The sequence below is a fragment of the Rhodococcus sp. DMF-1 genome, assembly GCF_021441945.1.
GTDB lineage: Bacteria > Actinomycetota > Actinomycetes > Mycobacteriales > Mycobacteriaceae > Rhodococcus > Rhodococcus ruber.
This window is the reverse complement of record NZ_CP090442.1, coordinates 1,597,249-2,058,621: the sequence shown is the minus strand read 5'-3', so window position 1 is coordinate 2,058,621 and position 461,373 is coordinate 1,597,249. Positions and strand designations below refer to the sequence as shown.

Genomic DNA, 461,373 nt, shown 5'->3' with positions numbered 1-461,373 from the left:
TCACCCTGCTGATCATCCTCCAGCCGGACCTGGGCACCACCGTCTCGCTCGCGATCATCGTCCTGGCGCTGCTCTGGTTCGCGGGTCTGCGGCTGCGGGTGTTCCTGACGATCGTCGGTACCGCCGCCGGGCTCGCGGTGCTCCTCGCCCTGACCGCCGGGTACCGGTCCGCACGTGTACGGGCCTTCTTCAACCCCGGCGCGGACCCCCAGGGCATCGGCTACCAGGCACGCCAGGCGAAGTTCTCCCTGGCCGACGGCGGATTCTGGGGCCGCGGGCTCGGACAGAGCCGCGCCAAGTGGAGCTACCTGCCCAACGCCCACAACGACTTCATCTTCGCCATCATCGGTGAAGAGCTCGGTTTCCTCGGCGGCCTGGCCGTGATCGGCCTGTTCGGTCTGTTCGCGTACGCCGGCCTGCGGATCTCGCTGCGCTCGGTCGATCCGTTCCTGCGGTTGCTCACCGCCACCGCCACCACCTGGATCATCGGACAGGCGTTCATCAACATCGGCTACGTCGTCGGACTGCTGCCCGTGACCGGACTGCAGCTTCCGCTGGTCTCGGCCGGCGGCACCTCCACTGCGACGACGCTGCTGATGTTCGGTCTGATCGCCAACGCGGCCCGGCACGAACCGGAGGCCGTCGCCGCCCTGCACGCCGGGCAGGACGGCCGCTTCGGACGGCTGCTGCGGCTGCCGAAACCGGAGCAGTACACCCCGGCGCGCGGCGAGGCCGTGCGACTCGACCGGCGTGCCGATCCCGCCCGGGCCGAGCCGCGCCGGGCCGGCGCCGAGCGGGGCAGCGGCACGGCGGTCCGCAAGCGGCCGGCCCCACCGGAACGCGCATCTCACGAACGCGCGCGCGGGCGCACGACACAGTCCGCGACGCCGCGGGACCAGGCCCCTCGCCGGGCGAGACGCCCGGCGCGCACGACCGACAGCAGAGACGGACGAACCGGAGAGCGAGGAAACCGTAGGTGAGCGGCGAGCAGTCTGCCCTGTCCGTGGTGGTGGCCGGGGGCGGCACCGCCGGGCACATCGAGCCGGCCCTCGCGGTCGCCGACGCGATCCGCGCGTTGGTGCCGACCGCGACGATCACCGCGCTGGGCACCGAACGGGGACTGGAGACCACCCTCGTGCCGCAGCGCGGCTATCCCCTCGAACTGGTCCCCCCGGTGCCGCTGCCCCGCAAGCTCACCGCCGACCTGGCCCGACTGCCGGCGCGGGTCCTCGCCTCGGTTCGCCGGACCCGCGAGGTGCTCGACCACGTGCACGCCGACGTCGTCGTCGGATTCGGCGGCTACGTGGCGCTGCCCGCGTACCTGGCCGCCGGTGCCGGGCCGCTGCGCCGTCGGCGCCGCATCCCCGTCGTCGTCCACGAAGCCAACGCCCGCGCCGGTATCGCCAACAAGATCGGGGCTGTGCGCGCGGCCCGCGTCCTGGCCGCGGTCCCGGGGTCGGGCATCGTGCGCCGCGGCGAGGCCGAGATCGTCGGCATCCCCGTCCGGTCGTCCATCACGGGGCTGGACCGCGCCGCGCTGCGCGCCCGGGCCCGGGCCCACTTCGGGCTGCCCCCGGACGGGCCGGTGCTCCTGGTGTTCGGCGGTTCGCAGGGCGCCCGCTCGCTCAACGAGGCCGTCTCGGGTGCCGCCGGGCAGCTCGCCGCCGCGGGCATCGCCGTGCTGCACGCCCACGGCCCCAAGAACACCGTCGACGTGCCGGCACGTCCCGAGCACGACCGTTGTCCCTACGTCGCGGTGCCCTACCTGACACGGATGGACCTGGCGTACTCCGCTGCCGACGCGGTGATCTGCCGCTCCGGTGCGATGACCGTCGCCGAGGTGTCCGCGGTGGGGTTGCCGGCGGTGTACGTGCCGTTGCCGCACGGCAACGGAGAGCAGGAACTCAACGCCCGGCCGGTGGTGGCGGCCGGAGGTGGGATGATCGTGGCGGACGAGGAACTGACCCCGGCGTTCGTGGCCGACACGGTGATCCCGCTGTTGCGTGACGCCACCCGCCTGGCCGAGATGGGACGGCGGGCGGCAGGAGCGGGCCACCGCAGCGCCGCCGCCGAGGTGGCGCGGATCGTGCTGGACGTCGCAGGCGTGGAAGCGAACAGGAGTGATCGATGAGCGAGCAGCTGCCCCCGGAGCTCGAGCGGGTGCACATGGTAGGCATCGGCGGGGCCGGGATGTCCGGCATCGCCCGGATCCTGCTCGCTCGCGGCGGGAAGGTCTCCGGATCGGACGCGAAGGAGAGCCGCGGCGTGCTGGCGTTGCGTGCGCGCGGCGCCTCGGTGCGCATCGGACACGACGCAAGCGCGCTGGACCTGCTCGAGGGCGGCCCCACCGCCGTGGTGACGACGCACGCCGCGATCCCCCAGGACAATCCCGAGCTGGTCGCCGCCCGCGAACGCGGTGTTCCCGTCCTGATGCGCCCGGCGGTGCTGGCCGCACTGATGCGCGGGCACCGCACCTTCCTGGTCGCCGGCACGCACGGCAAGACGTCGACGACCTCGATGCTGGTGGTGACTCTGCAGCACTGCGGCTTCGACCCGTCCTTCGCCGTGGGCGGCGAACTCAACGAGTCGGGCACCAACGCGCACCACGGCAGCGGGGACGTGTTCGTCGCCGAGGCCGACGAGAGCGACGGTTCGCTCCTCCAGTACGACCCCGACGTGGTGATCGTGACCAACATCGAGGCCGACCACCTCGACTTCTTCGGCACCGAAGAGGCGTACGTGCAGGTGTTCGACGACTTCGTCGACCGTATCGCCCCCGGTGGGCTGCTCGTGACCTGCCTCGACGACCCCGGCTCGGCCGCCCTGGCGCGACGCGCGACGGCCCGTCGCCCGGACGACCTGCGCGTCACCGGATACGGCACGGCGGCGGCGACCGGTGACGGCGCCGAGGTCGACGGGGTGCGGGTGGGGGTGCGTCTGCTCAACTGGGAGGCCAAGGACGTCGGGGGAGTGGCCGAGTTCCACCTGGCCGACGAGGCGGCACCGCGCACGGTGCGGCTGTCCGTTCCCGGCCGGCACATGGCGCTCAACGCGCTCGCCGCACTGCTCGCCTCCCTCGAGGCGGGCGCCCCGGTCGAGGAGGCGGTCGAGGGTCTGGCCGGTTTCGGCGGGGTGCATCGGCGATTCCAGTACAGCGGCCGCGAACACGGCGTGCGGGTGTTCGACGACTACGCCCACCATCCCACCGAGGTCCGCGCGGTTCTCGCCGCGGCCGCGGAGCTGGTCGCCGGCGAGCCGGTCCGCTACACCGAGACGGGCACCGAGCGGCCGCGCGTGATCGTCGTCTTCCAGCCACACCTGTACTCGCGCACCGAGACCTTCGCGACCGAGTTCGGCGCGGCCCTCGACCTCGCCGACGAGGTCGTGGTCCTGGACGTCTACGGGGCGCGCGAGAAGCCGCGACCGGGCGTGAGCGGTGCCCTCGTCGCGCAGTCGGTGTCCAGGCCCGTGCACTACCAGCCGGATCTGTCCCTCGTGCCGCGCCAGGTCGCGCGACTGAGCCGTCCCGGCGACGTCGTGATCACCATGGGTGCCGGGGACGTGACCATGCTCGGGCGCCAGATTCTCGATGCCCTGCGCAGCAAGCCCGGCCGGCTGCGGCCGGGAGCTGCCGCCGGACCGGGACCGGTCGGTCCGTGACGCCCGCCGCCACCACCCGCATCCGCCCTCGCGGGGCGGCGCGGCCCGCGCGACGGCCGTCGGGCCGGTCCGTGCGGGTGCGGACGGTGCTGATCGGTGCGGCAATGGTGGCGGCGGTGCTCGGCCTGATCGGCATCGCGTGGCTGTCGCCGCTGCTGTCCGTGCGGACCGTCGAGGTCGTGGGGGCGACGGCGATCCCGCAGGAGGACGTGCTGGCCCGTCTCGAACTCGCGGAGGGCACACCGCTGCTGCAGGTCGACACGGCGGCGGCGGCGCAACGGGTCGCGGCGCTGCCGCGGGCCGCGTCCGTACGGGTCCAGCGCGTCTACCCCTCCACCGTGCGGGTCACGGTGACCGAGCGGGAGGCAGTGGTGTTCGTCGACGCGCCCGACGGCACGCACTCGCTCGACGCCGACGGGGTGGACTTCGCGGTCGAGCCGCCGCCCATGCTGACCCCGCGCCTGGTCACCCCCGCCCCCGGTCCCGGCGACCCGGCGACGGCCGCGGCGATCGAGGTGCTCGCGGCGCTGCCGCCCGAGCTGCGTGTGCAGGTGGGGGAGGTGAACGCTCCGTCGGCATCCGAGGTCTCGCTCACCCTGCACGACGGCCGGGTCGTGGTGTGGGGCACGGTGGACCGCTCGGATCGCAAGGCCCGGGTGGTGCTGCCGCTGCTCACCCAGCCGGGGCAGACCTACGACGTGGCGGCGCCCGACCTGCCGACGGTGCGATGACGACGCGGACGGCGATCGCGGCCCCGGGACGAAAATCATGCGCGCCGTCGGCGCGCCTGCTGGCGGATCGCCGCCACAGTGCCATAGCGTTTCGCACCAGTCGAGATACTTGACATAACCATCGACCTGTGGTTGAGGGTTTGTCCGTACCTCACCGATGATGATCGAAGCGTGACCGATTTCTCAGGAAGGCGAGAGCCCATGACGCCCCCGCACAACTACCTCGCCGTAATCAAGGTCGTCGGTATCGGCGGTGGCGGCGTGAACGCGGTCAACCGCATGATCGAACAGGGACTCAAGGGAGTCGAGTTCATCGCGGTGAACACCGACGCGCAGGCCCTGCTCATGTCCGACGCCGATGTCAAGCTCGACGTCGGCCGCGAACTCACCCGGGGGCTCGGCGCCGGTGCGGACCCCGAGGTCGGCCGCAAGGCCGCCGAGGACCACAAGGACGAGATCGAAGAGGTGCTCAAGGGCGCCGACATGGTCTTCGTCACCGCCGGTGAGGGCGGCGGGACCGGCACCGGCGGCGCGCCCGTGGTCGCGAGCATCGCCCGCAAGCTCGGAGCGCTGACCGTCGGCGTCGTCACGCGGCCGTTCTCGTTCGAGGGCAAGCGCCGCGGCAGCCAGGCCGACACGGGCATCCAGACCCTGCGCGAGTCGTGCGACACCCTCATCGTCATCCCCAACGACCGGCTCCTGCAGCTCGGCGACGCCGCCGTCAGCCTCATGGACGCGTTCCGCTCCGCCGACGAGGTGCTGCTCAACGGTGTCCAGGGCATCACCGACCTCATCACCACCCCGGGCCTGATCAACGTCGACTTCGCGGACGTCAAGGGCGTGATGTCCGGCGCCGGCAGCGCCCTGATGGGCATCGGTTCCTCCCGGGGCGAGGGCAGGGCCATCAAGGCCGCCGAGGCGGCGATCAACTCGCCCCTGCTCGAGGCGTCGATGGAGGGTGCACGCGGCGTGCTGCTGTCCATCGCCGGCGGCTCCGACCTCGGCCTGTTCGAGATCAACGAGGCCGCCTCGCTGGTGCAGGAGGCCGCCCACATCGACGCGAACATCATCTTCGGCACGGTCATCGACGACTCCCTGGGCGACGAGGTGCGCGTCACCGTCATCGCGGCCGGGTTCGACGGCGGCACCCCGGCGCGACGTCCCGTCGAGTCGGCCCCGCCGACCCCCGCAACGCGCGGCGGCACCATCGGCGCGGGGCGTGCCGGCGACGTCGGTCGCTCGGAGCGGGAACGGGCCGAGGAGATGCCGGCGCGCGAGCAGCAACCCGTCGCGGGCAGCTCCCTCCCGCCGATCGGGTCGGCCCAGCCGGCGCGGCCGGTCGAGACGGACGAGGACGGCGACGACGACGTCGACGTGCCGATCTTCATGCGCCGTTGACGGTGACACAGCCGGTGCTGCGGGCGCGGCGGGTCGTCACCACCCGTGCCGGCGGCGTCTCCGCCCCGCCCTACGACTCTTTCAATCTCGGTGACCACGTGGGTGACGACCCGGCCGCGGTCGAGGCGAACCGGCGCCGGCTCGCCTCGGTGATCGGGCTGCCCTACGAGCGGCTCGTGTGGATGGAGCAGATCCACAGTCGCAACGTCACCGTCGTGGACGGCCCGGTCCGCGGCCCGGTGCCCGCGACCGACGCGCTGGTCACGCGCGAGCCCGGTCTCGCGCTCGTCACGTTGAGTGCGGACTGCGTGCCGGTGCTGCTGTCCGACGAGGAGGCGGGCGTGATCGCCGCCGTGCACGCGGGCCGGATCGGTGCCCGCGTGGGGATCGTGCCCCGGGTCCTGGACGCGATGACCGAACTCGGTGCGCGACCGGAGCGCATCGGCGCGTTCCTCGGACCTGCTGCGAGCGGCCGCCGGTACGAGGTGCCCGCTTCGATGCAGGCCGACGTGGAGGCGCATCTGCCCGGTAGCGCCACCCGCACCGTCGCGGGCACGCCCGCGCTGGACCTGCGGGCCGGGTTGCGACGGCAACTGCTCGAACACGGCGTCACGGCCGTCGCGGAGGATCCCCGATGCACCATCGAGGATCCGACGTTGTTCAGCCATCGCCGGCAGGCGCCGACCGGACGGCTGGCGGCGGTGATCTGGCTCGAGGCCGGACCGGACCCCGCCGCCGGAGGTGGCCGATGAGCCCCGCCGCCGGAGGTGGCCGATGAGCCCCGCCGCCGGAGGTGGCCGATGAGCCCCGCCGCCGGAGGTGGCCGATGAACCCCGCCGCCGGAGGTGGCAGGTGACCGCAGCGGACGCCGACGCGCGGCGTGCCGAGATCGCCGACGGACTGCGCCGGGCACACGAGCGGCTCGACGCCGCGGCCCGGGCGGCGGGCCGCGACCCGGCGGAGATCGCGCTGCTGCCGGTGACGAAGTTCTTCCCGGTCTCCGACGTGGAGATCCTCTACGGACTCGGGTGCCGCGCCTTCGGTGAATCCCGGGAACAGGAGGCAACCGCGAAGGTTGCCGAATTCCGTTCGCGGACAACCGATCCTGCCGTCGCTTGGCATATGATCGGCCGGGTGCAACGCAACAAGGCGCGTGCCGTGGCCCGCTGGGCCCACACCGTGCACTCGGTCGACAGCGCCCGGCTGGCGCACGCACTGGACTCCGGTGCGCGGGCCGCGCGGGATTCCGGTGACCGCGACACGCCGCTGTCCGTCCTGCTGCAGGTCAGTCTCGACGACGACCCGCAGCGAGGCGGGGTGAGCTCCGCCGACCTGCGCGCGCTCGCGGACGAGATCGCCGGGACCGCCGGGCTCGCGTTGCGCGGGCTCATGGCGGTGCCGCCGCTGGGCTGGGACCCGGACGCCGCCTTCGAACGGCTCGCCGGGCTCCATGCCGCGCTGCGTTCCGATCATCCCGAGGCCACCGAACTGTCGGCCGGGATGTCCGGCGACCTCGAGGCGGCGGTGCGATGGGGTTCGACGTGCGTGCGTGTCGGAACCGCGGTGTTGGGCGCGCGGCCGTTAGCCTGAGTGGCGACCGCCGCGCGAGGAAGGTTGATCCATGAGCTCACTCCACAAGTTCAAGGCGTACTTCGGGATGGTGCCGCTCGAGGAGTACGAGGACGACTACCTCGACGACCCCGCGAGCGCCCGCCGCGAGCGCGACCGGGACTACGACGAGCCGCCGTACGCGGGCGGTGGTTACGGACCGTCGCACCGGGACGAGTACAAGGCGTCGCGGCGGGAGGATGCCGGCCGCGACTTCGAACCGGACGGTTTCGATCGTTACGAGCCGCCCGTGCGGGCGGCGCGCGTGGAGCCGATCACGGCCCGCGCACCGCGCCCGACCCCGCCGCCGGCCCGCGCCGCCGCGCGGTCGTCGCTCGGTTCCGAGGGCCGCCTGGAACGGTCCGAGGCCCGTCGCGGCGCGCTGTTCGACGAGGGAGGCCCGTTGTCGAAGATCACCACGCTGCGTCCCCGGGACTACGGCGAGGCCCGCACGATCGGTGAGCGGTTCCGCGACGGCACCCCGGTGATCATGGACCTGGTCGAGATGAGCAACGCCGACGCCAAGCGGCTCGTCGACTTCGCGGCCGGGTTGGCCTTCGCGCTGCGCGGTTCGTTCGACAAGGTCGCCACGAAGGTGTTCCTGCTGTCCCCGGCGGACATCGACGTCTCCGCCGAGGAACGCCGCCGGATCGCGGAGACGGGGTTCTACAACCAGCAGTGACCTGATCCGCCGCGGCGGTTCCCGGCACGGTCGACGCCCGGTGCCCGGTGTGCAACACCGGATGCCGGGCGTTTCGGTTTGGCTCGATGCGCCGTCGTCGGGCAGAGTGGGCGGGTGGCCGTATTCGAGGTGCTCTGGTTCCTGCTGTTCATTTTCTGGCTGCTGCTGATCGGCCGGATCATCGTCGAGTTCATCCGGACGTTCGCGCGGGACTGGAAGCCGACGGGATTCGTCGTCGTCGTTCTCGAGGCAATCTTCACGGTCACCGATCCGCCGGTGAAACTGTTGCGCCGGCTCATTCCTCCGCTGAATCTCGGCGGGGTGCGACTGGATCTGTCCATCATGGTGCTGCTCTTCATCGTCTACTTCCTCATGGCATTCATTCCCCGAGGTGGGACGCTCTGACGGCCGACACCTGCTCGGACGATCCGCGTGAAAGCCGCCCTGTGCCAGAATGGGGTGCCAGTTACAGTGAGTTTGATACGCGTGACGCACTGTGGATATAACTGAATGCTTGCTTGACCGCTCACACGACGCGTGAAGGGATCCTTCCATGCCGCTGACCCCAGCTGATGTGCACAATGTCGCGTTCAGCAAGCCGCCGATCGGAAAGCGTGGTTACAACGAGGACGAGGTCGACGCATTCCTGGATCTCGTCGAGCAGGAACTGACCCACCTGATCGAGGAGAACGCCGACCTGCGGCAGCGGGTGGCCGAGCTCGACCAGGAGCTGGCCGAGGCCAAGAAGGGTGCCCGTTCCGGTGGGGCTCCGGCCCCGGCCGCCAAACCGGAACCCGCGCGCGTCGTCGAGGCGCCGAAGCCGCCGGAGCCCGCGCCCGCTCCGGCGCCGGCGCCGGCGCCCGCACCGGTCGCGGCCGCACCGGCCTCCGCGGACGCGAGCATGCAGGCGGCCAAGGTGCTCGGTCTGGCCCAGGAGATGGCGGACCGCCTCACCGGCGACGCCAAGACCGAGGCCGAGGAACTGCTGCGCAACGCCCGCACCAACTCCGAGCAGCTCATCTCCGATGCGCGCACTCGCAGCGAGGCGATGATCGCGGACGCGCGGCAGAAGTCCGAGGCGATGCTGGCCGACGCCCGGACCCGTTCGGAGACGCAGCTGCGCCAGGCCAAGGAGAAGGCCGACGCGCTGCAGGCGGACGCGGAGAAGAAGCACACCGAGATCATGGCGACCATCAACCAGCAGCGTTCGGTGCTCGAGGGTCGCATCGAGCAGCTCAAGACGTTCGAACGTGAGTACCGGGTGCGCCTGAAGTCCTACCTCGAATCCCAGCTCGAGGAACTCGAGCAGCGCGGCTCCGCCGTGCCGGTCGACGGCGGCCAGGAGGCGTTCAACCAGTCGAACTCCTCGTTCGGGTCTACGTCCTTCGCCAAGGGCAACAGCTGATCGAGGCGGGGGTCCGATGCCGGGTTCGGAGGAGGGTGCGCCGTGCTGGTGGTGACGCTCTCCCTCGCAGCCGTCGGCTTCGGCATGCTCGTCGTGGCGCTCATGACGGGCTCCGTGCTGTGGGCCTGGGGTTGCATCGTCGTGTGTGTGGTGGGCGCGGTCCTGCTGCTGATCAGCGCGCTGGGCGGCAAGCGGACCGCGCCCCCGACGGCGACGGCAGCCGAACCGGACCGGCGTCGCGGGGGACGCGATGCCGGCGAGTGAGCGCGGCGGCATAGAATAGTTCGAGGACAGACTCTGTAGTCCTGCCCCGGCGGCCGCCGGGGACGGCGACGATCCGGCCATCACCGGGGAGCCTTCGGAAGAACGGCCGTGCCGACCGGCACTGCTCAGTAGAACCGAACGGGTGGGCCCGTCACAGCCCGAACGAGAGGCCCGTCCCGCCGGCAGAGCCCGGAGGGACGGTGCAAGCGGGGTGGTACCGCGGTTGCCGGCGCACAGTGCGCGGTGATCGTCCCCGTGCCGGACACGTCTAGGCACGAGGAGTCACGCTGTGACGAAGAGCACCCCCGACACCCCGCAGGCCCCGGTCGCGCCGACCGGCAAGTACCCGCTCGTCGACTACGGGGTGGCCAAGGATTCGGGCGTCGATTTCCCCGAGCTCGAGGTCGAGGTCCTCGACGGGTGGACGAAGGACGACACCTTCCGCGCCTCGGTGTCGAACCGCGACGGCGCCGAGGAATTCGTCTTCTACGACGGCCCACCCTTCGCGAACGGTCTGCCGCACTACGGCCACCTGCTCACCGGTTACGTCAAGGACCTGATCCCACGCTTCCAGACGATGCGCGGGAAGAAGGTCGAGCGGCGCTTCGGCTGGGACTGTCACGGCCTGCCCGCCGAGCTCGAGGCGGAGAAGCAGCTCGGGATCACGGACAAGTCCCAGATCGACACGATGGGACTCGCCGAGTTCAACGCCTACTGCAAGACGTCGGTGCTGCGGTACACCGGGGAGTGGCGCGACTACGTCACCCGGCAGGCCCGCTGGGTGGACTTCGACAACGACTACAAGACCCTGGACCTGGACTTCATGGAGTCGGTCATGTGGGCCTTCAAGCGGCTCTACGACAAGGGCCTGATCTACCAGGGCTTCCGGGTGCTGCCCTACTCGTGGTACGAGCAGACCCCGCTGTCGAACCAGGAGACCCGGCTCGACGACGCGTACAAGATGCGCCAGGACCCGGCGGTGACCGTGGACATGGTGCTGCGCGCCCCCGGCTCCGAGCTCGACGGCGCGTGCGCGCTGATCTGGACCACCACGCCGTGGACCCTGCCGTCCAACCTCGCGATCGCGGTGCATCCCGACATCGAGTACGTCGGCGTGCGCGGCGCCGACGGCAAGACCTACGTGCTCGCGCAGGAGCGGGTCGGTCACTACGCGCGCGAACTCGGTGACGAACCCGAGGTGCTCGGCCGCTATTCCGGCGCCGACCTCGTGGGTCTGGCCTACGAGCCGCCGTTCGACTTCTTCGTGGGCCGCGAGAACGCCCACCGGATCATCGCCGCCGACTATGTCACCACCGACTCCGGCACCGGAATCGTGCACTTGGCACCGGCTTTCGGTGAAGAAGACATGGAGTACTGCCAGCGCAACGGCATCGAACTGGTGCAGCCGCTCGATCCGGGCGGGAAGTTCACCGCGATGGTCCCGCCCTACGAGGGGCTGCAGGTCTTCGACGCCAACCCGGTGATCATCAAGGACCTCAAGGCCGCCGGGAAGCTGTTGCGGCACGAGACGATCGAGCACTCCTACCCGCACTCGTGGCGGTCCGGGCAACCGCTGATCTACATGGCGGTGCCGTCGTGGTTCGTCGCCGTCACCCAGTTCCGGGACCGCATGGTGGAGTTGAACAAGCAGATCACCTGGGTGCCCGAGCACATCCGCGACGGACAGTTCGGCAAGTGGCTCGAAGGTGCCCGCGACTGGAACATCAGCCGGAACCGCTACTGGGGCAGCCCGATTCCGGTGTGGGTCTCGGACGACCCGGCCTACCCGCGGATCGACGTCTACGGCTCCCTCGACGAACTCGAACGCGACTTCGGGGTGCGCCCGGCCGACCTGCACCGGCCGATGATCGACGAGCTGACCCGGCCCAACCCGGACGACCCGACCGGGACGTCGACGATGCGCCGCGTGCCCGAGGTGCTCGACTGCTGGTTCGAGTCGGGCTCGATGCCGTTCGCGCAGGTGCACTACCCGTTCGAGAATCAGGGGTGGTTCGACTCCCACTATCCGGGCGATTTCATCGTCGAGTACAACGGGCAGACCCGCGGCTGGTTCTACACCCTGCACGTGCTGGCCACCGCGCTGTTCGACCGGCCCGCCTTCAAGACCGTCGCGGCGCACGGCATCGTGCTCGGCGACGACGGGCTGAAGATGAGCAAGTCCAAGGGCAACTACCCCGATGTCAACGAGGTGTTCGCCCGCGACGGCTCCGATGCCATGCGCTGGTTCCTGATGTCCTCGCCCATCCTGCGCGGCGGCAACCTCGTCGTCACCGAGCAGGGCATCCGCGAGGGTGTCCGGCAGGCGCTGCTGCCGCTGTGGAACGCGTGGAGCTTCCTGCAGCTGTACGCGTCCGAGCCCGGCACCTGGCGCACCGACTCGCCGCACGTGCTCGACCGGTACATCCTGGCCAAGCTCGCTGCCACCCGCGACGCGATCACCGACGCCCTCGAGGTGGTCGACATCGCCGGGGCCTGCGACGAGCTGCGCACGTTCTGCGACGCCCTCACCAACTGGTACGTGCGCCGCTCCCGCAGCCGGTTCTGGGACGAGGACGCCGACGCGATCGACACCCTGCACACCGTGCTCGAGGTCGTCAGCCGCCTGGCGGCCCCGCTGCTGCCGCTGGTCACCGAGGTGATCTGGCGGGGCCTGACCGGCGGTCGCTCCGTGCATCTGGCGGACTGGCCGGCGGCCGGGGAGCTGCCGGCCGACCCGGCCCTGGTCGAGTCGATGGACGAGGTCCGCGCGGTGTGCTCGACGGTGCTCTCGCTGCGCAAGGCCCAGAAGCTGCGCGTGCGGCTGCCGCTCCCGCAGGTCACCGTGGCCGCCCCCGACGCCCACCGGCTGCAGCCGTTCGCCGATCTCGTCCAGGACGAGGTGAACGTGAAGTCGGTCGAGCTGACCGACGACGTCGATGCGCACGGGCGCTTCGAACTGGTCGTCAACGCCCGCGCCGCGGGACCGCGCCTCGGCAAGGACGTGCAGACGGTCATCAAGGCGGTCAAGGCCGGGGACTGGTCGGAGGCGGACGACGGCACCGTCACCGCCGCCGGCATCGCCCTGCTGCCGGAGGAGTACACCACGCGCCTGGTGGCGGCGGAGCCGGAGTCCACGGCGGCGCTGCCCGGCGGCGCCGGCCTGGTGGTGCTGGACTCCACGGTCACCGAGGAGCTCGAGGCCGAAGGCTGGGCGAAGGACCGGATCCGCGAGCTGCAGGACGCGCGCCGCAACCTGGGCTTGGAGGTCTCGGACCGCATCGGCGTGGTGTTCGAGGTGCCGGCCGACCGCGCCGACTGGGCGATGCGGCACCGCGCGCTCATCGCCTCGGAGGTGCTGGCCACCAGCTTCGAACTGGCACCCGCCGGCGACGGGGCGCTCGAGCTCGGCGAAGGGGTGCGTGCGGCGATCGTCAAGGCATGAGCGTCCCGGTGACCCCGGCGCGTGGCGCGGCCACGGCGGTGACCCCGGCGCGTGGCGCGGCCACGGCGGTGACCCCGGCGCGTGGCGCGGCCACGGCGGTGACCCCGGCGCGTGGCGCGGCCACGGCGGTGACCCCGGCGCGTGGCGCGGCCACGGCGGTGACGCCGATGCGGGCGTGATGTCGGTGCGAGGGGCGAAGATTCGCGGGTGTCCGACGTGGTGACTCGCGGCGGTGGACGTTGGGTCCTGCACCTGGACCTCGACGCCTTCTTCGCCTCGGCCGAGCAACTGACCCGGCCGACCCTTCGGGGGCGACCGGTGCTCGTCGGCGGTCTCGGCGCGCGCGGCGTGGTCGCCGGTGCCAGCTACGAGGCTCGGGTCTTCGGGGCGCGGTCGGCGATGCCGATGAGCCGCGCGCGCCGGCTGGTGGGGCCCGCGGCGGTGGTGCTGCCGCCGCGGGGCGTGCTCTACCAGACCCTCAGTCACACCGTGTTCGAGGTGCTGCGCGAACAGATCCCCGTGCTCGAGACGCTGTCGCTCGACGAGGCGTTCGCCGAGCCCGCCGAACTCGCCGGCGCCGCGCACCGGGAGGTGGAAGGGTTCTGTGCGCGGCTGCGTGAACAGGTGCGGGACCGCACCGGTCTCGTCGCCTCCGTCGGCGCCGGCTCCGGCAAACAGATCGCCAAGATCGCCTCGGGCCTCGCCAAGCCCGACGGAGCGCTGGTCGTGCGGCCCGAGGAGGAGCTGGCACTGCTGCACGGTCTGCCCGTGCGCAAGCTGTGGGGGATCGGACCGGTGTCGGAGGAGCGGCTGCGCCGGCTGGGGATCGACACGATCGGGGACCTGGCGGCGCTGCCGGTCGCGGAGGCGGCGTCGATCCTGGGTGCGACGGTCGGTCCTGCGCTGCACCGGCTCGCCGGTGGGCACGACGATCGGCCGGTCCTCGAACGCGCCGACGCCAAGCAGGTCAGCGCCGAGACGACGTACCAGACCGACATCGTCACGCTCGCCGAGCTGCGACGCGCCGTCACCACCGCCGCCGACGCCGCGCACCGCCGGCTGCGGCGCGACGGTCGCGCCGCCCGGACCGTCGTGCTCAAGTTGCGCAAGGCCGACATGAGCATCCTCACCCGGTCGTCGACGTTGCCGTACGCCACCGAGGACGTGGCGACGCTCACGGCGGCGGCGCAGCGGCTCGTGCTCGATCCGCTCGAGATCGGCGCGATCCGCCTCGTCGGTGTCGGCCTCGCCGGGTTGTCCAGCATCCGGCAGGACTCGCTCTTTCCCGAGCTCGAGCAGGCCCCGGAGGGCACGGTGGAATCGTCGCCGCAGGTCCGGCCCGAGCGGGCCGCGCCGCCGGCGGGACCGCGGTGGCGTCCCGGCACGGACGTGCGGCATCCGGAATTCGGGCACGGCTGGGTGCAGGGCGCCGGACACGGCGTGGTGACGGTCCGCTTCGAGACCCGCTCGTCCGGACCGGGCCCGGCCCGCACCCTCGACGAGAACGATCCCGCCCTGTCCGAGGCCGATCCGCTCGCCGCCCTCGGGTGAATGCGCGTGCCCCGCCGCTCTCAAAGTCTTCTTACTACCGCCGGGTACGCTTACGGGCGATCCGCTGTCCCGGTGGAGCATCCGCTGCTGGATGAACCGAGCACGGTATCCGTGCACGATCGAGAACGAGAAGGACGAGAACTTGAAGCTTCGCAAGATCACTGTCGCCACGGTGGCTGTGGCCGCCGCCCTCACGATGTCCGCCTGCAGCTCGGACGACGGAGGTAGCTCGACCTCGACCTCGGCGAAGACCACCACCAGCACCACGACGGCCGTCGCGCAGTACCCGCCGGTGCCGACCGTCGAGGATCTCAACGCCATGCTGGCCAAGGCGTTCGACGAGACCGTCCCGGCCGAGGAGAAGGTGAACCTCGTGCAGGGCGCCGAGCAGGATCCGGCACTGATCGACCAGGTCGCCGCCGCCGCCGAGCAGGCCGGCGCGCAGATCACCGTCCTGGACGTCAACGACAACCAGAACGGCACGGTCACCGCCGGAATCGAGACCCTGCTGGCCGGTGCGCAGCAGCCCGCCGTCGGCACCGTCGACTTCGTCGCCGAGGACGGCGTGTGGAAGCTGTCGAAGAACAACGCCTGCGCCATCGTCGCGACCGCTCAGCTGCAGTCGCCCGCCTGCGCCTGACGAAGACCGACGCGGCGGCCGGGGCGGAGATTCCGCCCCGGCCGCCGTCACGTCCGGCGGGCGCTCAGGACTGCCAGCGCACCCGGTCCACCAGGGTCTGTGCCAGGCGCGTGGTGCCCGCGGGATCGCTGTAGGCCTGTTCACCGCCGACAGTCAGATCCCCGGCGATCGGGAGCGGCCGGCCCAGGTCGATCGTCATCGTGCCCTCGCCTGTCATCTCGTACCGGTCGATGTTCAACTGGCCGGACCCGTTCGGCAGAGCCCAGGTGGACTCCCGTGGGGTCTGCGTGATGCGCAACTGCACGGTCAGCCGGTCGCCGTCCCGTTCGAGCAGGCTCGCGGTGGCGACCTGATCGAGCGCCATCCCGCTCATCACCTGCTGGTGGATCTCCCACACGGCACCCACGCCGATCTCGTCCTCGGGGAACGACACCATCCGGTACACGGCCTGGTAGAAGGCCTGTTCGACGGCCGAGCGGGCGATGTCCGCGGAGTCCGGGGTGGGGTCGAGCCGCAGCGCGCTCACCGCCCCGGACGGCGACATCGTCAGCCCCGCCTCGGATCCCTCGGCGGGACCGAGCGCCGCGGCGAGGGCCGCGTCCGGGGATGTCGCATCCGCGATCCGCAGGTCCACCAGGCTGCTCGGCGCGGTGTCCGACACGGCTTCGCCCACGGTTGCGGTGAGCGGCAACGTCAGTTCGGGGGTGGAGAAATCCTGCTCCGGCTGATCACCGATCGACTGGAAGACCTGCGAGGACGTCGTGAGCGCCACCTGCTGGGTTGTGCCGGCGGGCGGGGTGAGACGGATCCGGCTGCGCGGCTCGGCCCCCGGGTCCAGGACCACCGCGGTGACCGCGGCGACGGGCACCGTGACCTCCGTCGAGGTCGCCGTCGAGGCAGGGGCCGCGCCGTCGGCGGAGTTGCCACACCCGGCGAGAAGGGTGGTCAGGGACAGGGCCACACCGAGGGAGCGGGCCCTCGGGCGGGCGAATCTGGGCAGCACAGGCACGCACCCCAGGGTAGCCACGGCGGGCGGGGTGGCCGTCGTGCTCCTCCGATGGGGGATGATGACAAGGTGACCGACGACCCCACCGAGCACGATGCCCACCCCGACACCGTCGCGGAACCGAGTGCGTCGGCGCCGGCCGACTCCCCGGGGAAGGATGCGCCCGCGCCGGTCCGGCGACTGCGTGCGCTGCTCGCCCTCGCCGCGGTGGTCTTCGGCCTCGATCTGCTCACGAAGATCCTCGCGGTCCACTACATCGACCCGGCCGACCCGATCTCCGTCGTCGGGGACACGGTGACGTTGACGCTGGTGCGCAACCCGGGTGCCGCCTTCTCCATGGCGACCGGCATGACGTGGCTGCTGACCCTCGTCGCGGTCGCCGTCGTGGTGGGTGTGGTCCGGATCGGCCGCACGTTGCGGTCGGGGTGGTGGGCCCTGGGACTCGGACTCGTCCTCGGCGGAGCGCTGGGTAATCTGGTCGACCGGATCTTCCGGTCCCCGGGCCCGCTGCAGGGGCACGTCGTCGACTTCGTATCCGTCGGCTGGTGGCCGGTGTTCAACGTCGCCGATTCCGCCATCGTCTGCGGCGCGATCCTGCTCGTCGCGCTGACCGTCTTCGGCATCGAACCGGACGGCTCACGCAAGACCGACTCCGCCCGCAGCAGCAGAAAGGAAGCACACCAGTGAGAGAAACCCGGGCGATGCCCGTCCCCGACGGGCTCGACGGGATGCGGGTCGACACGGGCCTGGCACGGCTGCTCGGCCTGTCGCGCACGGCGATCGCCGCCCTGACCGAGGAGGGTGCCGTCCTCGTCGACGGCGCCGCCGCGGGAAAGTCGGACCGGCTGTCCGCCGGTTCGTGGCTCGAGGTGGAACTGCCCGAGCCGCCGCGGCCGCTGACCATCGAGGCGACCCCGGTCGAGGGCATGGAGATCCTCTACGCGGACGACGACATCGTCGCGGTGGACAAGCCCGTGGGCGTCGCGGCGCACGCGAGCGTCGGCTGGACCGGACCGACCGTGATCGGCGGCCTGGCCGCAGCCGGGTTCCGGATCTCCACCTCCGGCGCCCACGAACGGCAGGGCATCGTCCACCGGCTCGACGTGGGAACCTCCGGAGTGATGGTCGTCGCGACGTCCGAGCGTGCCTACACGGTGCTCAAGCGGGCCTTCAAGCAGCGCACCATCGACAAGCGCTACCACGCCCTCGTGCAGGGACACCCCGATCCGAGCAGCGGCACGATCGACGCGCCGATCGGCCGGCACCGCAGCAGCGACTGGAAGTTCGCCGTCACCGCCGACGGCAAGCCCAGCATCACCCACTACGACACCGTGGAGGCGTTCCAGGCCGCGAGCCTGCTCGACATCCACCTCGAGACCGGCCGCACCCACCAGATCCGCGTGCACTTCTCGGCGCTGCGCCACCCCTGCTGCGGGGATCTGACCTACGGCGCCGACCCGCGCCTGGCGGAGCGGCTCGGTCTCGAACGCCAGTGGCTGCACGCCCGCTCTCTCGGGTTCGCGCACCCGGCCGACGGACGCTGGGTCGAGATCACCAGCAAGTACCCGGCCGACCTCGAGCACGCGCTCGCCGTGCTGCGCAGCGCCTGACCGTGCGGCGCGTGTCCCTGCCCTGGGCGGCGACGGCGGCACTGCTGCTGGCGGTGCTCGCGGCCGGACTGCTCACCCCGCCCCGGCCGGCGACGGTGCGCACCGACACGCTCGGTCCGGACCACGGCGAGGCGGTCGCCGGCTACCTCGCGCGCGCCCAGGCGAGCGTCGAGTCCGCCACCGGCGAACCGCGGTGGGCACTGGTCTCCTTCACTGCGCCGGTGCCGGTCGAGCAGGCGGCGGCGCTGCCGGGAGACCCCCGCATCGCGCAGGTGCTGTTCCGCGTCCCGATCGAGCGGGTGCAGACCCCGCTGGTCGCGGTCGACGTGCCCGAGCACCCGGAGGCGCTGCGGCGTGCGCCTGCCGTCGCGGCGGGCCGACTGCGCCAGGCGGCCGGCGCCGACCGGGCCGCGCGTGTCGCCGCGGTCTCGGCCGATCGCCTCGCGGACGGGTGCGCCTGCGTCGTCGGCGTCGTGGTGCGCGTCGCGCCGGCGGCGGCGACCGAGCTCGCCGCCGCCCCCGGCGTCCGCGCCGTCGAACTGCTGCCGCCGGACGCCGTCGCGGGGGCGTTCTCGGTGAACCCGCTGCTGCCCGAGCACGTCGACGTCGTCGCTCCGGGACCGGACGACGGCGAGCCCTGAGCCCGGTCGGCGGGACAGGCGCGTCGCCACTGGGTACGGTGACGCCGTGGCACGGGTTCTGGGGTACCTCGTGGTGGCGCTGCTCGCCGCGGCCGGTCTGCTGTGGCCGCTGCTCGCCGGGCTCGACACCGGCGAGGCCTCCGAGGCGGCGGATCCGGCGCGGATCACGAACTACAGCGTCGACTACGCCGTCGACGCCGACGGCGGCCTCACCGCCACCGAAACCGTCACGGTCGACTTTCCGGCCGACCGGCACGGCATCTTCCGGTACTGGGACGTCACCACGGGCGCCGACCCGCACGTGCGCCACATCCCCGAGATCGTCTCCGTCGAACGTGACGGCGAGCCCGAGCCGTACGAGACGAGCTGGGAGCAGGGCCGCCGACTCGTCGTCGCGAAGATCGGCGACCCCGACGTGTACCTGGAGCCGGGCACCCACACCTATCGCCTCGCGTACACCACGGAGGGGGTCCTCGACCCGCCGGGCGCGGCCGCCGGCACGTTCGACACGGCCGCCGGGACGGCGGCCCCGGTCGGATCGGTCTTCCACTGGAGCGTGGTACCCGGCGGGTGGGAGATGGCCGTCGACCGTGCCGACATCACGGTGCGGCTGCCCGCGGCGTCGGGCGTGGTCGAATGTGCGGCGCCGGGGGCGACCTGCGTCCTCGGCGGGGCCGGCACCGACACCGTGTCCGTCGGCGTGACCGGGCTCGCACCCCGCACCGCGATGAACGTGCGCATCGGGCTCGGGCTCGACGCCCCGGCCCGGAGCACGGTGCCCTGGTCGGTCGCCTGGGATCCGATCGTCGGCCGGTCGGCGCCGATCGTGGCCCTGGTCGCGGCGTCGAGTCTCCTCGCGTTCGCCGCCGCCGCACGATGGGCCTGGACGGCCCGCGAACCCGAGCCGGGGTTGCCGGTGCTGTACGCGCCGCCGGACGGTTTCGGACCGGTGCAGACCGTCTACGTCGCCTCCGAACGCCCCGGACCTGCACCGCTCGCGGCCACGCTGCTGTACGCCGCAGAGGAGGGGCTGGTCGAGTTGCGTCCCGCCGGGACCGGCAAGAAGTCGGACGTGTGGGAGGTCCGGGGCGTCGCCTCCGCGGACACGTGGGCGGCGACCGATCCGGTGACCCGGGCGGTCGGCGACGCGCTGCAGATCTCGTACCCGGGGGCGGTGCTGCGGGCCGACGGCTCGAAGTCGGCGGGGGAACGGCTGTCGAAGGCGACGACGGAGCTGGCGTCCCAGTGCCGGATCTGGGCCCGCAACGAGGGTCTGGTGGCCCCGTCCACGCGCGAGCGCCTCGGTAAGGCGGCGGTGGTGCTGGCGCTGGTGCTCGCGGTGGCCGGGTTCGCCGTGCCGGTGTGGCCGAGCATGTGGGGCCTGCCGGCGGCGGCGTTCGTGTTCGGGGGCTGGGAACTGCTGCGCCCGGAGGCGGGGACCCGGCGCACCGCGAAGGGCCGCGAGCTGTGGTCGCGTGCCGGCGGGTTCCGGCGCATGCTCGTGACCCCGTCGAGCGAGGACCGCTACCGGTTCTCGGCGGAACAGGACCTCTACACCCGCTACATTCCGCACGCGGTCGCCTTCGGCGTGGCCGAGAAGTGGGCGGAGAAGTACCGCACGGTCACCGGGGCGGAGCCACCGGTGCCGGCGTGGTACCCGTATCCGGTCGGAGTGCACGGATTCGCTTCCGGGGCAGGAGGATTCGACAGTTTCGAGTCGGCCCTGTCGTCGTCGATCGGCGCGTACACCGCGTCCCAGTCCTCGTCGTCGGGCGGTGGCGGCGGCGGCGGTGGTGGTGGCGGCGGGGGCGGCGGCTCCTGGTGACCGAGTGGTGAACGAGGCACCGGCGCGCCCGCACCGGTGCCGGGCAGCGGAAGGAGGGCGGTCCCATGGTGACCGCAGTCGTGATCGTCGTCGTGCTGGTGGTGGTGCTCGTCGCCGTGTTCGTGGTCGGGTTCAACCGGCTGCGCCGCGCCGACGTGCTGGCCCAGGAGGCCCTGGGCGGCATCGACGTGCAACTGAGCCGGCGCGCCGACCTGGTGCCGAATCTCGTGTCGACGGTGCGAGGCTACGCGGCGCACGAGAAGAGCGTGTTCGAGGAGGTCACCGCCGCGCGCACCGCCACGTCGCGGGCCGCCTCCGGCGGCACGGTGGCGGAGAAGGCCCAGGCCGACGCGCGCCTCGAGAAGGCGATGTTCGACGTGCTCGCCGTCGCCGAGAACTACCCGGACCTCAAGGCCTCGGCCAACTTCCTGGACCTGCAGCGTCAGCTGGGGGAGACCGAGGACCAGCTCGCCTTCGCCCGCCAGTACTACAACGACGCCGCAGGCCGGCTCAACACGTCGCTGAAGACCATCCCGTGGATGTTCTTCGCAGGGCCGGCAGGGGTGCGCGAGCGCGAGTTCTACACCGCCCCGGCGGGCACGGAACTGCCGCCGACCGTGTCGTTCTGATCGCCCCGGCGCGCTCCGGAGCATCCGCCCGCCCTACCGTTGACTGGTGAGCAGCACCGCATCCCGCCCCGACACCGGCATCCTGTTCGGACTCGGCGCCTACCTGACGTGGGGGATGTTCCCCGCGTTCTTCGGCCTGCTCGAACCCGCCGGAGCCGTGGAGATCCTCGCCCACCGGGTGCTGTGGACGCTGCTGGCGATGCTGCTGCTGCTCGCCGTCCTCGGCCGGCTCGGCTCGCTGCGGGGACTGGAGGTGCGGGTGTGGGCGCTGGTCGCGGCGGCCTCCGCGGCCATCGCCGTCAACTGGGGCACCTACATCTACGGCGTGGTCTCGGGTCGGGTGGTCGAAACCGCACTGGGCTACTTCGTCAACCCGCTGGTCAGCGTGCTGTTCGGGGTGCTGTTCTTCCGGGAGCGGCTGCGCCGCGCGCAGATCGCGGCGCTGCTCGTGGCGACCGCCGCGGTGGCGGTGATCACCGTGGACTACGGGCGGCCGCCGATCATCGCGCTCACCCTCGCGTTCTCGTTCGCCCTGTACGGGGTGATCAAGAAGATCGTGCCGCTCGACCCGCGCACCTCGCTGACGGGGGAGGGCGTCGTCGCCGTGCCCTTCGCGGCGGGCTACCTGATCTTCCTCGCCGTCACCGGCACCGGCACGTTCCTCGGTCACGGCGCCGGGCACTCGCTGCTGCTCGTGTCGGCCGGGCTCGTCACGGCGCTGCCCCTGCTGCTGTTCGGTGCGGCCGCCCAGCGGGTTCCCCTGGTCACCCTCGGCATGCTGCAGTACCTGACGCCGAGCCTGCAGATGGCGTGGGGTGTGCTGGTCCTGCACGAGGACATGCCCGCCTCCCGCTGGATCGGGTTCGGGCTGATCTGGATCGCGCTCGCGATCTTCACCGCCGACGCCGTGGCCCGGGGTCGCCGGGCTCGCGGGACGCTCGAGCCGGTCCCCTCGAGTGCACCGCAGTAACACCGGTCACGACACGCCGTCCGGGCCGGTGTGGCGGTCCGATCCCGTCGCCGCGGGGGCCTACACTCGGGATGCTCACAGACCTTCCGGGAGAGGCACGCGTGGCTGACTCGTTCGTTCATCTGCACAACCACACCGAGTATTCGATGCTCGACGGAGCCGCGAAGGTCGGTCCCCTGTTCAAGGAGGCCGAGCGGCTGGGGATGACGGCGGTCGGGATGACCGACCACGGGAACATGTACGGCGCCAGCGAGTTCTACAACGTCGCCGAGAAGCAGGGCATCAAGCCGATCATCGGCATCGAGGCCTACATCGCGCCCGAGTCGCGGTTCAGCACCAAGCGCGTGCAGTGGGGCGACCCGAGCCAGAAATCCGACGACGTCTCCGGCTCGGGCTCGTACACGCACATGACGATGGTCGCCGAGAACGCCACCGGGCTGCGCAACCTGTTCAAGCTGTCGTCGCTCGCGTCGATCGAGGGGCAGCTCGGCAAGTGGGCCCGCATGGACGAGGATCTCATCGCCCACCACGCCGAGGGCATCATCGCCACCACCGGTTGCCCGTCCGGGGAGATCCAGACCAGGCTGCGTCTGGGCCACGAGCGCGAAGCGCTCGAGGCGGCCGCGAAGTGGCAGGAGATCTGGGGCAAGGACAACTTCTTCCTCGAACTCATGGACCACGGCCTGTCCATCGAGCGTCGGGTCCGTGAGGGCCTGCTCGACATCGGCCGCAAGCTCGACATCCCGCCGCTGGCGACCAACGACTGCCACTACGTCACCAAGGACGCCGCCGAGAACCACGAGGCGCTGCTGTGCATCCAGACCGGCAAGACGCTCTCGGATCCGACCCGCTTCAAGTTCGACGGTGACGGCTACTACCTGAAGTCCGCCGCGGAGATGCGGGCGCTGTGGGACGACGAGGTGCCGGGCGCGTGCGACAACACGCTCCTGATCGCCGAGCGGGTCCAGCCCTACAAGGAGGTGTGGACCCACCGGGACCGGATGCCGATCTTCCCCGTCCCCGAGGGGCACACGCAGGCGACGTGGCTGCGCGAGGAGGTTCTGCGCGGGCTCGACCGGCGATTCCCGGACGGCGTGCCGCAGGAGTACCTCACCCGCGCCGAGTACGAGATCGGCGTCATCAACGAGATGGGCTTCCCCGCCTACTTCCTCGTCGTCGGTGACCTGATCAGCCACGCTCGCGAGGTCGGCATCCGCGTCGGCCCCGGCCGCGGTTCGGCCGCGGGCTCCCTCGTCGCCTACGCGATGGGCATCACGAACATCGACCCGATCCCGCACGGTCTGCTGTTCGAGCGGTTCCTCAACCCCGAGCGCGTGTCCATGCCCGACATCGACATCGACTTCGACGATCGCCGCCGCGGTGAGATGGTGCGCTACGCCACCGACCGGTGGGGGGCCGACCGCGTGGCCCAGGTGATCACGTTCGGCACCATCAAGACCAAGGCCGCGATCAAGGATTCGGCCCGCGTGCAGTTCGGCCAGCCCGGATTCGCCATCGCCGATCAGATCACCAAGGCGCTGCCGCCGCCGATCATGGCCAAGGACATCCCGGTCTCGGGCATCACCGATCCGAACCACGAGCGGTACAAGGAGGCCGCCGAGGTCCGGGCGCTGATCGAATCCAACCCGGACGTGAAGAAGATCTACGACACCGCGCTCGGCCTCGAGGGCCTGATCCGCAACGCGGGCGTCCACGCGTGCGCGGTGATCATGTCCTCCGAACCGCTGATGGATGCCATCCCGCTGTGGAAGCGGGCGCAGGACGGCGCGATCATCACCGGTTGGGACTACCCGTCGTGCGAGGCCATCGGCCTGCTGAAGATGGACTTCCTCGGTCTGCGCAACCTCACCGTCATCGGCGACGCGATCGAGAACATCAAGAACAACCGCGGCATCGACCTCGACCTCGACACGCTGCCGCTCGAGGATCCGCCCACGTACGAGCTACTGGCCCGCGGCGACACCCTCGGCGTGTTCCAGCTCGACGGCAGCGCGATGCGGGATCTGCTGCGCCGCATGCAGCCGACCGGGTTCGAGGACATCGTCGCCGTGCTCGCGCTGTACCGGCCCGGACCGATGGGCATGAACGCCCACAACGACTACGCCGACCGCAAGAACGGCCGGCAAGAGGTCAAGCCGATCCACCCCGAGCTCGAGGAACCGCTGAAGGACATCCTCGCCGACACCTACGGTCTGATCGTCTACCAGGAGCAGATCATGCAGATCGCTCAGAAGGTGGCCGGCTACTCGCTCGGACGAGCCGACATCCTGCGCCGCGCGATGGGCAAGAAGAAGGCCGAGGTCCTCGCCGCCGAGTTCGAGGGCTTCGAGGAGGGCATGCTCGCCAACGGTTTCTCCAAGCCGGCGATCAAGGCCCTGTGGGACACGATCCTGCCCTTCGCCGGGTACGCGTTCAACAAGTCGCATGCCGCCGGGTACGGCCTGGTCTCCTTCTGGACGGCCTACCTCAAGGCCAACTACCCGGCCGAGTACATGGCGGGCCTGCTCACGTCGGTCGGCGACGACAAGGACAAGGCCGCGGTCTACCTGTCCGACTGCCGCAAGATGGGGATCACGGTGCTGCCGCCGGACGTCAACGAGTCGCGGGTGGACTTCGCGTCGGTGGGGGAGGACATCCGATTCGGCCTCGGCGCGGTCCGCAATGTCGGCTCCAACGTCGTCGCGTCCATCATCCGCGCGCGGGAGGAGAAGGGCCGGTTCACCGACTTCTCCGACTACCTCAACAAGATCGACGCTCTCGCGTGCTCGAAGAAGGTCACCGAGTCGCTGATCAAGGCCGGGGGCTTCGACTCGCTCGGCCATCCCCGCAAGGGCCTGATGCTCGTGCACGCCGACGCGATCGACGCGGTGATGGGCACCAAGAAGGCCGAGGCGATCGGGCAGTTCGACCTGTTCGGCGGCGCGGATGCCGACGAGTCGGTGACCTCGGTGTTCAACGTGAAGATCCCCGAGGAGGAATGGGATACCAAGCACAAGCTCGCCCTCGAACGGGAGATGCTGGGACTGTACGTGTCCGGGCATCCGCTCAACGGCGTCGAGCACGTCCTCGCCCAGCAGGCCGACACCGCGATCCCGACCATCCTCGAAGGCGCGATCAAGGACGGCGCCCAGGTCACCGTGGGCGGCATCCTGGCCTCGGTGAACCGCCGCATCAACAAGAACGGCCTGACATGGGCGTCGGCTCAGCTCGAGGACCTCGCCGGCGGGATCGAGGTGCTGTTCTTCCCGCAGTCCTACTCCGTGTACGGCATGGACGTCGTCGAGGACTCCGTGGTGCTGGTCAAGGCCCGGGTGTCGGTCCGCGACGACCGGATCTCGTTGATCGCCAACGATCTTGCCGTGCCCGACCTGTCTCAGGTGGGGGTGGCCAAGCCGCTGTCGGTGTCGATGCCCACCCGGTTGTGCACCCCTGACAAGGTGGGTGCGCTCAAGAGCGTGCTCACCCGCCACCCGGGTACCTCGGATGTGCACGTGCGGTTGATCTCCGGCAGCAAGGTGACCGTGCTGAAGGTGGACGACAGCCTGCGGGTGGAGCCCTCGTCTGCGCTGATGGGGGATCTCAAAGCCCTGCTCGGGCCGGCCTGCCTGGCGACGTGACCGGCTCCCGGGACGGGGGCGGTCAGGGCTCGCGGCGGTAGTGCAGCAGGCGGGCCCACCACACGACGGTGGCGGTGCCGGCGGCGGCGAGCACGGCGGTCTGCGCGTCCGCGGTGATCGCGAACAGCGCCAGCAGCACCAGGACGGCCGCGACGAGCGCCTCGAGCTTGTACAGCGGCCATGCGGTTCCGGCCACGTCGACGGACGCGGGCCGGCGGCGGACGCGAGCGGGCGAATCCGTCGTCATCTCGACCTCCGTGCGCCTCGGGGAATCCGTTCACCAGGCTACTCGCAGACTTGTGTTCGGGCCACCGAACTTTGCCGATCGCGGGGGTGATGTCGGACCCGGGCGGACGGATCCGCCCGGTGCGCTGCGGCGGAGTGCGCGCCGGTGTTGACTGGAGCCATGCCTCTCACCGGAGAATACGAACCGAGTCCGTCCCAGTGGGCCGCCGATCAGGTGGCGCTGTACGAGGGTTCCGGCGGCACCGAGGGCACGACCCTCAACGGCCGGCCGGTGGTCGTGCTGACCAGCCGCGGAGCGAAGAGCGGCAAGCTCCGGAAGACCCCGCTGATGCGGGTCGAGCACGACGGGGTGTACGCGGTGGTCGCCTCGCTCGGTGGTGCCCCGACGCATCCGGTCTGGTACTTCAACGTCCGGGCGGATCCGCACGTCGAACTGCGTGACGGGCCGACGGTCCGGGACATGACCGCCCGCGAGGTCCACGGCAGGGAGAAGGACCTGTGGTGGCGGCGTGCGGTCGAGGCGTTCCCCGACTACGCCGAGTACCAGAAGAAGACGGATCGGGAGATCCCGGTCTTCGTCCTCGAGCCCCGGTAGCGCGCGGGGTCCGGCGGCCGCGGCAGCGGACGCAGTGGCGAAACCCGCATTGGGGGTTCCGGGTCGGTAGTGGCAGCATGGGTAGGTGACCACTACTTCGCGAACCGCTGATCCGATGCACCTGCCCGCCCTGAGCGTGGCCGACATCGAGGCCGCGGCGGAGCGAATTTCCGCGGTCGTCGCCCCCACACCGCTCGAGTACAGCGAGCGGCTCTCCGTCCTCACCGGGGCGAACGTCTATCTCAAGCGCGAGGATCTCACCCGCGTGCGCTCGTACAAGCTGCGCGGCGCCTACAACGTCATGGCGCAGCTCTCCCCGGCGGAACGCGAGGCGGGTGTGGTGACGGCCAGTGCCGGCAATCACGCACAGGGCGTGGCCTACTCGTGCCGGGCGATGGGGGTCCGGGGCCGGATCTACGTGCCCACCCGGACCCCTAAGCAGAAGCGGGACCGGATCCGCGCGCACGGCGGGGCGTTCGTCGAACTCATCCCGACGGGTGACACCTTCGACGCGGCCGCCGCGGCGGCCGCGGAGGACGTCGCGCGGACCGGCGCGACGATGGTCGCGCCGTTCGACGACGCCCGCACCGCGGCGGGTCAGGGCACCATCGCCCGGGAGATGCTCGATCAGCTGCCGGCGGCGCCGGACCTGGTGCTGGTTCCGGTCGGCGGCGGTGGCTGCCTGGCCGGCATCGCGGCGTACCTGCACGAGAAGTCGCCGCACACCTCGATCGTCGGGGTGGAACCGGCCGGGGCGGCGTCGATGACCGCTGCCCTCGTCGCGGGCGGGCCGGTGACCCTGCCGGAAGTGGATCCGTTCGTCGACGGAGCCGCCGTGAAACGGGTCGGCGACGTGCCGTACGCGGTCGTCTCCCGGCTCGGCCCCGAGATCGTCTCCCACGCGAACCTGCCGCTGGTCGCGGCGCTGCGCAACGACGGCCTGGGCACCGGGCCGTTCGGGATGACCCAGGTCGACGAGGGCGCCGTGTGCACGGCGATGCTCGACCTGTATCAGAACGAGGGCATCATCGCCGAGCCGGCGGGGGCGCTGTCCGTCGCCGCGCTCGAGGGGCTGACCGTCGCGCCGGGTGCGACGGTGGTGTGCCTGATCTCGGGGGGCAACAACGACGTCTCCCGCTACGGGGAGGTCATCGAGCGTTCTCTGGTGCACCGCGGTCTCAAGCACTACTTCCTGGTGGACTTCCCCCAGGAGCCCGGGGCGCTGCGACGGTTCCTCGACGAGGTGCTCGGTCCCGACGACGACATCACCCTGTTCGAGTACGTCAAGCGCAACAACCGGGAGTTCGGTGCGGCGCTGGTCGGCATCGAACTCGGCACGGCCGACGGTCTGGCGTCACTGCTGGCGCGGATGGACCTCTCGCCGATCGAGGCGCAGCGGCTCGAGCCGGGCTCGCCGGCCTACCGCTATCTCACCTGAGCCGGACGGGATCCCGGCGGGGGAGCGCCGTCCCCCGCCGCGGTCCGCGGCGGCCGCTCAGCGCCAGGGGGCGCAGACCAGCCAGGGGCCGAACCACCAGCACGGGGCCGGCGGACCCCACCGGTTCCGTTCCCAGCCGCGATCGTGGTCCCGGCGGTCGCGGTGGTCGCGGCGATCCCAGTCGTTGCGGTGATCGGTCTGCTCCCAAGTGATCCCGATCGGCGCCGGGGCGTCGGCGGGTGCCGCGGCCGCGACTCCGGCCGGGGCGAGAGTGAGGGTGGCGGCGAGGAGTGCGCCGACGGTGGCAGTCCGGAGTTTCATGGAAATACACCCCGAGAAGCGTGTGCGTGCAGGAAGATTCCCCGACTACTCTTGACCGTACTCGGGACGGTCGGCGACAATCAAGGGTTCTTCGTCCCCAGGAGCCGGGCGACGACGCGCCTGTGCAGTTCCGGGTCGGGCTTGGGCAGGCCGAGCATCGCGCCCAGGTAGATGCCGTCGCCGACGAGGCGCACGATCTCGGCGGTGACCGGGTCGTCGATCTCCGCGCGCAGCCCCTCGTCCCACGACCGCAGCACCTCGACGACCGCCCGGTGCACGTCGTCGTGCCGGCCGTCGGCGCTGCGCAGGGCGGCCACCGTGGACCGGAACAGGTCCATCTCCGCCGAGTCGCCGGTCTCGTCCGGGTCGGCGAGGTACCACTCCGCGACCGGGGTGCCGCCCGCGACGGCGTCGGCGAGTCGGGCGTCGCCGCGTTCGCCGAGGCGCCGCACCATGGCGGCGAGCATCGCCTCCTTGGTCGGGAAGTGGTACAGCAGACCGCCTTTCGATACCCCTGCGGCGGCCGCGACGCCCTCGAGCGTCACCTGGGCGACCCCCACGTCGACGAGGGTGCGTTCGAGGGCGTCGAGGATCCGGTCGCGTGTGTCGGAGGCCATGGCCCGATCCTACCGTCCGTTTCTGTACCGTCCGGACGGTAGGTGCTACCGTACTTTGTGTACCGGCTGGACGGTTCAGTGTGGAGGGACGAAGGATGACGAACACCGGGCAGATGCCGCCGGTCCACCCGGCGGACGCGGGAACCGGGCATGCGCAGGCCGGCGTGCGCACCTGGGCGGGCCTGGTGGTGCTCGCGGGTGCCGTGCTGCTGATCGCGGTCGATGCAACCGTTCTCGACCTCGCCCTGCCCTTCCTCAGCGCCGATCTGGCCCCGAGTGGGGTCCAGCTGCTGTGGATCATCGACGTGTATTCGTTCGCCGTGGCCGGTCTGCTGGTGACGATGGGCGTGCTCGGCGACCGCGTCGGCCGACGCCGGCTCCTGCTGATCGGTGCCGTCGGCTTCGCCGCGGCGTCGGTGCTCGCGGCGTGGGCGCCGAGTCCCGAGCTGCTGATCGTGGCGCGGGCACTACAGGGTGTCTCGGGCGCCACCCTCATGCCCGCCACCCTGGGACTCATCCGGCACATGTTCACCGATCCGCGGGAGCGGACCGTCGCCATCGGCGTGTGGGGCGCGATGGCCGGCGGCGGGGCCGCCGCCGGCCCGCTCGTCGGCGGCTGGCTGCTCGAGCACTTCTGGTGGGGGTCGGTGTTCCTGATCAACCTTCCGATCATGGCGGTCCTCGTGGTCGCCGCGCCGTTCCTCGTCCCGGAATCGCGGGATCCGCACCCGGGCCGCTTCGACCTGCCGGGAGCCGCCCTGTCCCTGCTGGCCGTGGTACCGATCGTCTACGCGGTCAAGGAGACCGCGCTGCACGGCCCCCGCGTCGCGGCGCTGGTCGCGCTGGGGGGTGGTCTGACGGCCGCCGTCGCGTTCGTTCGTCGCCAGCGGAGCGCGGCGGATCCGCTGCTCGACCTCACGCTGTTCCGGCACCGCGAGTTCTCGGCCGCCGTCGCGACCAATCTGCTGTCGATCTTCGCCCTCGCCGGGGTGTTGTTCTTCGGTTCCCAGTACCTGCAGCTGGTCCTCGGAGTCGGACCGCTGGAGGCGGGTCTGCTGATGCTCCCCGGCACCGCGACCAGCGCCCTGTCCGCACTCGGCGCGGCCTGGCTCGTGCGGCGCCTGCCGGTGGGAACCGTCCTGTCGGGTGCCCTGGCCGTCGCAGCCGTGGGCGCCGCCGTGCTCCTGGCGCTGGACACCGCGCACGGAGCCGGCGTGTTCGTCGCCGGTTTCGTCCTCATCGGCGTGGGCGTCGGCATCGCGCTGACCCTCACCACCGACCTGGTGGTCGGGGCCGCCCCGGCCGACCGGGCCGGCGCCGCGTCCGCGGTGTCGGAGACGGCCTACGAGCTCGGTGTCGCCCTCGGTGTCGCGGTCCTCGGCAGCGTCGTCACCGCCGTCTACCGGTCCCGGCTCGGCGTCCCGGGTGGGGACCACGAGTTCGATACCCTCGGCGGCGCCGTCGCCGCGGCCGGCCGCCTGCCGGCGGCCGAGGCGGAGATCCTCCTCGAGTCGGCGCGCTCCGCGTTCGTCGCCGGCACCCACGGTGCCGCGGCCGCCACGGCGGCGATTCTGGCGGCCACTGCCGTGCTCACCCTGCGGATGCTGAGCCCGCGATGACCCGTCAGGTCCGAGGTGCAGCGGCGGCGTCGAGAACGACGAACGAATGCCCCGGGACGAGGGTCGCGGAGGCGGTCCGGTTGACCACCACCGGCTCCCACCACACGAGGGGAGCCCCGCCGAAGGGCACGGTGACCGGGTCGGGTCCGAGGTTGCACGCCACGCGCAGGCTGCCGCGGTGCAGCACGATCCAGCGCTCGTCCTCGTCGTAGTCGACGTGCAGGTGCTCGAGCCACGGATCGGTCAGCTCGGCGCGTTCGCGGCGCAACGCCAGGAGCTGCCGGTAGCAGTCGAGCACCCGTGCGTGGGCGGGTTCGGTCCGTTCGGCCCAGTTCAGCGTCGACCGCCGGAACGTCTCCGGATCCTGCGGGTCGGGGACGTCCTGGGCGTCCCATCCGTGCTCGGAGAACTCGCGCCGACGTCCTTCGGCGGTGGCCCGGGCCAACTCGGGTTCCGGGTGGGAGGTGAAGTACTGGAACGGTGAGCTCGCGTCCCACTCCTCGCCCATGAACAGCATGGGGGTGAACGGGGAGGTCAGCACCAGCGCGGCCTTGACGGCGAGCTGACCGGAGTCGAGGTAGTGGCCGGGCCGGTCGCCGACCGCCCGGTTGCCGACCTGGTCGTGGGTGCACGTGTAGGCCAGCAGGGAGCTCGCCGGGACGCGCCCGGTGTCGAGCGGCCGCCCGTGGGTGCGCCCGCGGAAGCTCGAATAGGTGCCGGCGTGGAAGAACCCGTGCCGCAGGGTGCGGGCGAGGCAGTCGAGCGAACCGAAATCGCCGTAGTAGCCCTGCCGCTCCCCGGAGACGGCGGCGTGCACGGCGTGGTGGATGTCGTCGTCCCACTGCGCCTGCAGGCCGTAACCGCCGGCTGCGCGGGGCGAGATCATCTTCGGATCGTTCAGATCGCTCTCCGCGATCAGGCTGAGCGGACGGCCCAGATGCGCCGACATCCGGTACGTCGCGACGGCCAGCTCCTCGAGCAGATGCACGGCGGTGTGGTCGACGAGAGCGTGCACCGCGTCCAGGCGCAGCCCGTCGATGTGGAACTCCCGCATCCAGCGCAGGGCGTTGTCGAGGATGTAGCGGCGCACCTCGCCGGAGTCCGGACCGTCGAGGTTGACCGACGCACCCCAGGTGCCCTGCCCACCGGACAGGTACGGCCCGTAGCGGTCCAGGTAGTTGCCGGACGGTCCGAGATGGTTGTACACCACGTCCAGGATCACCCCGAGGCCGCGGGCGTGGGCGGCGTCGACGAAGCGCTGCAGGCCGTCCGGACCGCCGTAGGGCTCGTGCACCGCGTACCAGAGCACACCGTCGTAACCCCACCCGCGGGTGCCGTTGAAGGCGTTGACCGGCATGAGTTCGACCAGGTCGACACCGAGGTCGACGAGGTCGTCGAGCCGGGCGACGGCCGCGTCGAAGGTGCCCTCCTCGGTGAAGGTGCCCACGTGCAACTCGTACACCACCCCGCCGGCGAGTTGCCGGCCGGTCCACGACGTGTCGGTCCAGGCGCGCTCGTCGAGCGTGTGCAGCTGGGACAGCCCGTGCACCCCGTCCGGTTGCCGCGGGGAGCGCGGGTCGGGCAGCACGGTCTCGTCCTCGTCGAGGAGGAAGCCGTAACGGGCACCGGGGGAGGCGTCGACCTCGGTGCGCCACCACCCCTGGTCCTCCCGGCGCATGGAGTGAACGGTGCCGTCGACGTGGAGCCGGACGGATTGCGGGGTCGGAGCCCAGACCTCGAAGGTGTGCACCCGATCAGCATGCCCGCTCGCCGCTGCCGCTGCAGACCTCCGGAATCGGCTGCAGTTCCGATGCAACCGATGCTGATAAGCTGAGTTCGATGTCCCAGCATGCCAAGAGGGCCTACAGTTCACCGCTGCGTGAGGAGGCTGCGCGCCGGACGCGAGCGACGATCGTCGACGCCGCCGCCCGGCTCTTCGTCGACCGCGGGTACGTCAGCACCACGGTCAGGCAGATCGCCGAGGCTGCCGGGGTGGCGGTGCGCACGGTCTTCACGGCGTTCCCCGGCGGCAAGTCCGAACTGTTCCGGGAGGCGCTCGACGCCGCGGTCGCGGGCGGGTCCGCGGTTGCCGTCGGCGACGAGCCCGCGCCGGGCCGGGGGCCACGTCCGGGACGGGTCGCGACCGGAACCGCGGGCTCGGACGCCGAACGCATCGTCGAGCAGGTCGTCCGCTACGGCGCCGACCTGCTCGAGCGGGCCGGCGGTCTGCTGATGACCTCGGTCGAGTCCTCGGGTGCGGACCCGGACATGCGCCGGTTCGCCGACGAGGACGCGCGCGCGACCGCGGACAACGCGCGCACCATCGCGGACGGGCTGCACCGGCACGGATTGCTGCGCGACGACGTGAGCGTGGAGCACGCGGCGCACGTGTTCTACACGCTGGGTTCTCCGCAGGTGCATGCCCTGCTGCGCCGCGACTGCGGCTGGGACGTGGACGAATACCGGGCGTGGCTCACGGCGACCCTGCGGGCGACGCTCCTGCGCTGAGCGCGGCCGCGGGCCCGGCCGCCCGCACCGCCCTCGGGGTGGTCCCGAAACGGGCCCGGAACGCCGTGCCGAACGCACTGAGCGAACCGAAGCCGGACGCGAAGGCGATACCCCCCACGGACACCGCGTTCCAGCGCGGATCCTCGAGGCGGCTGCGGGCGCGGTCCAGCCGCCGGGCGCGGAGCAGTTCCGCGGGCGTGGTGCCGGCCGTCCGCAACGCGAGCTGCAGTTGGCGCAGCGACCAGCCCAGCTCGCGGGCCATCGACGCCGGGGTCAGATCCGGGTCGTCCGAACGTTCGTCGACGTAGGCCCGGGCCGCCTCGGCCACCGCCTGCAGGCCACCGGGACGGAGGGGGCCGTGGGTATCGGCCAGGACGAGGGACACGAGCTCGATCACCCGTGCGCTGATCGCGACGAAGGCGGGGCCGGACAGCGACGTGCGTTCGCGGGCCAGCGTCCGCGTCATGGTCCCCGCCACCGCCCCGACGCCGCGGCGCAGGTCGAGCACACTCGGGCCGTCGGCGACGGCCCGATCGGGCAGGCAGCCCTCGGGGACGGTGAGCACCCACGCCCGGGCGTGGGCGCCATGGACGAGCTCGAACGGGCGGGCCATCGACACCAGGGCCGCGCGCCCGACGGGCACCGGCAGTGCGTGCCCGCCGTGGGCGACGGTGAGCGCACCGGACTTCGGCACGAACAAGCGCATGCTCCGGTCGTCGTCCCCGCGGACGTGCCGGGCGGTCCGCGCGTAGGTGATGCGATCGGACCAGAACTCGACGAGCTGGTGACCGCCGCAGCGCTGCACGTGTGTGGCCCCGACGAAGCCGGCCGGGGCACGCTCGTCCCGATCGGGGAACGAATAGTCCAGGGTGCCGTGGTTGAACCGCACGTGGTCGGTCCAGAACTCGGCGCGGTCGCGCTCCGGCACCCGGCCCGTCGTCGTGAACCGCACCTCGTACTCCGCTGCCACCGTGACCTCCTCGTCGGCCGTGCGCGCGCCGGACAGTGCTCTGCGCGGATCGGCGAGTGCTGCGTCCCGCCCGCTCCCTACGCTCGTCGGCAGTGTAGTGACGAACGCCACAGCCGGAGCGCGGTGGCCCGATCCAGGAGGTTTCCATGCTGCGAGCAGCGGTCAACGGGACGGAACTCGCCTACGTCGACGCCGGTCCGCGCGACGGAGTGCCGATCGTGTTCAGCCATTCGCTCTTCTTCGATCACACGATGTTCGACGCGCTCGCGGAGAAGTTCACCGCCGACGGGTACCGGGTCGTCGCCTACGATCATCGCGGGCAGGGCGAGAGCGCCCCGGCGCCGCGGGCGGAACTCGCGGTCGACGTCCTCGCCGAGGACGCGGCGGCCCTGATCGAACACCTCGGTCTGGCCCCGTGCCACGTCGTCGGCAACTCGCTCGGCGGGTTCGTCGCGCTGCGGCTCGCCGCGCGACGCCCCGAACTGCTCCGCACGGCCGCCGCGCTGGGTTCGTCGGCGGAGGAGGAACACAAGCTCGCCGAGTTCGCTCCGCTGGTCGAGCATCTCACCGAGCACGGCACGGCGGACGTCGTCGACACGGTCATGTACATCATGTTCGGCGATTCGAGCCTCGCTCAGGAGAGTTCGATGACGAGCACGTGGCGCGCCGCGATCGCCCGGCTCGAACCCCGCATCGGCGACGCTGCCCACGGCGTCATCCACCGCGGGCGGATCGTCGAGGAGCTGGCCGGGTGCCGCGTGCCGGTCCTCGCCGTCGCCGGGAGCGAGGACCACGCGTACCCGCCGCCGATCTCGTCGGCGAACATCGCCGACGCCGCGAGCGGCCGGCACGTCACGGTGGACGCCGCAGGGCACTCCGTGGCACTCGAACAGCCGGAGGCGGTCGCCGAGCACCTCAGGAAGCACTTCGCCGCGGCGGAGAAGGGCTGATCCGCAGGTCGGAGGGGCGCGGCAGCCGCCCGGCGACCTGAACCGTGCGGAGCTCGCGCACAGCAGCGGGAGGGCACCGGGCAGGAGCGATCGGGATGTACGGGCACGAATCCATACGAGACGGAATATCAAAATTATCCGAATAAGTGTGTCCACGTTCCTCGATCCACCGAAGCCCCGCCGAATAACCCCGCCGAGCAGCCACGCCGACCTCGGGCGGTGCGACGTGCCCCGGTGCCGAACCGGGGACGCTGACACAACCCGCCGACGGCACGGCGGGCGTGTTTCGGACCACCGCGCGGCGGATACCCGGGGCCGACAGGTTCCACCGTCCGCGCCCCCACCGGGGGTGCGGACGGCGATCGTCGCCGGCTCGACGGGTCGGTGACGGTGCGCCGGAGATGACGCTGCCGAGAAGGGGTTCCATGAGCCACGCCAGCTTCGCGTCCCGGGTCGGCGCGGCACGCGAGAGGATGTTCGATCTCGTGCTGGAGATCGCGGCGATCGTCGAGGCCGCCGACGCGCTCGACCGGGACTCCCTGCCCCTCGCCGACGAGATCGCCGTGAGCGGACTGATCGATGCCCTCACCGACGTGAGCCGGCACTTCGATGCGGCGGCGGAACCGTTCGGGGAGGCGGTGTGGTTCTCGCGGCACCTGCCCGGTCCGTTCGGTTGACGGCCACGGGTGAGGATTGCGCCGCCGGAAACCGGGTATGCGGTCGGGGCCGAGACGCTGCGCTCGGCCCTGTTTCCGTACAGCAGACACCAGGAGCGCACTTGAGCAACCAGGACCCCGGACCCCGACCCGAAGATGCGCCCGGCCTCGACGCCGGTGGGGGCGTACAGCCCGGAGACACCCCACCCGACGCCGGACAGACCTCCGGCCTGTCGCATCCCCAACCGAACCCGAGCCGGGTGATGCCCGTCTTCGCGATCGTGCTCATCGCGCTGATCGTGCTCGGAGTGGCGGCGTTCTTCGTGGCGCGCGCGTTCGCCCTGTTCGACTGAGACACCGAACGACTGGGACACCGAACGACTGGGACACCGAACGACTGGGACACCGAACGACTGGGACACCGAACGACTGAGACACCGAACGGTCGGGCTCGTCAGGGTCGTCCGAGCGCCCCGACGTAGTACCAGCGGCCACCCTCACGGAGGAACCGGCTGTGCTCGTGCAGCACGTCCTCGTGACCGCCGAAGCGGTAGTGGGCCCGGAACTCGACCGTCCCCTCCGAGTGCAGGAACCCGCCGCTCGTGCGCACCACCTCGAGCCCGGTCCACCGCTGCGCCGGATCGAGATCCAGTCGCGCCGGGCGGGTGTCGGGGTGCCACGTACGACGCAGATAGTCGTCGTCGCCCACCGCGAAGGCGGTGTACCGCGACCGCATCAGCTGCTCGGGCGTCGGCGCGTCCCCACCCGCGAGGAACGGCCCGCAGCAGTCGCCGAACGGAAGACCCCGGCCGCACGGACACGGAGCGGACGATTCGGGCCGGGGGTAGCGCGGGCGTCGAGTCACCGGCACATTATCGCCGCCGCCCGGAACCGGACGGTCGTGGCACGATCGACGCCCGGGACGAGCGCGGTCGGAGGAACGGTGAACCATGGTCGATTCTGCCGCCACACCGGCGCGGGGACAGGGCAGTCCCGGCACCGCGCTACACCACAGCTTCGCGGCCGTCCCGGTGGCCGGGCCGTACGACACCGCCGCCGACGTGCTCGACCGGATGCGGGAACACAGCTTCGACAGTGCCGCCGTCGTCGCCGTGCTCGTCGGTGAGACGCTCGCCGGTCTCGTCACGATCGAACGGCTGCTGGCGGCCCCCGGTGCCGCCCGGATGGACGACCTCATGGACCCGGATCCGCCGGTGGTGCACCCGGATACCGCGCAGGAACGCGCCGCGTGGAAAGCGGTGCAGCACGGCGAGCCGGGCCTGGCCGTCGTGGACGGCCACGGCCGGTTCCGCGGCCTCATCGCGCCGCAACAACTGCTCGCCGTGCTGCTGCACGAGCACGATCAGGACATGGCCCGGATCGGCGGCTTCGCGCACTCGGTGGAGGCGGCGCGGGCCTCGAGCGTCGAGGGAATCCGTCGCCGGCCCTGGCACCGGCTGCCGTGGCTCGTCGTCGGTCTGATCGGGGCCATGGTCTCGGCCCGCCTGATGCAGGTGTTCGAGGCCGAACTCGACGCCGACCTCGCCGTCGCGTACTTCGTGCCGGGAATCGTGTACCTGGCGGACGCCGTCGGGACGCAGACCGAGGCACTGGTCATCCGCGGATTCTCGGTAGGGGTGGGGATCCGCCGAATCGTGCGCCGGGAGGTGCTGACCGGACTGTCGGTGGGGGCGCTCCTCGGGGCGACCATGCTGCCGGCCGTGCTGCTCATGACCGGGAACCGGGATCTCGCGGTCGCCGTGGCGTCGGCCGTGCTGGCCGCGAGCACCATCGCGACGACCGTGGCGATGGTGCTGCCGTGGGCGCTGCAACGGCTGGGCAAGGACCCGGCGTTCGGGTCCGGCCCGCTCGCGACGGTGATCCAGGACCTGCTCTCCATCGTCATCTACTTCGTGGCCGTGACGCTGCTCCTCGGCTGAGGGTGGGGCGATCTCCACCCCAGGGTTCCTTGGGGCGCAGGACGATACCGGGTCACGATGAGACCACCGACCGACAACCCGTGGAGGCCCCGTGACCGCAACCTCGGAGAGGTTCACCCCGAGCCACACCGACCCGGATCGCGTGTTCGACGAGATCGACCGGATCGATGCCGAGATCGTCGCCGCCATCCGGTACCGGACCGGCCTCGTCCACCGTGCCGGCCGGCTGCGCCGCGCCGGGCACGGAACGACGTCCGTGCATGCGTGCCGCGAGATGGCGGCGCTCACCCGGTTCACCACTGCGCTGGGCCGGGACGGCACGGCGCTGGCGGCGACGCTGCTGCGGTTGGGCCGCGAACCCCTTGCCGACACCGCGACCTGCGGGCAGGATTGAGTCCGCCCCCGGAGGTTGTGATGAGCGTCGTCACCGAATCGCGTCTGACATACGTCGACAAGCAGGGGCGGCAGCATCGATTCGAGCTGTCGCCGGGCTCGCCTCGCGTCACCATCGGCCGGGCCCCGACGTCGGATGTGGCCTTCACCGGCGACAACGAGGTCTCCCGCCTGCACGCCGTCGTGGAGTGGATCGGCACCCACTGGACCATCCTCGACGACGGGCTCTCCCGAAACGGCACGTTCCTCAACGGGGAACGCATCACGGGACGCCGGCGGCTTCGGGAGGGCGACAGCATCCGGATCGGCTCGATCCGCCTGACCTTCCAGGAGATCGGCGCCGGCCCGGACGAGGCGACCCGTGTCGCGTCGGAGCTGCCGACGGTGCGATCGCTGACGCAGACACAACGCGGCATCCTGCTCGCGTTGTGCCGGCCCTACAAGCACGGCGCCGCCTTCGCCACCCCGGCATCCAACCAGGACATCGCCTCCGAACTGTTCCTCAGCGTCGATGCGGTGAAGACCCACCTGCGGGCGCTGTTCGCGAAATTCGGGGTCGAGGACCTGCCGCAGAACCAGAAGCGGGTCCGGCTCGCCGAGCTCGCCCTCCACAGCGGCGTCATCACCGAACGCGACCTCTGACCGGCGGCTCACCCGACCCGCTGCAGCAACCCGCCGAGTGCCCGCGCGACCTCCGCGGGCCGGTCGGTGATCACCGAATGGCCCGCGCCGTCGACCCGCACCAGCTCGGCGCGTGGCAGCCGCTCCGCCAGACCGGCCGACAGCTCGAACGGGGTCCACTCGTCCGCCGAGCCGCACAGCACGACCGCGGGGACGGCGGCGAGCACCGCCAACGCGGCGGACTCGTCGAGCACCGCGAACGATCGCAGGAACGCCGCCATCGTCACCACCGGCGTGTCGTTCGCCAGCACCGCCATCAGAGCCGCCAACCGGGAGCCGGGGGTTCGTCGCTGCGACGTCCGCCGCAGCGGCCGCACCGCCCGCCCACCCAGGTGCAGCGCGCGTTGCACCGCGCCGGGCGCGTGTCGCACCGCCCGGTGGAACAACGCGACCGCGGGACTGTCGAGGTAACGCCCGAGACCCGACCGCCCGAGATCACCGGCGGCGGTGCCGATGAGACAGACCCCGGCGACGCGGGTGCCGATCTCGTGCGGATGCTGACGGGCGTAGGACAGGATCGTCATGCCGCCCATCGAGTGGCCGACCAGCACCACCGGACCGGCGGAGACCGCGCGCAGTACCGCCGCGAGATCACGCCCGAGCTGCTCGACGGTGTACGTCTCCGGCCCGGCAGTGCCGGACGCGCCGTGACCCCGGTGGTCGAAGAACACCATCCGCAGCGTGGCCCCGTACCGCCGGATCAACGAATCACGAAGCGGCGACCAGGTTTCCGTGCGTCCGCAGTGCCCGTGGACGAACACGGCGGTGAGCGGCGCGTCGGCCGCGCCGAGCTCGTGGACCGCGAGCGGCACGCCGTCGTCGGCGATCACCGTGTGGCGGCGCACGAAGCGCTCGGTGCGGAGGGTGGACATGCGGACAAGGATCCACGGACGCCGGCGCCGGGACGAGCAGCCCCGGTGGTGGTGGATTTCACCTCAGGGGGCCACTTCTGCACCCTGGGTGGTGGACAATCTCGTCATGGATGCGCAGCGGTACGTCGGCGTGGTCGGGCCCGCGGAAGCCACGGCCGAACAACGCCGGATCGCCCGTCAGGTCGGCGGGCTGCTCGCGGCGCGACGCGCCGTCGTCGTGACCGGGGGACTGGGCGGGGTGATGGCCGCGGCGTCGCGCGGCGCCGCCGAGGCCGGCGGCACCACCCTCGGCCTGCTCCCCGGCGACGACCGCGCGGAAGCCAACCCGTACCTGACCGTGTCGATTCCGACCGGGCTCGGCGAGATGCGCAACGCCCTGCTGGTACGCACGTGCGAGGCGCTGATCGCGGTCGGCGGCAGCTGGGGCACGCTCAGCGAGATCGCGCTCGCCGTCCGGACCGGGGTCCCGGTGATCTCGATCGGGGGGTGGCCGCTGCCCGCCGCCGGGGTGCTCGCCGTCACCTCCGCCGGGGACGCCGTCGAAGCCATCCACGACCTGCTGTGGCGGCGCGATCCCACCGCGGGCTGGACCGGTTGAGGACTTCCCGCACCCGAGGGTGATTCTCGACCACCCCTGCGGGTGCCACCTCCACCGCTGGGGTCGGTATCTGCATCGGGGTCTGCGGACGACCGTGGAAGCAGCACAGTCCACCGGTCGTCAGGAGTACCCCCGTGTTGCACGAAAGCCCGGTCGCCCACGCACATCTCGGTGCCCCGCAGCCCACCGGCGCGTTTCCGCTCTCGGCGGCCCAGCGCGGCATCTGGTTCGCCCAGCACCTGGCCGGCGACACGCCCGTCAACATCGCCCAGTACGTCGACATCACCGGGGATCTCGACCTCGACGCCCTCGAGACTGCCGCGCGTGCGGTCGGACGCGAGTTCGGCACCGGGTTCCTGCGCATCCTCGAGGAGGACGGTCACCCGTTCCAGACCGTCGTGCACACCGGAGAGCGCCTGACGGTGGTCGACCTGCGGGGCGAAGCCGACCCGGTCGCCGCGGCCCGCGACTGGATGGAGCGCGACTACACCGCCCCCGTCGACATGTGCACCGACCGGCTCACCGTCACCGCCGTGCTGCGCGTCGGCGACGACCGCTGGTTCTGGTACGCCCGAATCCACCACATCGCCCTCGACGGCGTCGGAGCGATGACCCTCGTCGCGCGCACCGCCGAGCGCTACACCGCCACCGTCACCGGAACCACGGTGCACGCGCCGCGCACCGCCGCGCTGCCCGACATCGTCGCCGCGGACGAGGCCTACCGGCGCTCCCCGCGGTTCGAGACCGACCGCGCGTACTGGACCGAACACCTGGCCGGCCTGAGCGATCCCGTGTCGCTGGCCGGCCGGGGTGCCCCCGCCGACGCGCATCCACTGCTGGTCGGCGCGGAACTTCCCCCCGACACCGAGCAGGCCCTGCGCGATGCCGCGGCCCGTCGCGGGTCGAGCCTCGCCCCGCTCGTGGTCGCCGCGTTCGGCACCTACCTCGCCCGGATGACCGGCCACGACGAGGTGATGCTCAGCCTGCCCGTCTCGGCCCGCACCACCGCCGTGCTGCGCCGCTCCGGCGGCATGCTCGCCAACGTCGTGCCGCTGCGGCTGCGGACCGACGCCGCCACCGTCGCCTCCGTGATCGCCGCAGCGGAACTCGAGCTGACCGGGGCGCTGCGCCGCCAGCGGTACCGGCAGGAGGACATCGCCCGCGACCTCGGTCTCACCGGCGACCACGCCGCCGGGTTCGGCCCTTCGGTCAACCTCATGCTGTTCGACCACCAGGTCCGGCTCGGCGCGCTCACCGGCCGGGTCCACGTGCTCACCTCCGGGCTCATCGAGGACCTCTTCGTCAACCTCTACCCGGGCGGGCACAGCACGCACCTCGACTTCCAGGCCAACCCGAACCTGTACACCCGGGACGAGCTCGCCGCGCACCACCGACGGTTCCTCGCGTTCCTACACCGTTTCGCCACCGCCGACCCCGGCCGGCGGCTCACCGACCTGGACCTGCTCGGCGACGACGAGCGCGCGGCCCTCGTCCCGGCCCGCGGCGCCGAGCCGGTGCCCGCCCGCACCCTCGCCGACCTGCTCACCGCCGGGGCGGCCCTCGACCCCGGTGCCGTCGCCGTGATCGACGGTCCGCGCACCGTGACCTACTCCGAACTGGACACCGCCACCGACCGGCTCGCCCGGCTGCTGCTGACCCGCGGCGCCGGACCGGAGACCACCGTGGCGCTGGCGCTGGCGCGCTCGCTCGACTCGGTGCAGGCCGTGTGGGCGGTCGCCAAGACCGGGGCCGCGTTCGTGCCCGTCGACCCCGGCCACCCCCGCGCCCGGCTCGACCACGTCCTGCGCGACAGCGGCGCCCGCATCGGCCTGACCGTCGCCGCGCACCGGGACGGCCTGCCCGAGCACACCGACTGGATCGTGCTGGACGACCCCGCGACCGTCGCGGCGGTCGCGGACATGGACGCCGCGCCGATCACCGACCGGATCGTCCGACCCGAGCACGCCGCCTACATCGTCTACACCTCCGGGTCCACCGGCACCCCCAAGGGCGTCGTCGTCACCCACGCCGGCCTGGCGAACCTCGCCGACGACGCCCGCACGCGGCTCGCCGTCACCCCCGATTCGCGTGCCACCCACCTGTACTCGCCGGCCTTCGACTCCTCGATCGAGGAGCTGCTGGTGACCTTCGCGGCCGGCGCCACCCTGGTGGTGGTACCGCCGCAGGCCTACGGCGGCGCCGAGCTCGCCGAGGTACTGCACGCCGGACGAGTCACCCACCTCGACGCGACCCCGGCCGTGCTCGCGACCCTCGACCCCGACGAGCACCCCGAGATCGGCACGGTCGTGGTCGGTGGGGACGCCTGCCCGCCCGACCTGGCCGACCGGTGGTCCCGGGGCCGGCAGTTCCTCAACGCCTACGGCCCCACCGAGGCCACGGTCACCGCCACGTTCGCCGCCCCGCACCGTCCCGGCGCCGGCGTCGACGTCGGAGCACCGATCCGCGGCATGCGCGCCCTGGTCCTCGACCGGTGGCTGCAGCCCGTGCCGGTGGGGGTGACCGGCGAGCTGTACCTGGCCGGGCCGGGTGTCGCGCGCGGCTACCTCGGCCGTCCCGACCTGACCGCGGCCCGCTTCGTGGCCGACCCGTCGGCACCCGGCGAACGCATGTACCGCACCGGCGACCTGGTCCGCTGGCGCGGTGTGTCCTTCGGGCTGCCAGGACAACCCAAAGGACACACCGGCGGCGCAGCCGCCGCGCTCGAGTTCGCCGGCCGCACCGACCACCAGGTCAAGATCCGTGGATTCCGCGTCGAACTCGGCGAGGTCGACGCCGCGCTGCTCCGGCACGACACCGTCGCCCGAGCCGTCACCATCGGCACCTCCACGCCCGCCGGCGCGACCGTCCTCGCCGCCTACGTCGTCGGCCGTCCCGGCGCCCCCGTCGACGGTGACGCCCTGCGCGCCGCACTCGCCGCCACCCTGCCCGCCTACCTCGTGCCCGCGGTGATCACCGTACTGCCCGAGCTGCCGCTCACCCCCGTCGGCAAGATCGACCGGGCCGCGCTGCCCGCCCCCGACTTCGCCGCCACCGCGACCCCCGGGGGCCGCGCCCCCGAAGGCGCACGCGAGGAACTGATCGGCGCGCTGTTCGCCCAGGTGCTCGGGGTGGAACGGGTCTTTGCCGACGACAGCTTCTTCGCCCTCGGCGGCGACAGCATCGTCGCGATCACCCTGGTCTCCCGCGCTCGTGCCGCCGGACTGCGCTTCACCGCCCGCGACGTCTTCGAACGTCGCACCGTCGCCGCCCTGGCCGCCGTCGCGGTGGCGGACACCGGCGACGAGCCGGCCCTCGCCGAACTCCCCGGCGGCGGCACCGGCCCGGTCGAGACCACACCGATCGTCGCCGAACTGCTGACCGGCGGCGGGCCCGTCGACCGGTACGGACAGGCCGTGCTGATCCGCCTGCCCGAGCACCCCGACCCCGCGCACCTGGCCGGGGCCGTGCAGGCACTGCTCGATCGGCACGACGCGCTGCGGATGCGGTTGACCGCGGCCCGCACACTCGAGGTGCTCCCGGCCGGTGCGGTCGCCGCCGAGGCGGTGCTGCATCGCACCCCCGTCGACGAGCCACACGGCGCCGCCGAGGCCGCGCTGGAGGCCGCCGCGGACCGGCTCGACCCCGCCGCCGGGATCGTCGCCCAGTTCGCGTGGCTGGCCTCGCCCGGCGGCCGCGACGACCTGCTCGTGGCCGTCGTCCACCACCTCGCCGTGGACGCGGTGTCCTGGCGCATCCTGCTGCCCGACCTCGCCGCCGCCTACACCCACGGCGGTGCCGCGTCCGCCCTCGCCCCGGTCGGCACGTCGCTGCGCCGGTGGGCGCACGGCCTGACCGAGACCGATCGCAGCGACGAATTGCCACTGTGGGAGCGGATTCTCGCCACGCCCGATCCGGCGCTGGGGGAGCGGCCGTTCGACCCGGCGCGCGACACCGCCGCCACCTCCGCGCAGCTGCGCGTCCGCGTGCCCGCCGAGGTCACCGACGCCGTCCTGACCGCCGTACCCCAGCGGTTCCACTGCGGCCCCGTCGAGGCGCTGCTCGCCGCGCTCGGCCTGGCCGCCGAGCGGTGGCGCCGCAACCGTGGCCGCCCCACCCCCGCGACGCTCGTCGGCGTCGAGGGCCACGGCCGGGAGGAGGCAGCGGTCCCCGGTGCGGACCTGTCCCGCACCGTCGGATGGTTCACCACCGTGCACCCGCTGGACGTGGACCTGACCGGGATCGACGTCGACGACGCCTTCGGCGGCGGCGCCGCGGCGGCCGCGGCGATCCGATCGGTCAAGGAACGACTCGCCGCCGTCCCCGACCACGGCATCGGCTACGGCCTGCTCCGGTACGTCGCCGGGATCCTGCCCGCGCATCCGGCACCGCAGATCGCCTTCAACTTCCTCGGCCGCATCGACACCACAGTCGACGCACCGTGGCTGCCGCTCGGCACCGCCGCGACCCGCGAACCCCGCATGCCGCTGCCCGCGGTGCTCGACATCGACGCCGCGGTCGACGCCGACGGACTCGTCGGCACCTTCACCTACGCGACCGGCCTGCTCGACGAGGACGCCGTCGACGAGTTCGCACAGCTGTGGGTGGCTGCGCTCGCCGCGCTCGCCTGGCACGTCGGCGACCCGGCCGCCGGCGGCCACAGTCCCTCCGATTTCCCGCTGGTCGCCGTCGACCAGGACCGGATCGACGAGTGGGAGCGCGACCGGGGAGGCCTGGCCGACCTGTGGCCTCTGTCCCCCCTGCAGGCCGGGCTGCTGTTCCACACCGGCTACGCCGCCGCGGACGCCCCCGACGACTACACCGTGCAGACCGCGCTCGAACTCGCCGGCACCGTCGACGCCGCCCGGCTGCGCGCCGCGGCACAGTCCGTGGTCGACCGGCACGACAGCCTGCGCGCCGCCTTCCGTGACACCGCCGCCGGTCCGGTCCAGCTCGTACGGCACACCGCCGTGCTGCCCTGGCGGGAAACCGACCTGCGCGGCCGCGCCGACACCGACGGCGAACTGGCGCGCATCCTCGACACGGACCGCGCCGACCGGTTCGACCTCACCGCCGCGCCGCTGCTGCGCATCCACCTCATCCGCACCGCCGACGACCGGTACCGGCTGCTGCTGACCAACCACCACCTCGTCCTCGACGGCTGGTCCACCCCGCTGCTCGTCGCCGAACTGCTCACCGCCTACGCCGCGGGCGCGGCCGTGCCCGGCCCGGCGCCGTCGTTCCGCAACCACCTGGCCTGGCTCGCCGGCCGGGACGCCGTCGCCGCGCGGACCGCGTGGGCCCGCGCGCTGGACGGCATCGACGCCCCCACCCTCGTCGCCCCGCACGCCGACGGGGCCGACACCGGCGGCGCCGCCCACACCGTCGAGCTGAGCGCCGAGACCGCCGCCGGACTCGCCGCCGCCACCCGCGCCCACGACGTCACCCTCGCCACCGTCGTGCAGGCGGCGTGGGCGCTGACCCTGGCCGAGGTCACCGGCCGCACCGACGTGGTGTTCGGCTCCACCGTCTCCGGCCGACCGCCCGAGCTGCCGGGCGTGGACGCTGTGCTGGGTCTGTTCGTCAACACCGTGCCGGTGCGGGTGCGCCTGCAGCCCACCGACACCGGCACCGAACTGCTGCGCCGCATCCAGGCCGAACAGGCGGCGCTGCTCGAGCACCAGCACCTCGGCCTCCCCGAGATCCACCGGGCGGCCGGCGTCACCGAACTGTTCGACACCCTCGCCGTCGTCGAGTCCTACCCCCTCGACCGCGACGCTCTCTCCGCACTGGCCGACAGCGCCGGAATGCGCGTTCTCGGCGTCACCGGCGCCGAAGCCACCCCGTACCCCGTGAGCCTGATCGTCGAGCCGGGCGACCGGCCGCAGCTGAGCCTGCGGTACCGCCCCGCCGCGGTCGGCGACGTCGCCGCCCGCCACCTCGTCGAGCGCTGCGCGCAGCTGCTCGGGGCGCTCGCCCGCACCCCGGACCGCCGCATCGCCGCGCTCGGCGCCCCCGGGGTCGCGGCCCCGTTCACCCCCGGCCGGGACCGGGCCGTCACGCTCGCCGAGATCCTCACCGGCACCGCAACCCGTCACCCGGACGCGGTCGCCGTCGTCACCGATGCCGGCGAGATCACCTACCGCGACCTGAACGACCGGGCCGACGCGCTGGCGGGGCTGCTCGCGGCGCACGGCGCCGGACCCGGCACGGCCGTCGCGCTGGCGCTCACCCGCTCGTTCGAGTCGGTTCTCGCCGTGTGGGCGGTCGCGAAGACCGGGGCCGCCTTCGTTCCCGTCGACCCGCGCCATCCACAGGACCGGATCGAGCACATGCTCACCGACTCCGGCGCCCGGCTGGGCGTCACGGTCTCCGCACACGGTGCCCGGCTCACCGGTGCCGCGGCGACCTGGCTGGTCCTCGACGACCCCGCCACCACCGCCCGCCTCGCCGCGACCCGCCCCGCGGCGACGTCGCCGGCCCGGGTCGACGACCCGGCCTACCTGATCTACACCTCCGGCTCCACCGGCACCCCGAAGGCCGTCACCGTCACCCATCGCGGCCTGGGCAACCTGGTCGACGCCCAGATCGCCGTGCTGGGACTGACCCTCTCGGCCCGCGTCGCGCACGTCGCGTCACCGAGCTTCGACGCCTCCGTGTTCGAACAGCTCGCCGCGTTCGCCGTCGGCGCCGGGCTCGTCGTCGTGCCGCCGACCGTCGTCGGCGGCGACGAACTGACCGCCCGGCTCACCGCCGCCGCCGTCACCCACCTCGTCGTCACCCCCGCGGTGCTGGCCACCCTCGACCCGGCTGCGACCGCCACCGTGCAGACGGTGGGCGTCGCCGGCGAGGCCGTCCCCACCGACCTGGTGCGCCGGTGGGCGCCCGGCCGCACGATGCTCAACTTCTACGGCCCGACCGAGGCCACCATCTGGGCCACCGTCGCCGACCTCACCGCCGACGCGCCGGTCACGCTCGGCGCCGGCATCCCCGGCACCGAAACCCTCGTCCTCGACGGCTGGCTCCGGCCGGCGCCGCTCGGCACGGTCGGCGAACTGTACCTGTCCGGCCCCGGTCTGGCGCGCGGCTACCACGGTCGTGCACCCCTGACCGCGAGCCGGTTCGTCGCGCATCCCCACCGGTCCGGCGCCCGCATGTACCGCACCGGCGACCTCGTGCGCTGGACCCGCGGCGGCGACGGCCGGCCCGTCCTGGACTATCTGGGCCGCACCGACTTCCAGGTCAAGGTGCGCGGCATCCGCGTCGAGCTCGGCGAAATCGACACCGCCCTCACGGCCGACGCCGACGTCGACTTCGCGACCACGGTCGGACGCCCCGGACCCACCGGCTCCACCGTCCTCGTCTCCTACGTGCGGCCCGTGCCGGGACGCACCCTCGACCCGGACCGGCTGCGGGACCGGCTCGCCGAACAGCTCCCCGCCCATCTCGTGCCCGTCGCGATCGTCGTCCTCGACGAGGTTCCGCTCACCCCGGTCGGCAAGCTCGACCGGACGGCGCTGCCGGAGCCGGACTTCGGCCGCAGCCGCCGCCCGGCCCGCGCGCCGCGCGGACCCGTGGAGACCGCCGCCGCAGCCGCGTTCGCCGAGGTGCTCGGCCTGGACGACCGCGGTGCCGACGACTCGTTCTTCGACCTCGGCGGCAACTCCCTCGACGCGACCCGCGTGATCGCCCGCGTCAACGCCACCGCCGGCACCGCCCTGGCGGTACGCGACCTGTTCGAGGCGCCCACCCCGGCGGCGCTGGCCGCACGCGCCGCGGGCCGCACCGGTGCCGCCGTCGCGCTCGGGCGCCGCGAGCGGCCCGCCCGCCTGCCGCTCGGACCGGCACAGCACCGGATGTGGGTGCTCAACCAGTTCGACCCCGCCTCCGGCGTCTACAACATCCCGGTGGCGCTGCGCCTGCGCGGACCGCTCGACCGCACCGCCCTCGCGGCCGCCTTCGGCGACCTCACCGGCCGGCACGAGAGTCTGCGCACCGTCTTCCCGGCCGATGCGGACGGCCCGCACCAGGTGATCGTCGATGCGGTGCCCCCCGCCCTCGACATCGTCGACGTGCCCGCGGACGCGGTCCGTGCCGCGGTGGCGACTTTCGCCGGTGCCGGTTTCGACCTGACCGTCGAGCTGCCGGTGCGGGCCCGGGTGCTGCGTCTGGGTGCGCAGGAGCACGTGCTGGTGCTGGTGCTGCACCACATCGCCGCGGACGGGGTGTCGGTGGCGCCGCTGGCCCGGGACCTGATCGCCGCGTACGCCGCGCGTACCGCGGGGGCGGCGCCGGCGTGGGCGCCGCTGCCGGTGCAGTACGCCGACTACACGCTGTGGCAGCGCGAGACGCTCGGCGACCCCGACGACCCCGACTCGACCACCGCCCGGCAACGCGAGTTCTGGACCCGCACGCTGGCCGGCCTCCCGGACCGCATCGTGCTGCCCGCCGACCGGCCCGGACCCGCGGTGCAGTCCGGCGCGAGCGCCGACGTCGCCTTCACCGTCGCCGCCGACGTGCACGCCCGGCTGCGACGTCTCGCCCGCACCGAGAACGCCACCGTGTTCATGACCGTGCACGCCGCGCTCGTCGCGCTGCTCTCGCGTCTCGGCGCCGGCGACGACATCGCGGTGGGCACCGCGGTCGCCGGCCGCGGCGCCGCCGAACTCGACGACCTGGTCGGGATGTTCGTCAACACCGTGGTCCTGCGCACCCCGGTGCGTCCCGAGGTCACGTTCGCCGACCTGGTGGCGCAGGTGCGCGAGGCCGACCTGGCCGCGTTCGCCCACGCCGACCTGCCGTTCGACCAGGTGGTCGAGGCGGTGCGCCCGGCCCGCTCGACCGCGCACCACCCGCTGTTCCAGGTCTCCCTCGCGCTGGCCGACTTCGCGGCACCCACGCTCGAGCTCGACGGGCTCGGGATCGCCGTGGAGGACATCGCCCGGGACTCCTCGCAGTTCGATCTCGCACTCGAGCTGCGCGAACACACCGGCGACGACGGACGGCCCGCCGGGCTGGACGCCACCCTCACCTACGCGACCGACCTGTTCGACCACGACACCGCCCGCACCCTCGCCGCGCGGTTCGTGCGCCTCCTCGCCACCGTCACCACCGACCCGGCCGTCCCCGTCGGGGACGTGGAGCTGCTCGACGCCGCCGAGTCCGCCGAGCTGGCCGCCACCGCCGGCCCGGCCGGTATCGGGCCGTGGCTGCTGCCCACGCTGCTCGCGGCCGCCGCCGCCGCACACCCCGCGCGCCCGGCCGTGCGTGCCGACGGCACCACCTGGACCTACCGGGAACTCGACGACGCCGCCGGCCGGCTCGCGCACCGGCTCGTCGCCGCCGGGGTGGGGCCGGACGTGCGCGTGGCCCTCGCGCTGCCCCGCTCCGCGGAGTCGGTGCTCGCCGTGTGGGCCGTCGCCAAGGCCGGCGGTGCCTTCGTGCCCGTCGATCCGGCGTACCCGGCCGAGCGCATCGCGCACATGCTGCACGACAGCGGCACCACACTCGGACTGACCACGGCCGCGCACCGGGCCGCGCTGCCCGGCGCGCTCACCTGGCTCGAGCTCGACGACCCGGCGGTGCGGGCCGCATACGCCGACGACTCGGCCGCACCGTGGACCGATGCGGACCGGACCCGGCCGCTGCATCCCGAGCACGCCGCCTACCTGATCTACACCTCCGGCTCGACCGGCACCCCGAAGGCCGTCACCGTCACCCACCGCGGGCTGGCGAACATCGTGCGCGCCCAAGCCGACTCGCTCGACGTCGGGCCGGATGCGCGGGTCCTCGGCTTCGCCTCGCCCAGTTTCGACGCAGCGATCTTCGAACAACTGGCCGCCTTCGGCGCCGGGGGCTGCCTGGTGTCGGTCCCGCCCGGCATCGTCGGGGGCACCGAACTCGCCGCTCTCCTCGAGGCCGAGCAGGTGACGCACGCGGTCCTCACCCCGTCGGTGCTCTCGACGCTGGACTCGGCGGAGTCGACCTCGGTCCGGGTGCTCGCGGTGGCCGGCGAGGCGGTCGGTACGGACCTGGTGGAGCGGTTCGCCGGGGGCCGGACGATGCTGAACCTGTACGGGCCGACGGAGGCCACGATCTGGGCGACCGCGTCGTCGGCACTGACGGCGGGCCGGGCAGTGACGATCGGATCCGCCGTGCGCGGCGTGACGCCGCTGGTGCTCGACGACCGGTTGCGGCCCGTCCCGGTCGGTGTGGCGGGGGAGTTGTACCTCGCCGGCGACGGGCTGGCGCGCGGCTACCACGGGCGGCCGGGACTGACCGCGGCCCGGTTCGTGGCGCATCCGCAGGGCGCGCGGATGTACCGCACCGGGGACGTGGTGCGGTGGGTGCACGCCGCCGGCCGGCTCGAGCTCGAGTACGTCGGCCGCAGTGACCACCAGGTCAAGATCCGCGGAATGCGGATCGAGGTGGGGGAGGTCGACGCGGCGCTGGCCGGGCTGCCGGAGGTCGACCGCGCGGTGACGGTGGGCCGGCCCGGACCGGCCGGGTCGCCGGTACTGGTGTCGTACGTGCTCGCGGCGACCGGGTGCGCCCCGACGGCCGAGGCGCTGCGGGCCCGGATGTCCGAGTTGCTGCCGGCCCATCTCGTGCCGGCGGCGCTCGTCGTGCTCGACGAGTTGCCGCTGACGCCGGTGGGCAAGCTGGACCGGGCGGCCCTGCCCGAGCCCGTGTTCGCCGCCGGCGCGGGGCGTGCCCCCCGCACACCGGCCGAGGAGGCCGTGGTCGCCGCGTTCGCCCAGGTGCTGGATCTGGACCGGGTGGGCATCGACGACTCGTTCTTCGACCTCGGCGGCAACTCGCTCGACGCCACCCGCGTCGTCGCCCGCCTGAACTCCGCCCTGGCGGTGCGCGACCTGTTCGAGGCGCCCACCCCCGCGGCGCTGGCCGTGCGCCTGCTCGAGCGTCCCGCGCCGAGGATCGCCCTCACGGCCCGGCCCCGCCCGGCCCGGGTGCCCCTCGGACCGGCGCAGCAGCGCATGTGGGTGCTCAACCAGCTCGACCCCACCTCCGCGGCGTACAACATCCCCGTCGCGTTGCGCCTGTCCGGTCCGATCGACGCCGCGGCGCTCGCCGCGGCGTGGCGGGACGTGACCGACCGGCACGAGAGCCTGCGCACCGTCTTCCCCGCCGATGCGGACGGCCCGCACCAGGTGGCCGTCGACGCCGGGAACGTGCTCGACTTCACCGAGGCACCCGCCGACGTGCATGCCGCGGTGGCGGGTTTCGTCGGTGCCGGTTTCGACCTGACCGTCGAGCTGCCGGTGCGGGCCCGGGTGCTGCGTCTGGGTGCGCAGGAGCACGTGCTGGTGCTGGTGCTGCACCACATCGCCGCGGACGGGGTGTCGGTGGCGCCGCTGGCCCGGGACCTGATCGCCGCGTACGCCGCGCGCACCGCGGGGGCGGCCCCGGCGTGGGCGCCGCTGCCGGTGCAGTACGCCGACTACACGCTGTGGCAGCGCGACATCCTCGGTGACGAGACCGATCCGCGGTCGACCGCCGCGCGTCAGCGCGACTTCTGGGTGAGCACCCTCGCCGGGCTCCCCGACCGGATCACCTTGCCCACCGACCGGCCGCGCCCGGTCGTGCAGTCCATGGCGAGCGCCGATGTGGCTCTCGCAGTCGACGCCGACGTGCACGCCCGGCTGCGGGCCGTCGCCGCCACCGAGAACGCCACCGTGTTCATGACCGTGCACGCCGCGCTCGTCGCGTTGCTCTCGCGTCTCGGCGCCGGCGACGACATCGCGGTGGGCACCGCGGTCGCCGGCCGCGGCGCCGCCGAACTCGACGACCTGGTCGGGATGTTCGTCAACACCGTGGTCCTGCGCACCCCGGTGCGTCCCGAGGTCACGTTCGCCGACCTGGTGGCGCAGGTGCGCGAGGCCGACCTGGCCGCGTTCGCCCACGCCGACCTGCCGTTCGACCAGGTGGTCGAGGCGGTGCGCCCGGCCCGCTCGACCGCGCACCACCCGCTGTTCCAGGTCTCCCTCGCGCTGGCGAACTTCGAGGAGCCGGAGCTCGAGGTCGCGGGCCTGCGCATCGCACTGCAGGACGTCGCCCACGAGTCCTCACCGTTCGACCTGAGTCTGACACTGCGCGAACGCACGACCGCGAACGGCGAACCCGCCGGAATCGAGGTGAGCCTCGGCTACGCCACCGACCTGTTCGACGACGCCACCGCCCGGACCCTCGCCGCCCGCTTCGGCCGGCTGCTGACGGCGGTCGCCGAGAACCCGCACGCCACGATCGGCAACGTCGACCTGCTCGATCCGCGGGAGGCCGACGAACTGCGGGCCGGCACGGGCCCGGAGCCCGTCGCCCCGGTGACCCTGCCGGAACTGCTGCACGCCGCGGCGACGGCGCGACCCGAGGCCGTCGCCGTGGTCACCGACGACCGGCAGGTCACCTATCGCGAACTCGACGCCCGCGCGGCGCTGCTCGCCGATGCCCTCGCCGCGCGGGGTGCCGGCCCCGGCACCCTCGTCGCGCTGGCACTGACCCGATCGTTCGACTCGGTGCTCGCGGTGTGGGCGGTCGCCCGAACGGGCGCGGCGTTCGTGCCCGTCGACCCCCGGCACCCGCAGGAACGGATCGAGTACATGCTCGCCGATTCCGGTGCCGTCCTGGGGGTGACCGTGACCGAGCACCACGACCGCCTGCCCGCCTCGCTCGGGTGGCTGGTGCTCGACGGCCCGGCTGCCGACACGCGTCTCGCGCTCGTCCCGCAGCGGCCGCGGGCCACGGCCGTGCACGTCGACGACCCCGCCTACCTGATCTACACCTCAGGTTCGACCGGCGCTCCCAAGGCGGTCACCGTCACCCACCGCGGACTGGGCAATCTCGTCGCCGCGCAGCGGGAGACCCTGGCGCTGACCCCGCAGGCCCGGGTCGCGCACATCGCGTCGCCGAGTTTCGACGCCGCGGTGTTCGAGCAACTCGCCGCGTTCGCCGTCGGCGCCCGGCTCGTGGTCGTCCCGCCCACCGTCGTCGGCGGCACCGAACTCGCCGACCGGCTCCGCGCGGCCCGGGTCAGCCATCTCGTCGTCACCCCCGCCGCGCTGTCGACGCTCGACCCGGCCGCCCTGACCTCGGTCGAGGTGCTGGCCGTGGCCGGGGAGGCGACCGGACCGGAACTCGTGGACCGGTTCGGCGAGGGCCGGACGATGCTGAACCTGTACGGACCGACGGAGGCCACGATCTGGGCGACGGCCGGCCCGCTGGTGCCGGGCCGGGCGGTGACGATCGGATCGGCCGTGCGCGGCGTGACGCCGCTGGTGCTCGACGCCCGCCTGCGGCCGGTACCCGCCGGCGTGACGGGCGAACTCTACCTGGCCGGGGCCGGGCTGGCGCGGGGCTACCACGGGCGGGTGGGGCTGACCGCGAGCCGCTTCGTCGCCCGTCCCGATCAGCCGGGGGAGCGGATGTACCGCACCGGGGACCTCGTGCGGTGGGTGCGGGCCGGGGGCCGGCTCGAGCTCGAATACCTCGGGCGCGGTGACCACCAGGTCAAGGTCCGCGGGATGCGCGTCGAGGTCGGGGAGATCGACGCGGCGCTCACGGCCCTGCCCGAGGTCGACTTCGCGGTCACCGTCGGGCGGCCCGGACCGTCCGGCGCCCAGGTGCTCGTCTCCTACGTGCTCCCGGCGCCGGGGCACCGCCTCGAACCGGCCCGGGTACAGCGCCGGACGGCGCAGCGGCTGCCCGGACACCTGGTGCCGGCGGCGATCGTCGTGCTCGACGAGTTGCCGCTGACCCCGGTCGGCAAGCTGGATCGCGCGGCGCTGCCGGAGCCGGTGTTCGCGGCCGGCTCGGGACGCGCCCCGCGCACCCCGGCGGAGGAGGCGGTCGTCGCGGTGTTCGCGCAGGTGCTCGGCCTCGCGCACGTCGGGATCGACGACTCGTTCTTCGACCTGGGTGGGACCTCCCTCGATGCCACCCGTGCCTGCGATCGGCTCGGCGCCGAACTCGGGACCGCCGTGCCGGTGATCGCGTTGTTCTCGGCGCCCACCCCGGCGGGCCTGGCCGCCCGCCTCGAGGCCGAGGACACCGGCGGGCAGCCGGACTCGCCGTTCGCGGTGCGGCTGCCGCTGCGCACCGACGGCGACGGAGCCCCGCTGTTCTGCGTGCATCCGGCGTCCGGACTGGCGTGGGGCTACGCCGGGCTCGCCGCGCACCTCGCCCCCGGACGGCCGGTGTACGGACTGCAGTCCCCGCACCTCGACGGCCGCGAGGACGCCCCGGCGACGATCGCCGCGTACGCCGAGCGGTACGTCGACGAGATCCGTGCGGTCCAGCCCACCGGCCCGTACCACCTGCTCGGCTGGTCGCTCGGCGGATTCATCGCCCACGCCGTCGCGGCGCGGCTGCGCGACGCCGGCGAGGAGGTGGCGCTGCTCGCGCTGCTCGACGCGGACCTGATCGCCCGCGACGTCGCCGCGCCGGAACCGCTGACCGCCGGCGAACTCGTCGCCGCCCTCGGCTCGTCCCTGGGGCTGCCCGACGTCGATCCGGACCTGACGGCCGCCGAGGCCGCCGCGCTGATCCGGACCCACACCGGGGCTCCCGTCGACGCCGGCCACCTCGACCGGATGGTCGCCGACTACAACGGTTCGGCGGCGCTGCTCGCCGGCTACCGGCCACCGCTCTACGACGGCGACCTCGTCTTCGTCACCGCGACGGCCGACAAGCCGCATCACGCCGGGGGTTTCGCCGGCTGGCGACCCTACGTCACCGGCGCGATGCACAACCACCTGCTCGATGTCGCCCACGACCGGATGACCGCACCCGACGCGGTACCCGCCCTGGCCGCGGTGCTCGATCGGCATCTCGGCGACGACCGGTACCTCGCCGCGTCCTGACCGCGCAATCCACCCCCCTTTTCTTCCGAACGGAGCACCATGTCCCCCTCGACCCCCGCCGTCCTCGTCGATGCCGTCACCAAGAGCTTCGGGCCGGTCCCGGCCCTGTGCGGCGTGAGCTTCGCCGCCCAGCCCGGTGAGGTCCTCGGCGTCCTCGGCCCCAACGGCGCCGGCAAGACCACCACCGTGAACATCCTGTCCACCCTGCTGCGGCCGGATTCCGGACGTGCCGTCGTGGCCGGGCACGACGTCGTCACCGACCCGGCCGGGGTGCGCCGGGCGGTGATGCTCACCGGTCAGTACGCCGCCCTCGACGACATGCTCACCGGCTTCGAGAACCTCGTCCTGTTCGCCCGTCTGCTCGGGCTGCGGCGCCGCGCGGCCCGAGCCCGCGCGCGGGAACTGCTCGCCGAGTTCGACCTCGAGGATGCCGCCGACCGGCGGGTCGGCAAGTACTCCGGCGGCATGCGCCGCCGCATCGACATCGCGTGCGGGCTCGTCGTCCCGCCCCGGGTGGTGTTCCTCGACGAGCCGACCACCGGCCTCGATCCGCGCAGCCGCCAACGGGTCTGGGATCTGATCGCCGGCTTCAAGGCGCAGGGCGTCACCACGCTGCTCACCACGCAGTACCTCGAGGAGGCCGACCTGCTCGCCGACCGGATCGTCGTCATCGACCGGGGCACGGTCGTCGCCGAGGGCACCCCCGCCCAGCTGAAGCAGCGCGTCGGCGCCACCTTCTGCGAAGTCGTCCCGGTGCGGGCGGCCGACGTGCCCGCCGTGGCGCACGTGCTCCGCCGGTTCGCCCCGGCGGCGGTGGTCGAGGTCGCCGCCGACCGCGTCACGATCCCGGCCCCGCACGGGGCGGGCACCCTGGCGCAGGTCGCGACGGCCGTCGCCGCCCACGGCGTCGCCGTCTCCGACATCGCGCTGCGGCGGCCGTCGCTGGACGAGGTCTTCCTCGCCCTCACCGCCGCCCGGCCGCGTTTCGAGGTGGTGGCATGACCACGACGACCGCCGCACCGTCGCCCCTCTACCAGTGGTGGGTGCTGTCCGCGCGCACCCTGATCCCCGCCGTCCGCGGCGGCGAACTCGTCACCGCGCTCGTCGCGCCGCTCGTGTTCACCGTCGGGTTCTACGTGCCGCTGCAACGGGTGATCGCCCTGTTCACCGGCGGGGCCGTCGACTACGGGCAGTTCCTGATGCCGCTGATCGCGCTGCAGGCCGTGGCCTTCACCGCGATCTCCGCCGCGTTCCTGGCCGCGACCGACGCGGTGCACGGCATCGACCGCCGGTTCGCGACGATGCCGATCGCGGCGGCCGTGCCGCTCGCCGCACGCCTGTCCGCGAGCACCGTCAAGTGCGCGCTGTCGCTGGCGGCGGCGATCGGTTGCGGGTACGTGATCGGATTCCGATTCGCCGGAGCCACCGCGGCCGTCGGGTTCTGCGTACTCGCGCTCACCATCGGCACGGTCCTCACGCTGGGGGCCGATGTGCTCGGCACCGTGTTCCGGAGCCCGGAGGCCACCACGCAGGCACTGATGCTGCCGCAGCTCGTGCTCGGAATGCTCTCCTGCGGCTTCGTTCCGATCGACCAGTTCCCGGCCTGGATCCAGCCGTTCGTCCGCAACCAGCCCGTCTCCCAGTTCGCGTCGAGCCTGCGCGGGCTCGCCGACGGCACCGGCGCCGCCCTGACGCCGACGCTGCTGTGGCTCGGCGGGATCCTCCTGGTCGTCGTCCCCCTGGCCACCCGCACGAACCGGAGGCAGCGATGAGCACCACCGTGACCACACCCGAGAATTCGGTCCCCGCTCTCGTGCGGCACACCGGCCTGCAGGCCGGGCGCCTGCTGACCCGCTGGCGCCGGGATCCGATGACGGTGCTGCAGAGCCTCGCCTACCCGGTGCTGCTGTTGCTCATGCTCGAGGCGGTGCTCGGCCGGCAGGTCTCGGCGTTCGCCGGGCAGGACGCGCTGTACGGGACGGTGCCGATGGTCGTCGTGATGAGCGCGCTGCTCGGCTCGCTGGCCGGCGCCGTCACACTCGGCCGCGAGTGCGAGGCCGGGCTGCCCGCGCGGCTGTGGGTGCTGCCCGTCCACCGGGCTTCGGCGCTGGCGTCGAGATTCGTCGCCGAGGCGGTGCGCATCACCGTGACCACCGTCGTCGTCGTCGCCGCCGGGGTCGTGCTCGGTTTCCGCTTCCACCGCGGCCCGCTCGCCGCGATCGGTTTCCTGGCCGTACCGGTGCTGTTCGGGCTGGCGTTTGCCGCGCTGGTCACCGCGGCCGCATTCATGGCCGCGAAAACGGTGGTCATCGAAGCGATCTCGTTGCTGTGCACGCTGATGCTGTTCTTCAATCCGGGGTTCGTGCCGATCGGTGCGTACCCGGACGTGCTCGCGCCGGTGATCCGCAACCAGCCCATGACCAGTGCCGTCGAGACGATGCAGGCGCTGGCCCTGGGCGGCGCCGTCCAGGGCCCGCTGGTGCGCACCGTGGCCTGGTCGGTGGCCCTGGTCGCGGTGTGTGCCGTGCCGGTGATCCGCGGATACCGTCGGGCCCTGTGACCGGATCCGCCGCCGGTGATCCCGGCAGGGTGGCGAATCCGCCACCCGGGGTGGCTGGTTCGCGGCCCCCGGGTACGGGAGGATCGATCCAGTGAACACGCCGAATCCCGAAGGGAGGCAAAATGACCGCCGTTGCCGAACCAGGCACCACCGACTCCGAACTGCCCCGTCTGCGCGCCGACATCGACAGTCTCGACACCGAGATCCTCGCCGTGGTGCGGCGCCGTGTCGCGCTCGAGCGACGGATCGGGCAGCTCCGGGTCGGGACGGGGGCGCCCCGCGTCACCCACGCCCACGACATGAGCATGATCCGTCGCTACGCCGCCGAGCTCGGGGAGGACGGCACGGCCCTGGCCCTGGTCCTGCTGCGCCTGCGTTAGCGGTGCGGAGCGCGCCCGACGGTGCCGGGCGACACCCCTCGTTCCGGGTGTCGACACGGACCTCATCCGGTCGGTCGTCGGCGGGGCGGTCCCGGGTCCACACCCACTGTCCGCGGGGCCGCCCGCACCACCGGACCTTCGCCGCATCATCGAGCATCCGGACAACCCCTCCCGGCGTCGCCGGGAGGGGTTGTCCACCCCCGGGCGCAGTCCTAGTCGCGGGCCAGCACGGCTACGGGAAGGTCCGCGAACACCTCCGCCGGCGACACCGTTGCCGACAGCCGCCGCCCGGTGAGCCGGTCCACCCAGCGGCCCGGCGGCAGGTCGAGCGTCGTGTCGCCCCATCCGGTCTCCTCCAGGGTGACCGTGTGCCGCGAGGCGAGCGCCACCACGTCGACGTCGTCGGCCGCCGGGCCGCGCCCGAACCCGATGAGGTGAGCGGCGGCCGGACCCGACGCGGACAGCGGGACGTAGGCGCCACCGACGAAGCTCGCCGGCCGTTCGCGGCGCAGCCGCAGCGCCGACCGCACGACCGCGAGCTTCGCGGTACCGGCGTCGTCCACGGCCGGCGGCGGGTCCTGCTCGAGCAGCCGGCGCCTCGCGGCGAAGTCCACCGGCCGCCGGTTGTCCGGGTCCACGAGCGAGTCCTCCCACAACTCGGTGCCCTGGTACACGTCGGGGATGCCGGGTCCGAGCAGCTGCAGCAGCTTCTGCCCGAGCGAGTCCGCGGAGAAATGCGGGGCCAGCGACGCGACGAACTCGGTCAGCGACGCGCCGACAGGCCCGTCGCACACCGCGTCGAGCCAGGCCGCCACCGCGCCCTCGAACTCCTCGTCCACCTCCGTCCAGGTGGTGCGCACGCCGTTCTCCCGCAGGGCTTTCCGGGCGTACTCGTGCAGCCGGGACCGCAGCTCCTCCGTCACTCGACCGTCACGCGGCCAGGCCCCGAAGATGTTCTGCCACAAGAACAGTCCCGAGGCGGCGTCCGGGGGCGGTGTGACGGATTCCCATTCGGACAGGCACGCCGCCCACAGTTGCGGCACCTGCGAGAGCACCCCGATACGGGCGCGGACGTCCTCGCCGCGCTTGGTGTCGTGGGTGGACAGCGACGTCATCGCACGCGGCCACCACCGCGCCCGTTCCGACCAGGCGAGGTGGAATTCGGCGACGGGCAGCCCGAACCGGCCCGGGTGGCCGCCGACCTCCTGGAGGGAGACCAGCCGCGCCGCGCGGTAGAACAGGCAGTCCTCGACCGCCTTGGCGGTCGCGGCGCCGCACACCTGCCCGAACCGGGCCGCCGCCTCTGCGCCCCGGGCCAGGGCCCGCGACAGCACCTCGAGCGCGGGTTCGAGCGCGGGTTCGGCGCGGGCGCACTCACCCAGGATGCGGGGCAGCATCCCGGCCAGGGGCGCGTAGTCGGACCGGTACACGGGCAGCTCCGCCACCACCGCGATCACCGCGTCGCGCAGGTGCTCGTCCGGACAGGTCGCATCGGCGGCGTCCCGGCGGACCGCCCGCACCAGCCGGCGCACCTCCGGTGCCAGACCCGCCTGCAGCACCGTGCTCTTGAGCTGTCTCTCCTGCGCGTGCAGCCACTGCGCGTCGCCGGGCGCGCCGGTGCGGTCACGCGAGAGCGCGTCGAGGTCCTTCTCACCGCGCGGATCGAGGAACACCGCACCGACCTCGCCGAGCGCGTCGTAGCCGGTGGTGCCGTCGACCGGCAGGGTCGGGTCGAGCGGTTCGCCGTCGCCGAGGATCTTCTCGACGACCAGCCAGCGGTCCGGGCCGACGAGCTCGCGCAACCGCTGCAGGTAGCCGGTCGGGTCCGCCAGTCCGTCCGGATGGTCCACGCGGACGCCGTCGGTGAGGTCGTCGTCCATCCACGACGCCACCTGGGCGTGCACCGCGTCGAACACCGCCGGATCCTCCACCCGCACCGCGGCGAGATCGTCGACGGTGAAGAACCGGCGGTATCCGATCAGGCCGCTGTCCCACGGCACCAGCCGGTACGCCTGCCGCGCATGCACCTCCGCTCCGGTTCCCGCGTCGGTGCCCGGGGCGATCGGGAAGCGCCGCTCGTAGTAGGCCAGCGTCGGCTCGTCACCGGTACGGTCCACGGTCAGATCCTCGACGTCGGTCGCCGACCCCAGTACGGGCAGGGCGATCCGGCCGTCGCAGCCGTTGTCCGCGTCCCAGTCGACGTCGAAGTACGTCGCGTACGGCGAGGTGCGGCCGTGCCGCAGCACGTCCCACCACCACGGGTTCTCCCGCGGATCGCCGACGCCGACGTGGTTGGGGACGATGTCGATCAGCAGACCCATCCCGCGGGAGCGGACCTCGCGGGCCAGGGCCGCGAGACCCTCGCGGCCGCCGAGCGCCGCCGACACCGTCGTCGGATCCACCACGTCGTACCCGTGGGTCGAGCCGGCCGCGGCGCTGAGCACGGGGGACAGGTACACGTGGGAGACGCCGAGCGCGTCGAGGTAGTCCACGAGCGCGATCGCGTCCGCGAAGGTCGTCCCGTCGCCGGTGAGCTGCAGCCGATACGTCGACGACACCGGGCGCGGGCTCATGCGGTCCTCCGCATCACCAGCAGCGAACGGGCCTGCACCCGCACCGACTCCCCGGCGGTCACCACCTGCTCGCGCAGCCCGTCCGGCACGTCCGTGTCCAGCGCCACCGACCATTCCTCGGCGTGCGGACCGTCGGGGGTGACGAAATCGATCGGCTCGTCGTGCGCGTTGAAGCACAGCAGGAACGAATCGTCGACGACCCGTTCGCCGCGCTGGTTCGGCTCGTGGATGCCCTCGCCGTTGAGGAACACCGACAGCGACTTGCCGAACCCGCTGTCCCAGTCCTCCGGCGTCATCTCCTCGCCCGCCGGGGTGCGCCAGGCGATGTCACGGGACTGCTCGCCGCTGCGGATCGGGCGGCCCTCGAAGAACCGCCGTCGCCGGAACACCGGGTGCGACCGGCGCAGCGCGATCACGTTGCGGGTGAACTCGAGCAGGTCCGCGTTCGTCTCCGCGAGCGACCAGTCCATCCAGGACAACTCGTTGTCCTGGCAGTAGACGTTGTTGTTGCCCTGCTGCGTGCGCCCGAACTCGTCGCCGTGCGCGAGCATGGGGGTGCCCTGGGACAGCATCAGCGTGGCCAGGATGTTGCGGCTCTGCCGCTGCCGCAGCGCGAGCACGTCCGCGTCGTCGGTCGGGCCCTCCACGCCGCAGTTCCACGAGCGGTTGTGTGACTCGCCGTCCATGTTGTTCTCGCCGTTGGCGTCGTTGTGCTTCTCGTTGTAGGAGACCAGGTCGGCGAGGGTGAAGCCGTCGTGGGCGGTGACGAAGTTGATCGACGCGCTCGGCCGGCGGCCGGTGGCCTCGTACAGGTCCGACGAGCCGGTGAGCCGGGAGGCGAACTCGCCGAGCGTGGCCGGTTCCCCGCGCCAGTAGTCCCGGACCGTGTCGCGGTACTTGCCGTTCCACTCGGTCCACAGGCCGGGGAAGTTGCCCACCTGGTAGCCGCCCTCACCGACGTCCCACGGCTCGGCGATCAGCTTGACCTGCGAGACGATCGGATCCTGCTGCACGAGGTCGAAGAACGCGGACAGCCGGTCCACGTCGTGCAGCTCGCGGGCCAGGGTGGAGGCCAGGTCGAAGCGGAATCCGTCGACGTGCATCTCGGTCACCCAGTAGCGCAGCGAATCCATGATCAGCTGCAGGGTGTGCGGATGGCGGGCGTTGAGGCTGTTGCCGGTGCCGGTGTAGTCCATGTAGTAGGACTTGTCGTCGTCGACCAGCCGGTAGTAGGCGGCGTTGTCGATGCCGCGGAAACAGATCGTCGGCCCCATGTGGTTGCCCTCCGCGGTGTGGTTGTACACCACGTCGAGGATCACCTCGATGCCCGCCTCGTGGTAGGCGCGCACCATCGCCTTGAACTCGGCGACGACGCCGCTCGGGTTGCTGGCCGACGAGTAGTCCAGGTGCGGAGCCAGGAAGCCGAAGGTGTTGTAGCCCCAGTAGTTCCGCAGGCCCCGGTCCAGCAGCACCTGATCCTGCATGAACTGGTGCACGGGCATCAGTTCGATCGCGGTGACCCCGAGACTCTGCAGGTGCTCGATGATCACCGGGTGGGCCAGCCCCGCGTAGGTGCCGCGCAACTGCTCCGGCACGCCCGGATGGGTCGCGGTCATGCCCTTCACGTGGGCCTCGTAGATGACGGTCTCGTAGTAGGGCCGGCGCGGATGCCGATCGGAGACCCAGTCGAAGAACGGGTTGATCACCACGGTCGTCATCGTGTGTCCGAGCGAATCCAATTGGGGGAAATCGGGATTCGACGGTTCTTTGGGCTCGGTGGCGGACTCGGCCGGCGTGTCGTTCTCGTCGCCCGACTCCGCGGTGGCCGCACCTGGAGCGTCCGCACCGGAGGCGTCCTCCGCGGCCGCGTCCGACTGCTCCGGTTCCGACGGGGCCTCCTCGGCCTCGGACCCCGTCATGGCGTACGAGAACAGCGACGCATCGCCGTCGAACGCGCCGTCGAAGGCCTTGCCGTACGGGTCGAGCAGCAACTTGCTCGGATCGCAGCGCAGACCCTGCCCCGGATCGTAGGGGCCGTGGACGCGGTAGCCGTAGCGTTGGCCGGGGGTCACCGTGGGGAGGTAGACGTGCCAGACGTTGCCGTCGACCTCCTCGATCGGCACGCGGGTCTCGGTGCCGTCCTTGGCGATCAGGCACAGTTCGACCTTCTCGGCGACCTCGGAGAAGAGGGCGAAGTTCGTCCCCGCCCCGTCGTAGGTCGCGCCGAGCGGATAGGCGTTCCCCGGCCACACCGGGATCTCGGCCGGGAGGGCCTCGGTGGACGTGCTCGGCTCGGTGGGTTCCATGACGGCAACCCTAGCGGGATCCTCGGTCGTGTACGGACCGAGTGAGCCGGTCCGGCGCAGGTGCCGACCGGCCGCGCGGCGCGGACGCCTACAGTCGGACCCCGTGACCGTTCGCCGCCTGAATCCCGACGAGGTCGCCACGCTCGACGCGGCGCACCTGTGGCATCCCTACGGGGCCGTTCCCGCATCGACCGTGCCGCTCGTGGTCGACGAGGCCCACGGCACCCGGCTGCGGCTGGCCGACGGCCGGGAACTCGTCGACGGCATGAGCTCGTGGTGGGCCGCCGTGCACGGATACCGCCACCCCGCCCTCGACGCGGCGGTCACGCGCCAACTGGGGCGGATGAGCCACGTGATGTTCGGCGGGCTCACCCACGAGCCGGCCGCGCGGCTCGCGGAGCTGCTCGTGCGGATCACCCCCGACGGCCTGGACAAGGTCTTCCTCGCCGATTCCGGGTCGGTGTCGGTGGAGGTCGCGGTCAAGCTCGCCCTGCAGTACCAGCGCGCGGTGGGCCGGCCGGGACGGCACCGGCTCATGACCTGGCGGGGCGGCTACCACGGTGACACGTTCGCGCCGATGAGCGTGTGCGACCCCGACGGCGGCATGCACTCGATGTGGACCGGCGTACTGCAGCGGCAGGTGTTCGCGCCGGCGCCGCCGCGCGAGTTCGACCCGGCGTACGTCGCCGAGTTCGAGGCCACGCTCGAGGCCCACACGGACGAGCTGGCCGCCGTGATCGTCGAGCCGGTGGTCCAGGGCGCGGGTGGCATGCGCTTCCACGACCCCCGCTACCTGACCGAGCTGCGCCGGATGTGCGACACCCATGGCCTGCTGTTGATCTTCGACGAGATCGCCACCGGGTTCGGTCGCACCGGGGAGCTGTTCGCCGCCGATCACGCGGCCGTCGCGCCGGACGTCATGTGCGTGGGCAAGGCGCTGACCGGCGGATATCTGACGCTGGCGGCGGTGCTGTGCACGTCGGCCGTCGCCGAGGCGGTCAGCGCGGGCGAGGGCGGCGGCATCATGCACGGCCCGACGTTCATGGGCAATCCGCTCGCGTGCGCGGTGGCCGTCGCTGCCGTGGAGCTGCTGCTCTCGCGCGACTGGCGCGGCGAGGTCGCCGCGCTCGGCGCCGGCCTCGAAGCGGGTCTGGCGCCGGCGCGGGAGCTGCCGGGCGTGGTGGACGCGCGGGTGCTCGGCGGCATCGGCGTGCTCGAACTGGACCGGCCCGTGGACATGCGCGCCGCGACGGCGGCCGCCGTCGCGTCCGGCGTGTGGCTGCGTCCGTTCCGCAACCTGATCTACGCGATGCCGCCGTACATCTGCACGGCCGACGACGTGCGGATGATCGCCGCGGGGATGTGCGCCGCCGCCCGGACCTGACCCCGCCGTGGGGTGCCGGACGAGCCGGGCACGCCGCCCGCATTCCGACTTGAACGGTGTTCAGGTATGGTCTGCGGGCATGACCGCCTTCGCCAGCCTGGATTGGCTCGACGACGTCGCCGACGCCCGGCGCGCGGCGGGCCTGCGCCGCACCCTGCATCCGCGCACCCCGGCGCCGGGCATCGTCGACCTCGCCTCCAACGACTACCTCGGTCTCGTCCGGCACCCCGAGGTCCTCGCCGCCGCGACCGCCGCGCTGCGCCGCTGGGGCGGTGGCGCCACCGGGTCCCGCCTCGTCACCGGCACCACGAGCGAGCACGAACTGCTCGAGCGTGAACTCGCGGAGTTCACCGGCGCCGAGTCCGGTCTCGTGTTCGCCAGCGGGTACGCCGCCAACCTCGGCGCCGTCACCGCCCTCGCCGACCGCGACACCCTGATCGTCTCCGACGCGGGCTGCCACGCGTCCCTGGTCGACGCGTGCCGGCTCTCCCGCGCACGGGTGCAGATCGCCCCGCACGCCGACGTCGACTTCGTGCGGACGGCGCTCGCGACCCGCACCGAGCGGCGTGCCCTCGTGCTCACCGACTCCGTCTTCAGCGCCGACGGGGACCTCGCGCCGCTGCAGCAACTGCATGCGGCGTGCCGGGCACACGACGCGCTGCTGCTCGTCGACGAGGCCCACGGGGTGGGGGTCCGGGGCGGGGGCGGTCGCGGACTCGTCCACGAGGCGGGTCTCGCCGGTGAGCCGGACGTCGTGGTCACTGCCACGCTCTCGAAGTCCCTCGCGTCGCAGGGCGGCGTGGTGCTCGCCGACGCCCGCGTCCGGGCCCACCTGATCGATGCCGCCCGCACCTTCATCTTCGACACCGGTCTCGCGCCCGCCGCCGTCGGCGCCGCCCGTGGTGCGCTGCGCGTGTTGCGTGACGAGCCGCACCGGGCCCGAGCCGTGCTCGAGCGGGCCGCCGACCTGGCCCGGATCGCCGGGGTCGCCGCCCCCACGTCGGCGGTGGTGTCGGTGGTGCTCGGGGACCCGCAGGTCGCGTTCGACGCCGCGCAGGCGTGCCGCAGCCGGGGGGTCCACGTCGGATGCTTCCGGCCGCCGTCCGTTCCCGAGGGCACGTCCCGGCTGCGGCTGACGGCCCGCGCGAACCTGGACGCCGACGAACTCGCCCACATCGACGACGTCCTCACCGATGTGCTGTCCGGGGCACGGTCATGACGGTCCTGTGTGTGACCGGCACGTCCACCGACGTGGGCAAGACCGTCGTCACGGCGGCCTACGCCGCCGTGGCGGTGGCGGCGGGGCTGCGGGTCGCCGTATGCAAACCGGCACAGACCGGGGTGGCCGACGAGGCTCCCGGCGACCTCGCCGAGATCGCCCGGCTCACCGGGGGACGCGTGCACACCGTGGAACTGGCCCGCTACCCGGAGCCCCTGGCGCCGGACACCGCGGCGCGCCGCAGCGGCCGGCCCCTGCTGCACCTGCCCGTCGTCGTCGCCGCCGTACGCGAGCTCGCCGGCGCGCACGACCTGGTGCTCGTCGAGGGCGCCGGTGGGCTGCTCGTCCGGCTGGGCGAGGACGGATTCACCCTCGTCGACGTCGCCGCCGCGGTGAGCGCCCCGGCCGTGGTGGTGGCAGCCCCCGCCCTGGGGACCCTGAACCACAGCGCACTGACCGTCGCCGCGTTGCGGGCCGGCGGGGTCGAGTGCGCGGGCGTGGTGATCGGTGCGTGGCCGGAGCACCCGGGTCTGGCCGAGCGGTGCAATCTGCAGGATCTGCCCGGGGTCACCGGTGTGCCCCTCCTCGGGCGCCTCCCGGCGGGCAGCGGCGCCCTCGACGCGGTGTCCTTCGCCGACCAGGCCGCCCGCTGGCTGCCTGCCGACCGGCTCGGCCTGCCGGTTCGGCCCTGACACCTGTCCCCGCGGCGCCCGGCCGGGCGCACCGCCACGCTTCCCGCAGGTGAACGAATGTGCGAGGACGACGAGTTCGGGTAGGGTATCCGGTGCGGTTGAGACACCAGCCGTAGTGCCAGTGAGGACGCGTCCCGACGACGCGTCCCTACGTCAGTGCTACGCAGTGTTCGCCGCGTCCGGCGTCGACCGCTGCGTATCCCCGACCGAGGCAGACCGGAAGTCGGTGTAGGAGACAGCGCAAGCGATGAGGGTGCTCGATCACCAGCAGTGCGAGACGGCCCGCAGGCGGGCGGTCTCGCACTCCCACATTCTCGACGGCCCGTTCGGCCGGATCGCCGCGTCCTGGTTCGGGGCGCCGGTGCCGATCGTCGACGCCGACCGCATCCGGCTCGAGGCCGCCCACGGGCTGGGCGGGGCGCGGCAGATCCGCCGCGCTCCCGGCTCGTGCGCCGCACCGATCCTCTCCGACCGCCCGGTGGCCGACGCCCGCCTCGTCGCCGAACTTTCGGAATCGATTCTTGCACGGGCGCAGGACGACATCGCCCTGCTCACCGCAGGTATACCCCGTTGACTCCGACCCCCGGGATCGGACCCGCTATCGCACAGGAGGACAGTGTCTTGCATGATGGACAGATGAACGAAGCGACTTCCGAACAGCCGATCATGGCCGTTTCCCAGGCGTGGAGCGGCGACATCGCGGTGCTGTCGGTGGCCGGTGACGTGGATCTGGTCAGCGCCCCGCAGCTCGAGGAGGAAGCTGTCGCCACCCTCGGCAACGACAAGTGCCGGGGCCTGATCGTGGACCTCGGTGCAGTCAACTTCCTCGCGTCGGTCGGCATCGCCGTGCTGGTCGACCTGTCGAAGAAGACCGCCGGCACGACCCCCTACGCCGTCGTCGCGCAGGGTTCGGCCACCGCCCGGCCGCTGTCGCTGCTCGGCCTGGACGAGGTGTTCCCGATCCACAGCCGCCTGGACGAGGCGCTGGCCGCTCTGCAGGCCGACAAGGCCGGCACGGAGGCATGAACCGCCGCGGAGGCACGAGTCGGTCGGGTCGCGCCGGCTCGACCGGACCGGTGTGTCCGGGGTGGAAATCCGGCGGGGACCCGTCGACGACGAGGGAACGAGGATGCAGGCGCGAGGCGTAGCACCGGCCTTTCTGACGACGGGACTGTACTTCCGCGGCGTACGGGCCGAGGCCTCGCAGGTGACGATGCTGCGGCAGGCGCTCGACCGCTGGCTCAGCGGCTTGCGGCTCGCCGAGGTCGGCGGCCAGGACGTGCTGCTGGCCAGCTACGAGGCGCTCGCGAACGCCGTCGAGCACGCGTACACCGCGGATGACGGTGACGGCACGGTCGACCTCGAAGCGAAGTACTCGCCGCAGGACCGGTGTGTGCCGGTGTGTGGAGGTCGTCGTCACCGACCACGGGCACTGGCGGGGTTCGGCCACGCCGGCGGCCGATAGCTCCCGGGGGCACGGCCTGGCGCTGATCCGGAATCTGGCCTCGGATACCGACCTGGCCGTCAACCCCGACGGCACACAGGTGGCGATGCGCTGGCAGTTGCCGGGGGAGACCTCGGCGGCCACCGGCTGACGCGAGTCGCCCGGGCGGCACGCTGCCCACGAACGGATTCCGGCCCCGGCGCTTCGCGCGCCGGGGCCGGAATGCACTCCGGGAGAAGTCAGGCAGGCTGCGGGTGTCGGCGAAGGGCGGCGTCGCCGCCCGAGGCGAACACCGAGGTGCATACGGTCCCGAGGGGGACCGGGACGTCCCGGGCCGGCGAGGTCCCCGCACCGACCGGCAGGTCGTGCTCGGCGAGTGCCTCGAGGATCCGTGCGGGGGCGTCGTGCACGCAGACGCACGGAACGCCTGCGGCGCGCACGGACTGCATCGTCATCGCCTCGGCCGCGGAGCACGCGCCGTCGAGCACCTCCTCGGCGACGATCGCGCACACCACCCGGCCTCCGGCGAAGGTATCGGTGAGTCCGAATCCGTGCTCACGTGCCCACGTCCGCAACTCGGCCCCACGGGCGCCGTCGAGCACCCGGGAGCAGTCGCCGACGATCAGCAGTTCGCCGGCCGATCCCCCCTCGATCGATCCTGAAGTCATCTGATCCCCTGCTTTCCGCATCGACGTCCTCGACCTCATGCGCGCCCGGTGCCCGCCGACTGCTCGTCGGTGCGTGGTTCGGCGAACATCGCCTCGATACGGCGCTTGATCTCCTCGGTGCTCATGGCCGAGCCGGCAGTGGCCGAGGCGCGGCGGGAGGCGGCGGAGGCGAACAAGGTGGTCTGCATGACGTTTCTCTGTCCTAACTCTCTTCAGCGCGTGCTGCTTTCACAGTGGCATCCAAGTCTTCCCGGAGCACAGGTTTTCGAAACCTGTAGCAGAGATTTCACATTTCCTGGTCCGTTCTGTCCGGATCCGGCTCGGCATCCCGTTCGGTCACGGCCCGTGCGCGTCGATACCCGGATTCGCCTGCGAGGCCGCGCGAATGTCGTACTGTGATAGCTGTCACACAGAGTCGGCAGGTGTCGACGTGCCGACCGACCTCTCGGAGGTACGAATGTCCACCACCGAAATGCAGGAACTGCACCGCACCATCGGTCACCTGCGGCACTGCCTGACCTCGCTCCGGTCGCGGTACGGCGACGCCGCCGCCGTACGTCGTCTGGTCAACGACGTGGACCGGCTCGACATCGACGCGCAGGACCTGGCGGCCTCCCCGCCGCGGGAGGCGTCCCGGCCGGTCGGCGAGCGGATCCCGATCCCCGACACCCCGTACGACGAGATCTTCCGCGGCGTCGACTGCGACGACGAGGGGCTCGGCGGCCTGCACGGCTCGCGGTGAGCGCGCCCGCGGCAGGCACCGGCGTGCGCTCCGCGACGCGGGCCCGGATCGCGGCGCGCACGCTACGCACCGACCGGTGGTGGCAGCCGCCCCTGCTCACCACACTCGGACTGGCCGTCTTCGTCGTCTACGCGACGATCCGGTCGTTCGTGCGCACCGCGTACTGGGTGGAGGAGTACCACTACCTCACGCCGTTCTACTCCCCGTGCGTCAGCGCGTCGTGCGTGCCCGGTGCCCGGCACTTCGGCACGTGGGTGGGTGAACTGCCCATGTGGATCCCCCTGGCGTTCCTGTCGCTGCCGTTCCTGCTCGGGTTCCGGCTGACGTGCTACTACTACCGCAAGGCCTACTACCGCTCGATCTGGCTGGCGCCGCCGGCCTGCGCCGTCGCCGAGCCGCACGCCCGGTACACGGGGGAGACGCGGTTGCCGCTGCTGATCCAGAACTCGCACCGCTACTTCTTCTACGTCGCGCTCGTCATCTCGGCGATCAACACCTACGACGCGATCCTCGCGTTCCACGGTGCCGGGGGCGGGTTCGGGTTCGGGCTCGGCAACATCGTCCTGGTGGTGAACGTCGTGCTGCTGTGGGCATACACCGTCTCGTGCCACTCGTGCCGGCACGTCACCGGCGGCCGGCTCAAACACTTCTCGAAACACCCGCTGCGCTACCGGGTCTGGACGTTCGTTTCCAGGCTCAACACCCGGCACATGCAGCTGGCGTGGACCACGCTGGGCACCCTGATGATCACGGATTTCTACATCATGCTCGTGGCGAGCGGCACGGTTTCGGACCTGCGGTTCGTCGGCTGAGCCACGACGCCGGCCCGGGCGCCTGCCGCGGGCGGTTCGGCAGCAGAGGAGGACTGGATGGCGGACGTCGAACGGCACAGCTACGACGTGGTGGTCATCGGCGCGGGCGGGGCGGGGCTGCGTGCCGTCATCGAGGCGCGTCAGCGCGGACTGCGGGTCGCAGTCGTGTGCAAGTCGCTGTTCGGCAAGGCACACACCGTCATGGCGGAAGGCGGGTGCGCCGCCGCGATGGGCAACGCCAACCCGCACGACTCGTGGCAGGTGCACTTCCAGGACACCATGCGCGGAGGGAAGTTCCTCAACAACTGGCGCATGGCCGAGTTGCATGCGCGCGAGGCCCCCGACCGGGTGTGGGAACTCGAGACCTACGGTGCGTTGTTCGACCGCACCCCCGACGGCCGGATCAGCCAGCGCAACTTCGGCGGTCACACCTACCCCCGGCTCGCGCACGTCGGCGACCGTACCGGGCTCGAGCTGATCCGCACGATGCAGCAGAAGATCGTGTCGCTCCAGCAGGAGGACTACGCCGCCACCGGCGACTACGACGCGCGGGTGCGGGTGTTCGCCGAGTGCACCGTCACCGAACTGCTGAAGGACGGCGAGGGCCGCATCGCCGGTGCGTTCGGGTACTGGCGCGAGTCCGGCCGGTTCGTGCTGTTCGAGGCCCCCGCCGTCGTCCTCGCCACCGGCGGGATCGGCAAGTCCTGGAAGGTCACGTCGAATTCGTGGGAGTACACCGGCGACGGTCATGCGCTCGCGCTGCGGGCCGGGGCCGCCCTGATCAACATGGAGTTCGTCCAGTTCCACCCCACCGGGATGGTGTGGCCGCCCAGCGTCAAGGGCATCCTCGTCACCGAGGGGGTACGCGGTGACGGTGGGGTGCTGAAGAACTCCGAGAACGAACGGTTCATGTTCTCCTACATTCCGCCGGTGTTCAAAGGTCAGTACGCCGAGACGGAGGAGGAGGCCGACCGCTGGTACACCGACCAGGAGAACAATCGCCGCACCCCGGACCTGCTGCCGCGCGACGAGGTGGCCCGCGCCATCAATTCCGAGGTCAAGGCCGGTCGTGGCACCCCGCACGGCGGGGTGTTCCTCGACATCGCCTCACGCATGCCCGCCGAGGAGATCGTCCGGCGGCTGCCGTCGATGCACCACCAGTTCAAGGAACTCGCCGACGTCGACATCACCGCCGAGGCGATGGAGGTCGGCCCCACCTGCCACTACGTGATGGGCGGGATCGAGGTCGATCCCGAGACCGGGGCCGCGTCCGTGCCCGGCCTGTTCGCCGCCGGCGAGTGCTCGGGCGGGATGCACGGATCGAACCGGCTCGGCGGCAACTCCCTGTCGGACCTGCTGGTGTTCGGCCGGCGCGCCGGTCTCGGCGCCGCCGACTACGTGCAGGGCCTCGGGCACCGTCCACGCCTCGCGGACGCGGACGTCGTCGCGGCGGCGCGTACGGCGCTGGCGCCCTTCGATCCCGCCGAGCCCGCGACGGCGGAGAACCCGTACACCCTGCACACCGGGTTGCAGCAGTGCATGCAGGACCTGGTGGGCATCATCCGGCGCGCGGACGAGATCGCCCGCGCCCTCGACGATCTCGCTGCGTTGCGGGCACGGATCCGCAACGTCGCCGTGGAGGGGCACCGGCAGTTCAATCCCGGCTGGCACCTCGCCCTGGATCTGCGCAACATGCTGCTCGTGAGCGAGTGCGTGGCCCGGGCGGCGTTGCTGCGCACCGAGAGCCGGGGCGGGCATACCCGCGACGACCACCCGTCGATGGATCCGAACTGGCGCCGGACGCTGCTGGTGTGTCGCACGGACGACGGCGACGGCTCGATCCCGGATGTCACCGTCGCGCCCGAACGTCAGGTGCCCATGCGTCCGGACCTGTTGGCGCTGTTCGATGTCGAGGAACTCGCCAAGTACTACACCGACGACGAACTCGCGGAACATCCGGGACGGAGGCCGTAGCCATGGGCTACCGAGCGGCATTCAGGATCTGGCGCGGCGACGACGGGGGCGGCGAACTGCGCGACTACACCGTCGAGGTGAACGAGGGGGAGGTCGTTCTCGACATCGTCCACCGGCTGCAGGCCACCCAGGCTCCCGACCTGGCGGTGCGATGGAACTGCAAGGCGGGCAAGTGCGGGTCCTGCTCGGCGGAGGTCAACGGCCGTCCGCGGCTGCTGTGTATGACCCGGATGTCGGTCTTCGCGGAGGACGAGGTGGTCACCGTGACCCCGCTGCGCACCTTCCCGGTGATCCGGGACCTGGTCACCGATGTGTCCTTCAACTACGCCAAGGCCCGGGAGATCCCGGCGTTCGCGCCCCCACCCGACCTGGCGCCGGGGGAGTACCGGATGCGGCAGATCGACGTGCAGCGGTCGCAGGAGTTCCGCAAGTGCATCGAGTGCTTCCTGTGCCAGAACGTCTGCCACGTGGTGCGCGACCACGAGGAGAACAAGGAGGCGTTCGCCGGACCCCGGTACCTGATGCGGATCGCCGAACTCGAGATGCATCCGCTCGACGTGGCCGACCGGCGCACCGCCGCCCAGGAAGAGCACGGACTGGGGCTGTGCAACATCACCAAGTGCTGCACCGAGGTGTGCCCGGAGAACATCCACATCACGGACAACGCGCTGATCCCGATGAAGGAACGCGTCGTCGACCGTCGCTACGACCCGATCGTCTGGCTCGGAAACAAGCTGTTCCGGCGCTGACCGGTCCGGCCGAATGTCACATGCGTTCAGTTGAACCGCACCGGTGTGACATTCGGTCCGGGCGCCTCGGCGCCGCCCGCGTGCAACCGGGTGCGGATGCCGTCGACGAACAGGGTCAGGCCGAAATCGAAGCGCACGGCCGGATCCCCGTCGAGCAGGTCGTCGTCCGAACCGGCCGCGGTCTCGGTGGCGACGTCGGGGGAGACGGGCTTGCGGGTCAGCGCCCCGAGTTCGGCGAGTTGCAGGCGGGACTGTTCGTCGACGGTGTGGCCGAGGACGTAGTGCAGCAGCGCGTATCCGGCGAGCTCGGCGTGCGCCCGGGACAACCGGGCCCGGAGCCCCGCCGCGACGAATGCCTCGCGCACCCGCGCAGTGGTCAGGCGCGACGCGTAGGTCGCGGCGACGAGTTCCGCGCCGTCTCGGTGCGCGAGCAGTGCGGCGCGGAAGCGATGCGCGAGTTCGCTGAGGGCGCCGTCCCACGTGGACGCGGTGGGCGGGGCCGCGACGCCGTCGAGGATGCGGTCGGCCATCGCCCCGAGCAGGGTCTGCTTGTTCGGGAAGTGCCAGTACAGGGCCCCGGGCTGGACGCCGAGCGAGGTGGCGAGCTTCCGCATCGTCAGGTCGCCGAGCCCGTACTCGTCGAGGATCGCCATCGCGCCGTCGAGGACGTCGCCGCGTCGCAACTGCACCGTTCGCTCCCGTCTGGTTCCCGAGCATCCGTCGCGTTGACAGTAGACCACCGTCACCCTAGCCTGAACGTCGTTCAAGTGAACGGTGTTCAAGTGTGCCGCGACCCGCATCCTCCAGGAGACTCCCGTGACCCAGGCCCCCGCCCGTGCCGACATCCTCGCCCTCGCCCGCGAACAGGTCCTGGGGCGTGGCGAGGGACTCGACCGCGAGCAGGTGCTCGAGGTGCTGCGGCTGCCCGACGACCGGCTCGAGGACCTGCTCGGCCTGGCCCACGAGGTCCGCATGACCTGGTGCGGCCCCGAGGTCGAGGTGGAGGGCATCATCAGCCTCAAGACCGGCGGCTGCCCCGAGGACTGCCACTTCTGCTCCCAGTCGGGACTGTTCGCCTCCCCGGTCCGCTCGGCGTGGCTCGACATCCCCAGCCTCGTCGAGGCCGCCAAGCAGACGGCCAAGACCGGCGCGACCGAGTTCTGCATCGTCGCCGCCGTCCGAGGGCCCGACGCGCGTCTGATGGCTCAGGTCGCCGCCGGTGTCGAAGCGATCCGCAACGAGGTCGACATCCAGGTGGCGTGTTCGCTCGGCATGCTCACCCGGGAGCAGGTCGACCAGCTCGCCGCGATGGGAGTGCACCGCTACAACCACAACCTCGAGACCGCCCGCTCGTTCTTCCCCCAGGTCGTCACCACCCACACCTGGGAGGAGCGGTGGGAGACGCTGCGGATGGTCCGTGAGGCCGGGATGGAGGTGTGCTGCGGCGGCATCCTGGGCATGGGGGAGACGCTCGAGCAGCGCGCCGAATTCGCCGCCGACCTGGCCGCCCTCGAACCCGACGAGGTGCCCCTGAACTTCCTCAACCCGCGCCCGGGCACCCCGTTCGGGGACCTCGAGGTCCTGCCGGCGGCGGAGGCGCTCAAGGCCGTTGCCGCCTTCCGGCTCGCGCTGCCGCGCACCATCCTGCGCTTCGCCGGCGGCCGCGAGATCACCCTCGGCGACCTCGGCGCCAAGCAGGGCATCCTCGGCGGCATCAACGCCGTCATCGTCGGCAACTACCTCACCACCCTCGGCCGGCCCGCCGAGTCCGACCTCGACCTGCTCGGCGAGCTGAAGATGCCGATCAAGGCGCTCGGCGAGACCCTCTAGGAGGCCGGTGTGTTCAATCCGTTCACCGGCCGGCCCGTGGACGAGGGCGCCCCGGTCCCGGCCGCGGCCCGGCTCGGTCTCGAACCGCCCCGGTTCTGCGAGCAGTGCGGACGGCGGATGATCGTGCAGATCGCCCCCGACGGCTGGTGGGCCCGGTGCTCACGGCACGGGATGCTCGATTCGAGCCTGACCGAACGTCGCTGAGACGGGGGCCGGCCGCCGGCGGGCACGGTCGCAGCGCGTCCGCCGGCGGCCGGACCCGGCTCAGTCGAGGATGGCGGTCGCTTCGACTTCGACGAGCACATCCGGCTCGAACAGGTAGTCCACGCCGACGAGGGAGGCCGGCGGCACCGGCACGGGCAGCCCGATCTCCTCGGCGACCTGTTCGAGGCCCGCCATGAAGTCGGTGATCTTCTCCGGTGCCCAGTTCGTGACGTAGAAGGTCAGCCGCAGGACGTCGCCGAACCCCGCCCCCGCACCGGCCAGTCCGGTTGCGGTGTTCCGCAACGCCTGGGCGACCTGTCCCGCCAGATCGCCGGGTGAGACGGGGGTGCCGTCCGCGAGCCGGGCGATCTGGCCGGCGACGTGGACATGGCGGGTGCCCGTGCCGACGGCGACGTGGTGGTACGGGGTGGGCTGGGTCATGCCTTCGGGGGTCAGGTATCGAACGGTCATGGGGTGCTCCTCGCTCATCGATCCGAACAGGTATCACAGTGATACTTGGTCTCCGAAGGTCACTTCAACGAGACTAGGTGTCGTGCGCGATACCACCTCGGACGCCCTCGGTGCACTCACGGTCACCGCACCGCATCGTGAGCTGCTCGATCAGATCCTCGACAAGTGGTCGTTGGCGGTGTGCAACGAGCTGTGCGAGCGTCCGAGCCGGTTCAACGAGCTGCGGCGCGCGATCCCCGCCGTGACGCAGAAGTCGCTGACCGCGACCCTGCGTCGACTCGAACGCAACGGCATCGTCGAGCGCACGCTCCTCAGTTCCCGCCCGGTCGCGGTCGAATACCGGATGACCCCGCTCGGTAAGACGCTCCGCCCGCCGGTCGACGTCCTCCTCGCGTGGGCCGACGCGCACCTGCCCGAAATCGACGCCGCCCGCGCGCGCTTCGATGCGGAGTCGGACCTCGCCTGAGGCGCCGCGTCCGGGGCTCGCGGAATCGGGGTGCGCGCGAACTCCGGGTGCGATCCGGGCGCCGTGCGGCGGGCCAGGGCGGATCGCCCCCGGGTGCTGACCCCCGCCCCGCCGGGTCCACCCGGGCGCCGGCACCGGTCAACCCGGCGGGCGCAGGGCGGCGAACTCGTCGGTGACGCGCAGGCGCGACTCGGTGAAGCGGAACAGCGCGGGAGGCCGGCCGCCGGCCCGGCCGGACGGCGCGGTGGTGCCGGTGGGGGTCAGGACGTCGCGCCGCTTGAGCACGCGCTGCAGGTTCGTGGCGTCCACCTGGTATCCGAGTGCCGCGCAGTAGATCTCGCGCAACGTGGACATGGCGAACTCGGCCGGGGCCAGCCCGAAGGCGATGTTGGTGTACGACAGCTTGGCGGCCAGGCGGGTGCGCGCGTTCTCGACCATGATCCCGTGGTCGAAGGACATCGCCGGCAGGTCCGAGACGGGATGCCAGGCGGTGTCCCCGGGTAGCCGGGGATCGGAGGTGATCGGCACCAGCCCGAGGTACGTCGAGGCGATCGTGCGCGGTCCCGGCACGCGGTGCGGATCGGAGAACACCGAGAGCTGCTCGAGGTGCGCCACCTCGCGCACGTCGACCTTCTCGGCCAGCTGGCGGCGCGCGGAGGTGGTGAGGTCCTCGTCGTCGCGGAGGCGGCCTCCGGGCAGCGACCAGGTGCCCGCCTGCGGGTCGAGGGCACGCTGCCACAGCAGCACTCCGAGCTCGGTCTTCGTGCCCCCGTGGGTGTCCGGGAATCGGCGGACCTGGAACACGACGATGAGCACTTCGTGAAGGGTGCTACCATGTGTCATGTTTTCGATCCTAAGTCGAAAACCACCGAATACGGAAATCCGGGCACAGCCCGCCCGGTGCACGGCGAAGGAGCAGGCCATGACCACTACGACGTGGGCGGGCGCACAGACCCCGATCCAGGACGGACCCGCCGGTTACACGGGCGTCGAGGCGACCCCGGAATGGGCCCAGGAGGTCCGGCGACTGGCGCGTGAGCGCAACGCCACGTTGCTGGCGCACAACTACCAGCTGCCCGCCATCCAGGACGTTGCCGACCACGTCGGCGACTCCCTCGCCCTCTCGCGCATCGCCGCCGAGGCCGAGGAGGACACCATCGTCTTCTGCGGCGTGCACTTCATGGCCGAGACCGCGAAGATCCTCAGTCCCACCAAGACGGTCCTCATCCCCGACGAGCGGGCCGGCTGCTCGCTCGCGGACTCGATCACCGCCGAGCAGTTGCGCGAATGGAAGGCCGATCATCCCGACGCGGTCGTCGTGTCGTACGTCAACACCACCGCCGAGGTCAAGGGCCTGACCGACATCTGCTGCACCTCCTCGAACGCGGTCGACGTCGTCGCCTCCATCGACCCCGACCGCGAGGTGCTCTTCCTGCCCGACCAATTCCTCGGCGCCCACGTCAAGCGCGTGACCGGCCGGCAGAACATGCACATCTGGGCGGGCGAATGCCACGTGCACGCCGGGATCAACGGCGACGAACTCGCCGCCAAGTCCAAGGCGCACCCCGACGCCGAGCTGTTCGTCCACCCCGAGTGCGGCTGCGCGACGTCCGCGCTGTACCTCGCGGGCGAGGGCTTCGTCGCCGACGACAAGGTCAAGATCCTGTCGACCGGCGGCATGCTCGACGCGGCCCGCGCCACCGGCGCGAAGCAGGTTCTCGTCGCCACCGAGGTGGGCATGCTGCACCAGCTGCGCAAGGCCGCACCCGGAGTCGACTTCCAGGCCGTCAACGACCGCGCGTCCTGCCCCTACATGAAGATGATCACCCCGGCCGCGTTGCTGCGCTGCCTGCAGGAGGGCAAGGACGAGGTCCACGTCGACCCGGCCGTCGCCGAGCGGGCGCGGCAGTCGGTGCAGCGGATGATCGCCATCGGCAACCCCGGCGGCGGGGAGTGATCATGTCCTCCGGTGTCGGCGCGGCCCGAGCGGAGCGGCAGGACACGATCCGCTGGGAGGCCCGCGCCGACCTCGTGGTGGTCGGGGGCGGCGTGGCCGGCCTCACCGCCGCCCGCGCCGCGTCCCGGCGCGGACTGCGGGTACTGACCGTCAGCAAGGGCGGCCCCACCGACACCGCCACCCAGTACGCGCAGGGCGGCATCGCCGTCGTCGCCCCGGGCCCGGCGGATTCCGTGGACGCCCACGTCGCCGACACGTGCGCCGCCGGTGCCGGTCTGTGCGACGAGGCGGCCGTGCGGTCCATCGTCTCCGGCGGCCAGGATGCCGTCGCCGCGCTCACCGACCTCGGCGCCGTGTTCGACCGCGGCCGCGACGGCGGCATCGCCCGCACCCGCGAGGGCGGGCACAGCACCCGGCGCATCATCCACGCCGGCGGCGACGCCACCGGCGCCGAGATCCAGCGTGCCCTGGGCGCTGCCGGCCTGCCGGTGCTCTTCGGGGCCACCGCCGCCCGCGTCCTCACCGACGACGGTGGAGTCACCGGGCTGCTCGTCCTCGACGGCCGGGGCCTCGGTGTCGTCCACGCCCCGGCCGTGCTGCTGGCCACCGGCGGTCTCGGGCAGCTGTACGCGTGCAGCACAAACCCGGCCGGCGCCACCGCCGACGGGATCGCGCTGGCGCTGGACGCCGGCGCCGCCGTCGCCGACCTCGAGTTCGTGCAGTTCCACCCGACCGTGCTGTTCGCGGCCGGATCCGTCGGCCGCCGCCCACTCGTCAGCGAGGCCGTGCGCGGCGAGGGCGCACGCCTCGTGGACAGCGCGGGCCGCTCGGTCACCGCCGGAGCGCATCCCCTCGGCGACCTCGCACCGCGCGACGTCGTCTCCCGTGCCATCGCCACCCGGCTCGCCGAACTCGGCGACGACCACGTCCTGCTCGATGCGCGGCACCTGGAGGGATTCGCGCGGCGGTTCCCGACCGTCACGGCCTCCCTCGCGCAGGTGGGCCTGGACCCGGCTCGGGACCTGATCCCCGTCGCCCCGGCCGCGCACTACTCGTGCGGTGGGGTCGTCACCGACGTGTACGGCCGCACCGGCGTTCCGGGGCTGTACGCGGCGGGCGAGGTCGCCCGCACCGGCCTGCACGGGGGCAACCGGCTCGCCTCCAACAGCCTGCTCGAGGGCCTCGTCGTCGGCGAACGCGCCGGCGTGGCAGCGGCCGAGGAACGCGGTGGACTGCGCGTCGAGACCGCCGACGCCGACCTGCCCGCGCGGCCCCGCGCACCCCGGGCGGCGCTGCAGCAGCTGATGACCCGGCACGCCTCCGTCGTCCGCGATGCGACCGGACTCGCCGTCGCCGGGGCGAACCTCGCTGCCGCCCCGACCGACCGGTGCGCCGACGCGCCGGCACTCGAGGACGCCGCGCTCACCGTCGCGGCCCGGGCCCTGACCCTCGCAGCCGGCGCCCGGACCGAGAGCCGCGGATGCCACACCCGTTCGGACCATCCCGGCACCGACCCCGCCCAGCGTCGCAGCCTCGAGACGCGGCTCGATGCGGACGGCGAGATCACGCTGCACACACCACAACTCACAGGAGCGCACTGAATGGCCAGTACCGAGCTGCCCGCCGGACTCGATCGGGACGAGACGCTCGCGCTGGTGCGCGTCGCCCTCGACGAGGACCTGCGCTACGGCCCGGATGTGACCACCGACGCCACGGTGCCCGCCGATGCCGTGGCCACGGCATCGGTGGTGCCGCGCAGCCCCGGCACCGTCGCCGGGATCGACATCGGTCTGCTGGTGCTCGACGAGGTCCTCGGCGCCGGCAACTACGAGGTGCTCGACCGTGCCGTCGACGGGCACCGCGCCGAGGCGGGGGAGACCGTCCTGACGGTGCAGGCACCCACCCGGGGCCTGCTCACCGCCGAGCGCACCATGCTGAACCTGATGTGTCACCTGTCCGGCATCGCCACGGCCACCGCTCGGTGGGTGGACGCCGTCGCCGGCACCGACGCGAAGATCCGCGACAGCCGCAAGACCCTGCCCGGCCTGCGCGCGCTGCAGAAGTACGCGGTGCGGGTCGGTGGTGGGGTCAACCACCGGATGGGTCTCGGCGACGCCGCGCTGATCAAGGACAACCACGTCGTCGCCGCCGGTTCGGTCGTCGCGGCGCTGCGGGCCGTGCGGGCCCAGGCCCCCGGCCTCGAGTGCGAGGTGGAGGTCGACAGCCTCGAGCAGTTCGACGAGGTGCTCGCCGAGAACGTCGAGCTGATCCTGCTCGACAACTTCCCGCTGTGGCAGACGCAGATCGCGGTGCAGCGGCGTAACACCCACGCGCCGCGGACTCGCCTCGAGTCCTCCGGGGGCCTGACCCTCGACGTGGCCGCGGACTACGCCCGCACCGGCGTCGACTACCTCGCCGTCGGCGCGTTGACCCATTCGGTGAGCGTCCTCGACCTCGGTCTCGACATGTGACGCCACGCCGAGCCGCGCGTGGCGCCGGCCGCGCCGATCGCGTACAACTGGCTACGTATCCGCCGCCGTGAGGCACCTCACGGCGGCGGCGCGCGTCCGGCGGGTCACAGGGGGCCCACCACGAACGAGTTCCCCGGCGGGGGAGCGGAGAGAGTTCGCATGCGTCTGCCGATGGCACCGACCGACTCGATGTTCCTGCTCGGCGAGTCGCGCGAACATCCCATGCATGTCGGGGGACTGATCCTGCTGCAGCCGCCGCCGGGCGGCGACGCCCGTACCCTGCGCACCTTGTTCGACGCGGCCCTCGCCCGTGACGACGTGGCGTCCCTGTGGCGCCGACGAGCCGTCCGCTCGCTCACCACCTTCGGGATGTGGGCGTGGGAGGACGATCCGCACTTCGATCTCGAGTACCACGTCCGGCGCGACGCGCTGCCGCAGCCCGGCGGGAACGCCGAACTGCGCGCGCTGGTGTCCCGGCTGCACAGCACCCTGCTCGACCGCAGCCGGCCGCTGTGGGAGATGCACCTGATCGAGGGTCTCGTCGACGGCCGGTACGCGATCTACACGAAGATCCACCACGCCCTCGCCGACGGGGTCGGTGCCATGCGGCTGCTGCACCGGGCCCTGAGCGCCGACCCGGACCGCACCGACATGCCGGCGCCCTGGTCGCCCTTCCCGTCCCCGGACCCGGTGCACTCCGCGGTGGGGACCGCGCTCGACCTGCCGGGCGTGACGGTGCGCGCCGTGCGCGGCGTGATCGACGAGGCCGTCGGGATGGTGCCCGCCGTGGTCGGGACCGTGGACCGGGCCCTGCGGGGCCGCGGTGGCGCGATGTCGCTCGCGGCGCCGCGCACGATGTTCAACGTCTCCATCGCCGGTGGCCGCCGCTTCGCCGCGCACGACTGGTCGCTGGTGCGGCTGCGGCGCGTCGCCGAGGCGGCCCGCGCCACCGTCAACGATGTCGTTCTCGCGATGTCCGCGGGAGCACTGCGCGCCTATCTGCTCGAACACGAGGCCCTGCCCGACGATTCGCTCGTCGCGATGGTGCCGGTCTCGCTGCGGCGGGAGAAGACCACCGAGGGCGGCAACGACGTCGGCGTCCTGATGTGCCCGCTGGCGACCCACCTCGACGACTCGGCGGCGCGCCTGCTCGCCGTCAGGGACGCGATGGTCGACGGCAAGCAGTCCCTGCGGGGCCGCTCCCAGACGGCGCTGCTCACCGTGAGTGCCCTGGGCATGGCACCGCTCGCGGTGGGGGTGCTCACCGGCAACCGGGCCGTGGTCCGCCCGCCGTTCAACGTGATCGTCTCCAACGTGCCCGGCCCGACCGAGCCGCTGTACTGGAACGGTGCCCGCGTCGACGCCCTGTACCCGCTGTCGGTGCCGGTCGACGGGCAGGCCCTCAACATCACCTGCACCAGCACCGACGACCGGATCGCCTTCGGTCTGACCTCGTGCAGCCGCAGCGTCCCGCGGCTCGATCGTCTCCTCGGGCACCTCGACGACGAACTCACCGCACTCGAACGCGCCTTCGGGGTGCCGGCCGCCGGCCACGATCGGTCGGGCTAGGCTCGCCGGCGTGACTTCCTTCGAGCCCGCCGTCGTCGCGGCCGTGACCCGGCACATGAACGACGACCACGCCGACGACAACCTGCTGGTGGTCCGTGCGTTCGCCGAACCCACGGCAGACGTCGCGCGCATGACCGGCGTGCACACCGAGTTCGGCGAGTGGGTCGCCGAGGTGGGCGGCACCGAGACGACGGTGCGGGTGCCGTGGCTCGAACCCGTCGCCGACCGGGCGGGGATCCGTACCGCGGTCGTCGCCCTGTATCACGCCGCGTGCGAGCGGCTCGGCGTGCCGCCGCGACAGCACTGACCGGACGCTAGGCCGCGGTGGCCGTGCGGCGCACGGTGGCGAGGAACGCGGCGGCAGCGAAGAACAGCCCGGAGAACACCCGGCCGGTGAGGCGCTGCTGGTGTGGCGAGCGCATCAGCGTCAGCACCCGTGCCGCCAGACCCGTGTATCCGGTCATGACGATCATGTCGACGGTCACCATGGTCGCCGCGATGATCAGGTACTGCTGCAGCAGCGGAGCCCCGGGATCGAGGAACTGCGGCAGTACGGCCAGCATGAACACCACAGCCTTCGGGTTGCTCGCGTTGATCAGGAAGCCGCGGGCCACCAGGACCGGTGCCGAGCCGAGACCCGGCGCCGCGTCGGGGGTGACCTCGGTGGGCCGCGTGCGCCACTGGCGCACTCCCAGATAGACGAGGTAGGCGACGCCGAACCACTTGATCACCGTGAAGGCGGCGGCGGATCCGGCGAGGATCGCGCCGACGCCGGCGGCGACCACGACGATCTGCAGCAGCAGGCCGAGTTGCAGTCCGACGATGTTCCACCAGCCGCGCCGCAACCCGTGGGCGAGGCCCGAGGACATCGATGCGATGGCGCCGGCGCCGGGGGAGAGGCTGATCATCCAGGACGCGCCGAGCAGGGCCACCCAGGTCTGCCAGGTCATCCCGCCATGCTACGACCGGGCCGGGCGGGTCATCTCGGCACCGGTGCCGGCACCGGCACCGGCCAGGGCTCGCCGGTGACGGCCCGGTAGGCGGCGACCCCGTCGGTCGGGCGGCGCATCAGATCCGGATCGGTGCGCACGTCGACGGTGTAGAGGCCGAAACGTGGTGTGTAGCTTCCCCACTCGTAGTTGTCGGTGATCGACCAGTAGTTGTATCCGAAGACGGGGGCGCCGTCGGCCGCGGCTCGGCGCACCCGGTCGACGTGCTCACGCAGGTGTCGCGCCCGGGTCCAGCCGTCGGCGCGGGGCGCCCCGTCGGCGGTGGGCATTCCGTTCTCCACGACGTACAGCGGCAGCCCGGGGTAACGGTGGGTGTAGTGCATCAGCGCTTCGTACATCCCGTCGGGATGCGGAACGATCGAGGCGAAGTCGTCGGTGAGCGCGTGGATCGCGCTCGGGTTGTCCACCGTGGCGCCGTAGTAGTAGTCCAGGCCGAGGAAGTCGAGGGTGTCGCGGACCCGGTCGACGAACAGCGTGTCGAGTCCGGTCTGGACGCCGGGTATGTATGCGGTGTTCGACGTCACGCGCGCCCCCGGATCCAGTTCGTGGATCCGGGCATAGACGGCGCGGTGCGCGACGACCAGGGCGTCGAACATGCGCGGGACGTCGCCGGCGGTGAGCCCGCCGAAGGCGAGTTCCTTCTGGACGTAGATGGTCGGTTCGTTGATCGTCACCCACATCACCCCCTGCCCGGCGTACCGGGCGACGACCCGCTCGGCGTTGGCGAGCCACGCCTCGATCGTGGCGGGATCGCGCCAGCCGCCGCGGTCGGCGATCCAGCCGGGGTACACCCAGTGGTCGAGGGTGATCATCGGGATCATGCCGTGCCCGCGCACCGCCGCGACCACGTCGTCGTAGTAGCGCAGTTCGGTCTCGTCCCAGTCGTGTGGGGTGGGTTGGATGCGGGACCACTCGACCGAGAACCGGAACACGTCCACCCCGAGGCCTGCGGCGGCGGCGATGTCCTCCCGGTAGCGGTGCCGGAAATCCACCGACGTGCCGACAGGTTCGCGGGTGTGGCCCGCCGCGGCGTATCGGGTCCAGTTGCTGTCCGGCGGTGAGCCTTCGGACTGGAAGCCCGAACTCGACACGCCCCACAGGAACCCGTCGGCCGGGGCGTGGGCGGGCGCCGCCGGCGCCGCCGCGGCGGGGGTTGCGACGACGGCCAGTACCACCGCCACCGCGGCCCTCGAGGCCACCGCGACCGCGGCCGCCCGGACTGCGGTGGCGGAGATCCTCATCGGGAGTGCGCGGCGATCCGGGCAGCGAGCCGTGGCCACAGGTCGGCGAGGGCGCGCCGGCCGACGAACAACCCGAGGTGCCCGGCATCGACCTCGTGCACCGTGATGTCACCCGCGGGGGTGCGCACCTGGTCGGCGAGGGCGAGGACCTGTCCCGGTGGCACCACGAGGTCCTGTCGACCGAGGACGATGTGCACGGGGCACTCGACGGCGGTCAGGTCCACCGTGCCGGCAGCGGTGGTGACGGCGCCGGCGACGAGGTCGTTGCCGATGAACAGGTGCTCGAGGATCCACGTCCGGAACGCCGCAGGGATCTCCTGCCGCCAGAGGAACCACCGGCGTTCCTCGATCGCCTGGGCGAGGGTCTCGGGGTCGTCGAGCAGACCCAGCAGTTCGAGGCTGCGCTCGATCTCGCTCACCGGGTCGGTGGGCAGCACCCCGAACAGCCGGCCGGTGTCGTACCACAGGTTCAGCACGGACGTGGACACCGCGCGGGGCAGGTGGTCGAAGGCGACGGCAGCGGGACGGTCGGCGTGGAAGTCGATCGGCGCCCCCGCGACGGTGAGGCTGTGCACGGTCTGCGGGTGCAGGGCGGTGTGCATCGCCGCGAGCCAGCCGCCCTGGCTGCCGCCGATCAGGTTGACCCGACCGCCGAGCAGGTCGACGGCCTCGGCGAGGACGGCGAGATGGTCGTCGAGGGAGGCGCTGTCGGTGGCCGGACCGGCGGGGGCCCAGTCCAGGCAGTACAGCCGTGTCAGCCCGCCGCCGCGCAGGGCCTGGACCTGACTGCGGTCGGAGGAGAGATCGACGATGCACGAGTGCGACCCGGACTGCGGCGGCAGCAGCAGGGTGGGTACGGCTTCCGGTTCCGGGGCGTCGGGGTCGCTGCAGTCACGCAGCCGGGCGAGCGGCCAGGAGTGTGCGACGGGCCACGGATGCGCCCAGTGCGGTGGTTCGCGGTCGGTGAGCGCCCGCCACCAGTCGGCGATGTCGGTCGCGACGTCGAGTGGATGCGCGCCGCGCCGGGCCAGGGTGGCCAGGTAGCTGCTCCAACCGGCGATCGCCGCCGCCCCGAGACGGAACGGGGCGGCGGCGATCGCGACGGTCTGCAGGGCATCCATGGGGTTCATTGAACCGGCGCCCGGCGTGGTGGTACGGCTTCTCCGTCGCGATCGCGACGGAAAAGACGCACAATCGATCACTTGAGGAGATCGCGGGCGGTGGTGGTGACCGTGGCGGTCAGCTCCCGGGCGAAGGAGACCTGCGCCTTGGTGAGGTCCTCGACCCAGCCGACGGGGCTGGCGGAGGCGAGCTTCTCCTGCAGGTCGAGCAGGCTCGACACGGCGCGCTCGTAGGTGTCGACGGTCAGGTTGCCGCTCTGCTTGGCGGCGTCGACGACCTTGTCGTTGAACTCGCTCAGGCGGGCGGCGCTGTCGTCGAGGGCCTTGGTGAACTCGGCGGTGGCCTGGTTGGCGGCGGCGGTGGCCGACTCGGCGATCTTCTGAGCGGCGGCGGTGGCGTCCGCGGTGGCCTTGGCAGCGGCCTCGTTGGCCTTGGCGGCGTCGGCGGTGGTCTTGGCGACGGCGGCGTCGACCGGGGTCTTGGCGGTGGTCATGGCGTTCCTTCCGTTCGAGTGTGCGACAGCGCCTCGGAGGACGCTGTTAGCAGGTTAGCAGGATGATTGCTAACGGGCAAGTCCTCAGCTGAAGACGTACGTACCCGGAGCATCCTCGAGCGGGGGATGGGCGGTACTCCCCATGGCCGGCGGCGCCACCAGTTCCCCGGCGCGCTTGTTCGACCACGCCGTCCAGTCCTCCCACCACGAGTGCTCGTAGCGGGTGGCGGCCTCGTCCCAGACCTGCGGATCCGCGGGCAGGGGGGTGCCGGACTCGGCGTCCGGCGCGCCGACGGCCTTGAACCACACCCGCTTGCCCGGGGGGTTCACCGCACCGGCGACGTGCCCGCCGTTGGTGAGCACGTAGCGCACGTCGCCCCCGAGCAGGTTCACCGCCTGGTACGACGACGTCCAGGGCACGATGTGGTCGTTGATCGCGCCGACGACATAGGTGTCACACGCGATGTCGTGCAGGTTCAGCGGCTGGCCGTCGAGCACGTAGAGGCCCTCGGCGAGCTCGTTGCGGCCGTAGAGCGACCGGAGGTAGTGCGAGTGCATCTCCGCGGGCATGCTCGTGCTGTCCTCGTTCCACGCGAGGATGTCGAAGGCCGCCGGCTTCTCGCCCTTCATCCACCGCGAGACCCAGTAGTTGAAGACGAGGTCCTTCGCGCGGATCATGTCGAAGCTGCCGGCCATCTCCTTGCCGGACAGGAAGCCCTGCTGCCGCATCCGGAACTCGACGAGGTCCAGCGTCGCCGGGTCGGTCAGCAGACCCAGTTCCCCGACCTGGCTGTAGTCGAGCAGCGTGTTGAGCATCGTGAAGGCGCTCACGCGCTTGTCGCCGACGGCGAACGCGCGCGCGGCGGCCATCGCGGCCATCGCGCCGCCGAGGCAGATGGAGAGCACCTCGATCTTCGGCGAGCCGGTGATCTCCTCGACCACGTCCAGCGCAGTGGCGATGCCGTCGACGTAGTAGTCGTCCATCGTGATGTGCCGCATCGACTCGTCCGGGTTCCGGTACGAGATCATGAACACGGTTCGGCCGTGCTGGACCGCCCATTCGGCGAGGCTCCGGCCGGGCGCGAGGTCGAGGATGTAGTACTTGTTGATCCAGGGCGGTGCGGCCAGGATCGGCACCGCGTGCACCTGCTCGGTCTGCGGCGCGTACTGGATCAGCTCGATCAGGTCGTTGCGGAAGACCACCTTGCCGGGTGTGGCCGCGAGGTTCTCGCCGACGGTGAACGCGTCCGAATCCACCTTCAACGGCAGGCCGCCGCGGTTGAGGATGTCGTGCGCGGCGTAGCGGGCGCCGCGCAGCAGGCTCGCCCCGCCGGTCTCGAAGGCGCGGGTGAGCACACCGGGATTCCACAGGAAGTTCGACGGCGCCAACGCGTCGAACATCAGGTTCGCGAACTGGCGTGCCTTACCGTCCTGCAGCGGATCGCCGGAGCCGGCCTCGGTGAGTTCCTCGACGTAGGCCCGCGTGGCCAGGTAGCTCTGCAGGAGCGAGAAGTACGCGGGGTTCTCCTGCCACGCGGTGTCGGAGAAGCGGCGGTCCCGCGGGTCGACCGGCATCGGTGCGTCGGGATCGTTCGCGTTGAACACGCGGGTGGCCGCGGCCGGGATCTTCGCCAGCCGGCCCGCGTACTCCGCCGTCGCGGCGGTGACGGCCTGAGGGTTGCGGACCGCGCGTCCGGCCACCGACGTCACTGCGGGACCCCAGCCGATCGGGTCCAGGGTCGACTTCAACTTCTTGTGCACGTGGTCGAGCAAGGGACATCTCCAGACGAGGAAGAGGGGTGTGTCCCGAGGGTGACACCGCGTGCCGAGCCGCGCATCTTACCGCGAGGTACATGCGAGCTGCACGTCCCGGGCATGGTCCGGGACGGGCCCCTCACCAGCCGAAACATGAGGAAGGCTCACATTGGCGGGTGCGATGTGAACTTCCTCACTCTGTGCCGTCGTCGGGGCGCGCGCCACGACGACGCTTACCCACCGTCACCTCCCGGAACGCCTCGTACATCTCCACCAGCGACCGGCGCTGCGCGTTGGTCAGGTCCGGATCCTCGTGGATCGCGCGGACCACCGCCGACTCGCCCGGGTCCGGCCGGCCCACCTCCGCCGTCAGCGCGTCGGCCGACAGATGCAGCTGCTCGGCGATCGCCTGCAGCACGCGCTCGCTCGGTGCGCGCAGGTTCCGTTCGATCTGCGACAGGTACGGGTTCGAGATCCCCACCATCGCGGCCAGCTGCCGCATGGGCAACTCGGCGAGCTCACGTTGCCGGCGGATCAGCTCCCCCAACGTCGGGGGGCGCGACGCATCGTCCTCCATGGGGTCAGCATAGGTCCGGCTGCCCCTCGCTCCGGAGCGCGCCGACGGCGCGTTCGGGGACTGCCGTCGAGGGTGATCGCCGCCATCACGGATAATGGAACGGACCCCCGTTCGCGAGAGAGGACACCTCATGCTTGCCCGCACCGACCTGCGCGGTCGAACCCCCACCACTGCGGAGCTGAGGGGCGCGCTGCCCCGCGGCGGAGTGGATGTGGACGCGGTGCTGCATCAGGTGCGGCCCGTCGTCGAGGACGTACGCGACCGAGGCGCCGTCGCGGCCCTCGACTACAGCGAGAAGTTCGACGGGGTCCGTCCCGACCGCGTGCGGGTCCCGAGGGTCGAACTCGACCGGGCGCTCGACGAACTCGATCCCGCCGTGCGTTCGGCGCTGGTCGTGGCGATCGAACGCACCCGCACGGTGCACCAGGACCAGCGCCGGACCGACACCGTCACCGAGGTCGTGCCCGGCGGCACCGTCACCGAACGCTGGGTGCCGGTCGAACGGGTGGGGCTGTACGTGCCCGGCGGCAACGCCGTCTACCCCTCGTCGGTCGTGATGAACGTCGTGCCCGCCCAAGCCGCCGGTGTCGAGTCGCTCGTCGTCGCCTCCCCGCCGCAGGCGAACTTCGGGGGCCTGCCGCACCCGACGATCCTCGCCGCTGCCGCCCTGCTCGACGTCGACGAGGTGTGGGCCGTCGGCGGGGCCCAGGCCGTGGCGCTGCTCAGCTACGGCGGCACCGACACCGAGGGTGCCGAACTGGCGCCCGTGGACATGATCACCGGCCCGGGCAACATCTACGTCACCGCCGCCAAGCGCCTGTGCCGCGCCGTGGTCGGCATCGACGCCGAGGCCGGCCCCACCGAGATCGCCATCCTGGCCGACCACACCGCCGACCCGGTGCACGTCGCCGCCGACATGATCAGCCAGGCCGAGCACGACGTCATGGCGGCGTCGGTGCTCGTCACCACCAGCGCCGACCTCGTCGACGCCGTCGACGCCGCCGTCGACGCCCAACTCGAGCGCACCAAGCACCGCGAACGCGTACGGACCGCGTTGTCGGGCAGCCAGTCCGGGATCGTCCTCGTCGACGACGTCGACCAGGGTCTGCAGGTCGTGAACGCCTACGCCGCCGAACACCTCGAGATCCAGACCGAGAACGCGTCCGCGGTCGCGGCGCGGGTGCGGGCTGCGGGCGCGATCTTCGTCGGTCCCTGGGCGCCGGTCAGCCTCGGCGACTACTGCGCCGGCTCGAACCACGTGCTGCCCACCGCCGGCTGCGCCCGGCACCAGTCCGGCCTGAGCGTGCAGACGTTCCTGCGGGGCATCCACGTCGTCGAGTACACCCGGGAGGCGCTCGAGGACGTCGCGGGGCACGTGATCACCCTCGCCACCGCCGAGGACCTGCCCGCCCACGGCGAGGCGGTACGGCTGCGCTTCGAGGACCAGCAGTGAGCACGCCGGGATCCGGTATCACCGTCGACGACCTGCCACTGCGGGAGAACCTGCGCGGCAAGTCCGCCTACGGTGCGCCGCAGCTGACGGTGCCGGTGCAGCTGAACACCAACGAGAACCCGCACCCGCCGACGCCGGCGCTGATCGACGACGTCGCCGAGTCGGTGCGCGAGGCTGCCGCGCAGCTGCACCGCTACCCCGACCGTGACGCCGTCGCGCTGCGCACCGACCTGGCCGCCTACCTCACGCGGCAGACCGGGGTCGCCGTGAGCGTCGAGAACGTCTGGGCCGCCAACGGATCCAACGAGATCCTGCAGCAGATCCTGCAGGCCTTCGGCGGCCCGGGCCGCTCCGCGATGGGGTTCGTGCCGTCCTACTCGATGCACCCGATCATCGCCGACGGCACCCAGACCGAGTGGTTGCCCACGTACCGGGGCGAGGACTTCACCCTCGACGTCGACTCGTCGGTCGCCGCCATCCGGGTGCAGCGCCCCGACGTGGTCTTCGTCACCAGCCCCAACAACCCGACCGGACACAGCATCCCGCTGGACGAGCTGCGCGCGATCTGCGCGGCCGCCCCCGGCATCGTGATCGTCGACGAGGCCTACGCCGAGTTCTCCGCCGCCCCCAGCGCGCTCGCCCTGATCGACGAGTACCCGGCCAAGGTGATCGTCTCGCGCACCATGAGCAAGGCGTTCGCGTTCGCCGGTGGCCGGCTCGGCTACCTCGCCGCCGCGCCCGCCGTCGTCGAAGCGCTGCTGCTCGTGCGGCTGCCCTACCACCTGTCGGTGCTCACCCAGGCCGCCGCCCGCGCCGCGCTGCGCCACGCCGACGAGACTCTCGGCTCGGTCGCGCGGCTGTGCGCCGAACGCGACCGCATCGTGACCGAGCTGATCCGATTCGGCTACCACGTGGTGCCTTCGGATGCGAATTTCGTCCTGTTCGGCCGCTTCGCCGACGCCGCCGCCACCTGGCGCCGCTACCTCGACGAGGGAGTGCTGATCCGGGACGTCGGCATCCCCGGGTTCCTGCGCACCACCGTCGGCCTGCCCCACGAGAACGACGAACTGCTACGGGTGAGCGAAAAGCTCGCCGCCACCGAGATCGAGGACGCGCGATGAGCGAGCAGACCACCCCCACCCCGCGCACCGCGCGGATCGAACGGACCACCAAGGAGTCGTCCATCGTCGTCGAGCTGAACCTCGACGGCACCGGCCGCACCGACATCGCCACCGGTGTCCCGTTCTACGACCACATGCTCACCGCACTCGGTCAGCACGCCAGCTTCGACCTGACCGTGCGCGCGCAGGGCGACATCGAGATCGAGGCGCACCACACCGTCGAGGACACCGCCATAGTCCTCGGCCAGGCGCTGAACAAGGCGCTCGGGGACAAGCGCGGCATCCGCCGCTTCGGGGACGCCTTCATCCCGATGGACGAGACCCTCGCGCACGCGGCGGTGGACGTCTCCGGCCGTCCCTACTGCGTGCACACCGGCGAACCGGACTACATGGTGCACTCGGTGATCGGCGGTTACCCCGGCGTGCCGTACTCGACCGTGATCAACAAGCACGTGTTCGAGTCCCTGGCCTTCCACGCCCGCATCGCCCTGCACGTCCGCGTGCTCTACGGCCGCGACCAGCACCACATCACCGAGGCCGAATTCAAGGCCGTCGCGCGAGCGTTGCGCCAGGCCGTCGAGCCGGATCCCCGGGTCAGCGGCGTGCCGTCGACCAAGGGCACCCTGTAGTGGACGTCGTCCTGACCTACGGCCTGTTCATGGTGGCCGGCCTCGCCGCAGGCGGCACCTGGTCGATGTGGCGGGCCGGGAACAACCTCTTCGCCGGAGTGCTGCTGGCGCTGACCCTGCTTGCCGCGATCGCCGGCGTGCTGAGGCTGCTCTGACCCCCTCGGATCGGCCCGGCCTGATCGGGGTGCCGGGCCTGCCCGCCGCCTGGGCGATGGCGGCGGGCGCGTTCGCCGGCTTCTCCCTGCTGCTGCCCGTGGTGCCGCAGGCCGTCGCCGACGCCGGCGGCAGCGGCACCCTCGCCGGCGCGGTGACGGCAGTGTTCATGGCCGCGACCGTGCTCACCCAGCCGGCCGTCCCGCGCCTGGTCCGGGCCCGCGGCTACCGCACCGTGCTCGCCGCCGGATGCCTGCTCCTCGGCGTGCCGTCGCTGCTGCTCCTGCTGTCACTGCATCCGGCCGTGGTGCTGCCGACCTCCGCGGTGCGCGGCATCGGCTTCGGCATGATCACCGTGGCCAGCGCCGCGCTCGTGGCCGAACTCGCCCCCGCCCGGCTGCTCGGTCGCGCCACCGGGGCACAGGGCATCGCCATCGCCGCGGCGCAGATGGTCGGCCTGCCGCTCGGCCTGGCCGTCGCCGAGCGGGCCTCCACCGTGCCCGTGTTCGTGCTCGGCGCAGCGGTGCCCACGTTCGCGCTCGTCGCGATAGCGCGCCTGCCGCGAGTGGTCGCCCGCCGCCCCGGCGCGGCCGGAAGCCGCATGCCGCTCGGCGCACTGGCCCTGCCGGCGGTGGCGATCGCCGCCGGCGCTGTCGCCTACGGTGGCCTCACCTCGCTGCTGGCGATCGCCGTACCCGCGGCCTCCGGGTACGTGGCGGTCGCGTTGGCGCTGATCAGCGCGTCCACCCTCGTCGGCCGCTACGGTGCCGGCGCGGTCGCGGACCGGATCGGTGCGGGCCGGCTCCTGCCGGCCGGGCTCGGTCTGGTCGCCGTGGCGATGGTGCCGTTCGCGCTCGCCGCGGACGAGCGCGGTGGCGCGGCGGTACTGCTCGGTGCGGCCGTGGTATTCGGTCTCGGTTTCGGGATCGTCCAGAACGACGCGCTGATGCTGGCGTTCCGTCGCGCCGGACCCGCCCACATCGGCGCCGCGAGCGCCGCCTGGAACATCGGCTTCGACGCGGGCACCGGGGCCGGATCCCTGCTGCTCGGCGGGATCGCCACCGTCGCAGGCTATCCCGCCGCCTTCGCCACCGTCGCGCTGCTCGTGCCGCTCCTGCCGCTGCTCGCGCGGATCGCCGGGCCGTCGGAGCGGCGCGGCGCGGCCCCATAGAATCGAGGCCATGAGCGCAACCAAGGTCGCCGTCCTCGACTACGGCTCCGGCAATCTGCATTCGGCGACGCGCGCGGTGGCGCGCACCGGCGTGCAGGTGGAGGTGACCGCCGACCCGCAGGTCGCGCTCGCCGCCGACGGCCTGGTCGTGCCCGGTGTCGGCGCGTTCGCGGCGTGCATGGCGGGACTGAAGGCGGTGCGCGGGGACCGCATCATCGGCCAGCGGCTCGCCGGCGGCCGTCCCGTGCTCGGCATCTGCGTCGGCATGCAGATCCTCTTCGACAAGGGTGTGGAATTCGGGGTCGAGACCGACGGCTGCGGCGAATGGCCCGGCACCGTCGAACGCCTCGATGCGCCGGTATTGCCGCACATGGGGTGGAACACCGTCGACGCCCCCGACAACAGCGTGCTGTTCGCGGGCATGGACCCCGACACCCGGTTCTACTTCGTGCACTCCTACGCCGCGCAGACGTGGGAGCTGCCGCCGTCGGAGCTCATCGCTCCGCCCGCACTGACCTGGGCCGAGCACGGCGTGCGGTTCCTCGCCGCGGTCGAGAACGGCCCGCTGTCGGCGACGCAGTTCCATCCCGAGAAGTCCGGTGACGCCGGGGCCGAACTGCTGCGCAACTGGGTCGGCAGTTTGTGAACCGCGGCGCGGGCGACGACCCGGCCCGGCCGGGCTTCTCACTCGGCCGGCTGGCCCTGACCGCGATGGGTGCCGCCACGGGCGTGCTCCTGCTCGCCACCGTCGTGATCGTGGTGCTGCAACCGGGGCCCGTCGTCGCGTTGATCGTCGCCCTCGCCGGCGTGGCCGGCGCGATCGGCGCGATGGGCGTCGTCTCGACACGGATGACGCGCCGCGCCTTCGGCCGCGACGGTAACGATGTGCCGCGCCGCGACGGTAACGATGTGCCGCGCCGCGACGGGGACGATGTGCCGCGCCGCGACGGGGACGATGTGCCGCGCCGCGACGGTAACGATGTGCCGCGCCGCGACGGTAACGATGTGCCGCGCCGCGACGGTAACGATGTGCCGCGCCGCGACGGGGACGTTTGACCGTCGGGGCCGGTGCTCGGCGGCCGCCGCGACCCGCTAGCATGGGCGCAGTGAGCCTGGTCCTTTTGCCTGCAGTCGATGTCGCCAACGGTGAAGCAGTTCGCCTCGTCCAGGGAGAGGCGGGCAGCGAGACCAGCTACGGCTCTCCGCGCGATGCCGCCCTCGAATGGCAGAACGCCGGCGCCGAATGGGTGCACCTCGTCGATCTCGACGCCGCCTTCGGGCGTGGCTCCAACCGCGAGCTCCTCGCCGACGTCGTCGGCGAGCTCGATGTGAAGGTCGAACTGTCGGGCGGTATCCGCGACGACGAGTCCCTCGAAGCGGCGCTGGCCACCGGGTGCGCCCGTGTCAACCTCGGCACCGCCGCCATCGAGGATCCCGACTGGTGCGCCCGCGCCATCGCCGAGTACGGCGACCGCATTGCCGTCGGACTCGACGTCAAGCTCATCGACGGACAGTGGCGTCTGCGCGGCCGCGGCTGGGTCTCCGACGGCGGCGACCTGTGGGAGGTCCTCGCGCGGCTCGACCGCGACGGTTGTAGCCGGTACGTCGTCACCGACGTCACCAAGGACGGCACCCTCACCGGCCCCAACCTCGATCTGCTCGCCCAGGTCTGCGCCGCCACCGACGCTCCCGTCGTCGCCTCCGGCGGCGTGTCCGCCCTCGACGACCTGCGGGCGATCGCCGGTCTCGTCGACCGGGGCGTCGAGGGTGCCATCGTCGGCAAGGCGCTGTACGCCGGTCGGTTCACGCTCACCGAGGCACTCGACGCGGTCTCGCGCTGATCCGATGACCACGCCCGCCGACCTGTCCAGCCTGCTCGCCGTCGCCGGCGAGGTGCTCGACGTCGCGTCGGAACGTTTCGTCGCCGGTCGCGGGGCGCCGCGCTCGGTGGACAAGGGCCCCAACGACTTCGCCACCGACCTCGACCTCGAGCTCGAACGGAGCATCTCCTCCGAACTCGAGCGGCGCACCGGCATCTCCGTGCACGGTGAGGAGTTCGGCGGTCCCGAAGCCGATTCGGGCACGGTATGGCTGCTCGACCCCATCGACGGCACCGTCAACTACTCGGCCGGGCTCCCCACGGCGGGGATCCTGCTCGCGCTCGTCCGGGACGGCGACCCGGTCCTCGGACTGACCTGGTTGCCGTTCGTCGGAGACCGGTTCGCGGCCACCGCCGGCGGGCCGCTGCTGCGCAACGGCCGTCCCCAGCCGCCGCTGCAGCCGGCGGCTCTCGGGGAGGTGATGGTCGGTGTGGGCAGCTTCGACATCGACAGCCGCGGGCGCATCCCGGGCCGACGCCGTCTCGATGTCATCACCGAGCTCAGCCGCCGGGTCTCCCGCCTGCGCATGCACGGTTCGACCGGAGTGGACCTGGCGTACACGGCGGCCGGCGTGCTCGGCGCGGCCGTCGTCTTCGGGCACCACCCGTGGGACAACGCCGCCGGTGTCGCTCTGGTCCGGGCAGCCGGTGGCCGCGCCACCGACTTCGCCGGCGAGCCCTGGCGCATCGGATCCGGTTCGGTGGTCGCCGGAGCGCCGGGTGTGCACGAGGAGATACTCGACATCGTGGGATCGCTCGCCGGTCCCGTCCCCGAGGAGGACCGAATTACATGACCCTGGCAGTGCGGGTGATCCCGTGTCTGGACGTCGACGCCGGCCGCGTCGTCAAGGGGGTGAACTTCGAGAACCTGCGCGACGCCGGTGATCCCGTCGAGCTCGCCGCTGCGTACGACCTGCAGGGCGCGGACGAGTTGACCTTCCTCGACGTCACCGCGTCCAGCGGCGATCGCGGCACCATGCTCGACGTGGTCAGCCGCACGGCCGAACAGGTGTTCATCCCGTTGACGGTGGGCGGCGGTGTGCGCACCGTCGAGGACGTGGATCGGCTGCTGCGGGCCGGCGCGGACAAGGTCAGCATCAACACCGCTGCCATCGCCCGCCCCGAGGTGCTGCGCGAGATGTCCGAGCGGTTCGGCTCGCAGTGCATCGTGCTGTCCGTCGACGCCCGCACCGTGCCCGACGGCGAGGACGACACCCCGTCGGGCTGGGAGGTCACCACGCACGGCGGTCGTCGGGGCACCGGCATCGACGCCGTCGAATGGGCCCGCCGCGGCGCGGAACTCGGGGTGGGGGAGATCCTGCTGAACTCGATGGACGCCGACGGCACCAAGTCCGGATTCGACCTGCCGATGATCCAGGCGGTGCGCGCCGCGGTCCACGTGCCGGTGATCGCCAGCGGCGGCGCCGGAGCGGTGGAGCACTTCGCGCCGGCCGTGCACGCCGGCGCCGACGCGGTGCTCGCGGCCAGCGTGTTCCATTTCGGGGAGCTCACCATCCCGCAGGTGAAGGCGGCGATGCGCGCAGAGGGGATCGAGGTGCGATGAACAGGCTGGATCCGGCGATCGCGGCGCGGCTCAAGCGCAACGAGGCGGGGCTGTTCGCCGCCGTCGCGCAGGAACGCGCCACCGGCGAGGTGCTGATGATGGCCTGGATGGACGACGAGGCGCTCGCGCGGACCCTCGAGACCCGCACGGCGACGTACTTCTCGCGTTCACGCGGACAGTACTGGGTCAAGGGCGAGACCTCCGGCCACACCCAGCACGTGCACGAGGTGCGGCTCGACTGCGACGGCGACACGGTGTTGCTCGTCGTCGACCAGGTCGGGGCCGCGTGCCACACCGGCACCCACACGTGCTTCGACGCGGACGTCCTGCTCGCCGCCGAATAGGCGCCTCCGGCGCCGGTGTGTCCTTTGGGCTGCTCCAGCAGCCCAAAGGACACACCGGCCGCGGAGCGGCCGTCAGATGACGATCGGCGCGCCGGTGAGCAGGCTCCACAGGCCGAGTCCGAGGAACACGACGGTGCCGATGGCCGACCGGATCGGATCCCCCGTGAGGAAGCCTTCCGCGGCCCAGCCGACGAACTCGGTGAACAGTTCCGACGATCCCGTGCTGATCCTTCCGAGAGGTGATGCATGACGAGGACGGTGTCCGAGGGGAAATCGACCGACCGGATTGTTTCGTTACGCCTCGTCGACCGGCGGTGCGGCACAATGCACCCATGCCTCTCATCCAGATCAGCCAGACCCCCGGTCTCACCGTCGAGCAGAAGCGCGCCACCATCGAGGCGGTGACCAAGGCCTACGCGGAGGCGACGGGCAAGGATGCGAAGTCGGTGTGGGTGACCATCACCGAGGTGCCGCGGGAGCAGTGGGGAGTCGGAGGTGTCCCGCTCGGGTAGAGCGCACCGCCCGCGACGCGCGCCGGCCGACGGTCCCGGCCGGCGGATCCTGGCAGGATCGCCGTATGGAGTCCGCGAACCTGACCCGAGCCGAAACCGCCGAGCGTTCCCGGGCCGTGTCGGTCCGCAGCTACCACGTCGAGCTCGACCTGCGCGGCGCCCCGGACGCCGGGAACCCCGGCTTCACGACCACGACGACGGTCGAGTTCTCCGCGACTGCGGACGCGACGTGGCTCGACTTCCTCGGCCCCGCCGTGGAGTCGGTCGTGCTCAACGGCGCCGCGGTGCCCGTCCGGTACGACGGCGCGCGCATCGGGCTGAGCGGCCTGCGCGCGCACAACGTCGTCACCGTCGTCGCCACCGCAAGCTACAGCAGGTCCGGCGAGGGTCTGCACCGGTACCTCGATCCCGCCGACGGCCGGACCTACCTGTACACGCAGTACGAACCCGCGGACGCGCGACGCGTGTTCGCGTGCTTCGAACAGCCGGACATGAAGGCGCCGTTCACCTTCGTCGTGTCCGCCCCGGCGGGCTGGCAGGTGCTGTCCAATCAGCATGTCGCCGAACGAGAGTCGCTCGGCGACGCCCAGACGGTGAAGTTCGCGCCGACACTGCCGATCTCCACCTACATCACCGCCGTCGTGGCGGGACCGTACCACCGCGCCGAATCCTCTTGGGGCCGGGACGAACTCGCCGTTCCCCTGGCCGTGTTGTGCCGCGCCTCGCTGGCGCAGTACCTCGACGCCGACGCGGTCTTCGCGGTGACCCGGCAGGGGATGGACTTCTACGCCGACCATTTCGGCTATCCCTACCCGTTCGGCAAGTACGACCAGGTGTTCGTGCCCGAGTACAACCTGGGTGCGATGGAGAATCCGGGGTGCGTCACCTTCACCGAGGCGTACGTGTTCCGCGGCGCCGCCACCACCGCGCAGTACCAGGCCCGCGCGAACACGATCCTGCACGAGATGGCCCACATGTGGTTCGGCGACCTCGTCACCATGACGTGGTGGGACGACCTGTGGCTCAAGGAGTCCTTCGCCGACTACATGGGCGCGCTGGTCAGCGCCGAGGCCACCGAGTTCACCGACGCGTGGGTCGCCTTCGCGAACCGGCGCAAGGCATGGGCCTACCTGCAGGACCAGTTGCCGACGACCCACCCGATCGTCGCCGACATCGGCGACCTCGAGGCCGCCAAACTCAACTTCGACGGCATCACGTATGCGAAGGGCGCGAGCGTCCTCAAGCAGCTCGTCGCCTTCGTCGGGCGGGACGCCTTCTTCGAGGGCGCGCGGCGCTACTTCCGCAGGCACGCCTTCGGGAACACCACTCTCGCGGATCTGCTCGCCGAGCTGTCGGCGACGTCGGGGCGGGACCTGTCGGGCTGGGCGCGCGCCTGGTTGCAGACCAGCGGTGTGTCGACCCTGACGCTCGAGGACGCGGGGGAGGGGCGGTCCGCGATCGTCCAGCGGCCGGCGCGACCCCACCGGCTGGCCGTCGGGCACTACGACTTCGACGAGCACGGCGACCTGGTCTGCCGGCGCCGCGTCGAGGTCGACCTCGAGGCCGAACGCACCCCGATCGAGTGCGCGCCCGCGCCGCTGATCCTGCTCAACGACGCCGACCTGACCTACGCCAAGGTCCGGCTCGATCCACGCTCGCTCGAGACGGTGGAGCATTCGCTCGACCGCGTCGCCGACCCGCTGGCGCGGGGATTGATCTGGTCGGCGCTGTGGAACGCCACCCGTGACGGGGAGCTGAGCGCGGCGCGGTACCTGGCCGCGGTCCGCAGGTTCGCGGTGTCCGAATCGAATCCGGCCCTGCTGACCGCGCTGACGGCGAACGCGTCCTATGCGATCGAGCACTACCTACCGATGACGAGCCGGCCCGAGCAGCGCCGCCTCTGGCTGGAAGCGGCCTGGACGGCGACGTTCACCGCCGAGCCGGGGTCGGACGGGCAACTCGCCTGGGCCCGCGCGGTCGCGACGGCCGCCACCGTCGACGACACCCGCGCCGCGGAGCTACGGGCGATGCTCGACGGGACCGGGAAGGCACCGCAGGGGCTGCGGTCGGATCCGGATCTGCGCTGGCAGCTGTGGACCGCCCTGGCGGCCACCGGGCACGCGGAACCCGCCGATCTCGACGGGGAACTCGCCCGCGACGACACCGGTTCCGGACGGACCGCTCGGCTGCGCGCCCTGGCCGCGCGACCACTCGCCGCGGTCAAGGAACAGGCGTGGACCGCGATCCTCACCGACACGGCGCTGTCGAACGAGCACCTCGACGCGACCATCGCCGGGTTCCGGGCCGGGGCGCACCGGGAACTGATCGCCCCGTTCGACGACGACTACTTCGCCGCGATCCGCACGGTGTGGTCCGAGCGCAGTATCGAGATGGCGCGCCGGATCGTCGTCGGGTTGTTCCCGGCCGGGGACACCCTCGAGCCGAGCGACCGGTGGCTCGACGCGCACGCCGACGCCCCGGCGGCATTGCGGCGCCTGGTGGTCGAGCAGCGCGACCACCTGGCCCGCGACCTGCGGGCCCAGGCGCTCGGCTGAGCGGAGGTCCCGCCGGACGGGCGGTCGTCGGAGTCAGGCCTTGCCGGTCCCGGCGGCGATGCCCCGGTCGAGCTGCCCGAGCAGTGCGGTGCCGAGCTCGGTGAGCGCGGCGACCTGTTCGTCGTCGAGGCCCCGGAACACCAGGGCCTGGACGGTCGCGACGTGACCGGGCGCCGCTTCGACGAGCTTGGTCATGCCGGCGTCGGTGAGCACCGCGTACGAGCCGCGCGTGCCGGGCACGCTCTGCCGGCGCACCCACCCGGCGTTCTCCAGCTTGGTCACCACGTGGGACAGCCGCGAGAGCGACGCGTTGGACAGCTGCGCCAGCTCGGACAGGCGCAGCCGCCGGCCGGGCGCCTCGGACAGCTCGGCGAGGACCGAGTAGTCGAAGTGGGTGAGCGCCGAGTCCCGCTGCAGCTGCGTGTCGAGCGCGGCCGGCAACCGGGTGATCAGTGCCACCAGTTTCCGCCAGGCCCGCTGCTGGGATGCGGTCAGCCACTCGGTGTCGTCGATCTGCGCGGAGCCCACTGGTGCACCGTCCTTTCTCGATCGTCCACCCTATCGGGACCGCCGGTGCGGGAGGCCGGCGTCCCGTCGGAGCCGATGGTCAGGGGCGCTGTCCCATGCCGGTGGCGACCTCGTGCAGTCGGCCGCCCATGCTGTCCGCCGTCAGGGGCGGCGTCGGCAGTCCCGCGCCGTCGCGGAGTCCGGTCAGGAACTCCTCGAGAGTGGCCCGGGGCGAGAACCGGGGGATCCACTCGAGATCCGTGCGGGCGCGAGTGCAGTCCATGAGCGGCAGCCGCAGCACCGTGTCGAGCAGCCCGGGGGAGGCGGGGGCGAGCCGGGCGTGCCAGGCGACGGCGACGGCCGCGTGCAGCGCCGCGGCCGGGACGGGCACCGTGCGGGCCCCGAGGATCTCGGCGAGGACTTCGGTGTCGACCGGGGGCTCGGCGGCGAGATTGAAGGCGCCCCGCACCGGTCGCAGCACGGCCCGCACGTACGCGTCGGCGGCGTCCTCGGTGTGCAGTACCTGCATCCGCAGCCCGGCGGTGCGAGGGACGACGGGCAGGGCGCGGACGAGGCGTCCGGGGACGAACGGTCCGGCGAACAGTCGGCGCTGGGCGGTGGCGGACTCGCGCTTGAAGATGAACCCGGGCCGCATCCGGACCACCCGGAGGTCGGGGTGCCGCAGTTCGAACGCGTCGAGCCAGCGTTCGAGGTACGCCTTCTCCCGCGGGTATGCGGCGCCGGGCCAGCCGTGGGTGGGCTAGCGCTCGTCGATCCGTTCGTGCTGGGGTCCCGGCGAGTAGGCGCCGACCGACGAGGCGTGCACCACGGCGGGGACGCCCGCCGCGGCGGCGGTCTCGAACACCCGGATCGATCCGAGAACATTGTTGCGCCAGGTGACCTCGGGTTTGTGGGTGGGCTGGAAGAGCCAGGCCAGGTGAACGACCGCGTCGGCACCCCGCAGCAGCTCGTGCAGGTCGTCGCGGGCGACGTCGGCGACGACGAAGTCGGTCTTGGGGCAGCGCCAGTCGGTGGGGCGGCGGGCGATGCCGATCACCGATCCGATGGTCTCCCGGGCGGCGAGTGCCGCCGTGACGCTGGTGCCCACGTTTCCGGTCGCGCCCGTGACGACCACTTTCGGGCCCTGTGTTCCGGTCATGGGCGGGGGATACCCGCCCCGTCGCCGATCCATCCCCGCCGGGACGTTCCGGAGGCCCCGGCGCGGCCTCGGGTAGTATTGTTGAAGCTTCAACATTAGGAGTTCGTGTGAGTCTCATGCCCGCCCTGTTCCTCAGTCACGGTGCGCCGCCCCTGGTCGACAGCGCGACGTGGGTGGCGCAGCTGCAGCGCTGGGCCGCCGACCTGCCGACCCCCACCGCGATCCTCGTGGTCTCCGCGCACTGGGAGTCCGCGCCGCTGACGATCGGTGCCACCACCACCGGTACCCCGCTCGTGTACGACTTCGGCGGGTTCCCCCGCCGCTTCTACGAGGTCACCTACCCGGCGCCCGGTGCCCCCGACCTCGCCCGCACGGTGGCCGCGCTCATGCCCGACGGCGAACCCGTCGTGCAGCAGCCGCACCGCGGTCTCGACCACGGCGCGTACGTGCCGCTCACCGTCATGTACCCGGACGCGGACATCCCGGTCCTGCAGATCTCCCTGCCCACCCTCGAGCCGGCGCGGCTGCTCGCGCTCGGCGCGCGGCTGCGGCCCCTCCGGGAGCAGGGTGTGCTCGTCGTCGGCTCCGGCTTCACCACCCACGGTCTGCCGTTCCTGCGCGACCCGCGTCCCGAGGCCGCCGCGCCTGGCTGGTCCGCCGAGTTCGACGCATGGGCCGCCGAGCGGCTCGCCGCCGGCGACGTCGACGGTCTGCTCGACTTCCGCACCCGGGCGCCCGGCATGCCGTACGCCCACCCGACGATCGAGCACTTCGCCCCGCTGTTCGTCACCCTCGGCGCGTCGAGCGACCCGGAGCGGGCGCCCCGGCAGGTGATCGACGGGTTCTGGATGGGATTGGCGAAGCGCTCCGTCCAGGTGGACTGACCGTCAGTCCCGGGCCGCGCGCCGCGCCCGCAGCGCCGCGAGGGCGCGGTCCGCGTGCACGTCGGGGCGCACCTCGCTGGCGATCACCTCGAGCACGGTGCGGTCGGTGTCCAGCACGAACGTGGTCCGCTTGACCGGCGACAGCCGGGCGAGCAGCCCCCGGCGCACCCCGAACCGGGCCGCCACCTCGCCGTCCGGGTCGGACAGCAGCGGAAAGTCGAACGACTGGCGTGTCGACCATGCGCCCAGCCGGTCCACCGGGTCGGTGCTGATACCGACCCGGGTCGCGCCGACGGCCGCGAACTCGGCCGCCAGATCCCGGAAGTGGCACGCCTCCGCCGTGCACACGGGGGTGAACGCGGCCGGGTAGAAGAACAGCACCACCGGCCCGTCCGCCAGCAGCGCGGACAGGGTCCGCGGACGCCCGTCCTGGTCGTTCGCCGTGAAGTCGGGGGCGGTATCACCGGCTCTCATGTCCGGTGACGCTACCGCGACCGCGCTCGTCGCGGCAGGCCCTGGGATGATGGGCGCCATGTCCGGCGAGCCCACCACCATCCCCGCAGCGGCGCCCGACCCCACCGAGGGCGGTCGACCCGACTCCACCACCACCCGCGAGCAGTTCCGGCTCCTCGCCGCCGAGCACCGGGTCGTCCCCGTGACCCGCAAGGTCCTCGCCGACGCGGAGACTCCCTTGTCGGCGTACCGCAAGCTCGCCGCCGACCGGCCCGGCACCTTCCTGCTCGAATCCGCCGAGAACGGCCGGTCCTGGTCCCGGTGGTCGTTCATCGGCGCAGGCAGCCCCGCCGCGCTCACCGTGGTCGACGGCGAGGCCACCTGGTACGGGCACGTGCCCGCCGGGGCCCCCACCGGCGGCAACCCCCTCGACGTGCTGCGGCAGACGTTGCAGCTGCTGCACACCGAGCGGCTGCACGGCCTGCCCCCGCTCACCGGCGGCATGGTCGGCTACCTCGGCTACGACGTCGTGCGCCGGATCGAACGGCTGCCCGAACACGCTGTCGACGACCTGCACATCCCGGAGACGGTGATGATGCTCGCCACCGACCTCGCCGCCGTCGACCACCACGAGGGCGCGATCACCCTCATCGCCAACGCCGTCAACTGGGACGGTTCCGACGAGCGCGTCGACGAGGCGTACGACGACGCCGTCGCCCGGCTGGACCGGATGACCGCGGCGCTGGCCGCGCCGGCCCCGTCGACCGTCTCGACCTTCGACCGCCCCGCCCCCGACTACCGGCGCCAGCGCACCACCGACGGCTTCGGCGCCGACGTGCGCCGGCTCATCGGCGAGATCGAGGCCGGCGAGGCGTTCCAGGTGGTGCTGTCCCAGCGCTTCGAGATCGACTGCCCCGCGGCGCCGATCGACGTCTACCGGATGCTGCGGGCCTCGAACCCGAGCCCGTACATGTTCCTCATGCACGTTCCCGACGGCGACGGCGGCACCGCGTTCTCCATCGTCGGCTCGAGCCCGGAGGCGCTGGTGACCGTCGCCGACGGCGTCGCCACCACGCATCCCATCGCCGGCACCCGCTGGCGCGGCACCAGCGAGGAGGAGGACATCCTGCTCGAGAAGGACCTGCTCGCCGACGAGAAGGAGAACGCCGAGCACCTCATGCTCGTCGACCTCGGCCGCAACGACCTGGGCCGGGTGTGCGAACCCGGCACGGTCAAGGTGCACGACTACCGGCACATCGAGCGTTACAGCCACGTCATGCACCTCGTCTCGACTGTGACCGGCCGCCTCGCCGAAGGCCGGCATGCCCTCGACGCGGTCACCGCGTGCTTTCCCGCCGGGACCCTGTCCGGTGCCCCCAAGGTGCGGGCGATGGAACTGATCGACGAGCTCGAACCGACCCGGCGCGGCATCTACGGCGGCATAGTCGGCTACCTCGATTTCGCCGGTGACGCCGACACCGCCATCGCGATCCGTTCCGCTCTGGTCAAGGACGGCGTCGCCTACGTGCAGGCCGGTGCCGGCGTCGTGGCCGACTCCGACCCGGTCTACGAGGACACCGAAGCGCGCAACAAGGCCATGGCGGTGCTCTCCGCCGTCGCCGCCGCCGGCACCCTCACCCCGTACGACGGGGACCGGTCGTGAGTGCTCGCGACGCCACCGGGCGGCGCCGCGGCGCGACCGCCGCGCTGCTCGCGACCGCCGCCGCCGCGCTGTGGGGTGCGAGCCGCCTGACCTGGGTGACCGTCACCTCCTCCGACGGCCTCGGTGAGGACCGGGTCACCGGGCTCGTCGGGGGGACGTGGGCGGCTGCGCTGACCCCGCTCGCCCTGGCGCTGCTGGCCGCGGTCGCGGCGTCCTTCGCGGTGCGCGGGTGGGCACTGCGGGTGCTGGCGGTGCTCGTCGCGGTCGTCGCGGTCGCTGCCGCCGTTCCGGCGGTGGGCCTGCTCACCGGGAGCGCCGACGACGCGACCGCGGCGCGCATCGCCGAGTTGCCCGCACGCGCCGAGGTCACCTCCCTCACCGTCGCCACCGCCCCGGCGCTGCTCGCCCTGGCCGGTGCCGTCGCCGCGCTGGCCGCCGCGGTGCAGCTGTGGCGCACCCCGCGGGCCCGGGCGGGGCTGTCGTCCCGCTACGACAGCCCCGCCGCCCGCCGGGAGGCCACGGTCCGCCGGGACACCGCCGACGAGCCGGTCACCGAACGCACGCTGTGGGACGCGCTCGACGCGGGGGAGGACCCCACGGTCGACGCCGCCGACGACCGGTCCGCCGATCGAGGCGGGGAGGGCGGCACCGACGATTCGGGGACCCGCCGCACGGGTCGGTGAGGGCGCGCACTACCCTTCAAGAAACTCCGATGAGCTTTCTCACATCGGATTGACAGGGGCGAAAGGACTTCGAGCCACGATGACAGTTCTCGACTCGATACTCGAAGGGGTGCGCGCCGACGTCGCCGCCCGGGAAGCGGTCCTCGACTTCGCTGCGGTCAAGGCCGCGGCCGCCGCCGCGCCCCCGTCCCTCGACGCCAAGGCCGCGTTGCTCGAGCCGGGAATCGCCGTGATCGCCGAGGTCAAGCGGGCGAGCCCGTCGAAGGGTGCGCTCGCCGACATCTCCGATCCCGCCGAACTCGCCAAGGCCTACGAGGCCGGCGGTGCCCGCGCGATCAGCGTGCTCACCGAGCAGCGCCGGTTCCAGGGCAGCCTCGAGGACCTCGACGCCGTGCGGCGCGCGGTGCGGATCCCGGTGCTGCGCAAGGACTTCATCGTGGGGCCGTACCAGATCCACGAGGCGCGTGCCCACGGCGCAGACATCGTGCTGCTCATCGTCGCCGCCCTCGAACAACCCGTGCTGACCTCGCTCGTCGACCGTGTCGAATCCCTCGGGATGACGGCGCTCGTGGAGGTGCACACCGAGGAGGAGGCCGACCGGGCCCTCGAGGCCGGCGCCACGGTCATCGGAGTCAACGCCCGCGATCTCAAGACTCTCGAGGTCGACAAGAGCACATTCGCCCGGATCGCGCCGGGGTTGCCGACCGAGGTCGTCAAGATCGCCGAGTCCGGGGTGCGCGGTCCCTCCGATCTGCTCACCTACGCCGGCGCGGGCGCCGACGCGGTGCTCGTCGGTGAGGGTCTGGTGACCAGCGGCGACCCGCGCCACGCGGTTGCCGAACTGGTCACCGCCGGCACCCATCCGTCCTGCCCGAAGCCCGCGCGCTGAGCGCAGTCCGGTGCACCGCCGACGGCCCGGACCCGGCGACGAGGCGGGGGCGACGTTGGGGCAGACTGGACGGGTGAGCACAGACGATCCCGTACTTTCCGCCAAGGGCCGCGGTCTGCCCCGCATGAGCGCCGCAGTGGCCGAGCACAGCGCGCACGAACCCGACCCCGGCGGCCACTTCGGGGTCTTCGGCGGGCGGTTCGTCCCCGAGGCGCTGATGGCGGTCATCGAGGAGGTCACCGCCGAATACGACAAGGCGCGGGTCGACAACGGGTTCCTCGACGAACTCGATCGGTTGCAGCGCGACTACACGGGCCGGCCGTCCCCGGTGTACGAGGCCAAGCGGCTGAGCGACCACGCCGGCGGCGCCCGGATCCTGCTCAAGCGCGAGGATCTCAACCACACCGGCTCACACAAGATCAACAACGTGCTCGGCCAGGCCCTGCTCGCCAAACGGATGGGCAAGAGCCGGGTCATCGCGGAGACCGGCGCCGGGCAGCACGGTGTCGCCACCGCCACCGCCTGCGCGCTGCTCGGCCTCGACTGTGTCGTCTACATGGGCGAGGTCGACACCGAACGGCAGGCCCTCAACGTCGCCCGGATGCGCCTGCTCGGCGCCGAGGTCGTCGCCGCCACCAGCGGCTCGCGCACCCTCAAGGACGCGATCAACGAGGCGATGCGCGACTGGGTCACCAACGCCCACAACACGTACTACTGCTTCGGCACCGCCGCCGGCCCGCACCCGTTCCCGATGATGGTGCGCGACTTCCAGCGGATCATCGGCCTGGAGGCGCGCGCGCAGGTGCAGGCGCTCACCGGACGGTTGCCCGATGCCGTCACCGCCTGCGTCGGCGGCGGGTCCAACGCCATCGGCATCTTCCATGCCTTCCTCGACGACCCCGGCGTCCGCCTGGTCGGCTTCGAGGCCGGCGGCGACGGCGTGGAAACCGGGCGGCACGCCGCCACCATCACCGGCGGCACGCCCGGCGCGCTGCACGGCGCCTACTCCTACCTGCTGCAGGACGAGGACGGGCAGACCGTCGAGTCCCATTCGATCTCCGCCGGCCTGGACTACCCCGGCGTCGGACCCGAGCACTCCTACCTCAAGGACATCGGCCGCGCCGACTACCGGCCCGTCACCGACACCGAGGCCATGGACGCGTTCTCGCTGCTCTCGCGCACCGAGGGCATCATCCCCGCCATCGAGTCGGCGCACGCCGTCGCCGGGGCCCTGGAACTGGGTCGCGAACTCGGCCCCGGCGCGGTCGTGCTGGTCAATCTGTCCGGCCGCGGCGACAAGGACGTCGACACCGCCGCGCGGTGGTTCGGGCTCCTTCCCGCCGACCCGGCCACCCCCGACACGACGGAAGGATCCGCGCAGTGAGCGCCCAGCAGCCGCAGTCCCGCCTCGGCGAGGTCTTCGCCCGATGCAAGGCCGAGAACCGGGCCGCGCTCGTCGGCTATCTCCCCGCCGGGTACCCCGACCTGCCGCGCTCGATCGAGGCGTTCGAAACGCTCGTGCAGGCCGGGTGCGACATCGTCGAGGTCGGCATCCCCTACAGCGACCCGGTGATGGACGGCCCCACCATCCAGGCCGCCGCCGACGGGGCACTCACGGCGGGTTTCCGGGTGCGGGACGTGTTCCGCGTCGTCGAGGCCGTCGCCGCCGCCGGGGGCCACGCCGTCGTGATGACCTACTGGAACATCGTCCTCAAGTACGGGATCGACGAGTTCGCCCGCGACCTCGCCGCCGCCGGAGGACTGGGCATCATTACCCCGGACCTCATTCCCGACGAGGCCGAGCGGTGGATGGCGGCGGCGGACCGGCACGGGCTCGACCGCATCTTCCTCGTCGCCCCGTCCTCGACCGCCGAGCGTCTCGCCACGACCGTCGACTCCTGCCGCGGATTCGTCTACGCCACCTCCACGATGGGCGTGACCGGCGCCCGCGACGCCGTCTCGGACATGGCGCCCGAACTCGTCGCCCGCGTGCGCGAGCACTCGCAGATTCCCGTGGGTGTCGGCCTGGGCGTGCGGTCGCGGGACCAGGCCGCCCAGATCGCCGCCTACGCCGACGCGGTGATCGTCGGCTCTGCGCTGGTGGCCGCCGTGGCGCAGGGCGCCGACGCGTTGCGCGCGCTCACCACGGAACTCGCGGAGGGCGTGCGCTCGGCTAGCGTGGCCACGTGACCTCCACCGCCGTCCCCGCCGCCACCGTCCTGGCGTATCTGCCCAGTCCGCCGCAGGGGGTGTGGTACCTCGGGCCGATCGCGCTGCGGGCCTACGCCCTGTGCATCATCGTCGGGATCGTCGTCGCGATCTTCTGGGGCGACCGCCGCTGGGTCGCCCGCGGCGGCGAACCGGGCACCGTGCTCGACGTCGCGGTGTGGGCGGTGCCGTTCGGTCTGATCGGTGGCCGCCTTTACCACGTCGCCACCGACTGGCAGAAGTACTTCGGTGCGGGCGCCGACCCGGTCGACGCGCTGAAGATCTGGCAGGGCGGGCTGGGCATCTGGGGGGCGGTCGCCCTCGGCGGGGTGGGCGCCTGGATCGGGTGCCGTCGCCGCGGCGTCCCCCTGCCCGCCTTCGGTGACGCGCTGGCCCCGGCGATCCTGCTGGCCCAGGCCATCGGCCGGCTCGGCAACTGGTTCAACCAGGAACTCTACGGTCGTGAGACGACCGTGCCGTGGGGCCTCGAGATCTACGAACGCCGCAACGACGCAGGACAGACGAGCCCGGACCTCATCGACGGAATCTCCACCGGGCAGGTCGCGGCGGTGGTGCACCCGACGTTCCTGTACGAGCTGGTGTGGAATCTGCTCGTCGTGCTGCTGCTCGTATTCGTCGACCGGCGATTCCGCATCGGACACGGCCGACTGTTCGCTCTCTACGTGGCCGGATACAGCGCGGGCCGCTTCTTCGTCGAACTCATGCGGTCCGATCCGGCCACCGAGATCGCCGGGATCCGGATCAATTCCTTCACGTCCGCCATCGTGTTCGTCCTCGCCGTCGCCTACGTCGTCGTCGCGCGCAAGGGCCGGGAAGCGCCGGAGGAACTGAAATCCCGCCGTCCGGGTGGCGCAGACGAGGCCGCCGCGGCCGGTGGCGCAACCGGGACCGACGACGCGCACCGCGACGGCGTGTCCGGGTCGGTGGTGCCGGCCGAGCCCGGCGGTAAGGTCGAGTCAGGTACGCGCAGCGAGAACGAAGGGGACAAGTCGTGACCACATCCGACCCGGGATCCCCGGGTCCCACATCCGACGCGGGGTCCCCGGGTCCCACATCCGACGCGGGGTCCCCGGAGCCCACATCCGACGCGGGGTCCCCGGAGCCCACGGGCCCGGATCTGCGGAAGAAGGACAAGACCTCCACGGGGCCGGACCTGCGCAAACAGGCCGACGCCGAGGAGACGTCCGAAGCCGGCGCGAGCGCCGCACCACGCGACGGCGAGCCGGCCTCCACCGAGGAACTGCCCGCGTTCGGTGGCACCGCCGACTACGATCCGACCGCCCAGGCGTCGCTGTCCGTTCCGCCGCCCACCACCGAGTCGACCGCGCCCACCTGGGGTACGGCGGGACCGGGCTGGAACACCTATGCGGGCATGGGCAACGGTCCGGGCTGGGGCACCACGCCGAGCTATCCGCCGCCGTCGAGCGAAGGGCAGTACGGCACCGCGCACGAGTCCGAGGCACAGACCGGCGGCCGGTACGGCGGCACCGGACCCGTCTACGGCACACCCGACCCGCAGTTCCAGGGCGCGCCGCAGTACCCGCCGGCCTCCGCACCGGGCTACGGATCCTCCGGTTACGGGCCCACCGGTTACGGTGCCTACGGCGATCCCTCCGCCCCGTACGGGCGGGATCCGGCGACCGGCGAACCGTACTCCGACAAGTCGAAGACCACTGCGGGTCTGCTGCAACTGCTGCTGCCCTTCGTCGGGATCTGCGGCGTCGGACGGCTCTACCTCGGGAGCACCGCCGTCGGCCTCATCCAGCTGCTGGGGCTGTGGATCGGCGGCCTGCTGGCGATCGTCCTGATCGGTTTCGTGATCATGCCGGTGATCTGGGTGTGGTCCGTCATCGACGGGATCATGATGCTCACCGGCAGCGTCCGCGACTCCGACGGCCGCCCGCTGCGGCCCTGACCCACCCGCCCGGCGGCCGGTCGCGCACCTCGCGCGGCCGGCCGTCGCGCGCGTAGACTGACCGCCACCGGGACCGATCCCCGGTTCGACCGTCGGGCGGACCTGGTCCGGCCACCCACACCGCACAGCGCACGCCCGTCGTGGCGACCCCGTCGGGGCCGCTCATCCGACGACGCGTGACGTCGCCCCACACCGGCGACGTGGAGGTGGACCGGTGCGGCATTCCGGGATGCCCGAGGCCCGCGGACTCTACGACCCCGCCCGCGAATCGGATTCCTGTGGCGTGGGCGCGGTCGTCGACCTGCGCGGCCGCAGCACACACCGGACCGTCACCGACCGACGCGCTCACCGCGCTGCGCAACCTCGGCCACCGCGGCGCCAGCGGCCGGGAACCCGCCAGCGGGGACGGCGCCGGTATCACCCTGGCCCTCCCCACCGCCCTCTTCGATGCCGTCGCCGGCGTCGAGCTGCCGCCGCCCGGGTGCTACGCCACCGGCCTGTGCTTTCTCCCCCGCGACCCACGCGCCCGGGCAGCGGCCCGCGAACGGATCCACACGCTCGCCGCCGAGGAGGACCTCGAGATCCTCGGCTGGCGCGAGGTTCCCGTCGACCCGGCCGGCCTCGGGCGCACCGCCGAGGCCTGCCGCCCCCACGTCAGCCAGCTGTTCGTCGCCGCCGCAGGCGCGGACGGTGCCCGCCCCGCGGGCCTGGACCTCGACCGGCGGGTGTATCCGCTGCGGCGCCGCGCCGAGCACACCGGCGACGTCTACTTTCCGTCGCTGTCCGCCCGCACCGTCGTCTACAAGGGCATGCTCACCGCACAGCAACTGCCGGGGTTCTACCCCGACCTGCGGGACCGGCGTTGCGCCAGCGCGATCGCACTCGTGCACAGCCGCTTCTCCACCAACACCTTTCCGTCCTGGCGGCTCGCGCAGCCGTTCCGGTACAGCGCCCACAACGGCGAGATCAACACCATCCGCGGCAACCGGAACCGGATGCACGCGCGGGAGGGGCTCCTGCGCACCGGGCTGCTGCCCGGCGACCTGACCCGCCTGTTTCCGCTCTGCACCCCCGACATGTCCGACTCCGCGACCCTCGACGAGGTCCTCGAACTGCTCCATCTCGCCGGGCGTTCACTGTCGCACGCGGTGACCATGCTCGTCCCGCCCGCCTGGGAGAACGCGCCCGGACTCGATCCCCGGCGCCGCGCCTTCCACCGCTTCCACGCCGCGCTGCTCGAACCGTGGGACGGACCGGCGTGCCTGCCCTTCACCGACGGACGGTGGTTCGGGGCCGTGCTCGACCGCAACGGGTTGCGGCCGGGCCGCTGGTGCCGCACCGCCGACGACCGGGTCCTGTTCGGCAGCGAGACCGGAATGCTCGACGTGCCACCGGAACACATCGTGCACAAGGGCCGGCTCGAGCCGGGCCGGATGCTCCTCGTCGACACCGCCACCGGGCGCATCGTCCCGCCCGACGAACTGCTCGACACCCTCGCCGCCGCCCACCCCTACGACCGGTGGCTGCGCGAGGGTCAGATCGACCTGGCGGATCTGCCCCGTCCGGCCGGGCACCCCGCCGCGGACCACGAGCCGGATCGGGACCACCGGCTGTTCGGCTACACCCGCGAGGACCTCGAGGTGCTGCTCGAACCGATGGCCGCGACCGGTGCGGAACCGCTCGGTTCGATGGGCGCCGACATCGCCCCCGCGGTGCTGTCGCCGCGCCCCCGGCTGCTCTACGACTACGTCGTCGAGCTGTTCGCCCAGGTCACCAACCCGCCGTTGGACGCCATCCGCGAACGGGTCGTCACCTCGATGCGGCGCGTCGCCGGCCCGGAGGGCAACCTGTTCGACGCCTCCGCGAAGTCGTGCCGGCAACTGGTGCTTCCCGGTCCGGTGCTCGACTCCGACGACCTCGCCGCCGTCGCGGCACTCGGCCCGGGCGGCCCGCGTCCGGCCCTCGCCGCACGGGCGCTGCCCGCGCACTTCGCGGTCGGTGGCGACCCCGGCGAGGCCCTCGCGGCGGGACTCGCGGCCCTGCGCCGCGCCGCCGACGCCGCCCTCGACGACGGTCGCGGCATCCTGATCGTCACCGACCGCGGGTGCGGTCCGGACCGCGTCCCGATCCCGTCGCTGCTCGCCGTCGCCGCCGTGCACCACCACCTCGTCCGCACCCGGCGGCGCACCCGCGTCGCGCTCCTCGCCGAATCCGGCGACGCCCGCGAGGTCCACCATGTGGCCGCGCTGGTCGGGTTCGGCGCCGCGGCGGTCTGCCCGTACGTCGCCTTCGGCACCGTGCGCTCCCTCGCGGCCGCCGGGCGCATTCCCGGCACGGACCCGGCGGCGGCCGCGGCGAACTACCGTCGCGCCCTCGTCACCGGTGTCCGCGAAGTGATGGCCAAACTCGGCATCTCGACCCTCGCCTCGTACACGGCGGCGCAGACGTTCGAGGCCGTCGGCCTCGCCCGGGAGGTCGTCGACGAGTACCTGCCCGGTACCGTCTCCCGACTGGGCGGCGCCGGGCTCGCCGACCTGGCCCGCGACGCCCGTCGCCGGCATCGGCATGCCTTCGGGAACCGTTGTGCCGACACCCTTCTCGACAGCGGCGGCGTGTACCGGTACCGGCGCGACGGCGAACCCCATCTGTTCACCCCCGAGACGGTGTTCCTGCTGCAGCACGCGACCCGCACGGGACGCGCGGACGTCTACGCACGCTACTGCGCCGAGGTCGACCGTCTCGCCGCCGCGGGCGCCACGCTGCGCGGGCTGCTGCGCACCGTCGCCGCGGAGCCGATCCCGCTCGACGAGGTCGAGCCGGAGGCGGAGATCGTGCGCCGCTTCGCCACCGGGGCCATGAGCTACGGGTCGATCTCCGGGGAGGCACACGAGGCCCTCGCCGTCGCGATGAACCGGCTCGGCGGCCGCTCGAACTCGGGGGAGGGCGGGGAGGAGCGCGACCGGCTCGGCGACCCGCTGCGGCGCAGTGCCGTCAAACAGGTCGCCAGCGGCCGCTTCGGCGTCACCGCCGACTACCTCGCCGACGCGACCGACCTGCAGATCAAGATGGCTCAGGGAGCGAAACCCGGTGAAGGTGGCCAGCTTCCCGGTCACAAGGTGTATCCGTGGATCGCCCGCACCCGGCACGCCACGGCGGGCGTCGGCCTGATCTCCCCACCGCCGCACCACGACATCTACTCCATCGAGGACCTCGCCGAACTCGTCCACGACCTGCGATGCGCCAACCCGCGGGCCCGCATCCACGTCAAACTGGTCAGCGGTGTCGGCGTCGGGATCGTCGCCGCCGGTGTCGCCAAGGCCCATGCCGACGTGGTCCTGATCTCCGGCCACGACGGTGGCACCGGCGCCGCACTGCTCACCGCCCTGCAGCACGCCGGCACCCCGTGGGAGATCGGGCTCGCCGAAACCCAGCAGACCCTCGTGCTGAGCGGCCTTCGCGACCGCATCACCGTGCAGTGCGACGGCGGTCTGCGCACCGGTCGGGACGTGCTGATCGCGGCGCTGCTCGGCGCCGAGGAGTTCGGGTTCGCCACGGCGCCCCTGGTGGTCCTCGGCTGCATCCTCATGCGGGTGTGTCATCTCGACACATGCCCCGTCGGGATCGCCACCCAGAATCCCCGACTCCGGGAGAAGTTCACGGGCAGAGCAGAATTCGTGGAACAGTTCTTCCGGTTCGTCGCCGCGGACGTGCGCCGGCGGCTCGCGGCGCTGGGCCTGGCCCGCCTCGACGACGCCGTCGGCCGGGTCGACCTGCTCGAACCCGACGCGGCGCTCGCGCACTGGCGTCGCCGCGGGCTCGATCTCGCGCCGCTGTTCACCCCGCCCGCCGACGCCCTCGGCGCGCCCCCGCAGCGCCGCCGCACCCGCCCGGCCGCCGGACCCCCCGACGCGCCGTTGGACCGGGACCTGATCGCCCGCGCCGGCCCCGCCCTCGACCACGGCCGGCCCGTGCAGCTGACCGGGACCGTCACCAACCGGGACCGCGCCGTCGGCACCCTGCTCGGCTGGACCGCCGGCCGACGGTGCCCCGCGGGTCTGCCCGAGGACACCGTGCGGATCGACCTGCACGGCAGCGCCGGACAGTCCCTCGGCGCCTTCCTGCCCACCGGGATCACCGTCACCGTCACCGGCGACGCCAACGACTATGTAGCCAAGGGTCTGTCCGGCGGGCGCGTGGTGGTGCGCCCCGACGCGGCCGCGCCGTTCGACCCGCACGAGCAGATCGTCGCCGGCAACACCGTCCTGTACGGGGCGACCTCCGGCGAGTTGTTCCTGCACGGTCGGGTGGGGGAGCGCTTCGCCGTGCGCAATTCCGGCGCCGACGCCGTGTGCGAGGGCACCGGCGACCATGCCTGCGAGTACATGACGGGCGGCCGCGTGGTGATCCTCGGACCCACCGGCCGCAATCTGGCCGCCGGTATGACCGGGGGTCTGGCCTACGTCCTCGACCTCGAGCCCGGCCTCGTCAACACCGACTCGGTGCAACTGCAACCGGTCGACCTCGCCGAGCTCGCGCAGGTGCGGGATCTGATCGCCCGCTACCGCGCACGCACCGGATCGGCAGTCGCCGGGGAACTGCTCGCCGACTGGGCCGGCAACGCGGGGCGCTTCACCGCGGTGGTGCCCGAGGATCTGATCCGGATCCGCGCGACCGCCCGCGAACGGCCCACCCCGGTCGGAGCCGACGGTGCCTGACCCCCGCGGATTCCTGCGTTACGACCGCTGCGAGCCGCCGCGCCGGCCCGCCGCCGAACGCGTCCGCGACTGGGCAGAGGTGCACCGCGCGCAGTCCCCCGACGAGGAGCTCCGCACGATCCGGGAACAGGCCGCCCGCTGCATGGACTGCGGACTCCCGTTCTGCCACAGCGCCGGAACGGGCTGCCCGCTCGGCAACCTGATCCCCGAATGGAACGACCTGGTGCGCCGCGACCGGTGGGCCGAGGCCGCCGACCGACTGCACGCCACCGACAACTTCCCCGAGTTCACCGGCCGGTTGTGCCCGGCCCCGTGTGAATCCGCCTGCGTGCTGGCCCGGGACGACCACGCCGCCGGTGTGACGGTCGAACGGATCGAACGGGCGATCGCCGACCGGGCGTGGGCCGACGGCCGCGTGCCGCCCCGCCCCCCGGTCCGCCGCACCGGCAGATCCGTCGCCGTCGTCGGCTCCGGCCCGGCGGGTCTCGCCGCGGCCCAGCAACTCACCCGCGCCGGACACGCCGTGACCGTCCTCGAACGTGCCGACCGGCTCGGCGGCCTGCTGCGGTACGGCATCCCGGCGTTCAAGATGGACAAGGCGCTCGTCGACCGGCGTCTCGCGCAGATGCGCGCCGAGGGCACGGTGTTCCGCACCGGCACCGAGGCGGGGGTCGATCCGGATGTCGCCGCACTGCGGGCCGAATTCGACGCCGTCGTTCTCGCGGTCGGGGCCGGACGCGCCCGCGACCTGCCCGTCCCGGGGCGCGGACTCGCCGGGGTGCATCCCGCGATGGAGTTCCTCGTCGCCGCCAACCACGAGTGCGCGGGCGACGGACCCACCCCGATCAGCGCCGCCGGGCGGCACGTGGTGATCGTCGGTGGCGGGGACACCGGTACCGACTGCTTCGGCACCGCGCTGCGGCAGGGCGCGCGGTCCGTCACCCAGCTCGACTACCGGCCCCGCCCGCCCGGCCGGCGCGACGAGGACGTCACCCCGTGGCCACTCGTGCCGTGGGTGCTGCGGACGGCACCCGCGCACGAGGAGGGCGGGACCCGGCGGTTCGAGGTGACGGTGCAGCACTTCGCCGGGTCCCGTGGGCGGGTGCGGACGCTCGAACTGGCGGAAGTGGACGCGCGCCGCGCCCCCCGCGGGAACACCTTCGCCATCCCCTGCGACCTCGCGCTCCTCGCGGTCGGCTTCGAAGGAGTGCAGCGCGGACCGCTCCTCGAGGCCTTCGGCCTGGTCCCCGGCGGGCGAGGCACGCTCGGCTGCGACGACCACTGGCAGACCGCCACCCCGGGGGTGTTCGTGTGCGGCGACGCGCACCGGGGGGCGTCACTCGTGGTGTGGGCGATCGCCGAGGGGCGTGCGGCGGCGCACGGGGTGGACACCTTCCTGACGGGGGAGTCGGAGCTGCCGGCGCCGGTCCGTCCCGGCTCGCTGCACCTGGGCTTCCCGCGTTTTCCGCCCCGCCGGCCGGGGTAAGCCGCACGGGTGAGCGACCGTGCCGGTCGCGGCAGGAAGGAACGTCATGAGCACGATCATCGAATCGGTCGACGTCCACGTCCCGATCCGTACGGCCTACGACCAGTGGACGCAGTTCGAGGAGTTTCCCCGCTTCATGGAGGGCGTCGAGCAGGTCCGCCAGATCGACGACACCCACACCCACTGGGTCGTCACGGTGGCCGGTGGCACCAGGGAGTTCGACGCGACGATCACCGAGCAGCATCCCGACGAGCGGGTCGCATGGAAATCCGACGCCGGTCCGGATCATGCCGGCGTGATCACCTTCCACCGGCTCGACGAGTCCACCACGCGGGTCACCGCTCAGATGGATGTCGACCCCGACGGCGTGATGGAGAACGTCGCCGACAAACTCGGGCTGCTCGACCTGCGCATCAAGGGCGACATGCAGCGCTTCAAGGAGTTCATCGAGAAGCGGGGCGTCGCCGACGGCGGCTGGCGCGGCGACGTCGATCGTCCCGGTTCGTGAGCGCAACCCGGAAGGAGAAGGTCGTGACGGCGAAGAAGTCGAGGGACGAGGACGACGGACCCAAGGGCGGCCGGCCCGGCCCGGTGGACGAGGGCAAGGACGGCGGCATGGCGACCCGGGAGAACGCCCCGGAGATCGCCGAGAACGCCACCGACGACTGATCGGGGAACCGGAACGGGGCGGTGCGGCCGAGCCGCACCGCCCCGTTGCCGGTGCGCACACCCGTCGCGGGTTCCGGCTTCCCGGGTCGAGGCAACCCCGAAGCCGGAGGTCCTGGACGTCGATGGGTCCTGGACGTCGATCCGCGGCGTCACCCCGCCGGTGAGCGGACGGCGAACTGCAGTCCGAAGTTGTTCAGGGTGGCCGGCAGCGGTCGTGCCGGATCCGGCGTCAGCCGGGAGGTCAGCGTGAATTCGGCGCCGGCGAGCAGGTGCGCGAGCAGGGTACTCGTGACGAACAGGACGAGATTGCGACCCGGGCACCCGGCCGGGCCGACACTGAACGGCACGAGCGCGGGATACCGGTCCGCCCGGCCGTCGAGCCAGATCTCCGGCGCGAACCGGTCCGCGAACGGCAGCGTCTCGCGATCGCGGTGGAAGGCCGGCGCCAGCACGACGAACCCGGTCCCGGACGGGATCGGGTAGCTGCCGCGCTCGTCGCCCCACGTCGTGTCGGCCGTCGAATCCCGCAGGATCGCAGGGGTGGTCGGCCACAGCCGCGTCGTGTCGAGGACGCACCCACGCAGGTATTCGAGCGGTGCGGGGCTCCCGAGGCCGGCGGCGGCGATGTCGCTGCGGGCCCGCGCCCGTTGTTCGGGATGGGTGGCGAGTACTGCGAGGGTGCGAGCGGTGACCATGCCTGCGGCGTCGAAGGCGAACAGCCAGTGCGGAATCTGCCCCTGCGGATCGACCGCGGCCGGTTCGGCGATCTCTCCGAGCGCGCCGGCGAGGGTTCCGGCGGGAGCCCGCTCGACGTAACCGTGCAGCCGCTCGGTGAACCGGTCGCGCAGCCGATGGCGCACCGGATGGGCGTAGGCCCAGTTGCCGTCGGACCGCAACCGCCACAGCTGATCGGTGAGGGTGTCGTCGTCGCGCGCCGCATCGCCGAGGACGAGCCTGCGCACCAGTCGCCACCAGCACCGGGTGAACTCGGCGGCGCTGAGGCCGCCCTCCGCACGGGCGCGGCGCAGCAGCCCGTTCGCCTCCTCCTCGATGGTGTGCAGCATCGGTGTGGCGAGCCGGTGCAGGTCCCGATCGGTGTCGAGCGCCGCCTCGTTGACGGCACGGCGCCTCTCCCGCAGCGGGGTGCGCGAGACGAGCACGCCGTGCGGCTGGAACGGACCGAGGGCAGCGCGCTTCTCGACCGTCGCGGCGGTGTAGGACCCGGCGTCGGCGCGCAGCACGGCATCGACGTCTTGGGGGGAGAGCACCACCGCGAGGGTCCGCCCGGGCAGGGCGAGGGTGAGGGGAGCGTCCCCGTAGCGGTCGCGCAGGCGCGCGACGGTGCCGACGATGCGCGCGTCGGCCTGTGTCCGCTCGAGCAGACCCATCACCCTGCGACGGCGTGCGATGGCGCCCGCGGCGACGAACGGCAGGCCGACCTCGGCGGCGAACCGGGCGGTGTCGGCCGCAGAGGCCCGCCGGGCACGAGGCGGGGAGGGGCTCTGAACTACGGGGCCGGTCATCGGCGGTCTCCTCCCGACGCAGGGTCACGGTCACGGGAGGAATCGCCACCCGGCCGGATCGCTAAACGTGATCCGGCCGCACCGAGCCCGATTCAGGCGCTCGCCGCCGCGGTGGGACCGGTGCCGCTGGCGCGCAGGTCCGTGAGAAAGGCGTTGGCCCACCGGTCGACGTCGTGATGGAGCACCTGGGTGCGCAGCGACTGCATCCGGCGGGCCGCGGTGGCCGGATCCTCGGTGGCGGCGACGACGATGGCGCGTTTGACGGCGTCGAGGTCGTGTGGATTGACCAGGTGGGCGCGGCGTAATTCGCTTGCCGCCCCGGTGAATTCACTCAGGACGAGGGCTCCCGTGCCGTCGGCCCGGCACGCGATGTACTCCTTGGCGACCAGGTTCATGCCGTCGCGCAGAGGCGTGACGAGCATGACGTCCGCGGCGCTGTACAGGGCCATGAGCTCGTCCCGGTCCACGGGCCGGTGCAGATAGTGCACCACCGGCCGGCCCAGCTGTCCGTACTCGCCGTTGAGGTGACCCACCTTGCGTTCGATGTCCTCGCGCAGCTGCGCGTAGGCGGACACGCGCTCGCGGCTCGGGGTGGCCAGCTGCACCATGGCGACCTTCTCGGGGTCGAGGGTGCCCTCGTCGAGCAGCTCGTGCAGCGCCTCGAGCCGGATGTCGATGCCCTTGGTGTAGTCGAGGCGGTCCACGCCGAGCAGAAGGGTCTCGGGGTTGCCGAGTTCCTCGCGGACCTGCGCGGCCCGCTCACGGATGTGCGGGGACTGCACGCGTTCGGCGAAATGGGCCGAGTCGATCGAGATGGGGAAGGCGCCGACCTGCACGCGCCGGTCACCGACGTCGACGCTGCCCACACACGAGTCCAGGTCGGAGTGCGCGTTGGTGTGCAGCCCGAGCAGGCGCTGCGCCAGGAACAGGAAGTTGCGGGCGCCGCCGGGCAGGTGGAACCCCACCAGGTCGGCGCCGAGCAGGCCCTCCACGACGGCGGTGCGCCACGGCAGCTGGAGGAACAGCTCCGTAGGCGGGAAGGGAATGTGCAGGAAGAATCCGATCCTCAGGTCGGGCCGCAACTCGCGCAGCATCTTCGGCACCAGCTGCAGCTGGTAGTCGTGCACCCACACGGTGGCGCCCGGGGCGGCCGCCTCGGCCGCCGCCGCCGCGAAGCGGCGGTTGACCGCGACGTAGGTCCGCCACCACGTCCGGTCGTAGACGGGTGCGACGATCGCGTCGTGGTACAGCGGCCACAGTGTCGCGTTGGAGAAGCCCTCGTAGTAGTCGGCCACCTCGCCTTCGGTGAGCGAGACGGGGTGCATCGTGATGCCGTCCTCGGTGAAAGGCTCGAACGCGACGTCGGCGGCGCCGGGCCAGCCCACCCATGCGCCGTCGGCGGCGCGCAGCACCGGTTCCAGGGCGGTGACGAGTCCCCCCGGGCTGCGGCGCCACCCGCCTCGTCCGTCGTCGGCCGAAGGGTCGTAGTCGACCGGGAGCCGATTGGCCACCACCACCAGGTCCGCTGCGGTCATCGCGTCGCGCCTCCTTGCTCGACACCGGGGCCGGTCGCTCCGGCGAGTGCCGTCGAACTCGTACTTATGACAAGTAGTTTTTGTCTATCACTCGCGGCGGAGCGGGGAGGCGCTTCGAGGCGCCCGAGATCCCGCGTCGTCCCGCCTCCGCTCGCACTCGATAGATAATCTGTCTCGCAGAACAGAAGTTTTGTCAAACGCTGCGTGCACTCCGATCGGGTCGGCGTGCCCGCGAGCGGACGCGGTCCCGCGCGCGGCGACGTGCATGCGCCGGTCGCCCGGCGGTTTCGGCACCCGGGGAACGGGGTAGCCCGACTGTGGGTTACCCGGCACCCACGTGCCGACCGGCGGGCCGGCGAGCCGGCCCGCGGAGGTACTACACACGAGCCTGTAGGAGGAATCGAAGATGGCGAAGTTCACCGTCCCCGGCCTGAGCGACAGCGAGGGGGTCCGGGTGGCCGAAGTGCTGCAGAATCGCCTCAGCGCCTACAACGACCTGCACCTCACCCTCAAGCACGTGCACTGGAACGTCGTGGGACCGAACTTCATCGGCGTGCACGAGATGATCGACCCGCAGGTCGAAGCGGTCCGGGGATTCGCCGACGACGTCGCCGAGCGCATCGCGGCCCTCGGTTCGTCGCCGAAGGGAACCGCGGGCGCGATCGAGAAGGACCGTTCGTGGGACGACTACTCGGTCGGGCGGGACACCGCCCAGGCGCATCTCGCCGCGCTCGATCTGGTGTACGACGGCGTGATCGGGGACTGCCGCAAGGCGATCTCGGAGGTCGGGGAGATCGATCCGATCACCGAGGATCTGCTCATCGGGCAGACGCGGGATCTCGAGAAGTTCCAGTGGTTCGTCCGGGCCCATCTCGAGAACGCCTCCGGGACCCTGACGCACGAGGGCGCACGCACCGAGCAGCAGGCCGCGAACGAAGCCCGCTGAGCGGGCGGCGGCCGGGTTGCCGGTTGCTCGACTACGCACCGGTCGCCGGCGGGCGACCGGTGCGTCTGTTACGAGGTCGCTGCGCTGTCGTCGGTGGCCGCCCGCAGGCGCGCGTTGTCCGACTCGAGGCGCGCGTTGGCGTCCTCGAGGCGGGCGTTGTCCGATTCGAGGCGCGCGTTGTGCGATTCGAGGCGCGCGTTGTGGGATGCCAGTTCGGCGTGGTGCGACTCGAGCCGGAAGATCTGGGCGATGCCGGCCAGATTGATGCCCTCGGACAGGAGCTCGCTGATGCGTCGCAGGCGCGCCACGTCGTCGTCGCTGTAGCGGCGGGTGCCGCCCCGGGTGCGCGCCGGGCTGAGCAGTCCGCGACGCTCGTACAGCCGCATGGACTGCGGGTCGACCCCGGACAGCTCGGATGCCACCGAGATGCCGTAGACACCGCGGCGGGGGTGCGGCACCGGCTCCTTCCTCGTCTTCTCCATTCCAGGTTCCCTCGTTCGGTGTCCTCGCTGCCACGGTCTCCGGTGGACCGGAATCTACCCGATCACCACAGGAAACCTGCAGTACCGGAGACAGTTGCAGGTGGGGCGGCGGGGACGTCGATCGTCCGTCGCGAGCCGTCTCGGTGCGATTATCTCTTTCACGTGACACAGATTTTATCGCCCGGCCCGCTCGTCGCCCACCGCCGTCTCCGTGGCGTTGCTCCGGCCCGCCGGCTGCGGATCGCCCGCCGTGCTCCGCCGTCGCCGCGGGGGTACTAGGCTCGACCGCGTGACCCGACGCACCAAGATCGTTTGCACAATGGGCCCGGCCACGGCAGACCCCGAGGTCCTGAGGGAACTCGTCGACGCCGGGATGGACGTGGCCCGCCTCAACTTCAGCCACGGCACCCACGCCGACCACGAGGCTCACTACCGCCGCGTGCGGGAGGCCTCCGATACCAGCGGGCATGCCGTCGGCATCCTCGCCGACCTACAGGGCCCGAAGATCCGCCTCGGCCGGTTCGCCGAGGGCCCGACGGTGTGGAAGACCGGTGAGATCGTCCGGATCACCGTCGACGACGTCGAGGGCACGCACGACCGGGTCTCGACCACCTACGAGCAACTCGCCGACGACGCGCGCCCGGGGGATCGCCTGCTCGTCGACGACGGCAAGGTCGGCCTGGTCGTCGAGCACGTCGAGGGTCCGGACGTGGTCTGCCGCGTGACCGAGGGGGGACCGGTCAGCAACAACAAGGGCGTGTCCCTGCCGGGGATGAACATCTCGGTGCCGGCGCTGTCGGAGAAGGACATCGAGGACCTCGAGTTCGCCATGCGGCTCGGCGTGGACTTCGTCGCGCTGTCGTTCGTGCGTTCCCCGGCCGACATCGAGCTCGTGCACGAGGTGATGGACCGGGTCGGGCACCGGGTGCCGGTGATCGCCAAGCTCGAGAAGCCCGAGGCCATCGAGAATCTCGAGGCGGTCGTGCTGGCGTTCGATGCGGTGATGGTCGCCCGTGGTGACCTCGGCGTCGAGATGCCGCTCGAGGAGGTGCCCCTGGTGCAGAAGCGGGCGATCCAGATCGCCCGCGAGAACGCCAAGCCCGTCATCGTGGCCACCCAGATGCTCGAGTCGATGATCGAGAACTCCCGGCCGACCCGCGCCGAGGCCTCCGACGTCGCCAACGCGGTGCTCGACGGCGCGGACGCGGTGATGCTCTCCGGCGAGACGTCCGTCGGCAAGTACCCGGTCGAGACGGTGCGGACGATGGCCCGCATCATCGCGGCCGTGGAATCCGATCCCACCCGGGTGCCGGCGCTGACCCACGTGCCACGCACCAAGCGCGGGGTGATCTCCTACGCGGCACGGGACATCGGCGAACGGCTCGAAGCCAAGGCGCTGGTGGCGTTCACCCAGTCCGGCGACACGGTACGGCGCCTGGCGCGACTGCACACCCGGCTGCCGCTGCTGGCGTTCACCCCGGTGCCGCACATCCGCAGCCAGCTGGCGCTGACCTGGGGCACCGAGACGTTCTCCGTCGAACCGGTCGACACCACCGACGTGATGGTGCAGCAGGTCGATGCGGCGCTGCTCTCCCTCGGCCGATACCAGCGCGGCGACCTCGTCGTCATCGTGGCCGGGTCCCCGCCCGGCCGCTCCGGCTCGACCAACCTGATCCACGTGCACCGGCTCGGCGAGAAGGACACCCATTGAGCCGTCGCACCGCGACCGATCTCGAGGTCCTCGTCGATCTGCTCGATCTCGCGCAGATCGACGAGGACCGCTACCGCGGAGAGCACCCGGCCCAGGTGGGCAGCCGTACCTTCGGGGGCCAGCTCGTCGCCCAGGCACTGATCGCGGCCGGCCGCACCGTCGGCGACCGGCCGGTGCACGCGCTCAACGCTCACTTCATCCGCGGTGGCGACGTCAAGGTGCCGATCGAGTATCGGGTGGCCCGGCACCGCGACGGCCGGGACTTCGCGAACCGCATGGTCACCGCGTCCCAGAACGGCCAGGAGCTGTTCGTCATGCTCGTCGCCTTCCAGCGGTGGGGTAAGGGACTCGAGCATGCGGTGAGCGTTCCGGAGGTGCCCTACCCGGACGTGCTGCCGCCGCTCGGGGACCACCTGTCCGGTTTCGAGGATCATCTGCCGCACTTCGTCAATGCCCTCAAACCGATCGACATGCGCTATGCCAACGACCCCGCGTGGATCCTCAAGGGCACCGGGGAACGGCTCTCGCACAACCGGGTGTGGATGCGCGCCGACGGCGCGTTGCCCGAGGACGCGCTCCTGCACGCCGCCACCCTGGCCTACAGCTCCGACACCACCGTGCTCGATTCGATCCTCACCACCCACGGGTTGTCCTGGGGGCTGGACCGCATCGTCGCCGCGACCGTCAACCACTCCATGTGGTTCCACCGGCCGGTCCGGTTCGACGAATGGACGTTGTACGCCACCGAGTCCCCGGTCGCGGCGGGCTCGCGCGGGCTCGCGACGGGCCGCTACTTCACCCTCGAGGGGGAACTCGTGGCCACGGTCGTGCAGGAGGGGCTGATCCGCCACTTCCCGCGCCGCGGCTGACGCGGGCGACCGCGTTCCGCGCCGCCGCCTGCGCAGTTCCTCGTCCCCGCCGGGCGCCCCTCAGTGCTCCACCCGGCTGCGGCGGTTCTCGAGCTCGTCGAGGATCAGCCCCAGTCCGTAGCCGAACTCGTCCGCGAACGAGTAGTCCTTCCCGATCACCAGTTCGCCGATCAGCTCGGCCAGGTAAGGGTAGGTGTCGGCCGGCACGTCGAGCTCCGAGGCGAACTCCTCGGCGCCGTCCGCCGCCGCAAAGGGCAGTTTCAGTTCGGTGAGCACGAAGCCGTACACATATGCGTCGACGACCGAGAAGGCGTGGGACGCCAGGGCCACCGGGAAGCCGTTCGTGCGCAGGCAACCGAGCACGGCATCGTGGTGCCTCAGGAGCGACGGACCCGGCGAACGGCGGGACTCGATCAAGGTGAGCGCCCAGGGATGCCGGGCGAGCACGTTCCGGGCCGAGGTCGCCCGGTGGAACATCGCCTGCCGCCACGGTTCGCCCGGTCCGGGCAGCACGATTCCCGCGAAGATCCAATCCGCGAGCCCATCGAGCAGCTCGGCCTTGTTGGCGATGTGATGGTAGAGCGACATCGCCTCCACACCCAGCTCCTTCCCGACGTTACGCATGCTCACCGCGGTGAGGCCGCCGCGGTCGGCTACGCGAACCGCGGCTTCGATGATCCCGATGCGGCTCAGAGCCGGCCGTTCGTTCATGTCTCCCTCGCGACCCTTGCGGACTTACGGCCGTAAGCCTAATGTCGCCAGACAAGACTTACATGTGTAAGGGAGGGCTTGTGAAGGCTGCAGTTGTCGACAGGTACGGGCCACCGCACGTCGTCCGCGTCGCAGAGGTGCCCACCCCGACCCCCGGGGACGCGGAAATCCTTGTCCGCGTCGCCGCCGCGGCCGTGACGGCCGCGGACTCGCGGATCCGCGCGGCTCGCTTCCCGAGCGGGTACGGACCGTTCGCCCGACTGATGTTCGGTGTGTTCCGGCCCCGGCGAAAAATCCTGGGCAGCACCTTCTCCGGTGTCGTCGAGTCGGTCGGGGCGAAGGTCGGCGGGTACTCCCGCGGCGACGAGGTGTGCGGCATGACCGGACTCGCGATGGGGACGCACGCGGAGTACGTCACGGTCGCGGCGGAGCGGGTGGTCCGCAAACCGGCAGCGGTCAGTCACACCGATGCAGCGGCGCTGCTGTTCGGCGGGAGCACCGCGCTGCACTTCCTGCGGGACAAGGCCGCGGCGGGACGCAGCGGTTCGGTGCTCGTGAACGGGGCGTCGGGTGCGGTCGGAACCAGCGCCGTCCAGCTGGCCAAGCATTTCGGCGCCACCGTCACGGCCGTCACCAGCACGCCCAACGTCGGCCTCGTCGCCGGACTCGGCGCCGACACGGTCGTCGACTACACGGTCACCCCGGTGTCCGACCTGACAGACCGGTTCGACGTCGTACTCGACACCGTCGGCAACCTCACCCCCTCGTCCGGCCGGACGCTCCTGACCGACGGGGGCGTTCTGCTGCTTGCGGTGGCGAACCTGTGGGAGACGCTGCGCCCCGGTGCCGATGTCAAGGCGGGCGCTGCGCCCGAGCGAACCGAGGACTTCGAGTTCCTCCTGGAGTTGTCGGCCGCCGGCCGGCTCGTCACCGTCACCGACGACATCGGGGGACTCGAGCAGATCGTCTCGGCCCACGCGCGAGTGGACTCCGGCCACAAGGTCGGCAACCTCGTCGTCCGACCGGCGGGGTGACCGCACCGCTTCGAAGCCGAGGATTCTGCCGAGCCGGCGGCGCTGCGATGCCGGAAACTGGGCTGATGACGATGTTCACCCCCATCAGCCCGGCCGTCCTTGCCGACGCCATCGCCGAGCGCGCCGCCGGGCACCACGGACGGGTGTGTGTCGCGATCTCCGCCGCCGACGCGGCCGCACCGCTGGATCTGGCCGAGCAGGTGGCCGCCCGCCTGCGCGTCGAGGGGCGGCCGGCGGCCGTGCTGTCGCTGCACGACTTCGTGCGCCCGGCCTCGCTCCGGTTCGAGCACGGGCGCACCGACCAGGAGAGCTACCGCGCGAACTGGTTCGACTTCGGGGCGCTCGACCGCGAAGTGGTCCGGGGCCTGCGGGAGAACGGACGGTGGCTGCCGAAACTGTGGGACGAGGTGGAGGACCGGTCGGCACGCGCGCGGCGGATCGACGCTCCCGACGGTCAGGTGCTGACGATCGCCGGGCCCATGCTGCTCGGTCGGGGACTGGGCTTCGACGTCACGGTGCACCTCGCGATGTCGCAGGCCGCGTTGGATCGGCTGACGCCCGCCGAGGACCGCTGGACGATCCCGCCACTGCTCGGGCACGACGCCGCGACGGCCGCCGACGCCGACATCGTCGTGCGGTACGACCACCCGGACCGGCCGGCGATGCACGCTGCCGGTGCGGTCGGCGGGGACCGGCGAGCCGGGCGGGGGCGATGAACCCGTGACCGGGCGGGGGCGATGAACCCGTGACCGGGCGGGGGCGATGAACCCGTGACCGGGCGGGCCCGGAGGCCGGACAGCCGGAAGACCGCACACACGTGCCGCCTGGTCGAGCCCGGGCCGGCGACGAACGGACCCTCCGCGCGCCGCGGCCCTTGTCCCCGCCGTCAGAGCTTGTAGCCGATCGTCCGCAGCAGGGCCTTGCGGTCGGCGACATCGGCGCTCGTCTCCACGCCCACGGGCGGGTTTCCGTCGATCACCCCGGCGATGCCCCGACCGAGATCGGTCTCGGCGACGATGATCTCGACCGGGTTGGCCGTGGCGCAGAAGATGCCGCAGACCTCCGGTACCTGCTTCAACGTGTTCAGGAAGTTCACCGGGTACCCGTCCTCGACGAACACGAAGAACGAGTGACCCGCGCCCACCGCCAGGGCGTTGCGCCGGGCCAACTCGACGAGCCGGTCGTCGTTGCCGGAGAAGCGCACGAGGCGAGGCCCGGACGCCTCGCAGAACGCCACGCCGAACCGCAGGTGAGGACTCACCCCGGCCAGTGCTTCGTGCAGATCCTCGACGGTCTTGACGAAGTGGGCCTGCCCGACGACGACGTTCATGTCGTCGGGCTTGTCGATCGCCACGATGTGCAACTCCACGATCGCCTCCTCGGATGCCCTGCGGACCGACAGACGTCGCCAGTCAGTCTGCCCGGCCGCGCCCCTCGGGGCAACGATCCCGCAGTCGGCGCCGAACGGAAGCTCTACCGCCGAACCTTCGGCGGGCGTTCCGGCACGGAGCATCCCGATCCGACCGTCCGGAGGACTTTTTCCCTCGGACCCGGGCGGGTCGACCGCCGGCACCGCACGCCCACGATGCGGGGCGTGAGGACCAATGCCCCTATGCCGGTCGTCCGGGGCGGCGCATGATCGGCTCGACGCGAACGGAGGGAGCGGCCGTGACGACGAGCAGCGACGCGGTGATCCGCAAGACGGCCGGCGAACTGCGGGTTCCGCCGAACCTGTCGGACTACGAGACCACCTGCGCTCGATTCACGTGGGAGCAGGTGGCGGCGCAGATGCCGGGCCCGCCGGGCGGCGGATGCAACATCGCCTGGTCGGCGGTCGACCGGCACGCCGACGGCCCGCTGCGGGACCGGCCGGCGCTCCGGTTCCTCGCACCGGGGGACGCAACCGGCCGCATCGAGGTCACGGAGTTGTCGTACCACGACCTCGCCGACCGGGTCCGCCGCTTCACCCGCGTCCTGCGCGACCTCGGGATCGGCAAGGGCGACCGGCTGTTCGTGTTCGCCGACCGGATCCCCGAGCTGTACATCGCTGTCCTCGGCGCCCTGCGCAACGGCACGGTCGTCACCCCGCTGTTCTCGGCCTTCGGTCCCGAACCGCTGGTCACCCGCCTCGAACTCGGCTCCGCGCAGGTCTTGGTGACCACGGAGGCGCTGTACCACCGGCGCGTCGCCGCGGTGCGCGACCGGGTGCCGACCCTCGAACACGTGCTGCTCGTCGGCGACGGCGGCGCCCCCACCGACGTGCCGGGCACGCTCGACCTGAGGGCACTGCTCGAGGCCGCCGAACCGGCCGCCGACCTCACCCCCACGACCGCCGACGACCCGTCGTTGCTGCACTTCACGAGCGGCACCACCGGCACCCCGAAGGGGGCGCTGCACGTGCACGGGGCCGTCGTGACGCACTACGCCACCGGCCGGTACGCCCTCGACCTGCACCCCGACGACATCTACTGGTGTACCGCCGATCCGGGGTGGGTGACGGGCACGTCGTACGGCATCGTCGCGCCGCTGCTGCACGGCGTCACCTCGATCGTCGACGAGGCGGAGTTCGACGCCGAACGGTGGTACCGGATCCTGCAGGACCAGCAGATCAGCGTCTGGTACACCGCCCCCACCGCCGTCCGGATGCTCATGCGCGCCGGACCCGAGGTCGCGAGGCGCTACCGGTTCCCGAACCTGCGGTTCGTCGCCAGTGTCGGCGAGCCGCTGGCCCCGGACGCCGTGTGGTGGGGTACCGAGGTGCTGGGACTCCCCATCCACGACAACTGGTGGCAGACCGAGACCGGCGGCATCATGATCGCCAATACACCGGCGTTCGACATCAAGCCCGGCTCTATGGGCCGTCCGCTGCCCGGGGTCGACGCCCGGATCGTCCGCCGCGACGAGGACGGCACCGTGCACGAGGTCACCGAGCCCGACACCGAAGGGGAACTGGCGCTGCGGGCCGGCTGGCCCTCGATGTTCCGCGGCTATCTGAACCAGGACCAGCGGTACCGCAAGTGCTTCGCCGACGATCTGTACCTCACCGGGGACCTCGCGCGCCGCGACGCCGACGGATACTTCTGGTTCGTCGGCCGCGCCGACGACGTCATCAAATCCGCCGGGCATCTCATCGGACCGTTCGAGGTCGAGAGCGCGCTCGCCGAGCACCCGGCCGTCCTCGAAGCCGCCGTGATCGGTGTGCCCGACGACATCCTCGGCGAGAAGGTCAAGGCGTTCGTCGTCCTCGAACGCGGCGTGGCACCGGACGACGCGTTGCGCCGCAAGCTGATCGGGCATGCCCGCGTCAAGCTCGGTGCGGCCGTCGCCCCGAAGGAACTCACCTTCGTCGACTCGCTGCCGCACACCCGCAGCGGCAAGACGCTGCGCCGGTTGCTCAAAGCCCGCGAACTCGGCCTCGCCGAAGGCGACACCTCGACGCTCGAGACCCCGGAGGTGGCCGGATGACCAGCGACCGGATCGGCGCTCACGCCGCCGGATTCCCCTACGACCGCGAGTTCGCGCTCGGGCTGCTGGCCGACATGCTGCGCATCCGGCGGATGGAGGAGAAGGCCGCCGAACTCTACGGCGCCGGCAAGATCCGCGGATTCCTGCACCTGTACGTGGGGGAGGAGGCCGTGGCAGTCGGGGCCCTGCACGCACTCGATCGCGGCGACACCGTCGTCGGTACCTACCGTGAACACGGGCACGCCCTCATCCACGGGTTGTCCATGAACGCGATCATGGCCGAGATGTTCGGCAAGCAGGAAGGCTGCTCCCGCGGTCGCGGCGGTTCGATGCACCTGTTCGACGCCGCCACCCGCTTCTACGGCGGCAACGCGATCGTCGGTGGCGGCCTGCCGCTGGCGGTGGGCCTGGCGCTGGCCGACAAGATGCAGTCGGCCCCGAGGGTCACCGCCTGCTTCTTCGGCGAGGGAGCGATGGCCGAGGGCGCGTTCCACGAAGCGCTCAACCTCGCGGCCCTGTGGCAGCTGCCGGTCCTGTTCTGCTGCGAGAACAACCTGTACGCCATGGGCACCGCCCTGGCCCGGTCCGAATCGCAGACCGACCTGTGCGCCAAGGCCGCCGCGTTCGGTGTCCCCACCCTCCGGACGGACGGGATGGACGTGCTCGCCGTCCACGAGACGGCCCGGGCCGGGGTCTCCCACGTCCGCAGTACCGGCGGACCGATGTTCGTCGAGTTCCAGACCTACCGATTCCGCGCCCATTCGATGTTCGATCCCGAACTCTACCGGGACAAGGCCGAGGTCGAACGCTGGAAGGAACGCGGCCCCATCCACACGTTCTCGGCGCGGCTGAAGGCGCTGAATCTGCTGACCGAGGAACAGTTCCTGCACCTCGACGCGCAGGCCACGGCCGAGGTCGACGCCGCCGTCGCCTTCGCCGAGGCCGGCACCTGGGAGCCGGAGTCCGACCTCCTGCGCGATGTGACCACACCGGCCGGGGAGGCGCCGTGAAACTCAGCTATCGCGAAGCCCTGCGCGCCGCCCTGCACGACGCGCTCAGCACCGACCCGCGAGTGTTCCTGATGGGGGAGGACATCGGGCGGTACGGCGGCACGTACGCCGTGACCAAGGGCCTGCTCGACGAGTTCGGACCCGAACGCATCCGGGACACCCCACTGTCGGAACTGGGGTTCGTCGGCGCGGGCATCGGGGCGGCCCTCGGCGGGATGCGGCCCGTCGTCGAGATCATGACCGTCAACTTCAGCCTGCTCGCCCTCGATCAGATCGTGAACACCGCCGCCGCGCTGCGCCACATGTCGGGCGGCCAGTTCTCCGTGCCGATCGTGATCCGCATGGCCACCGGGGCCGGACGGCAACTGGCCGCGCAGCACTCGCACAGCCTCGAGGCGTGGTACGCACACATCCCCGGCATCCGGGTCCTGGCCCCGGCAACCGTGCAGGACGCCCGCGGAATGCTCGCCCCCGCCCTGGCGGATCCGGACCCGGTCGTCGTGTTCGAGCACGCCCTGCTCTACAACACCACCGCCGACGTCGACCCCGACGAACCGGTCGACATCGACCGCGCGCGGGTGCTCCGGCCCGGCGGCGACGTGACCCTCGTCGCCTACGGCGGCACCGTCGGCAAGGCCCTCGCCGCCGCGGAAACGCTCGCGGGCAGCGGCATCGAGGCCGAGGTCGTCGACCTGCGGGTGCTGCGTCCGCTCGACACCGCCACCGTCGTGGACTCCGTCCGCCGCACCCATCGGGTGGTGGTCGTCGACGAAGGCTGGCGCAGCGTCGGCCTCGCCGCCGAAGTGACCACCCGGATCGTCGAGGAGGCGTTCTACGACCTGGACGCGCCCGTGGCCCGGGTGTGCAGCGAAGAGGTGCCGGTGCCCTACGCCCGGCACCTGGAACAGGCGGCGATCCCGCAACCGGAGAAGATCGTCGCCGCCGTGCTGGCGTTGACGGGCGAGAACTGAGGAGGCGACGTGTTCGAGTTCACCCTGCCGTCCCTCGGCGCCGACATGGACGAGGGCACCCTGACCGAATGGCGCGTCGCACCCGGTGACACGGTCGAGCGGGGCCAGGTGATCGCCTCGGTGGACACCGCGAAGGCGGAGGTCGAGGTCGAGATCTGGCGGGACGGGGTCGTCCACCGGCTGCTCGCGCAGCCGGGCGTGACCCTGCCGGTCGGCGCGGCGATGGCCACGATGCTCGAACCCGGGGAGGACGCTCCGCCCGTCGACGGGATCCCGGCGTCCGAGGCCCCGGCTGCGACACCCGTCCCCGCACCGGCTGTGGCGGCCCCCGTTCCCGCGCCCGCCGGTGCGGCCCCCGCCACCGGGCCCGCGCCGGCCGCGCGGCGGCGGATCTCGCCGGCCGCCCGCCGGCAGGCCCGGGCGCTGGGCGTCGACCTCGACACCGTGACCGGCACCGGGCCCTGGCAGTCGGTGACGATCGAGGACGTCGATCGGGCGGCGGCCGCCCGTACCGCGGTCGCATCCGCCGCCCCGGCGCCCCCGCCCGCCGCGGCTCCGGCGAAGACCCCCGTCGACAAGGCCGCCGAGATGCGCCGCGCCATCGCATCCGCGATGGGACGGTCCAAGCGGGAGATCCCGCACTACTACCTCTCGGAGCAGATTCCGCTCACACGCGCCCTCGACTGGCTCACCGACTACAACGCGCAACGGCCGGTCACCGAGCGCGTCCTGCTTGCGGCGCTGCTGATCAAGGCGGTCGCGCTGGCCACCCGGCGCTGTCCGGAGATGAGCGGATTCTGGACCGACGACGAGTTCCACCCGGCCCCGGCCACACACGTGGGGGTGGCGGTCTCCCTGCGCCAGGGTGGGCTGATCGCCCCGGCGATCCACGACGTCGCCGACCTCGCCCTGCCCGAACTCATGGCGGCTCTCGCCGACCTCGTCAAGCGCGCCCGGGCCGGATCGTTGCGCAGCTCGGAGATGTCCGACCCCACCGTCACCGTGACCAACCTCGGGGAGGAGAGCGTGGAGTCGGTGTACGGGGTGATCTACCCGCCGCAGGTCGCGCTGGTCGGTTTCGGCAAGCCGACACGGCGCCCGTGGGTCGACGGCGACACCGTGCGGCCCGTATCGGCGGTCACCGCGACCCTGGCCGCCGACCATCGGGTCAGCGACGGCCGGCGCGGCGCCCTGTTCCTGACCGAGATCGCCGAACTGCTCCAGCACCCCGAACGACTGTGAGGTGAGATCGTGACCACCGACGAGACCGCTACCGGCGAACCCGCCGACCTCCGCGCCGCCGTCGTCGCCGCGATCGCCGACGTCGCCCCCGAGATCGAGGATCTCGAACTGGCGGGGGACCGGCCGCTGCGCCAACAGGTCGACCTCGACTCGATGGACTGGCTGAACGTGCTGATCGGCCTGCGATCGTCGCTCGGAGTGGACATCCCCGAGGCGGACTACGCGCACCTGAGCACGCTCGACGGTCTCGTCGACTATCTGGCGCAGCGCCTCGGCCAGTGAACCCCCCGGATCGGGTCCCCGACCGCCCGGCCGGGTGCATGCTGGGGAGTGCAACGACCGACGAGGATGCAGTCGTGGACGGGGACATGGCCGGGAACAACCCTCTGTGTGGGCGAGTCGGAGAGATCGCCGTGGCGCTGCGGAGGCTGTCCGACTCGCTCGACGAGGGCGACGAGCTGCCCGAACTCCTGCGGCGGCTCGTCGACAACGTCGTGAAGATCGTGCCCGACGCCGGGAGCGCAGGGGTGACGGTGGTACGGGACGGTCGGCTCGAGACCGAGGTCTGCAGCAATCCGCTGGTCTACGAACTCGACCACGCGCAGTTCCTCGCCGGTGCAGGGCTGTGCCTCGACGCGGCGCGGAGCGGCCGGGTGGTCCGCGCGGACCGCGCGGAGACGCGGCGACGCTGGCCGGAATTCGCGGAGCGCGCGGAACAGTTCGGGACGGCGAGCTCACTGGCCGCCCCCCCTGCGGATCGACGAGGAGACAGCCGGCTCGTTCAACCTCTACAGCGAGCACGACCACGGATTCGACTCGCTGGACGAGACGCTGGTGGAGGTGTTCACGACGGCTGTGGAAACCGCGCTGCGGCAGGCCCGACGCGGTGCCCGCGCCCGGGCGGAGATCGCGCAACTCGGTCGCGCCCTGCGGTCGCGTCCGACGATCGACCGCGCGGTCGGGATCGTCATGGCCGCTCGCGGACTGACCGCCGAGGAGGCCTTCGCCGTGCTGGTGCGGCAGTCGCAGCACGAGAACGTCAAGCTGCGCGACATCGCGGCCCGCCTCGTCGCCCGGCCCGTCCCCACCGGTCGGCCCCCACGCCCGGGGCCGTGACCGGGCGGGGCCCACCCGGTGAGGTGCGGCCCGCCGCCGATTCGGGAAAAACCCCGAAAGCGAGGTTTCGCCGGTGTGCCCGGAGGTATCACTCCGACAGCCGCAGCCGATCCGGCTCCGGTCACGTGTTCGAACGAAAGGAGCCGGCCATGGCCGAGCACGCAGGACGAACTATGACCCGGACACCGGTGCAGACAGCCGCCCTCGCTGTCGGCGTGGTGTTCCTCCTCGTCGGCATTCTCGGGTTCATTCCCGGAATCACGACCAACTACGACACCATGACGTTCGCCGGACACGAGTCCGAGGCCCTCCTGCTCGGGATCTTCGAAGTCTCGATCCTCCACAACATCGTGCATCTGCTCTTCGGCGTGGCGGGCGTCGCGATGGCCCGCACGGTCGGTGCCGCCCGGTCCTACCTCATCGGCGGCGGCATCATCTACCTGGTGCTGTGGCTCTACGGCCTGATCATCGACAAGGACAGCTCGGCCAACTTCGTGCCGGTCAACTCCGCCGACGACTGGCTGCACTTCGTTCTCGGGGTGGGCATGATCGCCCTCGGCTACCTCCTCACCCGCCGGACCACGACGCACCGCGCCGTGCCCGGTACCCGCTGACCGTCACCCCTCGACCGCCGGTCCTCGCCGCTCGCGGCGAGGACCGGCCGCGTTTCGCACCACCCCGCCGACGGACACGCGGCGATCGGCCTCGACCGCGGCGCGCCTGCCGAGCGGCGTTCACCTCCGCGGCCCGCTCCGGCGACGCTGGACCACCACGTAGACGACCACTCCGACCAGAATGAGAATTCCCAGAATTTCCATGACCGTCGGATACCCGCCGTGCCCGAGGTGAAGCAGCACGGTCCGGAGCCGCAGCGAAACTCGTGGCGAGGACCGCGCGGTCGGTCGCGTCGCAGTGGTCGACCGCCGAATCGGCGTCGCGCACCCGGAACGGGGGCCACAATCGTCCGCATGGATCGCGCGATGGCGCGGCAGACGGGAGTGGCGACCGATGGAGTGGGGAAATGTACTCGTCGACAGCGCCTGGTGGACGCTGAAGGCGTATGTGATCACAGCGGTGGTGTTCGTCGTCGTGGTGGCGCTGCTCGCACGGGCAACCCACTGGGGGCGGCAGTGGTGGCGCATCGCGCAGCCCTACTTCGATCCCCGCCGTGGCCTCGGCCCGCTCGGACTCGTGGCCCTGGTTCTGCTGTTCACCGTCTTCGCGGTGCGGGTCAACGTGCTGTTCTCGTACTGGTACAACGACTTCTACACCGCGATCCAGAATCTCGACGAGGCGGCGTTCTGGCGGTTCATGCGGGTGTTCGCCGTGCTCGCCACCATCCACGTGGCGCGCAGCCTCGTCGCGTACCTGCTCGGCCAGACCCTCGACATCCACTGGCGCACCCACCTGAACAACCGGCTCGTCGACACCTGGCTCGACACCGGCGCGTTCTACCGGGACCGGTTCGTCGATCCGCCCGTGGACAACCCCGACCAGCGCATCCAGGTCGACGTCACCGATTTCGTCACCACCACCCGCATCCTGTCGATGGGAGCGGTCACCGCGGTGCTGTCCATCGTCAGCTTCACCGGCATCCTGTGGGACCTGTCGGGCCCGATCACCGTCTTCGGCACCGAGATCCCCCGTGCCATGGTGTTCCTGGTCTATCTCTACGTGCTGGTCACCACCGCGGTGGCGTTCTGGATCGGCCGGCCGCTGATCCGCCTGAACTTCCTCAACGAGAAGCTCGGCGCCACCTACCGCTACGCCCTGGTCCGCGTCCGCGAGTACGGCGAGAACATCGCCTTCTACCGTGGGGAGGGTGTCGAGCGGGGTGGCCTGCTGAGCCGATTCGCCGCGGTGATCCGCAACTGGTGGCGGATCGTGTTCCGGATCCTGAAGTTCGACGGCTTCAACCTGACCGTCAACCAGATCGCGGTGATCTTCCCGTTCCTCATCCAGGGGCCGCGACTGTTCGCCGGACAGATCACCCTCGGCGACGTGATGCAGACCGGCAACGCCTTCGGCCAGGTCCACGAATCGCTGTCCTTCTTCCGCGAGTCCTACGACGACTTCGCCGCGTTCCGGGCCACCACCATCCGGCTCAACGGATTGCTCGACGCCACCGAGCAGGCGGCGAAGCTGCCCGTCCTCGTCGCGACCGAGCAGGGCGACACACTCGACATGCACGGTCTCGACGTCCGGACCCCGTCCGGCCGTCCCCTCGTGACCGGCCTCGACATCGACATCCCGCCCGGCGAGGCCCTGCTCGTGCGCGGCGCTTCCGGCAGCGGCAAGACGACGTTGCTGCGCTCCCTCGCCGGGCTCTGGCCGTACGCACACGGCCGGATCGCGCGTCCGATCGGCGACGCGCTGTTCCTGTCCCAGGATCCCTACGTGCCGCTCGGGACGCTGCGCGAAGCCCTGTCCTACCCTCGTCCGCCGATGCCCGACGACGCGCAACTCGGCGAGGTGCTCGACCGCGTGCACCTCGGGCACCTGACCGAACGTCTCGACGACGACACCGACTGGGCGCGCGTGCTCTCGCCCGGGGAGCAGCAGCGCCTCGGCTTCGCACGAGTCCTGCTGGCCCGGCCGCGCACGGTGTTCCTCGACGAGGCCACCGGCGCCGTGGACGAAGGGCTCGAACACGCGCTCTATCGCACCCTCCGCGAGGCCCTGCCGGACAGCGTCATCGTCAGCGTCGGGCACCGCAGCACCCTCGACACGTTCCACGACCGGGTCCTCGAACTGCAGGGGGAGGGACGCTGGACGGTCACCGAGAGCGTCCGCTGAGACCCGGCCGCCCGGCGAATCTGCCCGACTCGGGTCCACACCGCGCGGCGACCGAACTACGCTGAAGGATCGGTGACCTCGATGCCGGCGACGGCCGACGGGAACGGCCGGCAGTGGCACCGGTGCCCGGTCCCGGGCCGGAATGCGCGTGCGCCAGCCGAGGAGGACACCATGCACCACGGAACTTCCCGCCGGCGGCGCCCGCATCGGTCGGTCACCACCCTGATGTCCCTTCCCGGATCCGCGCTGCGGGGCGGCGTCCGGGTCGCGGCCGCCGGTGCCGGCGTCGCCCTCGACGCCGCCGTCGTCGGCGCCGCCACGGCGGCAGGCGTCGGGACGGCGTTGCTCCGTGCCCCCGTCGCCGCGGTCGCCGCGCCGGCCCCCGCGGCGATCCTCCATCTCGTCGCCGACGTCGCCCGGGAAGCGGGCAGCGGACGCCCCGCCCGGCGCTGCGCGGCGAACGGTGCCCGAACCTGGATCGAAGTCCGGGGCCTCGACGGCCCGGACGGCGCGGCGCTCGGCGACCGGGTCCTCGCCGCGATCCGGGCCACCCCGGGCGTGGCCACGGCCGAACTGCACCGCCCCTGGTGCCGCCTCGTGGTGTCCACGGACCCGGACGGACCTACGGACCGCGCCCTGCGGCGCATCGTCGAGCGCGTCGAAACCGACTGTGTTGCAACCGAACACTGTGTCCCAACCGAGGACTCCGCCGCCACCGAACACCCCGCCGCCCCGCCCGGGCTGCCCGGCGACGACGTCCTGCTCGTCCGGCGGGGCGTGTCCGCGGCCGCCGCCGTCACCGGGCTGGTACTGACCGCGACGGGACGCCGTCTGCGCCTGCCGCGCCTGCCCGGCGCCGCAGCCGCCCCGGTGCTCGTGTCGGACTATCACCCCCGCATCCGCGCCCTCGTCGAATCCGCACTGGGGACCGGCAGGGCGGACCTGCTGCTGGCCGCCGGGACCACCGTGCTGCACACCCTGACCCTCGCACCGGCGTCGGCCGCCGTCGAAGCCGTCACCCGGACCGTCCTCGTGGGCGAGACACTGGCGATTCGGCGCGCCTGGCGCGACTTCGAACCGGAACTCGCCGCCCACGCGGCCGTGGCCCACTGCCCACATCGTCCGGCCCGTCCCACCGAACCGGCGGCCGGAGTGGTCGAGCGCTACACCGACCGCGCCGGCTGGGCCGGACTCGCCGGCGCGGCAGCGGCCGGGATGCTGACCGGCAAACCCGCCATCGCCGGCACCGCGGCGCTCGTCGCCGTCCCCAAGGCCACCCGCACCGCGCGGGAATCCTTCGCCGCCACCCTCGCCCGCGGGCTCGCCGCCCGCGGAGTCCTGACTCTGCGCCCGGACGTGCTGCGCCGTCTCGACCGGGTCGACGCGCTCGTCGTCGACCCCCGCGCCCTGTACACCTCCGCCCTCACGGTGACGCGACTGAACGGCGTCCCCGACCGCGACCGCAGCGCGGTGTGGGACCGGGCTCGGGCGGCGGTCGACCGTGGCATCGTGACCGCCGGCCGGCACCCCGTCTCCGCCGTGCCGGACGCGCCCGGGCACCTTCCCGCCGACGCACAGGTACTGATCGGACCGGTCCACGACCGCTACGCCTCCGCCGTGCTCGCCGCCGCCCGACGCGCGGGGATCGCCGTGGTCTCCGCGGAGGACGAGGCGATGGGATCACTGCGGAACGGCTTCGACCGTCTCGAACCCGTCGCCGAGTCGATGGACACGACCCTGTTCGACGTCGTCGACAAGCTGCAACGCGGCGGCTGCACCGTCGCGGTCCTCACCGTCGAGGCAGCGCAGGCTCTCGGCCTGGCCGACGTGGGCCTCGGTGTCCTCCGCGACGGGCACCGCCCACCCTGGTCGGCGGACGTGATGATTCGCGATCTGACCGGCGCGTGGCGGATCCTGCACGCGCTCCCGGCCGCGCGGACCGCAAGCCGGCGCGGCGTGGAGATCGCCCGCGACGCGTCCGCCCTCGGGACGTTGCTCATGGTGCCCGGCGTGCCCGGCAGCGGTCCGGAGTCGGTCACCGCCGGCGCCGCGGCCGGGTTGTGGGCCGGAACGTCGGCGGCCCGCGCCGCGCTGGCCGCGCCGCTGCCGCAACCACGTTCGGCCCACGACTGGCATGCCCTTCCGGTGGACGAGGTCTGCGCGCTCCTCCCCGCACCGGGCGACCTGCTCACGCCCGCAGCGGACTCCGGGTGGCGAGCGCGGACCCGGATGCGCGTGGTGCGGGGCGTCCGGCGGGTCGGTGTCCGTCCGCTCGGATCCGCGGCCGACTTCACCCGGGCCGTGCGCACCGAACTGGCGGACCCGCTGACGCCGGTCCTCGCCACGGGCTCCGCGGCGAGCGCGGTGCTCGGATCGCCGCTCGATGCCGTACTCGTCGGATCCGTACTGCTGCTCAACGCCGCGCTTTCGGCCGCCCAGCGTCTGCGCGCCGAACGTCTTCTGAAAAGGCTTCTGGCGGTGCAAGACCCACCTGCCCGCCGCGTCGCCGGCCCGCGCGGGGACCGGCGGTACGTCGGGGTCCCCGCGGCCGGGCTGCGCCCCGGACACGTCGTCGAGGTCCGTCCGGGCGAGGTCGTGCCCGCGGACGGGCGCATCGTCCACGCCGACGGGGTCGAGGTCGACGAGTCGGCCCTGACCGGGGAGTCGCTTCCGGTCGCCAAGCAGAGTGAATCGACGCCGGGGGCGCCGCTGGCCGAACGCGCCTGCATGCTCTACGCGGGCACCACCGTGCTCACCGGCACCGCGGTGACGATCGTGACGGCGGTGGGAGGGGCTACCGAGGCCCGTCGCGCCACCGCGATGGCGCCCGCACAGGTCCGGGAAGTGGGACTGCAGGCACGCCTGAGCACCCTCACCCGCCGCGCGCTGCCCGTCAGCCTCGGCGGCGGCGTACTCGTTGCCGCACTGGGGTTGCTGCGCGGCACCGGAATCCGCGCGGCAGTGACCAGCGGTGTGGCGGTCACCGTTGCGGCCGTGCCGGAAGGGCTGACCCTCGTAGCCACCCTCGCTCAGGTCGCATCCGCCCGCCGGCTCACCAAGCGCTCGACCCTCGTGCGCGCACCCCGCTCGATCGAGGCCCTCAGCCGTGTCGACGTCGTCTGCTTCGACAAGACGGGCACACTCAGCGAGAACCGTCTGCGAGTCGTCACGGTCGAAGCCGCCCCCGGCTTCACCCGGCAGGACGTGCTGGCCTACGCCGCCCGCACCGGCATCCCGGCGAACGGGGGAGCGCCCGAGCACGCCACCGACGTCGCGATCGTCGAGTCCGCGCATGCCGCCGCCGTCGCGGACCGGGCCGCCGAACGGACCGCCCACCTGCCGTTCCGGTCCGGCCGGGCCTACGCTGCCGCGATCGCCGGAAACCACCTGGCGGTCAAGGGCGCCCCGGAGACGATGCTCGGTGCCTACGGTGACGACAGCCCCGAACTTCGGGAGCGGGTGCACGCCCTGGCCGCCGAGGGCCTACGGGTGATCGCGGTGGGGCAGCGTGACCTGAACCACTCCGAAACCGATTGGGCGACGGACGATCCCGATGCCCTCGCGGAACTGTGCGGGAACGGGCTGCGGCACGTCGGGCTGATCGGATTGTCCGACACACCGCGGGCCGACGCGGCCGGATTGCTGCCCGCGCTGCTCGAGCAGGGCGTCGCCGTCCGGCTCGTCACCGGCGACCACCCGGTGACCGCCGTCGCGATCGCCGCCGAACTGGGCCTGCCCGTCGGCACGGATCAGGTACTCAGTGGTGCGGAATGGGACGGGCTCTCGCACACCGAACGAAAGCACGCCGTGGAGCAGTGCCTCGTCTTCGCGCGGATGTCCCCCGAGCACAAGGTGCAGATCGTGCAAACCCTCGAACACGCCGGACACGTGTGCGCCATGGTCGGCGACGGCGCCAACGACGCCGCCGCGATCCGCGCCGCCAGCGTCGGAATCGGCGTGGCTTCCCACGGCAGCGACCCCGCGCGCGGCGCGGCCGACGTCGTGCTGCTCGAGGGGCGCGTCGCGGGTCTGCTCGACGCGCTCGACGAGGGCCGCGTGCTGTGGCAGCGGGTCCAGGCCGCCGTGGCGGTCCTGCTCGGCGGCAACGCGGGTGAGGTCGCGTTCGCGCTACTCGGCAGCCTGGTCACCGGCCGCTCCCCGCTCAATGCCCGGCAGCTGCTGCTGGTGAACATGCTCACCGACGCGCTCCCGGCAGCGGCCCTGGCCGTCAGTACCCCCCGCATCGACGGCTCCGGTCCCGCGCCGCGGCCCGACGAGTCCGCGCTCCTGCACACCGTGGCCGTCCGCGGCGCCACTACCGCGGCCGCGGCCACCGCGGCCTGGGCCATGGCACGGATGACGGGCTCGAACGCGCGTGCATCGACGGTGGCGCTCGTCGCGCTCGTGGGCGCTCAGCTCGGGCAGACCCTGCTCGACTCGCGCAGCCCCCTCGTCGTCGGCACCGTCCTCGGCTCGCTCGCCGTGATGGCCGCACTGATCAGCACGCCGGGGGTGAGCGGACTGCTGGGCTGCGTGCCGATCGGCCCGGTGGGGTGGACCCAGGCACTCGGGTGCGCGGGAGCAGCCACCGTGCTCGCCGCCGTCGCCTCGACCGCCGCGCAACGGCTACCGGCGATCGGCGCGGTGGTGACGTCGGTGCTTGCGCCGCGAGAACCCGGAGACGCTTCCGAGACCCCGGCAGCCACGGACCCTCGGGTCGCGCCGGCAGGGGGAGAGAAGTAGTCGCGAGGCCGGCCGACGCGCTCGCCGTGCGTACCACGCGGGGCGCCGAGTTCACCGCCGGACCCCCGGGCCGTCCATCCGTCGACCTACATGTTCGCCCGCCGGCCTGGTACACCGTCGACACCCGACCCGGCCGGACCCCACGCCGAGGGGAGTCCGTGCATGGATCTCGAGGCGCGCTGATCGATGCTCGGTGGCCACACCGTGCCCTGGGCACCCCGTCCACACCGTGCCCTGGGCACCCCGTCCACACCGTGCCCTGGGCACCCCGTCCACACCGTGCCCTGGGCACCCGGCCCACACCGTGCCCTGGGCACCCGGCCCACACCGTGCCCTGGGCACCCCGTCCACACAGCGCCCTGGGCACCCGGCGACATGCCGATGAGGTCGACGCCGCTCGATCCGGCCCGTGGGCAATGGCCTCGAACACAAAGGGCCGGCACTGAGACGTGCCGCACATGATTTCCTATCAACCATTGAGAGTTCCGTAGCGACGCCGCATCCGAGCCGGTGATGCTTCTTGTCGCTCCGCGGGCACTGTTCCCCGGTGCCCGGCATCCCTCCAACGCAAGGAGATTCGCGTGGAACTCGATCTGCGCCACCGTATCGCCACCGGCCCCATGAGTCGGTTCCAGTGGACAGCGGTCGCACTGTGTGTAGCGCTGAACGTGCTCGACGGTTTCGACGTCCTCGTCATGGCCTTCACCTCCCAATCCGTCTCGCAGGAGTGGGGCATCTCAGGATCGGTCCTGGGTCTGCTGCTCAGTGCGGGCTTGTTCGGAATGGCGATCGGTTCGATCGCCCTCGCGCCGTGGGCGGATCGTGTGGGTCGCCGGACCATGATCCTCGTCTGCCTGACTCTGTCGTCCACCGGCATGCTGATCTCGGCGGTGAGCCAGAACGCCGGCCAACTCGGCGCGCTGCGCGTGCTCACCGGTATCGGCATCGGTGGAATCCTGGCCAGCAGCAATGTCATCTCCAGTGAGTTCGCGTCGAATCGCTTTCGCGGCCTGGCCGTGACCCTCAACTCCACCGGCTACGCGGTCGGGGCGACACTCGGGGGCGTGGTGGCCGTGGTCCTGCAGAGTTCGTCCGGTTGGCGTTCGGTATTCCTCTTCGGCGGTGTGTGCACCGCGGCCCTGATCCCGCTCGTCTGGTTCCGGCTGCCGGAGTCCCTCGACTTCCTGTTCGCCCGCCGCCCGGCGAACGCACTCGAGCGCATCAATTCGTTCGCAGTCCGCGCGGGCCACTCGCCGGTGAGCGCGCTGCCCCCGGCCCCTGCCACTGCCGATGCCCGGAAGCGCGGTGTCGGACCGACCGCCCTGCTCGTCCCGGGACAGCGTCGGAACACCCTGTTGATCTGGGGTGCCTTCTTCCTGACGATGTTCGGTTTCTACTTCGTGACGAGTTGGACGCCGAAGCTGCTGGTGGAGGCCGGGATGTCCGCGACGCAGGGGATCACCGGCGGTGTGCTGCTCAATCTGGGCGGCATCTTCGGCACCGCCCTCCTCGGCGTGCTGACAGTCCGGTTCCGCCTCGGACGCGTCCTGGTCGGATACCTGGTCGCGTCGGCGATCCTGCTCGCCGTATTCGTGCCTGCCATGGGGACCGTCGCGGTGGGCTTCGTCCTCGGTGCAGCGATCGGCGTCGTCGTGAACGGCTGCATCGGCGGGCTCTACGCGCTGACCCCGGCCGTGTACTCGCCTTCCCTGCGCGCTACCGGCATGGGCTGGGGCATCGGCGTCGGACGCATCGGCGCGATCATGTCACCGATCGTCGCGGGTGGGTTCCTCGACGCCGGATGGACCGCGACCCAGCTGTACCTGCTTGTCGCCGTCGCTTTCCTGGGTGCAGGGGTGGTGGTCTCCGTTGTTCGTGTCACGGCGCGAAGCGGCGTGACTACCGTCGAGGGTGAACTCACCATCGTGTGAGTCCGGGCGGCCGTGGAGAGGAGTGGGCGTGGCGCGAGTTCCCACGGGAGAGTCTGTGCTTGCCCGCGCGGCACGCGTCATCGAGGCGTTCGGCATCGACGATTCCACGCTGACGGTCTCCGAGATCGCCCGGCGCGCAGGCCTGCACGTCGCCACCGCCTCCCGGCTGATCGAGGAACTCGTCCGGTGCGGATGGCTCGAACGTGACGGTCGTCGAGTGCGGGTCGGGGTGCGCCTGTGGGAGGTGGCTTCACGGTCGTCACCCACGGTGAGCCTGCGGGAGGCGGCGCGTCCGTTCATGGAGGACCTGCACGCGGTGGTCGACCAGCACACCCAGCTGGCGGTCCGGGAGGGCACCGAGGTGCTGTTCCTGGAACGACTCACCGCGCGCGGGGCAGCCGTCAACTTCACGCGCGTCGCCGGTCGGCTACCACTGCACGCCTCCTCGTCCGGGCTCGTGCTGCTCGCGCACAGTCCGGTCGAGGTGCAGGACGAGGTGATGAACGCGCCGATGCGCGCCTTCACCGAGCACACCATCCACACCCCCCGGGATCTGCGTGCTGCGCTGGCGCAGATCCGCAGACAGGGATACGCGCTCTGCGCGGGCCACCTCCACCCCGACACCACCGGCGTGGCGGTCCCCGTCCGCGGGGCGTCCGAGGAGGTCGTCGCCGCACTGGGGTTGATCGTGCCGAACGACCCCTCCGCTTACGCGCAGATCCCGGCACTGCAGGCCGCCGCTCGAGGCATATCCCGAGTGATCTCCCACCCGACGCCGCCGAGCCGGTAACCCGCCGCACACATTTTCTCTCAATGATCGAGAAACGTCTGGTGTGAACTTCACGGTCCGGACCATCCTCGATCCGACGACGAGACAGAGGAGTTTGTCGTGTCCGATCACATTGCCGCCACGGAGTCGGCTGTGCGAGTCATTGCGAAAGAGTCTGCGGCACAGGGTGTTACTGCCCTGACGCTCGCCCATCCCGACGGTAGGCGCCTGCCGGACTGGGCGCCGGGTGCGCACATCGACCTGATGCTGCCCAACGGACTCACCCGCCAGTACTCGCTGTGCGGCGACCGCTGGGACGCCCACACCTACCGCGTCGCCGTGCTACGCGAGCCGCACGGCCGCGGGGGGTCGGTGTACATCCACGATCACCTGGCCGTCGGCGATCTCGTCGGTATCGGCGGTCCCCGCAACAATTTCCGGATGGTGCCCTCGTCGCGGTACCTGTTCCTCGCCGGCGGCATCGGCATCACCCCACTGCTGCCGATGATCCGGCAAGCAGACTCGATCGCCGCCGACTGGCACCTCCTCTACGGCGGCCGTACCCGTGACACGATGGCATTCGGCGACGAACTCGCGCGGTACGGCGAGCGGGTCTCCCTCGTCCCCCAGGACCAGAAGGGTCGACTCGACCTCGACGTCGCCACCGAAGCCGCGGCGGCCGGCGCGAAGGTGTACGCGTGCGGTCCGGTACCGCTGCTCGATGCGCTCACGACCCGCGCCACGTCCTGGCCGAAGGGCGCGTTGCGGCTCGAACGCTTCGTCCCTCGGGAGCAGCCGGCCCCGGTCCGCAACAGCCCCTTCGACATCGAACTGGCCAGGTCGGGCCGCACGATCTCCGTCACGCCGCAGCAGAGCGTGCTCGACGCGCTGCGGGCAGCCGGTGTGGGCGTGCTCTCGTCGTGTCGCGAAGGCACCTGCGGAACTTGTGAGACCACGGTCCTGGCCGGAGAGCCCGACCACCGCGACTCCGTACTCGACGACGGCGAACGAGCGGCCGTGGACTGCATGCTCGTCTGCGTTTCGCGATCGTGCTCCGACCGCCTGGTACTCGACCTCTGACCACCTCACCAAGGGATCTCGCCATGACAACTCTCGCACCGACCGGAACACCGATCAGCGACGCCGACCCGTTCGACCTCGATGTTCTCGACAACCCCCTACCGTTCCAGGAGGAACTTCGCGAGGCCGGGCCCGTCGTCCGCCTCGACCGTCTCGGCGTGTTCGGCATGGGTCGTTACGAGCAGGTGCACGCCGCCCTCACCGACTGGCAGTCGTTCCAGTCCGCCGCGGGTGTCGGACTGAGCAACTTCCGTTACGAGAAGCCCTGGCGGCCACCGAGCCTGCTGCTCGAGGCGGACCCGCCGCACCACGACGCCCCCCGTGCGCTCCTCACCCGCATCCTCGGTCCCCGCGCGCTGCGCACGCTCCGGAACGCCTGGATCGACGACGCCGAGGATCTGGTCGACGAGGTCCTGACCCGAGGAACCGAACTCGATGCCGTCACCGACCTGGCCGCGGCGTTTCCGCTGCGGGTGTTCCCGGACGCCGTCGGTATACCCGACGCCGGGCGGGAGAATCTGCTGCCGTACGGGGACCACACCTTCAATGCCTTCGGCCCCGCCAACAGCCTGGTCGACCGGGGTATCTCGCGGATCCGAGATCTGTCGGCCTGGGTCAACGCCCAGTGCGTGCGCGACGTCCTGACCGAGGGCGGTTTCGGAGCGCAGATCTGGGCCGCGGCGGATCGCGGTGACATCACCCACGACCAGGCACCCCTGATTGTTCGGTCGCTCCTCACCGCAGGGGTCGACACGACCGTCAACGGGCTGGCTGCCGTACTGTACGCGTTCGCTACCCACCCCGAGCAATGGCGAGCGGTGCGGGCGAATCCGTCGCTGGCGCGGACCGCGTTCGACGAGGCGGTGCGCTGGGAGTCGCCCGTGCAGACCTTCTTCCGCACCGCCACCCGCGACATTGAGATCGGCGGCACCGTCATCCCCGACGGCCACAAGGTTCTGCTGTTCCTCGGCGCGGCCAACCGTGACCCCCGACGCTGGGAGCGGCCCGCCGCGTTCGACCTCGCGCGCGACCCGTCCGGTCACGTCGGGTTCGGGATGGGCATCCACCAGTGTGTCGGCCAGCACGTCGCGCGTCTCGAATCGGAGGCGCTACTCACGGCGCTGGCCACACGGGTCGAGTCGATCGAGGTCGACGGTCCGGTGCACCGGCACCTGAACAACACCCTCCGCTCGTGGCGGTCGGTGCCGATCCGCGTCCGACTCGCGTGAGCGACGAGGCACAGAGACACCGTGCCCCGCGAGTTCGATCGGCCCACCACCGACACCCGGCGGCTCACCGAGTGCACCCTTCGGGTTCGGCCTGACACGCCGAGCCGGGCGGTTGTCACCGACGCCGCCGGTGTCAGTTGTCACCGACGTCGCCGGCGTCAGTTGTCACCGACGCCGCCGGTGTCAGTTGTCACCGACGCCGCCGGTGTCAGTCGTCGACGACGACCACCACACCGGCGCGCATCAGCACGGCGTACAGCTCGCACAGCGGGGGAGTGAGCAGCCGGACCACGGCGCCGACCACCGCATCCGGGCCCACTGCGACCATCGGGTTCGACATGCCTCGACCGTAGGGACGCCGGATGAACCGAAGTTGACGAACGAGGAAAGAACGGTCGACGAATCGTCCGCGCGGGGGACCTCGCCGGACGACGGCGCGGACACGGAGACGACGTCCGCGGCGACGACTCGCCTCGTCACGGGGTGCACACGAGGGTGAATCCGGCGCCGATGCCGCCCCGGGCGTCGAGGTCCTCGACGATCCGGTCGGCCCGCTGGTAGACCGCGAAGCGCACATCGTCGGGGCGGTAGCCGACGGCGAGGCCGAGCCACTCGCCGGTGTCGGTGCGGACCAGTGGACCACCGGAGTCGCCCTGTTGCATCACGAGCCACGAATTGAGCGAGTTCGGGTTCACCAGCACGTCCCGGGTGCCGGCGACGTCCAGGGCGTCGACGAGGGGCAACGGCCCGCATGCGATCCCGGTCGTGTGCCCGGCCGCGCAGTGCCGGCCGATGTCCTGGTCACCGTCCGGCAGCGAGCCGATCGACTCGAGCGCCACGACCTCGCCGTCGGCGTCCGGGGCCGACGTGTTCGACCCGCGCACCCTGGTCTCGTCGAGCAGGATCACCGCGTAGTCCGGCACCGCGTCGGTCGGCACCCCGAGGGGGTCCACCGAGCCGGGGCTGTAGACGGACGTCTCGGTGCCGATCGGTCCGTGGCCCTGCTCGCCGACCTTCCACACCTCGCCGGCGCCGTTCTGCCAGCAGTGTCCGGCGGTGACGGCGACGAGGCGGCCCTCCCGGTCGTGACCGACCGCGCCGACCGAGCACCAACCCGGCGCGGGATCGGCGCTGGTGAAGGTGATTCCGTCGCCGGGGCGCAGCACGATCCGCTCGTCCGGTACGTGCGCGGCCGCACCCGGCGCCGGGGCGAGCAGCACGGCCGCACACGCCGTCACGAGGAGCAGGGCGCGTCTCATGCCTTCTCCCATCTCCATTCGTGGACCGCGAGATCGGGGGGGATTGCGGCCACGGACGCTTCACCGAAGTCGGCACGTTACCAGCGTTTCCGCGGGGAGGCGCCCCGGGTTTCGTGTTCGCGTCGCCGGCGCTGCGGGCGCACCGCGAGTCGGAGGCCGGCGGTGTCCCCATTCCGGCCGGAGACCGGCAGTGTGGCGGTGCCCCCGGTGAGACTCGAACTCACACTGGACGGGTTTTGAATCCGTTTCCTCTGCCAATTGGGATACGGGGGCGTCGTGCGCAGACCACTGTAGAAGATCGGTGACTGCCGTCGGCCACCGGTACCCTTCTAACGTTCCACCCCCTCCACGGGGGCCGCCCGAGCGACAGGAGATGGCCGACGATGACAGCCGCCCCGCACGAGAATCCCGCTCAGCCGCGGCGCGTCGTAGTAGCCGAGGACGAGGCGCTGATCAGGCTCGATCTGGTGGAGATGCTCCGCGAGGAAGGCTACGAGGTGGTCGGCGAGGCCGGCGACGGGCAGCGGGCGGTCGAACTGGCGGAGCAGCTGAAGCCGGACCTGGTCATCATGGACGTGAAGATGCCCCGGCGCGACGGCATCGACGCCGCCTCGGAGATCGCCGCCCGGCGCATCGCACCTGTGGTCATTCTCACGGCGTTCAGTCAGCGTGAGCTCGTCGAACGCGCCCGCGACGCCGGTGCCATGGCGTATCTCGTCAAGCCGTTCTCGAAGACCGATCTCGTTCCGGCGATCGAGGTGGCAGCGAGCCGGTTCGCGGAGATCCGTGAACTCGAGCGCGAGGTGGCGGGGCTGACCGAGCGGTTCGAGACCCGCAAACTCGTCGACCGTGCCAAGGGTCTGCTCATGGACAAGCACGCGATGACCGAGCCCGAGGCGTTCCGCTGGATCCAGCGGGCGGCGATGGACCGGCGCACCACGATGAAGCACGTCGCGGAGGTGGTCATCGAGACGCTGGGCGGCGCCGCGGCGGGATGACGGAGCTTCCCGTTACGCCGGTGTCAATTCTTCGATAACGGTCGCGTCACAAGGATTTCGCCCGGGTTCGCGGAACGCGTGGGGCGGATAGGTTTCTGGCCACGTCCCGGTGACGTATCCGGAGACGGTGTGCATGCCGACCGAAGGAGAGTTGGATGGCCAGACGGACCTTCGTCCGCGCCGCTGCGGTGTTCGGAGCAGCGTCTCTCGCCCTTGCGGGGTGTAGCTCGGACAGCGACGATTCCGCCACGGGCGGTTCCGGTGACAGCGCAGCGTCGGCGACGACCGTGACCACCGACTGCGAACCCGCGCAGGCGACCGCCGGGGCCACCCCGGTGACGACACCGCTCAAGATCGGCACCCTGCTACCCGAGACCGGCAGCCTCGCCTTCCTCGGGCCGCCCGAGGTGGCGGCGGTGCGACTCGCGGTGGACGACGTGAACGCCGCCGGCGGTGTGCTGAACCAGCCGGTGGAACTGATCACCGGCGACTCGGGCGACACCACGACCGACACGGCGAATTCCACGGTGGACCGGGAGCTCGCGGCGGGAACCCAGGTGATCGTGGGCGCGGCCTCGTCGTCGGTGTCGTTGAAGGTGATCGACAAGATCACCGGCGCCGGGGTGGTGATGTTCTCGCCGGCGAACACCTCCGACCAGTTCGTGTGTTACCCCGACAAGGGGCTGTACTTCCGCACCGCCCCCACCGATGTGCTGCAGGCCCAGGCGCTGGCGCAGCTGATCTCGGACGACGGTGCCCAGCGGGTGTCGATCATCGCGCTCAACGACCCGTACGGCACCGGCCTGGCCACCAACACCCAGAACAACCTCGTCGAGGCCGGCGTGCCGGAGGATCAGATCCAGAAGATCATCTACGACCCCAACGCGCAGTCCTTCAACGCCGAGGTCGACCAGATCAAGAACTTCGGGCCCGACGCCGTGGCGCTCATCGGGTTCGAGGAGTCCGCGAAGATTCTCACCCGCATGCACGAGGTGGGCATCGGGCCGGCCGACGGGATGCTCGTCTACGGCGTGGACGGAAACATGGGCAATGCCCTCGGTGAGGCCGTCGCGCCGGGACTGCTGGACACGATGCGTGGCACCACGCCGCTCACGGACGTCGGACCGGACTTCCAGAATCGGCTCCGGGCCGTCGATCCCGCGCTGATCGACTTCAACTATTCCGGCGAGTCCTACGACGCCGTGGTGATCTCGGCGCTCGCGGCGGAACAGGCCGGTTCCACCGCCGGTGTGGACATCGCCGCGAACATCAACGACGTCACCCAGGGCGGCACGACGTGTACCAGCTACCAGCAGTGCGTCGATCTGCTGCGCGGGGGCCAGGACATCGACTACGACGGTGTCACCGGCCGACTCGAGTTCACCGACGCCGGCGAGCCGGGGATCGGATCGTACGGGCACCTGGTGTTCGGGCCGGACAACACGCTCACCACGGAGGACTACATCGTGGTCGGTGAGTGACGACGACTCGGTGGGCGGGCCGGGAACCGGATCGGTTCCCGGCCCGCCCAACGTCAGTTGTGCTTCTGCTCCCTGCTGCCGGCGAGCGTCCCGAGGTACAACTCGACGACCTTCGGGTCGTGCATGAGGTTCGGTCCGGTGTCGGTGTAGGCGTTGCGGCCCTGGTCGAGCACGTAGCCGCGGTCGCAGATCTGCAGGCACCGGCGGGCGTTCTGTTCCACCATGATGATCGACACCCCCGCGGCGTTGATCTTCTTGCAGCGGATGAACACCTCGTCCTGGAACATCGGCGACAAGCCCGCCGACGGTTCGTCGAGCAGCAGCACGGACGGATCCATCATCAGCGCCCGGCCCATCGCCACCATCTGCCGCTCACCGCCGGACAGGGTCGCGGCCTTGACCTTGCGGCGCTCACCGAGGAGCGGGAACAACTCCGCGACGAACGCGAACCTTTGGTCGAATTGCTTGGGCCGCAGGTAGATTCCCATCTCGAGGTTCTCCTCGATGGTCAGTGACGGGAACACGTTGCGGGTCTGCGGCACGTAGCCGAGCCCCTTGCGCACCAGGACGTGCGCGGGAGCGGCGGTGATGTCGTCGCCACGCAGCGTCACCGTGCCGCGTCGCACGGGGATCAGCCCGAACAGCGCCTTGAGCAGGGTCGACTTGCCGGCACCGTTGGGTCCGATGATGCCGACGATCTCGCCGTCGCGGAGGAAGAAGTTGCAGCCGCGCAGGATGTCGACGCCGGGGAAGTACCCGGCGACGATGTCGTCGGCGCGCACCAGTGCCCCCTCGGCGAGGCGGGCGTGTTCCTCGGCGGTGGCCGCGCGCTCGGCTGCGGTCGTCTGCGCCGGTTCGGGGGGCGGCATCTCGCTCACGGCTTCTCCTGCGTCGGAGGCTCGGTACCGGGCCCGGGCCGTCCGGTCCCGTCGGGCAGGTCGCCGAGGACGATGGCGTCCGGCTCGGACAGGTCGCCACCGGTCTCGAGGGTCTGGGCCTCGGCCTCCTCCATCGCCACGGCGAGCGCGGCCGTGGCGCCGACGGGGTTGCCCTCGTCGTCGAACTCGAGCACCTGGTCGTGGTGGCTGCCGAGATAGGCGTCGACGACGGCCGGATTCGAGGACAGCTGGTCCGGCGGAGCCTCGGCGATCACCGATCCCTGCGCCATCACCACCACCCAGTCGGAGATGTCGCGGATGACGTCCATGTCGTGCTCGACGAACACGACGGTCGTGCCGTCGTCGCGCAGGGTCTTGATGTGCCCGAGGAGTGTCTGCGTCAGCGCGGGATTGACCCCGGCCATCGGCTCGTCGAGCATGACCACCGCCGGTTCGGTCATCAGGGCCCGGGCCATCTCGAGGAGCTTGCGCTGCCCACCGGACAGGGAACCGGCCAGGTCGTCGGCCTTCGCGTCGAGGGCGAACCGCGCCAGCATCTCGCGGGCACGTTCGGTGACGGCACGTTCCTGCCGGTGCCACGTCCACGGCAGCAACGCTGCGAGCATCCGTTCCCCCCGCTGGCCCGTCGCACCGAGCCGCACGTTGTCGAGCACGGTCATCTTCGACAGCGCCTTGGTGAGCTGGAACGTCCGCACGATCCCGCGGCGCGCGAGCTGGTGCGGGTGCAGACGTCCGAGCGACGTCCCGTCCATGCTCCAGGTCCCCGTGTCGGGTCGGTCGAACCCGGTGAGCAGGTTGAACAGCGTGGTCTTGCCGGCGCCGTTCGGCCCGATCAGGCCGGTGATGCAGCCGCGCTGGATCTCGAGGTGCGCCACGTCGACCGCCCGGAGACCGCCGAAGGTTCGGGAGAGCGCGTCCACCACGAGGACCGGATCCGGTTTGGCCGCGCCGGGCTCGCGGGCCACGGTGTCGAACAGGGCGGAACGCTGTGCCGCGGGCAGGGTCGCGTCAGGCATCGAGCTGCACCTCCCGCTTGTTGCCGAGGATACCTTGGGGCCGGAACACCATCATGACGGCGATGAGCACGCCGAGGAGGATGTAGCGCATCGCGCCGACCTGCTGCTCGGACAGGGCCAGCAGCGGGTCCGGACCCGAGATGGCCTGGCGCAGCAGGGCATCGGGAATGGTGAGCAGGAACCAGAACAGCATCGCGCCGAGGACGGGACCGAACACGGTGGCGGCGCCCCCGAGGATCAGGGCGCCGAAGGCGAAGAACGTCTGGGCGGTCGAGTAGAAGTCGGGGTTGATCGACTTGGTCTGCAGCGCGTTGAAGATGCCACCGAGCCCGCCGATCGTGCCACCGAGCACCAGCGCCTGCATCTTGTACACGAACACGTTCTTGCCGAGCGATCGGGCGGCGTCCTCGTCCTCGCGGACCGCCTTGAGCACTCGCCCCCACGGGCTGTGACTGAGCAGGTACACCAGACCGCACAGCGCCAGCACCAGGGACCAGCCCACGACCATCGCCCACAGGTCGTCGCCGTAGAACCGCATCCCGAGCAGCGAGTACTGCCGCCCGGAGTCGAACGGGCTGAGCTGGGTGAACGGTCCGGCGAACCCGAACAGTCCGTTGGTCGAGCCGGTCACCGGATCCGATGCGGTGGAGCGGAACACCAGCCGCAGGATCTCGGAGGCGGCGATGGTGACGATGGCGAGGTAGTCGGCGCGCAACCGCAGGGTGGGGATGCCCAGCACCAGAGCCAGCAGGGCCGACGCCGCCAGGCCGACGAGGATGCCGAGCCACAGGGGCTGGTCGTAGGTGACGGTCATGATCCCCACGCCGTACCCGCCGAGCAGGGCGAATCCGATCTGGCCGAAGTTGAGCAGTCCGGCGTACCCGAAGTGCAGATTCAGTCCGATGGCGAGCAGCGCGTAGAAGATCGCCGACGGCCCGATCAACTGGGCGAAGGAAACCTGGAGAACGGCAACGAGATCCACGGCGCTCACCCCACCCTGGCCCGGCTGCCGAGAATGCCCTGCGGACGGACGACGAGGACGACGATCAACACGAGCAGGCCACCGATGTACTTCAGGTCGGGGTTGATGATCAGCGTCGACAACTGCACGAGCAGGCCGACGATCACGCAGCCCAGCAGCGCCCCGTACGCGGTGCCCAGCCCACCGAGGGTGATCCCGGCGAACATCAGCAGCAGCAGCTTGAAGCCCATCTCCCACTGGACGCGACCGCCGAGCTCGGACAGACCGAACAACACCCCGCCGAGGGCCGCGAGTCCGCCCCCGAGTCCCCACACGAACCGGACGACGCGTTCGACGTCGATGCCCGAGGCCGCCGCCAGGTCCCGGTTGTCGGCCACCGCGCGCATGGCCTTGCCGATGCGGGTGCGCTGGACGAGCAGGGCGACTCCGACGAGCACGACGAGGCTGACGACGATGCACGCCAGGTTCACCGGGGTGATCGCGATCGGGCCCCATTCCAGTTGGCGCTGGCCCTGGTAGTCGGCGAACGGCTCGGCCCGGTCGGAGAACAGCGCGAGGATCAGGTAGCGCAGCGAGATCGCGAGGCCGATCGACACGACGAGCTGGGCGATCAGGCCGGTGCGCCGCCGCCGCAGGGGCGCCCAGATCAGCCCGTTGTTGAGCAGGCCGATGGCGATGCCCACCGCGATGGCGAGCAGCGTCGCGGGGATCAACTGGATGCCCAGGCTCACGTTGAAGATCCACGCGGCCACCGCGCCGAGGGTCACGAGTTCCCCGTGCGCGAAGTTCGTCAGGCCGGTGGTTCCGAAGATCAGACTCAACCCGACCCCGGCGATCGCGATCACCAGGCCGAACCGGAGTCCGTCGACGACGGTGCGGATCACCGTCTCCCACCCGGAGGTGCCGAACCCGGAACGCGACTCGCCGAACGAGAAGATGACCGTGTTCGCCCGCCCGGCGACGACGTCGCGCTGGACGGTGGCCTGCACGCTGACCTCGTCGGGGAGGGACTGCTCGTCCACCTCGAACGTGTAGGTGCCGGGGGGCACGGTCAGCTCCCACCGGCCGTCGGCGGCCGAGGTCGCTTCGGCGACCTCGGCGCCCGTGGTGTCGCGGGCCCGGACCGTGACCCCGCCGAGGCGCTGCCCGGCGTTGTTGAGGCTGCCGCTGACCCGCACCCCCTCGCTCGGCTGCGGAGCGGTGGTGACCGGTGCCGGCGGGGGCGTGGGCTCCTGCGCGACCGCGGTCCCGATCCCGGCTCCGAGACCGGCGAGCGCGAGCAGCAGCAGCAGGAGTGTCGGGGCGAGCCGAGGGACCGGCCATCGCTCCCGGAGCGGCACGAATGGGGCCACGCAGGTCCTCCGGATCACGTCGGGGTCGTCGTGCGCGCCGCCGGGGCACCGGCGTCGTGGAACCGGACTTTAGCGGCTGCAACAGCGTTCCACGGCGCTCTGCGATTTCCGCCGCGTATCTGTTCTGTTTCGCCGCGCCGCGCCGCGCACACGGTCGCGGTGGGTCCGGGTTGTCCGAGCCGGTCCCTAGACTGAGGAACCGTGACTCGCGCATCGACCTCCTCCGCACCCGCCGCCTCCGGCGGCGACCGACCGACCCTGTTGCTGCTCGACGGGCATTCCCTGGCGTTCCGCGCGTACTACGCCCTGCCGGCGGAGAACTTCAAGACCCACAGCGGCCAGACCACCAACGCGGTGTACGGGTTCACCTCCATGCTCATCAACCTGCTGCGCGACGAGCAACCCACCCACGTCGCCGCCGCGTTCGACGTCAACCGCGACACGTTCCGGGCGACGGCGTACCCCGAGTACAAGGCCAACCGCAGCTCCGCGCCGGACGAGTTCCGCGGTCAGATCGACATCACCAAGGACGTGCTCGGGGCCCTGGGTATCCCGGTGATGGCCGAGGCCGGTTTCGAGGCCGACGACATCATCGCCACCCTGGCCACGCAGGCCGCGGCCCAGGGATATCGGGTGCTCGTCGTCACCGGCGACCGGGACTCCCTGCAGCTGGTCACCGACGACGTCACCGTCCTGTACCCCCGGCGCGGAGTGTCGGACCTGACGCGGTTCACGCCGGCGGCGGTGGAGGAGAAGTACGGGCTGACCCCGCAGCAGTACCCGGACTTCGCGGCGCTGCGCGGGGATCCGAGCGACAACCTGCCGTCGATCCCGGGCGTGGGGGAGAAGACCGCCGCCAAGTGGATCCGCGAGTTCGGGAGCCTCACCGACCTCGTCGACCGCGTCGACGAGGTCCGCGGGAAGACCGGCGACGCTCTGCGGGCGCACCTGTCGAGCGTGCTGCTCAACCGTCAGCTCACCGAGATGGTGCGGGACATGACCCTGCCCTACACCCCCGACCAGCTGGCGCTGGCTCCCTGGGACCGCGACCGCATCCACCGGTTGTTCGACGACCTCGAGTTCAAGGTGCTGCGCGACCGGCTGTTCGCGACGCTCAGCTCGGTCGAACCCGAGGCCGAGGAGGGCTTCGAGGTGCGCGGCGGCGTGCTCGAGCCGGGCGCGCTCACCGGGTGGCTGGCCGAGCATGCCGGGCCGGGTGCGCGGCACGGGATCACCGTGCTCGGGTCCTGTGTTCCGTACGGCGGTGACGCCACGGCCGTGGCGATCGCCGCGGCCGACGGGGAGGGGGCGTACGTGGACACCACGACCCTCACGCCCGAGGACGAGACGGCGCTGACCGGCTGGCTGGCCGACGCGACGGTGCCCAAGGCGCTGCACGAGGCGAAGGGCGCCCTGCACGCACTGCGCGGCCGCGGCTGGACGTTGGCCGGGGTCACCAGCGACACCGCCCTCGCGGCCTACCTGGTGCGTCCCGGTCAGCGCAGCTTCAATCTCGACGACCTGTCCCTGCGCTACCTCAAGCGGGAACTGCGGGTCGAGGAGTCGGGGGAGCAGCAGCTCTCGCTGCTCGACGACGCCGATGCCGCGGACGCGAAGGCCGCCGAGTCGGCGATTCTGCAGGCCCGGGCGGTGGTGGACCTCGCCGCGGCCCTGGCCACCGAACTCGAAGAGATCGAGTCCACCGCCCTGCTGACCGACATGGAACTGCCCCTGCTGGGGGTCCTCGCCGACCTCGAGACAACCGGCATCGCAGTCGAGGCCGAACGGCTGGAGGACCTGCAGTCCGGCTTCGTCGCGGACGTCGCCGCCGCCGCGTCGGCCGCCTACGACGTGATCGGCAAACAGATCAACCTCGGCTCACCGAAGCAGCTGCAGGTGGTGCTGTTCGACGAGCTGGACATGCCGAAGACGAAGAAGACCAAGACCGGCTACACCACTGACGCCGAGGCACTGCAGAACCTGTTCGAGCAGACCGGGCACCCGTTCCTCGAGCATCTGCTCGCCCACCGGGAAGCGATGAAGATGAAGACCACGGTCGACGGTCTGATCAAATCCATCGCCGACGACGGCCGCATCCACACCACCTTCAACCAGACCGTGGCGGCCACCGGCCGGCTCTCCTCGACCGAGCCGAATCTGCAGAACATCCCGGTGCGCACGGAGGCGGGCCGGCACATCCGCGACGCGTTCGTCGTCGGCCCCGGCTACGACCTGCTGCTCACCGCGGACTACAGCCAGATCGAGATGCGGATCATGGCCCACCTCTCCGGGGACGAGGGGCTGATCGAGGCCTTCAACACCGGCGAGGACCTGCACAGTTTCGTCGGCTCCCGGGCCTTCGGGGTGCCGATCGAGGAGGTCACCCCCGAACTGCGGCGGCGGGTCAAGGCGATGTCGTACGGCTTGGCGTACGGGCTCAGCGCGTACGGGTTGGCGCAGCAGCTGAAGATCTCCACCGACGAGGCCCGCGAACAGATGGAGGCGTACTTCAACCGCTTCGGCGGCGTGCGCGACTACCTGCACGCCGTCGTCGAACAGGCCCGCAAGGACGGCTACACCTCCACCCTCTACGGCCGCCGCCGCTACCTGCCGGACCTGAACAGCGACAACCGGCAGCGCCGCGAGGTCGCCGAACGCGCCGCGCTCAACGCCCCGATCCAGGGCACCGCCGCCGACATCATCAAGGTCGCGATGATCGACGTGCAGACGGCGCTGCGCGAGGCCGGACTGCGTTCGCGCATGCTCCTGCAGGTGCACGACGAGCTGGTGCTCGAGGTGACCGCCGACGAGCGCGAACGGGTGCAGCAGCTGGTGCGGGACAAGATGGCCTCGGTCATCGAACTGTCCGTCCCGCTGGACGTCTCGGTCGGGTCCGGACGCAGCTGGGACGCCGCCGCGCACTGACCGCCCGGCGCGGGCAGGCGCACTCCCGGTCGCGCCGGGAGTGCGCCGGAGCCGGTGCTAGCCCTGCTTCTGGTTCTGTTCGGCGATCTGCCGGCGTACCTCGTCCATGTCGAGGGCCTTGACCTGGGTCACGAGATCCTCGAGCGCGGCCGGCGGCAGGGCCCCGGCCTGGTTGAACACGAGGATGCCTTCCCGGAACGCCATGATCGTGGGGATGGACCGGATGTTCGCCGCCGCCGCGATGCCCTGTTCGGCTTCGGTGTCGACCTTGGCGTGCACGACGTCCGGGTGCTTCTCCGAGGACGACTCGAACGTGGGGGCGAAGGAGCGGCACGGCCCGCACCACGACGCCCAGAAGTCGACGAGGACCACGTCGTTACCGGTGATGATGTCGTCGAAGTTCTGCTGGGTGAGAGTCTGGGTGGCCACAGGGATCCTTTCGGTCGGGTACTGATCGCGTCAACGTCCCGTCGCGACCGTTTCTTCCCGCGGGTACCCGCTCCGGCCGGGGATACCCACCTCGCCGACACCGCGGCGGGCCCCGACCTCGGGGCGGATCATCGCCCGAGGCCGGACCCGGCGCGGAACGTGCGACGGTAGGTGTGCGGCGTGGTGCGGCGCAGACGCAGGAAGTGCTGCCGCAGGACCGCGGCGGTCCCGAACCCGACGCGGTCGGCGACCGCGTCGACGGGCAGGTCCGTGCTCTCGAGCAACCGCTGGGCGGCGAAGACCCGCTGATCGCGCAACCAGCGGGCGGGCGTCGTCCCGGTCTCGGCCAGGAACCGCCGCGCGAAGGTCCGCGGGGACATGTGTGCCTTCGCGGCGAGCGCCGCCACGGGCAGATCCTCGTCGAGGTGCTCGGTCATCCAGTCGAGCAGCGGCGCGAGGGTTTCGGCGGGTGCCGTCGGCAGCGGCATGGCGACGTACTGGGCCTGCCCGCCGTCGCGGTGCGGCGGGACCACCATCCGGCGCGCGATGCCGTTGGCCACGTCGGAACCCTGCTCCCTGCGCACGATGTGCAGGCACAGGTCGATGCCGGCGGCGGTGCCGGCGCTGGTGAACACCGGGTCGTCGTCGACGTAGAGCACGTCCGGATCGACCTTCGCGGACGGGAAGCGTGCGGCCAGCTGCGCCGCGTGGCGCCAGTGGGTGGTGCAGCGGCGATCGTCGAGCAGCCCGGCCGCACCCAGGACGAAGGCACCCGTGCACAGGCTCGCGACCCGCGCGCCGCGATCGACCGCGGCGCGCAGCTTCGCGAACAGTGGCTCCAGATCGGCGATCTCGCCGCCGGCGCCGCACACGAACGACTCGTCGCGGTCGGCGATCCCGGTGCCGCCGGCGGGAATCACGATCAGATCCGCGTCGTCGAGGCGATCGAGGTCGTAGGGGACGTCGATCGTGTACCCGAATCGGGTGGTGACCGGGTGGGGACTGCCCGCGACGAGGCTGAAGTCGTACACGGGCAACCCGTCGTCGGAGCGGTCGAACCCGAACACCTCACAGGCGACACCGAGTTCGAAGACCTCGGTGCGGGGGAGTAGCGGCACGACCACCGTCGTCAGCATGTCACCCAGTCTGCCATCGGATTGGCCGGAAAACGACGCTACATGTCGTTCCTGCCGCTGTCGGCAGGTGCGCCCGCGGACGAGGCTGAGACCATGACCGTCCTCCTGCTCGTCCTCGTCGTGTTCGTGGTGCTCGACGCCCTGGCGCTGACCGGCCGGACGCCCGACACCCACCGTGAGGAGACCCAGTTCGGCGACTACCGCGTCTGATCCGGGACCGGCCCGCGGCGGCGCGGCGTCACACCACCCGCCACTCGCGCCGCGCCTCGCCGTCCCACCGCCGGATGCCCGCCGACACGCCCGTCAGCTCCCGGGTGCCCGCACGGGTCGCCGTGAGCGCCGAGCCGAGCCGGCCCGGCGGCACTCGACGGGCCAGGGTCACGTGCGGGGTCCACTCGCCGGGCCGGATGTGCGGGGGAACACCCGGACAGCCGTCGATCAGCTCGAACACCACCCGCTGCAGCTCGAGCAGTTCGGCCGTGGGCACCACCAGCCGCGCCACCGTCGCGGTACGCGAGCCGAACAGCACCATCCCCCCGAGCCGCACCGGCAACGGCTCGCCCGTGATCCGCTCCCGCATCGCCCCTTCCACCCCCGGTGGGATCGATGCGGCGACCGCGAGCGTGATGTGCGGGCGGTTCGACTCGGACCGGTTGCGGGCCTGACTGACCAGCCCCACGTCCAGCAAGCGCGCCCATTCCTCGCGGACGGCCTGATCCAGGCGGTCGTCGAGGAGCAGTTCCACCGACTGCACCATGGTGGGTAATGATTGCCCCATGACCGACGCCGTCGCAATCCCCGCCCCGCACCGCATCGGACTGCTCGAGGGAGACGGGATCGGTCACGAGATCGTCCCGGCCGCCCGGCGGGTGGTCGATGCCGCCGTCGCCGCCTCGCACGGCCCGCAGATCGACTGGGTGCCGCTGCCGCTCGGCGCCGATGCGATCGCCACCCACGGCACCCCCACCCCCGAGTCCACCCTCGACGCCCTCGCCGGCCTGGGGTCGTGGATCCTCGGACCGCACGACAGCGCGGCCTACCCCGACCCGTTCCGGGCCCAGCTCACGCCGGGCGGACAGATTCGCAAGCGGTTCGGCCTCTACGCCAACATCCGTCCCGCCCGCGCCCTGCCCGGCGTCCGCGCCGTGTCACCGCACATGGACCTCGTCATCGTGCGGGAGAACACCGAAGGGCTCTACGCCGACCGCAACATGGCCGTCGGCAGCGGCGAATTCATGCCCACCCCCGACGTCGCGCTCGCCGTCGGCGTCGTCACCCGGGCCGCCTCCGAACGCATCGCCCACACCGCCTTCCGGCTCGCCGCCCGTCGTCGCCACCGCCTCACCATCGTGCACAAGGCCAACGTGCTGTCCCTGACCACCGGCCTGTTCCGGGACGTGTGCCGAGAGGTCGGCGCCCGGTATCCGTCGGTCACGGTGGACGACGAGCACGTCGACGCCATGGCCGCCCACCTCGTCCGCCACGGGGGCGACTACGACGTCGTCGTGACCGAGAACATGTTCGGCGACATCCTCTCCGACCTCGCGGGCGAGCTGTCCGGCTCGCTCGGCACCGCGGCGTCGATCAACGCTTCCGACACCCAGGCCATGGCGCAGGCCGCCCACGGGGCGGCCCCCGACATCGCCGGCCGCAACCGCGCCAATCCCACGGCCCTCATCCTGTCCGCCGCGATGCTCCTCGACCGGCTCGGCACCGTCCACGACCTGCCCGAGTTCGTCGCCGCCGCCCGCCGGATCGAGCACGCCGTCGAGGCGACCGTCGAGGCCGGCGTGGCCACCGCCGATCTCGGGGGACTCGCCTCCACCGCGGAATTCACCGAGACCGTCGTCGCCCGCACGCTGCGTCGCTGAGCTCGCAGCTCGAGTCGTCGCCGAGCTCGCAGCTCGAGTCGTCGCTGAGCTCGCAGCTCGAGTCGTGGCCGAGCTCGCAGCTGTTGACCTCGAGTCGGCTCGAGGTTCTAGCGTGGCCGCCATGACCACCGAGATCCTGCGCATCGACAAGTTCGCCGTTCCCGCGGCCGCACGGGAGACCTTCCTCGCCGCGGTCCACGAGACCCACCGCGACCTGCGCACCCAGCCCGGCTTCCGCGGCGACGACGTCGTCGAACTGTGCTCCGGGCCGAGCGAATACAACATCGTCACCGTGGTGCGCTGGGCGGATCCCACGGCGCTGCACGAGGCCCGGACGGTCCTGCAGGAACGCCACGCCCGCCGGGGGTTCGACCCGGCCGCGTTCCGCCTCGAGCTCGGTGTCGTCGCGGACGTCGGCAACTACGTACCGGTCGACCCCGGTACCCGGTAGGCAGGTACGACCGGCGCCGCCGGGTCTGTTCGGAGCGGATTCCGCAATACGGGCCCGCCGATGGATACTGTGCGGTTGTGGACGAACCAGCATCTCCCGGACCGACCGGCCGTCGACGCCTCAGGGCGGGCCTGCTCGGTGCGCTGCTGACGGCCGCGGTCCTGTCCGGCTGCGTCGTCAACACCGAGTCGACCGTGCCGCCCGGTGACCGGGTCGGCGCCGATCGGGTCGATGCGGTCGCCGACCAGCTCCCGGCGACCGTCGCGGCGACCGGCGAGCTGAAGGTGGGCGTCAACGTGCCCTACGCCCCGAACGAGTTCAAGGACGACGACGGCCGCATCGTCGGTTTCGCCGTCGAACTCGTCGAGGCCCTCGGCGACGTTCTCGGCGTGCGCCCGGTGTTCAACGAATCCGACTTCGACCGCATCATCCCCGCCGTCCAGGCGGGCACGTTCGACATGGGCTCGTCGTCGTTCACCGACACGAAGGAACGCGAGCAGTCCGTCGACTTCGTCACCTACTACAGCGCCGGGGTGCAGTGGGCGCAGCGCGTCGGTGACGACGTCGACCCCGACAACGCGTGCGGGCTGCGCGTCGCGGTGCAGACCACCACCTACGAGGACATCGACGAGGTGCCCGCCAAGAGCGAAGCCTGCGTCGCCGCGGGCAAACCCCCGATCGACAAGGTCAAGTACGACAGCCAGGACGAGGCCACCAACGCCCTCATCCTCGGCCGCGTCGACGCGCTCTCGGCCGACTCGCCGATCACTGCGTACGCGATCGCCCGCAGCGACGGCCGGCTCGAAACCGCCGGACCCGTGTTCGACGCCGCTCCCTACGGTTTCGTCGTCGCGAAGGGCTCGCCTCTCGGACCGGTTCTGCAACAGGCGATGCAGCACCTCATCGACTCCGGCGTCTACGCGCAGATCGCGCAGCGGTGGGGCATGGAAGAAGGAACCATCGACACCGCGCAGATCAACGCGGCGACGAGCTGACCGAAAGGGGTGCGATGAGCGACCGTCCGACCTCCCTCACCGGACCGGAACCGCAGACCGAACCGGAAACCATCGAGGCCGTGCCGCTGCGACGGCCGGGCCGCTGGATCGCCGGCATCGTCGTCGCCGTGCTGCTGGCGCTGTTCCTCTACGGCGCCGCCACCAACGAGGCCTACCGCTGGGACGTGTACGCGCAGTATCTGTTCGACCGGCGCATCACCGAGGCGGCCTGGAAGACCGTGCAGCTGACCGTGCTGGCGATGCTGCTCGCCGTCCTGCTCGGCGTGCTCCTCGCGGTCATGCGCCTGTCCCCGAACCCGGTGCTCAAGACCGTCTCGTGGGTGTACCTGTGGATCTTTCGCGGCACCCCCGTCTACGTGCAGTTGGTGTTCTGGGGCCTGTTCCCCTCGATCTACAAACAACTCGACCTCGGCATCCCGTTCGTGCACCAGTTCGTGCACATCGACCTGCAGGGCATCAACGCCGCCTTCCTGTTCGCCGTGATCGGACTCGGCCTCAACGAGGCCGCCTACATGGCCGAGATCGTGCGCGCCGGGATCGGCTCGGTCCCCGAGGGCCAGACGGAAGCCTCGGTGGCGCTCGGCATGTCGTGGTCGCAGACCATCCGCCGGACGATCCTGCCGCAGGCGATGCGGGTGATCATCCCGCCGACGGGCAACGAACTCATCAGCATGCTCAAGACCACCTCCCTGGTCGCGGCGGTGCCGTACAGCCTCGAGCTCTACGGCCGTGCCCGCGACATCTCCGGCGCCAACTTCCAGCCCATTCCGCTGCTGCTCGTCGCCGCCACCTGGTACCTGGCCATCACCAGCCTGCTCATGGTGGGCCAGTACTTCCTCGAACGGCACTACTCGAAGGGCCTGAGCCGCCAGCTCACGACGCGGCAGTTGCAGGCCCTCGCCGACGCGCAGGGCAAGCCCGTGCCCGTCGAGCCCGGCGCCGCGCAGGCACCCGACATCCCCGGAGGAGAACGTCGATGACGCCCATGGTCCAGGCCGACCGGGTCTACAAGAGCTACGGCGCCCTGCGGGTGCTCAACGGCATGTCCCTCGAGGTGCCCGACGGCACCGTCGCCTGCCTGATCGGACCCTCCGGATCCGGCAAGTCCACCTTCCTGCGCTGCATCAACCACCTCGAGAACATCGACGCCGGCCGCCTGCACGTCGACGGCCACTTCGTCGGCTACGCCGAACGCGGGGGCAAGCTCTACGAGCTGAGCCCGCGCGCGGCGGCCAAGCAGCGCCGCGAGATCGGCATGGTCTTCCAGCACTTCAACCTGTTCCCGCACCGCACGGCCCTCGAGAACGTCGTCGAGGCGCCCGTGCTGGTGAAGAAGATGCGTCGCCCCGACGCCGTCGCACTGGCCCGGGATCTGCTCGACAAGGTCGGGCTCGCGGCCAAAGCCGACGCCTACCCGGCTCAGCTCTCCGGCGGCCAGCAGCAACGCGTGGCCATCGCCCGCGCCCTGGCCATGGAACCGAAGCTCATGCTCTTCGACGAGCCCACCTCCGCCCTGGACCCCGAGCTCGTCGGCGAGGTGCTGGCGGTCATGCGGGACCTCGCCGCCGGCGGGATGACGATGATGGTGGTCACCCACGAGATGGGCTTCGCCCGCGAGGTCGCCGACCAACTGGTGTTCATGGACGGCGGCGTGGTCGTCGAAGCCGGCCCGCCGCAGGAGTTGCTGCGCAATCCGCAGCACGAACGGACGAAGTCGTTCCTGTCGAAGCTGCTCTAGCGTCCGGGCCCGCTCAGCGGCCGCCGTCGGGTTCTCCGCAGTGCGCGGCGATCACGGCGCGCGCCGCACGCCCGAGCGCCACAGCGGCGTCCCAGCTGTCCCCGGACGGCAGGATCGGCTCGCCGACGACCAGGTGGACCGCCCCGCGGTGGATGATCCTGCCGTGCTCGGGCCACATCATCGCGCGGGTGCCGGTGATCGCGACCGGGACCACCGGAAGACCCGCCCGCGCCGCGATCACGAACGCGCCCAGGCGGAAGGACCGCAGCCCGGGGACCTCCGAGAGTGCGCCCTCGGGGAAGACCACCAGGCGCCCCCCGGTGCGGGCCACCTCGACCAGCCGGTCCGCGTCGGCCACGCTCTGTTCGCGTTCGGTGCGCTCGACGAACCGCGTCCCGAGCCGCCGCAGGAGGAACCCGATGAACGGTTTGCGCTCGAAGACCTCACCGGCGACGAACGTGTAGCTGCCCGGCAGGACCGCCGACATCGCGATGGCGTCCAGGAAGCTGGCGTGGTTGGCGACCACCACACAGTCCGGCAACCGCTCGAGATGCTCGGTGCCGTCCGCGGTCACCGGGGTGCGAGTCAGGCGCGCGAGGGCCCGTGCGGCCCGGCCCGCGGCCGCGCGGCGCGCCGAAAGGCGAGGCAGCACCGCCACGGCGACCAGGGTCGGCAGGCCGACCACGACGACCGTCGACCAGCACCACAGGGCGAACGCCCCGGTCCGGACCAGGTGTGCCGCGCGCCGCAGGCTCGGGACCGCGCCGCGGACGGCGAACCGGGTCAGTTGCCACCACACCGGCCGGGGACGGGCCCGCATGTCGCCCTGTTCGTAGCGTTCCCGGGTGGCCGACCGGCGGATCTTTCCGCTCGAGGTCTTGCGCACCGTTCCGGGCGGGGCGAGCACGATGTCGTCCGGCGGGGTCCCGAGCAGGTCCACCGCGGCCCCGACGATGCGTTCCCGGAGCCGGTCGAGGACGGCCGCTTCGGTCTCGCGTGTCTCGGCCAGAACGACCAGGCGCTCGGTGCCGCCCGTCTGCGCGGTGGTCGCGAACACCGCCACGCAGCCCTTCCGGATGCCGGGGATCTCGCCCACCGCCCGCTCGAGTTCCTCCGGGTGCAGGTTGCGGCCCGCCCGGATGACGAGGTCCTTGACGCGACCGGTGACGTAGAGTTCGCCGCCGTCGAGATAGCCGAGATCGCCGGTGTCGAGCCACCCGTGCCGCGACAGTGCCCGGGTCGCCTGCGGATTGCGGTAGTACCCGGCGGTGGCCGAGGGGCCGCGGAACTCGATCCGGCCCTCGCGCCGGTCGCCCAGCACGTTCGAAGCCGAGTCGACCACCCGGATCCGGTGCCCCGGGAGCGGGTGGCCGCAGGCGACGAACCGCAACGGGTTCGGAACCTCGTCGCCGGCGGGCACCGCGCGGCCCGTCCGCAGGAAACGCTCGCGGTCGACTCGGTCGATCACCGGGCCCCGCCCGACGGGCGGGAAGGTCAGTCCGACGCATGCCTCCGCCAGCCCGTAGACCGGGGCCACGGCCTCACGGCGGAGCCCGTAGGCGGCGAAGCGCTCGCAGAACCGGAGCACCGTCTCCGCATTCACGGCTTCGGCACCGTCGAACAGCATGCGCAGCGAGCCGAGATCGAGCCCGGCGACATCGGCGTCGGCGATTCTGCGCAGGCACAACTCGTAGGCGAAGTTCGGCGCCGCCGACAGGGTCCCGTGCTGGGTGTGGATCGCCCACAACCACCGCTCCGGCCGGCCGAGGAATTCCAGCGGCGACATCACCGCCACCGGCACCGCGAAGTACAGGCCCGACAACCACGCGCCGATCAACCCCATGTCGTGGTAGAGGGGCAGCCAGCTGACGAACACGTCGGAGGGGGAGACCTCGGCGGCCGTGCCCATCGCCCGGATGTCGGCGAGCAGATTCGCATGGGTGAGGGTCACGCCCTTGGGATCACCCGTGCTGCCGGAGGTGTACTGCAGCAGTGCGATGTCGCCGGCGGCGCGGGCGGCGCCGGCGGCCTCCCCGTACCCGGCCAGTTCACCCGGGGTCACGACGTGGCGCACCGTCTGCACCTGGCCGGCCGTCAACCGGGCCAGGCCCGCGGCCTCCGGGTCGGTGACCAGCACACGGACCCGGGCATTGTCGAGGATGCGCACCTGGCGACGGAGGTGGTCGGCGAGCTGGGACGGACGTGCCGGCGGGTAGACCGGGACGGGGACACCGCCGGCCAGGAGCACGCCGGTGAACGTCGTGAAGTAGTCCCGGCCCGTGGGCAGCATCAGACCGACCGCGTCCCCGGGGCGCAGATCGCGGGCGAGCAGTGCGGCGGACACGGTGCCGGCCGCCGAGTACAGCTCGCCGTAGCCGATCTCGCTCCGGTGTCCCTCGGTGAGGATGCGCAGGTGGACACGATCCGGATGGGTGCGGGCGTGCCAGGAGAGCGCCTCGGTGAGGGTGGCGGTCGCCTCCGGGGTCCGTTCGGCGGGTGCCGGCGCGGCCCGCCGCGCGGGCACCGGACCGCGGCGCTCCCGCGCGGGTGCGCGGTGTACCGCCTGCAGGAGCTGACGCGGGGTGCTCACGGTGCCGAGCGCCTCGCGGGGCAGGCGCACCGCGAAGGCCTCTTCGACACGGGAGAACAGTTCGGTGACCGCGAGACTGTCGAGGCCGAGATCACGATCGAAGACGCTGTCGAGGCGCGTGCCGGCGGCGCGGTCGATCGTGTACCGCTCGGCCACCAGATCGCGGACCACCGACAGCAGCAGGGCATCGTCCTGCCCCGAGATCGTAGGCTCGCTCACTGTCGTCTCGCCGCCTGTGGGAGGGACCGGTCGTCCTGCTGCCCAACATAGGCGCGAGTGCGGGCGACGAGAAGGGCCGAAGGCCCCCGGCCGGCCGGTTCACCCCGGTCCGGTGCCCGTTCGGTGCCGGCGGACCCGGAGAAGCCGGAACGGCTCGGCGAGCAGGAGCACGGCGGCCGCGAGATAGAACGCCACCGCGAGCTGCGGCAGGAACGCCGCCAGCACGGTCGAGGCGGCCATGAGTACCGCCGCCGACCACCGCTCGCGGGCCAGCGTCGGCAGTTCGGCGCGGCCCGCCTCGTCGGTCAGGTCGGCGGCGCGCACGGCGTAGACGACCAGCACGTTGCTCATCAGGATCGCCAGGGTCAGGTTCACGCCGAACGCCACCGTCGCCGGTCGTCGCGCCGCGTCGGCCAGGTGGGTCGCCATCAGGCTGGTGGTGAACGGCAGGAAGGAGACGAACAGCAGCAGCAACAGGTTCAGGCGCAGGAAGACCGCGTCGGCCGCCCGCAGCACGCGTGTGAGGTTGATGTGCTCGACCCACACCCCACCGATGAAGGCGAAGCTGACCAGGTATCCCAGAAACGAAGGCCATTCGGCACGCAGGTCCTCGAGCAGCCGGGTTGCCGATTCGGGTACGTCGAGTTCGAGGACGAGCAAGGTGATGACGATCGCGAACACTCCGTCGGAGAACGCGTCGAGCCGCGTGGTGGGCAGCAACCGGCCGCCGCGTCGCGGGGTGTCGTGGCGCGGGCGCGGCGCGCCGGAATCGTCCTCGGCGGGCGTCACCCCACGACCATGACACAGGCGGGTTCGGCGCAGTGGACGATCGGGGGGCGCCGGTGTTCGCGGTCGGATCAGCCCGGCTTGCGGCTGCAGAAGATGGCGGTGCCGGGAAACAGTTCCCCCCGCAGCGGGCTCCACTGGCCCCACTCGCGGTCGAGCCCCTCCGGCCATTCGGGTTCGACGATGTCGCGGATCTCGAGGCCGGCCGCGACGAGTTCGCGCACCCGGTCCCCGATGGTGCGGTGATGCTCGACGTAGGTGGGAACCCCGGTCGCGTCGACCTCCACGTACGGGGTGCGATCGAAGTACGGCAGCATCGCGGTCAGCCCCCGCTCACCCGGATCGTCCGGGAAGATCCAGCGGATCGGATGGTTGACCGCGAACACCCAGACCCCGCCCGGGCGCAGCACCCGCGCGACCTCCCGCATGACCCGTGCCGAGTCGGCGACGAACGGCACCGCCCCGAACGCCGAGCACACGATGTCGAAGCTCTCGTCCGCGAAGGGCAGATCCTCCGCACCGGCCTGCACGAGCGGCACCCGCGGTCCGCCGCGGTCCATCGCGGCCTGCCCGCGCGCGAGCATCCCCATCGAGATGTCCAGCCCCACCGCCCGGGCGCCCCGGCCGGCGAGCCAGCGGGCGCACGGCGCCGAACCGCAACCCACCTCGAGGACGTCCCTGCCGGACACGTCGCCGAGCAGGTGCACATCGTCCTCGTGCAGTCCCTCCGGGCACCACACGAACTCGCCGTCCGCCGAGTCCACACCGAGGAACTCGCCGTGGGTGCGGTGGTAGTCCGCGGCGTCGGCGTCCCACCAGGTGCGGCTCGCACGTTCGCTGTCCCTCGTGCCGAGGCGGGCCCGACCTGCGCGGGTCGTTCCCAGGACGGACTGGGCGTGGGCGTGACGGTCGTCGGACATGTCGTTCAGGGTAGAGCCGCCGGACGGGCGACACCGGCCCGGGTTTGCCCAGCTAGCACCGGGACGCGTAGCCTGAGGGTCGCGAGTGTCCGCCCGTGGCCCGACAGGATCCGGCGCGGTCGCCCGCGGCGGGGTGTGCGCGGCGTTCGCGCGGCGCGCGGTCCGCTCGTCCGACCGAACTTCATCAACCGACTACCAACCCGTCCGGAGCAACTCAACACATGCCCTCCACCACCGTCACCTCGCCGCAGGTAGCCGTCAACGACATCGGCTCCGCCGAGGATTTCCTCGCCGCCATCGACGCCACGATCAAGTACTTCAACGATGGCGACATCGTGGAAGGCACCATCGTCAAGGTTGATCGCGACGAGGTGCTGCTCGACATCGGTTACAAGACCGAAGGCGTCATTCCGTCCCGTGAGCTCTCCATCAAGCACGACGTCGACCCCAACGAGGTCGTCTCCGTCGGCGACGAGGTCGAGGCCCTGGTTCTCACCAAGGAGGACAAGGAAGGCCGCCTGATCCTGTCGAAGAAGCGTGCGCAGTACGAGCGCGCGTGGGGCACGATCGAGGAGCTCAAGGAGAAGGACGAGGCCGTCAAGGGCACCGTCATCGAGGTCGTCAAGGGCGGCCTGATCCTCGACATCGGCCTGCGTGGCTTCCTGCCCGCCTCGCTCGTCGAGATGCGTCGCGTCCGCGATCTGCAGCCGTACGTCGGCAAGGAGATCGAGGCCAAGATCATCGAGCTCGACAAGAACCGCAACAATGTGGTCCTGTCGCGTCGCGCCTGGCTCGAGCAGACCCAGTCCGAGGTCCGCAGCGAGTTCCTGCACCAGCTCCAGAAGGGCCAGGTCCGCAAGGGCGTCGTGTCCTCCATCGTCAACTTCGGCGCGTTCGTCGATCTGGGCGGGGTGGACGGCCTGGTGCACGTCTCCGAGCTGTCCTGGAAGCACATCGACCACCCGTCCGAGGTTGTCGAGGTCGGCAACGAGGTCACCGTCGAGGTTCTCGACGTCGATCTGGACCGGGAGCGGGTGTCGCTCTCGCTCAAGGCCACCCAGGAAGACCCGTGGCGTCAGTTCGCCCGGACCCACGCGATCGGCCAGATCGTCCCCGGCAAGGTCACCAAGCTGGTTCCGTTCGGCGCGTTCGTGCGTGTCGAGGAGGGCATCGAGGGCCTGGTGCACATCTCCGAGCTGGCCGAGCGCCACGTGGAGGTTCCGGACCAGGTCGTGGCCGTCGGCGACGACGCGATGGTCAAGGTCATCGACATCGACCTCGAGCGTCGCCGCATCTCGCTGTCGCTGAAGCAGGCGAACGAGGACTACAACGCCGAGTTCGACCCGTCGAAGTACGGCATGGCCGACAGCTACGACGAGCAGGGCAACTACATCTTCCCCGAGGGCTTCGACCCCGAGACCAACGAGTGGCTCGAGGGCTTCGAGAAGCAGCGCGAGGAGTGGGAGTCCCGCTACGCGGAGGCCGAGCGTCGCCACAAGATGCACACCGCTCAGATCGAGAAGATGGCTGCGGACGAGGCCGCCGAGGCCGCCGCGGGTGTCTCCGGCAGCAACTACTCGTCCGAGACGGGTGCGGAGACCGGCGTCGCCGAGTCGACCGGCGGTTCGCTGGCCAGCGACGCGCAGCTCGCCGCGCTGCGCGAGAAGCTGTCCGGCAACGCCTGACACGTTCGATCGAGGGGCCCCGCACCGATCCGGTGCGGGGCCCCTCGCGTGTGCCGCCCGGAATGGGCGGACGGAAGGGCGGCGGGCACCGGTGCCGGACACCACTGTGGCCCCGCTCCACGAGGAGCGGGGCCACAGTGGTGTGCGTCGCGCCGACCGGGGCCGGAACTGGTCAGCTCACCGCCGGGGTGGTGGCCCACTGGGCCGGCAGCTCGGCGGCGCGTTTGCGTATCGCCGCCTGGCTGTGGCGGGCGTTGCTGAGCAGCATGGTGAACCAGTTTCGCCGGTGTTCGGCGAGCGCGGCGGCCACCTCGGGGATGAGGATGCAGTGAACACCGTTCTCCATGCCGAGACGATGCCGACCGGGCAGCTGAGGGGAGGATCGCATGCGGTGCCTTCTCGAGTGGGGCGGGTAACGACGGTGGTCGGACGCTCGGTCCGACGATATCCGACGCGCCGATGATACTGGGGCAGGTGAGACCGGTGCGATCGGCGTGTTGCCGCCGAAACCGCAGGTCGCGACCTCTCTGTGACCCTGCTGTGACTGCAGTGTGACGACCGGCCGGTGTCCCGCCGCCGGGCCGGTGATGCGACACTGGTCGGCGTGCTGAGACTCGGACTGACCGGAGGTATCGGGGCGGGCAAATCCACCGTCTCCCACGAACTCGTCGCGCTGGGGGCGGTGCTCGTCGACGCGGACACCATCGCCCGCGAAGTCGTCGCGCCGGGCACCGAGGGCCTGGCCGAACTCGCTGCGGCGTTCGGCGAGGACATCCTGCTGCCGGACGGATCCCTGAACCGGCCCGCCTTGGCCGCCAAGGCCTTTGCCAGCGACGAGGCACGGGCGGTGCTCAACGCGATCACCCACCCCCGGGTAGGGGCACGCACCGCCGAGCTGGTCGCCGCCGCCCCGGCCGACGCCGTCGTCGTGCAGGACATCCCGTTGCTCGTCGAGGGAGGCATGGCGCCCGCGTTCCACCTCGTCGCCGTGGTGCACACCGACGCCGACGAGCGGCTGCGCCGTCTGGTCGAACTACGCGCGATGCCCGAGGACGATGCGCGTGCCCGCATCGCCGCCCAGGCCACCGACGAACAGCGCCGTGCCGCAGCGGATGTCTGGTTGGACAACAACGGCGAGCGCGACGTCCTCGCCGCGGCCGTGCGCAGGCTGTGGACCGAGCGGCTCGTGCCGTTCGAGGCGAACCTGCGCGGCCGCGTCCCCGTGCGGCCGGCGCCGGTGCTCGTCGATCCGAACCCGGACTGGCACCGGCAGGCGCAACGGCTGATCGCCCGGCTCGCGCTCGCCGCCGGGGGCCGCGCGCTGCGGATCGACCACATCGGTTCGACTGCCGTGCCCGGTCTGGCCGCCGTCGACGTCCTCGACCTGCAGATCACCGTGCCGGACCTCGCCGCGGCGGAGGCGCTCGACGACGCCCTGGCCGGGGCCGGCTTTCCCCGCATCGCCCACGTCGACCACGACGAGCCACAGCCGTCGTACGGTGCCGGCGGCGAAACCGATCCGGCGGTGTGGGGCATGCGACTGCACGGCAGTGCCGACCCGGGCCGGCCCGCGTACGTGCACCTGCGGGTGCAGGGCTGGCCGGGCCAGCAGTTCGCGCTGCTGCTGCGGGACTGGCTGCGCGCGGACTCCGACGCGGCCACCGAGTACGCCGAGATCAAGCGGGCCGCGGCCCGCGACGCGGCGGCCCGCCACGACCCCGCCGAGGCTGCTGCGGTCTACGCCGAGGAGAAGGCGCCCTGGTTCGACGGCGCCTCCACGCGTGCCCGGGAATGGGCCGAGCAGACCGGATGGTCGGCCTGACGCGCGGGCCGGGGACGGCTGAGCGGCGGCTCAGCGCCAGCTGATCGGCATGGCCAGCGCGGCCAGCCACGCGTCGAGGTCGTGGCCGTGCGTGGCGATGCCGTCGACCGCCCGCAACGCTCGTTGCACCGCGCGCTCGGCGGTCCCGGGATCGAGCAGACCCGCCGCCGCGGCGGCGAGCAACTCGTCGACGTCCTCGACGGCGGTGTCGCGTCCGGTGCGCACCACGAGGTCGAGGTAGTGATCACGCGAATGCCACACGTCCCCTTCGCGCCAGAACTCGCCGATGTCGACGTACCGGTCCTGGTCGCGCTCGAAGCCGGGCCGGAAGTGGAAGATCGAGGCACGTAGGCCCAGCTCCGGCAGCAGCCACGACTCGAGATACCCGAACTGCGGGTGGTCGGCGGGCCGTGCCATGTACAGACCCCACTGCTCGACGCGATACACCTCCACCTTCCGCACGAAGCCCTTCGGGTCGACGTTGGTATGCGCGGCCACGTCGAAGGTCTCGACCTTGACGTGGTGGAGCTTCGCCTCGGACATGACCTGAACGTTACTGTGGTCCGACCCGGCGAACCCGACGGTGCCGGACCTACCGGCCCGTCGGCCCGGCCGGCGTCGGCCCGGCCGGCACCGCCGTCGTCGTCTCGTGCCCGTTGTCCTGCACGAGCGCGGAGGCCGGCAGCCGCCACAGCGCGCCGGCCTGGACGTAGTCGCCGGCGGACCCCGCGAAGTTCACCACCGTGACGACGAAGACGGTGAGAACGACGTCGACGGGCACGGTGAACAGCAGGGCCACCAGGACCGCGCCCCACAGCGCCACGGGAGCGAGCGTGACGGTCACGGCCGCGTTCCGCGTGAGCCAGGCGTCGCTGCCCGTCGTCAGGAAGGGGAACCGCACCGCGTACGTCGGACGCACACCGGAGAGGATCCGGGAGACCAGGCCGTGGGTCAGTTCGTGCACCGCCAGGTAGCCGAGACACGCCACGACGGTGACGACGACCGTCGGCGCCGTGCCCCAGCCGCTCCGCAGCGGCAGGTCCAGGAGTACCGCCGCGCCGAAGAGGACGGCGACGGTGAGAACGAGGACGGTCCGCACGGCCGCGACCGCCCGCGTGTCGTTCTTCAGGTCCAGCCGGGTGTGGACCCGGTAGTCCGGTGGCGGCGCCACCGCGGGCTTCGGATCGTTGCGAGCGTTCACGGGTACCCCCTGGAGGTCGCGGTCTCCCGGACGGACTGTCCGACGAGAGCCGGCGGTGGACGGCGGGCCGGTCCGACCGATCATGCCCGGCGGACGACTCCGTGTCCCGGCGGACGACTCCGTGTCCCGGCGGCCACGCACCGGGTCCCCGCCGCCGATCGGCATTGTCGGTGCCGCCGCCTACCCTGGTTCCCATGGCGTTCGCAAGCGAGCATCCCGTTGTCGCCCACTCCGAGTTCCGCCCGGTGGGGGAGATCGAACGAACCGAGGGCCGGTTCGAGGTGGTCAGCGACCACCAACCCGCCGGGGACCAGCCGGCCGCGATCGACGAACTCACGCGCCGCCTGCAGGCGGGGGAGAAGGACGTGGTGCTGCTCGGCGCCACCGGCACCGGCAAGTCGGCCACCACCGCGTGGCTGATCGAGCGGGTGCAGCGCCCCACCCTGGTGATGGCCCCGAACAAGACCCTCGCCGCCCAGCTCGCCAATGAGCTACGGGAGATGTTGCCGCACAACGCCGTCGAGTACTTCGTCTCGTACTACGACTACTACCAGCCCGAGGCGTACATCGCGCAGACCGACACCTACATCGAGAAGGACTCCTCGATCAACGACGACGTGGAACGGCTGCGGCACTCGGCGACCTCGGCGCTGCTCTCCCGCCGTGACGTCGTGGTGGTCGCGTCGGTGTCGTGCATCTACGGCCTGGGCACGCCGCAGTCGTACCTGGACCGCTCGATCGCACTCGAGGTCGGGGTGGAGGTGCCCCGGGACGCCCTGCTGCGCCTGCTGGTGGACGTGCAGTACACCCGCAACGACATGGCGTTCACCCGCGGCTCGTTCCGAGTCAAGGGCGACACCGTCGACATCATCCCCGCCTACGAGGAGCTCGCCGTGCGCATCGAGTTCTTCGGCGACGAGATCGATGCCCTCTACTACCTGCATCCCCTGACGGGGGACGTGGTGCGCAAGGTGGACTCGCTGCGGATCTTCCCGGCCACCCACTACGTCGCGGGACCGGAACGGATGGAACGGGCCGTGACGGGCATCGAGGCCGAACTCGAGGACCGGCTCGCCGACCTCGAGAACCGCGGCAAACTGCTCGAGGCGCAGCGCTTGCGCATGCGCACCCAGTACGACCTGGAGATGATCCGGCAGGTCGGGTTCTGCTCCGGCATCGAGAACTACTCGAGGCATATCGACGGCCGGCCGGCCGGTTCCGCGCCGGCGACCTTGATCGACTACTTCCCGGAGGACTTCCTGCTGGTCATCGACGAGTCCCACGTCACCGTCCCGCAGATCGGCGCCATGTACGAAGGGGACATGTCGCGCAAGCGCAACCTGGTCGAGTTCGGGTTCCGGCTACCTTCGGCCGTCGACAACCGCCCGTTGACCTGGGAGGAGTTCGCCGCACGCATCGGCCAGACCGTGTACCTCTCGGCCACCCCCGGTCCCTACGAACTCGGGCAGGCCGGCGGTGAATTCGTCGAACAGGTCATCCGCCCGACCGGGCTGGTGGACCCGAAGGTCGTGGTCAAGCCCACCAAGGGCCAGATCGACGACCTGGTGCACGAGATCCGCGAACGCGCCGAGCGAGACGAGCGGGTGCTCGTGACCACCCTGACCAAGAAGATGTCCGAGGATCTCACCGACTACCTGCTCGAGCTCGGCATCAGGGTGCGCTACCTGCACTCGGACATCGACACCCTCCGGCGGGTCGAGCTGCTCCGGCAGCTGCGGCTCGGCGAGTACGACGTCCTCGTCGGTATCAACCTCCTCCGCGAGGGCCTCGACCTGCCGGAGGTCTCGCTCGTGGCGATACTCGACGCCGACAAGGAAGGGTTCCTGCGGTCGACGACCAGCCTCATCCAGACCATCGGCCGCGCGGCGCGCAACGTCTCCGGCGAGGTCCACATGTACGCCGACAAGGTCACCGACTCGATGGCGCGCGCCATCGAGGAGACCGAGCGTCGCCGCGAGAAGCAGATCGCCTACAACCTCGAGCACGGCATCGACCCGCAGCCGCTGCGCAAGAAGATCGCCGACATCCTCGACCAGGTCTACGAGGAGGCCGACGACACCGTGGAGGTCGGCGGCTCGGGCCGCAACGCCTCCCGCGGCCGCCGCGCGCCGGGGGAATCCGGTCGGGCCGTGAGCGCCGGCGTCTACGAGGGCCGCGACGTGAAGTCCATGCCCCGCGCCGAACTGGCCGACCTGGTGCAGGAACTGACCGACCAGATGATGAACGCCGCCCGCGAGCTGCAGTTCGAGCTGGCCGGAAGGTTGCGCGACGAGATCGCCGACCTGAAGAAGGAACTGCGCGGGATGGATGCCGCGGGTCTCGCGTAGCGTCTGCGGCATGGACCCACAGTCTGCCGGCCGCACCGCCCGTGCCCTCGAACTGATCCACTCCGTCGGGTACTTCGCCCCCGAGGTCGACGTCGCCCTCGGCGACACCGGCCTCGAAGGCGGCCGGATGCGGTACTTCGCGGCGCGTTCCGCCGCGCTCGGGGCCGTCGGCGCCGGCGTCGTGACCGCCACCTTCTACAACTTCAGTCCCCGCCTGGTCGCGTCCGCGATCCCGCGCGCCTGGCAGCTGGCCACTCCCGACGCCGTCGTCGCCGCCCGGTTGCGCGGCATCGACGAGGCACTGGCCCGGATCCTCGGTGCCGAGGTGCTCGACTCCCCGGAGATGCACGAGGCGGCGGAACTCGCGGCGAGCGCCGCCCGGGCCGTCCCCGGGCCGGAGGGCCGGCCGCTGTACGCCGGGCATGCCGACCTGCCGTGGCCGGACGCCCCGCACCTGGTTCTGTGGCACGCGCTGACCCTGCTGCGCGAGTACCGCGGTGACGGGCACGTCGCCGCCTTGCAGACCGCCGGACTCACCGGCATCGAAGCCCTCGTCACCCACACCGCCGCAGGTATCGGGTTCAGCGAGGACTTCGCCCGCGCGCGCCGCGGTTGGAGCGCGGAGGAGTGGACTGCCGCGGCGACGGCGCTGCGTGCCCGCGGACTGCTCGACCGCGCCGGTGAGCTCACCGACGAGGGTTTCGAGGTCCGCGAACTCGTCGAGGACCTGACCGACGACCTCGCGGCGGCGCCGTGGGCGGCGCTGGGCGAGAGCAAGGCCGATCGACTGATCGAGCTCGCGCTGCCGTGGCGGGACGCCCTCGTGGAGTCCGGCGTGTTCCCCGCGCAGATGTTCGGCCCGCGTTACGGTGACGCACGGTAACGTCAACGGCGGTCAGTGGCGTCGAGCGCACGCCGGCAGGTCTGTGGGATCCACCCCAAAGGCTGCCGGACCCGTCCGATCGGCCGTTACTGTCTACGCAGCAGTCGGAGGGGGGACGCATCGACGGTCGCCCGCCGGCCAGACCCGACCAACTTCATGGAGGATTGCATGAGCGCCTACCGGACCGTAGTCGTCGGCACCGACGGTTCCGAGTCGTCGTACCGGGCCGTCGAGAAGGCGGCAGCTCTCGCCGGTGACGCCGAGGCCCGCCTCGTCATCGCGTGCGCCTACTACCCGGTGGATCCGAAGGACAGCGCCCGCGCCGCCGACGTGCTCGGGGACGACGCCTACCAGGTGACCGGATCGGCGCCCACGTACGACATCCTGCGCACCGCCCGGGAGAAGGCACACGCGGCCGGCGCCCAGAACGTTCTGGAACGGGCCGTCGTCGGGGCGCCCGTCGACTCGCTCCTCGAACTGGTCGCGGAAGTGGAAGCGGACCTGCTCGTGGTGGGCAACCGGGGCCTGAACACCCTCACCGGCCGGTTGCTCGGGTCCGTCCCGTCCGACCTCGCCCGCAAGTCCACCTCGGACGTGCTCATCGTGCACACCGTGCGCTGACCCCCGGGGTCAGCAGTACGTCTCGCGGGCGGCACCCACGTAGAACCGGGCGGCATCGTCGCCCTGCAACGCCGCCCGCGAGACGGACGCCGCGAAGGCCGCGACCGGCCGGACCGAACCGAGGACCTGGTCTTCCGGCAGTCCGGCAGCCAGCTGTGCACACGTCCCGCGGACCAGCGCCACGAGCGTCTCGTCGGGCACGCCGGCGGCCAGCCCCACCTCGGCCAGGGCCTGTTTGAACCGCAGGGCCGGCCCGTCCAGCGCCGCTGCCTCGACCGGAGCGGCCGCCATCGGGACCGTCACCGGGACGGAGGGACCGGAGTCGTCGGACGCCGAGGTCCCCGCGCATCCCACCGCCGCGGCGAGGAGCCCGGACCCTGCCAGGAGCCGTGTCCAGTGCCTCCGTGTCCGATCCCTCCGTGTCCGATCCCTCCGTGTCCGATCCCTCCGTGTCCGATCCCTCCGTGTCCGATCCCTCCGTGTCCGATCCCTTCGTGTCTGATCCCTTCGAGGCCACGCCTTCCTCACCGCCCCGCCTCCCGTTCCGACCGGCCGCACGTTCGCCCGCAACATACCGCCTGCCGGGACGGGGCGGACGTCGACACGGCACATCGACGACCCCTCACGACCGGGCCGGCGTCGCCAGTGCCGTCAGCGACTCGGGCAGCTCCCCGGTGTGCAGCACTCCGAGCCGCTGGGTGGCGCGGGTGAGCGCCACGTACAGGTCGTTGAGCCCGCGAGGCGACTCCGCCACGATGGCGGCCGGCTCCACCAGCAGCACCGAGTCGAACTCCAGGCCCTTGACCTCCCTCACCGTGGACACCCGCACCGAATCCGACCGCAGGTGATCCCATTGCGCCGCCAGCTCGTGCGGCGCGATCACCGCGGTCAGACCCGGCCCGTCGTCGTCCGCGAGGGCGCTGCACACGGCCTCGAGCAGGTCGTCCTCGACGACGTGCCGGGCCCACGGCGCGAATCCCGACTCGCGCACCGAGCGGGGCGGCACCTGATGCGGGTCGATCTCGGCGAGCACCGCGTGGGCGATCTCCATGATCTCCGCGGGCGTGCGGTAGTTGACGGTCAGCTCGGCCTTCTTCCACCGATTGGCCACGTACGGCTCGAGGATCCGCTGCCAGGACGAGCACCCGGCCGGATCTCCGGTCTGGGCGGTGTCCCCGACCAGGGTCATCCAGCGGTTCGGAATGCGCCGCATCAGCATCCGCCAGGCCATCGCGGACAACTCCTGCGCCTCGTCGACGATCACGTGCCCGTACGTCCAGGTGCGGTCCCCGGCGGCGCGCTCGGCCGTGGTCTCGTGGCTCGACCGGCCCTGCCGCTGCGCGAGCTGGTCGGCGTCGATCAGGTCGTACGCCATCAGGATCTCCGGGTCCAGGTCGTCCTCGAGATCCTGCGGCGCCGACCCGGTCAGGATGTCCAGGGCGCCCTGCGCGTCGGCGATCTGCCTGCGCCACTGCCGCGCGGCCCGCTCGCGTTCGGCGGCATCGTCGACCCCGAGCAGTTCGGCGAGTTCGTCGAGCAGGGGTGCGTCCGCGGCGCTGAACACGCGCGTCGCGGTCGGGCGCAGCAGCAGCTCGCGCTGGTTCTCGTCGAGTTCCGGTGCCGCCGACGCGAGCCGTTCCCGCGAGGCGAACAGCTCGGCGAGCACCTGTTGCGGGCTCAGCTGCGGCCACAGCGAGTCGATCGCCGCCACGATGTCCCGGTCCGACCGCATCTCGGTACGGATGTCGTCGATGTCCTCGCGGCTCAACAGATTCGCCCCGCCGACCGGATCGGCACCGATGATCGACGCGAGCTGGTCGGCGAGGGCGTCCACCACCGCGGCGACGAAGATCGGACGGGCCAGGTTGTGCGGCCGCCGCGACGACCGGGCCCGTCCGCGGGCCCGGGTGACCGTCTTCCGGTCGAGCGTCAGCCGGTAGGTGTCGAAGACGAGGGGGATCGGCGTCGCCGGAACCTCCTGACGATCCCGCACCGCCTTCTTCAGCACCTCGACCATGTCGAGGGAGCCCTTGACGGTGCCCGCCTCGAGCGAGTCCTCCACGGTCGCACGCACCCCGGGGTACAGGTCACCGATCGTCGACAGCAGCACGCCGGTCTCACCGAGGGAGGGCAGCACCTGCCCGATGTAGTCCAGGAATGTCGAGTTCGGTCCGACGATGAGCACACCGCTCTTCGCGAGCTGCCGACGGTAGGTGTACAGCAGAAACGCCGCCCGGTGCAGGGCGACGGCGGTCTTCCCGGTGCCGGGACCCCCCTGCACGACGAGCACGCTCTTGTGCTCGGACCGGATGATCGCATCCTGCTCGGCCTGGATCGTCGCGACGATGTCCTGCATCTGCCCCGTGCGCGCGGCGTTCAGCGCGGCCAGCAGTGCCGACTCGCCGGCGACACCGCCCGCCGAGACGGTCGCGTCGTGCGCCTGGGCCGCGTCGAGATCGAGGTACTCGTCGTTGAGGGCGGTGATCGCCCGGCGGCGTGACCGGATGTGCCGGCGCCGTGTCACTCCCTCCGGCGCCGCCGGCGTCGCCAGGTAGAACGGCCGCGCCAACGGCGCCCGCCAGTCCAGCAGCAGCGGCTCGTAGTCGTTCGTCTCGTCGAGGATGCCGAGGCGGCCGACGTACCGCACCTCCGTCGCGTCGCCGTCCTCGTCGTCGCGGACGTCGATGCGGCCGAAGCACAGTCCGTGCTCGGCCGCGTCGTACTTCGCGATGTCCTCGGTGTACAGCTGCGTGAAGGACTCCCGCTCACTGCGGGCCTGGGGGGTGCCGCCGGTGTCGAGCAGGACACGGCTCAGGCGGGTCTGCGCGTAGGCCCGCATGGAGTCGAGGTGGCCGTACAGCATCGACAGGTAGACCTGCTCACGCTCATGGTCGGGGTGGGACAGGCCATCGGCCGGCAAGGGGTCTCCTCGGGGTCGGACGGGGCGACGGGTGCGCCGCGACGAAGTGCCCAAGAAGTCTAGTGCCGGTCCCGCACCCGCGCAGAATCACCGGGTGCGGGACCGAACCGTGCGGTCAGCGCTGCAGCTGCAGGCGGGCGCGGGTGAGGGCCTCTTCGGCGCGGTGCCGGGCCTGCTGGGCCCGCAGCAGGGACCGTTCCTCCGCCGTCAGCGCCCGCTCCCGGGCGACCTTGGCCAGCTCGGGGCCGCGTTCACGGGCCGTGCCCCACAGCAGCGCGCTGCGTTCGCGAGCGACCTCGGCGAGTTCGGGGCCGCGTTCCTTGGCGACGTCGAGCAGGCCGGTGCCGCGTTCGCGGGCGACCTCGGCGAGTTCGGGGCCGCGTTCCTTGGCGACGTCGAGCAGGCCGGTGCCGCGTTCGCGGGCGACCTCGGCGAGTTCCGGGCCGCGCTCGCGGGCGACGTCGAGCAGGTGCGTGCCGCGTTCGCGGGCCACCTCGGCGAGTTCCGGGCCGCGCTCGCGGGCGACGTCGAGCAGGTGGCTTCCGCGTTCGCGGGCGGTGCCGGCCCTGTCCGAGGCCTCCTCCGACAGGGTCCGCACCCGTTCGGCCACCTTGTGCAGGCTCTCGGTCACCGCCTCGCCCGCGGCGTCGTCCTGATGGGGCAGGACGCCGGCGACGGCCTCCTGGGCGCGTCGTGCGGCCCGCCGTCCGCGCCACCCCAGCGACGGCTTGCCCTCGGTGTCCACCGCGGTGATGATCAGTCCGCCGAGCAGGCTCACGTTCTTGAGGAACTGGGTGCGCTGGATGGCGCGGGCCTCCGCGTCCTCGACGTTCCAGAAGTCGTGGCCCGCCACCGTCGTCGGGACGAGCGTGGTGGCCAGTGCGAGCGCCGCCAGCCGCGGGGCCTTGCCCACCGCGAGCAGCGCACCCGCCCCGATCTGCACGGCGGCGTTGATCCGCACGAGCGTCTCGGGATCGTTCGTGATCTTCTCGCTCACCGTGTCCGGGAGCTTCCCCGTCACCGTGTCGGGCAGCATGCCCACCGCCCGGTCGAGTCCCGGCTGCGCGGCCGCCGCCTTGGTGGACGAGTCTCTCAGCGCGTCGATGCCTCCGGCTACGAAGACCGACGCAAGCATGGGGCGGGCGATTCTGCGGACAATCATGTGCTTCCTCCCGTGATCGGTGGCGGTTCCACCTTCGCACGCATACCCCGCCGCCCGGCGGGATATGCGCGTCCGGCCGGGATCACGCCCGCCGGCTCGGGTGTGCGCCGCAGGTGGCACGATGTCGGTGTGCACGGTGGGGGCGAGGAGACGAGGAGCGGCGACGTCGGTGTGGCCGGGGTGCGGGTAAAGCGGACCCCGACCTCACTCGGGGTCGCGGCCACGCTACCGGTTCCGGTCGCGGCGCTGTTTGAGGTGCTCCGGAATCCTTTGCGGCACAGTGAAATCGACGGTTCGGGGACGTTGATCGTCCCCGCGGGGCAGCCCCGGATCACCGCCGTCGGGCAGCACTTCGTCGCGCAGGTGCACTTTCCCGGGGGCACGGCGTATCCGGTGGTCAATCACGTGGTGGCGTTCGAACCCGGCAGGTTGCTCGCCTGGCTGCCCGCCAACCCGGACACCCCGCCGCTCGGCATCCGATGGGAATGGACCTTCGCCGAGGCGGCCGGGGGGACCGCCGTGCGACAGACCTGCGACTGGTCCGCGGTGACCGACACCGCGTACCTGCGCCGGGTGCGGCTCCCGCGGGTCTCGGCCGAGCAGATGTCCGCGAGCCTCGCCCGACTCGAGCGCGCCGCGCGTTCCTGACCTGCTCCGCATGCCCGGTGCTCGCGCCCCCGGTGCGGCGGTGCCCCGACGTGTCTCATGTCACGCGCGCCCCGGTATTGCTGATTGCTAAACTGCGCAAGTACACGCACCGCTCGTCTTGCGGTGGCTCGGACGACGGGAACGGTGATGGTCGCGCAGGCACGTCAGCCCCTCTACCGGATGAAGGCGGACTTCTTCAAGACGCTCGGGCATCCGGCCCGCATCCGGGTCCTCGAGTTGCTCAGCGAGCGCGACCACGCGGTCTCCGAGATGCTGCCCGAGGTGGGGATCGAACCCGCGAACCTGTCCCAGCAGCTGGCGATCCTCCGGCGTGCGGGGCTGGTCACTGCGCGCCGGGAAGGGCTGTCGGTGACCTACGCCCTGACGTCGCCGCGGGTCGCGGAACTGCTGGGCGTCGCCCGCGCCATCCTCACCGGTGTGGTCGCCGGACAGGCAGAACTGCTCGAGGACGATGTTGCCGAACCGGCGGGGGTCCGGGCCCGCGGCTGAGCCGGCCGCTCACCCGGGGCGCCACGCGCGCATTGATTGCAGACTTTATTAAGTTCTTAGTTGTTGTTTGTGGTGGAGGCACGATGTCGATGTCGACGGAACAGCACGATGCGGAGACCGGGCGCACCGGAGAAGAGGCGACGGGAGCCGGCCCCGTCGTGGCTCGCGCCGCACGGTCGGTCGCCGCGCTGATGCCACGCTGGGGTGAGTGGAAACCGGCCCTGCGTTCGCCCCGCGCCGATCTGACCGCGGGGCTCGTCGTCGCCCTCGTCGCCCTGCCCCTCGCGCTCGGCTTCGGCATCAGCTCCGGACTGGGGGCCGCGGCGGGGCTCGCGACCGCCGTCGTCGCGGGTGCGGTCGCCGCCGTGTTCGGCGGCTCCCGCTTCCAGGTGTCGGGCCCGACCGGCGCGATGACCGTCGTCCTGGTGCCGATCTTCCACGAGCACGGCGCCTCCGGCGTCCTCGCGGTGGGACTCGTCGCCGGCGTCGTTCTCGTGGTTCTCGCCTTCGCCGGCATCGGCCGGGCGGTGCGCTTCATGCCCGCCCCGGTGATCGAGGGCTTCACCGCCGGGATCGCCGTCGTCATCGCCCTGCAGCAGGTCCCGGCCGCGCTCGGCATCGCCCACGCCGAGGGGGAGAAGGTGTGGCAGAGCGCGTTCGACGCCGTCCGACAGTTCGCCGACCGGCCGTCCCTCCTGCCCGCAGCCGTGGCGGTGCTCGTCGCGACGGCCATCCTGATCGGGAGCCGGTACCTGCCGAAGCTGCCGTTCTCGCTCGTCGCAGTGGTGCTGGCCACCGTCGTCGCACAGCTGTTCCATCTGGACGTCACGCGGATCGGGGCCATCCCGTCCGGCTTCGGTGCCCCCAGCCTCGGATTCCTCGACCTCGGCGAGCTGACGTCGCTCCTCGCGCCGGCGCTCGCGGTGGCCGCGCTCGCGGCCCTCGAATCCCTGCTGTCCGCGACCGCCGCGGATTCGATGAGCGTCGGCACCCGGCACGACCCGGACCGAGAGCTGTTCGGGCAGGGCCTGGCCAACATCGCCGCCCCCCTGTTCGGCGGCGTTCCGGCCACGGGCGCGATCGCACGCACGGCCGTCAACGTCCGGTCGGGGGCGCGGTCCCGGCTGTCCGCCCTCACCCACGCCGTCATCCTCGCCGGCATCGTCTACCTCGCCTCGCCGCTCGTCGCGCAGATCCCGCTCGCCGCCCTCGCCGGGGTTCTGCTCGCCACCACCGTGCGCATGGTCGAAACCGCCTCGATCGTCGCGATCACGCGGGCCAGCCGCGCGGATGCGATCGTCATGACGGTGACGTTCCTGGTCACCGTCGCCCTCGACCTCGTGATGGCCGTGGCGATCGGTGTCGGGTTCGCTGCGGTTCTCGCGCTGCGGGCGGTCGCGAGGTCCGCCCGGATCGAGCAGGTTCCCCTCGACGAGGACGGGGATCACGCCGACGAGGAACACGAGTTGCTGCGCGAGCACATCGTCGCGTACCGGATCGACGGCGCCCTGTTCTTCGCCGCGGCCCACCGGTTCCTGCTCGAGCTCGCCGATGTCACGGACGTCAAGGTCGTGATCCTGCGCATGTCCCGCGTGACGGCCATCGACGCCACCGGTGCGATCGTCCTCAAGGACGCCATCACTAAGCTCGAGCACCGGCACATCACGGTGCTGATCTCCGGGGCCAGGCCCGAACATCTGCGGCCGTTGTCCGCCCTGGGGGTGTTCACCACCAAGGACAGCGAGGAGCGGCACGTCTTCGCGACCACACCCCGGGCCATCGCGTACGCCCGCATGCTGGTGCTGCCGGAACACCGGTACGCCCCGACCGTCGCCGGTGCCGAAGGGCCGAGGCCGGGACCGTTCGAGGCCACTCCGCGCGGGTAGAATCGGCCTCGTGACCGGCCCTCGCCGCAACCTGGTTCTCCTCACCCGGTAACACCAGGTGAGCGCGGGGACCGGTCGCCTGCCGACGGTGGTGCCCGGCGTACGCCCGGCCCGGGTCGGGTGCGCCCCGGCTCGCCTCCCGGGACCGACCGGCTCCGGCCAGTAGCATCTTCCCCCGTGACCGACGCGACCGCGAGTGCCAGCCGCCCTGCCGCCCTGCGCGTCCTCGTCTACAGCGACGACGCCGACACGCGCGAGCAGGTCACCCGCGCGCTGGGCCGGCGACCCGATCCCGAGCTCCCCGAACTCGACTTCGTCGAGGTGGCGACCGCGCCGATGGTGATCCGGCGCATGGACGCCGGCGGTATCGACCTCGCGATCCTGGACGGTGAGGCAGCCCCCGCCGGCGGGATGGGGATCGCCAAGCAGCTCAAGGACGAACTCGAACAGTGCCCGCCCGTCGTCGTGCTGACCGGCCGCCCGGACGACGCGTGGCTCGCCGACTGGTCCCGGGCCGAGGCCGCGGTGCCGCGGCCACTCGACCCGTTCCGCCTCGCCGAGACGGTCGTCGCGCTGCTGCGCGGCCGCAGCACCACCTGACGGCGCCGCGGGACGCCCGCCCCGGCGGGCCGCGCGAGTGGGCCGGTCCGCGAACGGTCGGGCGAAACGGAGAAATCGCGCCGCGTGGTATCCGCCTCGGGGAGACACCCCGCCGGTAGGCTGAGCCGTACATCACAATGATGCGGTTGAAGTGACCCACGGCACCGACACCGCCTCGTGATCGTTCGGCCCCAGCGGCCGAGAGGTCGGCAAGGGCAACGGAGTCGGCGCGGGTGGCCGGCTCGCACGGAGAGGAGCCAGGCGCCGTGAACGTCTACATCCCCATCCTCGTGCTCGGCGGGATCGCGGTCGCGTTCGCCGTGTTCTCCGTCGTCGTGTCCTCGGTGATCGGCCCGAGCCGCTACAACCGGGCCAAGCTCGAAGCCTACGAATGCGGGATCGACCCGACCCCGCAGCCGCCGGGCGGCGGCAGGTTCCCGGTGAAGTACTACCTGACGGCCATGCTGTTCATCATCTTCGACATCGAGATCGTGTTCCTCTACCCGTGGGCCGTCCACCTCGACGCCCTGGGGGTCTTCGGGCTGGCCGCGATGGCGCTGTTCGTGTTCAACGTCGCAGTGGCCTACGTCTACGAGTGGCGGCGGGGTGGTCTCGGCTGGGACTGACCGCGGCAGGTATTGGGTGCGACAGGGAATGGGATTGTGCCGTAATGGATTCGAACACCGACCGAAAGTGATAAGAGTCGGACATGGGTCTCGAGGAGAAGTTGCCGAGCGGCTTTCTGCTGAGCACGGTGGAGAGCTTCGCCGGTTTCGCACGCAAGGGTTCGCTGTGGCCCGCGACCTTCGGGCTCGCGTGCTGCGCGATCGAGATGATGACCACCGTGTCGCCGCGGTTCGACATCGCACGGTTCGGGATGGAGGCGTTCCGGGCCTCGCCGCGACAAGCCGACCTCATGATCGTCGCCGGCCGGGTCAGCCAGAAGATGGCCCCGGTGCTGCGGCAGGTCTACGACCAGATGGTCGAACCGAAATGGGTGCTGGCCATGGGGGTGTGCGCCTCCTCGGGCGGCATGTTCAACAACTACGCCATCGTGCAGGGCGTCGACCACATCGTCCCGGTCGACATCTACCTCCCCGGCTGCCCGCCCCGACCGGAGATGCTGCTGCACGCCGTCCTGATGCTGCACGAGAAGATCCAGCAGATGCCGCTCGGCGTGGACCGGGAGAAGGCCGTGCAGGCCGCCGAGGAGGCGGCCCTGGCTGCCGGCCGGCCCGTGCTGCCCACTCCCCGGGGGGCGGCCCGATGACCCCTCCCTCGGACAACGAACGGTCCTCGCTGCCGGTGGACCGGGCCGCCACCACCGGACCCGAGGGAACGCTGCCGGCGCAGCCCGCCGGTGACGCCGAGGTGATCGGCGTCCGTCAGGGCATGTTCGGCGTGCGCGGCAGCGGTGACACCTCCGGCTACGGGCGGCTCGTATGCCCGGTGACCCTGCCCGCCGGCACCCCGCGCCCGTACGGCGGCTACTTCGACGACGTCGCCGACGCCCTGCGCGACGCCGTCGCCGCATCGGGGACGGAGTTCGAGGACGCGATCGAGAAGGTCGTCGTCCACCGCGGTGAGCTGACCTTCCACGTCCGGCGGGAGCACCTCCCCGAGGTGGCCCGGCGCCTGCGCGACGACCCGGACCTGCGCTTCGAACTGTGCCTCGGCGTCGACGGGGTGCACTACCCGCAGGACACCGGCCGCGAACTGCACGCCGTGTACCCGCTGATGTCGATCACCCACAACCGCCGCATCCGGCTCGAGGTGTCGGCCCCGGATGCCGATCCCCACATCCCGTCGCTGTACGAGGTGTATCCGACCAACGACTGGCACGAGCGCGAGACCTACGACTTCTTCGGGATCGTGTTCGACGGGCACCCGTCGCTGACCCGCATCGAGATGCCCGACGACTGGTCGGGGCATCCTCAGCGCAAGGACTATCCGCTCGGCGGCATCCCCGTCGAGTACCACGGAGCGGAGATCCCGCCGCCCGACGAGCGGAGGGCGTACACATGACCGACCTGACCGAAGGACCGGTCCACACCGTCGTCGGCGAGGACTGGGACAGCATCGTCGAGGCCGCCCGCGCCGCGGCCGCCGACCGCGGCGACGAACGCATCGTGGTCAACATGGGACCGCAGCATCCGTCGACCCACGGAGTGTTGCGGCTCGTGCTCGAGATCGAAGGCGAGACCGTCACCGAGGCGCGCTGCGGAATCGGCTACCTGCACACCGGCATCGAGAAGAACCTCGAATACCGCACCTGGACCCAGGGCGTCACGTTCGTCACCCGGATGGACTACCTGTCCCCGTTCTTCAACGAGACCGCCTACTGTCTCGGCGTCGAGCAGCTGCTCGACATCACCGAGGCGATCCCCGAACGAGCCACCGTCGTGCGGGTGCTGCTCATGGAACTCAACCGGATCTCCTCGCACCTGGTCGCCCTCGCCACCGGCGGCATGGAACTCGGTGCGATGACCGCCATGTTCCTCGGTTTCCGCGAGCGCGAACTGATCCTCGACGTGTTCGAGACCATCACCGGTCTGCGCATGAACCACGCCTACATCCGGCCCGGCGGACTCGCGCAGGACCTGCCGGACGGCGCGGTCGAGAAGATCCGCGACCTGCTCGCGCTGCTGCCGCGGCGACTGCGGGACATGGAGAACCTGCTCAACGAGAACCACATCTGGAAGGCCCGCACCCAGGGGATCGGCTACCTCGACCTGACCGGGTGCATGGCCCTCGGCATCACCGGACCCGTGCTGCGCTCGACCGGCCTGCCGCACGACCTGCGCAAGGCACAACCGTACTGCGGCTACGACACCTACGAGTTCGAGGTGTGCACCGACACCGGCTGCGACGCCTACGGCCGCTACCTGATCCGGATCGACGAGATGAAGGAGTCGATCAAGATCGTCGAACAGTGCCTCGACCGGCTGCGTCCCGGTCCGGTGATGGTGGAGGACAAGAAGATCGCGTGGCCGGCCGACCTGTCGCTCGCCGCGGACGGTCTCGGCAACTCCCCGGAGCACATCCGCAAGATCATGGGCAACTCGATGGAGGGCCTGATCCACCATTTCAAGCTCGTCACCGAGGGCTTCCGCGTCCCACCCGGCCAGGTGTACACCGCCGTCGAATCCCCCCGCGGGGAACTGGGGGTGCACATGGTCAGCGACGGCGGCACCCGGCCCTACCGGGTGCACTTCCGGGATCCGTCCTTCACGAACCTGCAAGCGGTGTCCGCGATGTGCGAGGGCGGCATGGTCGCCGACGTCATCGCCGCGGTCGCCAGCATCGATCCCGTGATGGGGGGAGTGGACCGGTGACGCAGCAACCGCGAGTAGCGATCGACCCGGACCCGGCCACGGGGCCGGTGCTCATCCCGTTCGGCGTCCGCCCCGACGAACCGTCCCGGCTGGCGCGGCCCGGCGCCCGCGAACACTACCCCCCGGACGTCCGTGCCCGCCTCGAGGCCGACGCCGACGAGATCGTCGGTCGCTATCCCCAGCCGCGCTCGGCCCTGCTGCCGCTGCTGCACCTGGTGCAGTCCGAGGACGGCTACCTCACCCCCGCGGGTGTCGAGTTCTGCGCCGGCCGGCTCGGACTGACCGGAGCCGAGGTCGGGGCGGTCGCCACGTTCTACTCCATGTACCGGCGCGAACCCACCGGCGACTACCTCGTCGGTGTCTGCACCAACACCCTGTGCGCGATCATGGGCGGCGACGAGATCCTCGAAGCGCTGGAACACCACCTCGGGCAGCGTCCCGCGGCCGGCACCGCCTCGGACCCGGGCTCGGACACCACGCCGGACTCGCGCGGCGAGAGCGCCGGCTCCGTCACCCTCGAACGCCTCGAGTGCAACGCGGCCTGCGACTTCGCGCCCGTCGTGATGGTCAACTGGGAGTTCTTCGACCACCAGACCCCGGACTCGGCGCGTGCGCTCGTCGACGACCTGCGCGCCGGCCGGCCCGTCACCCCCACCCGGGGCGCGCCGCTGTGCACCTTCCGGCAGACCGCCCGCATCCTCGCCGGGTTTCCGGACGAGCGGCCCGGCGCCGTGGCGGCGGGCGGCAGCGCAGGAGCGGCATCGCTCGCCGGTCTGCGCATCGCCCGGGAACGGGGCATGCGGGCGCCGGAACCGGACCACCCCTCCGGCCCGGACCCGGCCGCCGGTCCCCGATCCGAGGGAGGCTGACGTGACGCTGACCCCTGTCCTGAGCCGCTACTGGGACGAACCCGAATCCTGGACCCTCGACACCTACCTCCGCCACGACGGCTACGAGGGCCTGCGCACGGCGCTGCGCATGCACCCCGACGAGGTGATCGGCACCGTCAAGGAGGCGGGGCTGCGCGGCCGCGGCGGCGCCGGGTTCGCCACCGGGGTCAAGTGGAGTTTCATCCCCCAGGGCGACGGCAAACCCCACTACCTGGTGGTCAACGCCGACGAATCCGAACCGGGCACCTGCAAGGACATGCCCCTGCTGCTGGCCACCCCGCACGCCCTCGTGGAGGGTGCGGTCATCGCCGCATACGCCATCCGCGCCGCGCACGCCTTCGTCTACGTCCGCGGCGAGGTGGTGCCGGTGCTGCGCCGGCTGCAGGCCGCCGTCGCCGAGGCCTACGCCGCCGGCTTCCTCGGCCGCGACATCCTCGGCAGCGGCTACGACCTCGACCTCGTCGTCCACGCCGGCGCCGGGGCCTACATCTGCGGGGAGGAGACCGCGCTCCTGGACTCCCTCGAGGGCCGGCGCGGCCAACCCCGCCTCCGACCCCCGTTCCCCGCCGTCGCGGGGCTGTACGCACGCCCGACCGTCGTCAACAACGTCGAGTCGATCGCGAGCGTGCCGTCGATCCTGCACCACGGGATCGAATGGTTCCGCTCCATGGGAACCGAGAAGTCCCCGGGCTTCACGCTCTACTCCCTGTCCGGTCACGTGGCGACCCCCGGCCAGTACGAGGCGCCCCTGGGCATCACCCTGCGGGAGCTGCTCGACTACGCGGGCGGTGTCCGGGCCGGGCACCGGCTGAAGTTCTGGACCCCCGGCGGCTCGTCGACGCCGCTGTTCACCGACGAGCACCTCGACGTCCCCCTCGACTACGAGGGTGTCGCCGCCGCCGGATCCATGCTGGGCACCAAGGCACTGCAGATCTTCGACGACACCACCTGCGTAGTGCGCGCGGTGCTGCGCTGGAGCGAGTTCTACGCGCACGAGTCCTGCGGCAAGTGCACCCCCTGCCGCGAAGGCACCTACTGGCTCGTGCAGATCCTGCGACGGCTCGAGCGCGGCGACGGAACCGCAACGGACCTGGACACCCTGCTCGACCTCTCCGACAACATCCTCGGCAGGTCGTTCTGCGCACTCGGCGACGGGGCGACCAGCCCCGTCACCTCCTCGATCCGGTACTTCCGCGACGAGTACCTGGCGCACTTCGAGCAGGGCGGCTGCCCGTTCGACCCGCACCTGTCCACCGTCATGGCCGGGGCCGGCGCGAACCGACCGCACGACGGAGGTGCCCGATGAGCGTCCACACCAACCGCGACACCACCGGCCTGCCGCCCGCACCGGACCTGGTCACCGTCGTCGTCGACGGCGTCGAGATCGGCGTCCCGAAAGGCACCCTCGTCATCCGCGCCGCGGAACTGCTCGGCGTCCAGATTCCCCGCTTCTGCGACCACCCGCTGCTCGAACCCGTCGGTGCCTGCCGCCAGTGCCTCGTCGACGTGGAAGGCCAACGCAAACCCGTCGCCTCCTGCACGACCCCGGTCACGGACGGCATGGTCGTGCACACGCAGCTGACCTCCCCGGTGGCGGACAAGGCGCAGAAGGGCGTGATGGAGCTGCTGCTGATCAACCATCCGCTGGACTGCCCGGTCTGCGACAAGGGCGGCGAATGCCCCCTGCAGAACCAGGCCATGTCGAACGGGCGTGCCGAGTCCCGGTTCACCGAGACCAAACGCACGTTCCCCAAACCGATCTCGCTCTCCGCGCAGATCCTCCTGGACCGCGAGCGATGCGTACTCTGCGCCCGGTGCACGCGGTTCTCCCAGCAGATCGCCGGCGACCCCTTCATCGAACTGATGGAACGGGGTGCCCTGCAGCAGGTCGGCATCTACGAGAAGGAACCGTTCGAGTCGTACTTCTCCGGCAACACCGTGCAGATCTGCCCGGTCGGCGCACTCACCGGAGCGGCCTACCGGTTCCGCGCCCGGCCCTTCGACCTCGTGTCGAGCCCGAGCGTGTGCGAACACTGCGCCAGCGGCTGCGCCCAACGCACCGACCACCGGCGCGGCACGGTGCTGCGCCGGCTGGCCGGCGACGACCCGCAGGTCAACGAGGAGTGGAACTGCGACAAGGGCCGATGGGCCTTCACCTACGCCACCCAGCCCGACCGTCTCACCACCCCGCTGGTGCGGGGCGACGACGGCACGCTCACGCCCGCCTCGTGGCGTGACGCCCTGCGCGTCGCCGCCCGTGGCCTGACCGCCGCGCGCGGCCGTACCGGGGTGCTCGTCGGCGGCCGCGTCACCGTCGAGGACGCGTACGCCTACAGCAAGTTCGCCCGGCTCGGCCTCGACACCAACGACATCGATTTCCGGTCGCGGCCGCATTCCGCGGAGGAGGCACAGTTCCTCGCCGCCCGCGTCGCCGGGCGCTGGCCCGGCGCCGGAGCCGTGACGTACGACGACCTCGACAACGCCCCCGCCGTCCTGCTCGTCGGATTCGAACCCGAAGACGAGTCGCCGATCGTGTTCCTGAGACTGCGCAGAGCGGTCCGCAAGGGAGGACTGGCGGTGTCCGCGATCGCACCGTTCGCGAGCCGCGGCCTGACGAAACTGCGCGGACGGCTCCTGCGGGCCGTCCCCGGCACCGAGCCGGACCTGCTCGACACGCTCCGCCTCGGCGCCCGACCCGGCGACCGCGATGTCACCGAGACGGCCGAACTCCTGACCCGACCCGGGGCGGTCGTCCTGGTGGGGGAGCGGACGGCGGCAATCCCGGGCGCCTTGACGGCCGCCGGCCGGCTCGCCGACCACACCGGCGCGCGGCTCGCGTGGATCCCGCGACGGGCCGGGGAACGCGGTGCGCTCGAGGCCGGGGCCCTGCCGGGACTTCTGCCCGGTGCCCGCCCGGTCACCGACGCCGAGGCCCGGCGCCAGGTTGCCGCCGCATGGGGCGTGCCGGACCTGCCGTCCTCCGTCGGCCGGGACACCGGACAGATCCTCGCCGGCGCTGCAACCGGCACCCTCGGGGCCCTGGTGATCGGCGGGGTCGACGTCGACGATCTGCCGGATCCGCACGCCGCCGTCGCCGCGGTCGACGCCGCCGGCTTCGTCGTCAGCCTCGAACTGCGGCGCAGCGCGCTCACCGACCGAGCCGACGTCGTCTTCCCCGTCGCCCCCGCCGTGGAGAAACCCGGAACGTTCCTCGATTGGGAGGGCCGGGAGCGCCCCTTCGCCGCCGCACTGCGCAATACCGGCGCCCTGCCCGATCAGCGGGTGCTCGGCGCGATCGCCGACGAGATGGGGGTCCGCCTCGGGCTCGCCGACGCCGCGGCCACCGTCGACGAGCTCGTCGCGCTGGGGTCCTGGGACGGCGAAGCCGCCGGGCCACCGGACGTCGCGCCGCGCGGCACGCCGGCGCCCGGCACCGGTGAGGCGGTGCTCGCCGGATGGCGGATGCTTCTCGACCGCGGACGGATGCAGGACGGTGAACCGCATCTCGCCGGGACCGCCCGGCGGCCGGTCGCGCGCCTGTCCGTCGCCACCGCCGCCGAGATCTCGGCGGACGACGGGGACCCGGTGACCGTCGCGACGGACCGCGGCTCGGTCACGCTGCCGCTGGTGGTCACCGACATGCCGGACCGGGTCGTGTGGCTGCCCCTCAACTCGCCGGGGTCCGCGGTGCATCGGCAGCTGGCCGCGTCCGTGGGCGACATCGTCCGGATCGGCCGGGCGGAGCGCTCGTCGCAGGGGGTGGCCGATGAGTGACGTCACGCTGTTCGGCGCTGCGACGGTACCGGGGCCGGGGGTCCTGTCGGCGCAGTCCGGGTACCCCGATCCGGCCGCGTTCGGTCAGGATCCGTGGTGGCTGGTCGTCGGCAAGGCGGTGGCCGTCTTCGTCTTCCTGGTGTTGACGGTGCTCGTCGCCATCCTCGTGGAACGAAAGATATTGGCGCGCATGCAGATGCGCGTCGGGCCGAATCGGGTGGGCCCGCGGGGGTTGCTGCAGAGCCTCGCCGACGGCGTCAAACTCGCCCTGAAGGAGGGCATCGTTCCCGCGGGCGTGGACAAACCCATCTACGTCCTCGCGCCGATCATCGCGACGGTGCCGGCGTTCATGGCGTTCGCCGTCATCCCGCTCGGACCGGTGGTCTCCGTGTTCGGCCAGCGCACCCCGCTGCAACTGACCGACCTTCCGGTGGCCGTGCTGTACATCCTCGCTGCGACGTCCATCGGCGTCTACGGCATCGTGCTCGCCGGCTGGGCATCCGGGTCCACCTATCCGCTGCTGGGCGGTCTGCGCTCGACGGCGCAGGTGATCTCGTACGAGATCGCCATGGCGCTCTCGTTCGCGGCCGTCTTCCTGCTGTCGGGCACGCTGTCCACCTCCGGCATCGTCGCCGCCCAGGACGGCACCTGGTACGTCTTCCTGCTCCTGCCCTCGTTCCTCATCTACGTCACGTCCATGGTCGGCGAGACGAACCGGGCACCGTTCGACCTGCCCGAGGCCGAGGGCGAACTCGTCGGCGGCTTCCACACGGAGTACTCGTCGCTGAAGTTCGCGATGTTCATGCTCGCCGAGTACGTCAACATGGTGACGGTCTCGGCGCTGGCCACCACCCTCTTCCTCGGCGGCTGGCGCGCACCGTGGCCGCTGAACATGTGGGAGGGCGCGAACTCCGGCTGGGTGCCGCTGCTGTGGTTCGTCCTCAAGGTGTGGGGATTTTTGTTCCTGTTCGTATGGCTGCGCGGCACGCTGCCGCGGCTGCGCTACGACCAGTTCATGAATCTGGGCTGGAAGGTGCTCATCCCGGTGGCGCTCGGCTGGATCATGGTCGTCGCCGTGATCCGCGTCCTGCGCACGGAGGGCCTGGACCGGTGGCAGATCGTTCTCGCCGCGACCGGCGTGGTCGTCGCCCTGGCAGTGCCGTCGCTGCTGTGGAACCGCATGAGCTCCGGTCGCCTCCGGCCCACCGGCACCCCCGGCGGCCCGGCGGTCACTGCCGAAACCGAGCAGCCGTTCGACCCGATGGCCGGCGGCTTCCCCGTCCCGCCGTTACCCGGCCAGACGCTGCCACCGCGGCGTCGGCGCACCCCCGTCACCGCAGCCGCCGAGAGCGGGCGCCGTGGCGATCCGACCACCGAGGAGAATCGCGATGCCTGACTTCCTCGATCCCATAGCGGGATTCGGCGTCACCTTCCGGGCGATGTTCGACAAGGCCCAGACCGAGCGCTACCCCGAGCAGAAGGAACCGACCGCACCGCGCTACCACGGCCGCCACCAGCTCAACCGCCACCCCGACGGGCTCGAGAAGTGCATCGGGTGCGAGCTGTGTGCCTGGGCGTGCCCCGCCGACGCCATCTACGTCGAGGGCGCGGACAACACCGACGACGGGCGATACTCGCCCGGTGAGCGCTACGGACGCGTCTACCAGATCAACTACCTGCGCTGCATCGGATGCGGTCTGTGCATCGAGGCCTGCCCGACGCGGGCGTTGACCATGACCAACGAGTACGAGATGGCCGACGACAACCGGACCGACCTGATCTACGACAAGACCAGGCTGCTCGCCCCGCTCGGGCCCGGCATGGTGGCACCACCCCACGACATGTACCCGGGCACGACCGACGAGGACTACTACCTCGGTGCGGTGACCGAGGCCGCGCCCGGCACCACCACGGCCGCTGCCGGGCAGGGGGAGGACACCGTCGCACCCGACCGGGAACCGACGCAGCCGCGAGGCGGTCGCGATGTGGCGTGACCGGCGGAGAGGGGAGTGGTCTCGATGGACCCGATGACGCCGGCCCTGCTGACGGCCGAAGCCGTCACCCGCACCTCCACCGGCGAGGCCGTGCTGTTCTGGATCCTCGGAACGCTCGCGGTGCTCGGCGCACTCGGCGTCGTCGCCGCGTCCAAGGCCGTCTATTCGGCGATGTTCCTCGCGGTCACCATGATCATCCTCGCGGTGTTCTACATCGCCCAGGATGCGCTGTTCCTCGGAATCGTGCAGATCGTGGTCTACACGGGGGCGGTGATGATGCTGTTCCTGTTCGTGGTCATGCTCGTCGGCGTCGACTCCTCCGACTCGCTCGTCGAGACGCTGCGCGGCCAGCGGGTCGCCGCGATCGCGGCCGGCCTCGGATTCGGCCTGCTGCTCGTCGGCGGTCTCGGCAACGCCGCCGTCTCCGAGTTCGCCGGCCTCGACGCAGCGAACGCCGCCGGCAACATCACCGGCCTGGCCGAGCTGATCTTCGTGCGGTACGTCTGGGCGTTCGAACTCACCGGCGCCCTGCTGATCACGGCCACGATCGGCGCCATGGTCCTCGCTCACCGGGAACGATTCGGGCTGCGCAAGACCCAGCGGGAACTGTCGCAGGAACGCTTCCGCGCCGGTGGTCGCGCCACCCCGCTGCCGAGTCCCGGCGTCTATGCCCGGCACAACGCCGTCGACGTGCCGGCCCGGCTGCCCGACGGGTCGTACTCGGACCTGTCGGTCAGCGAAGTGCTCCGGCAGCGCGCCGTGACCGTCGACGACGCCGGACCGCGCGAGAGCGACGCACCGCGCGGCGGGTCGTCGGGTGAGGAGGAATCGCGGTGAACCCCGAGAACTACCTGTACCTGTCCGCCCTGTTGTTCACCATCGGCGCGGCCGGCGTCCTGCTGCGCCGCAACGCGATCGTCGTGTTCATGTGCATCGAGTTGATGCTCAACGCCGCGAACCTGGCGTTCGTCACGTTCGCGCGTATGCACGGCAATCTCGACGGCCAGGTCATCGCGTTCTTCACGATGGTCGTCGCCGCCGCCGAGGTCGTCGTCGGCCTCGCGATCATCATGACCATCTTCCGTTCCCGCCGTTCGGTTTCCGTCGACGACGCCAACCTCCTGAAGTACTGACGCCCCCGGACGACACCCGTCCGCCCACGCACGAGGAGGAGACTGTGCCCGAGACGACCGTGCCCGAGACGACAACCGGCGCCCCGACGGGTGGACCGGCATGAACGGGATCTCGTCGACGGTCTGGCTGCTGCCCGCGCTGCCGCTGTTCGGCGCGGTCGTACTGCTGCTGACCGGCCGGCGCAGCGACACGTGGGGACACCTGCTCGGCTGCGCGACGGCACTGGCCTCGTTCGCGCTCGGCATCGCCCTCTTCGTCGACATGCTCGGCCGCGACACCGCCGACCGCGCCGTGAACCAGGACCTTTTCGAGTGGGTGCCGGTCGCGGGACTGCAGATCGACTTCGGTCTCCAGCTCGACCAGCTGTCGATGTGCTTCGTGCTGCTGATCACCGGCGTCGGCTCGCTCATCCACATCTACTCCGTCGGGTACATGGCGCACGGCCCGGACCCCTCCGGTCGCTCCGCAGGTTCCGCTGCGGGGGCGTCGGGTCATTCCGCAGGTTCCGCTGCGGGGGCGTCGGGTCGCTCCGCAGGTTCCGCTGCGGGGGCGTCGGGTCGCTCCGCAGGCTTCGCTGCGGGGGCGTCGGGTCGCTCCGCAGGCTCCGCTCCCGGACGCCGGTTGTTCTTCGCCTACCTCAACCTCTTCCTCGCGGCGATGTTGCTGCTCGTCCTCGCCGACAACTACTTCGGCCTGTACGTGGGCTGGGAAGGCGTCGGTCTCGCCTCGTACCTGCTGATCGGGTTCTGGCAGTACAAACCGTCCGCCGCGACGGCCGCGAAGAAGGCGTTCGTCGTCAACCGTGTCGGCGACATGGGTCTGGCCGTCGCCATGATGATCATGTTCGCGACGTTCGGGTCCGTGACGTTCGACGACGTCTTCGCCGGCGCCGACGGAGCGAGCGACGGCGTGCTCACCGCACTCGGCCTCGTGCTGCTGCTCGCCGCATGCGGCAAGTCCGCCCAGGTGCCCCTGCAGTCCTGGCTCGGTGACGCGATGGAGGGCCCGACACCGGTGTCGGCACTGATCCACGCCGCCACCATGGTCACCGCGGGCGTCTACCTCATCGTCCGGTCCGACGTGCTCTTCGACCTCGCCCCCACCGCGCAACTCGCCGTGGTGATCGTGGGCACGGTGACCCTGCTGTTCGGAGCTGTCATCGGGTGCGCCAAGGACGACATCAAGAAGGCACTCGCCGCCTCGACCATGAGCCAGATCGGCTACATGGTCCTCGCCGCGGGCCTCGGTCCCGCCGGATATGCCTTCGCGATCATGCACCTGCTCACCCACGGCTTCTTCAAGGCCGGCCTGTTCCTCGGGGCCGGATCGGTGATGCACGGGATGAACGACGAGGTGAACATGCGGCACTACGGCGGCCTGCGCACCGTCATGCCGATCACGTTCGTCACCTTCGGTCTCGGCTACCTCGCGATCATCGGCATTCCGCCGTTCGCCGGGTTCTTCTCCAAGGACAAGATCATCGAGGTGGCGTTCGGCGCCGGCGGTGCGGAAGGGATCGTCCTCGGCACGGCAGCCCTGCTCGGGGCCGGCCTCACCGCGTTCTACATGACGCGGGTGATGTTGATGACCTTCTTCGGCAGACGTCGCTGGGCCGCCGACGTCCACCCCCACGAGGCGCCCGCCGTGATGACGGCGCCCATGGTCCTGCTCGCCCTCGGCTCGGTCGGCGCCGGTGCCGCCCTCACTCTTGGCGGGGCGCTGCAGAACTGGCTCGAACCGGTGGTGGGGGCCACGGAGATCGAACACCTGCTCCCGGTGTGGGTGATCACCGCCCTCACCCTCGCCGTCGTGCTCGCCGGTGTCGCGGTGGCCTACCGGCAGTACGCCCGGCGCGAGATCCCCGACGCCGCCCCCGCCGACGTGTCGGCGTTCACCGTCGCCGCCCGCAGGGATCTCTACGGCGACGCCGTCAACGAGGCGGTGTTCATGCGGCCCGGACGGTCCCTGACCACGACCCTGGTGACCGTCGACGACAAGGCCGTCGACGGGGCGGTCGACGGGATCTCCGCCACGGTCGGCGCCCTCTCCGCCCGGATGCGGCACCTGCAGACCGGGTTCGTGCGGTCCTACGGCTTGTCCATGTTGGTAGGCGCGGCCGTCGTGGTCGCGGCGATGATGCTGGGGAGGCTGTAGTGGGCAACTTTCCCTGGTTGACGACCCTGTGGGTGGTGCCGCTCGTCGGCGCCGTCGTCGTCCTGGCGATTCCCGCCCGGATGCGGAGCCTCGCCAAGGGCGCCGCGCTGGCGGTCGCGGCCGTGGTGCTCGTGGTGGCGTGCGTGCTGGCGATCGGATTCGACCCGGCGGGCGAGCAGTACCAGTTCGTCGAATCGCACCCGTGGATCCCGGCCCTGGGCACCCGCTACACGCTGGGCGTGGACGGCATCGCGCTCGTGCTGGTGCTGCTCACCGCGGTGCTGCTTCCGCTGCTGATGCTGGCCGGTTGGAACGACACGACACCGGCCGAGCCCACCGGCACCGCCCGCCCCTCCACGCCGCGGCGAACCACACACCTGTACATGGCGCTGATGCTCTCGGTCGAGGCGATGGTGATGGTCTCGTTCACCGCGCTCGACGTGTTGCTGTTCTACATCTTCTTCGAGGCGATGCTCATCCCGATGTACTTCCTCATCGGGGGCTTCGGGGATCGGCTCGGAGATCGAGGCCGGCGCTCCCGCGCGGCGGTGAAGTTCCTGCTCTACAACCTGTTCGGTGGGCTGATCATGCTGGCGGCGGTGATCGGGCTGTACGTGGTCACCGCCCGGCAGGGCGCCGGCACGTTCGACTTCCGGGAGATCGTCGCCGCCGTCACCGACGGCGGTCTCGGTGCCGACACCGTGGTGCTCCACGCCCTGTTCCTCGGTTTCATGTTCGCGTTCGCCGTGAAGGCGCCGCTGTGGCCGTTCCACACCTGGCTGCCCGGCGCCGCGGTGCAGGCCACCCCCGCCGGGGCGGTGCTGATGATGGCCGTGGTCGACAAGGTCGGCACGTTCGGCATGCTGCGCTACTGCCTGCAGTTGTTCCCCGAGTCGTCGGTGTACTTCGCGCCCGTGATCGTCACGCTCGCGGTGATCGGCATCGTCTACGGCGCGGCGGTCGCCATCGGTCAGACGGATGTGATGCGTCTGATCGCCTACACCTCGATCTCGCACTTCGGGTTCATCATCCTCGGCATCTTCGCGATGACCAGCCAGGGCCAGGCCGGCTCGACGCTGTACATGGTCAACCACGGCATCTCCACCGCCGCGCTGTTCCTGATCGCCGGGTTCCTCGTCTCCCGGCGCGGATCCCGCGCGATCGCCGCGTACGGCGGCGTCCGCAAGGTCGCCCCCGTCCTGGCCGGGACGTTCCTCGTCGCGGGACTGGCGACCCTGTCCCTGCCGGGCCTGGCACCGTTCGTCAGCGAATTCCTGGTGCTGGTCGGCACCTATCCGCGCTACCAGGTCGCCGCCGTGGTCGCGGTGCTCGCGCTCGTCCTGTCGGCGATCTACGTGTTGTGGCTCTACCAGCGCATGATGACCGGACCGGTCACCGGCGGCAACGAGCACGTGCGCGACCTGGTGCCCCGCGAACTCGCCGTCGTGGTGCCGCTCATCGCGTTGCTCCTCGTCCTGGGCGTCTACCCCAAGCCGGCCCTCGACGTGATCACCCCCGCGGTCGACCAGGTCCTGGTCACCGTCGACCGGCCCGATCCGGAGCCCGCCGCCCCGCCCGAGCCCGTCGCGGGCGGGACCGGCACCGACACCCACGGAGGGACGCACAGGTGACTCCCTTGAACGGAACCCTCGTTCTCGCTCAGGCGATTCCGGCTCCCGACCTCCGCTACGGCCCGCTCTCTCCCATGCTGATCGTGTTCGGGGTGGCCGTTGCCGCGGTGCTCGTCGAGGCGTTCGTTCCCCGCCGCGGCCGGTACGCGAGCCACCTGCTGCTCGCGCTCGGTGGTCTCGGCGCCGCGTTCGTGGCCGTCGTCGTCCTCGCCGCGGGCCTGGACTTCGCCGCCGGCGCCGCACCCGGGTACAGCGCCGCGGTCGACGCCGTCGCGGTCGACGGACCCACCCTGTTCCTGCAGGGCACCATCCTGCTCGTCTCGATCCTCGCAGTGCTGCTCGTCGCCGAACGCGGCATCGAGCCGAATGCCCGCGGTGCCACGCCGGAGGGGCCGGGCGCGGCGGTGGCGACCGGGCGCGGCGGGGCCGACGCGTTCGCCCCGCAGGCGTCCGTGGTGCCGGGCAGCGTCGCCGAGCGCGAGGCCGCCGCGCAGGGGATGTCCCAGACCGAGGTGTTCCCGCTGGTGCTGTTCGCCGTCGGGGGGATGCTGCTGTTCCCGGCGTCGAACGACCTGCTCACCATGTTCATCGCGCTCGAGGTCCTGTCGCTGCCGCTGTACCTGCTGTGCGGCCTGGCCCGTCGGCAGCGCCTGCTCTCCCAGGAAGCGGCCCTGAAGTACTTCCTGCTCGGCGCCTTCTCCTCGGCCTTCTTCCTGTTCGGGGTGGCGCTGCTGTACGGCTACGCGGGCACCGTGCGCCTGGCAGGTATCGCCGACGCCGTCGCCGTCCGCGCGGACGGCGACGCGCTGGTGGTGATCGGTGCGGCGATGCTCGCGGTGGGTCTGCTGTTCAAGATCGGCGCGGTGCCGTTCCATTCCTGGGTCCCCGACGTCTATCAGGGGGCCCCCACGCCGATCACCGCCTTCATGGCGGCGGCCACCAAGATCGCGGCGTTCGGCGCGATGCTACGCGTGTTCTACGTGGCGCTGCCCGGACTGCGAGACGACTGGCGTCCCCTGCTGTGGGGCGTGGCGATCCTGACGATGGTGGCGGGCTCGGTGCTGGCCGTGACGCAGAACGACGTCAAACGGATGCTGGCCTACTCGTCGGTCGCCCACGCCGGTTTCATCCTCACCGGTCTGATCGCCGCCGACCGGGCCGGGCTGGCGTCGACGATGTTCTACCTGTTCGCGTACGGCTTCAGCACTCTCGGTGCGTTCGCCGTCGTGACCCTGGTCCGCGACGACCTCGGGGAGGCGACCCACCTGTCCCGCTGGGCGGGCCTCGGGCGGCGCTCGCCGCTCGTCGGCGCGGTGTTCGCCCTGTTCCTGCTCGCGTTCGCCGGCATCCCGCTCACCAGCGGGTTCGTCAGCAAGTTCGCCGTCTTCGGGGCGGCGGCGGGCGGCGGCGCCGTTCCGCTCGTGATCGTCGGCGTGGTCAGCAGCGCCGTCGCGGCGTACTTCTACGTGCGCGTCATCGTGCTGATGTTCTTCGATGAACCGGACCGCGACGCCCCCGCGGTCGTGGCGCCCAGCGCCCTGACGACCGTCACGATCGCCGCCGGGGCGGTGGTGACCGTGGCGCTCGGCGTCTTCCCGCAGCCGTTGCTCGAGCTGGTGGACCGGGTCGCGGTGTTCCTCGGTTGACGGTTCCGTGACGAGCGCGGGGATCCGGGCGGACGAGGACGCAGCCGCCGAACACGAACGCGGCCGCCCGCGCCGAAACCGCCGCCGCCCGCGCCCAAGTCGACGCTGCCCGCGAACACGCCGACGAACTGCGCACCGAACTACGCGGACTCCGTTCCACAACCTCGGGTCCGAGCGAGTCGCGATGACCCCGGAGGGGTGCACTCCTGTCCCCGTGCCGGCACCCGGCGAGCGGTCGACTCGGGTGGGGGCCGTCTTCGCGCGGGGGCCGGGCAGGGGATGTGGCCGGGTGGGTGCTCGGTGAGACCGCCCCAGCCGGTGCCACGCCCGCGGTGTATGTCGGGCAGTTGCCGGCGCCGGGGTCGTAGCTTCGGTTACCCCGGGCTCCCGGTGCGGGAGTCGGTCCCGTCGCTGTTTGCCCTGACATGGTTGTCTAGAGCGTCGCTCCCTGGAACCGGGTCGCGAATGCACTGTCAGCAGTCCATCACGGCTGTTCCGTGCCGGGATCGGACAAACCGGTCCGCACGCGAGGGGGATACCGCGATGACCGACGGATACGACGCGATCACGATCGGATCGGGTTTGGGCGGGTTGACGGCCGCAGCGTTGTACGCCAGGGCAGGACATCGGGTCCTGGTTCTCGAACGCAACGACGATTTCGGCGGGGCGGCCACGACCTACCGGCACGGGGCCCTCACCATCGAAGGATCGCTGCACCAGACGTCCGGATTCTCGTTTCCGGAGTGTTCTGCGGGCGGGTCGGCGCCGGAACCGGCCCCGGCGGGGCCGAGCCGGGCGATCGTTGCATCGACTCGCCGGGAGGGATTAGGTTCGAGGTGAGCGGCGGCCGCGGGAACGGCCCGAAGGAGGCACGCGATGACGGCTTCCCGGGAACCTGAGTCGGACGCCTGGGCCGCAGTCCATGCGGGGAGGTCGGGGCTGGTGTGGTCGCAGCAGACAGTCGCGAGCGTGGGGGAGTCGATCACCTCGCTGGCCAAGGACACCCTGCCCGGCTCGGTCGGGGCCGGCATCACGCTGCTCGCCGCGGACGGCGCCGAGGCTCTTCGTGTGGGTCAAGACCGCGGACGAGATCCTCGCGAACCTCGCCCGCTACTGCACCCGAATCAATGAAACAATCAACGACTCAGGACACCAGTCGGGAGTTCGAAACCCTCCGCGTCCACCAGGGAGTGGCGGTGAAAGACGTAGCGGATCCCGGTTCTTCGCGGCCGGAGACGAGCTGCTCTCCCCCGTAGTGTTACCCGACCGGTTCGATGTCGGGCAGTCTCCATGTCTTGTCGAACCACGGTTCCAGCGGACCGTAGAGCCGGACTATCGCGAACCAGCTCTTGCCGGGCAGGGTCTGGATCCAGTTGCGGCTGCCCTCGGGCCGTTCGGGACCGAAGTGGACGTCGACTGAGCCGTCCTCGTTCGAGATCATGTCGCGGTCGCTGGCAACGGTGGGCCATTCCTGGTCGGTCTGCAGCATCGACCGGGTCTGGGTGTCGTAGACGACGATCGACCAGAAGGTGTTGACCGGCACGTTCGGCGGGACGTGCAGCCGGTAGGACCTGCCGCCGTCGAAGGGCGCGTCGGTGGCGTCGACGAACGCCGTGACATACTGCGATCCGGCGCCGACCATCTCCGTCAGGTACGCCGGACTCGATCCGCTCCCTATGAAGCCGAGCGCGGCGGCGGTGTCGAGCATCGCGGCGCCATTGTCCTGGAACTGGTAACCGGCGAAGAGGAAGACCCGCCAGGCGCCGTCCGGGTAGTAGCGTGCCTCGGGCTGGCGGACCCGGTAGAGGAGCGCGCGGGCGGTCGCGTCGCCGACCGCGGCTGCCTCGGTCAGGATTGCCCGCACCCGCTCGTCGGGGTCGAACGGTTTGCCGTGCTGGATGCCGACGGCGGCGAACATCCCCAGCGTGACCGGGTCGGATGACTCCGGCAGCTCGGACTGCACCACCTCGTTGAGCAGCTCCCAGTACTGGTAGTCGGCGGCCGGGATGGTGACCCACGGCTCGAAGGAGACGTTCACGAATCGCATCGGCGGCGGGTCGTCGGCCTGAGCCAGCGGGTAAGCCCGGGTCTTCGCCTTGATCATGTCGGCGGCCGGATGCGGGTCGCCATGCTCGTCGCGGAAACCGCGCGAGACGAGGCCCATCCCGTAGCTACGGGACCGCACCACGAAGTAGCCGTCCGGGACCTCGCCATCGTACCCGGGCGGCAGGAACAGGTACTTGCCACCCTGGCCCTTGTCGGGTCCGGTCGCGCCGATGTCGACGACCCAGCGCCCCCACGAGTCGTCGATCAGGCCGTACACGTCGGGCGGGGCGTCCAGGACGACGGGTCCGTCGTGGAGGTCGATCCACATGTAGAAGTACACAACGGTCGTGTGCATCGCCGGTCCGACGGTGCACGGGTGGCACAGGTCCTCCCAGAGCGCCACCGTGGTGTTCGCCGGGCCCCAGCGCAGCAGCCCCCGGCGCCACGCCGCCCAAGACACCGGATGCTGCGCCAGCAGGTACGCCTACACCGCCCGCTGGAAGTCCAGGTTGTCGAACAGTGTCCGGGTCGTCTCGTCGTCCGGGACTCCGTCGAAGAACCGCAGCGTGCCCAACCGGGTGCGGACCTCGTCCGGCATCTCGATGCCGGGCGGAATCGGGGTGCTGTTCGCAGGTGAGGTCATCGCGTCCTCCTGTGTCGATAGCCCTTGCCGAGATTCTCCGCCGCCGACCCGACGGCTCGCGCCACCTACTCAGGATGCGCCGTCTCAGCCTTCACTGTCTGCCGGATCGGCGAGGAGGAACGGGCGGCCAGATGTTCATGTCGTCTCCGGGGGCGGGCGGACCTGCCAGTCGACCGTCTGTCCCACCGCCTGCGCGTACCGTTCGAGGGTGGACAGGCGCGGATCGAGATCGCCGCGCTCGAGTCGGGCCACCGCCGACTGGGAGGTGCCCATCCGGGCCGCGACCAGGGTCTGGCTCAGTCCCTGCCGTCGCCGGGCCGCCGCCAGCTCGTCCACCAGCGCTCGCCGCCTATCGGAGAGACGGTCCACACCCGGGAACGACGTTCGACGAGGCGACGTCGAGATATCGGCAATGCTATCTCGGCAATGCGCTACCGGACAGCGCCGTCGCCACGCCCCTTGACACGGGCGGCGCCCGGAACGATCCTCGACCCATTCCGAGACGGTCCCGCGTCCCGGGTCGACACGGAGCGCGCCATGACAATGCCTCGAATTCCGGATACGCGACGGTCGTACCTGCGGGTGCGGGACGTCGATCTGTACTGCGAGGACACCGGCGGTGAGGGCGAGCCCATCCTGTTCCTGCACGGGTTCTTCTTCGACGGGCGAATGTACGAGGCGCAGATCGCGGCGCTGCGGGATCGGTACCGCTGCCTCACCCTCGACTTCCGGGGACAGGGCCGATCCGGGCACGCCCGGACCGGATTCCAGCTCGAGCAGCTCACCGCCGACGTGCTCACCGTGATCCGGCGGCTCGACCTCGCACCCGCGCATCTGGTGGGGCTGTCGATGGGGGGCTTCGTCGGCATGCGCATCGGCGCGCGGGAACCGGACCTGTTGCGCTCGCTGACCCTGCTCAACACCGGCGCGACGCCGCATCCGCCCGTGAGGTACCCGCTGCACCTTGCCCTCACGGCCGTGGCCGGCTTCTCGGGCCGTCGCCGGCCCTCGTGCTGCGCGGCATCGAGAAGGAACTCTACGGCGAACCGTTCCGCACCGACCCCGGCCGGGAGGCCGAGCGTGAGGTGTGGCGCAGGCGGTGGGCGACGGCCGACCGGTCGTCACTGGCGAACACGATGCTCGGCATGATGGTCCGCCCCGACATCCGGGACGAGCTGCCCGCGGTGAGCGTGCCGACGCTGATCGTCGCGGGACAACTGGATGTCGAGATGCCGCCGCGTCTCGCCCGCGAGATGCACGCGCTGATCCCGGGCTCGCGACTGGTGGAACTCGACGGGGTGGGCCACAGTTCGACGCTGGAGGACCCGGCCCGGGTCACCGGGATCCTGGAGAGCTTCCTCGCCGAGATCGGCTGACCGAGGGACCTCTCCCCCCGGATGCGGTCGTGGCCGCCGGTCCGTCCCGCACCCGGGCGACGGCGCCGTCACGACCTGCGCCCCTAGATCGGACGGAACCCCGCCCCGGCCCCGCCCCGCGCATCGGCGTCGCCGACGACGGCCGTCATGCTCGTGCCGACCTCCGGACCGAGGCAGGCAACGGTGAGATAGCCGTTCACCATGCCGACGAGCGTGGTTCCGACCACCACCGGGCCTCCCGAGTCGCCGAGGTCGACGCACGTCTGCGTCCAGGTCTGCCCCGAACCGAACACATCGCCGTAGGCCACCCCGCAGGTCTGCCCCGTGGTGCGGCCCTGCTTGCAGACGATGTCCGGGAACTGCGCCGGACCCCCGATCCCCGTGATCGTCGTGTTTCCCACCCGATTCACGGGAACCACCTTCGCCGGCTCGAACACGATCACCGCGTAGTCCAAGTCCGCATCGGTGTAGGCGATCGTGCCGACCACACCGGCGTCCGGATCCGCCTCCGAGGCAACCGTGGAACCGGCGTTTCCGCAGTGTCCCGCCGTGAATCCGACCAGCCGGCCCCCGGAATCGGGACCGATCGTGGTGAGGGTGCAGTAGTTCCGGCCGTCCATGACGATGCCGGAGCCGCCGCCGAGGACGGCCGGATCGGCGGCCGCTGCAACACCGGTGCCGGCGAGCAGCGACGCGCCGACGGCGAGAACGAGGATGCCGAGTCTCATGGCGGGTGTCTCCCGAAGGTCGAGCGAACGAGCCGGACACGCGCAGGAACGGGAGGGTCGCGCGTACGATCCACCGCCCTCGGGCGCTGTTTCTCGATCATCCGCCGCACCGGGTGCTGTTCGCAGCGTTTTCCGGGACGGGAGAGTGCGGCGTGAGTCGACCCGGGAAGGGGAACGACCGCTCCCGGTCCCGGTCGGCCGGCCTTCCGCGGCGGCTCAGGGAATCGTCCGTGCCGCCGGGGCGTCGACCTCGAACCTTGCCGGCCGGACGAGGAACCGCTCATCGACCCAGTCCGGTTTCCGCGCCTCCCGCAGGCGCGCATCGGCTTCGGCGTACTTCGGAGCGGTCACCAGCCCGCCGACCCGGGGATTCCTTTGAACGGGCCGACGACCGAGCTGGTGATCCAGCCGCCGTAGAAACCGCCCGGTTGCGGGACCACCTCCTCGCCGTCGACGGTGCACCGGTCGACCTGGGCGGCCATCACCGCGACCGCCCCGGCGAGCGCCCGGAAGGCGGGGGAGGGATCGCGGTAGGTCCACGCCGCTTTCGGCGCGACCCGCGAGGCGGTCACCAGGTCGTAGTAGCTCGCCCTGCCCTTCCACTCGCACCACGACGAGCCCGGCGTCTCCCGCAGCACCCCGTCGGCGAAGGCTTCGGCGGGAAGGTAGTAGGTCGGCGGATGGCTGGTCTCCAGTACCCGCCAGGCGCGCGTGGTCGACGCGATGGTCCGGCCGCCCAGTTCCACGGTGATCGAGCCGGTGAAGGTCTCGAGGCGGGGCGGTCGGGGGTAGTCCCAGACCGACTCCTGCCCCGCAGCAGGTTCGACGGGTTCCGGCCGGGTTGTCACGGCGACCTCCTCGTGGTCACCTCCCCAGGGTACGAGGACGACCGAGGCGCCGGGGCTGCCGGGCGGGTGCCGGGCAACCGAGATGCCCCTGCGTTCGTGGGCGGCGAGCCAGGACCGCAGCACTGCGCGGCTCGCCGGTTCCGAGCCGTCGGGGCCGACGCGACCGGTCGATCCGTCCTCGGCCGTGTCGGTGTCCTCCGTTCCGGAGGGTGTCGGTGTCCTCCGTTCCGGAGGGTGTCGGTGTCCTCCGTTCCGGAGGGTGTCGGTGTCCTCCGTTCCGGAGGGTGTCGGTGTCCTCCGTTCCGGAGGGTGTCGGGGGACCGGTCAGAACAGTCGCCGCATGATCTTCAGCGCAGCCTGGGTGTAGGGCGGGTAGTTCATCGCCGGATCCGGGCGGAACGGTTTGGCGAGCACCGCCTTGCGGTGGCTGAGCGCCTCGAAACCGTAGCGTCCGTGGTATGCCCCCATTCCGCTGGCACCCACGCCACCGAACGGCAGTTGTGGCGCGAGGACGTGCATGCCGACGTGGTTGATCACCACGGCACCCGCGCTGATTTGCTGCGTGATCTTCCTCTGGGTGCTCAGCGACTTGGAGAACACGTACGCTGCAAGGGGTTTGGGGCGGGCACCGACGAAGTCGAGGGCTGCGTCGACCGAGTCGACGGTGAGAATCGGCAGGATGGGCCCGAAGACCTCGTCCGTCATGACCGCGTCGTCGGGTGCCGGATCGACGATCACGGTCGGTTCGACGGTGAGAGAGTCACGATCGCACCTGCCGCCGGTGACGATGCGCCCGGTCGTGGACTCCAGATACGCCTCGAGCCGATCGAAGTGACGCTGGTTGACTACCCGCATCCCCGGCTGCGGTTCCTCGCTGCGGAACAGGGCGATCGTGTCGACGATCGTGTCGACGAGCGCGTCGCGGACGGACCGCTCGACCAGTACGTAGTCGGGCGCGATGCAGCTCTGTCCGGAATTGAGGAGTTTGACCCAGGCGATACGCCGCGCGGTGACCTCGAGATCGGCGTCCTCGGCGACGACGACGGGAGACTTGCCACCGAGCTCGAGGATCACCGGCGTGAGCTGCGGGGCGGCGGCGGCCATGATCTTGCGGCCCACCTCGGTGCCGCCGGTGTACAGGGCGGGATCGAAACCCTGCGCGAGCAGACTCTGGGTGAGCTCGGCATCGCCTTCGGCGACCACGACGGCCTCCGGGTCGAGGTGGTGCGGAATCAGCCGGGCGAGCAGAGCGGACGTGGCGGGGGCCAGTTCCGACGGTTTGATCACGGCACAATTCCCGGCGGCCACTGCCGCGACGAGCGGACCGAGCGTCAGATACACCGGGTAGTTCCACGGTGCGATGATCAGGACCACTCCCATCGGCTCGTACTGTACCCAGCCGAGTGCGGGAAACTGGTTGAGCGACAAGGGCTTCGGTCGAGGAAGCATCCAGCGCCGGACCCGCTTGCGGGCGTAGGCGGCTTCGGCCCGGGTGGAAGCGAGGTCGGCGAGCCAGGCTTCGACCGCGTTTCGGCCCAGGTCCTCCTGTAGGGCGACCGCAATCTCGGCCTCGCGCTCGTCGGCGAGTTTCTCGATGCCGCGGAGCTGGCGGATGCGCCATTCGGCATCGCGCGTGCGTCCGGTCGCGTAGGCCTTCCGCAGCCGGGCCAGCAGTTCTGCCGATGTGTCGGTATCTGTGCCGGTCACGGGGTCCTCCAGGCGAAAGTCGAGGGTTGATGTGCGGTGGGCTTGTCGCGGCGGAACGGCGGAACGGCGGACGGCGACACGGGCGGCCGGGGCGAGGTCGACGACGACAGAACCTCGGGTGCGGGCCGTCGCGATGCGCCGGCGCAAGCAGCACCCGGGCGGCGGCCCGAGCCCGCGGCGGCGGGTGGCACCGAGTCGGGCGGTGCCGCGCCGACGCTCGGTGCCCTGACATCCGGCTCTGTGCCCTGACATCCGGCTCTGCGCCCTGACATCCGGAGCGATGCCCATCGCCACAGTCTAGGACCGCTGGTGCCCTGCGGATACGTGTCGGTCAGCCCACGTCGGTGCGCGGCAAGAGCCCGACGAGCAACTCGATCGGAAGGCCGCGGAGGTCCCCGAGCGCTCCGGACGGTATTCGTCCGAGGCGCGCCCACAGTCGTCTCGCACGCCGCACCGGTCACACTCGCACGAGCAGATCGCTGTGTCCGGGTGGGGGGCGGCGGATACCATCGAGTTCTCGGCGCAGGCACGACGGCTCTCGGATTGGAGCTCGATTATGGCCGATGATGCGAAGCTCCTCGACTATCTGAAACGGGTGACCGCAGAGCTCTATCAGGCCCGGGAGAAGCTTCGCGAGGTCGAAGGGGTGAGCCGCGAACCGATCGCCGTCGTCGGGATGGGGTGCCGGTTCCCCGGCGGGGTCCGCTCCCCACAGGACCTGTGGCACCTGGTGGAATCCGGTACGGAGACCGTCGCCGCATTCCCCGCGGACCGCGGTTGGGAAGCGGCGGACCTCTACGATCCGACGGGCCGGCAGGCCGGCCGGACGTACACGGTGCACGGCAGCTTTCTCGACGATGCGGCGGGTTTCGACCCGGAGGTCTTCGGCATCTCGCCTCGCGAAGCACTGGCGATGGACCCGCAGCAGCGACTCCTGCTCGAGACGAGCTGGGAGACCTTCGAGCACGCCGGCATCGATCCGCGATCCGTGCACGGCAGGCAGATCGGCGTCTTCACCGGTCTGTCCGGGATCGACTACTCGGCACGGGCGGGCGGCGCCCCGCCCGAGGAACTCGCGGGCTACTTCATCACCGGCACCGCGATGAGCGTCGCCTCCGGTCGTGTCGCCTACAGCTTCGGACTGAACGGACCCGCGATCACCGTCGACACGGCGTGCTCGTCGTCCCTGGTGTCCGTCCACCTCGCCATGCAGGCGCTGCGCCACGGCGAGTGCGAACTCGCCCTCGCCGGCGGGGCGACCGTCATGTCGACGCCCGCGGTGTTCGTCGAGTTCAGCCGGCAGCGTGGACTGGCCCGAGACGGGCGCTGCAAGGCATTCGCCGCCGCGGCCGACGGCACGGCGTGGGGCGAAGGCGTCGCGATCCTCGCGCTGGAACGCCTGTCCGACGCCCAGCGCAACGACCACCGGATCCTCGCCGTCGTCCGCGGCAGCGCGGTGAACCAGGACGGCGCCAGCAACGGCCTGACCGCCCCGAACAAGCAGGCCCAGGAACGGGTGATCCGGCAGGCCCTGGCCGACGCCGGACTCGGCCCGGCCGACGTCGACGCGGTCGAAGCCCACGGCACCGGCACCACGCTGGGCGATCCCATCGAGGCGTCCGCCCTGCTGGCCGGCTACGGCCGCGATCGGCCCCCCGACCGGCCGTTGTGGCTCGGTTCGGTGAAGTCGAACCTCGGGCACACCCAGGCCGCCGCCGGAGTGGCCGGCGTGATCAAAATGATCATGGCGATGCGTCACGGTGTGCTGCCGAAGACGCTGCACGTCGACCGTCCCACCCCCCACGTCGACTGGACCGCCGGATCGGTGTCCCTGCTCACCGAGAACCGGGAATGGCCGGCGACCGACCGGCCCCGCCGCGCGGCGGTCTCCTCGTTCGGCATCAGCGGCACGAACGCCCACGTCGTGCTGGAACAACCGGCCCCACCGCCGGACGCCGCGCCCCCCGAGGGGACCGACGGCTCGGACGACGTCGTGGCCTGGTTCGTGTCGGGCCACACCGAACCGGCGCTGCGCGCGCAGGCGCACCGGCTGCGGGACTACGTCGCCGGCCACCCCGAGCTGACCCCCGCGCAGGTGGCCGGCCCGCTGCTGACCTCCCGCGCGACCTTCCACCACCGCGCCGCCGTGCTCGGCGCCGACCCGCGCGCCCTGCTGTCCGGTCTCGACGCGCTCGGCCGAGGCGCCCCCGACCCCGGTGTGATCACCGGCGTCGCGGTCGAGGCGGGCGACCGGCCGGTGTTCGTCTTTCCCGGGCAGGGCGCGCAGTGGGTCGGCATGGCCACCGCACTGCTGGAATCCTCCCCGCTGTTCGCCGACAGCCTGCGCGAGTGCGCCGACGCCCTCGCCCCGCACACCGAGTTCGCGCTGCTCGACGTGCTCCGCGACCGCGATCCGTCCGCCCTGGACCGGGCCGACGTCGTGCAACCGGCGCTGTTCGCGGTGATGGTCGGGCTTGCGCGGCTGTGGCAGGCACACGGCGTCGAACCGGCGGCCGTGGTCGGACACTCGCAGGGCGAGATCGCCGCCGCCCACGTCGCCGGCGCGCTGACCCTGCCCGACGCGGCGCTCGCCGTCGCGGCCCGCAGCCGCGTGATCACGGAATCGGCCCGCCGCGGCGGTGGCATGGCGTCGGTGGGTCTGCCGGCGGACGCCGTGCGGCAGCAGATCGAACCCTGGGCCGGGACCGTCGAGGTGGCGGCGATCAACGGTCCGGCCGCGACGGTCGTGTCCGGCCCTGGCGACGCCCTCGAGGTGCTGGTCGCGCGGTGGCAGGCCGACGGTGTCCAGGCCCGGCGCATCACCGTGGACTACGCCTCCCACTGCGCGGACGTCTCGGTGCTGCGCCGGCCCATTCTCGACGCTCTCGCCCCGATCACCCCGCAGCGTTCGCGGATCCCGTTCTACTCGACGGTGACCGGGGACGTGATGGACGGCACCGCACTCGACGCCGACTACTGGTACCGGAACCTGCGCCGACCGGTGCGCTTCGAAGACGCGACGAGGTCCCTGGCCCGCGACGGGTACCGGCTGTTCGTCGAGTCGGGCAGCCATCCGGTCCTGACCGTGCCGCTGCAGGAGACCCTGGACGCGGCCGGCGTCGCGGGTCGCGCCCTCGGCACCCTCCGCCGCGACCGGGCGGGCCTGCGTCAGTTCACCGCCGCCCTCGCCGAGGCACACGTGTCCGGGGCGCACATCGAGTGGGGCCGGGTCGGGTGGGCTCGCCGCGCCGGTCACCGGCAATGGGTGGACCTGCCCACGTATGCCTTCCAGCATCGCCGCTACTGGCTGGACGGGGGCGCGCCCCGACGTGATGCCGCAGCCGGCATGGACGCCGGGGACCACCCGATGCTCGCCGCCTCGGTCGAGCTCGGCGACGGTCGCGGCGCCGTGTTCACCGGCGTGCTGTCGCCGCACCGACTGCCGTGGCTGAACGAGCACGCCGTGGACGGCACGGTCGTGCTGCCCGGCACGGCGTTCGTCGAACTCGCCCTGCACGCCGGGCACCGCGCCGGCTGCAGCCGTCTCGCGGAACTCACCCTCGAGACACCCGCGGCGATTCCCACCGGTGGGGAGCTCGCGGTGCAGGTCGCCGTCCTCACCGCCGACGACGCCGGGCACCGCACGGTGTCGGTGCACTCCCGTCCGGCGGACGCCGCGGCGCAGACCCCGTGGACCCGGCACGCCGTCGGCACCCTCACGGCGGCGGTACACACCGCGCCCGTTCCGATCCGGCCGTGGCCCCCGGCCGATGCGACGCCGATCGACGTGAGCGGCCTGTACGACGCGCTCGACGAGACCGGATACGGGTACGGGCCGACGTTCCGGGGCCTGCGCGCGGCGTGGCGCCGCGGTGACGACCTGTACGGGGAGGTGCGCCTCGGGGGAGAGGACCCCGCCGCGACGGTCGCCGGGTACGGGATCCATCCGGCGGTGTTCGACGCGGCACTGCACCTGATCGCGTTCGCCGCCGCCGCGGCCGGCGCCCGCGACCTGCGGCTGCCGTTCGCCTGGGACGACGTGCAGCTGCACGCCGTCGGCGCCGTCGCCCTGCGCGTGCACATCGCCCCGGCCGGACCCGAACGGTACCGGGTGGCCGCGTACGACACCGCCGGCCATCGCGTGCTGACCGCGCAGTCGCTGGCGCTGCGGCCGTTCGCCGGTCCGCGCACCCCGGCCGCCGCGACCGGCACCGGCCTCTACCGCGTGGAGTGGATCCCGGTCGACGCCGGCGCCGCGCCGACGGCGGATCTCACCCCGCTCGGGGAGGCGCTCACCGGCGGCGATCCCGCCGGCCGCACCCTGCTGCTGGCCGGGGAACCGGGCGACGAACCCGACGTGCCGACGCGCGCGCACGCCGCCGCGGAGGCGGCGTTGCGGGCGGTACAGGCGTGGCTCGCCGACGACCGTCTCGCCGAGACCCGACTGCTGGTGACGACGCGGCGCGCCGTGACGGTCGCCGACGACGAACCGATCGACGTCTGCGCCGCGCCCGTGTGGGGGCTGATCGGTGCGGTGCAGAACGAACACCCGGACCGGATCACCCTGGTGGACCTGGACCGGCCGCCCGGTGACCTTCCCGATCCCGGTGTGCTGTCCGCGGCCCTGGCCTGCAACGAACCACAACTGGCGGTCCGCGCCGGGACACTCCTCGCGCCCATGCTCGCGCCGGCGGCGCCCACCACCGATGCGCCGCACGGGGATCCGGTGCCGTTCGGCCCCGACGGCACCGTCGTCGTCACCGGCGGCACCGGCACCATCGGCCGGCTCGTCGCCCGTCACCTCGTGCGGCGGTACGGGGTGCGCCGGCTCGTGCTGACCGGCCGACACACGGTCCGCGCCGAGCGGGCAGCGGAACTCCGCGCCGAGTTCGCCGACGCGGGCGCCGAGATCCGCGCCGTGGCCTGCGACGTGGCCGATCGAGCCGCGGTGGCGGCCTTGCTCGATGCGGTCCCCGACCTGTCGGGTGTCGTCCACGCCGCCGGGGTGCTCGACGACGCCACCGCCGCCACCTTGACTCCGGACCAGCTGCACGCCGTCCTGCGCCCCAAGGTGGACGGTGCCTGGCATCTGCACGAACTCACGCGCGATCGCGGTCTCGCGGCGTTCGTGCTGTTCTCCTCCGCGGCGGGTGTGCTCGGCGGCGCCGGCCAGGCGAACTACGCGGCGGCCAACGTCTTCCTCGACGCGCTCGCGCAGCACCGCCGCGCCGAGGGGCTACCGGGACTGTCCCTGGCCTGGGGGCTGTGGGACCGACCCAGCGGGATGACCGCCCATCTGAATGCGGCCGATCTGGATCGGTTGCAGCGCACCGGCATAGACACCCTCACCCCGGAGGCCGGGCTGGCCCTGTTCGATGCGGCACTCGCCGCGAACCGTGCGTTGACGGTGCCGATACGGCTCTCCACGCCCTCCCGCAGGCCCGACGGCGAGGCCCTTCCCCCGATCCTGCGCCGAGTGCTCGGCCCGTCCCGCCGGCGCGCCGCGGCCGCCCCGTCGGCCCCCGGCCTCGCCGACGAGCTGCGCGCGCTCGACCCCGCCGAGCGGCACGCCCGGGTCCTCGACATCGTCACCACGTACGTTGCGGCGGTGCTCGGCCACGACGGGAAGGAGGCCATCGATCCGGAGCGTGCCTTCAAGCACCTCGGCTTCGACTCGCTCACCGCGGTGCAGCTACGCAACCAGCTGACGACGGCCACCGGGGTGCGGCTGGCCGCGACGGTGGTGTTCGACCACCCCACCGCGGACGCGCTCGCCCGCGAGATCGCGGCCCGGCTGCTCGGCCCCGAGGACGACCCGCACCCGGCCCCCGCGGCGCGCCGGCACCGCGACGACGACCCGATCGCGATCGTGGGAATGGCCTGCCGATACCCCGGTGGGGTCTCCTGCCCGGACGAGCTGTGGCGCCTCGTCCGCGACGGCCGCGACGCCGTGGGCGCGTACCCCGACAACCGCGGCTGGAACCTCGACGAGGTGTACGACCCGGATCCCGAGCGCAGCGGCACGACCTACATGCGGGCCGGCGGCTTCCTCCACGACGCCGACCGGTTCGACGCCGCGTTCTTCGGGATCAGCCCCCGCGAGGCCGTCGCGATGGACCCGCAACACCGACTGCTACTCGAAAGCGCCTGGGAAGCACTGGAACACGCGCGAATCCCGCCGAACTCACCCGGTCTCACCGACACCGGCGTGTACGTCGGAATGATGGGCGGCGACTACGGATTCCACCTCATGACCCGGCGACACACCGACGCCGAGGGCTACCTCATGACGGGCACCAGCAACAGCGTCGCCTCCGGCCGGATCGCCTACTCGCTCGGCTTCACCGGTCCCGCGGTCACCGTCGACACCGCGTGTTCGTCGTCGTTGGTGGCGCTGCACCTCGCGGCACGGGCACTGCGCGACGGCGAATGCACCCTCGCGCTGGCCGGCGGGGCGACGGTGATGGCGACCCCCGGCGTGCTGATCGAGTTCAGCCGCCAACGCGGACTCGCCCCGGACGGGCGGTGCAAACCGTTCTCCGATCGAGCGGACGGCACCGGGCTCAGCGAGGGCGCGGGCATGGTCGTGCTCGAGCGGCTGAGCGACGCCCAGCGCCACGGCCACCGGGTGCTGGCCCTGATCCGCGGCTCCGCGGTCAACCAGGACGGCGCCTCCAACGGCCTCACCGCCCCGAACGGTCCGTCGCAGGAACGGGTGATCCGGCAGGCGCTGGCCGACGCCGCCCTCGACCCCGCCGACATCGACGCAGTGGAGGCCCACGGCACCGGCACGACACTCGGCGACCCGATCGAAGCCCAAGCGGTGCTCGCCACCTACGGGCAGCAACGCGACGGCCGGCCGCTGCGGCTGGGGTCGGTGAAGTCGAACATCGGCCACTCCCAGGCGGCGGCCGGGGTGGCCGGCGTGATCAAGATGGTGATGGCGATGCGGCACGGCGTGCTGCCGCCGAGCCTGCACAGCGACGCCCCGACCCGGCACGTCGACTGGACCGCCGGCGAGGTCGCCCTGCTCGCCGACCCGATCGCGTGGCCGCAGACCGGACGACCCCGCCGCGCCGGCGTCTCCTCGTTCGGCATCAGCGGCACCAACGCCCACCTGATCCTCGAGCAGCCCCCCGACGTCGCCGCCCCACCGGCCCCGCCCCGGCCGGCGTCGCCCCTGGTGTGGGTGCTCTCCGCCAAGTCCGACGAGGCGCTGCGCGCGCAGGCCGCCCGGCTGACCGACCTCCTCGACACGCAGTCCCCGCCGGACCCCGCCGACCTCGCCTACTCGCTGGCCACCACCCGGTCCGGCTTCACGCACCGCGCCGCCGTCACCGGCGAGACGCTCGCCGACCTGCGCGACGGCCTGACCCGCCTGGCCGAGGGACGCGCAGGCGGCAACGCCGTCACCGGGACGAGCACCCGTGGGAAGACGGCGTTCATGTTCACCGGCCAGGGCGCGCAGCGGATCGGAATGGGCCGCGGCCTCTACGACACCTACCCGGTGTTCGCCCGCGCCCTGGACGAGACCTGCGCCGCGCTCGACGAACACGTCGACACCCCGATCCGGCAGGTGCTCCGGGGCGACGCGGACGACGCCGCCGCGAAACTCGACCGCACCGAGTACACCCAGCCGGCCCTGTTCGCCGTCGAGGTCGCCCTCTACCGACTACTGCGGGAATGGGGCCTCACACCCGACTACCTGATCGGGCATTCGATCGGAGAACTCGCCGCGGCCCACGTCGCGGGCGTGTTCAGCCTGCCCGACGCCGCCGCCCTGGTGGCCGCGCGCGGACGACTGATGCAGGCCACCGCCCCCGGGGCGATGATCGCCGTCCGGGCACGCCCGGAGGACATCCGGTCGCGGATCGACGGCCGAGTCGACCTCGCCGCGGTCAACGGCGCCGAATCCGTGGTGCTCGCGGGGGCCGCGGCCGACGTGCACACCGTCGCCGCCGAACTGTCCACCGCAGGGATCCCGGTCACCCCGCTGCGGGTCGAACGCGCATTCCACTCGGCGCTGATGGACCCCGTCCTCGACGAGTTCACCACCGTCGTGTCGAGCACGGCGGCGCAGCCGCCGACGATCCCCGTCGTCTCCACCCTCACCGGGCGCGTCGCCACGGCCGAGGAACTGACGTCACCGCAGTACTGGCGCCGGCACCTCCGCGATGCCGTGCGCTTCCACGACGGCATGCGCACCCTCGCCGAACTCGGCGTCACCCGCTGCGTCGAGATCGGACCCGGCGCGGGCCTGGCCGCCCACGCCGCCGAGGTCGTCGCGCACCCGATCGCCGCGCTGCCCGGGCGCGGGGACGACGCCCGGGGGTTCGTCGAGGCGGTCGCCGCCGCGTCCGTGCAGGGCCTGACGATCGACTGGGATCGGGTGCTGCCCGGCCGCCCGGTGGACCTGCCCACGTACGCCTTCCGGCGCCGCTCCTTCTGGCCGTCGGCGCCCGCACGCACCAGCGGTGATCCGACGGAGCTGGGGTTGAGCCCCGCGGAGCATCCGCTGCTCGGCGCGGCCGTGACCCTCGACGACGACACCACCGTGTTCACCGGAGCGCTGTCCCGGCACCGGGATTCGTCGCTCGCGGCGCCGCAGCCCGACGACGGCGCTCCACCGACCGACGCTCCGCAGACGCTGATACCAGCCGTCCTGGTCGAGCTGACCCTGCACGCCGCCCACCACGTCGGGTGCGAGCGCATCGCCACTCTCACGCTGCACCACCCCCTGGTCCTCCCGGCCGCGGGGCTGCTGCCGATCCGGGTGCTCGTGTCGCCCGCCGGCGACGACGGCGCGCGCACCGTCACCGTCTCGTCGAACATCGGACCGGCCGACGGCCCCTGGGTGCGGAACGCGTCGGCGACCGTCGACGACGTGCCCGCAGCGCCACCGGACCGGCTCCCGGGCGACACCGCGACCGAGGTGCGCCTCGACGACGACCTCGACCCGAGCGGCTTCGGCATCCATCCGCACCTGCTGCAGGCGGCGCTCGACCCCGTCCTCGGCCCGGACGACTGGCCGCTGACCTGGTCGGGAACCCGGCTCCACCGCACCGGTGCGCGGGCGGTGTCGGTGCGGTTCGGGACGGGCGAGGACGGGCGGCATCGCGTCGTCGCCGCCGATGCCGACGGCGCGCCGGTGCTGACCGTCGAAGCGCTGCACGTGACACCCCGGGCGGACGACGGGCACGGCGCGGGCCCGTCCGGCGCGCGGCGACTGCACCGGCTGGCCTGGACCCGAATCGACGACGTCCCGTCCGCGCCGCCGCCCGGGCCGCTGGTCGTGCTCGGCGACGCGGATCTGGGCTCGAGCTTCCCGCGCTGTCCCGACGCGGCGGCGCTGCGCACCGCGAGGGCAGCCGCTCCCGACGACGGGCGGCCCTGGACGGTGCTGGTGGGATGCGGCACCGACGGCGACCCGGGGCCGGAGGCGACCCACCGCCTGTGCGCCCGGACGCTGCGACTGCTGCAGGACTGGCTCGACGACGCCGAGTTCGCCGACAGCGTGCTGGTGGTCGTCACCCGCAACGCGGCGGCCACCGACGAGGAGGCCGACGGGCACGACGTCGACCTCGCGGCTGCGGCCGTGTGGGGTCTGGTGGGCTCCGCGCAGAACGAGAACCCGGGGCGGTTCGTGCTGCTCGACCTCGACCGCGAGACGGACGTGGACGTGGCGATCACGTCGGCCGTGGCCAGCGGGGAACCGCAGGTCGCGGTCCGGGACCGAACGATGCTCGTGCCCCGACTGCGGCGCATGCCGGCCGTCGAGCGGTCCGGACCGCTGTTCGATCCCCGCGGCACCGTGCTCGTCACCGGCGGCACCGGCACGCTGGGAACGTCGGTGGCGCGCCACCTCGTCAGCGCACACGGGGCGCGGCACCTGGTGCTGACGAGCCGGCGCGGACCCGACGCCGAGGGAAGTGACCGGCTGTGCCGCGAACTGCGCGGTGCGGGCGCCGAGGTGACCGTCGTCGCCTGCGACACCGCCGACGAGGCGGCACTGGCGGGGCTGTTGGCCCGGATCCCCGCCGAGCACCCCCTGACCGCGGTGATCCACGCGGCCGGTGTCCTCGACGACGCCACGCTCACCTCGCTCACTCCCGACCGGCTCGACGCGGTGCTGCGGCCGAAAGTGGACGCGGCCTGGCACCTGCACCGGCTGACCGCCCGGGTCCACGCCTTCGTGCTGTTCTCGTCGCTCTCCGGGGTCCTCGGCGCGCCCGGGCAGGCGAACTACGCGGCGGCGAACCGGTTCCTCGACGCCCTCGCCCAGCACCGGCGAGCCCAGGGCCTGCCCGCGGTGTCGATCGCGTGGGGAATGTGGGCACCGCCGAGCGCCATGACCGGCAGGCTCGGCGCGGGGGATCTCGCCCGGGCCCGCCGCAGCGGTCTGGTTGCGATGAGCGAGGCCGACGCCCTGGACCTGTTCGACAGTGCCGTCGCCGGCGACGCCCCCGCGGTGGTGGGGGCCCGGCTCGAGCACCCCGATCCGGCCGGGCCGTCCGTTCCCGCCCCGCTGCGCGGACTCGTGCGGCAGTCGCGGCCCCGCGCGGCGGGATCGGGGTCGGCCGTGTCCGGACCGAACGGATCCGGGCCGTCCGAGTGGGCGCAGCGGCTCACCGAGCGGCCGGTGCCGGAACAGCGGCACCTCGTGCTGGAGCTGGTGCGAGCCGGCGCTGCCGCAGTCCTGGGCCACGATGCGTCGGACTCGGTCGATCCCGACCAGGCGTTCAAGGAACTCGGCTTCGACTCGCTCGCCGCGGTCGCCCTGCGCAACCATCTCGGTGCCGCGACCGGTCTGCGGTTGCCGCCGACGGTGGTGTTCGATCATCCCAGTCCCCGGGCCGTCGCCGAGTTCCTGCGCGCCGAGCTGGTCCCGGATCCGGTGTCGGTGGCCGTCGCCGGGATCGACCGCCTGCGGGCGGCTGTCGCCGAACTCGGCGCCGACGACGAGGCACGCGCGGCGGTCGCGCGGCGGCTCGAAGCCCTGCTGGCCGACCTCGAGGGAGCCGAGGGGAGCCGCGCCGACACGGTCGGCAGGATTCACGCCGCGACCGGTGACGAGATCCTCGACATCATCGACCGGGGTCTGTGAGCCGGCGAGCGGTCTCCGAGTGACCGCGGAGGAGGTGGTCTGCGCAACGAACGCCGGCCCCTCCGGTCACGGAGGGGCCACCGTCGCAGCTGCGCGAGTGCGCTGCCGCAGGACGGCGACCTGCCGCAGCTCACCGGGTCACCAGCCCCGTTCGCGCCACTCCCCGAGATGGGGACGTTCCGCGCCGAGCGTGGTGTCCTTGCCGTGGCCGGGGTAGATCACCGTGTCGTCACCGAAGCGGCCGAACAACTTGGTGTCGACGTCGTCGTACAGCGAGGCGAACTTCTCGGCGTCCGCGGTCTTGCCCAGCCCACCCGGGAAGAGGGAGTCACCGGTGAAGATGTGGTGCCGGCCGGTGCCGGTCTCGGTGAGGACCAGCGCGATCGAGCCCGGGGTGTGTCCGGACAGGTGGATCACCTCGAGGCCGAGCTCGCCGACGGCGACGGTGTCGCCCTCCATGAGCAACCGATCGGGTGTGACCGGGAGCGGCTCGGCGTCGAGCGGGTGCGCGGCCGTGGGAACCCCGGTCGAGGCCGCGACCGCCTCGAGGCCCTGCCAGTGGTCCCAGTGCTGGTGGGTCGTGACGATCAGCTCGAGTTTCGGGGCGTGCTCGGCGAGGAACCGGGTGAGCAACTCCGGCTCGTTCGCCGCGTCGAGGAACACCGAGTTGCCGGTGGCGGAATCCGTGATCAGGTAGGTGTTGTTGTCCATGGGTCCGACGGACAGCTTGACGATGGTCGCGCCGGGCACGGTGCGGCGCTGCGCGGGTCCGCCGGGGGTGACCTCGCCGGTGTAGTCGTCGTCGATGACCAAGGGCTGCTGCGACATGTGAGGCACGTTACCGCCGTGGTCCGTCGCCCGCGTGCACGGCGGTCGGGAACCGGAACGTGTCGGTGGGCGCGCCTACCATGGTCCAGGGCCGAGTTGCGCGACGTGACGTCGGTGAATCGAGATGCGACCGGATCCGACCATCCAGGGGATCCGACGAGGAGGGACGTGGCGTGGCGGATCGCCTGATCGTGCGTGGCGCGCGGGAGCACAACCTGCGGGGGATCGACCTGGACCTGCCGCGTGACAGCCTGATCGTCTTCACCGGCCTGTCCGGGTCGGGCAAGTCGAGCCTGGCGTTCGACACGATCTTCGCCGAGGGGCAGCGCCGCTACGTCGAGTCGCTGTCCGCCTACGCGCGCCAGTTCCTCGGCCAGATGGACAAACCCGACGTCGACTTCATCGAGGGCCTGTCACCGGCGGTGTCCATCGACCAGAAGTCCACCAACCGGAACCCGCGCTCGACCGTCGGCACCATCACCGAGGTCTACGACTACCTGCGCCTGCTGTACGCCCGCGCCGGCACAGCGCACTGTCCGCAGTGCGGGGAGCGGATCGCCCGGCAGACGCCGCAGCAGATCGTCGACCAGGTCCTCGACATGGAGCAGGGCACGCGGTTCCAGGTGCTCGCACCCGTCGTGCGCACCCGCAAGGGCGAGTTCGTCGACCTGTTCGAACAGCTGACCGTGCAGGGGTACGCCCGCGTGCGGGTCGACGGGGTGGTCCATCCCCTCACCGATCCGCCGAAGCTGAAGAAGCAGGAGAAGCACGACATCGAGGTGGTCGTCGACCGGCTCGCGGTCAAGTCCGGTGCCAAGCAGCGGCTCACCGATTCGATCGAGACCGCGCTGCGCCTGGCGGAGGGCATCGTCGTCCTCGACTTCGTCGACCGGGACGAGAACGCGGCCGACCGCGAGCGCCGCTTCTCCGAGAAACTCGCCTGCCCCAACGGGCACCCGCTGTCCATCGACGAGCTCGAACCCCGGTCGTTCTCGTTCAACTCCCCGTACGGTGCCTGCCCCGAGTGCACCGGCCTCGGCATCCGCAAGGAGGTCGACCCGGAACTCGTCGTGCCGGACCCGGAACTCAGCCTCGAGGACGGCGCGATCGCGCCCTGGTCGATGGGGCAGACCTCCGAATACTTCACCCGGCTGCTGTCCGGGCTGGCCGACATCATGGGCTTCGAGATGTCCACCCCGTGGAACAAGCTGCCGGCCAAGGCCCGCAAGGCCATCCTCGAGGGCAGCCCGGAACAGGTGCACGTCCGCTACAAGAACCGGTACGGCCGGACCCGGTCGTACTACGCCGAGTTCGAGGGCGTGATGCCGTTCCTGCACCGCCGGCTCGAACAGACCGAATCCGAACAGATGAAGGAACGGTACGACGGGTACATGCGGGAGATCCCGTGCCCGGCGTGCGCGGGGGCGCGGCTGCGTCCGGAGATTCTGGCGGTGACGGTCGCCGCGGGCGAGCACGGGCACAAGTCCATCGCCGAGGTCTCCGACCTGTCCATCGCCGAATGCGCGGAGTTCCTCGGCGCGCTGACCCTCGGGGCGCGGGAGGAGGCCATCGCCGGGCAGGTGCTCAAGGAGATCCAGGCACGTCTCGGGTTCCTGCTCGATGTGGGACTCGAGTACCTCACCCTCTCCCGCGCGGCCGGCACCCTGTCGGGCGGGGAAGCGCAACGTATCCGGCTCGCCACCCAGATCGGCTCGGGCCTGGTCGGTGTCCTGTACGTCCTGGACGAGCCGTCCATCGGCCTGCACCAGCGCGACAACCGCCGGCTCATCGAAACCCTCACCCGGCTGCGTGATCTCGGCAACACCCTGATCGTCGTCGAGCACGACGAGGACACCATCCGGGCGTCGGACTGGGTCGTCGACATCGGGCCGTACGCCGGTGAGCACGGCGGTCGGGTGGTGCACACCGGCCCGTACAAGGAACTGCTCGACTGCACCGACTCGCTCACCGGCGCGTACCTGTCCGGCCGCCAGCGGATCGAGGTGCCGCAGCAGCGCCGGCCGGTCGACCGCAAACGTCAGGTCACCGTCGTCGGCGCGCGCGAGAACAACCTGCGCGGCATCGACGTGGCCTTCCCGCTCGGCGTGCTCACCGCGATCACGGGCGTCTCCGGCTCCGGCAAGTCGACCCTGGTCAACGACATCCTCGCGACGGTCATGGCCAACAAGCTCAACGGCGCGCGGCAGGTGCCCGGCCGGCACACCCGCGTCAACGGGCTCGACCAGCTCGACAAGCTCGTCCAGGTCGACCAGTCGCCGATCGGGCGTACGCCGCGGTCGAATCCGGCCACCTACACCGGTGTGTTCGACAAGATCCGCACCCTGTTCGCCGCGACCACCGAGGCCAAGGTGCGCGGCTACCAGCCGGGCCGGTTCTCGTTCAACGTCAAGGGCGGCCGGTGCGAGGCGTGCTCGGGCGACGGCACGCTCAAGATCGAGATGAACTTCCTGCCCGACGTGTACGTGCCGTGCGAGGTGTGCCACGGGGCCCGCTACAACCGCGAGACCCTGGAGGTGCACTACAAGGGCAAGACCATCGCCGAGGTGCTGGACATGCCGATCGAGGAGGCCGCCGAGTTCTTCGAGCCGGTCACCTCGATCCACCGCTACCTGCGCACCCTCGTCGACGTCGGCCTCGGGTACGTGCGCCTGGGCCAGCCCGCCCCGACCCTGTCCGGCGGCGAGGCCCAGCGCGTCAAGCTCGCCGCGGAACTGCAGAAGCGGTCGACGGGCCGCACCGTGTACGTGCTCGACGAGCCCACGACCGGACTGCACTTCGAGGACATCCGCAAGCTGCTCGGCGTGATCAACGGTCTCGTCGACAAGGGCAACACGGTGATCGTGATCGAACACAACCTCGACGTGATCAAGACGGCGGACTGGATCATCGACATGGGCCCCGAGGGCGGCTCGGGCGGCGGCACCGTCGTTGCGCAGGGCACACCCGAGGACGTCGCCGCCGTCGAGGGCAGCTACACCGGCAGGTTCCTGAGCGAGGCGCTCGCCGAGCCCGTCGCGCCGGAGCCGGCGCCCGCCCGCAAGCCGGCACGCAAGCGCGCACCACGGAAGGTGGCAGCGGCGAGCTGACCCTGACGGCGCCGACGCGCCGCGGACCGCAAAGGGGGGACCGTGAGGCGGATGTTCGTCGAGGCTCGTGTCCGTGGGGTCGTCGCCGTGCTGGTGACGAGCATGCTGCTCACGGCCGGGGTCGCGGCGGCGCAGCCGCCGAGCCGTGAGACGGACCCGCCGGGCAGCGTCGTCCGGGTCGAGCCCCTACCGCGGCAGTGGTGGCTGCCCGGCGCGGTCGCCGCCTCGGTGGTCACCTACCGCACCACCGGCCCCCGCGGGGTGCCGGCCCTGAGCACCGGCGCGGTGTTCGTGCCGCCGGGTGCCGCGCCCGCCGGTGGCTGGCCGGTGATCTCGTGGGGGCACGGCGCCGTCGGGATCGCGGACCGGTGCGCCCCCACGGTCGACGGCCGCATCGACAACGGATACCTCGCGCACTGGCTCGCCCAGGGATACGCCATCGTCGCCACCGACTACGTCGGCCTCGGCACCCCCGGCGTGCACGCCTACCTCGACGGGCCGTCGGAGGCGCACGCCGTGATCGACATGGTGCGGGCCGCCCGGACGGTGGAACCGTCCCTCGGGCCGAGCTGGGTCGCACTCGGCCAGTCGCAGGGCGGCCAGGCCGTCATGGTCGCGGCCTCCCTCGCGACCCGGTACGCACCCGAACTCGACTACCGCGGCGCCGTCGCGCTGGGCGTGCCGTCCAACATCGAGCACCTCGTGCCGCTCGGCGACCCCGCCTTTCCGCCGCTGCCGCTCACCGGCACCGCCGTGTTCATCGCCTACCTGCTGGCCGGGATGCGCGCGACCTACCCCGAGGTCGAAGTCGACCGCTTCCTCAGCCCGCGGGGCCGCGGCGTTCTCACCCGGCTCGAGGACCTGTGCTACCGGGAAGCTGCGGCCGAGTTCGCGGACCTGTCGATCGGCGATCTGCTGGCGCGGCGCACCGACGACCCGGCCCTGGTCCGCGCCGCCCGCGACATGCTCGAGATTCCCACCCGCGGCTACGATCGCCCCCTGTTCCTCGGTCAGGGCCTGACCGACACCGTCACCCCGGCGCCGTTCACGGTCAAGCTCGTCGCCGACCTGACTGCGGCCGGTACGCGATTCGTGTTCCACCCGTATCCGGCCGGTCACCTCGAGACGATGCGCGCCTCGCTGTCCGACGCGACGGCGTTCGTCCGCGACCTGTTCGCCCCGGGTGGGTGACCTCACCCCTCAACGGCGAGCTGCCGCGTCGAGCACCGCCGCGAGTTCGGCGGGACGCGACCACATCGGCCAGTGCCCGGTCGGCAGATCCACATACTGCACGTCGGCGAGCCGGCCGAGCTCACTCGCCACGGGGTGCCCCGCCTGCGCCATCTGCCGGATCGACGCGGACGGAAAGCTCGTGCACACGACGGTCGTCGGGACCGCCAGGCGCGCGTCCCCGCGCAGGGCGAGCGGGGTCCGCGCCGGACCGGCCGGATGCGGCACCGCCCGCTCCCGGAACCGGTCCAGCGCGGCGCCGTCGAGTCCCATCAGGCTGTTGCCGGCCGCTTCGAGTTCCGCCCACGGCGGCAGCGGAATCTCCGCCACGGCGGCATCGAGATCCGGCCGCAGCGCGACGCCCTCCGGCAACGGGCCGGTGTCGACGTACACCAGGCGGGCCACGTCCGCCGGGACCCGGTCCGACGCCGCGTACGCGACCGGGCCGGCGCCGCTGTGCGCGACGACGACCGCACCGCCCGCCACCGCCTCCACGACGGCACCGACGTGGTCGTCGAGCGTGATGCCGGAGCGGTCGGCCCGGACGGACTCGAGCCCGGGCAGTGTCAGGGCGTCGACCCGATGCCCCCGCGCCCGCAGATCCTCGGCGACGGCCTCCCACGCCCACGCGCCGAGCCAGAATCCGGGAACGAGGACCAGGTGCGTGCCCATGACCACCATCCTCGGGCATCCCGGTGACGGTGCGGGCCACCGACACGGTCGCCCGCAGGAACGACACTGTTCAACCGGGCGCAAACCCCGCGAAACTCCGCGCCCCTACGGTGGGCGCATGACCGGTGCGCACGGCGACCTCGCGGCCCTCGCCGCCGCGCTCGACGAGCTGCGGGACGGCCTCGTCACCGCGGCCGGCGCCGACGAGCGCTGGGCGCAGGCGCACCCCGCTCACCGGGCCGGCGCGGAGAACCTGGCGCACTACGTCGCGCTGCGGCGCCGCGACATCCGCGTGCTGCAATCCCAACTCGCCGCGTGGGGACTGTCGTCGCTGGGACGCGCCGAAGCCCACGTCCTGGCCTCCGTCGACGCGGTGCGCCGCGCCGTGGCCGGCCTCGCGGACCTGCCCGAGGTCGACACCCGCCCCGGCCCGGTCGACTTCGTCACCGGCGAACGCCTGCTCGAACGCAACGCCGCCGCCCTGCTCGGCCCCGTCCGCGGTTGCCGCCGGACCCGCATCATGGTGACGCTGCCGAGCGAAGCGGCCACCGACGCCGACCTCGTCGACCGGATCGTCGGGGCCGGTGCCGAACTCGTCCGGATCAACTGCGCCCACGACGAACCCGACGCGTGGGCCGCCATGATCGAGCACGTGCGCCGCGCCGAACGCGCCCACGGCCGGCACGTCACCGTCACCATGGACCTCGCCGGCCCGAAGCTGCGCACCGGCCCCGTCGCCCCCGGTCCCGCGGTGGTGCACGCCAAACCCGAACGCGACGCGCTCGGCCGCACCGTCGCGCCCGTCCAGGTGCGGCTCACCCGCCCCGGCTCCGCGGCCGCCCCCGGCGAGGTGGTCGTCCCCGTCGCCGACGAGCTGTGGCTGGCCCGGCGCCGACCCGGCGACCGCATCACCTTCCGCGACACCCGCGGTTCCAAACGCACCCTGGTCGTCACCGGCACCGCCGCCGGGGACGTACGCACCGAACTGACCGACACCGCCTACCTCGTACCCGGCACCCGGCTGACCGCGCGCGGTGACGCCACCGCCGTCGCGGCGCTCCCGCCACGCGAACGCAGACTCACCCTGCACGTCGGCGACGAGCTGATCCTGGACCCGGACCTCACCCCGGCCGACCCGGACGCCCATCCGCCCCGGATCGGCTGCACCCTGCCCCGGGTGTTCGACGACACCCGGATCGGGCACCGGATCTTCTTCGACGACGGCCGGATCGGGGGGATCGTCGAGGAGGCCGGCCCGGAACGGCTGCGGATCCGCATCACCGACGCGGACCTGCGCGGCTCCCGGCTGGGCACGGCCAAGGGCATCAACCTGCCCGACACCGAGTTGCGGCTGCCGGCGCTCACCGACGAGGACCTGGACCGGTTGCCGTTCGTGGTCACGCACGCGGACGCGGTCAGCCTGTCCTTCGTCCGCAGCGCCGCCGACGTCGCGCGCCTGCAGGACCGGCTCGCCGAACTCGGCGGCGCCCGCCTCGGGGTGATCCTCAAGGTGGAGACGGTGGCGGGCTTCGAGAACCTCCCGGCCATCTTGTTCGCGGCCCTGCACTCACCCCGGGTCGGGGTGATGATCGCGCGCGGCGACCTCGCCGTCGAGGCCGGGTACGGCCGGCTGGCCGAGGTGCAGGAGGAGATCCTGTGGGTGTGCGAGGCGGCGCACGTCCCGGTGATCTGGGCGACGCAGGTCCTCGACACCCTCGCGCGCACCGGCCGTCCCTCGCGCGCGGAGATCACCGACGCCGCGGCGTCGGGCCGCGCCGAATGCGTGATGCTCAACAAGGGCCCGTACGTCGACCACGCGGTGCGGTTCCTCGACGACGTGCTGTGCCGGATGGCCGACCATCAGCGCAAGAAGGACTCGCTGCTGCGGCGCCTGCGGGCCTGGGAGGAGCCGGGCGTGCCGCTGCGGTGAGACCGGCCCGGGTCAGAAGACCGGGCCGGTGTACTTCTCGCCGGGACCCTTGCCCGGCTCGTCCGGGTAGGCCGACGCCTCCCGGAAGGCCCGCTGCAGCGCCTGCAATCCCTCGCGCAGCGGCCCGGCGTGCGGGCCCAGGTACTCCACCGACGCGGTGACCAGCCCGGCCAGGGCGGTGATCACGCGGCGCGCCTCGTCCAGGTCGCGGTGGGTGCCGGCCTCGGGATCCTCGTCGGCCAGGCCGAGCTTCTCGGCGGCGGAACTCATGAGCATCACGGCGGCGCGGCTGATCACCTCGACGGCCGGGATCTCGCCCAGGTGCCGGACGTCGTCGGCCACGGTCGGATCGGGGGTGTCGGTCATGACTTCACGATCCCACCCGCCGCACGCTGCCGCGAGAGCGGGTCGGGCCGCAGCCGGCGATTCGATCGCGGGGCCGAAGTTTGCTAGGCTGTGGGACACGACCGTCCGCGCGCACTGCGCGTGGGCAGCAAAGTGGAGTCCGACTCCCACCTCTGCGCGACCCATGACCTGGTCATGATCTCCGCTCAGTGGTCCGGTCCGCCGCCCTCCGGGATGTCCGGGGAGTGTGCGCCCCGAGTGATCGGGGGACGAGAACGCACGACCGTCGAGTCGTGCGGTCCGTCGGGCCGGTCGGTATTCGGACCCCGCCCGGTGCGCGAGCACCGTCGGCGGGGTTTTTCGTCGGAAGTCGGCCCCATGTGCTGCGGCGCGGTCACCCGGACCGCACCGCTCTACCTAGGAGGCCCCATCAGCGCTGAGACCCGCATCAACGAACGCATCCGAGTTCCCGAGGTCCGGCTCGTCGGACCCGGCGGGGAACAGGTCGGAATCGTGCGTGTTGAAGATGCACTCCGCCTGGCATACGAAGCCGATCTCGATCTGGTCGAGGTGGCCCCTGACGCCCGTCCACCGGTCTGCAAGATCATGGACTACGGCAAGTTCAAGTACGAGGCTGCCCAGAAGGCGCGCGAGTCGCGCAAGAACCAGCAGCTGACCGTCATCAAGGAGCAGAAGCTCCGACCGAAGATCGACGACCACGACTACGAGACCAAGAAGCGCAACGTGGTGCGTTTCCTCGAGGCCGGGTCGAAGGTCAAGGTGACGATCATGTTCCGTGGCCGCGAGCAGTCCCGCCCCGAACTCGGGTTCCGGCTGCTGCAGCGCCTCGGCGCCGACGTCGCCGATCTCGGCTTCATCGAGACCGCCCCCAAGCAGGACGGTCGGAACATGACCATGGTCCTGGCGCCGCACAAGGGCGCCAAGACCCGCGCCAAGGCGCAGGAGACCGCTCAGGCCTCCGTCGCCAGGCCGGCTCCTGCCGCGGACAAGCCTGCGGCAGGCGACGGCACCGCGTAGCTCCGCCGGTCGACCGGGCCCACCGCCCGGCCGGCCGCTGCGCGCGTGCCGGACGAACACGAGTAAATCCCCGACGAACTGAGGACTCCATGCCCAAGTCGAAGACCCACAGCGGCACCGCGAAGCGATTCAAGGTGTCCGGCAGCGGAAAGATCCTGCGCCAGAAGGCCGGCCGCCGCCACCTGCTCGAGCACAAGTCCTCCCGGGTGACGCGTCGCCTCGATGGCAAGGCCACCGTCGCCGACGTCGACGTCCCGCGCGTCAAGCGCATGCTCGGCATCTGAGCTTCCTTCCCCGACCGACCCCCGGGGGCGATCGACTGCCCCCCGAGATTGACAGGACATATCAGTGGCACGCGTGAAGAGGGCCGTCAACGCCCAGAAGAAGCGCCGTTCGATCCTCGAGGCTTCCAAGGGCTACCGCGGGCAGCGCTCGCGTCTGTACCGCAAGGCCAAGGAGCAGCAGCTCCACTCGCTGACCTACGCCTACCGCGACCGTCGCGCGCGCAAGGGCGACTTCCGCAAGCTGTGGATCAGCCGCATCAACGCCGCTGCCCGCGCCAACGACATCACCTACAACCGCTTCATCCAGGGCCTGAAGGCCGCGGGCGTCGAGGTGGACCGCAAGATCCTCGCCGAGCTCGCCGTCTCCGACGCCGAGGCGTTCGCCGGCCTGGTCGCCGTGGCCAAGGCCGCGCTGCCCGCCGACGTCAACGCGCCGGCCGACGCCGCCTGAGCGCAGCGCCGAGACGACGCTGAACGACACACCGGCACAGGAACGACCCGTGGACCCGCTCACCGAGCGCACCCCGCGGGTCGTTTCTGCTGTCAAACTGCTGCGCACCGCCGACCGCCGCAAGGCCGGCCGCTTCCTCGCCGAGGGCGAGAACTCCGTCGGCGAGGCCCTCGCCACGGCCGTCGTGCACGAGGTGTTCGTCACCGAGGCCGCCGCCGCCCGCTACCACGGTCTGCTCGACGCCGCCCACCGCCGGGGCGTGCGGGTCTGCACCGTCACCGAGCGGGCCGCCACCCGGCTCTCGGACACCGTCACCCCGCCGGGCATCGTCGCCGTGTGCGATCTGCTCGACGTGCCGCTCGCGCGGGCCCTGACACCGTCGCCCCGGCTGCTCGCCGTGCCCGTCGGGATCGCCGAGCCCGGCAACGCCGGCACCGTCATCCGCGTGGCCGACGCGGTCGGCGCCGACGCGGTGGTCCTCGCCGGCGACAGCGTCGATCCCCACAACGGCAAATGCGTCCGGGCCTCCGCGGGCAGCGTGTTCCATCTCCCGCTCGCCCGGGAACGCGACACCGGTACGGTTCTCGACGCACTCGCCGCCGCCGGACTGCAGGTGCTCGCCACCGCCGCCGACGGCGAGGTCGATCTCGACGACGCCGACGAGCTGCTCGCCGCCCCCACCGCCTGGCTGTTCGGCAACGAAGCGCACGGTCTCGACCCGGCGGTCGCGGCACGGGCGGACCATCGGGTGCGCATTCCCATCCGCGGCCGCGCCGAATCGTTGAACCTTGCCACCGCGGCCTCGATCTGCCTGTACGCGAGCGCGCGCGTGCAGCATCGCGCCGACAGGGCCGTGCCCTGACGGGACCCGGCCATCACCTAGGATTCGGGTGCTGCGCTGGCGCGATCCGCTCGACGCCGAACGCGGCACCACACCCACTGTTCGCCCGAAGAAGGAGATGCACCGGTCGTGGCCAAGAATGAGGGCGGCACCCCGCCGGCAGTCGATCCGAGCGCCCTGAGCGAGGAGTCGCTCGCCGCGTCCACCCAGGCCGCACTGAAGGCGTTCGCCGCCGCCACCGACCTCGACGCACTCGCGCAGGCCAGGATCGACCACCTCGGCGACAAGGCTCCCGTCTCCCTCGCCAAACGCGCCCTGGGTAGCCTGCCCGGCAACCAGCGCGCCGACGCCGGCAAGCGGGTCAACGCCGCTCGCGGCGCTGTCACCGCGGCGTACGACGAGCGCCGCGCCGTGCTCCTCGCCGAGCGCGACGCCGCGGTCCTCGTCGCCGAGGCCATCGACGTCACCCTCCCCGCCGGCCGCCGCCCCGCCGGTGCGCGGCATCCCATCACGATCATCTCCGACCAGATCGCGGACGTGTTCGTCGGCATGGGCTGGGAGATCGCCGAGGGCCCCGAGGTCGAAACCGAGCACTTCAACTTCGACGCGCTGAACTTCCTGCCCGACCATCCCGCCCGCACGATGCAGGACACCTTCCACATCGCGCCGGAGGGCTCACGGCAGGTGCTGCGCACCCACACCTCGCCGGTGCAGGTGCGCACCATGCTGCACCGGGACATCCCCATCTACGTGGTGTGCCCCGGCCGCACCTTCCGCACCGACGAGCTCGACGCCACGCACACCCCGGTGTTCTCCCAGATCGAAGGCCTCGCCGTGGACAAGGGCCTGACCATGGCCCACCTGCGCGGCACCCTCGACGCGTTCGCCCGCGCCCTGTTCGGACCCGAGACCCGCACCCGGATGCGCCCGAACTACTTCCCGTTCACCGAGCCGTCCGCCGAGGTGGACGTGTGGTTCCCCAAGAAGAAGGGCGGCGCCGGCTGGGTCGAATGGGGCGGCTGCGGCATGGTCAACCCCAACGTGCTGCGCGCGAGCGGCATCGACCCGGACGAGTACACCGGCTTCGCGTTCGGCATGGGCCTCGAGCGCACCCTGCAGTTCCGCAACGGCATCTCCGACATGCGCGACATCGTCGAGGGCGACATCCGCTTCACCCTCCCCTTCGGGGTGCAGGGCTGACACCGCCCGACCCGAGATCCGACTACCGAACCGACCGAAAGAGCTGAGCGAAAAGTGCGAGTAGCGCAGTCCTGGCTGACCGAGATCCTGCAGCGCGCCACCCCCGAGTGGGACGTCACTGCCGAGGAACTCGACGCGGGATTCGTCCGGGTCGGACTCGAGGTGGAGGAGGTCGACACCCTCGCGCGCATCGACGGCCCCCTCGTCGTCGGCCGCGTCCTCGAGATCACCGAGCTCACCGAATTCAAGAAGCCCATCCGATTCTGCCAGGTCGACGTCGGCGAGGACGCCCCGCGCGGCATCGTGTGCGGCGCCCGCAACTTCGCCGAGGGTGACCTGGTGGTCGTCGCACTGCCCGGCGCGGTGCTGCCCGGCGGCTTCGCCATCGCCTCCCGTAAGACCTACGGCCGGGTCTCCGACGGGATGATCTGCTCCGTCGCCGAGCTCGGGGTCGGCAAGGACCACTCGGGCATCCTCGTGCTCGAGGAGGGCACCGCCGAGCCGGGCACCGACGCCAACGACCTCCTCGGCCTCGGCGACACCGTCATCGAGCTGAACATCACGCCCGACCGCGGCTACTGCTTCTCGTTGCGCGGCCTGACCCGCGAACTCGCGTGCGGCTTCGACCTCGAGTTCGCCGATCCCGCGCACGTCGCACCCCATCCCGCCGACGGCCCGGCGTACCCCATCCGGCTCGAACGCGAAACCGGCGCCACCCGCTTCGCTGCCCGCAAGGTCACCGGCATCGACCCCCATGCCGTGTCCCCGTGGTGGCTGCAACGGCGGCTGCTGCTGTCCGGCATCCGCCCGATCTCCCCGGCGGTCGACGTCACCAACTACGTGCTGCTCGAGCTCGGCCAGCCGCTGCACGCCTTCGACGCCGCCACCCTCCGCGGTGAGCTCGTCGTCCGGCGTGCGAAGGCGGGGGAGAAGCTGACGACACTCGACGGCGTCGAACGCACCCTTGATCCCGAGGACGTCGTCATCACCGACGACTCCGGGGTGATCTCCCTCGCCGGCATCATGGGCGGCGCCGCGACCGAGGTGAGCGGCACGACCACCGAGGTCCTGCTCGAGGCCGCCACCTGGGATCCGCTGGCCGTGTTCCGCAGCGCCCGGCGCCACAAGCTGGTGAGCGAGGCGGGCAAGCGTTTCGAGCGCAACGTCGACCCCGAAGTGGCGCTGCCGGCCCTGGACCGGGCCGCGGCGCTGCTCGTGGAGATCGCCGGTGGCCGCGTCGAGCCGGTCCTGACCGACCTGTCCGTCCCCGTCGAGCCGGTCTCGATCCGCATGGACATCGACCTGCCCGACCGCACCGCCGGGGTCGCCTACCCGACCGGCACCGCCGCGCGCCGGCTCACCCAGATCGGGTGCGGCGTCGAGGTCGGTGTCGGCCCGGACGGACACGGCCAGCTCGTGGTCACGCCGCCGACCTGGCGTCCCGACCTGCGTCAGCCCGCCGACCTCGTGGAGGAGGTGCTCCGGCTCGAGGGGCTCGAACAGATCCCGTCCGTGCTCCCGGCCGCCCCGGCGGGCCGCGGACTGACCCCGAGCCAGAAACGACGCCGCGCCGTGGGCCGCGCCCTGGCCGCCGACGGTCACGTCGAGGTGCTCGCCCCCGTCTTCCTGCCGGCGCACGTATTCGACACGTGGGGTCTCGCCGCCGATGACCCCCGCCGCACCACCACGACGGTCCTCAACCCGCTCGAGGCCGATCGTCCCGAGCTGGCGACGACGCTGCTGCCCGGCCTGCTCGAGGTGCTCGCCCGCAACGTGTCCCGAGGTCAGCGCGACCTGGCGCTCTATGCGATCGCGCAGGTCGTCCTGCCCGGCCCCGGCACCCGGCCGGTGCCGCCCCTGCCGGTGGACCGGCGCCCCACGGACGAGGAGATCGCGCTGCTCGAGGGCTCGCTGCCTGCGCAGCCCGTCCACGTCGGGGCGGTGCTGTGCGGCCTGCGGGAACCCGCCGGGCCGTGGGGGCCGGGCCGGCCCGCGGACGCGACCGACGCGTTCGCCGCGGCCGAGACCGTCGCGGCCGCCGCGGGTGTCCGGCTGCAGCGCCGCGCCGCGCAGTACCTGCCGTGGCATCCGGGCCGCTGCGCCGAACTACTGGTCGACGGTGTCGTCGTCGGTCACGCCGGTGAGTTGCATCCGGCAGTGCTCGAGCGGGCCGGGCTGCCCGCCCGCACGTGCGCCTTCGAACTCGACCTCGACGCGCTGCCGATGGTGGAGTCGCTGCCGGCGCCGAAGATCTCCCCGTTCCCCGCTGTGCTGCAGGACGTCGCCGTCGTCGTGGCCGAGGAGATCCCGGCCGCCGACGTCGAGGAGGCGCTGCGCGCGGGCGGCGGCGAACTGCTCGAAGACATCCGCCTGTTCGACGTGTTCGAGGGGGCGCAGGTGGGGGAGGGGCGTAAGTCGCTCGCCTTCGCTCTGCGCTTCCGCGCGGCAGACCGCACCCTCACGGAGGACGAGGCCAGCGCGGCCCGGGACGCCGCTGTGGCCGCGGCCGGCACGGCGGTCGGCGCCGAACTGCGGCACTGAGCCACCGCCGCGGACGTAGCCTGGGAGCATGACCACCGATCCGTCCTCACCCGCCCCCGATGCCCCGGACGCGCCCGTGCCGGACGTGACCCCGGCGGAACCGGGTTCGCCGTCGGTGCCGGATGTGACCCCGGCGGAACCGGGTTCCCCGTCGGTGCCGGATGTTCCGCCGTCCCCGGTCGGGCCGGACGTGACACCCGCCGAGGGGAAGGACCCCGGCTACACCTCGGCCGGGGTACCCACGTTCGACGCGGTGCGGGAGAAGATCGAGCGCCGCGCGGGCACCGCGACCGGTGCGGAGGAACTCGCCCGCGAGAGCGCAGCGGGACGCACGCTCGAGGAGCAGTTCGACGAGCGCCGACAGGCCGCCGCCGACAGGCTGCGCGAGATCCGTCGCTCGCTGGCCGAGGGGTGAACCGGGCTCGGTCCGACCCACCCGCATGAATGAAGTTGCATGATGGTGCATAATCAATCGCATGGGTAACTCACCGGAATTCACGGCGACCGCACAGTCACCGATTCGGGTCGCCGTCGCAGGGGCGAGCGGGTACGCGGGGGGCGAGATCCTGCGTCTGCTCCTCGGGCATCCCGCCTACCAGGACGGCCGGCTCGTCGTCGGTGCACTCACCGCCGGTGGCAACGCCGGCGCGAGGCTCCGCGAATTCCATCCCCACCTGCTCCCGCTTGCCGACCGCGTCCTCGACGCCACCGACTCCGAGACCCTGAGCGGCCACGACGTCGTGTTCCTCGGCCTGCCGCACGGCCACTCCGCCGTCATCGCCGAACAGCTGCCCGACACCACCGTCGTCATCGACTGCGGCGCCGACTTCCGCCTGTCCGAGTCCGCCGACTGGGAGCGCTGGTACGGCGGGGAACATGCGGGGACCTGGCCGTACGGGATGCCAGAACTACCCGGCAAGCGCGAGCACCTGATCGGCGCCACCCGGATCGCGGTCCCCGGCTGCTATCCCACCTCGGCCACCCTGGCCCTGGCCCCCGCCGTCGCGGCCGGCATCGTCGAGCCGACAGTCCACGTCGTCGCCGTATCCGGTACCTCCGGCGCCGGCAGGTCCCTCCGAGCCGACCTCCTCGGCTCCGAGGTCATGGGCTCGGTCCGGGCCTACGCCGTCGGCGGAGCACACCGGCACACCCCCGAGATCAAGCAGAACCTCGCCACCCTGACCGACGCCGCAGTGTCCGTCTCCTTCACCCCCGTGCTGGCGCCGATGCCGCGGGGCATCCTCGCCACCTGCACCGCCCCCACCACCGCCACCGCCGACGAGGCCCGGGCCGTGTACGAGAAGGCCTACGCCGACGAGCCGTTCGTGCAGGTACTGCCCGAAGGGACGCTGCCCAGCACCGGCGCGGTACTCGGCTCCAACGCCGTGCAGCTCGCCGTCACCGTCGACCCCGACGCCGGCGTCCTCGTCGTCGTCGCCGCGCTCGACAACCTGACCAAGGGCACCGCCGGCGCGGCGGTGCAGTCCATGAACCTGGCGCTCGGCCTGCCCGAGACCGCCGGCCTGTCCACCGTGGGAGTCGCCCCGTGAGCATCGACAGACAGTCCACCGACGAGCACGTCTACGCCGACGCGGTCGAGATCGCCGGCGGCCGCCTGATCCGCACCCAGGGCGTCACGTCGCCGGCCGGGTTCCGCGCCGCCGGTATCCCCGCCGGCATCAAGGCCTCCGGCAACCCGGACCTCGCGCTGGTCTTCAACGAGGGCCCGGAGCTGACCGCAGCCGGCGTCTTCACCACCAACAAGATCAAGGCCGCGCCCGTGCTGTGGTCGCAGCAGGTCCTGACGTCCGGCGCGCTGCGCGCCGTGATCCTCAATTCCGGCGGCGCCAACGCCTGCACCGGACCGGGCGGCTTCCAGGACACCCACGCCACCGCGGAGAAGGTGGCCGAAACGCTCAGCAACTGGGGCACCGAGACCGGTGCCGGCGAAGTCGCGGTGTGTTCGACCGGCCTCATCGGCGACCGACTGCCGATGGACAAGGTGCTCGCCGGTGTCGCGGAGATCGTCCACGAACTCGCCGGCGGGATCTCCGGCGGCACCGATGCCGCCTACGCCATCATGACCACCGACACCGTGCCCAAACAGGCCGCCCTGCACCACGCCGACAAGTGGAACGTCGGCGGCATGGCCAAGGGCGCAGGCATGCTCGCCCCCGCCCTGGCCACGATGCTGTGCGTGCTCACCACCGACGCGGTGGCCACCGCCGAGCAGCTCGACCGTGCCCTGCGCGCCGCCACCCGGCTCACGTTCGACCGTCTCGACGTCGACGGGTCGACCTCCACCAACGACACCGTGCTGCTGCTCGCGTCCGGAGCCAGCGGCATCGCCCCCAGCCAGGAGCAGCTCGACGCCGCCGTCCTCGCCGTGTGCGACGACCTCGCCGGGCAGATGATGGCCGACGCCGAGGGCGTCACCAAACGGGTCACCGTCACCGTCCGCGGCGCTGCTACCGAGCAGGACGCCCTCGTGGGCGCCCGGACCGTCGCACGCGACAACCTCGTCAAGACCGCCCTGTTCGGTTCCGACCCCAACTGGGGGCGTGTGCTCGCCGCCATCGGCATCGCTCCCATCGCGCTCGACCCCGATCGCATCTCCGTCACGTTCAACGGATCCCCGGTGTGCCTCGACGGCGTGGGCGCTCCCGGCGCCCGAGAGGTCGACCTGTCCGGCCCCGACATCGCCCTCGACATCGACCTCGGCGTCGGTGACGCCGAGGTGACCATCCGCACCACCGACCTCTCCCACGGATACGTCGAAGAGAACTCGGCCTACTCGTCATGACCGGAACCGAGACGACCACCGATCCCATCGCGCAGCTCACCGCCCACCAGAAGGCGTACGTCCTCGCCGAGGCGCTGCCGTGGCTGCAGAAATTCCGGGACAAGACCGTCGTGGTCAAGTACGGCGGCAACGCCATGATCGACGACCGGCTCAAGCGCGCCTTCGCCGCCGACATGGCATTCCTGCGCACCGTCGGCGTCCATCCCGTCGTCGTCCACGGCGGCGGACCGCAGATCAACGCCATGCTGAAGCGACTGGGCATGGCAGGGGAGTTCCGCGGTGGTTTCCGCGTCACCACCCCCGAGGTGATGGACGTCGTCCGCATGGTGCTGTTCGGCCAGGTCGGCCGCGAACTCGTCGGCCTGATCAACGCCCACGGCCCGTACGCCGTCGGGATCTCCGGCGAGGACGCCCACCTGTTCACCGCCACCCGCCGCACGGTCGTCGTCGACGGCGAGGACACCGACATCGGTCTCGTCGGCGACGTCACCTCCGTGGACCCCGCCGCCGTCCACGACCTCGTCGCGGCCGGTCGCATCCCCGTCGTCTCCACCATCGCCCCCGACGCCGACGGCGTGGTCCACAACATCAATGCCGACACCGCCGCCGCCGCGCTCGCCGAGGCGCTCGGCGCGGAGAAACTCGTCGTCCTCACCGACGTCGAGGGCCTCTACACCGACTGGCCCGACCGCAGTTCGCTCGCCACCAGCATCGACGTCGACGCCCTGGCCGAGCTGCTGCCGTCCCTCGACGCCGGCATGGTCCCCAAGATGGAAGCCTGCCTGCGAGCCGTCCGCGGTGGCGTGCCCACCGCCCACGTCATCGACGGCCGCCAGCCGCACTCGGTGCTGCTCGAACTCCTCACCGAGGAAGGCATCGGCACGATGGTCACTCCCACCCACCCCCGGGCGACCGCGCCCACCCAGGAAGGCACCCCATGACCGGCACCTCCGAACTCCAGCAGCGCTGGGCCGGGTCGCTGATGAACAACTACGGCGTCCCCAAGGTCGCCCTCGTCGCCGGCGACGGTGCCGTCGTCACCGACGCCGACGGCAAGCAGTACCTCGACCTGCTCGGCGGCATCGCCGTCAACGCCCTCGGCCACCGCCATCCCGCCATCCGCGACGCCGTCACCGCGCAACTCGACACGCTCGGTCACGTGTCCAACCTCTACGCCAGCGGACCCGTCGTCGAACTCGCCGAACGCCTCCTCGCGCACTTCGGGCACCCGGGCCGGGCGTTCTTCTGCAACTCCGGCACCGAAGCCAACGAAGCCGCGTTCAAGCTCGCCCGGCTCACCGGACGCCCCAAGATCATCGCCGCGGAGAAGGCCTTCCACGGCCGCACCATGGGGGCCCTGGCCCTCACGGGCCAGCCGGACAAGCGCGCCCCGTTCGAACCCATGCCCCCCGGCGTCGAATTCGTCCCCTACGGCGACGCCGAGGCCCTCGACGCCGCCGTCGACGAGAACACCGCCGCCGTGTTCCTCGAACCGATCATGGGCGAATCCGGCGTGGTCGTGCCCCCCGAGGGCTACCTCGTCCAGGCCCGCCGGATCACCGCAGAACGTGGGGCACTGCTCGTTCTCGACGAGGTGCAGACCGGCATCGCCCGCACCGGGACGTTCTTCGCCCACCAGACCGCCGGAATCGTGCCCGATGTCATGACCCTCGCCAAGGGTCTCGGCGGTGGCCTGCCCATCGGTGCCGTCCTCGCCACCGGTCCGGCCGCCGAGTTCTTCCAGCCCGGCAAGCACGGCACCACCTTCGGCGGCAACCCGGTGTGCGCCGCCGCCGCGCTCGCCGTCCTGCGCACCATCGACGAACAGGACCTGCTCGCCCACGTCGACGCCGTCGGCAAGTCCATCGCCACCGGCATCGAGGCACTCGACCACCCCCTCGTCGACCACGTCCGCGGCGCCGGCCTGCTGCTCGGCATCGTCCTCACCGACACCCGGGCCCCCGCCGTCGAAGCGGCAGCCCGGGACGCCGGCTATCTCGTCAACGCCGCCGCCCCCGACGTCATCCGCCTCGCCCCACCGCTGATCCTCACCCAGGAACAGGCCGACGGATTCGTCGCGACACTGCCCTGCGTGCTCGACGCCGCCCGGCAGGAAGGAAACTAGACCCATGGTGAAGCACTTCCTGAAGGACGACGACCTCACGCCCGCACAACAGCGCGAGGTTCTCGACCTCGCCGCGGCCCTGAAGAAGGCGCCGTTCTCGGCCCGCCCGCTCGAGGGACCGCGCGGCGTCGGCGTCATCTTCGAGAAGAACTCGACCCGCACCCGCTTCTCCTTCGAGATGGGAATCGCCCAGCTCGGCGGCCACGCCGTCGTCGTCGACGGCCGCACCACCCAGCTCGGACGGGAAGAAACCCTGCAGGACACCGGCCGCGTCCTGTCCCGCTACGTCGACGCCGTCGTCTGGCGCACCTTCGGCCAGGACCGGCTCCAGGCGATGGCCGAAGGCGCCACCGTGCCCCTCGTCAACGCCCTGTCCGACGAGTACCACCCCTGCCAGGTCCTCGCGGACCTGCTCACCCTGCGCGAGCACAAGGGGGAGCTGCGGGGGCTGAAACTGACCTACCTCGGCGACGGCGCCAACAACATGGCGCACTCGCTCATGCTCGGCGGCGTCACCGCCGGCATCGACGTCACGATCGCCGCCCCCGCCGGTTTCGCTCCGGATCCCGCCGTCGTGGCTGCGGCCCGCGCCCGCGCCGCCGACACCGGCGCGCAGATCACCCTCACCGAGGACGCGCACGCCGCCGCCACCGGTGCCGACGCCCTCGTCACCGACACCTGGACCTCCATGGGCCAGGAGAACGACGGACTCGACCGCGTCGGTCCCTTCCGTCCGTACCAGGTCAACGCCGAGCTGCTCGCGCTCGCCGACCCGAAGGCCGTCGTGCTGCACTGCCTGCCGGCCCACCGCGGCGACGAGGTCACCGACGAGGTCCTCGACGGACCGCAGTCGGTGGTGTGGGACGAGGCCGAAAATCGCCTCCACGCCCAGAAGGCGTTGCTCGTATGGCTGCTCGAGCAGCGCGAACGGTAGCCGTGAGCAGCGTGGCCGAACCGTCGAGCGGCGCCGGCGCCGCCGCGGCCCCGACCCGCGCGGCCCGGCAGGCCCGGATCACCGCGCTCGTCGCCACCCGTGCGATCCGCAGCCAACCGGAACTCGCCGCGCTGCTCGCCGCCGAAGGCATCGAGGTCTCCAACGCCACCCTCTCCCGCGACCTCGAGGAGCTCGGTGCGGTCAAACTCCGCGGCGCCGACGGCGGCCCCGGGGTGTACGTCGTCCCCGAGGACGGGAGCCCCGTCCGAGGCGTCTCCGGAGGCACCGACCGACTCTCCCGCCTCCTCGGCGAACTGCTGGTCTCCACCGACTCGAGCGGCAACATCGCGGTGCTCCGCACCCCACCAGGAGCAGCGCACTATCTGGCCAGCGCACTCGATCGGGCATCATTACCCGAAGTGGTCGGCACCATCGCCGGCGACGACACCATCGCGGTGATCGCGCGTGAGCCCCTCACCGGAGCCGACCTCGCCGCGAAGATCGAATCCCTGGCCTGATCCGATCGCGCACCGAGCACCGATAGACGCACGTTCAATCAAGAAGGAGCACAAACACAATGGCCGATCGCGTCGTACTCGCCTACTCGGGCGGGCTGGACACCTCCGTCGCCATCAGCTGGATCGGCAAGGAGACCGGCAAGGAGGTCGTCGCCGTCGCCATCGATCTCGGCCAGGGCGGCGAGGACATGGAGGTCGTGCGCCAGCGCGCCCTCGACTGCGGCGCGGTCGAATCCGTCGTCGTCGACGCCAAGGACGAGTTCGCGGAGGAGTACTGCCTGCCGACCGTGCAGGCCAATGCCCTCTACATGGACCGTTACCCGCTGGTCTCCGCGATCAGCCGCCCGCTGATCGTCAAGCACATCGTCGAGGCGGCCCGCGAGCACGGCGGCACCGTCGTCTCGCACGGGTGCACCGGCAAGGGCAACGACCAGGTCCGGTTCGAGGTCGGATTCGGCGCCCTCGCCCCCGATCTCGAGGTCATCGCACCCGTCCGCGACTACGCGTGGACCCGTGAGAAGGCCATCGCCTTCGCCGGCGAGCACAACCTGCCGATCAACGTCACCAAGAAGTCCCCGTTCTCGATCGACCAGAACGTGTGGGGCCGGGCCGTCGAGACCGGCTTCCTCGAGGACCTGTGGAACGCCCCCACCAAGGACGTCTACGACTACACCGAGGACCCCAGCCTCAACTGGCAGGCCCCCGACGAGCTGATCATCACCTTCGACAAGGGTGTGCCCACCGCGATCGACGGCCGGTCGGTCACCGTGCTCGAGGCCATCCAGGAACTGAACCGCCGCGCCGGCGCCCAGGGCGTCGGCCGTCTCGACATGGTCGAGGACCGGCTCGTCGGCATCAAGAGCCGCGAAATCTACGAAGCCCCCGGCGCGCTCACCCTCATCCACGCCCACCAGGAACTCGAACACGTCACGCTCGAACGCGAACTGGGACGGTACAAGCGTCGCGTGGAGGAGCGCTGGAGTGAGCTGGTCTACGACGGCCTCTGGTTCTCGCCGCTGAAGTACGCGCTCGACTCGTTCGTCCAGAACACCCAGGAGCACGTCTCCGGCGACATCCGGCTCGTCCTGCACGGCGGCCATATCGCCGTCAACGGTCGCCGCAGCGCCGAATCGCTGTACGACTTCAACCTCGCCACCTACGACGAGGGCGATACCTTCGACCAGTCCAACGCCAAGGGCTTCGTCCAGATCCACGGCCTGTCCTCCAAGGTCGCCGCGAAGCGGGATCTGGGCCTGTAGCGATGACCGCTCACGGCACCAACGAAGGCGCCCTGTGGGGCGGCCGGTTCGCATCCGGACCGGCCGCCGCCATGGCGGCGCTGAGCAAATCCACCCACTTCGACTGGGCACTCGCCCCCTACGACGTCCGAGCTTCCAAGGCACACGCACGGGTGCTGCACAAGGCCGGACTGCTCAGCGATGCCGACCTGACCGCCATGCTCGACGGTCTCGACAGGCTCGCCACCGACGTCGCCTCCGGTGCGTTCACCCCCGCCGAGTCCGACGAGGACGTCCACGGCGCTCTCGAACGTGGGCTCATCGAGCGGGTCGGACCCGAGGTCGGAGGCCGGCTGCGCGCCGGCCGCTCCCGCAACGACCAGGTCGCCACGCTGTTCCGGATGTGGCTGCGCGACGCGGCGCGACGCATCGCCGACGGGGTCCTCGCCGTCGTCGACGCCCTCGCCGACCAGGCCGCCGCCCATCCCACGGCCGTGATGCCGGGCAAGACCCACCTGCAGGCGGCACAGCCGGTACTGCTCGCGCACCACCTGCTCGCCCACGCCCATCCGCTGCTGCGCGACGTACAGCGGCTGCGGGACTTCGATGCGCGTGCCGCGGTCTCCCCGTACGGCTCCGGGGCGCTGGCGGGCTCCTCCCTCGGCTTGGACCCCGACGCGATCGCGGCCGAGCTGAACTTCGACTCCGCTGCCGAGAACTCGATCGACGCCACCTCCTCGCGGGATTTCGCCGCCGAGGCCGCGTTCGTGTTCGCAATGATCGCGGTCGACCTCTCCCGCATGGCGGAAGAGGTCATCCTGTGGAGCACGCCGGAGTTCGGCTACATCACCCTCGCCGACGAGTGGTCAACCGGCTCGTCGATCATGCCGCAGAAGAAGAACCCGGACGTCTCCGAACTGACCCGGGGCAAGGCCGGCCGCCTCATCGGCAATCTCACCGGCCTGCTCGCCACGCTCAAGGCCCAGCCGCTGGCGTACAACCGGGACCTGCAGGAGGACAAGGAGCCGGTGTTCGACTCGGTCGCGCAGCTCGAGCTCCTCCTGCCGGCGATCACCGGTCTCGTGTCCACCCTGACCTTCCACACCGATCGCATGGCCGAGCTGGCACCCGCCGGGTTCACCCTCGCCACCGACATCGCCGAGTGGATGGTGCGCCAGGGAGTGCCGTTCCGGATCGCGCACGAAGCGGCCGGCGCCTGCGTGCGGGCGGCGGAGGCGCGGGGAGTCGGACTCGAGGAACTGACCGACGACGAACTGGCCGCCGTCGATGCCGCACTGACCCCGCAGGTACGTGAGGTCCTCACCGTGGAGGGCTCGATCGCCTCGCGCAACGCCCGCGGCGGCACCGCGGGCGTGCGGGTCGGTGAACAGCTCGACGGTGTCCGTGCCGCCGCCCGCGCGCTGCGGGACTGGGTGCGCGGCTGACCGGCCTGCTCGGTGAACGGGGCCATCGGGTCGACGTAATGTGGCAGGCTGTCATTCCTGACAGGGTCGACACACGCAGAACTCGGCGGATGGGAAGAGGTTCGTGGCACTGGGCGGTGGATCGGTGATGGGGCCCCTGCGACGTGTGGTGGCGACCGCGCAGAACGGCCTCGAGGTGATCCGTCACGGCGGCTTGGAAACGGGGGCGACCCCGTCCCCGTTCCAGGTCGTCGAGCGGACCGGCATGTACAGGCTGCGGCATTACTATCCGGAATCCGACGCCGCCGAGACCGGTGCTCCGGTGGTGATGGTTCCCCCGATGATGATGTCGGCGGACGTGTACGACGTCACCCGTGAGACGGGAGCGGTCGGCATCCTGCACTCGATGGGCCTCGACCCCTGGGTGGTCGACTTCGGTTCCCCGGACCGGGAGGAAGGCGGGTGGGACCGCACCCTCACCGATCACATCATCGCCCTCGACGAGATCGTCGATCACGTGCACGACTACACCGGTCGTGACATCCACCTCGCCGGCTACTCGCAGGGCGGGATGTTCTGCTATCAGGCCGCTGCCTACCGCCGCAGTCGGCACGTCGCGAGCCTGATCACCTTCGGCAGCCCGGTGGACACCCTGGCCGCGTTGCCGTTCGGAATCCCGGAGGGCGTCGCGGTCCGGGCTGCCGACTTCCTCGCCGACCACGTCTTCAACCGTCTCGCCATCACCGGTTGGATGGCCAAGACCGGTTTCCAGTTCCTCGATCCTGTCAAGACGGTGCGGTCGCGCATCGAGTTCCTCATGCAACTGCACGACCGGGAAGCCCTCCTGCCGCGCGAACCCCAGCGTCGCTTCCTCGACACCGAGGGGTGGGTGGCCTGGTCCGGTCCCGCGGTGGCCGAACTGCTCCGCCAGTTCATCGTGCACAACCGCATGGTCAGTGGCGGATTCGTCATCAACGACCGTGCTGTGAGCCTGGCCGAGATAACCTGTCCGATCCTCGCGTTCGTCGGCGAGGTGGACGACATCGGCCAGCCCCTTGCGGTGCGCGGCATCCGCAAGGCCGCCCCCCGGGCCCAGGTTTTCGAATATTCGCTACGCGCAGGGCATTTCGGACTCGTCGTGGGTGGCACTGCGGCCCGGCAGACCTGGCCCGCCGTCGGCGAATGGGTGCAGTGGCGCGAAGGGCACGGCGACCGACCGGTCGGCGTCGGCCGGATGGCGATCCCCGAACTCCACGCGGAAGGGGAAACCGGGGTGTCCGTCGCGACCCGGCTCACCCACACCGTCGCCACCATCGCGGAGGTCGGCGTAGAGGTCGGCAAGGGCATCGCCGACCTGGCCTCCGAGACGGTGCGCGGCGCGCGGGAACTGTCGGGGGAAGCGGCCCGCGCCCTGCCACGACTGGCCCGGCTCGGACAGATCCAGCCCCGTACCCGCATCTCCCTTGCCGGTGTCCTCACCGAGCAGTGCCGCAAGGGACCGCACCGCGAGTGCTTCATCTACGAAGACCGCGTCTACACCTTCGCCGAAGTCAATCGCCGGATCGACAACGTGGTGCGCGGACTGGTGCACTCCGGTGTGCGTCCCGCCGCCCACGTCGGCATCCTGATGGACACCCGCCCCAGCGCGATGGCCGCGGTCACGGCCGTCTCCCGGATCGGAGCGGTGTCGGTCCTGCTCCCACCCGGCCCCGACCTCGACGAGGCGATCCGATCGGGTGGTGTCCAGAAGATCATCACCGACCCCGAGAACCTCGATCGGGCGCTCGCCACGGGGATCCCGGCCCTGGTCCTCGGCGGGGGCAGCATTCGCGAACTCGACATCCCGCCCGGTGCAGACGTCGTCGATCTCGAGCACCTCGACATCACCACGATCGAACTCCCCGGCTGGTACGCCCCCGATCCCGGTGTCGCGCGGGAACTTGCCTTTCTCCTGTTCACCGGGAGTGGTGACACCCTGGAGATGCGTCAGATCTCCAACCACCGATGGGCGCTCTCCGCCTTCGGGACCGCCACCGCCGCCGCGCTCGGCCGCGGTGACACGGTCTATTGCCTTGCCCCGCTTTATCATTCGTCCGGTCTGCTGGTCAGCTTCGGCGGCGCACTCGCGGGAGGCTGCCGGATAGCCCTGTCCCACGGTCTCGATCCCGCACGCTTCAGCGAGGAAGTTCACCGTTACGGCGTCACCGTCGTCACCTACACCTGGGCGATGATGAGGGACATCCTCGACAGCCCCGCGCTGCACATCGACGAGATCCATCCCGTCCGCCTCTTCATCGGCTCGGGCATGACCACCGGACTGTGGCGGCGGACCCTCGAACGTTTTGCTCCCGCACAGGTGCTCGAGTTCTATGCCTCCACCGACGGCGAGGTCGTCCTGGCCAACGTCTCGGGTGCCAAGATCGGGTGCAAGGGACGGCCCCTGCCCGGCAGAGCCGAGGCTCGCCTTGCCGCATGGGATCCCACGACCGGGCGCCTGGTGGAGGATCCGCGGGGCTTCGTCCGCGAAAGCGCGGACGGCGAGGTCGGACTCCTGCTCGGGCGGCCCAGTGCCTCCACCGAAGCACTGCCCGGTGTCATGCGAGGTGTGTTCGAAGTCGGTGACGTATGGGTGCCCACCGAGAACCTCTTCCGTCGAGACCAGGACGGTGACTACTGGCTGCTCGACAGCAAGCACAGTGTCATCCGTACCCCGCACGGGCCGGTATACGGGCAGCCGGTGGCGGACGCGCTCGGCAGTATCCCGAAGGTCGATCTCTGCGTCGTCTACGGTGTGCGCACCGCCGGCACCGAAATCGCCGTGGCCGCCTGCACCCTCCGCGAGAACCGCGCGCCGAGCGCCGCGGAGATCACCGCGGCACTCGACGCAGTCCCCGCCTCGGAACGACCCGATCTCGTCCATGTCGTCCCGCACATCGACCTCGGGCCCACATTCCGGCCCGTGTCCGGCGATCTGCCGGCACGAGGCCTGCCGAAGCCGACGGTGCGGTCGTGGTTCGCCGATCCCGATACCGGCACCTACAAGCGGTTCACCAAAGCGGTTGCAGTGAGATTTGCCGGCGTCGGCGCTGGTCCGGCGCCGGGCGCACGGTAGCGTGGGCCCGTCCGGCCCCCACACCACCGTCGAGAGGACAACCGTGGCTGTCGATCCCACGCTGCTGAGCATCCTGGCCTGCCCGCAGGACAAGGGGCCGCTGCTCCTCGTCGACGATTCGGTCCTCTACAACCCGCGGTTGCGCCGGGCGTATCCGATCGAGAACGGCATCCCCGTCCTCCTCGTCGACGAGGCCCGAGACGTGACCGACGCCGAACACGAGGACTATGTCGCGCGCGGGGTGGCCGGTTGGACCGAGGACCCGGTGACGGACTGACCGTGGCGTTCGAGCGGCTCACCGCGGTCGATCCGCTGAAGGCGGCCCACACGATCCTCGGTGCCACGCTGTGTGCGGGCGAGGTGGTGCTGCGGATCACGGAGGTGGAGGCCTACGGGGGCCCCGAGGACGGTCCCTGGCCCGATCCGGCGGCGCATTCCTACCGGGGACGTACGCCTCGGAACGCGGTGATGTTCGGCCCCGCGGGCCATCTCTACGTCTACCGCAGCTACGGGCTGCACCACTGCGCCAACATCTCGGTCGGAGCCGACGGAGTGGCTGCCGCCGTGCTGCTGCGAGGCGCGGAAGTCGTTGCGGGGGAGGAGACCGTCCGTGCCCGGCGAACGGCCGGGACTCCGGCGTCGAACCTCGCCCGCGGACCCGGCAACCTGGCCGAGGCTCTGGGGCTGACGCTCGCGGACAACGGGATCGACGTGCTCGACGAAGGCGCCTCGGTGAGGCTCACCCTGGGGGACGCCGAGCGGGTCGCGGCGGGACCCCGCGTGGGTATCAGCGTCGCGGCCGAGCGGCCGTGGCGGCTGTGGATTCCGGGGGCGGTGGGCGTGTCGGCCTACCGGCGCAGCCCGCGCGCGCCGGCCGCTCCGCGCCGGATGGGATGATCGAGCAGTGACTGAGCACATCCTCGACGAACTGACCTGGCGCGGGCTGATCGCCCAATCGACCGACCTCGACACACTCCGCCGCGACCTCGACGCGGGCCCGGTCACGCTCTATGCCGGATTCGACCCGACCGGCCCCAGTCTGCACGCGGGTCACCTCGTGCCGTTGCTCGCACTCAAGCGCTTTCAGCGGGCGGGCCACCGGCCGATCGTGCTGGCCGGCGGCGCCACCGGCATGATCGGCGACCCGCGCGAGGTGGGGGAGCGGACCATGAACTCGGCGGACACGGTCGCCGAGTGGGCCGAACGCATCCGTGGGCAGCTCGAGCGGTTCGTCGACTTCGACGATTCCCCGACCAGCGCGATCGTCGTGAACAACGCCGACTGGACCTCCTCCCTCAGCGTCGTCGACTTCCTCCGCGATGTCGGCAAGCACTTCTCCGTCAACGTCATGCTCGCGCGCGACACCGTCAGACGCCGGCTCGAGGGCGACGGCATCTCGTACACCGAATTCAGCTACATGCTGCTCCAGGCCAACGACTACGTGCAGTTGCGTCGTCAGCACGGGTGCACCCTGCAGGTGGGTGGATCGGACCAGTGGGGCAACATCATCGCGGGCGTCGAGCTCAACCGGCGGACGGACGCCGCGGCAGTGCATGCGCTCACGGTCCCGCTCGTCACCTCCGCCGACGGAAAGAAATTCGGAAAGTCCACCGGCGGCGGAAGCCTGTGGCTCGATCCGCAGATGACCACCCCCTATGCCTGGTACCAGTACTTCGTCAACGCCGCGGATGCCGACGTCGTGAAGTACCTGCGGTGGTTCACCTTCCTGGATCAGGAGGAGCTCGCCGAACTCGAGACGGCGACGGCCGAGCGGCCGCACGCCCGTGAAGCGCAGCGCCGGCTCGCGGCCGAGATGACGACTCTCGTTCACGGAGAGGCGAACACTCGCGCGGTCGAACTGGCGAGTCGGGCGTTGTTCGGGCGAGGCGAGCTTTCGGAGCTGGACGAGGCGACCCTTTCCGCCGCCCTGGCAGAGGCTTCCGTCGCCGAGGTGCACGACGGGCAACCCGACACGATCGTCGACCTGCTCGTCGCAACAGGTCTGTGCGAGAGCAAGGGCGCGGCCCGGCGCACGATCAAGGAAGGGGGCGTCTCCGTGAACAACCAGCGCGTCGCGTCCGAGGACTGGGTCCCGTCGAGTGCGGATCTTCTGCACGGTCGCTGGCTCGTGCTGCGGAGAGGCAAGCGCAACTTCGCCGGCGTCCGCATCGAGCGCGGCTGACGAGAACGCCCTCACCCGCTGACGGGCCGCTGACCTGCTGGTTTGACGGCCCGTTAGCGGTGGCGTAACTTTGTCGTCGTTCGAGCGACACGGACACCGACCCGGACCGAGAGGTACGGAAGTTGGTTGTGTCCTGACCGACCGAACGGCCGACACGATGATCGCAGACGCTGATTGCGTAGGTGAACTCGGAGTGTTAGGATAGAACGGTTGCCCCGGAGCCGAACGCGAGAGCGCGAAGCGACGGTGTGTGCGTGTTCTTTGAGAACTCAACAGTGTGCCGATGAATGTCAGTGCCAAATTATTTTGGTGCGGCCACTTCACTTTTGTGGGGTGGTTGTTGCTGGCTGCCGCATTCTTCCGTCTGTGGTGGTCAGTGTTTTTGCTAGTTTGAGTTTTTTGCTAGTGATTCGGCTCTACGCTTATGGCTGATCGGCCCTTCGGGGTTTGATTGAGAGTCTTCAACGGAGAGTTTGATCCTGGCTCAGGACGAACGCTGGCGGCGTGCTTAACACATGCAAGTCGAACGATGAAGCCCAGCTTGCTGGGTGGATTAGTGGCGAACGGGTGAGTAACACGTGGGTGATCTGCCCTGCACTTCGGGATAAGCCTGGGAAACTGGGTCTAATACCGGATAGGACCTCGGGATGCATGTTCCGGGGTGGAAAGGTCTTCCGGTGCAGGATGGGCCCGCGGCCTATCAGCTTGTTGGTGGGGTAACGGCCCACCAAGGCGACGACGGGTAGCCGGCCTGAGAGGGCGACCGGCCACACTGGGACTGAGACACGGCCCAGACTCCTACGGGAGGCAGCAGTGGGGAATATTGCACAATGGGCGCAAGCCTGATGCAGCGACGCCGCGTGAGGGATGACGGCCTTCGGGTTGTAAACCTCTTTCAGTACCGACGAAGCGCAAGTGACGGTAGGTACAGAAGAAGCACCGGCCAACTACGTGCCAGCAGCCGCGGTAATACGTAGGGTGCGAGCGTTGTCCGGAATTACTGGGCGTAAAGAGCTCGTAGGCGGTTTGTCGCGTCGTCTGTGAAAACCCGCAGCTCAACTGCGGGCTTGCAGGCGATACGGGCAGACTTGAGTACTGCAGGGGAGACTGGAATTCCTGGTGTAGCGGTGAAATGCGCAGATATCAGGAGGAACACCGGTGGCGAAGGCGGGTCTCTGGGCAGTAACTGACGCTGAGGAGCGAAAGCGTGGGTAGCGAACAGGATTAGATACCCTGGTAGTCCACGCCGTAAACGGTGGGCGCTAGGTGTGGGTTTCCTTCCACGGGATCCGTGCCGTAGCTAACGCATTAAGCGCCCCGCCTGGGGAGTACGGCCGCAAGGCTAAAACTCAAAGGAATTGACGGGGGCCCGCACAAGCGGCGGAGCATGTGGATTAATTCGATGCAACGCGAAGAACCTTACCTGGGTTTGACATACACCGGACCGCCCCAGAGATGGGGTTTCCCTTGTGGTCGGTGTACAGGTGGTGCATGGCTGTCGTCAGCTCGTGTCGTGAGATGTTGGGTTAAGTCCCGCAACGAGCGCAACCCTTGTCCTGTGTTGCCAGCACGTAATGGTGGGGACTCGCAGGAGACTGCCGGGGTCAACTCGGAGGAAGGTGGGGACGACGTCAAGTCATCATGCCCCTTATGTCCAGGGCTTCACACATGCTACAATGGCCGGTACAGAGGGCTGCGATACCGCGAGGTGGAGCGAATCCCTTAAAGCCGGTCTCAGTTCGGATCGGGGTCTGCAACTCGACCCCGTGAAGTCGGAGTCGCTAGTAATCGCAGATCAGCAACGCTGCGGTGAATACGTTCCCGGGCCTTGTACACACCGCCCGTCACGTCATGAAAGTCGGTAACACCCGAAGCCGGTGGCCTAACCCCTCGTGGGAGGGAGCCGTCGAAGGTGGGATCGGCGATTGGGACGAAGTCGTAACAAGGTAGCCGTACCGGAAGGTGCGGCTGGATCACCTCCTTTCTAAGGAGCACTTCTCCCGGCGAGGGTTCACACAGGTGAATGCCTCTCGGGCAGAGACTGTTTCGTTCCCACACGTGGAACGGCAGGAGCTCATGGGTGGAACGCTGACAGGTATTTTCTTCGTCACCGCCGGTCCGAGTGCCGGCGGGAAGAGAGTTATATCGGTGCACTGTTGGGTCCTGAGAGAACACGCGAGTGTTTTGTCAGCGACGATGACCGGGAACGGGAAGGGTTCTTCTTTCCCCAGTATCGGTTGTTGTGTGTTGTTTGAGAACTGCACAGTGGACGCGAGCATCTTTGTTGTAAGTGTTTATGAGCGTACGGTGGATGCCTTGGCACCAGGAGCCGATGAAGGACGTGGGAGGCTGCGATATGCCTCGGGGAGCTGTCAACCGAGCTGTGATCCGAGGATTTCCGAATGGGGAAACCCAGCACGAGTGATGTCGTGTTACCCGCGCCTGAATATATAGGGCGTGTGGAGGGAACGTGGGGAAGTGAAACATCTCAGTACCCACAGGAAGAGAAAACAACATGTGATTCCGTGAGTAGTGGCGAGCGAAAGCGGAAGAGGCTAAACCGCGGGTGTGTGAGAGCTGGCAGGCGTTGCACTCGTGGGGTCGTGGGGCCCTTCTTCCCATCACTGTCATGGTGGGCGAGAGTAAGAAACCGGTGTGTTAGTCGAAGTGGTCTGGAACGGCCCGTCGTAGAGGGTGAGAATCCCGTAGACGAAAACATGCCGGCTCTCGTGGAGGGTGCCCGAGTAGCAGCGGGCCCGTGAAATCTGCTGTGAATCTGTCGGGACCACCCGATAAGCCTGAATACTCCCTGGTGACCGATAGCGGACTAGTACCGTGAGGGAAAGGTGAAAAGTACCCCGGGAGGGGAGTGAAATAGTACCTGAAACCGTGCGCTTACAATCCGTCGGAGCCTTCGAGCAGTTTGGTCTGCTGGGGGTGACGGCGTGCCTTTTGAAGAATGAGCCTGCGAGTTAGTGGCATGTCGCGAGGTTAACCCGTGTGGGGTAGTCGTAGCGAAAGCGAGTCCGAACAGGGCGTATCAGTGGCATGTTCTAGACCCGAAGCGGAGTGATCTACCCATGGCCAGGGTGAAGCGACGGTAAGACGTCGTGGAGGCCCGAACCCACTTAGGTTGAAAACTGAGGGGATGAGCTGTGGGTAGGGGTGAAAGGCCAATCAAACTCCGTGATAGCTGGTTCTCCCCGAAATGCATTTAGGTGCAGCGTCGCGTGTTTCTCACCGGAGGTAGAGCTACTGGATGGTCTAGGGGGCCCACAAGCTTACCGAAATCAGCCAAACTCCGAATGCCGGTGAGTGAGAGCGCGGCAGTGAGACTGCGGGGGATAAGCTTCGTAGTCGAGAGGGAAACAGCCCAGATCGCCGGCTAAGGCCCCTAAGCGTGTACTAAGTGGAAAAGGATGTGGGATCGCTGAGACAACCAGGAGGTTGGCTTAGAAGCAGCCACCCTTGAAAGAGTGCGTAATAGCTCACTGGTCAAGTGGTTCTGCGCCGACAATGTAGCGGGGCTCAAGTACACCGCCGAAGCCGCGGCACTCACACAACACCCACTCGTTTCTGCGGAGACGGGTGCAGTGGTGTGGGTGGGTAGGGGAGCGTCGTGCCGCCGGGGAAGCGCCGGAGTGATCCAGGTGTGGAGGCGGCGCGAGTGAGAATGCAGGCATGAGTAGCGAAAGACGAGTGAGAAACTCGTCCGCCGAATGACCAAGGGTTCCTGGGCCAGGTTAATCCGCCCAGGGTGAGTCGGGACCTAAGGCGAGGCCGACAGGCGTAGTCGATGGACAACGGGTTGATATTCCCGTACCCGTGTGAACGCGCCCCTGGTGAATCATCGGTACTAACCGTCCAAAGGGTGATCGATCTCCTTCGGGAGACGGGATCCTGCTGCACGGGACCTTCGGTGGTAGTAGCCAAGCGATGGGGTGACGCAGGAAGGTAGTGGGGCCGGTCAGTGGTTGTACCGGTGTAAGCCTGTAGGGCGTGACATAGGCAAATCCGTGTCGCACGAGCCTGAGAGGTGATGCGTAGCCGAATGAGGCGAATTCCATGATCCTATGCTGCCGAGAAAAGCCTCTAGCGAGCTTTCACACGGCCCGTACCCCAAACCGACACAGGTGGTCAGGTAGAGAATACCGAGGCGATCGAGAGAACTGTGGTTAAGGAACTCGGCAAAATGCCCCCGTAACTTCGGGAGAAGGGGGACCGGCCCTGGTGAAGACCTTCGCGGTCGGAGCTGGGGGTGGTCGCAGAGACCAGAGAGAAGCGACTGTTTACTAAAAACACAGGTCCGTGCGAAGTCGTAAGACGAGGTATACGGACTGACGCCTGCCCGGTGCTGGAAGGTTAAGAGGACCGGTCAGCGGAGCGATCCGCGAAGCTGAGAATTTAAGCCCCAGTAAACGGCGGTGGTAACTATAACCATCCTAAGGTAGCGAAATTCCTTGTCGGGTAAGTTCCGACCTGCACGAATGGCGTAACGACTTCTCTGCTGTCTCAACCACAGACTCGGCGAAATTGCATTACGAGTAAAGATGCTCGTTACGCGCGGCAGGACGAAAAGACCCCGGGACCTTCACTACAGCTTGGTATTGGTGTTCGGTTCGGTTTGTGTAGGATAGGTGGGAGACTGTGAAGCGGTGACGCCAGTTACCGTGGAGTCGTTGTTGAAATACCACTCTGATCGTATTGGACCTCTAACCTCGGACCCTGATCGGGTTCAGGGACAGTGCCTGGTGGGTAGTTTAACTGGGGCGGTTGCCTCCCAAAATGTAACGGAGGCGCCCAAAGGTTCCCTCAGCCTGGTTGGCAATCAGGTGTCGAGTGCAAGTGCACAAGGGAGCTTGACTGTGAGACCGACAGGTCGAGCAGGGACGAAAGTCGGGACTAGTGATCCGGCACCGGCATGTGGAAGCGGTGTCGCTCAACGGATAAAAGGTACCCCGGGGATAACAGGCTGATCTTCCCCAAGAGTCCATATCGACGGGATGGTTTGGCACCTCGATGTCGGCTCGTCGCATCCTGGGGCTGGAGTAGGTCCCAAGGGTTGGGCTGTTCGCCCATTAAAGCGGCACGCGAGCTGGGTTTAGAACGTCGTGAGACAGTTCGGTCTCTATCCGCCGCGCGCGTTAGAAACTTGAGGAAGGCTGTCCCTAGTACGAGAGGACCGGGACGGACGAACCTCTGGTGTGCCAGTTGTCCCGCCAGGGGCACGGCTGGTTGGCTACGTTCGGAAGGGATAACCGCTGAAAGCATCTAAGCGGGAAGCCTGTTCCAAGATGAGGTTTCTCACCCCCTCGAGGGGGTAAGGCCCCCGGCAGACCACCGGGTTGATAGGCCGGAACTGGAAGTGCGGCAACGCATGCAGGTGACCGGTACTAATAGGCCGAGGACTTACCACGAAGAAGCTACGCGTCCACTGTGCGGTATCTGAAACAGCACACACATCAGATACCGAAGCCCGACAAGGGTATTCGAGAACTCTGATGCGTGACGTTTCGCAGAGTTACGGCGGCCATAGCGACAGGGAAACGCCCGGTCCCATTCCGAACCCGGAAGCTAAGCCTGTCTGCGCCGATGGTACTGCACCCGACAGGGTGTGGGAGAGTAGGACACCGCCGAACACCCGTTACCGAGAGGGGACCCACCTGGTGGGTCCCCTCTCGTCGTTTTTCGTGAAAGGATTTTTCTGTGTCCGACAACAATGGTGAGCGTCGATCCTTCCGGGGTGGAGGGTCCACTCCCAGGTCGGGACGCGGAGACAGCGGCGAACGTCGCCAAGGCGGTGATCGGGGTCAGGCCCGCAGCGAGGACCGCCGGCAAGGATTCGCCGGCCGACCGGATCGCCGCGGCGAGGACCGCACGTTCCGCGGGGAACGCCGAAGTGAGGCACCCAAGGGCGCCGGGGACGACTCCCGGGAGGGCACCCGGTCCGAGCGACCCCGCAGCGACCGCCCGTCGGGAGACCGGCGAGACCGGCCCTACGGTGAACGGCGCGGCGAGCGTCCGCATCGAAGCACGAACGACGACCGCCGGGACGATCGGCGCACCGGTGACCGGCGTGACGATCGGACCCGGGATGATCGGCGCACCGGCACGTCCCGGGCCGGCCACGGACCCGAACAGCGGGACGGCAACGCCCCGCGCCGCCGCGGCGGCGAAGGCGGCTTCGGCCCGGGCCGGGGTCGGGAAGGCGTTCCCGCTGGACGTCGCGAATCTCGACCGGACGAGCCGGATCTTCCCGAAGACGTCGAGGCGTCGGAGCTCGATCCGACCATCCGCCGGGATCTGTTGAGCCTCGACAAGTCGAACGCCAACGCGGTGGCTCGGCACCTGGTCATGGCCGGCCGCCTCATCGACGACGACCCCCGTGTCGCCCTGGCTCATGCGCGTGCTGCGCGGCAGCGCGCCGGCCGCATCGCCGTGGTCCGGGAGGCAGCGGGCATCACCGCCTACCACGCCGGCGAATGGGCGGAGGCCCTGTCCGAGTTGCGGGCCGCTCGCCGGATGGCCGGTGGACCCGGATTGCTGGCGGTCATGGCGGACTGCGAGCGCGGACTCGGCCGACCGGAACGGGCGATCGAGCTGGGCCGTAGCGACGAGGCTCGGGCGCTGACCGGAGACGAGGCCACCGAACTGCGCATCGTCGTCGCGGGTGCCCGGATGGACCTGGGGCAGTTCGACCAGGCGGTGGTCACCCTGCAGACGCCGGAACTGGACGCCTCGCGCACCGGACCGTCCGCCGCGCGCCTGTTCTACGCGTATGCGGACGCGCTCGTGGCAGCGGGACGTACCGAGGACGGATTGAAGTGGTTCCTCAACGCCGCCGCCGCCGATCTGGAGGGGGACACCGACGCCGAGGAACGCGTCGCCGAGCTCACCGGAGAGGATCTGTGACCGGTACGCGCGCATCGTTGCGGACCCACTACGACGTCCTTCTGCTCGACCTGGACGGCACCGTCTACCGCGGCGCCGAAGCGGTGCCGGGCGCCCGCGAGGCCCTGTCCGAGGGGGCTGAGCGGTTGTTCTACGTCACCAACAACGCGAGCCGCCGCCCCGGTGAGGTCGCCAAACACCTGCGCGAACTCGGTTTCGCGGCCGACGAGTCGAACGTGGTCACCAGCTCCCAGTCCGCGGCCCGGCTGCTGGCGGAGCGGGTTCCGGCCGGCGCGCCGGTGCTGGTGGTCGGCACCGAAGCCCTCGTCGACGAGGTCGCCGGGGTCGGGCTGGTGCCGGTACGCTCCGCCGACGCCGACCCGGTGGCGGTCGTGCAGGGGCATTCCCCGGAAACCGGATGGGCCATTCTCGCCGAGGCGACGCTCGCACTGCGCTCCGGCGCGCTGTGGGTGGCGACGAACATCGACTCGACGCTGCCCACCGAGCGAGGTCTGGTGCTCGGGAACGGTTCCATGGTCGCGGCCCTGCGGTCGGCGACGGGACGTGAGCCGCTGGTGGCCGGCAAACCGGCCGCGCCACTGATCGAGGACGCCGTCGTGCGCAGCGGTGCCTCGCGTCCGCTCGTGGTCGGCGACCGGCTCGACACCGACATCGCCGGCGCGAATGCCGTCGGTGTCGATTCGCTACTGGTGCTGACCGGGGTGAGCACTGTCGCGGACCTGCTCCGGGCCCCGGCGGAGCAACGTCCCACCTATGTTGCGGACTCGCTCGCGAGTCTCGACGGCGAGGCCGCCGAGCTGCGGCCGGGCACGCGCGAGCCCCACGCGGTGTCGTTCGACGGTCGGGACGTGCATCTGGCCCCGCAACCGGCCGCGGACCCGATGGCTGCTCTTCGTGCCGTGCTCGACGTCGCCTGGTCCCATCCCGGCTTCGGTCGGGTCGTGGCGACGGACGACCTGCTGGCGCGGTGGGGAATGCCCCGCTGAGACCGTTCTGCGTGGTGTGCCGGTTCGTCACCGGCATGCACTAGCGTGGGCGATGATGAGCACGTCGATACCACGCCCAGGCGATCACCTTCCAGGCTCCCATCCGGGTATGGATCCTCGGTCGATCCACACCGATGTCGAGGGGCTGCTCACGCGTGCCCGCGACACCGCTGTCGGTGCGGCCGATCCGTCCGAGATCATCCCGCGGCAGGCGCAGCTGCTCGAACAGGCACACGACCTGCTCGTCCAGGCGCTCGCTACCGTGGACAAGATCTGACGTGGCCCGGCGAGCGCGAGTCGACGCGGAGCTGGTCCGTCGGGGCCTCGCCCGGTCCCGCGAGCACGCCGGCGAGCTGATCGCTGCGGGACGGGTCCTCGTCCACGGCACGGTCGCGACGAAGCCTGCGACGCAAGTCGATCCGGGGGCGCCCCTGTTGGTCACCGAGGTCGCCGACGAGGTGGAGTGGGCGTCACGAGGTGCTCACAAGCTGCTCGGCGCCCTCGAGGCGTTCACCGACCGGGGACTTCGGGTCGCCGGCCGGCGGTGTCTCGACGCCGGGGCCTCCACCGGGGGCTTCACGGACGTGCTGTTGCACGAGGGCGCACGGGAAGTCGTCGCCGTCGACGTGGGCTACGGCCAGCTGGTGTGGCGGCTGCAGTCCGACGACCGGGTCCGCGTGATCGATCGAACAAACGTGCGTAACATCGATGCGGACGCGATCGGGGGGCCGGTCGAGCTGGTGGTGGCGGATTTGTCCTTCATCTCGCTGAAGCTGGTGCTTCCGGCGTTCGTGCGGTGCGTGACCGCGGGCGCAGATCTGCTACCCATGGTCAAACCGCAGTTCGAGGTCGGGAAGGAGCGGGTCGGCAGTGGCGGTGTCGTCCGGGATGCGGCATTGCGGACCGAGGCGGTCCTCGACGTCGCGCGCGAAGCCCAGACTCTCGGGCTGCGTACCCTCGGGGCGGTGGCCAGTCCGCTGCCCGGTCCGTCCGGCAATGTCGAATACTTCCTGTGGCTGCGCGCCGGGGAACCGGGCCCGGCCGAGCCGGACGCGGACGTGGTCGAGCTGGTCGAACGAGCCGTGCAGGAAGGACCCCAGTGACCACAGATAGTGCAGCGCCCGGCCCGGAGCGCGCGACCCGCGAGGTCCTGCTCGTGTCCCACTCGGGACGGGTCGAGATCGCCGCGACGGCGCAGCGCACGGCGAAGATCTTCGGCGAGGCCGGCATCGGGCTGCGGGTGCTCGACGACGAGGTCGCCAGCACCGGTCTGGGTCCCCTGGCCGGACCCGAGGGCCGGGTCCGCATCGTCGAACCCGGACCGGACGCCGCCCGGGGTTGCGAGATGGTGATCGTGCTCGGCGGCGACGGCAGTTTCCTGCGCGCCGCCGAACTGGCCCAGTGCGCGACGGTGCCCGTGCTCGGAATCAACCTGGGACGCATCGGTTTCCTCGCCGAGGCCGAGACCGAGCATCTCGAGGAGGCGCTGGCACAGGTGGTGCGCCGCGAGTACCGGGTCGAGGAGCGGATGACGCTGGACGTCGCGATCCGGGTCGACGACGCGATCGTCGACCGGGGATGGGCGCTCAACGAGGCCAGCCTCGAGAACAAGTCCCGCCTGGGCGTGCTCGAGGTGGTGCTCGAGGTCGACGGTCGGCCGGTGTCGGCGTTCGGATGCGACGGAGTGCTGATCGCCACCCCGACCGGCTCGACCGCCTACGCGTTCTCCGCCGGCGGCCCGATCGTCTGGCCGGAACTCGAAGCGTTGCTGGTGATTCCCAGCAACGCCCACGCTCTGTTCGCCCGGCCCATGGTGACCAGCCCGGAATCGCTGATCGCCGTGGAGACCCTCGCCGGCAGCCACGACGGGCTGGTGTTCTGCGACGGCCGCCGCACCCTCGACCTGCCCGCGGGTGGGCGGCTCGAGGTGGTCCGCGGCAAGCATCCCGTGCGGTGGGTGCGCCTGGACTCGGCGCCGTTCGCCGACCGAATGGTGCGCAAGTTCGATCTTCCGGTGAAGGGCTGGCGGGGAAGGAGACTGTGAGGTGCTTGCCGAGATCCGGATCGACAATCTGGGGGTCATCTCCGAGGCGGGCGCCCAGTTCCACGGCGGTCTGACCGTCCTGACCGGCGAAACCGGAGCCGGCAAGACCATGGTCGTGACCAGCCTGCATCTACTGTCGGGGGTCCGCGCCGACCCTACCCGCGTCCGTGTCGGCGCCGCCCGCGCCGTCGTGGAGGGTCGGTTCTGCATCGACGCCGACGGCGGCTCGGGCGCGGCGGGCGCCGTGCCCAGCCACGTCGAGCGGGAGGTGGCGCGACTGCTCGAGACGACCGGCGCCCAGCGTGACGAGGACGGCAGCATCATCGCGGTCCGCACCGTCGGCAGCGACGGCCGCTCCCGCGCCCACCTCGGCGGTCGCAGTGTCCCGGTGGGGGTGCTCTCGGAGTTCACCGATCCGCTGCTGACCGTGCACGGCCAGAACGATCAGCTGCGGCTGCTGCGACCCGACCAGCAGCGCGCCGCGCTCGACCGGTTCGCCGGCAAGACGATCACGTCGCTGCTGTCGACGTACCAGGAACACCGCCGGCGCTGGCTGGCCGCGCGGGACGAACTACTCGAACGCACCGAGAAGTCCCGCGAACTCGCGCAGGAGGCGGACCGCCTGCGGTTCGCGCTCGACGAGATCGACGCGGTCGACCCGCAGCCGGGGGAGGACACCCGGATCGTGGCCGAGGTGCGCCGGCTCGGCGACCTCGATTCGCTGCGCGACTCCGCCCAGGGCGCACAGGCCGCGCTCGCCGGCGGCGACGGCGACGACGTGGGCGGCGCGGCGGCGCTGGATCTGCTCGGGGAGTCCCGGGCGCGCCTCGAGGCGGCCGAGGACCCCGCCCTGCGCGAGCTCGGGCCGCGGCTCGACGAGGCCATCGCCGTGGTCACCGACGTCGCGGGCGAGCTGTCCGGGTACCTGTCGGACCTGCCGTCCGATCCGGGTGTCCTCGAGACGTTGCTCGGCCGTCAGGCCGAGCTGAAATCGCTCACCCGCAAGTACGCCGCGGACATCGACGGCGTGCTCGCGTGGGCCCGCGACGCCCGTGATCGGTTGTCGCGGATCGACGTGTCCGCCGATGCGGTCGCCGAGCTCGCCGCACGCGCCGACCGTGAGGCGGCCGCGACCGCCGAAGCCGCCACCGCCCTCACCGCCGCCCGCAGGAAGGCTGCCGACAAGCTCGCCAAGGCGGTGAGCAAGGAGCTCTCCGGCCTGGCGATGGGACGGGCGAGTCTGGACGTGCAGGTGCGGGACCGGGAGGCGGGACCGCAGGACAGCGCACCTCTCGAGGTCGGCGGGCGGTTGCTGCACGCCGGCACGTCGGGTGTCGACGACGTCGAGTTCCGGCTCGCCGCGCACAGCGGCGCCCGGTCCCTGCCGATCGCCCGCAGCGCCTCCGGCGGCGAGCTCTCCCGCGTGATGCTCGCGCTCGAGGTGGTGCTGGCCGGATCCGAGCGCGGCGCCACGATGGTGTTCGACGAGGTCGATGCGGGGGTCGGCGGTCGCGCGGCGGTCGAGATCGGCCGGCGCCTGGCCCGGTTGTCCCGCACGCATCAGGTCATCGTGGTCACCCATCTACCGCAGGTCGCTGCATTCGCCGACACCCATCTCGTCGTCGACAAGGTCGACGACGCGGGCGGCGTCGTCAGCAGCGGGGTGCGCACCCTCACCGAGACCGAACGAGTCGCCGAACTCGCCCGCATGCTCGCCGGTCTCGGCGACACCGAGACGGGCCGGGCCCACGCCGAGGAACTGCTCGCCACCGCGCACGCCGAACGCCGGGGCTGATCCCGCCCCGGCGCGCCTCCGTTGCCCGGCCGCGGCCCGGGTTCATCATCGATGCCATGAAGATGCCGGCGCTGCTGTCACGCAATAACGAAACGTTGCCCGGAGTGAGCGGCATTGCCCGGGTCGACAAGAACCAGACCAAGCTCCTGCGTCGGGTCGGTCCCGGCGACATCGTCGTTCTCGACGCCGTCGACATGGACCGTGTCACTGCCGACGCGCTCGTCGAGGCGGGAGTGACCGCCGTGGTCAACGCCTCGACGTCGATCACCGGCCGCTACCCGAACCTCGGCCCCGAGGTGCTCGTGGCCAACGGCATCGCCCTGATCGACAACACCGGTCCCGAGGTGTTCAAGAAGATCAAGGACGGCGCCAAGGTTCGCCTGCACGAGGGCGGGGTCTATTCCGGGGAGCGGCTGCTGATCCAGGGCGAGGAGCAGACCGAGACCGAGATCTCCGACCGCATGATCGAGGCGAAAACCGGTCTGGTCGACCACCTCGAGGCGTTCTCGGGCAACACCATCGAGTTCATCCGTTCGGAGAGCCCGCTGCTCATCGACGGGGTCGGAGTGCCCGACGTCGACGTGGACCTGCGCGACCGGCACGTGGTGGTGGTCGCGGACGGACCGGACCACGAGCAGGACCTGAAGAATCTCAAACCGTTCATCAAGGAGTACTCGCCGATCCTCGTCGGTGTCGGCACCGGCGCCGACACGCTCGTCCGCGCCGGGTACCGGCCGGATCTGATCGTCGGCGACCCGGACGAGATCGGCACCGAAACCCTCAAGTCCGGCGCCGAGGTGGTGCTGCCGGCCGATCACGACGGTCACGCGCCCGGTCTCGAACGGATCCAGGACCTGGGCATCGGCGCGATGACATTCCCCGCCACCGGCGCCCCCGCCGACCTGGCGCTGCTGCTCGCCGACCACCACGGCGCCGCCCTCGTCGTCACCGTCGGCAGCACCGTCTCGCTCGACGAGTTCTTCGACCAGGGCCGCCGTGACAGCAACCCGTCGGCGTTCATGACCCGGCTGAAGGTGGGCCCGAAACTGGTCGACGCCAAGGCCGTCGCCACCCTCTACCGCAGCCGCGTCTCCGGCGGGGTGATCGCCCTGCTGGTGTTCGCCGCGCTGATCGCCGTGATCGTCGCCCTGATCGTGTCCAACCTCGGCGGCGACGTCGTGGACTGGGCCGTGCAGAGCTGGGACAGCCTCGTGGTGTGGGTGCAGGGGCTGACCGCGTGATCTCGTTGCGTCACCACGCAATCTCGATCGCAGCAGTCTTCCTCGCCCTGGCCGTGGGCATCGCCCTCGGCTCCGGGCTGTTGTCGGACAGCGTCGTCGCCGGCCTGCGCGACGACCGGTCCGAGTTGCAGCGCCGGCTGCAGGACGCCGAGGACCGCACCAACGCGCTCACCGAGCAGCTCAACGCGGCGGACGGCTTCGACGCCGCCGTGTCCGGACGCATCGTGCGCGACACGCTCGCCGGTCGCACGGTGCTCATGATCGCCACCCCCGACACCGACCCGGCGGACCTGGACGCGGTGATCCGCACCGTCGAGGCCGCGGGCGCCGCCGTGACCGGCCGGATCTCGCTGACCGAGTCCTTCGTCGACGCCGCGGGCGCCGACCAGTTGCGCACCACCGTCACCAACGTCGTGCCCGCCGGGGTGCAGTTGCAGACCGGCGCCGTGGACCAGGGCAGCCTGGCCGGCGACCTGCTCGGCGCCGTGCTGCTCGTCGATCCGGCGAACGCGCAACCGCGCAGCACCCCCCAGGAACGCGACCTCGCCCTGTCCACGCTGCGCGGCGGCGGATTCGTCGCATACGACGACGGGACCGTCGAGCCCGCGCAGGCCGCGATCGTCGTCACCGGCGACGGGGAGGCCGGGGCCGAGGCCGGCGGTAACCGCGGCGCGCTGCTGGCCCGCTTCGCCGCCGCGTTCGACTCCCGGGGCGCCGGCACGGTCCTGGCCGGACGGCCCGGCGCCGCCGTCGGCAACGGGGCCGTTGCCGTGGTGCGGGCCGACGCGGCGCTGTCGGCCGGTCTGTCCACGGTCGACACCGTCGACCGCGAATCCGGCCGTATCACCACGGTGCTGGCGCTGCAGGAACAGCTCGCCGGGGTGTCGGGCCGGTACGGAACCGGGCCCAACGCCGGCGCCGTCACCGTCGGAACCGCCGCCCGCTGACGGGGCGCGCCGCGGCGGACGGTGTGATCCCCGTCCGATCCGGGCGAGTCGTGTACGCGGGACCCGCGGCAGGTGTTACCGTGAAGTTCCGTGGGTCGTGCAGGCCCCAGTTGTTCCGTCATCAGTCCGAAGTCCTGCACCAGACGTCACGGGAGCTTCTTTGCCACAGTCACGCCACTCGCGTACCGCCACCAAGCACATCTTCGTCAGCGGGGGTGTCGCCTCCTCGTTGGGCAAGGGGCTGACGGCATCGAGCCTGGGCGCTCTTCTCACCGCGCGCGGAATGCGCGTGACCATGCAGAAGCTCGACCCCTACCTGAATGTCGATCCCGGCACCATGAACCCCTTCCAGCACGGCGAGGTCTTCGTCACCGAGGACGGCGCCGAAACCGACCTGGACGTGGGCCACTACGAACGCTTCCTCGACCGCGATCTCAACGCCGCCGCCAACGTCACCACCGGCCAGATCTACTCCACGGTCATCGCCAAGGAGCGGCGCGGCGAGTACCTCGGCGACACCGTCCAGGTGATCCCGCACATCACCGACGAGATCAAGAACCGGATCATGGCGATGGCCGGCCCCGACAAGGACGGCAACGTTCCCGACGTGGTCATCACCGAGATCGGGGGAACCGTCGGCGACATCGAGTCCCAGCCCTTCCTCGAAGCGGCTCGCCAGGTCCGCCACGACGTCGGTCGCGGCAACGTCTTCTTCCTGCACGTCTCCCTCGTGCCCTACCTGGCCCCGTCGGGCGAGCTGAAGACCAAGCCCACCCAGCACTCGGTGGCGGCGCTGCGCAACATCGGCATCCAGCCCGACGCGCTGGTGCTGCGCTGCGATCGGGAGGTCCCCGCCGCCCTCAAGGCGAAGATCGCGCTGATGTGCGACGTGGACGTCGACGGCTGCATCTCCTGCCCCGACGCCCCGTCGATCTACGACATCCCCAAGGTCCTGCACCGCGAAGGCCTGGACGCCTACGTCGTCCGCCAGCTCGGCCTGCCGTTCCGCGACGTGGACTGGACCGTGTGGGGTGATCTGCTCGACCGGGTGCACCAGCCCCGCGAGACCGTGCGGGTCGCCCTCGTCGGCAAGTACGTCGACCTGCCCGACGCCTACCTGTCGGTCACCGAGGCGTTGCGGGCCGGTGGGTTCGCACACCGCGCCAAGGTCGACATCCGCTGGGTGCCCTCCGACGACTGCGAAACCGAGGCCGGCGCCCAGGCCGCGCTCGGCGACGTGGACGCGGTCCTGATCCCCGGCGGCTTCGGCATCCGCGGCATCGAAGGCAAACTCGGCGCGATCCGCTACGCCCGCACCCGCAAGATCCCGCTGCTCGGCCTGTGCCTGGGCCTGCAGTGCGTGGTCATCGAAGCGGCCCGCTCGGTCGGCATCGCCGACGCGAACTCCGCCGAATTCGACCCCGACACCACCCACCCGGTGATCTCCACGATGGCCGATCAGGAGCAGGCCGTCGCGGGAGAAGCCGACCTGGGCGGCACGATGCGGCTCGGCTCCTACCCGGCCGTGCTCACCAAGGGCTCGGTCGTCGCGCGTGCCTACGGCAGCGAACGGGTCTCCGAGCGGCATCGCCACCGCTACGAGGTCAACAACGCCTACCGCGACCGGATCGCCAAGTCGGGCCTGACCTTCTCGGGCACCTCCCCGGACGGGCATCTCGTCGAGTTCGTCGAATACCCCGCCGACGTGCACCCGTTCTTCGTGGCCACCCAGGCGCATCCCGAGCTCAAGAGCCGCCCCACCCGGCCGCACCCGCTGTTCTCCGCATTCGTCGCGGCCGCGCTGCGGTACAAGGCCGCCGAGCGGCTGCCGGTGGACGTGCACGGCGACGACGCCGACCACGCCCTGGTCGACGGCGGCGCCGCGGCGCCGACCGTGTCCGAGGACGCCACCGTGTCCGAGAACGCCACCGCCGGCGGCAAGTAGCCGACCGTGACGCAGCGACACGAGTTCCGGACACTGTCCACACGCCGGATCCACACCGGCGCCATCGTGTCGCTGCGCGTGGACCGGGTCGCCATGCCCGACGGGCACGAGGCCGAGCGGGAGGTGGTCGAACACCACGGCGCCGTCGCGATCGCCGCGGTCGACGCACAGGATCGGCTGATCCTCATCCACCAGTACCGCCACCCGCTCGGCCACCGCCTCTGGGAGCTGCCCGCCGGGCTGCTCGACGCGCCCGGCGAGGACCCGCTCGACGCGGCCCGCCGGGAACTCACCGAGGAGACCGGCCTGGCCGCCGCCCGCTGGGACCTGCTCGTCGACCTCGCCCTGTCCCCGGGGTTCACCGACGAGGCCGTGCGCGTATACGCGGCCCGGGACCTGTCCACCGCCGACCGGCCCGACCCCGAACACGAGGAGGCGGACCTCGAGATCCGCCGGGTCCCCGTCGACGAGGCCGTCGCCATGGTGCTCGGCGGACAGATCGTCAACGCCACCGCGGTCGCCGGAATCCTCGCTCTCGCCGCCACCCGCCGCGACGGGGCCCTGCGTCCCGCCGACGCCGAGTGGCCCGACCGGCCCCGCGCCCTGCTGCGCACCAAGAGCCTCGGGAACTGACGCCGTGCTGGCCCGACAGCTCGACGCCTACCTCGACCACCTCACCGTCGAACGCGGGGCCGCCCCCAACACCCTCGCCTCCTACCGCCGCGACCTCACCCGATACCTCGAACACCTCACCGACCTCGGCATCGCCGACCTCGCCGAGGTGCGCGAGGAACACGTCGGCGACTTCGTCACCGCGCTGCGCCGCGGCGACCCCGAACGCGGCAGGCCCGCCCTCGCCGCGAGCTCCGCCGCCCGAGCCCTCGTCGCCGTGCGCGGCCTGCACCGCTTCGCCACCACCGAAGGCCGCACCCCCGTCGACGTCGCCCGCGCCGTCAAACCCCCCGCCGCGGGCCGGCGCCTGCCGAAGGCCCTGCCGGTCGCCGACGTATCGGCCATCCTCGACGCCGCAGGCACCGGTGCCGACGGACCCCGGGACCTGCGCGACCGGGCGCTGCTCGAACTGCTGTACTCCACCGGCGCGCGCATCTCCGAGGCCGTCGGCCTCGACGTCGACGACCTCGACACCACCCACCGGTCGGTGCTGCTGCGCGGCAAGGGCGGCAAGCAACGCGTCGTACCGGTCGGCCGCCCCGCACTGGCCGCCGTCGACGCCTATCTGGTCCGCGGCCGCCCCGCCCTGGCCACCGGACACACCCCGGCCCTGTTCCTCAACGCCCGAGGGGGCCGACTGTCCCGGCAGAGCGCCTGGCAGGTACTGCAGACCGCCGCCGGCCGGGCCGGAATCACCGCCGCCGTCTCCCCGCACACCCTGCGCCACTCCTTCGCCACCCACCTCCTCGACGGCGGCGCCGACGTGCGCGTGGTGCAGGAACTCCTCGGCCACGCCTCGGTGACCACCACCCAGATCTACACGCAGGTCACAGCCGGTGCGCTGCGCGAAGTATGGGCCGGGGCCCACCCCCGCGCCCGGTAGCCACCACGGCGGCAGGGCGTGTCCACGGCGCCATCGCACCATCCGAAGCGGTAGCGTTGACCCGACAGCCGAGCGAGCAGGACAGGGGGAGCAGGGGACAGTGGCGACACCACAACCGCCCGCAGCGGACACAGCGCCCGCGGCGGACACAGCGCCCGCCGCGAACACAGCGCCGGCCTCGCAGCACGCCCTGCTCCACGGCCGCCCCGACGTCGACGCGGCCCACACCGACCCGGACCCCACCCACACCGCGGAACCCGAAGCCGAACTCGGCCCCACCGGACGACCCCGCCGGTACGTCCCGGAACCGCAGCCGCTGCCCGGTCACGGACCCGCGAAGATCATCGCGATGTGCAACCAGAAGGGCGGGGTCGGCAAGACCACCTCCACTATCAACCTCGGCGCCTCCCTCGCCGAATACGGCCGTCGCGTCCTGCTCGTCGACCTCGACCCCCAGGGCGCCCTGTCCGCCGGACTCGGCGTCGCCCACCACGACCTCGACCTGACCGTGCACAACCTGCTCGTCGAACGCGGAATCTCCGTCGACGACGTCCTACTGCACACCCGGGTCGAAGGACTGGACCTGCTACCGAGCAACATCGACCTGTCCGCCGCCGAAATCCAGCTCGTCTCCGAGGTCGGCCGCGAACAAGCCCTCGGCCGAGCCCTGTACCCCGTCCTCGACCGCTACGACTACATCCTCGTCGACTGCCAGCCGTCCCTCGGCCTGCTCACCGTCAACGCCCTCGCCTGCGCCGACGCGGTCATCATCCCGATGGAATGCGAGTACTTCAGCCTGCGCGGACTGGCCCTGCTCAACGACACCGTCGACAAGGTGCGCGACCGGCTCAACCCCAAGCTCAGCCTCGCCGGGATCCTCGTGACCATGTTCGACTCCCGCACCCTGCACGCCCGCGAGGTGATGTCCCGCGTCGTCGAGGTCTTCGGCGACCTCGTCTACGACAGCGTCATCGCCCGCACCGTCCGGTTCCCCGAAACCAGCGTCGCCGGCGAACCCATCACCACCTGGGCGCCGAAATCCGCCGGCGCCGAGTCCTACCGGGCCCTGGCCCGCGAAGTGATCCACCGCTCCGGCCGATAACCCGTGACCGTGGACAACCCAGGCCCGACCCCACCGGATCCGGCCCAGCCCGCCGCGACCCCCGCGGGATTCCAAGTACGACTGCGCAACTTCGAAGGCCCCTTCGACCTGCTGCTCACCCTGATCTCCCAGCACCGCCTCGACGTCACCGAAGTCGCCCTGCACGAGGTCACCGACGAATTCATCGCCTACACCCGCGCCCTCGGCCCCCGGATGGGGCTCGACCAGACCACCGAATTCCTCGTCGTCGCCGCCACCCTGCTCGACCTCAAGGCCGCTCGCCTCCTGCCCTCGGGCGACGTCGACGACCCCGAGGACCTCGCCCTGCTCGAGGCCCGCGACCTGCTCTTCGCCCGCCTGCTGCAGTACCGCGCCTTCAAACAGATCGCCGACCGGTTCGCCGAGTTCGAAGCCGCCGCCCTGCGCCGCTACCCCCGCACGGTCGCACTCGAACCGCAGTACGAAAACCTGCTGCCCGAGGTCGTCCTCGGCGTCGACGCGACCCGGTTCGCCGAGATCGCCGCCGCCGCCTTCCGGCCCAAACCGCCCCCGCGCGTCGGCCTCGACCACCTCCACACCCCCCGCGTCTCCGTCCCGGAACAGGCCGCCCGCCTGCTCACCCTGCTGCGCGCCCTCGGCGCCGGCACCTGGGCCACCTTCGGTCACCTCGTCGCCGAATGCGACAACGGCCTCCAGGTCGTCGCCCGGTTCCTCGCACTGCTCGAGCTCTACCGCGAACGAGCCGTCACCTTCGACCAACCCGAACCGCTCGGACCGCTGCACGTGGCCTGGACCGGTGAGAACGACGACACCGTCACCACATTCGAGGAGGACTACGGGTGAGCAGCGCCACACCGGACCCCGATGCGCACGGACTCGACGCGGAACTGCTCGAGATGAGCGACGACGAACTCGCCGCCGCCCTCGAAGCACTGCTGCTCGTCGTCGACACCCCCGCACCCAACGCCCAGCTCGCCGACGCGATCGGCGTCACCGCCACCCGCGTCGAGACCACCCTGCACCGCATGGCCGCCGACCTCGACGCGCGCGGCTCCGGCATCGACCTGCGCTACGCCGGCGACGGCTGGCGCTTCTACACCCGCCGCGACTACGCCCCCTACGTCGAACGACTCCTGCAGGGCGGCGCCCGCACCAAACTCACCCGCGCCGCCCTCGAGACCCTCGCCGTCGTCGCCTACCGCCAGCCCGTCACCCGCGCCCGCGTCAGCGCGGTGCGCGGCGTCAACGTCGACGGCGTCATGCGCACCCTCCTCGCCCGCGACCTGATCGCCGAGGACGGCACCGACCCCGAGACCGGCGGCACCCGCTACGTCACCACCGAACTGTTCCTCGAACGCCTCGGACTGGCCTCCCTGCACGATCTGCCGCCGCTCGCGCCACTGCTCCCGGACGTCGATGTGATCGACGACATCAGCGAAAGTCTCGAGGCCGACCCACGATTTGCGAGAATGGGAAGGAACCCGCGCACCGAGGTCCCCTCGCCCGCGCCGTTCGATCCCGATTGAGACAGGAAAAAAGTGCACAAGCCCGCTCGCCGTGATGGCACACCGGACCGCAGAAAGACCAACTCCCGCGCAGGGAACCTACCCCGCGAACGCCGGGGCGAACCCGCCGCCCGCGCGGCCACATCGAAGCCCGCCGCCGGCGCGGCCACACCGAAGAAGGCACACCGCAAGGGCGACACCCCGCTCAACAAGCGCGGCCGTCCCGCCGCCCCCAAGCCCCAGGCCCAGCGCCCCGCGGCCCTGCCCAAGATCAGCAACGCCAGACCCGCCCGGCACCAGCACGCTGCCGAACGCCCGCAACTGCCCGCCGGCGAAGGCGTGCGCCTGCAGAAGGTCCTCGCCCAGGCCGGAGTCGCGTCCCGCCGGGCCGCCGAAGAACTCATCGCCGCCGGCCGCGTCGAGGTCGACGGCGCCATCGTCACCGAGCAGGGCCTGCGCGTGGACCCCGAGAACGCCGTGATCCGCGTCGACGGCATCCGCGTCGTCGTCGACAAGGACCTCGTCCACCTCGTGCTCAACAAGCCCCGCGGCTGGCAGTCCACCATGTCCGACGACCTCGGCCGCCCCTGCGTCGGCGACATCGTCTCCGAACGCGTCGCCGCCGGCCAGCGCCTCTTCCACGTCGGCCGGCTCGACGCCGACACCGAAGGACTGCTGCTGCTCACCAACGACGGTGAACTCGCCCACCGGCTCATGCACCCCTCCTACGAGGTGACCAAGACCTACCTCGCCACTGTCAAGGGCGTCCTTCCGCGCGGCATCGGCAAGCAGCTGCGCGCCGGCGTCGAACTCGACGACGGCCCCGCCAAGGTCGACTCCTTCGCGCTCCTCCAGGTCAACGAGGGCCAATCCCTGGTCCGCCTCGAACTGCACGAAGGCCGCAAGCACATCGTGCGCCGGTTGCTCGACGCCGTCGGCCACCCCGTGATCCGCCTCGTGCGCACCGACATCGGCCCCGTCGCGCTCGGCGACCAGCGACCCGGCACCCTGCGGGTGCTCGGCCGCAAGGAAGTCGGCAGCCTCTACCAGGCGGTGGGCCTGTGAGCTCGCTCGTCGTCGCCATGGACGGTCCCTCGGGCACCGGCAAGTCCACCGTCTCCAAGCGACTCGCCCAGCTCCTCGGCGCGGCCTACCTGGACACCGGCGCCATGTACCGCGTCGCGACCCTGCACGTGCTGCGTGCCGGGGCGGACCTGTCCGATCCGGCCGCCATCGCCGCCGCCACCGCGTCCCTGCCCTGGTCGATCGGGACCGACCCGGAGGCCGAGGACATCCGGCTCGCCGGGGAGGACGTCCGCGAGATCATCCGCGGCGCGGAGGTCACCGGCGCGGTCTCGGCCGTGTCCGCCGTCCCCGCCGTCCGCCGGACCCTCGTCGCAGCGCAGCAGCGCATCGGCCGCGACGCGGGGCACATCGTCGTCGAGGGCCGCGACATCGGCACCGTCGTCTTTCCCGACGCGGATGTGAAGATCTACCTCACCGCCTCCGCCGAGGCGCGGGCACAGCGGCGCAACCAGCAGAACATCGCCGAAGGCCGCGGCGACAACTACGAGGCGGTGCTCGCCGCGGTGCAGCGCCGCGACCACCTCGACTCCACCCGCGCGGTGTCCCCGCTGCGCGCGGCGGACGACGCGATCGTCGTCGACACGAGCGAGATGGACATCGACGAAGTGATCGCCGCGCTCGCCGCCGTGGTCGCCGAACAGACGGGAGCGACCCTGTGAGCGAGGACGTGACGGAATTCGCCGGCGACGGCACCTGGTCGGAGGAATCGGACTGGGACCTCGAGCTCGCCGGGGCCGCCGAACTCGAAGAGTTCGTGCCCGTGCCGACCGTCGCCGTGGTCGGACGCCCCAATGTCGGCAAGTCCACCCTGGTCAACCGCATCATCGGCCGCCGCGAAGCGGTCGTCGAGGACGTGCCGGGCGTGACCCGCGACCGCGTCTCGTACGAGGCCACCTGGAACGGCCGCCGATTCATGGTGCAGGACACCGGGGGATGGGAACCCGATGCCAAGGGCCTGCAACAATCCGTCGCGCGACAGGCAGAGATCGCGATGCGCACGGCCGACGCGATCCTGATCGTCGTCGACGCCACCGTCGGGGCCACCGCCGTCGACGAGGCCGTGGCCAAGGTGCTGCGCCGGTCCAAGACGCCGGTGCTGCTCGTCGCGAACAAGGTCGACGACGACCGCGTCGAGTCGGAGGCGGCGGCACTGTGGTCGCTGGGCCTGGGGCAGCCGTACTCGGTCTCGGCCACCCACGGTCGCGGCACCGGCGACCTGCTCGACGAACTACTCGCGGTGCTGCCGCGCACCCCGCGTGAAGGCACCGGGGGACAGGGGCCACGTCGCGTCGCACTGGTCGGCAAACCGAACGTCGGCAAGTCCAGCCTGCTCAACAAGCTGGCCGGCGACGAACGATCCGTGGTCCACAACGTCGCAGGCACGACGGTCGACCCGGTGGACTCCCTCGTCGAACTCGGCGGCAAGACCTGGCGGTTCGTGGACACCGCCGGTCTGCGCAAACGCGTCAACACCGCCTCCGGCGCCGAGTTCTACGCCTCGTTGCGCACCCGCGGCGCCATCGAGGCCGCCGAGGTCGCGGTGTTGCTGATCGACGCCTCCGAACCCATCACCGAGCAGGATCAGCGGGTGATCTCGATGGTCGCCGACGCCGGCCGCGCCCTCGTCATCGCATTCAACAAGTGGGACCTCGTGGACGAGGACCGACGTTACGAGCTGAGCCGGGAAATCGAACGCGACCTGCTGCGCGTGCCGTGGGCGGCGCGCGTGAACATCTCCGCGAAGACCGGCCGCGCCGTGCAGAAGCTCGTGCCGGCCATGGAGACCGCCCTCGAGTCCTGGGACAAGCGCATCTCCACCGGCCGTCTCAACACCTGGCTCAAGGAGGTCATCGCCGCTACTCCGCCGCCCATGCGCGGCGGCCGCCTGCCCCGGGTACTGTTCGCCACCCAGGCCGGCACCCGACCGCCGACCTTCGTGCTGTTCACCACCGGCTTCCTCGAAGCCGGCTACCGCCGCTTCCTCGAACGGCGGCTGCGCGAGGAGTTCGGCTTCGAGGGCAGCCCGGTGCGGATCTCGGTGCGCGTGCGCGAGAAGCGGGACCGCCGGAGCAAGTAGCGTCCGCAAGTGCCGTGACCAGGCGATTGGTGAATCGGTCCGTCCCTGTTGTAATCTCAACGAGCGCTCGACGAGAGCGCGGACGGGCTGTGGCGCAGCTTGGTAGCGCACTTGACTGGGGGTCAAGTGGTCGCAGGTTCAAATCCTGTCAGCCCGACTTTCTGGGGCCTGACCTGTTCATACAGGTCAGGCCCCTTTTTCGTCCCCACCGCGGCTCCGTCGAACGACTGCAAGGTTGGGACGCTGGGGACCAGAAGGCGGCGCTGCCGCGCCGTCCTCGGGCCGTCCCAACGCGAGGGGAGTGGTACCAAGTGGCTCCCGCCCCCTGGACCCCTGGACACGGATCAACCTCGACGGCCAGCCGTTCTGTCTCACGCAGCTTCGGCGGCCGTCGAGGTCGCTCCGGAACGATTTGGCGTGCCCCTCGAGAGCGTCAGCCCCCCGTCCCGCGGGCAGAATTGTCGGGTGCCGATGCATGACGTGCCAGACTGGTGCAAGTCGACTCCGGGAGGGGAAGGAGAGCGTCATGGCTGGGCCTCTCGTGCTTGATCGCGCGGCGATCGCCGAGACCTGCGAGCGGTACGGCGTGAAGCGGCTGGTCATCTTCGGCTCGGCCGTCACCGAACGTTTCAACGAGTCGACCAGTGATGTCGACTTCCTCGTCGAGTTCCGCGACGACGTCGCGAACCGCTTCGACGCCTACTTCGGTCTCAAGGAGTCTCTGGAAGCCCTGCTCGACCACCCGGTCGATCTTGTCTCTCCCGTTGCCCTGGAGAATCCCTACTTCGCTGCGTCGGTCGAGGAGAACGGGCACGAGGTCTATGCGGCCTGAGGCGCCGGGGCTGCTATGGGACGCCCGTAAGGCCGCTCGGCTGATCGCCCAGTTCGTCGCGGACCGGACATGGCACGAGTACGAGAGCGACGCGATGCTCCGCTCAGCAGTTGAGCGACAGTTCGAGATCATCGGCGAGGCGCTCAACAGGCTCAGCCGTCTCGACCCGGACACCGCCACCCTGATCCCGGACCTGCCGCGGATCGTCGCCTTCCGGAACGTGCTCATCCACCGGTACGCCGTCATTGACAACGAGCTCGTCTGGGAGGTCGCAACGACGCGCGTCAGGGACCTGGCCGCGCTACTTGGACGGCTCCTCGGCGAAGACGAAACCGCATAGCGACGGGGAGGCGGAGCCAGCGGCCGACGCGCTGTGCCACCGGGGACCCGGCGGGGACCAACGCCACGTTCGACCACTCGATTTCACGCCTGAACCACCGACAGCGACAGACAAGGGCAGACGACTACAGACAGTCGGTTCACGCTCAGGTCCTCGAGCCCCGGCTGGGGGTCAAGTGGTCGCAGGTTCAAATCCTGTCAGCCCGCCCGACGAACGAGGCGGTCCCGGATTTCCCGGGGCCGCCTCGTTCGCGTCTGCACATCCCTTCCGGCACACCGCGCCGTTCCACCCGGGCAACATTCGTTCCCCGGCGGCGGGACAGGTCCGCGAATGGCCCACGGTCAGGGTCCAAAGACCGCAGTCAACCCCCTGCGCCGCGAGTACTGTCGCGAACAGAAGCCGCGGCCACACCGAGGCACGACGGGCATCTCCAGTACGAGGAGACAACATGACCGAAACCCGGATCGGAACCGGATCCCAGGCCGTCAACAGCTCCGGCGACGCAGCCACAGCGCAGACCACCCCCGCCGTCGATGCCGGCCCGGTCCGGCACGAGCAGGTCGACGCGGTCGTCGACACGGCAACCGCGGCAGCGGCCCAGTTCCGCACACTCGACCAGCAGCAGGTCGATGCGATCGTCGAAGCCATGGTGCGGGCCGGCATCCGGGCGGCCGCGGAACTCGCATCGGTGGCGATCGAGGAGACCGGGTTCGGTGTCTTCGAGGACAAGGTAGTCAAGAACTACGTGGCCACCGAGTTTCTCTACGACTACCTCAAGGACAAGAAGTCCGTCGGAGTCATCGAGGAGAATGTCGAACACAGCATCGTCCGTATCGCCGAACCCATCGGCGTCGTCCTGGCCATCACCCCGGTCACCAACCCCACCTCCACCGTGCTGTACAAGGCGATCGTCGCCGCGAAGACCCGCAATGCCGTCATCTTCCGACCGTCGCCGTTCGCCGTGCGGTCGTGCGAACGCACGGTGGAGATCCTGCGCGCGGCGGCTGAAGCCGCCGGCATGCCTCCCGGCGCGCTCCAGGTCATCCCCGACGCCGCTCACGAAGTCACCCATTACCTGTTCAAGCATCCGAAGGTCGACTTCATCTGGGTCACCGGCGGGCAGAAGATCGTCGCTCTCGCCAACGCCGCCGGCAAGCCCGCCCTCGGTGTGGGTCCAGGCAACGCTCCCATCTACCTGCACCGCACGGCCGACATCAGGGGCGCTGTCGTCGACATCCTCATCTCGAAGACCTTCGACGCCTCCGTGATCTGCCCCGCCGAACAGACCTGCATCATCGACGACGAGATCTACGACGCCACCGTCGCGGAGTTCGAGCGGATGGGGGCGCACCTGCTCACGGACGAACAAGCGGAGGCGATCGCCGAGTTCGCGTTCGGCTGCGGCGACAAGGTCAACCTCGCCGCGCTCGGCCAGCAGGCTCCCGAACTCGCCGCCCGGGCGGGTTTCACGGTGGATCCGGCGGTGAAGGTGCTGCTCGCGCCGCTGCCGTCCGACCTGGACCGGCTCGCGGCGCACCCCCTGGTGCAGGAGAAGCTGATGCCGGTCCTCGGCCTCGTGCGCGCCCGCGACGTCCAGCACGGCATCGACGCCGCCGTCCTCGTCACCGAACACGGCGGTCTCGGCCACACTTCCGCCATCTACGCCACCGACCCGGCCGTGATCGACGCCTACGGCCTGGCCGTGCGGACCGGCAGGATCCTCGTCAACGCCCCGACCGCGGTAGGGGCCCTCGGCGGGATCTACAACAACCTCACGCCCACGTTCTCACTGGGCTGCGGCACGTGGGGCGGGTCGAGCACCACCGAGAACGTCAACTACCAGCAACTGCTCAATATCAAGACCGTCGCGCACCGCCGCACCCCGCCGCAGTGGTTCCGCGTACCGTCGAACACCTTCTTCAACGCAGGGGCCCTCGAGAACCTCCGGGAAGTGCCCTGCACCAGCGTCGTGGTCGTCACCGACGCGCTCAGTGAACAGCGGGGAGTGGTCGACGAACTGCGCGCCCACCTGCGCGCCGAACACGTCAAGGTGTTCAGCGAGGTCGAGCCGGAACCGGACGAGGCCACCATCCGCCGCGGAGTCACCCTGCTGGAAGGAAATCCGCCGGACCTGCTCGTCGCCATCGGTGGTGGGTCGGTGATCGACGCGGCCAAGGCCATCCGGCTGTTCTACGAACACCCGGAGAAGGACCTCGCCGAGCTGAGCCTGCCGTTCCTCGACCCGCGCAAGCGCATGGCGGACTACCCCCAGGATCCGCACAAGCTGCGACTGGTGGCAATCCCCACCACCGCCGGCACCGGTTCGGAGGTCTCACCGGCGGCCGTCCTCACCGTCGCCGGCCGCAAGGAGACCCTGGTCGACTACTCCCTGGTTCCGGACATGGCGATCGTGGACCCGATGCTCACCCTCTCGATGCCACGCACATTGACGGTCGACACCGGAATCGACGCCCTCACCCACGCGCTGGAGGCGGTGGCCTCCATCTTCGCCTCGCCCTACACCGACGCGTTCTGTGTCCAGGCCGCGCGCTTGATCTTCGAGGCGCTGCCGCGGGTGTACGACGATCCGGACGATCTGGCCGCGCGCACCGACATGTCCAATGCCGCCACCCTTGCCGGTCTCGCATTCTCGAACGCGTTCGTCGGCACGAACCACGCGCTCGCACACTCCGTCGGCGCCAGGTTCGGGATCGCCCACGGCCGGGTGAACGGCGTGTTCCTACCCCACACCCTTCGCTACAACGCCGGCCTGCCGACCAAGTTCATGCCGGCCCCCGGCTATTCCGCGTACGTCGCGCCGGAGAAGTACGCCCAGCTCGGACGGATCGTGTTCGGTGGGCACGATCCCGAGGAGAGCCGCCGCCGGCTGTTCCAGGGCGTCGAGGACCTGCTCCGTCGCATGCAGGTGCCGCGCACGCTGAAGGAGATCGGCGTCCCCGAGGAGGAGTTCGTCACGGCGCTGCCGGAGCTGGCGATGAACGCGTTCCAGGATCTGAGCAATCGTACGAACCCCCGGATGCCGCTCATCAGCGAGATCACCGAACTCCTGCGCCTCGGCTACTACGGGGACGGCGAGCATGCCCACTGACAGCGCCACCAAGACGATTCAGGTCGACGCACCCCTGGAGACCGTGCTCACGACCATCCGTGACATCGAGAGCCAGACCGAGTGGATTCCCGAGATCCTCGAGGCCGAGGTGCTCGAGGCCGAGGAAGGGACCGGACTTCCGCACACCGCCCGGTTCAAGGCGTCGGCCACCGTCGGCACCGACAGCTACACCCTCACCTACCGGCACCGCGACGACGGCATGAGCTGGACGATGCTCCAGGGACGCCTGCAGACCGGACAGGAGGGCCGTTACCACCTCGTCGCGGTCGGTCCCGACCGAACCTCGGTGACGTACGAACTGACGATCCATCACAACCTGCCGCTGCCCGGCTTCCTACGGAACCGAGTGATCAAGGGCCTGGTCGACAGTACCCTCACCGGACTGAAGAAGCGCGTGGAGAGCTGAACGGGGAAAGGGGAGGGCAGCAGTGCCCGCAGACGCGTCCCGCCGGCCGCGTAGGGTGCCATCCGGATCCGCTCCCGGCGCCTTCCACGAGCCCGCGGTCGGTCACCGACGGCCCCCTCCGGGGACGCTCGCGGCCTAGAAGCCCTGCACGCCGCGCCCTGCACGCCGCGTCTGCCGAGAACGGATCCCGGGCCCTATCCGGTCGTCCCGGCGGTAGCCGGACCGTGGCACGTCCTGGGACATCTGCCGGGAGTTGTAGCTGCCGACGAGACGTCCGGCATGGGCGGATGCCGATGCGGGGGAGGGCCGGGTAGGTCACGCCGCGCAAAGCCGGGCGGTGCATGGCGAGTCGTCTCGTGGAGGCACGTTCTCCCGTCCGTTCCTGCAGAACCCGGACCGTCGGGATCAGCAAGGACCCACCGTCCCATTTCGGATCTCACGGAACTCTAGTGTTTTCAGGAACAAACCGGGGTCGGCGACATGTACAGAATCCGACGCGGACGGAATCGTATAAATCACCGAATTCCCCAGCTACGTAGCACTCCAATCACGGGCAAGACACGCACGGACCGGCCTGTCAGGCGCCGAATGCACGCGAGATCGCTGCAGCGACATCCCGGTGTCCACGGATGGGCAGGGCGAATCCCCTCCCGGACCGAGCGAGGTCGCGGGCGGTGAGCAGATCGTGTTCACCGGAGATGTCGGCGAGCACGTCGAGCCGGGGGAGCCGGCCGGCCGCGGTCCTCGGATCGGGCCCGGCATTGTGCACGCAATCCGACAGAAGCAGTACCCGTCCCTCGTCCGCAGGTACGTCCCGCAGCTGACCCCCCGCCACGTCGAGCGCGAAGCCGACGTTGGTCAGACCCTTGCTCGGGATCCGGAGCAGCAGGTCCACGAGCGCGGCAGGGGAGACCGGCTCCCCTAGGGCACTGAGAACGGCGGCTTCGGACCAGAAGGCCACCACGGCCAGATCGTCGTGTCCGAGTTCGCCGGCCACGGCACCGACCGCGGCCGCGGCGGTGCGGATGCGCTCGCCGCGCATGGAACCGGAGATGTCGACGACCAGCACCACTTTCCGGCGATCGCGGATCCGATCCCGCATCACCAGATCCGTGGACCGTGCGAACGGGTCCTCGGCAAGTATCTCGACGGTGCGGTCCAGGTCGAGTTCCTCGGCACCGTCCTGATACGGCAGCGTCCGGAGCCTGCCGAGGCCCCTCCGCGGCGCACGACGATGTCGTGGGCGCGGCACGGACAGCCGCGCAGCAATCTCGCGTGCCCGGCGTCGGACCTCGGCGTCCGCGACCGGACCGGAGGCATCGAGATCGGCCAGCGGCAATACCTCGGCCGGCTCGTCGGTCTGCCCGGGTCCCGCGCCGACTCCCGATCCGGGGGTACGTCCGGCTCGATGCGGGCCACCCACCATCACCAGACCCTGGTCGCCACCGCGGTGCTCGTACAGGGCCGGGTCGACCGACAGCTGCTTCGGTCTGCGCCGGAACGGCTTTCCCCGGCCGGTGGAGTGGCGCTGAGCACGACGGTGCACGGGGCCCTCGGCGGGGACGGACCTTCAACCGGGGGCGGCGGCAGCAGGACGGAGAAGGAAGTGGTCCTGCCAGATCTCCCGCAGGACCGCTTCGGGCGTGGTTTCGGAGACCTCGTCGACCGCGATCCGTCCGGACAGCGCCACCAGCAGCGCGTCGAGCACAGCGCCGGTGTACTCCGCCGGAAGATCCCGCGGTGGATCGGTCGAGTCCGGCAGATCGTCTGCAACCCCCCGCATGTCGAACAGTTGCATGGCGACCAGGGTCAGGTCGATCGCGCCGCGGACGCTGGACCCACCCCGCAGATCGGGGTGCTCTCGCGTGGCACGGGTGAGCGCTACCGCGTCGGCGACGAGCCGTGCCGACCCACATCCGGTTCGCCGGACGACGATCTCGTGTTCGGCCTGCGTGTCCTGATAACCCACCGACAGTCGGCAGAACCGGTCGTGCACGCTCATCGACAGTCGGACGGTGCCGATGTTGTCGAACGGGTTCATCGAGGCCACCACGCGGAACGCCGGATCGGCGACCACCGTGCCCACCCGCGGCACCGTGATCCGCCGTTCCGCCATCGCGGTCAGCAGGCTGTTGAGTGTGTCCTCGGGCGATCGGTTGAACTCCTCGAGGTAGAGCACTCCACCGTCGTGCATCGCCGCCACCAGCGGTCCGGGCACGAAGTTGTCCTCGTGGTAGCCCTCGGACAGCACCCGTGCCGGATCGTGATAGCCGACCAGGCGCGCCGGCGTCAGGTCGGCGTTCCCCTCGACGAACATCAGCGGACTGCCGAGCTCGGCGGTGATGGCCCCGAGCAGGGTGGACTTGCTGGTCCCCGGCGGACCCTCGAGGAGCACGTCGCGGCCTGCCCCGATCGCGGCGAGCAGAAGATCGGTTTCCCGGACGCGGCCCACCACCCGCTCCGCGACTCCTCGCCGGACCTCTGCCATCGATCGGATGGTGCGCTGCATGCTCACGTCCTCGTGTACCCCTGGATCTGTTCGTTTCGTCGAACAACTATGCATCGGCCGGGCACTCCGAACGGACCGTTTCGGGGATCCATGCGCAGAATCGCAGTTCCTACCGCCTAGTGTCGGTGCCATGACCGTCCGGAATCCCCTGGACCCGAGCGAGGTCGGGTCGGCACTCTCCGCGTTCGAACCCCGTTTCCTGCCCCTGGACGGCCGGCGTCACGCCGCGGTGGTCGTCGCCGTGCTCGACGACGGGCACGGCAACCCGGTCGTGCCGCTCACTCGCCGCCCCACGCGCCTGCGATCTCATCCCGGTCAGTTCGCATTGCCGGGCGGACGCCTCGACGACGGGGAGACCCCCGACGTGGCCGCGCTGCGCGAACTGCACGAGGAACTCGGACTGCGCGCTGATCCCGGCGGCATTCTCGGCCGTCTGGACGACTACATCACCCGCTCGGGCTACGTCATCTCGCCCTACGTCGTGTGGGTGGATGCGGCGATCGGCGATCTCGTCCCCAACCCGGACGAGGTTGCCGCCCTCTATGCCGTCACCGAGTCCGAACTCGACAGCGAGCCCCGGTTCGTCACCATCCCGGAGTCGGACAAGCCGGTGATCCAGTGGCCGTTCCGGGGTCATCTCGTCCACGCACCGACCGCGGCGGTGATGTACCAGTTCCGTGAAGTCGTGCTCCACCGCCGAAGCACCCGCATCGACGACCTGGAACAGCCCGTGTTCGCGTGGAGGTGAGCGGTCGCACGGGCAGCGGCGGCGTGGGGTGTGCAAGGCTGTCGGGACCGACTCCCCGAACGACAGGACGGATGATGAACGACGCGACGACGACCGGTGCGCCGGCTCGATCCGACCGCATCGTCACCGTCCCCAACGTGCTGAGTGTCGTCCGCCTGGCTGGAATCCCGATCTTCCTCTATCTGGTCCTCGTCCGGCATGCCGACGGGTGGGCGCTCGCGGTTCTGATGCTCAGCGGGATCACCGACTGGGCCGACGGCAAACTCGCACGGCTGCTCGATCAGGCGTCGCGACTCGGGGCGGTGCTCGATCCGCTCGTCGACCGCCTCTACATCGTCACGACTCTTCTCGCGCTGGTGGCCCGGGGCATCGTGCCGTGGTGGATCGCCGTTCTTCTGATCGGCCGGGAGATGGTGCTCGCCCCGACCCTGGCCGTCTATCGACGCCGCGGTCTGCCGCCACCGGAGGTGCTGTACCTGGGCAAGGGCGCCACGTTCCTGCTCATGTTCGCGTTGCCGCTCCTCTTGGCCGCGCAGGCGCTTCCCGCCGCCGGCGACGTCCTCGAACCCGCGGGGTGGGCCGCCCTCCTCTGGGGCACTGCCCTCTACGTGTGGACGGGCGCGCTCTACCTGCTGCAGGCGGTGCAGACGGCTCGAGCGGTGCCCGTGTCCGGAGGGCCTGCCACCGGATGAACCGCAACTGGGAGCAGATCCGCCGCAACCCCGTCCCGTCGCTGCTGAAAGCGCTGCTCGAGGACCATCTCGATCCCGGGTACGCCGGCGCGGCGCGCGACCGCGCCGCCGGCCATTCCCGCCCGACCCGCACCGGCATCGGGGTGTGGCTCGTCCTCGGTGGTCTGCTTGCCGGCCTCGTCCTCGGCGTGGCATACGCCCAGAACATCGAGCGCGAATCCGGGACGGAGCAGGCGCGCGACGACATCCTCGCCACCGTCCGCGCGACCGAGGACCGCAACGACGCACTCGCGGCCTCCCGCGACGACTTGTCGACCGAGGTGGAACAGCGCCGCATCGCGGTGCTCGCCGACGACGAACAAGGGAGGGCGGTGCTCGACCGGCTCGCCCGCGCAGAGGACGACGCAGCGTCGACGCCCGTGCACGGGCCGGGAATCACGGTCACCCTCGCCGATCCGGCGTCGCGTCCCGACCTGACGGACTCGGCGGAGAAGGACCGCGCCCGCAGCGCCTCGGTGATTCTCGACCGCGACCTGCAGTCGGTCGTCAACGCGCTCTGGCGCAGTGGCGCCGAGGCCGTCGCGATCAACGGGGTCCGGATCGGTCCGGGTGTCACCGTCCGTCAGGCCGGTGGAGCGATGCTCGTGGACAACAGGCCGGTCTTCTCGCCCTACACGGTCTCCGCCGTCGGGTCTCCTGCCGAGTTGCAGACCGGGTTCGTGGTCAGCGATGCCTACCTGCGCATGGCGGGGGTGCAGCAACTCTACGAGGTAGGTTTCACCATCGCGGACGCGGCAGACCTGGCGCTGCCGGCCGCCACGGTGCGCGATGTCGCAGCGGCACGGGAAACGGGAGAGCGGTGAGGACTGTGGTGACCAAACGCGGATATGCCCTCTACGCGGTGCTGGCCCTCGGTGTGGGCATCGTGGTGGGCGTGATGGTCAGTCCCCAGGTTCCGGACGTGGTCCAGCCCTACCTGCCCATCGCGGTCGTCGCGGCGCTCGACGCGGTCTTCGGCGGCCTGCGCGCCTACCTGGACGAGATCTTCGACGCCAAGGTGTTCGTCGTCTCCTTCGTCTTCAACGTGCTGGTCGCCGCACTGATCGTCTGGCTCGGTGACCAACTCGGGGTGGGCACCCAACTCTCCACGGCGATCGTCGTGGTTCTCGGTATCCGGATCTTCGGGAACGCATCCGCACTGCGCCGCAGGCTGTTCGGGGCGTAGCGGGATGGGCGAGGGCAAGCACGAACGACACGACACGGCCGAGACCGGCACAGCGCGCCGATCGCGGATCGTCTTCTCCGCCCTGGCGGCGCTGCTCATGGTTCTGCTCGGGGTGGGGATCGCCACCCAGGTCAGGAACACCGGTTCGGGGGATGCGCTCGACTCCGCCCGGCCCGCCGACTTGCTGGTGGTGCTCGACAACCTCAACCGGCGCGAGGCGGAGCTGCGCCAGGAGATCACCACCCTGGAGCAGACGCTGGCCAGTCTGGAACGCAACGGCTCCGAGGCCGCGCTCGCGGAGGCGCAGCAGCGCCTGTCGGCCCTGCAGATCCAGGTCGGCGCCGCCCCGGCCACCGGTCCGGGAGTGATCTTGACCATCGCCGACCCGCGGCGGGGGGTCGGTCCGGAGGTCCTTCTCGACACGATCCAGGAACTGCGCGCCGCGGGAGCGGAAGCGGTGCAGGTCGCCGGAACCGGCGACGCTGCCGTGCGTATCGGCGTGGACTCCTGGGTGGGCGGAACCGCAGGTGCGCTGGTCGTCGACGATCGACCGCTCGCAGCGCCCTACGTCGTCGCCGCGATCGGGGACGCGCCCACACTGGCGGCGGCGCTGAACATCCCCGGCGGTGTGGTCGACACGGTGGCCCGAGCCGGCGGGACGGTGCAGATCGAGCAGTCGCCGCAGGTCGAGGTGCCCGCCTTGCGGGAGATCGAGCCGCGACAATACTCTCAGCCCGGTAATTGAACCCGGCGTTCCACGCGAATGTCGCTGCCCGAAAGGACCTGTCGTGAGTGAGTTCCGAACACCCGCCGATCTGCGTTACACGGCGGAGCACGAGTGGGTTCGCCGAACCGGCGACGTGACCGCACGCCTCGGCATCACCGACTATGCCCAGTCGCAGCTCGGCGACGTCGTCTTCGTGCAGTTGCCCGAGACCGGTGCGGAGCTCACCGCGGGGGAGTCCTTCGGCGAGGTGGAATCGACCAAGAGCGTGTCCGACGTGTTCGCTCCGCTCACGGCGAAAGTCGTTGGGGTGAACTCGGATCTGGACGGCAATCCCGAGCTCGTCAACGGGGATCCGTACGAGGCCGGCTGGCTGGTGGACGTCGAGGTCGGCAGCAAGGACGAGCTCGACGCCGCTCTGGCGGACACGCTCGACGCCGACGGATACCGCGCAATCACGCAGAACTGACCCCGCGTCCGGCCGGGGCCGCGTCTGCCTGCACGAAGGACGTCGTGCAGGGTACGGTCATCGGTAGGCGTGTGCCGGGTCGGGGCGCGGGTCCGTACCGGAAGTGATCGTGGCTGAACGAAACTGCGGCCCCGGGGGAGCGATCCCGAAGGGCCGAACGGATAAGGAGATACGGTGAGCGAGAACGGCAACGCGGGCTACGAGGAAACCCCTGCGGAAACCACTTCGGTGTTTCGTGCCGACTTCCTGAACGAGCTCGATACCACCGGCACGGGCGCGGGAACGACCGAAGCGCCGGTCTCGGGGGTCGAGGGGCTTCCCACAGGATCGGCGCTGCTCGTCGTCAAGCGTGGCCCGAACGCCGGGTCGCGTTTCCTGCTCGATCAGCCGACGACGTCGGCCGGGCGTCACCCGGACAGTGACATCTTCCTCGACGACGTGACGGTGAGCCGTCGGCACGCCGAGTTCCGCCAGGACGAGGGCGAGTTCCAGGTCGTCGATGTGGGAAGCCTGAACGGAACCTACGTCAACCGCGAGCCGGTCGACTCGGCCGTTCTCGCGAACGGCGACGAGGTGCAGATCGGGAAGTTCCGGCTGGTGTTCCTCACCGGCCCGCGGGGTTCGCAGGGCACGGGTAGCTGATGACCGCTGCCCGCCAGCCGTCACCGGGGGGGATGTCGATCGGCTCCGTGCTCGATCGGCTCCGGCCCGAGTTTCCGGACGTGACGATCTCGAAGATCCGTTTCCTCGAATCCGAGGGACTGATCAGTCCGGAACGCACCCCGTCGGGTTATCGCCGTTTCTCGATCGCGGACTGTGAGCGTCTGCGGTACGTACTGACCGCGCAACGGGACCAGTACCTGCCGCTGAAGGTGATCAAGGAACAGCTCGAGGCGATCGACCGCGGTGTCGCGACGGTGGGCTCGGTGGAGGGTCGCCCGAAGCGGCCCCGGACCCTGGCCGTGGCGCCGGGGCAGGTGTCCCCGGAGGATCTGCGCACGGACCGGGAGGTGCGGATCAGCCGGGACGACCTGTGCGGGCGGGCGGGCATCGAGTCGTCCTTCCTGACGGAGCTGATCCGCGCCGGGCTCATCGTGCCCGGCGCGGCCGGCTTCTTCGACGAGGATGCGGTGCTGCTGGCGCGCACCGCCAAGGCCATGTCCGAGTTCGGCCTCGAGGTTCGGCACCTGCGTGCGTTCAAGCTCGCGGCCGACCGGGAGGCGGGCCTGGTGGCGCAGATCGCGGGTCCGGTGGCAAAGGGCCGGGACGTCGGTGCGCGTGCTCGGGCCGAGGAGATGGTACGGGAACTGGCCGCGCTGTCGTTGACGATGCACACATGCCTCGTCAAGGCCGCCGTCCGGGGCGCTCTGGATCGGTGAGCGGCGGGCGTCGACCTCGACGACGGCGCGTTTGGCACTAGAATTCAGGGGGATATCGGCGGACGGTTCGCCACCGTCGCACAGCAGGGATGGGAGGCGGCTCGATGAGCGAGATGCGAGTAGTGGGGATCCGGGTCGAGCAACCGCAGAATCAGCCTGTCCTGCTGCTGCGCGAGGTCGACGGAGATCGGTACCTGCCGATCTGGATCGGCCAGATGGAAGCCACGGCGATCGCACTGGAACAGCAGGGTGTCGAGCCGGTCCGGCCGTTGACGCACGACCTGATCAAGAATCTGGTCGATGCCTTCGGCCGTACCCTCGAAGAGGTCCGGATCGTGGATCTCAAGGAGGGGACGTTCTACGCCGATCTCGTCTTCGACGGCGGTCTGCGCGTGTCGTCCCGCCCCTCCGACGCGGTCGCTGTAGCCTTGCGCATCGGCGCGCCGGTCTTCGTGGAGGAACCGGTGCTGGCGGAAGCGGGCCTCGTCATGCCGGATGAGCGGGAGGACGAGGTCGAGAAGTTCAAGGAGTTTCTCGAATCCGTCTCCCCCGACGACTTCAAGGCGACGGACGGCTGATCGTCGAACGCCGCCGAGGTTCTGTCGCGACTTCCGGCCCCGACGGCCGGGACGCGCGCCGCGAGTGTGACGCGGAACCGGAAGGTCGTCGTCCGGTCGGCGTGTTGCTGCCCAACTTTTCGTACGGGGCGTACGCTGAGTGAATCGCTACGGATCGACTCGGTGGGTCACGCGAGCGCTCGACGACCGGATGGGGGTGGGGATCCGCCCGTCGTTCGTTCCAGGGCACGCCTGTGCACGCGAGAGGGAGTCACAACAGTGGGAGATCGGCCGCAGGGACAGCAGCTCAGCTTCGACGCCGTCGACCGCGATGCCCCGTCACGGGCAGCTCTCGATGCCGACGAGATGCAGCCGGGTCTGTTCCCGGACGATTCGGTGCCTGACGAGCTCGTCGGCTACCGCGTGCCCATCGCCTGTCAGATCGCCGGCATCACCTACCGCCAGCTCGACTACTGGGCGCGGACCAACCTGGTCGTTCCGTCCATCCGGGGCGCGGCCGGCTCGGGCAGCCAACGGCTCTACTCGTTCAAGGACATCCTCGTCCTGAAGATCGTCAAGCGTCTGCTCGACACGGGCATCTCGCTGCAGAACATCAGGGTGGCGGTCGACCACCTCCGCGAACGCGGAGTGCGGGACCTGGCGAAGATCACCCTGTTCTCCGACGGCACGACTGTGTACGAGTGCACCTCCCCGGAAGAGGTGGTCGATTTACTGCAGGGCGGGCAGGGAGTGTTCGGGATCGCGGTGAGCGGTGCCATGCGGGAGCTGACCGGCAGCATCGCCGACTTCCCGGCTGAGCGCGCGGACGGTGGCAACGTGGAACAGCGACCCGAGGACGAACTGGCCTCTCGCCGCCGCGAACGCGTCAATCGGCGGATCGGGTAGACGCTCGTCACAGGAAACGCCCGCGACCTCCGTGTTCCGCGGCCTCCCGGTGCCCTAGAATCGGGGGTACGTCGCCGCCGTGCGGGAGAGTTCCGGACCTGTTCCGGGCGCCGAAGGAGCAGCACCTCCCCGTCAATCTCTCAGGCATCGAGGACCGTACGGGCACCGACGTCTCTGGAAAGCGGTGGGAGCACCCACCCGCCCACGGGGAAAGGGCCGGTTCGTTCCGGTACCGAATCTCTCAGGCGCTCGCTCGACGAGCTCGCGACAGAGGGGGAGGACACGCACCGTGCGACCCTTGCCCGGATGCGGACCTCCGACCTCAGGGAGTCGCGATGACCGATGCTGCCACCCACACCTTCGCCGACCGCCACGTCGGCCCCGACGCGGCGGGACTGCGCCGCATTCTCGACGTCGTCGGCGTCGAATCCCTCGACGAACTGGCCGCGAAGGCGGTGCCCGCCGGGATCCTCGACGCGCGGACCGACGGGGTCGCGGACGGACTCGAGTCGCTCGACGCGCCGCTGTCGGAACACGAGGTGCTGAAGGCCCTGCAGGAACTCGCCGGGCAGAACACCGTCGCGACGTCGATGATCGGTCAGGGGTACTACGGCACGCTGACTCCGCCGGTCCTGCTGCGCAACATCATCGAGAATCCCGCCTGGTACACGGCATACACCCCGTACCAGCCGGAGATCAGCCAGGGGCGCCTCGAGGCCCTCCTCAACTTCCAGACCATGGTCTCGGACCTGACCGGCATGGAGGTCGCCAACTCGTCGATGCTGGACGAGGCGACCGCCGCCGCGGAGGCGATGACGCTGCTCGCGCGCGCCAACCGCAAGTGCCGGAGCACGCGGGTCGTCGTGGACACCGACGTGTTCGCCCAGACCGCGGCGGTCCTCGCGACCCGCGCGGAACCCCTGGGAATCGAGATCGTCACCGCGAATCTCGTCGACGACGGTCTGCCCGAGGGGGAGTTCTTCGGCGTGATCCTGCAGATCCCGGGTGCCTCCGGCCGGGTGTTCGACGCGGGTCCCCTCGTCGAGGCGGCGCACGAGCGTGGCGCCCTCGTGGCGGTGGGGGCGGACCTGCTGGCCCTGACGCTGCTCACCCCGCCCGGTGAACAGGGCGCGGACGTATGCTTCGGCACCACCCAGCGGTTCGGCGTGCCCATGGGATTCGGCGGGCCGCATGCCGGCTATCTCGCGGTGCACGCCGCCCATGCCCGCAACCTGCCTGGCCGGCTCGTCGGTGTCTCGGTCGACGCCGACGGTTCGCCGGCGTACCGGCTGGCGCTGCAGACGCGTGAGCAGCACATTCGCCGTGAGAAGGCGACCAGCAATATCTGCACCGCGCAGGTGCTTCTCGCGGTCCTCGCCGCGATGTACGCGTCGTACCACGGCGCCGAAGGCCTGGCCGGGATCGCGACCCGTGTGGCGGGCCAGGCCGCCCGGCTCGCCGCGTCGCTGCGAGCCGCCGACATCGACGTGGTGCACGACAGCTTCTTCGACACCGTTCTGGTCCGCGTTCCCGGCCGCGCCGACGCGGTGGTCGCGGCGGCGCTCGAGGCCGGCATCAACGTCCGGCGGGTCGACGACGACCAGGTGGGGGTCTCGTGCGACGAGGCGACCAGCGAGGCCGATGTGGCTGCAGTTGTTGCCGCGTTCGGGGCGGAGGACACCGCGGCGGAAGCCGCGCCCGCCCTTCCCCGGCACCTCGCGCGCACGAGCGCGTACCTGGAGCACGAGGCGTTCACCCGGTACCGTACCGAGACCGCGATGATGCGGTACCTGCGCCGCCTGTCGGACATGGACCTCGCGCTCGACCGCACCATGATCCCGCTGGGTTCGTGCACGATGAAACTCAATGCCGCCGCCGAGATGGAGGCGATCACCTGGCCCGGATTCTCGGCGCTGCATCCGTTCGCCCCCGCGGATCAGACCGCAGGCATCCGCCGGCTCATCGCGGACCTGGAAGGGTGGCTTGCCGCGGTGACCGGGTACGACGCGGTGAGCCTGCAGCCGAACGCCGGCAGCCAGGGCGAGTACGCCGGGCTTCTGGCCATCCGCCACTACCATCTGAGCCGGGGCGACGAGCACCGCGACACCTGCCTGATCCCGTCGAGCGCGCACGGCACCAACGCGGCCTCCGCGGTCATGGCCGGTATGCGCGTGGAGGTCGTCGCGTGCCGTTCGAACGGTGACGTGGACCTCGACGATCTGCGTGCGAAGATCGCCGATCACGCCGAACGTCTCGCCGCGATCATGATCACGTACCCGTCGACCCACGGCGTCTACGAACACGAGATCGCCGACATCTGCGGCGCCGTGCACGACGCCGGTGGTCAGGTGTACATCGACGGGGCCAACCTGAACGCTCTCGTCGGTCTGGCACGACCCGGCAAGTTCGGCGGCGACGTGAGTCATCTGAACCTGCACAAGACGTTCTGCATTCCGCACGGCGGGGGCGGTCCCGGGGTGGGGCCGATCGGCGTGCGCGCACACCTGGTGCCGTTCCTGCCCGGACACCCGGCGGAGCCGGGGCTCGGCGGGGGCGGACCGGTGTCGGCGGCGCCGTTCGGATCGGCGTCCATCCTCCCGATCACGTGGGCGTACATCAAGCTGATGGGGGCGCAGGGCCTGCGGCGGGCCTCGCTGACCGCGATCGCGTCGGCGAACTACATCGCGCGCCGGCTCGACGAGTACTTTCCCGTCCTGTACACGGGTGAGAACGGCATGGTGGCGCACGAGTGCATCCTCGATCTGCGGCCCCTGACGAAGGACACGGGCGTCACGGTGGACGACGTCGCCAAGCGTCTGGCGGATTACGGCTTCCACGCACCCACCATGAGCTTCCCCGTTGCGGGCACCCTCATGGTCGAACCCACCGAGAGCGAGGACCTGTCCGAGCTCGATGCGTTCATCGACGCGATGATCGCCATCCGCGGCGAGATCGACCGCGTCGGGGCAGGGGAGTGGCCGGTGGACGACAACCCGCTGCGCGGGGCGCCGCACACCGCCCAGTGCCTGGTGGGGGAATGGATCCACCCCTACAGCCGTGAGATCGCGGTGTATCCACTGGGGCAGACCCGCGCGAAGGTGTGGCCCGCGGTGCGACGCATCGACGGGGCGTACGGGGATCGGAACCTTGTGTGCTCGTGCCCGCCGTTGGAGGCGTACAGCAGCTGAGTGAGTTCTCGGGGGTGAGCCGCCGGAGCGGCTCACCCCGAGAATCAGACCAAAATATTCCGAGCCATACGGAACATATTAAATAACCGAACATCCCGGAACGGCAACCCTCCAACACCCGACCCCAAACTCGAGGACGGTCAGACGGTCCCTACGGTCAGTTCGAGAATCGCCACTTCCGGAGGGGTGGCGATGCGGACCGGCGGCCCCCAGGCACCGGTACCGCGGGAGGTGTAGACGAGCGTGTCTCCGAACCGGTCGAGACCCGTCACCGTCGGCTGCTGCAGGGGCACGACGTATCCGAGCGGCCACATCTGTCCGCCGTGCGTGTGCCCGGACAACTGCAGATCGATGCCGTGCTCGCGCGCCTCGAACACGTGGCGAGGCTGGTGGGCGGCCAGGAGAACGAAGCGTTCGGGATCGCGGTCCTGCAGTGCCGCGGTCAGGTCCGCGTCGTTCGGGGCCGGCGCAGAATAGTCGTGGATGCCGGCGAGATCGATCGCGTCGCCGCCGCGCTCGAGGGTCACTCGCTCGTTGCGGAGGGTGCGTACACCGAGGGTTTCCCAGAAATCCAGCCAGGACATCGCGTCGTCGGCGTAGTACTCGTGATTTCCGCTGACGCCGTAGACCCCGAGCGGGGCACGCAGGTCCGCGAGAGGCGCCAGGTCGGGTCCGACGAGGGCGATGGTGCCGTCGGTGAGGTCTCCGCCGAGCACGATCAGGTCCGGCCGCTGTGCGTTCACGAGGTCCACTGCGCGGCGGGTGAACTCGCGGCCGCGGGACGGGCCGACGTGCAGGTCGGTGACGAGGGCGACGCGCAGCCCGTCGAATCCGGCCGGGAGCCGGCGCAGCGGGATCCGGGTGTGCACGAGCCGGGGCCGAGCGGCCTCGACCGTGCCGTAGCCGACGGCGGCGACCGCTGCGACGGTCAGCGCGCCCGTCGCGACCTGCAGAGCGCGCCGCCGGGAAGAATCCGGCGGATGGGCGGCGTCTCGACGGAAGCGGCGTACCGCTCGCGCTGCGAGGGACACGATCCCGATCAGGAGCGTGCCGAGGACCAGGTACAGCACTACTGCGAGCCAGGTCCAGCCGAGGAATCCGAACGGGCGGGCCCAGCGCGGGTCGAGTGAGGTGCCGCTCTGCGCACCGATCAGCGCGACGACGAGGAGGACGCCGAGCGCGGTGTTCGCGGCGATCGCCGCGCGCCCGCGCAGACCGGGGGCACGGACGAGGCGGCGGTGGAGCCAGAAGGTGACGAGGGCGAGGAACGTCCCCGCGACGAGTAGCCGGATCACGGTGTCAGGACATCAGCTTTCGGAGGGCGGGGGCGAGTTCGGGCCCGTCGGTCGTGGTGACGGAGACGAGCGCGCCGCCGGTGCGGTCGGCGAGGGTCTGCAGGGTGTTGCGGTCGGTGTCGTCGCCGAGGGTCACGACGTCGATCCGGACGGGCCGGTCGGGGTCGCCGGCGGCGGTGACGAGGTCGAGGATGCGCTGGCGGGTGGTGTCGTCGTCGTTGGCACTGTCGGTGATCAGGAGGACGGAGTTGGGCTGCCCGGGCGTGAAGTTTCGGACGGCGTCGACGTAGGCGGCGGCCAGGGACCGGTAGACGGCGGAACCGTCGGTGGTACGGGTGCCGCTCAGGGCGGTGGTCAGAGCGGTGCGGTGGTCCGCGGTGAGTGCGCCGCGTGCCACCGTGGTGCGGTACGGGGTGGTGCCGTCGAGGTCGTCGGCGAAGACCCACAGGGCGAGGTTCGAGGCGTCCGGTGACCGGTCCACGTGCTGGTCCAGGGCGGCGGCGAGGTGGGCGAGACGGGTGTCGTCGCCTTCGACGGTTCCCATGGACGTGGAGGTGTCGAGAAGGATCGTGGTGGTGCGGGGTGCCACCGGTGCGCGCCGGTGGTCCAGGAGGATGTCGGCCACGGCCGGGTCGGCGCGGTTCAGGGTCTGTTCGATGCGGGGGAAGGGCACCGCGTCGCTACGGGGTGCGGGCTGACCGTCGACCCGGAAACCGGCGTCGGCCAGGGCGCGGGCGGCGGCGGGTTCGCGGAGATAGCCGGTCAGTTCGGCGGCGGCGCGCGAGAGCGTCTCGTCGACCCACGGGGCGTCGACCACGGCGGCGGGGAAGTCGGCGGTGGGAGTGGGACCGGTGGGGACGAATTCGGCGAGGCCGGCGGCGCCGCCGGACGTGACTGCTGTGTGCAGCTGTTGCTCGGTGATCGGTACGGCGTGCACCGTGCCGTCGGCGCCGGGCGCGTCGGCGAGGGTGTCCAGGGCTGCGGCGGTGGTCGGTCCGGCGCCGGCTCCGAGGGCGTCGGCGCCGAGCGCGAGGGTCCCGACCGCGGAGGTGGTTGCCGGGGAGGCGGCTTGTTCGGCGGTCAGGGGGCCGGGTCCGGCGTCGGTGACTGCGGCGGCGACGGCCTCGAGGGCGGGTGTGGTGGCGTCGGCGTCGGGGCCGGTGGGCAGGGCGAGACGGAGGCCGGTCCAGCCGTCGAGGCCCAGACCGGCGAGGATGCTGCCGTCGGACTGGAGGGAGGGCAGCTGACGCCATGCGGTGTTTGCGGCGTCGAGGGCACGCCCGAGTGCGGTGGGGACGGCCAGCACGATCGGGGAGGTGGCGAGGGAGCGGGACTGTCCGTCGAGGGCCTGTGCCGCGCGCGCGGTGGCGTCGCTGCTGAAGGGGACCCAGAGGGCGGGTGGGGGCCCGAGGGCGGGGTCCCAGCGGGGGTCGGCGGCTGAGGCGTCTGCGGCGGCGGTGAGGGCGGTGGTGGCCGGGGTGGTGGCGACGGCGGTGACGCGCACGTCGATGCAGTGGTCGCGGACGACCGGGCGGGTGTCGGTGACCCAGCGGGCGGCGAGGGCGGTCAGTGTGGGGGCGACGGCGGGATCCGCGGCGACGTCGAGAAGCGCGTCACCTTCGACGCAGGTCTGTGCGGCTTCGGTCGCCTGCTCGTCGATGCGTTCGCGCAGGCGGAACCAGCCGACGACGGCGAGGACGAGGACGAGTGCCACGGCGACGGCAACGATCGGGCCCTTGCTCACACCTCTGGCGCCGCCCGTTCCGCGATGTCGACCCACGTGTTTCCTGCCTGTCGTCGTGTCTGCCCGCCGTCGTTCCCGGAGTCTAGTGATCGGCTGTGAGACGCCACGGCCCCCGATCCACCGTGGATCGGGGGCCGTGGCTGGGGGTCAGGCTCGGCGGCCGTGGGCGGCCTTGAATTCGAGGCGGCGCCGGTGCAGGATCGGCTCGGTGTAGCCGCTGGGCTGGGTGGTGCCTTCGAGGATCAGTTCCTTGGCGGCCTGGAAGGCGATGCTGGAGTCGAAGTCCGGGGCCATCGGCAGGTAGGTCGGGTCGCCGGCGTTCTGCCGGTCGACGACCGGTGCCATGCGCTGCAGGGCGCCGACGACGTCGTCGGCGGTGACGATGCCGTGGTGGATCCAGTTGGCGAGCAGCTGGCTGGAGATGCGCAGGGTGGCGCGGTCCTCCATGAGGGCGATGTCGTGGATGTCGGGCACCTTCGAGCAGCCGACGCCCTGGGAGATCCACCGCACGACGTAGCCGAGGATGGACTGGCAGTTGTTGTCGAGCTCCTCACGCTTTTCCTCGTCGCTCCAGTCGGTGGACGGGGCGAGCGGGATGGTGAGGATGTCGTCGACGGTGGCGCGGCGCGTGCCCTTCAGCTCGTCCTGCACGGCGAACACGTCGACCTGGTGGTAGTGGGTGGCGTGCAGGGTGGCGCCGGTGGGCGAGGGCACCCAGGCGGTGTTGGCGCCGGCGCGGGGCTGGCCGATCTTCTGTTCGAGCATGTCGGCCATGAGGTCGGTCATCGCCCACATGCCCTTGCCGATCTGGGCCTTGCCCTGCAGCCCGCACGCGAGGCCGGTGTCGACGTTCCAGTCCTCGTAGGCCGAGATCCACTTCTGCTTCTTCATCTCGGCCTTGCGGACCATGGCGCCGGCCTCCATGGAGGTGTGGATCTCGTCGCCGGTGCGGTCGAGGAAGCCGGTGTTGATGAACACCACGCGTTCGCTGGCTTCCTTGATGCAGGCCTTCAGGTTGACGGTGGTGCGGCGTTCCTCGTCCATGATGCCGACCTTGAGGGTGTTGGCCGGCAGGCCCAGGACCTCTTCGACCCGGCCGAACAGTTCGGTGGTGAAGGCGACTTCTTCGGGGCCGTGCTGTTTGGGCTTGACGATGTAGATCGAGCCGGTGCGGGAGTTGATCAGCGGCCCGGTCGCGTTGCCGACGGACAGGCCGTGCACGGCGGCGAGGCTGGTGATCAGCGCGTCGAGGATGCCCTCGGGGACCTCGTTGCCCTCGGAGTCGAGCACGGCGGGGTTGGTCATGAGGTGACCGACGTTGCGGACGAACAGCAGCGATCGGCCGTGCAGGGTGAGGTCGGAGCCGTCGGGGGCGGTGTAGACGCGGTCGGCGTCGAGGGAGCGGGTGAAGGACTTGCCGCCCTTGGAGATCTCCTCGGCGAGGTCGCCGCGGTTGAGGCCGAGCCAGTTGCGGTAGCCGATGACCTTGTCCTCGGCGTCGACGGCGGCGACCGAGTCTTCGAAGTCCATGATGGTGGTGACCGCGGATTCGAGGACGACGTCCTTCACCCCGGCGGCGTCGGTGCTGCCGATCGGGGAATCCGGGTCGATCTGGATTTCGACGTGCAGGCCGTGGTTGCGCAGCAGCACCGCGGTGGGGGCGGTCTTGTCGCCGAGGTAGCCGGCGAACTTCTCCGGCTGGGCCAGGGTGGTGGTCGTGCCGTCGCCGAGTTCGATCTTCAGCTCGGCGCCGTCGACGAAGTACCGGGTGGAGTCGGTGTGCGAGCCGGTGGCGAGGGCGGCGGCGGTGTCGAGGAAGTCGCGGGCCCAGGCGATGACCTTGTCGCCGCGCACCTTGTTGTAGCCGGTGCCCTTCTCGGCGCCGCCTTCTTCGGAGATGGCGTCGGTGCCGTAGAGGGCGTCGTAGAGCGAGCCCCAGCGGGCGTTGGAGGCGTTGAGGGCGAAGCGGGCGTTGAGAACCGGCACCACCAGCTGCGGTCCGGCGGTGGTGGCGATCTCGGCGTCGACGCCTGCGGTGGTGACCTGGAAGTCGGCGGGCTCGGGGACGAGGTAGCCGATGTCCTGGAGGAACGCCTTGTAGGCCGCGGCGTCGTGCGCCTGGCCCTTGCGGTCGCGGTGCCAGGTGTCGATCTGTGCCTGCAGCTCGTCCCTCGTGGCGAGCAGGGCGCGGTTGCGGGGGGCGAGATCGTGGATCACCTTGTCCGCGCCGGCCCAGAACTCGGCCGCGTCCACCCCGGTGCCGGGGATCGCCTCGTCGACGACGAAGTCGTAGAGCACCTTGGCGACCTGGAGTCCACCGACTTGCACGCGTTCAGTCATTACCTGCCTCACTCTTTCCGGGACCTGTGCGCTCGCGTCGGCGGCGCCGACGGGCAGCACGACGAACAGCACTCACGTTACCCGCCGGTAGTTTCGGGCAGGCCGGTTCGACCCGCCGCCGGGGCGGTACATCGATTCAGCAGCTCCTCTCCAGGGCCGCGGCGCGATGGTGAGCGCCGACCGCTCGCGGGCGTACTGTGCGCGCCCGGAAGCGGTCTCGATCGTGATCGGCGAGTAGCCGCAATCGCTCAGATCATACGGGGTGGTCCGCGACCCCGGCCCGCCCGGGCGGGCCGGGCGGGCCGGGCGGCCGCGCAGTCACGCCGCCTGCCGGGCGTCGTCGAGCAGTCCGGTGAGGTTGGCGAGGGCGGGCCGGACGTGCGTGGCGAATCGTCTCGTCGCTTCCCGGACGAGGGGCCGGTCGGCGCGGTGCCGGAGTCCCCGGGACGTGTTGAGGCGGGAACGCTCGAGCCAGTCCGCCATGTCCGGTTCCTTCGACCATGCGTACTCGGCGTTCGTCTCGACGAGCGTTCCGCGGATCCAGTCGAGGGGGACGTCCGGTAGCCGGTTCGGTGGGCAGAGCCGGTTCTTCTCGGCCGGGTCCCGGCCGGTGGCCTCCACGAATCCGACGAGGGCGGCATTGAACGGGACGAGCCCCGTGCGGACGGGCTGCAACGTGATACGGCCCTCCTCGAAGATCGGGACGGCCGGTGCCGGGTTCAGGCCCGGGGCGGCGCAGTGGACGTGGAGGTGACCGGGCCCGGTACGGATCGTTCCGTGGTCGAGCACGATCGTGTCGTGTTCGATGCGTCGCACGTGCCCGAGCCGGACGACGTCCTCGATGCGGCGGAGCTGCTCGAGTTCGGCGGTGCTGACGGTCGGCCCCTTGTACATGGTGGGGAGGACGTGCTCGTCGACGCGCAGCAGCTGTTCGCTCGCCTCGAGCCGGGCGAACAGCTCGGCCGGCGTCCTCGCCCGGGCGGCGGCTTCCATCTGCCGGGCCAGTCCCTCGATCAAGTCGTCGACCAGTTCACCGCCCTGGGCGAACCGTCGGTTGCGCAGCCACGCCTCCCGGGGTTTGACCCACTGGATCGCGTCCGGGGGCAGGCCGAGCTGCAGCAGCCACAGGCACGCGTCCATCGCGGTCTTGCCCGCCCCGATGATCACGTACCGTTCGGGCGGTTCGGCCACGCGCGCAAGGGCGTCGACGGGGACGCAGCGGACGCCGGGGGCCACGTCGAACGGTGGTGTGAACGTGGCGGGTATCGCAGGCTCGAGGTAGGTGGCGTCGACGAGGGCGGTGCGGACCTCCACCTCGTACCGGTCGGTGGAGATCCGGGAGACGAAGCGATGGTCACCGACGTATTCGCTCATGGGGAAGTAGCGCACCGCTCCGGATGTCAGCAGATTGCTGCGCATGACACGGTCGAAGTATGCACAGATCTCCGGTGCGCTCGCCTGTTCGTACATGCCTCGGTTCGGGCCGGTGCGGTCGATGACGTCCGTCCCGAGCGGCAGCGAGTTCACGCCGTAGTACGCGGACGGCTGGTGCAGCCGCACGAACGGGTAGGCCTCGTTCCAGTGCCCGCCCGGGGCGTGACGCCGGTCCACCATGACGACGTCGGTGTCGGAATCGGTGATCAATGCGTCCGCGAACGCCATGCCGGCCGCGCCGCAGCCGATCACCAGATAGTCCGCTTCCAGCCTGTGCGTGGGCATAGTCCGTTCCTCTCCGGGCGGGTACGGTTCCGGGCTACCGTTCGGCCGCGGCGGGCCGGATGTTCTGGTTGACGTGGAAGACGTTGTCCGGGTCGTAGCGGCGCTTGATCCGGGTGAGCCGGTCGTAGTTGCCGCGGTAGGCGGACTCGACCCGGTCCTGGCCCTCGCTCATCAGGAAATTGACGTAGGCGCCGCCGGCGGAGGTCGGGTGCAGCTGTTCCCAGTAGTCGCGAGCCCACCGGGTGATGAGGCCGGCGTTGGCGGGGTCGGGGTCGACGCCGACGATGACCCCCGCCCATCCGCCGCCCCGGTACGCGAACGGGGTCGCGTCCTCGGGGACGCGGCTGGTGGCCCCGTCGATGGGATAGAGGTGCATGGTGGAGTGACCGGTCGGCAGCTGCGGCCCGTACCTGCAGTGCACGTCGATTGCGGCGTCGGTGATCTCGTCGAAGAAGTCCGCCCGCCAGTACCACTGCAGGCCGGGCGGGTAGAGGGCGTCGAACGCGCTCTGCAGGACGGTGAACGGCATGTCGTGCAGGCCGACCAGCAGCGGCGAGCCGTAGGTCCGGATGGGGTCGAGCACCTCGTCGGCCTTGGCGTGTGGTCCGGTGTAGCACCAGACGATGCCGCAGCACCTGCGGCCCCAGAGGTCCTCGGGGAACGGGGCGGCGGGTGGGACGGTGAGCAGCGCGATCCAGCCGCTGAGTTCCTCCGGGAGCGCCGGCAGCAGCTCCCGGTACCAGCGCATGACGTCGGCGGTGTCGGCGAGGTCGTAGAGCACCGGGCCGCCGACGATCATGCCGGCCTCCCCGATGTCGTGGCAGCGGAACGTGAAGGAGGTGACGACGCCGAAGTTCCCGCCGCCGCCGCGCAGCGCCCAGAACAGGTCGCTGTGCGAGCTCTCGTCGGCCGTCACGAGCGTGCCGTCGGCGAGGACCACGTCGGCGGACAGAAGGTTGTCGACGGTCAGCCCGAAGCGCCGGGAGAGGTAGCCGATGCCGCCACCGAGGGTCAGCCCGCCCACGCCCGTGGACGAGAGGAAGCCGGACGGGGTGGCCATGCCGAAGGCGACCGTGGCGTGGTCGACGTCGCCCCAGGTGCATCCGCCGTCGACGCGGACGGTGTGGTGTGCCGGATCGACTGTGGTGCTGCGCATCAGGGACAAGTCCACGACGAGCGCGTCGTCCCACACGCCGAGACCGCCGGCGTTGTGCCCGCCGCCGCGCACGGCCAGGGTGAGCGCGTGGGCGCGGCCGAAGCGGACGCAGGAAACGACGTCGGCGGCGTCCCGGCAGCGTGCGATCGCCGCGGGATGTTTGTCGATCATGCCGTTGTAGACGGCACGCGCCGTGTCGTAACGGGTGTCGCCGGGGGTGATCAGGTCGCCGCGCAGTGCCGCGGCCAGGTCGTCGTACGGCACCGCGCCGGCCGGCCGGGTCGAAATGGTGGTCACGAAAGCCCCTCTCGGGTCGGTCGCTCGCCGGTGCGGGCGTTGTACCGTCGACCCTAGGAAGAGGGCGTTCGCGCAGCGTTCGGGTGCGCGCCGCCGGTCACCGGGCCGGGGGAACGCCCGGGAGCGGCAGGTCGACGCCGTGTTCGGCGAGGTCCCGCGCGCAGCGCCGGAGCAGGGCGGCACTGCCGTGGGCGGCCGCGGTCCGGGCGGCGGCACGCAGTCGCACGATCGCGGCGACGTGGTCGTCGTGCGCGGCGCGCATCCGCATCACCTCGGGCAGCCACCACAGGTCGTCGCGGGCCTGTCCGGCGACTATCGCGGCATCGAGCGCGGCCCGGGCAGCGCCGGGTTCCCCTTCCCGCACCGACAGGTCGGCGAGCAGCGAGAGCCAATACGGCATCCGGGCGAACGAACCGGCCGAGCGGAGCGTGTCGATGCCGCGCCGCATCTGCACGAGGCCGGCCTCGCCGCCGCGGGACCACCCGCCGAGAATCAGCGCCCACTCGCTGTAGTAGGCGAATCCGTACCGGATGCACAGGTCGGTCAGTTCCGCGACGGCGGCGTCGAGGGCGGCGGGGTCTGTGCGCAGGTGGTGGGTGATGCCGCTGTAGGCCAGGGCGACGGCCAGGCTGTAAGGATGATCGATCGTTTGGGCCAGCCGGACAGCCTCGTTGCAGCAGCTCAGGGCGGCGTCGTTGTGGCCGAGCAGCCAGTGGGCGTGGGCCGCCCAGGCGCTGCCGTGCACGTCGGGCCGGGTGCCGACGGTCAACGAGGGAGCGCCCCGGGTCAGTGCGGCCGCACGGTCGAAGTGGTGGAGCGCCTCCTCGGGGCGGCCGAGCTCGACCGCGGACCCGGCGAATGCGAAGTGGGCCGACCCGCGCAGCGGGGAGCCGGGGTCGACGAGAGTCAGTGCGCGGGTCGCGACCTCGTGGGCGCCGGCGATGTTTCCCTGCACGAACCGCGACGACCAGAGGCCGACGAGGCCCGCCAGGAGGGAGTCCTTGCGGCCGAGGGACTCGGCCAGCCGGATCGAGCGCTCGAGGGTCTGCTGCAGTTCGGGGGAGGAGTAGCCGTATCGTGCGTTGAGCGGCGCCGCCATCTCTTCGCGGACGGCGAGTTCCTGTACGGCGGCGTCGCGCCCCTCGAGTTGGGTGCGAGCGATGGCGAGTGCCTTCTTGTGCAGTCGGATCGCCTCGGTGTGGGCGAAGGTGCTCGAGGCGACATCGGCCGCGCGACGGTAGTAGGTCACTGCCCGGTCCGGTCGTCCCCCGCGGGCGTACTGCTCGGCGAGTTGCGCCGAGACGCTGTCGTAGTCGTCGGCGTGCAGCAGTTCGAGGCTCTGCGCGAGACGGCGGTGCAGCAGCCAGCGCCTGGGCGGGCTGATCCGGGCGTAGGCGGCGTCGCGGAGCAGGTCGTGGGAGAAGTCGTAGCCGTCGCGGAACTGTCGCAGGATTCTGCGTTGCCACAGCTCGTCGACGGCGCGCACCACGGCGTCGGTGTCGAGGTCGCTGGCCTCGGTGAGCAGGTCGAGGGTGAAGTCGCGGCCTACCGCCGCGGCGAGTCCGGCGACGTCCCGTGCGGCGGGGCTCACCTGCCCGATCCGGTCGTGCAGCACGTCGGCCAGGCGGCCGGCGGGGGCGACGCCCGGTCCGCTGCGCATCGCTTCGATGATGTAGAGGGGGAAGCCACCGGTGGTCGCGTGCAGTAGTTCGGCGTCCTGCGGGTCGAGCGGGCGCCCCCCGAGCGTTTCGGCCAGGCGGGCGGTGCCGCAGGCCCCCAGGGGCTGCAGTGGCAGGTCGGCGAGCAGACCGGCGGTCCGCATCCGGTCTGCCCATTGCTCGAGGTCCCGGTTCTCGTCGGTGTCGTCGGTGCGGGCTGTCGCGGCCACCATCAGGGGCGCGTCGGGTGTCAGGGACAGGCAGAACGTCAGGAACGTCAGCGTCTCCGGGTCGCACCACTGGATGCTGTCGAGGGTCAGCAACACGGGGCGGCCGCCGCCGATCAGCGCCCGCGCCAGGCCTTCGAAGAACCGGAGGCGCTGCCAGGCGTCGACCATCGCTCGGACGCCGGCGCCGGGTTCCGGGCGGGCCGCGCCGGACGGTACGAGCCTGTCGACCTCGGCGCGCCAGATCGGGTCGAGCGCGGTGAGCGCGGGCTGCACCGCGGGGGTACGGAGCCAGTCCGCTACCGGGGCCAGGGCGAGCCGTCCGGACGTTCCGAAGCATTGGGTGCCGGCCACCACCGCCGCGGGTTGTGCGCGGGCGGTGGTGGCGATCTCGGCGACCAGGCGGGTCTTGCCGACGCCGGCGCCGCCGGTGACGAGGACGAGGGTGGGGTGCCCGGCGGCGGCCGTGCGCCACGTCTCGTGCAGCCGACGGAGTTCGCGTGTGCGTCCGACGAGTGTCGGGGCGGCGAGTCCGGGCCGCTCGGCCGCCGGTCCGGCGATGGGGCGGGCGGTCGCGGTGGGGTCCGCGGGGGCGAGCAGGCGGTCGGCGAGGGTGCGCGTCGCCGGGTCAGGTGCCAGCCCGAGTTCACGTTCGAGGACGGCGGCGCAGCGGTGATAGGTGCTCACTGCGCCGGCGCGGTCGCCGTGCTCGGCCTGCAGGGTCATCAGGGTGCGGTACCCGCTCTCTTCCAGGGGTCGGAGGGGGATCCGGCGGCGGACGGCGTCGATCGCCCCGGGGAGGTCGCCGGTGCGCGTCCGGAGCCGGCACAGCAGATCGCACAGGTCGACGCAGTGCCGTTCGAGATCCGATCGGGCCTCGAGGATCCAGTCGTCGTACATGCCGGGCAGCAGGGAGCCGCGGTATTCGGCGAGCGCGGTGGTGGCGTGCCGCAGCGCCGCCTCGTCGTCGCCGCTGGTCGCGGCCGCCCGGGCGGCCTGGTACTCGACGGTGAAGGTCCGTAGGTCCACCCGGCTGGTCTCGGTGTCGCGCCAGCACAGATCCCGGGAGGTCACCTCGACGGCCGGGTCGTCTTCGAGGGCGCGGCGCAGGTGGTGCAGTTCGCGGCGCAGGTTGGTCAGGGCCTGGGCGGTTGTCGAGTCGGGCCAGAACAGGGGGGCGATGAGCTGGCGGGGCTGTGCAACTCCGGCGTGGAGGGCGAGGAAGGCGACCAGGGTCGTGCCGCGAGGGGACCGCGTCACGACGGCGCCGGTCGTGTCGTCGGTGATCGACTGCTCACCCAGGACGGAGACGTACAGCATCAGCTCGTGGCCTCTCCAGACTTCAGCCTAGACCCGGGGAGGGATATCCCTCCCCGCGGGGGCCGCGCCGCGCGCCGGGGACGTCCCGGGGAGAGGGCAGGCGGCGGTGTCCGCTCAGCGGTGGGTGTGCTCCCGGCCGGCGTCGAGGAGTCGGCGGCACCGGTCGAGCAGCGCCGCGCGCAGTGGCGCGGAGCGGTCGGCCAGTTCCGTCTGTCCGCGGACGTACTCTGCCCGGCCGCGGGGTGTCTCGATCCGTATGGGCGGGTAGCCGTGGTCGCTCAGGTCGTAGGGGCTGGCCCGCATGTCGAGTTCCCGGGCGGCGTAGGCCAGTTCGAAGCAGTCGGCGGTCAGGTCCGAGTCGAGCAGCGGGGTGAGCTTGTAGCACCACTTGTACAGGTCCATGGCGGCGTGCAGGCACCCGGGTTGCTCCCGCCGGATCTGGTCGTCGCGGGTGAGGGGTTCGAGATTGAGGGGGCCGGCGGCGGGGGTGAAGAACCGGTACGCGTCGTAGTGCGTGCAGCGCAGCTGCAACGATTCGACGACGGCGTCGGTGCCGGTGTGTCCGAGCCGCAGCGGTACGGCGCTGTGGCGGAGGTCGGCGGGCTCGGTCCGGTACACCATGGCCCACTCGTGCAGGCCGAAGCAGCCGAGGTGCGCGGGACGGGAGGTCGTGGCCTCGAGCAGGTCGGTGACGTAGCGGATGGTGTCGCGCCGGCGGGCGAGGTGTTCGGGGTCGGCCGAGACCCCGGCGCCGGTGGTCCGGTAGCCCCGGAGGGAGGCGTACTCCGCGGATGCGGGGCCGGTGAGTGTCGTTCCGAAGCCGGGGTGCCAGCGCAGGAGCTGGGACGGCGTGTAGCTGTAGTAGGTGAACAGGAAGTCGATCACCGGGTGTGGTGTGCCGTGCGCGCGTTGGTCGAGGTAGGGGGCGAGCAGCGCCGTCAGCCGGTGGCGGTGCCGCTCCCGGCGGGGCAGCCAGTGCTCGGGTTCGAGGACGGTGGTCACCGCTGCCCCCCGGTATCGACTGCACCGACGGTGCAATGATTGTTGTGCCGCGTCGGGGTGTCGGGTGGGCGGAGGTTCACGGACGTGGTCCCGGGCCGGGGTCGGCCATCCGGTGGGTGGTGTCGCGCACGGTGCCGACGAACTGTTCGACGAGGTCTTCGAGCGCGACGATGCCGATCACGGTTCCGTGCTCGTCGACGACTCCGCCGAGGTGGGCGCTGGTGCGCCGCAGCAGCGACAGCGCGTCGTCGAGGGGGGCGTCGACCGGCACCGGCGGCAGGGGCCGGATCTCGGCGGTCGCGATGAGGGTGTCCGGCCCTGCCGATTCGTCGCGCACGAGGTCGAGGACGTCCTTCAGGTGCAGGTAGCCGGCCAGTTCCCCGTGTGCGGTCTCCGCCGGGTACCGGGAGTAGCCGGTCTCGGTGACGGCCTGCTCGACAGCTCCGAGTGTGGTGCCGGCCGGGCCGAGCGGGACCGTGCGGACCCCGGACAGGGGGATCGTGACGTCCGCGACGGTCCGTCCGCTGGTCTGGAGGGCCTGGGTCAGACGCCGGTGTTCCTCCTCGTCGAGCAGTCCTTCCGAGCGGGATTCGCCGATCATCTCGGACAGTTCGAGTTCGGTGACGGTGACGTCCAGTTCGTCCTTCGGTTCGACCCGCAGCAGGCGCAGGCTGAGGTTGGCGCACAGGTTGTAGAACGCGATCAGTGGCCGGGCCACCTTCATGAACAGCAGGTGGGTCGGTACGAGCAGCATCGCCGAGCGTTCCGGTCCGGCGATGGCGATGTTCTTCGGAACCATCTCGCCGAGCAGGATGTGCAGCACCACGACGATCGTGAGGGCGAGTGCGAAGCCGATCGGGTGCAGCAGGGAGTCCGGCACGCCGAGGGCGTGCATGGGTGTTTCGATCAGGTGGGCGATGGCCGGTTCGCCGACGCGGCCGAGCAGGATCGAGCAGATGGTGATGCCGAGCTGGGACCCGGCGAGCATCAGCGACAGGTGCTCCCCGGCGGCGATGACGGTGCGGGCGCGTTTCTTGCCCTGCCCGACGAGGGCTTCGAGTCGGTCGCGGCGCGCGGTGATGAGGGCGAACTCGGCACCGACGAAGAATGCGTTGCCGGCGAGGAGCAGCACGGTGAGCAGCACCGCGAGCCAGTCGTTCATCACCGGTCTCCGTTCTCGCGGCCGGGTGCGTGCTCGTCCTCACCGGCAGGCTCGGTGGGGACGAGCAGGACGCGGTCGATGCGGTGCCCGTCCATGTCGAGGACCCGGGCACGCCAGCGGTGGTCGGCGTCGCCGGGCCGGTGCGGCAGCAGCACCTCGTCGCCGGATTCGGGGATCTCCCCGAGTTCGGTGAGGAGCAGCCCGCCGAGCGTCTCGTATTCGCCGTCCGGTGCGTGGTATCCCGTCAGGTGGGCGACCTCGTCGATGCGCAGCAGGCCCGAGCAGGACCAGCCCTGCTCGACGCGCTGCGCTTCGGGCTCGGGTTCGTCGTGTTCGTCGCGGACGTCGCCGACGATCTCCTCGATCAGGTCCTCCATGGTGACGATGCCGGCGGTGCCGCCGTATTCGTCGACGACGAGCGCGACCTGCATGCCGTCGGAGCGGACCCGTTCCATGACCGCGTCCCCGTCGAGGGTGGACGGCACGACGGGGACCTGCCGGGCGAGAGTGTGCAGCTGGGTGTGGGCGCGGCGCCGCGCGGGCACGGTGAACGCGTGTTTGACGTGGACGACGCCGACGGTGGCGTCGAGATCGCCGTCGACGACCGGGAAGCGGGAGTAGCCGGTGCGCGACGAGGCGTCGATGAGGTCGAGGACGGTGTCGTGGACGTCGAGGGACTCGATGGTGACGCGGGGGGTCATGAGGTCTTCGGCGGTGCGTTCCCCGAAACGCAGCGAGCGTCCCACGAGCAGCGCCGTGCTCTCGTCGAGGGCGCCGCGTTCCGCCGAGGCGCGCACCAGTGATCCGAGTTCCTCCGGGGAGCGCGCCGAGCGCAGTTCCTCGGCCGGTTCGATACCCAGGCGCCGCACGATCCGGTTGGCGGCGCCGTTGAGTCCGCGGATCGCCCATTTGAACACGAGCGAGAACCCGGCCTGCAGGCCGGCGGTGGCGCGGGCGGTGGCCAGGGGCCGCGCGATGGCGAGGTTCTTCGGTACGAGTTCGCCGAAGACCATCGAGAACGAGGTGGCGATGATCAGGGCCATGGCCAGGGAGATGCCGGAGGCGAGGGCGGCGCCGAGCCCGGCGGCGCGCAGCAACGGGTCGAGGAACCGGGCGAGGACCGGTTCGGCGAGGTAGCCGGTGATCAGGGTGGTGATGGTGATGCCGAGTTGGGCGCCCGAGAGCTGGAAGGACAGGGTGCGGTGGGCGTGCTGAACCTGGCGTGCGCGCAGGTCGCCGTCGCGGGCGTGCGCGTCGACGGTGCTGCGTTCGAGGGCGGTGAGGGAGAATTCGGCCGCCACGAACACCGCGGTGCCGGCGGTCAGGGCGATGAACCCGAGCAGGCTGAGGACGGACAGCAGGACGGACATCAGCACCGCTCCCGGGCCGGCGGCAAGCTCCGCTCCGATGTCGTGAGGGTCCGGCCGGGTATGTCACCCGGCTCGCTAGGGGAACCCTCCGAACCGGCGGAGTCGGACTCCGCGTCGGCCGTGGCGGCCGGAGGCCGTGTCGAAATGATGGCGGCCGGAGGCCGTGTCGAAATGGTGGGTGCCGCGGGCACCGGATTCCTCTCGTCGGGCCCGAGGTGCGGGCGTTCACGGTGAGGCATCATTCTACGGACCGTGTCCGGCCTCGTGCGGTGCGGTCACCATCCGGTCGGCAGGGGGCGTCCCTCGGCGAATCCGGCGGCCGACTGGACCCCGAGCACGGCGTGCGCGTGCAGGTCCTCGAGGGTGCGGGCACCGGCGTACGTGCAGGTGCTGCGCACCCCGGAGCAGATGTGGTCGATCAGGTCCTCGACGCCGGGCCGTTGGGGGTCGATGCGGATGCGGGAGGTGGAGATCCCTTCCTCGAAAAGGGCTTTGCGGGCGCGGTCGAAGGAGGAGTCGTCGACGGTGCGGGCGGCGACCGCACGCTTGGAGGCCATGCCGAAGCTTTCCTTGTAGGGGTGGCCGGTCTCGTCGTAGCGCAGTTCGCCGGGCGATTCGTAGGTGCCGGCGAACCAGGACCCGATCATGACGTTGGCGGCGCCGGCGGCGACGGCGAGTGCGACGTCGCGGGGGTGCCGCACCCCGCCGTCGGCCCAGACGTGCGCCCCGAGGTCCCGGGCGGTGCGGGCGCATTCGGCGACGGCGGAGAACTGGGGTCGTCCGACACCGGTCATCATGCGGGTGGTGCACATGGCGCCGGGGCCGACGCCGACCTTGACGATGTCCGCGCCGGCGTCGAGCAGTTCGCGGGTGCCGGCGGCGGAGACGACGTTGCCGGCGACGAGGGGGACGGGCAGGTCCAGCGCCTTGATCCGTTTCAGGGCGTCGAGCATCTTCTCCTGGTGGCCGTGCGCGGTGTCGAGGACGAGCAGGTCGACGCCGGCGTCGACGAGCCCCGCGGCCTTGGCGGCGACGTCGCCGTTGACACCGACGGCGGCGCCGATGCGCAGGGCCCCGTCGGCGTCCACTGCCGGGGTGTAGATGCCGGCGCGGACGGCGCCGGTGCGGGTCAGGACCCCGGCGAGGGTGCCGTCGTCGTGGGTGAGCACGACCAGCGGGTCGTGTTTGGCTTCGAGCAGTGCGAACGCTTCCCGCGGCGACGAGCCGACGGAGGCGGTGGCGAAGTCGCGGATGGCGACCGCGCGCAGCCGCGCGAACCGGTCGACCTCGCGGCAGGAGCCGTCGGTGACGACACCGACGGGGCGGCGGTGGTCGTCGACGACGACGACGGCGCCGTGGGCGCGTTTGGGCAGGAGGGCGAGGGCATCGGAGACGGAGTCCTCGGGACCGAGGGTGACGGGGGTGTCGGCGACGAGGTGGCGGCTCTTGACGAACGCGACGGTCTCGGCGACGGTGCCGGCCGGCAGGTCCTGGGGGAGCACGACGAGTCCGCCGCGACGGGCGACGGTCTCGGCCATGCGGCGGCCGGACACGGCGGTCATGTTGGCGACCACGATGGGGATGGTGGTGCCGGAACCGTCGACGGTGGACAGGTCCACGTCGAACCGGGACGCGACGGCGGACCGGTTCGGGACGAGGAACACGTCGTCGTAGGTCAGGTCGTACGGGGGCTGGTGGCCGTCGAGGAAGCGCACCTGGCGAATGCTACGCGCCGGTGGCGTCGGGCGCGGTGAGCCGGGCCTGGCTGCGCGAGAGCGCCACCGTGGCGATCAGCATCACCGCGACCGAGGCGACGACCAGGGCGAGTCCCGGGCCGTCGACCCGGAGCCGTTCGTCGAGGACGGTCATGCCGAGGAAGACGGCGGCGAGGGGTTCGCCGATGGTGATCGCCGGCAGGGACGCGGCGAGCGGGCCGGCCTGGAAGGCGCGTTGCTGGAGGTAGACGCCGAGCAGGCCGGCGGTGAGCAGGGCCCAGGTCTGCCAGGCGCCGACCACGGGACGCAGGCCGTGTTCGAACAGGTCGGTGACGTACTTGGTGAACGCCACCGCCACGCCGTAGAGCAGGCCGCTGGCCGCGCCGAGTGCCATCGCCCGCGTGCCGGGGTCGTGGCCGAGCAGCCCGATCGCGGTGGCGGCGGACACGGCGGTGCACACCGCGCCGAGCGGGAGGACCCACTCGTGCCAGGGGGCGTCGATCTCACCGGCGGTGGGGTCGCCGACGACGAGGAACACCACGAGCGCCGCGCACAGGGCCGCCGCGGTCAGCCAGGTGGGACGGGTGATGCGGGAGCCGGAGAACGCGGCGGACAGGGGCAGGGCGAACAGCAGCGACGACACCAGCAGTGGCTGGACCACCAGGACCGGCCCGAGGGCGAGGGCGGCGACCTGCAGCAGGTAGCCGCCGCCGTCGCCGACTACCCCGGCCCACCAGCGGGGACTGCGGATCAGGGCGGCGACGAGGGACTCGCCGGCGGGGACGGCTTCGGCGGAGCGTTGCTGGGCGACGCTGGCCGCCGCGAACAGGAGCGCGGCGGCCAGCGCGCACACGACGGACGCCGTGACGGTGCCGCTCATGGGCACAAACTATGCCCTACCGGGGTGCCGGTGCGGGCGTGGTCAGGCGCGGACCTCGGTGCGGTCCCCGCTCCAGAGGGTGTGGAACTTGCCGTCGGCGTCGATGCGCTCGTAGGTGTGGGCGCCGAAGAAGTCGCGCTGGCCCTGGGTGAGGGCGGCGGGCAGGCGGTCGGCGCGCAGACCGTCGTAGTACGACAGCGAGGAGGCGAACGCGGGGACGGGGATGCCGAGCATGGTGGCGGTGGCGACGACGCGGCGCCAGCTGTCGATGCCGGCCTCGATGGCCTCGCGGAAGTAGGGGGCGAGGATCAGGCTGGGCAGCTGCGGGTCGGCGTCGTAGGCCTCCTTGATGCGGTTGAGGAACTGGGCGCGGATGATGCAGCCGCCGCGCCAGATGGTGGCCAGGGCGGCGCGGTCGACGTTCCAGCCGTGTTCGGCGCTGCCGGCGGCGATCTGGTCGAAGCCCTGCGCGTAGGCGACGATCTTCGACGCGTAGAGGGCGCGGCGGATGTCCTCGGTGAACTGGGCGGCGTCGGTAGGCTTGTCGCCGAGGGCGCCGGAGGCCAGGCCGCGGGCGGCGGCGCGCTGGGTGCGGGAGCCGGACAGGGCGCGGGCGAACACGGCCTCGGCGATGCCGGTGACCGGGACGCCGAGGTCGAGGGCGGACTTGACGGTCCAGCGGCCGGTGCCCTTCTGCTCGGCGGCGTCGACGATGACGTCGACGAGGGGTTTGCCGGTGCTCGCGTCGGTCTGGCGCAGGACGTCGGCGGTGATCTCGATCAGGTAGGACTCGAGGGTGCCGGTGTTCCATTCGGAGAACACGTCGGCGATCTGCGGGGCGTCGTGGCCGAGCGCGTCGCGCAGCAGGTGGTATGCCTCACCGATGAGCTGCATGTCAGCGTACTCGATGCCGTTGTGCACCATCTTCACGAAGTGGCCGGAACCGTCGGGGCCGATGTGGGTGCAGCACGGGGTGCCGTCGACGTGGGCGGAGATGGACTCGAGGAGCGGGCCGAGGGCCTCGTAGGACTCGGCGGGGCCGCCGGGCATGATCGACGGGCCGTTGAGGGCGCCTTCTTCGCCGCCGGAGATGCCGGCGCCGACGAAGTGCAGGCCGCGGGCGCGCAGTGCGGCTTCGCGGCGGATGGTGTCGGTGTAGAGGGCGTTGCCGCCGTCGATGATGATGTCGCCGGGTTCCATCGCGTTGGCGAGTTCGTCGATGACCGCGTCGGTGGCGTCGCCGGCCTTGACCATGACGAGCACCCGGCGCGGCTTCTGCAGGGCGGCGACGAACTCGTCGATGGTTTCGGTGCGTACGAAGTCCCCGTCGTCGCCGTGGGCTTCGAGCAGGGCGTCGGTCTTGGCGACGCTGCGGTTGTGCAGCGCGACGGTGTGGCCGTGGCGGGCGAAGTTGCGGGCGATGTTCGACCCCATGACGGCCAGGCCGGTCACGCCGATCTGGGCGCGGGGATTCTCGGTGCGTTCGACGGTCATGGGTACAGCTTCCCCCGAACCCGGACGGGATCGAAATCGGGGGCGTGCTACCGGTGCGGACGGCGGGGGGTCACCAGGCGCGCAGCAGGCGGCTCAGTTCGGTCAGCCACGGCACGGCGACCGCGATGGTGGGCACGACGAGGATGGCGGCGGCCGCGGTGTAGGCGGTCACGGCGGTGCGCAGGTCCGGGCCGGGTTCGGCGAGGCGCTTGACGCGCAGCACGGTGGAGGGGCCGCCGACGGCGAGGGCGCCCTGGGGGGTGCGGGCGCCGGCGCAGGCGACCAGGGCCCGGGCCAGCGGGGTGGGGCCGGTGACGCGCACGGCGGAGTCGTCGGCGAGCATCTCGACGAGCAGCTGCACCGAGCCGAGCGCGGACCGGGACCGTACCCACCGCGGGAAGGCCTCGTAGACGGCGGTGAACGCCTCGAGGACGAGGTCGTGCCGGGCCCGCAGGTGGGAGTGCTCGTGGCGGAGGATGGCGCGGATCTCGTCGTCGGCGAGGTGGTCGAGGGTGCCTTCGCTGAGCACGACCCGGTGCCGCAGGCCCGGCAGGCAGTAGGCGACGGGTTCGGCGGTGTCGAGGACGCGCACGTGGGACAGCTGCCGCACCGAGGCGCCGCTGTCGCGCCGGTCGAGCAGATCGACGAGCATGCGGTGCCGGGCCCGGCGGCGGCGGGTGCGGACACCGACGCGCAGAATCGAGTACATCAGCCGTGCACCGATGAGCAGGGTGAGGGCGAAGACCACGACGTAGGTCAGCCACAGGGGCAGGCCGAGCGCGTCGATCTCCTGGAGTGGGGCGGTGGTGGGGCGGCCGTCCTCACCGGGGACGAGCAGCAGCGATGCGATGGCCAGGCCGGAACTGAACGCGGACAGCACGGCCGCGAGCGCCACCGCCTGCCACAGCACGAGGGCGGGGCGGGGGTTGCGGTACGGCCAGGTGGCGCGGCTGAGCAGGGCCGGGACCGGCCCGGCCAGCAGCAGCGCGAGGATGCCGAAGACCAGCGCGGTGGTCGCGTTCATGGCACCGAGTGTGCCAGTCAGCTCGCCCGACCGGTACCCGGGTCGGCGACGGTGGGACGGGTGGGCCCGTCCTGCTGGGCCTCGAGCGCGGCGAGGGCCTCGCGCAGCGCGGCGGCCTCGTCGGGGTTGACACGCCCGATGAAGTGGACGAGGGCGGCGACCCGGCCGGCGGACTCGTCGGCCTGGTCGAGGGCGTCGACCATGAGGCTGGCGACGAGTTCTTCGCGGCCGTGCACCGGGACGTACCGGTGGGCGCGGTCGTCGCGCTGCTGGATGACGAGGTTCTTCTTCGCGAGGCGCTGGAGAACGGTCATGACGGTGGTGTACGCGAGGGAGCGCCGGGCGGCGAGGGCCTCGTGGACCTGCCGGACGGTCTGCGGTTCGGTGGAGGACCACAGGTGGTCCATCACTGCGCGTTCGAGTTCTCCGAGTGCTGCCATGACACGAGTTTACCGGGTCTCCGACGAGCGTGTCGTACTACCCGAAGTAGTACGTGTTCTCGTCCGCGGTCCGCCCGCCGTGCCGAACACGTGCCGGGTGCCGATCGGCACGACCAGCGGCCGGTCCGAGACCGGGTCGTCGATCACCGCCGCGTCGAGCGCGAACACCTCCCGCAGCAGCTCCTCGGTGATCACCTGCGCCGGCGGGCCCGCGCGCACGATCCGGCCCTCCTTCATCACCACCAGGTGGTCGCTGTAGCGGATCGCGAGATTCAGATCGTGCAGCACCATCACCACGGTGCGGCCGAGTTCCGCGTGCAGGCGGTCGACGAGGTCGAGGACCTCCACCGAGTGCGCCAGATCGAGATAGGTGGTCGGCTCGTCGAGCAGCAGCACGTCGGTGCCCTGCGCCAGCGCCATCGAGATCCATGCCCGCTGACGCTGTCCGCCGGAGAGCTGGTCGACCGGGCGGTCGGCGAGCTCGGTGATGCCGGTCCGGTCCAGTGCGACGGCGACCTCACCCTCGTCGTCGGCGGACCACTGCCGCAGCCACGACTGGTGCGGATGCCGCCCCCGGGCGACGAGGTCGGCGACGGTCAGGCCCTCCGGCGCCACCGGCGCCTGCGGCAACATCCCCAGCACCCGCGCGACGTCGCGGGTGCGCATCGAGGAGATCGCGTGCCCGTCGAGCAGCACGCTGCCGCGACGCGGGCGCAGCAACCGGGCCAGCGCCCGCAGCAGGGTGGACTTGCCGCACCCGTTGGGCCCGATCACGGTGGTGATCACCCCGGGGGGCACGGTCAGGTCCAGGCCGTCGACGATGAGCCGGTCGCCGTAGCCGAGCGCGAGGTCCCGCGCGACGAGCCGCGGCGGCGGGGCGGCGCTGTCCACGGCCTCGGATGGGGGCGCGGCGGTGGGCGCGGCGACGTCGTCGGTGCGGGGGATTCTGGTCACAGCGACACCTTCCGGTTCGAGCGCACGAGCAGATACAGCAGGAACGGACCGCCGAGGGCGGAGGTGACCAGGCCGACGGGCAGCGCGACGGGCAGCACCGTGCGGGCGAGGATGTCGGCGCCGGTGACCAGGGCCGCTCCGGTCAGGGCGGAGGCGATCAACGGCGGACCGGGGGAGCGCACGAGGCGCAGCGCGATCTGCGGGGCCGCGAGCGCGACGAACCCGATCGGCCCGGCCGCCGCGGTGGCGACACCGACCAGGGCGCAGGCGGACAGCAGCAACACCGCCCGCTGGGTCTGCAACCGCACGCCGAGCGACCGGGCCGTCTCGTCCCCGAGCCGCAGGGCACCCATCGTGAAGGCGGCGGTGGCGAGCCAACCGGTCAGGACGGCCAGCGCCACCGCCGTCGGCACGACCTGCGACCATCCGGCGCCGTTGAGCGACCCGGTGAGCCACACCTGCGCCTGGGACACGTCGTTGATGTCGGCCGAGACCAGCATCCAGTTCGTCAGCGCCACGAACAGCGCGTTGGCGCCGATCCCGATCAGCACCAGTCGGAAGCCTTCCACCCCGCCACGCCAGGCCAGGACGTACACCGCCGCGGCGGTGCACAGGGCCCCGCACAGCGCCGCGAGGGGCAACCCGAGCGCGCCGAGCACCCCGGCGAGCGTCCCGGAACCGGCGGCGACGATGAGCGCGACCGCGGCCGCGCTCGCACCGGCGGTGACGCCGAGGATGTCCGGGCTGGCCAGCGGATTGCGGGACACCGTCTGGGTCAGGGCGCCGGCGACGGCGAGCGCCGCGCCGACGAGCACCGCCGCGAGGCCCCGCGGCAGGCGCAGCTCCAGGACGATGAACCGGTCGAGTTGCTCCCCACCGCCGGCGAGCACCGAGACCACCTGCGGCACCGACAGCGGATAGTCGCCGCGGCCGAGCCCGACGCACAGCAGCAGGAACGTGGCCGCCACCAGAGCCAGGCACAGGAACACCGCGCGCGGTCGCCACACGAGCGAGAGCGTGCCGATCCGCAGTGCCGGCCGGGACGGGACCGTCGCCCGGGTCGGGCCGGTGCGTGCCGGCGCGGTGGCGGTCACAGGGCCACCAGCCGGCGCCGGCGCACGAGGGCGATGAAAAACGGTGCGCCCATCAGGGCGAGGACGATGCCGACCTGCAGCTCCCCGGGGCGGACCACGATCCGGCCGACGACGTCCGCCAGGACGAGCATCACCCCGCCGAGCAGCCCGGCGTAGGGGAGCAGCCAGCGGTAGTCCGGTCCGGTGATCGCCCGGGCGACGTGCGGGACCACGAGCCCGACGAAGGCGATCGGTCCGCAGGCCGCGGTCGCGGCGCCGGTGAGAAGGGTGATGGCGACGATGCCGACGGTGCGGGCGGCGACGACGTTCGTGCCCAGGGACCGGGCGACGTCCTCGCCGAGGCCGAGCACATTGAGGCCGGGTGTGTTCACCACGGCCAGCAGCAGTCCGGCCGCGAGGAACGGCAGCACCTGCCACAACACCTCGAGGTCGCGGCCGGCGACCGAGCCGACGATCCAGAACCGGTATCCGTCGAGCGTGGTCTGGTCGAGCAGCACCACCGCATGCGTCATCGCCTGCAGGAAGAACGCCACGGCCGCGCCGGCCAGGGCCAGGGTCAACGGTCCGGCGCGGCCGCCTCCGAGGGAGGACAACCCGAAGACCACGACACTGGCGGTGAGCGACCCGGCGAAGGCGAACCACAGGTACTGCCCGGGGGTGGCCATCCCGAGCAGGTAGATCGAGAGCACCACGAAGAAGGCTGCTCCGGCGTTGAGTCCGAGCAGGCCCGCGTCGGCCAGGGGGTTGCGGGTGTGACCCTGGATGAGGGCGCCGGCGACGCCGAGAGCGATGCCCACCACGAGTCCGAGCACGGTGCGCGGGATCCGCAGGGTGTGCACGATGACGTCGGTGTCGGAGCCGTCGTCGGTGGTGAGAGCGTGGACGACCTCGGCGATGGTCATCGGCCGGGCGCCGACGGCGATCCCGGCGAGCAGCACCACCGTCAGTATCGCGGCGATGGCCAGCAGACCGAGCAGGCGGCGACGGCGGACGGCGCCGACGCTCGTGTCGGCGGCGAGGGGGACGAATCCGTCGGCGGCCGCGACGCGCTCGGTGACGACCTCGGTGCCGCGGCGCAGGAGGGCGCGCCGCGCGCCGACCGGCCCGCCGTGGCCGCGGTCGCGGGTGACCAGTCCGGTCCACTGTTTGCCGAGGCTGCGTCCGGTGGTGCCTTCGCGGTGCCCGCGGTTGTACCACCACAGGCCGACGGTGACGGCGAGGGCCGTTCCACCGAAGACGACACGGTCGGTCTGTCCGCCGCCGTGGGCGTCGGACAGGGCGCGTACGAGCAGCACACCGACGACGGCGGGCACGGCGAGCAGACCCAGGTCGCCGGCTTCGGCGGCGAGACGGCGGGGGAGGGAGGGGGCGTCCGCGACGGGCGGCGGCGTCTCCGGGGGGCGGAGGGTGGTCACAGGCGGTGGGCTCCTCGGGGACGCGTACTCGGCCGAACGAAGGTTAGGTTACCGAAGCCTATCTTCCAGGCTTGCATCCCCCACGACGTAATGGCATGGTTAGGCTTACCTAATTGTGACGATCCGCCGATCGGGAGGTGTGGATGACAACCCTGCTGCCACCGAGATCCACCGCGGTGCAGATCCCCGCGTTCGAGGACACCGACGCCCGCCTGAGGCTGCTGATGCCGCACGCTCCCCGCGTCTACGCCGTCGCCCGCATCGACGACGAACCCCGCCGACGCTGGTGGCGGCTCGCCGACGCCGACCGGGACCGGCGGATCGCGCTGTTGTACGCCCGCGCGCTCGAGGACGTCGCGGACCCGCGGATCGCCGTCGACCAGGTGGCGGCCGCCCTCGTCCACGTCGTCGCGGGCCGGGTCCTCGCCCCCTATCTGCTCGAGGCGCGCTGCTGGGATCCCGGGCTCGAGAACCTGTGGATCCACCAGGACAGCGACGGCGGCATCGACTGGGCCGCGGTCGCGGACGACACCCTGCGTGTACTACCCGACGATCCCGCCGTCGCCGACGACGCGGTCGTCGTGCTGCCGTGCGAGGAGGCGCTCGCCCGGTGGACCGCCCACCGTGCCACCACGGCGCTGCGTGCCGTCCACGCGTCGCTGGCGCAGTGCGCCCCCGCCGAGCAACTGCGCCTGTGGTCCCTGCTCGGCCGCACCGTCGTGGCGGGCGCGGCGCAGCTCCCCGCCCTGGCCGGCACCTCCCGCACCGTCGCGGCGCGCCGCGGCCAGGTTCTGCTGGATGCGTTCCTGACGCTGGGGGTGCCGGTCCGCGGACTTGCTAAATTAGGTAAGGCTTACCTATAGTTACGAGGCGTTGCTACTGCCGGACCGCGCCGGAGTCCTGAGGGCTGCAGAGACCCCCGGTCCTTCCCACGGCGGGCCTCGCGTGCACCACGCGAGGCCCGCCGGCTCGTCCCGGCACTGCGTGCCGCCCGCGATGTCCTAGCATCCCTTCCAGACCCGGCGACCGGCGCCGGGCCCGCGCCAGGGAGCTGGCACGACCCGGACGGAGTGACACATGACCGATCTGCCCACCCAGGAACAACTCTCCGACCCCGCGGCCGTCACCGCCCAGCACAACGACGGCTTCGGGTCCGTCCTCGGCCTCGAGTTCACCGAACTGAGCCCCGACCGGGTCCGCGCCCACTGGACCGTCACCCCGAACCAGCACCAGCCGTTCGGCATCGTCCACGGCGGCGTCTACTGCGCCGTCGTCGAATCCGTCGCCAGCTTCGCCGGCAGCATCTGGCTCGGCGACCGCGGCAAGGTGGTCGGCGTCAACAACAACACCGACTTCATCCGCGCCACCCGCGACGGGGTGCTCACCGCCACCGCCACCCCCATCCAGCGCGGACGCAGCCAGCAGCTGTGGCAGGTCGCGATCACCGACGAGCAGCACCGCACCGTCGCCCACGGGCAGGTGCGCCTGGCCAACATCCTCGATCCCGACGCCCTGGGCAACTGACCGGCGCCGCGGGCCTCGAGCCCCCGGCGCCCGCCGCTCAGCCCGCGGCGCGTCGCCCGGCGCTGCCGCGCTCGGCCTCCTCGGTACGCCGCTGCAGCCGGTCGATCGCGTTGCGGGCAAACACCTGCTGCTCCGTCGAGGCCATCTCGTTGCGGCCCCGGGTCAGGAACGTCGTCGCCCACGACAGCAGGGTCGACAGCTTGCTCGAGAAGCCCACCAGGTACAGCAGGTGGATCCCCAGCCAGGCCACCCAGCCGACGAACCCGCTGATCTCGAGCTTGCCGACCTTCGCGACCGCGCTGAACCGGCTGATCGTGGCCATCGACCCCTTGTCGAAATACTTGAATGGCTTGCGTTCGGCCGGATCGTGACCGGACAGGCCCGCCACGATCTGCCGCGCCGCGTACTTGCCGCCCTGCATCGCCACCTGCGCCAGGCCCGGCAGCTTGTCCAACGACATCATGTCGCCGATGACGAACACATTCGGATGACCGGGCAGCGACAGGTCCGGATTCACCAGGACCCGGCCCGCCCGGTCGATCTCGGCGCCGGACTGCTCCGCGAGCCGGCGGCCCAGCGGACTCGCCGACACGCCCGCCGACCACACCTTGCACTGCGATTCGATCCGGCGCTCGGTGCCGTCCTTGTCCTTGACCGTCAGGCCCGTCGCATCCACGTCGGTGACCATCGCGTTGAGCTGGATCTCCACCCCCAGCTTCTCGAGGGTCTGGCGGGCCTTGGCGCTGAGCTTGCCCCCGTACACCGGCAACACGTCCGGTGCCCCGTCGAGCAGCACCACCCGGGCGGCCGCCGGATCGATGTTGCGGAACGCGCCCCGGAGCGTGTGATGGGACAACTCGGCGATCTGTCCCGCGAGTTCCACCCCGGTCGGTCCCGCCCCGACCACCACGAACGTCAGCAACCGGCGCTGCTCGGCCGGGTCCTCGGCCAGCTCCGCCTGCTCGAACGCCCCCAGGATCCGGCCCCGCAACTCGAGCGCGTCGTCGATCGTCTTCATGCCGGGCGCGAACTCGGCGAAGTGGTCGTTGCCGAAATACGACTGGCCCGCCCCGGCGGCCACGATCAGACTGTCGAACGGCGTGACCGTCTCCCGCTCGAGGAATCGGGACGTCACGGTCTGCCGCGTCAGATCGATCGACTCGACGTCGCCGAGCAGTACCTGGGCGTTCTTCTGCTTGCGCAGCACCAGCCGGGTCGGCGGCGCGATGTCACCCACCGACAGGATGCCCGTCGCCACCTGGTACAGCAGCGGCTGGAAGAGGTGATGGGTGGTCCGAGCGACGACGGTGACGTCCACGTCGGCACGTGCGAGGGCCTTGGTAGCGAACAGACCCCCGAATCCGGATCCGATCACCACCACATGGTGACGACGTGGCTCAACCGACTGGATGCTCATTCCGTGCTCCTCGATGTCTCGGGTCGACCGGGCAATCGGTGGCGGAGGAGCAGCGGGGCTCCCGCGCCGCCCCCAGTCTGTCAGCTATACCCACTCGCCACAGGCTTACGCGTCCCGTGACCGCGCCGCCCCGACGTCACTCGCGCCGGTCCAGCAGCCCGTAGACCGGGTTGTGCCGGGCGGCGTGCCGGACCGCGTCGTCCGTCGCCGAGGTGTAGATCTGCACGGTCTGCAGTGACCGGTGGCCGAGCAACTGCTGCAGCTCCACCATCGTCGCCCCGCCGTCGGCCAGGCTGGTGGCGAAGGTGTGCCGCAGCGCGTGGGCGAGGGCGCCGCGCTTGCGCTCGCTCTCGATGCCCGCCATCCGGTACATCCGCCGCACCCGGTACTGCAGGGTGCCGCGCGTGATACGCCGGCCGTCGGCGCCGACGAACAGCGGATCGGCCGGGGGATAGCGCTCCCACACCGCGAGTGTCTCGTCGTCGCCGCGCCGGGGCCGATGCGTCGGCGGGAACCGGGTGTAGCGCTCCTCGAGATACGCCGAGACGATCGCGGTCCAGCTCTGCTCGAGCGGGATCTGCCGCTCCACGGTGCCCTTGCCCATCACTCGCAGCACGGGGGCACGGGTGCCGCCGAGCACGCTGCCGAGGTCGAGGCGGATCAGCTCCTCCGAACGGATACCGGTCAGCAGCAAGGTCGCGATCAGCGCCAGGTCGCGCTGCGGCCACTCCCGGCCCGAGGCGGCCGGGCGCTGCGCCTCGACGGTGAGGGTGTCCACGAGTTGCCCGATCGCCTTGGGCGTGAACGACTTCGGGGTGTGCTGGGGGCGCTTCGGCTGGGCGATCGACGCCATCGGGTTGCCCTCCGACACGCCTTCGGAGACCAGGAAGTTGCAGAAACTGTTCCACACCGACCAGGCCCGCCGCACCGACGCCGGCTGCCGCTCCCGCGCGAAGGCGGCGAACGCCGAGCGCATCGCCCGGATCGTGATGTCCTGCACGCACAGCTCGTCCGGGGCGACCGAGAGGCGGACGGCGAGTTCCCCGCACACCGCCTGCAGATCCAGCCGGTACGCCTTGATCGTGTGCGCGGACCGCTTCGCCGTCTGCAGCGTCTCGAGGTACGCGGCCACCCAGTCCAGCAACCCCGGATCCACCCGGCCCGTCATGACCCTCCCCGCATCCCGGTCGTACACCTGTGCGATACCAGTGTGACATCCGGGGCCGACGGGAAACGGTGCGACCCGGCGGGCGGCCACGGCCTACCGGTGTGACCCGGCCCCGCCCAGGCGCTGGGGTCCCGGGCCCCGGGCGCCCAGCACATCGCCGGGGTTGGCCAACGGGCACGACGCCAGGCTCAGGCAACCGCACCCGATGCACTCGGTGAAACTGTCCCGCAGGGCGGTGAGGGCCTCGATCCGCTCGGTGAGCCGGTCGTGCCACTGCCGCGACAACCGCGCCCAGTCCGCCGCGGTGGGCACCCGGCTGTCCGGCAGCGAATCGAGCGCCTCCCGGATCTCGTCGAGGGAGACCCCCACGCCCTGCGCGACCCGGATGAAGGCCAGGCGACGGAGCGTGTCGCGCCGGTAGGTGCGCCGGTTCCCCGAGGTGCGTCTGCTCTCGATCAGGCCGCGGGCCTCGTAGTAGTGCAGCGCGGACACCGCCACCCCCGACCGGGACGACAGCTCGCCCGGGGTCAACCACACGTTCGGCGGCATCGCCGTTCCTCCCGAATCCGGGGCCGGCCCCACGGACCTGCCGTTCGTCGAACCGACTGTACGACGAGGGGAGCGGGCCGGCGACGTCGCCGATCCACCCGTCGAGGGGGAGGTGGTGGTGGTGGTGTGCGACGGCCCCCGCCGGGACATCGCGGGCGGCGTGGGCGCGGCGGTCCGGGGGCCGGGGGCGGGGAACGAATCGGGGCGTGCTGAGGCCCGGCGTTGGCGGCGGCGTCGTGCCGGGAATGCGCGCATGCTCGCGCGCCGTGGGCGTGTGATGGATAACGGTGATTATCCATCAGTATTGTTATCAGCAATAGGTGATTGGGTCCGCACGGGAGTGCTCGACGGGGAGAGGGCCTCGTCCGGCCCACGCAGGACGGGCGCCGACGGGTCGCGCGGTGCCGACCGACACGCCGGACGACCGCCGGTGCGAAGCGGCGATCCGGTCGATCGACGAGACGACGCGGGCGACCGGCCGGACGCCGCGCCGCCGGCCGACGGTGCGGCGAGGCCGGACGCGTCCGCCGGGGGCACTCCGGTGCGCGCCCGGTTCGAGCACATCCACCGGTTCGAGCGCCTGCATCGGTTCGAGCACCCGGGGTCCACCTTCCCGCGGGGAGGCTTCCGGCACACTACTTGACATAATGTGCATTATCGGCAATTTCGGATGTGGGGTTGACCAGCCGTTTGTCCGCGCGGCCCGCTCGGGTGTCGAAGCTTCCGGCGACCCGTGTCCGCACTGCGGGCGCTCGGCTTCCGCAACCGCGGCGCTCGCGCCGCCCGGCGTTCCTGCCGGCGTTCGCCACCGGATCGTGCGGGTGCGGGCATCCGACGGGACCGGACGCCGGCTGCCTTCCACGGATCTCCACGCGGCCTCGCTCACGTTCCGGCGTTACCCGCCTCGCCCCTCCACGGCCCCGGCCCAGACGGGACCTAATTCGTCACGGTGACGATTACCGGGTCGGGCCCGTGTCCGACCGCTCGTGCTCCAGCGTGCCGAAGTTCGACCCGCGGTGGTCCGGTGACCCGTCCGCGACCGTGAGCGGCACGCTTCGGAATCGCCCGACCGGGTCGGCGTCGCGCGGGCCGGTCGACCGGGTCCGCAATGCGGGCTCCATCCTCTCCCCTCGCCCGGGGTTCTCCCGGGACTAATTCGTCACAGTGACGTAAATCAGTCGGGTATGTCGACCGGTGTTCGACGGGACGATCGACCCTCGATGTCACGGTGTCGATCACGTTAGGCTTTCCGGACATTCGCCGAAGGAGGCATCCGTGAGCAGCCATGAAGTGAAGATGATCGTGCTGTCGACCGACGATCTCGACGAGTCGATCAGATTCTACAACGAGACCCTGGGCATGGCGTTGAAGTTCCGGGACGGCGCCCATTTCGCTGCCCTCGACGGAGGCGGGGTCACCCTCGCGCTCGCGACCGCAGTCGATCATCCGATCCACGGCCAGGTGGTCGTCGGCATCAAGACCGCCGACGTCGATGCCGCCGCGAAGGCCATCGAAGAAGCCGGCGGCGGCATCGTGCAGGGCCCGTACGACGACGCGCACGAGCGCCGCGCCGTGGTCTACGACAACAAGGGCAACGGGTTGGTCTTCTACAGCCCGCTGAGACGGTGATCGGGCGTCTCGGACGGTGACCGGGCACTGATCTCGGGCACCGCCGCGACACGTCCGTCGATCGCCGGGGTCCCCTCCTTCGCTGCGGGACCTCGCCCCGTCCGTGACCGTCCGCGGGGATACGGAAGATGCTGTCCCGACGGCGATTTCAGTTCCGTGGGCCCGCGCCGGTGACCGCCGGGTCCGCCAGTCGCGCCGACAGGACCTGCACGATCGCCTCGACCGCGTGCGGGGACACCATCTCGTGGTGATCGCAGTCGATCCGGTACTGGTGGATCTCCCCCGACACCACGTTGTGCCAGGCCGCGACCGCCGCGACCGGAGCGGCGGACCGGACGGCGGTGAAGAACAGCACGTCCCCGTCGAAGGTGGCGGGCCCGTGCCGGCGGGCGGCCCGCAACGCGGCGGCCGAGCCCCGGTGGATCCGCTCGAGGTGCGCGGCGGTCAGACCGGTGTCGCCGCCCAGCGCCGCATCGAGCAGCTCCGACGCCTGCTCGTAGGTCGGTTCCTGTTCGGCGTCGAACGGCACACCCAGATCGCGGAGCATGTCGCGGATCCCGACCGAGCCGGCGCCCCGGACGCTGAGGTGACTGTCGAGCAGGGCGAGGGTGTCCACCCGCTCCCCTCCCCGGCGCAGTTCCACGGCGACGGCGTGGGCGACGACGCCGCCGAGCGACCAGCCGAGCAGGTGATAGGGGCCGTGCGGCTGGATACGGCGGATCTCCTCGACGTACCGCTGGGCCAGCGCAGTGACCGACTCCGGGGCGGGACCACCACTGAGAGTGGGCAACTGGAGCCCGTAGACGGGGCGGTCGCCGCCGATGCGCTGGGCGAGCGGCGCGTAGGCCCACGACAACCCGGCGGCCGGGTGGACGCAGAACAGCGGTGCGCCGGTGCCGTCGCGCAGGGGGACGAGCACCTGCAGGGCCTCGTCGATGCCGGTGCGTTCCTGCGGGCCACCGAGGTGGGCGGCGAGGCCGGCGGGGGTCGGATGCGTGAAGATCGAGTGCAGCGGGACGGGCCGCCCGAGGCGCTCACCGAGTGCCGGCAGCATCCGGGTGGCGAGCAGCGAGGTGCCGCCGAGGTCGAAGAAGTTGTCGTCGACCGAGACCCGGTCCAGGCCGAGATAGTCGACGAATACCCCCACCACGGTGTGTTCGAGTTCCGTGGCCGGGGCGCGGTAGGTGCCGCCGAGCGCGGCGAAGTCCGGCTCCGGGAGGGCCCGCCGGTCCAGTTTGCCGGCCGGCGTGAGCGGGATCCTGTCGAGCACGACCACGGCGGTCGGCACCATGTGGCCCGGAAGTTGTTGCGCTGCAAATGCTTTTATGTCGGCGGGATCGGGGGCGCGGCCGGGGGCCGGCAGGACGTACGAGGCGAGGACGGTCTCCCCGGACGGGGCGGTGCGGCCGACGGTGTGTGCGAACACCACGTCCCGGTGCCCGGTGAGCGCGGCGTCGATCTCGGCGAGTTCGATGCGGAACCCGCGGACCTTGACCTGGAAATCGGAGCGACCGACGTATTCGAGGCTGTGGTCCTTGGTCCAGCGCACCACGTCGCCGGTGCGGTACAGCCGCTCCCCCGGCGCCCCGAACGGGTCGGCGACGAACCGCGCGGCGGTCAGGTCGGGGCGGGCGTGGTAGCCCCGCGCGAGGCCCGGTCCCGCGACGTACAACTCACCGGCGACCCCGACGGGCACCGGTCGCAGCCGGGCGTCGAGGACGACGGCGTGGAAGGCGCGGGTGGGCCGGCCGATGGTGACGGGTTCCCCCGGCGCCAAAGGATCGCTGATGGAGGTCATGATGGTCGCCTCGGTGGGGCCGTAGGCGTCGACCAGGCGGCGGCCGGGGGCCCACCGGGCGACGAGTTCGGGAGGGCAGGCCTCACCGGCGACGAGGAGAACCCCCACGCTGTCGACGGTGTCCGGGTCGAGGGAGGCCAGCGCGGTCGGGGTGATGAACGCGTGCGTGACCTGTTCGGCGTGCAGGACCTCGGCGAGTTCGTCGCCGCCGTACACGGCCGGGGGCACGATCACGAGGGTGGCACCGGCCGAGAGGGCCATCATCTGTTCGAACACCGAGGCGTCGAAGCTCGGCGAGGCCAGGTGCGAGACGCGGCTGCCGGGCCGGACGTCGAGGTGCAGGTGTTCCTCGACGGCGAGGTCGGACAGGCCGCGGTGGGTGAGCACGACGCCCTTGGGGCGGCCGGTCGACCCGGAGGTGTAGATCAGGTAGGCGGGATGGTCGGGTTCGAGGGTCGCGGTGCGCTCGGCGTCGGTCGGGGGCTCGGGTGCGTACGGCGCGAGTTCGGCGACGGTGGTGGCGGAGTCCAGCGCGAACCACGGCACGGTGGCGGGCAGCCCGTCGCGATGGGCGGTGACGGTGAGGCCGAGGGCGGCACCGCTGTCGGTGAGCATGTACTCGATGCGTTCACGCGGGTAGCTCGGGTCGACGGGCACGAACGCGGCGCCGGTCTTGGTCACGGCCCACAGGGCGGTCACGGAGTCGAGGCTGCGGGGCAGACCGAGGGCGACGACCGTCTCGGGGCCGACACCGTAGTCGACGAGCATCCGGGCGAGGCGGCTCGAGTGGGCGTCGAGTTCGCGGTAGGTGGCGCGGCGGGGCCCGTCGACGACGGCGAGGGCGTCCGGGTCGACGGCGACGGCGTCGGCGAGGATCTGCGGCCACACCCGGGTGCCGAGGGTGTGCGGGCCGTGGGCGGGGACCAGGGCACGACGCTCCTCGTCGGTGACGAGGTCGATGTCGCCGACGGGGGTGTCGGGGGCGGCGGTGACGGCGTCGAGCAGGCGGACGAACCGGTCCGCGAAGGCGGTGACCGTGTCGGCGTCGAACAGGTCGGTGGCGTAGACGAGGGCGGCGTCGAAGCCGGCGGGGGCGCCGGTGTCGTCGTGGTTCTCGCCGAGGAGCAGTTCGAGGTCGAAGTTGGCGACCGTCGGGTCGAGCGGCACGCCACTGACGGTCAGGTGCGGCAGTTCGAGGCGGGGACGTGCGGTGTTCTGGAATTCGAGCGAGACCTGGAACAGCGGCGCGTGGGCCGTGGAACGGGCCGGGTCGACGGCTTCGACGACCTGTTCGAAGGGGACGTCGGCGTGGGCGAAGGCGTCGAGGTCGGTGGTGGTGACGGCGGTGAGCAGATCGGCGTAGGTGCGCTGTCCGGGAACGTGGGTGCGCAGCACCAGGGTGTTGACGAACATGCCGACCAGATCGTCGAGGGCACGATGCCCCCGGCCGGCGATGGGAGTGCCCACCGCGATGTCGTCGCTGCCCGACAACCGCGCCAGCAGCACCGCCAGCACCGCGTGCACGGCCATGAACACGGTCGTGCCGCGGGCGGCGGCGAGGCGGGTGAGGCGTTCGTGCAGGGCGGCGTCGATCGGGAAGCGGACGACGTCGCCGCGGAAGGACTGCTGTGCGGGCCGCGGCCGGTCGGTGGGCAGGGCGAGGACTTCGGGCAGGCCGGCCAGGGCGGTGCGCCAGTAGTCGAGCTGGGTGGCGGCGAGGGAGCCGGGGACGGCGGCGTCGCCGAGGCGGCCGACCTGCCAGAGGGTGTAGTCGGCGTACTGCACGTCCAGTGGCGCCCAGGCGGGGGCGTCGCCGCGGGTGCGTGAGCGGTAGGCGGTCATCAGGTCGCGGGCGAGGGGCCCGGTGGAGAAGCCGTCCCCGGCGATGTGGTGGACGACGAGGACGGCGAGGTGCTCGTCGCGGCCGAGCGCATACACCCGCGCCCGCAGCGGCACGTCGACGGTGACGTCGAATCCGGTGGCGGCGAACTCCGCGGCGGCGGCGAGGACGGTGTCCTCGGTGGCGGGCACGACGTCGACGGTGAGACCGACGTCGTCGGCGTCGAGGATCCGCTGCACGGGCCCGTCGGGGCCGGCCGGGTAGACGGTGCGCAGGCTCTCGTGCCGGGCCAGGACGTCGCGGACGGCGGTGTCGAGCGCGGCGACGGACAGATGACCGGTCAGCCGGATCGCGAGCGGAATGTTGTAGGCCGGGGAGCTGGTGTCGAACTGGTTGACGAACCACATCCGTTGCTGGGCCGGGGACAGGGGGATGCGGTCCGGGCGGGGGCGGCGGACCGGTCCGGCACCGGTGGCCGGTTCGGTGCCCGGGGTCGCGGCGAGCCGGGCCGCGAGGGCGCGGACGGTCGGGGCTTCGAACAGGGCCCGTACCCCGAGGTCGACGCCGAGGGCGGCGCCGAGACGCGACGCGGCGCGGGTTGCGACGAGGGAGTTGCCGCCGATGTCGAAGAAGTTGTCGGTCACCGAGACCCGGTCGAGGCCGAGGACGTCGGCGAACACCCCGGCGACGGCGGTTTCGAGTTCGTCGGCCGGTGGGATGTAGTCCCCGCTGCCGCCGGACAGGTCCGGTGCGGGCAGGGCGCGGCGGTCGAGTTTGCCGACCGGGGTGAGCGGGATCTCGTCGAGGACGACGACCGCGGCGGGCACCATGTGCGCGGGCAGCCGGTCGCCGACGTGCGCGCGCAGGATGTCGGTGCCGATTTCGTGGCCGGGGGTGGGCAGCACGTAGGCGACGAGCACCGTCTCCCCGGAGGGCGCGGTGTGGCCGAGGGTCGCGGCGAACGCGACGTCCGGGTGGCTGCACAACGCGGCGTCGATCTCGCCGAGTTCGATGCGGAACCCGCGGACCTTGACCTGGAAGTCGGTGCGGCCCACGTATTCCAGTTCGAGGGCGTCGGTCCAGCGCACCACGTCGCCGGTGCGGTACAGCCGCTCCCCCGGCGTCCCGAACGGGTCGGCGACGAACCGGGCGGCGGTCAGGTCGGGGCGGGCGTGGTAGCCGCGGGCCAGGCCGAGGCCGCCGAGGTACAGCTCGCCGGCGACGCCGGCGGGCACGGGGCGCAGGGCGGCGTCGAGGACGACGGCGCGGACACCGCGCAGCGGTCCCCCGAGGGTGAGGGGGCCGGCGGCGGTCATCGGGGCGCTGATCGCGGCCATGATCGTGGTCTCGGTGGGGCCGTAGGCGTTGACCAGGCGCCGGCCGGGTGCCCAGGTGTCGCGTAGTTCGGCCGGCCAGGCCTCACCGCCGACGGCGAGGTCGGCGAAGGCGTCGAGGTCGGCGGCGGGCAGGGAGGCGAGGGCGGCGGGGGTGATGAAGCCGTGGGTGACGCCGTGCTCGCGCAGGACGCGGGCGAGTTCCTCACCGCCGTACACGGTGGGCGGTACGACCGCGAGGGCGGCGCCGGAACCGAACGCGAGCAGGTACTCGAAGATCGAGGCGTCGAAGCTCGGGGAGGAGAAGTGCATGACGGTGGCGTCGGGTCCGGCCCCGAACCGCTCCCGCTGGTCGAGGGCGAAGTTCTCGAGGCTGCGGTGGGTGGTCACCACACCCTTCGGGCGGCCGGTGGAACCGGAGGTGTAGATGAGGTAGGCGGGGTGGTCCAGCCGCAGGGGGCCGCGGCGGTCGGCGTCGCCGAGGGGCCCGGCGGGGGTGTCGGCGAGCCGGGCGGCGAAGTCGTCGGTGTCGACGGTGAGCCAGCGGACGGTGCCGGGCAGGGTGTCGTGGTGTGCGGCGGTGGTGAGCCCGAGGGCGGCGCCGCTGTCGGCGAGCATGAAGGCGATGCGGTCGGTGGGATAGTTCGGGTCGACGGGCACGAACGCGGCACCGGTCTTGGTGACGGCCCACATCGCGGCCACCGAATGCAGCGACCGCGAGATGCCCAGGGCCACGAAGGTTTCCGGGCCCACGCCGAGGTCGGTCAGGACGCGTGCGGCGCGGGTGGACCAGTCGTCGAGGCGGCGGTAGGTCCACCGGGTGGCGCCGTCGACGATCGCGACGGCGTCCGGGTGCGCGGCGGCGGTCGCGCCGAACAGCTCCGGCAGGGTGTGGGTGGTGCCGCCGACGGGACCACGGACCGGGGCCAGGGCGGCGCGTTCGTCGCCGACGAGCACGTCGACGGCCGCGGCCGGGGCGTGCAGATCGCCGGCGAGGGCGGTCAGGACCTTCTCGATGCGGTGGGCGACGGTCTCGACGGTCGCACGGTCGAAGACTTCGGGCAGGTACTTCAGCCGCAGGTGCAGGGTGGCGGTGTCCCCGCTGCCGGCCGGGTGGGCGACGATGCTCAGCGGGTAGTGCGTGGCGTCGTGGCCGCTGATCCCGGCCACCCGCATCCCGGCGATGTCGGTGTCCTCGGTCAGACCGGCCCGGTCCACCGGGTAGGACTCGAACACGGTGAGGGTGTCGAAGCCGGCGGCGGCGCCGACCCGGCGTTCGATGGTGCTCAGTCCGATGTGGTGGTGGTCGAGCAGGGCCGCCTGCTCGGCCTGTACCCGGTCGAGCAGGGCGCCGAGGGTCTCGGCGGGGCGCACGGTGACCCGGACCGGGACGGTGTTGATGAACAGCCCCACCATCGACTCGATTCCGGTGACCTGCGGGGGCCGGCCGGAGACGGTGGCGCCGAAGACGACGTCGTCGCGGCCGGTGAGCGCACCGAGCACGAGCGCCCACGCGGTCTGCACCACGGTGTTGACGGTCACGCCGCGGTCGGCGGCGACGGCGTCGAGGCGCGCGGCGAGCCCACCCGGAAGGTCCAGGTCGAGATCTTGCGAGACCGCGGCGGTGCGACCGGGCCGGTGGGTGGGGGCGAGCAGGGTGGGTTCGTCGAGGCCGGCGAGGGCGTGGGCCCAGGCGTCCGCGGCGACGTCGGTGTCCTGCCCGGCCAGCCACCGCAGGTAGTCGCCGTAGCTGCGCGGGCGGCCGAGGGCCGCGGTGTCGCCGTCGGTGGCGTAGAGCAGCAGCAGATCCTTGACCAGCAGCGGAGTGGACCAGCCGTCGAGCAGGATATGGTGGTTGGTCAGGGCCAGTCGGTACCGGTCGGCGGCGACCCGCACGAGGGTGGCGCGCAGCAGCGGGGCGACGGCGGTGTCGAAACGGGTGCGGCGGTCCTCGTCGAGCAGGCGCGCCGCCTGGCGGTCCGGGTCGTCGAGGCCGGTCAGGTCGAGCACCGTCCAGGGCAGGTCGACGCGGGCGGGCACGACCTGCACGAAACCGCCGGAGCCGTCGTCGGCGAACGCGGCCCGCAGGTTGGGGTGGCGGTCGAGCAGCAGTTGCGCGGCGCGGCGCAGCCGGTCCGGGTCCACGGTGCCCTGCAGGTCGAGGACGAGTTGGACGACGTAGGCGTCGGCGGACTGCTCGGCGAGCAGGGCGTGGAACAGCAACCCGGCCTGCAGCGGGGCGACGGGCCACACGGTGGCCAGGCCGCCGTCGTGCCCGGCCGCGCGGTAGTGGCGTTCGAGGCGGTCGAGGGCGGGCTGGTCGAGGGCGACGAGGGGCACGTCGGACGGGGTCAGGCCCCCGGCGTGCGGGCGGTGGACGTGCCGGGCGAGGGCGGCGGCGGCGGCCGCCCACCGCTCGGTGAGGGCGGCGACGTCGGCGTCGGTGAGCAGGTGCTGCGGGTAGGACCAGGTGGCGCGCAGCACGGGCCCGTCGGTGGTGGGCACGGTGACGGCGTTGATGTCGACGACCGCGGCGGCCGGCATGTCCGGGCTCTGCGCGCCGCCCCGGTCGAAGGCGTCGACCGGGAGCCACGGGGTGTCCGCGTCGGTGACGCCCGGGGTGAGCCGACCCAGGTAGTTGAAGCTGATCTGCGGGGCGGGGCGGGTGCGCAACCGGGCGGCGGTGTCGGCGTTGAGGTAGCGCAGCAGGCCGAACCCGATGCCGTGGTCGGGGACGGCGGCGAGTTGTTCCTTGACGGCCTTGACGGCGGCGCCGGCAGCGTCGCCGCCGTCGAGCGCATCCGGCAGGTCGACATCGCTCAGGTCGAACCGGACCGGATGAATGGTGGTGAACCACCCGACGGTGTGGGAGAGGTCCGCGCCGGGGGCGACGGCGGTTTCGCGGCCGTGACCCTCGAGCGCGATCAGGACGTGGTCGGTGACGGTGCCGCGGTCGCGGCGCCAGGCGGTGACCGCCAGTGCCAGGGCGGTGAGCAGGCCGTCGTTGACGGTGCCGTGGAACGCGCCGGGCACCGTGGTCAGCAGCGCTGCGGTGACGTCGGCGGGCAGGTCGGTGGCCAGGGTGCGGACCGTGGCGTTGGTGTCGACGACCGGGTCGAGCGGACGGTCCCCGAGCAGCGGGTCGTCCCCGTCGAGGATCGCGGTCCAGCGGTCGAGTTCGGCGACACTGTCGGCGCGGTGCGCGGCGTCGACGAGGGCGTGCGCCCAGCGTCGCACGGAGGTGCCGGCGGGGGTGTCCTCGATCGCGGTGCCGTGACGGGCGGCGGCCCACGCGGTTGCGAGGTCGGGGACGAGGATGCGCCAGGACACCCCGTCGACGGCGAGGTGGTGCACGACCAGCAGCAGGCGCCCGGCGCCGGCGGCGGCGTCGAACCACACCGCCTGCAGCAGGATTCCGGCGGCGGTGTCGAGGCGGTCGGCGGCGGCGTCGAGTTCGGCGGCGGCGAGGGCGAAGAAGTCGTCGGTGTCGGCGGCGGTGGTGACGGGGACGCGGTGGATGAGCGGATCGGCGGTGACCGCGCCGGGGCCGCGGACCTGCAGGCCGACGCCGGCGGGGTCGTCGACGTCGGGGACGAGGCGGGCGCGGAGGATGTCGTGCCGGTCCAGCACCGCCTGCAGCGTGGCCGTCAGGGTGGCACGGTCCAACCCGGCGGGCAGCCGCAACAGCGCGGCCTGCGAGTAGCGGTCGATGCTACCGCCGCGTTCGAGCATCCACCGCACGATCGGGGTCAGGGGGACGGCGCCGACGCCGCGGCCGGGCAGCTCCGCGAGGACGGCGGGGCCGTCGCCGAGGGTGGCGACGGCGGCGAGCGCGGCGGGGGTCTTGCGTTCGAACACGTCCCGGGGGCTCAGCTCGATGCCGTCGGCGCGGGCGCGTGAGACCAGCTGGATGGACATGATGCTGTCCCCGCCGAGCGCGAAGAACGAGTCGTCCACGCCGACCGTGTCGAGGCCGAGGACCTGCGCGAACAGCTCGACGAGCTGCCTTTCGAGGTGGCCGGCGGGGGCGCGGGTCGTGGTGGCCAGCGCGCCGAAGTCGGGGTCGGGCAGTGCCCTGCGGTCGAGTTTGCCGGTGGCCGTGACCGGCAGGGTGTCGAGGACGACGAGGGTGGCCGGGACCATGTAGGCGGCGAGACCGACGGCGACCTGCTCGAGTGTGGCGGCCACGTCGACGGTCGCGCCGGTCTCCGGAACCACGTATCCGACGAGGCGGTCGGCGGCCCGCTCGTCGCGGTGGAGCACGACGACGGCGCGGGCGACGCCCGGGCAGCGCAGCAACGCCGCCTCCACCTCCCCCAGCTCGATGCGGAAACCGTGCAGCTGCACCTGGAAGTCGCTGCGGCCGAGGTATTCGAGCCGGCCGTCGCGGCGGCGGCGGGCGAGGTCGCCGGTGCGGTACATGCGCGCGCCCGGGCCGGCGAACGGGTCGGCGACGAAGCGCGCGGCGGTCAGGTCGGGGCGGCCGAGGTAGCCGCGGGCGGCCTGGTCCCCGGAGACGTACATCTCGCCGATCACGCCCGTCGGCACCGGGTGCAGGCGCCGGTCGAGGACGTGCACCGTCAGGCCGGGGATGGCGTCGCCGATGACGCTGGCCGAGGCGGTCGCGGCGAACTGCCGGTCCAGCGGCTGCAGGGTCACGTGCACGGTGGTTTCGGTGATGCCGTACATGTTCACCAGCGCCGGGGCGGTGTCCGGGTGGCGGCGATACCAGCGTTCGAGCTGGGCGAGGTCGAGGGCCTCGCCGCCGAAGACGACGTAGCGCAGCGACAGGGCGTGGTCACCGGCGACGCGGTCGGCCTCGATCAGCTGGTAGAACGCGGTCGGTGTCTGGTTGAGCACGGTGACGTGCTCGCGGCGCAGCAGGTCGAGGAACGCCTCCGGGGAGCGGGCGGTGTGGTGGTCGACGACGACGAGGCGGCCACCGTAGGCGAGGGCGCCCCACAGTTCCCACACTGAGAAGTCGAAGGCGTAGGAGTGGAACATGGTCCACACGTCGTGCTCGTCGAATCCGAACCGGCCCTGGGTTTCGGCGAGGAGGGTGACGACGTTGCGGTGCGGGACGACGACGCCCTTGGGGCGGCCGGTCGAGCCGGAGGTGTAGATGACGTAGGCGGCGTGGTCGGGGTGCAGCGCTCCGAGCCGGTCGGCGTCGGTGAGCGGGCCGTCGGGTAGGTCGGCGAGCCGGGCGGCGGTGTCGGGGGTGTCGAGCAGCAGCACCGGGGTGTCCCCGGCGGGCAGGGCGGCGGTGTCGGCGGTGGTGCTGACGATGCACACCGGCCGGGCGTCGTCGAAGAGGAACGCGAGCCGCTCCGGCGGGTAGGACACGTCGACGGGCAGGTATCCGGCGCCGGTCTCGAGGACGGCGAGCAGTGTGACGATCAGGTCGGTGGAACGGGGCACGGCGACGGCGACGAGCCGGTCGGGTCCGGCGCCGTGGGCGATCAGGTCCCGGGCCAGGCGGCGGGCCCGCGCGGCGAGGTCGCGGTAGGTCAGCGCCGGGGTGGCCGGGTCGGTGGGGGCGGTGATCGCGACCGTGTCGGGTCCGGCGGCGACGGACCGCGCGAAGACGGCGGTGAGGGTCTCGGCGTGCCGGACGGGGCGGGGCGCGGGCGCGGGTCGTTCGGCCGGGTCGAGCAGGTCGAGGTCGCCGATGGGCCGGGCGGGGTCGGTGGTGACGGCGGTGAGCAGCCGCACGAACCGCTCGGCGAAGGTGGTGACGGTGGCGGCGTCGAACAGGTCGGTGGCGAAGGTGAAGGCGCCGGTCATGCCGGCGGGGTCGGGACCGGCGGGCGGGTTCTCCCCCATCGTCAGCTGCAGGTCGAACTTGGCGACGGGGGCGTCGGCGTCGAGGGCGTCGACGGTCAGGTCCGGCAGCTGCAGGTGGGCGCGTTCGTTGTTCTGGAATTCGAGGACCACCTGGACGAGTGGGGCGTGGTCGGTGGCGCGGGTGGGGGCGAGGGCGTCGACGAGTTTCTCGAAGGGCAGGTCCGCGTGGCCGAAGGCGGCGAGATCGACCTCGCGGGTGCGTTCGAGGTGGTCGGTGAACGGCAGGGCGGGGGTGACCGGGGTGCGCAGCACCAGGGTGTTGACGAACATGCCGACCAGATCGTCGAGGGCACGATGCCCCCGGCCGGCGATGGGAGTGCCCACCGCGATGTCGTCGCTGCCCGACAGTCGTGCCAGCAGCACCGTCAGGGCGGCGTGCACGGCCATGAACGCGGTGGCGCCGTGGGCGGCGGCGAGGTCGGTGAGGCGGCGGTGCAGGTCGGGTTCGACGTCGAAGCGGACGGTGGCGCCGCGGAACGACTGGTGCGGCGGGCGGGGCCGGTCGGTGGGCAGGGGCAGGATCTCCGGCAGGTCGGCCAGGGCGGTGCGCCAGTAGTCGAGCTGCCGGGCGGTCAGCGAGTCCGGGTCGGCCGGGTCGCCGAGGACCTCCCGCTGCCACAGCGCGTAGTCGGCGTACTGCACCGGCAGCGGCGTCCACGCCGGGTCCTGTCCCCGGGTGCGGGCGGCGTAGGCGGTCATCAGGTCCCGCGCCAGCGGCGCCATCGACGCCCCGTCCGCCGCGATGTGATGCACCACGAACACCAGCACATGCTCCCCGTCGCCGAGCACGAACAACCGCACCCGCACCGGCACCTGCGCCGCCACATCGAACCCCGCGGTCACCTCCGCCGCCACCCGCTGCGCCAGCTCACCGGCGGACACCGGGACCGGATCGAGGTCGGGGGTGGCCTGGGCGGGATCGGTGACCAGCTGCGCCGGTCCGGTGTTCTCGCTCGGGTACCAGGTGCGCAGGGTTTCGTGACGGGCGATCAGGTCGTGCACGGCGGCGGTGAGCGCTGCCCGGTCGAGGCGGCCGGTCAGCCGGATTGCCAGCGGGATGTTGTAGGCGGCCGAGGTGGTGTCGAACTGGTTGACGAACCACATCCGCTGCTGCGCCGGGGACAGCGGGATCCTATCCGGGCGCGGGCCCGCGGTGAGGGGGACGCGGGGGCCGCCGGCGTGGTCGTCGAGGATGCGGGCGGCCAGGGTCCGCACCGTGGGGGCCTCGAACAGCACCCGCACCCCGGCGTCGGTGCCGAGGGCGGCGTTGACGCGGGCGACCACCCGGGTGGCGATCAGCGAGTTCCCGCCGAGATCGAAGAAGCTGTCGTCGACGGAGACCTTCTCGTGGCCGAGGGCCTCGGCGACGATTTCGGCGATGACGGTCTCGGTCTCGGTGGCCGGGGCGCGGTATTCGCCGGTGGCCGACAGGTCGGGTACCGGCAGGGCGCGGCGGTCGAGCTTGCCGACCGGGGTGAGCGGGATCTCGTCGAGGACGACGACCGCGGCGGGCACCATGTGCGCCGGCAGTTGCCCGGCGACGTGGGCGCGCAGCGCGGCGGTGTCGACGTGGTGGCCGGTCTCCGGCAGCACGTAGGCGACGAGGGCGGTGTCGCCGGACGGGGTGGTGTGCCCGATCGTCACCGCGAACGCGACATCGTCGTGGGCGGTCAGCACGGTGTCGATCTCGCCGAGCTCGATGCGGAACCCACGGACCTTGACCTGGAAATCGGAGCGCCCGAGGTACTCGACGGTGCCGTCGGTGCGCCAGCGCACCACGTCGCCGGTGCGGTACATCCGCTCCCCCGGCGCCCCGAACGGGTCGGCGACGAACCGGGCGGCGGTCAGGTCGGGGCGACGATGGTAGCCGCGGGCGAGGCCGGCGCCGGCGATGTAGAGCTCACCGGCGACCCCGGTGGGGACAGGCCGCAGTCGTTCGTCGAGGACGACCTCGTGGAAACCGATCGCGGGGCCGCCGACGGTGACGGTGGTGTCCGGACGCATGTCGGGGCTGACGCTGGTTTCGATGGTGGCCTCGGACGGGCCGTAGCCGTTGTACATGTGCCGGCCCGGCGCCCACCGGTCGACCAGTTCCGGTGGGCAGGCCTCCCCGGCGACGACGAGCACGCGCAGCTCGTCGAGCCCGGTGGGGTCGAGGGAGGCGAGGGTGGTGGGGGTGACGAAGGCGTGGGTGATGTGTTCCTCGCGCAGGATGCGGGCGAGTTCCTCGCCGCCGTAGACGGTGGGCGGCACGATGACGAGAGTGGCGCCGGCGCAGAACGCCTTGGTCAGCTCGAACAGGGACGCGTCGAAGCTCGGCGAGGCCAGATGCGACACGCGGGCCCGGTGGGTGATCGAGAAGTGTTCGCGCACTTCGGCATTGAGGTTCGTCAGGCCGCGGTGGGTGACGACGACGCCCTTGGGTCGACCGGTCGAGCCGGAGGTGTAGATCAGGTAGGCCGGATGGTCGTACCGCAGCGGGGCCCGACGGTCGTCGTCGGTGACCGGGGCGGGCGAGACGTCGTCGAGTCCGCGGCGCAGGCCGGGGTCGTCGAGCAGCAGCCACGGCACCGAGTCGGCGGGCCACACGTCACGGTGGGCGGTGGTGGTCAGCCCGAGGACGGCCCGGCAGTCGTCGAGCATGTAGGCGATCCGCTCGGGCGGGTAGCCGGGATCGACGGGGACGAACGCCGCCCCGGACTTGGTCACCGCCCACACCGCCGCCACCGACTCGATCGATCGGGAAATCCCCAGCGCGACGAAGGATTCGGGTCCGACGCCGCGCTCGACGAGGACCCGGGCCAGCCGGTTGGACCAGGCGTCGAGCTCACCGTAGGTGACGGTGCGGCCTTCGAACGACAGCGCGACCGCCTCCGGCACGATCGCCGCCACCGACGACAGCAGTTCGGGCCACAGCTGAGGGGAGACCGCGGGCCGGCCCCGCGCCGGGGCGAGGGTGGCGAATTCGCGGGGGGTGACGATCTCCACGTCCCCCACCGTCACGGCCGCATCCGCGGTGACGGCGTCGAGGATCCGCACGAACCGGTCCGCGAACGAGGCGATTGTGGCCGCGTCGAACAGGTCGGTGGCGTACGTGAACGCCGCCTGCACGCCGGATCCGGCGGGCCGTTCGGCGATCGACAGCTGCAGGTCGAACGGGGACAGGCCCGGATCGAGGTCGAGCACGCGGGCCGTCGCCCCGGGCAGGGCGATGTCGGGGCGCTCGATGTCCTGGAATTCGAGCAGCACCTGGAACAGCGGCGGGTAGGACGTCGACCGGGGCGGGTCGAGGGCCTCGACGAGCCGCTCGAACGGGACGTCGGCCTGGCCGAAGGCCGCCAGGTCCGCCGAGCGGACGCGCCGCAGCAGCGAATCGAACCGTTCGCGTTCGTCGACCGGGGCCCGCAGCACGACGGTGTTGACGAACATGCCGACGAGATCGTCGAGGGCGCGGTCGCCGCGGCCGGCGACGGGGGTGCCGATCACGATGTCGTCGCTGGTGGACAGCCGGGCCAGCAGCACCGTGAGCGCCGCATGCACGACCATGAACAGCGACGCGTCGTGCGCGCGGGCCAACGCGAGCATCCCGCGATGGGTGTCGGTGCCGATCTCGAAGGCCACGCGGGCACCGCGGCCGGACTGCTGCACCGGGCGCGGCCGATCCCACGGCAGCTCGAGCAGTTCCGGTGCCCCGGCCAGGGTGTCGTGCCAGAACGCGAGCTGCCTTGCGGCGAGGGAGGCGGGCTCGGACTCGTCGCCCAGCACGGTGTGCTGCCACAGCGTGTAGTCGGCGTACTGCACCGGCAGCGGCGACCAGGTGGGGGCGTGCCCCTCGGCGCGGGCGGCGTACGCGGTCATCAGATCCCGCCCCAGCGGTCCCATCGAGAATCCGTCGGCGGCGATGTGGTGCACGACCAGGACCAGCACGTGGTCGGTGTCGGTGACGGTGAGCAGCCGGATCCGCACCGGCACCTCGGTGGCGACGTCGAAGCCGGTGCCGACGATCCGGTCGATGTGCGCGGGCACCGTGTCCTCGGTCTCGACGGGGGTGACGGTGAAGTCGGGCTGCCACACCGCGACGGGCAGCACGACCTGTACCGGGCCGTCGTCGGTGAGCGGGTAGCGCGTGCGCAGTGTCTCGTGCCGGGCGGCGACGTCGGCGGCGGCGGCCCGCAGCGCGGCGTGGTCCAGCGTCCCGGCCAGGCGCAACGCGACGGCGATGTTGTAGGCCGGGGACGTCGTGTCGAACTGGTTGATGAACCACATGCGCTGCTGCGCCGGGGACAGCGGGACCACCGGCGGCCGGGTCACGGCGGCGAGCGGGGGCCGGGCGGCGGCGTCACGGTCACGTAGCCGCTCGGCCAGGGCCGCGACGGTGGGTGCGTCGAACAGGTCCCGCACGCCCACCTCGGCGCCGGTCGCGGCGGCGATCCGCGCGGCCATCCGCATGGCCAGCAACGAGTTTCCGCCCAGTTCCAGGAAGTTGTCGTGCACACCGACCCTCGGTACCGCGAGCAGATCGGCGAAGATCTCGGCCAGCACCTGTTCGACCGGGGTCCGCGGCGCGACGTGTTCCGCCGCCCGGTCGGCGGCGAGATCCGGGGCGGGCAGGGCCTTGCGGTCGAGCTTGCCGTTCGGGTTCAGCGGGAGCCGGTCGAGGACGACGACGTGGGTGGGCACCATGTAGCCGGGCAGCCGGGCGGCGGCCGCCTTGAGCAGGGCCGCGGTGTCGACGGTGCGGTCGGACTCGGGTACCACGTACGCCACGAGCACCCCGTCGGAACCGTCGGCGGCGCCGGTGGGCCGGTGCACCACGACGGCGGTCTGCGCGACGACCGGGTCGGCGAGCAACGCGTGCTCGATCTCGCCGAGTTCGATTCGCAGCCCCCGGAGCTTGACCTGGAAGTCGGAACGGCCGAGGTAGACCAGGTTGCCGTCGCGGCGCCAGGACACGAGGTCGCCGGTGCGGTACATGCGGGTGCCGGGTGGACCGAAGGGGTCGGCGACGAACCGGTCGGCGGTCAGGTCGCCGCGCCCGACGTAGCCGCGGGCGAGCTGGATGCCGGACAGGTACAGCTCGCCGACGGCACCGACGGGGACGGGGTGCAGCCGCGCGTCGAGGACGTGGACGCGGGTGTTCCACACCGGTGCACCGATCGGCACGACGTCGGCGTCGTCGTCGGTGCACGCCCACGAGGTGACGTCGACGGCGGCCTCGGTGGGCCCGTACAGGTTGTGCAGCGCGGCGGCGGGGAACGCCGCGTGGGCGGCGGTGACCGTGGCAGGGGGCAGCGCCTCGCCGCTGCAGAACAGCAGCCGCAGCGACGGGCAGCGGCCCGCGTCGGTGGCCGCGACGAACACCGCGAGCATGGACGGCACGAAATGCGCCACGGTGACGTGCTGCTGCTCGACGACGGTGGTCAGGTAGGCGGGGTCGCGGTGCCCGTCGGGTGCGGCGACGACGAGCCGAGCCCCGGTGTGCAACGGCCAGAAGAACTCCCACACCGACACGTCGAACGTGAACGGGGTCTTCTGCAGGACGGTGTCCTCGGCGGTGAGCGGGTAGGCGTGCTGCATCCACCGCAGCCGGTTGACGATCGCGGCGTGCGGGACCGCGACCCCCTTGGGGCGGCCGGTGGAGCCGGAGGTGTAGAGCACGTAGGCGAGGTGGTCCCCCGTCAGCGGGGCGGTGCGCTCCTGCGGGGTGAGGGCGGCGGCGGACTCGCCGCTCGGCTCCAGCCGGTCCAGCTCGAGGACCGGGACGGAGGTGGGCAGCGGTGTCCGGTCGGCGGTGGTGGTGAGCACGCACACCGGGCGGGCGTTGTCCAGGACGTACTCGAGCCGGTCGGCGGGATGGTCGGGGTCGAGCGGCAGGTACGCGCCGCCGGCCTTGATCACCGCGTACATCCCGACGAGCAGCTCGACCGAGCGGCGCATCGCGAGACCGACGAGACGGTCCGGACCGACCCCGGCGGCGATCAGGTGCCGGGCGAGCCGGTTGGTGCGGGCGTCGAAGTCGGCGTACGTCACGGTCTCGTCGCCGAACACGACGGCGTCGGCGTCGGGCGTGCGGGCGGCCTGCCGGGCGAACAGGTCGGCGAGGGTGTGCGCGGTGCGGGGCGCGTCGGTGGCGTTCCAGCGCCGCAGGATCAGCTCCCGTTCTCCCCCCTCGAGCAGGTCGAGGTCGCCGACGGGGACGTGCGGGGCGGCGGTCACGGCGGTGAGCAGCCTCACGAACCGCTCGGTGAGGGCGGTGACGGTGCCGGGGTCGAACAGGTCGGTCGCATACGACAGGGCGCCGGTGAGGGCGGCGCCGTCGTGGCCGGGGACCTCGGTCAGGGTCAGGTGCAGATCGAATTTGGTGGTGCCGGTGTCGATTTCGGAGACGTCGACGGTCAGGTCGGGTAGCTGCAGGCGGGCCGACTCGGTGTTCTGGAATGCCAGCATCACCTGGAACAGCGGCGCGTACGCCTCGGACCGGTGGCCGGGGACGGCATCGACCAGGGCATCGAACGGCAGGTCGGTGTGGGCGAGGGCGTCGAGGTCCCGGTCCCGCACGCGGGTCAGGTGTTCGGCGAAGGTGTGCTGCGCGTCGACGGGGGTGCGCAGCACCACGGTGTTGACGAACATGCCGACCAGATCGTCGAGGGCACGGTCGCCGCGACCGGAGACGGGGGTGCCCACGGTGACGTCGTCGCTGCCCGACAGCCGGGACAGCAGCACCGCCAGGGCGGCGTGCACGGTGATGAAGGGGGTGGCGCCGTGGGTGCGGGCCAGTTCGCCGACGGCCCGGTACAGCTCGGCACCGACGTCGAAGCGGACGGTGGCGCCGCGGAACGACTGGTGCGGCGGGCGGGGCCGGTCGGTGGGCAGCGCCAGCACTTCCGGTGCCCCGGACAGGGTCTCGCGCCAGTAGTCGAGTTGGGCGGCGGCGAGCGAGTCCGGGTCGGCCGGGTCGCCGAGGACCTCCCGCTGCCACAGCGCGTAGTCGGCGTACTGCACCTCGAGGGGCGTCCAGGCGGGCGCGGAGCCGTCGGTGCGGGCGGCGTAGGCAGTCATCAGGTCCCGCGCCAGCGGCGCCATCGACGCCCCGTCCGCCGCGATGTGATGCACCACGAACACCAGCACATGCTCCCCGTCGCCGAGCACGAACAACCGCACCCGCACCGGCACCTGCGCCGCCACATCGAACCCCGCGGTCACCTCCGCCGCCACCCGCTGCGCCAGCCCATCGGCGGTGACGGTCGTCGCGGTGAGATCGACGGGCACCTGCTCGACCGGGCGGATCCGCTGGACGGGTCCGTCGGCGGTGGCCGGGAACTCGGTGCGCAGGGCCTCGTGGCGGGCGAGCACATCGGTGACGGCGGCGGTGAGGGCGTCGCGGTCGAGTCGGCCGCGCAGCCGGATCGCCATCGGGATGTTGTAGGCCGGGGAGGTGGTGTCGAGCTGGTTGACGAACCACATCCGCTGCTGCGCTGCGGAGACCGGGAGCACGTCCGGGCGGGGCCCGGCCACCAGCGGCGCCCGGGTGCCCGCGCCGGCGCCGGCGGTCAGGGCGGCCAGGGTCCGCACCGTGGGGGCCTCGAACAATGCCCGCACGCCCAGGTCGGTGCCGAGGGCGGCGTTGACGCGGGCGACCACCCGGGTGGCGATCAGCGAGTTCCCGCCGAGATCGAAGAAGCTGTCGTCGACACCGACGCGGTCGACGCCGAGGAGTTCGGCGAACACCTGCGCCACCGTCCGTTCGGCGTCGGAGGACGGCGCGACGTAGGTGCTGCCGTCGGGCGCGAGCACGGGCACCGGCAGCGCACGCCGGTCGAGCTTGCCGACGGGAGTGAGGGGGATCTCGTCGAGGACGACGATCGCCGTGGGCACCATGTGCGCCGGCAGGCTCCGCGACAGGTGCGCGAGGAGGGCGCCGGGTTCGGCGGTGTGCCCGGCCGGCGGCAGCACGTAGGACACCAGGACGGTGTCGCCGGACGGGGCGGTGTGCCCGATCGTCACCGCGAACGCGACATCGTCGTGGGCGGTCAGGACGGTGTCGATCTCGCCGAGCTCGATGCGGAACCCACGGACCTTGACCTGGAAATCGGAACGCCCGAGGTACTCGAGGTCGCCGTCGGTGCGCCAGCGCACCACGTCGCCGGTGCGGTACATCCGCTCCCCCGGCGCCCCGAACGGGTCGGCGACGAACCGTTCGGCGCTGAGCCCGGGCCGGCCGCGGTAGCCGCGGGTGATGCCCGGTCCGGCGATGTAGAGATCGCCGGCGACCCCGACCGGCACCGGCCGCAGTCGGGAGTCCAGGACGACCTCGTGGGTGCCGCGCACGGGGGTGCCGATCGGGATCGCCGGTGCCGGCGTCAGCGGGCCGCAGATGTTGACGACGATGGTGGCCTCGGTCGGGCCGTACGCGTTGAACATCCGTCGGCCCGGGGCCCAGCGGGCGACGAGTTCGGGCGGGCACGCGTCCCCGGCGACGGTGACCGACTCGGCGGCGACGCCCTCCGGGTCGACCGAGGCCAGCGCCGCGGGGGTGGAGAAGGCATGGGTGATGCGTTGCTCGCGGAAGAAGCGGGCGAGTTCCTCGCCGCCGTAGATCGTCGGGGGCACCACGACGAGGGTGGCGCCGATCGCGAAGGCGGTCATGTACTCGTACACCGAGGCGTCGAAGCTCGGCGACGAGAAGTGCGAGACCCGCGAGTGCAAGGTGGGGCCGTGCCGGCCGTGCAGTTCGGCGCACAGGTTCGCCAGACCGCGATGCGGGACCACCACGCCCTTGGGTCGACCGGTGGACCCGGAGGTGTAGATCAGGTAGGCGGGATGGTCGAAGTGCAGCGCGCCGCGCCGGTCGAGGTCCGACAACGGGCCGTCGGGGACCGAGTCCAGCGCCGTGACGAACTCCGCGTCGTCGAGCACCAGCCACGGCACGTCGTCCGGCAGGCCGTCGCGGTGGGCGGTGGTGGTCAGCCCGAGCACCGCCCCGGAGTCGGCGAGCATGTACTCGATCCGCTCGGCCGGGTACGTCGGGTCGACCGGCATGTAGGCGGCACCGGACTTGGCCACCGCCCAGATCGCGGCCACCGATTCGAGGGATCGGGCGATGCCGAGGGCGACGAACGTCTCCGGCCCGGCGCCGGCGTCGATCAGGACCCGGGCGACCCGATCGGACCAGGCGTCGAGCTGCCCGTACGTCATCGTGCGGCCCTCGAACTCGAGCGCACTCGCCTCCGGGACGTGCGAAGCCACCGCGGTGAGGATCTCGGGCCACAGCTGCGGGGACACGCCGGGCAGTCCGCGGACCGGGCTCAGCTGCGCCGCTTCGTCCGGGAAGACGATGTCGACGCTGCCGACCGGGGCGGTGGGGTCGGCGGCGACGGTGCCCAGAACCCGCAGCAAACGTTCGAAGAACGATCGTGCGGTGGCGGGGTCGTAGAGGTCGGTGGCGTACGTACCCCGCAGGTGGGTGCCGTCGGGGCCGGTCGCGGTGTGCAGCGCGAGTTCGGCGTGCGCGAGGCCGTCGTCGGCGGCGGTGCCGCCGGGGTCGAGAAGCACCGGCAGGGCCGGCACGTGCTGTGCGTCGAAGCACCGGGCGAGCCGGTCGGCCGGGACGTCGGCGTGGGCGGTGGCGGCGGCGTGGATCGCCGCGACCCGACCGAGCAGCTCGGCGAACGGCTCGTTCTCGTCGAGCCGCACCCGCAGCGGCAGCGCCCCGGCTGGGGTGGACAGTCCGACGAGGGTGTCGGCGCCAGCGGTGAGCCGGGCGACGAGGACCGCGGCGGCGGCGTGCAGCACCTCGGTGGCGGTGACGCCGTGGCGCCGGGCGAGGTCGCCCACCCGGTCCCCCAGCTCGGCGGGGACGGGTAGGTCGAGGCGGGCGGCGACGGGGGTGCTGCGCGGACCGGTGCGGCGACGGTCGGCGGGCAGCTCGAGGTGTTCGGGCGCCCCGGCCAGGGCGGCCCGCCAGAACCGCTCGAGGTCGGCGTCGCGGCGCAGGCGCTCGGCGACGGCGGCGGTCGCGGGGTGGATGCGCGCGACCGGCGTGTCCGGTTCGGCCCGCAGGAACTCGCCGAACAGCTCGACAAAGCGAGCGTGGTGCTCGCGCAGCTCGTCCGGCTCGTACTGGTGGGGATTGCCGCGGAAGTCCACGAACGTCCGGGCGGGGGTGCCGCTCTGATAGATGTTGACCAGCAGGTCCTCGACCGGACCCGAGGTCATGATGTGGAACTCGCCGCGGATGGGGCCGAGCGCGATCTCCTGGCGGAAGAGCATCACGTTGATCATCGGTCCGCCGTAGCTGCGGGCCCGGCCGGTGGTGCCGGTCTCGCGGCGGATGTCCTCGAGGCTGAAGCGCTGGTGCCGCAGCGCACCGGTCAGTTCCAGCTGGGCGCGGTGCACCAGGTCGCCGCGGGTGTCGGTGTCCTCGAGGCGGATGTGCAGCGGCGCGGTGTTGACGAGCATGCCGCCGGAGCGCTTGGCCGCCACGGTGGTCCGCGCGAACACCGGCAGGTTGAGCATCACGTCGGCGCGGCCGGTGATCCGGGAGAGGTAGCACGCGAACGCCGCGACCACCGTCGCGGCCGCCGACGATCCGCTCGTGGCGTCGGCGTCGGTCAGCCGGGCGACCAGGTCGTCGGGCAGGGTGACGCTGTCGAGGGTGCTGCGCGCGGCGGTCGGGGCCGTCCGCCGCGCCAGGGTCGATCCGTCCTCGAGCCCGGCGACCCGCCCGATCCAGTAGTCGCGGTCGCTCGTGTACCGGCTCGAACCGCGGTAGTCGAGGTCGGATCGGTAGAGGGCGTGCAGGTCGGCGGCGGTGGGCGGCTCGGGGGCCCGGTCTTCGTGGGCCGCCGAGTACAGGGCGGCGATCCGGTTGACCATCGTCATGGCGCCGAAACCGTCGAGGGCGACGTGGTGGATCCGGCTGTACCACAGGTGCCGTCGCTCGCCGAGCCGCAGGATCGTCATGTTCACCAGCGGGTCGCGGGCCAGATCGACCGGGGTGGCGTAGTCGGTGTTCATCCACTGCTGCGCCGCGGCCATCGGGTCCGGGGCCCCGGAGAAGTCGAGCAGCGGGACGTCGCTGCGGTCGAGGTCCGGATCGACGTACTGGTAGGGCTCGCCGTCGACCTCGACGACGCGCAGGTACGGCGACTGGAACTCGCGCGCGGCCTCGTGCGCGACGGCGCGCAGCAGATCCAGGTCGAGGTCTCCGGGCAGGTCGACGTACTGGGCGATGCAGACGGGGACCTCGGGTGCCAGCTGTTGCGCGACCCAGATCGAACGCTGGGCGGAGGACAACGGGAAGGCCCCGGGCGGAATGTACGGCCGCTCTTGCAACGAACTCCCCTTCACGAAAGTGATTCCAGTGCTGTCCTGGCACCCCCCGGCACCGTGCAGGAAAACCTCTCGGTCGGATCGACGTGGCTGTAGCTCTCTCCCCTTCGATCGTCCGCGCCCTCGAAGATGTGACAGCGGGCGCTCCCTCAAGCTAGACCACCGCGACGACATCCCGACCCGAAACCGGAGCGAAAAATCGACCCCCCGGGCCGCATCGTTTCCGAGTCGAGACCTCGACGGGGACCTGTCGCCGTCTCGACCGCAGATCGACGGGAAACTGTGACCGTTCCATCGCGGTCCGGTCACCGAATGAGCGCGAATCACGGTTTCGAGAGCCGTCTTTCGAGCCGGTTCACGGAAACGGCCCGCGCCGGCCCCGACCCCCCCCTATTGTCGAGCCGACCACGTCGTCGCCCGTGCCCGTCCCACCCTCGAGGAGCTCTGGATGCAGCAGCGTCGATGGACCGTTCGTTCGCTCACCGCCGCAGCCGCTGTCGCGGCGGCGGTGGCCGTGCCCGCGCACGCCGTCGCGGAACCCGAGCCCCCGGGACTGCCGCCGGACGCGTTGCGTGCGGCCGCGGCCGCGGAGTCCCCCGAGGCGCTGCGGGCGGTGGAGTCGCTGCTCGACGCGGCTCGCACCCCGGCGTTGTTCGAGCCGCCACCGCGCAACACTCCGCAGCCGTTCATGCAGCCCGCCCCCACGTTCGGGCTCGGCTGCGGGGGCGGTTTCACCCCCTACGCGATGACCACCGGATGGGCCCAGCCCGGCCCCAACGCGGTGCCCCCGGTGCAGATCGGCCAGCTGAAGATCTTCGTCTCCCCCACGATCCCCACCCTGCCCGCGCGGGCCGACCTGAAGTTCGTGTGGCTGAACATGGAGAACTTCCGCGGCGGCGTGGACACGCTCGACGACACCGTGGGCGGGGTGCCGCAGCTGTCGAAGACCCTCGACACCGGCACCGGTCCGGTGCTGTCGGCGCTGTTCGGGTCCGTGCAGTACGTCGACGGCACCTTCTGCCAGGTGGTGTACACGATGGGGGCGTTCTTCGCCTGAGCGGGCCGGCTCAGCGGAGCCGTTCGGCGGCGCGGGCCAGCCGCACGAGCTCGTCGCACAGGGCGGCCAGTTCCGCCGGACCGGCGCCCTCCGCCACCGCGGTCGCGACGTCCTCGGCCGCGCACCGTACCTCGAAGGCACGGTCGGCGACAGCGCTCGCCTCCGCGGCGGTCAGGATCACCGCGTCCTCCGGCAGTCCCGCTTCCCGGGTGAGGGTGCGTTGCTCGTAGGCCCGCTGACGGCACGAGCGGCGGCAGTAGCGGCGACGGCGCCCGAGGGGGGCGTCGGCGACCGGCCGGCCACACCAGAGGCAGTTCTCCGGTTCACGGGTACGTCCGGTCATGGCCGTCCACCCTACCGGCCGGCGGAGCCGCGGCGGCCGGGGCGGTAGACTCACCCGCGCCCACGGCCGCGGGGCGGTCGGGAACCGATTCGACCGCGTGTGCGTTGACAGAAGAGGTCGGCATCCGCCGATGTCGACCGCACTGTGGACGCGCGCTCGCCCCGGCGGCGAGCGCACCGGGCGGAGCACACAAGAGAGGACACCACCATGGCAGATCGTGTACTGCGAGGCAGCCGGCTCGGGGCGGTGAGCTACGAGACCGACCGTGACCACGATCTGGCGCCGCGGCGGATCGCCCGCTACCGCTGTGACAACGGCGAGGAGTTCGACGTTCCGTTCGCCGACGACGCGGAGATCCCCGGCACCTGGATCTGCAAGAACGGTCTGGAAGGCTCCCTGGTCGAGGGCGCGGCGCCCGAGGCGAAGAAGGTCAAGCCGCCGCGCACCCACTGGGACATGCTGCTCGAACGCCGCTCCATCGACGAGCTCGACGAGCTGCTCAAGGAGCGCCTCGAACTGCTCAAGACCAAGCGGCGCGGCGCCTGACCTCAGGTCGACCGGTACGCACGAGGCCGCCCCCGGGATCCGTCCCGGGGGCGGCCTCGTGCGTACCGGGGGCGGTGCGTGTCCTGCCGGGTCGGCCGTGTTGCGCGCACGGCACAAATGGATCAAACGCCGACAGCGGCTCCGCGCGCGTGTCATCATGATCGAACACCGGCCGGATTCTCGGACCGGCGACCTCGGACGACGCGAAACGGAATGACCCACTGGGGTTTCGGGCCGCGGTACAGGGGGCGAGAAGCGATGGACAACAGCAACGACCACCGGGCGGACGCCACCGCCGAATCCGCACCGGACGACCTGCTCGACGGGCTGCGCACCGAACTCGACCGGGTCGACGCCCGGCTCCTCGATACCGTTCGGGACCGGCTGCGCATCTGTGCCCGCATCGCGCACCTGAAACAGCGGCACGCGATCCCGATGCTGCAACCGGGCCGGATGCAGGTCGTGCATGCCCGCGCCGAGTCCTACGCGCACCGCAACGACATGTCGCCGGAATTCCTGCACTCGTTGTACGCGCTGCTCATCGCGGAGGCGTGCCGGGTCGAGGACCTCATCATCGACGGTCCCGGCGCGGCGCCCGCCCAACTGCGCGAGACCCGGACCTGAGACCGGTCATGGCCGCCCCGCCGCCCGCCGGTTCGATCCGCACCCTGCTGATCGACAACTACGACTCGTTCACCTACAACCTCTACAGTCTGCTGGCCGAGGTCAACGGTGTCCCGCCCACGGTCGTCAGCAACGACACCCCGTGGGAGTCCCTGGATCTGGACCGGTTCGACAACATCGTCGTCTCCCCCGGGCCGGGCCGCCCCGACCGGGCCCGCGACTTCGGGATCAGCTCGCACGCCCTGCTCGACTCCGGTCTGCCCGTGCTCGGGGTGTGCCTCGGTCATCAGGGCCTGTGCAACCTGTTGGGCAGCGAGGTGGTGCGGGCACCGCAGCCGGTGCACGGCCGGCTGTCACGGATCCGGCACGCCGGCACCGGGCTGTTCGCCGGCATTCCCTCCCCGTTCGAGGCGGTGCGCTACCACTCGCTGGTCGTCGACCGGGTGCCCGACGACCTCGAGGCCGTCGCCTGGACCGAGGACGGACTCCTGATGGGGGTCGCCCACCGGACCCGGCCGCTGTGGGGGGTGCAGTTCCACCCCGAGTCGATCTGCACCGAGTACGGCCGCGAGCTGCTGGCGAACTTCCGCGACGCGACCCCCGCCCGGCCGCACCCACCCGAGCCGGTCCCGCCGCCCGCGCCGCCCGCGCCGCCCCCGGCGCTGGTCCTCGAAAGCCGCCGGATCGACCACCACCCCGACCCGCAGCGGGTGTTCGAGACGTTGTTCGCCGACGGTCCGCACAGCTTCTGGCTGGACGGCAGCGCCGCCACCGAACCGAACTCGCGGTTCTCCATCCTCGGGGACGGGTCGGGTCCGCGCGCCGAGTTCGTCACCTACAGCGTCGCCGAGACCCTGGTGCGCGAACAGCGCACCGGGCAGCCGGTGGCCGAGTTCCACACCACCTTCTTCGACCACATCGACCGCCGCCTCGCCGAGCGCACGGTCGCCCGGCGCGGCGACCTGCCGTTCTCGTTCGCGCTGGGCTACGTGGGCTACCTGGGGTACGAGCTCAAGGCCGACACCGGCGGGCAGCTCGTGCACACCTCCCCCATCGCGGACGCGGCGATGGTCTTCGCCGACCGCGCCGTGGTCCTCGACCACGAGACACGCTGCTGCTACCTGCTGGCGCTGAGCGAGCGGGCCGGGGAGCCCGCCACGACCGCGTGGTTCGACGCGACCGCTGCCGTGCTCGGGTCCCTGGCCGAATCCGCCGCGGCACCGGTCGCGGCCCCGCTGGTGCGGGCGGAGCAGGATCCGCGGGTGCGGTTGCGGCACGAGCCGCAGCGCTACCTCGAGCTGATCGCCCAGTCGATCGCCGAGATCCGCAGCGGCGAGACGTACGAGGTGTGCCTGACCAACGCGGCGACCGTGGACCGCAGCGTCGATCCCCTGCGCACCTACGAGACGCTGCGCGAACTGAGCCCGACCCCGTACAGTGCCCTGCTGCGGTTCCCCGAGGTGTCGGTGCTCAGTGCCTCGCCGGAGCGGTTCCTGCGGATCGGCCCGGACGGGGTGGTCGAGTCCAAGCCGATCAAGGGCACCCGGCCGCGCGGCACCACCGAGGACGCGGACCGGGCGTTGCGGCAGAGCCTGCTCGACAGCGAGAAGGACCGGTCGGAGAATCTGATGATCGTCGACCTGGTGCGCAACGACCTGTCTCGGGTGTGCGTGCCCGGTTCGGTGCACGTGCCGAAGCTGTTCGACGTCGAGACGTACGCGGCGGTGCACCAGCTGGTCTCCACGGTGCGGGGGACGTTGCGCCCGGATGCGACCGCGGTGGACTGCGTGCGGGCCGCCTTCCCGGGGGGATCGATGACCGGGGCGCCGAAGCTGCGCACCATGGAGATCATCGACAAGCTCGAGGACGGCCCCCGCGGCGTGTACTCGGGTGCGCTGGGATACCTGTCCCCGACGGGAGCGGCGGACCTGTCGATCGTCATCCGCACCATGGTCGCCACCGAACACGAGGTGGGCTTCGGCATCGGCGGCGCCATCGTCGCGTTGTCGGACCCGGCGGACGAACTCGAGGAGACGATGGTCAAGGCGGTGGCGATGCGCCGCACCCTGTCGGTGAACGAACCCTCCGAGGACGGTTCCCGCGCGTGAGCGACACGACCGGCCTCGTCGTCGTCGCCGGGGGTGCCGGCGCGGTCGGCCGGATGCTCGGTGAGGCGCTGCGCCGCGACGGCGCCGACGTGCTGGTGGTCGACCCGGCCGCCGGCGACGATCCGGGCGCGCTGCGCGACGATGTCACCGTCCCCACGGCGGCCGTGCGGGACGCGGTGCGGTGCGCCTCGATGCTGGTGCTGGCCGTGCCCGAGGCCACGGCGCTGGCGGCCGCCGCCCGGCTCGGTCCGCTGCTGTCGCCGGACGCGGTGCTGGTGGAGACCCTGTCGGTGAAGTCGGCGTGGGCGCAGGCGGGACGCGGGCGGGGGTGGTCCGCGCAGTGTGTCGGGCTGAACCCGATGTTCGCGCCGGCGCTGGGCATGGCGGGACGACCGGTGGCGGTGGTCGAGCACCGGCCCGGCCCGGCCGTCGACGCGCTGCTCGCGGCGCTCGACCGGTGGGGCGCGCGGGTGGTGCGGATGACGGCGGACGACCACGACCGGGTCGCGGCGGCCACCCAGGCGGCCACGCACGCGGCGGTTCTGGCGTTCGGGCTGGCGCTGGGACGGCTCGGCGTCCCCCCGTCGGTGGCGGCGGCGACCGCCCCGCCCCCGCACGTGCTGCTGCGGGCGCTGCTGGCGCGGATCGCCGGCGGCGCCCCCGAGGTGTATCTCGACGTGCAGGCCGGCAACCCGCACGCGGCGGCGGCCCGGTCGGCGCTGCGGGCCTCCCTCGACGAGCTCGAGGCGGTGGTCGAGACCGGATCGGTGGCCGGGTTCGCGGACCTGCTGGGCCGGGCCGCAACGCCGCTGGGCGCGGACACCGGCCGGTATCGTGAGCTGTGTGCGGAACTGTTCGCGGAACTGACGCACGAGGAAACGGAGAGCCGTCATGGCCGAGCCTGATCTGCCCGCCGCGCAGGGTCCGCTGCTCGTACCCGCGCTGCCCGACCACGATCCGCACGACGTCGTCGAGAGCGCCGTGGTGCGGGGACTGGCCCGGTCGTGGGGGCGGCGCGCCACGGTCAAGAAGAGCGAACCGGATCTGGACGAGCTGTTCGATCCGGGCCGGCTGGATTTCCCGGACGAGCTCGTGCCGTTCCACACCCATCCCGCGTACCGCGCCCTGGACGAGGGGCGCCGGGCCCGGCTGCGGGGCTGGGGCTGGATTGCGTACAACAAGAATGTCATGGACATCGAGCAGTACGTGGTCAACCCCGGTTTCGCGCTGATCACGACGGACTTCTTCGGGGTCGGGCCGTCGGACACCGTGACCGCGGGGGTGCTGCAGGCGATGGTCGACGAGCAGTACCACACGCTCATGCACCTGAACGCGAGCGCGGTGATCCGCCGCCGCCGTGGCTGGCACATGCCCGAGTCGGTGCTGCCGCCGTGCCGGACCGTGCGCGAGCACCGGGCCGCGGTGGCGGCGGCGCCCGATCCGCGGGGGCAGGCGCTGATCCGGTTGGCATTCACCACCGTCGCCGAGACCTCCATCAGCGCGTTCCTCGCTCTGATGACCGAGGACGCGGAGCTGCAGCCGGTCAATCGCACGACGGTGGCGCTGCACCGGCGGGACGAACTCAGTCACGCCTCCCTCGCCGCGGAGCTGCTGAAGATGGTGTTCACCGAGCTCGGGCCCGGCGACCGGGCGCAGCTGCTCGCGGCCCTGGCGGCGGGAATCGAGGCGTTCACCGGCTCGGATCTGGGCACCTGGGCAGCGATCGTGGACGCGGAGCGCGTTCCGGGTGGGCGGGCGATGCTCGCGGACGTGGCCGCGACACCCCCGCGGCGGGTGGTGCAGGACTGCAGCGCGATCCGCCGGTTGTGCACCGAACTGGGCGTCGTGGACGAGCTGCCCGTCACCTGGTAGAACGATCGAATCCGAACGAACGACACGATCGTTCGAGCGGTGTCCGGTTCGTGACCCGGCGCCGTTCCTCGAACGTTCGTGCGGGGGTTCGTCCTGGTAGTCTGCGGTGGTGAGCGACGCCTCCTCGGCGCCCGGCACGCCGATCGGGGCCACCCCCGCGACGGGCGGCCGCCGCAAGCAGTACGCCAACAGCGCCGAACGTGCGCGCGCCTGGCGCGAACGCCAGCGCCGGACCGCCACCCCGTCCCCACCCGCAGCGACCTCCGACCCGCCCCGGTCGGCGTCCTCTTCGCCGCCGGAGCGTGCGGGTACCCGCCTCGGCGCCGCCCCGGACCCGCCCCGGGCGGCCGGCACCGGGGCGGTGGACCTCGAGGCGACCCGGCTGCGCACCGAACGCGACGAGGCGCTGCGCTCGGCTGCCGAGGCCTGGCAGCGGGTGGCCGAACTCGAGGCCGATCTCGCGATGGTGCGCGCCGAACTGGCCGACGAGCGGGCCACCCAGCTGCGCGAGGCGCGGATCCACATCGCCGAGCTGCGGATGCAGGTGGCGGAACTGCGGCGCGAACGCGGCCGCCCGGACCGGATCCCGACTGACGAACGTTCGCCGAACGCGTAGGCCCGAGTCCGAACGATCGTTTGGAGGGCTACCGGGGGTGCGAACGTTCGGATCTCGGGGGTCGGGACTTCCGGCCCTGTCGGGCGCGTCCCGCACGGAGTCGAATGGACACGGACCGACCTTCCGCCGATCCGTTTCCCAGGAGAGGAGCAGACATGTCCACTGTGCCAGCGCGCCGTTCCCGTTCGGTGTTCCCGGACCTGTCCGAGTTCTTCGACGCCTTCCCCTTCACCGGTCTACGTCCCGCTCTCGGCGGCAACCTCATCCGGGTCGAGGACCGTGTCGAGAACGGCCGGTACGTCGTGCGGGCCGAGCTGCCCGGCCTCGACCCGGAGAAGGACATCGACGTCGCGATCAACGCCGGGCAGCTCGAGATCACGGCCGAACGGACCGAGGAGAAATCCGAGGGGGGACGCTCGGAGTTCCACTACGGCTCGTTCCGGCGTTCGGTGGCCCTGCCACCGGGTGCGAAGGACGACGACGTCGAGGCGTCCTACGCCAAGGGCATCCTCACCGTCTCGATCGCTCTGGCCGAGCAGCAGCAGGCCGGGAAGAAGATCGAGGTCAAGAACGCCGAATGAGCCCCGCCGCCCGGATGGGGGTGACCGGTCCTCGACCGGCCCCCAGCCCGGCGGCGCTCAGCGGCGCAGCAGGCCGCGCAGTTTCGTCCACCGGTTGCGCACGCCCCACACGGTGACCTTGATCAGCGCCTCCTGCACGATGCTGCCGCTCATCTTCGATTCGCCGATGATCCGCTCGGTGAAGGTGATCGGCACCTCGGCGACCGTGAACCCGGCCTGCACCGCCCGCCAGGCGAGGTCGACCTGGAAGCAGTAGCCGTGCGAGGCGACCGCGGCGAGATCGAGGTGCTCGAGCACCTCGCGCCGGTAGGCGCGGTAGCCGCCGGTGATGTCGTGGATCCGCACCCCCAGCGCGAGCCGCGAGTAGATGTTGCCGCCGCGGGAGAGCACCTCCCGATGCCACGGCCAGTTCACCACCGCACCGCCGGGCACGTACCGCGAGCCGAGCACCAGGTCGGCGCCCGCGTCGATCCTCTCGAGCAGCAGGTGCAGCTGCTCGGGGGCGTGGCTGCCGTCGGCGTCCATCTCCACCAGCACGGTGTAACCGCGCTCGAGTCCCCACCGGAAACCGGCGATGTACGCGGCCCCGAGACCGTTCTTCTCGGTGCGGTGCATCACGTGGATGCGGTTCTCGCTCGCCGCGGCGAGACGATCGGCGACGTCGCCGGTGCCGTCCGGGCTGCCGTCGTCGACGATCAGCACGTGTGTGTGCGGCAGCGCGGCGTGCAACCGGCCGACGATCAGGCCGATGTTGTCACGTTCGTTGTACGTCGGGATGATCACCAGGGTCCGGGCGCTCGGCGCGCTGTCGTTCCCGGCCGGCGTCGCCGCTGCCATCGAAGGTCCTTCCTGTCGCACCGGCCGGCGGCCGGTCATCTCGCGGTGCCGGCTGCGGCCGGCACGGTGGTGCTCCGCCCGCGTGTGCGCACCAGCGCCACGCCGACGGCGGCGACGGCCCCGACGCAGAGCACGAGCTCCGGGATCGGTCCGAGCCGAGTAGCCAGCGTAGCCGTCGCGCGCAGCGGCACCTGCGCCACCAGTACCTCGGGCACGAACAGGGCGCTGCGCGTGGTGACCGTGCCGTCGGCCGCGACCACGGCGCTGACCCCGCTCGTGGCGGCCACCACCACGGCCCGGCCGTGCTCGACGGCCCGCACCCGGGACATCGCCAGCTGCTGGTAGGTCATCTCCGTGTCGCCGAACGTCGCGTTGTTGGTGGGCACGGCCAGCAGGTGCGCGCCGGCGCGCACCGAGTCCCGCAGTGCCCGGTCGAACGCCACCTCGTAGCAGGTGGCCACCCCGATCGGGATGCCCGCGGCGTGGACGGTGCCGTCGCCGCCGCCCGGCACGAAGTGCCCGGCCCGGTCGGCGTAGTCGGAGAACAGCCGGAAGAACGAGCGGTACGGCAGGTACTCGCCGAACGGCTGGATGATGCGCTTGTCGTGCCGCTCCCCGGGCCCGGTCGCCGGATCCCACACGATCACCGAGTTGGTCGTGGTGCCGTCCCCGTTGACCAGCACGGCACCCACCAGGATCGGGGCGCCGACCGCGGCCGCCGCGGCGCCGATGTCGGCGGCGGCGTCGCGGTTGCGCAACGGGTCGATATCGGAGGCGTTCTCCGGCCAGATCACCACGTCCGGGCGCGGCGCGGTGCCGCCCCGGACCCGGTCGGCCAGCTCGAGGGTGCGCGCCACGTGGTTGTTCAGCACGGCCTTGCGCTGGGCGTTGAAGTCCAGACCCAGCCGCGGCACGCTGCCCTGGATCGCGGCGACCGTCACGGTGCGCTCACCCGCCTCGGGGGCGGGCAGCGCCGGCCAGGTCGCCAGGGCGAGCAGCGGTGCGGCGACGGTCGTCGCCGCGGCCCGCAGCAGCGGCGACCGCTCCCGGTGCCCGCGGGTGTAGCGCAGCCCGGCCCGCGCGCACGCCCACAGCCCCGTGCCGGTCAGCGCCACCGCGAACGACACCAGCGGCGCACCGCCGACCGCGGCGAGAGCGACCAGCGGCCCGTCCGGCTGCCCGAACGCGAGCCGGCCCCAGGGGAACCCGCCGAAGGGCACGCTCGCCCGCAGGTACTCGGTCAGGCTCCAGCCGGCCGCGATCCACACCGGTGCCCCCGGCAGGGCGCGCACCTGCACCGCGACCACCCCGAACAGGCCGACGAAGACCGCCTCGGCGGCGGCGAGCGCCAGCCACGGCACCGGGCCGACGTACTCCCCGACCCACGGCAGCAGCGGCACGAAGAATCCCAGGCCGGCGAGGTAGCCGTAGCCGAAACCGCCGCGGCGGCGCAGCGTCGGCGCCCCCAGCACCCCGGTGAGCAGGGCGATGCCCAGCGGCGCGAGGAACCACAGCGGACGCGGCGGGAAACTCGCGAACAACAGCAGCCCCGCCGTGACGGCGGCGAGGCTGCGGACCACCACCGGCCGGGCGGCGGCGCGCGACCCGATCACCGGGCGTACACGACGCGGCCGCGGTGCACGCTGCGCAGCAGCACCGGGTCGGGCGTGCCCGGCTCGAGATCCGGCAGCGGCGCCACCCGCGACCGCGGGTCGGTGGACCAGCGCTGCACACTGTCCTTCGGCGCGCTGACCACGAGCTCGTCCGCGTCCCAGACCGCGTACGACGCGGGCGCCCCGGGGTCGAGGGTGCCGGCGATCCCGTCCCGCACCCCCCCGGCGCGCCACGCCCCACGGGTGGCGGCGGCGAACGCGGCGCGGGGGGAGATCCCGCTGCCCGGGGTGCGGTGGTGCACGGCGGCGCGCAGCATCGGCCACGGCCGGGCCGCGGTGACCGGCGCGTCCGAGCCGAACGCGAGGGACATGCCGGTCGCGGCGAGCGGCGCGAACGGGTTGAGGCCGGCGGCGCGGTCGGCGCCGAGGCGGGTGGCGTACAGCCCGCCCGGTCCGCCCCACAGCGCGTCGAAGCTCGGTTGCATGCTGGCGATCACGCCCCAGCCGCCGAGCCGCTCGCCCTGCGCGGCGGTGACCATCTCGAGGTGTTCGAGCCGGTGTCCGCGGGCCGCGACGGCCGGGCCGCCGAGGTCGGCGACGACCGCGGCGAATGCCTGCACCGCGGCGTCGACGGCGGCGTCGCCGATGACGTGGAAGCCGGCCTGGATGCCGGCTTCGGTGCAGACCCGCAGGTGCGCGGTCATCTGTTCGACGGTGAGGTAGGCGGTGCCGCAACAGTCGGGGCGGTCGGTGTACGGCGCGGCGAGCCACGCGGTGTGGGAGCCGAGGGCGCCGTCGACGAACAGGTCGCCCCCGAGGGCGTGCCCGCCGGTGGCGGTGAGCAGCGCCCGGGCCTGCTCGGCGGTGGTGACGGCCTCCCCCCAGTAGCCGCGGACCTGCACCCCGTGGTCGGTGGCGAGCAGTTCGGCGAAGTCGTCGCGGCCGGCGATGTCCGGGCCGCCGCATTCGTGCACGGCGACGATGCCGTGTGCCGCGTAGTCGTCGAGGGCGGCGGCGCGGGCCCGGGCGCGTTCGGTGGGGGTGAGCAGGGCGCGGGCGGCGGCGCGGACACCGTGGTGCGCGGCCGCGGTCAGCGGGCGCTGCGGGTGGTAGCCGTCGAGTCCGGCGAGGTCGGCGGCGGCGCGCAGCGCGGTGGAGGCCGCCGCGGAGTGGGCGTCGACGCGGGTGAGGTAGACGGCGCGGCCGGGGGCGGCGGCGTCGAGGTCGTCGGTGGTGGGGGCGGTGGGGTCCGGCCAGCGGGTCTCGTCCCACCCGTGCCCCCACACGACGGCGCCGGCGTGCCGGGCGGCATGGTCGCGCACCTGGTGCAGCGCCTCCTCGCGGGACCGCGTGTCGGACAGGTCGAGACCGGTCAGGGCCAGGCCGTGCGCGGTGACGTGCACGTGGGTGTCGACGAAGGCGGGTGCGACGAACGCCCCGTCGAGGTCGACGATCTCGGCGTCCGGGTGCAGGGCGCGGCCGGGCCGGTCCTCCCCCACCCACACGACCTGCCCGTCGGTGACGGCCATCGAGGTGGCGTCGGGGGCGCTGGCGCTGTAGATGCGGCCGCCGACGAGGAGCTGAGTGTGCGGTGCGGGGGACTTCACGGCTACCCAGTGTGCCCCGTTACGGCAGGTGCGGACGGTGCGGGGGGTCGACGATCTCGCCCTCGAGCACGGTCCCGGCTCCGGAGGCGGGGGTGTCGAGGCGGGCCGGGCCGACCACGGTGTGCTCGACGACCTCGCCGTCAACGATGACGACGCGTTCCCCGCGGAAGGTGCCGCCCCGGGCGGCGGAGGCGGCGACCCGGCGGGCGGCCAGCGCCCGCACGAGCGGGCGCAGCAGCGCGCGGGTCGGGGGCAGCAGCAGCAGAATTCCCGCGGCGCTGGTCACCGGTCCGGGTACGAGCACGAGCCCGGCACCGGCGCCGACCAGTGCGCCGTCGGTCAGGGCCCGGTCCGCGCCGGCGGCGCTGCGGACCCGGCCCAGATTCTGCAGGGCACGGCGGCCCTGCGCGGCGAGCACCAGGTACCCGAGGACGCTCACCCCGAGGAACACCAGGATCGTCGTGCCGATGCCCAGGGTGGACCCGAGCCACGCCAGCACCCCGATCTCGACGACGACGTAGGCCAGGAACAGCAGCGCGATCATGGGGTGATCCTTCCAGCTGCCGGGAACGGTGCGGCGGTCATATCCGCTCAACGAGCGGCGCCGCGGTTTTGCTCCCGGTCGCTGTGATCGAATGGCCGCGTGGGTGCGGGCGACTGGGCGGTTCTGATGGTGGCGGCGACCGCCGCCGGGTGGGTCGACGCCGTCGTCGGTGGGGGCGGGCTGATCCTGTTGCCGGCGCTGTTCGTCGTCGCCCCGCAGCTGACACCGGCGGCCGCGCTGGCGACGAACAAGCTCACCGCCCTCTGCGGCACCGGCGCGGCGGTGGTGACCTTCGCGCGGCGGATCCGGCTGCAGTGGCCGGTCCTGGCTCCGGCGGCGGTCCTGGCCGCGGTCGCGGCGGCGGCGGGTGCGGCGACGGTCTCGCGGATCGACAAGGACCTGTTCGTTCCGATGGTGATGGTGGTGCTGGTGGCGGTCGCGGTGTTCGTGACGCTGCGGCCGCAGGTCGGCACGACCCTGGCGCACGAACCGCCGACGATGCGGCGCACGGTCCTGGTGGTGCTGACCGCGGCCGCGGTGATCGGCTTCTACGACGGCCTGCTCGGCCCGGGCACCGGCACGTTCCTGATCATCACGTTCGCGACGCTGCTCGGCACCGAATTCGTGCGGTCGGCGGCGATGGCGAAGGTGATCAACCTCGGGTCCAATGTCGGGGCGCTGGTGTATTTCGCGGCGGCCGGGTACGTGTGGTGGTCGCTGGGGCTGGCACTGGCGGTGTGCAATATCGCGGGCGCGGTCGTCGGTTCGCGGACCGCGCTGCGCCGCGGCGCGGGGTTCGTGCGGGCGGTGCTGCTGATCGTGGTGCTGGTGATGGTGGTGCGTCTGGGCTGGCAGCAGTTCGGGTGAGCCGACGCGCCGGGTGCGACCCAGTACGGTGGTGCCCGTGAGCACCGTCGACGCCGACTTCCTCGCCCTGCCGTTGCGGACGCTCGCGGACGCGGCGCTGTCCGCCGCCCGCGCCGCCGGTGCCTCCCACGCGGATCTGCGGGTGCACCGTCTGCACAGCCAGTCGCTGAGCCTGCGGGACGGCGCCGTGCAGGCCGCCGTCGACAGCATCGACACCGGGCTGGCCGTGCGGGTGGTGGTCGACGGCACCTGGGGGTTCGCCTCGCACGCCGAGCTGAGCCCGGCCGTCGCGGCGGCCACGGCGCGGCAGGCGATCGAGGTGGCCCGGACGTTGCGGGCGCTGAACCGGGACCGGGTCGAGCTCGCCGACGAGCCGGTCTACCCGGACGCGGTGTGGGTCTCGCCGTACGAGATCGACCCGTTCACGGTGCCCACGGCGCACAAGGTGGCGCGGCTGGCGGAGTTCTCCCGGCACCTGCTCGCCGCCGACGAGGTCGATCATGTGACGGCGCACTGTGGGCAGGTCAAGGAGCAGACGTTCTACGCGGACCTGGCCGGCTCGACGATCACCCAGCAGCGGGTGCGGGTGGCCCCGCAGCTCGAGGCGACCGCCGTGGACCGGCGCACCGGCGAGTTCGAGACGATGCGCACCCTGGCCCCGCCGGTGGGGCGGGGCTGGGAGTATGCGGCCGGCGACGCGCACTGGGACTGGAGTGCGGAGCTGGCGCAGATCCCCGGGTGGCTGGCGGAGAAGGCGTCGGCCCCCAGTGTGCAGGCGGGGCCGACGGACCTGGTGATCGACCCCACCAACCTGTGGTTGACGGTGCACGAATCGATCGGGCACGCAACGGAGTACGATCGGGCCATCGGGTACGAGGCGGCCTACGCGGGCACCTCGTTCGCCACCCCGGACGGGCTCGGCACGCTGCGCTACGGCACCGACGTGATGCAGGTGACGGCGGACCGCACCGTCGCGCACGGGCTCGCCAGCGTCGGCTGGGACGACGACGGGGTCGCCGCCCAGTCCTGGGACCTGGTGCGGGACGGGATACTGGTCGGCTACCAGCTCGACCGGGTGTTCGCGCCGCGGCTGGGGCTGCCGCGTTCGAACGGCTGCTCGTACGCCGACTCGGCGCATCACGTGCCGATCCAGCGGATGGCGAACGTGTCGCTGCAGCCGGACCCGGCGGCCGACACCACCACCGCCGAGCTCATCGCCCGCGTCGACGACGGGCTCTACGTCGTCGGCGACAAGTCCTGGTCGATCGACATGCAACGCTACAACTTCCAGTTCACCGGGCAGCGGTTCTACCGGATCCGGGGTGGCACGCTCGCCGGGCAGGTGCGCGATGTGGCCTACCAGGCCACCACGACCGACTTCTGGGGCTCGCTCGAGGCGGTGGGCGGGCCGTCGACGTGGCAACTCGGCGGCGCCGTGAACTGCGGCAAGGCCCAGCCCGGGCAGGTCGCGCCGGTCAGCCACGGCTGCCCGTCGGCGCTGCTGCGGTCGGTGAACGTCCTCAACACCCGCGCGGAGGGCCGGCGATGATCGAGGCGCAGGAACAGCTCGAGCGGGCGTTGCGCTGCTCGACCGCCGACGAGACGATCGTGCTGGTCACCGACACCGGCGAGGCGTCGCTGCGGTGGGCCGGCAACTCGATGACCACCAACGGGATCTCTCGTTCCCGCAGCTGGACGGTGATCGCGGTCCTGCGCGGCGACACCACCCGCGTCGGGGTGGTGACATCGAGCAGCGTCGACCCGGCCGACATCGCCCCGACCGTGCGGGCGGCGGGGGCGGCGGCCGCGGCGGCGGCCCCCGCCGAGGACGCGGTGCCGCTCGTCGGCGGGGAGGGCGAGCCCGGCGACTGGGCCGACGCCGCGGCCGGGACCGACATCACGGTGTTCGGGCGGCTCGTCGACGATCTCGCCGCCGGATTCGACGGTGCCGATCAGCTCTACGGCTTCGCCCACCACCGGATCTCGACGACCTGGCTGGGCACCTCGAGCGGGGTGCGACGCCGGTTCAGCGCGCCGGAGGGATCGGTGGAGATCAACGGCAAACGGGGCGGGCTGAACGGGGCCAGCGCGTGGGCCGGGGCCGGCACCCGCGACTTCACCGACGTCGACACCCCCGCCCTGCTGACGGAACTGTCGCGGCGGCTGGACTGGGCGCGCCGCACCGTCGAGCTGCCGGCCGGGCGTTACGAGACGCTGCTGCCGCCGTCGGCGGTGGCGGACCTGATGATCTACCTGATGTGGTCGATGGAGGGCCGCGGCGCCGAGGAAGGGCACACCGCGCTGTCGCGGCCCGGCGGCACCCGCGTCGGCGAACGGCTCACCGCGCTGCCGTTGACGCTGTTCTCCGATCCCGCCGCCCCCGGCCTGGAGTACGCGCCGTTCGTCACGGCCACCGCGTCGTCGAACTCGGTGTCGGTGTTCGACAACGGCATGGACCTCGGGCGGGTCGACTGGGTGCGGGCGGGGACGGTGCACGCGCTGGCGTACCCGCGGGCCGCCGCCGCCGAGTTCGGGGCGCCGGCCGCCGCGCCCGGGGAGAACCTGCTCCTGACCGGCGGCGGCACGGCCGGCGTGGACGAGATGGTGGCCCGCACCGAGCGGGGACTGCTGCTGACGACCCTGTGGTACATCCGGGAGGTCGACCCGGCGACGTTGCTGCTGACCGGACTGACCCGCGACGGCGTGTATCTGGTCGAGGACGGTGCGGTGACGGCGGAGGTGAACAACTTCCGGTTCAACGAGAGCCCGCTGGATCTGCTGCGGCGCACCACCGAGGCCGGTGGCACGCAGCGCACCCTGCCGCGGGAATGGAAGGACTGGTTCACCCGCACCGCGATGCCGCCGCTGCGGATCCCCGACTTCCACATGTCGTCGGTCAGCCGCGCCCGCTGATCCCGCGGCGACGCCCGTGTGCCGCCGCGGTCCGCTCACCCGCCGGGACCGGGATCCGGGGTGGGGTCGTCCGCCTCGACGACACAGGCGAGCCCGACGGTGCCGGCGCGCCCGCGGCGCAGCACACTGCCCTTGACCGTGAGCCACCCGAGGATCCCGTACTTGCGGGCGATCGTCGCCCGCGCCCGCTCGGTGCCGGCCGCGTCGAGCACCGTGGCGGTGCCGGGCACCGCGTCGCTGCGCGGTGCGCCGCGCACGTCGCACACCGCGACGGTGATCCGCGGATCGCGGCGCAACCGCCGGACCTTGTAGGAGTCGGTGACGGTCCACACCAGCAGCCGGTCGGCGTCGGCGGCCGCCCACACCGCGGTCGGCACCGGGGTGCCGTCCCTGCGGAAGGTGGTCAGCAGCACGTACTTCGCGGCGGCCAGGTCGGCGAAGGTCGGGGTCATGGGCCACACCCTACGGACGGGCGGGCCGCGCCGACCGCCGCCGTCTAGCCTGGAGGCCATGGCGCCCGCTGACGAACCCGTCGACCTGGTCGAGGTGTCCCTGCCCGGCGGTCGGCTCGCGGCGGCGCAGCTGCAGATCCTCGCCGAGCTCGCCCACGACCACGCCGGGGGCGCCCTGGTCCTCACCGCCGACGGTCTCGGGCTGCGCGGAAACCGGGCCGAACTCACCGCGCAGCTGTCCGGCCACGGCTTCGACCTGCCCGGACCGCATCGGCGCCGCCTGCTCGCCTCGCCGCTGTCCGGCCGCATCGGCGGGCACGTCGACGTGCGGGACATCCTCGCCGAGGTGCACCGTCGCCTCACCGCGCTCGCGCCCGGCCGCGACCTCGTCGTCGGGATCGACGACGGCAGCGGCGACATCGCGGCCCTGGCCCCCGAGGTGGGGGCGGCGGCGCTGCCCGACCGGCGGTGGGCGCTGTTGCTCGACGGCACCGACACCGGCGTGCGCCTGCCCCCCGACGACGTCGTCGAGACGCTGGTCGCGGCGGCGCAGCGGCCGCCGCGGGCCGGGGTCGCCGCGACCCTCGCCGCTCTGGGCGTGGCGCCGTCGGCGCCGCCGGCGCGGCGCCCGTCGGCCCCGGCCCGGCCCGTGGGCTGGTTGGACCAGCCCGACGGTGCGGTCACCCTCGGCGGCGGTCTGCCCGGGGCGGTGCTGCCGGCGCGGACGGCGGAGTTCCTCGCGGCCGTGGATCGTCCCCTGGTGGTGACGCCGTGGTCGGTGGTGCTGCTGTGCGATCTCGACGAGTGGGCCGCCGAACAGGTGGTGCGGGTCCTCGCCCCGATGGGACTGGTCTTCGACGCCGACTCCCCCGAGCTGCGCTGAACCGCGCCGCGGCGGTCGTGTTCCGGGCCCGCACCGCCCGCACGCCGCCTACCGTGGGTTCATGAGCATCGGTGCGGGGTCCGAGTCCGAGGTGTTCGATGTCGTCGTCCTCGGCGGCGGACCCGCCGGGGAGAACGCCGCCGCCTACGCCATCGCCGGCAGCGACCGCACCGCCGTCCTGGTCGAACACGAACTCGTCGGCGGTGAATGCTCCTACTGGGCGTGCATGCCGAGCAAGGCGCTGCTGCGCCCGGGACAGGTGCTGGCCGCGGCCCGGCACATGCCCGGCGTCGCCGCCAAGGTCGCCGCCCACGGCGTCGACGTCGCCGACGTCCTCGCCCGCCGGGACGCGTTCACCGACGGCCGCGACGACACCGCCCAGGTCGAGTGGGCGCGCGGCGCCGGGATCGACGTCGTGCGCGGGCACGGCCGCCTCACCGCCCGGTGCGAGGTCACCGTGGACGGCCCGCAGCCGCGGCGGCTGCGGGCACGGCACGCGGTGGTGGTGGCCACCGGCAGCACCGCGTCCGTGCCCGATGTGCCGGGGCTGCGCGCGGCCCGGCCCTGGACCTCGCGGGATGCGACGAACCTGCAGCAGGTGCCGCGGCGCGCCGCGATCGTCGGCGGCGGCGTCGTCGCCTGCGAGATCGCGACCTGGCTGCGCGAGCTCGGCACCGAGGACCTGACGATGCTGGTGCGGGGGGACCGGCTGCTCGCCCGCACCGAGCCGGTCGCCGGCGCCGCCGTCGCCGAGGCGCTGCGCGAGCACGGCGTGCGGCTGCGGTTCGGCACCACGACGGCGGAGGTGTCCCGCCCGGACGTCGCGGACACCGGCATCGGACGCATCCACGGCGGCCCGGTGCGGCTGCGCCTCGACGACGGCGGCACCCTCGAGGTCGACGAGCTGATCGTCGCGGCCGGGCGCCGGCCCGCGACCGCCGGACTCGGACTCGACACCGTCGGGTGGGCCGGGGAGGGCCCGCTGCGCACCGACGACCACATGACCGTCGCCGGGGTGGACGGGCGCTGGCTCTACGCCGTCGGCGACGTCACCGGCCGGACCGCGCTGACACACATGGGCAAGTACCAGGGACGGGTGTGCGGCGACGTGATCGCCGCCCGCGCCGAGGGACGCGACCTCGACGCGCCGCGGTTCCGGGCGCGCGCCGACCACGGGCAGGTGCCGCAGGTGGTGTTCACCACCCCGGAGGTCGCGGCCGTGGGCCGCACCGCGGCCGACGCCCGCGCCGACGGCCTCGACGTCGAGGTGCTCGAGGTCGACATCGCCGTGGCCGGATCCGCGCTGGCGCGGGACGATTTCACCGGACGCGCCACCCTCGTGGTCGACCGCGCCGCCGACACCGTGGTGGGGGCGACGTTCGTGGGCACCGACGTCGCCGAGCTGCTGCACGCCGCGACGGTCGCGGTGGTCGCCGCGGTGCCGCTCGAGACGCTGTGGCATGCGGTACCGGCGTATCCGACGGTCGGCGAGGTGTGGTTGCGGCTGCTCGAGTCGCGCCGCCGCTGAGCGCGCCGGTCAGCGCGGCAGTCGCCGCCAGATCGGCCGCGGCAGCAGCCGCATCCCGACGAACACCGGCCGCAGCACAGCCGGCACCCACACCTCGCCGCGGCCGCGGCGCAACGCCCGCACCGTCGCGTCCGCGACCCGGTCCGGGGTGCTCGACAGCGGCGCGGGGCTCATCCCCTCGGTCATGCGGCCGACGACGAACCCGGGTCGCACCAGCAGCAGCGACACGCCGCTGCCGTGCAGCGCGTCCGCCAGGCCGGAGGCGAATCCGTCGAGACCGGCCTTCGCGGAGCCGTACACATAGTTCGCCCGGCGCACCCGCACCCCCGCCACCGACGAGAACACCACGATCCGGCCCGATCCCTGGGCCCGCAGATGCCCCGCCAGCCGCGTGAGCAGGGCCACGTGGGCGACGTAGTCGGTGTGCACGATCGCCACGGCATGGGCCGGGTCGTGTTCGGCGCGGTGCTGGTCGCCGAGGATGCCGAACGCGAGGACGGCGACGTCGATCGGCCCGTACAGCATCGCGAGGTCGGCGAGGGTCTGCTCGTGGGTGTCGAGCCGGTCGGCGTCGAACTCGACGGTGTGCACGGCGACGGCACCGGCGTCGAGCACGGCGCGGCGCTGCGCCTCGAGATCGCCGGCGCGACGCGCGGCCAGGACCACGGTGCGGCCGCGGGCCAGCCGGGCGGCCACCGCCGTCCCGATCTCGCTGCGGCCCCCGAAGACGACGATCGAACCCTGCCCGTTGTTCACCGCACCAGTGTGCCGGGTGGCGCCGCGGGGCGCGCGGGCCGGGTTCGGCTACCGTCGCAGGCATGGCCCGCACCCCCGCCGCGCTCGGCGACGCCGCGTTGCAGTTCCTCACCGAATACCATCTCGGGACGCTGACGACCCTGCGCAAGGACGGCAGCCCGCACGTGGTGGCCGTCGGTTTCACGTGGGATCCGGAGGCCGGGGTGGTGCGGGTGATCACCGATGCGACCTCGCAGAAGGCGCTCAACGCCGACCGCCGCGGATACGGTGCCGTCAGTCAGGTCGAGCGGGGCCGCTGGCTCACCCTCGAGGGGCCCGCCCGGGTGCGGGCGGAACCGGAGGCCGTCGCCGAGGGGGTGCGTCGTTACACCGCGCGGTACCGGACGCCGCGGCCCAACCCGACGCGCGTGGTGGTGGAGATCACCGTCGCGCGGGTGATGGGCTCGGTACTCGACAAGTAGGGTCGCTCACCCCGGCAGCACCGTCAGTCCGTGCGGACGGTGGTTGAGCGGCTCGCAGCCGTCCTCGGTGACCACCACGATGTCCTCGATGCGCGCACCCCACTCGCCGCGGAAGTAGATGCCCGGTTCGATGCTGAACGCCATCCCGGGCCGCAGCACGTCGGCATTGCCGTCGACGATGTACGGCTCCTCGTGGACGGACAGTCCGATGCCGTGCCCGGTCCGGTGCACGAAGACCTCGGCGAGGCCGTGCGCGGCAAGGGCGTCGCGGGCGGCGGCGTCGACCGAGGCGGCGGTGACCCCGGGCCGGACCGCGTCGACCGCCGCCTGCTGCGCCGCCTCGAGCAACGCCACCTTCGCCGCGACGTCGTCGGGGGGCGCGCCGAGGCTGTAGGTGCGGGTGGAGTCGGAGTAGTAGCCGGGCTCGACCGGGCCGCCGATGTCGACGACCACGACGTCGCCGGGTTCGAGGACCCGGTCGGAGACCTCGTGGTGGGGGTCGGCGCCGTGCGGGCCGGACCCGACGATGACGAAGGCGGCCTCGGTGTGGCCCTCGGCGACGATCGCGGCGGTGATGTCGGCCGCGACCTGCGCCTCGGTGCGGCCGGGCCGCAGCCACCGCCCCATCTGCGCGTGCACCCGGTCGATGGCGGCGCCGGCGCGGCGCAGCGCCGCGACCTCCTCGTCGTCCTTGACCATGCGCAGCTGCCGCACCACCTCGGTCGCCAGCACGGGCGGCACCGCGAACCGGGCCGCGAGGGGCACCAGGTGCAGGGCGGGCATGGCGTCGACGACCGCGGTGCGCGGACGCTGCGGCAGCAGCGCGGCGACCTGCGCGTACGGGTCCTGTCCGTCGACCCAGTCGTGCACCGGCAGGTTCAGGTCCGCGGCCGCGGAGTCGGTGAGGGAGGCCAGCTCGAGGCGCGGCACGACGACGGACGCGCCCTGCCCGTCGGTGGGGATCACCAGGCAGGTGAGCCGCTCGAACGATTCCGCGCGTGAGCCGAGCAGGTAGCGCAGGTCCGGTCCGGGGGTGACGAGCAGCGCGTCGAGACCGGCGTCGTGGCCGAGGGCGGCGGCCCGGGCGAGGCGGTCGGCGTAGACGGTTGCGGGGAAGCGGCGCTCGGGGGAACTCATGCGGACAGCGTAGTGGCGTTTGGCAGGATGACCGGTGTGACTGCGACGCCGGCCTCCGCCGCCCCCGTGCCCCCCACCGGCCCGTTGATGCTGCTCGACGGGGCGAGCCTGTGGTTCCGCGCGTTCCACGCGCTGCCCGAATCGCTCACCGCCCCGGACGGCCGCCCGGTCAACGCGGTGCGGGGGTTCACCGACATGGTGGCGTCGCTGATCACCAAGCATCGGCCGGCGCGGCTGGTGGTGTGCCTGGATCTGGACTGGCGGCCGGCGTTCCGGGTGGCGGCGGTGCCGAGTTACAAAGCGCACCGGGTGGCCGCCGGTTCGGACGGCACCGCCGAGGAGGTGCCGGCGGCGCTGCCGCCGCAGGTGCCGATGATCCTCGACGTGCTGGCCGCGGTCGGGCTCGCCACCGCCGGGGCGGCCGGGTTCGAGGCCGACGACGTGATCGGCACTCTCGCCGCCGGCGAGGCCCGCGACCCGGTGCTGGTGGTCAGCGGCGACCGGGATCTGCTGCAGGTGGTGCGCGGCGGCGCGGTGCCGGTGCGGGTGGTGTACGTCGGGCGGGGCCTGGCCAAGGCCGAGGTGTTCGGTCCGGCGGAGGTCGCGGCCCGGTACGGGCTTCCGCCCGGGCGGGCCGGAGCGGCCTACGCCGAGCTGGCGGCGCTGCGCGGGGACCCCTCGGACGGGTTGCCGGGCGTCAAGGGGATCGGGGAGAAGACCGCGTCGACGCTCCTGCAGGAGTACGGGTCGCTCGCGGCGCTGCGCGCGGCGGCCGCGGACCCGGCGTCGGGGCTGGCGAAGGGGGTGCGCGCCAAGCTGATCGACGCCGGCGAGTATCTGGACGCGGCGGTGCCGGTGGTGCGGGTGGCCACCGACGCTCCGGTCCGGGTGTCGCGCCCGGACACGATCCCGGGGGCCCCCGTCGATCCGCAGGGACTCGAGCGGCTGGCCCAGGATCTGGGGATCGGGCGGTCCGCCGCCCGGTTGACCGCGGCGGCGGCCGGGGTGTGAGGGCGACGGACCGGCGTGCTCAGTTGGGCCGGCTGACCTCGTAGGTGCCCTCGTCGTCGGTGAAGGTCAAGGTCACCGTCCGGAACTGCCCGTCCACCGTGAGGGTGCACTCGAAGCTGTTGCCCGCCTTGACTTCTTCGCCGTCCGGGCACTGCACGTCGGAGACGTCGGTTGCGCCGTACGACTCGGTGAGGACCTTCTCGACGCCGGCCTGCGCGGCCTCGGGGTCGAGGGTGTCGGTGCCGCCGAAGAGCAGGACGGCGCCGATGATCGCCCCGATCAGCACGAGCGCAGCGACGGCCAGGCCGACGATCAGGCCGGTCTTCGACTTCGTCTGCGGTGCACCGGCATTCCACTGGTTCGCGCCGGTCCATTGCTGGCCTTGCGGCTGACCGGGTTGCTGCTGTCCCCACTGGCCCTGTTGCGGCTGGCCCTGCTGCGGTTGTCCCCACTGCTGGCCGGGCTGCTGTCCCCATTGCTGGCCTTGCGGCTGACCGGGTTGCTGCTGTCCCCACTGGCCCTGCTGCGGCTGGCCCTGCTGCGGTTGTCCCCACTGCTGGCCGGGCTGCTGCCCCCATTGCTGGCCTTGCGGCTGACCGGGTTGCTGCTGTCCCCACTGGCCCTGTTGTGGCTGGCCCTGCTGCGGCTGCCCCCACTGCGGCTGGCCCTGCTGGGGCTGGCCTGGGCTCTGCTGAGCCCACGACTGCCCGGGAGCCTGGCCCTGCTGCGGTGTGCCGAACGCCTGCGTCGGTGCCGGCCCCTGCTCGGCTCCGGAGGACGGCGGGGGCGACGGCGCCCACTGCTTGGTCGAATCGTCGGAATCCTGCGGGTCGTGCGGACCGCTCATTGTCGCCTCCACCTGCCTTCGCTGTGTCCAATTACCGTAGTCGTAGCACCCCACCCATCACGAGGAAGCCGTGTGGCAGCGCGCGTATCAAACCACACGCGGTGTCTTCACGCCGCATCGACCGCGACGACACCGCGCCGGATCGCGCCGATCGCGCGGGCGGCCGTCTTGGCGAGCTGCGGGTCGACGGCGCCGGTGCGGATCTGATCGAGCAGATCGATGACCTGCCGGCACCAGCGCACGAAATCGCCCGCCGACAGGTCACGTCCGGCGGTGCCGGCGGCGAGCAGAGCCTCGGTCAACGACTGGGTGCTCACCCACGTGTAGATGGCGTCGACGAATCCGGGATCCGGTTCCCGGGTCGGGGGCAGCTTGAAGCGGACCTCGTCGGCGCGCAGCTGTCCGCACAGACGGACGGTGTCGGCGAGCGCGCGACGCAGCGGCCCGGTCGGCCCGTACTCGGTGGCGCCCTCCTCGACGCGGGCTTCGTACACCACGGCCGAGACGACCGCGGCGAGCTCGGCGGGCGAGAGCCCGGCCCACACCCCGTGGCGCAGGCATTCGGCGACCAGCAGGTCGCTCTCGCTGTAGATGCGGGCGAGCCGCTCCCCCGCCTCGGTGGTCGACGGATCGTCGCCGGCGGTGAGGTAGCCCCGCTCGGTCAGCAACGCGACGATCCGCTCGAAGGTGCGTGCGAGGGAATTGGTGGTGGCCGCGGATTGGCGGCGCATCTGGGCCACCTCCCGGCCCAGCCGGTTGTAGCGTTCCCCGAGCCGGGCGAGACGGTCGAGATCGGGATGCTGGTGGGCCGGATGCCGGCGCAGCCGCCGCCGCAGCGTGTCGATTTCGCGGCTGTCGCCGTGCTTGGCGCGCTTGGGTCGGCGCGGCGCGGAAATCCCGGTGCTGCGCAGCGCCGATGCGAGGTCCCGGCGGGCCCGGGCGGTGCGGGCGTCGGCGTGCCGGGGCAGCCGGAGCTTCCCCAATGCGGTCGCCGGGGCCGGGAAGTCCGCGGCCGACACCCGGCCGGACCAGGCGTCCGCGGTGACCACGAGCGGCCGGGGATCGGTGACATCGGTGTCGGTCTCGAGGACGACGGCCAGGCCCGTGCGTCGGCCGCCGGGGATGGCGACGATGTCGCCGCGGCGCAGCGCGAGCAGCGACGCGACCGCCGCCTGCCGGCGGTCCTGCCGCGCCTGGCGTTCGCGGGCACGTTCGAGCTGGGTCAGTTCCTCGCGCAGCTGCAGGTAGTCGAGGATCTCGCCGTCCTCGCCGCCGAGCTGGTCGCGCAGCTTGGCGAGGGTCTTCTCGTTGCGCTCGATGCCACGGGTCAGGCCGACGACCGACTTGTCCGCCTGGAACTGCGCGAAGGACCGTTCCAGCAGTGCCCGCGAGTGTTCGGCGCCGACCGCGTCGATCAGGTTGACCGCCATGTTGTACGACGGGCGGAACGAGCTGCGCAGCGGGAACGTGCGGGTGGAGGCGAGCCCGGCGACGTCGGCGGGCTCGAGACCCGGCTGCCACAGCACCACCGCGTGGCCCTCGACGTCGATGCCGCGCCGTCCGGCCCGCCCGGTGAGCTGGGTGTACTCGCCCGGGGTGAGTTCGGCGTGGGTTTCGCCGTTGTACTTGACCAGCTTCTCGAGCACCACGGTGCGGGCCGGCATGTTGATGCCCAGGGCGAGGGTTTCGGTGGCGAACACCGCGCGCACCAGGCCGCGGACGAACAGATCCTCGACGGTGTGCCGGAACGCCGGGAGCATGCCGGCATGGTGGGCGGCGATGCCGCGTTCGAGGGCGGCGCGCCACTCCCGGAAGCCGAGCACCTCGAGGTCGGCGCGCGGCAGGTCGCCGGTGTGCTCGTCGACGACCGCCCGGATCTGCGCGATCTCGGCCTCGGAGGTCAGGTGCAGCCCGGCGCGCAGGCACTGACCGACGGCGGCGTCGCAGCCGGCGCGGCTGAAGACGAACGTGATCGCCGGCAACAACCCTTCCCGGTCGAGGCGGGCGACGACCTCCGGGCGCGGCAGCGGCCGGAACCCGATGCGCCCGCGGGGCCCGCCCCACCGGCCGGCCGAGTCGAGGACGGCGCGGCGGCGCACCTGCTCGACGAGTTCCCGGTTGACCACGACCCCGCGGCGACCGGTGCCGTCCGCCGCGTCCGGGTGTGCGGCGGATTCGAACAGGTCGAAGATGCGGGGACCGACCATGACGTGCTGGTGCAGCGGAATGGGCCGCACCTCGTCGACGACGACGGCGGTGTCCCCGCGCACGGTCTCCATCCAGTCACCGAACTCCTCGGCGTTGGAGACGGTCGCGGACAGGCTGACCAGGCGCACGTCCTCGGGCAGGTGCAGGATGACCTCCTCCCACACCGCGCCGCGGAACCGGTCGGCGAGGAAGTGCACCTCGTCCATCACCACGTGGGTCAGCCCGATCAGGGTGGTCGAGGACGCGTAGAGCATGTTGCGCAGCACCTCGGTGGTCATCACCACCACCGGGGCGTCCGGGTTGACGGACTGATCACCGGTGAGCAGCCCGACCGCGGCCTTGCCGTAGCGGGCGACCAGATCGGCATACTTCTGGTTGCTCAGTGCCTTGATGGGGGTGGTGTAGAAGCACTTGCTGCCGGCACGCAGCGCCAGATGCACGGCGAACTCCCCGACCACGGTCTTGCCGGCGCCGGTGGGGGCGCACACGAGCACGCCGTGCCCGCCCTCGAGGGCGCGGCAGGCCTGCACCTGGAACGGGTCGAGCGGGAAGGGCAGCCCGGCGGTGAACTCGGCGAGCCGGGACGCCGGCGGGGGCGTGGTGGATCCGGTGTCGGGTGAATCGGTCACAGGCGACTAGAGGGTGTCGGAGTAGTCGGCGGACGCGGGCCCGGGCGGCGGCGTGGAGGTGGGCGCCGGCACCGGGGCCGGCGGGGTGATCGGCGAGCTCTCGTCGTCGTCGAGGTCACCCCAGCCCTGTTCCCGGTCGCGGCGGGCCCGGCGCTTGTCGTTGAGGCGGGCGCTCTGGATGGCCAGCTCGAGCAGCACGGTCAGGGCCGCGGCCAGCGCCAGCATCGAGAACGGGTCCTGCCCCGGGGTGGCGACGGCCGCGAAGACGAACATCGCCATGATCAGCCCCCGCCGCCACGCCTTGAGCTTGGCGTAGCTGAGGATCCCGACGGCGTTGAGGGCGACGATGACGAGGGGGATCTCGAAGGACACCCCGAAGATCACGAGCAGGTTGATGATGAACCCGAAGTACTCCGAGCCCGACAGCGCGGTGACCTGCACGTCGTTGCCGACGGTGAGCAGGAACGACAACGCGTGCGAGACCACCAGGTAGGCCAGGACGGCGCCCGCGACGAACAGTGCCGCGCCGGAGACGACGAACCCGATCGCGTAGCGGCGTTCCTTCGCATACAGCCCGGGGGTGATGAACGCCCACAGCTCGTACAGCCAGATCGGGCAGGCGAGCACGATGCCCGCGGTCAGCGCCACCTTCAGCCGCAGCATGAACTGCTCGAACGGCCCGGTGGCGAGCAGCCGGCAGCTGTCGTCGGGGCTGATGTCGGCGCGCGCGGACGCCGGCAGATCACAGTAGGGGCCCCGCAGGATCTCGCCGAGGCTCGGCAGCCCGAACAGGCCGGTGCTGTACCAGACGAACCCGACGATCGTGGTGAGGACCACCGCGGCGAGGGCGATGAGCAGACGGGTGCGCAGTTCGTAGAGGTGCTCGACCAGCGACATGGTGCCGTCGGGATTGGTCTTGCGTCGGCTTCGACGCGGATCGAACGGGATGCGCACGGTGCGGTTCTCAGCTCCTGTCACGGCCGCCGGGATCAGCGGAGGACCGGGACATCCGCGCGGATGTCCCGGTCAGGGTAGTACGGTCAGGCCGAACGCGATTCGGGCTGCGACGTCTGCGTCTGCGGCTCCACGGGGGCCTGGGGCGGCTGGGCCGGCGGCAACGGGCTCGGAGCCTGCTGCTGCGCGGGGCGCGCATCGTCGTTCTGCATCTCCTTGACCTCGCTCTTGAAGATGCGCAGCGACCGGCCGAGACCGCGAGCCGCATCGGGCAGCTTCTTCGAACCGAACAGGATGATCACGACGATCGCGACGATGGCCCAGTGCCAGGGGCTCATTGCACCCATTATCAACCTCCACTGATCTGCTGGCGTCGATGCTACCGGACCGCCCTTGCCGCGGCGCGCCGCACAGGGGCGTTCACAGGGAGTTCGCAGCGGCTTCACACACCGTTCCCGGCGAGCGCGTCGTACGCCGTCAGCGCCGCCTGCGCCCGGTCCCGCACCGCCGCGACCAGCTCCGGCGGGCCGAGCACCCGCACCCCCGCGCCGAGGCCGACGGCCAGGCGCGCCATCCAGTCCAGCGACGCGTAGTGCATCACCGCGTCGACGACGCCGTCCTCGTGGGCCTGCACATCGGTGAGCGGATAGTAGTCGAGCAGCCACCCGTAGCCGGACTCGATGCGCAACCGTGCCGCCGGCAGCGCCGGGTCCCCCGCGAACAGGTCGAGGTGGTCGTCCTCGTCCAGCGCCCGCTCGGGCGGATCCGCCGGTTCGTCGAGTTCGGTGGCGGCGTCGATGCGGTCGAACCGGAACAGCCGCACCCCGTCGGCGGCGCGGCACCAGGCCTGCAGGTAGGTCTGCTCCCCGACCAGCACGATCCGGATCGGATCGACGTCGCGTTCGGACACCGCGTCGCGGGAGGCCGAATAGTAGGTCAGGTGCAGCGCCCGTCCGTGCTGCACGGCCGACCGCACCGTCGCCGCCACCGGATCCTCGGCGACCGGAGGTGTGGGGGCCGGGGGGCGGGCGGTGGCCGCGGCCGTGCCGGCCGCCGCCTCGATCTTCGCGATCGCCCCGAGCGCCGCGGTGGGGTCGACCACACCGGGCATCTCCACCAGCGACCGCAACGCCACCAGCAGCGCCGTGGCCTCGGTGGACGTCAGCCGCAGCGGCCGGTCGATCCCGGCGGTGAAGGTGACCACGATGCTGTCCTCGGAGAACGACAGATCGATCAGGTCGCCGGGACCGTAGCCGGGTAGCCCGCACACCCACAGCTGATTCAGGTCGTCCATGATCTGCTTCGGGGTGACCCCGAGATCGCGCGCGGCCTCGGCGGCGCTGATCCCCGGATGGGCCAGGAAGTAGGGCACCAGGTTCAGCAGCCGGGTCAGCCGACCGGACAGACGTGTGCTCATCGGTGCTCCCCCCGCTCGGCGGCCACGCCGCTGTTCGTGCCGGCGCCGGCCGCGACCGTCGGGGTGGCCAGCACCCGGGCCAGGGTGCGGCGCACCTCCTCGCGCAACTCCGGCGGGTCGAGCACCAGCGCGTCGGCGCCCTGCCCGGCGATCACCCGCCCGATCCACTCCCACGACCGCACCGGCACGTCCAGGACCGTGCCGGGCCGGGCGCCCACCACGCGGCGCTCGTGCTCGGTGCCGAGCCGGCGCAGTTCGAATGCGCGCCCGTCCGCGACCCACACCCGGGCATGACCGGTCACGTCGCCGGTGGCGGTGGCGGCGCGGGCGTGCGCCCGCAGGTCCACCCCCTCGGGGATCCGCACGGCCCCGGCAGGACCGAACTCGGTGATGTCGTCGTCGATCCGGGAGAGCCGGAAGGTGCGCGGCGCCCCCCGGTCCCGGTCGAACCCCACCAGATACCAGCGACCGTGCACCGTGACCACCCCCCACGGCTCGACGGTGCGCTCGGTCCACGGGTCGGTCGGGGAACTGCGGTGCCGGAACCGCACCGCGCGGCGCGCGTCGACGGCGGCGAGCAGCCGCCCCAGCACCGGTTCGGAACCGCGACTGCGGGTGGGCATCGCGGTGATCGCGCCCGCCGGATCGGCATCGACCTGCACCCCGGCGGCGCGCAGCTTGAGCAGCGCGCCCTGCGCCGCGGAGGTGAGCTCCGGTGACTCCCACAGCGCCGCCGCCACCGCGACCGCCGCGGCCTCGGCGCTGGTCAGTTCGATCTCGGGCAGTTCGTAGGCGTCGCGGTTGATGCGGTAGCCCTCGACGGTGGAGAACCGGGACGGCATGCCGGTCTCGAGGGGGATCCCCAGATCGCGCAGCTCGTTCTTGTCGCGTTCGAACATGCGGCTGAACGCCTCGTCGCTGCCCGAGTCGTCGTATCCGGCGACGGAGGCGCGGATCTTCTCGGCGGTGAGGAACTGGCGGGTGGACAACAGGCAGATGACCAGGTTCACCAGCCGCTCGACTTTGGAATTCGCCACGCGGTGCAGCCTAATCCCCCGCCCGCCGGTCGACCCGGTTACCGGACGCCGGCCCCTCTGCCGGCGACCCCGGGGCGCTCCTACATCGAGGCGATGAGCCGTTCGACGCGTTCGTCGACCGAGCGGAACGGGTCCTTGCACAGGACCGTGCGCTGCGCCTGATCGTTGAGCTTGAGGTGCACCCAGTCCACGGTGAAGTCGCGGCCCGCGTCCTGCGCGGCGGCGATGAAGTCGCCGCGCAGCTTCGCCCGGGTGGTCTGCGGCGGGGTGTGCACGGCCGCGTCGACGGACTCGTCGTCGGTCAGCCGCGTGGCCAGGCCCTTGCGCTGAAGCAGGTCGAACACCCCGCGCCCGCGTTTGATGTCGTGGTACGCCAGGTCCAGCTGGGCGATCTTCGGGTCGGACAGCTCCAGGTCGTAGCGGTCCTGGTAGCGCTGGAACAGCTTGCGCTTGATCACCCAGTCGACCTCGGTTTCGACCTTCGCGAAGTCCTGCGACTCGACCGCGTCGAGCACCCGGCCCCACAGATCCACCACCTGCTCGACGTGCGGATCGGGTTCGCGGGTGCGCAGGTACTCCACCGCCCGGCCGTGATACTCGCGCTGGATGTCGAGGGCGCTGGCCTGCCGGCCACCGGCCAGGCGCACCGGCCTGCGCCCGGTCAGGTCGTGGCTGACCTCCCGGATGGCCCGGATCGGATTGTCGAGCGCGAAGTCGCGGAACGCCACCCCGGCCTCGATCATCTCGAGCACCAGCGACGCGGAGCCGACCTTGAGCATCGTGGTGGTCTCGGACATGTTCGAGTCCCCGACGATCACGTGCAACCGCCGGTACTTCTCGGCGTCGGCGTGCGGCTCGTCGCGGGTGTTGATGATCGGCCGGGACCGGGTGGTCGCCGACGACACGCCCTCCCAGATGTGCTCGGCGCGCTGCGACAGGCAGAACGTGGCCGCCTTGGGGGTCTGCAGCACCTTCCCGGCGCCGCAGATCAACTGCCGCGTCACCAGGAACGGCAGCAGCACGTCCGAGATGCGGGAGAACTCCCCGGCCCGCACCACGAGGTAGTTCTCGTGGCAGCCGTAGGAGTTGCCGGCCGAGTCGGTGTTGTTCTTGAACAGGTAGATGTCCCCGCCGATGCCCTCCTCGGCGAGGCGCTGCTCGGCGTCGATCAGCAGTTCCTCGAGCACCCGCTCGCCGGCGTGATCGTGCTCGACGAGCTGGAGAAGGTCGTCGCATTCGGCCGTGGCGTACTCCGGGTGCGACCCGACGTCCAGGTACAGGCGCGCCCCGTTGCGGAGGAACACGTTCGAGCTGCGCCCCCAGGACACCACCCGGCGGAACAGATACCGGGCGACCTCGTCCGGGCTCAGCCGCCGGTGCCCGTGGAAGGTGCACGTGACGCCGAACTCCGTCTCGATGCCCATGATTCGTCGCTGCACACTTCGACAGTACCGCGCGGAATCACCGAGCATGAGCCGCAACGGGATTACCGTCGAACCCGTGATGTTCGCCCCCGCACCGTTGACACGCCTGGACCGGTCCCTGTTCGCGGGCAGCGCCGCCCTGCGGCCCTCCCCCGCCGACCCCGTGCTGCGCGGCCTGAGCCGCGCCGCCGACCACGGTCGGCTGTGGCTGGGCTGCGCCGCGGCGTGCGCCGCGATGGGCGGACGGCCCCGGCGCGGCGCCGTCCGCGGCCTGCTGGCCCTGGGCGGGGCCAGCGCCCTGGCCAACGGGGTGCTCAAGCCGCTGCTGCCGCGCCGCCGCCCCCCGGCCCGGCAGGACGGGCCGCTGCGCCGCTCGCTGCCGACGCCGCGCTCGTCGTCGTTCCCGTCCGGGCATTCGGCGTCGGCGGCGGCCTTCGCCACCGGGATGGCCCTCGAATCCCCGCTGGCGGGGGCCGTGCTCGCGCCGGTGGCCGCGGCGGTCGCCTACTCCCGGGTGCACACCGGGGTGCACTGGCCGGCCGACGTGGTCACCGGCGTCGCCCTCGGCACGGCGGTGGCCCTGGCCACCCGGCGCTGGTGGGCGGTCCGCACCGAGGAGCCCGCCCGGCTGGGCCCACCCGCCCCGGCTCCCGCCCTGCCGGAAGGCCGGGACCTGCTGGTGCTGGTCAACCCCGACGCGGGCCGGGACGACGGCGCGGACGCGATCGCCGCGGCGCTGCCCCGGGCACGGGTGATCGTCCTCGACCCGGACCAGGAGTTCGCCACCCAACTCGACCGGTACGTCGCCGAGCACGCCCCCGCGGCGCTCGGCGTACACGGCGGGGACGGCACCGTGCGGGCCGCGGCCGGCGCGGCCGTGGCGCACGGCCTGCCGCTGGCGGTGTTCCCGGGCGGCACCCTGAACCATTTCGCGCGCGACGCCGGGCTGCTCGACCTGGAGCAGACCGTGCGCGCGGTCGAGCGCGGGCAGGCCCAGCGCGTGGATCTCGGCCGGGTACAGGTCGACAGGTCCGGGCCGGAGGGTGGCCCGGTGTTCGTCAACACCGCCAGCGTGGGCGGCTATCCGGACTCGGTGCGGCTGCGCGAACGCTGGGAGCCGCGGATCGGCAAGTGGCCGGCCGCCGCGGCGGCGTTGGCCGCGGTCCTCGCGACCGCGAGCCCGCTGCGGGTGTCGCTGGACGGGGTGCCCACCGCGGTGTGGTTGCTGTTCGTCGGCAACGGACGGTACGCACCGGACGATCGGGTGCCGATGTCACGGCCCCGCCTCGACACCGGGACCCTGGACGTGCGGTATCTGCGGGCCGATCTGCACTGGTCGCGGACGCGACTGCTCGCGGCCGCGGCCACCGGCAGCCTCGCCGGGTCCCCGATCCACGTGCGGCGCGATGCGCCGGCGCTGTCGGTGCGGGTGCGTGACGGGCGGGTCGCCCTGGCCACCGACGGTGAGGTCCTCGCCGAGGGCACGCGGTTCGAGTTCCGCAGCGCCCCCGGCGCGCTGACCGTCTACCGGCCCGTCGATCAGGAACCCTGAGCGGGCTCCGCTCCGTCCGCCCCGGCGGTGTCACTGCCCGCCCCGGCGGTGTCACTGCCCGGCCCGGCGGTGTCACTGCCCGGCAGCAACTGGTCGAGCGCGGCGCCGGTGATGCGGCGGAACGCGCGGCGCGGGCGGGGCTTCTCGAGCACCGCCACCTCGAGTTCGGCGCGGCCGAGCACCCGGGTGCCGTTCTCGGGTCCGGCGGCGGGCACCTGCTGCAAGGCCTGCACTGCGACCTGCACCGCCTCGGCGAGGGACAGCCCCGGCCGGTACGACTCGCGTAGCGCGGTGGCGATGGGTTCGGTGTGCCCACCCATCACCACGAACTGCGGTTCGTCGACGATCGACCCGTCGTAGGTGATGCGGTACAGCTGCGCCGTGTCGGCGGACTCGGCGCGGCCGACCTCGGCGACGCAGATCTCCACCTCGTACGGCTTGGGCTGCTCGGTGAAGATGGTGCCCAGGGTCTGGGCGTACGCGTTGGCCAGCGACCGCACGGTCACATCGCGCCGGTCGTAGGAGTAGCCGCGCATGTCGGCGTGCACGATCCCGGCGCGCCGCAGGTTCTCGAACTCGTTGTACTTGCCGACCGCGGCGAATCCGATGCGGTCGTACAGTTCACTGACCTTGTGCAGGGCCTTCGACGGGTTCTCGGCAACGAACACCACCCCGTCGGCGTAGATCAGCACGACCACACTGCGGCCCCGCGCGATGCCCTTGCGCGCCAGTTCCGAGCGATCGCGCATGATCTGCTCGGCGGACGCATAGTACGGCAGCGTCACAGCGCACCTCCCTGCCCGGACTCGGTGACGGTGCGGTCCGCGACGACGGTGCGGGCCAGCTCGGACAATGTCTGCTCCGGCACCTCGACGGCGCCGTCGGCGGTGATGACCACCGCGGTGGGATAGATGCCGCGGGCGGTGTCCGGGCCGCCGGTGGCGGTGTCGTCGTCGGCGGCGTCGTAGAGGGCCTCGACGACGGTGCGCAGCGCCGCCGCCTGGTCCGCGTCGGCGCGGTAGAGCTTCTTGAGCGACGACTTGGCGAACAACGACCCCGAGCCCACCGCGTGGTAGCCGGCGCGCTCCTCGTAGCGGCCCCCCACCACGTCGTAGGACACGATCCGGCCGGCGCGCTGCGGGTCCGGTGCCTCGAGGTCGTAGCCGACCAGCAGCGGGACCACCGCCAGGCCCTGCATCGCGGCCCCGAGGTTGCCGCGCACCATCGACGACAACCGGTTGGCCTTGCCGTCGAAGGTCAGCGGGACACCTTCGATCTTCTCGTAGTGCTCGAGTTCCACCGCGAACAGGCGCACGAGTTCGACGGCCAGCCCGGCGGTGCCGGCGATCCCGGCCGCGGAGTAGCTGTCGGTGACGAACACCTTCTGCACGTCCCGGCTGGCCACCATGTTGCCCATGGTGGCGCGCCGGTCACCGGCGATCAGCACCCCACCGGCGAACGTCACCGCGACGATCGTGGTGCCGTGCGGGGCGATGTCCGCGTCGGCGCCGCGCAGCCCGGGACGGTTCTCCGGCAGCAGTTCCGGCGCGTGCAGGCGCAGGTGGTCGGAGAACGAGGACAGCGGGGAACCGAACGGCATGTGCGGCGGGTGGACGGGGAACGGGATCGGCGAACGCTCCGCTGTCACTGGCCGCCCTTCTGCACGTACGCACGCACGAAGTCCTCGGCGTTCTCCTCGAGCACGTCGTCGATCTCGTCGAGCAGGTCGTCGGTCTCGGCCGCGAGCTTCTCGCGTCGTTCCTGACCGGCACCGCCGTCGCCGACGACCTCGTCGTCGTCGCCTCCGCCACCGCGTGTGGTCCGCTCCTGAGCCATAGCGGTCGACCTCCTCGTTCGTTCGTGGCGCCCGCCCCGGCCGCGACCGGCGCGAGCACCGACTGCTCGGACCTCCACCCTACCGAGCAGATGCGACACTCCGCGCGACTACGCGCGTGTCGCGCCCGCCCGGGCGGGTCAGCTGGTCAGTTCGTCGACCAGCGCGGCCGCCGAATCCACCGAGTCGAGCAACTTGCCGACGTGCGCGCGGCTGCCGCGCAGCGGCTCGAGGGTGGGGATGCGCACCAGCGATTCGCCGCCCAGGTCGAAGATCACCGAGTCCCAGCTGGCGGCGGCGATGTCGGCGCCGAACCGGCGCAGGCATTCGCCGCGGAAGAACGCGCGGGTGTCCGACGGCGGGGTATGCACCGCGTCGAGCACATCCTGCTCGGCGACCAGGCGCTCCATCGAGCCGCGGGCGACGAGCCGGTTGTACAGGCCCTTGTCCAGCCGCACGTCGGAGTACTGCAGGTCCACCAGATGCAGCCGCGGCGCCGACCACGCCAGGCCCTCCCGGTTGCGGAAACCCTCGAGCAGGCGCAGTTTCGCGGGCCAGTCCAGCAGGTGCGCGCAGTCCATGGGGTCGCGTTCGAGCAGGTCGAGGACCATCGCCCACTTGTCGAGGATGTCGCGGACCCGCTTGTCGTCGGTGCCGTCGTGGAACGTCGCGACCCGCTCGTGGTAGATCCGCTGCAGGGCCAGGCCGGTCAGCTCCCGGCCGTCGGTCAGGGCCACGGTCTTGCGCAGCGTGGGGTCGTGGCTGATGTGGTGCACGGCGGTGACCGGCCGCGCCAGCTGCAGATCCGACAGGTCCACACCGGCCTCGATCAGATCCAGCACCAGCGCGGTGGTGCCGACCTTGAGGTAGGTCGACATCTCGGCGAGGTTGGCGTCGCCGATGATGACATGCAGGCGCCGGTACTTGTCGGCGTCGGCGTGCGGCTCGTCGCGGGTGTTGATGATGCCCCGCTTGAGTGTGGTCTCGAGCCCGACCTCGACCTCGATGTAGTCGGCGCGCTGCGACAACTGGAAGCCCGCCTCGTCGCCGGACTGGCCGATGCCGACCCGGCCGGAGCCGGTGATCACCTGCCGGGAGACGAAGAACGGGGTCAACCCCGCGACCACCGCCGAGAACGGCGTGTCGCGGGCCATGAGGTAGTTCTCGTGGGTGCCGTACGAGGCGCCCTTGCCGTCGACGTTGTTCTTGTACAACTGCAGGCGCGGCGCGCCGGGCACGCTCGAGGCGTGCCGGGCGGCCGCCTCCATCACCCGTTCGCCGGCCTTGTCCCAGATGACCGCGTCGAGGGGGTCGGTGACCTCCGGCGCCGAGTACTCCGGGTGGGCGTGGTCGACGTACAGCCGGGCGCCGTTGGTGAGGATCATGTTGGCGGCGCCGACCTCGTCGGCGTCGATGACCGGGGCCGGGCCGTTGAACCGGCCCAGGTCGAAGCCGCGGGCGTCGCGCAGGGGGGATTCGACCTCGTAGTCCCAGCGGGTGCGCTTGGCGCGGGGCACGCCCTCGGCGGCCGCGTACGCCAGCACCGCCTGGGTGGACGTGAGGATCGGGTTCGCTGTGGGCTCGTTGGGTGAGGAGATCCCGTACTCGACCTCGATGCCGATGATCCGCTGCATGACGTCGAGGTTAGGCGATCGGCGCCGGGTCGGGCGGGCCGGGACGGGCGGAAGGTGGGGCGACGGCGGTGTCGAGAAACTCCACCGAGCCGGTCGCGCGCAGGACCTGGCGGACCCCGGGCGGCGCCCAGCCCGCCGTCGGGTCGCGGCCGAGGACGGGGTCGACGAGGTCGAGACGGCGGCCGCGGTGGTGCAGGGTGCAGCCGCCCGCGGCACGCACGTTGCGCACCCAGTCGGTCCGGGGACCGTAGGTCAGTGCGATGCGGTAGCCGCCTGCGCGGCCGAACACCAGCACCGGGGTGCGATAGCGGCGCCCGCTGCGCCGGCCGCGATGTTCGACGATCGCCGTGCCCGGCAGGTGCCCGGCGACGGGCCGGGCGAGCCGGTTGGTGACCACCCGGTTGAACCGGGCGAGGGCACGGGGCAGCGGCACGCTCACCCTCCTGCCGGTCGCGTCGGGTCCCGGTGGGGCCGCCGCTCCCCGCGGCGGCCCCACCGGGACGGCGTCACAGGTACTGGCCGGTGTTCGACTCGGTGTCGATGGCCCGGCTGGCGCTGGCGTTCTTACCGGTGACCAGGGTGCGGATGTAGACGATGCGTTCGCCCTTCTTGCCCGAGATCCGTGCCCAGTCGTCCGGGTTGGTGGTGTTGGGCAGGTCCTCGTTCTCGGCGAATTCGTCGACGATGGAGTCGAGCAGGTGCTGCACCCGCAGGCCCGGTGCCCCGGTCTCGAGCACCGACTTGATCGCGTACTTCTTGGCGCGGTCGACGATGTTCTGGATCATCGCCCCGGAGTTGAAGTCCTTGAAGTACAGGACCTCCTTGTCACCGTTGGCGTACGTCACTTCGAGGAAGCGGTTCTCCTCGCTCTCGGCGTACATCCGGTCGACGACCCGTTCGATCATCGCGCGCACGCACGCACCGCGGTGCCCGCCGAACTCGGCGAGGTCGTCGGCGTGCACCGGCAGTCCCTCGGTGAGGTACTTGGAGAAGATGTCCAGTGCCGCCTCGGCGTCGGGCCGTTCGATCTTGATCTTCACGTCGAGCCGGCCGGGCCGCAGGATCGCCGGGTCGATCATGTCCTCCCGGTTGGACGCGCCGATCACGATGACGTTCTCGAGGCCCTCGACACCGTCGATCTCCGACAGCAGCTGCGGCACCACCGTGGTCTCGACGTCGGAGGACACCCCGGAGCCGCGGGTGCGGAAGATCGAGTCCATCTCGTCGAAGAACACGATCACCGGGGTGCCTTCGGACGCCTTCTCCCGCGCCCGCTGGAAGATCAACCGGATGTGGCGTTCGGTCTCGCCGACGAACTTGTTGAGCAGTTCGGGGCCCTTGATGTTGAGGAAGTAGGACTTGGCCTCCTTCGAATCCTCGCCGCGGGCCTCGGCGATCTTCTTGGCGAGCGAATTGGCGACGGCCTTGGCGATGAGGGTCTTGCCGCAGCCGGGCGGGCCGTAGAGCAGCACCCCCTTGGGTGGGCGCAGCGCGTATTCCCGGAACAGGTCCTTGTGCAGGAACGGCAGTTCCACCGCGTCGCGGATCTGTTCGATCTGCCGGCCGAGGCCACCGATGTCGTTGTAGTCGACGTCGGGAACCTCTTCGAGGACGAGGTCCTCGACCTCGGCCTTGGGGATGCGCTCGAAGGCGTACCCGGCCTTGCTGTCGACCAGCAGCGAGTCGCCCGGCCGCAGCTTGAACGACGCTTCGGTGTCCTCGCCGCCCTCGCCGACCTCGACGATCCCGGCCGCGGCTGCCGCCGCGGCGGCCAGCGGCGCGGCCAGCCACACGATGCGTTCCTCGTCGGCGTGTCCGACCACGAGGGCGCGGGTGCCGTCGTCGAGGACCTCGCGCAAGGTGGTGATCTCCCCGACCCGCTCGAAGCCGCCGGCTTCGACGACGGTCAGCGCCTCGTTCAACCGGACCGTCTGTCCGGAGACGAACGACTCGGGTTCGAGGTTCGGGGACACGGTGACCCGCATCTTGCGGCCGGAGGTGAACACGTCCACGGTCTGGTCGTCGTAGATGCCGAGCAGCACCCCGTAACCGCTGGGGGGCTGACCGAGCCGGTCGACTTCCTCGCGCAGGGTGATCAGCTGCTGGCGGGCCTCTTTGAGGGTGTCCATCAGCTTGCCGTTGCGCACGGTCAGGGAGTCGAGCCGGGCCTCGAGGTCACGGACCTGTTCGGACGGTTCGACGAGCCGCCGCCGCAGGGCGGTCGCCTCGGCGCGCAGCGCTTCGAGTTCTTGTGCCGCCGCAACCGAATCCGGGTTCTCTGTCGAGCTCATGTGCGACTCCCTCCACTATCGGTCATTCCACGCTACCGGCAGACGGCCGACTGTGTGGTGCGACGCGAAATCGGCATGCGGCGAATGCGTGTCGGATTCCTCACGGCGGCGACCCGGGACCCCACGACCGATGTTAGCCTTGCCTTTCTCGCAGCCGGGTCGAAAGGACTTCCGTGACCACTCGCACCAGGTGGGCAGCTGCCGCCGTCGCCGCCACCGCACTGACCGCGCTGCCGGCCTGCGCCACCGGCGACTCCACCGGTGCCGCCGTCCAGTCCACCGCCGTCCAGTCCACCGCCGTCCAGTCCACCGCCGTCCAGTCCACCGCCGCCCCGTCCGCCGCGTCCGCGGCCGAACTCGACGCCGTGCTGGCGACGTTCTTCGACCCGGCGGTGCCGGCGGCCGACAAGACCGCGATCGTCGAGAACGGCGCGGCGCGGGCCGCGCTGCTCGAACAGTTCAACGGGGTGCTCGCCGGCTACCCGCTCACCGCCGACGTCGACACCGTCGAGTCCGTCGACGGCGACACGGTCACGGCGACCGTGCAGGTCACCGGCCCGCACGGCGGCGCCCCGATGCCGATGACGTTCGAGCGGGAGGACGGAACCTGGCACCTGGCGGACGAGAGCACCTGCCAGGTCCTGGCGATGGGGTCCCTGACCTGCCGGTGACCGAGCGCTCGGCCCCCGGCCGGATCAGCCCTTGCTCGGCCGGCGCTGCGGCTTCGGCGTGACGGTGCCCTCGGCGAGACGGCGCGCGCTGACCAGGAACGCGGTGTGCCCCTGCATCCGGTGCTCCGGCCGCACCGCCAGACCCACCACGTGCCAGCCGCGCACCATCGACTCCCACGACCGCGGTTCCGTCCAGCAGGTCTGCTCCCGCAGCGCCTCGACCACCTTCGACAGCTGAGTCACCGTCGCCACGTACACGATCAGCACCCCACCGGGCACCAGCGCCTTCGCCGCCGTCGGCAGAGCATCCCACGGGGCCAGCATGTCCAGCACCACCCGGTCGACCGGACCGTGCCGGTCCAGGTCGTAGTCCGCGACGTCCCCCACCGTCAGATCCCAGTTCCCGGGACGCTGCCCGAAGAAGGTCTCGACGTTGCGCACCGCATGCTCGGCGTGATCCTCGCGCACCTCGTAGGACACCACCCGGCCGGTCGGTCCCACCGCCCGCAGCAGCGAACAGGTCAGCGCACCCGAACCGGCACCGGCCTCGAGTACCCGGGCGCCGGGGAACACATCACCCTCGTGCACGATCTGCGCGGCGTCCTTCGGGTAGATCACCTGCGCCCCACGCGGCATGGACAGCACGTAGTCCGTCAGCAGCGGCCGCAACGCCAGATACGGGGTGCCGTTCGTGGAGGTGACGACGCTGCCCTCGTCCGCGCCGAGCAGCGCGTCGTGCAGGATCCCGCCCCGGTGGGTGTGGAACTCCTTGCCCGCCTCGAGCACCACCGTGTACTTGCGGCCCTTGGCGTCGGTGAGCTGCACCCGGTCACCGACCTCGAACGGTCCGCTGCGCCCGAGTCCACCTGCTGCCATCGCCGTATCCACCTTCGTCCGCTCCACCGGGACCGACACCGTGTCGGTCCCGGGCCATACCCTGCCAGGTGTGAACCCGGCCGCGACCACGCCCCCCACCGACGACCGGCCCGCGGCACCGCGGCCACCGGCGCTGTCGCCGTCCCGTGCCGCCGACTTCAAACGCTGCCCCCTGCTCTACCGGTTCCGGGCGATCGACCGCATCCCGGAGGTCCCGTCGCGAGCCCAGCTGCGCGGCAGTCTCGTCCACGCAGCCCTCGAAGCGTTGTTCACCCTGCCCGCCGCCGACCGGCTGCCCGCCCCCGCCGCCGAGCTGGTGGCACCGGCCTGGCGGCGGCTCGTCGAGCACGAACCCGCCCTCGCCGAGGTGATCGGCGAGGACCAGCGCGACCGGTTCCTCGCCGAGGCCCGCGCCCTGCTCGCCCGCTACTTCACCCTCGAGGACCCCACCGCGTTCACCCCCGAGGCGTGCGAGCTGCGGGTGGAGACCGACCTGGACGACGGGCCGCGGCTGCGCGGCTTCGTCGACCGGCTCGACATCTCCCCGCAGGGCCTGCTGCGCGTGGTCGACTACAAGACCGGCCGCTCCCCCCGGCCCGACGGCGAGGCGGCGGCACTGTTCCAACTGAAGTTCTACGCCCTGGTGATGCTGCGCACCCGCGGCGTGGTGCCGGCGCGGCTGCGACTGCTGTACCTCGCGGACGGACAGGTGCTCGACTACACCCCCGACCAGGACGAGCTGCGCCGCTTCGAGACCACCCTGCGCGCCCTCTGGGCGGCCGTGCGCACCGCGACCGACGCACGGGACTTCCGGCCCAACCCGGGACCGCTGTGCCGGTGGTGCGATCATCGGGTGCGGTGCCCGGCATTCGGCGGCACCGCCCCGCCCTATCCGGACCGCCCGGACGAACACGCCGGTGCGGACCGCACCGAGGAGGAGACGAACGAGTGAGCGACGCGGCGTACTTCGTGCCGATCGACGGGAGCAACCCCAGCGCCGACGTCGAACGCTTCCAGCCCACCGCGCACACCGTCAGCACGTGGGCACCGACGATGCAGCACGGCGCCCCGCCGTCCGCGCTGCTGGCCCGCGCCCTCGACCGCCACGGCCGACGACCCGACGCCCGACTGACCCGCATCTGCGTCGAACTGCTCGGCCCGGTGCCGCTGACCGAGATCGAGGTCCGCACCCGCATCGACCGCCCCGGCCGCAAGGTCGAACTCGTCGTCGCCGAGCTGTGGGCCGCCGGCCCCGACAGCACCGCCCGCGCCGTGGCCCGCGGCACCGCCTGGCGCATGCAGACCACCGAACTGCCCGAGGTCGCCCACACCGCCGACGCGCCGCTGCCGCCACCCGCTCGCGGCACCGTCGAACACCCCGACGCCGACTTCTGGCAGACCGGGTTCGTGCGCACCCTGGACTGGCGCACCATCACCCCCATCGGGGCGCCCGGGCCGTCGGCAGCGTGGCTGCGCACCGACGTCGCACTCGTCGAGGGCGAAGCCCCCACCCCCGTGGAGCGGCTGTTCACCGTCGCCGACGTCGCCAACGGTGTCGGCTCCAAGCTCGACCCCGCCGAGTGGACATTCCTCAACACCGACCTGACGGTGCACCTGTTCCGGGAACCGACCGGCGAATGGATCGGCATCAGCGCCGAGACCTCCACCGGCCCGGACGGGGTGGGCATGACCGCCGGCGTGCTGTACGACGAGGACGGCGCCGTCGGACGGATCGCGCAGACCGTGCAGGTCCGCCCCCGCTGACCCCGCCGCGGGCACCGACCACCGATCACCGGGCGGACGCCCGCGGACCGTGCCACACTCGACCGGACATTTCGGTCGGCGCCAGGGGAGGACGACATGCCCGCGACCGGTCCCCACCGCCGAGCCCGCGCCGCCACCGCCGCGCTGCGCACGGCACCGTGGTGGACGTCCGTGCTCCTCGGACTCGTCTGTCTGCTGCTCGGCCTGCTGCTCACGACGAGACCGCTGACCTCACTGTCCGCGCTGGGCCTGCTGATCGGCCTGGCCGCGATCACCGCCGGCGCCGCCGACCTGCTCGCCGCGCACCGCTCCCACGCCGGTGCGGCGGCCATCGCCACTGCCCTCGCCTGGATCGGGTTCGGCATCGTCGTCCTCGCCTGGCTCGGCCGGGCCCTGGATCTGCTCGCCCCCGCCGTCGCGCTCGCCCTCGTCGTCGGCGGCGCCCTGCGTCTGGCCCGCGCCGCCCGCGGCGACCTCGACGAGCGACTCACCACCGCAGTCCTCGGCCTCGCCGACATCGTGTTCGGTGTCCTCGCCTGGCGCTGGCCCGACGTCACGGTCCTCGTCGTCGCCTTCCTGTTCGGCATCCGCACCGTGTTCTTCGGCCTCACCCGCATCGGCGACGGACTCGCCGCCCTCGACGACCGCACCCCCGGCCCCACCCCGACGGCGCCCCGCCGCACCCCGGCCCGGTACCGGCGACCGGCCGTGGCGGTTCTCGCGCTGCTCGTGGCCGTCGCCGCAGCCGGCGTCGCGGTCCGCCTGCGCGCCGGCTCCCCCGTCGTCGACGCGTTCTACACCGCACCGCACCGGATGCCCGATCATCCCGGCGCGCTGCTGCGCGCCGAACCGTTCACCCGCGCCGTCCCCGACGGCGCCGAGGCCTGGCGCATCCTCTACACCACCACCCGCGACGACAACCAGCCCGCCGTGGCCAGCGCCCTGGTCGTGGTCGCGAAGAACGCCCCGCCCGGACCTCGACCGGTGATCGCCTGGGCCCACGGGACCACCGGTTTCGCCGAACCCTGCGCGCCCACCCTCCTCGACGACCCGCTCGGCGCCGGCGCCCTGCCCGCCGAGTCCGCGCTCCTCGACCGCGGCTGGGCTCTGGTGGCCACCGACTACGTCGGCCTGGGCACCGCAGGCCCGCACCCGTACCTGATCGGGCAGGGCGAAGGACGCTCGGTGCTCGACGCTGTGCGCGCAGCCCACCAGCTCGACCACCTCGACCTCGCCGACCGCACCGTCGTGTGGGGGCACTCGCAGGGCGGGCACGCGGCCCTGTGGGCGGGGCTGCTCGCCCCCACCTACGCCCCGGACACACCCGTCGCCGGGATCGCCGTGATGGCCCCCGCCAGCGACACCGTCGCGCTGACCACCGGACTCGACACCGTTCCCGGCGGCAGCGTGTTCGCCTCGTACGTCCTCGCCGCCTACACCGCGGTCTACGACGACGTCGACGGCGACACCTACGTCGGGCCCGCCGCCCGCACCCTCGTGCGCGAGATGGCGACGAGGTGCCTGTCCGAACCCGCCGTCTACGTCTCGGTCCTGTCGGCACTCTCGCTCAGTCGCGACCGATCCGTGCTGCGCACCGACCCCACTACCGGACCCCTCGGCCGCCGCCTCGCGGAGAACGTCCCCACCGGCACGATGGCCGTGCCCGTCCTGCTCGCGCAGGGCGCCACCGATTCCCTCGTCACCGCCGCCGTGCAGGACGGCTACGTGCGCGACCGCTGCGCCGAGAACTGGGCCCTGGACTACCGCACCTATCCCGGCCGGGACCACCTCGGGCTCGTCGCCGAGGACTCCCCGCTCGTACCCGACCTGCTCACCTGGACCGAACAGCGTCTCGCCGGCACCGCCGCCCCCGGCACCTGCCCCGGGCGCTGACGCGCCGGGCGCTCGGCCGCGGCTACTCGACGCCGCGCATCGCGCGGCACGACCGGATGTCCGTGGCCAGGATCGCCCGCGCCCCGATCCCGGCGAGCCGATCCATCACCGCGTTGTGACCCTTGCGCGGCACCATCGCCCGCACCGCCACCGACGAATCGTCGGCCAGCGGGGAGATCGTCGGTGACTCCAGCCCCGGCGTGATCTGCACGGCCTCGTCGAGCACCGGCTTGGGGCAGTCGTAGTCGAGCATCACGTACTGCTGCGCGAACACCACGCCCTCGATGCGGGCGACGAGCTGATTGCGCGCCGAATCCCCGCGGCTCGCGCCCTCCTGTTCGATCAGCACACCCTCCGAGTCGCACAGCGACTCCCCGAACGCCACCAGATCGTGCTGGCGCAGCGTCCGGCCCGAGCCGACGACATCGGCAATCGCGTCGGCGACGCCGAGCTGAATGGAGATCTCCACCGCACCGTCGAGACGGATCACCGTCGCCTCGATCCCCCGCGCCGCCAGGTCCCGCCGCACCAGATTCGGATACGAGGTGGCGATCCGCAGACCGGCCAGATCCTCGACCTTCCAGTCCCGGCCCCTGGGCGCGGCGTACCGGAACGTGGAGTACCCGAAACCCAGCGCGAGACGCTCGGTGACCGGCGCCGCCGAATCCAACGCCAGATCGCGGCCGGTGATCCCCAGATCGAGCTCGCCGGACCCGACGTAGATGGCGATGTCCTTCGGGCGCAGGAAGAAGAACTCGACGTCGTTGACCGGGTCGATGACGGTCAGATCGCGCGAGTCGGTGCGGCGCCGGTATCCGGCCTCACGCAGGATCTCGGCGGCGGACTCGGACAGCGAGCCCTTGTTCGGAACTGCGACGCGCAGCATGGACGGTCCTTTCGGCAACGGTGCGAACAGCAAGGGGCGGGAAAACGTGCGGGAGGTCTCGCGGGCACGACGGCCGGCCACGGGCCACGGCCCGGCGGCGCGCCGTCACAGGTGCTTGTAGACGTCCTCGAGCTTCAGTCCCCGGCCGACCATCAGCACCTGCACCCAGTACAGCAACTGCGAAATCTCCTCCGCCAGCTGTTCGTCGCTCTGGTACTCGGCGGCGATCCACACCTCGCCGGCCTCCTCGATCACCTTCTTGCCCTGGGCATGGACCCCGGCGTCGAGGGCGGCGACGGTGCCGGACCCCTCGGGACGGGTGACGGCACGCTCGGACAGCTCGGCGAACAGGGAATCGAAGGTCTTCACGGGGGTTCATTGTTTCATGACCGCGGCACGCTCCCGCACCCAGTGTCCCCCGCCGGACCGTCAGAACCCGAGGGTGAGGCCGCTGTCGAACCGGCGCCGCCGCCCGGTGCGCGGATCGTCGAACTCGACGGTCCGCGCCAGCAGGCGCAACGGATCGGAGAAGTCGTCCGGCGCGCGGCGCCGCAGCCGCGGATAGAAGTTGTCCCCCACGATCGGCGCGCCCAGCGAGTTCAGGTGCAGCCGCAGCTGATGGGTGCGCCCGGTCCGGGGATGGAGCCGGTACCGGGCCAGCGCGCCGCGCCGCTCCACCAACTCGATCCACGTCTCGGAGTTGGCCTCGCCGGGCTCCTCCACCGCCGTGAGCTCACCGTGCCGCTTCCGGATGCGGCTGCGCACCGTGCGGGGGAACTCGAGTCCGGGCCGGTAGGGGGCGATCGCCTCGTACACCTTGCGCACCCGCTGCCGTTCGAACAGCTGCTGGTACAGCCCCCGCAACGCCGGGTCGACGGTGCACAGCAGCACGCCCGCCGTCATCCGGTCCAGACGGTGCACCGGCACCAGCTCCGGCAGACCGAGTTCGCGGCGCAGCCGTACCACCACCGTCTCCCGGATGTGCGCGCCCCGCGGGATCGTCGCCAGGAAGTGCGGCTTGTCCACGACGACCAGCCCCTCGTCGCGGTGCAGGACGGTCACCGGGAACGGCACCGGCACCTCCGGCGGCGGCTCGCGGTAGAAGTACACGAACCGACCCGGCTGGTAGCCGGTGTCCTCGGTCACCGGCCGGCCGTGCTCGTCGACGAGTTCCCCGGCCGCGACGTGGCGCTGCCAGTCCTCACCGGGTTCGGCGCGGTGCAGGAACCCCAGGATCGTGCGGGCCGGATCGGTCACCGGCAGCCGCAGCCGATCGGGGCCGAGACCGTCGCGCACCGGCAGCGGCGGCGCGGCCACGGTCAAGGCCCGGCCGGGTCCGGCACGCACGCCTCGCACACCAGGCTCAGCTCCCGGCCGTTGATGTCCGGGTGGTTGCGGTAGCGCGAGGTCGGGGCCCCGCACACCGCGCACCGCCCCAGCACCGCCGCCGCGTCCGAGAACTCGACGTTCATCCGGCCGTCGAAGACGTACAGCGAACCCTCCCACAGCCCGTCGTCGCCGAACGTCTCGCCGTAGCGGACGATGCCGCCGTCGAGCTGATACACCTGCTCGAACCCGCGGTTGCGCATCAACGCGGACAGCACCTCGCAGCGCACCCCGCCCGTGCAGTAGGTCACCACCGGCCGCGACTTGAGATGGTCGTAGCGGCCGCTGTCGAGCACCGACACGAACTCGCGCGTGGTCGCCACGTCCGGCACCACCGCCCCACGGAACCGGCCGATCTGCGCCTCGAACGCGTTGCGTCCGTCGAAGAACACCACCTCGTCGCCGCGCTCGCCGATCAACTCGTGCAGCCCGTGCGGCGACAGCGGCACACCACCGCCGACCACCCCGTGCTCGTCGACCTTCACCTCGTGCGGCGCCCCGAACGTCACGATCTCCGGCCGCACCCGCACCGACAGGCGCGGAAAGTCCCGCCCGGTCCCGTCCGACCATTTGATGTCGGCGTCGGCGAACGGCGCGTACGCGCGGGTGCCGCGCAGGTACCGCTTCACGGCGGCGATGTCGCCGCCGACGGTGGCGTTGATGCCGTGCTCGGAGATGAGGATGCGGCCGGTGAGCCCGTTCGACGCCGCCAGGGTGTGCTGCCACAACCGGATCGCCTCCGGATCGGCCAGCGGCGTGAACCGGTAGAACAACACGATCTTCGGGATCGCCACCTCAGCACGCCCCGGGCAGGTGCAGCGCGTGCAGGTCCGCGACGGTCAGCCCGTCCAGACTCTCCCGGAACACCCGTCGCGGCGAGCCGGGCACCTCCGTCAACGACGGCACCACCAGCACCGTGCAGCCCGCGGCCTCCGCGGCCGCCGCCCCGGTGGGCGAGTCCTCCACCGCCAGACAGTGCACCGGATCGAGACCGAGCAGCTGCGCCGCCCGCAGGTACGGCGCCGGGTCCGGCTTGCCGGCCGGCACCTCGTCGCCGCACACCGAATGATCGAAGTGCTCGCGCCCCAACGTGTCCAGGGCGAACTCGCACAACGCCCGGTCGGTGTTGGTCACCAGCGCGGACCCGAGCCCGGCGGCGCGCACCGCCCCCAGCGTCCGGCGCGCCCCGGGCCGCCACGGCAGGCCCTGCGCGAACAGCTCCCCCATGCGCCCGTACAGCCACGCCTTCGCGGCGGCCAGGGCGTCGGGGTCCGGGACGAGATCGAGCGACTCGAACACCGTCCGCAACGCGAACGCGCTCGACGCCCCGATCGTCGCCCGCCGTGTCTCGTCCGTCATGGGCGCGCCCAGGCGCAGCGACAACTCCCGCATCCCGATGTCCCACAACGTTTCCGACTCGAGCAGCGTGCCGTCCATGTCCCACAGGACCGCTCGCAGCGTCGACGTGGCCACCGCGCTAGACATTGAAGTACTTCGCCTCCGGGTGATGCAGGACGAACGCGTCGGTGGACTGTTCCGGATGCAGCTGCAGCTCCTCCGACAGCTCCACCCCGATCCGGTCCGGCTCGAGCAACTCGACCAGCTTGATGCGGTCCTCGAGGTTCGGGCACGCTCCGTATCCGAACGCGAACCGCGCCCCGCGGTAGCCCAGCTTGAAGAACTCGGCCACGTCCGCCGGATCCTCCTCGGCCAGGTTGTGACCGCCGGCGAGCACCAGCTCCTCCCGGACCCGCCGGTGCCAGTACTCGGCCAGCGCCTCGGTCAGCTGCACGCCGATGCCGTGCACCTCCAGGTAGTCCCGGTAGGAGTTCGCCGCGAACAACTCGTTCGCGAAGTCCGCGATCGGCTGCCCCATCGTCACCAGCTGGAACGGCAGCACGTCCACCTGCCCCTTCGCCCGCGCGTCCGCCCGCGACCGCACGAAGTCGGCGATGCACAGGAACCGGCCGCGCTGCTGCCGCGGATAGGTGAACCGGTACCGCTCGGCGGCGTCCGGATGCGGCTCGGCCAGCACCACCACGTCGTCGCCTTCCGACACCGCCGGGAAGTACCCGTACACCACGGCGGCGTGCGCCAGGATCCCCTCGGTGGACAACCGGTCGAGCCAGTACCGCAGCCGCGGCCGGCCCTCGCTCTCCACCAGCTCCTCGTACGTCGGCCCGTCCCCGGTGCGCTGCCCGCGCAGCCCCCACTGTCCCAGGAACAGCGCCCGCTCGTCGATCAGGCCCGCGTAGTCGGCCAGCGCCACCCCCTTGACCACCCGGGTGCCCCAGAACGGCGGGGTGGGCACCTCGAGGTCGGCGGCCACATCGGAGCGTTCCGGCACCTCCACCGGCGTCTCGGCGGCCTTGCGCTTCTCCGCGATCCGCTTGGACCGCTCGTGCCGCGCCTTGCGCTCGGCGGCCTTCTCCTTCGCCGCGACCGCCTCCGGGCTGTCCGGCGCCGGGCCCTCGCCGCGCTTGACGGCCATGACCCGGTCCATCAGATGCAGCCCCTCGAACGCATCGCGCGCGTAGGACACCTCACCGTCGTAGATCTCGGCCAGGTCGTTCTCGACGTACGAGCGGGTCAGCGCGGCACCGCCGAGCAGCACCGGGAACCGCTGCGCCACCCCGCGGTGATTGAGCTCCTCGAGGTTCTCCTTCATCACCACGGTCGACTTCACCAACAGCCCGGACATGCCGATCACGTCGGCGTTCTTGTCCACGGCCGCGTCCAGGATCGTCGCGATCGGCTGTTTGATGCCGAGGTTGACCACCTCGTAGCCGTTGTTGCTCAAGATGATGTCGACGAGGTTCTTGCCGATGTCGTGCACGTCGCCCTTGACGGTGGCCAGCACGATCCGGCCCTTGCCCTCGTCGCCGGTGGACTCCATGTGCGGCTCGAGGTACGCCACCGCCGCCTTCATCACCTCGGCGGACTGCAGCACGAACGGCAGCTGCATCTGCCCCGAGCCGAACAGCTCCCCGACCGTCTTCATCCCCGACAGCAGCGTGTCATTGATGATCGCCAGCGGCGGCGTCGTCTGCATCGCCTCGTCCAGATCCGCCTCGAGCCCGTTGCGCTCGCCGTCGACGATCCGCCGCTCGAGCCGCTCGAACAGCGGCAGCGCAGCGAGCTCCTGCGCGCGGGACTCGCGCGACGACGCCGCCGACACCCCTTCGAACAGCGCCATCAGCTTCTGCAGCGGGTCGTATCCCTCGCGCCGCCGGTCGTACACCAGGTCCAGCGCCGTCTCGCGCTGCTCGTCCGGGATCCGCGCCATCGGCAGGATCTTCGACGCGTGCACGATCGCCGTGTCCAGCCCCGCCTGCACACACTCGTGCAGGAACACCGAGTTCAGCACCTGCCGCGCCGCCGGGTTCAGTCCGAACGACACGTTCGAGATGCCCAGGGTGAAGTGCACCCGCGGATGCCGGCGCTTGATCTCGCGGATCGCCTCGATCGTCTCGATGGCGTCCCGGCGGACCTCCTCCTGCCCGGTGGAGATCGGGAACGTCAGGGCGTCGACGACGATGTCCTCCTCGCCGAGGCCCCAGTTGCCGGTCAGATCCGCGATCAGCCGCTCGGCGATGCGCACCTTGTGCTCGGCGGTACGCGCCTGACCCTCCTCGTCGATCGTCAACGCGACCACCGCGGCACCGTGCTCGACCACGTGCTGCATGATCCGTTCGAACCGCGAACCCGGGCCGTCGCCGTCCTCGTAGTTCACCGAGTTCACCGCGCACCGGCCCCCGAGATGCTCGAGACCGGCCCGGATCACGTCCGGCTCCGTCGAATCGATCATGATCGGCAACGTCGACGCCGTCGCCAGCCGGCTCGCCAGATCCGCCATGTCGGCGGCGCCGTCGCGGCCCACGTAGTCCACGTTCAGATCCAGCAGGTGCGCGCCGTCGCGGATCTGATCCTTCGCGATGTCCAGGCACTTCTGATGATCCCCGGCGAGCATCGCCTCCCGGAACGCCTTCGACCCGTTCGAATTGGTGCGCTCGCCGATCATCAGGATCGACGAGTCCTGCTCGAACGGTACCGCCGAGTACAACGACGACACGCCCGGCTCCGGCCGGGGAGCGCGTTCGGCGCGCTCGGTCTCGCGCACCGCCTCGGCGACCTGCCGGATGTGCTCGGGGGTGGTGCCGCAGCAGCCGCCGACCAGCGCCAGCCCGAACTCGGCGACGAACCCGCTGAGCGCCTGCGCCAGTTCCTCCGGGGTCAACGGGTACTCGGCGCCGTTGGCCCCGAGCACCGGCAGGCCCGCGTTCGGCATCACCGACACCGGCAGCCGGGCATGCTTGGACAGATGCCGCAGGTGCTCGCTCATCTCCTCCGGGCCGGTGGCACAGTTCAGCCCGATCAGGTCGATGCCCAGCGGCTCGAGCGCCGTCAGGGCCGCCCCGATCTCGCTGCCGAGCAGCATCGTGCCGGTCGTCTCCACCGTCACGTGGGTGACGATCGGAATGCGCCGCCCGGACCGCTCCATCGCGCGGCGGCTACCGACGATCGCGGCCTTCGCCTGCAGCAGGTCCTGGCAGGTCTCGACGAGGATGGCGTCGGCGCCGCCGTCGAGCATGCCCAGCGCGGACTCGGTGTAGGCGTCACGCAACACGGCGAACGGGGCATGACCGAGGGTGGGCAGCTTCGTGCCCGGACCCATCGAGCCCAGCACGAACCGTCCCATGCCGTCCGGGCCGGGACCCATCTCGTCGGCCACCTCCCGGGCCAGGCGGGCGCCGCGTTCGGACAGGTCCCGGATGCGATCGGCGATGTCGTAGTCGGCGAGGTTGGGCAGGTTGCAACCGAAGGTGTTGGTGGAAACGGCATCCGCTCCCGCCTCGAAGTACGCCCGGTGGATTCCCCGGATGACGTCGGGCCGGGAGTCGTTGAGAATCTCGTTGCACCCCTCGAGGCCGCGGAAGTCGTCCAGACTCAGATCCGCGGCCTGCAACATCGTGCCCATCGCCCCGTCTCCCACGACAACGCGCTGCGAGAGCGCATCGAGCAAGGCAGAGTGCAATGGGGTGGACATGCGTTCCAGACTAGTGGGCGGCCCGTCCGGCTCTCGCCGTAGGCTGGACAGGTGAGTGCAAGCGAGTTCGCCGAGACCCCGGAACCGGACGTGCCGACCCTGCGTGACCCGGTGCTGGTCGCCGCATTCGAAGGGTGGAACGACGCCGGTGACGCGGCCAGCGGCGCCGTCGAACACCTCGAGCTCATCTGGGACGCCGAACCGTTCGCCGAACTGGACTCCGAGGACTACTACGACTACCAGGTCAACCGCCCCATGGTGCGTCTCGTCGACGGCGTCACCCGCGAGATCGAATGGCCCGCCACCCGCCTGTCGGTGTGCTCTCCCCCCGGCAGCACACGCGACGTCGTGCTGCTGCGCGGCATCGAACCCAACATGCGCTGGCGCAGCTTCTGCGACGCCATCATCGAACTCGCCGACGAGATCGGCGTGCACACCGTCGTCATCCTCGGTGCCCTGCTCGCCGACACCCCCCACACCCGGCCCGTCCCCGTGACCGGCACCGCCTACAGCACCGACGCCGCCAAACGCTTCAACCTGGAAGGCTCGCGGTACGAAGGGCCCACCGGCATCGCCGGGGTCCTGCAGGATGCGTGCGTCCGCGCCGGCGTGCCCGCCGTGTCGTTCTGGGCCGCCGTCCCCCACTACGTCTCGCAACCCCCGAACCCCAAGGCCACCGTCGCGCTGCTGCGCCGCGTCGAAGACGTCCTCGACCTCGAGGTCCCGCTCGGCGAACTGCCGGTCCTCGCCGAGGAATGGGAACAGACCGTCACCGCGATGACCGAGGACGACGAGGAGATCGCCGAATACGTCCGCGCCCTCGAGGAACGCGGCGACGCCGAATCGGACATCTCCGAGGTCATCGCCAAGATCGACGGCGACGCCCTCGCCGCCGAGTTCGAACGCTACCTGCGGCGACGAGGCCCGGGCGGCTTCACCCAGTGAGGGCGGCACGCGCCTCGCTGCCGCGTGCCGCCCTCTACGCCGGAGGATTCCTCGGACCCTTCGGCGGCGGTGTCGTGGCGTCGATGCTGCCGGAGATCGGCGCCTCCACCGGCGTGAGCGCCGGCGCGGCCGCGAGCACCCTCACCGCCTACCTCGGACCGTTCGCGCTGACCATGCTCGTCTCCGGCACCCTCGGGGCACGGTGGGGACGGGTCCGCACCGTCCGCACCGCGTACATCGTCTACGCCGTCGCGTCGCTGGCGTCCGCGCTCGCCCCCACCCTCGGGCTGCTGCTCGCATCCCGGGCCCTGCAGGGCGTCGCCAACGCCTTCACCACCCCGCTGCTGCTCGCGGCGCTCGCCGCGCTCGTCCCGCGGGCCCGCCTCGGCCGCGCCCTGGGCCTGTTCGGGGCGATGCAGGCCGCCGGACAGACCTCGGCCCCGCTCGTCGGGGGGCTGGCCGCCGAGGTCGACTGGCGGTGGGCGTTCGTCGTGATCGCCGCGGCGGCCGCCGTCCTCACCGTGATCGGCCTGCCCGAGCAGCTGACCGCGCCCACCGGCGAGGCCCCGCCACGGCTGCGCGACGCGCTGCGCCCCGACGTGGTGCGCATCGGGGTCGTCGCCCTGCTCGGTTGGGGAGCACTCGGCGGGTTGAACTTCCTGCTCGCCTTCCGCGCCGAGGACGTCTTCGGTCTGACCCCCACGCAACGGGGCCTGCTCCTGACCGGCTTCGGCGTCGCCGGCATCCTCACCGCCCGCCGGGTCGGCACCCTCATCGACCGCATCGGGGCCCGTCGCACCGTGCTGCTCGGCGCCCTCGCCGGCGCTGGTCTCGTCGTCGTCGTCGGCACCGCCGGACTGCTGTGGCTGGTCGCGGCCGCGTGGTTCGTCGCCGGCATCGCCTCCCAGTGTGTGCTCGTCGGGGTCAACGCCGCCGTCCTCGGCTCCTCGGGCCGCAACCGCGGCGGCGCCGTCTCGGTGGTGCAGGCGTTCCGGTTCTCCGGCGGCGCCGTCGCCCCGCTGGCACTGACCCCCCTCTACGCCGCCGCCCCGGTCGCGAGCTTCGTCGTGCCCGCCCTCGTGCTCGCCGTCGTCGCCCCGCTCGCGATGCCGCGCCGCGACTCCCCCTCCCGCTGACATCCTCACCCCGGCGGCGGTGAGCACTTCCTGACCGCCGCGTAACCCCGGTGCCGCCGAGCCGTCACCGCCCCCGGCAACCCTGGACGCATGACCCCAACCGCGTCGCACCACCACGGCCCGCGCCGGCGCCTGCTCGTCGTCGGCAACGGCATGGCCGGCGCCCGCACCGTCGAGGAGATCCTCGCGCGCGGCGGCCGGGACCAGTTCGACATCACCATGATCGGCGACGAGCCGTACGGCAACTACAACCGGATCATGCTCTCCCACGTGCTGGCCGGGGAGGCCGACGTCGACGACGACCTCGTCCTCAACCCGATGAGCTGGTACCGCGCGAACGGCGTGACCTTGTATGCCGGTGACCGCGCCACCCGTCTCGACCGCTTCGGCAAGACCGTCACGTGCGAGTCCGGCCGGCAGGTCCCCTACGACCTGCTCGTCGTCGCGACCGGATCGAACACCTTCTTCCCCAACATGGACGGGCTGCGTGAACCGGACGGACGGCTCGGCCGCGGGGTCTTCGGCTTCCGCACCCTCGCCGACACCAACGGCATGCTGCAGATGGCCGACGCCCACGACGACGTCCGCGCCGTGGTCGTCGGCGGCGGCCTGCTCGGCCTCGAAGCCGCCTACGGGCTGCGCACCCAGGGCCTGACCGTCACCGTGGTGCACTCGCCCACCCACCTGATGAACCAGCAGCTCGACGAACGCGGCGGCCGGGTACTGCGCACCGAAATCGAACGACTCGGCATCACCGTGCACACCGGCACCCGCACCACCGCCGTCCTGCGCGACGACCGCGGCGCCGTGACCGCCGTGCACTTCGCCGACGGCACCGTCGTCGACACCGACATGGTCGTGGTCACCGCCGGCATCCGTCCCAACACCGAATTCGCCCGCGCCGGCGGCCTCGTCGTCGAACGCGGCATCGTCGTCGACGACCAGATGCGCTGCGAGGAAGAATCGAGCATCTACGCCGTCGGCGAATGCGCCCAGCACCGCGGCGAGGTGTACGGGCTCGTCGCACCCGTCTGGGAACAGGCCGTCGTCCTCGCCGAGCACCTCACCGGCACGAATCCCCACGCCGCGTACGAGGGCTCGCGCACCGGCACCGCCCTCAAGGTCGCCGGCATCGACGTCGTCGCGATGGGCATCAAGGGACCCGAACACGAAGACGACGAGTTCGTCCAGTTCTACGATCCGCGCAGCGGCATCTACAAGAGCATCGTCGTGCGCGACGACCGGCTCGTCGGCGCCATGCTGCTCGGCGACGTGAGCAGAGCCACCACCCTGACCCAGGCCTTCGACGGCAGGATCGAGATCCCCGCGGACCGCGCGGCGCTGCTGTTCGACCTCGGCGACCCGCAGGGCGCCGACGTCGCCGCCGACCTGCCGGACGAAACCCAGGTGTGCAACTGCAACGGCGTCAGCAAGGGTGACATCGTCTCCTGCGTCCACGACGGCGCCGGCACCCTCGCGCAGGTGTGCGCCCGCACCCGCGCCGGGAAGGGCTGCGGCTCGTGCAAGAGCCTGGTCGCCGACATCGTCGCCTGCGCCGCCGGCGGCGCCCTCGCCGCGGACCCCGCCGCGAACTGGTACGTGCCGTGCATCCCGCTCGCCAAACCGGACCTGATCGCCGAGATCCGCCGCCGCGACCTGCGTGCGGTCTCCCAGGTCTTCGCCGAACTCGCCCCCGGCGGCCGCGAGGAGGCCACCGCCAAGATGCCGCTCGCGTCGCTGCTGCGCACCGTGTGGGGCCCCGACTGGGTCGACGAACGGGGTGCGCTGTTCATCAACGACCGCGTCCACGCCAACATCCAGCGCGACGGCACCTTCTCCGTGGTGCCGCAGATGAAGGGCGGGGTCACCACCCCGGACCAGCTGCGGCGCATCGCCGACGTCGCCGACAAGTACGACGTGCCCATGGTCAAGGTCACCGGCGGCCAGCGCATCGACCTGCTCGGCATCCGCAAGGAGGACCTGCCGAAGGTGTGGGCCGACCTGGACATGCCCTCCGGATACGCCTACGGCAAGAGCTTCCGCACCGTCAAGACCTGTGTCGGCAGCGACTTCTGCCGCTTCGGCCTCGGCGACTCGACCGCGCTCGGCATCGCCCTCGAGGAACGCTTCCAGGGACTCGAGACACCCGCCAAGCTGAAACTCGCCGTGGCCGGATGCCCCCGCAACTGCTCGGAAGCGCTGTGCAAGGACGTCGGCGTCGTCGCGGTCGGCGACGGACGCTGGGAGATCTACGTCGGCGGCGCCGCCGGCGCCCACATCCGCAAGGGTGACCTGCTCGCCGGCCCCGTGTCCGGCGACGACGTCCTGGCCCTGGCCGGCCGGTTCATCCAGTACTACCGCGAGAACGCCGCATGGCTCGAGCGAACCTACGACTTCGTGCCCCGCGTCGGCATCGACCGGCTCCAGGCGCTGCTGGTCCGAGACGAGGAGGACATCGTGACCGGACTCGACGACCGCATCGGCGCCGCCGTCGCGGCATACCGGGACCCCTGGCTCGAACGGACAGCCCCGAAGTCGCCGGCACAGTTCCGTCCCGCGCTGCCGCTGCTCCCGCTGCCGCAGGTGCCGGTCCGATGACCACCACCGAAAGCCGGACCACCGCGCGGGAGTACGAGGTGGGCGCGCTGAGCGACCTGACCCCGGGCGAAGGCCGCACCTACACGGCGGGCGGACGGCAGATCGCCGTGTTCCTGCTCGGCGACGGCACCGTCCGGGCGCTGGACGCGGTGTGCCCACACCGGGGCGGACCGCTCGCCGACGGCCAGATCGACCCCGACCTCGTCGTGTGCCCCCTGCACCAGTACGCGTTCAGGTTCGACACCGGACGGTGCACCGCACCCGGCATCGACCCCGTCCACATCTACCCCGCGCGGGTGCACGACGGCCGGATCGTCGTCACCGTCGGGTGAGCGACGGGTGGCTGTCACGCCACCAGCAGTACACGTACAGCGTCAGCGCGGCGACGAGGGCGGTGACCACCCAGATGGTCACCGCCACGTCGACCCACGACCCGATCGGCGGCGAACCCGGCAGGATGCCTCGCAGCGGAACCACGGCGAACAGCATGGCCGCCATCCAGGCGAGCATGTCGGTTTCGACTGCCCGGCGCCGCCGGAACGTCTGCACCGCGACGAACGCGGCGAGCACCGCGAGGACGACCATCATCAGCAGCAGGATCGCCGCATACACCAGAGTGCCCCCGGTGCGCACGAACACCACCTCGGTGCCGTCCACCCCCTCGGGGAAACCGAGCTCCGGGGCCGCCACGACCGCTCTACGGTCGATCGACCACCCGTCGATGCGGCCGTCGATCAGCACCGCCGACGGCACCGGCTCCCGCTCCGCTCCCTCCCCCACGTCGACCTCCACGACGACCGGCGTGACGTCGAAGACGTCGAACGGCCAGCGGATCGCCTGCCCCCGCGCCAGCAGTTCCACCGGGTAGCCGACAGGCACGGTGTGAGCCGGGAAGAACAACTCCGACTGCGCGACAGCCGGCACGAGCAGCACACTCAGCGGCACGGCGAGCGTGGCCCCGTTCGCATCGAGGAACGACTCCCCGGGATAGATGGTGACCTCCGCATGCACCCGGTCGACCGTCGGCTGCAGCGACTTCATCGTCACCACCACGAGCACCGAGTCGGCAGCCACCTCCACGGGCCGCCACTCCCGCCGTTCGTGCGAACTCACCCCGAACAGGAGGAGTACGCCGGCATACACAGCGATCGCCGCCGCCACCAGAGACATCAGCACAGACCGGCGAGACGGGCGATTCGGACGCGGCGCAGGCACTCCCGGACTGTAGTCCGCAGGTGCCGCCCGGGGGTCTTTGCTTTGTTTGTTGGCGAGTTGTCGTGGGAGGGGTAGCCGTAGCATCCGCCGGAAATCGGGCGGATTTGGCGTATCCGACTGGTGGGCACGGGGTTTCGAGTTCGGCATGCGCTGTCGACTGGTTGGTGCTTGACTGCCGATGATGATGTTGGTCGGTGCTGGTGGAGGCTGGGGTCGTGGCGACGCGGATGTTCGCGGACGAGGAGTTGGAACGACTGCGGGGATTCCCGGAGATCAGCCGCGAGGAGCTGTTCCGGTACTTCACGCTGACGCCTGCGGATCTGGCGTTCGTGGATCCGGGCCGGGGCCGGGGCCCAGCCGAGCGGCTGGGCTTGGCGATCGCGTTGTGTACGCTGCCGTGGCTGGGATTCGTGCCGGATCGGCTGGTCACGGCTCCGCCGGTGGCGGTGGCTCGTGTCGCCGAGCAGTTGCGGTTGGATCCGGTGGTGATCGGTGCCTACGGCAGGCGAGCCAAGACCCGCACCGAGCATGTGCGCCTGGCCGCGCGGTACCTGGGATGGCGTGCGGTCGGTGCGCTCGAGTTCAAGGAGCTCGATGAGTTCCTGCTCGCGCGGGCGATGGAGCACGATTCCCCGACTCTGCTGTTCCGGCTGGCGTGTGAGTATCTGATCTCGGCGAAGGTGATCCGGCCAGGCCCGGTCACCGTGGTCGAGCGGGTCGCCCACGCCCGCCACCAGGCCCAGACCGAAACCTATGACCGGCTCGCTCACGAGTTCACTGCGGCGCGGTGCGCGGAGTTGGACGGCTTGCTTGTCACCGACGCTTCGCTGGGGATCTCGCGGTTGCGGTGGCTGTCGACCGGGCCGGTGGAGGCCTCGGCGGCCGCGGTCCGCGCCGAGGTCGACAAGCTGGGTTTCCTGCGCGGGTTGGGCGCTGATCGGCTGGATATGTCGGTGCTGCCCGCCGAGCGGCGCCGGTTTTTGGCCACGATGGGCCGGCGCCTGAGTCCGCAAGCGCTGCAACGTCGGGATCCGCAACGCCGGTATCCGATCCTGCTCACGGTGCTGGCCCAGTCCGGCACCGATGTCCTCGATGAGGTCGTGGCGTTGTTCGATCAGGCGATCTCGGTGAAATTCGGTGCTGCCGAACGGAAGATGCAGCAGCGGCTGGCCGAACGAGGGAAGACTGGAGAGGACCGTCAGGCGCTGCTGGACGATCTGTTGGAAATCGTCACCGACCCCGGCGTTCCGGATGAGGAGATCGGTGCGCTGATCCGCGGCGAGAAGATCGGGTGGGAGCGCCTGCGCGCGGCGATCGCCCAGGCCAAGCCCAGGTTGCCGCGTGATCACGGGCATCTGGCGGCGTTGGATTCCTCCTACAACTACCTGCGTCAGTTCACCCCCGCGGTGCTCGAAGCGGTGCGCTTCTGCGGCGGTACCGCCGCGACCGAGTTGCTGATCGCGGTGAACATGCTGCGCGAGTTGAACGCGACCGGGCGGCGCAAGGTCTTCGATGACGCCCCGACCGGGTTCGTGCCGATGAAGTGGCGCGGCTACCTCGACGAGGCCCGCAAATCCGGCAGCGCGACCGCGTATCGGCACTACTGGGAGTTGTGTGTGCTGCTCGGATTGCGTGACGGGTTGCGCAGCGGGGATGTGTTCGTGCCGGGCTCGCGCCGTTACGCCGACCCGGCCGCCTACCTGCTCACCACCGGGCAGTGGGAACCGCAACGCGTTGAGTTCTGCGGCCTGGTCGGGCGATCCGCCGATCCTGGCGTCGCGCTGGCCACCGTGGTCGCCGAACTGCACGACGCTCTCGGTGAGCTGGAGGAGGTGCTGGCCGGCGGGGACGGCCCGGTCCGGCTGGACGAGGGCGGGGATCTGGTGATCTCGCCGCTGAGCGCGGAAGATGTTCCCGCCGAGGCGATCACGCTCAAGGCCGAGCTGACCGAAATGCTGCCGTTCGCGCCGATCGTGTCGCTGCTGATCGAGCTGGACAAACGCACCGGCTACCTGGACTGCTTCACCCACGCCGGCGGTCAGGCCACCCGGACGCCGGAGCTCAAACGCAACCTGATCGCGGTACTGCTGGCGCACTCGACGAACCTGGGGTTGACCCGGATGGCCGAGGCGTGCGGAATCACCTACGACATCCTGGCCTGGACCGACGAGTGGTATGTGCGCGAGGAGACCCTGCGCGCGGCCAACCTGGTACTGGTCGGCTACCACCAGCGGCTGCCGCTGACCGCGGTGTTCGGCGCCGGAACACTGTCGTCGAGCGACGGGCAGCGTTTCCCGACGCGCGGTAAGTCGACCACGGCGCGGCCGTTGAGCCGCTATTTCGCCAGCGAGGGCCTGTCGACCTACACCCATGTCAGCGACACCCACGCCACCTACGGCACCAAGGTCATCGTGGCGACCAAACGCGAAGCCCACTACGTGCTCGATGAGATCCTGGGCAACGCCACCGATCTGCCGATCACCGAGCACGCCACCGACACCCACGGGGTCACCCTGGTCAACTTCGGGTTGTTCGACCTGCTCGGGATGCAGCTCTCGCCACGGATCCGGGATCTGGGGCGGATCACCCTGTACCGGCCGGGCCCGCGCGCCGAGGCCGAGGCCCGGTTCCCGCACGCGGGCCCGCTGATGACCCGCAAGGCCAACCTGGGTTTGATCGCCGAGCACTGGGACGATCTGCTGCGGTTGGCCGGATCGCTGAAGTTCGGGCACGCCACCGCGTCGCTGTTGGTCGGCAAGCTGTCGGCGTCGGGGCGGCAGAACACCCTGGCCGCGGCGCTCAAGGAGTACGGGGCGCTGCGGCGCACCATTTACGCCGCGAGATACCTCTCCGATCCGGACTACCGGCGCAAGATCTCGCGGCAGCTCAACAAGGGCGAGTCGCTGCACGCGCTGCGCCGCGACCTGCTCTATGCCCATGAGGGGATGATCCGGGCGCGCCACCTCGAGGACCAGACCGAGCAGGCCTGGTGCCTGACCTTGACGACCAACGCTGTGATCGCCTGGACCACAGAGTATTACGGGTTCGCTGTCGAGCAGATGCGCCGGACCGGGCAGCGTATCGATGACGAGGTCCTGGCCCACATCAGCCCGGCCCACAGTGCCAACATCAACTTCTTCGGCGCGATCGAGGTCGACATCGACGCCGAGCTGGCCCAGCTGGGCCCGACCGGGTACCGGCCGCTGCGGGTGCGCGACACCTTGTTCTGACCGCGCGGAACCGGGGCCCGTGGTTACGGCGTGGCGATGTCGATAGCGGTGTCTGCTGGCGTGGGTGTTCGGTGGGCGGTGAGGAAGTTGTCGACGAGCCGGGTGCAGTCGTCGTGGTCGATGCTGCGTAATCCGGTGAGACGGGCGAACACGATCGGGCCGAGGAGTTCGATGATGGCGAAGGTGGTGTCGAGCTCGCCGAGCATCGCGCGGGCCTCGGGACTGGTGAGGATCTGGTCGAACGGGTGGCGGTACTGCTCGATGACGCGCGCGCGCAGCGAGGTGACCGCGGCCGGGTCGGGGTGGTCCTCGCCGATGGAACCCATCGCCAGCCAGGCCAGGGTGGTCATCTGCACCGGAGCCTGTTCGATGAGGTCGGCCTGGCTGGCGAGCAGCGCCAGGAGCCGCTCACGCACGGGCCCGGTGCCGGTCGGTGTGTCGACCTGGGGAAGTAGTCGTTCGAAAGTCGCCGCGAGCAGCTGGGTGGTGCTGCCGAAGTGCCGGTAGAGGGTGGCGCGGGCGACCTTCGACACGCGGGTGACCGCCTCGACGGTGACCGCCTCGACACCGCCGGTGGACAGCAGATGGGTGGCCGCGTCGAGCAACCGGTTGCGTGAGCGCGCCAGTCGCGGATCGGCCTGCTCGTCGTCCGCGGCGAGCGGGTCGGTCGCCGCCGGGCCTGGGTCGGTCATGGACGCGCCTTCCTCCGAATTCGTGTCGTTGAACTCTTGATATGGGTGAACTCTATCCCACCCCCCAACCACTATGATACGAATGGTCTCGTACAGATACCGTTGGTCTTCAAAGTCGGGGAGGTGCCGGTGGCCACACCCGGAACGGACACTGTCGAGATCGCCCGCTGGACCAGGGCCCAGTGGTGGATGCTGGCGGTGTCGTGCCTGGCGGTGGCGCTGGTGGTCGCGGCGATGGCGGCGTTGTATTCGGCGTTGCCGCAGATCGCGCTTGCGACCGGGGCCACCCAAGCCCAGCTGACCTGGATCGTCGACGGCTACACGCTGGTGCTGGCGTGTCTGGTGCTGCCCGCCGGCGCCGTCGGTGACCGTTACGGGCGCCGCGTGGTGCTGGTGGTGGGGTTGGTGGTGTTCGCCGCCGCCTCGGCGCTGCCGCTGCTGCTGTCCGACCCGGCCTGGTTGATCGCGACGCGCGCGCTGGCCGGGGCAGGCGCCGCGCTGGTGATGCCCTCGACGCTGTCGATCCTCACTGCAGGGTTCGCCCCCGCTCATCGCGGCCGGGCGGTGGGGATATGGGCCGGGGTCGCCGGATCCGGGGCGATACTGGGGATTCTCGGTGCCGGGGTGCTGCTCGAACGATGGTCGTGGCTATCGGTGTTCGTAGGGTTGACCGTGGCCGGGGCGGTGCTGGCGGGGTTGGCGTGCACCATCGCCGAGTCCCGCCAGCGCGAGCATCCGCAGGTGGACTGGGTGGGCGCGGTGGCGGTGGCGGTCGCTGTCGCGGCGATCGTGTTCGCCGTGATCGAGTTCCCCGCGCGCGGCTGGGCCGACCCGCTCGTCGCCGCCGCCGCCGGGGTCGGCGTGGCCGCGACGGCGGCCTTCGTGGTCGTCGAGCTGCGCTCGGCGGCGCCGCTGCTGGATGTGCGGTTGTTCGCCCGCCGTGGTTTCGGTGCCGGGTCGCTGTCGGTGACCATCCAGTTCCTGGTCACCTTCGGGGTATTCCTGCTGCTTGTGCAGTACCTGCAGCTGGTCTTCGGTTACGGGCCGCTGGCCTCGGCGCTGGCGTTGGCGCCGATGGTGGTGCCGCTGGTCGTGATCTCGGTGATCGCGCCGTGGCTGTCGAGCCTGGTCGGGTTACGGGTGATGACCGTGGCCGGCCTGCTCACCATCGCCGCCGGGCTGGTGCTGGTGAGCCGGCTGACACTCGCCGCGCACTACCTCGACCTGCTGTGGCCGCTGCTGATCATGAGCGCGGGCCTGGGATTGTGCACCGCGCCGGCGACCTATGCCATCGTCGCCGACACCCCCGAGGCCAAACACGGGGTCGCCGCCGCGGTCAACGACGCCGCCCGCGAGATCGGCGCCGCGATCGGGATCGCCGTGGCCGGCAGCGTGCTGGCCGCCGGCTACACCCACCGCATCCAGCCCGCCCTGCCCCAGTTGCCCGAGCCCGCCCGCGGCCCGGTCGCCGATTCCCTGGCCGCGGCGCTGCAGGTCGCCGACCAGGCCGGACCGGTGGCCGCACCGCTGGCCGAGTTCGCCAAGGCCGCGTTCGTGCACGGCAGCGGCCAGGCCGCGCTCGCCCTGGCCGCCCTCACCACCGTCGGGGCGATCGTGCTGGCAGTACTGGCCCCCGGCCGCGCACCACGCCGCCGATACATCTCGACCATTTCCCCCGCAAAACACGCTCCCTTCTCGTGAAAGACGCCCGTCATGACGGCCTATCGCACGATCATCGTCGACACCGACGGATCCGACCGCTCCTACCGTGTGGTCGACCACGCCGCCGAACTCGCCCACGCCACCCACGCCCGGCTCCTGATCATCTGCGCCCGCCACCACATCGACGCACGTGAGCTCGGGGCGGACCTCGACCGGCTCGGACCCGACGCCTACCAGCTACGCGGCACCACTCCCACCGAGGCCATCCTGCGGACCGCCCACCAGCACGCCCTCGCCCACGGCGCCACCGACATCGAAACCCACATCCTGTCCGAACCCGCCCCGCACGCGCTGCTGCACCTGGCCGCCGCCACCGGCGCCGACCTCATTGTCACCGCCGATCCCCACCGGCCACCGCTGCTGGCCCGGCTGCTGACTACCCCACCGATCGAGCTCGCCCGCAAAGCCCACTGCGACATCCTCTTCACCACCGCACGGTAGACACACCCCACAGAAAGCGCCCATGACCGAGAACACACCCAGCACCCATACACCCGAGCCCCGACAGGTCCCGGACTGGATTCCCGCCTTCCCTGTGCTCGCACCCGACTCCGCCGACCTGCCACCCCACCACGACCACTGCCTCGGCTGCGGACCGGCCAACCCCCACGGCCACCAGCTACGCGCCCGCCGCGACGCACACGGCGTCCACGCCCACCACCGCTTCGACTCTCGCCACGTCGGCGCCCCCGCGATCGCCCACGGCGGCGCGGTCGCCACCGTCCTCGACGAACTGTTCGGACTCTTGCTCTACACCGTCGGGGAACCCGCGGTCACCCGCCACCTTGCCATCGACTACCTCGCCCCGATCCTGCTCGACACCCCTTACACCCTCCGCGCCCACATCCACGCCCGCGACGGCCGCAAACTCCACCTGCAAGCCACCATCGAAAACGACCACGCCCACGTGATCACCACCGCCACCGCCCTGTTCCTCACCGTCGACGTCAACCACTTCCTCACCCACAACACACCCCCACACACCGATAACACCCCCTGACCTGTTCCGTAACCGGATCGGCCACCGGAACACCACTCAGAGCCAACGTCGGCCCAGCTCACCGGTGTTCCGTAGAGGTGTTCCGCTGACTGTGCCGGTCAACCCCCGCTATCTGGAACACTTTCGGCATGGGTGAGCCGTTCCGCGTCGGATACTGCCGCTGCTCCACCGACGAACAAGACGTCGAGATCCAAACCGAGCAGCTATTGGCGCTCGGAGTGCCGCGTGAGCGGATCTTCATCGACAAAGGGTTCTCCGGGACCACCCGCAAGAACCGGGCCGGGCTCGACAACGCACTCGCCGCCGTCACCTCCGCCGCGGCGGCCATCGACGGGCGACAGGTAGTGCTGACCACGCCGAAGTTCGACCGATTCGCACGCAACATGGCCGAAGCAGGCCAGACCCTGACCGAACTGCGCGAGCGCGAGGTGCTGTTCGGACTCGGGAGCTCGATCTACGACTGGAACGACCCGTTCGGCAAGCTCTTCCTGCAAACCTTGGCCATGGTCGCCGAATTCGAGGCCAACCTCAACCACCTACGCACCCGCGAGGGCATGGCCAAGGCCCGCGCGAAAGGCAGGCTCAAGGGCAAGCAGCCGAAACTTCCTCTCACGGCACGGAAAACAATCCACCGCCGCTACCACGACCCCGCCGACGACGCGAGCCTGGCGGACCTGGCCGAGGAATACAGCGTCGGCCGCTCCACCATCCACCGCATCGTCAGCAGTGCTGCACCACGAGCCTGAGAATTCACCAGCCTGTCGTCAGGATCCCGCTACTTTGCACTTCCTGACAACCTTGGGTTGCGGGCCCTTACGTCCCACACGAGTTCTGGCCCGAATCGGATCGTCGGCGAGCTGGGCGGATACGCCGCGCCCGCCAGGAGCCGGTGGCGAGACAGACGATCGTTTCGACCCAACAGGCCGAGCGGATCACCGACCGGGCACTACGCCATATCCGCCCGATTTTCGGCAAATGCTACGGCTACCCCTGGGAGCGAGGAAGGTTTCGGTAATTTTGTATGTTCCGTATTGTTCGGAATAATTCCCGTCGTTCCGGGCGACCGCCGAGTCGGCCTCCACTGCGCACCACCCTCGACGTCCTCACATGGCTTCGCCGGCTCGGGCCGACCGGACGGAACATCGGCCTCCGGATTCTGCTGTTCCGAGACTCTGCGCCTCGTCGCCTGCCGCTCCGCTCCCCTGCACTACAAGCCGAGAACGAGTGTTCGCAAATTGTTGGGCTTCCGTGTCGTACCGATTACCTATGGTGGGGACATGACCGCGTCCGCACCGCTCGCAGAACCAGCCGACAGCGCGACGGGCCCCCGCCCGGAGCGGCCCATCGACATCTACCGCCGCGCCATCGCCGTGGTCGAGGCGTGCCTGCCCCTGGGCTGGACGGTCACCTCCGACCGCCCCCGCTCCCCCGCGGCCCCCGACCGGATCCTCGTGACCGCGCCCGACGGCGAATCGGTGTCGTACGCGGTCATCGCGTCCCGCGGCGTCCTCAGCGGAGACGTCGCGCGCATCGCCGCGGAACTGTCCGAGTCCGACCGCGGATTCGTGTGCGCTCACTATCTCTCCGATCCGGTCCGCCGCCAGCTCGATCAGCACGGCATCTCGTACTCCGACGCGACCGGGAATCTCACGCTCGTCGCGTCCCGGCCGGCGATGTGGGTGCGCAACCGCGGCGCCGACGCCGACCCGTGGCGCGGGCCCGGCCGGCCGTCGGGCGTGCTCACCGGCGAACCGTCCGAACGCGTGGTCCGGGCGCTCGCCGACTTCACCGGGGAGATGTCCGTACCGGAACTGATCCGGCTCTCCGGTGCCTCCACCGGCGCCACCTACCGCGTCGTCGAGGTCCTCGGGGAACGGGAACTGATCCGCCGCATTCCGCGCGGCCCGATCACGATGGTGCACTGGGAGAAGATGCTGCGCGCGTGGGCTGCGGACCGTAAGCCTTGCGTCACAAGGGGATTCGCCGCGCCCGACGGCATCGGCACGGTACGGGCGGATCTCTCCGAACCGCTCGACCTGAGCTATGCGATCACCGGTCTCGGGGCCACCGACTACGCAGGCGCCGAGGTCCTCGAGGTGTACGCCGACGACCCGGACACGTTCGCCCAGGCCCTGGGTCTGCGCCCGGTCGACCGCGGCGCCGACGTCGTGGTGGCCACGCCGTGGTCGCCGGTGGTGTTCGAGCGGATGGAGCGACGCGACGGACTACGCTTCGCGGCACCGTCCCAGGTCTATGCGGACCTGCTGGCCGGACCGTTCCGCAATCCGAACGCCGCCGAACACCTACTCGCGGCGCTCACCGCCGACCCGAGCGCGTGGCGCCGGCCCGTGGGGCGCACCTGACCGTGGTCAGAGGCCGAGCGCGGTGACGGCATTGCCGGCGAGTCCGGCGTGCTGGCGGCTGTAGAGCGCCACCATCCGCTCGTCGGCGTGCCCCGTCTGCGTCATGATCGTCTGGGTCGTGGCTCCGTTGCGGACGGCCTGGGTGACGAACCCCGCGCGCAGGCTGTGCCCGCCCAGGGTGGCGACCACCTCGGGCGCGAACCCCGCCTGCCGCGCCCGGCGCTGGATCATCGAGTGCACCGACTGCCCGCTCAGGGCGCCGCTGCCGACGGCACCGGTGCGGTGGATCGTGCGGAACAGCGGCCGTTCCACACTCCCCGTCCCCGGCGCGACACCGCGGCAGCAGTGCTCGTCGCCGGCGGCACACTCGGCGCTCACCAACTCCCGCACCGCCGCCCCACCGTCCGCGTCCCATGCGTCGAGCACCTCGCGCCAGCGCCGGTAGGCGCACACCGGGCAGGTCTGCGGATCCCGGCCGTACGGGAGCGTGACGGTGCGCCCGCGCGCGTCCCGATCCGCCTTCGAGCGACGAATCGTCACGTACAACCCGTCGGACCGATGGGCGACGACATCGGACATGGCCAGTGCCGACAGTTCCGACCGGCGCATCGCACCGGCGAGCCCCAGCAGTAGCAGGGCGGAGTCGCGGCGCTCGGCTACCCGATCCGGCCACTCGGTGGCGGCGGTGCGCATCGCTCCGACGATCGCCCGGATGTCGTCGGTGAGCAGGGGTGTGCGGCGCGCCGGTGGCGCCGCACGGGTCCGCCGGATGCCCCGCACCACGTCTCGCACGGCCTCGTGGTGTCCCGGCTTCGGCAGTCCCGCCAAGGCGTGCATCTTGTTGATCGTCGCGACCCATCGCGCGAGGGTCGACGGGGCGTACGCCCACCGCCCGTCGGGTCGCAGTTCGCCCGACTTCTCGGTCAGGTACCAGCCCACGAGTTCGGGCGCGGCCGGAAGGGGGACGTGACCGACGGTGTCGCACCATCGGGCGAACTTGTTCCAGTCGCTGGTCACGGCGGCGCGGGTGTTCTCCGATGCGGCCTTGGCGCGGAGCCGGCGCATCGCCTCCTCCACACCGGGGGGAAGCGCCGGCGCAGGCAGTGGCGAGTCGGGGGAATCATTGCCCGGCAACTGATTCGTCACGGTGACACCACTCCTCTGCCCGACCCTTCGCGCACGGACGATACGCGTCGATCGCGCCCCTCGCGTCGACGACACCGGCCGGCGCGTCGTGCCCGGCTCGGGGGTGCGACGCACGCACCCGTGTGGCGCACCGGGGCAGCAGCTGTTCCCGTCGGTCAGCGCGCGGGCGTGTGCGACCGGCCCGGGACTCGACCGTGACGGGCCTCGACTGCCTGCCGTGTCTCCTCGGCGATCAGGCCCGCGTTGATCCGGGCGGCGACGGCCGCGCCTGCCGCCGCGGCGGCACCCACCTGGGCGACGGGATCGGTGACGTTACCGGCAACCCAGACGCCGGGGACGTCGGTGCGGCCGGTCACGTCCGCCGGAATGTGCTCTCCCACCCCGGCCGGATGCTGCGCCGGCCGCACCCCGAGGGGCGCGAGAAAATCGGCGCGCACCACCATCCGCGGCGCGACCACCAGCGCCTCCCGGGCGATCATCCGGTCCCCACGCAGCCGTACCCCCGCAAGTCGGTCGTCGACGGTCTCCACTGCCACGACTTCACCGTCGATCACCCGGACGCCACGCGCGGCCAGTTGCTCCGCCTCCTCTGCGGCGGGCCCCGGCGCCGTGTGGGTGAAGAAGGTGACGTCGGCGCTCCACTGCCGGAACAGCAGGGCCTGGTGCACGGACATGGGGCCGCTCGCGAGCACGCCGATCGCCTGGTCGCGGACCTCCCAGCCGTGGCAGTACGGGCAGTGCAGCACGTCTCGTCCCCACCGTGCCCGCAGGCCGGGTACGTCGGGCAGGTCGTCGACCGCTCCGGTGGCCACCAGCACCTGACGCCCCCGGGTCACCCGGCCGTCGGACAGCGCCACCTCGAACCCGCCGTCTCTGCGGGTGACAGCATCCACGCCGGCGCGCACCACGTCACCGCCGTATCCGCGGACCTCGCCCCGGCCGCGCTCGAGCAGTTCGGCCGGCGGGATCCCCTCGCGGCCCAGCAGCCCGTGCACACCCGTCGCCGGTGCATTGCGCGGCGCACCCGCGTCGACGACGACCACCGATCGTCGCGCGCGGGCGAGCATCAGTGCCGCGTTCAACCCGGCGGCTCCCCCGCCGATCACTACCACGTCGTATCCGTACCCGAGCACGTCGCTCATCTCGACCACCTCCACGACGACTGTGCGTGCCGACCGCAATGACTGGCAACATAATTTGCCGATATGGCAAAATTACCGCATGGACGATCTCGACCAGGCGCTCGCGACGGTCGGACCCCGGCTCCGCGCGCTGCGGCGTACCCGCGAGACGACGTTGACCGATCTCTCGGCGGCGACGGGCATCTCGGTGAGCACCCTGTCCCGACTCGAGTCCGGAACCCGCCGACCGACGCTCGAGCTGCTGCTGCCCCTGGCCAGAGCGCACGGGGTGACGCTCGACGAACTGGTCGGCGCCCCGCCGACGGGCGACCCGCGCATTCACCTGCGTCCCGTCACCCGGCACGGCATGACCATGGTGCCGCTCACCCGGCGAGCCGGCGGGATCCAGGCGTACAAGCTGGTGCTCCCCGCCGACAGCAGCCGCGGGGAACCGGATCCCCAGACCCACGAGGGGTACGAGTGGCTCTACGTCCTCGACGGACGGCTACGGCTCGTCCTCGGTGAGCACGACCTGGTTCTCTCCCCCGGGGAGGCGGCCGAGTTCGACACTCGCGTGCCGCACTGGTTCGGCGCCGCCGGTGCCGAACCGGTCGAGTTCCTCAGCCTGTTCGGCAAGCAGGGTGAACGAGCGCATCTTCGCGCCCGTCCGGCCACGAAACCTGTTCCGCGCCAGTCCGATCCGTAGAGATCTCCCGCTCCCGTGTGGGCACGGAAGGGCCGATGGTTCACCGCTGAGCCCCGGCACGGAACCCCTCCCCGCTTTTCGCCCACCCACGGCGTTCTGACTCACTATAAGAGGGGGTTATGACGATCATGCCCGATCCATGCATATATGCGAATCTATGCGCCCTTTCGGAGGTCGACTGGATGGGTCTTCGTAACGTTTCGAGTTTCGTCCGCATAGCACCAGTTATCTAACTGCTATTATTTTTTCTCATTCATTTCGTTTCGTAATTCATTTCGTTTTGAGACACGTACACTGCGGCCCATAGGACGCGCCGGGGCCCGTATTCAGCCCGCCGGAAGGCCCCCTCCTCGTGTGCTCGGCTGGTGAGCTCGGTCGAGAAAGAGCTGGGCAGTGATTCGGCTAATCAAGGAATTCCGTAGGCAGCCGATTCCACTAACGCCTCCTGGCCTCTCCCTCCCCCTGATAGATATGGCGGCAACCACCGACCGAGATGAGGAATCCGTGAGCGAAGCGAGCACCGGCGACTCCCTGCCCGACCAGCGCATGCCCGACCAACGCATGCCCGACGCGCGCCCGAAGCCGGGACGGCCGCGCAAGTACGCGTCCGCCGCAGACCGGGTCCGGGCCTACCGAGAACGCGAACGGCAGAAGAGGGAGGCGGCCTCCCTGGCCGAGCTGACCACTCCCCCGGGCCCGGCCGAAGCAGCCACCAACCTGGCGTCCGCCGTCGCCGCGCTCCGCACCCTGAACGCGACGTCGCTCGCGCAGTACAACGCCGTCGCCGCGCAGATCACCGCGGCCGTCGACAAGCTCACCGACCCGGACGCACTCGAGGCGCAGATGACCCGGGCCACCACGGAGCTGGCGAAGGTGAAGGCGGACGCGGATGCCAGGATCGCCCGCCTGCGCGAGCAACTCGCCCAGGCAACCGAGGACCGCGACAACGCGGAGGCCGCCGTCGAGGCCGTCGACCGCGAGCTGGCGGACGCCCGCGCCGCGCACGACACCCGGATCCGGGACCTCGAGACCGCGCATCGCGACGAGTCGACACGAGCGGCCGAGGAGCACGCGGACACACTGCGCACCTGGCAGGAACGCATCGACGCCACCGCGGCCGCGCACGCCGCGGAGATCGCCGAGTACCGGTCGACCGTCACCACCCAGCAACAGCAGCTCGCCCGGCTCGAATCGGAGCTCGCGACCCTGCGTGACGAACTGGCGCACACCCGCGCCGCGGCGGAGAAGGAGGCGGCCACGGCCGCCGCGGCCGTGGCCCGGCTCGACACCGATCTCACGGCGGAACGCGCCCGCGTCGAGGAACTGCGCGGCGCCCTCGAGGAGGCTCGCGTCGCGGCGGCCGCCGCGCGGGCCGCCGAGACCGCGGCCCGCGATCGAGGCGACGAACTGCGGGCCGAGATCGTCGACCTGCGCGGCGAGCGGGACCGGCTCCGGGGCGAGCTCGCCGCGGCACACGCCGCGGCGGCCGAGACCCGCCGCGAGGCGGACCCGACGGAGACGACGCCGGCCGAGAGCTGACCGAGCGGCGACGTTCCCGACCCCGGCGACGACCGGACGCCCACGCGAGGCACGGCGGCGCCTCCCGCCCCGGGTGTGGCACGCACGGCACCGGGGGTTGCGTGGCACGTGGGCCGCCCCCGCCTACCCTGTCACGGTGAACGAAACGCAGCCGCCCGCCGGGCACACCGACCCGGGGCCCGGGGTGCAGCACGATCGGCTCCGGTTGTTCTCGTTCGCCACGGCCGAGAAGCGGGCCGAGTACCTCTGGGTGCTGCGGGCTTTCGACATCGCTCGGGCCAACTACGTCGTGCTGCTGCACGCCGCCGAGGTCGCGGCGATCCTCGAGCGGACCGGCTCGACGGATCCGGCGGCGGCACTGTCCGCTCAGGACGTGGCGCCCCTCCTCGAGCAGCTGCACGCCTGGGGGGTGCTCGAACGCAGCTACGACGGCACCCGGGTGGCGTCGCTGGCCGAGTACCGCAACCGGCACTACGTGTATCAGTTCGGCCGGGCCGGCTACCACGCCTTCCGGGCGGTCGAAGAGGTGCTGAGCGCGCGCGGCGAGGACGCGTCGCTGTCGCGTCTCGCCCTGGCGGATCTACTGGCCGACCTGACCGAGCTGGCGGCGGCGAACGACGCCGGGGACGGCGAGCTCGTCTACCGCAAACTGTCGCGGCTGGACACGACGTTGTCGGACATGGCCGAGCGGGCCGCCGGGTTCTACCTGATGCTCGGCGACCTGGTGCGCACCACCGAGGTCACACCCGAGTCGTTCCTGGCGCACAAGGATGCGGTGCTGGCCCACATGCGGGAGTTCAGCACCGACCTGGCCCGCTACGGTCCTAAACTCGCGGCGGCGCTGGCGCGGGTGCAGGAGACCGGGATCGACCGCATGCTCGGGTTCGCCGCCGCGCACGACGAGCGGATGCTGTTGTCCGTGGCCGAGCGGCACGCGGACTGGTGGGCCCGGTGGCGTGGGCTCGAGCGGTGGTTCGTCGGCGCCGCCGACGTGCCCAGCGAGTCGGAGCGGCTCCGGGACGGCACGATGAGCGCGATCGCGGCGGTGCTGGCGCTGCTGCGGCGATTGACGGAGACCCGCCGGGGCGGGGTCAGCCGCGAATCGCAGCTGCGGCACCTGGCCGCCTGGTTCGCGGCCGCGCCGGACGAGCAGTCGGCGCACGCGCTGTTCGACGCGGTGTTCGACCTGGGCCGCCCGCGGCACTTCTCCGTCGTGCATCCCGACCCGGAGACGGTCCCGGTGACGACGTCGTGGTGGGACGCGCCACCCGTGCCGATCGCCCGGACGCTGGCCGAGACCGGGCGCACCCCGTCGGCGGGAGCGCCGGCGCGGGTGCAGCGCAACGAATCCGGGGTCCGGCGGTTGCGGGAGCGGCAGCTGGCGACGCAGCGGGCGCGGGCCGAGGCGGCACGCTCCCTCGCGGCGGGCGGCGTGGACGAGCGGGAGTTGTCCGAGCCGGAGACCGAGGTGCTGTTGGGTCTGCTCGACGCGGCGCTGTCGGCGCGGGTTCCGGTCAGCGGCACCGTGCCGGGTGCGACGGGCACCCAGAACGGGGTGCGGCTGACGCTGAGCCCGGCCCCGGAGGGCACGGTGGTCCGGACGGCGCGGGGCCGGCTGCATCTGGACGGGCTGCGGGTGAGCGTGCAGTGAGCGCCCGGCGGATCTCGCCGCTCGACCGGGATTCCTACCAGCGGGCGGCACGGCTGATCCTCTCGCACCACCTGGTGACCACCCGATACCCCGACCGGGCCGCGCTGCCGCTGCTGCGCCGGTGGGCGACGGAGCTGCGGGAGGACCTGCTCGAGTTGTTCGGGTACCGGCTCGAGGTGACCGAGACGACCGCGCGGTTGTTCACCGTCGCCGACCGGCTCGATCCCGGGGGCGGGGCGCGCTCGGTGACCGACCGGCCCTTCGACCGTCGCCGGTACGCATATCTGGCACTGGCGCTGGCGGCGCTGGGCCGCGCGGGCGGGCAGATCACCCTGTCGGAGCTGGCCGAGCAGGTCGCGTCCGAGGCGGGCCAGGTGCCCGGGGTCGAACTGGCTCCCGAGCGGGCGACGGACCGGGACGCGTTCGTCGACGCGGTGGCGTGGCTGGCGGCGCGGGGGGCGATCGCACTGGCGGACGGCGACGCCGGGGGCTGGGTGTCGGACCCGGAGCGAGGTGAGGCCCTCTACGACATCGACCGGCCCGTGGTGGCCGCGTTGTTCCGGCCGCCGCGGGCGCTGCAGCACCTGCACTCGGTGCGGGGCCTGCTCGCCGCCGGTGACCGCCGCGACGGTGACCGCCGCGACGGGGACCGGAGCGTGGGCACCGCGGAGGTGGCGCGGCGGGTGCGCCGGGCGCTGGTGCAGCGGCCGGTGGTGTATGCCGAGGAACTCGACGACGAGGCGCGGCTGCAGCTGGCGCTGCCGCGCACGACCGCGGGGATCGAGCTGTTGACGGGGCTGGTGGCCGAGCGCCGCGCGGAGGGCGTCGCGCTGGTGGACTCGTCGGGGCGGATGTCGGATCTGCGGTTTCCGGGGGTGGGGACGGTTCCGCAGGTGGCGTTGTTGCTGGCCGGGGAGATCTGCGCGCGGGTGTCGGAGCCGGGGTGCGAACCGGTGCGGTTGCCGCGGCCGGTGGACGCGGAGGCCGAGCTCGAGGCGGGATTGGACGCCGCGATCCCGGCGGCCGGGGTGTTCGCGCCGCTGGCGGGTGACGCGGCTGCGGCGGATGCGCCCCCGGGGCCGCGGCCGGCGCCGGCGCATCCGCTGGTCGAGGACAGTTGGCTGGCGGAGACGGTGGCGCGGCTGGCCGACGAGTTCGGCCGTACCTTCGCCGCGCAGTGGCAGGCCGATCCGGCCGGTCTGCTGGAGGCGGCGGTGACGATGTTGGAGCGGCAGCGGCTGGTGGCCCGGGTGCCCGGCGGGGTGCTGGCGTTGCCGGCGCTGGCCCGGTTCCGGGGGGTGGTGGTGACGGTGCGCGAACGCGATCCGCGTCTCGCGCTGGCCGGCGAGGATTCGAACGAAGCGGAGATGTCGTGAGCAGTGCCCGTTTCCGGCCCACCCGGGCCGGGATCATCAACCTGTGGGACTACCGGGATCAGGAGTTCTCGTTCGCGGACGGTCGGCTGGTGCTGCGGGGGCCCAACGGGTCGGGCAAGACCAAGGCGCTCGAGGTGCTGTTCCCGTTCGTGTTCGACGGTCGCATCGAGCCGCGGCGGTTGAACCCGTTCGCCGGCGAGGAGCGCACGATGCGGTCCAACCTGCTGTATCAGGGGCAGGACAGTGCGTATTCGTATGTGTGGATGGAGTTCTGCCGCGGGCGCCGGGACGATCCGGAAGCGGTGACCGTGGGGGTCGGGATGCGCGCGGCGCGCGGCCACGACAAGGTCACGCGGTGGTATTTCGTCGTCGACGGCCGGGTCGGTGTGGACTTCTCGCTGCTGGATGCGGCCGATCGTCCGCTGACGCGGCGGCAGCTGATCGAGGAGGTCGGTGCCGATGCGGTCACGGACCGGCCGGTGGACTACCGGGCGGCGATCGATGCGCGGTTGTTCGGGCTCGGGATCGAGCGTTACGAGCAGCTGATCAACCTGATCCTGACGTTGCGCCGGCCGCAGCTGGCGAAGAATCTGGATCCGAAGGGGTTGTCGCAGGCGCTCACCGACGGGTTGCGGCCGCTCGACGAGCAGCTGGTGCTCGAGGCGGCGCGGTCGTTCGCCGACATGGAGGAGGTGTCCCGCACGCTGGAGTCGTTGGCGGCGGCCGACGACGCGGCGCAGAGGTTCGTCGCGGTGTATACGACCTACCTGGGTCAGCAGGCTCGCGCCGACGTGGACCGGCTGGGGGCCCGGCTGGCGGCGGTCGACGCCGGCACGTCGGAGTGGACGGCGTCGGTGGCGGCGTTCGAGCGGGCCGGGGTGGAGCGGGCGCTGACGCTCGAGCGGCTCGAGGTCGCGGAGCGGGACCTCGAGCAGACCCGCGCGACGCTCGAGGCGCTGCAGCGGTCGAGCGCGTACGAGGGTAAGCAGCAGCTCGACGATCTGGCGCAGGTGGTGGCGGATCTCGAGCGCACCACGGCCGGGCAGGCGGAGCAGGCGCAGCGCGCGCGGGTGGAGCTGGCGCAGCGTGAGGAGGAGGCGCGGCGGGCCGCGGAGGCGGCCGCGGACGCGGCGTCCGCGGCACACCGCGCCGAGGACGCGCTCGCCGGGGCGGCGCGCGATGCGGGTGTCGAGTGGGCGGGGCCGGGCGGGGACATCGGCGGTGACCAGATCGCGGCGACGGTCGCCGCGTGTGCGGAGGAGCGGGCCGCGGATGTGCGCGCGGTGCGGGCGGCGGTGGCGGCCGCGGAGGGGGCGTCGGCGGCGCGGGTGCGGGCGGAGGCCGCGGCCGAGCGCGCCCGGGCGCAGCGCGAGTCGGCCCGGGCGGCGGTGGACGCGGCGGACGCGGCGGTGGAGTCGGCCCGCGCGGAGGCGTCGACCCTGTTGCGGGAGTGGTGGACCGGTCATCGGGACGCGTGGTCGGGGGTCGACGGGCCGGAGGAGCTGTTCGAGGCGCTGGCTGCGGCGATCGCGGCGGCCGGCGACGACGAGGCGGCAACACCGGCGGCGGTGCTGGCCGAGCGCACGGCGCCGGTGGTCGAGGAGTTGCGGTTCCGCGGCCGTGGCCTGGAGGCGGAGATCACGCACGGGCGGGAGCGGATCGCGCTGTTGGAGGCCGAGCGGGACATGATCGAGGCCGAGCGCGACGACGCTCCCCCGGCGTTCCCTGCGTCGACCGCGGGGACCGGCACGTCGGGCGCGCCGCTGTGGCGGCTGGTGCGGTTCGCGGACGCGGTGAGCGCGGAGGCGGCCGCGGGCCTCGAGGCGGCGCTGGAGGCGGCGAACCTGTTGACGGGCTGGGTGTGCGGCGGGGCGGGAGACGTGCCCGCGGGGGCGACGGTGCTGGTGCCGGCGCCGCCGGCGCAGCGGCCCGCGGGCCGGACGTTGGCCGACGTGCTGGTCGTGGAACCGGATACCGGGGTGCCGGCCGAGCGGGTGCGGGAGGTGCTGGCGTCGGTCGCGGTGCCGGACGTGGTGACGGACGAGACCGGCCCGGCCGTCGACGAGCGTGGCGGCTACCGCCAGGGGGTGCAGCTGGGTCGGTACACGAAGGCGGAGGCCGAGTACATCGGGGCGACCGCGCGGGCCCGTCGCCGTCGCCTGCGATCGGCCGAGCTCGACGCGGAGATCGCCGAGGTGCGGGCGCGGGTGGCGGACGCGGAGTCGGCGCGGGTGGCGGTCGGCGAACGGCTGGCGCGGCTGGATGGGGCCGCGTCGGCGGTGCCGCGCACCGGCGCGGTGCTTGCGGCGTTGCGGAAGGTCAGTGAGTGCGCGGGGGCGTTGCGCACCGCCGGGGAGGCGGCGGCCGCGGCGGACCGGGACCTCGATCAGGTGATCGCCGAATGCTCCGTGAAGGAGCGGCAGGTGCGGTCGGTGGCGGCCCGGCACCGGGCGCCGCACACGGTCCGCGAGCTCGAGCAGCTGGCGGCGGCGATCCGGTTCTTCGAGTCGCAGGGCCAGGTGTTGTTGCGTGCCCGGCGGGAGCGGGTGGCCGCGATCGAGCGGGCGCGGGAGGCGCAGGCGCGGCGCGACGACACCCGGGTGGCGGCCGGTGCGTCCGCCGAGCGGGCGGTCACGGCCGAGGAGTCGCTGCGGCAGCAGCAGCAGCGGCTGGCGACACTGCGTGAGGCGTTGGGCGCCGACGCGCAGCAGATCGACGCGCAGCTCGCACAGGCCCGCGAACGGATCGAGGCGGCGCGGGCGGAGCAACGCGCCGCGCGCCGCGCGCACGACGAGGCGGTCGAGCGGCTCGGGAAGGCGGAGGCGGCGCATGTCGCGGCGGAGCAGGCGCTGCGGTCGGCGTTGACCGAGACGCGGGCCGATGCGGCACAGCTGGCGCCGTATGCGCGGCCGGATGTGCTGGCGCTGCTGGGGATCTCGGAGGAGCTGCGGTGGCCGTCGGCGGCAGTGGAGTGGCCGGCGCCGGAGCAGGCTCGGCTCACCCGGGCGGACGGGGATGTGCCTGCGGTGCCCGCGGCGGTGGGGGCGCTGTACGCGGCGCTGGCGGCGGCGACGGCGACGGTCAAGGGCGGGGACGGGGCCCGCAAGGCGGCCCGGTCGGCGTTGACGGCGGCGTTGCAGGAGTTCGACGGTCAGCTCGCGGCGGCCGGTCAGGACTATCGGCTGCAGTGGGATGCGCCGGAGGGGTTGACGGTGGTGCGGGTGCAGGACGAGCAGGGGTTCTCGTCGGTGGCGGAGTTCGCGGTGCGGATCGGGGCGGCGCGGCGGGAGCAGGAGCTGCTGTTGACCGACGCGGAGCGGCGCATCCTCGAGGATGCGCTGTTGGCGGGCTTGGCGCAGCAGATCCACGAGCGCACCGAGGACGCGCGGGAGCTGATCGCCCGGATGGGGACGGAGATGCGGCAACGGCGCATGTCGTCGGGGACGACGGTGGGAGTGCGATGGGTGCTGGCCGATCATCTCGACGATCAGGCACGGGCGGTGTGCCGGCTGCTGGATCGGGAGGTGTCGGCGCTGGGTCCGGAGGAGCTGGCGCGGGTGCGGGCGCATTTCGCGGCGCGGATCCGGGCGGAGCGGGCGGCGCATCCGGAGCGGTCGTATCCGGAGATCCTGGCGACGACGCTGGACTACCGGCGGTGGCGGGTGTTCTCGTTCGGGTTGATCGGCGCGGACGGCACGGAGGATCGGTTGACGGTGGCGCGGCATTCGGCGTTGTCGGGGGGTGAGCAGTCGGTGTCGCTGCATCTGCCGTTGTTCGCGGCGGCGCACGTGATGCTGGATTCGGCGGATCCGCAGGCGCCGCGGTTGCTGGCGTTGGACGAGGCGTTCGCCGGGGTGGACGACAACGGGCGTGCGGAGTTGCTGGGGTTGAGTGTGCAGTTCGATCTGGATCTGTTCATGACCGGCTACGACCTGTGGATCACCTATGCCGGGGTGCCGGCGTGCGCGCACTACGATCTGGCGCATTCGGTGGCCGAGCACACGGTCGGGGCGACGCTGCTGGTGTGGTCGGAGGGCGGGTTGCTCGCCGAGCACGACGGGTCGGATCTGGCGGCGGCGCTGGGGTCGCCGGGGACGCGGCGGGTGCCGGCGCCGGTGAAGGGGGCGCTCGAGTTCGCGTAGGGGTGCGGGTACTCCCGGATCGATGCGGGAGGCGGCGCATCCCCCTCTGCTCCGATGCGCCGGACGGTGGGTTCCGCTTCGGGGCTGTGGAAGCAGGGTCGCCAAGTTCGGTTTTTCTTTAGGTTCCGCTGCGCTCGGATTCTCTCGGTGCCGGGGTGCGGCGTCGCCGACCGCAGGCCCCGCCGACGCCGAGTCAGGGCCCCCGACTACGGCATCGATCGGCACCACACCGGATTCGACGGATGCTGTCGCCACCCGGTCGTCGGCGCTGCGCGCTGCCGAATCCACGGCAACGGGCAGACCGACGAGCTGCGGCGGAGCGTTGACCCCCGTCCGGTCCGATGCAAAGATGATCAACCACACGCGGTCGAACGCGTGTGCGAAAACTCAACAGGAAGGCCCGCCGCGACTGCCACCGCGACGGGCCGGATGTCCGACTGAAAAGGAGTCGAACATGCGACAGCATACTCATGCGCAGGTGACGCCATGAGCATCGAAGCGATCATCTGGGCACTTGAACGCGCCGCGATCCCCTCCCCCACGCCGCCCGGCATGCCGTCGGCGCCGGCGCTGACCGTGGTCCTGATCAGCCTGGCGAATCACGCGTCCCGGCACGGCGAGGGCGCCTATCCATCCGTGCGCACCCTCGCCGGCTACGCCCGGATGAGCGAACGGCAGGTGCAACGCTGCCTTGCCGCCCTCGTCCAGCTCGGTCTCATCTCCCGCGGCGACCAGCAGCGCGTCGCCGCCACCATCGCTCGCGAGGACCGTCGCCCCACCTGCTACAACCTGGCGATGCGGCGGGGCGACACATCGTCACCCCGCTCCCGCGCACGGGGCGACAACTGTGCCCCCGACGGGGTGACAGTCGAGCGGCCACGGGGTGACACGCATGTCACCCGAACCGTCCTCGAACCAAGAGATGAACCTGCTGCGTCGCGCCCGGCGCCTCCCGCCCGCGCCGCGAAGGCGGCGCAGCGGCCGCATCATCCGCAGATCGAGACACTGGCCGCGGCATGCCGCCGGGCCGGGCTCACCGCCCGGTTCGACACCCTCACCGCGGAGAAGGCCTCGATAATCACGCACTCGGTCGACGTCCACGGCATCGACGCGCTCGTGCGCGCGGCACTCGCACGCCATCGACCACACGATCCCGCCCGCTCGGCGGCGGCGTGGATCCCGACCTGGCAGGAACTGCGCCCGCCGCGGCCGAAACGTCCACCCACCTGCGGCAACTGCGAGGAGTACGGCTGGCGACCTGACGACGAACTCGGCAGAGCAGTTCGCTGCCCGTGCCGCCGCGCCGGATTCGAGTGGCCGGAGGCACCCCCCGGAGTGCCGAGCGCACGCAAGCGGACCGAATCCTGCTCCGCCCACGACCGCACTCACCGGACGTTGTGTGCGAGTAGTGCGTGACGCGGACGGAGTGTCTGTTCGCCGTGGTCGGTCCGATGGATCCACATTGCGCCGCGACGACGCCGCCGGCGGGCGATTCGTCCACGAGTCGCACCGCCAGGGGCCTTTTCGGCGAGTGCCGGTGGTGGCGGAGACCTACGGCCCGGCACCGGAGTTCCGCAGCGCACATCTCGTCGTTACGCCTCGGCGTGTCGCGACGAGATGTGCACACTCGAAATGAGCTCTATCGCAGTGGGATGCCGAGCAGGGCGTCGACGGCGTCCGCGAATACGGCGGGCGCCGAGGGGTCGTCGCCGCCGCGCTCGACCGCGAACGTCGCCCAGCTGTCCAGCGCGGCGAGGGCTTTCGGGGTGTCGAGGTCGTCGGCGAGGTGCTGACGCAGCCGAGCGATCGTGTCGTCGGCGGACTGGGCCGAGCCCAGGGCCGCGGCGTCGCGCCACAGGGCGAGGCGGGCCTGGGCGTCGGCGAGGACCTGGTCGGTCCAGGCCCGGTCGGTGCGGTAGTGCCCGGCGAGCAGACCCAGTCGGAGGGCGGCGGGGTCGACGCCCTGGCCGCGGAGTTTGGAGACGAAGACGAGGTTGCCGCGGGACTTCGACATCTTCTCGCCGTCGAGGCCGATCATCCCGGTGTGCACGTAGTGCCGCGCGAAGCGGCGCTCGCCGGTGACGGCCTCGGCGTGGGCGGCGGAGAACTCGTGGTGCGGGAAGATCAGGTCGCTGCCGCCGCCCTGGACGTCGAATCCGCTGCCGATGCGGTTGAGGGCGATGGCGGCGCATTCGATGTGCCAGCCGGGGCGGCCGTCGCCGAACGGGGACGGCCAGGCCGGTTCGCCGGGCCGCTGCGCGCGCCAGAGCAGCGCGTCGAGCGGGTCACGCTTGCCGGGGCGGTCGGGGTCGCCGCCGCGTTCGGCGAAGAAATGCTCCATGGTGGCGCGGTCGTAGCCGGACTCGTAGCCGAACTGCTCGGTGGCGTCGGCACGGAAGTACACGTCGGGGTACTCGGCGTCGTCGACGATGTAGGCGGCGCCGGAGGCGACGAGTTTCTCGACGAGCTCGACGACCTCGCCGACGGATTCGACGGCGCCGATGTAGTCGCGGGGCGGCAGGACGCGCAGCGCCTCCATGTCCTCGCGGAACAGCGCGGTCTCGCGCATGCCGAGGACGATCCAGTCCTCGCCGTCGCGGGCGGCGCGTTCGAACAGCGGGTCGTCGACGTCGGTGACGTTCTGGACGTAGTGCACGTCGTGGCCCGCGTCGCGCCACACCCGATGGACCAGGTCGAAGGCGAGGTAGGTGGCGGCGTGGCCGAGGTGGGTGGCGTCGTAGGGGGTGATGCCGCAGACGTACATCGTGGCCGTGCGACCCGGGGTGACGGGGCGGACCGCGCGGTCCGCGGTGTCGTAGAGCCGCAGCGGGGGGCCCTGGCCGGGGACGGACGGGAGCGCGATGTCGGACCATGACAGCATGCGCACGAGCCTAGTGGAGGGCGCAGAGCGCTCCGGACGGAGGCCGGGTCCTCAGAACGCCGGCCAGGGGATGCGCCGCTCGCCGACGGGGCGGGGCATGACGGGGCGGCGGAGCAGGGCGGCGATGCGGCCGCGCAGGGCGGCGACCTCGCGGGCGGTGATGTAGGTGCCCAGCCGCCGGCCGAGTTCGCCGTCGAGTTCGCGGGCGAGTTTGTCCAGGTCGACCAGGAGCGACGGGTCGATCGGGCTGCCGGCCCAGCCCCACAGCACGGTGCGCAGCTTGTTCTCCTGGTGCAGGCAGATGCCGTGGTCGACGCCGTACACGCCGCCGTCGAGGCCTTCGAGGGCGTGTCCGCCCTTGCGGTCGGCGTTGTTGAGGACGACGTCGAGCACGGCCATGCGCTGCAGGCGCGGGTCGTCGGCGTGGACGAGGACGACGTCGGTGCCGTCGAGGTCGCGGGCGCGCAGGACGGGCAGCCATCCGGGAGGGACGGCGTCGAGCGGGCACAGGTCGACCAGGTCGAGGCGGCCGGGCGGGTCAGCGGGATCGGGGGTGTCGATCCACTGCTGCACCATGCCGGTCCCGAAGGGTCCCTCGCGCAGCACGGTGGTGGGGATCACACCCCAGCCGAGGGCTTCGGAGACGAGGTAGGAGGCGACTTCCCGGCCGGCGAGAGTGCCGTCGGGGAAGTCCCACAGGGGCCGTTCCCCGCGGACGGGTTTGTACACGCAGCGCACGGTGGTCGCGCCGAGGGTGGCGTCGCACACGAGGGTGGCGTTGCTGGCGTGGACGACGCGGCCGACCACGGTGAGTTCGCCGTCCGTGAGCACGGTGCGGAGGTCGGGGCTGCCCACCGGGTCAGGTCTCCTCGCCGAGCCAGGCGGCGGGGTCGAAGCCCTCGGTGCGCAGGTACCCGTTGGTGCGGACGCAGATGTGGCCGCCGCCGACCGGTTCGCCGCACAGCGGGCACGGGGTGCGGCCGGCGGCGACGACGAGTTCGGAGCGGGCGGCGAAGTCGCGGGCCTGCTGGGGGGTGAGGAAGACGCGGACGGCGTCCGGGCCCTCCTCGGCGTCGTCGAGGACGACGGACTCGTCGACCTCGGTCTCGGTGACGGCGAGCAGTTCGACGACGACGTTGCCGCTGTCGGCGTCCCAGCCCAGGCCCATGGTCCCGACGCGGAACTCCGCGTCGATGGGGGTGACGAGCGGACTGATGTCGACGTCCGGGTCCTCGGGCAGGTCGGTGCCGAAGCGGCGGTGCACCTCCTCGAGGAGCAGGCCCATGCGGTCGGCGAGGATCTGCACCTGTTGCTTCTCGAGCGTGACGCTCACCACCCGGGAGGCGTGCACGGCCTGCAGATAGAACACCCGGTCGCCGGGTTCACCGACGGTGCCGGCGACGAACCGGTCCGGGGTCCGGAAGACATGTATCGCGCGGGCCATCGCACCTCCTCGTTGTCGTATCCATCCGGTGTCGCTCTCCCATTATCCGCCGCGGGGGGCGACCTCCCCGCCGGGCGCGGGCGCCGGTTGGGCGGGCGGTGCGAGCCCGGACAGGTCCGAGCCGGTGTCGTTGACCCGCAGCACGAACGGGCGGGTCTCGGTGTAGCGGACGACGCTGAGGGACGCGGGCTCGGCGACGATGCGCTGGTAGCCGTCGAGGTGCGTGCCGAGCGCGTCGGCGAGGACGGCCTTGATGACGTCGCCGTGGGTGCAGGCGATCCAGACGACGTCACCGCCGTGGGCGGCGGCGAGGCGGCTGTCGTGTTCGCGGACGGCGGTGACGGCGCGGGCCTGGACCTGCGCGAGGCCCTCGCCGTCGGGGAACACGGCGGCCGAGGCGTGCTGCTGGACCACCTTCCACAGCGGTTCCTGCAGGAGTTCGCCGAGTTCGCGGCCGGTCCACTGCCCGTAGTCCACCTCGACGAGGCGGTCGTCGACGAGGGGGGTCAGGCCGCGGTCGGCGGCGAGGGGGGTCACCGTCTGGTGGCAGCGCAGCAGCGGCGAGTGCACGATCTCGGCGATGGTGAGGCCGGCGAGCCGCGCGACGAGGCCCTTGGCCTGGATGTGGCCGACCTCGTCGAGTTCGACGCCGGGGGTGCGTCCGGCGAGGACCCGGGCGGTGTTCGCCGTCGAGCGCCCGTGCCGCAGCAGGATGACCGTCATGAAGCCAGCCTAATGGGCCGGGCGCCCGACGAGCGGGCCCGGCGGGGTCCCGGCCTCAGGTGGCCGAGATGGTGCCGGTGGCGAGCAGGGCCAGGACGAGGGTGCCGAGGGCGATGCGGTAGCCGACGAACCAGTACATCGAGTGGTCGACGACGAATTTGAGCAGCCAGGCGATGGAGGCGTAGCCGACGGCGAACGCGACGGCGGTGGCGACGAACAGCTGGGCGCCGGAGGCGCTGAGGCCCTCCCCGGCGGGTTCGAACGCGTCCGGGAGGCTGAACAGGCCGGAGGCGACGACGGCGGGGATGGCGAGCAGGAACGAGTACCGGGCGGCGGCCTCGCGGGTCAGGCCGAGAAACAGGCCGGCGCTGATAGTGCCGCCGGAGCGGGACACGCCGGGGATCAGGGCGAGGGCCTGCGCGGAGCCCATGACGATGCCGTCGCGGAGGGTGAGTTCGTCGAGCTTGCGGGTCTTGCGGCCGTAGCGTTCGGCGGCGGCGATGACCAGGGCGAACACGATGAGCATGGTGGCGATGAGCCACAGGTTGCGGGCGCCGGTGCGGATCTGGTCCTTGAACAGGAAGCCGAGGACGCCGACGGGGATGGTGCCGACGATCACGTACCAGCCCATGCGGTAGTCGAGGTCGCTGCGGTGTTCGCGGTGGGCGAGGCCACGGAACCAGGCGGCGACGATCCGGACGATGTCCTTGCCGAAGAAGACCAGGACGGCCGCCTCGGTGCCGAGCTGGGTGACGGCGGTGAAGGAGGCGCCGGCGTCGGTGCCGAAGAAGATCTCCGAGACGATCCGCAGGTGGCCGGAGGACGAGATCGGCAGGAACTCGGTCAGGCCCTGCACGAGGCCGAGGACGAGCGCCTGCAGCCAGGTCATGGATTCGCCGATCACGCGGTGCCCTCCGGGTGCTCGTGGGGACGGTCGCCGGGGGTGGGGTCGATTTTCACCTGGGCGAGGGTACGCGGCGCGGCGGAACGGTTTTCGCGGCCTCACGGCACTAGGGTGCTGGGTCAGGGGCGGCGGTCGCGGTGACGGCGGCTCGACCCCGTCGGTCGGATCGTGACGAGGCGCGGGCGGATATGGAACACAGAACGGTGGGTGCGAGCGGGCTGCGGGTCTCGCGGCTCGGCCTGGGCACCCTGAGCTGGGGACGCGGCACGGACGGGGACGAGGCGGCGGCGCAGCTGTCGGCGTTCGTCGACGCCGGTGGCACCCTGGTCGACACCTCCCCCGCCTACGGTGACGGGGTGGCGCAGCGGATCCTGGCGGAGCTGCTCGACGACGTGGTGCCGCGCGATCAGCTGGTCGTGTCGGGCAGCTCGGGCATCGACACCTCGAAGGTCGGGGCGGGGCGGGTGGACTGTTCCCGTGCGGGTCTGCTCACGCAGCTGGACCGCACGCTGCGGGACCTGGGCACCGACCATCTCGATCTGTGGCAGGTGGCGACGTGGGATCCACGGACGCCGGTCGACGAGGTGGCGGCGGCGCTGGAGTTCGCGGTGACCAGCGGCCGGGCCCGGTACGTGGGGGTGCGCGGGTACCTGGGGTGGCAGCTGGCGACGGCCGCGTCGGTGGCGACGCGGCACGCACCGCTGGTGGGAACGCAGGTGGAGTATTCGCTGCTCGCGCGCGGGGTCGAGGAGGAGCTGATCCCGGCGGCCCTGCACCACGGGGTGGGGGTGTTCGCGGCGGTGCCGCTCGCGGGCGGGGTGTTGACGGGCAAGTACCGCGACGGCATCCCGGCGGACTCGCGGGGCGCCGACGACCTGCACACCGAGGAGGTGCGCAGCTATCTGACCGAGCCGGCGGCGCGGGTGGTCGAGGCGGTGGCGACGGCCGCGGACGGACTGGGGACCTCCCCGCTGGCGGTGGCGTTGGCGTGGGTGCGGGACCGGACGGGAGTGGCGTCGACGGTGGTGGGTGCGCGGGATCTGGCGCAGCTGACCGGGGTGCTGGTGACGGAGGAACTGGAGTTGCCGGCGGCGATCGCGGCGGCGCTCGACGACGTCAGTGCGTGACGTCGGGCCCCCGGGCCCGCGACCCCGCCACGAAGTTAGGTTAGCCTGTGGTCGAGGTCGGTGCACCGGCACCGGACGGCGGGCACGAGGAGGGACCGGTCGATGACCGCGATCGAGGCCGCGGGGTTCGCGCAACGGCTCCGCCGGGAGACCGCGCAGGCGCACAGCGACACCGAGAACGCGCAGTTCGTCACCGAACTGCTGGCCGGCCGGCTCACCCGGCAGGGGTATGCGGCGCTGCTCGCGCAGTCGTGGTTCGTCTACGAGACGCTCGAACGGGTCGGCCGCTCGCACGCGGGTGACCCGATCGCCGGGCCGTTCCTGGACGACGCGTTGCTGCGCACTCCGGCGCTCGAGGCGGATCTGACGTTCCTGCTCGGCCCGCGGTGGCGGGAGACGATCGCGCCGCTGCCCGCGACCGAGCGGTACGTCGCGCGGCTCGAGCAGGTGGCCGCGGTGCGCCCGGAGGTGTTCCTGGCGCACCACTACCTGCGGTATCTGGGGGATCTGTCGGGTGGGCAGATCATCCGGCGCCTGCTCGAGCGCGCGTACGGGCTGGACCGGGACGGGTTGCGGTTCTACATCTTCGACGACATTCCCCACCCCAAGCCGTTCAAGGACGCCTACCGGGCGAAGCTGGACGCGGCGCCGCTCGACGAGGGCCGGCGGCGCACGGTGATCGACGAGGCGAACCTGGTGTTCGGGCTCAACGCCGACCTGTTCGCCGATCTGGCCGCCGACCTGGACCGGTACCGCACGACTTCCGCCCTGCCATGACGCGACGCGGCATCCTCGCGTTCCTCGCCGCGGCGCTCGCGCTCGTCGCGCTGCTCGTCGGGTGTTCGACCGCCCCGACCGGGGGCGGCGGGACCGGGGCGCGCACCGCGGTGGTGGGCGATCCGAATCCGCGGCCGATCGCCGAGGCTCCCGTGCCGGCGCTGCCGGTGACGGTCCGCGGCGTCGACGGGGTCGACGTCACCGTCACCGACGCCTCCCGCATCGTGACGGCCGACCGGTCGGGCACCCTCGCCCAGACCGTGTTCGCGCTCGGTCTCGGGGACCGGCTGGTGGGTCGGTCGACGGCGGGTTTCCCCGCCGTCGAGCAGGTGCCCAACGTCACCCCCGGCGGGCACGGGCTCTCGACGGAGGCGATCTTGGCCCTGGCCCCGACGGTGGTGCTCACGGACACGTCGGTGGGGCCGCTCGCGGTGCAGGAACAGCTGCGGGCCACCGGGGTGCCCGTGGTGTTCGTCGACCCGCGCCGCACCCTGGCGACCGTGGGCGAGCAGATCCGCTTCGTCGCCCGGGCGCTCGGCGTGCCCGCGGCGGGTGAGGCCCTGGCGCAGCGCACCGACGACGAGATCGCCGCGGCCCGCGCGGCGGTGCCGGACGACGGGACACCCCCGACGGTGGCGTTCCTGTATCTGCGCGGGTCGGCGATCAAGATGCTCGGCGGTCCCGGATCGGGCGCGGACGCGCTCGTCGAGGCGCTCGGCGGCCGCGATGCGGGCACCGTCGCCGGCCTGACGTCCGAGTTCACCCCGATCACCAGCGAGGCGATGATCGCCTCCGCCCCGGACGTGATCTTGATCATGACCGAGAGCCTGGCCTCCGTGGGCGGGCCCGAGGGCCTCGCCCGGCTGCCCGGCGTCGCCCAGACCCCGGCCGGGCGCGACGGCACCATCGTCGACATGGCCGACTCGGTGCTGCTGAGCTTCGGCCCGGACACCGGCCGGGTGCTCGCCGCGCTCGCCGCGGCGCTCTACCCGGCCGCACCGGCATGAGCGCCGTCGACTCCCCCGCCCCCGTCCGTCCGGCCGCCGCCCACCGCGGCCGCACCGCGGCGGTGGTCGCGGGCCTGACGGCCGCCCTGGTGGTGCTGGCGGTGCTCTCGGCGTGCCTCGGGCAGGTGCCCACCTCGCCGGCCGAGGTGATCGGCAGCGTGCTGCACCGCCTCGGGCTCGACCTCGGGCCGCTGCCGGCCCACCCGGCCGGTGAGGTCACCCTGTGGGAGGTGCGGTTCCCGCGGGTGGTGCTCGCCGTCGTGGTGGGGGCGTCGCTGGGCTGCGCGGGCGCCCTGCTGCAGGGCGTGTTCGCCAATCCGCTCGCCGAGCCCGGGGTGATCGGCGTCTCCGCCGGGGCCGCCGTCGGGGCGTGCGCGGCGATCGTGCTGGGCGGGGCGTTCACCGCCGGGTGGGCGCTGGCGGGCGCCGCGTTCGTCACCGGGCTGCTGACCACGACCCTGGTGTACGTGCTGTCGCGGTCCGAGGGCCGCACCGAGGTGGTCACGGTCATCCTCACCGGCGTGGCGGTCAACGCGTTCGCCGGCGGCCTGATCGCCCTGTTCACGTTCGTCGCCTCCCCCGCCGCGCGCGACCAGATCGTGTTCTGGCAGCTCGGCAGCCTGGGTGGGGCCACGTGGGAGGTCGTGTCGGTGGTCGCGCCGCTCGCGGTCGGCGGCGTCGTCGCGGCCGTCGTGCTCGCCCCGAAGCTGGACCTGCTCGCCCTCGGCGAGCACGTCGCGCGCCACCTCGGGGTCGACGTCGAGCGGGTACGGCAGGCCGCGATCGTCGTCGTCGCCGTCCTGGTGTGCTCCGGGGTGGCGTTCACCGGCATCATCTTGTTCGTCGGGCTCGTGGTGCCGCACCTGATGCGGATCGCGCTGGGGCCCGCGCACCGCGTGCTGATCCCGGCCGCCGCGTTGTGCGGCGCGGTGGTGCTGCTTGCCGCGGACCTCGGTGCCCGCACCCTGGTGCCGAACGCGGACCTGCCGCTGGGCATGCTGACCTCGCTGGTCGGTGGCCCGGTGTTCTTCTGGATGCTGCGCCGCACCCGGGCACGCCAGGGCGGCTGGGCGTGAGTCCGCGGCGGCCGTGGCCGGACCGGCAGGTGCCCGCCCGAGCCGGGCGGGGCGCGGTGACGCTGCGCGCCGAGCAGGTGGCCGTCCGCCGCGGCGACCGCGTCGTCCTCGACGGCGTCGACCTCGAGGTGCGGGTCGGGGAGGTGCTCGCGCTCGTCGGGCCCAACGGCGCCGGCAAGTCCACCCTGCTGGCCGCGCTCGCCGGCGATCACCCCGTCGCGGCGGGCGAGGTGACGGTCGGCGACCGTCCGCTGGCCGAGTTCTCGGCCGCCGCCCTGGCGCGACGACGGGCGGTGCTGCCGCAGCAGCACGCGGTCGGGTTCGCCTTCACCGCCCTGCAGGTGGTGCGGATGGGCCGTGCGGCCTGGGCGCGCACCGACCGCAGCCGGGACGACGAGACGACGGTGGCCGCGGCGCTGGCCGAGGCGGACGTCACGCACCTGGCGCACCGGCCGTTCCCGGCCCTGTCCGGCGGCGAGCGGGCCCGGGTGGCGCTGGCGCGGGTGCTGGCGCAGGACACCCAGACGCTGCTGCTCGACGAGCCCACCGCGGCCCTGGATCTGGGGCATCAGGAGACGGTGATGCAGGTGGTGCGCGGCCGCGCCGACGCCGGCACGGCCGTGGTGGTGGTGCTGCACGATCTGAATCTGGCCGCCGCGTACGCGGACCGGGTCTGTGTGCTCGCCGGAGGCCGCGTCGCCGCCGACGGCCCGCCCGCGCAGGTGCTGACCGGGGAGCTGCTCACTCGCGTGTACCACTACCCGGTGCGGGTCCATCCCCATCCCGGGACCGGCGCACCGCTGGTGCTGCCGCTGCGGGCCGGCGACGCGGCGGCGTCACCGGCCGGGCAGCCAGCCGAGCACGCGGTCGAGCCACGTCGGTGACCGGCACGGCCGGGCGCGGGCGACGGTGTCCCGCACCGCCGCCGCCACGCTGCGTTCGTCGCCGAGGTCGATCTCGGCGACCGACGCCCGCGCCCGGGCGATCACGTCCGCCGCGGTGGGCACGGTGGACGGGCCCGCGGGCCGGTACACCTCCACCCGCAGGGTGGCGCGGCGCACCCGGAACGAGAACGGCCGGCCCTCCTCGGTGCGACCGAACCCGTGCGCATGCACACCCGGGCTGAGGTATTCGACGACGAAGCCGTCGGGGGGCCGGTCGGGGGAACCGGTGGGCCAGGTCACATCGGCCTCCTGGCGGGGTGACGGGGGGCGAGGCGGCTGCGGCGCCGCCACGGCGATCAGGAACACTGGGGGTCGGGTGCGCCGCCGGCGACGGTGCCGCACGCCACCGACCCCGGGCGACGACGAGGAGCGAGACGATGGGCAGACCGGCAGCACGTGCGACCGCCGCGGCGGTGGGGTTCGCGTTGGCGCTGGTCACCGGGTGTTCCTCCTCCAGCGGCGGCGACAGCCTGCCCACCATCGACCCGGCGACCCCGGCCGTGGCGCCGGAACCGGCCGTCCCGCCGGCGGGGACGGTGCAGGCACTGGGCCGCGCCGTCGAGGCCCTCGCCGTCGATCCTGGCACGAGTACGGTCGCCGCGCTCGCCGGCGACGGGTCGCGGCTGCTGCTGCTGCGGGCCGCCGACCCCGCGGCAGCGCCCCGCGAGGTCACCCTGCCGGCCGCGGCGGCGACCGTGCTCGCCGGTGTCGACGGCGAGGTCCTCGCCCCCGGCGCCGGCGTCGTGACCCGGGTGGATGTGCGGTCGGGCGCCGTCACGGAGGTACCCGTGGACGGGGATGCGCGGGCGGCCGCCGTGCTGGCGGACGGTCGCCTCGCCGTGGGCACCGCCGACGGCGTCACCCACCTCGTGGACCCGGCGTCGGGTGCGACGCAGACCGTCCCCGGTCTGGCGTCGGTCGACGCGCTCGCCGCCGTGGGCACCGAGCTGGCCGCGCTGGATCGGCGCCAGACGTCGCTGACCGAGGTCGACGTCGCCGACGGGGACCTCGGCCTGGCGTTGCGCGCCGGGGAGGGTGCCACGCAGCTGGCCACCGACCCGCTCGGCCGGGTGCTGGTGACCGACACCCGGGGTGGGGAGCTGCACGTGTACACGCTCGATCCGCTGGTGCTGCGCCAGCGGTATCCGGTGCCGAACGCCCCGTACGGCGTCGCCTACGACAGCGCGAACGACCTCGTGTGGGTCACTTCGACCGGGAGCAACGAGGTCGTCGGCTACGATCTGTCGACCGGGATTCCGCAGGAGCGAGGCCGGTACGCGACGGTGCGGCAACCGAACTCGGTGGTGGTCGACACCGCCGGCGCCGTCCTGGTGATCGGATCCGGGACCGGGGACGGGCTGCAGAGGATCCCGATCGGGGGTGTGTGATGGCAGGTCCACGCGACGTGGGCGGCCGGTGGACGCGGATGCCGGTGGGCTGGGACACCAGCAACGACGAGTACGACTACGTGCCGCTGCGGCTGCCGCGCGACGTCTCGCGGGTCAGCGCGTCGCTCCGGCTCGCCATCCAGGCCGAGTTCCACGGGTGGGAGCTGACGCGGGTGCGGCTGTATCCCGACGGCAGCCGCCGGGTGCTGCTGCGCCGCCGCAAGACCGGCCACCACGTGCCCGAACCCACCGTTCGTTGACGCCGACCCCGGGCGCCGCCCGGGCCAGCAGGGAGTGTTCCGTGTATCGCTTGTTCCTTCGACTGCTGTTCCTGCTGCCGCCGGAGCGGATCCACCACCTCGCGTTCACCGCGATGCGGCTCGCGACCCGGGTCCCGCCGCTGCGGACGCTGATCGCGAAGGTTCTCGTCGTCGACGATCCGGTGCTGCGCAACACGGTGTTCGGGGTGACGTTCCCGGCCCCGCTCGGTCTCGCGGCCGGCTTCGACAAGGACGCGGCCGGGGTGAACGCCTGGGGTCCCCTGGGCTTCGGGTTCGCCGAGATCGGCACCGTCACCGCCCAGGCGCAGCCCGGCAACCCGGCGCCCCGGCTGTTCCGCCTGCCCGCGGACCGGGCGCTGATCAACCGGATGGGCTTCAACAACCACGGGGCCGGGGAGGCCGCGAACCGGCTGCGCACCCGCGCGCACACCGTCCCGATCGGCGCGAACCTCGGGAAGACCAAGGTGGTCGCGCCGGCGGACGCGGCCGAGGACTACACCGCGAGCGCCCGGCTGCTCGGCCCGCTCGCCGACTTCGTCGTCGTCAACGTCTCGTCCCCCAACACCCCCGGGCTGCGCGACCTGCAGGCGGTCGAGTCGCTGCGGCCGCTGCTCGCGGCGGTGCTGGACACCGTGCACGTACCGGTGCTGGTGAAGATCGCCCCCGACCTGTCCGACGAGGACGTCGACGCGGTCGCCGACCTCGCCGTCGAACTCGGGCTCGCGGGCATCGTCGCCACCAACACCACCGTCCGGCGGGACGGGTTGCGCACCGATCCGGCCCTGGTCGCGGAGATCGGCGCCGGCGGGCTGTCCGGTCCCCCGGTCGCGCAGCGCTCCCTCGAGGTCCTGCGCCGGCTGCACGCGCGGGTCGGGGACCGGCTGGTGCTGATCTCGGTCGGCGGCATCGAGACCGCCGAGCAGGCGTGGGAGCGGATCCTCGCCGGCGCGTCGCTGGTGCAGGGCTACACCGGTTTCATCTACGGCGGCCCGTTCTGGGCGCGCCGCATCCACAAGGGTCTCGCCCGGAAGGCGCGGGCAGCCGGGTTCGCGTCGATCGGCGACGCGGTGGGCGCAGGCGCCCGCGTCTGATCCGCCGCGCCCGGATCCGGCGGGCCGGGCCACACCGCCGGACAGACACACCCCTCGGGACGGGTGCGCCTGCCCGATTCCGCTGCGGAGCCGGCCCGCCGAACGGGTCTACTGCTCGAACGTGCCGTGCAGCGTCGCGCGCGCGATCGCGTGCGAGAACACGTTGAATCCGAGGAACGCCGGGGTCGAGTCGGGGCCGACCCCGTCGAGGGTCTCCACGTCGAGGGCGTGCACGGCCACGATGTAGCGGTGCGGGCCGTGCCCGGCCGGCGGGGCCGCGCCGAGGAAGCGGTGCAGACCGCCGTCGTTCTTCAAGGTGACCGCACCCTCGGGCAGCGCGGAGCCGGTGTCGTCGCCGGCCCCCGCGGGCAGCGACGTCACCGACGCCGGGATGTTCGCCACCGCCCAGTGCCAGAACCCGGACGCGGTGGGTGCGTCGGGGTCGAACACGGTGACGACGAAGCTCTTGGTTTCGGGGGGAAAGCCCGACCACGACAGCTGCGGGGAGATGTCCTGCCCGCCGGGCACCCCGAAGATCCCGCTGGCCTGTTCCGGCTTCAGCGGGCGACCGTCGGTGACGTCCTCGCTGGTGAGATCGAAGGTGGGCAGGTCGGGCAGCGGCGCATACGGGTCGTGGGCCATACCGGTCCTTTCTCTGGGTGCTGGTGTGCTCAGGCGTGCAGCAGGAAGTGTTCCATGACACGGGTGCCGAAGCGCAGCGCGTCGACCGGGACACGCTCGTCCACCCCGTGGAACAGCGCCGCGAAATCCAGTTCCGGGGGCAGCTGCAGCGGGGCGAATCCGAAGCAGCGGATGCCGAGCTTGGCGAAGGCCTTCGCGTCGGTGCCGCCGGAAAGCATGTACGGCACGGTCCGCCCGAGGGGATCGTGGGCCAGGATGGCCGCGTTCATCGCCTCGACGAGGTCCCCGTCGAACGTGGTCTCGTACGAGTCGAGGTCGGTGATCCATTCGCGGGTGACGTCCGGGCCGATCAGCTCGTCGACGGTGCGTTCGAACTCGGCGCGCCGGCCCGGCAGGATGCGGCAGTCGACGACGGCCTGCGCCGTCTGGGGAATGACGTTGGCCTTGTACCCGGCGTCGAGCATGGTCGGGTTGGCGGTGTCGCGCAGGGTGGCGCCGACGATGCGGGCGATGGACCCGAGCTTGGCGAGGGTGCCGTCGAGGTCCGGCGAGGCCGGATCGAAGTCGAGTCCGGTCTCCTCGGCGACGGCGGCGAGGAACTCGGCGACCGAGTCGGTCAGCACGAGCGGGAAGGTGTGCGTGCCGAGGCGGGCGACGGCCTGGGCGAGGACGGTGACGGCGTTGTCCTCGTGCAGGAACGAGCCGTGGCCCGCGCGGCCCTTGGCGGTCAACCGCATCCAGCCCAGGCCCTTCTCGGCGGTCTCGACGAGGTACAGGCGGCGCTCGCCGCCGTCGCGGCGCGGCACCGTCAGGGAGAACCCGCCGACCTCGCCGACGGCTTCGGTGATGCCGTCGAACAGGTCGGGGCGGTGCCGCACGAGCCAGTGGCTGCCGTAGGTGCCGCCGGCCTCCTCGTCGGCGAGGAACGCGAAGACCAGGTCGCGTGGCGGCACGATGTTCTCGGCCTTGAAACGGCGGGCGATGGCCAGCATCATCCCGACCATGTCCTTCATGTCGACCGCGCCGCGCCCCCACACGTAGCCGTTCTCCACGGCCCCGGAGAACGGGTGCACGCTCCAGTCCGCCGGTTCGGCGGGCACCACGTCGAGGTGCCCGTGCAGCAGCAGCGCACCCCGGGACGGGTCGGCACCCGGCAGGCGGGCGAACACGTTGCCGCGGCCGGGAGCGCCCGATTCGACGTATTCGGTGGTGTAACCGACCTCCTCGAGCCGCGCCGCCACCCACATCGCGCAGTCCCGTTCCCCGCGGGTGGTGGCCAGGTCTCCGGTGTTGGAGGTGTCGAAGCGGATCAGCTGCGACACCAGGTCGACGACTTCGGCCTCGGCGCGGGATCCGTCGGCCGGCTGGGCGGGATTCGATGTTGTGGACACGGTCCCCTGTCTACCATCGATCTCGGCAAACCCGCAGGTGGGCGGGGCGATTTGGGCGCCGCGACGCGGTGGGTTACTCTTTCACAGCGCCCACGGACGTGGGAGCGCAGCAGGTCCGAGTGGCGGAATGGCAGACGCGCTAGCTTGAGGTGCTAGTGTCCTATTAACGGACGTGGGGGTTCAAGTCCCCCCTCGGACACTCTGAGTTGAGACAGACGGCGAAGGCCCCGAACCGAACAGGTTCGGGGCCTTCGCCGTTGCGGCGCCGGGCCACGCCGGATCGGCCGTGCGTCGCCGCCGGAGCCGGCCGGGCCGTCGACCAGCGGATTGGGGCGGGGCGCCCGGGTAGGCTACGCTGAAACGGCACCCGCGGAGCGGGGAGCATCAGCATGTCCGAGTGGCGGAATGGCAGACGCGCTAGCTTGAGGTGCTAGTGTCCTATTAACGGACGTGGGGGTTCAAGTCCCCCCTCGGACACTCCGAATCGAGATCGTCGACGAAGGCCCCGAACCGAGCAGGTTCGGGGCCTTCGCCGCCCGCGGCGGTGGGCGTTCGCCGCCCGCGGCGGGTGGGCGGCTCAGCCGATCCGGCCCCGGCGGAAGTAGGTGATCGGGCCGATCCAGTTCACCGCGATGATCGCGGCCCATTTCGCCTTGCTGCCCGCGACCCGGTCCGCGGGGCGCCGCGCCAGATCGGTCCACGCCGTCGCCGCGAGCGAGAGCTGCACGCAGGCGAGCGTGAGAACGAGCGTCTGCTGCCACGGGGACAGGTCGCGGAACTGCGGGCGGCGGCGTGCGGTCATCGTCGTCTCTCCTTGGGTCGAGGATCCCTGCCGGCCCGAGCCTGCCAGGTTTCGGGCGCCGCCGGCAGGGCCACAGGTCCCACGGGGTCGGCCCCGCGCGAGCCGCCGGATACCATCGGTCGGTACCGCCCCACACGACGAACAGGCCCATGACTTCGCACACCGACGCGTCGGGTATCGATCCGACCGACCTCGCCACCTGCCTCCGCGTCCTGTCCCTCGTGGACGAGCTCGACGCCGACCATCCGGATTCGGTGACGGTGCAGCGCGCCGTCGGGAGCATGTTCAAGAAGCTCAAGCGGTTGCGCCGCAACGAGACCCGTCAGGCCAAGGTCACCGCCGACCGGCAGGTGCTCGCGACGACGGCGACCGGATCGCCCACCCGCATCGACGACGAGACGGCCGGGATCGCGTTGACCTCGAACGCACCGGGGGCGAGCGCGGGCACCCTGATCCGGCCGCGGGCCTGCTACGTGTGCAAGGACAAGTACACCCGGGTCGATGCGTTCTACCATCAGCTGTGCCCGCGCTGCGCCGCGGAGAACCACGCGAAGCGGGACGCCCGTACCGATCTGACGGGCCGGCGTGCGTTGCTCACCGGCGGCCGCGCCAAGATCGGCATGTACATCGCGTTGCGGCTGCTGCGCGACGGCGCCCACCTGACGATCACGACCCGGTTCCCGAACGACGCGATCCGTCGTTTCGCGGCCATGGAGGACAGCGCCGACTGGCTGCACCGCCTGCGCATCGTCGGCATCGACCTGCGCGACCCCGCCCAGGTCGTGGCCCTGGCCGACGACGTGGCCGCGCAGGGTCCGCTCGACATCCTCGTCAACAACGCCGCCCAGACCGTGCGCCGCTCCCCCGGCGCGTACTCCGCCCTCGCCGAGGCCGAGTCCGGTCCCCTGCCCGCCGGCCCGCGGCCGGAGGTGCTCACCTTCGGCAAGCCCTCGGACGCGCACCCGGCCGCGCTGGCCGGGTCGCTGCCGTCGCAGCTGACCGCGGAGTCGCTCACCTCGCTCGCGCTGGTGGCCGGGTCGGCCACGGCCGACCGGATCGCCGCCGGTGTCGCGGTCGACGCCGGGGGGCTGCTGCCCGATCTGGTGTACACCAACAGCTGGGTGCAGACCGTCGGGGAGGTCGAGCCGCTGGAACTGCTCGAGGTGCAGCTGTGCAACTCCGTGGCACCGTTCATCCTGGTCAATCGGCTGCGGCCGGCGCTGGCGGCCTCCCCGGCCCGCCGCACGTACGTGGTGAACGTCTCCGCGATGGAGGGGCAGTTCGCCGGGCGCCGGTACAAGGGGGCCGGGCATCCGCACACCAACATGGCCAAGGCCGCGCTGAACATGCTCACCCGCACCAGCGCCGAGGACCTGCGCGCCGACGGGATCCTCATGACCGCCGTCGACACCGGCTGGATCACCGACGAACGGCCCCACCACACCAAACTGCGCCTGGCCGAGGAGGGATTCCACGCCCCGCTCGATCTCGTGGACGGGGCGGCCCGCGTGTACGACCCGATCGTGCAGGGCGAGGCCGGGGTGGACCTGTACGGCTGCTTCCTCAAGGACTACCGCCCGGCCCCGTGGTGAGCGCGTCCCGCCGGCCGGGTGAGATCCACCCGACACGTCCGCGCAGGTAGAGACCAGTTCCACACCGCCGGGAGCGGCCGGGGCGCCCCGGGACGGGGATACTGGAGACATACGCCGTCGCCGCCTCCGGAGGATCCCATGCCCGTTGCCGTAGTCCACGCCGACACCCCGGAAGGACACGCCGCGCTCACCACGGCCGCCCGCGAGGCCGCCCACGGCGACGGCACGACCCTCGTGCTCGTCGCGGTCGACGACGACGGCGCGGCCGGGCAGCGCGAACTCGACTCGATCCGCGCGGACGTCGCCGCCGCCCTGGGTGCCGACGGGTGGGAACTGCGGACGGCGGTGCACGACGGGGACCCGGTCGCCGCGCTGGTCGACCTGGTCGAGCGGTCCGGCGCGGACCGTCTCGTGGTGGGCAGCCGCGACCGCAACGCGCTCGGCAAGTTCCTGCTCGAACGGCGCCTGCAGCGGTTGCTGCTCGAGGCGCCGGTCCCCGTCCTGGTCGTCAAGGGCACCGACGCGGACGAGTAGTCGTCCGGAACGGCCGCTGCCCCGCCCGATCCGGTTAGGCTGGCGGTATGGCGTACCGGCTGTTGGCCGACGTCACCGTGGCCGCGCACCTGGCCTTCCTGCTGTATGTGACGTTCGGCGGTTTCCTGGCGTGGCGGTGGCCCCGCACGCTGGCGCTGCACGTCGTGGCGGTGGTGTGGGGGTTCGCCACCGTCCTCGCCGGGTTCGACTGCCCGCTGACCGATCTGGAGAACTGGGCGCGTCGCCGCGCCGGGATCGAGGGCCTGCCGCCGAGCGGGTTCATCGACCACTACCTGACCGGGGTGATCTACCCGGACTCGGCGGTGGGACTCGTGCGGGCCGCGGTGGCGGTGACGATCGTCGTGTCCTGGTTCGGGTGGTGGCTGCGGCGCCGTCGTGTGAGCCGCGTCGCATCCCGACTTACCCGGCAGTAGGGTGTGGCGCATGACTGCCTCCCGCGATCTCGACATCGTCGTCTACGGCGCCACCGGCTTCGTCGGCCGGATCACCGCCGCCTACCTCGCCGAACACGCCCCCGAAGGGGTGCGCATCGCCCTCGCCGGCCGCTCCCGCACCCGTCTCGACCGCATCCGCGCCGAGCTCGGGCCCGCCGCGCAGGCCTGGCCGGTACTCGAGGCGGACGCCGGCGACCCGCAGTCGCTGGCCGCGCTCGCCGCCCGCACCCGCGTGGTGGTCACCACGGTCGGCCCCTACGCCAAGTACGGGCTGCCGCTGGTGCAGGCCTGCGCCGAGGCGGGCACCGACTACGTCGACCTCACCGGCGAGGTGTTGTTCCACCGCGAGAGCATCGACCGGTTCGACGACCTGGCGCGCCGCACCGGCGCCCGCATCGTGCACTCCTGCGGATTCGACTCGATCCCCTCCGATCTCGGCGTGCACGCGCTGCACCGGGCCGTGCAGGCCGACGACGCCGGCGATCTCACCGACACGACGCTGGTGGTGCGGGCGATGCGGGGCGGCGTCAGCGGCGGCACGATCGACTCGATGCGCACCCAGGTGGACGTGGTGCGCCGGGACGCCGCGGCCCGCAAGGTCGCCCTTGCCCCCTACTCGCTGTCGCCGGACCGGTCCCGCGAACCCGACCTCGGGCGCCAGAACGACCTGGCGACCGTCGACGGCCGATCCGTCGCGCCCGACCTGTCCGGCCGGCTCGCGCCGTTCTTCATGGGCCCCTACAACACCCGGGTGGTGCGCCGCAGCAACGCGCTCAGCGGCTGGGCGTACGGGCCGCACTTCCGCTACCGGGAGACCATGAGCGTCGGTTCGTCGCGGCTGTCGCCGCTCGTGGCGACCGGTGTCGCCGCGGGCTTCGGCGCGCTGGTGGCGGGGCTGGCGTTTCCCCCGACCCGGTTCGTGCTCGACAAGCTGCTGCCCGCGCCCGGACAGGGCCCGTCCGAGTCTGCCCGCGAGCGCGGCTTCTTCACCATCGACCTCTACACCACGACGAGCACCGGTGCCCGCTACCGCGCCCGCGTCGCCGCCCAGGGCGACCCCGGCTACAAGGCGACCGCGGTGATGCTCGGCGAATCGGCACTGTCGCTGGTCCTCGGCGGCGACCGCCTCCACGCCGGGGGCGGGGTGCTCACCCCCGCCACCGCCTTCGGGGACGTACTCACCGACCGGTTGCGCGCCGCCGGATTCGAGATCACGGCCCGGCGCCTGCCGTGACCGCCGCGGCGCCGTCGCGGGAGGCGGCGACACGCCGCCCGGCGACGGCGCCGCCGCGCGCGACCGGCTATGCTCGGACGGATCGTCGCGAGAGCGGCGAACGGCAGACCTGGGAAGGGACACGAACGTGCACACGACGAGCATCGCGGCGGCTCCGGCCACCCTGCTCGCGTTGATGGCGTTCTGGCCCACCCGACGGGGCGCGTGCTTCGACCAGGAGTGTTGCTGAGCGGCGTCCGCCGCCCTCTCCCCTCCCCGGTTCGCTCCTTCGTGGTCGGAGTCTTCTGCATGTTCGCTCTTCTGGTGTTCACGCTCGTCGGTATCGGTGCGCAGCTCGTCGACGGGGCCCTCGGCATGGCCTTCGGGGTCACCGCCACCACCTTGTTGATCTTCAGCGGGATCGGTCCCGCGCACGCCAGTGCCGCCGTGCACCTCGCCGAGGTCGGCACCACCCTCGTCTCCGGCGCCTCGCACTGGCGGTTCCGGAATGTGGACTGGGGGGTGGTCGCGAAGCTGGGCGTGCCCGGCGCGCTCGGCGCCTTCCTCGGCGCGACGGTGCTCTCGAGCCTGTCCACCGCGGCCGCGATCCCGGTGACGTCGACGATCCTGCTCGCCATCGGTGTCTATGTGGCGCTGCGGTTCTCGGTCCGGCCACCGGCCGTCGCGCACGCCCGCACCTCACCGCACTCGGCGAAGTTCCTGTCCCCGCTGGGCCTGTTCGGCGGGTTCATCGACGCCAGCGGCGGCGGCGGATGGGGGCCGATCACGACCAGCACCCTGCTCTCCCGCGGCAAGACGGCCCCCCGGACCGTGATCGGCTCGGTCAGCGCCTCCGAGTTCCTCGTCGCACTCGCCGCGAGCATCGGCTTCCTCGTCGGTCTCGGCCGGGAATCGCTCGGCAACCTGCTCGTCGTGGCCGGTCTCGCCCTCGGCGGGGCCATCGCCGCACCGATCGCGGCGTGGCTGGTCAGCCGGGTACCGGCCACCCTGCTCGGCACCGCCGTCGGCGGCGTCATCGTGTTGACCAACGCACAGAAGCTGTGCACCTCGTTCGAGATCTCCGCCACGGCCACTACCTTGCTGTACCTGCTGATCGTGGCCGGCTGGATCGCGCTGCTCACGGTCTCGTGGCGCCGGTCGCGCCTCACCCGCGCCGAATCCGCCGGGGCGCTCGAGCGCCTCGAGCCGGCCCGCCCCGAGCTGCGGGAGCCGGCCGCGGACCGCACGAGCTAGCGTCCCCCTCTACGCTCGGCGCATGACGAGCCCCCTCGCCGTGCTCGACGCCTACGGCGCCGCCCTCGCCGCCGCCGGCCTCGACGTCCCGGTGGAGCCGGCGCCCGGCATCGACTGCGCCCCGGCCGGGCGGTTCCTCACCGCCCGGCTGCCGGTGGCCGACCTCGCCGCCGGGGCCGTGGCGGCCTTCGCGGCGGCCGCCGACCGCTACCGCCATGCCCGCGGACTCGCCCCGCAGGGGGCGCGGCTCGACCCGGAGCGGATCGCCGCGTCGTTCGGCGGGGACCGGATGCTGCGCATGGCCGGCCGGCCCGTAGAGGGGTTCGCGGCGCTGTCCGGGTTCTTCGCCGCCGCCGACGGGTGGGTGCGCACCCACGCGAACTACCCGCATCACCGGGCGCGCCTGCTGCGCGCCCTCGACCTGCCGGACGGCACCGACCGTGCCGGCTGCGCCGCCCGGCTCCGGCAGCTGCCGGCGGCGGCGGTCGAGGACGCAGCCGCCGCGCACGACGCGATCGCGGTGCGGGTGCGCACCGAGCACGAGTGGGCGACGAGCCCGCCGGGCCGGGCCGCGGCGTCGGGCCCGCTGGTCCGGATGCTCGCGCGGGACGACACCGCCGACCGGACCGTCGCAGGCGACGATCCGGCGCGGCCCCTGACCGGGCTCCGGGTGCTGGACCTGACCCGGGTGATCGCCGGGCCCGTCGCCGCCCGCGCGCTGGCCCTGCTGGGAGCGGAGGTGCTGCGCATCGATCCGCCCGCACTCCCCGAGATCACCTGGCAGCACGCCGAGAACGGGCAGGGCAAGCGCACGGCGCTGCTCGACCTGCACACTCGTCGCGGGCGGGAGACGTGGTGCCGTCTGCTCGCCGACGCCGACGTGCTGCTCACCGGCTACCGGCCCGGGGCGCTCGACGCGCTGACCGGTGCGCCCGGCACGATCCGGCCCGGTCTCGTGCACGGCCGGGTGTGCGCGTGGGGATGGTCCGGGCCGTGGGCGGCCCGCCGCGGCTTCGACTCGATCGTGCAGGCCGCGTCCGGGATCGCGGTGGCCGAGGGCGACTCCGACACGCCCGGCGCGCTGCCGGTGCAGGCCCTCGACCACGCGAGCGGCTACCTGCTGGCGGCCGGGGTGCTCGATGCGCTCGCCGCGCGGCACCGGGACGGGCGGGGCCGCGACGTGGCGGTCGCGCTGGCCCGCACCGCGGCATGGCTGCTGCAGGCGCCCGGCCGGGACCCGCACCCGCCGGTGCCGGCGCGTCCCGGGCCACGGACCGTGGCCACGCACGCGGCGGTGACCACGGCCCGTCCGGTGCTCGCCGAGTACCCGGACTATCCGTTCCCGGCCCGGGCCTGGGGCGGCGATCCGGCGGCCTGGTGGTCTAGGGGCCGGGTGGTCTAGGGTGCGGCGTCGAACGCGTCGAGGATCTGCTGGGCGGCCAGCGCCGCGGTGAGCGAGCCGTCGCGCACGGCGCGTTCGACGTCGCCGCGGAGCGCACGCACCCGGGGGTTGGTCTCGAGCCGGCGCAGCAGCTGGTCGTGCACCATCGTCCAGGTCCAGTCCACCAGCTGGCGGCGCCGGTTCTCCTCGAACAGGCCCGCCGCGGTGAGGACCCGGCGGTGCTCGAGGACGGTGTCCCAGAACGTGTCCAGGCCGGCGCCCTCGAGGCCGCTCATGGTGATCACCGGCGGCTTCCACACCGCGTCGTGCGGATGCACGAGCCGCAGGGCGCCGGCCAGTTCCCGCGCCGCGACCCGCGCGTCGCGTTCGAAGGGGCCGTCCGCCTTGTTGACCGCGACCAGGTCGGCGAGTTCGAGGACGCCCTTCTTGATGCCCTGCAGCTGGTCGCCGGTGCGGGCGAGGGTCAGGAAGGTGAAGCAGTCCACCATGTTCGCGACGGTCACCTCGGACTGCCCGACCCCGACGGTCTCGACGAGGATCACGTCGAACCCGGCGGCCTCGAGCAGCACCATCGTCTCGCGGGTGGCCTTGGCGACACCCCCGAGGGTGCCGGCCGTCGGGGACGGCCGGATGTAGGCGTCGCGCTGCACCGACAGCCGCGCCATGCGGGTCTTGTCACCGAGGATGGAGCCGCCGGTGCGGGTCGACGACGGATCCACCGCGAGCACCGCCACCCGGTGCCCCTTGCCGAGCAGGTACATGCCCAGCGCATCGATGAAGGTGGACTTGCCGACGCCGGGAACGCCGGTGATGCCGACGCGCATCGCGCCGCCCGCCTTCGGGAGCAGGCGCAGCAGCAGTTGCTGCGCCTGCTCCCGATGGTCGTCGCGGGTGGATTCGACGAGGGTGATCGCCTTCGCCAGGCCGGCCCGCCGGTTGGCGAGCACGGCCTCGGCGAGGGCGTCGACGTCGACCGCGGGCCGGCGGGTGTGACTGCCGACGGGGGTGCTGCCCATTGCGGGTCAGGCCCCGAGGTCGTGGCCGAGCTGGTCGGCGAGCTTGTGCAGCAGCCCCACCGCGGCGTCCGCGATGACGGTGCCCGGCGGGAAGATCGCGGCGGCACCGGCCTGGTACAGCTCGTCGAAGTCGCCGGGCGGGATGACCCCGCCGACGACGATCATGATGTCCGGGCGGCCCACCTCGGCGAGGGCCTCCCGCAGCGCGGGCACCAGGGTGAGGTGTCCCGCGGCCAACGACGACACGCCGATGACGTGCACGTCGTTGTCGGCCGCCTGGTTGGCGACCTCCTCGGGGGTCTGGAACAGCGGTCCCACGTCGACGTCGAAGCCGAGGTCGGCGAAGGCGGTGGCGATCACCTTCTGCCCGCGGTCGTGGCCGTCCTGGCCCATCTTCGCGACGAGGATACGCGGCCGGCGGCCTTCCTCCTCGGCGAACTTCTCGACCAGTTCGGTTGCCGTGCTGATGTTGACCGCCTTTCCGGCCTCGTCCCGGTAGACCCCGCTGATGGTGCGGATCTCGGCCTGGTGGCGGCCGTAGACCTTCTCGAGGGCATCGGAGATCTCGCCGACGGTGGCCTTGGCGCGGGCCGCGTCGATGGCCAGGGCCAGCAGGTTCGTGTCCGGCCCGGTGTCGGTCGCGCCGGCGGCGCGAGTCAGGGCGTCCAGCGCGGCCTGCACGGCCTCGGGGTCGCGATCGGCCCGCAACTGCTCGAGCTTGGCGAGCTGCTCGGCCCGCACGCGGGAGTTCTCGACCTTGAGGACCTCGATCTCGTGGTCCTCGGCGACCTGGTACTTGTTGACGCCGATCACCGGCTGGCGGCCGGAGTCGATGCGGGCCTGGGTGCGGGCCGCCGCCTCCTCGATGCGCAGCTTCGGGATGCCCTCGGAGATGGCCTGCGCCATGCCGCCGGCCTCCTCGACCTCCGCGATGTGCTTGCGGGCGCGGTTGGCGAGCTCGTGGGTGAGCCATTCGAGGTAGTACGAGCCGCCCCACGGGTCGATCGGCCGGGTGGTGCCCGACTCCTGCTGCAGCAGCAGCTGGGTGTTGCGGGCGATGCGGGCGGAGAAGTCGGTGGGCAGCGCGAGCGCCTCGTCGAGGGCGTTGGTGTGCAGCGACTGGGTGTGGCCCTGGGTCGCGGCCATCGCCTCGATGCAGGTGCGGGCGACGTTGTTGAACACGTCCTGCGCGGTGAGCGACCAGCCGGAGGTCTGCGAGTGGGTGCGCAGCGACTTGGACTTGGCCGACTTCGGGTGGAACTTCTCGACGAGCTCGGCCCACAGCAGGCGGCCGGCGCGCATCTTGGCGATCTCCATGTAGAAGTTCATCCCGATGGCCCAGAAGAAGGACAGACGCGGGGCGAACTTGTCGATCTCCATGCCCGCGTCGAGGCCGGCGCGGATGTACTCGACGCCGTCGGCGAGGGTGTAGGCCAGCTCGAGGTCGGCGGTCGCACCGGCCTCCTGGATGTGGTAGCCGGAGATCGAGATGGAGTTGAAGCGCGGCATGTTCGCGCTGGTGTAGGCGAAGATGTCGGAGATGATCCGCATCGACGGCTTGGGCGGATAGATGTAGGTGTTGCGGACCATGAACTCCTTCAGAATATCGTTCTGAATGGTCCCGGCCAGCTGCTCGGGCTTGACGCCCTGTTCCTCGGCGGCGACGACGTACAGCGCCAGGATCGGCAGCACCGCGCCGTTCATGGTCATCGACACCGACACCTGCGACAGGTCGATGCCGTCGAACAGCTGCCGCATGTCGAGGATCGAGTCGATCGCGACGCCGGCCATGCCGACGTCGCCCTGCACGCGGGGATGGTCCGAGTCGTAGCCGCGGTGAGTGGCGAGGTCGAACGCCACCGACAGGCCCTTCTGCCCGGCCGCGAGGTTGCGCCGGTAGAAGGCGTTGGACTCGGCGGCGGTGGAGAACCCGGCGTACTGCCGGATGGTCCACGGCTGGTTGACGTACATCGTCGGGTACGGGCCGCGGACGAACGGCTCGAGACCCGGGTAGCTGCCCAGCGGGTAGCCCTCGGCGACGATCCGGTCGCGGTCGGCCTTGGTGTAGACGGGCTTGACGTCGATGCCCTCGGGCGTGGACCACACCACCTGCTCGGTCGTGTAGTGGTTGGCGGCGGCGACCCCGTCGACGAGCGCTGCGGCCTGCTCCTCGGTGGGGGCGGCGGGGGCCGGCGCCGCCGGATCCGTCAGCGGGACGTCGGCGAAGCTGCCGATCTTGTGTTCGATGCTCACTTACGCTCCCAGGGTGTTCAGCAGGTCGGTCAGCGCGGCGATCGCGTCGATCTTGGCGGTGAGGAACCCGTCCGGGCGCGCGGCGCCGCCGGTCTCGCTCACGGCCTTCTCCGGCCCGGCGAGCAGGACGGTGCCGACGCCGGCGTCGCGGAGGGCGGTGACGGCCGCGCCGGCCTGTTCGCCGTAGCGCTTGTCGGTGCCGCACACCACGGCGACGGTGACGGCGGCGTCGCGGACGGCGGCGGCGATGCTGTCGTCGTCGACGGACAGCGGACCGGGATTGACCGTCTCGATGCCGCCGGAGGCGAGCAGGTTCGCGGCGAACGTCGTGCGGATGTTGTGCTCGGCGATCGGCCCCAGCGGGGCGAGCAGCACCCGGGGCCGGGCGCCGTGCGCGGCGAGGTGGACGTCGGAGCGGTCGCGCAGCGCCTCGAAGGCGGCGGCGTACCGAGCGACGGCGGCCCCGGCGTCGGCGGTCTCCGCGGGCAGCGGCGCCTCGGCCAGGTTGGGGAACTCGTTGACGCCGGTCACCGCGGTCCGGCGGTGGGCGATGTCGGATTCGCGGCGGGCGCGGGTGGCGGCGATCCGCTCGGCGATCAGGCCGGCGTCGAGGGCGGCGCGGTAGCCGCCGGCCGCCTCGATCTGCTGGAAGAACTCCCACGCCTTGGCCGCGATCTGCGCCGTCAGTTCCTCGACGTACCAGGACCCGGCGGCCGGGTCGAGGACGCGGCCGAGGTTGGACTCCTCGAGCAGCAGCAGCTGGGTGTTGCGGGCGATGCGCGCGGAGAAGGCCTCCGACACCCCGAGCGCGCCGGCCGGCAGGGCGGCGTCGAACGGGAGCACGGTGACCGCGTCCGCGCCGCCGATGCCGGCGCCGAACGCGGCGAGGGTGGTGCGCAGCATGTTCACCCAGGGGTCGCGCTGGGTCATCATCGCGGCCGAGGTGACGGCATGCTGGGGGGCGTGACCGGCGTCGGCCGCACCCACGACCTGCGCGATGCGGGCCCACAGTTGCCGGCCGGCGCGGAACTTGGCGATGGTCTGGAACTGGTCGTCCGTGGCGGCGAACCGGAACTCGATCTGGCCGAGCGCCCGGGCCGCGGACTGGCGGCTGCCGGTCAGCTCGCGCAGGTACTCGAGTCCAGCGGCGACGGCGGCACCGAGTTCCTCGGCGTCGGCGGCCCCGGCATTGTGGAATGCGGTGCCGTCGACCGTGAGGGCCCGCACGGTCTCGGCGCGGCCCGCGGCGGCGTGGGCGAGCTCGACGGCCTGGGCGACGGTGACGTCGGCGCGTCCCGAGAAGGCGCTAGTCAGCGGGGCGGCCCCGAGATGCAACCGCACGGCGGCGCGCTCGGCGACGTCGGTGCGCGCATCGAGCAGCGCGTAGAGGGCGCCCGCGGCGGCGGCGGTGTCGGCGCCGGCGTCGAGGGTGAGCGGCGCGAGATCGAGCAGGACCCTGTCGAGCGCGGCGGACAGGTCGGCGATCGCGATGCCGTCCGCGCCGACACGCAGCCACAGGGCGCTGACGCCGTTCTCGAGGGCGTCGAGGATGCGCTCGTTCACCTCGCCGGGAGTGTCACCGAAGCGGGCGCTGACGAGCCATCCGGTGTTGACGTCGCGGACCGCGGAACCGCCACGGACGAAGGGGAAGGAGCCGGGCAACGGCGCCTCGGGACGTTCGTCGCGCAGGCCGTAGAGGGGCGCGACGGCGACGTCGTCGTAGGTGGTGGTCTCGAGCAGCCGCTGCGGTTCCGGTCCGAGCTCCGCGGGGTCGACGCGGCGGGACTTGGCCAGCACCCCCGCCACCGCCTCCTGCCACTGCGCGTAGGCGCGCGCGGCATCCTCGGCTTCTGAAGCTAATGACACGTGAGGTCCTCTCGTACGCAGCGGGCGGGCTCGCCGAACACGGCCGTGGAAACCTTAAACTGATTCCGTTGTGATGCTAGCCGCATACACGCCGCCCCTATTGTGGGGATCACCACAGTTTCCCTAGCGATCGATAATGTCGTCGCCTAAGGAATCTACCGGGCGCCGGCGCGACGGCCCGAGGGGCCCCGCCCCCGGCCGTGCACGGCCGCGCCCCGGCGCGCGAAGCCCGGTATCGTGACCGGTCGTGACGAAGATGCTGCGGGACCGGCGGATTCTCGCGGCGGCGGCCGCGCTGGCCGTCCTCGCACTCGCCGCCCTGCTCCTGCCCCACCCGTCCGTCGCCCAGGTACGCGCCTGGGCCGAGGCGGCCGGGCCGCTGCTTCCGCTGCTGTTCTTCCTGATCCACGCCGTGGTGACCGTGGCCCCGTTCCCCCGCACGATCTTCACCCTCAGCGCCGGGGTGCTGTTCGGGTCGGCCACGGGCATCGCGGTGACCGTCGCCGCCACGACCGTCAGCGCCGTGCTGGCGCTGCTGCTGGTGCGTGCGATCGGCCGCGGGGTGGTCGAGGAGCATCTGAGCCACCCCACGGTCCAGGCGGTCGACGAGCGACTGGCGCGGCGAGGCTGGCTGGCGGTGGGGTCGCTGCGGCTGATCGCGCCCCTGCCGTTCGCGGTGGTCAACTACTGCTGCGGGATCTCGTCGGTACGGGTGGCCCCGTACGCGCTGGCCACCGCCGCCGGCATCCTGCCGGGCACGGTAGGGGTGGTCCTGCTCGGCGACGCCCTCACGGGACGCACCCATCCCGCGCTCCTGGGGATCTCGGCGGTGTGCATCGCCGTCGGCGCCTCGGGACTGTGGCTCGAGTCCCGCCTCCCGGCGCCCCGCCCCGCGACCACCACCGTGTCATCAAGCCCTGAAGCTTGATTTTTGCTATTCAAGGCTCCATCCTTGATGAATGTTCGTGTTGACTGTCGATCAGCGCGGCAGCCGACGGGACGTCGACCGGGTCGCGGACCTGCTCGGCGAGCTGCGCGGCGCCGAGCTGCTCCGCCCCTTCGAACGCACCGCCGGCGACGAGGTGCAGGCCGTCGCAGCCGACCCGGCCGTCGTGGTCGATCTCGCCCTCGACCTCGTCCGCCGGGGCCACTGGAGCGTCGGCATCGGCGTCGGGCCCGTCGAGCAGCCCTTGCCCGCGCAGACCCGCGCCGGCCGCGGCCCGGCCTTCGAACATGCCCGCCGCGCCGTCGACCGCGCCAAGAACGCACCCGCCCGGGTCGCGGTGGAGGGACCGGACGCCGCCGCGGCCGCCGACGCGGACGCCGCCCTCACCCTGACGGCGCTGCTGGTGACCCGCCGCTCCGATGCCGGGCACGAGGCCGTCGAACTCGTCCGCCGCGGGCTCACCCAGGCCGAGGCCGCCACGCGGCTCGGCATCAGCACCCAGGCGGTGTCGCAGCGTCTGGCCGCCGCCGGATGGCAGGCCGAACCGGCCGGCCGCGACCTCGCCCGCCGTCTCCTGGAAAGGGCCGATCGTTGACCGTCGTCACCCTGGTTCTGCTCGCCGTCGCCGCGCTGGCCCCGGCCCTGGGCCTGCGCCGCGGCACCCCCGTGTGGCTCGTCGCCGGACTCGCCGCGGCGGCCCTTGCCGGTGCCGCACTCGCCGCGACCGCCACCCCCGCGGTCCGTGGCGTCGCCCTGGCCGCGACCCTCGTGCTCACGACCGCGGCGGCGGTCACCGGCGGCGGCCCCGCCGTGCTGGCCTCGTTCCGCATCGCACGGCGGCAACCCGATGCGGGACCGGTCCCGCCGTCCCCGGCCGGACCCGAACCGCCGCCCGGACCGCTGCGCGGCGGCCGGGTGATCGGCCTGCTGGAGCGGGCGGCGGTCGCCGCCGCGATCCTGGCCGGAGGGCATCGCCGTCGTGCTCGCCGTCAAGGGCCTCGCGCGCTATCCCGAACTGCGCGAACCCCAGGCCTCGGAGCAGTTCATCATCGGCACCTTCACCAGCGTGCTGTGGGCGATCGCGGTGTGCGGGGTGGGACGGGGCCTGCTCACCTGAGCGGCCGCGCAACCCCGGGATCCGGGGTTCAGGTCACCGGGTCCAGGTCACTGGGGTTCGCCGTGCCGTTGCCCGGGCTGCGGCTGCACCCATCCGCCCGTGATCGGCTCGGACGGCGGCAACGCCGCCGACGGGGGCTCCCCGCCCCGGCGCTCGGCGCCGGTCGGGTTGTGCACCGCCGGATCGACCGGTTTGCGGGCGACGGCCTCCGCGGCGGCGACGGCCTGCGCGACCTCCGGATCACGCGCGGTGGAGAACCAGTCGGCCACCTCGTCGGTGTCCTCCTCCGGTCGCGGGAGCCGCTCGTCGACCGGGCTGGGCTCGAAGCGGAACACCCCGTCCTCGCCCGGCGCGCCGAGATGCCGGGCGAAGCCCTTGAGGGCGTCCCCGAAGTCGCTCGGCACCATCCACACCTTGTTCGCGTCGCCCTGCGCCATCTGCGGCAGCGTCTGCAGGTACTGGTAGGCGAGCAACTCCGGGGTGGGCCGGCCGGACTTGATCGCCGCGAACACCTTCTCGATGGCCTTCGCCTGACCCTGCGCCTCGAGGTACTTCGCGGCGCGGTCACCCTGAGCGCGCAGGATCCGCGACTGACGGTCCGCCTCCGCCTCGAGGATGGCCGCCTGCTTGGCACCCTCGGCCGACAGGATCCGCGACTGCTTGTCACCCTCGGCGGTCTTGATCGCCGACTCCCGATGCCCCTCGGCGGTGAGGATCATCGCCCGCTTCTCGCGGTCCGCCTTCATCTGCTTCTCCATCGACTCCTGGATCGACGGAGGCGGATCGATGCTCTTGAGCTCGACCCGGGCCACCCGCAGACCCCAGCGGCCGGTCGCCTCGTCGAGCACCCCGCGCAGCTGGCCGTTGATCGAGTCGCGGGAGGTGAGCGTCTCCTCCAGGGTCATGCCGCCGACCACGTTGCGCAGCGTGGTCACCGTCAACTGCTCCACCGCCGCGATGTAGTTGCTGATCTCGTACACCGCCGCCTGCGGGTTCGTCACCTGGAAGTACACGACCGTGTCGATGCTCAGGGTGAGGTTGTCCTGGGTGATCACCGGTTGCGGCGGGAACGAGACCACCCGCTCGCGCAGATCCACCTTGGCGCGGATCCGGTCCACGAACGGGACCAGGAACGTCAGCTGACCCGACACCGTCCGGTAGTACCGGCCCAGCCGCTCGATCACCGCGGCCTCGGCCTGCGGCACCAGCGCCACCGATTTGACGACCACCAGCGCGACGAACGCCACGACAACGGCGAGCACGATCAGCGCTTCCATCTACGGTCCCTTCCACACGACGGCCGTCGCGCCGTCGATCTGCATCACGGTCACGGTCGTGCCGGGCGGGTACACCTCGGTGACGTCGAGCGGACGCGCCGTCCACACCTCCCCGTCCAGCTTCACCTGCCCGGAATGCGCGGCCACCTCCTCGAGCACCAGCGCCTGCTTGCCCGGCAGGGCGTCCACGTTCGTCGCCTTCGCCGGTGGCAGCGCGTAGCGGCGGCGCAGCACCGGCCGCACCCCGCCCAGCAGCACGAGCGACGAGACCGCGAACACCAACGCGTCGGCCCACACCGGCAGGTCCGTCGCGGCGGACACCCCCGCCGTGGCCAGAGCGGCCGCACCGAGCATCAGCAGGACGAAATCGCCCGTCAACGCCTCCGCGGCGGCGAGCACCAGCCCGGCGATCAGCCAAATCAATGCCGACACGACGCCATCCAACCACAAATCGGACATCCCGGGTGGAACCGCAGGCCAGGGCCGCGGTGCCGTCAGTCCCCGGCGGGCTCGGTGACGAAATCGACGAGCTGCTCGACCGCCCCGATCAGCGGCGCCTCGAGATCGCGGAAGCTCGACACCGCCGAATAGACGCGACGCCACCCGTCCTGCGGGCTGCCCCACCCCAGCGCCCGGCACACCCCGGTCTTCCAGTCCTGCCCACGCGGAATCGTCGGCCACGCCTCGATGCCCAGCGCCTTCGGCCGCACCGCCTGCCACACGTCGACGAACGGATGCCCGGTGACGAGCACGTGCGGCCCCAGATTCGCGGTCAGCCGCTCCTCCTTGGAACCGGCGACGAGGTGGTCGGCGAGCACCCCCACCCGGCGACCGGGACCGGGGGCGAACCCGGCGAGCCGCTCCCCCAGGTTGTCGAGACCCTCGAGCTGTTCGACCACGACACCCTCGACACGCAGATCGTGCCCCCACACCCGTTCCACCAGGGCGGCGTCGTGCACCCCCTCCACCCAGATCCGGCTTCCGCGCGCGACCCGCGCCCGCAGCCCGGCGACCTTCGTCGACCCGGACGCGGACCGGGCGGCGCCGGCCGCCGCGGGGCGCGGCGTGGGCCGCACCAGGGTCACCGGGCGGCCGTCGAGGAGGAACGCCGCCGGACGCAGCGCGAACAACCGGGTGCGCCGCGCGGCGTCCTCGAGCCGGACGAAGTCGCCGTCGTAGGTGCGCTCGAAGCCGACGACCGCACCGCACCACCCGGACGCGGCGTCCTCGACCACGAGGTCCTTCTCGGCAGCCACCTCGGGAACTGCGGGTCTACGGGCGCGCGGATGGCCGGCGAAGATGTCGCCGCCGTACATGTCGGGACTCACCCGCGCCACGTTAGGGCCGCCGCGGCCGCAGCCGCGGGAGGGCACGCCGACGGTCGTGACTGCGCCGTCGGGACGGCGCCTATGCTCGGAAACCGTGAGTTCCCCCGGTCAGACCCTGACGGTGTGGGCCGGTTCCTGGCTGGCCGGACACGCCGCGCCCGACGACGTCCTCGACGCCCTGCACGCCTGGGCGCCGCTGCACCTGGTGGTCTCCCACGACGAGCCCGCCGGCGACGTCTCCGGCGTGCCCGCACGCTCCCCCGTCGACGGCGCCGCCGTGCTGCTCACCGCGCTGCGCCGGGCCGACCCGGCCGGCGCGGACGGGATCCGGCTGGTGCTGCCCGCCCCCGGCGACGTGCGCGGCCTGCCCCCGGGCACCGCGCTGGCCCGCGCCGCGGTCGCGGCCGGCGAGGCGGTGCTCGCGGGCGCACCCGGAACACCCGGTCTCGGCTTCGTCCCCTCCGTGGAGGGCCCGGACGTGCTGCGCTGGACCCTGTTCGCGGTCCCGGCGGTGCCCGAGCCGCCCGCCGAGCCCGGCCTCGGGGAGGCCGAGTTCGCCATGCGAGAGGCGGTGCGGGAGGCCGCGACCAGGGTGGGCGGGGTGCTGACCGTGGGCGCCGGCGGCCGCGCCGCCGATCCCCGGGAGCAGATCGCAGCCGAGATCGCCGAGCATGCGCGGCACCGCTATCCGGAGTCGATGCCCGAACGCGCCGCCCGCATCCTCGACTCGGCCGATCAGGTCGCGGCGATCCTCACCGTCGCCGGCCGCGGCGCGGAACCGGACGCGGCCTCGGCCACCGGGCAGGCGGCGCGGGAGCAGGCGCTGCGCCCGCTGTGGGCCGCCGTGCGCGCCGCCCGGCTCGGGGCGGTGGCGGCCACGGTCCGGGCCGGCCATCACGCCTGACGCACTGCCGGCGACACCCCGCCCGGGACGTCCCCCGGCACGATGGCGCTCTTCTCCGTCCGGATCGCCGCCCGCACCACGATCAGCAGCAGCAACGACACCGCGAACCCGGCCAGCGCGCCGAACTGGCGCAGGTCGAACAGGAACACCTGGGTGACGAGCAGGTTCACCGCGACGGAGGCGTACAGCAGCCGCAGCGCGGGCAGATCGCGGTGCCGCGCGAACTGCCAGAGTCCGGCCACGATCAGCACGGCGCTCACGGCACCGGAGAGTTCGGCGCCGATCTCGGAGATGCCGGCGTCCTCGGCCTCCCACCCCGACCCGGCCAGTACGATCGCCAGTCCGACGAGGGTGTGGGCGGCGTGCACGGCGAACACCACCAGCACGAGCCGGCGGGCCGCGGCGGTCGCCGCCCAGGCCGTGACCCGGTGCTCGATCCGGTCCCGGGCCGCGGCGATGCGCCCGTCGAATCCGGTCGTCGCCGCGACCGGCGCGGCCAGCGCGGCCCGTACCGAGCCGGCCAGCTTACGCTGCGCCGGATCCTGAACCCCTGCCAGGACGTCCAGCGCGCGGCGGCGCCCGAGCTCGTCGAGCCGGCCGAGCACGAGATCGGTCAGCGCCTCGAGACCGACGGCGAGGCGCTGCCGGTCGGTCGGGCCGCGCCGCGCCAGTGCCACGCGGGCACCGAGGTAGAACGCGACGAGCACCACGTACATCACGGCCACGGCGGGCCGGAAGAAGTAGTCGACGTCGGTGGTGAGGAACTTGCCGACCTCGTCGAGGAACAGCCCGAAGCCGATCCCCCCGAGCAGCGCGGCGCGCATCCGCACCCGGCTGCCGTGCCGGATCAGGGCGCCGACGAGGGCGACGGCCATGAGCAGCCCACCCCACAGCACGTGCGCGATGTGCAGGGTGCCGCCGCCGATCTGCGGATAGCCGGTCGCGGCGAGGTAGCCGCGGGTGACGAGCACGGTCGCGACGGTGGCGACGAGGAAGACCTCGACGCGGGTGAGGGCGGCGTCGTCGACGGTCATGCCGACATCTTCCCCCGGGTCGTGGCGGTCGAGCCCGATATCGGCGCGACCGCCTGCCCGTCCGGCTCGGGGCACCGGGCAGCGGCGACCCTGTCCGGGGCAGCGGCGACCCTGTCCGGGCAGCGGCGACCCTGTCCGGGCAGCGGCGACACCGGACGGTCGGCGAGTCGACCCGGCGCGGCAGGTGGTGGCTGTCGGCCGGAGCCCGCACGCCGGGCCCGCGGGCCGGGCCCGCCCGGTCAGCGGCGCGGCCGTGCCGGGGGCCGGCAGCATTCGGGGGCGCAGAGCTCACCGTTGCACCCGACGCCGAGCAGCGGTTCGGTGCCGCGCCGCACGGGGGCGGCACCGTCGAGGCGTTCGCGCACCAGCTCACGCACCATCTGCACGAACCGCGGGTCGGTGCCGGCGGTGGCGGCGCGGACGAATGCCATGCCGAGTTCCGCGGCCCGGTCGCGCGCCTCGGTGTCGAGATCCCAGACGACCTCGAGGTGGTCGGAGACGAATCCGACCGGCACGACGACGACCGCGTCGATGCCGCGGGCGTGCAGAGCGTCGAGGTGGTCGACGATGTCCGGCTCGAGCCACGGCACCTGCGGGGGTCCGGACCGGGACTGCCACACCAGGTCGTGGTCGCCGGTGCCGGTGGCGGTGGCGACCAGGCGGGCCGCCTCGGCGACCTGCCGGCTGTAGAGGTGCCCACCCAGATCGGGGGGGCCACCGGTGGCGTCGGCGGCGGTGGGCACCGAGTGCGCGGTGAACACCAGGCGCGCCGCGTCGCGACGGTCGGCGGGCAGTTGGGCCCGGGCCGCGGCGACGGCGTCGGCGACGGCGGCGAGGAAGAGCGGATGATCGTAGAAGTGCCGCAGCTTGGTCAGCGCGGGCGCGTCGTCGCCGACGGCGGCGCGGGCGCGGGCGATGTCCTCGTGATACTGCCGGCACCCCGAATAGCCACCCCAGGCCGAGGTCGGGAACACCAGGGCGTTGCGCACCCCGTCGCCGCGCATGGCCGCGACGGTGTCCTCGATCATCGGGTGCCAGTTGCGGTTGCCGAAGTAGATCGGCAGGTCCAGCCCGGCGGCGGCGAAATCCACCTCGAGACGCGCGATGAGGTCGCGGTTGAGGGCGTTGATCGGGGACACACCGCCGAAGTGCAGGTAGTGCTCGGCGACCTCGTCGAGACGTTCGGGTGGCACCCCCCGCCCGCGGGTGACGTTCTCGAGGAACGGGCGCACGTCGTCCGGCCCTTCCGGGCCGCCGAACGAGAGCACCAGCAGCGCGTCGTACGGCTCGGGGGTACGGGTCATGGCTCGACCCTAGGCGCCGGCACCGAAGCCGACCTGGGAATGGAAGCCCCCGTCGACGTAGACGATCGACCCGGTGGTGCCGGGCAGCCAATCCGAGAGCACCGTGCACACGGTCTTGGCGACGGGCGTCGGATCCTCGACGTCCCAGCCGATCGGGGCGGCCGCGGACCAGCCCTCGTTGAGCCGGTTCATCTCCGCCCCGGGACCGGTGGCGTCGCCGGCGATGGCCTTGGCGGCGAGGGTCTTGATCGGGCCGGCGGCGACGAGGTTGGAACGGATGCCGCGGCCGCCGACCTCCTTGGCGACGTAGCGGTTGACGGACTCGAGGGTGGCCTTGGACACGCCCATCCAGTTGTAGAAGGGCACGGCCCGGGCCGGGTCGAAGTCCATGCCGACCAGGGACGCACCGTCGCTGAGAACGGGCAGCAGCGCCTTGGCCAGTGCGGCGTAGGAGTAGGCGGACACTTCGAGGGCGACGGCGACGTCGGTCCACGGCGCGTCGAGGAACGGGCTGCCGAGGCAGGAGCGGGGCGCGAACCCGATCGAATGCACCACGCCGTCGAGGCCGTCGGGGGCGAGTTCGCGCACCCGGTCGGCGAGGGTGGCGAGATGCTCGGTGTTCTGCACGTCGAGTTCGAGGGCCGGCGGCACCGGCTGCGGCAGCCGCTGCGCGATGCGGTCGATCAGGCGCAGCCGGTCGAAGCCGGTGATGATCACCTTCGCGCCCTGTTCCTGCGCGACCTTCGCGGTGTGGAAGGCGATGGAGGCGTCGGTGATGATGCCGGTGACGAGAATGGTCTTGCCCTCGAGCAGTCCGCCCATGAGTGTGTCGGTCCTCCAGTCAGTTTCGGATGTGGTGGCGTGCGCCGGTGTCAGTGGCCCATGCCGAGGCCGCCGTCGACGGGGATGACCGCGCCGGAGACGTACGCGGAGTCGTCGGACGCGAGGAAGCTGACGACGGCGGCGACGTCCTCGGGTCTGCCGAGACGCTGCAGCGGGATGAACTTCTTCGCGGTGTCGCGGACGTCGTCGGAGAGTTCGGCGGTCATGTCCGTCTCGATGAAGCCGGGCGCGACGACGTTGGCCGTGATCGACCGCGAGCCGAGTTCGCGGGTCACCGAGCGGGCCAGGCCGATGACGCCGGCCTTCGAGGACGCGTAGTTGATCTGCCCCGCCTGACCGGCCATGCCGACGACCGAGCCGAGGAAGATCATCCGGCCCCAGCGCCCTCGCAGCATCGCGCGGTTGGCGCGCTTCGCGCACCGGAACGCACCGGTGAGGTTGGCGTCGACGACCTTCGTGAACTGGTCCTCCGTCATCCGCATCAGCAGCGTGTCGTCGGTGATGCCGGCGTTCGCGACCAGAACCTCGACCGGTCCCTGGTGCTCTTCGACCTCCTTGAACGCGGCGTCGACGGAGTCGCTGTCGGTGACGTCGCAGCGGACGGCGAACAGCCCGTCCGGGGCGCCGGAGCCGCGGTGGGTGACGGCGACCCTGTGGCCGTCCGCCTGCAGGCGGCGGGCGACGGCGAGGCCGATGCCACGGTTGCCACCGGTGACGAGAACCGAGCGGGGGGTGGCCGCGGGGCGCGGCGATCCGGCGGGGCTGCTTGCGTCAGTCATGGGGTCAAACCCTATCTGGTGGCGGTACGGGTCGGTAACAAGGCGCCCCGAGCGGCGGGCGGACCGGCTGCTACGCAGGTCAGGGCAGGCGTTGGCGCAGCAGCAGGGCGGCGCCGACCCCACCGGTGACGGCGAGGACGCCGAGGATCAGCCAGGGGCGGCTGGCGTCCCCGCGGGTGGTCTCGTACCCGATCTGTTCCTCGAGGGTGTTGTAGGCGTCCTCGAGTTCCTGCAGGTTCGATGCGGTGAAGAAGGTGCCGCCGGAGAGATTTGCGATCTCCTTGAGGGACGGGTCGTCCACCGGAACCGGGATGCGTTCGTTCTCGATCGAGACGGTGCCGTACTCGGTGCCGAAGGAGATCGTCGAGACGGGCACGTCCTTGTCCGCGGCCTGCCGGGCGGCGGTGAATCCCCCGCGTGGGTCGTCGGGGCTCTCCGGGACGGTCTGCTTGCCGTCCGAGAGCAGCACGATCCGGGCCGGGGGTGCCTGGTCGCCGCCGCCGAGCACCGCGGCGAGGGTGTCGACGGACTGCAGGGCCGTGAAGATCGCCTCGCCGGTGGCGGTGCGTTCGCTCAGCTGCAGGTTGTCGATCGCGGTCTTGGTGGCCTCCCGGTTGGTGGTGGGCGAGACGAGCACCGACGCGGTGCCGGAGAACGCCACCAGGCCGAGATTGATGCCGGGTGTCAGGTCGTCGGCGAAGGACTTGGCGGCCGCCTGCGCGGCGGCCAGACGGGTCGGCTCGACGTCGGTGGCCTGCATCGACAAGGACACGTCGATCACCAGGACGACGGTGGCGCGGTTGCGCGGGACCCGCTGTTCGGCGGTGGGCCCGGCCGCGGCGACGGTGAGCAACGCGAGACCGGCCAGCAGCAACGCGACCGGGACGTGCCGGCTGCGGCCGGGCCGCTGCGGCGCCACCTTCTCGAGCAGTTCGAAGTTGGTGAACCGCAGCGTGTGCCGCATGCGGCGGCGCTGCACCGCCACGTACCCGGCGGCGAGGGCGAGGACGACGGCCAGGAACAGCAGCCACCACGGCGCGGTGAAGTCGGAGATGCTCACCGGGCCCCCTTCACGGGCGCGCCGAAGCTGTGGCGGCGGGCGGCGACGAACCGGACCACGTCGTCGATCCAGTTGCGGTCGGTGCGCAGGCTCAGCAGGGGGGCGCCGCAGCTGCGGACCGCCCGGCGGACGGCGTCGCGGTGTTCGGTGGCGGCGCGCGCGTAGTCGGCGCGCAGCTGCTCGGTGGTGGTGAACTCGCGGGTGCGCCCGGTTTCGGGGTCGTGCAGCACGACGTCGCCGAGGTCGGGGAGTTCGAGATCGCGGCGGTCGAGGACTTCCACCGCGAGCAGGTCGTGCCGGCCGGAGAGGGCACGCAGCGACCGTTCCCAGTCGAGGGGGCCGAGGAAGTCGCTGACGACGACGACGAGGCCGCGGCGCCGCTGCGGGCGCCGCAGCGACTCGATCAGGCCGCGCAGGTCCCCGCGGGTGCCGTCGGGGGCGTGCGGGGTCGTCGCGATGGCGCGGAGCATCGCCTGCGTGTGCAGCTGGCCGCCGCGGGCGGGCACGCGGCGGGTGTGCGCCCCCGTCCCGACCACCGCGCCGATCCGGTTGCCGCCGCCGCCGGCGAGGTAGCCGACCGCGGCGGCGGCGGCCACGGCGAGGTCCCGCTTCTCACAGACCCCGGTGCCGAAGTCGAGACTGGGCGAGAGGTCGATCGCCAGCCACGTCTCGAGCTCGCGGTCGGCGACGGTCTGCCGCACGTGCGGGTGGGTGGTGCGAGCGGTGACGGACCAGTCCATCTGGCGCACGTCGTCGCCGGGCTGGTACTCGCGGGCGTCGCCGGGCTCGGAGCCGGGGCCCGGGATGAGTCCGAGGTGGTCGCCGTGCAGCACGCCGTCGAGGCGGCGCCGCACCGTCAGCTCGAGGGTTCGCAGCGCCGCAGTCAGGGCGGGGTCACGCAGCTCGCCGGAACGGAAGGTCGGCGGAGTGACCGGGGGGCGTCGGCTCACCGCTGCCCCGCACCGGCCTCCGGCCCGGGCATCCCTGCCGCCGGCGCGGCCGCGACCCCGACCGGCGCCGGGGCGGGGACGGGCGGTTCGGCCTGCGGGGCCACCTGCGGCATGCCGACGGTCTGCAGGATGCGGGCGATGATCTGGTCGGGCGAGACGTCGTCGGCGAGGGCGTCGTAGGACAGCACCAGCCGGTGCCGCAGCACGTCCGGGATGACGTCGACGACGTCCTGGGGCACGACGTAGTCGCGGCCGCGCAGCAGCGCCAGGGCCCGCGCGGCGGAGATGATGCCGAGCGTCGCCCGCGGGGACGCTCCGTAGGCGATCCAGCCGTCGACCTCGGTGAGACCGATCTCGCCGGGAGCGCGGGTGGCGAAGATGACCCGCACCACGTAGTCGACGAGGGCGTGGTGGACGAACACGCGGTTGGCGACCTGCTGCAGGCGGATCAACTCGTCGCTGTCGAGGATCTGCTTGGGTTCGGGTGCCGCCACCCCCATGCGGTAGACGATCTCGCGTTCCTCCTCCACCGTGGGGTAGTCGACGAGGACCTTGAACAGGAACCGGTCGCGCTGCGCCTCCGGCAGCGGATACACGCCCTCGTTCTCGATCGGGTTCTGGGTGGCCATCACCAGGAACGGGTCCGGCATGGGGAAGGTCCGGCCACCGATCGTGACGTGCCGTTCGGCCATCACCTCGAGCAGGGCGGACTGCACCTTCGCCGGGGCACGGTTGATCTCGTCGGCGAGCACGAAGTTCGCCACGACGGGGCCGAGTTCGGTGTCGAAGGCTTCGCGGCCCTGCCGGTAGATGCGGGTGCCGACGAGGTCGGTCGGCACGAGGTCGGGGGTGAACTGCACCCGCGAGAACGATCCGCCGACGACCTTGGCGAACGTCTCGACGGCGAGGGTCTTCGCCACGCCGGGGACTCCCTCGAGCAGCACATGGCCGCGGGCGAGGACGCCGACGAGCATCCGCTCGACGAGCCGGTCCTGACCGACGATCACCCGTTTGACCTCGTAGATGGCCTGTTCGAGCAGCCGCACATCGTGTGCCTGGTCCGACGTGCGGCCCGCCTCCCCGGTCGGGGCGGACGCGGCGGTCTTCGCGTCCGACGTTGCCGTGCCCGACGTGCCACCCTCGCGTGAGGTCACCAAGAATCCACCGCTTTCGCCTCGTTGCTGCTGGAAGTCACCTACCCACACCACTATTCCAGGTGGCGGACGTCGGCGCCGTCGCCGAGTCGGTGCCCGCGGTCACCGGTGTCGGACGAGCCTCCTCCGGCCGGGTGGGAGCAGTGTGTCAGGACACCATCCGTACCACGTACGGGGTCATGCCGTCCCAGCGTACCGGTGAGATCTTCACGTGCGAACCCGACTGCGGGGCTTCGATCATCTGCCCGTCGCCCAGGTACAGGCCCACGTGCTGGCTGGCGTTCGGGCCGTAGAAGATCATGTCGCCGCGGCGCATCTGAGCCGACGGCACCTGCTCGCCGGCGGTGTACTGGTAGCCGGTGTAGTGCGGCAGCGAGATCCCGATCCCGGCGAACGCGTAGATCATCAGCCCGGAGCAGTCGAAGCCGACCTTGTTGTAGTCGCCGTAGCTGTCCGCGACGCCGCCGTCGCGGATGCCGAGGGTCGGACCGTTCTCGTCGCCACCGCCCCACGCGTAAGGCACCCCGATCTGGGACATCGCCCGGTCGATCACCGTCTCGACGGCGGCCGCGCCGGTGAGGGTCGAGCCCCGCTCGGGGCTGGTCCGGGGCCGGCTGCGGGTGGGCGGAGTGGTGGTGGTGTCCTCCTCCACCACCGGGTCGGCGCGGTCGGGACTCGTCGCGTCCTCGGAGCCGGACTCGTCGCTGCCGTCGGTCGACGAGTCGCCCGAGCCGCCGGTGCCCGAGCCGTCGGTGCCCGCACCATCGCTGCCCGAGCCGTCGCTGCCCGAATCGTCGGTGCCCGAGCCGTCGGTGCCCGCACCATCGGTATCGGACCCGCCCGTACCCGACCCGTCCGCGCCGGATTCGTCGGCACCGGATTCGTCGACACCGGATTCGTCGGCGTCCGATCCGTCCTGCCCGGACGTGGCGCGCCCAGGCCGGGTCGTGCCGGAGGTCGGCGGCAGCGGCGACTCGAACCCGACCTCGGACTCGCCGGAGTCGGCGGCCGCGGCCTGGGGCCGCACGTAGCCGTCGATCTGGGTGTGGGGGCGCTGCCCGTTGGCCAACTCGGCCGCGCGGGCATTGGCGTCGGCGTCGGCGGCGACGCGCCGGGCGGCGTCGGCCGCCGCCTGCCGCGCGGCAGCCTCGGCCGCCGCCGTCGCGGCCTCCTCGGCCTGCCGCTGCCGATCCCACTCCGCATACTGCGCGCGCTGACCCTCGAGTCCGGTGACGGTGCCGCGGGCCCGGTCGAGTTCGGCCTGCGCCTGTGCGCGGTCCTGTTCGATGCGTTGCTTCTCGGCCGTCTGCGCGGCCAGCGCGGTGCGCGCCTCGCTGATGGCGGCCTCGGCGGCGGCACGACGTTCCTCCGCCGCCGCGGCGGCGGCGTCCGCTTCCTGCTTGCTGGCGCGCGCTCGCGAGTCCCGGTTGGCCTGCTCGGTGCGGGCACGTTCGAGCGCGTCGAGGACGGCGGTGCGGCCCGCGGAGAGCAGACGCATGATCTGGGCGCGGTCGAGCAGATCGTCGGGCCCGGTGGAGCCGATGAACGAGGCGAGCGAGGCGACATTGGTGCCCTGGACGTAGCTGTCGCGGGCGAAGGCGTCGAAGTCCTGCTGGGCCTGCCGGATCCGGGTGCCCGCGTCCTTCAGCGCCTGCTGCGACAGGGTGACGGCGTGGGCGGCGGCGTCGGCGGCGTCGCGGGCGGACTGCAGGTCGACCAGGGCGCGGTTGACGTTCTCCCGTTTGATCGCCACCTGGTTCTCGAGTTCGGCGAGGTGCTGGTCGGCTGCGGCGATGCGGAGGATGAGACCGCCCACCTGGTCCAGCCCGGCGGCGACGGCACCCCCGGCGGCCGCGAGATCGGCATCGCTCGGATTGGGTGGCGGGGGCGGGACCGCCCCGGCGGACGCGGCAGTGCCGGCGATCAGCGAGGCGGCCAGGCCGATGCCGAGGACCAGCCGCGCCGTGCGGGGCAACCGGCGTCTTCGGGGCGTCCGCGACGACTGCCGGGACATCGCCTGCCGTATTCCGCTACGCCTCACATCGCCCTCCCTCGGTCGCGCCGGCGGGACGCACCCGAGCGCAACCGGGAAAGGGGTCGGTGCAGCAGCGATCCACCGCGGACGAGGCCGCGGTTGCACCGCTCGACGGCCCGGCGTCGATTCACGGTTCGCACCGCAACCCGGCACCGGGTATGTGTGACACCCCTTCCCCAAGAGCGCCAAGTGCACCGTACGACACTTCGCACCCCGAGGAAACTCCAGTCACAGAAGACGGAAGCGTACTGAGACCTGTGTCAACGGCCTGAGCTGTGACGACGGCCACAGTCGGGGGCGAAAATTCTCCGTCGCGTCAGCGCGGGATCCGGTCGGCGGCCGCCGTCGTCGTGTCGGTGTCGTGACGGCGACGGACCGCCTTGGCGAGATACGTGGCCCCGGCCGCGCCCGCGACCGCGAGCAGCAGCAGCACCGTGAGCAACGTCCAGGGCGGCGCGGGCTCGGTGAGAGCGTCGACGAAATTCGACGCCGAGACGACCGGGTCGCCGGTGTAGGTACGGTCCTGCGCGGACTCGAGAACCACCCGATCGATGCTGTCGCTGTGCGCGCCCACCCAGCCGGGGCTGAGCACGAGCACGGTGCCGCCGTCCTCGCCGGCGACGTCCGTGGCGAGGTCGC

Annotated in this window: 374 protein-coding genes, 4 tRNA genes, 3 rRNA genes, 5 pseudogenes and 1 riboswitch (2 of these 387 cut by a window edge); of the genes and pseudogenes, 251 read left to right on the top strand and 135 right to left on the bottom strand. The window is 71.8% G+C overall.

From position 1 onward, the window contains the following. The 15 genes from ftsW to LZP97_RS09330 form a co-directional block, all read left to right on the top strand. A protein-coding gene (ftsW, locus tag LZP97_RS09400; RefSeq protein WP_010594388.1) for a putative lipid II flippase FtsW crosses the window boundary here: on the top strand, positions 1–980 show its 3' portion. 511 nt of this gene lie to the left of the window's left edge; only the last 980 of its 1,491 coding nucleotides appear in the window; its start codon lies beyond the left edge, outside the window; the stop codon is at positions 978–980. After that, a complete protein-coding gene (gene murG / locus LZP97_RS09395) occupies positions 977–2,131 on the top strand; it encodes an undecaprenyldiphospho-muramoylpentapeptide beta-N-acetylglucosaminyltransferase (RefSeq protein ID WP_140188661.1) in 1,155 nt (384 codons plus the stop codon). The genes ftsW and murG overlap by 4 nt, the downstream gene beginning before the upstream one ends. After that, positions 2,128–3,660 carry a UDP-N-acetylmuramate--L-alanine ligase gene (murC, locus tag LZP97_RS09390; RefSeq protein WP_010594390.1) on the top strand — a complete coding sequence of 511 codons (1,533 nt, stop codon included), beginning with the start codon at positions 2,128–2,130 and terminating at the stop codon, positions 3,658–3,660. Before murG ends, murC begins: the two co-directional genes overlap by 4 nt. Further along, the gene (locus tag LZP97_RS09385) at positions 3,657–4,391 is read left to right on the top strand and encodes a cell division protein FtsQ/DivIB (protein ID WP_082061288.1); all 735 of its coding nucleotides are present in this window, start codon (positions 3,657–3,659) and stop codon (positions 4,389–4,391) included. Before murC ends, LZP97_RS09385 begins: the two co-directional genes overlap by 4 nt. Before the next feature lie 201 nt (positions 4,392–4,592). Further along, positions 4,593–5,789, top strand: coding sequence for a cell division protein FtsZ (gene ftsZ, locus LZP97_RS09380; RefSeq protein ID WP_017681763.1), 1,197 nt, complete (start codon positions 4,593–4,595; stop codon positions 5,787–5,789). Next, positions 5,786–6,541, top strand: coding sequence for a peptidoglycan editing factor PgeF (gene pgeF / locus LZP97_RS09375; protein ID WP_167522736.1), 756 nt, complete (start codon positions 5,786–5,788; stop codon positions 6,539–6,541). The genes ftsZ and pgeF overlap by 4 nt, the downstream gene beginning before the upstream one ends. A gap of 100 nt (positions 6,542–6,641) precedes the next feature. Continuing rightward, the gene (locus LZP97_RS09370; RefSeq protein WP_010594394.1) at positions 6,642–7,379 is read left to right on the top strand and encodes a YggS family pyridoxal phosphate-dependent enzyme; all 738 of its coding nucleotides are present in this window, start codon (positions 6,642–6,644) and stop codon (positions 7,377–7,379) included. Between the two features lie 31 nt (positions 7,380–7,410). Continuing rightward, entirely contained in the window at positions 7,411–8,079 is a 669-nt protein-coding gene (locus LZP97_RS09365; RefSeq protein WP_003938220.1) for a cell division protein SepF, read from the top strand. A 114-nt stretch (positions 8,080–8,193) separates the two neighbouring features. Beyond that, positions 8,194–8,484 (top strand): YggT family protein, encoded by a 291-nt coding sequence (locus tag LZP97_RS09360; protein WP_003938221.1) that lies wholly within the window; start codon positions 8,194–8,196, stop codon positions 8,482–8,484. 148 nt (positions 8,485–8,632) lie between these two features. After that, complete coding sequence (gene wag31, locus LZP97_RS09355; RefSeq protein ID WP_010594395.1) at positions 8,633–9,484, top strand: DivIVA-like cell division protein Wag31; 852 nt, start codon at positions 8,633–8,635, stop codon at positions 9,482–9,484. Between the two features lie 42 nt (positions 9,485–9,526). Next, entirely contained in the window at positions 9,527–9,748 is a 222-nt protein-coding gene (locus LZP97_RS09350; protein WP_010594396.1) for a hypothetical protein, read from the top strand. A 289-nt stretch (positions 9,749–10,037) separates the two neighbouring features. Continuing rightward, positions 10,038–13,190, top strand: a complete 3,153-nt coding sequence (ileS, locus tag LZP97_RS09345; protein WP_234575010.1) for an isoleucine--tRNA ligase — start codon at positions 10,038–10,040, stop codon at positions 13,188–13,190. Then, positions 13,187–13,369 (top strand): hypothetical protein, encoded by a 183-nt coding sequence (locus LZP97_RS09340; protein ID WP_234575009.1) that lies wholly within the window; start codon positions 13,187–13,189, stop codon positions 13,367–13,369. Before ileS ends, LZP97_RS09340 begins: the two co-directional genes overlap by 4 nt. Positions 13,370–13,397: 28 nt before the next feature. Continuing rightward, a complete protein-coding gene (locus LZP97_RS09335) occupies positions 13,398–14,741 on the top strand; it encodes a DNA polymerase IV (protein WP_017682385.1) in 1,344 nt (447 codons plus the stop codon). A 91-nt stretch (positions 14,742–14,832) separates the two neighbouring features. Further along, positions 14,833–15,381 carry a hypothetical protein gene (locus LZP97_RS09330; RefSeq protein WP_017682384.1) on the top strand — a complete coding sequence of 183 codons (549 nt, stop codon included), beginning with the start codon at positions 14,833–14,835 and terminating at the stop codon, positions 15,379–15,381. A gap of 64 nt (positions 15,382–15,445) precedes the next feature. On the opposite strand, the gene LZP97_RS09325 is transcribed toward LZP97_RS09330, so the two are convergent. Further along, on the bottom strand, positions 15,446–16,390 hold the full coding sequence (locus tag LZP97_RS09325; protein WP_371851031.1) for a hypothetical protein: 945 nt from the start codon (positions 16,388–16,390) through the stop codon (positions 15,446–15,448). Between the two features lie 66 nt (positions 16,391–16,456). Between LZP97_RS09325 and lspA the strand changes: the two genes are divergently transcribed. From lspA to dnaE, 7 genes are all read left to right on the top strand, one after another. Continuing rightward, positions 16,457–17,074: a signal peptidase II gene (lspA, locus tag LZP97_RS09320; protein WP_010594402.1), complete on the top strand. Its 618-nt coding sequence runs from the start codon at positions 16,457–16,459 to the stop codon at positions 17,072–17,074. Positions 17,075–17,088: 14 nt separating this feature from the next. Next, complete coding sequence (locus LZP97_RS09315) at positions 17,089–17,997, top strand: RluA family pseudouridine synthase (protein WP_017682382.1); 909 nt, start codon at positions 17,089–17,091, stop codon at positions 17,995–17,997. An 11-nt stretch (positions 17,998–18,008) separates the two neighbouring features. Then, complete coding sequence (locus LZP97_RS09310) at positions 18,009–18,638, top strand: hypothetical protein (RefSeq protein WP_082061290.1); 630 nt, start codon at positions 18,009–18,011, stop codon at positions 18,636–18,638. A gap of 46 nt (positions 18,639–18,684) precedes the next feature. Next, positions 18,685–20,463, top strand: a complete 1,779-nt coding sequence (locus LZP97_RS09305; RefSeq protein ID WP_234575007.1) for a DUF2207 domain-containing protein — start codon at positions 18,685–18,687, stop codon at positions 20,461–20,463. A 65-nt stretch (positions 20,464–20,528) separates the two neighbouring features. Beyond that, complete coding sequence (locus LZP97_RS09300) at positions 20,529–21,092, top strand: LemA family protein (protein WP_010594407.1); 564 nt, start codon at positions 20,529–20,531, stop codon at positions 21,090–21,092. Between the two features lie 46 nt (positions 21,093–21,138). After that, a complete protein-coding gene (gene rarD, locus LZP97_RS09295) occupies positions 21,139–22,062 on the top strand; it encodes an EamA family transporter RarD (RefSeq protein ID WP_119699844.1) in 924 nt (307 codons plus the stop codon). Between the two features lie 101 nt (positions 22,063–22,163). Continuing rightward, positions 22,164–25,700 carry a DNA polymerase III subunit alpha gene (gene dnaE / locus LZP97_RS09290; protein ID WP_010594408.1) on the top strand — a complete coding sequence of 1,179 codons (3,537 nt, stop codon included), beginning with the start codon at positions 22,164–22,166 and terminating at the stop codon, positions 25,698–25,700. A 22-nt stretch (positions 25,701–25,722) separates the two neighbouring features. On the opposite strand, the gene LZP97_RS09285 is transcribed toward dnaE, so the two are convergent. After that, on the bottom strand, positions 25,723–25,947 hold the full coding sequence (locus LZP97_RS09285) for a hypothetical protein (RefSeq protein ID WP_010594409.1): 225 nt from the start codon (positions 25,945–25,947) through the stop codon (positions 25,723–25,725). 159 nt (positions 25,948–26,106) lie between these two features. On the opposite strand from LZP97_RS09285, the gene LZP97_RS09280 reads away from it, so the two are divergent. After that, positions 26,107–26,541 carry a nitroreductase family deazaflavin-dependent oxidoreductase gene (locus LZP97_RS09280; RefSeq protein ID WP_010594410.1) on the top strand — a complete coding sequence of 145 codons (435 nt, stop codon included), beginning with the start codon at positions 26,107–26,109 and terminating at the stop codon, positions 26,539–26,541. A gap of 115 nt (positions 26,542–26,656) precedes the next feature. Beyond that, positions 26,657–27,979: a threonine ammonia-lyase IlvA gene (ilvA, locus tag LZP97_RS09275; RefSeq protein WP_010594411.1), complete on the top strand. Its 1,323-nt coding sequence runs from the start codon at positions 26,657–26,659 to the stop codon at positions 27,977–27,979. 57 nt (positions 27,980–28,036) lie between these two features. Here the strand turns inward: ilvA and LZP97_RS09270 are convergent, their stop codons facing one another. Further along, the gene (locus LZP97_RS09270; RefSeq protein WP_010594412.1) at positions 28,037–28,300 is read right to left on the bottom strand and encodes a hypothetical protein; all 264 of its coding nucleotides are present in this window, start codon (positions 28,298–28,300) and stop codon (positions 28,037–28,039) included. 80 nt (positions 28,301–28,380) lie between these two features. Next, on the bottom strand, positions 28,381–28,917 hold the full coding sequence (locus LZP97_RS09265; protein WP_003938240.1) for a TetR/AcrR family transcriptional regulator: 537 nt from the start codon (positions 28,915–28,917) through the stop codon (positions 28,381–28,383). Between the two features lie 95 nt (positions 28,918–29,012). Here LZP97_RS09265 and LZP97_RS09260 point away from each other — a divergent pair, with 95 nt between their 5' ends. Next, a complete protein-coding gene (locus LZP97_RS09260) occupies positions 29,013–30,536 on the top strand; it encodes an MFS transporter (protein ID WP_048771001.1) in 1,524 nt (507 codons plus the stop codon). A gap of 4 nt (positions 30,537–30,540) precedes the next feature. Here the strand turns inward: LZP97_RS09260 and treZ are convergent, their stop codons facing one another. Next, positions 30,541–32,286, bottom strand: a complete 1,746-nt coding sequence (gene treZ, locus LZP97_RS09255) for a malto-oligosyltrehalose trehalohydrolase (RefSeq protein ID WP_048771003.1) — start codon at positions 32,284–32,286, stop codon at positions 30,541–30,543. Positions 32,287–32,375: 89 nt separating this feature from the next. On the opposite strand from treZ, the gene LZP97_RS09250 reads away from it, so the two are divergent. Further along, positions 32,376–33,044 (top strand): TetR/AcrR family transcriptional regulator, encoded by a 669-nt coding sequence (locus LZP97_RS09250; RefSeq protein ID WP_010594416.1) that lies wholly within the window; start codon positions 32,376–32,378, stop codon positions 33,042–33,044. On the opposite strand, the gene LZP97_RS09245 is transcribed toward LZP97_RS09250, so the two are convergent. Then, a complete protein-coding gene (locus LZP97_RS09245) occupies positions 33,010–34,014 on the bottom strand; it encodes a helix-turn-helix domain-containing protein (RefSeq protein WP_010594417.1) in 1,005 nt (334 codons plus the stop codon). The two genes, LZP97_RS09250 and LZP97_RS09245, sit on opposite strands and share 35 nt — an antisense overlap. A 146-nt stretch (positions 34,015–34,160) precedes the next feature. On the opposite strand from LZP97_RS09245, the gene LZP97_RS09240 reads away from it, so the two are divergent. From LZP97_RS09240 to LZP97_RS09230, 3 genes are all read left to right on the top strand, one after another. Further along, the gene (locus LZP97_RS09240) at positions 34,161–34,964 is read left to right on the top strand and encodes an alpha/beta fold hydrolase (RefSeq protein ID WP_010594418.1); all 804 of its coding nucleotides are present in this window, start codon (positions 34,161–34,163) and stop codon (positions 34,962–34,964) included. A gap of 425 nt (positions 34,965–35,389) precedes the next feature. Then, the gene (locus tag LZP97_RS09235; protein ID WP_010594419.1) at positions 35,390–35,641 is read left to right on the top strand and encodes a hypothetical protein; all 252 of its coding nucleotides are present in this window, start codon (positions 35,390–35,392) and stop codon (positions 35,639–35,641) included. Positions 35,642–35,742: 101 nt separating this feature from the next. After that, positions 35,743–35,973 carry a DUF6480 family protein gene (locus LZP97_RS09230; RefSeq protein ID WP_010594420.1) on the top strand — a complete coding sequence of 77 codons (231 nt, stop codon included), beginning with the start codon at positions 35,743–35,745 and terminating at the stop codon, positions 35,971–35,973. A 101-nt stretch (positions 35,974–36,074) separates the two neighbouring features. On the opposite strand, the gene LZP97_RS09225 is transcribed toward LZP97_RS09230, so the two are convergent. Continuing rightward, on the bottom strand, positions 36,075–36,485 hold the full coding sequence (locus LZP97_RS09225) for a YchJ family protein (protein ID WP_108754919.1): 411 nt from the start codon (positions 36,483–36,485) through the stop codon (positions 36,075–36,077). Positions 36,486–36,570: 85 nt separating this feature from the next. On the opposite strand from LZP97_RS09225, the gene LZP97_RS09220 reads away from it, so the two are divergent. From LZP97_RS09220 to LZP97_RS09210, 3 genes are all read left to right on the top strand, one after another. Then, the gene (locus LZP97_RS09220; protein WP_048771006.1) at positions 36,571–37,560 is read left to right on the top strand and encodes a magnesium transporter; all 990 of its coding nucleotides are present in this window, start codon (positions 36,571–36,573) and stop codon (positions 37,558–37,560) included. A 91-nt stretch (positions 37,561–37,651) separates the two neighbouring features. Next, positions 37,652–37,954 (top strand): chorismate mutase, encoded by a 303-nt coding sequence (locus LZP97_RS09215; RefSeq protein ID WP_010594423.1) that lies wholly within the window; start codon positions 37,652–37,654, stop codon positions 37,952–37,954. Between the two features lie 20 nt (positions 37,955–37,974). Next, complete coding sequence (locus LZP97_RS09210; protein ID WP_010594424.1) at positions 37,975–38,595, top strand: FHA domain-containing protein; 621 nt, start codon at positions 37,975–37,977, stop codon at positions 38,593–38,595. An 8-nt stretch (positions 38,596–38,603) separates the two neighbouring features. Here the strand turns inward: LZP97_RS09210 and LZP97_RS09205 are convergent, their stop codons facing one another. After that, on the bottom strand, positions 38,604–39,506 hold the full coding sequence (locus LZP97_RS09205) for an alpha/beta fold hydrolase (RefSeq protein WP_048771008.1): 903 nt from the start codon (positions 39,504–39,506) through the stop codon (positions 38,604–38,606). A gap of 106 nt (positions 39,507–39,612) precedes the next feature. Between LZP97_RS09205 and LZP97_RS09200 the strand changes: the two genes are divergently transcribed. The 6 genes from LZP97_RS09200 (at position 39,613) to LZP97_RS09170 (ending at position 57,917) form a co-directional block, all read left to right on the top strand. After that, positions 39,613–40,104, top strand: a complete 492-nt coding sequence (locus LZP97_RS09200; protein WP_003938253.1) for a TIGR00725 family protein — start codon at positions 39,613–39,615, stop codon at positions 40,102–40,104. A 134-nt stretch (positions 40,105–40,238) separates the two neighbouring features. Further along, positions 40,239–54,977 (top strand): non-ribosomal peptide synthetase, encoded by a 14,739-nt coding sequence (locus LZP97_RS09195; RefSeq protein WP_267966365.1) that lies wholly within the window; start codon positions 40,239–40,241, stop codon positions 54,975–54,977. A 39-nt stretch (positions 54,978–55,016) separates the two neighbouring features. After that, positions 55,017–55,979, top strand: a complete 963-nt coding sequence (locus tag LZP97_RS09185; protein WP_048771011.1) for a daunorubicin/doxorubicin resistance ABC transporter ATP-binding protein DrrA — start codon at positions 55,017–55,019, stop codon at positions 55,977–55,979. Further along, positions 55,976–56,749, top strand: a complete 774-nt coding sequence (locus LZP97_RS09180; protein WP_010595227.1) for an ABC transporter permease — start codon at positions 55,976–55,978, stop codon at positions 56,747–56,749. The genes LZP97_RS09185 and LZP97_RS09180 overlap by 4 nt, the downstream gene beginning before the upstream one ends. Beyond that, a complete protein-coding gene (locus LZP97_RS09175) occupies positions 56,746–57,537 on the top strand; it encodes an ABC transporter permease (protein WP_010595228.1) in 792 nt (263 codons plus the stop codon). The genes LZP97_RS09180 and LZP97_RS09175 overlap by 4 nt, the downstream gene beginning before the upstream one ends. A 122-nt stretch (positions 57,538–57,659) precedes the next feature. After that, the gene (locus tag LZP97_RS09170) at positions 57,660–57,917 is read left to right on the top strand and encodes a chorismate mutase (RefSeq protein WP_010595229.1); all 258 of its coding nucleotides are present in this window, start codon (positions 57,660–57,662) and stop codon (positions 57,915–57,917) included. 212 nt (positions 57,918–58,129) lie between these two features. Here LZP97_RS09170 and treY read toward each other — a convergent pair whose 3' ends face one another. Both treY and glgX read right to left on the bottom strand, forming a co-directional pair. After that, entirely contained in the window at positions 58,130–60,490 is a 2,361-nt protein-coding gene (gene treY / locus LZP97_RS09165; protein ID WP_040272581.1) for a malto-oligosyltrehalose synthase, read from the bottom strand. Next, positions 60,487–62,796: a glycogen debranching protein GlgX gene (glgX, locus tag LZP97_RS09160; protein WP_010595232.1), complete on the bottom strand. Its 2,310-nt coding sequence runs from the start codon at positions 62,794–62,796 to the stop codon at positions 60,487–60,489. Before glgX ends, treY begins: the two co-directional genes overlap by 4 nt. A 103-nt stretch (positions 62,797–62,899) precedes the next feature. Between glgX and LZP97_RS09155 the strand changes: the two genes are divergently transcribed. The 6 genes and pseudogenes from LZP97_RS09155 (at position 62,900) to LZP97_RS09130 (ending at position 67,686) form a co-directional block, all read left to right on the top strand. Further along, positions 62,900–64,180, top strand: coding sequence for an adenosylmethionine--8-amino-7-oxononanoate transaminase (locus LZP97_RS09155; protein WP_017681408.1), 1,281 nt, complete (start codon positions 62,900–62,902; stop codon positions 64,178–64,180). A gap of 79 nt (positions 64,181–64,259) precedes the next feature. Next, complete coding sequence (locus LZP97_RS09150; protein ID WP_017681409.1) at positions 64,260–65,399, top strand: 8-amino-7-oxononanoate synthase; 1,140 nt, start codon at positions 64,260–64,262, stop codon at positions 65,397–65,399. Further along, complete coding sequence (bioD, locus tag LZP97_RS09145; protein ID WP_017681410.1) at positions 65,396–66,091, top strand: dethiobiotin synthase; 696 nt, start codon at positions 65,396–65,398, stop codon at positions 66,089–66,091. Before LZP97_RS09150 ends, bioD begins: the two co-directional genes overlap by 4 nt. A 247-nt stretch (positions 66,092–66,338) precedes the next feature. Further along, positions 66,339–66,665, top strand: coding sequence for a hypothetical protein (locus tag LZP97_RS09140; RefSeq protein WP_010595237.1), 327 nt, complete (start codon positions 66,339–66,341; stop codon positions 66,663–66,665). A 62-nt stretch (positions 66,666–66,727) separates the two neighbouring features. Then, a complete protein-coding gene (locus LZP97_RS09135; protein ID WP_003935836.1) occupies positions 66,728–67,117 on the top strand; it encodes an STAS domain-containing protein in 390 nt (129 codons plus the stop codon). Positions 67,118–67,220: 103 nt separating this feature from the next. Continuing rightward, positions 67,221–67,686, top strand: a pseudogene (locus tag LZP97_RS09130) (ATP-binding protein). A gap of 88 nt (positions 67,687–67,774) precedes the next feature. Here LZP97_RS09130 and LZP97_RS09125 read toward each other — a convergent pair. Together LZP97_RS09125 and LZP97_RS09120 are read right to left on the bottom strand one after the other, a co-directional pair. After that, positions 67,775–68,203, bottom strand: a complete 429-nt coding sequence (locus tag LZP97_RS09125; RefSeq protein ID WP_010595239.1) for a hypothetical protein — start codon at positions 68,201–68,203, stop codon at positions 67,775–67,777. Positions 68,204–68,238: 35 nt separating this feature from the next. Then, positions 68,239–68,391, bottom strand: a complete 153-nt coding sequence (locus LZP97_RS09120; RefSeq protein ID WP_017681412.1) for a hypothetical protein — start codon at positions 68,389–68,391, stop codon at positions 68,239–68,241. A gap of 269 nt (positions 68,392–68,660) precedes the next feature. Between LZP97_RS09120 and LZP97_RS09115 the strand changes: the two genes are divergently transcribed. Genes LZP97_RS09115 through LZP97_RS09100 form a run of 4 tightly spaced genes read left to right on the top strand, consistent with a single transcriptional unit; the run spans position 68,661 to position 72,480 of the window. Then, complete coding sequence (locus LZP97_RS09115; protein ID WP_003935832.1) at positions 68,661–68,945, top strand: hypothetical protein; 285 nt, start codon at positions 68,661–68,663, stop codon at positions 68,943–68,945. After that, a complete protein-coding gene (locus tag LZP97_RS09110; RefSeq protein WP_010595241.1) occupies positions 68,942–69,757 on the top strand; it encodes a hypothetical protein in 816 nt (271 codons plus the stop codon). Before LZP97_RS09115 ends, LZP97_RS09110 begins: the two co-directional genes overlap by 4 nt. Before the next feature lie 57 nt (positions 69,758–69,814). Continuing rightward, a complete protein-coding gene (locus LZP97_RS09105) occupies positions 69,815–71,731 on the top strand; it encodes a fumarate reductase/succinate dehydrogenase flavoprotein subunit (protein ID WP_017681413.1) in 1,917 nt (638 codons plus the stop codon). A gap of 2 nt (positions 71,732–71,733) precedes the next feature. Next, positions 71,734–72,480 (top strand): succinate dehydrogenase/fumarate reductase iron-sulfur subunit, encoded by a 747-nt coding sequence (locus LZP97_RS09100; protein ID WP_010595243.1) that lies wholly within the window; start codon positions 71,734–71,736, stop codon positions 72,478–72,480. Positions 72,481–72,506: 26 nt separating this feature from the next. On the opposite strand, the gene LZP97_RS09095 is transcribed toward LZP97_RS09100, so the two are convergent. Beyond that, positions 72,507–73,169 (bottom strand): TetR/AcrR family transcriptional regulator C-terminal domain-containing protein, encoded by a 663-nt coding sequence (locus LZP97_RS09095; RefSeq protein WP_010595244.1) that lies wholly within the window; start codon positions 73,167–73,169, stop codon positions 72,507–72,509. Between the two features lie 127 nt (positions 73,170–73,296). On the opposite strand from LZP97_RS09095, the gene bioB reads away from it, so the two are divergent. Next, a complete protein-coding gene (gene bioB / locus LZP97_RS09090) occupies positions 73,297–74,310 on the top strand; it encodes a biotin synthase BioB (RefSeq protein ID WP_048771145.1) in 1,014 nt (337 codons plus the stop codon). Positions 74,311–74,319: 9 nt separating this feature from the next. Further along, on the top strand, positions 74,320–74,514 hold the full coding sequence (bsaP, locus tag LZP97_RS09085; protein WP_003935826.1) for a biotin synthase auxiliary protein BsaP: 195 nt from the start codon (positions 74,320–74,322) through the stop codon (positions 74,512–74,514). 60 nt (positions 74,515–74,574) lie between these two features. Here bsaP and LZP97_RS09080 read toward each other — a convergent pair whose 3' ends face one another. Next, positions 74,575–74,985 carry a RidA family protein gene (locus LZP97_RS09080; RefSeq protein WP_017681416.1) on the bottom strand — a complete coding sequence of 137 codons (411 nt, stop codon included), beginning with the start codon at positions 74,983–74,985 and terminating at the stop codon, positions 74,575–74,577. An 82-nt stretch (positions 74,986–75,067) separates the two neighbouring features. Here LZP97_RS09080 and LZP97_RS09075 point away from each other — a divergent pair, with 82 nt between their 5' ends. Further along, positions 75,068–75,451, top strand: coding sequence for a winged helix-turn-helix transcriptional regulator (locus LZP97_RS09075; protein ID WP_010595247.1), 384 nt, complete (start codon positions 75,068–75,070; stop codon positions 75,449–75,451). A 138-nt stretch (positions 75,452–75,589) separates the two neighbouring features. Here the strand turns inward: LZP97_RS09075 and LZP97_RS09070 are convergent, their stop codons facing one another. Next, on the bottom strand, positions 75,590–76,294 hold the full coding sequence (locus LZP97_RS09070; protein WP_010595248.1) for an NUDIX hydrolase: 705 nt from the start codon (positions 76,292–76,294) through the stop codon (positions 75,590–75,592). A 79-nt stretch (positions 76,295–76,373) separates the two neighbouring features. Between LZP97_RS09070 and nadA the strand changes: the two genes are divergently transcribed. From nadA to LZP97_RS09045, 5 genes are all read left to right on the top strand, one after another. Then, positions 76,374–77,408, top strand: coding sequence for a quinolinate synthase NadA (gene nadA / locus LZP97_RS09065; protein ID WP_048771020.1), 1,035 nt, complete (start codon positions 76,374–76,376; stop codon positions 77,406–77,408). A gap of 2 nt (positions 77,409–77,410) precedes the next feature. Beyond that, positions 77,411–79,009 (top strand): L-aspartate oxidase, encoded by a 1,599-nt coding sequence (locus LZP97_RS09060; protein ID WP_048771147.1) that lies wholly within the window; start codon positions 77,411–77,413, stop codon positions 79,007–79,009. Then, complete coding sequence (gene nadC / locus LZP97_RS09055; RefSeq protein WP_048771021.1) at positions 79,010–79,879, top strand: carboxylating nicotinate-nucleotide diphosphorylase; 870 nt, start codon at positions 79,010–79,012, stop codon at positions 79,877–79,879. A gap of 159 nt (positions 79,880–80,038) precedes the next feature. Further along, positions 80,039–81,448 carry a WS/DGAT/MGAT family O-acyltransferase gene (locus tag LZP97_RS09050; protein WP_048771024.1) on the top strand — a complete coding sequence of 470 codons (1,410 nt, stop codon included), beginning with the start codon at positions 80,039–80,041 and terminating at the stop codon, positions 81,446–81,448. A gap of 10 nt (positions 81,449–81,458) precedes the next feature. Continuing rightward, positions 81,459–81,755, top strand: a complete 297-nt coding sequence (locus LZP97_RS09045; RefSeq protein WP_010595253.1) for a DUF2470 domain-containing protein — start codon at positions 81,459–81,461, stop codon at positions 81,753–81,755. A gap of 7 nt (positions 81,756–81,762) precedes the next feature. Here LZP97_RS09045 and LZP97_RS09040 read toward each other — a convergent pair whose 3' ends face one another. From LZP97_RS09040 to LZP97_RS09015, 6 genes are all read right to left on the bottom strand, one after another. Then, positions 81,763–82,398 carry a LysE family transporter gene (locus LZP97_RS09040; RefSeq protein WP_040272571.1) on the bottom strand — a complete coding sequence of 212 codons (636 nt, stop codon included), beginning with the start codon at positions 82,396–82,398 and terminating at the stop codon, positions 81,763–81,765. Positions 82,399–82,427: 29 nt separating this feature from the next. After that, on the bottom strand, positions 82,428–83,699 hold the full coding sequence (locus LZP97_RS09035; protein WP_048771026.1) for a family 1 glycosylhydrolase: 1,272 nt from the start codon (positions 83,697–83,699) through the stop codon (positions 82,428–82,430). Then, a complete protein-coding gene (locus tag LZP97_RS09030; RefSeq protein ID WP_048771028.1) occupies positions 83,696–84,820 on the bottom strand; it encodes a DUF3141 domain-containing protein in 1,125 nt (374 codons plus the stop codon). The genes LZP97_RS09035 and LZP97_RS09030 overlap by 4 nt, the downstream gene beginning before the upstream one ends. A 77-nt stretch (positions 84,821–84,897) precedes the next feature. After that, positions 84,898–85,314 (bottom strand): hypothetical protein, encoded by a 417-nt coding sequence (locus LZP97_RS09025; RefSeq protein ID WP_010595257.1) that lies wholly within the window; start codon positions 85,312–85,314, stop codon positions 84,898–84,900. 84 nt (positions 85,315–85,398) lie between these two features. Further along, positions 85,399–87,087: a PHA/PHB synthase family protein gene (locus LZP97_RS09020; RefSeq protein ID WP_017681423.1), complete on the bottom strand. Its 1,689-nt coding sequence runs from the start codon at positions 87,085–87,087 to the stop codon at positions 85,399–85,401. Between the two features lie 175 nt (positions 87,088–87,262). Then, a complete protein-coding gene (locus LZP97_RS09015; RefSeq protein ID WP_010595260.1) occupies positions 87,263–87,646 on the bottom strand; it encodes a helix-turn-helix domain-containing protein in 384 nt (127 codons plus the stop codon). Positions 87,647–87,776: 130 nt separating this feature from the next. On the opposite strand from LZP97_RS09015, the gene hisD reads away from it, so the two are divergent. From hisD to pepN, 13 genes are all read left to right on the top strand, one after another. After that, the gene (hisD, locus tag LZP97_RS09010) at positions 87,777–89,099 is read left to right on the top strand and encodes a histidinol dehydrogenase (protein ID WP_048771031.1); all 1,323 of its coding nucleotides are present in this window, start codon (positions 87,777–87,779) and stop codon (positions 89,097–89,099) included. Next, positions 89,096–90,220, top strand: coding sequence for a histidinol-phosphate transaminase (locus LZP97_RS09005; protein WP_048771033.1), 1,125 nt, complete (start codon positions 89,096–89,098; stop codon positions 90,218–90,220). The genes hisD and LZP97_RS09005 overlap by 4 nt, the downstream gene beginning before the upstream one ends. Continuing rightward, positions 90,217–90,849 (top strand): imidazoleglycerol-phosphate dehydratase HisB, encoded by a 633-nt coding sequence (hisB, locus tag LZP97_RS09000; RefSeq protein WP_048771035.1) that lies wholly within the window; start codon positions 90,217–90,219, stop codon positions 90,847–90,849. Before LZP97_RS09005 ends, hisB begins: the two co-directional genes overlap by 4 nt. Continuing rightward, on the top strand, positions 90,849–91,004 hold the full coding sequence (locus LZP97_RS08995; protein ID WP_017681426.1) for a hypothetical protein: 156 nt from the start codon (positions 90,849–90,851) through the stop codon (positions 91,002–91,004). Before hisB ends, LZP97_RS08995 begins: the two co-directional genes overlap by 1 nt. A gap of 29 nt (positions 91,005–91,033) precedes the next feature. After that, positions 91,034–92,173, top strand: coding sequence for an MFS transporter (locus tag LZP97_RS08990; RefSeq protein WP_010595264.1), 1,140 nt, complete (start codon positions 91,034–91,036; stop codon positions 92,171–92,173). A gap of 10 nt (positions 92,174–92,183) precedes the next feature. Further along, positions 92,184–92,819: an imidazole glycerol phosphate synthase subunit HisH gene (hisH, locus tag LZP97_RS08985; protein WP_010595265.1), complete on the top strand. Its 636-nt coding sequence runs from the start codon at positions 92,184–92,186 to the stop codon at positions 92,817–92,819. Between the two features lie 65 nt (positions 92,820–92,884). After that, on the top strand, positions 92,885–93,229 hold the full coding sequence (locus LZP97_RS08980) for a hypothetical protein (protein ID WP_234575107.1): 345 nt from the start codon (positions 92,885–92,887) through the stop codon (positions 93,227–93,229). A 50-nt stretch (positions 93,230–93,279) separates the two neighbouring features. Beyond that, the gene (gene priA / locus LZP97_RS08975) at positions 93,280–94,014 is read left to right on the top strand and encodes a bifunctional 1-(5-phosphoribosyl)-5-((5-phosphoribosylamino)methylideneamino)imidazole-4-carboxamide isomerase/phosphoribosylanthranilate isomerase PriA (protein WP_003935804.1); all 735 of its coding nucleotides are present in this window, start codon (positions 93,280–93,282) and stop codon (positions 94,012–94,014) included. 4 nt (positions 94,015–94,018) lie between these two features. Beyond that, positions 94,019–94,846 carry an inositol monophosphatase family protein gene (locus tag LZP97_RS08970; RefSeq protein ID WP_010595266.1) on the top strand — a complete coding sequence of 276 codons (828 nt, stop codon included), beginning with the start codon at positions 94,019–94,021 and terminating at the stop codon, positions 94,844–94,846. Next, the gene (hisF, locus tag LZP97_RS08965) at positions 94,843–95,616 is read left to right on the top strand and encodes an imidazole glycerol phosphate synthase subunit HisF (RefSeq protein ID WP_010595267.1); all 774 of its coding nucleotides are present in this window, start codon (positions 94,843–94,845) and stop codon (positions 95,614–95,616) included. The genes LZP97_RS08970 and hisF overlap by 4 nt, the downstream gene beginning before the upstream one ends. Continuing rightward, positions 95,613–95,960: a phosphoribosyl-AMP cyclohydrolase gene (hisI, locus tag LZP97_RS08960; RefSeq protein WP_010595268.1), complete on the top strand. Its 348-nt coding sequence runs from the start codon at positions 95,613–95,615 to the stop codon at positions 95,958–95,960. Before hisF ends, hisI begins: the two co-directional genes overlap by 4 nt. Positions 95,961–96,274: 314 nt before the next feature. Continuing rightward, entirely contained in the window at positions 96,275–96,472 is a 198-nt protein-coding gene (locus LZP97_RS08955; protein ID WP_072786386.1) for a tautomerase family protein, read from the top strand. Positions 96,473–96,537: 65 nt separating this feature from the next. Further along, on the top strand, positions 96,538–99,027 hold the full coding sequence (gene pepN, locus LZP97_RS08950) for an aminopeptidase N (protein ID WP_017681431.1): 2,490 nt from the start codon (positions 96,538–96,540) through the stop codon (positions 99,025–99,027). Between the two features lie 33 nt (positions 99,028–99,060). Here the strand turns inward: pepN and LZP97_RS08945 are convergent, their stop codons facing one another. Continuing rightward, positions 99,061–99,555 carry a MarR family winged helix-turn-helix transcriptional regulator gene (locus LZP97_RS08945; protein ID WP_010595271.1) on the bottom strand — a complete coding sequence of 165 codons (495 nt, stop codon included), beginning with the start codon at positions 99,553–99,555 and terminating at the stop codon, positions 99,061–99,063. A 79-nt stretch (positions 99,556–99,634) separates the two neighbouring features. Continuing rightward, a pseudogene (locus LZP97_RS08940) lies at positions 99,635–100,693 on the bottom strand (NAD-dependent epimerase/dehydratase family protein). A 116-nt stretch (positions 100,694–100,809) separates the two neighbouring features. Here LZP97_RS08940 and LZP97_RS08935 point away from each other — a divergent pair. Beyond that, entirely contained in the window at positions 100,810–101,577 is a 768-nt protein-coding gene (locus LZP97_RS08935) for a dioxygenase family protein (protein ID WP_010595273.1), read from the top strand. A 3-nt stretch (positions 101,578–101,580) separates the two neighbouring features. Here LZP97_RS08935 and LZP97_RS08930 read toward each other — a convergent pair whose 3' ends face one another. Then, complete coding sequence (locus LZP97_RS08930; protein WP_010595274.1) at positions 101,581–102,051, bottom strand: peroxiredoxin; 471 nt, start codon at positions 102,049–102,051, stop codon at positions 101,581–101,583. A 58-nt stretch (positions 102,052–102,109) separates the two neighbouring features. Between LZP97_RS08930 and LZP97_RS08925 the strand changes: the two genes are divergently transcribed. From LZP97_RS08925 to LZP97_RS08875, 11 genes and pseudogenes are all read left to right on the top strand, one after another. Then, positions 102,110–103,693 carry an anthranilate synthase component I gene (locus LZP97_RS08925; RefSeq protein ID WP_010595275.1) on the top strand — a complete coding sequence of 528 codons (1,584 nt, stop codon included), beginning with the start codon at positions 102,110–102,112 and terminating at the stop codon, positions 103,691–103,693. Continuing rightward, positions 103,690–104,376, top strand: a complete 687-nt coding sequence (locus tag LZP97_RS08920; RefSeq protein WP_017681435.1) for a TIGR02234 family membrane protein — start codon at positions 103,690–103,692, stop codon at positions 104,374–104,376. Before LZP97_RS08925 ends, LZP97_RS08920 begins: the two co-directional genes overlap by 4 nt. Before the next feature lie 79 nt (positions 104,377–104,455). Beyond that, the gene (gene trpC / locus LZP97_RS08915) at positions 104,456–105,265 is read left to right on the top strand and encodes an indole-3-glycerol phosphate synthase TrpC (protein WP_010595278.1); all 810 of its coding nucleotides are present in this window, start codon (positions 104,456–104,458) and stop codon (positions 105,263–105,265) included. 124 nt (positions 105,266–105,389) lie between these two features. Then, the gene (gene trpB, locus LZP97_RS08910; RefSeq protein ID WP_048771149.1) at positions 105,390–106,649 is read left to right on the top strand and encodes a tryptophan synthase subunit beta; all 1,260 of its coding nucleotides are present in this window, start codon (positions 105,390–105,392) and stop codon (positions 106,647–106,649) included. After that, positions 106,646–107,455, top strand: coding sequence for a tryptophan synthase subunit alpha (gene trpA / locus LZP97_RS08905; protein WP_010595280.1), 810 nt, complete (start codon positions 106,646–106,648; stop codon positions 107,453–107,455). The genes trpB and trpA overlap by 4 nt, the downstream gene beginning before the upstream one ends. Next, complete coding sequence (lgt, locus tag LZP97_RS08900) at positions 107,452–108,489, top strand: prolipoprotein diacylglyceryl transferase (protein ID WP_040274256.1); 1,038 nt, start codon at positions 107,452–107,454, stop codon at positions 108,487–108,489. The genes trpA and lgt overlap by 4 nt, the downstream gene beginning before the upstream one ends. Beyond that, positions 108,486–109,409 (top strand): TM2 domain-containing protein, encoded by a 924-nt coding sequence (locus LZP97_RS08895; protein WP_048771041.1) that lies wholly within the window; start codon positions 108,486–108,488, stop codon positions 109,407–109,409. Before lgt ends, LZP97_RS08895 begins: the two co-directional genes overlap by 4 nt. Before the next feature lie 229 nt (positions 109,410–109,638). Beyond that, positions 109,639–114,124, top strand: a pseudogene (gene gltB, locus LZP97_RS08890) (glutamate synthase large subunit). Beyond that, a complete protein-coding gene (locus LZP97_RS08885; protein WP_048771043.1) occupies positions 114,117–115,610 on the top strand; it encodes a glutamate synthase subunit beta in 1,494 nt (497 codons plus the stop codon). The pseudogene gltB and the gene LZP97_RS08885 overlap by 8 nt, the downstream one beginning before the upstream one ends. Positions 115,611–115,656: 46 nt before the next feature. Then, entirely contained in the window at positions 115,657–116,118 is a 462-nt protein-coding gene (locus LZP97_RS08880) for an SRPBCC family protein (RefSeq protein WP_017682165.1), read from the top strand. Further along, positions 116,115–116,279: a hypothetical protein gene (locus LZP97_RS08875; protein WP_157768883.1), complete on the top strand. Its 165-nt coding sequence runs from the start codon at positions 116,115–116,117 to the stop codon at positions 116,277–116,279. The genes LZP97_RS08880 and LZP97_RS08875 overlap by 4 nt, the downstream gene beginning before the upstream one ends. 149 nt (positions 116,280–116,428) lie before the next feature. Here the strand turns inward: LZP97_RS08875 and LZP97_RS08870 are convergent, their stop codons facing one another. Further along, a complete protein-coding gene (locus LZP97_RS08870; protein WP_234575005.1) occupies positions 116,429–117,802 on the bottom strand; it encodes a cytochrome P450 in 1,374 nt (457 codons plus the stop codon). 92 nt (positions 117,803–117,894) lie between these two features. After that, complete coding sequence (locus LZP97_RS08865; RefSeq protein ID WP_017682168.1) at positions 117,895–119,337, bottom strand: alpha,alpha-trehalose-phosphate synthase (UDP-forming); 1,443 nt, start codon at positions 119,335–119,337, stop codon at positions 117,895–117,897. A gap of 406 nt (positions 119,338–119,743) precedes the next feature. On the opposite strand from LZP97_RS08865, the gene dps reads away from it, so the two are divergent. After that, complete coding sequence (dps, locus tag LZP97_RS08860) at positions 119,744–120,283, top strand: DNA starvation/stationary phase protection protein Dps (RefSeq protein WP_010595287.1); 540 nt, start codon at positions 119,744–119,746, stop codon at positions 120,281–120,283. Between the two features lie 68 nt (positions 120,284–120,351). Here the strand turns inward: dps and LZP97_RS08855 are convergent, their stop codons facing one another. After that, complete coding sequence (locus tag LZP97_RS08855; protein WP_040275097.1) at positions 120,352–120,765, bottom strand: MerR family transcriptional regulator; 414 nt, start codon at positions 120,763–120,765, stop codon at positions 120,352–120,354. A 289-nt stretch (positions 120,766–121,054) separates the two neighbouring features. On the opposite strand from LZP97_RS08855, the gene pyk reads away from it, so the two are divergent. Together pyk and LZP97_RS08845 are read left to right on the top strand one after the other, a co-directional pair. Then, positions 121,055–122,476, top strand: a complete 1,422-nt coding sequence (gene pyk, locus LZP97_RS08850) for a pyruvate kinase (RefSeq protein WP_010595289.1) — start codon at positions 121,055–121,057, stop codon at positions 122,474–122,476. Continuing rightward, positions 122,473–123,345 (top strand): acyl-CoA thioesterase, encoded by an 873-nt coding sequence (locus LZP97_RS08845; RefSeq protein ID WP_040275098.1) that lies wholly within the window; start codon positions 122,473–122,475, stop codon positions 123,343–123,345. Before pyk ends, LZP97_RS08845 begins: the two co-directional genes overlap by 4 nt. A 60-nt stretch (positions 123,346–123,405) precedes the next feature. Here LZP97_RS08845 and LZP97_RS08840 read toward each other — a convergent pair whose 3' ends face one another. Further along, on the bottom strand, positions 123,406–124,056 hold the full coding sequence (locus LZP97_RS08840; protein ID WP_017682171.1) for a TetR/AcrR family transcriptional regulator: 651 nt from the start codon (positions 124,054–124,056) through the stop codon (positions 123,406–123,408). An 80-nt stretch (positions 124,057–124,136) separates the two neighbouring features. Between LZP97_RS08840 and LZP97_RS08835 the strand changes: the two genes are divergently transcribed. Together LZP97_RS08835 and LZP97_RS08830 are read left to right on the top strand one after the other, a co-directional pair. Continuing rightward, positions 124,137–125,090, top strand: coding sequence for an NAD(P)-dependent alcohol dehydrogenase (locus LZP97_RS08835; RefSeq protein ID WP_048771047.1), 954 nt, complete (start codon positions 124,137–124,139; stop codon positions 125,088–125,090). A 65-nt stretch (positions 125,091–125,155) separates the two neighbouring features. Next, complete coding sequence (locus tag LZP97_RS08830) at positions 125,156–125,806, top strand: uridine kinase (protein WP_048771048.1); 651 nt, start codon at positions 125,156–125,158, stop codon at positions 125,804–125,806. 170 nt (positions 125,807–125,976) lie between these two features. Here LZP97_RS08830 and LZP97_RS08825 read toward each other — a convergent pair whose 3' ends face one another. After that, positions 125,977–126,459, bottom strand: coding sequence for an adenosine-specific kinase (locus tag LZP97_RS08825; RefSeq protein WP_010595294.1), 483 nt, complete (start codon positions 126,457–126,459; stop codon positions 125,977–125,979). A 266-nt stretch (positions 126,460–126,725) separates the two neighbouring features. Between LZP97_RS08825 and acsA the strand changes: the two genes are divergently transcribed. From acsA to LZP97_RS08760, 13 genes are all read left to right on the top strand, one after another. After that, complete coding sequence (acsA, locus tag LZP97_RS08820) at positions 126,726–128,555, top strand: acetate--CoA ligase (protein ID WP_172603627.1); 1,830 nt, start codon at positions 126,726–126,728, stop codon at positions 128,553–128,555. Further along, positions 128,552–129,565, top strand: coding sequence for a pyruvate dehydrogenase (acetyl-transferring) E1 component subunit alpha (gene pdhA / locus LZP97_RS08815; protein ID WP_048771050.1), 1,014 nt, complete (start codon positions 128,552–128,554; stop codon positions 129,563–129,565). The genes acsA and pdhA overlap by 4 nt, the downstream gene beginning before the upstream one ends. Beyond that, a complete protein-coding gene (locus LZP97_RS08810) occupies positions 129,562–130,536 on the top strand; it encodes an alpha-ketoacid dehydrogenase subunit beta (protein ID WP_017682176.1) in 975 nt (324 codons plus the stop codon). The genes pdhA and LZP97_RS08810 overlap by 4 nt, the downstream gene beginning before the upstream one ends. Before the next feature lie 9 nt (positions 130,537–130,545). Then, on the top strand, positions 130,546–131,778 hold the full coding sequence (locus LZP97_RS08805) for a dihydrolipoamide acetyltransferase family protein (protein WP_048771051.1): 1,233 nt from the start codon (positions 130,546–130,548) through the stop codon (positions 131,776–131,778). A 9-nt stretch (positions 131,779–131,787) separates the two neighbouring features. Next, a complete protein-coding gene (locus tag LZP97_RS08800; protein WP_010595299.1) occupies positions 131,788–132,060 on the top strand; it encodes an acyl carrier protein in 273 nt (90 codons plus the stop codon). Positions 132,061–132,618: 558 nt separating this feature from the next. Further along, positions 132,619–132,894 (top strand): ANTAR domain-containing protein, encoded by a 276-nt coding sequence (locus LZP97_RS08795; RefSeq protein WP_234575003.1) that lies wholly within the window; start codon positions 132,619–132,621, stop codon positions 132,892–132,894. Between the two features lie 173 nt (positions 132,895–133,067). After that, entirely contained in the window at positions 133,068–133,508 is a 441-nt protein-coding gene (locus LZP97_RS08790) for a DUF4383 domain-containing protein (protein WP_017682388.1), read from the top strand. A 394-nt stretch (positions 133,509–133,902) separates the two neighbouring features. After that, positions 133,903–135,690 (top strand): ABC transporter ATP-binding protein/permease, encoded by a 1,788-nt coding sequence (locus LZP97_RS08785; RefSeq protein WP_010595302.1) that lies wholly within the window; start codon positions 133,903–133,905, stop codon positions 135,688–135,690. A gap of 171 nt (positions 135,691–135,861) precedes the next feature. Further along, the gene (locus tag LZP97_RS08780; protein ID WP_234575002.1) at positions 135,862–140,433 is read left to right on the top strand and encodes a cation-translocating P-type ATPase; all 4,572 of its coding nucleotides are present in this window, start codon (positions 135,862–135,864) and stop codon (positions 140,431–140,433) included. A gap of 581 nt (positions 140,434–141,014) precedes the next feature. Then, positions 141,015–142,364: an MFS transporter gene (locus tag LZP97_RS08775; protein WP_010595304.1), complete on the top strand. Its 1,350-nt coding sequence runs from the start codon at positions 141,015–141,017 to the stop codon at positions 142,362–142,364. A 28-nt stretch (positions 142,365–142,392) separates the two neighbouring features. Beyond that, on the top strand, positions 142,393–143,154 hold the full coding sequence (locus LZP97_RS08770; protein ID WP_029540102.1) for an IclR family transcriptional regulator: 762 nt from the start codon (positions 142,393–142,395) through the stop codon (positions 143,152–143,154). A 243-nt stretch (positions 143,155–143,397) separates the two neighbouring features. Further along, positions 143,398–144,213, top strand: coding sequence for a PDR/VanB family oxidoreductase (locus LZP97_RS08765; protein WP_010595306.1), 816 nt, complete (start codon positions 143,398–143,400; stop codon positions 144,211–144,213). A 23-nt stretch (positions 144,214–144,236) separates the two neighbouring features. Beyond that, positions 144,237–145,442, top strand: coding sequence for a cytochrome P450 (locus LZP97_RS08760; protein WP_048771058.1), 1,206 nt, complete (start codon positions 144,237–144,239; stop codon positions 145,440–145,442). Positions 145,443–145,650: 208 nt separating this feature from the next. Here LZP97_RS08760 and LZP97_RS27255 read toward each other — a convergent pair whose 3' ends face one another. From LZP97_RS27255 to LZP97_RS08750, 3 genes are all read right to left on the bottom strand, one after another. After that, the gene (locus LZP97_RS27255; protein WP_017681335.1) at positions 145,651–145,782 is read right to left on the bottom strand and encodes a hypothetical protein; all 132 of its coding nucleotides are present in this window, start codon (positions 145,780–145,782) and stop codon (positions 145,651–145,653) included. A gap of 136 nt (positions 145,783–145,918) precedes the next feature. Beyond that, positions 145,919–146,701, bottom strand: coding sequence for a hypothetical protein (locus LZP97_RS08755; RefSeq protein ID WP_010595308.1), 783 nt, complete (start codon positions 146,699–146,701; stop codon positions 145,919–145,921). A 199-nt stretch (positions 146,702–146,900) separates the two neighbouring features. Continuing rightward, positions 146,901–146,974, bottom strand: a tRNA-Leu gene (locus LZP97_RS08750). A gap of 110 nt (positions 146,975–147,084) precedes the next feature. Between LZP97_RS08750 and LZP97_RS08745 the strand changes: the two genes are divergently transcribed. Beyond that, positions 147,085–147,699: an ANTAR domain-containing response regulator gene (locus LZP97_RS08745; protein ID WP_003937895.1), complete on the top strand. Its 615-nt coding sequence runs from the start codon at positions 147,085–147,087 to the stop codon at positions 147,697–147,699. Positions 147,700–147,854: 155 nt separating this feature from the next. Beyond that, positions 147,855–149,180: an ABC transporter substrate-binding protein gene (locus LZP97_RS08740; RefSeq protein WP_010595309.1), complete on the top strand. Its 1,326-nt coding sequence runs from the start codon at positions 147,855–147,857 to the stop codon at positions 149,178–149,180. Positions 149,181–149,233: 53 nt separating this feature from the next. Here LZP97_RS08740 and LZP97_RS08735 read toward each other — a convergent pair whose 3' ends face one another. The 4 genes from LZP97_RS08735 to LZP97_RS08720 are packed head-to-tail and all read right to left on the bottom strand — an operon-like array spanning position 149,234 to position 153,429. Further along, the gene (locus LZP97_RS08735) at positions 149,234–150,049 is read right to left on the bottom strand and encodes an ABC transporter ATP-binding protein (protein ID WP_026137906.1); all 816 of its coding nucleotides are present in this window, start codon (positions 150,047–150,049) and stop codon (positions 149,234–149,236) included. A 5-nt stretch (positions 150,050–150,054) separates the two neighbouring features. Next, positions 150,055–151,095, bottom strand: coding sequence for an ABC transporter ATP-binding protein (locus LZP97_RS08730; RefSeq protein WP_040275108.1), 1,041 nt, complete (start codon positions 151,093–151,095; stop codon positions 150,055–150,057). Beyond that, a complete protein-coding gene (locus LZP97_RS08725) occupies positions 151,088–152,077 on the bottom strand; it encodes a branched-chain amino acid ABC transporter permease (protein WP_040275126.1) in 990 nt (329 codons plus the stop codon). Before LZP97_RS08725 ends, LZP97_RS08730 begins: the two co-directional genes overlap by 8 nt. Before the next feature lie 5 nt (positions 152,078–152,082). Continuing rightward, on the bottom strand, positions 152,083–153,429 hold the full coding sequence (locus LZP97_RS08720; protein WP_026137904.1) for a branched-chain amino acid ABC transporter permease: 1,347 nt from the start codon (positions 153,427–153,429) through the stop codon (positions 152,083–152,085). A 201-nt stretch (positions 153,430–153,630) separates the two neighbouring features. Between LZP97_RS08720 and polA the strand changes: the two genes are divergently transcribed. Then, entirely contained in the window at positions 153,631–156,354 is a 2,724-nt protein-coding gene (gene polA, locus LZP97_RS08715) for a DNA polymerase I (RefSeq protein ID WP_017681330.1), read from the top strand. 57 nt (positions 156,355–156,411) lie between these two features. On the opposite strand, the gene trxA is transcribed toward polA, so the two are convergent. The 3 genes from trxA to LZP97_RS08700 form a co-directional block, all read right to left on the bottom strand. Continuing rightward, the gene (gene trxA / locus LZP97_RS08710; protein ID WP_003937902.1) at positions 156,412–156,783 is read right to left on the bottom strand and encodes a thioredoxin; all 372 of its coding nucleotides are present in this window, start codon (positions 156,781–156,783) and stop codon (positions 156,412–156,414) included. 128 nt (positions 156,784–156,911) lie between these two features. Continuing rightward, positions 156,912–157,919 carry a GlxA family transcriptional regulator gene (locus tag LZP97_RS08705; RefSeq protein ID WP_017681329.1) on the bottom strand — a complete coding sequence of 336 codons (1,008 nt, stop codon included), beginning with the start codon at positions 157,917–157,919 and terminating at the stop codon, positions 156,912–156,914. A gap of 238 nt (positions 157,920–158,157) precedes the next feature. Beyond that, the gene (locus LZP97_RS08700; protein WP_010595316.1) at positions 158,158–158,676 is read right to left on the bottom strand and encodes a 2'-5' RNA ligase family protein; all 519 of its coding nucleotides are present in this window, start codon (positions 158,674–158,676) and stop codon (positions 158,158–158,160) included. 19 nt (positions 158,677–158,695) lie between these two features. Between LZP97_RS08700 and LZP97_RS08695 the strand changes: the two genes are divergently transcribed. From LZP97_RS08695 to LZP97_RS08675, 5 genes are all read left to right on the top strand, one after another. Then, positions 158,696–159,790 (top strand): isocitrate/isopropylmalate dehydrogenase family protein, encoded by a 1,095-nt coding sequence (locus tag LZP97_RS08695; protein ID WP_010595317.1) that lies wholly within the window; start codon positions 158,696–158,698, stop codon positions 159,788–159,790. A gap of 121 nt (positions 159,791–159,911) precedes the next feature. After that, positions 159,912–160,241, top strand: a complete 330-nt coding sequence (locus LZP97_RS08690) for an antibiotic biosynthesis monooxygenase family protein (RefSeq protein ID WP_040275116.1) — start codon at positions 159,912–159,914, stop codon at positions 160,239–160,241. A 131-nt stretch (positions 160,242–160,372) separates the two neighbouring features. Next, positions 160,373–161,236, top strand: coding sequence for an ABC transporter substrate-binding protein (locus LZP97_RS08685; RefSeq protein WP_048771153.1), 864 nt, complete (start codon positions 160,373–160,375; stop codon positions 161,234–161,236). A gap of 14 nt (positions 161,237–161,250) precedes the next feature. After that, positions 161,251–162,237: an amino acid ABC transporter permease gene (locus LZP97_RS08680; RefSeq protein WP_010595320.1), complete on the top strand. Its 987-nt coding sequence runs from the start codon at positions 161,251–161,253 to the stop codon at positions 162,235–162,237. Further along, the gene (locus LZP97_RS08675) at positions 162,234–162,995 is read left to right on the top strand and encodes an amino acid ABC transporter ATP-binding protein (protein ID WP_010595321.1); all 762 of its coding nucleotides are present in this window, start codon (positions 162,234–162,236) and stop codon (positions 162,993–162,995) included. Before LZP97_RS08680 ends, LZP97_RS08675 begins: the two co-directional genes overlap by 4 nt. A gap of 13 nt (positions 162,996–163,008) precedes the next feature. On the opposite strand, the gene LZP97_RS08670 is transcribed toward LZP97_RS08675, so the two are convergent. The 3 genes from LZP97_RS08670 to LZP97_RS08660 form a co-directional block, all read right to left on the bottom strand. After that, positions 163,009–165,804 carry an AMP-binding protein gene (locus tag LZP97_RS08670; protein ID WP_040275119.1) on the bottom strand — a complete coding sequence of 932 codons (2,796 nt, stop codon included), beginning with the start codon at positions 165,802–165,804 and terminating at the stop codon, positions 163,009–163,011. 99 nt (positions 165,805–165,903) lie between these two features. After that, positions 165,904–166,593 (bottom strand): TMEM175 family protein, encoded by a 690-nt coding sequence (locus LZP97_RS08665; protein WP_017681324.1) that lies wholly within the window; start codon positions 166,591–166,593, stop codon positions 165,904–165,906. A gap of 68 nt (positions 166,594–166,661) precedes the next feature. Continuing rightward, positions 166,662–167,510 (bottom strand): class I SAM-dependent methyltransferase, encoded by an 849-nt coding sequence (locus tag LZP97_RS08660; protein WP_010595324.1) that lies wholly within the window; start codon positions 167,508–167,510, stop codon positions 166,662–166,664. A gap of 221 nt (positions 167,511–167,731) precedes the next feature. On the opposite strand from LZP97_RS08660, the gene rpsA reads away from it, so the two are divergent. Beyond that, a complete protein-coding gene (gene rpsA / locus LZP97_RS08655) occupies positions 167,732–169,195 on the top strand; it encodes a 30S ribosomal protein S1 (protein ID WP_010595325.1) in 1,464 nt (487 codons plus the stop codon). Between the two features lie 172 nt (positions 169,196–169,367). On the opposite strand, the gene LZP97_RS08650 is transcribed toward rpsA, so the two are convergent. After that, positions 169,368–169,583 (bottom strand): hypothetical protein, encoded by a 216-nt coding sequence (locus LZP97_RS08650; RefSeq protein ID WP_010595326.1) that lies wholly within the window; start codon positions 169,581–169,583, stop codon positions 169,368–169,370. 216 nt (positions 169,584–169,799) lie between these two features. Here LZP97_RS08650 and coaE point away from each other — a divergent pair, with 216 nt between their 5' ends. Beyond that, positions 169,800–171,017: a dephospho-CoA kinase gene (gene coaE, locus LZP97_RS08645; protein WP_026137901.1), complete on the top strand. Its 1,218-nt coding sequence runs from the start codon at positions 169,800–169,802 to the stop codon at positions 171,015–171,017. 30 nt (positions 171,018–171,047) lie between these two features. Here coaE and LZP97_RS08640 read toward each other — a convergent pair whose 3' ends face one another. Beyond that, positions 171,048–171,560 (bottom strand): DUF402 domain-containing protein, encoded by a 513-nt coding sequence (locus tag LZP97_RS08640; protein WP_017681321.1) that lies wholly within the window; start codon positions 171,558–171,560, stop codon positions 171,048–171,050. 49 nt (positions 171,561–171,609) lie between these two features. After that, the gene (locus tag LZP97_RS08635; protein WP_026137900.1) at positions 171,610–172,218 is read right to left on the bottom strand and encodes a DUF3267 domain-containing protein; all 609 of its coding nucleotides are present in this window, start codon (positions 172,216–172,218) and stop codon (positions 171,610–171,612) included. Between the two features lie 194 nt (positions 172,219–172,412). Here LZP97_RS08635 and uvrB point away from each other — a divergent pair, with 194 nt between their 5' ends. The 3 genes from uvrB to LZP97_RS08620 all read left to right on the top strand — a co-directional run bounded on the left by uvrB (position 172,413) and on the right by LZP97_RS08620 (position 176,070). Beyond that, positions 172,413–174,566, top strand: coding sequence for an excinuclease ABC subunit UvrB (uvrB, locus tag LZP97_RS08630; protein WP_010595331.1), 2,154 nt, complete (start codon positions 172,413–172,415; stop codon positions 174,564–174,566). 10 nt (positions 174,567–174,576) lie between these two features. Beyond that, positions 174,577–175,449, top strand: coding sequence for an SCO6745 family protein (locus LZP97_RS08625; RefSeq protein ID WP_026137899.1), 873 nt, complete (start codon positions 174,577–174,579; stop codon positions 175,447–175,449). 168 nt (positions 175,450–175,617) lie between these two features. Next, the gene (locus LZP97_RS08620) at positions 175,618–176,070 is read left to right on the top strand and encodes a universal stress protein (RefSeq protein ID WP_010595333.1); all 453 of its coding nucleotides are present in this window, start codon (positions 175,618–175,620) and stop codon (positions 176,068–176,070) included. 9 nt (positions 176,071–176,079) lie between these two features. Here LZP97_RS08620 and LZP97_RS08615 read toward each other — a convergent pair whose 3' ends face one another. From LZP97_RS08615 to LZP97_RS08605, 3 genes are all read right to left on the bottom strand, one after another. Then, complete coding sequence (locus tag LZP97_RS08615) at positions 176,080–176,361, bottom strand: DUF732 domain-containing protein (RefSeq protein WP_017681317.1); 282 nt, start codon at positions 176,359–176,361, stop codon at positions 176,080–176,082. A 331-nt stretch (positions 176,362–176,692) separates the two neighbouring features. Next, positions 176,693–178,933 (bottom strand): HelD family protein, encoded by a 2,241-nt coding sequence (locus LZP97_RS08610; RefSeq protein ID WP_099528191.1) that lies wholly within the window; start codon positions 178,931–178,933, stop codon positions 176,693–176,695. A 172-nt stretch (positions 178,934–179,105) separates the two neighbouring features. Then, a complete protein-coding gene (locus LZP97_RS08605; RefSeq protein ID WP_048771065.1) occupies positions 179,106–180,152 on the bottom strand; it encodes a DoxX family protein in 1,047 nt (348 codons plus the stop codon). 270 nt (positions 180,153–180,422) lie between these two features. On the opposite strand from LZP97_RS08605, the gene LZP97_RS08600 reads away from it, so the two are divergent. The 19 genes from LZP97_RS08600 (at position 180,423) to LZP97_RS27385 (ending at position 201,194) form a co-directional block, all read left to right on the top strand. Then, complete coding sequence (locus LZP97_RS08600; protein ID WP_234575000.1) at positions 180,423–180,800, top strand: hypothetical protein; 378 nt, start codon at positions 180,423–180,425, stop codon at positions 180,798–180,800. A 147-nt stretch (positions 180,801–180,947) separates the two neighbouring features. Further along, on the top strand, positions 180,948–181,310 hold the full coding sequence (locus tag LZP97_RS08595) for an ArsR/SmtB family transcription factor (RefSeq protein WP_010595340.1): 363 nt from the start codon (positions 180,948–180,950) through the stop codon (positions 181,308–181,310). Between the two features lie 83 nt (positions 181,311–181,393). Beyond that, positions 181,394–183,196 (top strand): SulP family inorganic anion transporter, encoded by a 1,803-nt coding sequence (locus tag LZP97_RS08590; RefSeq protein ID WP_048771069.1) that lies wholly within the window; start codon positions 181,394–181,396, stop codon positions 183,194–183,196. Positions 183,197–183,373: 177 nt separating this feature from the next. Next, positions 183,374–183,796 carry an Rv3143 family two-component system response regulator gene (locus LZP97_RS08585; RefSeq protein ID WP_010595342.1) on the top strand — a complete coding sequence of 141 codons (423 nt, stop codon included), beginning with the start codon at positions 183,374–183,376 and terminating at the stop codon, positions 183,794–183,796. 266 nt (positions 183,797–184,062) lie between these two features. Beyond that, a complete protein-coding gene (locus LZP97_RS08580; RefSeq protein ID WP_010595343.1) occupies positions 184,063–184,422 on the top strand; it encodes an NADH-quinone oxidoreductase subunit A in 360 nt (119 codons plus the stop codon). Between the two features lie 83 nt (positions 184,423–184,505). Further along, positions 184,506–185,066 carry a NuoB/complex I 20 kDa subunit family protein gene (locus tag LZP97_RS08575; RefSeq protein WP_010595344.1) on the top strand — a complete coding sequence of 187 codons (561 nt, stop codon included), beginning with the start codon at positions 184,506–184,508 and terminating at the stop codon, positions 185,064–185,066. Further along, positions 185,063–185,821 carry an NADH-quinone oxidoreductase subunit C gene (locus LZP97_RS08570; RefSeq protein WP_010595345.1) on the top strand — a complete coding sequence of 253 codons (759 nt, stop codon included), beginning with the start codon at positions 185,063–185,065 and terminating at the stop codon, positions 185,819–185,821. The genes LZP97_RS08575 and LZP97_RS08570 overlap by 4 nt, the downstream gene beginning before the upstream one ends. Then, positions 185,818–187,131: an NADH dehydrogenase (quinone) subunit D gene (gene nuoD, locus LZP97_RS08565; protein ID WP_010595346.1), complete on the top strand. Its 1,314-nt coding sequence runs from the start codon at positions 185,818–185,820 to the stop codon at positions 187,129–187,131. The genes LZP97_RS08570 and nuoD overlap by 4 nt, the downstream gene beginning before the upstream one ends. After that, positions 187,128–188,000, top strand: a complete 873-nt coding sequence (nuoE, locus tag LZP97_RS08560) for an NADH-quinone oxidoreductase subunit NuoE (RefSeq protein ID WP_010595347.1) — start codon at positions 187,128–187,130, stop codon at positions 187,998–188,000. Before nuoD ends, nuoE begins: the two co-directional genes overlap by 4 nt. Position 188,001: 1 nt before the next feature. Beyond that, a complete protein-coding gene (gene nuoF / locus LZP97_RS08555) occupies positions 188,002–189,327 on the top strand; it encodes an NADH-quinone oxidoreductase subunit NuoF (protein ID WP_010595348.1) in 1,326 nt (441 codons plus the stop codon). Then, positions 189,324–191,795: an NADH-quinone oxidoreductase subunit G gene (locus LZP97_RS08550; protein ID WP_010595349.1), complete on the top strand. Its 2,472-nt coding sequence runs from the start codon at positions 189,324–189,326 to the stop codon at positions 191,793–191,795. The genes nuoF and LZP97_RS08550 overlap by 4 nt, the downstream gene beginning before the upstream one ends. Positions 191,796–191,838: 43 nt before the next feature. Next, the gene (gene nuoH, locus LZP97_RS08545; RefSeq protein WP_048771154.1) at positions 191,839–193,191 is read left to right on the top strand and encodes an NADH-quinone oxidoreductase subunit NuoH; all 1,353 of its coding nucleotides are present in this window, start codon (positions 191,839–191,841) and stop codon (positions 193,189–193,191) included. Further along, positions 193,184–193,789 (top strand): NADH-quinone oxidoreductase subunit NuoI, encoded by a 606-nt coding sequence (gene nuoI, locus LZP97_RS08540; RefSeq protein ID WP_010595351.1) that lies wholly within the window; start codon positions 193,184–193,186, stop codon positions 193,787–193,789. Before nuoH ends, nuoI begins: the two co-directional genes overlap by 8 nt. 33 nt (positions 193,790–193,822) lie before the next feature. Further along, a complete protein-coding gene (locus LZP97_RS08535; protein ID WP_043805569.1) occupies positions 193,823–194,626 on the top strand; it encodes an NADH-quinone oxidoreductase subunit J in 804 nt (267 codons plus the stop codon). Continuing rightward, positions 194,623–194,922 (top strand): NADH-quinone oxidoreductase subunit NuoK, encoded by a 300-nt coding sequence (gene nuoK / locus LZP97_RS08530; protein ID WP_003937937.1) that lies wholly within the window; start codon positions 194,623–194,625, stop codon positions 194,920–194,922. Before LZP97_RS08535 ends, nuoK begins: the two co-directional genes overlap by 4 nt. A gap of 100 nt (positions 194,923–195,022) precedes the next feature. After that, the gene (gene nuoL / locus LZP97_RS08525) at positions 195,023–197,077 is read left to right on the top strand and encodes an NADH-quinone oxidoreductase subunit L (protein ID WP_048771076.1); all 2,055 of its coding nucleotides are present in this window, start codon (positions 195,023–195,025) and stop codon (positions 197,075–197,077) included. After that, positions 197,077–198,708, top strand: a complete 1,632-nt coding sequence (locus LZP97_RS08520) for an NADH-quinone oxidoreductase subunit M (RefSeq protein ID WP_010595355.1) — start codon at positions 197,077–197,079, stop codon at positions 198,706–198,708. The genes nuoL and LZP97_RS08520 overlap by 1 nt, the downstream gene beginning before the upstream one ends. 74 nt (positions 198,709–198,782) lie before the next feature. Then, a complete protein-coding gene (gene nuoN / locus LZP97_RS08515) occupies positions 198,783–200,354 on the top strand; it encodes an NADH-quinone oxidoreductase subunit NuoN (RefSeq protein ID WP_230831670.1) in 1,572 nt (523 codons plus the stop codon). Between the two features lie 279 nt (positions 200,355–200,633). Next, entirely contained in the window at positions 200,634–201,194 is a 561-nt protein-coding gene (locus tag LZP97_RS27385) for an NAD(P)-binding protein (protein ID WP_307718188.1), read from the top strand. A gap of 418 nt (positions 201,195–201,612) precedes the next feature. Here the strand turns inward: LZP97_RS27385 and LZP97_RS08505 are convergent. Beyond that, positions 201,613–203,043: pseudogene (locus LZP97_RS08505) on the bottom strand (DUF1254 domain-containing protein). 135 nt (positions 203,044–203,178) lie between these two features. Then, on the bottom strand, positions 203,179–203,379 hold the full coding sequence (locus LZP97_RS08500; protein WP_228287191.1) for a helix-turn-helix domain-containing protein: 201 nt from the start codon (positions 203,377–203,379) through the stop codon (positions 203,179–203,181). A gap of 201 nt (positions 203,380–203,580) precedes the next feature. Between LZP97_RS08500 and LZP97_RS08495 the strand changes: the two genes are divergently transcribed. Beyond that, entirely contained in the window at positions 203,581–204,192 is a 612-nt protein-coding gene (locus LZP97_RS08495; protein WP_234420093.1) for an alpha/beta fold hydrolase, read from the top strand. After that, the gene (locus LZP97_RS08490) at positions 204,189–204,419 is read left to right on the top strand and encodes an alpha/beta fold hydrolase (protein ID WP_234420092.1); all 231 of its coding nucleotides are present in this window, start codon (positions 204,189–204,191) and stop codon (positions 204,417–204,419) included. Before LZP97_RS08495 ends, LZP97_RS08490 begins: the two co-directional genes overlap by 4 nt. Positions 204,420–204,502: 83 nt before the next feature. Here the strand turns inward: LZP97_RS08490 and LZP97_RS08485 are convergent, their stop codons facing one another. From LZP97_RS08485 to LZP97_RS08475, 3 genes are all read right to left on the bottom strand, one after another. Further along, positions 204,503–205,147, bottom strand: coding sequence for a hypothetical protein (locus LZP97_RS08485; protein ID WP_017681585.1), 645 nt, complete (start codon positions 205,145–205,147; stop codon positions 204,503–204,505). A gap of 347 nt (positions 205,148–205,494) precedes the next feature. Further along, positions 205,495–205,995 carry a DUF427 domain-containing protein gene (locus LZP97_RS08480; protein WP_040272773.1) on the bottom strand — a complete coding sequence of 167 codons (501 nt, stop codon included), beginning with the start codon at positions 205,993–205,995 and terminating at the stop codon, positions 205,495–205,497. A 324-nt stretch (positions 205,996–206,319) separates the two neighbouring features. Next, positions 206,320–207,702: an aldehyde dehydrogenase family protein gene (locus tag LZP97_RS08475; protein WP_048771078.1), complete on the bottom strand. Its 1,383-nt coding sequence runs from the start codon at positions 207,700–207,702 to the stop codon at positions 206,320–206,322. A 556-nt stretch (positions 207,703–208,258) separates the two neighbouring features. On the opposite strand from LZP97_RS08475, the gene LZP97_RS08470 reads away from it, so the two are divergent. Continuing rightward, complete coding sequence (locus LZP97_RS08470) at positions 208,259–218,806, top strand: type I polyketide synthase (RefSeq protein WP_048771080.1); 10,548 nt, start codon at positions 208,259–208,261, stop codon at positions 218,804–218,806. A gap of 138 nt (positions 218,807–218,944) precedes the next feature. Here the strand turns inward: LZP97_RS08470 and LZP97_RS08465 are convergent, their stop codons facing one another. After that, a complete protein-coding gene (locus LZP97_RS08465) occupies positions 218,945–219,634 on the bottom strand; it encodes an MBL fold metallo-hydrolase (protein WP_010595364.1) in 690 nt (229 codons plus the stop codon). 173 nt (positions 219,635–219,807) lie between these two features. On the opposite strand from LZP97_RS08465, the gene uvrA reads away from it, so the two are divergent. Continuing rightward, positions 219,808–222,741, top strand: coding sequence for an excinuclease ABC subunit UvrA (gene uvrA, locus LZP97_RS08460; protein WP_010595365.1), 2,934 nt, complete (start codon positions 219,808–219,810; stop codon positions 222,739–222,741). 51 nt (positions 222,742–222,792) lie between these two features. After that, complete coding sequence (locus LZP97_RS08455; protein WP_010595366.1) at positions 222,793–223,932, top strand: lipase family protein; 1,140 nt, start codon at positions 222,793–222,795, stop codon at positions 223,930–223,932. Positions 223,933–223,941: 9 nt separating this feature from the next. Here LZP97_RS08455 and LZP97_RS08450 read toward each other — a convergent pair whose 3' ends face one another. Then, the gene (locus LZP97_RS08450) at positions 223,942–224,643 is read right to left on the bottom strand and encodes an alpha/beta fold hydrolase (protein WP_048771082.1); all 702 of its coding nucleotides are present in this window, start codon (positions 224,641–224,643) and stop codon (positions 223,942–223,944) included. 118 nt (positions 224,644–224,761) lie between these two features. Between LZP97_RS08450 and LZP97_RS08445 the strand changes: the two genes are divergently transcribed. Further along, positions 224,762–226,573 carry a pyruvate kinase gene (locus LZP97_RS08445; protein WP_048771084.1) on the top strand — a complete coding sequence of 604 codons (1,812 nt, stop codon included), beginning with the start codon at positions 224,762–224,764 and terminating at the stop codon, positions 226,571–226,573. A gap of 12 nt (positions 226,574–226,585) precedes the next feature. Here LZP97_RS08445 and LZP97_RS08440 read toward each other — a convergent pair whose 3' ends face one another. After that, the gene (locus tag LZP97_RS08440; RefSeq protein WP_003937961.1) at positions 226,586–226,939 is read right to left on the bottom strand and encodes a DUF1844 domain-containing protein; all 354 of its coding nucleotides are present in this window, start codon (positions 226,937–226,939) and stop codon (positions 226,586–226,588) included. Positions 226,940–227,296: 357 nt separating this feature from the next. On the opposite strand from LZP97_RS08440, the gene infC reads away from it, so the two are divergent. From infC to LZP97_RS08220, 44 genes are all read left to right on the top strand, one after another. Then, positions 227,297–227,956 (top strand): translation initiation factor IF-3, encoded by a 660-nt coding sequence (gene infC / locus LZP97_RS08435; protein ID WP_017681575.1) that lies wholly within the window; start codon positions 227,297–227,299, stop codon positions 227,954–227,956. 89 nt (positions 227,957–228,045) lie between these two features. Continuing rightward, positions 228,046–228,240, top strand: a complete 195-nt coding sequence (gene rpmI, locus LZP97_RS08430) for a 50S ribosomal protein L35 (protein WP_010595371.1) — start codon at positions 228,046–228,048, stop codon at positions 228,238–228,240. A 64-nt stretch (positions 228,241–228,304) separates the two neighbouring features. Continuing rightward, entirely contained in the window at positions 228,305–228,691 is a 387-nt protein-coding gene (gene rplT, locus LZP97_RS08425; protein WP_003937964.1) for a 50S ribosomal protein L20, read from the top strand. A 49-nt stretch (positions 228,692–228,740) separates the two neighbouring features. After that, positions 228,741–229,553 (top strand): TrmH family RNA methyltransferase, encoded by an 813-nt coding sequence (locus LZP97_RS08420; RefSeq protein WP_010595372.1) that lies wholly within the window; start codon positions 228,741–228,743, stop codon positions 229,551–229,553. 108 nt (positions 229,554–229,661) lie between these two features. Then, positions 229,662–230,732 (top strand): phenylalanine--tRNA ligase subunit alpha, encoded by a 1,071-nt coding sequence (pheS, locus tag LZP97_RS08415; protein WP_010595373.1) that lies wholly within the window; start codon positions 229,662–229,664, stop codon positions 230,730–230,732. A gap of 54 nt (positions 230,733–230,786) precedes the next feature. After that, positions 230,787–233,273 (top strand): phenylalanine--tRNA ligase subunit beta, encoded by a 2,487-nt coding sequence (pheT, locus tag LZP97_RS08410; protein WP_048771086.1) that lies wholly within the window; start codon positions 230,787–230,789, stop codon positions 233,271–233,273. Between the two features lie 28 nt (positions 233,274–233,301). Further along, on the top strand, positions 233,302–233,688 hold the full coding sequence (locus LZP97_RS08405) for a PspA/IM30 family protein (protein WP_010595375.1): 387 nt from the start codon (positions 233,302–233,304) through the stop codon (positions 233,686–233,688). 61 nt (positions 233,689–233,749) lie between these two features. After that, positions 233,750–234,823 carry an N-acetyl-gamma-glutamyl-phosphate reductase gene (argC, locus tag LZP97_RS08400; protein WP_017681574.1) on the top strand — a complete coding sequence of 358 codons (1,074 nt, stop codon included), beginning with the start codon at positions 233,750–233,752 and terminating at the stop codon, positions 234,821–234,823. Further along, positions 234,820–236,076 carry a bifunctional glutamate N-acetyltransferase/amino-acid acetyltransferase ArgJ gene (argJ, locus tag LZP97_RS08395; protein WP_017681573.1) on the top strand — a complete coding sequence of 419 codons (1,257 nt, stop codon included), beginning with the start codon at positions 234,820–234,822 and terminating at the stop codon, positions 236,074–236,076. Before argC ends, argJ begins: the two co-directional genes overlap by 4 nt. After that, positions 236,073–237,017: an acetylglutamate kinase gene (gene argB, locus LZP97_RS08390; protein ID WP_010595379.1), complete on the top strand. Its 945-nt coding sequence runs from the start codon at positions 236,073–236,075 to the stop codon at positions 237,015–237,017. Before argJ ends, argB begins: the two co-directional genes overlap by 4 nt. After that, a complete protein-coding gene (locus tag LZP97_RS08385; protein ID WP_010595380.1) occupies positions 237,014–238,201 on the top strand; it encodes an acetylornithine transaminase in 1,188 nt (395 codons plus the stop codon). The genes argB and LZP97_RS08385 overlap by 4 nt, the downstream gene beginning before the upstream one ends. A gap of 4 nt (positions 238,202–238,205) precedes the next feature. Then, positions 238,206–239,135 (top strand): ornithine carbamoyltransferase, encoded by a 930-nt coding sequence (argF, locus tag LZP97_RS08380; RefSeq protein WP_017681571.1) that lies wholly within the window; start codon positions 238,206–238,208, stop codon positions 239,133–239,135. Beyond that, positions 239,108–239,653, top strand: coding sequence for an arginine repressor (locus LZP97_RS08375; protein ID WP_172603638.1), 546 nt, complete (start codon positions 239,108–239,110; stop codon positions 239,651–239,653). Before argF ends, LZP97_RS08375 begins: the two co-directional genes overlap by 28 nt. A 59-nt stretch (positions 239,654–239,712) precedes the next feature. Then, complete coding sequence (locus LZP97_RS08370) at positions 239,713–240,912, top strand: argininosuccinate synthase (protein WP_010595383.1); 1,200 nt, start codon at positions 239,713–239,715, stop codon at positions 240,910–240,912. Between the two features lie 2 nt (positions 240,913–240,914). Then, positions 240,915–242,336, top strand: coding sequence for an argininosuccinate lyase (gene argH, locus LZP97_RS08365; RefSeq protein ID WP_010595384.1), 1,422 nt, complete (start codon positions 240,915–240,917; stop codon positions 242,334–242,336). 127 nt (positions 242,337–242,463) lie between these two features. Continuing rightward, positions 242,464–245,427, top strand: coding sequence for an AMP-binding protein (locus LZP97_RS08360; RefSeq protein WP_234575053.1), 2,964 nt, complete (start codon positions 242,464–242,466; stop codon positions 245,425–245,427). A 43-nt stretch (positions 245,428–245,470) separates the two neighbouring features. Beyond that, positions 245,471–245,704 carry a Trm112 family protein gene (locus LZP97_RS08355; RefSeq protein WP_010595386.1) on the top strand — a complete coding sequence of 78 codons (234 nt, stop codon included), beginning with the start codon at positions 245,471–245,473 and terminating at the stop codon, positions 245,702–245,704. Positions 245,705–245,706: 2 nt separating this feature from the next. Continuing rightward, on the top strand, positions 245,707–246,324 hold the full coding sequence (locus LZP97_RS08350; protein WP_010595387.1) for a DNA-3-methyladenine glycosylase: 618 nt from the start codon (positions 245,707–245,709) through the stop codon (positions 246,322–246,324). A gap of 7 nt (positions 246,325–246,331) precedes the next feature. After that, positions 246,332–247,609: a tyrosine--tRNA ligase gene (gene tyrS / locus LZP97_RS08345; RefSeq protein WP_048771090.1), complete on the top strand. Its 1,278-nt coding sequence runs from the start codon at positions 246,332–246,334 to the stop codon at positions 247,607–247,609. 461 nt (positions 247,610–248,070) lie between these two features. Further along, a 16S ribosomal RNA gene (locus LZP97_RS08340) occupies positions 248,071–249,593 on the top strand. Positions 249,594–249,893: 300 nt separating this feature from the next. Further along, positions 249,894–253,026 (top strand): 23S ribosomal RNA (locus LZP97_RS08335). A gap of 105 nt (positions 253,027–253,131) precedes the next feature. Then, positions 253,132–253,248, top strand: a 5S ribosomal RNA gene (rrf, locus tag LZP97_RS08330). The 16S, 23S and 5S rRNA genes sit together here, the layout of an rRNA operon. 67 nt (positions 253,249–253,315) lie before the next feature. After that, the gene (locus LZP97_RS08325) at positions 253,316–254,521 is read left to right on the top strand and encodes a tetratricopeptide repeat protein (RefSeq protein WP_072786395.1); all 1,206 of its coding nucleotides are present in this window, start codon (positions 253,316–253,318) and stop codon (positions 254,519–254,521) included. After that, on the top strand, positions 254,518–255,507 hold the full coding sequence (locus tag LZP97_RS08320) for an HAD-IIA family hydrolase (RefSeq protein ID WP_048773824.1): 990 nt from the start codon (positions 254,518–254,520) through the stop codon (positions 255,505–255,507). Before LZP97_RS08325 ends, LZP97_RS08320 begins: the two co-directional genes overlap by 4 nt. A 109-nt stretch (positions 255,508–255,616) precedes the next feature. Further along, on the top strand, positions 255,617–255,784 hold the full coding sequence (locus LZP97_RS08315) for a hypothetical protein (RefSeq protein WP_010596551.1): 168 nt from the start codon (positions 255,617–255,619) through the stop codon (positions 255,782–255,784). Position 255,785: 1 nt separating this feature from the next. Continuing rightward, positions 255,786–256,610 carry a TlyA family RNA methyltransferase gene (locus LZP97_RS08310; RefSeq protein ID WP_017682148.1) on the top strand — a complete coding sequence of 275 codons (825 nt, stop codon included), beginning with the start codon at positions 255,786–255,788 and terminating at the stop codon, positions 256,608–256,610. Further along, positions 256,607–257,551 (top strand): NAD kinase, encoded by a 945-nt coding sequence (locus LZP97_RS08305; protein WP_010596549.1) that lies wholly within the window; start codon positions 256,607–256,609, stop codon positions 257,549–257,551. Before LZP97_RS08310 ends, LZP97_RS08305 begins: the two co-directional genes overlap by 4 nt. 1 nt (position 257,552) lies before the next feature. Beyond that, positions 257,553–259,346: a DNA repair protein RecN gene (gene recN / locus LZP97_RS08300; RefSeq protein WP_017682149.1), complete on the top strand. Its 1,794-nt coding sequence runs from the start codon at positions 257,553–257,555 to the stop codon at positions 259,344–259,346. Positions 259,347–259,402: 56 nt separating this feature from the next. After that, the gene (steA, locus tag LZP97_RS08295) at positions 259,403–260,587 is read left to right on the top strand and encodes a putative cytokinetic ring protein SteA (protein ID WP_010596547.1); all 1,185 of its coding nucleotides are present in this window, start codon (positions 259,403–259,405) and stop codon (positions 260,585–260,587) included. Next, positions 260,584–261,534 carry a copper transporter gene (locus LZP97_RS08290; RefSeq protein WP_010596546.1) on the top strand — a complete coding sequence of 317 codons (951 nt, stop codon included), beginning with the start codon at positions 260,584–260,586 and terminating at the stop codon, positions 261,532–261,534. The genes steA and LZP97_RS08290 overlap by 4 nt, the downstream gene beginning before the upstream one ends. A 160-nt stretch (positions 261,535–261,694) precedes the next feature. After that, a complete protein-coding gene (locus LZP97_RS08285; protein ID WP_026138095.1) occupies positions 261,695–263,479 on the top strand; it encodes a CTP synthase in 1,785 nt (594 codons plus the stop codon). Positions 263,480–263,485: 6 nt separating this feature from the next. After that, positions 263,486–264,112: an NUDIX domain-containing protein gene (locus LZP97_RS08280; protein ID WP_048773822.1), complete on the top strand. Its 627-nt coding sequence runs from the start codon at positions 263,486–263,488 to the stop codon at positions 264,110–264,112. Between the two features lie 4 nt (positions 264,113–264,116). Continuing rightward, on the top strand, positions 264,117–265,034 hold the full coding sequence (xerD, locus tag LZP97_RS08275) for a site-specific tyrosine recombinase XerD (RefSeq protein WP_010596543.1): 918 nt from the start codon (positions 264,117–264,119) through the stop codon (positions 265,032–265,034). Positions 265,035–265,134: 100 nt separating this feature from the next. Then, positions 265,135–266,136, top strand: coding sequence for a ParA family protein (locus LZP97_RS08270; protein WP_010596542.1), 1,002 nt, complete (start codon positions 265,135–265,137; stop codon positions 266,134–266,136). A 3-nt stretch (positions 266,137–266,139) separates the two neighbouring features. Further along, positions 266,140–266,979 carry a segregation and condensation protein A gene (locus LZP97_RS08265; protein WP_010596541.1) on the top strand — a complete coding sequence of 280 codons (840 nt, stop codon included), beginning with the start codon at positions 266,140–266,142 and terminating at the stop codon, positions 266,977–266,979. Further along, complete coding sequence (gene scpB, locus LZP97_RS08260) at positions 266,976–267,662, top strand: SMC-Scp complex subunit ScpB (protein WP_010596540.1); 687 nt, start codon at positions 266,976–266,978, stop codon at positions 267,660–267,662. The genes LZP97_RS08265 and scpB overlap by 4 nt, the downstream gene beginning before the upstream one ends. Positions 267,663–267,674: 12 nt before the next feature. Continuing rightward, the gene (locus tag LZP97_RS08255; RefSeq protein WP_200903471.1) at positions 267,675–268,706 is read left to right on the top strand and encodes a pseudouridine synthase; all 1,032 of its coding nucleotides are present in this window, start codon (positions 267,675–267,677) and stop codon (positions 268,704–268,706) included. Positions 268,707–268,723: 17 nt separating this feature from the next. Continuing rightward, positions 268,724–269,386 carry a (d)CMP kinase gene (gene cmk, locus LZP97_RS08250; RefSeq protein ID WP_048773835.1) on the top strand — a complete coding sequence of 221 codons (663 nt, stop codon included), beginning with the start codon at positions 268,724–268,726 and terminating at the stop codon, positions 269,384–269,386. Then, positions 269,383–270,804 (top strand): ribosome biogenesis GTPase Der, encoded by a 1,422-nt coding sequence (der, locus tag LZP97_RS08245; RefSeq protein ID WP_048773820.1) that lies wholly within the window; start codon positions 269,383–269,385, stop codon positions 270,802–270,804. The genes cmk and der overlap by 4 nt, the downstream gene beginning before the upstream one ends. An 83-nt stretch (positions 270,805–270,887) precedes the next feature. Then, a tRNA-Pro gene (locus tag LZP97_RS08240) sits at positions 270,888–270,961 on the top strand. Between the two features lie 369 nt (positions 270,962–271,330). Next, positions 271,331–271,636, top strand: coding sequence for a nucleotidyltransferase family protein (locus LZP97_RS08235; RefSeq protein WP_225222424.1), 306 nt, complete (start codon positions 271,331–271,333; stop codon positions 271,634–271,636). Beyond that, positions 271,626–271,976 carry a HepT-like ribonuclease domain-containing protein gene (locus tag LZP97_RS08230; protein ID WP_048773818.1) on the top strand — a complete coding sequence of 117 codons (351 nt, stop codon included), beginning with the start codon at positions 271,626–271,628 and terminating at the stop codon, positions 271,974–271,976. Before LZP97_RS08235 ends, LZP97_RS08230 begins: the two co-directional genes overlap by 11 nt. Before the next feature lie 448 nt (positions 271,977–272,424). Further along, complete coding sequence (gene adhE / locus LZP97_RS08225) at positions 272,425–275,085, top strand: bifunctional acetaldehyde-CoA/alcohol dehydrogenase (RefSeq protein ID WP_048773817.1); 2,661 nt, start codon at positions 272,425–272,427, stop codon at positions 275,083–275,085. Continuing rightward, positions 275,075–275,512, top strand: coding sequence for an SRPBCC family protein (locus tag LZP97_RS08220; RefSeq protein WP_010596533.1), 438 nt, complete (start codon positions 275,075–275,077; stop codon positions 275,510–275,512). Before adhE ends, LZP97_RS08220 begins: the two co-directional genes overlap by 11 nt. 577 nt (positions 275,513–276,089) lie before the next feature. Here LZP97_RS08220 and LZP97_RS08215 read toward each other — a convergent pair. Both LZP97_RS08215 and LZP97_RS08210 read right to left on the bottom strand, forming a co-directional pair. Continuing rightward, on the bottom strand, positions 276,090–277,058 hold the full coding sequence (locus LZP97_RS08215; protein WP_017681695.1) for a vWA domain-containing protein: 969 nt from the start codon (positions 277,056–277,058) through the stop codon (positions 276,090–276,092). A 24-nt stretch (positions 277,059–277,082) separates the two neighbouring features. Further along, positions 277,083–278,021 carry an AAA family ATPase gene (locus LZP97_RS08210; protein ID WP_017681696.1) on the bottom strand — a complete coding sequence of 313 codons (939 nt, stop codon included), beginning with the start codon at positions 278,019–278,021 and terminating at the stop codon, positions 277,083–277,085. A gap of 130 nt (positions 278,022–278,151) precedes the next feature. On the opposite strand from LZP97_RS08210, the gene LZP97_RS08205 reads away from it, so the two are divergent. From LZP97_RS08205 to gcvP, 11 genes are all read left to right on the top strand, one after another. Continuing rightward, the gene (locus LZP97_RS08205; protein ID WP_017681697.1) at positions 278,152–278,769 is read left to right on the top strand and encodes an NUDIX hydrolase; all 618 of its coding nucleotides are present in this window, start codon (positions 278,152–278,154) and stop codon (positions 278,767–278,769) included. Positions 278,770–278,843: 74 nt separating this feature from the next. Beyond that, the gene (locus LZP97_RS08200) at positions 278,844–279,461 is read left to right on the top strand and encodes a CDP-alcohol phosphatidyltransferase family protein (protein WP_026137989.1); all 618 of its coding nucleotides are present in this window, start codon (positions 278,844–278,846) and stop codon (positions 279,459–279,461) included. Beyond that, positions 279,458–280,324 carry a DUF881 domain-containing protein gene (locus LZP97_RS08195; protein ID WP_017681698.1) on the top strand — a complete coding sequence of 289 codons (867 nt, stop codon included), beginning with the start codon at positions 279,458–279,460 and terminating at the stop codon, positions 280,322–280,324. The genes LZP97_RS08200 and LZP97_RS08195 overlap by 4 nt, the downstream gene beginning before the upstream one ends. 5 nt (positions 280,325–280,329) lie before the next feature. Further along, on the top strand, positions 280,330–280,686 hold the full coding sequence (locus LZP97_RS08190) for a small basic family protein (RefSeq protein ID WP_040269832.1): 357 nt from the start codon (positions 280,330–280,332) through the stop codon (positions 280,684–280,686). A 4-nt stretch (positions 280,687–280,690) separates the two neighbouring features. Continuing rightward, positions 280,691–281,431, top strand: a complete 741-nt coding sequence (locus tag LZP97_RS08185) for a DUF881 domain-containing protein (RefSeq protein ID WP_010596527.1) — start codon at positions 280,691–280,693, stop codon at positions 281,429–281,431. A gap of 43 nt (positions 281,432–281,474) precedes the next feature. After that, positions 281,475–281,879, top strand: coding sequence for a glycine cleavage system protein GcvH (gene gcvH / locus LZP97_RS08180; protein ID WP_010596526.1), 405 nt, complete (start codon positions 281,475–281,477; stop codon positions 281,877–281,879). Positions 281,880–282,053: 174 nt separating this feature from the next. Then, positions 282,054–282,521, top strand: coding sequence for a glycogen accumulation regulator GarA (gene garA / locus LZP97_RS08175; protein WP_003937274.1), 468 nt, complete (start codon positions 282,054–282,056; stop codon positions 282,519–282,521). Beyond that, positions 282,521–283,258, top strand: coding sequence for a transcriptional regulator FtsR (ftsR, locus tag LZP97_RS08170; RefSeq protein ID WP_026137991.1), 738 nt, complete (start codon positions 282,521–282,523; stop codon positions 283,256–283,258). Before garA ends, ftsR begins: the two co-directional genes overlap by 1 nt. Before the next feature lie 104 nt (positions 283,259–283,362). Continuing rightward, positions 283,363–283,836, top strand: a complete 474-nt coding sequence (locus LZP97_RS08165; RefSeq protein ID WP_010596524.1) for a bifunctional nuclease family protein — start codon at positions 283,363–283,365, stop codon at positions 283,834–283,836. 258 nt (positions 283,837–284,094) lie between these two features. Beyond that, positions 284,095–284,721 (top strand): MerR family transcriptional regulator, encoded by a 627-nt coding sequence (locus LZP97_RS08160; protein WP_003937271.1) that lies wholly within the window; start codon positions 284,095–284,097, stop codon positions 284,719–284,721. 72 nt (positions 284,722–284,793) lie between these two features. After that, positions 284,794–284,888, top strand: a riboswitch (glycine riboswitch). Positions 284,889–285,056: 168 nt separating this feature from the next. After that, entirely contained in the window at positions 285,057–287,909 is a 2,853-nt protein-coding gene (gene gcvP, locus LZP97_RS08155; RefSeq protein ID WP_017681701.1) for an aminomethyl-transferring glycine dehydrogenase, read from the top strand. A gap of 140 nt (positions 287,910–288,049) precedes the next feature. Here gcvP and LZP97_RS08150 read toward each other — a convergent pair whose 3' ends face one another. The 17 genes from LZP97_RS08150 to LZP97_RS08065 form a co-directional block, all read right to left on the bottom strand. Then, positions 288,050–289,204, bottom strand: coding sequence for a metallophosphoesterase (locus LZP97_RS08150; RefSeq protein WP_010596522.1), 1,155 nt, complete (start codon positions 289,202–289,204; stop codon positions 288,050–288,052). A gap of 4 nt (positions 289,205–289,208) precedes the next feature. Continuing rightward, positions 289,209–290,948 carry a VWA domain-containing protein gene (locus tag LZP97_RS08145; protein WP_017681702.1) on the bottom strand — a complete coding sequence of 580 codons (1,740 nt, stop codon included), beginning with the start codon at positions 290,946–290,948 and terminating at the stop codon, positions 289,209–289,211. Between the two features lie 147 nt (positions 290,949–291,095). Next, on the bottom strand, positions 291,096–293,288 hold the full coding sequence (locus tag LZP97_RS08140; protein WP_010596520.1) for a malate synthase G: 2,193 nt from the start codon (positions 293,286–293,288) through the stop codon (positions 291,096–291,098). Between the two features lie 318 nt (positions 293,289–293,606). Further along, positions 293,607–295,007: a hypothetical protein gene (locus LZP97_RS08130; protein WP_010596519.1), complete on the bottom strand. Its 1,401-nt coding sequence runs from the start codon at positions 295,005–295,007 to the stop codon at positions 293,607–293,609. Between the two features lie 34 nt (positions 295,008–295,041). Beyond that, complete coding sequence (locus LZP97_RS08125) at positions 295,042–296,460, bottom strand: FAD-binding oxidoreductase (protein WP_017681705.1); 1,419 nt, start codon at positions 296,458–296,460, stop codon at positions 295,042–295,044. Between the two features lie 97 nt (positions 296,461–296,557). Then, positions 296,558–299,665, bottom strand: a complete 3,108-nt coding sequence (locus LZP97_RS08120) for an ATP-binding protein (RefSeq protein ID WP_048773814.1) — start codon at positions 299,663–299,665, stop codon at positions 296,558–296,560. A gap of 114 nt (positions 299,666–299,779) precedes the next feature. Then, positions 299,780–300,667, bottom strand: a complete 888-nt coding sequence (locus tag LZP97_RS08115; protein ID WP_059174664.1) for a hypothetical protein — start codon at positions 300,665–300,667, stop codon at positions 299,780–299,782. Between the two features lie 76 nt (positions 300,668–300,743). Further along, positions 300,744–301,829 (bottom strand): hemolysin family protein, encoded by a 1,086-nt coding sequence (locus LZP97_RS08110; protein ID WP_010596515.1) that lies wholly within the window; start codon positions 301,827–301,829, stop codon positions 300,744–300,746. Beyond that, the gene (locus LZP97_RS08105; protein ID WP_048773833.1) at positions 301,829–303,199 is read right to left on the bottom strand and encodes a hemolysin family protein; all 1,371 of its coding nucleotides are present in this window, start codon (positions 303,197–303,199) and stop codon (positions 301,829–301,831) included. The genes LZP97_RS08110 and LZP97_RS08105 overlap by 1 nt, the downstream gene beginning before the upstream one ends. 275 nt (positions 303,200–303,474) lie before the next feature. Continuing rightward, positions 303,475–304,914, bottom strand: a complete 1,440-nt coding sequence (locus tag LZP97_RS08100) for a GuaB1 family IMP dehydrogenase-related protein (RefSeq protein ID WP_048773810.1) — start codon at positions 304,912–304,914, stop codon at positions 303,475–303,477. Positions 304,915–304,924: 10 nt separating this feature from the next. Beyond that, entirely contained in the window at positions 304,925–305,794 is an 870-nt protein-coding gene (locus tag LZP97_RS08095; protein WP_010596512.1) for a DMT family transporter, read from the bottom strand. 42 nt (positions 305,795–305,836) lie between these two features. Further along, a complete protein-coding gene (gndA, locus tag LZP97_RS08090; protein WP_048773805.1) occupies positions 305,837–307,288 on the bottom strand; it encodes an NADP-dependent phosphogluconate dehydrogenase in 1,452 nt (483 codons plus the stop codon). Between the two features lie 70 nt (positions 307,289–307,358). Then, a complete protein-coding gene (locus LZP97_RS08085; protein WP_010596510.1) occupies positions 307,359–308,312 on the bottom strand; it encodes a M56 family metallopeptidase in 954 nt (317 codons plus the stop codon). A gap of 17 nt (positions 308,313–308,329) precedes the next feature. Then, a complete protein-coding gene (locus LZP97_RS08080; RefSeq protein WP_010596509.1) occupies positions 308,330–308,752 on the bottom strand; it encodes a BlaI/MecI/CopY family transcriptional regulator in 423 nt (140 codons plus the stop codon). A gap of 9 nt (positions 308,753–308,761) precedes the next feature. Then, a complete protein-coding gene (locus LZP97_RS08075) occupies positions 308,762–309,643 on the bottom strand; it encodes an ABC transporter ATP-binding protein (RefSeq protein ID WP_048773831.1) in 882 nt (293 codons plus the stop codon). A 59-nt stretch (positions 309,644–309,702) separates the two neighbouring features. Then, the gene (locus LZP97_RS08070; protein ID WP_048773804.1) at positions 309,703–310,800 is read right to left on the bottom strand and encodes a FecCD family ABC transporter permease; all 1,098 of its coding nucleotides are present in this window, start codon (positions 310,798–310,800) and stop codon (positions 309,703–309,705) included. Further along, positions 310,797–312,215 carry a FecCD family ABC transporter permease gene (locus LZP97_RS08065; RefSeq protein WP_010596506.1) on the bottom strand — a complete coding sequence of 473 codons (1,419 nt, stop codon included), beginning with the start codon at positions 312,213–312,215 and terminating at the stop codon, positions 310,797–310,799. Before LZP97_RS08065 ends, LZP97_RS08070 begins: the two co-directional genes overlap by 4 nt. Before the next feature lie 143 nt (positions 312,216–312,358). Between LZP97_RS08065 and LZP97_RS08060 the strand changes: the two genes are divergently transcribed. Both LZP97_RS08060 and LZP97_RS08055 read left to right on the top strand, forming a co-directional pair. Beyond that, positions 312,359–313,078 carry a hypothetical protein gene (locus tag LZP97_RS08060; protein ID WP_010596505.1) on the top strand — a complete coding sequence of 240 codons (720 nt, stop codon included), beginning with the start codon at positions 312,359–312,361 and terminating at the stop codon, positions 313,076–313,078. 214 nt (positions 313,079–313,292) lie between these two features. After that, on the top strand, positions 313,293–313,739 hold the full coding sequence (locus LZP97_RS08055; protein WP_010596504.1) for a PaaI family thioesterase: 447 nt from the start codon (positions 313,293–313,295) through the stop codon (positions 313,737–313,739). Positions 313,740–313,776: 37 nt separating this feature from the next. On the opposite strand, the gene LZP97_RS08050 is transcribed toward LZP97_RS08055, so the two are convergent. From LZP97_RS08050 to soxR, 3 genes are all read right to left on the bottom strand, one after another. Further along, positions 313,777–315,156, bottom strand: a complete 1,380-nt coding sequence (locus tag LZP97_RS08050; protein WP_026138129.1) for an NAD(P)/FAD-dependent oxidoreductase — start codon at positions 315,154–315,156, stop codon at positions 313,777–313,779. A 136-nt stretch (positions 315,157–315,292) separates the two neighbouring features. Next, positions 315,293–316,324: a tyrosine-type recombinase/integrase gene (locus LZP97_RS08045; protein ID WP_017682306.1), complete on the bottom strand. Its 1,032-nt coding sequence runs from the start codon at positions 316,322–316,324 to the stop codon at positions 315,293–315,295. Positions 316,325–316,417: 93 nt separating this feature from the next. Further along, on the bottom strand, positions 316,418–316,873 hold the full coding sequence (gene soxR, locus LZP97_RS08040) for a redox-sensitive transcriptional activator SoxR (protein ID WP_010596501.1): 456 nt from the start codon (positions 316,871–316,873) through the stop codon (positions 316,418–316,420). A gap of 1,275 nt (positions 316,874–318,148) precedes the next feature. Between soxR and LZP97_RS08035 the strand changes: the two genes are divergently transcribed. After that, a complete protein-coding gene (locus LZP97_RS08035; protein ID WP_048773801.1) occupies positions 318,149–318,502 on the top strand; it encodes a VOC family protein in 354 nt (117 codons plus the stop codon). A gap of 148 nt (positions 318,503–318,650) precedes the next feature. Here the strand turns inward: LZP97_RS08035 and LZP97_RS08030 are convergent, their stop codons facing one another. Beyond that, positions 318,651–340,655 (bottom strand): non-ribosomal peptide synthetase, encoded by a 22,005-nt coding sequence (locus LZP97_RS08030; RefSeq protein ID WP_234574998.1) that lies wholly within the window; start codon positions 340,653–340,655, stop codon positions 318,651–318,653. Between the two features lie 445 nt (positions 340,656–341,100). On the opposite strand from LZP97_RS08030, the gene LZP97_RS08025 reads away from it, so the two are divergent. Then, positions 341,101–341,709 carry a hypothetical protein gene (locus LZP97_RS08025; protein WP_017682078.1) on the top strand — a complete coding sequence of 203 codons (609 nt, stop codon included), beginning with the start codon at positions 341,101–341,103 and terminating at the stop codon, positions 341,707–341,709. A 10-nt stretch (positions 341,710–341,719) separates the two neighbouring features. Here the strand turns inward: LZP97_RS08025 and LZP97_RS08020 are convergent, their stop codons facing one another. After that, the gene (locus LZP97_RS08020; RefSeq protein ID WP_010596419.1) at positions 341,720–342,052 is read right to left on the bottom strand and encodes a hypothetical protein; all 333 of its coding nucleotides are present in this window, start codon (positions 342,050–342,052) and stop codon (positions 341,720–341,722) included. 207 nt (positions 342,053–342,259) lie between these two features. On the opposite strand from LZP97_RS08020, the gene LZP97_RS08015 reads away from it, so the two are divergent. The 7 genes from LZP97_RS08015 to LZP97_RS07985 all read left to right on the top strand — a co-directional run bounded on the left by LZP97_RS08015 (position 342,260) and on the right by LZP97_RS07985 (position 348,399). Beyond that, positions 342,260–342,598 (top strand): RNA polymerase-binding protein RbpA, encoded by a 339-nt coding sequence (locus LZP97_RS08015; protein WP_010596420.1) that lies wholly within the window; start codon positions 342,260–342,262, stop codon positions 342,596–342,598. Positions 342,599–342,856: 258 nt separating this feature from the next. Beyond that, positions 342,857–343,222 (top strand): chorismate mutase, encoded by a 366-nt coding sequence (locus LZP97_RS08010; protein ID WP_010596421.1) that lies wholly within the window; start codon positions 342,857–342,859, stop codon positions 343,220–343,222. Between the two features lie 8 nt (positions 343,223–343,230). Beyond that, positions 343,231–345,330, top strand: coding sequence for an aminodeoxychorismate synthase component I (pabB, locus tag LZP97_RS08005; protein WP_048773798.1), 2,100 nt, complete (start codon positions 343,231–343,233; stop codon positions 345,328–345,330). Then, the gene (locus LZP97_RS08000) at positions 345,327–346,235 is read left to right on the top strand and encodes a prephenate dehydrogenase dimerization domain-containing protein (RefSeq protein WP_010596423.1); all 909 of its coding nucleotides are present in this window, start codon (positions 345,327–345,329) and stop codon (positions 346,233–346,235) included. The genes pabB and LZP97_RS08000 overlap by 4 nt, the downstream gene beginning before the upstream one ends. After that, on the top strand, positions 346,222–347,202 hold the full coding sequence (locus LZP97_RS07995; protein WP_017682076.1) for an AurF N-oxygenase family protein: 981 nt from the start codon (positions 346,222–346,224) through the stop codon (positions 347,200–347,202). The genes LZP97_RS08000 and LZP97_RS07995 overlap by 14 nt, the downstream gene beginning before the upstream one ends. 109 nt (positions 347,203–347,311) lie before the next feature. Continuing rightward, the gene (locus tag LZP97_RS07990; protein ID WP_234420188.1) at positions 347,312–347,818 is read left to right on the top strand and encodes a hypothetical protein; all 507 of its coding nucleotides are present in this window, start codon (positions 347,312–347,314) and stop codon (positions 347,816–347,818) included. Positions 347,819–347,973: 155 nt separating this feature from the next. Next, complete coding sequence (locus tag LZP97_RS07985; protein WP_010596426.1) at positions 347,974–348,399, top strand: Hsp20/alpha crystallin family protein; 426 nt, start codon at positions 347,974–347,976, stop codon at positions 348,397–348,399. Positions 348,400–348,456: 57 nt separating this feature from the next. Here LZP97_RS07985 and LZP97_RS07980 read toward each other — a convergent pair whose 3' ends face one another. The 4 genes from LZP97_RS07980 to LZP97_RS07965 are packed head-to-tail and all read right to left on the bottom strand — an operon-like array spanning position 348,457 to position 353,000. Beyond that, a complete protein-coding gene (locus LZP97_RS07980) occupies positions 348,457–349,236 on the bottom strand; it encodes a polyprenol monophosphomannose synthase (RefSeq protein WP_017682073.1) in 780 nt (259 codons plus the stop codon). Between the two features lie 35 nt (positions 349,237–349,271). Further along, positions 349,272–350,849, bottom strand: a complete 1,578-nt coding sequence (gene lnt, locus LZP97_RS07975; protein ID WP_010596428.1) for an apolipoprotein N-acyltransferase — start codon at positions 350,847–350,849, stop codon at positions 349,272–349,274. Beyond that, positions 350,846–352,456, bottom strand: coding sequence for an amidohydrolase (locus LZP97_RS07970; RefSeq protein WP_048773796.1), 1,611 nt, complete (start codon positions 352,454–352,456; stop codon positions 350,846–350,848). Before LZP97_RS07970 ends, lnt begins: the two co-directional genes overlap by 4 nt. 19 nt (positions 352,457–352,475) lie before the next feature. Further along, on the bottom strand, positions 352,476–353,000 hold the full coding sequence (locus LZP97_RS07965) for an FxsA family protein (protein ID WP_010596430.1): 525 nt from the start codon (positions 352,998–353,000) through the stop codon (positions 352,476–352,478). Positions 353,001–353,099: 99 nt separating this feature from the next. On the opposite strand from LZP97_RS07965, the gene LZP97_RS07960 reads away from it, so the two are divergent. Genes LZP97_RS07960 through LZP97_RS07950 form a run of 3 tightly spaced genes read left to right on the top strand, consistent with a single transcriptional unit; the run spans position 353,100 to position 356,780 of the window. Continuing rightward, complete coding sequence (locus LZP97_RS07960; RefSeq protein ID WP_010596431.1) at positions 353,100–353,867, top strand: TSUP family transporter; 768 nt, start codon at positions 353,100–353,102, stop codon at positions 353,865–353,867. Positions 353,868–353,904: 37 nt separating this feature from the next. Then, positions 353,905–355,416, top strand: a complete 1,512-nt coding sequence (locus LZP97_RS07955; RefSeq protein WP_048773830.1) for a TldD/PmbA family protein — start codon at positions 353,905–353,907, stop codon at positions 355,414–355,416. Beyond that, entirely contained in the window at positions 355,413–356,780 is a 1,368-nt protein-coding gene (locus LZP97_RS07950; RefSeq protein ID WP_048773794.1) for a metallopeptidase TldD-related protein, read from the top strand. Before LZP97_RS07955 ends, LZP97_RS07950 begins: the two co-directional genes overlap by 4 nt. A 35-nt stretch (positions 356,781–356,815) precedes the next feature. On the opposite strand, the gene LZP97_RS07945 is transcribed toward LZP97_RS07950, so the two are convergent. After that, a complete protein-coding gene (locus LZP97_RS07945; RefSeq protein WP_048773792.1) occupies positions 356,816–357,232 on the bottom strand; it encodes a PPOX class F420-dependent oxidoreductase in 417 nt (138 codons plus the stop codon). Between the two features lie 58 nt (positions 357,233–357,290). Here LZP97_RS07945 and LZP97_RS07940 point away from each other — a divergent pair, with 58 nt between their 5' ends. Both LZP97_RS07940 and LZP97_RS07935 read left to right on the top strand, forming a co-directional pair. Then, a complete protein-coding gene (locus LZP97_RS07940; protein WP_048773791.1) occupies positions 357,291–358,115 on the top strand; it encodes a precorrin-3B synthase in 825 nt (274 codons plus the stop codon). A 61-nt stretch (positions 358,116–358,176) separates the two neighbouring features. Further along, complete coding sequence (locus LZP97_RS07935) at positions 358,177–359,643, top strand: dihydrolipoyl dehydrogenase family protein (protein ID WP_040269792.1); 1,467 nt, start codon at positions 358,177–358,179, stop codon at positions 359,641–359,643. A gap of 9 nt (positions 359,644–359,652) precedes the next feature. Here LZP97_RS07935 and LZP97_RS07930 read toward each other — a convergent pair whose 3' ends face one another. Further along, a complete protein-coding gene (locus LZP97_RS07930) occupies positions 359,653–360,399 on the bottom strand; it encodes an SDR family NAD(P)-dependent oxidoreductase (RefSeq protein WP_010596439.1) in 747 nt (248 codons plus the stop codon). Between the two features lie 62 nt (positions 360,400–360,461). Here LZP97_RS07930 and LZP97_RS07925 point away from each other — a divergent pair, with 62 nt between their 5' ends. Next, complete coding sequence (locus LZP97_RS07925) at positions 360,462–360,860, top strand: TIGR03618 family F420-dependent PPOX class oxidoreductase (protein WP_010596440.1); 399 nt, start codon at positions 360,462–360,464, stop codon at positions 360,858–360,860. Between the two features lie 6 nt (positions 360,861–360,866). Here the strand turns inward: LZP97_RS07925 and LZP97_RS07920 are convergent, their stop codons facing one another. Next, positions 360,867–361,997 carry a M24 family metallopeptidase gene (locus LZP97_RS07920; RefSeq protein ID WP_048773789.1) on the bottom strand — a complete coding sequence of 377 codons (1,131 nt, stop codon included), beginning with the start codon at positions 361,995–361,997 and terminating at the stop codon, positions 360,867–360,869. 27 nt (positions 361,998–362,024) lie between these two features. Between LZP97_RS07920 and LZP97_RS07915 the strand changes: the two genes are divergently transcribed. Beyond that, positions 362,025–363,008 carry a 5'-3' exonuclease gene (locus LZP97_RS07915; RefSeq protein ID WP_017682300.1) on the top strand — a complete coding sequence of 328 codons (984 nt, stop codon included), beginning with the start codon at positions 362,025–362,027 and terminating at the stop codon, positions 363,006–363,008. Between the two features lie 19 nt (positions 363,009–363,027). On the opposite strand, the gene LZP97_RS07910 is transcribed toward LZP97_RS07915, so the two are convergent. The 7 genes from LZP97_RS07910 to pafA all read right to left on the bottom strand — a co-directional run bounded on the left by LZP97_RS07910 (position 363,028) and on the right by pafA (position 371,539). Then, positions 363,028–363,855: a DUF4333 domain-containing protein gene (locus tag LZP97_RS07910; RefSeq protein WP_048773829.1), complete on the bottom strand. Its 828-nt coding sequence runs from the start codon at positions 363,853–363,855 to the stop codon at positions 363,028–363,030. A gap of 107 nt (positions 363,856–363,962) precedes the next feature. Beyond that, positions 363,963–366,692 (bottom strand): DEAD/DEAH box helicase, encoded by a 2,730-nt coding sequence (locus tag LZP97_RS07905; RefSeq protein ID WP_048773788.1) that lies wholly within the window; start codon positions 366,690–366,692, stop codon positions 363,963–363,965. Between the two features lie 6 nt (positions 366,693–366,698). Then, complete coding sequence (gene tatC / locus LZP97_RS07900) at positions 366,699–367,646, bottom strand: twin-arginine translocase subunit TatC (protein WP_040269756.1); 948 nt, start codon at positions 367,644–367,646, stop codon at positions 366,699–366,701. 86 nt (positions 367,647–367,732) lie between these two features. After that, positions 367,733–367,993, bottom strand: a complete 261-nt coding sequence (gene tatA, locus LZP97_RS07895) for a Sec-independent protein translocase subunit TatA (RefSeq protein WP_040269754.1) — start codon at positions 367,991–367,993, stop codon at positions 367,733–367,735. 95 nt (positions 367,994–368,088) lie between these two features. After that, entirely contained in the window at positions 368,089–369,063 is a 975-nt protein-coding gene (locus LZP97_RS07890) for a helix-turn-helix transcriptional regulator (RefSeq protein WP_017682296.1), read from the bottom strand. After that, positions 369,060–370,100 (bottom strand): helix-turn-helix transcriptional regulator, encoded by a 1,041-nt coding sequence (locus tag LZP97_RS07885; RefSeq protein WP_017682295.1) that lies wholly within the window; start codon positions 370,098–370,100, stop codon positions 369,060–369,062. Before LZP97_RS07885 ends, LZP97_RS07890 begins: the two co-directional genes overlap by 4 nt. Before the next feature lie 80 nt (positions 370,101–370,180). Then, positions 370,181–371,539: a Pup--protein ligase gene (pafA, locus tag LZP97_RS07880; protein WP_003937216.1), complete on the bottom strand. Its 1,359-nt coding sequence runs from the start codon at positions 371,537–371,539 to the stop codon at positions 370,181–370,183. Positions 371,540–371,603: 64 nt separating this feature from the next. On the opposite strand from pafA, the gene LZP97_RS07875 reads away from it, so the two are divergent. Then, a complete protein-coding gene (locus LZP97_RS07875; RefSeq protein WP_048773827.1) occupies positions 371,604–373,076 on the top strand; it encodes a bifunctional phosphatase PAP2/diacylglycerol kinase family protein in 1,473 nt (490 codons plus the stop codon). Here LZP97_RS07875 and prcA read toward each other — a convergent pair. The 6 genes from prcA to arc form a co-directional block, all read right to left on the bottom strand. Next, positions 373,064–373,861 (bottom strand): proteasome subunit alpha, encoded by a 798-nt coding sequence (prcA, locus tag LZP97_RS07870; protein ID WP_010596451.1) that lies wholly within the window; start codon positions 373,859–373,861, stop codon positions 373,064–373,066. The two genes, LZP97_RS07875 and prcA, sit on opposite strands and share 13 nt — an antisense overlap. Next, positions 373,858–374,676 (bottom strand): proteasome subunit beta, encoded by an 819-nt coding sequence (prcB, locus tag LZP97_RS07865; protein ID WP_017681810.1) that lies wholly within the window; start codon positions 374,674–374,676, stop codon positions 373,858–373,860. Before prcB ends, prcA begins: the two co-directional genes overlap by 4 nt. Positions 374,677–374,720: 44 nt before the next feature. Next, entirely contained in the window at positions 374,721–374,912 is a 192-nt protein-coding gene (locus LZP97_RS07860; protein WP_003937722.1) for a ubiquitin-like protein Pup, read from the bottom strand. A gap of 138 nt (positions 374,913–375,050) precedes the next feature. Beyond that, positions 375,051–376,544: a depupylase/deamidase Dop gene (dop, locus tag LZP97_RS07855; protein ID WP_010596453.1), complete on the bottom strand. Its 1,494-nt coding sequence runs from the start codon at positions 376,542–376,544 to the stop codon at positions 375,051–375,053. 10 nt (positions 376,545–376,554) lie between these two features. Then, positions 376,555–376,977, bottom strand: a complete 423-nt coding sequence (locus LZP97_RS07850) for a nitroreductase family deazaflavin-dependent oxidoreductase (protein ID WP_017681809.1) — start codon at positions 376,975–376,977, stop codon at positions 376,555–376,557. Between the two features lie 73 nt (positions 376,978–377,050). Further along, positions 377,051–378,835: a proteasome ATPase gene (arc, locus tag LZP97_RS07845; RefSeq protein WP_017681808.1), complete on the bottom strand. Its 1,785-nt coding sequence runs from the start codon at positions 378,833–378,835 to the stop codon at positions 377,051–377,053. 173 nt (positions 378,836–379,008) lie between these two features. Here arc and LZP97_RS07840 point away from each other — a divergent pair, with 173 nt between their 5' ends. Then, a complete protein-coding gene (locus LZP97_RS07840; protein WP_040269747.1) occupies positions 379,009–379,506 on the top strand; it encodes a hypothetical protein in 498 nt (165 codons plus the stop codon). Positions 379,507–379,530: 24 nt separating this feature from the next. On the opposite strand, the gene LZP97_RS07835 is transcribed toward LZP97_RS07840, so the two are convergent. Beyond that, on the bottom strand, positions 379,531–380,382 hold the full coding sequence (locus LZP97_RS07835) for a tRNA (adenine-N1)-methyltransferase (RefSeq protein ID WP_010596458.1): 852 nt from the start codon (positions 380,380–380,382) through the stop codon (positions 379,531–379,533). Between the two features lie 70 nt (positions 380,383–380,452). Between LZP97_RS07835 and LZP97_RS07830 the strand changes: the two genes are divergently transcribed. The 3 genes from LZP97_RS07830 to LZP97_RS07820 all read left to right on the top strand — a co-directional run bounded on the left by LZP97_RS07830 (position 380,453) and on the right by LZP97_RS07820 (position 384,039). Then, positions 380,453–381,334, top strand: a complete 882-nt coding sequence (locus LZP97_RS07830) for a RecB family exonuclease (protein WP_048773786.1) — start codon at positions 380,453–380,455, stop codon at positions 381,332–381,334. Beyond that, the gene (locus LZP97_RS07825) at positions 381,331–382,146 is read left to right on the top strand and encodes a thioesterase family protein (protein ID WP_048773783.1); all 816 of its coding nucleotides are present in this window, start codon (positions 381,331–381,333) and stop codon (positions 382,144–382,146) included. The genes LZP97_RS07830 and LZP97_RS07825 overlap by 4 nt, the downstream gene beginning before the upstream one ends. A 96-nt stretch (positions 382,147–382,242) precedes the next feature. Further along, entirely contained in the window at positions 382,243–384,039 is a 1,797-nt protein-coding gene (locus LZP97_RS07820; RefSeq protein ID WP_040269743.1) for an alpha/beta fold hydrolase, read from the top strand. Between the two features lie 22 nt (positions 384,040–384,061). Here LZP97_RS07820 and hisG read toward each other — a convergent pair whose 3' ends face one another. The 6 genes from hisG to metH form a co-directional block, all read right to left on the bottom strand. Beyond that, positions 384,062–384,925, bottom strand: coding sequence for an ATP phosphoribosyltransferase (gene hisG, locus LZP97_RS07815; protein WP_010596462.1), 864 nt, complete (start codon positions 384,923–384,925; stop codon positions 384,062–384,064). Between the two features lie 105 nt (positions 384,926–385,030). Then, complete coding sequence (locus tag LZP97_RS07810) at positions 385,031–385,294, bottom strand: phosphoribosyl-ATP diphosphatase (RefSeq protein ID WP_003937712.1); 264 nt, start codon at positions 385,292–385,294, stop codon at positions 385,031–385,033. Positions 385,295–385,354: 60 nt separating this feature from the next. Then, positions 385,355–386,242, bottom strand: a complete 888-nt coding sequence (locus LZP97_RS07805) for a pseudouridine synthase (protein ID WP_026138018.1) — start codon at positions 386,240–386,242, stop codon at positions 385,355–385,357. 2 nt (positions 386,243–386,244) lie between these two features. Next, a complete protein-coding gene (trhO, locus tag LZP97_RS07800) occupies positions 386,245–387,105 on the bottom strand; it encodes an oxygen-dependent tRNA uridine(34) hydroxylase TrhO (protein WP_048773782.1) in 861 nt (286 codons plus the stop codon). 1 nt (position 387,106) lies between these two features. Next, positions 387,107–387,796 carry an HAD family hydrolase gene (locus LZP97_RS07795; protein WP_048773781.1) on the bottom strand — a complete coding sequence of 230 codons (690 nt, stop codon included), beginning with the start codon at positions 387,794–387,796 and terminating at the stop codon, positions 387,107–387,109. Further along, positions 387,789–391,358, bottom strand: a complete 3,570-nt coding sequence (gene metH / locus LZP97_RS07790) for a methionine synthase (protein WP_040269736.1) — start codon at positions 391,356–391,358, stop codon at positions 387,789–387,791. The genes LZP97_RS07795 and metH overlap by 8 nt, the downstream gene beginning before the upstream one ends. Positions 391,359–391,409: 51 nt before the next feature. Between metH and LZP97_RS07785 the strand changes: the two genes are divergently transcribed. The 4 genes from LZP97_RS07785 (at position 391,410) to LZP97_RS07770 (ending at position 396,369) form a co-directional block, all read left to right on the top strand. Next, a complete protein-coding gene (locus LZP97_RS07785) occupies positions 391,410–392,303 on the top strand; it encodes a PAC2 family protein (protein WP_010596468.1) in 894 nt (297 codons plus the stop codon). Then, positions 392,300–393,439 (top strand): MFS transporter, encoded by a 1,140-nt coding sequence (locus LZP97_RS07780; RefSeq protein ID WP_048773779.1) that lies wholly within the window; start codon positions 392,300–392,302, stop codon positions 393,437–393,439. Before LZP97_RS07785 ends, LZP97_RS07780 begins: the two co-directional genes overlap by 4 nt. 90 nt (positions 393,440–393,529) lie before the next feature. Beyond that, positions 393,530–396,037, top strand: coding sequence for a nitrite reductase large subunit NirB (nirB, locus tag LZP97_RS07775; RefSeq protein ID WP_010596470.1), 2,508 nt, complete (start codon positions 393,530–393,532; stop codon positions 396,035–396,037). Next, positions 396,034–396,369 (top strand): Rieske (2Fe-2S) protein, encoded by a 336-nt coding sequence (locus LZP97_RS07770; RefSeq protein ID WP_010596471.1) that lies wholly within the window; start codon positions 396,034–396,036, stop codon positions 396,367–396,369. The genes nirB and LZP97_RS07770 overlap by 4 nt, the downstream gene beginning before the upstream one ends. On the opposite strand, the gene LZP97_RS07765 is transcribed toward LZP97_RS07770, so the two are convergent. After that, positions 396,356–397,207: a DUF4436 family protein gene (locus LZP97_RS07765; RefSeq protein WP_200903470.1), complete on the bottom strand. Its 852-nt coding sequence runs from the start codon at positions 397,205–397,207 to the stop codon at positions 396,356–396,358. The two genes, LZP97_RS07770 and LZP97_RS07765, sit on opposite strands and share 14 nt — an antisense overlap. 260 nt (positions 397,208–397,467) lie before the next feature. Between LZP97_RS07765 and LZP97_RS07760 the strand changes: the two genes are divergently transcribed. Then, a complete protein-coding gene (locus tag LZP97_RS07760) occupies positions 397,468–400,482 on the top strand; it encodes a Tn3 family transposase (protein ID WP_039583599.1) in 3,015 nt (1,004 codons plus the stop codon). 23 nt (positions 400,483–400,505) lie between these two features. Here the strand turns inward: LZP97_RS07760 and LZP97_RS07755 are convergent, their stop codons facing one another. After that, the gene (locus tag LZP97_RS07755; protein WP_006554624.1) at positions 400,506–401,174 is read right to left on the bottom strand and encodes a TetR/AcrR family transcriptional regulator; all 669 of its coding nucleotides are present in this window, start codon (positions 401,172–401,174) and stop codon (positions 400,506–400,508) included. Between the two features lie 129 nt (positions 401,175–401,303). On the opposite strand from LZP97_RS07755, the gene LZP97_RS07750 reads away from it, so the two are divergent. The 5 genes from LZP97_RS07750 (at position 401,304) to LZP97_RS07730 (ending at position 406,259) form a co-directional block, all read left to right on the top strand. Continuing rightward, the gene (locus tag LZP97_RS07750; RefSeq protein ID WP_039583601.1) at positions 401,304–402,875 is read left to right on the top strand and encodes an MFS transporter; all 1,572 of its coding nucleotides are present in this window, start codon (positions 401,304–401,306) and stop codon (positions 402,873–402,875) included. Positions 402,876–402,887: 12 nt separating this feature from the next. Then, on the top strand, positions 402,888–403,337 hold the full coding sequence (locus LZP97_RS07745) for a universal stress protein (protein WP_006553198.1): 450 nt from the start codon (positions 402,888–402,890) through the stop codon (positions 403,335–403,337). Positions 403,338–403,359: 22 nt separating this feature from the next. Further along, the gene (locus tag LZP97_RS07740; RefSeq protein ID WP_006553199.1) at positions 403,360–403,896 is read left to right on the top strand and encodes a PaaI family thioesterase; all 537 of its coding nucleotides are present in this window, start codon (positions 403,360–403,362) and stop codon (positions 403,894–403,896) included. A gap of 128 nt (positions 403,897–404,024) precedes the next feature. Next, the gene (locus LZP97_RS07735) at positions 404,025–404,642 is read left to right on the top strand and encodes a recombinase family protein (protein ID WP_006553200.1); all 618 of its coding nucleotides are present in this window, start codon (positions 404,025–404,027) and stop codon (positions 404,640–404,642) included. Positions 404,643–405,173: 531 nt separating this feature from the next. Further along, positions 405,174–406,259, top strand: coding sequence for a hypothetical protein (locus tag LZP97_RS07730; RefSeq protein ID WP_010596473.1), 1,086 nt, complete (start codon positions 405,174–405,176; stop codon positions 406,257–406,259). A 6-nt stretch (positions 406,260–406,265) separates the two neighbouring features. Here LZP97_RS07730 and LZP97_RS07725 read toward each other — a convergent pair whose 3' ends face one another. Continuing rightward, on the bottom strand, positions 406,266–407,324 hold the full coding sequence (locus LZP97_RS07725; RefSeq protein WP_048774383.1) for a tyrosine-type recombinase/integrase: 1,059 nt from the start codon (positions 407,322–407,324) through the stop codon (positions 406,266–406,268). A gap of 236 nt (positions 407,325–407,560) precedes the next feature. Further along, positions 407,561–408,547: an NAD(P)/FAD-dependent oxidoreductase gene (locus tag LZP97_RS07720; protein ID WP_225222421.1), complete on the bottom strand. Its 987-nt coding sequence runs from the start codon at positions 408,545–408,547 to the stop codon at positions 407,561–407,563. A 79-nt stretch (positions 408,548–408,626) separates the two neighbouring features. Here LZP97_RS07720 and LZP97_RS07715 point away from each other — a divergent pair, with 79 nt between their 5' ends. From LZP97_RS07715 to LZP97_RS07690, 6 genes are all read left to right on the top strand, one after another. After that, on the top strand, positions 408,627–409,232 hold the full coding sequence (locus tag LZP97_RS07715; protein WP_048774377.1) for a helix-turn-helix domain-containing protein: 606 nt from the start codon (positions 408,627–408,629) through the stop codon (positions 409,230–409,232). Between the two features lie 504 nt (positions 409,233–409,736). Next, positions 409,737–410,771, top strand: coding sequence for a hypothetical protein (locus LZP97_RS07710; RefSeq protein WP_048774379.1), 1,035 nt, complete (start codon positions 409,737–409,739; stop codon positions 410,769–410,771). A gap of 184 nt (positions 410,772–410,955) precedes the next feature. Further along, positions 410,956–412,422 carry a TIGR02677 family protein gene (locus LZP97_RS07705; protein ID WP_029540225.1) on the top strand — a complete coding sequence of 489 codons (1,467 nt, stop codon included), beginning with the start codon at positions 410,956–410,958 and terminating at the stop codon, positions 412,420–412,422. Next, entirely contained in the window at positions 412,419–413,798 is a 1,380-nt protein-coding gene (locus LZP97_RS07700; protein ID WP_048774380.1) for a DUF2398 family protein, read from the top strand. The genes LZP97_RS07705 and LZP97_RS07700 overlap by 4 nt, the downstream gene beginning before the upstream one ends. Next, complete coding sequence (locus LZP97_RS07695; protein ID WP_210062871.1) at positions 413,795–417,940, top strand: TIGR02680 family protein; 4,146 nt, start codon at positions 413,795–413,797, stop codon at positions 417,938–417,940. Before LZP97_RS07700 ends, LZP97_RS07695 begins: the two co-directional genes overlap by 4 nt. Positions 417,941–418,426: 486 nt before the next feature. Then, complete coding sequence (locus LZP97_RS07690; protein WP_010596481.1) at positions 418,427–419,356, top strand: helix-turn-helix domain-containing protein; 930 nt, start codon at positions 418,427–418,429, stop codon at positions 419,354–419,356. 223 nt (positions 419,357–419,579) lie between these two features. Here LZP97_RS07690 and mshC read toward each other — a convergent pair whose 3' ends face one another. The 5 genes from mshC to LZP97_RS07665 are packed head-to-tail and all read right to left on the bottom strand — an operon-like array spanning position 419,580 to position 423,889. Next, positions 419,580–420,821, bottom strand: coding sequence for a cysteine--1-D-myo-inosityl 2-amino-2-deoxy-alpha-D-glucopyranoside ligase (mshC, locus tag LZP97_RS07685; RefSeq protein WP_048773505.1), 1,242 nt, complete (start codon positions 420,819–420,821; stop codon positions 419,580–419,582). Positions 420,822–420,872: 51 nt separating this feature from the next. Then, complete coding sequence (locus LZP97_RS07680) at positions 420,873–421,676, bottom strand: SCO1664 family protein (protein WP_010596483.1); 804 nt, start codon at positions 421,674–421,676, stop codon at positions 420,873–420,875. 4 nt (positions 421,677–421,680) lie between these two features. Next, the gene (locus LZP97_RS07675; RefSeq protein WP_040269719.1) at positions 421,681–422,265 is read right to left on the bottom strand and encodes a DUF3090 domain-containing protein; all 585 of its coding nucleotides are present in this window, start codon (positions 422,263–422,265) and stop codon (positions 421,681–421,683) included. Between the two features lie 42 nt (positions 422,266–422,307). Further along, positions 422,308–422,988: a histidine phosphatase family protein gene (locus LZP97_RS07670; RefSeq protein WP_010596485.1), complete on the bottom strand. Its 681-nt coding sequence runs from the start codon at positions 422,986–422,988 to the stop codon at positions 422,308–422,310. Positions 422,989–423,043: 55 nt separating this feature from the next. After that, positions 423,044–423,889 (bottom strand): undecaprenyl-diphosphate phosphatase, encoded by an 846-nt coding sequence (locus LZP97_RS07665; protein WP_174557566.1) that lies wholly within the window; start codon positions 423,887–423,889, stop codon positions 423,044–423,046. A 191-nt stretch (positions 423,890–424,080) separates the two neighbouring features. On the opposite strand from LZP97_RS07665, the gene LZP97_RS07660 reads away from it, so the two are divergent. From LZP97_RS07660 to LZP97_RS07640, 5 genes are all read left to right on the top strand, one after another. Next, complete coding sequence (locus tag LZP97_RS07660) at positions 424,081–425,019, top strand: aldo/keto reductase (RefSeq protein WP_010596487.1); 939 nt, start codon at positions 424,081–424,083, stop codon at positions 425,017–425,019. 102 nt (positions 425,020–425,121) lie between these two features. Continuing rightward, on the top strand, positions 425,122–425,796 hold the full coding sequence (locus LZP97_RS07655) for a biliverdin-producing heme oxygenase (RefSeq protein ID WP_010596488.1): 675 nt from the start codon (positions 425,122–425,124) through the stop codon (positions 425,794–425,796). Next, complete coding sequence (locus tag LZP97_RS07650; protein WP_010596489.1) at positions 425,793–426,803, top strand: heme/hemin ABC transporter substrate-binding protein; 1,011 nt, start codon at positions 425,793–425,795, stop codon at positions 426,801–426,803. The genes LZP97_RS07655 and LZP97_RS07650 overlap by 4 nt, the downstream gene beginning before the upstream one ends. Further along, entirely contained in the window at positions 426,800–427,879 is a 1,080-nt protein-coding gene (locus tag LZP97_RS07645) for a FecCD family ABC transporter permease (RefSeq protein ID WP_017682195.1), read from the top strand. Before LZP97_RS07650 ends, LZP97_RS07645 begins: the two co-directional genes overlap by 4 nt. Further along, positions 427,876–428,763: a heme ABC transporter ATP-binding protein gene (locus LZP97_RS07640; protein ID WP_048773508.1), complete on the top strand. Its 888-nt coding sequence runs from the start codon at positions 427,876–427,878 to the stop codon at positions 428,761–428,763. The genes LZP97_RS07645 and LZP97_RS07640 overlap by 4 nt, the downstream gene beginning before the upstream one ends. Here LZP97_RS07640 and LZP97_RS07635 read toward each other — a convergent pair. Continuing rightward, the gene (locus LZP97_RS07635) at positions 428,716–429,063 is read right to left on the bottom strand and encodes a hypothetical protein (protein ID WP_010596492.1); all 348 of its coding nucleotides are present in this window, start codon (positions 429,061–429,063) and stop codon (positions 428,716–428,718) included. The genes LZP97_RS07640 and LZP97_RS07635 overlap by 48 nt on opposite strands. A 137-nt stretch (positions 429,064–429,200) precedes the next feature. On the opposite strand from LZP97_RS07635, the gene LZP97_RS07630 reads away from it, so the two are divergent. Genes LZP97_RS07630 through LZP97_RS07620 form a run of 3 tightly spaced genes read left to right on the top strand, consistent with a single transcriptional unit; the run spans position 429,201 to position 431,583 of the window. Next, a complete protein-coding gene (locus LZP97_RS07630; RefSeq protein ID WP_048773510.1) occupies positions 429,201–430,211 on the top strand; it encodes a lipoprotein in 1,011 nt (336 codons plus the stop codon). Continuing rightward, on the top strand, positions 430,211–430,471 hold the full coding sequence (locus tag LZP97_RS07625) for a DUF5703 family protein (protein ID WP_017682199.1): 261 nt from the start codon (positions 430,211–430,213) through the stop codon (positions 430,469–430,471). The genes LZP97_RS07630 and LZP97_RS07625 overlap by 1 nt, the downstream gene beginning before the upstream one ends. A 41-nt stretch (positions 430,472–430,512) precedes the next feature. Beyond that, entirely contained in the window at positions 430,513–431,583 is a 1,071-nt protein-coding gene (locus LZP97_RS07620; RefSeq protein WP_040269711.1) for a quinone-dependent dihydroorotate dehydrogenase, read from the top strand. 108 nt (positions 431,584–431,691) lie between these two features. Here the strand turns inward: LZP97_RS07620 and LZP97_RS07615 are convergent, their stop codons facing one another. Both LZP97_RS07615 and LZP97_RS07610 read right to left on the bottom strand, forming a co-directional pair. Continuing rightward, a complete protein-coding gene (locus LZP97_RS07615) occupies positions 431,692–432,225 on the bottom strand; it encodes a YbhB/YbcL family Raf kinase inhibitor-like protein (protein ID WP_048773511.1) in 534 nt (177 codons plus the stop codon). Between the two features lie 29 nt (positions 432,226–432,254). Next, the gene (locus tag LZP97_RS07610) at positions 432,255–433,616 is read right to left on the bottom strand and encodes a M20/M25/M40 family metallo-hydrolase (RefSeq protein ID WP_048773512.1); all 1,362 of its coding nucleotides are present in this window, start codon (positions 433,614–433,616) and stop codon (positions 432,255–432,257) included. Between the two features lie 113 nt (positions 433,617–433,729). On the opposite strand from LZP97_RS07610, the gene LZP97_RS07605 reads away from it, so the two are divergent. Together LZP97_RS07605 and LZP97_RS07600 are read left to right on the top strand one after the other, a co-directional pair. Continuing rightward, positions 433,730–433,815, top strand: a tRNA-Leu gene (locus LZP97_RS07605). Positions 433,816–434,007: 192 nt separating this feature from the next. Beyond that, positions 434,008–434,093 (top strand) — tRNA-Leu (locus LZP97_RS07600). A 100-nt stretch (positions 434,094–434,193) separates the two neighbouring features. Here LZP97_RS07600 and LZP97_RS07595 read toward each other — a convergent pair. Then, positions 434,194–434,418 (bottom strand): membrane protein, encoded by a 225-nt coding sequence (locus LZP97_RS07595; protein WP_017682212.1) that lies wholly within the window; start codon positions 434,416–434,418, stop codon positions 434,194–434,196. Positions 434,419–434,567: 149 nt separating this feature from the next. Between LZP97_RS07595 and LZP97_RS07590 the strand changes: the two genes are divergently transcribed. From LZP97_RS07590 to LZP97_RS07565, 6 genes are all read left to right on the top strand, one after another. Continuing rightward, positions 434,568–436,010 carry an SDR family NAD(P)-dependent oxidoreductase gene (locus tag LZP97_RS07590; RefSeq protein ID WP_010595040.1) on the top strand — a complete coding sequence of 481 codons (1,443 nt, stop codon included), beginning with the start codon at positions 434,568–434,570 and terminating at the stop codon, positions 436,008–436,010. A 138-nt stretch (positions 436,011–436,148) separates the two neighbouring features. Further along, positions 436,149–436,544 carry a universal stress protein gene (locus LZP97_RS07585; RefSeq protein WP_010595041.1) on the top strand — a complete coding sequence of 132 codons (396 nt, stop codon included), beginning with the start codon at positions 436,149–436,151 and terminating at the stop codon, positions 436,542–436,544. Between the two features lie 47 nt (positions 436,545–436,591). Further along, positions 436,592–436,978, top strand: coding sequence for a DUF2784 domain-containing protein (locus LZP97_RS07580; RefSeq protein ID WP_010595042.1), 387 nt, complete (start codon positions 436,592–436,594; stop codon positions 436,976–436,978). A 10-nt stretch (positions 436,979–436,988) separates the two neighbouring features. Further along, entirely contained in the window at positions 436,989–438,233 is a 1,245-nt protein-coding gene (locus LZP97_RS07575; protein WP_017682214.1) for a saccharopine dehydrogenase family protein, read from the top strand. Between the two features lie 288 nt (positions 438,234–438,521). Next, positions 438,522–439,466 (top strand): sulfite exporter TauE/SafE family protein, encoded by a 945-nt coding sequence (locus LZP97_RS07570; protein ID WP_010595045.1) that lies wholly within the window; start codon positions 438,522–438,524, stop codon positions 439,464–439,466. 22 nt (positions 439,467–439,488) lie between these two features. Next, positions 439,489–440,868: a CoA transferase gene (locus LZP97_RS07565; RefSeq protein WP_200903467.1), complete on the top strand. Its 1,380-nt coding sequence runs from the start codon at positions 439,489–439,491 to the stop codon at positions 440,866–440,868. Here LZP97_RS07565 and meaB read toward each other — a convergent pair. From meaB to mutA, 3 genes are read right to left on the bottom strand one after another with little or no spacing between them, the layout of a single operon-like run. Beyond that, a complete protein-coding gene (meaB, locus tag LZP97_RS07560) occupies positions 440,865–441,884 on the bottom strand; it encodes a methylmalonyl Co-A mutase-associated GTPase MeaB (RefSeq protein WP_040271567.1) in 1,020 nt (339 codons plus the stop codon). The genes LZP97_RS07565 and meaB overlap by 4 nt on opposite strands. Positions 441,885–441,890: 6 nt before the next feature. Next, positions 441,891–444,137 (bottom strand): methylmalonyl-CoA mutase, encoded by a 2,247-nt coding sequence (gene scpA / locus LZP97_RS07555; RefSeq protein WP_010595048.1) that lies wholly within the window; start codon positions 444,135–444,137, stop codon positions 441,891–441,893. Next, positions 444,138–446,003, bottom strand: a complete 1,866-nt coding sequence (gene mutA, locus LZP97_RS07550) for a methylmalonyl-CoA mutase small subunit (protein WP_048773514.1) — start codon at positions 446,001–446,003, stop codon at positions 444,138–444,140. 247 nt (positions 446,004–446,250) lie between these two features. On the opposite strand from mutA, the gene LZP97_RS07545 reads away from it, so the two are divergent. The 3 genes and pseudogenes from LZP97_RS07545 to LZP97_RS07535 all read left to right on the top strand — a co-directional run bounded on the left by LZP97_RS07545 (position 446,251) and on the right by LZP97_RS07535 (position 448,066). Then, entirely contained in the window at positions 446,251–446,931 is a 681-nt protein-coding gene (locus LZP97_RS07545; RefSeq protein ID WP_082170404.1) for a TVP38/TMEM64 family protein, read from the top strand. A 31-nt stretch (positions 446,932–446,962) separates the two neighbouring features. Then, positions 446,963–447,544 (top strand): hypothetical protein, encoded by a 582-nt coding sequence (locus LZP97_RS07540; protein ID WP_010595051.1) that lies wholly within the window; start codon positions 446,963–446,965, stop codon positions 447,542–447,544. Continuing rightward, positions 447,541–448,066 (top strand): annotated as a pseudogene (locus LZP97_RS07535) (hypothetical protein). Before LZP97_RS07540 ends, LZP97_RS07535 begins: the two are co-directional and overlap by 4 nt. 47 nt (positions 448,067–448,113) lie before the next feature. Here the strand turns inward: LZP97_RS07535 and LZP97_RS07530 are convergent. The 3 genes from LZP97_RS07530 to LZP97_RS07520 form a co-directional block, all read right to left on the bottom strand. Further along, positions 448,114–449,343 (bottom strand): SPFH domain-containing protein, encoded by a 1,230-nt coding sequence (locus LZP97_RS07530; protein ID WP_010595054.1) that lies wholly within the window; start codon positions 449,341–449,343, stop codon positions 448,114–448,116. Continuing rightward, positions 449,344–449,775 (bottom strand): NfeD family protein, encoded by a 432-nt coding sequence (locus tag LZP97_RS07525; protein ID WP_003934930.1) that lies wholly within the window; start codon positions 449,773–449,775, stop codon positions 449,344–449,346. 62 nt (positions 449,776–449,837) lie between these two features. Next, on the bottom strand, positions 449,838–450,659 hold the full coding sequence (locus LZP97_RS07520) for a DUF3097 domain-containing protein (RefSeq protein WP_048773516.1): 822 nt from the start codon (positions 450,657–450,659) through the stop codon (positions 449,838–449,840). Between the two features lie 106 nt (positions 450,660–450,765). Between LZP97_RS07520 and LZP97_RS07515 the strand changes: the two genes are divergently transcribed. Continuing rightward, positions 450,766–451,575 carry a hypothetical protein gene (locus LZP97_RS07515; protein WP_010595056.1) on the top strand — a complete coding sequence of 270 codons (810 nt, stop codon included), beginning with the start codon at positions 450,766–450,768 and terminating at the stop codon, positions 451,573–451,575. Here the strand turns inward: LZP97_RS07515 and LZP97_RS07510 are convergent. From LZP97_RS07510 to LZP97_RS07470, 9 genes are all read right to left on the bottom strand, one after another. Continuing rightward, positions 451,566–452,609: a hypothetical protein gene (locus LZP97_RS07510; protein ID WP_048773518.1), complete on the bottom strand. Its 1,044-nt coding sequence runs from the start codon at positions 452,607–452,609 to the stop codon at positions 451,566–451,568. The two genes, LZP97_RS07515 and LZP97_RS07510, sit on opposite strands and share 10 nt — an antisense overlap. 239 nt (positions 452,610–452,848) lie before the next feature. Further along, entirely contained in the window at positions 452,849–453,913 is a 1,065-nt protein-coding gene (locus LZP97_RS07505) for a ferrochelatase (protein ID WP_010595058.1), read from the bottom strand. Positions 453,914–453,922: 9 nt separating this feature from the next. Next, positions 453,923–454,735 carry an NADH-dependent enoyl-ACP reductase InhA gene (gene inhA / locus LZP97_RS07500; protein WP_017682356.1) on the bottom strand — a complete coding sequence of 271 codons (813 nt, stop codon included), beginning with the start codon at positions 454,733–454,735 and terminating at the stop codon, positions 453,923–453,925. 50 nt (positions 454,736–454,785) lie between these two features. Then, a complete protein-coding gene (gene fabG1, locus LZP97_RS07495) occupies positions 454,786–455,535 on the bottom strand; it encodes a 3-oxoacyl-ACP reductase FabG1 (protein WP_010595061.1) in 750 nt (249 codons plus the stop codon). Between the two features lie 79 nt (positions 455,536–455,614). Beyond that, entirely contained in the window at positions 455,615–456,595 is a 981-nt protein-coding gene (locus LZP97_RS07490; RefSeq protein WP_010595062.1) for a VWA domain-containing protein, read from the bottom strand. Beyond that, positions 456,592–457,545, bottom strand: coding sequence for a DUF58 domain-containing protein (locus LZP97_RS07485; RefSeq protein ID WP_010595063.1), 954 nt, complete (start codon positions 457,543–457,545; stop codon positions 456,592–456,594). The genes LZP97_RS07490 and LZP97_RS07485 overlap by 4 nt, the downstream gene beginning before the upstream one ends. Beyond that, positions 457,542–458,699, bottom strand: coding sequence for an AAA family ATPase (locus tag LZP97_RS07480; RefSeq protein ID WP_010595064.1), 1,158 nt, complete (start codon positions 458,697–458,699; stop codon positions 457,542–457,544). The genes LZP97_RS07485 and LZP97_RS07480 overlap by 4 nt, the downstream gene beginning before the upstream one ends. Before the next feature lie 148 nt (positions 458,700–458,847). Further along, the gene (locus LZP97_RS07475) at positions 458,848–460,713 is read right to left on the bottom strand and encodes an NlpC/P60 family protein (RefSeq protein WP_048773520.1); all 1,866 of its coding nucleotides are present in this window, start codon (positions 460,711–460,713) and stop codon (positions 458,848–458,850) included. A 337-nt stretch (positions 460,714–461,050) separates the two neighbouring features. Beyond that, positions 461,051–461,373, bottom strand: partial view of an Rv1476 family membrane protein gene (locus LZP97_RS07470; protein ID WP_010595067.1) — the 3' portion only. The gene runs 220 nt beyond the window's last position; only the last 323 of its 543 coding nucleotides appear in the window; the start codon falls outside the window, past its right edge; its stop codon occupies positions 461,051–461,053.

Bases quoted from the DNA above. Each gene is read 5' to 3' on its own strand.
- murC (WP_010594390.1), top strand. From the start codon at position 2,128: ATGAGCGAGCAGCTGCCCCCGGAGCTCGAGCGGGTGCACATGGTAGGC.
- ftsZ (WP_017681763.1), top strand. From the start codon at position 4,593: ATGACGCCCCCGCACAACTACCTCGCCGTAATCAAGGTCGTCGGTATC.
- LZP97_RS09365 (WP_003938220.1), top strand. From the start codon at position 7,411: ATGAGCTCACTCCACAAGTTCAAGGCGTACTTCGGGATGGTGCCGCTC.
- wag31 (WP_010594395.1), top strand. From the start codon at position 8,633: ATGCCGCTGACCCCAGCTGATGTGCACAATGTCGCGTTCAGCAAGCCG.
- LZP97_RS09340 (WP_234575009.1), top strand. From the start codon at position 13,187: ATGAGCGTCCCGGTGACCCCGGCGCGTGGCGCGGCCACGGCGGTGACC.
- LZP97_RS09330 (WP_017682384.1), top strand. From the start codon at position 14,833: ATGAACCGAGCACGGTATCCGTGCACGATCGAGAACGAGAAGGACGAG.
- LZP97_RS09315 (WP_017682382.1), top strand. From the start codon at position 17,089: ATGCCCGTCCCCGACGGGCTCGACGGGATGCGGGTCGACACGGGCCTG.
- LZP97_RS09300 (WP_010594407.1), top strand. From the start codon at position 20,529: ATGGTGACCGCAGTCGTGATCGTCGTCGTGCTGGTGGTGGTGCTCGTC.
- LZP97_RS09285 (WP_010594409.1), bottom strand. From the start codon at position 25,947: ATGACGACGGATTCGCCCGCTCGCGTCCGCCGCCGGCCCGCGTCCGTC.
- LZP97_RS09280 (WP_010594410.1), top strand. From the start codon at position 26,107: ATGCCTCTCACCGGAGAATACGAACCGAGTCCGTCCCAGTGGGCCGCC.
- ilvA (WP_010594411.1), top strand. From the start codon at position 26,657: ATGCACCTGCCCGCCCTGAGCGTGGCCGACATCGAGGCCGCGGCGGAG.
- LZP97_RS09270 (WP_010594412.1), bottom strand. From the start codon at position 28,300: ATGAAACTCCGGACTGCCACCGTCGGCGCACTCCTCGCCGCCACCCTC.
- LZP97_RS09265 (WP_003938240.1), bottom strand. From the start codon at position 28,917: ATGGCCTCCGACACACGCGACCGGATCCTCGACGCCCTCGAACGCACC.
- LZP97_RS09260 (WP_048771001.1), top strand. From the start codon at position 29,013: ATGACGAACACCGGGCAGATGCCGCCGGTCCACCCGGCGGACGCGGGA.
- LZP97_RS09250 (WP_010594416.1), top strand. From the start codon at position 32,376: ATGTCCCAGCATGCCAAGAGGGCCTACAGTTCACCGCTGCGTGAGGAG.
- LZP97_RS09240 (WP_010594418.1), top strand. From the start codon at position 34,161: ATGCTGCGAGCAGCGGTCAACGGGACGGAACTCGCCTACGTCGACGCC.
- LZP97_RS09235 (WP_010594419.1), top strand. From the start codon at position 35,390: ATGAGCCACGCCAGCTTCGCGTCCCGGGTCGGCGCGGCACGCGAGAGG.
- LZP97_RS09220 (WP_048771006.1), top strand. From the start codon at position 36,571: ATGGTCGATTCTGCCGCCACACCGGCGCGGGGACAGGGCAGTCCCGGC.
- LZP97_RS09210 (WP_010594424.1), top strand. From the start codon at position 37,975: ATGAGCGTCGTCACCGAATCGCGTCTGACATACGTCGACAAGCAGGGG.
- LZP97_RS09205 (WP_048771008.1), bottom strand. From the start codon at position 39,506: ATGTCCACCCTCCGCACCGAGCGCTTCGTGCGCCGCCACACGGTGATC.
- LZP97_RS09200 (WP_003938253.1), top strand. From the start codon at position 39,613: ATGGATGCGCAGCGGTACGTCGGCGTGGTCGGGCCCGCGGAAGCCACG.
- LZP97_RS09185 (WP_048771011.1), top strand. From the start codon at position 55,017: ATGTCCCCCTCGACCCCCGCCGTCCTCGTCGATGCCGTCACCAAGAGC.
- LZP97_RS09180 (WP_010595227.1), top strand. From the start codon at position 55,976: ATGACCACGACGACCGCCGCACCGTCGCCCCTCTACCAGTGGTGGGTG.
- LZP97_RS09175 (WP_010595228.1), top strand. From the start codon at position 56,746: ATGAGCACCACCGTGACCACACCCGAGAATTCGGTCCCCGCTCTCGTG.
- LZP97_RS09170 (WP_010595229.1), top strand. From the start codon at position 57,660: ATGACCGCCGTTGCCGAACCAGGCACCACCGACTCCGAACTGCCCCGT.
- treY (WP_040272581.1), bottom strand. From the start codon at position 60,490: ATGAGCCCGCGCCCGGTGTCGTCGACGTATCGGCTGCAGCTCACCGGC.
- glgX (WP_010595232.1), bottom strand. From the start codon at position 62,796: ATGGAACCCACCGAGCCGAGCACGTCCACCGAGGCCCTCCCGGCCGAG.
- LZP97_RS09150 (WP_017681409.1), top strand. From the start codon at position 64,260: ATGACCGCCTTCGCCAGCCTGGATTGGCTCGACGACGTCGCCGACGCC.
- bioD (WP_017681410.1), top strand. From the start codon at position 65,396: ATGACGGTCCTGTGTGTGACCGGCACGTCCACCGACGTGGGCAAGACC.
- LZP97_RS09140 (WP_010595237.1), top strand. From the start codon at position 66,339: ATGAGGGTGCTCGATCACCAGCAGTGCGAGACGGCCCGCAGGCGGGCG.
- LZP97_RS09135 (WP_003935836.1), top strand. From the start codon at position 66,728: ATGAACGAAGCGACTTCCGAACAGCCGATCATGGCCGTTTCCCAGGCG.
- LZP97_RS09125 (WP_010595239.1), bottom strand. From the start codon at position 68,203: ATGACTTCAGGATCGATCGAGGGGGGATCGGCCGGCGAACTGCTGATC.
- LZP97_RS09120 (WP_017681412.1), bottom strand. From the start codon at position 68,391: ATGCAGACCACCTTGTTCGCCTCCGCCGCCTCCCGCCGCGCCTCGGCC.
- LZP97_RS09115 (WP_003935832.1), top strand. From the start codon at position 68,661: ATGTCCACCACCGAAATGCAGGAACTGCACCGCACCATCGGTCACCTG.
- LZP97_RS09105 (WP_017681413.1), top strand. From the start codon at position 69,815: ATGGCGGACGTCGAACGGCACAGCTACGACGTGGTGGTCATCGGCGCG.
- LZP97_RS09100 (WP_010595243.1), top strand. From the start codon at position 71,734: ATGGGCTACCGAGCGGCATTCAGGATCTGGCGCGGCGACGACGGGGGC.
- LZP97_RS09080 (WP_017681416.1), bottom strand. From the start codon at position 74,985: ATGACCGTTCGATACCTGACCCCCGAAGGCATGACCCAGCCCACCCCG.
- LZP97_RS09070 (WP_010595248.1), bottom strand. From the start codon at position 76,294: ATGACACATGGTAGCACCCTTCACGAAGTGCTCATCGTCGTGTTCCAG.
- nadA (WP_048771020.1), top strand. From the start codon at position 76,374: ATGACCACTACGACGTGGGCGGGCGCACAGACCCCGATCCAGGACGGA.
- LZP97_RS09060 (WP_048771147.1), top strand. From the start codon at position 77,411: ATGTCCTCCGGTGTCGGCGCGGCCCGAGCGGAGCGGCAGGACACGATC.
- nadC (WP_048771021.1), top strand. From the start codon at position 79,010: ATGGCCAGTACCGAGCTGCCCGCCGGACTCGATCGGGACGAGACGCTC.
- LZP97_RS09050 (WP_048771024.1), top strand. From the start codon at position 80,039: ATGCGTCTGCCGATGGCACCGACCGACTCGATGTTCCTGCTCGGCGAG.
- LZP97_RS09040 (WP_040272571.1), bottom strand. From the start codon at position 82,398: ATGACCTGGCAGACCTGGGTGGCCCTGCTCGGCGCGTCCTGGATGATC.
- LZP97_RS09035 (WP_048771026.1), bottom strand. From the start codon at position 83,699: ATGAGGATCTCCGCCACCGCAGTCCGGGCGGCCGCGGTCGCGGTGGCC.
- LZP97_RS09030 (WP_048771028.1), bottom strand. From the start codon at position 84,820: ATGGATGCCCTGCAGACCGTCGCGATCGCCGCCGCCCCGTTCCGTCTC.
- LZP97_RS09025 (WP_010595257.1), bottom strand. From the start codon at position 85,314: ATGACCACCGCCAAGACCCCGGTCGACGCCGCCGTCGCCAAGACCACC.
- LZP97_RS09015 (WP_010595260.1), bottom strand. From the start codon at position 87,646: ATGGAGGACGATGCGTCGCGCCCCCCGACGTTGGGGGAGCTGATCCGC.
- hisD (WP_048771031.1), top strand. From the start codon at position 87,777: ATGCTTGCCCGCACCGACCTGCGCGGTCGAACCCCCACCACTGCGGAG.
- hisB (WP_048771035.1), top strand. From the start codon at position 90,217: ATGAGCGAGCAGACCACCCCCACCCCGCGCACCGCGCGGATCGAACGG.
- hisH (WP_010595265.1), top strand. From the start codon at position 92,184: ATGAGCGCAACCAAGGTCGCCGTCCTCGACTACGGCTCCGGCAATCTG.
- LZP97_RS08980 (WP_234575107.1), top strand. From the start codon at position 92,885: ATGGGTGCCGCCACGGGCGTGCTCCTGCTCGCCACCGTCGTGATCGTG.
- LZP97_RS08970 (WP_010595266.1), top strand. From the start codon at position 94,019: ATGACCACGCCCGCCGACCTGTCCAGCCTGCTCGCCGTCGCCGGCGAG.
- hisF (WP_010595267.1), top strand. From the start codon at position 94,843: ATGACCCTGGCAGTGCGGGTGATCCCGTGTCTGGACGTCGACGCCGGC.
- hisI (WP_010595268.1), top strand. From the start codon at position 95,613: ATGAACAGGCTGGATCCGGCGATCGCGGCGCGGCTCAAGCGCAACGAG.
- pepN (WP_017681431.1), top strand. From the start codon at position 96,538: ATGGAGTCCGCGAACCTGACCCGAGCCGAAACCGCCGAGCGTTCCCGG.
- LZP97_RS08935 (WP_010595273.1), top strand. From the start codon at position 100,810: ATGCCCGCCCTGTTCCTCAGTCACGGTGCGCCGCCCCTGGTCGACAGC.
- LZP97_RS08930 (WP_010595274.1), bottom strand. From the start codon at position 102,051: ATGAGAGCCGGTGATACCGCCCCCGACTTCACGGCGAACGACCAGGAC.
- LZP97_RS08925 (WP_010595275.1), top strand. From the start codon at position 102,110: ATGTCCGGCGAGCCCACCACCATCCCCGCAGCGGCGCCCGACCCCACC.
- trpC (WP_010595278.1), top strand. From the start codon at position 104,456: ATGACAGTTCTCGACTCGATACTCGAAGGGGTGCGCGCCGACGTCGCC.
- trpB (WP_048771149.1), top strand. From the start codon at position 105,390: ATGAGCGCCGCAGTGGCCGAGCACAGCGCGCACGAACCCGACCCCGGC.
- LZP97_RS08880 (WP_017682165.1), top strand. From the start codon at position 115,657: ATGAGCACGATCATCGAATCGGTCGACGTCCACGTCCCGATCCGTACG.
- LZP97_RS08870 (WP_234575005.1), bottom strand. From the start codon at position 117,802: ATGACCGGCCCCGTAGTTCAGAGCCCCTCCCCGCCTCGTGCCCGGCGG.
- LZP97_RS08865 (WP_017682168.1), bottom strand. From the start codon at position 119,337: ATGACCGCAGCGGACCTGGTGGTGGTGGCCAATCGGCTCCCGGTCGAC.
- dps (WP_010595287.1), top strand. From the start codon at position 119,744: ATGGCGAAGTTCACCGTCCCCGGCCTGAGCGACAGCGAGGGGGTCCGG.
- LZP97_RS08855 (WP_040275097.1), bottom strand. From the start codon at position 120,765: ATGGAGAAGACGAGGAAGGAGCCGGTGCCGCACCCCCGCCGCGGTGTC.
- LZP97_RS08840 (WP_017682171.1), bottom strand. From the start codon at position 124,056: ATGAACGAACGGCCGGCTCTGAGCCGCATCGGGATCATCGAAGCCGCG.
- LZP97_RS08830 (WP_048771048.1), top strand. From the start codon at position 125,156: ATGACGATGTTCACCCCCATCAGCCCGGCCGTCCTTGCCGACGCCATC.
- acsA (WP_172603627.1), top strand. From the start codon at position 126,726: ATGATCGGCTCGACGCGAACGGAGGGAGCGGCCGTGACGACGAGCAGC.
- pdhA (WP_048771050.1), top strand. From the start codon at position 128,552: ATGACCAGCGACCGGATCGGCGCTCACGCCGCCGGATTCCCCTACGAC.
- LZP97_RS08790 (WP_017682388.1), top strand. From the start codon at position 133,068: ATGACCCGGACACCGGTGCAGACAGCCGCCCTCGCTGTCGGCGTGGTG.
- LZP97_RS08785 (WP_010595302.1), top strand. From the start codon at position 133,903: ATGGAGTGGGGAAATGTACTCGTCGACAGCGCCTGGTGGACGCTGAAG.
- LZP97_RS08780 (WP_234575002.1), top strand. From the start codon at position 135,862: ATGCACCACGGAACTTCCCGCCGGCGGCGCCCGCATCGGTCGGTCACC.
- LZP97_RS08765 (WP_010595306.1), top strand. From the start codon at position 143,398: ATGCTGCCCAACGGACTCACCCGCCAGTACTCGCTGTGCGGCGACCGC.
- LZP97_RS08760 (WP_048771058.1), top strand. From the start codon at position 144,237: ATGACAACTCTCGCACCGACCGGAACACCGATCAGCGACGCCGACCCG.
- LZP97_RS27255 (WP_017681335.1), bottom strand. From the start codon at position 145,782: ATGTCGAACCCGATGGTCGCAGTGGGCCCGGATGCGGTGGTCGGCGCC.
- LZP97_RS08755 (WP_010595308.1), bottom strand. From the start codon at position 146,701: ATGAGACGCGCCCTGCTCCTCGTGACGGCGTGTGCGGCCGTGCTGCTC.
- LZP97_RS08745 (WP_003937895.1), top strand. From the start codon at position 147,085: ATGACAGCCGCCCCGCACGAGAATCCCGCTCAGCCGCGGCGCGTCGTA.
- LZP97_RS08740 (WP_010595309.1), top strand. From the start codon at position 147,855: ATGGCCAGACGGACCTTCGTCCGCGCCGCTGCGGTGTTCGGAGCAGCG.
- LZP97_RS08735 (WP_026137906.1), bottom strand. From the start codon at position 150,049: ATGCCGCCCCCCGAACCGGCGCAGACGACCGCAGCCGAGCGCGCGGCC.
- LZP97_RS08730 (WP_040275108.1), bottom strand. From the start codon at position 151,095: ATGCCTGACGCGACCCTGCCCGCGGCACAGCGTTCCGCCCTGTTCGAC.
- LZP97_RS08705 (WP_017681329.1), bottom strand. From the start codon at position 157,919: ATGCTGACGACGGTGGTCGTGCCGCTACTCCCCCGCACCGAGGTCTTC.
- LZP97_RS08700 (WP_010595316.1), bottom strand. From the start codon at position 158,676: ATGGTGCAGTCGGTGGAACTGCTCCTCGACGACCGCCTGGATCAGGCC.
- LZP97_RS08695 (WP_010595317.1), top strand. From the start codon at position 158,696: ATGACCGACGCCGTCGCAATCCCCGCCCCGCACCGCATCGGACTGCTC.
- LZP97_RS08690 (WP_040275116.1), top strand. From the start codon at position 159,912: ATGACCACCGAGATCCTGCGCATCGACAAGTTCGCCGTTCCCGCGGCC.
- LZP97_RS08680 (WP_010595320.1), top strand. From the start codon at position 161,251: ATGAGCGACCGTCCGACCTCCCTCACCGGACCGGAACCGCAGACCGAA.
- LZP97_RS08675 (WP_010595321.1), top strand. From the start codon at position 162,234: ATGACGCCCATGGTCCAGGCCGACCGGGTCTACAAGAGCTACGGCGCC.
- LZP97_RS08660 (WP_010595324.1), bottom strand. From the start codon at position 167,510: ATGTCCGACGACCGTCACGCCCACGCCCAGTCCGTCCTGGGAACGACC.
- rpsA (WP_010595325.1), top strand. From the start codon at position 167,732: ATGCCCTCCACCACCGTCACCTCGCCGCAGGTAGCCGTCAACGACATC.
- LZP97_RS08650 (WP_010595326.1), bottom strand. From the start codon at position 169,583: ATGCGATCCTCCCCTCAGCTGCCCGGTCGGCATCGTCTCGGCATGGAG.
- LZP97_RS08640 (WP_017681321.1), bottom strand. From the start codon at position 171,560: ATGTCCGAGGCGAAGCTCCACCACGTCAAGGTCGAGACCTTCGACGTG.
- uvrB (WP_010595331.1), top strand. From the start codon at position 172,413: ATGGCGTTCGCAAGCGAGCATCCCGTTGTCGCCCACTCCGAGTTCCGC.
- LZP97_RS08625 (WP_026137899.1), top strand. From the start codon at position 174,577: ATGGACCCACAGTCTGCCGGCCGCACCGCCCGTGCCCTCGAACTGATC.
- LZP97_RS08620 (WP_010595333.1), top strand. From the start codon at position 175,618: ATGAGCGCCTACCGGACCGTAGTCGTCGGCACCGACGGTTCCGAGTCG.
- LZP97_RS08615 (WP_017681317.1), bottom strand. From the start codon at position 176,361: ATGGCGGCCGCTCCGGTCGAGGCAGCGGCGCTGGACGGGCCGGCCCTG.
- LZP97_RS08610 (WP_099528191.1), bottom strand. From the start codon at position 178,933: ATGCTGTACGGCCACCTCGACTCCATGCGGGCCTACGCGCAGACCCGC.
- LZP97_RS08605 (WP_048771065.1), bottom strand. From the start codon at position 180,152: ATGATTGTCCGCAGAATCGCCCGCCCCATGCTTGCGTCGGTCTTCGTA.
- LZP97_RS08595 (WP_010595340.1), top strand. From the start codon at position 180,948: ATGGTCGCGCAGGCACGTCAGCCCCTCTACCGGATGAAGGCGGACTTC.
- LZP97_RS08590 (WP_048771069.1), top strand. From the start codon at position 181,394: ATGTCGATGTCGACGGAACAGCACGATGCGGAGACCGGGCGCACCGGA.
- LZP97_RS08575 (WP_010595344.1), top strand. From the start codon at position 184,506: ATGGGTCTCGAGGAGAAGTTGCCGAGCGGCTTTCTGCTGAGCACGGTG.
- LZP97_RS08570 (WP_010595345.1), top strand. From the start codon at position 185,063: ATGACCCCTCCCTCGGACAACGAACGGTCCTCGCTGCCGGTGGACCGG.
- nuoD (WP_010595346.1), top strand. From the start codon at position 185,818: ATGACCGACCTGACCGAAGGACCGGTCCACACCGTCGTCGGCGAGGAC.
- LZP97_RS08550 (WP_010595349.1), top strand. From the start codon at position 189,324: ATGAGCGTCCACACCAACCGCGACACCACCGGCCTGCCGCCCGCACCG.
- nuoI (WP_010595351.1), top strand. From the start codon at position 193,184: ATGCCTGACTTCCTCGATCCCATAGCGGGATTCGGCGTCACCTTCCGG.
- LZP97_RS08535 (WP_043805569.1), top strand. From the start codon at position 193,823: ATGACGCCGGCCCTGCTGACGGCCGAAGCCGTCACCCGCACCTCCACC.
- nuoL (WP_048771076.1), top strand. From the start codon at position 195,023: ATGAACGGGATCTCGTCGACGGTCTGGCTGCTGCCCGCGCTGCCGCTG.
- nuoN (WP_230831670.1), top strand. From the start codon at position 198,783: ATGCTGATCGTGTTCGGGGTGGCCGTTGCCGCGGTGCTCGTCGAGGCG.
- LZP97_RS27385 (WP_307718188.1), top strand. From the start codon at position 200,634: ATGTGGCCGGGTGGGTGCTCGGTGAGACCGCCCCAGCCGGTGCCACGC.
- LZP97_RS08495 (WP_234420093.1), top strand. From the start codon at position 203,581: ATGACAATGCCTCGAATTCCGGATACGCGACGGTCGTACCTGCGGGTG.
- LZP97_RS08490 (WP_234420092.1), top strand. From the start codon at position 204,189: ATGATGGTCCGCCCCGACATCCGGGACGAGCTGCCCGCGGTGAGCGTG.
- LZP97_RS08485 (WP_017681585.1), bottom strand. From the start codon at position 205,147: ATGAGACTCGGCATCCTCGTTCTCGCCGTCGGCGCGTCGCTGCTCGCC.
- LZP97_RS08470 (WP_048771080.1), top strand. From the start codon at position 208,259: ATGGCCGATGATGCGAAGCTCCTCGACTATCTGAAACGGGTGACCGCA.
- LZP97_RS08465 (WP_010595364.1), bottom strand. From the start codon at position 219,634: ATGTCGCAGCAGCCCTTGGTCATCGACGACGACTACACCGGCGAGGTC.
- LZP97_RS08455 (WP_010595366.1), top strand. From the start codon at position 222,793: ATGTTCGTCGAGGCTCGTGTCCGTGGGGTCGTCGCCGTGCTGGTGACG.
- LZP97_RS08450 (WP_048771082.1), bottom strand. From the start codon at position 224,643: ATGGGCACGCACCTGGTCCTCGTTCCCGGATTCTGGCTCGGCGCGTGG.
- LZP97_RS08445 (WP_048771084.1), top strand. From the start codon at position 224,762: ATGACCGGTGCGCACGGCGACCTCGCGGCCCTCGCCGCCGCGCTCGAC.
- LZP97_RS08440 (WP_003937961.1), bottom strand. From the start codon at position 226,939: ATGACCGACACCCCCGATCCGACCGTGGCCGACGACGTCCGGCACCTG.
- infC (WP_017681575.1), top strand. From the start codon at position 227,297: ATGTGCTGCGGCGCGGTCACCCGGACCGCACCGCTCTACCTAGGAGGC.
- rpmI (WP_010595371.1), top strand. From the start codon at position 228,046: ATGCCCAAGTCGAAGACCCACAGCGGCACCGCGAAGCGATTCAAGGTG.
- LZP97_RS08405 (WP_010595375.1), top strand. From the start codon at position 233,302: ATGACCACCGATCCGTCCTCACCCGCCCCCGATGCCCCGGACGCGCCC.
- argC (WP_017681574.1), top strand. From the start codon at position 233,750: ATGGGTAACTCACCGGAATTCACGGCGACCGCACAGTCACCGATTCGG.
- argB (WP_010595379.1), top strand. From the start codon at position 236,073: ATGACCGGAACCGAGACGACCACCGATCCCATCGCGCAGCTCACCGCC.
- LZP97_RS08385 (WP_010595380.1), top strand. From the start codon at position 237,014: ATGACCGGCACCTCCGAACTCCAGCAGCGCTGGGCCGGGTCGCTGATG.
- argF (WP_017681571.1), top strand. From the start codon at position 238,206: ATGGTGAAGCACTTCCTGAAGGACGACGACCTCACGCCCGCACAACAG.
- LZP97_RS08375 (WP_172603638.1), top strand. From the start codon at position 239,108: ATGGCTGCTCGAGCAGCGCGAACGGTAGCCGTGAGCAGCGTGGCCGAA.
- LZP97_RS08370 (WP_010595383.1), top strand. From the start codon at position 239,713: ATGGCCGATCGCGTCGTACTCGCCTACTCGGGCGGGCTGGACACCTCC.
- argH (WP_010595384.1), top strand. From the start codon at position 240,915: ATGACCGCTCACGGCACCAACGAAGGCGCCCTGTGGGGCGGCCGGTTC.
- LZP97_RS08360 (WP_234575053.1), top strand. From the start codon at position 242,464: ATGGGGCCCCTGCGACGTGTGGTGGCGACCGCGCAGAACGGCCTCGAG.
- LZP97_RS08315 (WP_010596551.1), top strand. From the start codon at position 255,617: ATGGATCCTCGGTCGATCCACACCGATGTCGAGGGGCTGCTCACGCGT.
- steA (WP_010596547.1), top strand. From the start codon at position 259,403: ATGAAGATGCCGGCGCTGCTGTCACGCAATAACGAAACGTTGCCCGGA.
- cmk (WP_048773835.1), top strand. From the start codon at position 268,724: ATGGACGGTCCCTCGGGCACCGGCAAGTCCACCGTCTCCAAGCGACTC.
- LZP97_RS08235 (WP_225222424.1), top strand. From the start codon at position 271,331: ATGGCTGGGCCTCTCGTGCTTGATCGCGCGGCGATCGCCGAGACCTGC.
- LZP97_RS08230 (WP_048773818.1), top strand. From the start codon at position 271,626: ATGCGGCCTGAGGCGCCGGGGCTGCTATGGGACGCCCGTAAGGCCGCT.
- adhE (WP_048773817.1), top strand. From the start codon at position 272,425: ATGACCGAAACCCGGATCGGAACCGGATCCCAGGCCGTCAACAGCTCC.
- LZP97_RS08220 (WP_010596533.1), top strand. From the start codon at position 275,075: ATGCCCACTGACAGCGCCACCAAGACGATTCAGGTCGACGCACCCCTG.
- LZP97_RS08210 (WP_017681696.1), bottom strand. From the start codon at position 278,021: ATGCAGCGCACCATCCGATCGATGGCAGAGGTCCGGCGAGGAGTCGCG.
- LZP97_RS08205 (WP_017681697.1), top strand. From the start codon at position 278,152: ATGACCGTCCGGAATCCCCTGGACCCGAGCGAGGTCGGGTCGGCACTC.
- LZP97_RS08200 (WP_026137989.1), top strand. From the start codon at position 278,844: ATGAACGACGCGACGACGACCGGTGCGCCGGCTCGATCCGACCGCATC.
- LZP97_RS08195 (WP_017681698.1), top strand. From the start codon at position 279,458: ATGAACCGCAACTGGGAGCAGATCCGCCGCAACCCCGTCCCGTCGCTG.
- LZP97_RS08185 (WP_010596527.1), top strand. From the start codon at position 280,691: ATGGGCGAGGGCAAGCACGAACGACACGACACGGCCGAGACCGGCACA.
- ftsR (WP_026137991.1), top strand. From the start codon at position 282,521: ATGACCGCTGCCCGCCAGCCGTCACCGGGGGGGATGTCGATCGGCTCC.
- LZP97_RS08165 (WP_010596524.1), top strand. From the start codon at position 283,363: ATGAGCGAGATGCGAGTAGTGGGGATCCGGGTCGAGCAACCGCAGAAT.
- gcvP (WP_017681701.1), top strand. From the start codon at position 285,057: ATGACCGATGCTGCCACCCACACCTTCGCCGACCGCCACGTCGGCCCC.
- LZP97_RS08140 (WP_010596520.1), bottom strand. From the start codon at position 293,288: ATGACTGAACGCGTGCAAGTCGGTGGACTCCAGGTCGCCAAGGTGCTC.
- LZP97_RS08130 (WP_010596519.1), bottom strand. From the start codon at position 295,007: ATGCCCACGCACAGGCTGGAAGCGGACTATCTGGTGATCGGCTGCGGC.
- LZP97_RS08120 (WP_048773814.1), bottom strand. From the start codon at position 299,665: ATGCTGTACGTCTCCGTCCTGGGTGAGCAGTCGATCACCGACGACACG.
- LZP97_RS08110 (WP_010596515.1), bottom strand. From the start codon at position 301,829: ATGAACGACTGGCTCGCGGTGCTGCTCACCGTGCTGCTCCTCGCCGGC.
- LZP97_RS08105 (WP_048773833.1), bottom strand. From the start codon at position 303,199: ATGTCCGTCCTGCTGTCCGTCCTCAGCCTGCTCGGGTTCATCGCCCTG.
- LZP97_RS08095 (WP_010596512.1), bottom strand. From the start codon at position 305,794: ATGAGCGGCACCGTCACGGCGTCCGTCGTGTGCGCGCTGGCCGCCGCG.
- gndA (WP_048773805.1), bottom strand. From the start codon at position 307,288: ATGACCGTCGAACGCACCGAGAATCCCCGCGCCCAGATCGGCGTGACC.
- LZP97_RS08085 (WP_010596510.1), bottom strand. From the start codon at position 308,312: ATGAACGCGACCACCGCGCTGGTCTTCGGCATCCTCGCGCTGCTGCTG.
- LZP97_RS08080 (WP_010596509.1), bottom strand. From the start codon at position 308,752: ATGGCAGCACTCGGAGAACTCGAACGCGCAGTGATGGACCACCTGTGG.
- LZP97_RS08060 (WP_010596505.1), top strand. From the start codon at position 312,359: ATGACAACCCTGCTGCCACCGAGATCCACCGCGGTGCAGATCCCCGCG.
- LZP97_RS08055 (WP_010596504.1), top strand. From the start codon at position 313,293: ATGACCGATCTGCCCACCCAGGAACAACTCTCCGACCCCGCGGCCGTC.
- LZP97_RS08050 (WP_026138129.1), bottom strand. From the start codon at position 315,156: ATGAGCATCCAGTCGGTTGAGCCACGTCGTCACCATGTGGTGGTGATC.
- LZP97_RS08045 (WP_017682306.1), bottom strand. From the start codon at position 316,324: ATGACGGGCCGGGTGGATCCGGGGTTGCTGGACTGGGTGGCCGCGTAC.
- soxR (WP_010596501.1), bottom strand. From the start codon at position 316,873: ATGCCGCCGAACGTGTGGTTGACCCCGGGCGAGCTGTCGTCCCGGTCG.
- LZP97_RS08025 (WP_017682078.1), top strand. From the start codon at position 341,101: ATGCAGCAGCGTCGATGGACCGTTCGTTCGCTCACCGCCGCAGCCGCT.
- LZP97_RS08020 (WP_010596419.1), bottom strand. From the start codon at position 342,052: ATGACCGGACGTACCCGTGAACCGGAGAACTGCCTCTGGTGTGGCCGG.
- LZP97_RS08015 (WP_010596420.1), top strand. From the start codon at position 342,260: ATGGCAGATCGTGTACTGCGAGGCAGCCGGCTCGGGGCGGTGAGCTAC.
- LZP97_RS08010 (WP_010596421.1), top strand. From the start codon at position 342,857: ATGGACAACAGCAACGACCACCGGGCGGACGCCACCGCCGAATCCGCA.
- pabB (WP_048773798.1), top strand. From the start codon at position 343,231: ATGGCCGCCCCGCCGCCCGCCGGTTCGATCCGCACCCTGCTGATCGAC.
- LZP97_RS07995 (WP_017682076.1), top strand. From the start codon at position 346,222: ATGGCCGAGCCTGATCTGCCCGCCGCGCAGGGTCCGCTGCTCGTACCC.
- LZP97_RS07985 (WP_010596426.1), top strand. From the start codon at position 347,974: ATGTCCACTGTGCCAGCGCGCCGTTCCCGTTCGGTGTTCCCGGACCTG.
- LZP97_RS07980 (WP_017682073.1), bottom strand. From the start codon at position 349,236: ATGGCAGCGGCGACGCCGGCCGGGAACGACAGCGCGCCGAGCGCCCGG.
- LZP97_RS07965 (WP_010596430.1), bottom strand. From the start codon at position 353,000: ATGATCGCGCTGCTGTTCCTGGCCTACGTCGTCGTCGAGATCGGGGTG.
- LZP97_RS07950 (WP_048773794.1), top strand. From the start codon at position 355,413: ATGATCGAGGCGCAGGAACAGCTCGAGCGGGCGTTGCGCTGCTCGACC.
- LZP97_RS07945 (WP_048773792.1), bottom strand. From the start codon at position 357,232: ATGACCCCGACCTTCGCCGACCTGGCCGCCGCGAAGTACGTGCTGCTG.
- LZP97_RS07940 (WP_048773791.1), top strand. From the start codon at position 357,291: ATGGCGCCCGCTGACGAACCCGTCGACCTGGTCGAGGTGTCCCTGCCC.
- LZP97_RS07935 (WP_040269792.1), top strand. From the start codon at position 358,177: ATGAGCATCGGTGCGGGGTCCGAGTCCGAGGTGTTCGATGTCGTCGTC.
- LZP97_RS07925 (WP_010596440.1), top strand. From the start codon at position 360,462: ATGGCCCGCACCCCCGCCGCGCTCGGCGACGCCGCGTTGCAGTTCCTC.
- LZP97_RS07920 (WP_048773789.1), bottom strand. From the start codon at position 361,997: ATGAGTTCCCCCGAGCGCCGCTTCCCCGCAACCGTCTACGCCGACCGC.
- LZP97_RS07915 (WP_017682300.1), top strand. From the start codon at position 362,025: ATGACCGGTGTGACTGCGACGCCGGCCTCCGCCGCCCCCGTGCCCCCC.
- LZP97_RS07910 (WP_048773829.1), bottom strand. From the start codon at position 363,855: ATGAGCGGTCCGCACGACCCGCAGGATTCCGACGATTCGACCAAGCAG.
- tatA (WP_040269754.1), bottom strand. From the start codon at position 367,993: ATGGGTGCAATGAGCCCCTGGCACTGGGCCATCGTCGCGATCGTCGTG.
- LZP97_RS07890 (WP_017682296.1), bottom strand. From the start codon at position 369,063: ATGAGCACACGTCTGTCCGGTCGGCTGACCCGGCTGCTGAACCTGGTG.
- LZP97_RS07875 (WP_048773827.1), top strand. From the start codon at position 371,604: ATGTTCGCCCCCGCACCGTTGACACGCCTGGACCGGTCCCTGTTCGCG.
- prcB (WP_017681810.1), bottom strand. From the start codon at position 374,676: ATGCCGTTCGGTTCCCCGCTGTCCTCGTTCTCCGACCACCTGCGCCTG.
- LZP97_RS07860 (WP_003937722.1), bottom strand. From the start codon at position 374,912: ATGGCTCAGGAGCGGACCACACGCGGTGGCGGAGGCGACGACGACGAG.
- dop (WP_010596453.1), bottom strand. From the start codon at position 376,544: ATGCAGCGGATCATCGGCATCGAGGTCGAGTACGGGATCTCCTCACCC.
- arc (WP_017681808.1), bottom strand. From the start codon at position 378,835: ATGAGCTCGACAGAGAACCCGGATTCGGTTGCGGCGGCACAAGAACTC.
- LZP97_RS07835 (WP_010596458.1), bottom strand. From the start codon at position 380,382: ATGGCAGCAGGTGGACTCGGGCGCAGCGGACCGTTCGAGGTCGGTGAC.
- LZP97_RS07820 (WP_040269743.1), top strand. From the start codon at position 382,243: ATGCCCGCGACCGGTCCCCACCGCCGAGCCCGCGCCGCCACCGCCGCG.
- hisG (WP_010596462.1), bottom strand. From the start codon at position 384,925: ATGCTGCGCGTCGCAGTTCCGAACAAGGGCTCGCTGTCCGAGTCCGCC.
- LZP97_RS07795 (WP_048773781.1), bottom strand. From the start codon at position 387,796: ATGTCTAGCGCGGTGGCCACGTCGACGCTGCGAGCGGTCCTGTGGGAC.
- metH (WP_040269736.1), bottom strand. From the start codon at position 391,358: ATGTCCACCCCATTGCACTCTGCCTTGCTCGATGCGCTCTCGCAGCGC.
- nirB (WP_010596470.1), top strand. From the start codon at position 393,530: ATGACCCCAACCGCGTCGCACCACCACGGCCCGCGCCGGCGCCTGCTC.
- LZP97_RS07770 (WP_010596471.1), top strand. From the start codon at position 396,034: ATGACCACCACCGAAAGCCGGACCACCGCGCGGGAGTACGAGGTGGGC.
- LZP97_RS07765 (WP_200903470.1), bottom strand. From the start codon at position 397,207: ATGTCTCTGGTGGCGGCGGCGATCGCTGTGTATGCCGGCGTACTCCTC.
- LZP97_RS07755 (WP_006554624.1), bottom strand. From the start codon at position 401,174: ATGACCGACCCAGGCCCGGCGGCGACCGACCCGCTCGCCGCGGACGAC.
- LZP97_RS07745 (WP_006553198.1), top strand. From the start codon at position 402,888: ATGACGGCCTATCGCACGATCATCGTCGACACCGACGGATCCGACCGC.
- LZP97_RS07740 (WP_006553199.1), top strand. From the start codon at position 403,360: ATGACCGAGAACACACCCAGCACCCATACACCCGAGCCCCGACAGGTC.
- LZP97_RS07735 (WP_006553200.1), top strand. From the start codon at position 404,025: ATGGGTGAGCCGTTCCGCGTCGGATACTGCCGCTGCTCCACCGACGAA.
- LZP97_RS07730 (WP_010596473.1), top strand. From the start codon at position 405,174: ATGACCGCGTCCGCACCGCTCGCAGAACCAGCCGACAGCGCGACGGGC.
- LZP97_RS07725 (WP_048774383.1), bottom strand. From the start codon at position 407,324: ATGCGCCGGCTCCGCGCCAAGGCCGCATCGGAGAACACCCGCGCCGCC.
- LZP97_RS07720 (WP_225222421.1), bottom strand. From the start codon at position 408,547: ATGAGCGACGTGCTCGGGTACGGATACGACGTGGTAGTGATCGGCGGG.
- LZP97_RS07715 (WP_048774377.1), top strand. From the start codon at position 408,627: ATGGACGATCTCGACCAGGCGCTCGCGACGGTCGGACCCCGGCTCCGC.
- LZP97_RS07690 (WP_010596481.1), top strand. From the start codon at position 418,427: ATGAGCATCGAAGCGATCATCTGGGCACTTGAACGCGCCGCGATCCCC.
- mshC (WP_048773505.1), bottom strand. From the start codon at position 420,821: ATGCTGTCATGGTCCGACATCGCGCTCCCGTCCGTCCCCGGCCAGGGC.
- LZP97_RS07675 (WP_040269719.1), bottom strand. From the start codon at position 422,265: ATGGCCCGCGCGATACATGTCTTCCGGACCCCGGACCGGTTCGTCGCC.
- LZP97_RS07670 (WP_010596485.1), bottom strand. From the start codon at position 422,988: ATGACGGTCATCCTGCTGCGGCACGGGCGCTCGACGGCGAACACCGCC.
- LZP97_RS07660 (WP_010596487.1), top strand. From the start codon at position 424,081: ATGGAACACAGAACGGTGGGTGCGAGCGGGCTGCGGGTCTCGCGGCTC.
- LZP97_RS07655 (WP_010596488.1), top strand. From the start codon at position 425,122: ATGACCGCGATCGAGGCCGCGGGGTTCGCGCAACGGCTCCGCCGGGAG.
- LZP97_RS07650 (WP_010596489.1), top strand. From the start codon at position 425,793: ATGACGCGACGCGGCATCCTCGCGTTCCTCGCCGCGGCGCTCGCGCTC.
- LZP97_RS07645 (WP_017682195.1), top strand. From the start codon at position 426,800: ATGAGCGCCGTCGACTCCCCCGCCCCCGTCCGTCCGGCCGCCGCCCAC.
- LZP97_RS07630 (WP_048773510.1), top strand. From the start codon at position 429,201: ATGGGCAGACCGGCAGCACGTGCGACCGCCGCGGCGGTGGGGTTCGCG.
- LZP97_RS07625 (WP_017682199.1), top strand. From the start codon at position 430,211: ATGGCAGGTCCACGCGACGTGGGCGGCCGGTGGACGCGGATGCCGGTG.
- LZP97_RS07615 (WP_048773511.1), bottom strand. From the start codon at position 432,225: ATGGCCCACGACCCGTATGCGCCGCTGCCCGACCTGCCCACCTTCGAT.
- LZP97_RS07595 (WP_017682212.1), bottom strand. From the start codon at position 434,418: ATGACCGCACGCCGCCGCCCGCAGTTCCGCGACCTGTCCCCGTGGCAG.
- LZP97_RS07590 (WP_010595040.1), top strand. From the start codon at position 434,568: ATGACTTCGCACACCGACGCGTCGGGTATCGATCCGACCGACCTCGCC.
- LZP97_RS07585 (WP_010595041.1), top strand. From the start codon at position 436,149: ATGCCCGTTGCCGTAGTCCACGCCGACACCCCGGAAGGACACGCCGCG.
- LZP97_RS07580 (WP_010595042.1), top strand. From the start codon at position 436,592: ATGGCGTACCGGCTGTTGGCCGACGTCACCGTGGCCGCGCACCTGGCC.
- LZP97_RS07575 (WP_017682214.1), top strand. From the start codon at position 436,989: ATGACTGCCTCCCGCGATCTCGACATCGTCGTCTACGGCGCCACCGGC.
- LZP97_RS07570 (WP_010595045.1), top strand. From the start codon at position 438,522: ATGTTCGCTCTTCTGGTGTTCACGCTCGTCGGTATCGGTGCGCAGCTC.
- LZP97_RS07565 (WP_200903467.1), top strand. From the start codon at position 439,489: ATGACGAGCCCCCTCGCCGTGCTCGACGCCTACGGCGCCGCCCTCGCC.
- meaB (WP_040271567.1), bottom strand. From the start codon at position 441,884: ATGGGCAGCACCCCCGTCGGCAGTCACACCCGCCGGCCCGCGGTCGAC.
- LZP97_RS07540 (WP_010595051.1), top strand. From the start codon at position 446,963: ATGTTCGTGTTGACTGTCGATCAGCGCGGCAGCCGACGGGACGTCGAC.
- LZP97_RS07530 (WP_010595054.1), bottom strand. From the start codon at position 449,343: ATGGAAGCGCTGATCGTGCTCGCCGTTGTCGTGGCGTTCGTCGCGCTG.
- LZP97_RS07520 (WP_048773516.1), bottom strand. From the start codon at position 450,659: ATGTACGGCGGCGACATCTTCGCCGGCCATCCGCGCGCCCGTAGACCC.
- LZP97_RS07510 (WP_048773518.1), bottom strand. From the start codon at position 452,609: ATGACCGTCGACGACGCCGCCCTCACCCGCGTCGAGGTCTTCCTCGTC.
- LZP97_RS07505 (WP_010595058.1), bottom strand. From the start codon at position 453,913: ATGACCCGTACCCCCGAGCCGTACGACGCGCTGCTGGTGCTCTCGTTC.
- inhA (WP_017682356.1), bottom strand. From the start codon at position 454,735: ATGGGCGGACTGCTCGAGGGCAAGACCATTCTCGTCACCGGCATCATC.
- fabG1 (WP_010595061.1), bottom strand. From the start codon at position 455,535: ATGACTGACGCAAGCAGCCCCGCCGGATCGCCGCGCCCCGCGGCCACC.
- LZP97_RS07475 (WP_048773520.1), bottom strand. From the start codon at position 460,713: ATGTCCCGGCAGTCGTCGCGGACGCCCCGAAGACGCCGGTTGCCCCGC.